This is a genomic window from Mycobacterium sp. IDUB_36, assembly GCF_055419225.1.
Map to the genome: position 1 here is coordinate 2,216,859 of NZ_JBVAXH010000001.1, position 452,381 is coordinate 2,669,239.

Sequence of the window (452,381 nt, forward strand, 5' to 3'; positions counted from 1 at the left end):
GCCGACTCGGCGCCGGATTGGCCCTATCCGCCGGACGGGCGGGTCGGGGTGCACCGGGTCGTGATCGACGGGGATCCGCGCGTCGAGCTGAATACGCACGTGTCGCATCCGGGTCTCGACGTCACCGAGGCGGGCTGCCTGTCCACCGCGGCTCGAGTGGTCAACGCGATCGACTGGGTCTGCCGCGCACCGCAGGGGCTGATCGCCGTCGAGGACATCCCCCCGGCGGAACTCATCCGCGGATTGATGTGGTGACGCCACCCACCAGAGCGGCGGTCGAGTGTGCGGTCACCGCAAAGCACGCGAAACCACCGATATTCGACGGCGGCTGACTACACTTCGGCGTGTGATGACGCCGTCGACCCCGTGGGCGCACGACCGCGGACAGCTGCTGCGGGCCAGCGATCACGTCGTCGGTCGCTGGCAGGCTCGGCGTCTGAGCCGGCGATTCGCCCGGGTCGGCGTGAGCACCTCGCCCGACCGGGTGCGCCAGATGCTGGCCGGTTCGCCGGTCGCACACGCCGAGGTCTGCGACTTCAATTTCGCGCGGATCGCGACTCAGTTCAAGCGTGACGAGTTCCGGGCGCGGGTGCGTCGGATGAAGCGCCGCGGCGCACGCTCGCTGCTGTTCGTCGGCATGGTCCTCGTCACGCTCAACTTCTTGTTCTGCATGGCGTGGGCGTTGTTCAACCTGACGCTCGACGCCCCTCCCCTTTAACCCGGGAAAGTCGCGGCGGCGAGCTCGAGAATCTCGGCGCGATCGGCGGCCAGCAGGAAACCCGCGTCGATCGACGAGTCGAGGGACGCCGTGAAACGTTCCAGGTATTCGCCCAACCCACCCGGATACAGCCGTTGCACGGTTGCCTCGTCGAAGGCCTCACCGGAGCCGAAGATCGGCGACATCGCTGTCTGCTCCCCACCGACGCCGGACGTACGGGCGATCGGCACGTCCACCCAGGGAGTCCTGATCCCACCGCGCACCAGGCCGTGCTCGTCGAGCACCGGCTCACCGTCGTCGAGTTCGATGAGCGCTCCCCGGGGTGCCGGTTGTCCCGCGCTCACCCAGGCGTTCAACGCCGACAGCGCCGCCTGCAAGACGTAGTGGTGTTGGGGTGCGAAGTTCACGCAGTGATCCAGTTCCTGTCCCATCAGCTTGTTGGTCGGCGCGTAGGCCGCCACGAGATCGGCTACCGTCGCGGCGCCGGTGTCGATCGGCGCAACCTGGATCGTGTAGTTGTCGGCGTGCGCGGTGCCGGCGATCTCCCACACCCGAAGATGTTCGTTGTCGGCCTGTCTGGCGCGGTAGTAGCCCTGCCGACGGCCACCGAAGAGATCCGTCTCGGTGATGATCGTGACCAGCGGAACCGCCACATCCGGCCGAAACGCGACCCCCTGCGATGACGTGCTCTCGAGCGCGTCGAACACCGAGTCGCCGTTCAGCGGGGCCGCGGGTCCGAATCGCGAGTGCACCAGGAAGCCGTCGTACACGCCGCCGTGCGGGTCGACGGCATTGACGTAGGTGGTCAGGAACATCGCCGATTGCGACTCACCGACCGCGATGACATGCTCGGCGCGTAGTCCGCGCAGGACCTCCGGCCGCCGGGCCAGCTGTCCGGCCTGCGAGAAGATGTCGTAGGCGTACGCGTCTCCGGGATGGGTCAGCGATGAATACCGTTGCGAATCCTGACTTTTCAGCGACATGTCGAAGCCGGTCATATTCTCACCGCCCTCCACCCCCACGTGCTGCGCCGACACCGCGACGTACGCATAGCCACTCCGCAGCACTTCGCGGTGCGCCATCATCCACACCGCCGGCGCGTCGATGCCGCCACTGACGTTGAGCCACTCGACCAGCACCGTCCCGTTGAACCGGGTCGCATCCTTCGGCGTCAGTGCCACGATCCGGGTGGTGTAGTTCGCCGCGGCCGCCGGCGCCACACTCCACCGGCCATCCGGCCCGAGTTCACCGGCCGCTTGATAGGACGTCGCCGATCCCGAGACGAAGAACTCCTCTGCGACATATCCCACATCGCCGATGTCGAAGGCGCCCAACAGGAGTGCGGGTTTGCCGGACACCGGAGCAAAGCTGACCGCATCGTTGCTGGTTGCCATGGGCGAATCATAGAGCCGGACGAGTCGGCGTCGACGTCGACGGCCGCGGTCACTCAACGCGGCGCCGGCCTAATTGCGTTGCATTCCGGAGGTGGCCGGGAATAACTTCCCTCACGTTGTGGTCGTTGCAGATCGCCACGTCCAGGAGGGGATTCGATGACCGCGCCGAGAGGGTCGACGGCTGTGCTGCCAACCCCGGGTGCGACGCCACCCGATTCCAACCTCCAATTCGGAACCGTGCTGGCGGTGCTGCTGGTCACCGGCTGGATCGCGAACCACTTCGTGGCTCTGATGCCGACCATCAGCGATCATCAGCACCTCAGCACCGCAACCCTCGATGCGATCTTCGGCATCTATGCCGTGGGATTGCTGCCCGGCCTGCTGATCGGTGGCCGGGCCTCCGACAAGTTCGGACGTCAGGCGGTGGCGCTGACCGGATCGGCGACCGCGGTGGCCGGCACCGTGGCGATGCTGCTGTCGCAGCAGCCGGAGGTGCTGTTGGTGGGCCGCCTGGTGGTGGGCGCCGGGGTGGGTCTGGCGATGACCTCGGGCACCGCCTGGGCATCCGACCTCCGGGGACCCGCCGGCGCCGCGACGGCCGGAGCCGTGATGATCATCGGGTTCGCGGTCGGACCGTTGGCGGGCGGACTGATCGCCGGGATCGGTGGCCCCGGCGTCCGACTCTCTTTCGGGCTGGCGGCGGCACTCGTGCTGTTGGCGATGTCGGTCACCGTCGCGGTGGCGCGACGCCGGGTGCCGGCGGCGACGACGGCGTCGAGTGCGAACCGTCCCACCGCAGTGAAAGGGTCGAGCAGGCGCGCGCTGAGTTGGGCGATGCCGATGGCGCCCTGGGTGTTCGCCTCGGCGACACTGGGTTTCATCACCATTCCCGCTCGGGTGCACACCGGTCTCGCCGCGCCGACTGCCGCCGGCCTCGCCGCGCTGATCGTCAATGGCTCCAGCGGTGTCGTCCAGGTTGTGGCCCGGCTGGGCTCTTGGGGTCCACGGGCCGGGACAGCCGGAGCGGCGTTGGCCGCAGTCGCGTACGTGGTGATCGCGGCCGCACCCTCGACGATGTCCCTCGCGCTGGCGCTACCTCTGCTGGTCGCTCTCGGGTGTGCGTCGGGTCTTTCGCTGCGCGAGGGTCTGATCGACCTCGAAGCTGCGGCGCCGCAACATGTTCGGGGCGCGTTGACCGGCGCGTTCTACTCAGCTACGTATATCGGCTTCGGCCTGCCACTGCTGCTGACCAGCGTCGGATTCAGCGGATCGCAGATGATCCTGGTCGCGATGGCCGTCCTCGCGGCGTCCGCGGCGGCGTACCGCGCGATCCGGCTGCGCCGAGACAGCCACCGGCAGAGCTGATTCAGGCCGCGACGACCTTGCGGGTCCGGACGCCGGCGACCGGGATCGGGTCGTTGCCGACCACGCTCAGGCCGGCGAGGCGCCGCCACGAACGAATCGCGTTGCGCGTGACCTCGACGATTCGCGCGGCACCGCTGTCGCCGTTGGCCAACCGGTGGGCGCGCAACGCGTTGCCGGTGACCGCGTCGAGGGTGTCCCAGTCGTCGGTCTCGACGAGCGCGGTGGACTGGCAGGCGGCCCGCACCGCGTAGAGTTCGGCACCCTCCGACGCCTCGGCGGCGGCGCGGCCGGCGCGCGCGGCGCCGTCCCAGTTCACGATCGAGGGCACGTCGCCGGGCACGAACGTCCGGTGCAGGTCCGCGATATCGGCGATCGCCCTGGCTGCTTCGTCGCCGGCATAGCGCAGGACACCCCACGGCGGACTGGTCAGAAGTTTGGTGACCCACAGGTGCAGGATCGCGTCGGCGACATCGGCGGTCCCGACGGTCAACCAGCCCAGGTCAAGTACCAGCAGGCTGTTCTCCGGCGACAGGTAACCGTCCGGCTCGGCCAACAGGTCGTTGCACAACTGCACGAACGACGCTAGCGGGCGCGCCGACGTCGCCGGGAAGTCGGTGATCTGCTCGTCACCGTTGATGTACGAAATCACGTTCATCGCGCACCCTTTGCCTGATCCGGGCTGGTGCGATCCCCTCGCCAGCCGCATCGGGCTGGTGATGCGATCGAGGTCCATTTGAGCTGCTTCCTAAGGGTTTTCGAGGTTGCGACCTAGTCTCTTGAGACCGTCATCCTATGCCCGGCCCGGTCCTCGGCGGCCGCGACACGACGGGGGTCGCGTGCTCGAAAACGCCCGACGCTACAGCTCGCCGGAGAAGTCCGCGGTGATCCAGCGGTCGGGCCGGATGGTGAACAGGATTCCCGGCTGATCCGCCATTCCCTGGACGAACGCACGACCACCTTCTTCGCCGAGGTAGCGAATCGCGATCGCCTCGCGCACGTCCAGCGGCGCGGGCGTGGTGGTGTCGATGACGGTGCCCTCGACCACAACGTACTGATAGGGCGGCTCCTCGCGTTGCACGGTGAGCGTCACCACCCCGGCACTCTCGATCAGCGTGGTCTTGCGGGCCTTCACACCGGTGTTGACCAGGATGTTGCCGCCCGGGGTGTAGCCGTACCACATCGGCGCACTTGCCGGCGGACGGCCGTTCGTCGCCGCCACGGACAACACCGCGACGTGCTTGCCGGCCAGGAATTCTTCACGTTGGGTCTCGGTAAATGCAGCCATGGCCCTGTTCAACGAGTCGCTGCGGTCTGGCTATTCCCCCAGTCCGAGAATCAGCTTGCCGGTGTTTTCTCCGCGGAACAGCTTGGTCAAAGTATCGGGGAAGTCGGCGACGCCGCCGCGCTCGATCTGCTCGTGCGACTGCAGTTCGCCGCTGTTGAGCCAGTTGCCAAGCTGCACAACACCTTCCGGGTATCGCTCGGCATAGTCGAAGATGACGAACCCGGTCATCGACGCGCGTGAAACCAGCAGCTGCATGTAGTTCGACGGGCCGCGCGGGGTGTCGTTGTACTGCGACACCGCACCGCAGAGCACGATGCGGGCGCCGCGGGCGAGACGGTTGAGCGCGGCTTCCAGTGTTGCGCCGCCGACATTGTCGAAGTAGACGTTGATCCCGTCCGGGGCGTGGGTTTTGAGCTCTGTGCGCAGATCGGCGGACTTGTAGTCGATCGCTGCGTCGAATCCGACGTCTTCGACGAGCCACCGGCATTTGTCCGCACCGCCGGCCACACCGATGGCGCGACAGCCCTTGATCTTGGCGATCTGCCCGGCAATGCTGCCCACCGAACCGGCGGCCCCCGAGACCAATACGGTCTGGCCGGGCTCGGGGCGTCCGACGTCGAGCAGGCCGAAGTAGGCGGTCAACCCACTGATGCCGAGAGCGCTGAGATAGACCGGCGCCGGCGCCAGACTGGTGTCGATCTTGTTGACCCCGTTGCCGTCGGACACGGCATAGCGCTGGACACCGAAGATCCCGGACACGTCGTCGCCGACCGCGAATCCGGGGTGCCGCGATTCGACGACGCGGCCGACGCCCAGGGCCCGCATCACGTCGCCGATCTCCACCGGCGGAACGTAGCTGCGGCCGGCATTCAACCAGGTACGCATCGCCGGATCGATGGACAGGTAGTCCACTTCGACGACGAATTCGCCTTCCACGGCTTCAGGTTTGGCTTCCTCGACGATCGTCCAGTTGCGCGCCGACAACCCTTCGGTCGGCCGCTCGGCGAGTCGGCATTGGACGTTGACGGTGTTCATCTGGCGGTCTCCTGATCGGGTGAGGTCGTGCGGGAGATGTCGGCCGCGCAGCCGAGGGCGATCCGGCCGGCGGGGTCTTCGGCGGTCACGGGTATCACCGCGACGGTGTCGGCACCGGCATCCAGGTAAGCCCGGATGCGGTCGGCGACCTGATCGGGTGTGCCCAAAGCGGCCAGCTGGCCGGCCAATTCGACGGGAATCGCCGCGGCCAGGTCGGCCCGTCGTGCACCCGCCCGGGCCCGCTCGACGAGGTCGGCGTAGCCGAGTTCGATGAACATCTCGCCGTAGCCGGGCGGGGCGAGGTAGACCGCGACCTGACCGGCGAGTTGCCGCAGCGCGGCCTCACCGGGACGCACCGCCACCGGTATCCACGCCGTCACATGCGGCGGTACCCGCCCCGCCGCGGTGGCGTCCTGCTCGATTTGCTCGTGGATCTGCGAAACCCGTTGCACCGTCACTAAATTCAGCACCACTTCGTCCGCGATCCGGGCCGCGAGCTTCATCATCGACGGGCCGAAGGCGCCCACGCCGATACGGCTGTGCGGCAATGGGTTCCGCAACCGGAAGCCGTGACTGCGAACGAATCGGCCGTCGTAGTCACCACGGTCGCCACGCAGAAGCGGGCGAAGGCACTCGATCGTCTCGCGCATGCGCACGGCGCTGTGTGACCAGTCCCGGTCATGCCAGCCCGACACGATGAACGGGCTCGAGGCTCCCAGCGCGATGTCGACCTCGGCGCCGGTGACGGCGGCCACGGAACTGGCGCCCAGCGCGATCGAGGCGGGCGTTCGGACACTGATCGGCAGCGGTCCCAGGCGCAGGCCAAGTCTCGGGGCGCGGGCGCCGATGGCGGTGGCCAGCGCGAACGCGTCGAAGGTGGCCATCTCGCCGATCCAGAGCCCCCGGATCCCAGCGGCATGGACGGCCTCGGCGATCTCCAGTGCCTCCAGATCCGGCCGGTCCAGCCAGAACGGCAGGACGGCTTCGATCGGCGATCTCACAACATCGCCGCCTCGGCGGCCTGGCCCAACAGGATGCGACCGGGCAGTTCCCGCGAAGCCTCGTTCACCTGGAAGTGCGCAGTGGCGGTGAACGCATCACGCAGGCGGCGTTGTAGCGGGGCGCCGTCGTAGATGGCGCTACCACCGGCCAGGTCGTACATCGACCGCACCACATCGGCGGAGACGCGTGCGCCGTGGGTGGCGGCCAGCCGCAGCCTGGTTCGTGCCTGCAGCGACACCGACGGCCCGTCTTCGCTTGCCCGCCAAGCATCTTCGATGGCCTGGTAGTAACCCGCCCGCGCGGCTTCCAGCGCCGATTCAGCGGTGGCCACCGCCGCCTGGATTGTCGATCGCTCGGCGAGCGTGCGGCTCGCGGCGACGCCCTTCTTGGTGCCGGCGAGATCGACGAAGTTTTCGATCGCCGCCCGAGCATTGCCCATCGCGGCCGCCGTGATGCACGCCGCGAAGAACCCGAAGGGCGGGAACCGGTACAGCGGACGGTCGATCACCGGACCGTCGAAGATCGAGAGCACCCGGTCGTCCGGGACGAAGACTTCGTCGGCAACGGTGTCGTGACTGCCGGTGCCGCGTAGGCCGAGGGTGTGCCAGGTGTCCAGGATCTGCAGTTGCCCGGTGGGCAGGGCAACCACGGCCGGCCGGCCTTCCAGCAGGCAGCCGGCGAACAGCACGTCGGCGTGGGTGATACCGCTGCAGAACGCCCAGCGCCCTGACACCACCACCCCGCCGGTCACCCGCCGCGCCACGCCCTGCGGCGCCCAGACTCCGGCGGCCAGTCCACGACCGCCGCCGAACAGCTCGTCACGACTCGACGGGGGTAGATACGCGACGAGCAGGGTGCTGGTGATCCCGATGGATACGCACCAGCCTGCTGACGCGTCGCCGCGTGCCACCTCTTCGGCGCAGCGCAGCGCGGTGCCCGCAGGCAGTTCCAAGGCGTCGACCTCGGTCGGGGCTCCGGCCCGCAGCAGTCCCGAATCTTTCAGGGCGTCAACGAGTTCGGCGGGCAATCGGCGGGCTGCGTCGATCTCATCGGCCATGCCGCGGGCCAGGCCGGCGATCTCGCGGGCCCGCGCCAACACGGGCGCGGTTGCGACGTCGGTATCCATACGTCCTCGCTTTGCACGACGGTGGCGGTGGTGCTGCCACGTTAGCACTACCGGTTTAGTTTTTGAACCGGTACATTGTGTGAACCATGGAGTACCCCGATCTGTCCCACCGCTTCGACGGGGAGTCCGTCGCACGTGCACTGGAGATCGTGGGCGAGCGGTGGACTCTGCTGATCCTGCGCGAAGCGTTCTTCGGGGTGCGCCGCTTCGGGCAGTTGGCGCGCAACCTCCAGATCCCGCGGCCGACGCTGTCGACGCGGCTGCGAACGCTGGTCGACAAGGGCTTACTCGAGAAGATGCTCTACACAAGCGATCCCGACCGCCACGAGTATCGGCTGACCGATTCCGGCCGCGATCTGTTCGCCGCGATCGTGGTGTTGATGCAGTGGGGCGACCACCATCTACCGAACCCGCAGGGTCCGCCGATCGTGCTGCATCACCAACCCTGCGAGCAGACCGCCGAGCCGATGCTGGTGTGTGCGCACTGCCGGCAGGAGATCACCGCGCATAACGTGACGCCCGAACCCGGGCCCGGCTTCCGGACGCCGCGGCCGGCAATCAGATGACCCGAAAAACCGGGTACTGATTGACGATTCGCTCGAAATGTTCGAGTGGGTCCACACATTTAATCCGGTTGCGCAGATGCGTTCCACCAGCGCCGACGCCGCGCGCACGGGTCACCGCTGAGCCTGCTCACGCGCTGTCGTCCTACGGTGTGCTGAGGCCCATGAAGTTCCTGCTGATCACACTCATCACCCACGTTCCCGACCCGGTCTCCGGCGAGAAGAAGAGCCCCGCCGACCGGTTGCGCGAGGTCGTCGAGAAGGCGGTGCTCGCCGAGGAGCTGTTCCAGGCGGACGTCGCGCCCGTTCTGCGGCAACGTATTCCGAGCCGCCCGCTGATCGCGCAGGCTTCGCGTCAGGAGTCGACGAAGGCTTCGTGAGCGGCACCATGTCCGGCCGGGCCGGGTTCACTTCCAGGCGAAGACCGGCTGCTCCAATTCACCGACCGGATCGTTGCGGCCGTCGAGACACAGCCAGCGCAGTTGCAGCAGCACGGCGCCGGTCGGGGCATGGATCAGGTCGTTGCCCAGCGGTATCTGCACGACCGGCCGCGGGCTCTCCGGGATGCTGATGAATCGCGGTGAGTCCGGACGCTGCAGCTGATGCAGGCCGACCCGGTACACCGCTACCACTTCGTCGGGGGCCGGTTGCGGATCGAGACGGCCGCCGCCCCAGAGCACCACCGGTGTGATCACATATCCCGACCGGGTCGGATAGTCGTCGAGCAGGCCCAAGACGTCGGACGGGGTCAGGGTGATCCCGACCTCCTCGTCGAGTTCGCGGAGGGCAGCGTCGACCGCGCTCTCCCCCGGATCCAGACGCCCGCCCGGGAGCGCCCACTGCGCGGGATGCGACGTGAGGCGAGATGTCCTGCGGCACAGTAGAAATGACGCCCCACCCGACACGTCTACCATCCGGCCGTCGAGGGCCTCCGGCATCGGACGTCCGGCGATCCAGTCGTCGACCGGCGCCGGGTCGATTCTGTCCTCACCGACCTCCGAGTCGACGAGCAGCACCGCGACGGCGGCGTGCCGCTTGGTCGGGTCGGCCACCACCCGCCGGCGGTGAGCGGCGAGCCGGCCGCGGATCTGCTCGCGGAGCGCCTCGTCATAGGGGATGGTCATCAGGCGAGCGTAGTGATCAATTCAACTCGCGCTACGCTATCCCGCCGCTCGCGACCTAAGTATTGTTGTCTATATCCAGCAATCGGGCGGCCGCGGTCTCGCTGTCGATCGAATCAATCGCGAGGCGGACGTGACGACGACTACCACGACGCCGTTGCCGGCTGCGCGTCCGACCGCGACGATTCTGGTGGTCTCCACTGCCGCGTTCCTGGCGAGCTTGGACCTGTTCATCGTGAACATCGCTTTCCCCGAAATCCGGCAAGCCTTCGGCACAGCCGATCTCGGGGCGATGTCGTGGATCCTGAACGCCTACACGCTCGTCTTTGCGGCCTTCATGAATCCCGCGGGGCGCCTCGGTGACCGTTACGGGCATCGTCGGATCTTCCTCAGCGGGCTCGTGGTGTTCACCATGGGCTCGGCGACCTGCGGGCTGTCCGGCTCCTTTGCGATGCTCGTCGCCTCCCGGGCCGTCCAGGCGCTCGGCGCGGCGATGCTGATGCCCAGCTCACTGGCGCTGCTGCTGGCGGCGGTCCCCGCCGGCCGGCGCGCCGCAGCCGTCAGCACCTGGTCGGCGGTAGGCGCCATGGCAGCCGCGCTCGGACCACCGGTAGGCGGCTTTCTTGTCCAGTTGTCCTGGCGCTGGATCTTTTTCGTCAATGTGCCGATCGGGCTGCTGGCGGTGGTCGCCGGAATTCTGGTGCTGTCGAAAACCGCCGGCACCGGAACCGGCGTTCCCGATCTGTACGGCGCACTGAGTCTCGTGGTCGGCCTCGGCGCTCTGGTGTGGGCTCTCATCGAGCTGCCGGTCGTCGATCACAACGCCCCGGCGCTCGCGGCGGGCTTCGCCGTCGGCGCAGGGGGGATGGCGGTGGCGGTGTGGCGCTCCCTGCGCCATCCATCGCCCGCGGTCGATCTGGCCGCTGTGCGCGTCCTGCCCATGTGGGCAAGTTGCCTTGCGCTGCTGGTGTTTTCGTCGGCACACGGCGCCATGCTGCTCAGCGGTGTGCTGCTGCTGACCACGGTGTGGGGGATGCCGCCCGCTATGGCAGGGCTGTGTCTGTCACCGGGCCCGATTGTCGTCGCAGTGGTGTCATTGACGGTGGCGGGCCGGTTGATCACCAAAGCCGGCATCGGCGCGGTCGCCGCGGCCGGTGCCGCGCTCTACGCGGTCGGGATCGGGATCTGGCTGTGCACCATCGGACCCGTGCCGCACTACTTCACCGCCTACCTGCCCGCCCAGCTGTTCACCGGCATCGGCGTCGGGTTGGTGATGCCCAGCCTCTCCGCGGTCACGGGCGTGGCGCTACCGCCCCACCGGTGGGGAGCCGGCTCGGCCGTCACCAATACCGCGAGGCAGATGGGCATGGTCCTGGGCACAACGGCTTTGACGATGATCTACCAGCCGGGTGTGGACCTCGCCGCTGTCCGGTGGGGCTGGGTGTTCGTCGCATCGGCCGCCGGGACGTCCGCACTGATCGCCGCCGCGCAGGGCCTCGGCTGGCGACCCGCGGCGCCGGTCGCCTGACGTCGCGCCGACCTGATTTACTGGTCGAGATGGCCGACATCACCATGCTGATCCTCGAAGACCACGACTGGTTTCGCGTCCAGTTCGCCAAGCTGGACGAACTGCAGGCGCAGACGCCGGTCGATCAGCGCGCGCTGGAACGGGTGTGGCGGCCACTTGCCGACAAACTCGACGTGCACGCCTACATCGAGGAGAAGATCTTTTACCCGCAACTGCTGACGCGGGGCGGCGACGACGCCGAGGGCGAGACTCTCGATGCGATCGGTGATCACAACGACATTCGCGACGGCGTGCGCGACGCCGGCGCGGCCGGAATTGCGAGTGACGAGTGGTGGGAGGCGGTCGGCCGGACCCGGGTGGCCAACGACGATCACATGGCCGAGGAGGAACGCGAGGGGCTGGCCGACTTTCGGCGCAATGCCCCGATCGGGCTCCGCGAGGCACTCGGACACCAGTACCGGGAATTCATGGCCGAACACCCCACCACTCGCGGCCTTCGCATCGTCGACCGAGACCCTCAGCAATACGTCGACGAACACGAGAAACCGGCGAAGCAACCTCGGCGTACCGACTTCTCGCTAGGCATCGGCAGCCTCAAAGGCGAGCAGTAGCCGGAAAAACTAAGGACTCATGCGGCCTGGGTGTTTCCAGGCCGCATGAGTCGGTGACTAGTGAGGCCGGATCAGCCGTGGCCGCAGCCGACGCCCGCGAGACAACCGCCGGGCGTTCCGCCCGGTCCCGCGAACTGCCCGCCGAACCCACAACCGACGCCGGGCACGCAGCCCTGGCCGCCGGGGCCGCCGCCGGGACCATCGTTCTGGCCACCGGATCCGCAGGTCCCGTTGGCGTCGCAGCCGCTGCCGCCCGGGTCTTGCTTGAAAATTACGTGCGTGGGATTCCCGCCGACCGGGCCCGCGCTGGCTTCTGCTGCCGCAATAGGCATTACGGCCATTGCTGCAGCAACAGCACCACCGACAACAAATGGTTTCAACACACTGAACATGGACATGCCTTGGGACTTACCCCCTTGCACATATGCCTAAAACATCGAATTTCAGTCGTGGTGATTCACGATGTTGACGACGTTGCCGTCAGGTGCCCTGACGAAGAACCGCCGGGGGCCCCAGGCTTCGGCGGTCAACGGGTGGACGATCTCGTAGCCGAGTTCCTGCGCCTCGGCGTAGGCGCCATCGATGTCCGCGGTGCACACCGATATCACCGAGTCTTCGACTGCGGTCAGATCACCGGTGACCAGTTGCAGCCTCGCCTCGGCATCGGGCGACGCGAAGCGCGCCACCCAGCCCAGGTTGAATTCCTCGACGGGTAGGCCCAAGTAGTTGGCGTAGAAACCCTTGGCGGCTTCGATGTCGGCCACCCGCAGGTTGGCGAAGATCTTCGTGGCTTGCATGCGTCCCTTTCGTCGATCTGGCACCACGGTCAGCTGGGCAGCGGCTCACCGCGGTAGTCACCGAACGACCACAAGTTGCCCTCGGGATCCCGAACGGCGAATTCGTTTGCGCCATAGTCGGTTACGGCCAGCGGCTTAATGATGTCGGCACCGTGCTCGCGAACGCGTTCATACAGTGCGCTCGGATCGGCAGTCACGATGTATCCACCTGCGGTGCCGGGCTCACGGCACCATTGGGCTCCGGGCTTGAAGCTCCCGAGCATGATGCCGCCACTGCCCTCGGGCCAGAGCAGTTGAGCGTGGTCAACGGTTTCACCTTCGCCGTAGCGCGCGGCGACGATCATGCCGAAGGTCTCGACGTAATAGTCGATGAGCTTGGGTGCGTCGTGCGCCTGCAGAGTAGGCCATACGGTCGGATTAGCAGCAGTCATGCACGCAGTCTGCGCCCAACGTGTGGCCGCCGTCTTGAATGTTTCGGAACTCCTCGCCAATCCAGCGAGTCGGCGGCACGCCCGCGAACCGGGCGAATTCACGGGTCAGATGGGCCTGGTCGCTGTATCCGGTCGCGATGGCCACAGCCGCCAGATCGACTGTCCCGCAGCGCCGCACCGAATCCGCGATCCGGGCGGTTGCCTGTTCGAATCGCATCAGCATCGCGACCGTCTTGGGTGAGCGGCCGACCTCGCGCTGGAACAGCGTCGTCAAGTGCCGCGCGGTCACACCGACGCGGTCGGCCAGCGCACCCACCGGTACGCGGCCGCCGCTGCGCTGCAACAACTGCCATGCGTGCGCCACCTCGGGGCGTACCGCCGCACCGTCGCGGAGCCGCCACGCGTCCGACAGGTATTCGGCTATCCAGCCGAATGCATCGCTCCACTGACCCGCCTCGCTCACCCGGTGATGCAAGGAGATCGCACCGCGGCCCAGCACCGTCGTCGCATCCCACTCGGCGGTGGCCAACTCCGCGCTGGGCGCACCGAACAAGGCGCGGGCCGCGAGGGGATGAATCGCCAACTGCACCCCGGTCTGGCCTCGACGCTGCCGAACGTGGGCGGCCTGCACATGCAGCCCACCCAGTAAGAGCGGATTCGGCTTGGCCGCCGGAAGGGTTTCGGCGCTCTCGGCTGCTTCGACGCCGTCGTCGAGACTGACGATGAATGTCAGCGACGCCGAGGGCATTCCACGATGCAATTCCCCTGAGTCATCGACGCCGCGATAACCCACCATCGACACCACACCGGGAGCAATGCGCGGCGGGGCTGTTGCGAAGTCCCACATCCGCTCCCGCTCGCCGGCCACGACATCCACGCTAGCTGGCGGGGCCGTGCGCCATCGACGATTAATCTGGCGGCATGGGCGGCAATCAGGTACCTGGCGGCGTTGTCCACGAGCTTCCGTCCGACCTGCGTGAAGCGTTGCTGGTCAACTCCGTCGCGCTGGCCGCCTGGAAGGACATCACGCCGTTGGCGCGTAACGAGTTCATCTGCTGGGTCGACGACGCCAAGCAGAAGGCGACCCGGGAGCGCCGGATCCGCCGCACCCAGGAGGAACTCGAGGAGGGCATGCGCCGCCCGTGCTGCTGGCCGGGCTGCAAGCACCGCGAGCGCAACGGCAAGGCCTGATTCACCTCTTTACGGCTGGCCGCACTAGTACTACCCTCTGTGGTACTACGCAGCATAGTAGATCTACGGCTGGCCGCGGAGCTGCGGTTTCAGCCGTGAGGGGATGGTTGCCATGAACCTCCGACCGGCGGATACCGCGGTGCGCCCGACTCACCCGATCGACGCGCGATATCACCACTCCGCTGCGCTGCGCCGGCAGCTGAACAAGGTCTTCCCCACGCACTGGTCATTCCTGCTCGGTGAGATCGCGCTATACAGCTTCGTCGTTCTGTTGATCACCGGGATTTATCTGACATTGTTCTTCGATCCGTCGATGACCGAGGTCGTTTATCAGGGCGTCTATCAACCGTTGCGTGGCGTGCCGATGTCACGCGCCTATGAGTCGGCGCTCGACATCTCTTTCGACGTGCGCGGCGGGCTGTTCGTCCGCCAGGTGCACCATTGGGCCGCTTTGCTGTTCGCCGCCTCGATCATGGTGCACTTGGCCCGCGTCTTCTTCACCGGCGCATTCCGCCGGCCTCGTGAAGCCAACTGGGTGATCGGCTCGTTGTTGTTGATCCTGGCCATGTTCGAGGGTTATTTCGGTTATTCGTTGCCCGATGACCTGCTGTCCGGTATCGGCCTGCGCTGCGCTCTGTCGTCGATCATGCTGGGATTCCCCGTGATCGGCACGTGGTTGCACTGGGCATTTTTCGGTGGCGACTTTCCCGGCACCACGCTGATTCCCCGGCTGTATGCGCTGCACGTCCTGGTGCTGCCGGCGATCATCCTCGCGCTGATCGGTGCACACCTGGCGATGGTGTGGTTCCAGAAGCACACCCAGTTCCCCGGCCCCGGTCGCACCGAACGCAATGTTGTCGGCGTCCGCGTCATGCCGATCTTCGCGGTCAAGTCCGGCGCCTTCTTCGCGGTGACCACCGGCGTCCTCGGACTGCTGGGCGGCCTGCTGCAGATCAATCCGATCTGGAACCTGGGTCCCTATAAGCCTTCTCACGTGTCGGCGGGATCGCAGCCGGACTTCTACATGATGTGGACCGAGGGTCTGCAGCGACTGTGGCCGGCGTGGGAGATCTATGTCGGCCACCACACGGTGCCCGCGACCGTCGGTGCCGCCATGATCATGGGCGTCGTGTTCGTGCTGCTGACCATCTATCCATTCCTGGAGCGGCGGTTCAGCGGCGACCACGCCCACCACAACCTGCTGCAGCGACCGCGCGACGTACCGGTTCGCACGTCCATCGGCGCCATGGCGATCGCGTTCTACCTGGTGCTGACGCTCGGCGCGATGAACGACATCATCGCGTTGACGTTCCATATCTCGCTCAACGCCACCACCTGGATCGGGCGCATCGGCATGGTGGTGTTGCCGGTGATCGTCTACTTCGTCACCTACCGGTGGTGCGTGGCATTGCAGCGCAGCGACCGCGCCATCCTCGAACACGGCATCGAAACCGGCATCATCAAGCGACTCCCGCACGGCGCCTACATCGAAGTGCACCAGCCGCTCGCTGCCACGCCGCTCGAGTACCAGGGCGCGCCGGTCCCCGGAAAGATGAACAAGCTCGGCTCCGGCGGCTCCCCTGGATCCGGCAGTTTCCTACACGCCGACCCGCCCGCCGAAGACGTCGCGCTGACCGAAGCTCATCGCACGACCGAACACCGCGCGCTCACCGCGCTCCGGGGTCGGTGACGAATCCGGCTGCGCCGCATTACCTTCGCGCCCACTCCTCGGCCAGCAAGCGGTAGGAGTGCACTCGGTCCCGGTGATCGTGGGTGATCGTCGTGATGACCAATTCATCGGCCTCGGTCGCGTCGCGCAGCCGCTCCAGCTGGTCGGCCACCTGCACCGCAGTTCCGACGAACTGGGTGTCGACCCGGTCCGCGACAAGCTCTCGGTCGGCGTCACTCCAGGAGTGCCGTCGCGCCTCGTCGGGCGTCGGGAACGGGATCGCGCCCTCAGCGGTGCGAATGCTGCGCACCCACAGCCCGTAGCCGGTGGCCAGTTCGCGAGCTGTCGCCTCGTCGTCGGCCACCACCACGTCCGCCGAGACGGCCACATAGGGTCGCTCGAGCTCAGCCGACGGCCTGAACGCGGCCCGGTATCCGTCGGCCGCTTCCAAGACGGTCGCCGGAGCGACGTGATAGTTGGCGGCGAACCGTAAACCCCGCTCGCCGGCCACAATTGCGCTTTCGCCGCCGCTGCTGCCGAGGATCCAGATCTGCAGGTCGGCACCGGCTCCCGGCACCACGTGGGCTTCGATCCCCTCGGCCGAACGATACGTGTCCGCAATCAGCGAGAGAACGTCGTCCACCTGCTCGGTGTAATCCTGCGATTCCGCGTTCGGTAGTTGCAGCAACGCTTTGTGCACGCCGAACTTGGGCGATTTCAGCAGCGGCCGGATGTCGAACTTCGGCGGTATCAGCAGACCATTCGTGGTGCGTCCGTTGACCAGTGTCCGCGACGGCGCACCCGCTGTCACCGGTTCGCGCGGCTTTCCGCCCGAGCGGCCGAGACCGAGGTCGAATCGCCCCGGATGAAGCGCATCCAGCAGCCCGAATTCCTCGACGGTGGACAGCGCGGTGCGATGTCCCATCTGGACCGCGCCCGAGCCGAGCCGGATCGTCGAGGTCTGCGCCGCAGTCAAGGCGAGCACCACGGCGGGCGAGGTGCCGGCCACCCCCGGATTGAGATGATGTTCGGCGAACCAATAACGGCTGTAGCCAAGGGATTCCGCGTGCTGCGCAAGATCGATGCTGTTACGTAACGCCTGCGCGGCGGTAGATCCCGACGGGATCGGGACAAGATCGAGAACTGCGAGGTGTGTCGTCATAGTCGTCAGGACGCCACTCCGGCGGCGCGGTTCGATTCGCGACGCAGATGACCCGGGGGCGACAGCGGTGCCAGACCGAGGTGGTCGCGCAGCGTCGTTCCGGCGTAGTCCTCCCGGAACACCCCGCGTTCCTGCAGCAGCGGCACAACCTGATCCACGAACGGGTCCAGCCCGCCCGGAGTGATGTGCGGCACGAGAATGAACCCGTCACTGGCGTCGGTCTGCACGAAGTCGTTGATCGTCGTCGCAACGGTTTCCGCTGAGCCGATGAACGATTGGCGTCCCAGTACCTCGATGATCAATTCGCGGCTGGTCAGGTTCTCCGCCTCGGCCTTGGCGCGCCACTCGTTGGCGATCTTGATCGAGTCCTTGAACATGCGGACGCTGGCCCGTCCGCGCGAGATCGTGTTCTCGCCGACCACGGGATCGGCGCTGGGCAGCGGTCCGTTCGGGTCGTGGTCGGAAAGGTCGCGGTTCCAGAGTTGTTCGAGGAATTTGATTGCCGTCTGCGGTGACACCTGCGCCAACCGGACCTCGCGCGCAAGATCCTCGGCTTCGGCATCGGTGTCGCCGATGACGAACGACGCGGCCGGCAGAATGAGCAACTCCTCGCGGCGTCGCCCGTAACGGGCCAGCCGTCCCTTGACATCACGGTAGAAGGCCTGACCGGCATCCAGGGTGCTGTGCCGAGAGAAGATCGCGTCGGCCGAGGACGCTGCGAAATCCCGGCCCTGGTCCGAATCGCCGGCCTGAAAGATCACCGGGCGTCCCTGCGGGCTGCGCGGCACGTTGAACCGGCCGTGGATGTCGAAATGTGCGTCTCGATGGGCGAATTCGCCCGCGCGCGGGGTCGACAGGAAAGTGCCGGCGTCTTTGTCGGCGACGATTTCGTCACCGCTCCACGAGTCGAAGAGTTCGTTGGTCGTCTGCAGGAACGTCCGGGCTCGCTCGTAACGCTGATCCTCGGCCAGGAAGCCGCCGCGACGGAAGTTCTCACCGGTGAACGCATCCCACGAGGTCACGACGTTCCACGCGGCGCGGCCTCCGGAAAGGTGATCCAGCGAGGCGAATTGGCGGGCCACTTCGTAGGGCTCGTTGAACGTCGAGTTGATCGTGCCGGTCAGGCCGAGGTGGTCGGTCACCGCTGCGAGTGCGGCCAGCACGGTGAAGGTGTCGGGCCGCCCCACCACGTCGAGGTCGTAGATGTGGCCGTTCTGCTCGCGGAGCCGGAGTCCTTCGGCGAGGAACAGGAAGTCGAACTTGCCCCGCTCCGCCGACTGAGCGAAACGGGTGAACGAACTGAAGTCGATGTGACTGCCGGCCGCCGGATCGCTCCACACCGTGGTGTTGTTGACGCCCGGGAAATGCGCGGCCAGGTGAATTTGCTTGATCGGCTTGGTCATTGAGTTGATCCTGTCGTCTGGGTCACGCGACGGCGTAGCGGTTGGCCGGGCGGGGCAGCCCGAGTAACCCTCGCAACGTGGTGGCCTGGTAGGAAGTGCGAAACAATCCCCGGGCCTGGAGTTCGGGAACCAGTCCGTTGGTGATCTGCAGCAGATCGTGGGGCAGCCCGGCCGGCCGCAGCCGGAATCCGGTCAGACCGGCGGCGTGCCACTCCTGCAGCAGATCCGCCAGGCCCCCGGGCGTCCCTGCGAAAACAAAAGCATCGCTGCGGTATTCGGTATTGGCCAGCTCATCGAGGCGATGCCGTCGCGTCTGCGCGGCGGTCGCGTCGTCGTCGAGGAACACCACCACCTCACCGAAGACGTGGACCGTCTCCGATTCGCGCCCGGCGGCGCGGCGAAGCGCAGCTATGTCCGCGGCGATGTCCGACGCCTCGGTGGCGTCGTGCGGCGTCACGAAGCCCACGTCGGCGCTGGCGGCGATGAGTTCGTGGCCGGCAGCGCTGTGACCGAGTGCGGCGACCACGGGTTGCCCCTGCGGCGGACGCGGCGTGATCGAGGGGCCCTTCACCGAGAACCAGCGTCCCTCGAAATCGATGTAGTGCAGCTTGTCGCGGTCGATGAACCGGCCGGTCCTGACGTCGCGGATCTCGGCATCGTCCTCCCAGCTGTCCCAGAGTCGCCGCAGCACCTCGACGTAGTCGGCGGCTTCGGCGAAATAGTCGTCGGTCTGTTGCCGCACGGCCGGATCCGTCAGGTCGGCTGAGGAAAGCCACGGCAGCGGGCGGCGCCCGAAATGGTCGGCCACGTCATGGCGCGCCGATATCTGGACGCGAACACCGGCGCGGCCGGTGCTGACGTAGTCGAGCGTCGCGATCGACTTGGACACATGGAAGGGCTCGGTCTGGGTGACCGTCGCCGTGGGGATGAGGCCGATGTTGCTGCTGCGCGTGGCTATTCGAGCGGCGATGAGCGCGGCGTCGAGCCGGCCACGGACCCGATCGGTGCGGTCGTCGGGCTCGAGTGGATCGTCGGATTGCAGGCCCAGTGAGTCCTCGATCGTGACGAAGTCCAGCAGGCCCCGTTCGGCGGCAGCGACAAGGTCGGCCCAGTAGCCCGCCTCGAAGAGCTCGGCCGGGCGGGCATCCGCCTCGCGCCAGGCGCCCGGGTGCCATCCCGCGCCGTCCAGAGCCACAGCCAGGTGAATCGGTGTCGACGGATCGGCCACAGCGCCCTGCCTTTCTTTGGATTCGGGTTTCGGGGTGTTCAGCACGCCGGCTGGTCCGCCGATTCCGGCACCCCTGCCGTGCCCGGAGCGTGCTCGCCTACTCCACTCAAACTAATGACGTCAACCGCTGCCCGCTGACGTGCGGATTCGCGTCGGCGCATGCCAGCAGCAGGTAGGCGCAATGCCGTTGGAATCATCGGGATCACAAGCCGGGCATTCCGGACGGGGCCAGGGCAACTGACCGGACGAACTGGCGCACGACATGATGACGGGGTGACCACCGAGATCCGCGTCCTCGACAGCGAAAAAGATCTGATCGCCGCGGCCAACGTGTTCCGCGCCGCCATGATCGGGTTCCCGCCGCTGGACAACCTCGCGCCCGGGCAGATCGGTCGCCTGCTCGAACCGGGGCGCACGATCGGAGCGTTCGTCGACGACCAGCTCGTCGGCACCGCGGACGCCGTGACCAGCCGGCTCACCCTTCCGGGTGGTGCCACTGTCGGCCACGCCGCGGTCACCCACATCGGCGTGCTGCCGTCCTTCACTCGCCGAGGCGTCGCCACTGATCTGGTTCGTCACCAGTTGCACGACATCGCCGCCCGCGGCGAATCGGTCGCGACGCTGCGCGCTTCCGAAGCCACCATCTACGGGCGGTACGGCTACGGGGTCGCGAGCTCTGCGCACACGGTGGAGGTGCAGACGGCGCGGGCAGCATTTCGTCCGGGCGTCCCGCCGGGAGGTCCGGTGCGGCTGCTGGATCGCGCGGAGGTGTGGGACGTGCTGCCCCGCATTTACGCCGACAACCGGCCGTCGCGGCCGGGCACCATCGACCGGCCCGACCAGTGGTGGCAAGGTGTGCGGCTTCGTACCGAATCTGGTTCAGGCGCTTGGTATGTCGCAGTCAGTGGAGCTGCCGGGGCGGAGACCGGGTTCGTGCGCTACCGCCCGGTGGACACCGACACGTGGTTCGTCAGCAATCAGCGCACCATCGTCGTGGAGGACTTCTTCGCTCCGACCACCGACAGTTACCTCGGCCTGCTCCGCTTCCTGCTCGGGCTCGATTTGATTGATCGCGTGGTGTTCTGGATCGTTCCGGTCGACGACCCGCTGCCGGCACTGCTGCTCGACCGCCGGGCCGTGCGGTTGACCGCAGCCCAGGACGAAACCTGGCTCCGTGTCGTCGATGTCGAGAAGGCCCTGGCCACAAGGCGTTACAACGACGACGAGGCTGTGACGATCGCCGTCGAAGATCCGCTGTTGCCCGCGAACTCGGTCACCGTGACTGTCAGCGGTGACGGAGCGAAACGGTCGGATCGCTCACCGCAGATCCATGTCGGCATCGACGGGCTTGCCGCCGTCCTGCTCGGCGGAACCGCCTGGCGGAACCTGACATTGGCCGGATTGGCTCGCGCGGACGACCCGGCCGACATCGCGCTGGCCGACCGATTGTTCGCGGTGCCGGAATCGCCCTTCGCGGGCTTCATCTTCTAACGACCTGATCGACGACCGCTCAGCCAAAAGACAGCGACCCCGGCGAACAGTGCGACCACGCCTGCCGCCACCGACGAGAACGGCAGAGCGAAGGCGACCACGACGCATCCGGCGAATCCGAGTGCCGGAATGATTCTGGTGCCGAGAGTCCACGCCGAAGCGTTCGCGATCGCGTAGTAGGCCAGGATCGTGAACGACGAGAAACCGATGGCACCGCGGACGTCGGTGGTGCCGGCCAGCACCGCGACGACGACACCGATGACGACCTCTGCCCGATACGGGGTCTTGAAAGTGGGGTGCACAGCCGAAAGCTGTTGCGGCAGATAATGATCTCGTGACATGGCAAACGTCGTCCGCGATACGCCGAGGATCAGCGACAGCAACGATCCCAGGGCGGCCAGCACTCCGACCGAGCGCACGACCGGCTCCCACCCGGCCATGCCGGCGACGCGCACCGCGTCGGCTATCGGTGCGGCGGACTGAGCCAGCCTCGAGCTGCCCAACACCGCGAGCACTGCGATCGCGACGACCACGTAGACGATCAGCGTGATACCCAAAGCCATCGGAATCGCGCGGGGTATGGTGCGCGCCGGGTCACGCACCTCTTCGCCCAACGTCGCGATACGCGCGTAGCCGGCAAACGCGAAAAACACCAGACCCGTTGCCTGCAACACTCCGTGCGCAGTTGGGTTGACGCCCAGGGTGATCCGGCCCCAGTCGGACTGGGGAGCTATCAGCGAGACGACCGCGACGCCGGCGAGCGTTGCCAACACCACGGCGACGACGACCCGCGTCACGAACAGTGATGTGCGAATGCCGGTGTAGTTGATCGCGGTCAGCACGAGCACCGCACCCACTGCGACCGCGTGAGCGTACGCCGGCCAGGCGTAGAGCCCGACGACCAGTGCCATCGCCGCACATGACGCCGTCTTGCCGACAACGAAGCCCCAACCGGCGAGATAGCCCCAGAATTCACCGAGCTGCCGGCGTCCGTAGACGTACGCACCGCCGGATTCCGGGTAGCGGGCCGCGCAGCGAGCCGTGGATGTCGCGTTGAAGTAGGCCAGAATCGCCGCAGCCGCGATAGCGATCAGCAGGCCGCTGCCGGCAGCGGCCGCGGCGGGCGCGAGAACGGCGAAGATTCCGGCGCCGATCATCGAACCCAGGCCCACGACAATCGCGTCGCCCGTGCCGAGCCGGCGTTGCAGCTCTGATCGGGCCCGTGGGTCAGGCCCGTCGGTCATGCCAGCCCTGCCAATTGGGCCAGCTTCTGAGCCGAATAGTGGCCCGGCCCAACCTCATCGAGCACTGCCTCGCGCGCCAGCCGCGCCAACGCAGCGTTGAGCGGTGCCTCGATGCCGTGCTGGTGCGCGATGCGGACGATCTCACCGTTGAGGAAGTCGGTCTCGACGTCACCGGTGTTGCGACTCAACGACTGCCAGGTGGAGTTACTCGCCGCGCTGTCGACGCCCGGAACAGACCGGGGTGTCGGCCCGTTGGCCCGCGCCGCGGTCGACACCTCGAACGGCACGAAAGCGATTCCCGCGTGAGCCAATACATGGCGAGCTTCCTCCCGCAGCGACGTCACCAAGGAACCGGCGTTGTCGTTCGCGGTCAGGGCACCCACGGCGTTGCCGAGATTGCTCAGCAGCTTGTTGTATTTCCACGGCGCGACATCGTCGACGACGTGGATCCGTATTCCCGCCGCGGTCCATGCGGTGTCCAACTCGCGCAGCAGCGTGTCGTCGGCCGGATCGCGCAACGCGGCCGGCCATCGTCCGACGTGAAACTGCCCGACCACCGTCCACGAACGGACGATCACCTCACCGGCTTCCAGGTGGACGGCGGGCAGCCAGACGCAAATGCCGAAGACCCTACTGAAGTAGCGCAGCGCCTTCTCTTCTGCGACAACACCATTGAGCGCAGTCAGCACCGGCAACAGCTCCCCCGCGGTACCCAGGACGCCGTCCGGGCCGTGCACCGGCTGATCGACCCATTGCTGCAGCGCCGCGTCGAGTTGCTGGGTCTTGGTGGCGAACACCAGTACGTCGTCGGGCGTCAGCCGCAACTGCCCGGCCTCTGACACCGCGGTGACGGCCGTGTGGAAGGTCCCGTCCGGCGTGCGCAGAATCAACCCGCTGGCCGCCAAGGTCTCCGCATGCCGGCCGCGGGCGACCAGCACCGTCGGAACCCCGGCCCGAGTCAGCACTCCACCGACGGTACCGCCGATCGCGCCCGCGCCGATGACGATGTATCGGCGGTCGGAACTCATTGGGCGAGCTTACTTCTGCGCTGGCGCCCGCTGAAAATCAAACCAGGTAGTAGTAGTGCTTGGCGTCCCCGTTGACCGCGACAGCCTCGTCCGGGACCTTGTCGCCCGCCTCGTCGAAACCGCGCAGGGCGTGGGCGTACCGGACTGCCTTCAGAGTCGCGGAGAATTCCACTTCCTCTTCGGGGAAGACGCGATCGGAGGGGAACCACTTGTCGAAGCCGATGTTCGTCAACAGCGTCCACAAGTCGGCCTGCACGCCGGCCAGCAACACCACCACGCCGCGGTCGGTTTCATCACGGACGAACTTCTCGATCCGCTGGATCACGACGGCATCCGGGTGGCGCACTCGCTTGAGCCGCAACACCAGATACTGGATCTTGTCGGCTTTGATCCGCGCGCCGAGCTCGTCGAGGTACTTCTCGAGTTCGGGTGCAGCACCGAAGAACAGCTCACCTTCGAAGTCGTAGATCAGCGTCGACGGATCGGACGGATCGGACGCCACCCGCTCACGAACCACCCGCTCTGGCGCCACGACCAACTCCCGCGCCTTGAGCTTGGCCGCCCTCGGCACGAACAGCAGGATCGACAGCGCCACACCGAGCAGGACGGCGGTGTCCAGGTCCACCAGCACGCCGGTGAGTGCGGTGATCAGCACCAGGCCCGCGTCGTAGCGTGACGCCTTGATCGCGTAGCTGAGTCGCTTGACGTCGATCAGCCTTACTGCGGTGATCAGCAGCAGCCCGGCCAGCGCGGCCCGGGGCATGTAGTGCAGGAGCGGCGCGAACAGCAGCACGATGATCGCGACGCCGATCGAGGCGATCACACCGGAGAACCTGGTCACCGCGCCGGCCTGGTAGTTGATCGGTGAACGCGTCACCGATCCCGAACCCGGGACGGCTTGGAAGAATCCTCCGGTGAGGTTTCCCAGGCCTTCGGCCATGATCTGCCGGTTGTAGTCGATCTTCTGCCCGCTCTCGTAAGCAATGGCCTTGGCGATCGACAGCGCCTCGAGCAGGCCGATGAAGGCGATGGCCAGCGCGCCCGGTGCCAACTGGGTTACCTCGTTGAGTTGAACCGACGGGATGTGCGGATGCGGCAGGCTCTGAGGAATCTTCGCCGTCAGAGTGATCGCGGTCTTGCCGGTGTGATCCTCGGTCGCCCATCCGGCCAGGTAGGCAATGGCGGCCGCGCCGATCAGGGTTGCCAGCAGGTCGATCTGGGGCAGGCCGAACCGCTTCACCAGCCGCCGCAACACGACCGCGAGGACGATGGTCGCGACGGCGATGACCAACGCGCGGTAGTTGAAATGCTCGCCGTGGAACAGGGTGAGGTAGGTACGCTTCAGCACCGACTGCCGGCCGTTGCCCTGGTCTTTGACTCCCAGCGCATTGCCGAGTTGGCCCAGCGCGATCAGCACGGCCGCGGACAGGATGAAGCCGAGGATCACCGATTCGGAGATGTATCGGGTCAGATCACCGAGCTTGAATACCGCGATCAAAATCTGGAAGGTGCCGACCAGAACGCCGAGCAGGAACAACGCCTCGAACAGGACCGTGCGGTTTTCCTGGTCGATGAACGCCAGGGAACTGAACACCAGCAGCGAGATCGCGCTGGTCGGGCCGTTCACCAGATGCGACGACGATTGGAACACCGACGCCACGAAGGTCACCACGATCGACGAGTACACCCCGAACTTCGGGTCGACCCCGGCGACCAGCGCGTAGGTGATGCCCTGAGGTAGCGACACCGCCGCAACGGTGAGCCCGGCGATCAGGTCGCGGCGGGCCTTCGTGCCGTCGTAGTTCAGCTTCTTCACACTGTCCGTGATGATGCTCATGGGCGCCGCTCCTCTTCGTCTAATCGCTCCGCATCGTCGTCGGCGCGGCTCATGGCGTCTTCGTCTTCCGCCGTGGGTGTGCCGACGCGACCCGGGCCGGCGCAGCGGAGACCACGTCGTAGATGCCGTTGGTGCCGAAGAACTTCTCCTGCGCGTCGTACCAACTCTTGGCGACCGCGGTGATGGGGAACAGGTTGATCGGTGGCAGCCGATCCGCGTGCCTGGCCAGGACCTCTGGCTTCAGCGGGCGGTAGCCGAACTGCGCGACGGTCTCCTGCGCTTCAGGGGTGTAGAGGTACTCGAGATACGACTTGGCATAGGACGCCAGCTTCTTGTCCTTGAGGTTCGCATCGACCCAGGTGACAGCGGGTTCGGCGAGAATACTGACCGGCGGATAGACGATCTGGAACTGATCCTTGTTTTCCGCCACCTCCCGCAGGGCCTCGTTCTCCCAGGTGACGTGGACGTCGCCGATTTTCTCGGTCGCAAAGGTGATTGCGGCCCCACGCGCACCGCCGTCGGCGACCTTGACGTGGCTCAGAAACGACCGGACGTAGTCCGTGGCCTCTTGCTCGGTGCCGCCGCGCGTGGTCACCGACCCCCACGCCGCGAGAACGCTGAGCTTTCCGTTGCCCGAGGTGCGGGGATTGGGATTGACCACCTCTACGCCGTCCTTGATCAGATCCGGCCAATCGTGGATGCCCAGCGGATTGTCTTTCTGGACGACGAACACGATCGTCGACGTGTAGGGCACCGAATGGTTCGGCAGCCGGTTCTGCCAGTTGTTGGCGATCAACCCGCGCTTGCGTAGCGCATCGACATCGCTCGGCAGTGCCAGCGACACGACGTCGGCCTTCTCGTGGCCCTTGATGACCTCGGACGCCTGCCGGCCGGAACCACCGTGCGACTGCTTGATTTGTACGGTGACGCCGGTCTTCTTGCGGAATTCGTCGACGAAGGTCTTGTCGATCGCGGCGTACAGCTCTCGGGTCGGGTCGTAGGACACGTTGAGGATCTGGTTCGGCGCGTTGTCGCGGTGCAGATTGTGGAAGCCGAGCAAGCCGGCCGCGACAAGGATCGCGACGACCCCGAGGACGTTGAGCCGCGATACGGAAAACGGCAGTCTGCCGCGGCGCTTTGCCGGGGGCGCAGGCTCAGTCATGGCCGCCTCCTGGTGTCGGATTTGTGGGGTTCGCCGTCGCGCGCCGTGGGCGGCTCTGGGCGCTGGCCGTTCTCGCCAGCTATGGGATTTGGAGCCTAGCGACGGCGTCCCTGAAAGACAGCTGTGTAAATCAGCCTGATCGCAATAGGCCTGAACACTTGGCGTTTTCGCTGATCAACTGCCTCGCGACGGAATGACGCACTGCTGCGATCGCGACATCTGCGGCCTACCGCCACCCACTGTCTGCAAACGTGAGCACGCGGCCGCGGCGAGCTACCTCGATTGGCGACGAGCCAGCAGCCGTCGCACCGGACGCAACTGTTGGTCGTCGCGGCCCGGCGCCCACAGGCCGATCAGCACCGCGCTGACAGCGACCAGCAGGCCCAGCACCAACAGCGACGCATGCATGGCGTCGATGAAGGCCACCTTGCTGACCTCGGCCAGGCGCGCCCCCGCGGGCCCGAGGCGGCGCGACACCTCCAGCGCCTGGCCCAGCGATGTGGACGCGGCCTCGCCCACCGATTGTGGAAAGCCAATCAAGTTGGGAGCCAGCGTCTTCGCGTATTGCGCGGCCAACATCGATCCGGCCAGCGCGATTCCCAACGCAGCACCGATCTCCCGGCTGGCGTCGTTCACCGCCGATGCCACGCCCTGCTTGTCGTCGGGCGCGGTCGTCATGATCGCCGACGTCGTTGGGGCGGTGCACAATCCGATACCCGTGCTCATGACCAGCATCGGCCACGCCGCCCGCCAGTAAGGCGAACCCGAGGTGATGCCGAGCATGAAGAGCGACCCGATTGCGATCAGCAGCAATCCGCTGAACACCACGATTCGCAGACCGAGCCGAGGCAGAAACCAGAACGACAGCACCGACAACAGCAGCATCGGGCCCATGATGGGGCTCAGTGCAAGCGCCGTCTTGTTCGGGCTGTAACCGAGGATGAGCTGCATGTACTGCATGAGCAGGAACATGTAGCCGAACATCGACAGGAAGAAGACCGTGATGGTCGCCGCGCCGGTGGCGAATGCGGGAACAGCGAACAGTCGCACATCCAGCAGCGGATGACATTGTCGCACTTCGACGAAGCCGAACGCCACACTCAGTATCAGTCCGGCACCGATACCCGCCACCACCAACGGATGCGTCCAGCCGAGCGCCGGTGCCTCCAGAATGCCGAAGACGAGTGTCGCCACAGCGCCGCCGATGACCACTGCCCCGCGCCAGTCCAACGGATGCGCCTCGGGATCGCGCGACGTCGCAATGGTCAGCGTCAGCAGGAAGATCGTCAGCGCCGCACCGGCGAACGCCCAGAAGATCGAGTGCCACGACCAAAAGTTCAACAGGCCGCCGGATCCGAGCATCCCGATGATCGCGCCCGAGCCGGCCACGCCGGCCCAGATACCAACTGCCTTGTTGCGCTGACTCTTTGGATGAGCAGCCGTGATCAACGACAGCGTGGCGGGCATGATCAACGCCGCGCCCGCACCCGCGGCCCCACGCGAGACGATGACGACCATCGGGTCGGACAGGATGGCCGGCACCAGCGATGCCGCGCTGAAGACGGCCAGGCCGACCAACATCGCACCCCGGCGGCCGTAGCGGTCTCCCAGTGCGCCGGCCGGCAACAGCAGGCAGGCCAGGGTCAGGGTGTAGCTGTCGACGACCCAGGTGAGTTGGGTCTGAGTAGCCGAGGTGGCGACCGCGATATCGGGCAACGCGGTGTTCAGCGCCACCATCGAGGCAATCACCAGCAGCACGCCGAAGCAGGCGACGGTGAGTAGCCAGATTCGGGCCCGGGAGGACAGTCCTGCCAGCGCGAAGTCATCGTCGTGGCGCGACTCGGTCAGCGTGTCAGCCACGCGGCACCTCCCTCCAGCGGATTCGGTGCGTGTGAGACGAGACGTCTTGAACAGAGACTAACAGTCTCGTTTCTCAGCGGGCCATCTGATCGGGCGGCGCCGGACCTACCAGGAGTTGCTCGATGATCGGTGCGGCCCAGCGGCTGAGGTCCTCACGGCTGAGTTCGGCGATCGGCGGATTCACCAGCACGTACCGCGTGATCGCCAGACCGATCACAAAGGCGCCCATCAGCGCGATCCGCTGCACGGGATTGTCCGGGGTGGCGGTGATCAGTTTGGGTGCCACCTGCTCGGCGAACACCCGCCGCAGAGTCTCGGCGGCGAGCGGACTGGTCATTGCGGCGCGCAGCAACGCCAGGAACGTCTGGTCCTCTTCCCACACCGCGAAGAATCGCGGCAACAAGATGTGCGCGACGTCCTCAGGGTCGACGTCCGTCAGATCCGGTAGGTCGATCTCGAAATCCGCGGCGGCTGCGAACAGGTCCTGCTTGTTGCCGAAATACCGGATGACCAGTGCCGCGTCCACACCGACGTCGGCGGCCACCGCCCGCAGGGTGGTCCGCTCGTAGCCCGCGGAACCGAACCGCCGGCGCGCGGCGGACAGGATGTCCTCGCGCGTCTGCGCGGCATTGCGGGGCCTGGCGACCGTCATGCCGGCGCCGGCCCCACCAGTAGACGCCGGAACACCGGAGCGGCCCACTGCCGCAGTTCCTCTCGGCTGAGGTCGGCAGCCGGCACGTTGCCCAGCACGGACCGGGTCGCGGCCAGCCCGATGACGAAAGCGTCGGTCAGCGCGATCCGCTGCTGATCATGGTCGGGGGTGGCGGCTTTCAGCACCGGCGCCACGTGGCGGGCGAGGGTCGCGTTGAGCTTGTCCGCGGCGACCCGGCTGGTCATGGCCGCCTGCAGCAGAGCCAGAAACGAGTGGTCCTCTTCCCAGACGGCGAAGTACCGCGGCAGCAACATGTCGGCGATGTCGTCGGGCTCGGCGGCGGTCAGATCGGGAAGTTCGATCGCGAAGTCGGTCGCGGTCGCAAACAGGTCCTGCTTGCTGCCGAAATACCGGGTGATCAGCGCGGCGTCCACGCCGACATCCGCCGCGACCGCTCGCAGCGTCGTCCGGTCGTATCCGTCGGTGGCGAACCTGCGACGCGCGCAGTCCAGGATGTCGGCCCTGGTCTGCGCGGCATTGCGCGGTCGGCTGGTCATTGCTCCCCGACTCTATGTCATCAGCCGTTGACTAGGTGTGCGGCCACGCGTATGTTCAAGTCACCAATCGTTGACAAAAGTCATCGGCTGTTGATTTTTAGGGAACGGGCGGCCCCATGATCGCACTATCTACTCATAAAATGATGGGCGAGCATCCCCCTCGTTGCCCGGAATCACCGCGGATGTCGGAGATGTTGATGCATCTGAACGGCCAAGTTTCACCCGCGGCAGCGTTGCCGGCACGCCAGTCGTCTAACCAAGGGGCAGAGCAGTGAGCGCAGATCTGAGCGGCAGACAATTTCGGGACCACCGGGCCGGCAGCGTGATAGCCGGCGTCCAGGGCGCACTGCCCGAGCATCGCTACGAGCAGAGCGAGATCACCGAGATGCTCTCCGGGCTGCCGGCATTCAAGGATCACGGCGACTTGCTGCGCAAGTTTCACGCGAGTTCGAAGGTCGACAGCCGCTACCTGGTTCTGCCGCTCGAGCAGTACCCCGGCCTGACCGACTTCGGGCGCGCGAACGACATCTGGATCGACAATGCCGTGCAACTGGGGTGCGCGGCCATGTCCGCCGCGCTCGACGAGGCCGGCCTGCGGCCCGAGGACGTCGACGTGGTGATGTCGACGACCGTCACCGGCCTCGCGGTGCCGTCGCTGGAGGCGCGCATCGCCACCCGGCTGGGCCTTCGTCCCGATGTACGACGGGTTCCGATGTTCGGCCTCGGCTGCGTTGCCGGCGCCGCGGGCGTCGGCCGACTCAACGACTACCTGCGCGGCGCGCCCGACGACGTCGCGGTGCTGCTGTCGGTGGAGCTGTGTTCGCTCACCTTCCCGGCGACCACCCCGTCGTTGGCGTCGCTGGTCGGTACGTCGTTGTTCGGCGACGGCGCTGCGGCCGTCGTCGCCGTCGGTGAGCGGCGGGCCGAGCAGATCGGCGCTCGCGGTCCGGAGGTCCTCGGTTCACGCAGTCACCTCTACCCGGACTCCCGCGACACCATGGGCTGGAAGATCGGCTCCAGCGGGTTCGGGCTGATCCTGTCGCCGGACGTCGCCTCAGTCGTCGAGCAGTATCTGGCCGACGACGTCGCGGGCCTGCTCGGCGCCTACGGCGTCACCACCACCGACGTCGGTGCCTGGGTGAGTCATCCGGGCGGCCCCAAGGTCATCGAGGCGATCGTCTCGTCGCTCGGATTGCCCAACGACGCACTGGAATTGACCTGGCGATCGCTGGCCGAGGTCGGCAACCTCTCCTCGTCGTCTGTGCTGCACGTCTTCCGCGACACGATCGCCAAGCAGCCGCCTGCCGGCAGCCCCGGCATCATGCTGGCGATGGGCCCCGGGTTCTGCTCCGAGCTCGTCATGCTGCGCTGGCGGTGACGATGATCTGGTATGCGTTACTGGTCGGCGCAGTCGCGATCGAGCGGCTGTTCGAAGTCCGGGTGGCCGAACGGAATCGCGTCGTCAGTCGATCGCACGGCGGCGTCGAGTTCGGCGCCGGGCACTACCCGGCGATGGTGGCGCTGCATTTCAGCCTGCTGGTCGGCTGTCTCGTCGAGCCGGTTGTGTTGCACCGCAACTTCATCCCGGCTCTGGGCTGGCCGATGTTGGCGGTGGTCCTGGCGGCGCAGGCGTTGCGCTGGTGGTGCATCACCACCTTGGACTACCAGTGGAACACCCGCGTCATCGTGATCCCGGGTGCCGCGCGCATCACCGGCGGGCCATACCGGCTGATACCCCATCCGAACTACGTCGCTGTCATCGCCGAGGGCGTGGCTCTGCCGCTCGTCCACACCGGATGGATTACCGCACTGGTCTTCTCGACGCTCAACGGTTGGCTACTCAGTACGAGGGTCAGGGTCGAGAACGCCGCGCTGGCGAGCCTGGCGTGATCGACCTCCTGGTGGTCGGCGGCGGGCCGGCCGGACTGGCCACCGCGATCCACGGTGCGCGAGCAGGATTGGACGTGGTGGTCGCCGAACGACGCCGCGGACCGATCGACAAGGCGTGCGGTGAGGGTTTGATGCCGCACACCCTGCGTCATCTGGAGCGCCTCGACGTGCATCCGCTCGGCAAGCCGATCCGCGGTATCAGCTACCTGGACCGCGACCACCATGTCGACGCGCGATTCAAGGGCGGTACCGGCCGCGGGGTACGCCGGACGGTGCTGCACGCCGCTCTGATCGACGCGGCGGTCGAGGCCGGTGTCGAGATCGCGCACGACGAGGTACGCGACATCAGCCAGGATGCCAGTGGGATTCGCGCCGGCCGTTGGCACGCGCGCTATCTCGCCGCAGCCGACGGACTGCACTCCCCCATCCGCAAATCGCTGGGTCTGGAGCAGACCAGCCCCGGCCCACGCCGCTGGGGCATCCGCCGCCACGTGCAGACCGCGCCGTGGACCGATCACGTCGAGGTGCACTGGGCCGCGGGCGCCGAGGCCTACGTGACACCCGTCGCCGACGACTGCGTCGGCGTAGCGCTGCTGAGCTCACGCCGGGGCGGATTCGATTGTCATCTCGACGAATTCCCCGAACTTCGTGACCGGATCGATGGTCGGCCACACGAACCGGACCGGGCGGCCGGTCCGCTGCGGCAGAAGGTCTCGAGCCGCACAGCCGGCCGAGTGTTGCTTGTCGGCGATGCCGCCGGTTACGTCGACGCGCTCACCGGCGAGGGACTCGGGTTGGCCTTCGGCGCGGCCGAGGCCCTGGTGGAATGCGTACTGGCGGGGCGACCGGGCGACTACGACCGGCGTTGGCGTCATCTAACCCGACGCTATCGGATGCTGACGGCCGCTCTGTTGCACGCCAGCGCCTATGGTCCGGCGCGGTCCCGTATCGTGCCGGCTGCCGTGGCATTACCGACGGTATTCACCGGGGTCGTCAATTTGCTTGCCCGGTAACACTTTTCGGTCACACCTGGTTGAAGCCACCGTCGGCGTCGACAGTCGAACCGGTGGTGAAGCTGGACAGGTTGCTGGCCAGGAACACCGCCGCGTTGGCGATCTCGACGGGCTCCGCGAACCGGCCCAGCGGGATGGTCGAGATGCGACCGGCGCGGAATTCCTCGACCGTGAGGGTCGGGTTGGTCTGCGCGGCCAGGTTGTCGCTGCCCGGGGTGGCGGTCGACCCGGCGACGAGGACATTGACCCGGATGCCCTGGTCGGCAAGCTCATTGGCCCAGGTGCGCGCCAGTGATCGTACGGCGGCCTTGGACGCGGCATAGATGCTCAGCCCCGGGCGCCCGCGGTCGGCGGTGGTCGAACCGACCAGGATGATCGATGCGCCGTCGTTGAGCAACGGCAGCGCCTTCTGCACGGTGTAGACCACGCCTTTGACGTTGGTCGTCAGCAAGGCGTCGAGGTCGTCGTCGCTGATCGCACCCAGTCGCGCGACTCTCGTCGTCCCGGCATTGGCCACCACGATATCCAGCCCCTTGCCGGCCGCAGCGACTTCGGCGTAGAGCCGGTCGAGGTCGTGAGGCACTCCGACGTCACCGGCTACCGGGACCGCCCGCGAACCCAATTGGTCTGCAGCAGCTCTCAGTTCGGGCTCGCGGCGGCCGGTGATGAAGACCCGTTCGGCGCCCTCGGCAATGAATCGGCCCGCGGTGGCCAGCCCGATGCCGGAGTTGGCGCCGGTGACGACCGCGGATTTCTGGTCGAGCAGTCCCATCGCGCCATCCTCTCATCGCTGAAAGAGTGATCGGAGCGACTCGACTCGCGAAAGTGCAACCAGCGAGGGCCCTTCTCGGGAAACGGCTCGCTAGTTGCACTCTCGGCGGCGCAGACGTCTGCGGTTATGCGACAAGCCGTTTGGGAGTGTCGACAATCGAGTAGTCACTGGCGTCGCCGGCCACCACGCGGCTGTGCTCTCCGTGCACGCTCACCGGAATGTCGCCGGCAAGGGTGATCCTGCGCACCTCGCGACGCTGGTTGCCGAAATCGGACACCGCGTAGTGCTGGGTCGACCGGTTGTCCCAGATTGCCACGTCGCCGAGCTCCCAGTTCCACCGAATAGTGTTCTCCAGCCAGGTGATCCGATCCTGGAAGATTCGGTACAGGGACTGGAACTCGGCACCGTTGAGCCCGACGAAAGCCTTGGCGAATGAGCCCAACAGCAAGGATTTCTCGCCAGATTCCGGATGCACCCGGACCACCGGGTGCTGCGTCTCGTAGTGGGTCGAGTGGAATTGGGACGCGTACTTGAGAATGGCCTCGGGGTCGGCTTCCGCCGCCGCCAGCTTGGCCGGATCGATCTGGGCGTAGTCGAAGGCGTTGTCGTGCACAGCCCACAGGTTTTCCGCGAGGTCCTTGAGCGGCTGCGCAAGCTGTTGGTAGGCGGCAACAGTGGAGGCCCAGGTGGTCGTGCCGCCGTAGGGCGGCAGCTCGACGGCACGCAGAATCGATGCTTTCGGCGGACGGTCGACGAACGTGACATCGGTGTGCCACTGGTTGGCGCCGCCGCCGCCGATGGCCTCCAGGCGCATGACGCGGCTGCCCTCGAACTTCAACGTCGGGTGCGGGGTGGTGGGTACGCCGAGACTTTCGGCGAATTCGTAGTGCGAATCGTCATCGAGGTGCGTCTGGCCGCGGAAGAAGATCACCTTGTGAGCGACCAGCGCCTGATTGATCGCCGCGGCGGTCTCGGCGTCGACAGCGCCCAGGCGCACCCCGTCGATGCGTGCCCCGATGTTCTCGCCCAGCTGCACCACGCGTAGGTCATTACTCATTGCATCTCCCTCTTCGAGTTTGTGGGTGTAGGCGGCTGTCTACACGGACCGATATCGGTTAACGTACACAGATGGCTACAGCGGAAGCAACGGTTTCGACCACGGCGAAGCCAATGGGCAAAGACGAGGTCAGCGCGGCGGTCCTGGAAGCGGCCAGCACGTTGTTCGCCGAGAAGGGCCCGGCCGCGACGTCGATACGTGAAGTTGCGGCTCGGGCCGGCGTCAACCACGGCCTGCTGCATCGCCACTTCGGGAGCAAACGACAGCTTCTGGGTGCGACGTTGCAGCATCTCGCCGACTCCGCCGCGGCCCTGCGCGTATCCGGGGCCTCGCCGGCACAGCTGGAGGCCGCCTACGAATTCCAGGCGCGGGTGATGGTCCGCTCCACCCTCGACGGCTTTCCCGTGGAGGAGCTCCAGCAGCGCTTCCCGGGCATGGAGGCGTTCCTCAAGCAGGTGCAAGCCGGGCACAGCGACGACAGGACGGCGCGACTGCTGGCCGCGCACGGTATGGCACTGCAGGTCGGGTGGGGCCTGCTGGGACCGACGCTACGGGTCGCGTTCGGCTTGCAGGATCTCGACGACTCCGAGATACGCGCAGCGGTCGGCGAGCAGATCGCCAAGATCGTCGCCGCCGAATAGCACCGGCTTGGACAGACCCCTCTGTCTGTTCTGCTAAATTTAGCGTTCATGCAGACCGCGGATGACAAGGCGGGCACTGACGTCGTCGACCGCGCCAGATCGCCGCGTCCGGCCGATCGCCTGCTCGCGGCGGCAACGGACCTTTTCGGCAAATACGGGATACGCGCCATCGGCATCGACCGGATCCTGCGGGAAGCCGATTGCGCCAAAGCCAGTCTGTACAGCGCTTATGGCTCCAAGGATGCACTGGTCATCGCGTACCTGACCGAACTCGACCTCGCCGACCGTCAGCGATTCACGCAGGCGGTCGACGGCGTCGACGATCCCGTTGCGCAAGCACTGACGTTCTTCGACCTGGCACACAGCAAAGGCTTGAGACACGACTTCCCCGGCTGCCTTTACACCAGCGCGGCATCCGAATTCGCCGGCGTCCGTTTCGAACCCATCGACGAACACCGGCAATGGGTCCGATCCACCCTCGGCGGTTTACTCAAGGCCGCCGGCATCCGTCGGACCGCACCACTGGCCCGCCAGATCCAGTTGCTGTACGACGGCGCCCTGGTTGCCTCCAAGGTCGAGCAGTCCGTCGAGCCGATCCGGTTCGGGCGCGGCCTTGCCGAAGACGCCATCACCCAGGCACGCACTGCTCGGCCCTGAGGCCGCGGCGTTCGAATCACCACGATTCCATCACCGTCCGCTACCGCGGCCGCCCGGCCCGGGTCGCACGGCGCGAACTGGTTGACGGCGACCTACCCGCCTGGACCGGGTAAAAGCGCTGGCTGAGCCTATCTTTGGGTCCACCACAGTGAGGTCGAGTGGGCTGCTGGCGCGCGCGCATCGTCTGATCGCTGCCCGCTCGGATGGGCCAACGGCACATAGACAGATTGGTCTGTCTATGTCAGCGTGTGAGCATCATCGACGAACTTCAAGGAGCCGGCACCCATGACCACCTTCTCTGGCCAAGCCATCACGATCGACGCCGCCGGGCTCGATCGGCTTTCGTGTAACGCCAAAGCCGACCCCGCCACCGGGAAAAAGACCCTCAAAGCAAAGACGGTGTGCGAGTCCAACTTCCGCAACCTCACCTATGTTCGTGATCTGGCGCCGATGCTGGTCGGCGAGCCACCGGCGCTGCTGGGTGACGACGCCGCGCCCAACCCGTCGGAAACCGTTCTGGCAGCGCTGGGTTCGTGCATCGCGGTCGGCCTGCTGGCCAACGCCACTCACCGCGGTGTGACGCTGACCAAGATCGAGGTAGCCATGGAAGGCGACATCGACATCTCCGCGGTCTGGGGCGTCGGTGACACTCCCGACGACAAGGTCCCGGGTTTCACGGCCGTTCGCAGTCAAGTGGTGTTGGCCGGTGACGCGGACGCCGACGTTCTGCAGGCAATCCACGACAACGCCATTCACTGGTCCCCCGTGGTCAACACCTTGCGGCGACCGGCGACGGTCGACTCCACCTTGACCGTCGAATAAGCGGACACGAGGACCGAGATGACCACCGAACTCGATCAACCGCCGGCAGCGCCGCGGGCCGGGATCCTCGCACCTGAAATTGTCAGCGAGATCATCGGCAATGCACGGGATTTGGACGAGGGTGGCCGCAATACACGCGGCAACCTGGCCCTGCTGGCGAATGCCGGGTTGCTGGCGCTCGGGGCACCCGCCAACGACGGCGACGCGCTGCCGAGGATGGCCGCGGTGATTGCCGAAGTGGCCGGGCACTGCCTGTCGACGGCATTCTCGGTGTGGGCACACCGCATGACACTCGAGTATCTGTCCGCCGCGGCCACCCCGTGGTCACTCGATGCGGTCGCCCGCCTGACTGGTAGCGGACCGTTGGGGGTCACCGGTATGGCCGCGGCCTTCAAAGATGCCGCGGGCTGCGGCTCGATCGAACTGGCCGCGACGCCCGCGGACGGCGGCTACCGACTCGGCGGAACGTTGCGCTGGGCCAGCAATCTGTATTCCGATTCCATCATGGTGACGGCGGCACAGACCGAAGCCGGCGAAAAGATGGTGGTCACATTGCCATTGGCCACCGCCGGCGTCACGATCGGCGACCACTTCGAGCTACTCGCGCTCGGCAGCACGGCGTCGTCCTTCCTGAAACTCGACGACGTCTTCGTCAGCGAGGACCAGATTCTCAGCCGTGACGTCGACGAGTTCCTCAGCCGCGTCCGCCCGACGTTTCTGGTCTTGCAGTCGGCCATGTGTGTCGGTCTGGCCCGTCGGTGCCTCAACGAAGTCGAGCCCAGTCTCAGCGGCGTCAACTCGGCGTTCGAGGTCGAATTCGACTCGTTGGCAGCTGAATTGGCCGGCATCGAAGCTCAGGTGGTGGACTTCGCCGCCGCTGTCGGTGGCCCGACCACACCCAGTAAACACGATCTGCTGACCCTGAGACTGGCCGCAGCCGACACCGTCAGCGCCGCGGCAGCCCTGGAAATCCGCACCGCCGGCGGCAAGGGCTATGCGCGCAGCACCGACGCGAGCCGCCGGTTCCGCGAGGCCGCCTTCATACCGGTGCAATCCCCGTCGGAGGCCCAGCTCCGCTGGGAACTGCGCACCGGCCGCTGATTTAAGACAACCATCCACCGGGAGACGACTGTGTCAGTGCCAACCCTTACTGTCAACGGCGCCGAGCCGACCTCGACGCCCGATGCATCAACCGCCCGCGACCCGTTCGAGCTTTTCACGATCGGCGAGATGACGACACGGGTCGCCGACTCGGCGATCGAAAAAGGTGCGCACCCTTGGAGTTTCCTGGTGCGTTCGCTGGTCGGTGGCGCCATGGTCGCATTCGGAGTGTTGCTGTCATTGGTGGCGAGCACCGGAGTGTCGACGCCGGGTATCGCAAGCCTGTTGATGGGGTTGGCATTCGGGATGTCGTTCGCGCTGATCCTGGTGTCAGGCATGTCGCTGATCACCGCCGACATGGCAGCAGGGGCGATAGCACTCCTCCAACGGCGCATGACACTCGTTGGCTATCTGCGCCTGCTGGTCATCGGAATGGTAGGAAACTGTGTCGGCGCATTGACTTTCGTGGCCGTGTGCGCTGCGGCCGGTGGCCCGTACCTGGGCGCGTTCGCGCAACGTGCCGCCGTGGTGGCGGCCGCCAAGACATCACAGCCGACGCTGACCGCCCTCCTGCTGGCCGTGGTGTGCACGTGGTTCCTGCAGACATCGATGTGCCTGTTCTTCAAGGCCCGAACCGACGTTGCCCGAATGGGATTCGCGTTCTATGGCCCGTTCGCCTTTGTCAGCGGAGCCACCCAGCACGTCATCGCGAACGTCGGCTTTCTCGGGCTGCCGCTGCTCCTCTCGGCGTTTCACCCGCAGGCACCGCATACGGCCGTGACGTGGGGACTGGGGGCTCACGGTCTGCTCACCAACATCGCGATCACCACGCTGGGCAACCTGATCGGCGGCACGTTGTTCGTGGCAGTGCCCTTCTTTCTGGTCACCAAGCTGCAGGAAACGGGGCGCTAGCGGCGGTTGCGTACCGCTGCGGCTACGGCTCGCGGCGCTTCCGACGACGGGTAGTGGCCGACCCCGGGCAGCTCGGTCACCACCGCACGCGGCAGGACCTTCACCGCCTGCTCGAGAACGTGCTTGCCCGACACGGGGTCGTCGAGTCCCCAGACCAGATGAAGCGGACCCGGCCAGGCGGCCAGCGCCGCCTCCCATCGCTGATGGTGGATCGCCCGCTCGGTGTTGTACTTGATCAACAGGTGCGACCGCTTGTGACCATCGTCCTTGGACATGCCCAGCCAGAGATCGTCGAACTCGTTGTTGCTCAACGGGGTTCCCCGGATCGCATCCAGCGCCGAGCGGACCCGGCCGGCGCTGACCCGGCCGGCCAGCAGCGTGCCGATCACCGGCAGGATGAGCAATTTCTGCATCCGGGTGGGCCGGTAGGCGCTGTAGACGATGCCGCTGTTCAGGATCGTGACGTCGTCGATCGCGAAGGGCAGTCGGCCGTCGTTGGCGCGATCGACGAGTTCCTGACCGACGATGCCGCCGTAGTCGTGAACGACGAGGCGCACGGACGTGACGGCGAGGTGTGCGACGAGATCTTCGACGGTGTCGGCGGATTCGGTCACCGAATACCGATAGTGATCGGGCTTGTCCGATGCGCCGTAGCCGAGAAAGTCGAAGGTGAGCACGTCGTGGTCAGCGGACAGGTCGTCGGCCAACTCGGCGTAGTCGTAGGACCAGGTCGGAAACCCATGCAGCAGAAGCACGGCCGGGCCGGTGCCACTCCGTCGGTAGGCGATGCGGTGGCCGCGCCTGCTGATCAAGGTGTGGTTCTGGGCGATCCACTCGGTCGCGTTCATCGCAGTTGCCCGGTGGATGTGTTCGGCGGCGCGACGTTGTCAGGCATGGTCTTACCGTACGACTGCGCGTCGTCCGGTGCGCGACTTCCGATGTCGCTCTGTGACCTCACCGTGGCCGGCACGTGTTGGTTGCTCGGCTAGCTTTATCTCGGCTGATCGACAGCACACCTGACGGCACAGGGCTCAGAATCGATGATGGGCAAGGAGTTTTATGGACTTCGAGGGTGACCACGCCCGCGAACTGATGTCGTTGGCTCACCACGCGTTACGCAGCGACGACGTCGACAAGGGCGCGTTGTGCACAGCCGCGATCAGGGTGATCGATAGCCCTCCCCGTGACGGTATCTTGCGAAGCCTGGCTGACCACGTGTGCCAAGCCGTGTTCGACTGGGCCTGCTTCGACGGTTCGACCGCGCGACTCGAGGGCGTCGTCAAAGGCTACGAGACCGCGGCCCGCGCACTGCATGCGCTTCAGGTCGAGGAACGTCTCAACACGCACTGAGCCAAAAGTGCTGGCACTGGGCCGGTTAACCGAACATCGCGTACTGCGCGACCTCGGCGGCGAAAGTCGGCTCACGTAACACCCTGCGCAGGAACACATCGATGTGCGCAGCGTCAACGGTCCGGTGTCACGGTACGCTCAGACGAACTCTTCGACGGTCATTCCGGCACGGTACCGTCGGGCGAACTAGCCCAGAGTTGCTGTCAGGTAGCCGGATCCACTTCCGAACGAAGCGAGCTCGTCCTTGGGGACCTCGAACCCGTTCGCGGAGTAGGCCTGTTCGGTCGTTCGGATGTCCGTGCTCCAGCCACGCTCACCGAGGTATTCGGCGGCAGGATTGCGGTCGCCGGCGTAGAACAGCTCGGCCAGGTTGATGTCGGAACCGATACGCCGGGAGCGTTCGGTGAGCCGCTCAGCCCAGTCGGCCGGCACGTCGCGCATGTCCATGTGCTCGGTGGCAATCCGGCTGCCGGGCGCCGAGAGCGCCGCGATGTTGTCGAACAGGCGGTCCTGAGCCTCGGGCGGTAAGTAGACGAGTAGACCTTCGGCACTCCAGGCCGTGGGTTGACGCGGGTCGAACCCGGCGTCGACCAATGCCGCGGGCCAGTCCTCGCGCAGATCGATGGCGACGGTCGTTCGTTGCGCCGTCGGCTCGGCACCGAGGTCGGCCAGTGTTCGCGTCTTGAATGCGATCACCTGGGGCTGGTCGATCTCGAAGACCGTGGTGCCGGCCGGCCAGGGTAGCCGGTAGGCCCGCGTGTCCAGGCCGGACGCCAGGATCACGGCCTGCCGGATACCGGCTTCGGTTGCCTGGACGAAGAATTCGTCGAAGAAACGGGTGCGCACGGCCATCTGCTCGCTCATCGAACGGCGGTTCAGCAGCGGATCGTCGCCATGCTCGATGTCACCATCGATGAGCTTCACGAACGTGTCGATGCCCACGGCGCGAACCAGCGGGTCGGCCCACGGGTCGTTCAGCAGCGCATCCGGGTTTTGCGACGCCATCGCGCGTGAGGCGGCGACCGCGGTCGCGGTCGCGCCGACGCTGGACGCCAGATCCCATGTGTCGTTATCAGTACGAGCCATCGTGGTGCCTCTCTGCATCAGTGATTTAGTTAGTTGGATTAACTATATCACCGCGTTGAAGCTGCCGGCAATTACCTAGCTCAGCTCGGCATATGCCGCATGCAGGGCATCCAGCCGGTGCAGCGTCTCGTCACGCGGCAAGGTGGGCAACTCGACGGTGACGTGGTCGATACCCAGATCGCGGTAACCCGCCAGCGCGTCGGCGGTGACCTTCCCGATGTGCGAGGCGATCACCGGTACGTCGGCACCGGCACGTTCCCGCAACGCCGTCAGGTCACCGGCGAGTGCGTCGGCGGACGGGCTCAACGAGAGCCAGCCGGCGCCGAGGTCGGCGATGCGGCTGAAGTTCGCCGGACCACCGCCGACGTACACGGGTGTGTGGGGCTTGGTCAACGGCTTGGGCCAACTGTAGATGGGGTCGAAATCGACGTACTGGCCATGGAATTCAGCCTCGTCCTTGGTCCAGATCTCAGCCATGGCACGCAGCCGCTCATCCATGACGCGGCCGCGCACCTTCGGGTCGACGCCGTGATTGGCGATCTCCTCGCGGAGCCAGCCCACGCCCACTCCAAACAGGAAGCGACCGTGCGACACCAGATCCAGTGAGGCGACTTCCTTCGCCGTCTGGATCGGGTCGCGCTGCGTGACCAGCGAGATACCGGTGCCCAGCAACAGCGACTCGGTCGCCACCGCCGCGGCGGCCAGCGACACGAACGGATCAAGCGTCCGGTAGTACTGCGGCGGAATCGGACCGCCCATCGGATAAGGAGTCTTGGTGTCGACGGGGATGTGCGAATGCTCGGTGACGAACAGCGACCCGAACCCGCGTGACTCGAGTGCGACGGCCAGGTCGACCGGCCCGATACCTGTGTCGTTGAGAAACGTGAACACCCCGAACCGCATCTGAGCTTCCTTCCAGTACCGACGTGCCGGCCACCGACGGTTTGACGGCGTGGTGCAGTGCAACTTCGCCGGTGGGCTTCCTTATTCCGTAGGCTGCGGGCTGTGGCGAACCGCGATCATGGCGATGTCGGCGACGCGCCGTCTGTCCCCCCGCCGCTGCGGCCGGTGACCAACACCGCGCAACCGTCAGCGGCCGAGCAGGCACGCACGATCGCCGCGGCCGGTAACGCGGCGACGCTGGCCACCCTGACTGCCGACGGTGACCCGTGGGCGTCGCTGGTGGCCTACGGACTGGTGGACGGTGCGCCCGTACTGTGCGTGTCGAACCTTGCCGAGCATGGCCGCAACCTGGCCAACGATCCGCGGGCCAGCCTGTCGATTGTGACGGCGAGCAGCGACACGGACCCGCTGGCGACGAGTCGGATCACGCTGGCCGGCGTGGTCGGCGCTGCGCTCGGGGCCGATCAGGATGCTGCCCGGGCGGCATACCTGGATGCGGTGCCCGCGGCGCGGTTCTACATCGACTACAGCGACTTCACCCTGTGGGTGTTGCGGGTCGAGCGGCTGCGTTGGGTCGGCGGGTACGGCCGCATGGACTCCACTGCCGGTGGCGAGTATCTCGCCGCCGAGCCGGATCCGGTGACGCCGGCCGCCGGGCGGGCCATCGCACATCTCAACGCCGATCACGCCGACGCGCTGGCCTCGATGGCACAGGCCTTCGGGGGCTATCCCGATGCCACCGGGGCGACATGCACCGGCATCGACCGCTACGGTCTCGATTTGCGGGTGCACACGCCGCGCGGAGTCGCCTACACGCGCGTCGGCTTTCCGGAGCCATTGCGATCGGCCGATCAATTGCGTTCGGTGACAGCGGAATTAACGCACTCTGCCGCGGGGTAGCACGCGCCGCGCATGCCGGTCACATGTGGTGGCGGCGCCGTCCGCGAGCCCGTAGCCGATCGATTACCGTTCTGCGCACGCGCTTTCGGCCCGCGGTGTGGTCGTACCGACTCGTGGCCCGGCCTGTTCGCTTCGCCTGGTACATGGCCAGATCGGCGTCGCGCAGTATTCCCTCGGCACCGCGACGATCATCGGGCCGCACGGTGTCGAGGCCGATGCTGGCGCTGATCCACACGTAACGCGTTGCGGTGGAGGCGGCTTGGTAATCGACCGCAATCGGCTCCGCGAGCGCGGCGTGCAGTTGCTTGGCCAAGCGATCGACCTCGGCCGGCGGCAACGGCGTGGCCAGCAGCGCGACGAACTCGTCGCCGCCGACGCGGCCCACCACGTCGTCGGCCCGCAGCGCCTCGCGTAGACGTTGCGCTGCGATCTTCAGGACCGCGTCGCCGGCATGGTGGCCGAGCGCGTCGTTGATCGCCTTGAAGTTGTCCAGATCGATGAAAAGCACTGCGCCCAAGTCATTCTGGTCAGAGCTCACCGACGCGGTGACCAATGAGATTATCCGGGCCCGGTTGGGTAGCCCGGTGAGTAAGTCGTGGGTGGCTTCGTGCAGTAGCTGCCGGTGCGCGTTGTGGCTGGCGGTGATGTCGACGAACGACACCAGCACCGACGACCGGGACGGATCGGTGGGATCCAGCGGTGACCAGTTGACCGATACCCAGATCCGCTTGCCGTCGGACAGCCGATCGACCCCGAAGACGACCGCCTGGCAGGGGTTGTCGGTGAGCGTCTCCAGGACCGGCCGTTGGTCCGGACTCAGCAACGCGCCGTCTCCGTCGAAGATCGACACCGACGCAAGCTTGGCGAACTCGATCACGTCGACACCGGTCTCCGGGACGCCCATGATCCGCAGAGCCGCGGGATTGACCGACTCCACGACGCCCTCCGCGCTGATCACGACGACGCCCTCGTCCAGGGAATTGACCACCGTCTGGAAGTGCTGCTCCGCGCGGCGCAGTGCGGTCTGGTCAGCGCACAGCACCACATATCCGTCGCTCATCGGCGATACCGACACCCGCATGGTCAACGCGGAACCGTCCGCCGCACGATGGGTGGCGTGCTCGACGCCACCGCTGGCCAGGATGTCCGCGGGATTCAAGGCGGCGCCGACCACTTCACTGATCGGCAGGCCGAGCGCGCGCGCCGCCGTACTGCCGTAAATGACTTCGGCGGCCGGATTCCAACTGGTCACGTCACCGTGCCCGGTGGTTGCGATGATCGCGTCGCTGACATGGTTGACCAGTGCCGCTTGCAGACGTAGCCCGGCTTCGACGGCCTTCTGCGCGCTGAGATCCCGGAAGATGACCTTGTGCGCCGGCTGGCCCTCCCACCGGGTCCGGATGGCGAGTGCCTCGACGGTGAGGGTCGTCCCGTCCAACGGCAGGACGGTGATTTCCAGGGCCGGCGTCGCGTCGCCTTCGTGCCGGCGTGCGGCGATGTGGTCCCGCACCGCCTGCGCCGAGTCCGGATGCACGAAATCCGCCACCCGACGTCCCAGCAGTTGATCGGCGGACTCGGCCGCCATGTTGCGCACCAAAGCCTCGTTGACGTAGACGTAGCGCCCGTCGACGTGGACGCAGATGCCCACTGGACTGTGATCGAGCAACCACCGGTAGCGCTGCTCAGCGTCGGATGACAGCGATCCTTCGGTACCGCTGGTCATATCCTCATCTCGCCCGGCGACCGGTTCTGCGCCGAGCTGTTGGTCCATCCGTACCGGCCTCACATGGTGCATACGAGCCTTGCTCATAAGTGGAGCACATGACGGCTGCGCAGACACGTGGGTTGGCGGGCTTTTTCGCCGGGCAGCACCCGATCAGGTGACATGCGGAGTTCTCGGTGGTCCCGAGACCACCGGTCGAGCAGGGTCGTGATCGAGAAAGGACCGAGACTTCTATCTCGACGCTCGAATATCGGGACACTCCGGGCCGGAATTGCGCGCGGAATGGAAAACCCTCATCGCATGCGTCGAATACTCCTGGGTAAGGAGGCGCCGATCATCGAGCCGCTCTGGCGGCTTCGCGCCGGCGCTTTTGTTTCACCCGGGTCGAGCAGCAGTGCCCCATTTCGCAGTGAAAGCGGTCACTGCATTCGGGCGAACAGTAATTCGATGCGGCCGGAAGCCAATGCGGATTGGAGAGGTCATGCCGTTCGTCGGTCACTTCGAAGGCATGCCCGCAATGCACGCAGATCTTGGTCTTGGCCTTGGTGCCGGTAGCCATGTGCTGAGACTACGCGGGCCGGATCGAATTCGGTCGGTTTTGAGGTCCGCGACGAACATTCGTCGAATCGCCGAAATATCGTGCGTCTGTTACGAAGCGGTTAATCGTTGCCGCAAACAAAATACTTACTCAAACTAACTCGGCGGCGCTTCGGAAACTTTCAGTTGCCACCGGCACGAGCGCGTAGGCATAACAGTCGCCAAAATCGACATGCGACTGTTCGACAACAAGGCGACCAATCGACGGGCGTCGTGAAAAAGCTTGACGGCCCGGTGTTTTGACGACTCCTCTCGGCGACGTTCGACGTGGAGCCGGTCGTCATCCCACCTTGCCGAGCGGCGCCGGCCAAACGTCACGCCGGTGCCGAGCGGGTCCGGGCGGCTGCACTACGACGAACGTTGTGCTTGCGGACGGCGGGAATGAACCCGGCGACCGAGGCGTTCGGCTTGCGGTGGCGCGCGCGAGGATTTGTCTTAATATCAGCCGAACGAGCATGGCCAGGCCAAGGTGGAGGGCACGGCGTTGAGGATTTTGAAGCAAGCATGGGTTCCGCTCGTCGTAGTCGTGGCACTGATCATCGGCGGCATTGCGGTCATGCGACTCAACGGTGTCTTCCCCGGTCCAGGTCTACCCAAGCCCGACCCTCGCGACGCGACTCCGCCGTACGCGGTCAAAACCGCCACGTACGAAATCATCGGACCGCCCGGCACCACCGGCGTCGTGAACTGGATGGATGCGGAGTCACTGCCGCAGAAGGCCAACTTCTCCACGCTGCCCTGGTCGACGACGATCGTCGCCGCGATGCCCGGCATCTTCGCCTACGTCGTCGCCCAAGGTGATGGTCCTTCGATCGGCTGCCGCATCACCGTCGACGGCAAACTGGTCGACCAACAGCGCGTCGACACCCGCGACGCTCAGGTTTCCTGCTTGGACAAGTCCGCGTGACGGACGGCACGAGCGACACGGACCGAATCCCCGTCCCGCAGCGCACAGAGGTTGAACACAAACCGCGCATAGCCCGCACGATCCGCGCCCTGGCGTTGCCGATCGTCATCATCTGGGTGCTGCTCGCGGTCGGTGTCAACGTTTTCGTCCCGCAGCTGGAGAAGGTCGCCGAGGACATCTCGGTGCCGCTGTCCCCCTCCGATGCGCCGTCGGTGACCGGGATGAAGCACATCGGTGAGAAGTTCAAGGAGTACGACTCCGACAACCTCGTACTGGTGACCCTGGTCGGTGACAAACCACTCGGGCCGGACGCCCACAAGTTCTACGACGAACTGGTCAAGAAGATCCAGGCTGACCACGAACACGTCGAGCATGCGCTGAACTTCTGGGGCCAGCGATTCACGTCCTCAGGTGTCGAGAGCTACGACCACAAGGCCGCCTACGTTCAGGTCAACCTGAAGGGTGACCAGGGTGGTGCCGAAGGCGACAAATCTGTAGCTGCCGTTCGCAAAATCGTCGAGGACTCCAAGCCGCCGGCGGGGGTGAAGGCCTTCGTCGCCGGCCAGGGGGCCCTGACCGCCGATGTGATCGTTGTCGGTGACAAGAGCCTGGCCAAGATCACGATCATCACGGTCGTCATCATCGCGCTCATGCTGATGTTCGTCTACCGGTCCGTCAGCACCGTGTTGCTGACCATGGTGATCCTCTTCGTGGGACTCGCGGCCGGCCGCGGCGTGGTTTCGCTGCTGGGCGAAATCGGCATCATGGGGTTGTCGACGTTCGCCGTGAACCTGCTCACCTCACTGGCCATCGCGGCGGGTACCGATTACGCGATTTTCATGGTCGGCCGCTATCAGGAGGGCCGTGAACGGGGCTTGGACCGTGAAGCCGCCTACTACGACACCTTCGCCGGCGTCAGCAAGGTGGTCCTGGGTTCCGGTCTGACCATTGTCGGGGCGCTGGCCTGCTTGAAGTTCACCCGGCTGCCCTACTTCAGTTCGCTGGCGTTCCCATGCGCAGTGGGACTGCTGGTGGTGGTGGCGGCTGGCGTCACGCTGACGCCCGCTCTGATCGTATTCGCCAGTGGCTTCGGTCTTTTCGATCCGAAGCGCGAGTTCAACTACACCCGGTGGCGCCGCCTGGCGACGGCCATCGTGCGATGGCCCGCGCCCATCCTCGCCATCTCGGTCATCATGGCGATCGTCGGCGCCCTCGGCTTGGCGGGATTCACCCCGCGCTACAACGACCTCTACTATCTGCCGCACAGTGCCCAATCGGTGCAGGCGTACGACGCGGCCGACCGACACTTCACCCAGGCCCGCCTGAACCCCGACCTACTGATGATCGAGTCGGACCACGATCTGCGTAACCCCCGAGACATGCTGGTGCTGGACAAAGTCGCCGGAGCCATCTTCCGGGTGCCGGGCATCGAACGGGTACAGAGCATCACCCGACCGCTCGGCCCACCGATCGAAGACGGATCCATTCCGTTCCAGCTCAGCGTGCAGAGCGCGCCGATCCGCGACAACCTCAGTTACCTGAAGGCCCGGGTCGGCGACATCAAGAAGATCACCGGCTTCCTCGACGTCCAGATCGGCCTGCTGGAGAAGCAGTATGCGATCACTCAGAAGCTCGCCAACGCGACGGACGACAGTGCGAAAACAACGGCGGAGACAGCGGCCGTCACGGACGAGATCCGCGACCACATCGCCGATTTCGACGACTTCTGGCGGCCGATCCGCAGCTACTTCTACTGGGAGAAGCACTGCTACGACATCCCGATCTGCTTGTCGCTGCGGTCGCTCTTCGACGCGTTGGACGGGTTCGATCAGCTGGCCGAGAAGTTCCACGCCCTCACCAGCGACCTGACGAACACGGCCGCGGCCACCCGTGAACTGCTGGCGATCATTCCGGAGAACATCGCCGTCTCGAAAGCGATCCGGGACACGACGCTGACCATCTACAGCTCGTTCGAGAGCCTGATCGATCAGTTCGACCGGTTGACCGACACCAATGCCGTGATGGGTAAGTCGTTCAACGACGCTCGGGTAGAGAGCCTGTTCTACCTGCCGCCGGAGATCTTCCAGAACTCCGACTTCCAATTCGGGTTGAGCCTGATGGTGTCGCCGGACGGAAAGGCCGCGCGGTTCATCATCACCCACGCCATGGATCCGGCGACCGCAGAAGGAATCAAGTCGGTCGATCAGGAGCGCAACGCGGCCAAGGAGGCACTGAAACTCACCTCGCTGGAGAACGCCGACATCTACCTCGGCGGCACCGCCGCGACATTCAACGACATCGCCACCGGGGCCTGGTATGACCTGCTGATCGCTGCGGTGGCGTCGATCGTGCTGATCTTCATCATCATGGTGATCGTCACCCGCGCTCTTGTCGCCGCGGGAGTCATCGTCGGCACGATCGTGCTGTCGCTGGGCGCGGCGTTCGGATTCTCGACGCTGATCTGGCAGCATCTGGGACATTTCCAGTTGCACTGGGTGGCAACGGAATTCGCGCTGATCGTGTTGCTGGCCGTCGGGTCCGACTACAACCTGATGCTGGTGTCCCGAATCGAGGAAGAGATCGGCGCCGGCCTGAACACCGGGCTCATCCGCGGCGTGGGCGTGACCGGCCCGGTGGTGTCCGCCGCCGGTGTGGTGTTCGCTGTGACGATGGCCGCGATGCTCAGCAGCGACCTGCGGGCGATCGGTCAGTTCGGGTCCACGATCGGCATCGGCCTGATGTTCGACACCTTCGTCGTTCGCACGCTGATCACGCCGTCGATCATGACGTTGATGGGGCGCTGGTTCTGGTGGCCGAAGCGGGTGCGCGTGCGCCCGGCCAGCCAGATGCTTCGGTCCGTCGGTCCGCGCCCGCTGGTTCGCGCTCTGCTGTACCAGCCGCGGTAGGGAGCCGGACGATCGCACCGTCGTCGCAACGGAGGGCACGCTGTTGCGTCACAATGGGGCGTGCAGATCCGGATCGTGGGAACCGAGCTGCCCGGCCGCGATTGTGCGGCGGGCGATAACTTCCCCGGTTACACCAACATTCACGTCGGCGTGCAATCCAAGCGCCCTCGCGACGAGATCGTCGGGTTGCGGCCCGCCGACGTCCCCTCGGCGACATGGGTGCTGGAATGCTCGACGGTCGGAGGCGATTTTCGCGGGCCACAGATCCAGGGCCCGCCGGGTGACCGCTTCCTCTACCTCAGCTGGGGAACCGTCGACGACGACGGTCACTTCACCATGTTCCGTCGAGCGAAGCTGATGCTGGCCCACGTTCCCGCGGAGGTGCTGGCGGCCGCCGCGTCAGGTGCGCTGGTCGGATCCCTTGGTCTCACCGACGCGAAGGGGCATCCGGTGTGCGCCCGGGTGGTGCCGCCGGCCATCCGCTGGAGTAGCCAATGACGGTGCCGATCCCAACCTGACGAGAGAGTCGACGTGGCGAAACCCGAGTACGAAGAGCTGTGGCCACTGGCGCACGCGGAACGCGCGGCGCTCGTCGAGGACCTGGCCGGCCTTCGGGCGGATCAGTGGGAGCAGGACACGCTGTGCGAGGAGTGGACTGTCGAGGACGTCGTCGCGCACCTGACCGCCACGGCGAGCATGACGCAGGGTAAGTGGTTGCGCAGCATGCTCGGCGCCCGCTTCCGGCCGGCCGTGCACAACCGGCGCCGACTGGCCGAGTACCGCGGGGACGACCCGGCTGACACCCTCGACCGATTCCGCGCCGTCATCGACAGCACGGTGTCGCCGTCGTCGCACGTCCCGGCCTACCTCGGCGAGGTCGTTGTCCATGCCCAGGACATTCGCCGACCGCTCGGACTGGACCGCACGCCCAGCGTCGACGCGCTGACACCGGTGGCCGACTTCTTCGCCCGGCGCAACTTCGCCGTGCCGAGCAGCAGCCGGATGGCCGATCTGCAATTGCGGGCCGACGACGGGCCGTTCGTCGCCGGAAGCGGGGCCCTGGTCACCGGGTCGACGCTGGCGCTGGTCATGAGCATGGCCGGCCGAGAAATCTATGTCGACGAGCTCGACGGCCCCGGCGTGCAACTGCTCCGGGCCCGAGCCAAGTCCTGACCCACCACCCGCCCGGCGCACTGCGGGCAATGTGGCGTTACCCGTCAACGCCAGAGGCGGATGCGACATGCTTGCTCCATGGACCACTTCACCAATGACGGGTTGACCTTCGACGTCCGCGATGCCGGACCGGCTGACGGACCTGTCGTGGTGCTGCTGCACGGCTTCCCGCAGCACAACGACAGCTGGGACGCCGTCATCGAGCGGCTCACCGCGCAGGGCTACCGCTGCCTGGCGCCCAACCAGCGCGGCTATTCGGCGGGTGCCCGACCACCGCGCCGCCGCGACTACCGCATCCCCGAACTCGTCGGCGATGTCGGCGCGCTGATCGACCAGAGCGGGGCGCAGCAGGTGCATCTGGTCGGACACGACTGGGGTGCGGCGGTGGCATGGGCCGCGGCCGCCGAGCTGCCCGAACGACTGAAGACCGTCGCGCCGGTCTCCGTTCCGCATCCCGCTGCGTTCCTGAAATCGTTCCTCAACAGCCGGCAGGGTTTGGCGTCCTACTACATGTATCTCTTTCAACTGCCCGGCATCCCGGAGTGGACCTTGTTGCGGCGCAACGGCAGCTTCATGTCGAAATCGCTGCGCCAGGCCGGCCAGACGCCCGCGGTGGCCGAGCGTGACTCGCAGGCCATGCGCGAACCCGGAGCACTGACTGCCGCGATCAACTGGTATCGCGCGATGCCGCTGGCCAGCCCGCGCTCGATCAACCGAAAGGTCTCGGTGCCGACGCTCTACGTGTGGAGCGACCAAGACATCGCCTTGATGCCCAAGGCGGCCTACAACACCGGGCGTTACGTGACCGGTGAATACCGGTTCGAGATCATGCCGGGGGTCTCGCACTGGATTCCCGACGAAGAACCCGACAAGCTCGCCGATCTGCTACTGGAGTGGTTCGCCGCGCACTGACTCAGCCGAGTCGAGACCAGCTGTCGCCCAACACTTTCTCGATCTCCGACCAGGTCTGCTCGACGATTTCCGACACCGGCTGCAGCTCGGTGATCCGCGAGGACACCTGGCCGGTATTGGCGACGCTGGCTTCCATGTCACCGTCGAAATAGAGGTCGGTGATCCGGCCGAGCAGCTGTATCCCCGGCTCGGCGGCGGCGACGCGGGCCGCGAGACCGGTTCGCAGCACCCGCATCGTCGGGTTGCCGGGAAGATCCAGCATCACCGTGCCGTCGTCGCCGGCCGCGATGATCTCGTTCTTGAAGTTGACGTGCACACCGGCTTCGTTGCTGGCGAGCATCCGGGTGCCCATCTGCACTCCCTCGGCGCCGAGCACCACAGCGGCCGCGGCGGACCGCGCGTCGCAGATGCCTCCGGCGGCGATGATCGGCAGATCGACCCGGTCGGCGATCAGCGGGAGCAGGACCAGCGTCGATGCGCCGAGGGTCGACTTGAAGCCGCCGCCCTCGACTCCCTCGACGACCAGTGCGTCGACTCCCGCGTCGACCGCCTTCATCGCGCCTTTCAGCGATCCGACGACATGGATGACGGTCATGCCGCGGTCGTGCAGCCGGGCGGTGAACAGTGCCGGGTCGCCGGCGGAGGTGACGACGTGACGCACCTCGGCGGCCGCCAGTTCGTCGACGATGGACGGGTCGCGTTTCCAGCCCTGGATCATCAGGTTGGCGCCGACCGGCCGGTCGGTGAGGTCGCGCACCCGGCGCAGGTCGGCGCGCCCCTCCGGGGTCAGCGTCTCGATCATTCCCAACCCGCCGCCCTCGGACACGGCGGCGGCGAGCTCGGCCCTGGCGATGTAGGTCATCGGCGCTTGGACGACGGGATACTGCACGCCGAGCAGCGACTGGATGCGGTTGGTCACGCCCTGATTCTCTGCCAGCCCGCCGCACCGCCGTCAACGGCCTCCGCTGCAGTGCCGATACAGCCGCGCGTTAGTGTCTTTTGGTTGGCTTCAGCGAACAAGCCGGCAGAAAAGTTGGGCTATCCATGACTGCGGCAACAGACTCCGCACTGCTCGAAGGGCGGATCGGCCATCACTACACGATGGACGGGACGTATCTGGTCGGCCGGGAGAAGCTGCGCGAATACGCCCGCGCGGTGCAGGACTATCACCCGGCCCACTGGGACGTCGACGCCGCGGCCAAGCTGGGTTACTCCGACCTCGTCGCGCCGCTGACCTTCACCTCGACGCCCGGGATGACCTGTAACCGGCGCATGTTCGAACAGATCGTGGTCGGCTACGACACCTACATGCAGACCGAGGAACTGTTCGAGCAGCACCGCCCGATCGTGGCCGGTGACGAGCTGACCGTCGACGTCGAGCTGACGTCGGTGCGCAGGATGGCCGGCCGGGACCTGATCACCGTGACCAACACCTTCACCGATGCGGCCGGCGAGCGGGTCCACACCCTGCACACCACCGTTGTCGGCGTCACCGCCGCCGATATCGATCCCGCGATCAAGACAGCGGTGCAGGGCGCGATGATGCACGACGTCGACATCTTCGGAGTCGGCGAAGACGACTACCAGAAGACGATCCGCCCCGACGGTGAGATCCGGATCTCCGACGGCGGCCTGACCCGGGATCCGGGCACGGCGTCGTTCGAGGACGTCAACGTCGGCGACGAGTTGCCGGTGCACCGAGCCCGTCTGACGCGTGGTGATCTGGTGAACTACGCCGGGGTGGCGGGTGATGCCAACCCGATTCACTGGGACGAGGACATCGCCAAACTGGCGAACCTGCCCGACGTGATCGCGCACGGCATGCTCACCATGGGTCTGGGCGCCGCATTCGCCTCCAGCTGGACCGGCGACCCCGGCTCGGTCTCCCGCTACGCGGTACGACTGTCGGCGCCCGCGATCGTGTCGGCCCGCGAAGGCTGCGAAATCGAATTCGGCGGCAGAGTCAAGTCTTTGGATCCCGAGACCCGCTCTGGCGTCGTCATCGTCACCGCGAAATCCGCCGGCAAGAAGATCTTCGGGATGGCCACGCTGGGTGTCCGCTTCAGCTGATCGGCTCGAACTCGATGTGCAGGGCGCTGAGGCCCCGCATGATGAAAGTCGGGTCGTAGGTGTAGCTGCGTTGGTCTGCCGTACCGTGCTGCGCTTCGGCGACTCTGAAGTCTGCGGCGCGGTCGAGCAGCCGATTCATCGCGATTCGCGCTTCGGCTCGTGCCAGCGGTGCACCCGGGCATGAGTGCGGCCCGCGGCCGAATGCCACGTGCTCGCGTACGTTGCGCCGGTCGTGGCGGAATTGGTGTGGGTCGTCGAACTTCTCCGGATCGCGATTGCTGGCCCCGGGCAGCAACATGATGATCGTGCCGGCCGCGATGTCCACGTCACCGACCCGAGTGTTGGTGCGCGCCAAGCGGAAATGGCTCTTCACCGGACTTTCCATTCGGAGGGATTCCTCGAGGAAAGCAGGGATCAGCGACCGATCTTCACGCAGCTTCTGCTGTATGTCGGGGCGCTCGCTCATTACCCGCATACCGGTGCTGAGCAGTTTCGTCGTGGTTTCCATACCGGCCGCGAAAAGAAAGGTCGCCAGCTTCACCACTTCTTCGACGTCCGGAGTCGAGCCATCGGGGTACGTCGCCGCGGCGAGTTCAGTCAGCACGTCCTCACGCGGCTCGCGTCGGCGATCGGTGATGTACGAGCGGAACTTCTCGTCCAGCCACATCAGCGGGTTGTGGGCGACCGTGTCGCTGTTGCCCACTTCGCCGACGTGCTCGTTTCCGAGCACAGTCCGGAATTCGCGGTGATCCTCGACCGGGACACCCAGCAGGTCGGCGATGACGAGCATCGACAGCGGTTTGGCGAAGTCTTCCATGAATTCGCACGACCCTCGCCCGAGGAATTTGTCGATCTGCTCGTCGGCCAGGCGCCACATGAATTCTTCGTTCTCGCTGAGCCGCTTCGGTGTGATCAGCTTGCTCAGCAGACCGCGGGTCTTGGCATGGTCTTCGGCGTCCATGGTCACCACGTGTTCGGCCATCGGAATCGCGGCCCGGTGTGCGGCGATCAGGTCGCTGATGTCGTCGCCTTGCGGGGTGAAGGGCAGCGGCGGGAACGGCCCGGCCACGGCCACACACGACGAGAATGCCGGGTCTTTGTAGGCGGACAGCGCTTCGGCATGGCCGGTGACGGCGACGACGCCGTGCGGGGTGGCGGGCCGCACCGGACATTGCGACCGCAGATAGTCGAAGTACGGATACGGATCGGGAACCAGGGACTGGTCGGTGAAGTAGTCGACCGACTCGAAATCGCTCACGGCGCCTCCTCAGTCGAACGTGCGCGGACGCAGGCTGGAACAAAGATTTGGTGCGAGTATACGGACTACTTTACGAAGCCTGACGGGGCTCCCCCGGTGAATGCCGTCGATCACCGACGGGGCGACAGATTCGCCCGGGTGTTCGTCGGTCTCGGCGGTAGCGTCGCCAGCACCTCGCGGGCGACGCGATGGCCGGATTCGACTGCGCCCTCGAGATATCCGGGGTGATCGCCGGCGGTCTCGGTGCCCGCCCAGTGGATGTCGCCGACCGGTGTCGACGGCATCGGCAGGAACGCCGCGGAACCCGGATTGGGCACCGCCGTGTACCCACCGCCTGCGTATTGATCTCGGTGCCAAGCTTTTTCATGCCAATCGACGGGTTGCAGAATCTCCGGTCCGATGTGGCGGGCCAGGCTGCCGAGAACGACGCCGCGGCGATCATCTGGGGCGAGACGATCGAGGTCCCGCGCCTCCGGGCCGGCCACCAGGATGCACAGGTGACCCGGCCCGGACGGTGGTGTGGTGTCGAAGACCGCGCGGCCGGGACCGTCCAGCACGACGAATTCGCCGCCTTGTCGCTCCCGCCAGAACGGTTTCTCGTAAACCGCGATCGCCTTGTAGACCGAGCCCATGTACGCGCTCTGTTGGAGGTCGGCCAGAGCTCGCGGAAGCGGCGGATCGTAGGAAATTCGCGCGGCCATCGGGGGCGGCGCGGTGACGATGACTTTCGCAGCGGTGATGTCACCCGCCGACGTCCGCACCACGACGTTGTGATCCGTCTGATGGATCGAGTCGACCCGCCGGCCCTGGCGTACGCGCGGACCGAGTTCGGCGGCAAGACCGTCGAACAGCGACGCGATTCCTTCCACCAGCAGTGAATCCTGGGCGCCGCCTGTGGTGGCCATGGCGGTCCGGAGCCCACCCTGCAGCCGAATCATTTTCGCCATCGCCCGAACGGAGAACCGATCGAGGTCCGCGGTCCACGAGGTCCAGGCAAGGACTTCCAGGAGCCGCCGCACGGTGCGTCCGGGGACTTTCCGCAACCACGACTCGACGGTGCTGTGGTCCCATCGCCGGGGAGTTCCGATCAGGCACACCACCTCGACACCGGCCAGGATGAGCAGCGCTCCGAGGACTGACAGCACCGAGAGTCGCCGGGGCCCGTCGACCAGGACGGGCATCAATCTGGTGTGCATCCTGAACTTCGTCGAGCCGAATTCCTCGGCCAGCGCCGTGATGCGGTGATGGTCGTGGCCGATCCACTGGCCTCCCAGGTCGACCCGTGAACCCAACGAGGTCGTCACACTCATCGCCCGCCCGCCCAGTCGCTCGGCGGCTTCCAGCACCACCACGTCGACACCCTGGCGATGCAGTTCGCGGGCGGCGGTCAAGCCCGCCATCCCGGCACCGATCACCACCACGGTCGCTTCCGGTCGGGCGGGATATGACACCGTGGGCCTCCGATCAAGACGGGCGTGTCACTTATCCTGCCGAACGGTCGTCCCGCCCGGAAGGCGTACCCGGCCGGGTACATTTCGGCAGTGGATCGACGCAGGTTGGCACTGGTGGCACTGTGCGCGCTGATCGCCGTCGTCGGCGGGTGGATGATGACGCGCACCCGGCACTTCGAACCCGTCCCGAGGACAGTGAGCGGACGGGACGAATCGGCCTGCCCGATAGCCACCCTGCCGCACGAGGTGGTTGACACCGTGAAGCGCATCCACTCGGGCGGCCCATTCCCGTTCCCGCGCAGCGACGGCGAGGTGTTCACGAATCGTGAAGGCCATCTGCCTCAGCAGCACCGGGGTTTCTACCACGAGTACACCGTGGTGACGCCGCGTGCCCGGGATCGGTCGACCAGGCGCATCGTCACCGGCGGCACACCGTTGGACCACCCGGGCCAGTACTTCTACACCGGCGACCATTACGACTCGTTCTGTCTGGTCACCGACGCGGGGGCGCAACGATGACGCGCGAGCGGAGTGACACCTCACCCCTGACCTACCGACTCGATGGTCGAAAGATCAAGTCGCCGACAGACTTCTACCGGGAGATCGGCGCCGCCGTCAACGGGCCGGGTGGCTACTTCGGGCGCAACCTGGACGCGCTGGCCGATTGCCTCAGAGGCGGATACGGCACCCCGGAACGCCGGCCTTTTGAATTCGACTGGCAACACAGCGCGCTGTCACGACAGCGACTCGGCGTCGTCGGCCGCACCAAGCAGCCGTTGTTCGATGCGATACGAGATGTCTTCGAGGACAACGGCGTTCCGCTACGTCTGAATTGACGACATCGCCCTGCCGAGCGCCAATGGTCAGGCGTTGCCCTCGACCGCGTTGCGCAGTGCGGTGCCCACAGCTCGCATCCCCGCCAGCGCCCCGTCTCTGAAGTCGTGGCCTGATGCGTCCCAGTTGGCGATCACGGCGTAGGAGTAGAACCTGCCGTCCCGCCCGACTGTTCCGACATCTGCTCGGACACCCGAGTCGGCGCCGGTCTTGTTGCGGATGAACCAGTTTCGATCAGACAACGCATGAGACAGGGGGTCGAGACCGAACGCCGAGCCGACCATCGACAGGTCCACTCCGGTCGCCAGCCAGGCGTTCACCCGCGCTGCCACTGCCGAAGACACCAGCGCGTCGCGGGCCAAACGACTCGTCAGAGACGACAACTCCGATGCCGAGCCGGTCGACAGCATCTCGGGGTCACCCGGCCCGCGGTGATCACGGACGTAGTCGAGAAGCGCAGTCTCGACCAGGCCCAGCGACTCAGCCAGGGCGTGAAGTGCCTGCAAGCCAACCGTTTTCAGTAGAACGTTCGTCGCCACATTGTCGCTGACGCTGGCGATCAGGACGCAGACATCATCGACGGACAGCGCCTCGACCCGAAGATGCTGCCAGAGACCGGAATCGGCGACCAGCAGCTCAGGATCGCGGACCAGTAACGCTGCGCCGCTGAGCTCACCCGCATCGCATTGCCGCGCGGCCTCGATGAGCAGCAGTAGCTTGCCGACGCTCGCCGTCTTCATCGCACGATCGGCGTTGCTGCGGGCTACTTCGTGGCCGGTCGCGTCTCGAAGGGAAATCGACCACTCGATGTCGCTGCTCGCGCCTACGACATCGTCGACGGAAGTCTGGAGCACCTCTGGCCTCGAGGTCGGCGAATGTGGATGCGTCACCCTATCGCGATTCCACCCGCGACCCGGGGCGGCCGGGCAACGCCTGGTCGTCGTGCAACGACAGCGCGGCGAGCACCGCCGCGATACCGGCACACGCCAGAATCGTCACCGCGACCGCGGTCCAGCCGCGGGCGTCGAAAGCGACGCCGCCCAACCAGCCGATGGCGCTGGAACCGCCGTAGTAGAACAGGTTGTACAGCGACGACGCCTGGGCCTTGCCCACCGGCGCAATCTGTCCGGTCCAGCCGGCCGCCGTGGCGTGCGCACCGAAGAATCCGGCCGTGGCGACCACGAGACCAACCAGGACAGCAATCACGTTGGTGCTGAACGTTATTGCGATACCGACCATCATGATCAACTCAGACACTAGAAGGACGCGCTTGCGGCCGAAGCGCGCAGCCTCCGCACCCGCCCGGGACGATGCCCAGGTACCGGCGAGATACGCCAGGAACATCAGGCTGACCACCGAGGGAGCCAGGTGAAAGGGCGCGTTCGTCAGACGAAAACCAAGGAAGTTGTACAGCGCCACGAAACCACCCATCAGCAGGAATCCCTGGGCGAACAGCACGAGTTGCCGGGGCGTGGACAGATTGGCGGCAAGCCGATGTCCAAGACCCCCCTCGGGGTTGGGATCGTGGCGCAGCACCGGGGTGAACCCGCGCGGATCGGGCGCCAGCTTGACGAAGCCCATTGCCGCGAGCCCGCAGATCACCGCAACGGTGAAGACGCCGATGCGCCAGCCCGCCACCTCGGCAATCGGGCTGGACACGATGCGGCCGAGCAATCCGCCGATCGTCGTTCCTCCGACGAAGATGCCGGCCGCCCGTGCGGCGTGCACCGGGTCGACCTCCTCGGTCAGATACGCCACCGCGATGGCGGGCACGCCGCCGACCATCACACCCTCGACGAAGCGTCCGGCGAGCAGTAGGGAGAACGTCGGGGCGAACGGCACCAGCATCCCCACCACCGTGGCGACCGTGACCGAGATCGAGATCGCCTTGACCCGACCGATGCGGTCGGCCAACGCCGACCATGGGATGACACCGATCGCGAGGCCCACCGTGGACGCGGATACCACCAACGCCGCACTTGCGGCGCCGACATCCAGATCTGATGAGATCAGCGGCAATACGGCTTGCGGCGAATACAGCTGCGCGAACGTCGCGACGCCGGCGCAGGCCAGGGCTGCGAGCAGGCGACCGTAGGCGGCGGAGCCTCGCGTATGCCCCACCCAGCCGTGCTCTGCCGGTTGCTCGCTCGCCACACTCTGAACCGTAGGAATCCGCCCGGTGACGTGTCCAATGGATTGGGCATGACGTGGCTCACCGCCGGAGGGCACGCATTCGCCGTCGGTCAGCGCTCCGGGTCAGCGCTTGGCCCGCGGTGCCGGCTCCGGGCCCGTCGCACCGACTCGTCGACGATCCGTTCGGCGACCACGGCCAGTTTCGTGTTCTCTGATTGGCTGATCTTCTTCATCCGGTTGAAGGCGTCCTCCGCGGTTCCCCCGGTCCGGCTTCGCAGGATGCCGATTGCTTGATCGATCACCTGCCGACTGGTCAGCGCGCGTTCCAGATTCTCGGCTCGCTGCTGGGCCGCCACCAACAACTGAGTGTTGTACACCGACACCGCTGCCGGCTGCGCGAACGCCGAGCCCAGCCGCACGGCATGCTCACCGAAGACATCTTTGTCGCGGGCGTAGACGTTGATGGAACCGACAACCTGTGCGTCGATCAGCAACGGCAACGCCAGCGCCGACGCCACTCCCAGCCGAGCCACCCGGGCGCCGAATCGACGCCACCGCTCGTCGCCGCCCAGCGATCCGCTGACCACCGCGCGGCGGGTCTGCATGCAGCTGATGCACGGCCCTTCGTTGAGCGTTTCGTACTGCATGATGTCGATCTCGTGCACCAGTGCCGTGGTCGCCGCCCAGGCCTGAACTCCCATCGTGGCACCGACCGGTTTGATCAGGGTCACTCCGACACCGGTGTCGTCCACACCGGGGATCGCCTCGCCGGCGAACGCCGCCACCTCTCGTAGCACGGCCTCGAGGTCGCGGCCGGCCGCGACCATCGCGGACAGCCCGCGCAGACCGCTCGAGAGATCGACATCGTCGGCCGCCGCCGTTTCGGGATTCAGATCGCCCTCGACAGGCGTCGCACGCTGCGCCTGAGCGTCGAACTCGGCCATCGCCGATCTCCCCTCGAACCTACGGGTCTCGTCGCAGACGACGCACCCTCACCCGCTCGTGAGCGTGACGGTCAGCGATCTCGCAATCGGAGTTGGATTGAAGCAAACCATTTGCTCGTACCGGGCTCAACCTCTTTGGCCGAGCTACTTGTGGATAGCCAGTTCTCGTCCCCGTAATCGGGGGACATCTAGTACCGTGAAGTGCGGCTGGCAAATCAAGCCGGGTCGAGTACGGGTTCCGCCGCCGTCGCACAGCCGCAGGACTCGCAGCGCACCGCGCCGAAACTCGACGTACACGGCGCTTGCCTCGACGCCAAGGGCCACCTTTGAGTACTTCACCGGAATTTCCTGCAGATTCGACATTTCAGGCTGCCGCGCAGGCAGCAGATCGTGGCATCGACCGGCGCCGCCGGCCCTCGCCCGGTACCCCGGATCAATACCTTCACACGCTCCCCGCGGCGGTGCTGCTGAACCGCTTGCCGGTACCCATGCTCGCGATCGGACTCGACGGGGAGGTCGTCTACCACAACCCGGCCTTCGCCACCATGCTCGGACATGGACCCGACGTCACACTGACCGGTTACGGCCTTCCGGCGTTGCTGGACGGGAATTCGGAGATGACGCCGCTGGACAGCGTCGCCGCGTTGCGGAACGCCAACAACGTCATCGTCGAGTGGCACCACGCGGAAGGTTTCCCGGTCCGAAGCGTCATATCCGAATCGCTTTTCTTACGCGCCAACGACGAGATTCTGCTGTTCGGCGTCGTCGACCTCACCGAATTGATGTGGATGTATCCCCCGGAGTCACTCTGAGGCCTCGCTCGGTCGCCTTGCGCGCGACTCCATCGGTACCTGGGTGGGTACCCTTCCCCGGACATCAACGAGGAGGCCGTCGAATGGCACGAATCCTGACGGTGTCGGACACCGTCGACATCGATGCGGACGCAGACAAGCTCTACACGCTCATCAGTGATCCGACGCGGATGCCGAGGTGGAGTCCGGAGAATCGGGGAGCGACGGTTCTGAATCCGGCGGATGACGGCGCAGCTTTCGTCGGCATGACATTCGAAGGACGCAACAAGCGCGGCCGAGCCGCGTGGATCACCCGGTGCACGGTGACCGCTGCCGATCCCGGGCGACGATTCGCCTTCACCGTTCATACGATCGGGATCAAGAAGCCGCGGATTCGCGGGGCGAATGCGTCCTGGGAGTACCGGCTCGAGCCAACTGGACCGGGCCGAACCCGGGTCACCGAGATCTGGAGCGACGACCGGACATCATGGCCCGATCCGCTGGTCGCGGTATTCGATCGGGTGGTCACCTCGGGCAAGACGTTCCCGGAGTTCCAGCGGGTGAACATCCGTCGGACGTTGGACGCCCTGAAAACCGCAGCCGAGGGCGCCGCGTCGTAGGTGCCCGGTTGACCGCTGCCGCGACCGGGTAAGCCTCGCGCATGGTCAAAGCATTCGGTTACCGCAGCAACGGCGGACCTGACGTCCACGAGTTTCTCGAGCTGGAGATGCCGTCACCGCTGCCCGGCGAGCTGCTCGTCGAAGTTCGCAGCGCGGGCGTCAACCCCGTCGACTGGAAGATCCGATCCGGAATGATGGGCGAGGCGAGCGCCGCTGACCTGCCGGCTGTTCTCGGCTCCGAGGTCTCGGGGGTGGTTCGCGAAGTCGGCAAGGACGTCGAGGGTTTCGCCGAGAACGACGAGGTGTTCGGCTCGGTCGCGCCCGGCTCGGGTGGCTACACGGAGTTCACGCTCGTGACGGCAAATGCCGCCGCCCACAAGCCAACTCACGTATCCTTCAACGACGCCGCCACGCTGCCAGTGGCGGGCGCCACCGCCTACGACGGCGTGACGCAGTTGGGTCTGAAGGAAGGCCAGACGCTTCTCATCAACGGCGTCGGCGGTGGCGTTGGAGTCGCCGCAGCGCAAATTGCCCGCGACTTCGGAATCAATGTCATCGGTACCGCGAGCGAGGACAAGCGGGCGCTGGTCGAGTCATTGGGCGCCACCCTGGTGCCCTACGGCGATGGTGTGGAGCAGCGCATTCGGCAGATCCTGCCCGACGGTGTCGACGGAATCCTCGACCTGGCCGGCGGCGACGGTCTCCGTGCGGTTGCCGGCCTGCTCGCCGACCGCGGCAAACTGATCAGCGCCGGAGATCCCGGAGTGGGCGAGCTCGGCGGACATTTCATCGAACGCGACAGGACCTCGCGCGTGCTCGAGATCGTCGGAGCCATGGTCGCGGACGGCAAATTGGACCCACATGTCGAAGACGTCCGGCCACTCGACGAGGCCGCCGACGCGCTTGCAGCTGTCGAGATCGGCCACGCGCGAGGCAAAGTCGTCATCGAAGTGAGCGGAGCATCGTGACCGTCGATGTCGTCGACGCGGGGCCACGCCGGATCAGCCGATCGGTCGAGGTCGCCGCTCCGGCCGCGGAGTTGTTCGCGATGGCCGTCGACCCTCGCCGCCACCACGAACTCGACGGATCCGGCACTGTCGGTGACAACATCGACGCACCGGCGGAATTGACTGTGGGATCGAAGTTTTCGACTCACATGAAGGTTCTGCGTGTTCCGTACCGCATCACCAGTAGGGTGACCGCCGTCAAGCCGAACGAACTCGTCGAATGGCGTCACCCCGTCGGTCACCACTGGCGATGGGAATTCGAAGCGCTGTCACCGACGGCGACCAGGGTCACCGAAACGTTCGACTATCACGACGCCGGCACGATCAAGAACGCGATCGGCTACTACCACCTGATCGGCGCCACCAGGTTCAACGTGACCGGGATCGAGTCCACACTGACCAAACTCCACGACCGATACGCGGAGTAGCGCGCCACCTCGGCTACAAACCGATGTAGACCGCCTTGGTGTTGAAGTACGCTTCGATGCCCTTGCGGCCGCGCTCTCCGCCCCAACCCGACTGCTTGTGGCCGCTGATCGGCATCGAGGGGTCGGCTGCCAGCGACGAATTGACCCAGATCTGGCCCGCGTGAAGCTCATTCACGACGCGATGGGCGCGGGAGAGGTTCTCGGTCCAGATCGAGCCGGCCAGCCCGTAGTGGGTGTCGTTGGCCGCGGCCAGCACCTCGTCCTCGTCGTCGAACGGAATGACGCACCCGACCGGCCCGAAGATCTCCTCCTTGATGAGCCGCATGTCCGGCGTGGTGTCGGTGACGATGGTGGCCTCGTAGAAATAACCTTTGCGGTCCATCGGCTGACCGCCGGTGATCACCTTCGCGCCACCGGCGACGCCGTCGTTCACGATTCCCTCCACACGGGTGCGCTGCTTGTCGCTGATCAACGGTCCCAGAACCGAATTGGGGTCCTCGCTGCCGCCCATCGGCAACATCTTGGCGAAGGCGGCGAGACCGTCCACCACGTGGTCGTAGATGCCGCGCTGGACGTAGATGCGGGAGGTGCACGAACAGTTCTGCCCGGAGCCCGCCAGCAGGCCCATGCCGGCGCCCATGATCGCCTTGTCGAGGTTGGCGTCGTCGAACATGATCAACGGCGACTTCCCGCCCAGCTCGAGGGTGAGTCGCTTGAGATTGCCCGCGGCCGCCTTGACGATCAGTCGCCCCACCTCAGTCGAGCCGGTGAAGGAGATCTTGTCGACGTCCGGGTGGGCCGTGAGTGCCGCACCCGTGGTCTCGCCGTACCCGGTGATCACGTTCAGCACGCCGTCGGGCAGGCCGGCCTCGCGGAAGATCTCCTCCAGCTTCAGCGCGGTGAGCGGTGTCTCCTCGGCCGGCTTCAGAACGGCGCTGCACCCCGCGGCGAGGGCCGGCGCCACCTTCAGCATCGCCACGAAGAACGGTCCGTTCCAGGGGATGATCAGGCCGACCACGCCGACGGGCTCCAGCTGGGTGAAGGTGTGGTAGGTCTCCCAGGTGCCGAGCAGGCCGTCGGAAACGAGGTTTGCCGATTCGCCGTGGATCTTTCCCACCCACCCGGCGTAGTACTTCAGCATGTCGACCGACACCGGAATGATGTGCTTGGCCGCGTTGGTGTTCATGCCGTTGTCTTGAGCCTCGAGCGCGGCGAGCTCGTCCGCGCGTTCCTCGATGATGCGCGCGGCACGGAACAACACGTTCGCGCGGTGCGTGGCCGGCGCCTTGCGCCACACGCCCGATTCGAAGGTCTCACGAGCCCGGGCCACCGCCGCGTCGACGGCCGCCTGGTCGGAGTCCGGCACCTCCGCGATCTGCTCCTCGTTGGACGGGTTGAAGACCGCAATGGCGTTACTCAATGTCCTTCATCCTTTCGCGAGGCCCTACCAGCAGAACAACCTACTCTATTAATTTAGAGTCGTATATGCCGATGCGGAACGGCACAATCGGGACCGGACGACGAGTCGTGGGCGCGCGCAGTTGCGCCCGATGTGTCACGCAGGAAATGCCCAGCGAGACAATGGATTTCGGTGGCGTGACCTAAGCGCTGGGTGCCGGACTCGGCGGGGTGGCCCCCAGCGCCGCCTCTACCGTCGGATAGAGATCCAGAAGGTCGTCGATTCCCAGTAACTGCATCGATTTGACGGTAACCGGGCCCACGGCGACCACCCGGAACTCGATGGACAGTTCCTGGCACTTGCGTTGGGTCTCCATCAGCACGCTCATCCCAGCCGTGGCAAGGAAGGCGACCGCGGTGAGATCGACGATCAATATCGTGGGTCGGCGACGGAAAATGACCCGGATCTGATCGGTCAGCGTCGGCGCGGCGGCCATGTCGACGATGCCATCCGCGGCCAGCACTGTCGCGTCGCCGTCAATACGCTCGACCAGCTTCAGCGGAGAAGTGGTCACGATCGACGACCGATCCCTGCGACGACGCTGTTGTCGCGAAGGCTCGCGATCCGGTCAATGCCATGCACCACGCGCACTCCCTACCGCTTCGTTGCGACGGAACCTAACGTGCGGGCGTCGACCGCGCACCGCTTAGCCGGAATGATTCCCGCCGGAAGCCGTGTTCAAGCGCGACTCGACGGGCGCAGCGGGCAGCACTGCGCCGTTGCCGGCGGGATCCGCCGTCGCGCCATGTGATCCCGCTGCCGCGATCCGGCGACGCCAGACCAGCCGACCGACCGAGAACACGGTGACGATTCCGGCGACCAACACCACGGGCCAGAACAACGCCTGGATCAGCCAGACGCGGCGCTGGATTTTACCGATCTTGATCGATGCCTGCCGTACTCGAGCCACGCGGTCCATGTCCGCCTCCCAGACTTGGTCACCAGGGGCGGCAGCGCGCAACCCGGATTGGATGTACCCAGGCGCCGATTCCGGCAACCCACGAACTAGCCCTGAGGCCGCCGAGTGTCGGCGGCGGCGAGATGCGGGAATGATGGAGCGGTGAGTCTGCATATGGGTCTGGTCCTGCTGCTGGTTGCCGTCGCCGTCATCGTGACGGTGCAGTGGATCGCCGAACGCACCGGCTTGCCCAGCGCGGCGTTGCTGGCACTGGGCGGTATCGCTTACGCGTTTCTACCCGGCCCGAATATCGCTCTTCGTCCCGAGCCCGCGCTGTACTGCATTTTGCCGCCGCTGCTCTACTACGCGGCTCTCGAGTCCTCACTCATCGAGATCCGGCGCAACCTGCGTGCGGTGATCAGTCTGTCCGTGGTGCTCGTGCTGTTGACCGCATGTTCGGTTGGGATTGCGTTCGCCGTGCTGGTCGGCGGCGCAACGTTCGCGGTGGGCACGGCGCTCGGTGCGGCCGTGGCGCCCCCCGACCCGGTGGCAGCCCTCGCTGTTGCGCGTCGGGTCGGCCTGCCGTCGAACATCATCACCCTGATCGAGGGCGAAGGCCTGCTCAACGACGCGACGGCACTGACCACTTTGTCCGTGGCAATCGCGGTGGCCAGCGGCGGTGGTTTCTCCGCGCCGTCGGCGGCCGGAACATTCGTGTTGGCCGCCGTCGGCGGATTCGCGGTGGGAGTGGCGATCGCTGTGCTGCGACGTCTCGTCGGCCGCTGGACGTCCGACATCTTGACTGCCAACGCCGTGTCGCTGGCCACACCGTTCGTGGCCTACCTGTTGGCCGAGGAGGTATCGGCCTCGGGCGTGCTGGCAGTGGTCGTGTGCGGACTGATCGTAGGCCACGATCTGCCCCGATCGGAGTCCGGCGCGAGCCGCCTGCAAACACGGGCCGTCTGGCGCCTGGTCAACTTCCTGCTCGAAGGCTTCGTCTTTTTGCTCATCGGCCAGCAGCTCCCCCGGATCCTCGACGGATTGCACGCCTTCCCGGTGTCGACCATCGTGCTGGCTGTGGGTATCACCGTCGCGGTGGTGCTCGTGGTGCGTCCGCTGTGGTTGCTGGTCACCCAGATGCTGCCGCGCGCGCTGCACACCCGTCTCGGCGATGTCTCCGGCGCGGACCTCGACGACTCCCCCGCTTCCGGCCCTACCCGGGCCCCGGTCGATCGCGACTCGCAGCGGCTCAACGGCCGGGAGGTCTTCGTGCTGAGTTGGGCCGGCACCCGCGGCGTCGTGAGTCTGGCCGCGATCTTCACGGTGCCGCTGGTGACCGCGGACGGGACACCGTTTCCCTGCCGAGATCTGCTGCTGTTCTGCACTTTCGTGGTCGTTCTCGTCACGCTGATCGGACAGGGGCTCACCTTCGCCCCACTGGCCCGCGCCCTGGGTATTCGGGCCAAGCCCGCCGACGAGTCGCGACTTCGTAAACTCGCCGGCGTCGCCGCGATCCGGGCCGCGATCGAACGCATGGACGCGCTCAGTCAGCAGAGCCACGACGCCATCGAGTGCCAGGCCATCGACACCGTCCGCGCGCAACTCTCGGCTCGTCTCACGTCTCGACAACAACAGCTCGACGCGTTCGAGGTGTCGGACCACGACGATGTCCCCGTGTTTCCCCAGGATGAGGCGCTGCTCGAGATGCGCCGGGCGGCCATCGATGCCCAGCGCAACGAACTCGTCCGCTGGCGCGACGCCGGCATGCTTCCCGATCAAGGTCTCCGTGCGCTCGGGAGGGCGCTGGACCACGAAGAGGGCATGCTGGCGTTCAGCAGGCCTTGAACCCCCCGCGGGTCGATAGACCGCGGAAAGTGGCCGGGCAAACCCAACGACTGCAACAATTGCGATATGTCTCGTTCGGAAGAAGAAGCACCCGGGGCGGCCGCCGGCGATCTGGCGTTACTCGCGGAACTGGACGGCCTGAGGGCGCTGGGCGACAAGGAGTTCGACGCGCTGCACGTGCTCTGCCGGGCGTTGCACGTCGAGGAGGCTGACCTCGAGGGCACTCTGATCGCGATTCTCACCGCGGCGACGGCGGCCATCAATGGCGCCGACGAAGCAGGGCTCAATCTGTACGCAGGTGGCCGGTTCGAACCCCAGGCGACCATCGGGAAGGCGCCTCCGCAATTGGACGCGCTTCAGCAACGCACCAGGCGGGGACCGTGCATCGACGCTTCCCGCAAGCAGGCAAGCATTCATGTCGACGACCTCGCAGTCGACCGGCGCTGGCCCGAATTCGCCGCGGCGGCGCTGGAGTTGGGAATTCACTCGATGTTGTGTGTCCCGTTGTGGGTCGATGACCGTCGGCTGGGTTCGTTGAGCCTTTATGCACGCTCACCCATTGCATTCGACGACTCCGCGAAACGGCTCGCCGATCTGTATGCGACACACGGCGCCCTGGCTCTGCTCGAAGCCCAGCGTGCCAACCAGTTGCAGCGCGCGATCGCCAGCCGCGACGTCATCGGTCAGGCGAAGGGCGTTCTCATGGAACGCCACCGCGTCACCGCCGACCAGGCGTTCGCCCTGCTCAAGGGCGCTTCGCAACGGCTGAACATGAAAGTTGCCGAAATCGCCGAAGGTGTGGCGACCACCGGCGATCTGCCACCGATGGAAAACGCAAGCTCGGACGGGTAGCCGGCTCTTCCTCCTGCCATCTCCCCCAAAAGCACACGTTACCAACACTTTTGGGCCAAACGGGTGGCAGTCCTATGCGCGCTGATCCTTGCTGTACGCACCGGCATTGCGATTGGATCGGGGCCGAGTGGGTACCTAAGGTGCAGTTGAAACGCACCACGCCAGCCCCGCGGGTGACCAGCGCCGATCTCCGGAGCCGCTCGATGCCATCCGCACGTCCCTTCTCCCACCGCGAGAACGGCACCGACGAGCCCACCTGGCTTCTCGATTCCCGGTGGGACGACGTTCCTCGGTTGGGTCTCGACTCCATCCTTCAGCGATATCCGCATGTCGTACTGCTGGCGCCCCACCCTGATGACGAAACACTGGCCTTGGGCGGCACGTTGGCCGACCTGGCCGACAGCGCGGCAACGGTGACAGTCGTGATCGCCACCCACGGCGGTAGCGGACCCGGTTCCACCGAGCGTCGCGTCGAAGCGGAACGCGCCACCACGGTCTTGGGTGCGCATATCAAGACGGTGTGGTGGAACCTGACCGACGGGGATCTGCCCAATGCTGTCGGCGAGATGGGCGAGCGGCTGTTGGAACTCGTGGACGCGCAGACCCTGTTGTTCGCGCCGGTCGAGTGTGACGGTCACTCGGACCACGAGGCGCTGGCCGCTGCCGCTGAAGCGGTGGCGCGCGACCGCGATGCAGCGTTGCTGCACTACCCGGTCTGGCTCTGGCATTGGGCGACGCCTGACGATATCGACTGGGCGCGCATGCGCGTCACAGCGCCTTCGCTGCGAGCGCTGATCGCCAAATCCGCCGCAATCGATTGCTACACAAGCCAACTCACTTCAGGCGACGGATTTCCCGTGATCGGATCGGCGGTCTCGGCCCGAGCCAACCGAGTGATGGAGACCGTCCTGCTACCGCTACCGCCTGAGCTCGCCTCACGCGTTGCCGACGATGTCGAGTCGCATCGCTCGCGGGCGCAGATAGCCGAGCCATTCGACACAATGATCGACGACGGTACGAATGACCCGTGGCAGCTCGACGGATCAGAATACGAAAAGCGGCGCGTCGAGCTCACTCTCGCCTGCCTGGGTCGCCAGTACTACTCAAGGGTCTTGGAAATCGGTTGCGCCACTGGGCAAATCTCGGCCCGGCTCCGCGAGCGCGCCGGTCACGTCACTGGGATGGATGCCAGCGCAAGGGCCCTCGGCATCGCTCGCGCCCGAACCGAAGATGTCGACTGGCTCCTTGGCGCCGCCCCATCCGACATTCCCGCTTCGGAGTTCGACCTGATCGTGCTGTCCGAGGTCACGTACTTCCTCGACGGTCCCGAACTCTTGGCGACGCTTCGCGCGGTACGGCGTCAACTGCGCCCGCGCGGGGAGATAGTGATCGCCAACTGGTCTGCACCCACCGAGAACATCCCACTCGACGGACCCACCGTTCACACCCAAGCGGCCGCGGTATTCGACTTACCGTTACGGGCCCGGTATCACGACGCCGATCTCACGATTCAGGTATGGGGTGAACCGCGCTCGGTATACCGCGAATGCGCAGACACGACATAACAACCGCCGCATGGTCACCTGCGGCATTGGCCGAGCGGGAACACACATCTACACATGAATAATGCTGGCCACCAGATGATTCCGGTGACCAGCATCAAACAACGAGCACTAGCTCTTGAAGGCGTCCTTCACCTTTTCGCCGGCATCCTTCAGGCTCGACTTGGCCTGATCGATCTTGCCTTCGTTCTTGGTGCTGTCATCGCCGGTCACCTTGCCGACGGCCTCTTTGGCCTTGCCGCCCAGGTCTTCGATTTTGTTGCTTGCTTTGTCTTCGGCGCCCATCTCATCGCCTCCTTCAGAGTCTTCTGGATGATGGTCCGTCTGGTGTACCCCGCGCCGGGCGACCCTAAAACCGGATCCGCCCCGGGGGCAGAGCCTCGCGCCCCACGAATCAAATCGTTCGGTGCTGGCTACTCAACACTCGAGCACCGAGACCCTGCCTTATCCGTCATACCCGCTGGGCGCAGGAAATATCAGATTCGTTCGCTCGGCTTGCCGGATGCCCGCCCGACCCAGACGGTTTGTCTTCATGGGGATGCAACTTTGCGCGGGCGGCCCGCAACGTCGCGGGTGATCAAGCCTTCTCGTTCGAAATCGGCCAACCAACCCTGCATCGGCCACCAGCCCCAACGCCGGTGGAAGATACGGGCGTTGCGCACAATGTCCTCGACGTGCTGGACGGGCGGGTCGGTGGTCGGGTGGTACTGGTGCAGGGCATGCGCGCCCCCCACCCATCGCATCGAGATTCCCTGCGCTGCAGCACATTGCGCGAAGTCAGTGTCTTCTCCTCCGTAGCCGCGGTACCGCTCGCAGAAGCCACCGATCTTGGTCCAGGTGGCCGCGGTGACCGCGAACGACAGGGACCAGAACAAGGCGTAGTCCGTCGTGACCACGATCTGGTCATCGGGCGGGTTCGGGCGCGCCGGGTGGGGGTCGACCTGCGCCCTCAGGTCGTCGAGTAGATAGCCGCCCGGCCCCGGAGGGGGTAGATAGGTCACCGGCCCGCACAGCAGTGCGTCGACGCCTCGCTGCTGCTCGGCTGCTTCGTGGTACCGCGCGATCAACTCGGTGTCGGGGATGCAATCGACGTCGAGGAATACCAGCAACTCCGCGGACATGGCGAGTGCCGCCGCCGCTCCCCGATTGCGACCGTAGGCAACCGGAAGGGGCTCAGCCACTTCCACATCGACGACCGTCGCCGATGAGCCCTCGTCGGCGACGATGTCAGCGACGTGCAGATCGTCGAGTGCGACGATGACGTGCAGGTCGGGGCGCCTGGTACTGCGCGCCAACCCCTCGAGCTGGCAACGTAAATGGGGTCCCCGCCCCCGGACGACAGTGATGACCGCGGTCTTCACGACGCGCTCGCCAGCGCGCAGCGTCGCACGGTTGCGTCGATCGCCTGGGCCGCGCGCGACGCCGCGCCCGATACCTCCCAGCGTGACCACTTCTCCGGATCGCTCGCCCCGGCATGCGCGATCAGGCCGGGCCACGCACGAACATCCGGCCACTGGCGCGCCACGGTCGCAAGTCGGTGGCGGCGCAACACCGTTGCCGTTGCCGGCTGTTCGTCGTACGGCCGCGGCTGGGCGATCACCACGGTCCGACGTCGCGCGGCTGCGACGTCGGCGACGGCACTTTGTCCCGCATGGGTTATGACGATGTCGGCGGCGCAGATCTGCGGCCAGGGGTCTTCGACCCACGTGTTGTCTGCTCCGCCGATCGCGGTCCAGGTCGTCCCGGGACAGGCCGCCGCGCACTCGTCGAGCTGGCTTCCCAGACAGGCGCCCGCTCCGGAGAGGACCAGCACCCGGGCGCCGGACGAGGCGCCGGCATCGTCGGGCGGGCCTGCCGGTGGACACGACCGTCCGTCATACCGGCTGATCCCGCCCACGAAACTCGTCTTGTCCGCATGAGGTCGAAGCCACGGCGGAAGGTACAGCTCCCGCGGCCACGCCGCGATGATGTGGTCGGCGAGTCGATGTACCAGCGCGTGGGGAGCGTCGAAACGCTTCCCCGGCAACGCCACAACAATAACGGGCACGCCCAGCAACCGCACCAACGTCGCGATCTCCACGGAGATGTCGGTCACGACTGCAGCCGGACGGGCTGCGTCGATCCAGTCTGATATCGCATTCATCCGCTTCCGGAAACCGTTGTGATGGTGGGGCGCCCAGTGCAAAGCTCCGTGCGCGGTCGGTTCCATCACCCGGTCTTCATCGTCGTCACGCGGTAGCTTCACGACTGCGGCGAACGGGTGCGGCTCGGGAATGTCCATGGAACTCAGCGCCGTCGTTGGGCACTGCAACTGTTCGCAGACGCTGATCGCTCGGGCCAGATGACCGAAGCCCTGGTGATGGATGTAATAGCCAATCATGTCTTTCCTCAGGATGTTCGAGCATTCTTCGATAGAGACTCACGTAGGCCGAAACCATCGCCTCCGACGAGCAATGGCGCAGCGCGTGATCCCGCACCGTGGGCCGTGCAAGCCGGATGGCATCTGGAATCGCGGCCGCCATTGCTGCGGCATCACCAGGAGCTACCAGCCGCCCCGACTGTGGCGCAACGAGTTCCGGTATACCTCCGCGCGCAAAGGCCACGACAGGAGTGCCGCAACACATCGCCTCGGCTACGACGAGGCCGTACGGTTCGTCCCACATCGGGGTCACCAATACCGCGCTGGCCCGGCCGATCACCGTGGCCAGTTGGCCTTGGTCGAGATGACCGGCGTAGCGAATGTTCTCGCTCAGGTGCGGCTTGACCTGATCGTCGAAGTACTGGGGGTCGGAGATCGGTCCGACGAGTGTGAGGGACCGGCCGGCACGGCGGGCCGCCGCGATCGCGAGATGCGGCGCCTTCTCCCCGGTGATCCGCCCAAACCACAGCAATGCCCCGCCCCCGCTCCCCAACGGCCACCGGTCGGGGTCGATTCCGTTGGGCACGACCGTCATCTGCGGAATGGCGTCGCGCCACAGTTCTGCGGTATGTGCCGACACCGCGGCGAATCGGGTGCCGACCCCACCGGAGGCGTCGATCGCCGATTCCAACCAGGGTGTCGGCGGGGTGTGCACCGTCGTCAGCATCGGGATGGACAGCATGGACGCCATCGCAACCGGAAGGTAATGCAGGCTGTGATTGTGGATGATGTCGAAATCACCTCGACCTGCGCCGGCTAGCTGCATCATCAGCGTCAGGTAGGCGTGGTGGTCTGCCATGAATGCTTCGGGTGACATTGACGCATCAGCTCGGGCCGACTCCGTGAACACGAGATGCCGCACGGCCAGGGTGCGGCAGTCGAGGTCGCGGTCCGAGCCCGGGGCGGCGAACACCGACACCTCGTGGCCGAGCCCGGCGAGCGCTCGCGACAGATGCCAGACGTGCGCTTCCAAGCCGCCCGCGAACGGCTGGCTGATGGGAAAGCGGCTCGACGCGATCAACGCTATTCGGAGCTGAGCAGTCATGGCAGTACGTCCTCGTACAGACGTCCGTGCGCCGTCGCAAGTTCGGCTCGTTCGGCGCGCCGCGCGGGCCAACTCGCGCGCGGAGGGGGTTGGTCCGTCGCCCAGTGCCGGTAGGCGTCGTCAACCGCACGTCGCAGGGACTCTGCGTCAAAGCTGTCGACCGTGAAATCGTATACGCCGCAGGGCTTTTGCTGGTCATAGAATCCGCAGCTCGGAGCGATGACAGCAGTGCCGAGATCGAAGCAGGCTTCTATCCACCCCGAATGGGTGCCGAACCGGTAGGGCAATACCGACACCGAGAGCGACTCCAGGTACTCCCAGAGTTCGTCGTCCGAGAAGTAGGGGTGCACACGGACGTGTACCTGCTCGCGTCGGTCATATCTCAGCAGAGCCTCGCCGGAACGCGGCGCGAACCAGTAATTGCCGGGATCGAAGATTTCGTCGTGGACGTCGATCTGGAGGACGGCCCGCGGTAGCCGCGTCACGATGTCGGCCAGCGCTTCGACGACGGGGAGGGGATCCATATTGGCGCGAAGGCTTTTCGTGTGTAGCCCGACGACGAATTGGGTGGTTGTCCGCCGGACCCGGCCGATGTGCTCCGGTTCGAGGACATGCGGGTGTGGCAGTACGTGGCAGGCGCGACCCCAGCGGCGCCGAATCTCTTCGGCGGCACCCGCGGTCAGGGTGATCAGTTCGTCGGCGGCTGTGACGAGCACGTCCTGCAGCACGGCGTGCGCCTCGGGGTCGGGGTGGTGAGGGTTGCGCAGGTCGTGGACGGTGTACAACAGCGGCTTACCGTGCTCCTTCAGTTCCTGCATCACGTCGGCGAGCGCACCGGGCTCTACGGCATCGAACCCGAAATGCACATGGAACACGTCGAATCGAGCATGGTTGGCCGTCACCCATCCGGGCTCCAGCATCACCGGGGGCCACCAACCCCAGGGCACGGTTCGACCATCTTTTGGCACCGGATCCCGCAGCCGCACTACATCATTGGCACCGGCTGGATCATTGGCACCGGCTGGGTCGGACAAGTGGCGAACATAGACGTGCGACGCCGGCACGGAAGCAACACGCAACGACTGTCTCCTTCAGCAAGAATGATCGCGATGACGACGCGCGGGCGATCGTGACCCTGGCTTCCGCGTATCGATTCCTTGGGCTGAAGAATGCGTCGTCCCTTTAATACCCCGCGTCGACTCACATCAACCAGAGCTTCGTGACAAGCCTCGGGCCGCCGCCCTGGCCGGAGCTTTCTGCCGGACGGACTGTCAGTCCGTATCGTCGATGTCAGCTGATGACGACCACCCCGATCTCCCCTTTGCCGCCCGACCTCCCCAGCGGCCACGCCATGACATCGTGGGCACCGGCGCGGGTGTTGGTGACCCGATCGGCCTTCGAGTTACCCCATGGCGCAAACATTGTCGTCCGATGCGAAGCCGCCGGGGTCGCCGATATCGACGTGCTGCCGGGCGACCGGCTACCACCGTTGCGCGCCGACAACGATCGCGCCGCCTACGCCCTGGCCAAGCGCACGCTCGCCGTGGTCGTCGCGCCGCCCAGCAAGCGTCGCCTCCAGCCCATTCCACCGAGCGCGGACTGGCGCATCGATCTCGCCCAGGGTTGCCCCGCGCACTGTCAGTACTGCTACCTGGCCGGGTCGCTGTCCGGGCCGCCGATCACCCGCGTCTACGCGAACCTGCCCGAGATACTCGCGGAGATGGACGACCACGTCGGCCGCGGAACGATCACTTCGGCTTCGATCGAAAGAGCCGAGGAGGGAACCACATTCGAGGCGTCGTGCTACACCGATCCATTGGCCTTGGAGCAAGTCACCGGATCGTTGTCGGCGACGATCACGCACGTCGGCACCCATGATTGGCCGACGCCGGTCGGCCTTCGGTTCACCACCAAATTCGATGATGTCGCACCGCTGCTCGACCTGCCGCACGCCGGCCGCACCCGGGTGCGAATGTCGGTCAACGCCGACCAGGTAGCCAGACGGTTCGAGGGCGGCACCGCTCGCCTGCCGCGACGGATCGCGGCGCTTCAGAAGCTGGCGATCGCCGGGTACCCCATTGGTCTCACCATCGCCCCGATCATGCCGATCCCACACTGGCGTGCCGGCTATCGCGCTCTACTGCAGCAAGTCGCGGATGCCGTGGCCGACGTGCCCGACCTCGATCTCACGGTTGAATGCATCACGCACCGCTTCACTCCGGCCAGCAGGGACGTGCTGCTGGGCTGGTATCCGGGGACGAAGCTGGAGATGGACGATTCATCGCGAACCCGCAAGTTCGGAAAGTTCGGCTCGGCGAAGTACGTCTATCCGAAAAATGTCATGTCCGAACTGCGCTCGTGGTTCACGACCGCCCTCGCCGAGGTACTGCCCACGGCACGAACGCTCTACTGGACCTGATCCTCTGCTGGTGGGGTCGGACGACTTGACGTGTTGACAAGTCGGTGGTGAAGGCGTTCCCTGGACTGTGTTGAGTATGCAGCCGGCCTGGGGTCGGTGTCGTAGCCGTCCATCGGCCTTCGGCACGGATTGCTCGTAGCACCGCCGCCCAGTTTCTGACTTGATTCGCACGTCGTGGCAATCGCTGGCGCACAACGCTTTCAGCCCTTGCTCTCGCTTCCGCGCGTCCTGGAACCGTTCGGGTTGTCTGTTCAACCCCGGCGAGTCCCCCGTCAGAACGCACCAGCGACTCGTCTATGCAACGGGCGCCATCACACAGGAGTGGATATGTACCTGCACACCCAGCAGTTCATCAACGAAATAGCCGTCGACGAACCCGATCCGGCCGCTGCGAACGCACTGCAAGAAGGGCTCGGCGGCCAGTTCGGTGAGATGCGGACGATGATGCAGTACCTCTTTCAAAGCATGAACTTTCGCGGCGACGTCGCGTCGAAACCCTTCAAGGACTTACTGCAGGGGGTCGGCACCGAGGAAATCAGTCACGTCGAGCTCATCGGAACCACCATCTCTCGCCTTCTGGACGGCTCACCTGAGTACAAAGGCAAGAAGACCGAGTCGGTCGACGCGCCGGGCGCCAAAGGTGCCACGCCGCTGAAGATCGCGCTGGACACCGGCAACATCCACCACTACTTGGTGGGTGCCCAAGGCGCGCTACCGGTTGACGCTGCCGGCAATCCCTGGAGCGGATCGTATGTCTACAACAGTGGAAACCTCGTCCTCGACCTGCTCTACAACTTGATGCTGGAATCCACTGGCCGCCTGCAGAAGTGCCGCATCTATCAGATGACGGACAACAAGACGGCTCGTTCGACGATCGCTTACCTCATCGTCCGCGACCAGGCGCATGAGAACGCATTCGCGAAGGCTTTGGAAGCGTTGGGAGTGAATTGGGGTTCGGTACTTCCCATTCCGAAGACGAACGCCGAGAAATTTCCGGAGGTCAAGAAGCTGCTCGATCTCGGTCTGCAAAGCATCCAGTACACGTTCAGCGCCGATGACCAGAGCCAGGCGGACCGCCTCTATCGGGGTGCGTCACCGTCGAACGACGGAACAGAGCTCAGCACCGCAGTCATGCCCGAAGGTTTCCCGATGACCATCTCACCGGAGCGGCGCGAAGAGTTCGCACCGGGTCTCGACGCCGGACTGCTCGAACTCATCCAGGCCACTGCTGAAGCTGAAATCGACGCGCTGAAGAATTGAGAAGACGCCGCTGCGGGCTGTACGAGGCGTACCAACGTTTCGGCAGTCCTGCATCGGGTACATCAACCTCACGCGCTGAGTTCTTCTTTGCGTTGCTTCGCTGAGACTAGAACACACTGGTTTGCGAATCCCATTTTCTTCCACATTATCTGGCGTTTCGCCATAGTTCAGGAGCGATCATGCACAAAACCATCGCGATAATCTCAGCAACCGGGGCCCTGTTGTTCGGCGGGGCGGGCGTTGCCGCCGCCGCCGTCAGTTCACCCGTACCGTCGTCGACATCAACCACGTTGGCGGACAACATGAATGGTGACACCGGCCAGCACAATGACAACAGCGGCAAATGGGGCATGTTCGGCCTGCTCGGTTTGTTCGGGCTGGCGGGACTGAAGCGGCGCAACACGGTTGACACCGCCGTGGATGCGGGACCGACCGCGACCCGCGGGCGCGTCTAGTCTTTCGATTTACGCGTGACAGCCCTCGCCGGCCTCGAAGTCCGGCGGGGGCTGTCCTCGCTAATCAGTGATTCCAGGACACATCTGTCCGACGACTGTCAGCGCAATCAGAATCAACTGTCGCCCAACCGGATTCGTACTAAATCAAGGACGGCCGCACTATGACTCAAAACTCCAACCTGGCCGCTCTGACGGCCGCCGGCGTATCCGTATGGCTGGACGACCTGTCTCGAAACCGGTTGGAATCCGGCAACCTCCAAGAGCTCATCGACACCCGGAGCGTGGTGGGCGTCACCACCAATCCGTCGATCTTTCAGGCGGCCCTGTCCCAGGGCGACGCCTACGACGCTCAGATCGCCGAACTGGCCGGGCAGAAGACGGATGCCGAGGCGGCCATACGCGCGGTGACCACGGACGACGTCCGCTCGGCATGCGATCTGCTCACCCCGCAGTGGGACGCATCCGACGGTGTCGACGGCAGAGTTTCCATCGAGGTTGACCCCGGCCTCGCTCATGACGCTGACAAGACGATCAGCCAGGCTGTCGAGTTGTGGAAGATCGTCGACCGGCCAAACCTTTTCATCAAGATTCCGGCGATGGAAGATGGCCTGCCGGCGATCAGCGAGGCTATCGGCCAGGGGATCTCGGTCAATGTGACGCTGATCTTCTCCGTCGAGCGGCACAAACTGGTGATGGACGCCTACCTGGACGGCTTGGAGGCCGCCAAGGCCGCGGGACACGACCTGTCCACGATCCACTCCGTCGCCTCGTTCTTCGTGTCCCGAGTGGACGCCGAAATAGACCGGCGGCTGGACGACATCGGTAGCGACGAAGCCAAGGCCTTGCGCGGCCAGGCAGGGGTGGCCAACGCCCGATTGGCTTATGCCGCATACCAAGAGGTCTTCGATCAGGGCAGCCGCTTCGCTGCGCTCCGGGCCGACGGCGCAAGGGTGCAGCGCCCGCTATGGGCGTCGACCGGGGTCAAGAACGACGACTACTCCGACACGCTGTACGTGACCGAGCTCGTCGCTCCTTACACCGTGAACACCATGCCGGAGGCCACGATAAAGGCCGTCGCCGACCACGCGGCCATCAAGGGCGACACCGTCACCGGAACGTCCGCAGCGGCCCAGACGGTATTCGATTCGCTCGAAGCCCTCGGGATCGACCTGCGTGACGTCTTCCTGAAGCTGGAGAACGAAGGTGTCGAGAAGTTCAAAGAGGCGTGGTCGAAGTTGCTGGCCGCCACCGAAGAGCAGCTCGACTCAGCATCGAAATAGCCGCTGCGCGAAGCGGATCGCGATTCTTCAGGCCCGGGTGAAAGGCTGCCCGGGCCGCGGCCTCAGTGCGAGGCGGTCAGATCCCGGGTGGCCGGACCCTCGAGCAGGGTGCCGTCGGGAGCGAAGCGCGATCCGTGCAGCGGGCATTCCCAGGCGTGGTCGGCGTCGTTCCAGTTCACGATTCCCCCGAGATGTGGGCATACCGGCGAGACACGGTGTTCGACGCCGTCCACCCGACATCTGGCTTCCAGGTGCCAGGGAGGACCGCTGACAACCCCGCCCTCGCTCGCATCAGGGTCGCGACTGACAGTACGTGCCAGCGGAGTTATCCATCCCTTGGTCAAGTTGAACCCGACTTGCAGATTGGACTGCATCGCTGTTCGCAAGCCCGAGAGTTCGTGCGAGCTCCAACTGGCGAAAGCGCTCGACCAGTCCATCCGGCCGCCCAGTATGCGACTCGACAGCGCCAACGCCGCCGCGGGCCCGTTGGTCATGCCCCACTTGTTGAATCCTGTTGCAATCATGATGTTTTCGCTGCCGGGCAGGATCGGCCCGACGTACGGTAGTTCGTCGATCGGCGAGTAGTCCTGGGCAGACCAGAAATGCGTCTGCTCCGCTCCCGGGTAGTGCCGTCGCGTCCAGTCCGCCAGCTCCGCCAGCGCCGTCGAGGGACTCTTCTCCCGACCGACGGTGTGTCCCGCGCCCCCGACGATCAGCCGTTCTCCGTCCGCGACGGGCGCATACCGCACTGAGCGCGTTGGCGAGTCGGTTGAGATCATCATGGGCCGCGTGACATCGCCGGGGACTTTGAAGGCGTAGCAGTATGACCGGCTCGGCTTCACCCGCGCGAAGTATCCGCCCCGGTCGAGGATCGGGATTCCGGTGGCCAACACCAATTGTGCGGTGTTCAACTCCGTTTCCTGTTGCGCGGCGTCGTTCACGCGAACGCGCAAGTTCTCCCCACGGCCCGACACACTGCGCACACGGGTGTGCTCGAGTACCTTCCCGCCGTGGCGGATCAGTTCGACGGCCAGGGCATCCAGGAACGACATCGGATCCATCTGCGCCTGCTCGGGGAGACGAACACCACCGTGGTACGGAAAGGGAACGTCGGCATCGGCTTCCCATGTGGCGGGAAGTCCCACTGCGCGGCACGCATCGAATTCGTCGCGAGCTGTCGGCACACCATCGCTCGACTGCGCGTAGGTGTAGGCATCTTCGCGCTGCAGCGCGACGTCGTTGGTGGCGCAGTAGTTCAGCACCCAGCTCTGACCCTCGCGATTGCCGTCGACGTAGGCGCGAGCGACATCCTCGCTGTGCTTGGCCAGAATCTTCGAAAGATGGCTGCCCTGAAGCAGACTGAACTTGGCGGTGGTGTTTCCGGTGGCGCAGGAACCGACTGTGCGGGCCTCCAGCACCACCACCTCTTTGCCGGCGCGGGCCAGCAGTACCGCGGTCATCAGCCCGGTGATCCCGGCGCCCACGACAATCACGTCGGCTCGACGGCCTACATCTTCCGTCGTACTGGCAGCCCACGGCTGTTCGACTCGGTCGGTTAGCCAAAGAGAAGTCACCCCAAGGTGATACCCCGGCGGCTATACCGGGAAACGGTTTCGGATCACACCATGTGGTGACTCATCGGCGACATGGTCGCGCTGCCAGCCGAGTTCGACGGCGCAACGGCGGCGACCGTGATCTCACAGTCGCCACCGCTCGCTCCAATTCTGCTGCACACCTTGGGAATCACGTTCACTCCGGAGGCGGCCCAAAGAGCTGGAGATCGTTGCCTTCGGAGTCCTTGAACGAGGCGATGCGGCCCCACGGGTGCGTGCTGACCTCGTCGACGAACTCGACACCTGCCTCCGCCAACCGCTCCACTTCGTAAAAGAGATCGCCGTCGGGCTGGAAGGTCAGAACCGCCCCGCCGGTTTGCCCCTTGTGCGTCGACTCGCGGGCGTTCAGCCCGATGGTGACCCCGTTGGCATCCAGTTCCGACCACTCGTCGCCTTCACTCTTCACCGAGAGCCCGAGCGTTTGACCGTAGAACTGAACCGCGCGACGCATGTCCTCGACCGGCAGCCAGATGGTTGCGACACCACTTGCCATGATTACTCCTAGATTTCGTTGTTCGACTCTGCGCGGTTACCCGCAATACCGGCGGCTGTACCGCAAACAATGCAGCGATTTTGCATCGATTGACGTGTCGCCGGCACGCAACGCGGGTAGTCCTTAGACAACAATTGCGGCCCATGCGGGCCGCTGGACGGGGATCCCAATGACGATATTCGACCAAGCCAAGCGCAGGTTCGGCCAGCTGATCGAAAAGTTCAAGGACAAGGCGGCGTCTCACGACACTCGAGAGACCGACGTGGCGTCTGACCCGCACGTCGCGAACTCCCGCGTGGGCAACGACGGAGAGGTCGGATCGTATGTGGGACGCACATTTCCCGACACCCCGTTCGACGTAGGACAAAGCGGCGCGGAGGCGCGGAGCGAAGAGAAGCGGCACCGCGAACAACGCAACCAAGCGACATGATCGCGGTCGGTCGCATACGCGGCCTGGTTTCGTCCTCAACGATTTTCGTTCAACCCGAAGGGACGCGCGGATGACCGCCCGGCAAAACCCGACCGATCACGCTCGGACCACCCATCAGCGCGCCGGTGAGTGGTTCAAGAACTCACGCGATGCAGTGGGATTGTTTCTGCTGGCGGTCGGTGTCGTGGCGCTGGTGATGTGTCTGGCATCCGCGGCCTTGGGCCGTACGGGATGGTCGATTGTGTTGGGAAGCGTTGCCGGCGCAGCCGGTGCTGCCGGTGCCTCGTGGCTGCTCATCGAAGGTCGCCGGGTTCGGCGGGTCGAGGCAAAACGGTCCGTGGCGGAGGCCGGTGAGACGGTACAACCGTTGCAGGGCAAGCACTTCGGCTCCCAGGTATAGGTCGCCGATGCTGGAACGCGGCGATAATTCCGCATTAACAGAGGAGTCGTCGCCGCGTCCGAATCCTCAACGGCCGCTGCTGTGTGCCCTAGGATCGTCGTGGACGGCCGCACAGAGCTTCAGCCGACGCGGAACAAGGATCAGTGAGTCGCTTGAACAGACGCGACAAGAGCACCCGCCGACGTGACGACACGCCCGCGGGTGTGCTTCAAGAATCCGCACCGGCCCGTTATACCGTCCGAGCTGCCGCGCAGCGACTGGGCGTACCCACTGCGACGCTTCGAAGTTGGAGCCACCGCTACGGTGTGGGGCCCATCGGGCATGCGCCCGGTCGACATCGTCTCTACACCGACGCGGACATCTCGGCGCTACGGCACATGAGCAAGTTGATCGGAAAGGGCCTCAATCCGCGCAGCGCCGCGAGCGTCGTCATGCAATCCCTCGTCCCGGAGCCCGCGCAGACGACCGCCCTGCTGACTGCGCTGTTCGCGCTCGAGGAGCTCACCGCGGCTCGTCTCATCGACAGCCACCTAGGGCACTACGGGGTGCTCGAGACGTGGGATCTGCTGATCCGGCCCGCTTTTGCCGAGGTTGCGATGCATCAAGCAAGCGGTGAACGCTGCATCGATGTCGAACACCTGCTGTCGTGGACGGTGATGAGCTGTTTGCAGCGAATTCCCATGCCGCTCAGCGATACCACTGAGGACATTCTGTTGGCATGCGCTGAGAACGACAGCCACACGCTGGCGTTGGAAGCGGTTCGCGCCGCGCTGTCCGAACGCGGTCACGCCGCGTTGATGCTGGGCGCCGCCGTCCCGAACGCCGCGATCCTGGATGCCGTTCAACGCCGCGCCAAGCCGGTCACCGTCGTGCTCTGGGCGCAGACCGAACGGACCGCTGATGTGGCCGTCGTGCGAACGCTTCGAAAGACTCGCACGGCGGTTCTGGCCGCCGGTCCGGGTTGGGCTGGTGTGCGTCTGCCCACTGCTGTGACGCGGTTGCACTCCCTGCAGGAAGCCGTCGAACATTTGACCTCCCCGACCTGACGGTCGGCAGCGGCGCTACGAATGCGGCTCCACCTGGATCGCTATCTCATTTCGACGCAGTAGTGGAAGGGTCCAGGGCGGGTCGTAGAACCATGCGGCGGGCGCGCCGATCGGCTCGAATCCCGTCTCCGTCAACGTCTGCATCAACTGCGCCGTTTCGCGCGCGACGGCCTGCGAGCTCGTGCTGCCCCGGAAACGGCGCACGGCGATGGTCTCCGCCGGGACGGTCACGAGCCGCACGGCCTCATCGTTGGGCTGCGGCAGGCTCTCCAACGACTTTTCCGCCGGCATGAAAAAACGGATCAGCCATTCACCCTCGGCGGTCGCGCTTTCCGCGACAGGTGCTGTCATGGAAATGCTTTCGCCGCGCGCCGGGCCACCCTCCTGCGCCACCGGCGCCGTCATCTCGATTTTCTGACGGGCCTGGTTGCGTCCGAAGATGTAGCCGGCCAGCCGGCGAAATCCGTCGCTTCGCGCGGCAACCTCGTCGGCGACCACGGTCGTCTCCGCGGCGATCCGCTCCCCGTACCGGCGGATCTCCACGCGGGCGGTCAGCTGCTCGGCCGTGTACGCCGGCTCTTCAGTGCCATGGCGAATACCCCCGATCGCACCGGCCGCCCCGATCAACCCGCGCGCCAGGCCTACGAGTTTGTTCACCATGATCCGATCCCCTCGTCGTTGTGTGACGCCCTTACCGCGACGTCCCCCAACTCCACTGTGCACGCGTTCGCCGCTGGGTTACCACCTCACGCGGTGGGGTAGTCACAGCGCAGCCCACGTCGACATGGCCGTCGGCCACTCTTCGAGTCGATGGAAGCGATATGACGAAACCCGAAAAAGAAGACCCACTAGGTCGCGCGGACGAACTCGAGAACATCGTCGATGACCTCGACGACAAGATTGCCGGCGAGCGCGAGGCAGCAGGCGTTCCCGGCAAACCCAGCGACCGGGAAGACGTCGAGGTCCGCGTATCGAAAGACGAACCGCCCGACTGAGCCTGCCGAGCCGGTAGCCCGCGGGTCGATGCGGCCTTGCTGGTCCCGACGGAGGGTCTGCCGGGCCATTGCATAATCTGTCGACGTGGATATCAATGGAGCTAGCGCGATCGTCACTGGCGGCGCGTCAGGAATCGGGGCGGCAACCGCCCGCCAGTTGGCCGCCAAAGGGGCCCGGGTCGTCGTCGCCGACCTCCAGGCCGACAAGGGAGAAGCCCTCGCCCATGAGATCGGTGGCGTGTTCGTGACGGTCGACGTCACCAATACCGACCAGATCATCGATGCGGTCAACACCGCCGCGGACCTCGGCCCGCTGCGCGCCCTGGTCAACTCCGCCGGGATCGGATGGGCCCAGCGGACGATCGGCAAGGACGGCGAGTTCGCGTCGGCGCACAACCTCGATGCTTACAAGAAGGTCCTTGCGATCAACCTCGTCGGCACCTTCGACTGCATCCGTATCGCCGCGACCCAGATGTCCAAGAACGAGTTCACCGAGACCGGTGAGCGTGGCGCGATCGTCAACATGACCAGCGTCGCTGCATTCGACGGACAGATCGGACAGGCCGCCTACTCGTCGTCGAAGGGTGGCGTCGTGGGCTTGACGCTGCCGGTCGCGCGCGACCTGTCAGCCGTCGGTGTCCGCGTGAACACTGTGGCGCCCGGCCTGATCGACACTCCCATTTACGGCGAGGGCGAAGCGTCGGAGGCGTTCAAGGCCAAGCTCGGCGAATCGGTGCTCTTCCCGCACCGGTTGGGCAAGCCGGATGAGTTGGCCTCGATGGTCGTCGAGTTGGTCACCAACTCCTATATGAACGCGGAAGTCGTTCGGGTGGACGGTGGCATCCGGATGCCACCCAAGTAGATCCCGCAAGCAGCAGGGCCCCCGTCCAGGCGGGGGCCCTTTTGCGTGCACACCGGGTCGGCATCCAGAAACCAGGACTATCCTGTGAAGCCCCTGTAGGTTGTCTGCCAGACTCACATCGTGCTCATATGGGGGGCGGGCCCGTGCGGCAACAGGAGTCCTTGGCGACGCAGAATTTCTTGACGCGGATGGCGTCCAGCCCGGCCGGCCTGGTGGTCGAGGGCGCAGCCGGCATCGGCAAGACGACGCTTGCTTGGGAGACCGCTGAAACAGCCACCGCCCAAGGGATTCGAGTTCTCTCGACCTGCGGTTCGCCGACCGAAGTGCGGTACGCCTTCGGGGCCGTGGCTGATCTGCTGAGGGCTGTCGATACCGACGCGTACACGGACCTGCCGGAGGTGCAGAGAACCGGCCTGGAGCGGGTGCTGGCTCTCGAAGGCGACGGCCCACCCACCAATGAGCGCATCGTCGCCGCGGCGTTTCTGTCGGTCGTGCAGCATCCCAGCTTCGCAGGTCCCGTGCTGCTGTTGATCGATGACGCGCAGTGGTTGGACGCGTCGAGTCAGGCCGTGTTGGGCTATACCGCACGCCGTTTGACCGGGCGGGTGGGAATACTTGCCGCGGTCCGCACCGGCGATGCCGGACCGGCGGACCCGCTGTCCTGGCTACGGTTCGCTCGTCCGGATTCCACCGCCCGGATTCGGCTGCGCCCATTGACTTTCGACAACACCCACACACTCATTTCCCGAAGGCTGGGCCACACGCTGCCTCGCCCGGTCGTCACCCGAATACACGAAATATCGGGTGGTAACCCATTTTTCGCGCTGGAGCTGGCCCGTTCTGTCGCTGCCAAACCGTCTCGCGAGGTGGTCGACCTACCCGATTCCCTTGCCAAGCTGGTGCGCCAGCGGATCGGTCGGCCCGGCCGGGAGGTTGCCGCCGTGATGCTGGCCGCGGCCTGCGCGGAGCCGCCCACGGTCGAGAGGCTGAGCAGCGCCGTCGAGCTCACCGCCGATCGCGTGGTCGAAATCATCGATTCGGTCGAATCGTCGGGAGTTGTCGAATTGAAAGGCAACGCGGTGCACTTCTGCCATCCCCTGTTCGCCCGTGGCATCTACACCGGCGCGAGTCCGGCGCAACGCCGGGAGATGCACCGCAAACTCGCGGCGGTCGTCGACGAACCGGAGCTCAAGGCCCGGCACCTCGCGCTGGCCTCGACTACCGGTGACCCGTCCACATTGCAGGCGCTCGACGAGGCCGCCGATGTGACCGCGGCCAAAGGCGCCCCGGCCGTCGCCGCCGAATTACTGGAACTGGCCATCAAACTCGGCGGTGACACCCCGATTCGGCGCTTGCGCGCGGCCGAACAGCATTTCCGGTCTGGCACTCTCCACCAAGCCCGCACTCATGTCCAGTCGACGATCGACGACCTGCCCGCCCACGGCTTCTTACGATGGAGCGCTCTGATGCTTCTCGCCGGGGGCTCGGCCCACGACGAGGGCATGGCCAGTGCCATCGCTTATCTCAACGAAGCCATCGAGGTCGCCGACCAACCCGCACTGACGCTGCATGCTCGCCTACTGCTCGTACCGGCGCTGAATCAGGCCGGCCAGATGAGTGCATGCGTTGAGCACGCCCGAATCGCCGTCGTCGAAGCCGAGCGAATTGGCATCGACAGCCTCCGCAGCCAAGCCTTGGCGATCTGGGTGCTGGTCAGCTTCATGCACGGGCTGGGCTTCGATGAACGATCCCTGCACACTGCGCTGGCATTGGAGGATTCCGACACGCAGGCCGCGGTAACCCTGCGAGCCACTGCGGTCGCTGCACTCACCGCCGCCTGGGCCGGCCGACTCGACGGTGCGCGCGAACAGATGGCCCGAGTACAGCGGCGCGCGGTGCAAAGCGGAACCGAGATCGACATCCTCTGGGCCACTGTCGAATCCGCAAGGATCAACATGTGGATGGGGCGTTTCAGCGCCGCAACCGAACTCATCGACGATGCCATCCAACGTGCTGAGCAAATCGGCGGTCGCCACGTCATGGTCGGCCTGTGGGGGTGTCAGGCGATGATCGCCGCTCATATCGGCGACGAGCGCAAAACTCGCACGGCAGCCCATCAATCGCTCGACAGCGCCCGGGCGACCTCGACCTTCTACCTAGTCCGGCCGCCCATCACCGCCTTGGGATTTCTCGCCGCCTCCCGGGGTGAATACACCGCGGCAGTCACGGTGCTGCAACCACTGATCGAGGCGTTCGACCCGGTGCACGACACCGAAATCGTCATGGGCGGTTGGCTACCCGATGCGGTCGAGGCGCTGACCGCGCTCGGGCGCATTGATGAGGCCGAACCGCTTGTCGCCGCACTCGAACACAACGGCGCACAACACGACCGGCCATGGATGCTCGCGATCGGAGCCCGGGGTCGAAGTCACCTCAACGCCGCGCTGGGCGAACTCGAGGCAGCCGAGGACGCAGCCCGACAAGCGATGGCGCACCATCGGCGGCTGCCGATGCCGTTCGACAACGCCCGGACCCTGCTCTTGCTCGGACAGCTTCGCCGGCGCCGCCGCCGCAAGCAGACAGCCGAGCCGGACCTGCGGGAGGCGTTGCAGACCTTCGAACGACTCGGCACACCGCTGTGGGCCGACCGTGCCCGCGCCGAACTGGCGCGCCTCGCCGGCCCGGTGGATGCCGACATCGGACTCACCACCGCCGAGCGTCACATCGCCGAACGGGCCGCAGCCGGGAAGTCCAACAAACAAATCGCCACTGAGCTGTTCCTTGCGCCGAAAACCGTTGAGCGGCATCTCAGCAACGTGTACCGCAAACTCGGCATCCGATCGCGGGCTGGCCTGTCCGCGGCCCTGCGCCCCGCGTCACCGTAGTGACGGCGTGAGACGCCGCATCAATTCTCGGTGGCTGGAACCCGCTTATCGCGATCGGCTGAGCTTGCCATCCGATCACGGGAGCCGCCAGACCGCCGCACAGCGACAGCGGCCATCGCGATACAGGCCAGCGCCGGGCCGAGTAGTGCATACCCACCAAACTTGGCGCCGGCCAGAATTCCTGCTGCGCCACCGATCAGGAACAGCAGCAACGTCACTCCGAGCGTGGTGGCTTTGAAGCCGTCGATCCCCTGCGTTCGGCTGCGCCCGACGATCAGACCCAAGTCGGTGATTGTCCCGGTGAAATGAGTTGTACGGACCGCCATCTCACGAAAGCTCGACGTGAGCCCATTTTGCAGACCTAGCGCTCCGGCAGCGAACAGCGCCTGGACTGCGGGCGCCTCGACGCCTGAACTGGTGATCAGGTTCTTGACGAAAGTCTCCTCCACGCCCGCTGCGGCGACGAGCAGGAATACCGCCTCCAGACAAAGCACGGCCGCCGCTCGGTTGTCGACCACCTGCCGGGGAGTCGGCAGAGCAACCCCGGCGAGCACTGCTCCGAAGAAGAATCCCGCCAACACGGCGAGCAGCACGTGCCCTTCGTACAGCCAGGGGTTGGCGGTCTTCATACCCAGCTGGGTCGTCAACGCGGTCAGGTTGCCGACCGGCAGCGCGAAGATGAGCAACGCAACAGCGTTGACGAACCCCGCGGTGAGAGCCAGTAGTGCGCTGTACCCGAGCACGATCCGCCGGACGGGCACTTTGTCTTCACTGTCCGGACTCTCCGCTGGCATGCTGGCAGCACTCTCTTTCGACGTCGATTCACGGCCAGCTTAGCGATCGCCGGCTTCGCCAACCGCGCTGCGAGGCCAGGCCGCCGACGCGCCTCGGTGGAACGTTGCCGGATCGAAACCGACCCAGCCAGCGTGGCCTCACCACTAACAGCAGCCACATTGTTAACATCGCGCGATGCAGGATGCGTCGGCGACTGATCGCTTCCGGCGCTCACGCTCAGTTTCGCGGCGTGACGCGCTTCGCTTCGCCACCGCCGCGTCGGCGTTGGCCGGTTTGGGCGTGGCAGCGGTAGGGGCCGGTATCCCCACCGCCAGGGCCGCGGCTCCCACGCTGATCGACTTCGCCATGCATCAGATTCCGGCGCAGGACATTCGGGCTGCCGGCCACTCGGGAGTGGTCAACTACGTCTCGCTGTCGCGGCCCGGATCGTCCTTCGGTGCCAAGCCGATCACCAAGCCCTACGCCGAATCGCTGACGGCCAATGGGTTGGTGATCGTCAGCAACTACCAGTACGGCAAGCCCGGTGGGACGGCGCCGTCGGACTTCACTCGCGGTTTCGCCGGCGGCGTCGCCGATGCCCGCACAGCCGCGCAGTTGCACGCGGCGGCGGGCGGAGGCCAGAGTGCGCCGATCTTCTTCACCGTTGACGACGACATCAATCGCGACACCTGGAACAGGCTGGCGCTGCAGTGGTTTCGCGGAATCAACTCGGTGATCGGAGTTCAACGCACCGGTGTGTACGGCGGTATCAACGTGTGCCAGTGGGCCGCCGCCGACGGTGTCATCGGAAATTCCCGCACTCCCGGCCACCGATGGGCCTGGCAGACCCGGTCCTGGTCGCACGGCCAGGTCGATCCCGCCGCGGTGCTGTACCAACGCATTGTCAGCACCGCGTCGAGCCCGGGGCCCGTGGTCGGCGGTCAGGAGGTCGACGTCAACGACGTCCTGGCCCAGGACTGCGGCCAGTGGAACCTGCATCCCTGAGGATGAGCCGCCTCGACATTGCGTGCGCCATCAAGCGTGGTGGCTCGCCTGTGCGGCGATGAACAACAGGGCCGCGGCGGCGGACTCGACACCGAAGTAAAACCAGTTCGGATAGAACGACGACCGGCCGTCCAGCATCGAGGTCAATCGACCGAAGGCCATGCCGCCCAGCGCCGCTGCCACCGTGACCAGGATGCCTACCCGAAGATCGGCCTTGATCGCTGCGACGCCCAGCACGCCGGCAATTGCCACACCGAAGCCGCCGTACACCGCGCGCACCTCGGCGCGGGCCGTCACCGACCGCAACGCGATGTCGAACGGCGCGACCAGCCGGTTCGGCGCGATGAGTGCGTAGATGCCCATCCCGGCGAAGAACACTGCGACGATGACGGTGACGTTTGTGTCCAGATGGCCCATGGGAGACAACAATGGCAGCGACGGTCGAGTCCGCGCTACCACAAACCTGCTACCCGGCTGTCTGGTTGTGGCCCGGACACGGGCTCTACGCGGGCCCGAGCTTGGAACTCGGCCATCATTCGGGGTCGGTGTGGTGTCTGGTGGTCGGAGTCGATCGCGATCTCACCCTGACGGCAGGCGGTCGGACCGTCGTGGCCCGCACCGCTCTGGTGCCGCCGCGGATGAACCACAAGCTCGACACCCACGGCGGGCGGCTCGTCTCCTGCTACCTCGACCCCTCGTCGGGGCGCGCGGCCACGTGCCGCGACCGGTGCCGCGAATCGGCCAGGGGAATCTTCGTCGACCATTCCGCGCACCGCGACCTCACCACCCTGCCGTCGGACACCGCCGCCGCATGGCAATGGCTCGAGCTCGCCGCGCCTACGTCGGCTCGGACGATGGACCTGCGGATCGTGTCGGCGATGACACGGATCAACGATGCGCCGTCCGAGGCGCCGCCGCTGCGCGAGCTTGCCGCCGAGGCCGGCCTCTCGGAGTCTCGCTTCCTGCATCTGTTCCGGCGTGACGCGGGAACGAGCCTGCGTCGGTACCGGTCCTGGGCGCGACTACTGCGGGTAGGTGCCGCCGTCTCGGCGGGGCGCAGTCTGACCGAAGCCTCCGCCGAGGCGGGCTTCGCCAGTCCCTCACATCTATCCGGCACCTTCAAAGCCACCTTCGGGTTGAGTGCGTCGCAGTTGCTGGCGAGCGGGGCCGCGGTGCATGTCGTAGCGGACTGATTGCGACTTGTTCGCAGCGTGACGCCCGTCCGTTTGAGCTAACGTCGCTCACGGGTAACGGCTACCTGCCAGCGCCAACGGCATTGACCGTCGGGAGGGACCACATGGAGCATCGCCTACCCCGGCGCGCCGGTGCGCGGCTCCTCGATCGCCGGCACCGCGGCACGGCGCTGCTGTTCGCCCTGATGATCCCGGTGGCCGCGGGATGCGCTCCCGCTGTGATGGACGGTCGCGCGGCCTCGATGCTCTACGACCCGGATCGCGTCGGGGGTCTGCAGGCCACGGACGGATTCAGCGGTGTGCGCCCTGATGCGCCCGCACCGACGGGGGTGGTGAAGTCCACCGACGGTGGCGATGTCGATCGCGTTTCCCTGTTGGCAATCAACGACATCCAGGAATTCTGGGCTGCCACTTACCCCCGATTCTTCTCGGGCCGGTACCGACCGGTGAAGACGATCAGCTCGTACGACTCGACCAATCCGGCGAGCCCGCGGGTGTGCGGAAAGAGCCGTATCGCCGGCGACCCCAACGCGTCGTACTGCCGCCTGGACGACTCCATATCGTGGGACCGCGGCTCGCTGATGCCGAACGCGCGCAAGTACTTCGGGGATGCCGCGGTGGCCGGTGTCCTCGCACACGAAATGGGTCACGCCGTGCAGACCAAGGCGCGCACCGTCCACGCGTCGACCCGCACCATCGTCAAGGAGCAACAGGCCGACTGCTTCGCCGGGGTGTATCTGCACTGGGTCGCCGAGGGCCACTCGACCCGGTTCGCGATGAACACCACCGACGGCCTCGACCATGTGATCGCCGGTGGAATCACCCTGCGCGACCCCACGGACGAATCGCAGAACGCTCCCGGCGCACACGGCTCCGCACTCGACCGGGTCGGCGCGTTCCAGGAGGGCTTCGATGGCGACGCCGCTACCTGCGCCGCCATCGACCACCGTGAAATCGAACGGCGCCACGTAGGTCTGCCGCCCGCCCTGCAGAGCGATGCCTCGAACGGTTCGAACCCCGGCGAGATGGCGATCAACACAAAGTCGCTCAATCAGCTGACCGAGACCCTCACCGAGATCTTCCACCCGCAACAACCACCGACGCTGACCGTCGACGGCCCCGCAGAGTGCGCCAACGCCCGGCCCAGCCCGCCGGCGTCCTACTGCCCCGCGACGAACACCATCAACGTCGATCTTCCCGGCCTGCAAAGTATCGGCACCTACGCCGACGACACGAGCCGCGAACTCTTGCAGGGCGATGACACCGCCTTTTCTGTTGTCACGTCGCGTTACATGCTTGCCGTCCAACAGGAACGGGGTGTTCCGCTGACCGGCAAACGCGCGGCGCTGCGTACCGCCTGCCTCACCGGGGTCGCCCAGCGCGGCATGGCGACCCCCGTACTTACGCCGTCCGGCAACCACCTGGTCTTGAACGCCGGTGACCTCGACGAGGCGGTGTCCGGCCTGCTCACCAATCATCTCGTCGCCAGCGACGCCGACGGCGACAGCGTGCCGGCCGGATTCACGCGGATTGTCGCGTTCCGTTCCGGTCTCGTCGGCGACGCCGATCAGTGCTACGGCAATTTCCCGTGAACGAACCACCCCGGCGGGATTCCGGGAATGAACCCGGCCCGGACACACCGTGGCATCAACGCCCGCCGCGTCCCGGGGACAGCACGCACATTGCCCGTCCGCGACCACTTCCGCCGCCGGGCCCCGCACCACCACGACCTCCGTCGGCCTACCCTCCGCCGCCGCATCAGCAACGACCGGCAACGCCTGAGATTCCCTGGTATCTGCAACGTCCAGATCGCCCTGCGCCGGCACCACCTGCGCCGGAGCAGCAAAAGCCAAGCGGCACAGCAAAAGTCGGAGTCGCCACCGGTCGCAACCGGAGCACGACCCGGGTGCTCATCGGGGTCGGCGGCCTCGTCGTCGTAGCTGTTGCCGCCATTGCCTTCACCAACCTCTTCAGTGTCAGCGGCGGGACAGCCCTCGACGTGAATCGCGTCCAAGCGGGCGTCCAGAAGACGTTGTCCGACCCTGCCAGCGGTTACGGTGCCAACACCGTCACCAACGTCGCGTGCAACAGCGGACGCAACCCGAGCGCCGCCAAAGGAACGACATTCACCTGCGACGCCACCGTCAACGGCACTCGACGTCACGTCACGGTTCTCGTATCCGACGACAACGGCACCTACGAAGTCGACGGACCCCGATAACGCTGTGCCGCAGTTGTCTCGACGGTCAGGTCGTCACATCGCGGTGCAGAAAAATTGCCGGTTGAGCAGACAATTCGACGGCGGTGAATACTGGCCGGTCAGCACACCTCTGAACCCTCCGGTGGCTGAACCACCGGGGGCAATGATCCGGTTCCAGTTCGCCGGGGTCAGGATGTAGTGCGTTCCGGATCGCGCAACGGTGCTGTTCCAGGTGTGCGAGATGGATTCGGTTGCCGGCAAGTCGAATTCAAGCGTCCAATCCGTCAACGCAGCGCTGCTGGAATTGCTGATGCTGAAGTGGGCGATGAAGCCGGTCTGCCAGGTTGACGACACCGACAGCGTCGCCGTGGCGGCCGCCGCACGACCGGGCGGAGTGACGGCCAGTCCGACGGCGGCGGCGGTCAACACCGAGACGATCAGGTGCAGCGCCACCCGCCATCGCCACACGCGCTGGTCCAGTCCGGCCATGCCAACCAACCTAGAGCCAGGCAGCTGTCATCCGCCCTCGCGTCGCAGGTGGGCTGCCGTACCTTTGCGGAACTGAAACCGTCGCGAGACCATCGGCAGAAAAGAGCGCTTGTTGCCGGCCAGGCGTTTTCCATACCGTCACCGGGGGTATCAACCAGCGAGTCTGTCGCTGCGTGACCAGCGAGTCTGTCGCTGCGTGAAGTGTGCGCCTCGAAACCCCCGCCGGTCGCGTCGTCGTCAGAGATCGCTTACGACCAGCACCGGAACGAAAGAAATACGTGGCCCACTACTTGTTGGCGGCCGGCAGCATCCCCGGCCACCTGACCCCGCTTCTCGAACTCGGCGGCGATCTCGTGCGGCGTGGTCACGAGGTGACCTTCCTCGCCGACGCGGAGTACCGGGACGCGGTCTGTCGACGACGAATGCGGCATCATCCCCTGCCCCCGACGGCCGCGCCGCGACCACAACGTCCGACACTCGCCGTGCCGGGGTTGGTGCAGCGGTTCCTGAACGGGCGCCAAGACATGTCGTCGGTGTTCATCGCACCGATGGCAGCACAGTGGGACGCCTTGCGGCGACTGCTGGACGACCACTGTGTCGATGCGCTGCTGTGTGACATCGCCTTCACCGGAGTGCTCCCGCTGTTGTTGTCGCCGCAGCCGCGGCCACGCGTCGTCGTGTGTAGCGTCAGTCCGTTGATGCTGTCGAGTTCGGATACGCCGCCTTTCGGAATGGGTTGGCAACCAAAGCCTTTCATCGACTACCGCAGGATGAACCAGGTCGTGGGCGACGTCTTGTTCCGCGGCATTCGGTCGCAGCTCGACGACGCACTGCGATCGGTGGGCGCGCCGCGGATGCCGGTGTTCCTGACGGATTGGCCGCTGCTGGCCGACCAGGTGGTGCAGCTGTCCATTCCGGGTCTGGAGTACCCGCGCCGTGATCTCCCGGCGAAGGTGAGCTTCGCTGGTCCGGTAGTCCCGCAGAGCCTGCCTCCTCGTCCGGCGGATCAGCAGCGGGTAGGCGCAAGAACGGTCGTTCATGTCACCCAGGGCACCTGGGACAACAGCGACCTCACCGAGCTCGTCATCCCGACCGTGCGGGCGCTGCGTTCCCGCGACAACACCATCGTCATTGCCACAACGGGCCGGCGCGGTCGGGTGACATTGCCGATCACGTTGCCCCGCAACGCGTTTGTCACCGACTATGTGCCCTACCAGGCTCTGCTGCCGATTGTCGACGTCATGGTCACCAATGGTGGCTTCGGCGGCGTGCAGCACGCTTTGTCCCACGGAATACCCCTGGTCGTCGCCGGCAAGACGTCGGACAAGCCGGAGGTCGCCGCCCGGGTCGCCCACGCGGGCGCGGGCATCGACCTGCGCACATCACGCCCCAGCCGCCGCGATCTCACCGACGCGATCGACCGAGTGCTGACTCGAGCCCGCTACCGCGACGCGGCGCAGCGATTGGGCCGGGAGATGCAGTGTTACAACGCATTCGACCACGTCGCTGACGCACTGGCGAAGCATCCCGCCAGCACCGGTGAGCACGTCAGCTAGTACTGCTCGCCAGCGGCGGTGCATCGGCGTCGGGGGAACCCATCAACCACGGCAACGCCAGCGCGAACGCGGCGGCGGCGAACGGCCAGGTATGACGCCCGGGCACCGCGGTCACCGAACATCTGATGCCATGCGCGGCGCCCACCTCGCACAATCGGTTCGCCGCATCAGTGTCGGAGTGAGCCGAATCCGGCACGATGAAGAGTCCGTCGGTAGCGACATAGCGGCCGTGGCGGGCCATTGCCGAGGCAGGGTCGAAGCGCAGCCACGCCTTTCGATCACCTCCGAAGAGACGCTGAATCGTCTGCGCCTGGGTCCCCACGTTCGGGCGCTCGTCGCCACCGATGTCGACGAAGGTGCCGAAGGTTTCGGGATGCATGGCCGCCAGGTCGACTGCGCAGGTGCCGCCAGAGGAGAACCCGGCTACCGACCAATAGGCAGGTCCCGCGCCGACACCGAACCGGCTGACGATGTCGGGCACCACATCCTTGGTCAGATGGTCGGCGGCCTTGCCGCGAATACCGTTGACACACTCCGTGTCGTTGGCGAATGTGCCGTTGGCGTCGACGAACACCAAGACCGGGGCATTCCCGTCGTGCGCACTGGCGTAGCGGTCGGCCGTGGCCACCGCCTGACCCGCGCGCACCCAGTCGACTGTGGTGCTGAACTCCCCGCCGATCATCATGACTGTCGACGTCGAACCAGCTGTATTACTGCGGAACCACGCCGGAGGCAGGTAAACCCACTCCGTGCGATGACGGAAGCCCGACGCCCGGTCACCGGTGTCCACAGCGACCAGTTGCCCATCATGTGGCACGTCGCCGCGCGATCGCATGGCCGCCGCGGTACTCCAGTCACGCTGATTCGGAAGGGGACGCCCCGTCAACTGATCCCAGGCGACCGCCACATTCGGCAGATAGCCGATCCAGCCGTTGACGACCAGGCCCGTGCTCAGCAGGCTCAGCGACGACGCCAGCACCGCGCCGTGGCGCCACCACCCGCCGCCGGCCCGCCATCCCGATACTCCGATGGTCACAGCGAAGGCGGTCGCAAAAGTCCACGCCCACAGCGACCACGGCGCCACCTCGCCGGAGATGCCCGAGTTCTGCAACATCCAGCGCCCGGCTACCACGGCTGCCACGCCGACCACCATTGCCGAGCCGACATGAATTGGGTTGAGCGCCGGGCGCCGTCGTGCCAGGACGTACCCCGAAGCCGCCGCGGCGATGATCTCCACGGCGAGGGGTGCCCAACCGTGCATCAGCGAAGGGCCGCCGCCAGACGCGATCATCAGGGACGCGCCGCCGCTGCGGCCGGATTCAGCGCGCGCTCGACCATCCGGTGGGCATGCCCCACCACGACGCCGGGGAAACCGGTGGGGCGGATCAGTGCTCGTTCAGGTGCGGGTATTCCTCGTCCGGCAGTGTGACGATTCGTTGCTGCTCGGCCCAGTCGGTCACGTCCGTTTCCACTGCCGGGGACAGCTCGTCGGTCAGCGATGCGTATTCGATCATGGTTCACCTTCCGCTGCGGATGGAGCGTTCGCTTGTCAACAGTGAAGCTGCGCCTCGAAACAGGCGCGGGCGTGACGGCGGGCCGCCCACCGTGAGAAGTATTGCCCGGGTTGGGATTTGGTGCGATGGTGGGCCGGCCCAGCCGTCACGATGATCCGTCATCACCTCCTTTGCTCGGAAACGCCAGACGTGCGGTTCGGGCGGCCGATCAGGCGCTGACCGGATCCTTCACGGAGCCGGAGTTGGGTGCCGCTGCGGCGTTCTTGGTGATCTCGGTCGCGTCGTCGACGATCGCGGACGATCGGCTCACTGAGATCCGGCGGGGCTTGGCCCTCTCGGCCACCGGAATCACCAACCGCAGTACCCCGTCGTGGTAGTCCGCGGTGATCCGGGCGGTATCGAGGATGTCGCCGAGCACGAACTGGCGAAGGAACTGGCCACGGGGCCGTTCAGCGGCCAGCATCTCTCGCGACGGCGCCGCTGCCCGCTCGGCACGCACAGTCACGACATTGTGTTCGACATCGAGTTGCAGAGAATCCCCGTTGACGCCGGGCAGGTCGAGCTCGACGATGAACTCGTCGCCGTCGCGCCAGGCGTCCATAGGCGCCCCGATGGGCCGCGCAGCGGTCCCCAAGGGCTGAAGAATGAAACGGTCGAGCTCGCGGAACGGATCAGTGCGCATCAGCATGGTGGCCACCTCCAGTTGTCCTTTCTCTTCGCCATCTATGCCAACCCAACTGGTTTATCTATGCCAGTTGGTACAGGTTTTATTTATCACCCACCAGGTATCTGATGCAAGACCCCACCACGAAAAAATTTCGGCTCGGCGCCGGCTCTGTGTCAGGCGTGCTGGTCTGGTGCGCTCAGCAGGGTTGTCAGCGCGCGGGCGGAGGCGCTGCCGGGTTCGGCGTGCAGGAGAATCATGTGCTGGCCGCCGGAGTGGGGTAGGCCGAGCCGGTTGCGGCGAAGCTCGATGTCACCGATGTGTGGGTGGCGCATACGGACGGTACCGAAGCGGTAGCCGACCTCAGCGTTGTTCCACAATCCGCGGAAAATCGAACTGGCGGTGCTGAGTTCGTCGACCAGTGCGTGCAATCTGCGGTCATTGAGGTCGGTGACGGCCACTTCGCGCAGCCCGCGAACCAGATTCGCGACGGCCGGTTCCCAGTCCAGATAGAGCTCGCGGGCCGACGGGTTGAGAAGCCGCCAGCGCAAGACATTCTCACCGATCGCGAATTCTGGTGAGAGCGCCCGCGCGTAGGGATTTGCCGCCAGCACGTCCTGGCGGCGGTTGAGAATGACTGCGGGCAAAGGAAACTGATCGATCACCTGGTCGAGTCCGTCGATGACGTTCTGGGCTCCCGAGGACTGTGCGTGAGCACCCTCGGACAAATGTGCCAGCCGCCGCAGATAGGCGGTGGACTCGACGTCGAGCCGAAGCGCCTGCGCCAGCGCATCGATGACAGACGCGGACGGATGCCTCACCCGGTCCTGCTCCAGTCGCAAATAATATGGCGCGCTGATGCCGGCCAGCGTGGCGACTTCCTCGCGGCGCAGCCCGGTCACGCGTCGCCGAGACCCCGGCGCGAGCCCCACGTCCTCCGGCTGTACCTGAGCGCGGCGCGCGGCCAGGTAGCGGCCCAGCGTATCCGCGTTGCCCACCATGGCGTGATCTTAAAGGTGACCCTGCCGGTACCACCCTCGACAGGGATCGGCTGGCGTGCCCGCCGGCTCGCAGCGATCGGTATTCCTGTCTATAGGCGCAGCGAAACCGTTGCGCACGTGAGGAAGTACCGCATGTTCGATATGAGTGAGCATCTCAACCGTTTCGTCGACGCTCAATCGCCGGTCTCGCTGATGACCGTGCTTGCCGACCTCATGCGGGCGGCGTGGACAGAGACTGACGGCGGGATATGGCATTGAGATTGCTCGTGGTCGGCGCCGGCGCGACCGGCGGCTATATCGGCGCGACATTAATCGCCGCGGGCCGTGACGTCACATTCTTGGTTCGCCAAGCTCGCCAGGATCAACTGGAGCGTGACGGGCTGATAGTCCGCAGAGCAGACGGCGACACGGTGTCTACTCCGGTGCGCGCGCTGACCCGATCCCAACTACGGCAACAGTTCGACGCTGTCATCATTGCGGTTCGGGCCGGTGCGGTCGAGCAGGCCATCGGCGACGTGGCTGCCGCGGTGGGTGAGTCGACGTTCATCGTTCCCGTCGTCAACGGGATGGCTCACCTCGAGGTGTTGTCGAACCGTTTCGGTGCGCCGCGGGTCGTCGGGGCGGCCGCCCGGTTGGTGGTGTCGTTGCGCGACGGCGTGATCGAGGAGACCCAGCCCGGCACCAGCGTGCAGATCGGATCCCTGGGCGAAAGACTCGACGACGACCTCGACGTGCTCACCCGGGAACTGACGGTCGACGGACTGACTGCCACCATCACCGACGACATCGTGGACGCGATGTGGTCGAAATTCGCGTTCATCACCGCGACGGCGGCCTTGACGTGTCTGACACGTCATGCAATCGGTCCGGTCGCGCGGAATGCCGGCGGAATCCGCTTGGCTCGAACGATTTTGGCTGAGGTCGGTGCCGTGGCCGCGGCGGACGGCCATCCGCTGAGCTCCCCCGTCCAACAGCAGCTGCTGGGTACTCTCACCGACCCGGCCTCGACGTTTGCACCGTCGATGTTCCGCGACCTCATGGCCGGCCTGCCGACGGAAAGCGCAGTGCTCGAGGAACTTACTCAACGCGCGCATCGCCACGATGTCAGCGTGCCGCTTCTGGAAGCAGCGCAGCTCGTCGTCACTCTTCACAACCAGACAGCGTCCAACTGACGCGAAAGGAGTTGTCCACCATGCCCATCAACCGTCGCAAGGTTCTCGGCGGAGCCGGTTTGGCCGGTGCGGCGGCCGCCACCGGTGTGGGCGTCGACCGGCTGGTCGCCGGGCGCAGCCCCCAGGACGACGTGTCGACAGCCGAGGATGCCGCCCGTTTCGGAAACCCCCGCATCCCTGCCGAGACGATCACATCGCAGACGCATCTGTTCCGCCTCGGCGCTTCACCGGTGACCCGACTCGACGGTGGCTGGTTCCAGCAAGCCGAGGAGCAAAGTTTCCCGATCCTGACAGGGCAGGCCGCGAGCATTCTGGTACTGACCTTGCAGCCGGGCGGGATTCGCGAGCCGCACTGGCATCCCAGCGCGTGGGAGATCAATATCGTTACCCAAGGTGTCGCCGCGTGGAGCCTGGTCGACGGCAACGGCAACCATGAAAGCTTCGATCAGCACGCCGGAGACGTGGTCTTTGCCCCTCAAGGGTCGTTCCACTACTTCGAGAACCGCGGCACCGGTGACATGAGAATCGTCATTATTCAAAACACCAGCGCCGCCGAACCCAAAGACAACATCGGCATCGGCGAATCCCTGAGCAAGCTGCCACCCCGGGTGCTGTCGGCTCTATTCGGTGTTCCCGCCGGCACATTCACGTCATTCAAAAAGTACGACGACGCGATCATCGTCCTGCGCAAGCACTGAAAGAGAATTCATGACTGACGACGTGACACGCTTCGGTGATCCTCGCGTTCCCGCAGAGACCATCACCTCGAGATCACACCTGTTCCGCCTCGCGGCGATGCCACCGACCAGGTATGACGGGGGTTCGCAGCAACAGGCACACGAGGACAATTTCCCGATCCTGCAAGGTCAACAAGCCAGCATCCAACTGATCACACTGCAGCCCAATGCTATTCGCGAGCCCCACTGGCACCCCAGCGCGTGGGAACTCAACCTGATCCTCAAAGGCACCGCGAGTTGGGTGTTGATCGACGGCAACGGCAACCATGAAAGCTTCGACGCCCACGTCGACGATTTGGTGTTCGCTCCGCAAGGCTCACTGCATTACTTCGAGAACCTCGGCGCCGACGACCTCGAGGTCCTGATCGTGCAGAACGCCAGCGCCTCCGAAGACGACGACAACATCGGCATCGGCGAGTCGGTCACACAGACACCACCCGACGTGCTGGCAGCCGTCTTCGGGGTCCCCGCAGCCACATTCGGCAGCTTCAAGAAATACGACAACGCCGTCACCATCCTGCGGCCCCACTGACACTGTTGCCGACGCAACCTCGCCCAGAACGGAATCCGGAATGGCCGCCATCCCACACCACTGCTCGGATGAGGACGGTCACGACGCCCACACTCAGTCCGGCGACCTCCCTGTCGTCACCGCGATCCGCGCACGCGCGGTGCTGGTCCCCCTGCATCCCCCACTGCGGACCGCCAGCGGATCGTCCGACACCGCTCCCCTTGTGCTGATTGATCTGTACACCGGCAGCGATGCGACCGGCCGCGCCTACCTGTTCGCCTATCGGAACGACATCCTGCCCGCACTGACCGCCGTGGTGCGCAGCATCGCCGCACACGTCGTCGGACAACCGTTGGCGCCGCGATCGATCGCGCTGACGCTGCGCCGTGAGTTTCGTCTGATCGGCACGCCGGGTCTGATCGATATGGCGCTGGCGGGCGTCGACATGGCGCTGTGGGATGCACTCGCCCGCCACGCCCGGCTGCCACTGGTCCGTCTGCTGGGCGGCGAGATCGTACCGGTCACGGCCTACGCCAGTTTCGGGATGGACAGCGCCAACCTCACCGCGGACCGCGCTGACGAGGCTGTCGCCGCCGGCTTTCAGGCCATCAAGATCAAGATCGGCTACGACACCCTCGCGCAGGATCTGGCGGTGATCAACGCCGTCCGTGATCGGGTAGGTCCCGACATCGCTCTCATGGTCGACTACAACCAGTCACTGACTCTGCCCGAGGCGCTGCGACGCTGCCGGGCCCTCGACGACGAGGCCCTGGCCTGGATCGAAGAACCTGTCGTCTCCCATGACTTCGCGGGACACGCACGGATTGCTGCGGCAATCCAGACGCCGCTGCAACTCGGCGAAAACAATTGGGGGTCAACCGATACCAGCGCGATGCTGACCAATGATGCCACGGACTTGGCGATGCTGGACCTGATGAAGACCGGAGGCATCACCGGGTGGATCGCCGCTGCGGCACTCTGCGACACCGCCCGCGTGCCGCTGTCGTCGCACATGTATCACGAGATCAGCGCCCACCTGATGCCGCTGGCAGCGCTACCGCATTACCTCGAGTACATTCGGCTCGCCGAACCCGTTCTCGCGCAACCATTGCGCCCCCACAATGGTTGCCTGACACCCACGTCCGAACCGGGCAACAGCATCTCCTGGAGCGAGGACGCGGTGGCGCGGTACCTGCTCACCGCGTAAGCGTCTGCTGAGCTCTAGTCGCTCTTGGGCGGTTCGGTCGCACCCTCATCGAGCGGCGAATCGGCGGCCCCGGGGTCCTCGGGGTACTCCTCCGGGCTGTAACTTCCGACTCGATCGGATTGCTCTGCTGCTTGCTGCGTTTGCTTCGCCGCGTCGCCCGAATCGCCGCCGGGGTTATCCGCTGTGTCCTGTGCAGACATCGTTGCCTCTCTGATTCACGCCGCAAGCGTGTGCGACCTGCAGTGGCTACCCGTTCGCAGCCATTGACAACCCTGCGACGAGTCGCTGACGTCTACGGGCGATTACATTGCGGCACAGCGCGACTGCCCGTACGGCCGTGGGCTACCGGGTGATCAGGATGACCCCCGCCACCAGTACCAGCGCACCGATGATGCGCGACGGCGTGATCGGGTGCGGTGTGACGCCGAGCCAGCCGAAGTGGTCGATCACCAACGAGGTCACGAGGTTGGCGCTGACGGTCAGCGCGGCGTAAGCACCAGCGCCGATCGCGCCGATGAACAGCAAGCCGCACACCACCGCCAGCGACCCGACGATGCCGCCGAGCGGGGCCCACCATGGCATGCCGGCGATGCCGGCGACGGTTGGGAGCGGTCGCACGAACACCGCGGCGATGACGAGAAAAACCGGCAGGATGAGCCCGAACGACACCAGGGTTGCCAGCCACGGGTTCACCAGCGATACCCGAAGGGTGTTGTTCATCGGACCGCCGATGGCCTGCAGCGCACCTCCCGCGGCGATCAGGGGGAACAGCCACAGTGTGCTGGTGGGCGTCATCGTCAAGCTCCTTCGTTCGGGTGGTACTCGGCAATTCGTCACGAATTGGCATTCGGGCGGTATCACGGTCCGATCAGCTGAAACGACGCCCACAACGCGGCGACGGCGGTGAACAGCGCGGCGGGTGTGGCCAGCGCGCCCACTGCGGTGAATTCACCGAAGGATGTCTTCTGGCCGTGCTGGTGTAAGACCCGCCGCCACAACATGGTCGCCAGCGAACCGGTGTAAGTGAGATTGGGTCCGACGTTGACGCCGATCAAGACGGCGAGCACTACGGCAGGCCCGGCGCCGGCGGCGATCGGGATCAGCATCAGCACCGCCGGCAGGTTGTTGACGACGTTGGCGGCAACCGCTGACACCACGGCTATTCCCAACAATCCCGCCAACCCGCCCCAGTGCGGCAGCCATACGTGCAGGTGCGCTCCGAGTCCGTTGTCGATCAGAGCCCGGACCACCACTGCCAAGGCGAGCACGAACACCAGGAACGGCAGTTCGACGGCACGTGCGATCGTCGCGAAGCTCACCCTCTTCGACAGCAACGACCGCACCGCCAGGAATCCGGCGCCGGCCGCGGCGGACCACGCGGGGCTGATCCCAAAAGCCTGGGCGACAATGAATCCCACCAACGTGGCGGCAACCGTGACGATTGCCGCCCACGGCGGGGCGGGCGTCGGTTCCTCCGACTGGGCAACGTCGCTCGTGGTGAGGTCGGCGGCGAAGAAGCACCGCAACACCACGAATTCGGCTGCGATGGCGCCCAGCCACGGCAATCCCATCAGTGCCGCGAACCGCACAAAGCTCAACCCGCTGGCCTTGAAGGCCAGCAAGTTGGTCAGATTCGACACCGGCAGCAACAGCGACGCGCTGTTGGAGAGGTGGGCGCACGCATACAGGTGCGGCCGGGCGTTGACTCGCAGCCGTGACGCGGTGGCGACCACCACGGGGGTCAGCAACATCACGGTCGCGTCGAGGCTGAAGACCACGGTCACGATCGAGGCGACGACGAACACCGCGACCAGCAGCCGCCGCGATGTCCCGCCGGAGGCATGCGCCATCCATGCCCCGCACCAATCGAAAAGCCCTTCGGCGCCGCACAACTGGGACAGCACCAGCACAGCGGCCAGGAAAGCCACCACCGGTGCGAGCTCGGACACTTCGCTGCGCGCATCGGCAAGCGAAACCGCCCCGACGCCCACCACGATGGCGGCGGCGGGTACCGCGAAGACGGCCTCGGACCACCCGAACGGGCGTATCACCGCGGCCGCCAGCACTACCAGTAACAGCAGAGCAGAAAGCGACTCCGCCACCGCCGCACTCACCCGTCCAGCTCCTCCCCACGCCCGCAGGCGATGATGACCAACCCCGACACGCGACAAGGTGCGGCAACGACGACCGTAATGCCTGTGCCGGCGCAGCGCCCTGTCAGCTCGCCGAAGAGGGCTGTCCCGCCGCCGATTACAGCCGGCGGCAAAACCAGCGGCATGGACAGCACTCCTTCGGCTACTCGCGGTCGAGGCCTCAGGCCGGGGGCGGGGCGGGTGCGCCGGGTCCCGCCGGCGGCAGAGGTTGCGCGCCGCCCGGCGGCGGTGGTGGCGGGCCCCACCCGGGTGCTGGAGGTGCACCAAGACCGGCCGGCGGCGGTGCCAAGCCCGGAGGCGGCGGCGGACCCCAACCCGGCTGCGGCGGGCCCCAGGCGGGAGGTGGCGGCGGCGGGCCCCAGGCGGGTGGACCCGGCGGCGGACCCCAGGCGGGCGGCGCACCAAGAGGTGGAAGTTCATGGCCCGGCGGGCCGTGCAGTGGGGGTGGACCTGCCCAGGCGCGCGGCGGGAAGGCAACGGCGCCGGGCACGGGAGGCGCGTCGACGGCCGACAGCGCGGGAGTGGGCGGGTCGCCCGCGGTGAACAGCGCCGCCGTCACACCGACGCCCAGAACCAGTCCCGCCAGGCCTGCGCTGATCGGCACCAGCACGGGCCGTCGTCGCGACGCCTCGCCGAGGCCGGCCAATGGGCGCCGGCGCGGACTTTCGGTGTGGTCCGGGCTTGACTCGCGCTGGTCTGCCTCCGTCGATGCCAGCTCCCGGTCTGGAGGACTCTGGTCAGCTCCGGTGTCGTCGTCGCCGGCTTGGTCGATCCCGTTGTCTTCGGTTGTCATCGCAGGTTTCCCATTCACTCGGTGGTCGATACCACGGAAGCTAGGCAGCGAAGTTGAGGTGAATCTGAAGAAGGCGCTCGACGCGACAGATCTTCAGGCCCATTTCAGGATCGGGGCGCTAACAATGGACCATGCTCGATCGCTCCCGCGCCACGCCACCCAGCCGCCGCTCCGCCGGGGCGGCAGCTGGGACATTCAGTGCCGGCGTGCCGCGCGTCCTGGTGGTCGAGGACTCTGAAACCATTCGCGAGATGGTCGCCGAAGCTCTGACCGACGTCGGCTATCACACCGACGCCCGCCCCGACGGCCACGGACTCGAGACGGTCCTGGACGGCGTGCGCCCGGACCTGGTGGTGCTTGACGTAATGCTGCCCGGGCGTGACGGTTTCGCGTTGATAGACGTCATCCGCGGGTGGGGCGACGCCGGGATAGTGCTGATCACCGCTCGCGACGGTCTGCCCGACCGGCTGCGCGGCCTCGACGGGGGCGCCGACGACTACGTGGTCAAACCTTTCGAATTGGCCGAACTCGTGTCCCGGGTCGGCGCGGTGCTGCGCAGGCGCGGCCGCCTGCCGCAGGTCATCCAGGTCGACGACCTCACCCTGGACGTAGCCGCCGGTGTCGCCGCCCGCAGCGGCCACCCGCTGGACCTGACCGCCACCGAATTGCGGCTGCTGGCCTTCCTGGTGGAGCAGCGCGGCCGGATCGTCAGCGCCGCACAGATTCTCACCGCGGTCTGGGGCTATGACGCCTACGACACCAACCTTGCTCAGGTGCACATCAGCAGTCTGCGCCGCAAACTCGAAGCCCACGGACCGCGCATCCTGCAGACGGTTCGGGGTATCGGTTACCGCCTGCAACCACCTCGGTCATGACGGCGCCGGTACCGGCTCAGCCCATGACCGCGACCCCGTCGCTGCAGCGTCGGGTGACCCTGATCGTGGTCGGTTTGCTGATGGTCCTGATGGTGGGTCTCGGCGTCGCCATCGACGTGAGCCTGGCATCGCAAGCCCGCAGAAACCTCAACGACAGGCTGGTCGCCGCCACCTCCCGAGCCGACGCTCTGGTGGCCGCCCACACCGCACCCAGCCAGATCGCCGCCGAGCTCAACGGTGGCAGCATTCGGGCTCTGCTGATCACTGAGCAGGGAGCGACCTATGGCGACCCGGCGATCAGATCGGACACCACAGCGGGGCCGGCGACGCCTCTGCTGCCACCTCCCCCGCCGCCACCGCCTCCCGCGGGACCGCCGTGGTGGCACCGACCACCGTGGCCACCACGCCCCGTTCCGCCCGAAGCACCCCTGCCACCGCCGTTTGGCGAGCCGCCGCCTCCTCCCCCGCCCGGCGGGCCACCGCCTCCGCCGCCTGATTCGACTGCCACGGCCGTCGTGCACCCGCTGCCGGGCGGGGCTCGGCTGATCCTGGTCGCCGACACCACCCAGACCACGCAGGTGACCCGCCAGCTGCGCCAGTTGATGATTGTGGCCGGCCTGATCACCCTGGCGGTGGCAGCGGTTCTGCTGGTGGCTGCGAGCCGGGTGGCGTTACGTCCGCTCGAGCGACTCACCGCACTGGCCAGAGACATCACCACCGGAGATCGCGGTCGGCGACTGTATCCGGACCGCGACGGCACCGAACTCGGCCGCGCCGCAAGTGCTTTCGACGGGATGCTCGACGTACTGGAGGACTCCGAAAGACGCGCCCGGGACGCTGCGGAAAGCGCACAGCGGGCTGAGACCGCGACTCGGCGTTTTCTGGTCGACGCCGCTCACGAATTACGAACTCCGATAGCAGGGATTCAGGTCGCCGCAGAACAACTCGCCAGCAATGTCAGCGACGACGACACCGACACCGCGGGGCGCCGCCAGCACCGCCGCGCGACGCTGCTGATCTCCGATGCCCGCCGGGCGGCGCGGCTCGTCGCCGACATGTTGGATCTGAGCCGCATCGATGCCGGGTTGCCGCTCGACGTCCAGAACACCGACCTCGCAACAATCGTCGACGCCGAGGCCGATCGTGCCGCCATGCTGGCGCCGCAGCTGACCGTTACCCGAACTGGACTGACCGAGTTCGGGATTCGGGCCGACGCCACCCGCGTGGCACAGATCTTGTCCAACCTGCTCGACAACGCTCGCCGGCATACGCCGCACGGCGGACGCATCACCATCGATCTGGCGCGTCAACAGTCAAGTGCTACCGGCGATCTGGCCGTGGTGACAGTCACCGATACCGGTCCCGGCGTTCCCATGGATGAACGCGAACGCGTCTTCGAGCGCCTGGTGCGGCTGGACACCGCCCGTGCTCGCGACTACGGCGGAGCCGGCTTGGGTCTGCCCATCGCACGAGCGCTGGCCCGTGCCCACGGCGGTGACCTGCTCTGCCTACCGCAGGACAGCGGAGCTCAGTTCCAGCTCACCCTGCCGGCTGCGAATGGATGAGTCGGTCGCCGACTGAAAACTCAGCGGTTCAGTCGGCCGCGACTCTTGTTGCGCGAGGCCATGGTTGAGGAACCGGACGCAGCCGCACGCGTTGCGGCCACCAGAACCATGGGCCCAGCAGCGCGGCAAGCGATGGCGTCATCAGCGATCGGACCACCAGCGTGTCGAACAGCAGACCAAGCCCGATCGTGGTGCCGACCTGGCCGATGACGGTGAGGTCGCTGACCGCCATGCCCATCATCGTGAAGGCGAAGACCAGGCCTGCCGACGTCACCACCGAACCGGTGCCGGCCATCGACCGGATGATGCCGGTGTGCAGTCCAGCGTGAAGTTCTTCCTTCATCCGCGAGACCAGCAGCAGGTTGTAGTCGGCGCCGACTGCCAGCAAGACGATCACCGACATCGGCAACACCATCCAGTGCAACGGGATGCCGATCAAGTGTTGCCAGAGCAGAACCGAAAGGCCAAAGGATGCACCAAGACTCAGCACAACCGTTCCCACGATCACTCCCGCCGCCGCGACCGCCCGGGTCAGGACCACCATGATCAGGAATATCAAGATCAGCGCGGCGACCGCGGCGATCATCAGGTCATAGTCAGCGCCCTGCTGCATGTCCTTGAACATGGCCGCACTGCCGCCGATGTACACGGTCGAACCCTCCAACGGCGTGCCCTTGATCGCGTCCGCGGCGGCGACCCGCAGCGGTTCGATGTGCGCGGTGCCCTGCTCGCTCAGCGGGTCGCCCTGATGAAACACCGTGAACCGCACCGCATGTCCGTCGGGCGACAGGAACAGTTTGATGCCCCGCTTGAAGTCAGCAGTCTGGAATGCCTCGGGCGGCAGATAGAACGTCTCGTCGTTGCGTGCGGCGTCGAACGCTTGTCCCATCGCGGTCGAATTCTCTTGAGTGGCGATGTTTTGATCTTGTTGCGCCTTCTGCGCCTGATACTGATTGAGCAGATACTCTCTCTGATTTTTTATCGTCTGGATCATCGCCGGCATCAGCGCTGCCAGTTGCGGGGTGAGTTCCGCCAGTCGATTGATGTCTGGCACCAGGTCCTCGATGTCGTCGGACAATGTGCCGATGCCGTCGAGAGAGTCGAAGACCGACCGCAGTGCCCAACACACCGGGATGTCGAAACAATGGTGTTCCCAATAGAAGTAGCTGCGCATCGGGCGGAAGAAGTCGTCGAAGTCGGCGAGATGGTCGCGGATTTCACTGGTATCGGCCGAGGTGTTGGCGAATTTGTCCGCCATTTTGCGAGTCACGTCGGCCATCTGCAGCGTGATGCTCTGCATCTTCGTCATCGAGTCGATGGTCGTCTGCATCTCGTTGGCCTGCTTGAGGGTGTTGCCGATGACCCGCTGCTGGTAGTCGTTGTTCATCAGCTGACCGATACCGCTTTGGCCCAGCGTGTAGGCCAGCGACGCGTGTTCGATCGGTTTACCGTCGGGCCGAGTGATGGTCTGCACCTGCGCGATTCCATGTACGCGGACCATGGCCTTGGCGATCTTGTCGATCACCAGGAAGTCAGCGGGGTTGCGCAAATCGTGACCGGCCTCGACCATCACCAGTTCGGGATTCATCTTGGCATCGGAGAAATGTCTGTCGGCGGCAGCCATTCCCACGTTCGCAGGAACGTCCTCGGGCAGGAAGATCCGGTCGTTGTACGTCGTGTGATATCCGGGCAGAGTCAGCAAACCGACGAGAGCCAGCGCGGTCGCCATCACCAACACCGCCCCGGGCCAGCGCACCGTGGCCGAACCGACGCGGCGCCAGCCGCGGGCGCGGCCCCACCGCTTGGGTTCCAGGACTGTGCCGAAACGGGTGAGGATCGAGATGAGCGCCGGTCCGAGCGTGAGCGCGGCGGCGACCACGATCGCCATTCCGACCGACAGCGGAATGCCCATCGTCTGGAAGTACGGCAACCGTGTGAAGCGCAGGCACAGTGTCGCCCCCGCGATGGTCAGACCCGATGCCAGCACGACGTGTGCGGTGCCCTCGAACATCGTGTAGTAGGCCGATTCTCGATCTTCACCCGAACGCCGCGCCTCCTGATATCGCCCGATCAGAAAAATCGAATAGTCGGTGGCAGCAGCGATAGCGAGAGTCACCAGCATGTTGGTCGCGAACGTAGTGAGGCCGAACACCTGGTGGTACCCCAGGAAGGCGACGATGCCGCGTGCCGCTGACAGACCGATGACGACCATGCCCAGGGTGACGATCACCGTCACCACCGATCGGTACACCAGCAGCAACATGATCGTGATGACAGCGAAGGTCAGGCCTTCGATCATCTCCATGCTCGCGTCACCGACCGCGTTTTGATCCGTCGACGTGGCAGCGGGTCCGGTGACATAGGCGTGGACGCCGGGTGGCGCCTTCACGGATGCGACCGTCGCGCGGACGGCCTGCACCGACTCATTGGCAAGGGCCTCGCCTTGGTCGCCGGCGATATAGACCTGAACGTAAGCGGCTTTGCCGTCCATGCTTTGCGCGCCGGCCGCCGTCAAAGTGTCGCCCCAGAAGTCCTGGACGTGTTGAACGTGCTTGCCGTCGGCGCGAAGTTTCCGAACGATCTGGTCGTAGTACGCGTGTGCGTCGGCGCCGAGGGGACGAGCCCCCTCCAGCACGATCATCACGTTGCTGTTGGTGTCGTACTCCTTGAACACCTCACCGACGCGCTTGGTGGCGACGAGGGCCGGTGCGTCGTTCGGGCTCATCGAGACGGCGCGGAGTTTTCCGACCACCTCGAGTTGCGGGACGCTGGTGTTGAGGACCGCGACAACCGCTATCCACAGCAGGACGATCGGAACGGCGAAGGTACGCAGATAACGCGGCAGACGGGGACGGGCGGCGCGGTGGGTGACGGGGATGGCATCGGTGGTGGCCTCTTCCGTTACGACGCCTTCGGTGAGCGCGCTCATGCCGCCTTCACCAAGCAATAGGTTGCGGCATGCACTCCGTGTGCCGTCCTTTCGTCCTTGACGCGGTTGTCAACGAGCACTCGGCAACCGATTGCGCGGCCGTCACCTTGTGCCAGCAGATTGGGCATGACCGAGGGGATCGTGGTTTCCAGCCGTAACGACCACGGCAGGCTCACGTTCTCGGCTCGGCGGGGAACTCCGTGGAGGTCGGTGTAATTCACGATTGCGGTTGTGCCGCTTCCGAATACCTCGTAGACGACGACTTTGGGATTGAATTTCTCCGCGGTATCCGACCCCACCGGTGTCACCACCGCACCGTCGGAACCGAAGACCGATCGCAGGTGCGCCACGCTGACCAGGCCAACCGCGACAGCCACCACCACCAGGACTGGCAGCCACACCCGCTTGACCAAGGCAATAGCCGGCATAGCTGCCGGTTGAGCGCGTTTTGTGGGTGAATCCACGACGTGGCCTCTCGACGATGGACGCGGCAGATCAACCGTCGGCGGGCGATCTCGCTAGCCAATCTAAGTCTTTAAGTGGATAGAGTCAATCCACTTGTGGACGCGGGTAACGCAGGTCACTAAGCTGGGCCAGGTGAGCGAACAGCCATGCCGCGGCCTGCGGAAGGACGCGGAGCGCAATCGGCGCCGCGTGCTCGAGGCGGCCCGCGAACTGTTCGCGGTCAAGGGGCTGGAGGCGACCCTCAACGATGTCGCCCATTACGCGAATGTCGGTGTGGGAACGGTCTATCGGCGATTCGCCACCAAGGACGAACTGGTCGAGGCGATCTTCGAGGACAGCATCGACCAGGTGGCCGGTCTCGCCGAAGCCGCGCTGCAACACCAGGATTCGTGGGAGGGCTTCGTATCGTTCGTCGAGCAGCTGTGCGAGCTGACCGCTACCGACCGGGGTCTACGCGAGATGGTGTACAGCAAGGCCGGTGGTAACCGGGTCGAATGCGCTCGCGAACGGCTTACCCCGCTGTTGTCGACACTGGTGAAGCGGGCGCGCGACGACGGGCATTTACGGCCGGACATCGCTCACACCGACATGCCGATCCTCGGCCTGCTCGCCGGAACGGTCAGTGAGTGGGCCGGTCAGGTCGAGCCGCAATTGTGGCGTCGCTACGTGGCTCTTCTGCTCGACGGCATGCGCCTGCATGACAGCACGCAGCACCTGACGGTCAGCGCACTCGACGACGACCAGATGGACGACGCGATGCGGGGATGGCAGCCGGCGGGTTGATTCCCGTCAATCAGCAATAAGTCGGTGGATGCGGCCGTCGACGTCCGACAGCGGACGGCCTCCTCCGCCCCAGCGTCGAGCGATCATTTCTGCGGTGATCGACACCGCCGTCTCCTCGGGGGTGCGCGCACCGAGATCGAGCCCGATCGGACTGGCCAGACGGAGCAGGTCGGCATCGGCCACGCCGGCCGCGCGCAACCGGTCCATGCGGTCATTGTGCGTCTGGAACGAACCCATGGCGCCGACATAGCCGACGTCGAGCTGCAACGCGATGTTGAGCAACGGAACATCGAACTTGGGATCGTGGGTGAGCACACAGATTGCGGTGCGGCGGTCGAGTGCGCCGAGCGCTGCCTGTTCCGCCAGGTAGCGATCCGGCCACTCGACTACGACGTCGTCAGCGTCGGGAAAGCGGATACGCGTCGCGAAGACAGCACGCGCATCGCACACCGTGACCCGGTAACCCAGTAACGCACCCTGGCGAGCCAACGCGTGCGCGAAAACTGTTGCGCCGAATATCAGCATCCTCGGCCGCGGAGTCATGCTGGCGACAAAAACCCTCATGCTCGCGTGCTGACCCGTCCTGCCTGACCCATATGTCAGCGTTGCCGAGTGCGCTGCGCTGAGCAGCCCGCGCGCATCCTCGATCACAGCGGCATCGGCAAGCGACGATCCCAGCGTCCCGTCGACCCAATCCGGTCCGAGCACCAGCCGCCGGCCGACCACGCCGGGATCGGTGTGATCGATGACGGTTGCGGTCGCAGTCGGGTGGTTCGTAGCGACTTCGTCGGCAACCCGCTGCAGCTGAGGGAATGTCACCCGGGATACGGGTTCGGCGAACACGTCGATCTCGCCGCCGCAGGTGAGGCCGAAGGCGAAGGCATCGTCCTCAGCGATCCCGTATCGCTGCAACATCGGGCGCCCGGTTAGGCGGACCTCGCACAACAGCTCGTATACCGCTGCTTCCACGCATCCACCGGACACCGAGCCCGCGACCGTCCCGTCGGGCGCAACCACCATCGAGGCACCCGGTGGACACGGCGCCGAGCCTCGTTGGTCGACGACAGTCGCTACACCGGCGGTGCCGCCCGATTGCCAGATTGACACCAGGTCGCTCAGTAACTCACGCACCAGCGCTACCGGCCTGTGGCATGTCCCGGATGCGAAGGCCCACGTTTGCGACATCATGTGTGTCATGGCGGACAACGCAGTTGGTCGCCGTGTCGCCGGGGTGTTGCTGGCTGCGGGGGCGGGCCGGCGGTACGGCAAGCCGAAAGTGCTTGTCGACGAATGGCGAACAGGCGCGTTGACGGCGTTGCGTGACGGCGGCTGCGATGTCGTCATCGTGGTCCTCGGTGCGGCGCAGGTGCCGGTGCCCGACGGCGTCATCACCGTGACCGCCTCTGACTGGCGGGACGGCCTGAGCGCATCGTTGCGCGCCGGCCTGCGGCAGGCCGATGCGCTCCGCGCCGAATACGCCGTGGTGCATGTTGTCGACACACCGGATGTCGATGCGACCGTGGTCTCGCGAGTTCTGACCCGCGCGTTGACTTCCCGCAGCGGACTGGCTCAGGCTTATTTCGGTGATCGGCCTGGCCACCCTGTTGTTTTCGCGCGACGCCATTGGCTCGATGTGTTGTCCAGCATTGCCGGCGACCGGGGGGCCGCCGCCTTCCTCCGCGCCCGTCATGACGTCGAGATCGTCGAATGTGCAGATCTCGCCACCGGCCTCGACTACGACGAACCCGATTAACCGACAGCGACGATCGTCACTCACCATAGTCACGTGGTCAGCCCGTTTCCGCGGTCGACAGCAGCTGACTCCAGCGCCTGACCACGCTGTGGCGGACGAGGTCGACTTTGAATGTATTCTGCGAGAGCGGTTTTGCACCGCTGACCGCCAGCTGTGCCGCCGTGTGGAATGCCGCTGTGTCGGGCCGCTTTCCGACCAGGCTGTTTTCGGCTTCGTACAGTCGCCAGGGAGAGGCAGCCACGCCACCCAATGCAAGGGCGGCTGCAGTGATCACATCGCCGTCGAGGTGCAAGCCAGCCGCGACCGATACCAGAGCGAAGGCGTAGCTATGGCGATCGCGGACTTTGAGGTACCAGGAATGGTCGAACAGCCGCGACGGTGGCAATTCGATTCCGATTATCAGTTCGCCGGGTTTCAAAGTGTTGTCCAACTCGGGGGTACGGCCTGGGAGTGCGAAGAACTCGTCGATCGAGATAATGCGCCGTCCCGTCGAATTCTGCACATGCACAGTCGCATTCAGGATCGCCAGGGCGACCGCCATGTCTGACGGGTGAGTCGCTACGCAGTCATCGCTGTGACCGAAGATGGCATGCTCGCGATTGAATCCGTGTCGTGCCGCGCAACCAGTGCCCGGGCTGCGCTTGTTGCATGACACGAAGGCTGTCTGCATGAAGTAGGGACAACGGGTGCGCTGCAACAGGTTTCCCCCTACCGTGGCCATGTTGCGCAGTTGGGTCGTGGCTCCGCTGAGAATCGCATGAGACAGCACCGGGTACTGGGTGCGGATGAGTTGGTGGTTGGCGAGCGCACTATTGGTCACGCATGCCTCTACGAATACCCCGCCGGTCTCTGTCGACGTGACTGACGTCAGCTCTAACCGTCGGAGATCGATCAGAGCCGTGGGTTGTTCGACGCTACCTTTCATCAGGTCAAGGAGATTTGTGCCGCCGGCGAGATACTTCGCTCCGACAACGGCGGCGGCGTCGATGGCGTCCTCGACGGAGCTGGCATGCCGGAAGTCGAAAGCCTTCACGATTCAGCTATTTCGGCGGCGGTCTCGATCGCTTCGACGATGTTGGCATAGGCGCCACAGCGACAGATGTTGCCGGCCATCCGTTCCTGGATTTCTTTCCGGGTCAGCTGCGAGCATCCCTGGATGACGTCGTGGCGATTGCCGTCGAAAGTCGCGGTACTCAGGTCACCGCGGTCGAATTCCGCAAGCATTGCGTGAGCGGACGAAATCTGTCCCGGCGTGCAGTAGCCGCATTGCAGTCCGTCGCAGTCGAGGAACGCTTGCTGCACCGGATCCAAATCGGAGTCACTGCCGATTCCTTCGATGGTGATCACGTCGGATCCGTCGATCGATGCCGCCAATGTCAAGCAGCTCAGTACGCGCTCGCCGTCCACAGCGACGGTGCACGCACCACACAATCCGTGGTCGCAACCTTTCTTGGTGCCGGTGATGTGCAGCCGCTCTCGAAGCAAGTCGAGCAGCGTGGTTCGGATGTCGGCAACGATCTCGTGGATCTCACCGTTGACACGAAGCCGCATCGTGTGTCGGCGGCCGTCGGTGAATTCGTCGGCAGACCAATGGCCCGTCATGCACTGTCTTTCGGAGGACGGTAGGGAGACATGAGATCCTCGATGGTGATCGGTAGGTCGCGCAGTCTCTTGCCGGTGGCGTGGTGCACGGCATTCGCGATCGCGGCGGGCACCCCACATATCCCGATTTCCCCTATGCCGCGCACGCCGATCGGGTTCAGGCCGTAGTCGGGGTGGTCGATGAAGGAGATGTCGAACTCAGGGAGGTCGGCATGTGTCGGCACGTAGTACTCCCCGATCGGAAGTGCGGTCGCCTCGTCATACGGGATCTGTTCGAGCAGCGCCATACCAAGGCCGAAAGTGATGCCGCCCATCACCTGGTTGCGGGCGAGCATCGGATTGAGCACTCGTCCGCAGTCCATCACAGCCACCCACCGGGTGACGCTGACGCGGCCGATGTGCTCGTCGACCTCGACCTCGCAGAAGTGTGCGCCGAAAGACTGAAATGCCTTGGCGTGCTGGCCGCCGGCGTCGCTATCGACCGTGAAGCTCAGATCATTTCGGTATGCCGAAGCGGCTACCGGATCAACGGTGGTGATATCGACCTCGGCAGGATCTGAGCCGAAGAACGGAGAGTCGGCATCCCGCGTCAATGCACCGGCGAATCGGCGCCGCCACTCGGTGGCGGCCGCGAAGACAGCGGAGCCGACGGTGGCGGTGGTCTGCGAAGCACCGCTGTAAGGCGCAGCGGGAAACAGGGAGTCGCCAGATACAAAGCTCACCCGGTTCATCGGAATACCGGTGACATCGGCCGCGACCTGGGTCATAACGGTGCGCACTCCATTACCGACTTCATGTGTGGCCGAGGCGAATTGAACGAACCCATCAGAGTCGGTGACGACTCGACAGCCAGCCGGCATCCGTCGACCCGGGTAGGTAGCGGTCGCCATTCCCCATCCGATCTGGACGCCGTCACGTCGTATCGATCGCGGCGCTGTGGGCCGGTCTTGCCAGCCGAAACGACGTGCACCGTCCTGGTAGCACTGCAGAAGGTGCTTGCCCGACCACGGTTTGCCGCTCGCTTGATCGACGTCGGCGTGGTTACGGATCCGCAGATCGAGCGGGTCGAGATTCATCCGCTGGGCAAGTTCATCGATGGCTGACTCCAGCGCAAACAGGCCCGGCGTCTCTCCTGGGCCGCGCATGAAACACGGGGTGGGCGCGTTGATACGCGCGGTCCGGTGAGACACCTCCAGGTGCGGCGAGTGGTACAGGAATCTGGTGGAAAGCCCCGTGGGCTCACAGAAGTGCGCCACGGTCGAGGTCTCGGTCACGGTGTGGTGTTCGGTGCTGAGAATTCGGCCGTCCTCGTCGGCAACCAGCGTCACGTCTTGGTCGGTGCGTGGTCGATGCCCGGTCGACGTGAACATCTGATCGCGCGTCAAGACCAATTTCACCGGGCGGTCGATCGCCCGAGCGGCCACCGCACACAGCACGACGTGCATCCAGAGGAAGCTTTTCGATCCGAAGGCGCCACCCACCAAGGGCGACACGATGCGAATCCGGTCCTCTGGCATGCCCAGGTAGGCTGCCAAGGCCGTTCGTTCGCCACCGATCCACCGGGTGCTGTCGTGAATCGTCAGATGATCGCCCTGCCACTGCGCGATCGTCGCCGACAGTTCCATGGGGTAATGGGCATTCATCGGTGTCGTGTAGCGGGAAACCACGCGGCTATCGGTGTTATTCGGGTCGGGCGGACGACCCCGTCGGTCCTGCAGCTTCTCCTCCTCGAGCTTCACGAAGTGATCGGGAAGGTAACTGCCGTAGCGGATCTGGCCGTCGTTCCGATCGGTTGTCGACGGCTCGGCAAGCACAGCACCCGCGCTCATCTGCGCTGGTACCACCTCGTAGTCGAGTGAAAACAGCGACGCCGCATCGGTGGCGTTTTCCAGAGTGTCAGCGACCACGACGGCCATGTGCTGGCCGACGTGCTGAACGTTCACGTCCGACAGTGGCGGGCGACGTTCCATGGGAAAGTCAGCGGTGAGGCCAGCCGGAAGAATGTTCAGCGGCGGACAGTTCAGCGGCGTCAGGACGTGAAGGACCCCGGGTGCCTGCTCTGCCCGGACGGCGCTCGCGCGCAGCGAATCCTCGGTGACACGCCCGTGCGGAATCGTCGACTGCACCAAGACCGCGGTAGCGACCCCGGGAACGATGACGTCGGCGGTGTAGCGGGCCCGGCCGGTCACCTTGTCCACGCCTTCGACGCGGCTCACCGCACGTCCCACGCTCGTGCGTGCTGCTGGCATGCTCCGCGTGACCTCTCGCCCCGGCCTGATCGTTCTCGGGGTGACTGGGCGCAGGAGTACCGCGACCTGTCACGTGATCGATGCTAATGGTGTGACGTCGAGGACCGCAGAATTCAAGCGATGTGGTACGGCAGGCCCGCGACGCGACGCGGTCGCTACAGCCTCGCCGCCGCGGATAGGGTGCCGATGTGGATGACTACACGACTTACGACGCGGTAGGTCTGGCGCAGCGCGTTCGATCCGGAGACGTCACCCCGGCTGATCTGCTCAACGCGGCGCGGGCGCGGGCAGCGGAGGTCAATCCGCGCATCAACGCGGTTGTGGTGGATGTCGACCCGCCTCGCGCGGGCGAGGCCGACGCCGTCTTCGCGGGTGTGCCCTTCCTGATCAAGGACTTGCATCAAGACCTCGCCGGCTACCCGACCAGCGGCGGGTCACGATCTCTCGCCAACGTTGTCGCCCAGGAAAATTCGACCGTCGTCCAGCGCTGGCTGGACGCGGGATTGGTGATCTTCGGCAAGACCAACACCCCGGAGTTCGGCCTGAAGGGTGTCACCGAGCCGGAGCTCTTCGGGCCGGCGCGCAACCCGTGGAACACCGACCACACACCGGGCGGATCGTCGGGCGGATCGGCCGCCGCAGTAGCGGCGGGAATCGTGCCGTGTGCCGGGGCCAGCGACGGTGGCGGTTCGATACGCATACCGGCCTCGGCGTGTGGCCTGTTCGGGCTGAAGGCGTCGCGCGGGTTGATCCCGGCCGGGCCCGCTTTCGGCGAATACCTCGGCGGCAGCGCCACCGACGGTGTCATCTCACGCTCGGTGCGCGACAGCGCCGCGATGCTCGAGGTGCTTGCCGGTCCCACCGCCGTCTCGCCCTACCTTGCTGCTCAGCCCGCCGGCCGCTACACCGACGACGTCGGACAGGACCCCGGCCGCCTTCGGATCGGCGTATGTACCGCAAGCGCGATCAATCCCGACCCGCACCCGGAAGCCGTTGCCGCAGTGGCGAATACCGTGGAGCTGCTGGTCCGCGCGGGGCACGATGTCACCGAGCTGTCGCAGCCCCCCGTCGACGATGCCACGCTGGCCAAGGATTTCCTCACCACCTGGTTCGTCGCCTGCGCTGCCAGCGTCGCCGGCGTCAAAGCCCAAACCGGCTGCAACGATTCGGGTTTCGAGATCGACACCCGCCTACTCGCCGCGCTCGGTCGAGCCACCAATCCCCTTGACCTCTATAGCTCCATCGAGAGTCGTCACACCCACGTTCGGCGGCTCGCTGAATTCCACAGCTCCTACGACCTGCTGCTGACCCCGACGACCGCAACCCCGCCGCCCCGGATCGGGGCGTTCGACCTGCCGCCGATCGTGCGCCGCGGCCAGCAACTCCTGCTTGCCACCCGCGGCGCGGGACTGCTGCGGCTGACGCCGATCGTGGATCAGATTGTCCAGGAAAACCTGCGGTGGGTGCCCTACACGCAACTGGCGAACATCACCGGTCGGCCGGCCATCAGTGTTCCGCTGCACTGGACGCCGGACGGTCTGCCCGTCGGGTCCCAGTTCGTCGGAAAACTCGGTGCGGAAGGCTTGCTCATCCGACTCGCCTCGCAACTCGAGCAGCTGCAGCCGTGGGCGGACCGTCGACCCGACCTATGATCTGCGTGCTCGATACCTCTCCCGACAACGGCGTGATTGCTGAGGTGTAGATGAAGTTGCGGCGGGTGCGAACCGACGACGGTCTCGAATTGCAGGCGCTGCAAGAGACCGGAAACTGGGAGCGCCACCCCGATCGATCAGCGCTGGGCGGGCCGGTGTTCGACGACACGTGGGAATTGGCAAGAGCCGACCAATCTTTGGCTCTCAGCGAATCGCTGCTGCCGTTTCAGCCGGCGTCTTTTCGTGATTTCATGCTCTACGAGCGGCATGCGGTGGACGCCGCGCGTGGTCTGGTTCGCCGCTTCCATCCTGGCCAGTACCGCCTGATCCAACTCGTGGAGGCTGTCACGCGACGTACGTTCCCGATGCTCAAGCCCGGTCGGCTGTGGCATTCCCAGCCGGTCTACTACATGTCGAACGCACTGACCTTCGTGCCGTCCGGCACCCCGATCGAGGTGCCCTCGTACAGTGGCGCGCTGGATTACGAGCTCGAGCTCGGTTTCGTGTTGGCACAGCCCCTGTTCAACGCGACACCGGCCGAGGCGCTGAGCGCCATCGGAGCATTCGTCGTCCTCAATGATTTCAGTGCCCGCGATGTACAAAGAGCCGAAATGGCAACTGGTTTCGGCCCACAGAAAGCGAAGCACTTTGCCAGTTCGCTCTCCGAGGTGGCCGTGACCGCCGACGAGATATTGCCGCGCCTCGATCGTTTGCACGGGACGGTGTCCATCGACGGTAGGACGGTGTCCACTGTGTCGAGCGCCGGGATGACGCACAGCTTGGGCGACGTGCTCGCCCACGCGTCACGCAGCGAACACCTGCTACCCGGTGAGTTGTTCGGCACGGGCACACTGCCCGGTGGCAGCGGGATGGAAACCGGCAACTGGTTACAGCCCGGGGACACCATCACTTTGACGATTGACGGCGTGGGCGTCATCGAGCACCGCATCCTCACGCGGTGATTGCCGGGCCGTACACGCGCGGTGTTGAACATCCGTTGGTCACTGGACTTCGAAGACGTCGAAGCAGACCAATCCGGGCATGCGGGTGCCGGTGCCGATGAAGACGTGGTTGTTCAACCGGCCCAGCCGTGGTGCCGCGGTCTCGAAGCTCGGCGTACTACGGAAATAGATCCGGGCCGGGTCCACAGGCTCGTCGCGGAGCAGCTGGTTGAGATCTTCTGCTGTACCGCAACGGATTCCCGCGTTTCGCACGAGCACCGTTTCTCCCTGGTCTGACTCCAGTAGATAGGTGGCCAGTACCGTTATTTCGGTTGGGCTTCGGACGCATTGGACGTCGGCACCGCCGGGTAACACCCGCCCGGTCATCACAGGTCCCTCGACACGGCCGCCGGTGATCGGGACGACGCGGCGATAGCCCAGGGGTGTCGGTCCGACCTCGATACCTTGTGCCACCGTGACCCGTAGCTGAAAGACATGTTGCAGCACAGGGCTGTTCGCACAAGGCTGGGTTTCCGGCGTCATGGTGTGGGATCCTCGGCGATGGACCCGAGGATCGTGTCGGCACACAGTCTGGGATCGTCGATCATCGGAACGTGCCCTACGCCGGGCAACACAATGATTCGTGCGTGGGGCAGTCTTTCACGCGCGGTCGGCAGATACGCGGCGGGCGGAAAGATGCGGTCGTTGCCTGACCAAGCGACGGTGATCGGGCAGGTAAGCGATTCCAGTGTCGCCAAATATTCAGTGGTGTTCAACAGGTCCTCGGCGGCTGGGCAGCCCACCACGTCCTCGAAGGCGTGCACGGCCTGCTCGACAGACATACGCTCGCCATGCACCGCGGCCGTGAACATCACGAGACGTCGCACTGCAGCGATTCCAAGTAACCGCGGTGTGAGATGGCGGGTGGCTACGGCCAGCGTTCTCATGCGGCGCAGTTGTTTTCGGCTGCGGTCGGGGCCGCCTACCGAGGGCCACAGTCCGGCCGGGGACAGGGCGCACACCGATGCTGCGCGGCCTCGACGTGCCAGTTCGACGGCAATCCATCCACCCATCGAATTGCCGGCCACGTGCACGGTGTCCAGCCGGCGACCGTCGAGCAGACGTTCCACGGAGTCCGTCAGACGGCTGATCGTGGCGGGCGTCGCGATCGAGACCCCGCCGCGGTGCCCCGCGAGGGTGGGCACAATGAGGTCGAAGCGGTCTTCTAGCAACGGTGTCACGCTGGCCCAGGCGGCGGCCGACATGGTGACTCCATGAAGTAGCAACAGCGGAGATTCGGCGGTCAACGGTTCTCACAGGAGGTCGTGGGTTGCACTAGCGCTGCCGCGCTAGTTTCGGCGGTCGGCGAACCCGGCGGGCAGCGCCTCGGGCGCGACGTTGATGATCGACTCGTCGTCAGCGCCAACGTCTTCGATGAAGGTGATCGTCGCGAATTCAGGCACCACGTAGATCGGATAGGTAGGACCGGCGTCGCGGTATGCGCGCATCTCGTCGAGGTGATCGTTTTGATAGAGCACCGTCTTGTGTCCGTCGGTGCGGATCCAGTCGGGGAAGAAGATGGTTCCGTGCAACCGGCGCAAACCGGGCAGCACATCAACGACGACGCTGGTGCCGGTGGGCTCGGTCCACGAGATCTTGTAAACATCGGGAGCCAGAGCGACGAGGTCGACGGTCTGGTCGCGCACCCAACGACCGCCGACGTGGCCGGAGTGGATCCGGTAGTCGATGGTGGTGAGATTCTTGACGTACATCTCGTATCGCCAGCCGTTGGCGTAGGTGTAGATGAAGTGGTGTCCAACCAGGCCACGGGCGTCACCGTCAGCGGGTGGATGCAGATCGCTGTCGTCGGGCATAGAATGAGTTTAGAACAAAATAGTTTTGTGAGGAACCCTTTGGCTGAACCGCCGTCGCATCCCAGCACCGCTGCGGAGCTTTCCCGCATCCTGGGCCCGCTGCGTCGGGTGGTGTTGAGGACCACCCGGGCAGCCGAGGGCCTACCCGACCTCCCGGACGCACACATCGAGATTCTGCGGACGGTGGCCGGCAGTCCCGGTATCACTCCGCGAGCGATCGCCGATCGACTCGGGTTGGCGCGGCCCACGGTCAGCAACGTCATCCAGACAATGAAGCGAGCGCGTCTGCTCGCTCTGAACCGCGACGACAACGACGCACGAGTCGTCCACGTCACCCTCACCCGTCACGCAGCCCAACTGCTGCGGGGATATGACGCCGCCAGCGAGCGCCTGCTGTCCGAAGCTCTAGGCCAACTCAGCACGTCTCACCGGGCCGCGATCACTGCAGCCATACCTGCCTTGATCGCACTGCAATCGACGCTCACCCTCCAAGCGACAGCCACCGATCCGGTCGCTGCTTCACTCCCGCACAATTCGACGTCGTAACGAGGTCATACCTAGGACGAGGCTTCGCCCTAGAGTTCAGCGTCGAAGTCAGCGATCCTCGTTGGCGTCGCCGGGATGTGGCACGTTGTTCTCGTCGACGTAGGCGTCGTGATCGGTGTCGACACCCTGGTGGTCACGTGGACCTTCGTTGGATCCCTCGGACTCGACACCGTCCACGGCGTCGCTGGGCATCGTCATGTGAATCCTCCCGCTCGTCGCGGCGGGCTCGTCCCGCCGGACTGTAGTTCGGGGGAAGTGTGCCCCGTCTGCCGTGCCCCGAACCCGGCAAGATTTACCGGCAAGAAGCAAAATCAGTCCATCGATATCTGCCGCTCAACGTAGAGGTCCAGGTGAGAGAAGCCATGTCCGACGAGTTGATCTTCGCCGACGCAACCACGCAGGCACAGTTGGTCCGTTCCCGGTCAGTGTCTTCCGTCGAACTGATCCATGCGCACCTGGCGCGCATCGACGAGACGAATCCCGCGATCAACGCCGTCGTGACCATCGCCGACGATGCCCTCGACGCGGCATGCGGCGCGGACGCCGCACTGAAGGATGGCCAGGCCGTCGGCCCCCTGCACGGCGTGCCGTTCACCGTGAAGGACTCCGTCGACACCGCAGGCGTGCTGACTCAGCGTGGCTCGCCGATTTTCGCCGGTCGACTCCCCACCGCAGATGCCACCAGCGTGGCCCGCATCAAGGCCGCGGGCGGGATCCTGCTGGCGAAGACGAATCTTCCGGAGTTCTCGTATTCGACCGAGAGCGACAACTTGCTCACCGGTCGCACGAACAATCCCTGGAACCTCGACCGCACCCCCGGCGGGTCGAGCGGCGGCGAGTCGGCTGCCATTGCAGCCGGGATGAGCCCGTTCGGTATCGGAACCGACCTCGCGATTTCCGTGCGGGGCCCGGCCGCCCAGACCGGAATCGTTGCACTCAAGCCCACCCATGGCCGCATCCCGATGACCGGCATTTGGCCCCGCGTACCGCGCAGGGATTGGCACGTCGGCCCGATGGCGCGAACGGTACGCGATGTGGCCTTGACCTACTCGCTGCTCGCCGGACCCGACGGTGAGGACGGTTTCGCAGTCACACCGGCCGATTTCGACAGTGGTGTCGGCCCCAGCCCACACCGTCCGCTACGCGTGGGTTGGCTCGTCGACTCGGGTCTGGGGCCGGTCGACCCCGAGGTCGCCGCGACCGTCCGCGCGGCAGCGCAGGCACTTGCGAGCACCGGGGCGCACGTCGAGGAAGTCACGATTCCTGCGCTGCAACGCGATAACCCGTTGGTTCTGTTCAATTTTCAGCACGTCATGGAGCTCAAGCCTGCGATGGCGGCCGCGGTCAGCGGTAACCAGGACAAGATGTTCACGATGTCGAAGTACATGCTCGGCACCCCTGACACCTCGATGCAGGACTACGTCGCGGCAGAGCAGGGCTTGGAGCGGATCCGCGACGGGTACGCGGATTACTTCACCCGCTACGACGCGCTGCTTCTACCAGTACTTCCCACACCCGCGCACCGGCACGGTCTGACGGAATTCGTCATCGACGGTAAAACGGTCGACGCCACGCACATTCAGACATTCACCGTGCAGTTCAACATCACGGGCCTGCCGGCGCTGTCGATGCGGTTCGGCACCAGCGGCGATGGCCTCCCGATCGGAGTTCAAATCGCCGGCAGCTGGCACGCCGAGTCCACAGTTCTGTACCTCGCCTCGGTCCTGGAACGGATCAGTCCCGTGCGAGACCTTCATCCCGCCATATGATTTCGGAATCGCCGCCGCGTAGTTGCATCACCGCGTGTGGTGCGCGCCTTCACGGACCGATTCGCTTCCCCGATTTCTGGCAGCGCTGCGAGCAGTAGATCACCTGATCCCACTGCCCTCGTTGTCGCCACTTCTTGCGATTGGCGAACGGGCGCCCACAGGCCACGCAGATCTTGACGTCCTCTTCTCGTTGCACGATTCAGCTATACCCGGCCGTCAACTCAGTGCCGCGGGGATGGCGTTGTCGATGAGGACGACGGCGATGGGCTGAAGCGGTGGCGAGGGTTTTGGTGTCGCCTCGGACGACTCGAGCTACGTCAACGGGGTGGAGTTGGTGGTCGACGGCGGCACCGCAGCGATCTGACGGAGGACCTTCGCCTCAGACCGGCCACACCTCGCGGCGCCAGGCGGCGTCCCAAAACATCCACTCGTAACGGGCCGTCGTTGCGAAATGAGCCCGGGCCCGGGCCTCGTCGGCAGCACACAGGGTCGGGCCGACATCGTCGGCCAGCGCCAACACTTCAGTGACGATGGATTGGTAGTCGGCGTCGGCGTAGGTGTCGATCCAGCGCTGGTACCGCGGATCCGGAGAACCGCGCCCGACGAGTCCGGCGCCCACCTCGGCGTAAATCCAGTAACACGGCAGCACCGCAGCGAACCCCTCGGCGAAGGTGCCACGAGACGCAGTCGCCGACAGGTAGCTCGTATAGGCCAGGGTGGTCGGGGCCACCGGGATGTCCCCGATGTTCTCGATGCCCAGTTCGGCCAGCAGCGACTCATGCAGTGCGAGTTCGACTTCGGCGGTGCTGGCGGCGTGCCGGGCGAACATGCCGACACCGGCACGTGTCGGCGCCTTGCTACCCACAACGGTCAGCGTGCGAGCAAATTCCTGTAGATAGTGGGCGTCCTGCACGATGTAGTAGGTGAAGCGCTCCAGGTCGAGGCTGCCGTCGGTGAGGCCGGCCAGGAACGGGTGCTTCACGATCGACGCGTAGGTGCCGGCAACCTCAGCCCACAACCGTCCGGTCCAACCGGCTCGCGTCACGAAGCTCAGGCCCGCACCGGGAGGGCTAGCAGCGGGTTGTACGGACTACTCACGACCTGGCCGGGCTCGACACCGGGAATGAACTTGCGCCAGTCGCCGCTCACCATGGTCGGGCTGGGCACCACCCGGACACCGTCAGCGAAATACGTTGTGGCAAGCGCCATCCGAGCGACGGTGGTGCGGTTCGCACCGGCGGTGTGGAAACAGCTCGCGGCGTGGAAACTGACCTCGCCCGCCGCGAACGGTCCGTCCTCCACCCGCACGGCGTGGCTGCGGAAGGTGTCCGACACACCCCGGTCATAGGAGGTGCCGTGCTTGTCGAATTCGACGTCGGCAACCAAGGATCCAACCTCGGCGCCGCGTGCGAACGCGAGCGGTCCCATTTCGCGCGGGGTGGGTTGCAAGGGGATCCATGCCGTCAGCACGTCAGGTGAATCGAGCGGAAAATGATGGGCGTCGTAATGCCACGGCGTGCGGCCTGCGCCCGGTTCCTTGGACAGCGCGTTGTCGTGATAGAGCCGTACCTGTGGGGTTCCCAACAGGGCCGCGCAAATGGATCCGATGCGCGGCGAGACGACTGCGGCGTGCATCAGATCGTCCTGCAGCCACATCATTTCAAGACTCTGAAAACCCACCGAGGGGTCGACCGCGGCATCGAGCATCGTGCGCATCCGAACCCGGATGCGTTCCAGCGTGCCTGGTGTCAAGACGCCGGGCAGCTTGATGAACGACTCCGCCTGAAATCGCTCGACCTGCGCCGCCGTGACCGGATAGGGGTCGGCCAACTCGGCCAGCATCTCGCGGTCGGAAGGCAGCGGGCCGGGATCGTGTGGCGGCGGATCCACCAGGGGGCCGTCGGAAGCCGGGCCGTCCGCAAGCGACATGTACCAGTCCCACCACTGGTCGTTGCCGCGGTCCCACTCGACGGCGACGTCAGAGGCGGCGCCCGCCGCTGTCGACGCTGACAGGTGGGGATTGCGAATCACGGCTGCTCCCAGGTGATGAGGTGTGCCTCGTGCTGAAACTCATAGTCTCCATTGGGTTCTCGACAGCCTGCCAGATAGTCGGCGAGCGGCTCTCGTCGCTCCAACTCGTCCAGCGACACGGCGTCGTCGAACGCGCAGCGCTGGAGGAACCCCTCGACGACGGCCCGATCGCTTGACCCGGTGCGGTAATGAATTGCCTGCACCTCGATCGGCGCCCCCGCTGCGCGGAGGGCCGAAGCCACGCCTTCGGCGTCGGTATAAGGCGTGGCGTCGGGGGCGAATGCCGCGCGGTAGGCGTCGTAGAAGGCCAAGTAGTGCGAAGCGGACGATGCTTGCGCGACGGCGCCGAAACCGCCTGGTCGCAGTGCCGCAACCATCCGGGCCACGCCGGCAGCCAGCTCGGCGGGCGGCAGCGCGTACAGCGCGTGCATGGCCCAGGCCACGTCGTACCCGGTACCGGTGAAGTCCTGCAGGAACACCTCGTGTTCTCCGGCGGCGACGAACGGCGGGGCCAGTGCCGCCCGCGCCTCGGCGATGCTGAACGCGGACGGGTCGAGCAGGTCTACCTCGACGACGGGCCGCGCCGGCAGCCCGGCAGCGAGCAGAGCCGAGGGGAACTTCCCGCTTCCGCAGGCGACGTCGAGCAGCCGAAGTTGAGCGTCGGGCGCGTGCCCACCCAGGTCGGCGCCCCAGTCGCGGGCTGCTGCGAGCTGCCGGTAGTCCTCCCTGGCGAGCGCGTAGAAGGACTCCATTTCGGCCCGTCCGCTCTCGCTCCAATGGTCCAAGCTGCGTCGGGCGGTATCGGGCCGGGTCATAACTCACCATAACCACGGATCCGGGCGGCCTGCCCGCGGCGGAGATGCGTCAGTTTGCTCCGGCTCGGAGCGGGGAACACGGGCGCGTGATAGTTCAGAGTCGAACCACCGCACTTGACCGGCTACGGAAGCAGGTCGTCGACGAACCGCCGCTCCCGGTGCTGTCGGGCGAGCGGTACGCGCTCACCCATGCGCGGTACGAGGCTGCCAGCGATCAACGCCCCCGTCTGAAGGATTGGCTGGTACGGGTGCTTCCACCGCTGCTGGCCGACTGCGATCCGGTGCGCATCGTCGGAGTCGGTGTCGGGGACGGCAGTATCGACGCACCGCTCGCGGCGGTGCTTGCCGCCGACGGCCGCCGCGTGCACTACACGGGCGTCGAGCCACACGCCCCGTCTGCGGTGGTTTTCGCCGAGCGGCTGAATGGGCTTAACGCTCAAGGGCTTACCCCCACCGTCGTCATCGGGAATTTCACCGACCACGAGGCGGGGCGACCCGCCGATCTCGTGCACTTCGTGCATTCGCTGTACTACGTCGATGATCTGTCAGCCGCGCTCGACCACGGACTGAGCATGGTCCGGCCGGGCGGGTTGCTGCTGGCCGCCACCGCACCGCTGGAGCCGCTGTGCGTCCTCACCGAACTCCTCTGCCCGTGGGACACCCGGCAGCCGTGGTTCGCCGACGACGTCCGCGCCGAGCTGGACGTGCGCGGTCTCTCGGTTCGCGCGGAAACCCTCGTTGCACATCTTGACCTCCGCGAAGCCTTGGCGGATCCGCTCGGGCGAGGGGAAGCGGTGCTCGACTTCTTGGTCGGTGCACGTATTGCGGCGCTGGGGCGCGCAGCCCGCGAGCTGTTGATCGACTATCTGCGCGACATCTCCCTGCCCGGGAAACCCGGTGTGGTGCCCCACCCGTTGGACATCACCATCGCACGCGTTCCGTGACTCCTGCTGTGGACGTGAGCGCCGGCTTCATCGCCGGCCTGCCCAAAGCAGAACTACACGTCCACCTCGAAGGAACACTCGAGCCGGAGGTGATGCTGCGGACCGCGCGGGCCAACCGCGTCGACCTGCCGTGGCGATCGGTCGAGGAGATCCGTGCCGCCTACCGCTTCAGCAGCCTGGAAGACTTCCTCGCCGTGTTGTTCCGGGTCGGCCAGGTGTTGCGCCGCCGGGAGGATTTCTACGATCTCACGCTGGCCTATCTGCAGCGGGCCGCCCAAGAGAACGTCCTTCGCGCCGAAATGTTCTACGGTGCACAAACTTTCCTCGACCTGGGCGTCCCGATCTCCGATCAGCTCGGGGGTGTGTTCCAGGCGATCGACGACGCCCGAACCGAGTGGGGTATCGACGGTCAGGTGATCTGCACAGCGCAGCGTCAGCGTTCGGAGGCAGAGGGTCTGGAGTTGCTCGACCTGCTGGATCCATGGGCCGAGCGCATCCTCGGGGTGGGCCTCGGGTCGGCCGAATTCGGCCACCCGCCAGGCAAATTCGCTCGATACTTCGACCGGGCCCGCACGCGCGGGTACCGGACCACCGTGCATGCCGGCGAGGGGACGCCGGCGTCCTACGTCACCGAAGCACTGGACGTCTGCCTACCCGACCGGATCGACCACGGCGTCGCGGCCGCGGACGACGACGCGCTGATGCGACGGCTCGCCGACACCGGCATCGCCCTCACCATGTGCCCGTTGTCGAATCTGGCACTGCAGGTGGTGCCTGACCTGGCTTCGCATCCCCTACGCCGACTCCTGCATGCGGGCGTGCGGGTGACGATCAACTCCGACGATCCACCGTTCTTCGGCGGCTACGTCAACGCCAATTATCTCGCCGCCTCCGAGGCGTTGTCGCTCGACATCGATGACTTTATTACGTTGGCGCACAACAGTTTTACCGCGAGCTTCGCCGATCCCAGCGATGTGCACGGGTGGACTGGCCGCCTCGATGCGTATCGAGTCGCGCAACAGGTGTCATGAGCTCCTGTAACCTTCGCCAGAGGGAGGTCCGAGATGACACGATCGAGCCGTTCGGCTGAGGAGGTCGATCCGGGCCCGGTCCAGCTGCAAGCCCGCAAGGTGCACTTCGACATCACCGACGTGCCGCTGCACTGGATTCCCGGCCATCCCGTCGCCTCGAATGTGATAGGCCTGCTCAACCTGATCCTGCCGGCGGCCGAGCGGTGGTTTGTCGCGACGTACAACGAGGCCCTCCCCTTGGTGAAGGACCCGAAGCTGGCCGAGGACATGCGCGGTTTCATCGGTCAGGAAGGTGCACACGCCGAGGTCCACGAGCGGCTGCTGCACGAATTCATGGAGGAACGCGGCGTAGATCCCACGCCGATGCTGGACCAGATGGAGTACATCTTCACCAAGGTGCTGGCCCCGTCGACCTCCGAGGACCCCAAGCGCCGGATGAACCACCTGTGTGACCGGCTGTGGTTCATCGCCGCCCTCGAGCACTACACCGCGGTGATGGGTGACTTCGCGTTGAATTGCAGCTGGGACGACCACGGCGCCGATCCGACGATGGCCGATGTGTTCCGCTGGCACGGCAGCGAAGAGGTCGAGCACCGCAGCGTCGCTCACGATGTCGCGGTGTACTTCCACGACAGCTACGTCGACCGCATCGGCGCCATGGTGATGGCGATGATCGGTATCTTTTCGTTCTTCCAGCGCGGCGCCACATTTCTGATGAAGGCCGACCCGAATGTGGACATCGGCTGGTGGAAAACGCAACGCCTGCGCGTCCGCGACTCCAAGCTGGGTCTGCTTCCCAAGTACAGCAAGCTCTTCGGCTCCAACACGCTGGCCTACTTCCGGCCCGGATTCACCCCGGACCGGATGGGATCGACAGCGCAGGCGGTCGCCTACCTGGCCCGGTCGCCTGCCGCTCGCGCGGCGCACATGTGATGTCGCTTCGCGACCGCTACCGGCGGCTGCCGCCGAGCATGTCCGGACGGTTGCGCCACGACGTTTTCGTCGGTCTGATCGATGCGGCCGTGTCCGGGGTGTGGAAGGTGTCGGGCAACATCCGGCAGATGGCGGCACCGCGCGTATTCGACCGCACCGTCACGTTGACGGTGGCGGACCGGCAGGTGGTCGCCCACGACCAACAGGTGGTGGCGCTGACTCTCACGTCTGCGGACGCTGGGCGACTGGCGCCGTGGCGCGCGGGTGCGCACTTGGACATCCACTTGCCGAGCGGACTCGTGCGCCAGTACTCGCTCTGCGGCGACCCCGCGGTCACCGACGCCTACCGGATCGCGGTCCGTCGGATTCCCGACGGCGGCGGTGGCTCGATCGAGGTGCACGACGCCCTGAACGTCGGTGCGACGGTAACGACCAGCGGTCCGCGCAACGCGTTTCCGCTGACGGTGCCCGGTTACGGCTCGCCGTCCAGACGGCTGCGTTTCATCGCCGGCGGTATCGGCATCACGCCGATCCTGCCGATGCTGGCCACGGCGGCGCGTCTGGGCGTCGAGTGGTCGATGGTCTACGTCGGCCGCAGCCGCGACAGCCTGCCATTCGTCGATGAAGTCGACCGGTTCGGGGACCGGGTCGAGATCCGCACCGACGACCGATCCGGCATTCCCAGTGCTGAGGAGCTACTCGGTGACTGCGCGGACGGCACCGCCGTGTACGCCTGCGGGCCGCAGCCGATGCTCACCGCGATCCGCGCAACTCTGGCCGGCCGCGACGATGTCGAACTGCATTTCGAGCGGTTTGCCGCACCCCCGGTGCTCGACGGAACCGAATTCGAGGTCACCGTCGCGTCATCGGGAGCGACGATCACGGTCGGCGCCGACGAGACGCTGCTCGCCGCGCTGCGGCGGGCCGAGGTGCCGACCCCTTATTCATGTCAACAAGGCTTCTGCGGGACATGTCGCACCCGGGTGCTCGACGGTGAGGTCGAACACCGAGACACCCTTTTGACGACTCCAGAGCGCGAGAGCGGCATGATGCTGGTGTGCATATCCCGTGTGGCGTCCGGCGGACGGCTCACCCTCGATCTCTAGGCGTCGCGAATCCCCCTTCGCTGCAATGGTATTGACTCTGTTCCTGTAGCCGCGGCGTAAGTCGAATGACGCCGCGAACAACAACCCCGGTGACCGCGGCGTCAGAACTTGCGTAACAACGTCCGGCACCGGGTACTCGCCCGACCATGCCAAAGATCGGATACTTCCTGTCGTGCGAGCAGTTCGGCCCCCACGAGCTCATCGATCAGGCCAAGCGAGCCGAAGCGGCCGGCTTCGAATCATTGTGGATTTCAGACCATTTCCATCCGTGGAACGACGACCAGGGCAACAGCCCCTTCGTGTGGGGTGTGATCGGCGCACTGTCGGAGGCCACCTCGCTGCCCGTCTCGACCGCTGTCACCTGCCCCACGATCCGGATTCATCCGGCCATCATCGCGCAAGCTACAGCGACCGCCGCGGTCCAACTCAAGGGCAAGTTTGTGCTCGGTGTGGGTAGCGGGGAGGCGCTCAACGAGCACGTGCTTGGCGACCCGTGGCCTTCGGTGGGCGTGCGGCTGGAGATGCTCGAAGAAGCCGTCGAGGTGATCCGACTTCTTCTCGGAGGCAAAGAGGTAAGCCATCATGGAACCCATTACGAGGTGCAGGAAGCGCGGATCTACACACTGCCCGAAGACCCCGTGCCGATCTACGTGTCGGGATTCGGGCCGCAGGCCGCGAAGTTCGCCGGTCGCATCGCTGATGGATTCGTCACCGTGACCCCCGACGCCGATCTGGTGAAGACATTCCGAGACGCCGGTGGCGGCGACAAGCCAGTCCAGGCCGGCACCAAGGTCAGCTGGGACCGCGATGCCGACAAGGCCCTCGATGCGGCGCATCGACTGTGGGCCAACGAAAGTCTGCCCGGTCAGCTCGCCCAGATCCTGCCGCGCCCCCAAGATTTCGAGGCCGCAATGCACTTCGTGCCCAAAGAGACTGTCGCCGAGTCGATAACGGCGGGCTCGGACCCCGAAAAGCATGCGGCTCAAATACGCGCGTACCTCGACGCGGGCGTCGACGAAGTGTACGTACAGCAGGTCGGCCCGGACATGGACGGATTCTTCCAAGCCTGGGAACGCGACGTGCTGCCGCTGCTGCGCTGAGTTCGATCGCTCACAGCAAGTCCTGATCGCGCCGAAAAGCGGCGATAGTTGCCGCGACCCGCGGGTCGGCGCGCAGTTGCTCGAGCGTCAGTGGCAGCGGCAATCGCCAATTGGGATACTCGTCGATCGTCCCGGGCAAGTTGGGCTGTCGCGGCTCGGCGACGAGGTCGTAGGGCGAGATCAGTTTCAGCTGACTCGGGGTCGCAGCGAGTATTCGATGCATGGCGGTGATGATGCTTGCTTCGTCTGGCTCGGACCCATCGTCGTTGGGCGGCAGAAGATTTGCAGAGCGCAGCATCGCCAGCAACTCAGCGCGTTCACGTTCGGCTGCTGCCTCCTCGGCTGGAATGTCGTTGAGCAGCCCGCGCTCGGCACGCACCCGCACGTGCTCGCCGCGCAAAAATCCTGCTGCGGTAGGCAAGTCGTGGGTGGAGATGCTGGCGGCCGCGTGCCGTGGCCACTGCGCCGGCGGCAGCAGCGGTTGGTCCGGCGCGTTCTCGTCGCGGACGAACCATGACACCGCGCAACCGAGCATCTCGTTGTCGGCCAGTGCCTGGGTCACTTCCGGCTCGACGGTGCCGAGGTCCTCGCCGATCACGATGGCCCGCGCCTGATGCGCCGCCAGCGCCAGGACGGCAAGCATCACATCGGCGTCGTAACGCACGTACGTACCGCGGTCGGGGCCATCCCCCGGTGGAATCCACCAGAGCCGCCACAGGCCGGCTATGTGATCGATCCGCAGACCATCCGCGTGAGCCAGTACCGCCTCGAGCATGTCGCGCATCGCGCCGTAACCGGTTGCGGCCAGGCGATCGGGTCGCCACGGCGGCAAACCCCAGTCCTGCCCGGACGGAGTGTAGTTGTCCGGCGGTGCGCCGACCGTCACCCCGGTGGCGAGCACATCGGCCAGGGCCCACGCGTCGGCGCCGTCAGCGTCGACTCCCACCGCGAGGTCATGAATCAGGCCGATGGACATACCTGCGTCGCGGGCCGCATCGCGTACGGCGCCCAGCTGTTCGGCACATCGGTCTTGGATCCACGCATGAAAGGCAATGCGCGGCAACAACTCCTGACGCGCCGAGGCCACGGCCGGCCCGCCGGCATCGCGCAGCGACTCAGGCCAGCGTGTCCAACGACCGCCGTGCCGTTCCGCCAGCGCGCAGTACGTGGCCCAATCGACCAGAGCTGAGGACAAAGTATCGCGCGACGGCCGTCCTTCCGCGCGCCAAAGCAATTCCAGCGCTGCCCGTTTGGCGGCCCACACCAGGTCGTAATCAATGCGCTCGGTACCGTCCCACACTTTGAGCGCGTCGACCTCACCGCGGGTCCGGGCGTCGGCCCGTCGATAGGCCTCGAGGTCCTCGATGCGCAGAGCGAGTGGGTTGGCGAAGCGGCGACTCGACGGGGTGTAAGGAGAGGCCTGCACCGGGTGCGTCGGCCCCGGGGCGTGCAGCGGGTTCAGCAGCACCGCACCCGCTCGGTGCTCGGCGGCGGTCCAGTGCACGAACTCCCGGAGGTCGCCGAGGTCGCCGATGCCCCACGATCGGGACGAGCGAAGCGCATAGAGCTGCAACATCCAGCCCCAGGTTGCCGGGCTAGGCGGCAACCTCGGCGGAGCTGCGACCAGGGTGACGTCCTGCCCCTTCCGGGTGTGCAGTCGATACCAGCCAGGCGAGAGGTCGCCGGGTAGTTCGTCCCGCAGCGCAAACTCGTCGCCGCTTTCCGCCACGAGCAACTCGGCGCCGGGCAATCGGTGGCGCCGGCCATCGATGCGGACAGCAACCGTGGCCGGCAGCAGATCAGCTCGGCCCGCTTCGGCAACCTTGGCCAACTCCAGCACCCGGTCACGTGGACTGCCTGCGTCCACCTCGAGCAGACCCAGCACCGTGATCACGACGTCGGCGTCGACGTCGACCACCTCGCGGCGCTCATTTCGGTAATGCGTAGCTACTCCGTGAGCTTCAGCCAACTCCCGAAGATCGGCGGGCACGGGCGTCATATTCCGGGCGGCTTTACAAGCTTTCTTTGCACCTCAACTGATTCCACGTCTCGGTGTACCCCCGCCGCCGGTTCTCACACGGACTGGCCTGACGCCAACCCGCGATCGTGCGGATCAGCCGGTGGGGACATCGCGGGGCTGAGTGACCGAGGCTATGTGGTGCTCCCTCACCCTTCGACGCTCTGGTCAGCCACGGGAGGGCCGATGAACTCCAGCCCGGCCTGGATAGCGGGGCGGTGTCGCAGGATTCGGTAATGAGCGAGGCGGCCGAGCCCGCGGGTGGTCACCAACTGTGCGCCCTGCCATGACGCGGCCAGCCGCTCGCTGGCGGCGTAGGGGCTGTCCGGGTCGTCGGGATCGTGGATCAGCAGCAACGGTGGATAGCTGGCTCGTCGACCGATCCGGGTCATGTTCGTCTCCTCCAGCGGCATGGCGATTCGTTTCTCCAGCCGACGGTGCAGGCCCGCGCGGATCCGACGGCCGAAGCCGTGCCGCGCGGCGAACAGGTCGAGATAGAGCGGGAAATCGCCCATCGGCGCGAAGAAGACCAAGCGGCCGACGGGTGCGCCCTGCGCCGCCGCCAGAGCGGTCGCGTTCGCTCCGAGCGAATGCGCTACCACCGCGTAAGCGGGCCCATGAGCCTCGATCATGGCCGCGATCGCGTCGGCGCACTCGGTGGCAGTGGTACGCCCGGGCGCGAGCGCACCCGGATCAGAGTCGTTGTGGCTGGGCAGATCGAACGTGATCACCCGATACCCCGCCTTGACCAGCGGTTTGACGAACATGGCCAGATGCGGTCGTTGGCCGCCCCAGCCGTGCACCAGGTAGATCGGCGGCCCCTCGCCCCACTGCTCGCCGACGACCCGATGCCCGTCCCAATACGCTTCGACCGGACTGCCCGGCGCCACTCCCGGCGGCATACGCAGGCTCGACTCGAGAACCGGTGGGGTGCACCACAATTCGACTGCCCAGCGCGACCCCAGGAAGGGAGCCAGTCGCTCGAGCCACCAAAAAGCCCGGCGCACCCGGTCGGCGACCGGGGGGAGGATTCCGGAGCCTTCGACGTCGAGCGGTGGAACCTGGCCGGCCGATGGCTGCGCCGACGCCGCTCCCGGTGCTCCCTCCGTCATGAATTGCGATCGTAATGCGGGCTGGCCGGCGTCGGCTCTGCGGGATGGCCGTGCCTTCATCCTGCGCAATCGCGTGTGACTCGACGGTTGCGCGAGCCGCATATCGAGGGGCAAGTCGCGCTCGACGGCCAGGTTCGCTAATTTCGCAGGTGTGATGTTCTCAGCTGCCGCCCGGTTTGTCGCCACCATCCTCCCGCTGATAGCCGGCGTAATTCTCTTCGCCAGTCCCGCACAGGTCGGCCCCGCCCCGGCGGTGCGCCTGGTTGACGACGCCAACCCGCTGGCAGGGATGCCTTTCTACGTCAACCCCACCTCGGCGGCCATGCGCGCTGCGCAGAAGGCCAATCCCCCCAGTCCGGAGTTGACCGCGGTCGCGAACACGCCGCAGGCGTACTGGATCGTTCCGGGTTCGTCGGCGTCCACAGTGGCGAAGTACGCCGGCGACGCCGCAGCCGCTGGGGCGCTCCCGGTTTTCACGATCTACGGCATTCCGCACCGCGACTGTGGCAGCTTCGCCGCGGGCGGCATGGGCTCGGGCGACGCCTACCGCGGGTGGATCGACGGCATCGCCTCCCAAATCGGCGCGTCGCGGGCCGCGGTCGTCCTCGAACCCGACGCGCTCGCCATGGCGGACTGCCTGTCCGGCGACCAGCGCCAGGAGCGCTACGACCTGATCCACTACGCCGTCGACTCGCTGACCCGCAATCCGGCCACCGCCGTGTACGTCGACGGCGGCCACATCCACTGGCACAGCCCTGAGGACATGGCTGACCGACTCAACAAAGCCGGTGTAGGCCACGCCCGGGGATTCAGCCTCAACGTCGCAAACTTTTACACCACCGAGGACGAAATCGGTTATGGCGATGCGGTTTCGGCGCACATCAACGGCGCGCACTACGTGATCGACACCTCGCGCAACGGCGTCGGCCCGGCACCGACGTCCAAGCTCGACTGGTGCAACCCCAGCGGTCGGGCGCTGGGCGCTGCACCGACGACCGCGACCGGCAACGGACACGTCGATGCTTTCCTGTGGATCAAACGTCCAGGCGAGTCCGACGGCTCGTGCGACAAGGGCGATCCGCCGGCCGGGACTTTCGTGAATCAGTACGTCGTCGACCTGGCTCACAACGGCGGCCCCGTCGACCTGGCTCGTGCGGGTCACTGAGAGCGCTCGTCGTCACGTTCACACGCGGTAACCGGAGGGGAAAAGCATGTCCGGCTGGACCAGGGGAAGACTCCTCACCACTGTGAAGGCAGCGGGATTGGTGTCGCTAGTGGCGTCAGCCTCGATGCTGATGCCGGGAACCGGTCCCGCGTCAGCGGATCCCCCTCCGGGCGATCCCGGTGCTGTCGGGGACCCTGCTCCGGCGCCGAATCCGGACGCGGCGCCGCCGGTGCGGGTCTTCCCCGGCAACGGCTCGACGGTGGGTGTGGCTCAACCGATCATCATCAACTACCCGGGGCCCGTCGATAACGCCGGCGGAGCCGAGAACTCCGTCCACATCTCGTCGGAGCCGCCGGTGGCGGGCAAGTTCTACTGGATGTCGCCCACGCAGCTGCGCTGGCGCCCGCTCACTTTCTGGCCGGCACACACCGGGGTGACCGTCGATGCCGGCGGTGCGGTGTCCAGCTTCTCGACTGGAGACACCCTGGTCGCCACGGCCGACGACCCCAGCCATCAATTGGTGGTCACCCGTAATGGCGTTGTGGAGAAGACGATTCCGATGTCGATGGGGATGGCGGCCGGCGGGCACCAGACGCCCAACGGCACGTACTACGTCCAGGAGAAGAAGCCGTCCGTCGTGATGGACTCCTCGACGTATGGGGTCCCGGTCAACTCGACCTACGGCTACAAGACCACGGTCGAACTGGCGGTCCGGTTCGACGACAGCGGCGACTACGTGCACAGTGCGCCATGGTCGGTCGACGACCAGGGCAAGCGCAACGTCAGCCACGGGTGTATCAATATCAGCCCGGCCAATGCGAGATGGTTCTTCGACAATTTCAACGCCGGCGATCCCATCGTGGTCACCAACTCCGGCGGGGGCACCTACTCCCGGCACGACGGCTCCAACGACTGGCAGTTCTAGCCCCGAACCCGGCCTTCACCGACAAACGGTCCGAGTCAGCGCGATCGCGGGGCCGGTCCGTACGGCTGCTGCCACGACTGGGGGGGCGATAGCGTGGGAGGACAACATGACGAAGAAAAAATCCGTTTACCTGAATCCCGTGGGCATCCCCGCACCTGATCGCGATCCGTTCTACGCCAGCCCCACCGATCTCGACGACGTCGCTCCCGGGACGGTTTTGCGGTCCCGACGGGTGCAGGTGTCGTTTTTTGGTCGTGTTCGGCAGGGCGCGGCGTGGCAACTGATGTATCGCAGCACTGACATGCGCGGTCGCCCCGAGGCGGCGGTCACGACGGTGGTGGTTCCGCGCGGGAAGGACCCGGCGACGTGTCCGGTGTTGTCGTATCAATGCGCCATCGACGCAGTGGCGGCGCGGTGTTTTCCGTCCTATGCCCTGCGGCTGGGCGCCGAGGTGGTCGGAGCCTCGGTTCAGGCTGAGTTCCTGTTCATCAACGCTGCCCTGTCTCAGGGGTGGGCCGTCAGCATCCCCGATCACGAGGGCCTCAATGGTCTGTGGGGCGCGCCCTACGAGGCGGGCTTTCGCGTTCTCGACGGTCTGCGAGCCGCGGTCGGCTTCCCGGAGTTGGGCCTGTCGCCCGGCACGTCGATGGCGGTGTGGGGATATTCCGGCGGCGGGCTGGCCAGCGGCTGGGCGGCCGAAGCGGCCGCCGAGTATGCGCCCGAGCTCGCGATCGTGGGAGCGGTGATGGGTTCACCGGTGGTGGATCCCGAAAGCGTTGCGCGTCGGCTGAATGCGTCGCCCTGGGCGGGTCTGGCGGCGTTGATGGTCGCGTCGCTGGTGCACATCTTCCCCGAGGCAAGGAAGGTCGTCGACGAACACGCGACCGAGGACGGCAAGGCCCTGCTGAAGCAGATCGAGGGGATGTCGACCGGCGGCGCGATCCGGCGTTTCCGAAATTTCGACATCGCTGACTACGTCGACATGAGCTTCGACGAACTGTTCGCGCTGCCCGAACTCCAGCATGTCTTCGAGGTGACGAGGCTCGGGCAGAAAACACCGAGCATGCCTGTGCTCCTCATCCAGGGCGTGCACGACAAGATCGTCGACGTCGCCGACGTGGACAGCCTCGTCGAGATCTACACCGAGGGTGGCGGCGCGGTGAGCTACCACCGTGACCCGCTCGCTGAACACCTGCTGCTGTATCCGTTCGCGGTTCCGATGAGCCTGTGGTGGCTGGCGGAACGCCTCGCCAAGAACGACCGGCCCACCAGCCGTCACACTCGTCCGGCGCTGCTTGATCCGCGCACCTACGCGGGGCTGCCCGCGCTCGCCGGCGCCGCGTCGCACGCCGTCACGTCCCGGTTCCGCCCCCGCCCACGGCACTGACTGACCTGGCGTCAGCGAAACCAAGGCTCAATCCTGACAGGTTTACTGAACGACTTCGGCGTCAAAGCAGGCCTCAGCAATCGGCTTCAGCCCGAAAGGACTTCCGTGAATACACCTGAATGGCGCGACGAAACCGTCGCGATGGTCAGCCCGGCCGTCGTCTTTCTCAATGTCGGTGTCTCTGGCCCGACGGTCGTCAATAGCGTTGCCCGCAGCGGGTCGAGGTAGCCCGCCATGGCCGGCAATGAAGGCTTGTCCGACTCCGGCGACGCCCCGGAAGGCGAAACGGGTGACACGCCACCCGACGAGCCGTGGTATCGCAGACCGATCGTCTCGCTCACCATTGGCTTTTTCGCCGCAATTCTGCTCGGCGTCGCAATATTTCTTCTCGCCGACAAGACCAGCGGACACAACGGCACGACCCAAACTCCCACCTCGCCGACGGCACCTGTGAGCGTCCCCGCTCCCAGCAACCCTTGACGGCGACGCCTCAGATCAAGGTTTGGAATAGCGCCAGCGCGGTATCCGAGATTGCCGCCACCCGTCGGCAGGTCATGCGCCCGGGCCGTCATCCGCTGTCAGAGGAGAGTCATCGTGGTACTGCACATCATCTGGTTAATCCTTCTCGGACTCATCGTTGGTCTGATCGCACGAGCCGTTGTTCCGGGCCGACAGCCCATGGGTTGGATCGCCACCGCTGCGCTCGGCATCGTGGGTTCTTACGTCGGCGGCACGCTGGGCAGCGTGATATTTCCGCCGCACAAGTTCGACATCCACCCGCCGATCCAGCATTCATTCCTAGGCGCGCTGGTAGGCGCTGTAGTGCTGCTGGTGCTTTTCAAAGTCGTCACGTCCCGGACGCGCACGCTGTAGAAGCGCGACCGACAAAGAACCGGAGGTGCCATGAGCAACACGTCGAAGGCGCTTTATCTGCCGCTGTCGGCCGCCACCAGCGTGGCCGGGGGCCTGTTGGCGAGTGCGGTATTCGGCTTGATCTGGAAGCGTCTCAGCGACGAGGAGGCCGCTCCGCCCAACCCCAAAGACCTCAATCGCTCTGGCAGCGCGGTCCTGATGGGAGCGGGCTTGCAGGGGCTGGTGTTCGGTGTCGTGAAAGCGGCCGTCGACCGGGTAGGAGCCCGCGGCTATCAGGCGATCACCGATGAGCCGGCGCCTCAAGACGCACCGCTCGGCATCGGATAAGCCTTGACTCGCAACAAACCTCGCGGAACCCGCATGAGGTCACATTCTCACGAATACATTGGTCTGTTATGACCTCGGCGGATGCCAGCCGGGCGAAGACCGGCCTGATCCCGGACTACGACAACGTCCAGGCTCACTACGACCTGTCCGATGATTTCTTCCGGCTCTTTCTCGATCCGACTCAGACCTACAGCTGCGCCTATTTCGAGTCCGACGACACGACTCTGGAGCAAGCCCAAATAGCCAAGATCGACTTGGCTTTGGGCAAATTGGGGCTACAGCCCGGCATGACGCTGCTCGATATCGGGTGCGGCTGGGGCGCAACGATGCGGCGTGCCCTGGAGAAATACGGTGTCAACGTCGTCGGTCTGACGCTGAGCAAAAATCAGGCCATTGCCGTCAACAAGTCGTTCAGCACGATGAACAGTCCGCTCAGCCGACGGGTGTACTTGGCGGGCTGGGAGCAATTCCACGAACGGGTCGACCGGATTGTGTCGATCGGCGCGTTCGAGCATTTCGGCAAGAAGCGCTACGAGAGCTTTTTCAACATGGCTTACGCCGCGCTACCCGCCGATGGTGTGATGCTGCTGCATACCATCGTCACAACCAGCCCGGAGGAGTCTCGAAAACTCGGGCTGAAGCTGCCGGCGAAACTGCTGCGCTTCATCTTGTTCATCATGGATGAGATCTTCCCCGGCGGGGACTTGCCGATGGTTGCCCAAGTCGAGCAGCACGCAACCAGAGCCGGCTTTCGGGTGGCCCGCGTCCAGCCGCTGCGGCCGCATTACGCCCGAACGTTGGACATCTGGGCAGCGACGTTACAGAGCCGCCGGGAGCAGGCCATCGAGATTCAATCCGAAGAGGTCTACGAGCGCTACATGAAATACCTCACCGGGTGCGCTGAACTGTTTCGCGACGGCTACACCGACGTGTGCCAATTCACCTTGGTCAAAGACGGCTGACGGACGATCGGTCGGCTCGCAACGCCAAAAGCCTGCCTGCACAACACGAGTCGCGATCCGACGGCGGCTTAGTTACCCGTCGGGATTGTCGCGACGTCGTCGGCGGGAATTTCGTAGCCGAGGTCGTCGATGAAGGCTACATGCACAGGCCGTTCAGTTCGTTTGGCCTTGCGCACCATCGTCGGTCCTTCAGGGCGAGGTAGATGTCGATCGCCCCACTGCTGCAATGCGCCGATCAAGACGTGCAATTCCCGACCGGCGGGCGTCAAGTGGTACGAAGGCCGGCGGCGCTGGCCAGGCTCCTGGTAGGACTCCTTGGTCATCACGCCGTATTCGACGAGAGTGCCCAGACGGTCAGCGAGTCGGTCCGGCGGCAGTCCGAGGTTACGTTCGAAGTCGACGAACCGGGTCGTTCCGAGCAAAGCCTCGCGCAGGATCAGGATCGTCCAACGTTCGCCGAGCACCGTGATGCTTCGTGCGACCGAGCATTGCCAGTCGTCGACTTTTTTCGCCGCCATTCGACCGAAGATACCGATCTGACTTGGCTAGTTCAAGTCAGATCGCTGCGCGGGCCCACCGACTTCTCGTGGACGACAACTTGCCGCCAACCCTAGCTCACAACAGAATTTGGCCTTACGTGGTGCTAGAGCAAGGCTGGCCTCCCATCACGCAGACTTGTAAAAACAAAGTGAGAGGTCTACGGTCTCGTCATGCCCTTCAGCGACGACTTCACTCCCACCCACCTCCGATTGACCGCAGAGTCACCGACCTTTTGGCGCGTCACCTTCGACAACCCTCCGGTCAACGTCATCGGGACCGAATTGATCCGTGACCTCAAAGACTTGCTCACCGAACTGGAGTCCAACGACTCCGTCAACGTGGTGCTGTTCGACAGCGCGGACCCGGAATTCTTTCTGGCCCACTACGACCTCGCCGCCGATCACGCTGCCTCCGAGGCACTTCCGAGTCCAACTGGGTACGCAGCGTGGGTCGACATCACCGTGCGGATCAGCAAGCTGGCGGCGGTGACTATCAGTGCCATACGCGGAATTGCCCGCGGCGCGGGTAGCGAATTCGCCCTGGCCACCGACATCCGGTTCGCCAGCCGCGAGAAGGCCATCCTTGGCCAGATGGAGATCGGCTTCGGCGCAGTACCCGGTGGCGGTGCCGCTGGGCGGCTGCCCGCCCTGGTCGGTCGAGGCCGGGCGTTTGAAATCCTCTTGGGTGGAGCCGATTTCGACGGTCCGACCGCCGAGCTGTACGGCTACGTCAACCGCGCCATCTCTGATGCCGACTTCCCCGCATTCGTCGACGATTACGCACGCCGGGTATCACGCTGGGATCACCGCGCACTGGGTGAGATCAAAGCATTCATCAACAAGTACACCCGGCTGCCCGACACGGAGTACCCGTTGCACTCCGACGCGTTCTGGGCAGCCGCCGTCACCCCCGGATTCCAGGATGTGGCGAAAGCTCTGTTCGAGCAAGGGCTGCAACAGAAGTCGGACATCGAATACCGCCTCGGCACCAACATCGCCGCCGTGACCGACGCCATTTCATCCTGAGTCGCGCCGACCAAACCCCTACCCCTCAGCCCTCGACTAGGAGCGCTATGACCATCGTTGTCGGTAGTTCACAATGGAATGGGTCGTTTTTCGACGGAACCGGCACTCTGTCGACCGACACCAGCGACACCGTCCGCAACGCGCCGTACACGTTCGCCAGCCGGTTCGAAGGGGCGCACGGAGCGATCCCCGAGGAGTTGCTCGTGACCGGACATGCCGGGTGCTACAACCACGCACTGGCGAACATCGCCCGCAAGAACGGCATCACGGTGCGGTCGATCAGCACTACTGCGCAGCTGACTATGGGCACCGACAATCAAGGGTCTGACGGCCACGGCTACTCGGTGGACGGCATCCATCTGATCGTGCGCGCTGACCTGCCCGGTGCCACCGACGCGCAGTTTCAAGAGGTGGCCGAGGATGCACGCCGGTTGTGCTCGATCTCGAAGATTCTGCGGGTGCCAATCACCTTGGACGCCGCCCGCATCGCACAACCCGCGTGAAACCCCACCACTCTCGTCTTCCATACCTTTAGGTATGTTAGGTTCGGCCGATGTGCTTCAGCGTGACTACGGCGGAACCGGTTCGGCGAGCGGTGCACTGATGCGGACACTCTGGCTCGAGGCGTCGCCGAAAGGCGAGCACTCGTTGTCTTCTGCCGCAGCGCGTGCCTTCCTGGATGCAGCCGGCGATACGTCCATCGGCGCGGTTGATCACGTCGACCTGTGGGCCGAGGACGTGCTGACGTTTCAACGCGACGCCGCACTGGCGAAATTCGCTCCGCTGCTGGGTGATTCGCTCTCGCCTGATCAACAGCGCGCGTGGGATCGCGTCTCCGCCGAGATCGACCGCGTGCGCGGCTGCGATCGCATCGTGGTGTCCTCGCCGATGTGGAACTGGTCGATACCCGCCCCGCTGAAGAACTGGATCGACGTCATTATCCAGCCACTGCTGACCTTCACCCTCGATTCCAACGGTCGGCACGTCGGCACGCTGGGCGCGAATCGACCTGTGCACCTGATCCTCACGCGAAGCAGCGCCTACGACGGCAGGCATCCCGAACTTCGCGACTTCCAATTGCCCTACCTGGAGTATGTCTTCACCTTGCTGGGGTATCGAGTTGATTCCCTTGTGCTGGAACCGACTACACGGTGGACGCCCCAGGAGAGGGAGCTCTTACGGCAGGAAATTTTGACGACCGCCAGACAGCGCGGTTCCGAGCTGTCTGAGGAATCACCGGTGTGAGCGAAGCGGTGCCAGTACCCCCTCCGCCGTCGGAAGATGCTGAGAGCGCCGGCTACGGCCCGCCGTCCGGACCTTTCAGCGCTTTGATGGCGAATGATTGCAACGGCCGACCGGTCGCTGGCATCGGTGCCGCGACCACGCGGCTGCTCGCCCTGCGCGGCAATCGCGTCGTCCTCGACGATGTGACGCCGTACCGACTCGGCTTCGCTGGACTTTGGACCGCTGCGCATGTGACGATTTCGTCAGTATGCGAGTAAGTGGAACCAGACAGGACCTCAATCCACACCGTCGGCGACACGGATCAGCGACCTGATGACTGAGCCACCCGAACTTGACCCACCCTCATGGCTCTCGAACGCTGTGACGACCTATCTCAAGGCCTATCACCGGCATGAGGTGCATGTCGATGCTCCAGTGCCCGACAGGTCGGTGTTGTTCGTCTGCAACCACGGCTTCGGCGGTGTCGTCGACCTCAACGTCGCCGCTTTCGTCGCTGCGCGGCGAGCGGCGGGCATCACTCGACCCACGACTGCGCTGGTACACCAGATCGCCTGGACGCTCGGTGTCGGGCCCGTCGTCGAACGACTCGGCGGAACGCCGGGTAGTCGGCCGGCCGCAGACGAAGCGTTCGCCGCCGACCACAATGTCCTGGTCTTTCCCGGTGGTGATGTCGATGCGGGAAAGTCATGGCGTGATCGAAACCGAATCATGTTTCACGGCTCGGGATTCGCCAAGCTCGCCCTCGATCACGGCGTACCGATCGTACCGGTGGTGACCGCTGGGGCAGGAGAGTCGCTATTGGTGCTCAGCGATGGCCAATCCGCGGCACGGTTGTTCCGACTGCCGAAATTACTGCGCCTGAAATCGATTCCATTGAGCGTGTCGATCCCCTGGGGTCTCAACGTCGGGCTGGTCGGGTTGCTGCCCTATCTGCCGCTACCCACCAAGCTTGTCACCGCCGTACTGCCGGCGATCGTTTCCGAGCCGGACGAATCTGCGGATGATCTCGCCGCGCGGGTCCGCAACATCATGCAAGCACGCCTCGATGAGCTCACCGCCAAACGACGGCCGATACTCGGCTAAACGCCGGTGGTGCGCCGCCATCTGCGAAACTGAAGATTTCGTATTGCGAAACATGGCCCGACACATGAGTATTCCCATACACCGAAAGAGCCAGCGAGGCATTACCAATGCCGAGACCACAACTCATCGTCGTTACTCTCACGGCGATAAATGACGGAGGCGCTCAACGGCGGCGTCGCTCAACGGTGTCGCGCGGTGAGTATGTTCGTCGACCTGCACGATGACCGTGCGGGCGAGAGCTACGCATTGATCTCGTTGAAAAAGGCCCTGCGCCAGGCTGATCGAGGTACGGCCCACTGATTCGACCCTCGTCCCGATCGCGACCTGACCGGGCCAGGTCAATTCGCCGCGGAAGTCCAACTCGAGACGGGCGATGACGAACGCTTTTCCGGCTTCGAGGATGCCCGTACCAGGCGCGTGCAGAAGTTCCACGCGACCGGTTTCCAAGGCCGTCGAAAACACCGAGTTGTTGACGTGCCCCTGCCGGTCGGTGTCGGCGTAGCGCAACTTGTCGTAGGACTGGGCCGGAAATTGGGCGAGCGTGGGAGCGTTGTCCATAGCGGTATCCACTTCTGTCGGCGTATCGAGGTGTGGTCTGATCAGCTGATCACAGTCTTGGTCCGGTCATTCGGCGGCGAATGTCGCGATGTGATCGATCGCGGTGTTGAGAGCCGTCTCCAACGGTTCGCCGTCGCGCAGCACTTTGGCCAGCAGCAGCCCGCCTTGCAGCGAGGACAGCAACGTCATGGCCAGCTTGTCGATGTCGGCACAGTCGGCTAGCGCACCGCTCTCTTGCATGAACGCGAGTCCACCGCGGATGGCGTCATGCCAGCGTTGATAGCCCGCCCTGATGTCTTCTCTTGCGGCGCTGTCATTTTCGGCTAGCTCGCTCGCCAGCGAGCCCAGCGGGCAGCCGCCGCGAAATCCGTTGCCGCGTTGCATGTCCACGATCACCGCAGCCCAATTGCGCAGCGCGGAAAGCGAGTCGAGTCGCGAGAGCAGTGCATTCTGGAACTCGAGTATCGCGTCTGTCTGGTGCCCGATGACGGCGCGGGTGAGCGAGCGCTTGTCCGCGAAGTAGTGGTACAGCTGAGAGGCGCTCACGCCGGCCGCGGCTTGCACATCCTCAGTGCTGGTCCCGGCGACCCCGCGCTCATAAAAGAGCTCCGCGGCGGAGGCCACGATGCGATCCCGGGTGGCCTGGCCTTTCCGGGTGATCATCCAACAATCCTACGTTTTGGAGTTGACAATCCAAAAACTCGAGAGTTTTCTGGAGGGATCAATCCAATCGAGCGTGCGGAGACTCCGATGACCATGCCCACCATCAACCAACAGGCCCGCGCCGTGGCCACCGCGTCGGCAACGAGGTTGCCTGCGGACGCGGTCGCCGCGTTCACCGCGGATCAAGCCGCATTGGAGGCCCGGGGTGTACCGCCGAATGTCCTTGCGCCTGGATCCGCCATGCCCGACGGCGACCTGCTCGACGTGACTGGTGCACCCACATCGTTGGAGCGACTGCGCGACGGGCGCCCAGCGGTCGTGGTGTTCTATCGCGGGGCGTGGTGCCCCTACTGCAACATCGCGCTACGCACCTATCAAGCCCAATTGGTTCCCGCCCTGAGCCAACGCGGCTTCGAATTGATCGCCATCAGCCCACAGAAACCCGACGGCTCGCTGACCACGGCCGAATCCGATGAACTGACCTATTCGGTGGCATCGGATCCAGGCAACCAGATCGCCACCGCGCTGGGGATTCTCACCGAACCATCCCCCGATTCCATTGCCGCACAGGTCAAACTGGGAGTCGACCTCACCGCGGTGAATGCCGACGGAGGCAAAGCGTTGCCGATGCCCACCGTCGTTGTCATCGACTCCGCGGGCACTATCCAGTGGATCGACGTGCACCCCAACTACACCACCCGCAGCGAGGTGCCCGACATCCTGTCCGCAGTCGACGCGGTGGGCTGAACACCGCTGCCTGACAACAGGTAAGGGCCCTCGAAAGCTTCGCTGGTCGCCGTTGGCTCCGCCTAGGGTGCGGCCGATCGCGTGTGCTCGATGAGCGCCGCAGTACCGGCGACCACTGCAGAAAGCGCCACACCGGTGGTCAGCGCGGTCGCGGTCGGGCTGATTTCACGCCGCTGACCCGCGGCCAGAAACGCGGCGGCATCGACCGCGTCCATCACGATGTTCAACGCGAGAAACTGCTGGGGACGGGTGAAACTGTCCTGCCGCAAGAGTCCAAGCCCGAGAGCAGCGTTGCGGATTGCGAACATCCGCGCGTACGCGATCGCGGGGGTGCCGCCAACGGAGAGCCCGAAAAGTCGCGTGGTCAGGCGAGGGGCGAATAAGTGGGTGGCTGCGACGATGAAGCGCCCGGTCATCAGCGCTTTACGCCAAGGGACAGGGTAGAGACGAGATTTGGGCATTGAGAATCCTTTCAAAGCCGCAACGGGTCGGTGCTCACCGTGTGCCCGTGACACTCAGTCGTGTAAAGCCCGCGTCGTGGTGAAGGGGTCGAAGTCGTCGGGCCACGTGGGCAGGGCTGAGGAGTTGGCGAGTCGGCCGCCGCTACGGATGAAAGGGACGAGGTCGCGTCCGAGGATGCTGCCCGCGGCGTTGACTCCGCTGAGCATGGAGCCCACCGTGCCGGGTCCCCAGGCGGTGCTGGTTCCGACGGTGTACAGACCCGGGATCGGTGTGGTGTCCCTGGGGCGCATCGGGCCCGTTTGAGAAAGTCGTAGTTGCAGTCCGAAGGGGGCGCCGGCGGTGTTGTTGACGAATCTCGTTTGTGTTGCCGGTGTTCCGAGCTCAGTCAACTTCACCTTGGACGACGAACCGGGGAATGCCTGCTCCATCCGATCGAGCATTCCGTCGATGATGATCTTCTTGACCTCCCGGTAGCCGGAGTCCTGGCTGTAATCACCGTTGGCCACGTCGTAGCCGTCGAAGCCCCACAACCGCGGATCCGACGGTGTGACAGTTTGCACCTCGATGGTGGCGTGCCCCGCTGGTGCGGCGCGGTGGTTACTCGGGTCTCGCCGTGAGGAGGACTGGACGAACATCGGTTGCCTGTGCGCCATATCGCGCGCCCACTCAGCTCCGACATCGAATCCGTTGCCGTTGAGAGTGTCTCGACCGAATGCCGCCATCCCCCTGTACGACTTGGCGGGCCCCCAGTCCGGGATGGAAAAGTAGTTGCTGTTGGGTCGGTCGGCGAGGTCGATCTCCACTCCGAAGAATCCGTTGATCAACGGCTGCGACATCTTCCAGCCGGTTACGCGGCGACGGAATAGACGCGGAAGCTTGTCCAAGCCAACGAGATCGGTGTAGGTCTTGATGATGTCAGCGTTGGACACGACCGTTGCGGAGGAGATCACTTCGCCGTCGGCCAGCCGGACACCCTGAACACGACCCTGGCCGAGGAGGATTTCCGAGACCTCGCTGCGGGTGCGGATTTCCCCACCGTGGGCGGTGATCACCGCGGCGAACCCGGCAGCCAGGATCTGTCCCCCACCCTTGGGGTAGTAGGACCCGGTGCCGATGTAGTCCTGGAAGAACGCCGCCATCGCCGCGGTCGGCAGCACAGTCGGACTGCACGCCACCGCACCGGACTGCACCGAGAGTGCGTAGGCCATGCGCGGTGAGATCCCCAGCGCGGCAAGCGTTGCTCCGTAGGGCAGTCCCATGAACGGCGCTGCCCGTCCCGCCCGTCCCGCCCAGCGGGCCATTCCACCAGCGGTGACCATGTCGTTGCGGTCGTGGGCTTCGCCAATCCGTCGCATCAGCCCGTGGAAACGGCGCACCGACTTGCGCTCACCGGGGAAGGCGTCGATCAAATTGGCCTCGTAGGCGTCCCAGCCGACGGGGGTGGCCAGTTCGAAGCCGGGTGCGATGATGCGGTCGAAACCGCTCTGATCCATCGGCAACCAGGTGATCCGGTCGTCGATCCCGATCCCGCGCATCATCGCGGTGACGATGCCGTCCGGTCCGCAATGGCTGACGTAGTGCACGCCACAGTCGAACTCCCACTGACCGCGCCGGCTGAAAACATGCGACGTGCCACCCAGTGTCGTGTAACGCTCCAGCAGCAGGGTCTTGCGGCCCGCCGCCGCCAGATCCGCCGCCGTCGACAGGCCACCGAGTCCAGAGCCGATGACGATCGCGTCCCACTGCTTGTTGATCTGCACCAGACTCCTCACGACTACCTATACCGATCGTTCTACTAGTTGTCGGTGACCGTAGTACATCGATCGGTATACTCGCAACCACCCGACGCTATGCCGGGGAATGGCCGAGTTCGGAGGATCAAGGCGTGAAAGTCCGAGACAAGTTGGTGTTCAGCACGATTGATCTCATGCGCCGGCACGGTGTCGCCGGAACCGGGATCACCGCCATCCTCGAACGCAGCCACGTCGCGCGCCGGTCGATTTATCTCAACTTTCCCAACGGCAAGACCGAACTGGTGCAGGAAGCAACACGCGTGGCCGGCAGCTTCATCGACCACCAGATCGCGACCGCTCTGCAACAACCCACACCGCAGAAATCGTTGGACGCCTTCATCGCCGGATGGAAAACGGTAGTCGCAGAAAGCGATTTCGCGGCGGGCTGCCCCATCGCCGCCGCCGGCCTCGCGCGATCTTCCGAAATCGAGATCGCCGACATCGCCGGCGCAACCTTCATCCGGTGGCGGGATGCGATCAGCAAGTCCCTACGTGATCACGGCATCGCAAAAAATGCCGCGAGCGCGTTGGCCAACACCGTCCTCGCGGCTGTCGAGGGCGCCGTGATCATGGCCCAGGCCGAGAAATCCCTGGCCCCCCTCGACGACGTCCACCGCCAACTCCGTATCCTTCTGCGCCATCACACTGGGTAACACGGCACGCAATGCTCCCCTACGGCGACGTACCCAACCAGCCGGCGATCATGGGCGCACCTTCGCCGCCTTCTCCGGATTACCAGTGTCCTTGGCAGTTACTCTGGTGAACACCAGAGCCGGTCGTCCAGCGCCCGCTTCGGTTTTGCGGCTGCGCTCGGCACCGGATTCATAGAGCCCACACCGTCGTAACCGTGACCCGATCGTGCTCTCACTGGCTTTCGGATCACACGCCCTGGTCAGGGCCATCACCTCAGCCATCGTGGTGGCGTCGCCGAGCATCGCATAGGTCAGGTCCGGATCGGTGAACAATCCAGTGTTGATCTTGGCCAACGCTTTTCGAATCATCGCCGTATGCCCGAACGGCATGTCCTGGGGAACGCGGACAGGCCGCACGGCACCTGCTGTTTCGGCAGGGATGCGCGCGCCGACGACGATCGAGACGGTGTGGCCGCGCTCGTCGCGGCCGGGGTCGCTGACCACGTCGAGGATCGCGACACCACCGACGATGTCGACTCCGACCTTCTCGGTCATGACGCGTCGGGCGGCTTGCTCCACCGTTTCCTGATTCCAGGCAGCCAGCAGCCCGCCGGGGAGAGTCGTTGCACCGCGGTGCGGTTGGCCGACGCGGGTGACGAGCGCAACCCGTGCCGCGTCGCTGTCGCGGGTGAGCGCGACGACATCGACTGACAGCCAGGTCCCGTGGATGGCGTGCTCACCGCCTTTGTAGACCAGGTTGGATTCCCGCATAGAGCTCATGGCAACTCATTCCCGTCTGGGACGTGTCCGGTACGGCGCAGGTACACCTCGGTCTCATAGGCCAAGGTGGCGCGGATATCGGCAAAGGAGGAGTGCCGCAGCAGCTTTCCGTCCTCGTATACCAGCTTGAGTTCCTGTTCGGCCTCTTGCTCCGGGTCGGCGTGTTCGATGAGATAGGGGCGGCCGTCCATGGTGCGCCGCACCGCCAGGCGGCCCGTAGCGGATTTCTTGGTGCCGTCGTCGGTGATGGGGTCTTTGAGAATGTCTCGACCCTGACCATCGACTCGGACCCACGTCGCTTTCATCGCCATCTTGAACGTGTCACGGGTCTGGTACTGGTAGGTGAAGCTGCCGTAGCCGAAAACAACTGCAGTTGAGGCGAAACCCTGCCGCATCAGATTGGCGGTGATCGCATCGGCGCGCTCGAAGTTGATGGAGTCACCGTAGATCGCGCCGATGTGCGGGTCGAGATCAAGGTAACCCTTGTCGTTGACGACAGTGCCGAACTGGTCTGCCAGCAGCCTGACAACTCCGCGGCGGGCGGGGCTGTCCTCGGCCGCGTCGGGGTCGCCGCACAGAATCAGCTCTGGGTCTCCGCTGTCGGGTCGGATCATCAGTTTGCCGTCGCGGGCCATGATTTGGTCTTTGAGGCGTGGCAGGAACTCGGTGCAGACCTGCCATAGGTCCCAAGTATCTGACACGACGGCCAGAGTCCCGCCCGGGTAGAGGTCCAGCAGTCGTTCGAAGGTCTCGAACTCGGTGCCGCGGCCACCGGCACACATGACGCTGTGCTCGGTGGCCGGGCAGGAGACCGCCACAATTCCGTTGTCGCCTGGATAGAACCGCTTGATGAATCGGACGGCGCGAACGGTGTCGGTGCCCCGGAAGCTGAGCAGGTGGCCCGCGCTGCTGGCCGCTCCGGCCACGATGCCTTCCATGCCCCGGCAAGAAAAGTCGTGACCCTGGTAGTCGACCGCGGCCGGATCGCCGGATTGCGCCGCGCGCTCGTCGAGTAGGCGGCGGTTACGCCAAGCGATGGTTGCGCTGGTGATGGGCTGCCACAGTTCCGCAGACAGCTCGGTCTCTAGATAGTTGGTCAGCCAGAACACCCGTGAATCGGTGTTCTCAATGGTGAAGTACGGGACCCGGGTGGGAACCAGGGCACCCTCGCTGAATGCCTTGACTCGCAGTGGGAGATGACCGATGCCGTGCAGGACCCGGAAGTGCTCGCTGCCGATGTCGTTGGTGCCCAGTAGTTCTGCGACTTCGGTGTCGTACGCGGACAGCACCGCGTCCAGCTCGGCAGCCGCCAGGCCGAAAAATTCGTCCCATCGATTGGTCAGGTCGGTGAGAAAGGCTTGTAATCCGAAGAAGACGGTCACGTCGACGCCGGGGATTCGGCTTCCCCGAGCGGTGAGGTTGGAGAACACCACCTCGGTGCCTTCGGGGTATTGGCGGCGGTGGTCGAATTTGTAGGCGTCGGTGGCCATCAAGGTATCCACCACGCGGTCGATGACGGCGGTCATGTCGGCTCCTGTTGATCGGTTAAGGGTGTGAATGCTCTGGTGGTCACTGGTTCCGCTCCGTCTCGGCGTTGCGACGGTCCTGTTCGGCAATGCGAGTGACGACATCGGCGATCCAGGGGGCCAGTGCGGTGACCTGAATCTGGTTGTCGGCCAGGCCCGCTGCGACTGCGGAGGGCAACGAGTCGGTGGTGTAGATCCGCCGGTACGGTGCGCGGGCATCAGCTGAGAAATCTGGCTTGGTGAATCCCCCGTGCGTGACCCACAAGTCCAAGATCACATCGTCACTGACAGCGCCAGCCAGAAGCGCGAATGTGCCTCCACCGTCGCAGATGTCATCGACCACCAGGTAGGCGCCCGGTAGCAGGTCCGCGTTCAGCGAATAGTGGCTCAGATGGCCGGTTTTCGGATCCCGGTGCTTGTCGGCCACATAGACCGGTAAGCCCAGCAACGAAGCCACCTCGCTGGCCCGCGCGACCGCCCCCTTGTCCGGGCTGATCACGCCCAGGTGCTGCAAGCGGTCGGGATCCGCGGTCAGCGCGCGCCGGACGATGTCCCCCAGGGGCAGGGTGTGTTCACGGATCGAAGGGTTGGTTTCGCGAAGCGCGGTGAGCCAGACCGGGCTGTGCGGGTCGATCGTGATGATGTCGGTGATACCGGAATCGCCGGCCAGCGCGGCGTTGACTGCCGCCGGACTTGGGATGTCCTTGTCGCCGCGAGCGCTGGGCAGGTAGGGCAAGGCCAGGATTCGGGGCTGGCCGGGAAACACGCTCGCCGTCAGCGACGCCCATTCGCGGACCAGGGTCCAGTCCACCGCGGTGCGAGTGACCTGCAGTAGCTGGACCGCGCCGGGCACAAGATCAGAGTCGGGCCGGCGGCGGACAGTAATGTCACCCATCGGGTAGGCGAACACTTCCAAGGTCTGAGCCTTGATTGCCCCGTCGTCGGTAACTACCTGGAATTGGTACCCCTCGTCGCTCATCCGCTGACCATAGCATAATTTCTCGCAATTCAAATTAAATTACGGGGCAGGTGCGCTTCGCAGGGTTCTCAGACTTCGTGGCGGTTCCGACACCCCCCGCCGCCCTCACACCCCGAGATGTGCCCCGGCTCTATATTGCGCAGTGTGAAATCCTCTGTGCTGCGGCCATATTCGAGCCTGATGGAGCTGCAAGCTCGCGGGTAGCAACTCGAATCTGCTGCCGCGCACAGGGTTTCTGGAATAGGTAAGTGAAGGTCCCCTGCGGAGGCGGGCTGGGTGCAATTCGTCTTATTCGGCGGCTGACCAAAGGTTCACGGTGCGCAGGGCCAGTGCCAAGTCGGACCTGCGTTCCACGCCGGCTTTACAGCTAGCGCGATACACGTGCCCCTCGACGGTGCGCACGGACAGCGACACCGTTTCTGCGATCTCACGATTGCTCATCCCTTGGGCCACCAGAACTGCGATCTCTCGCTCCCGCTGAGTGAAGGGGGCGGTGAGACGGGCATCGATGAGCGCGGCAGTGACCGCGCCACCGCAGGCCGCGGCCAACTGGGCGGCTCGTGCCGCCGAACTCATCGCGCTACCCCGGCGTCCGTTCCTGCGGTGAGCGGCCGCCGCTTGGGCCGAGGCATCTGCAGCAGCCAGGCGATCACCGATGGACTCGAAATCCGCTGAGGTAGAGTCCAACTCGCCGGCATCGTCGGTACTCAGGGCATGCGCGTGGCGGGCTGCCAGTGCGGCCCTGGGACCATCGACGATTTCTGCGAGTTCGGCGAGTCGGCTGGCCGGCGCGGCATCCCCGAATTGCGTGGCAGCCTGCAGGCACATGACTTCACGCGAGAATTGGTGGTGCTCTCTAGCGAATTGAGCTGCAGCCCAAGCTGTTCTACGTGCTTCATCCATCCGCCGGCGTCCTGCGGCGATCCAGGCCTCGGCAAGCCGCGCATTGCTCTCGACATAGACGTAGGCGGGGTGACGATGCTCCCGGGCCGTGCGCAGCGCCGCCTCGGCCTCGTCGAGCGAACCCAGAATGGCCAACGTCTGCGCCAGCAGTAACTGGAATCGGTAGTAGCTATTGGCCAGAACGAAATTGGCATCAGGGTCGGTGGATTGCGTCCTCAGGTGCGTCCTGGCTACCTGCAGATTCCCGGCGGCCAGTGCGGTGACCCCGACGATCGCGCCGGCGACGGACTGCGCGGTGGCCGGACGTTCCTGACTGCGCCGTAGATGGGTAGCGGCCACCTCGACCGCCTGGTCCACGTAGCCGGCCGACAACAGTGCGTAGGAATGGAACTCCGCCAGGGGCTGGCCCAGGAAACTGCTCTGTGGCGACAAGTCGACGACCTCGTAGCACTGGGTGGCCTTGGCGACCGCCGCGGCAGTCTGGCCCAGGTCGGCGAACGTCAACGTTTCGGCGCACAACCCAATGGTGGCGCCGAAGGCGTCCAGACTGCCGTAGTCGACATCCGCCATCACCGCGGCGACTTCACCCGGTCGCGCCGCGAGCGCTAACTGGTTGGCGCGGAACGCGAGTAGCTGCGATCGGCGTTCACCGGAAGCCCCGGCCAGCGCATCGTCGATGACTTGCCACGACTGTTCGGGGGACTGCCGGGTCCACAGCAGGTTCGCCGCGCGCAGGATCACGTCGTTGATGAAGGCCGACGCTGGTACGGACTCGCTGGAGATGGTGTCGAGAACCTGCTCGGTGTCGTCGCCCTTCTGGAGCATCAGCAGGCTGTACGCGAGCTCGACGCGGGTCTCGACGGCGGCACCGGCGTCTGCGGCGGCGCGAGACAGGCGCTCGGCCAGTTCGAATTCGAGCAGAGAGCTGGCAGCGCTGGCCGCAGCGGCCAGCACCGCAGGGTCCGGCGGTACATCCGAATCCAGCCACAACAGGCCACGCCGCACCAAATTGACTCCGGCGCAATCATTTTCCATCGCCTTGGCCACCATGCCGCGCAGGCGCCGGAGTCGTAACGCGCCGCACTGTTCGAGGCGCACTTGGGCGTACATGGGGTGCCCGGCGTACACCGCATCGCCGGTATCAGACGTCCGGATCAGGTCGCGCTGTTGGGCGTCCTCGATTGCCAGCGGGTCAACGAGACGAGCCAGACAGTCGCGATTGATGGGCTCGGCGACCGCCACCAGGTCCACGACGTCACGCACGCTTTCCGGCACGGCCCCGATCTGGTGCTCCACCAGGTCGACCAGCGAAGGCGACACGTGCGGACTGCCGATCCACCGTGCCAATCCTTGTTCGCAGATCAATCTGCCCGCTGCGCATTCTTGCTCGACGAGTTGTCGGAGGTACAACACGTTGCCCCGGGTCAGTCGCCACATCCGGTCGGCGCAGTCGCGATCCGGTGGCGCGCCCAAGGCCAACTCGAGCAGATCATCGGATTCCGGATGAGACAAGGGTTGTAGCTCGAGTCTGCGCAGTAGGCCGTCTTTCCACAGGGCGACCACCGCATCGGGGGCGGCGACGCGGCTACGCATCGTGATGATCACCGATGCGGCCCGTTGTAAGACGAGCTGGTGCACTACCAAAGCCGACAGATCGTCGAGCAGGTGCGCATCGTCGATCACGACCAGGACTCGCCCCGGATCGGTGCCTGCGGTAAGTGCATCGATCACCCGACGGGCCAATGTCAGTGGCGCACCGCCGAACTCGTCCGTCCACGGCGCGAACGCACAGAGCGGAACTGATCTTCCGGTCGCCGTGGCGGCGACGTACCGCACCGCCCAGCCCTTGCCCGCGACCGCGCCGGCAGCGTCGCGGGCCAAGCGCGACTTGCCGACCCCGGCACGGCCTGTCAGAGCGACACCCGAGTATTGCTCGCCCCCCAGCAGTTCCGCGATGACGTTCGACTCGACGTCGCGACCTGTCAGGGGCCAGTGCTCGTGCACACACAGAAGGTTAGCTGGCACTTAGAGGTTGCGCCCCGCGTTGCGTCGATTCGCATTGGTGTATCTGTGCCCCTTCATGATTGGCCGAGGTGGAACAGACGCCTCTCATGAGCACTGTTGGGCTGAACTGCGTAGTCACGCCGAAGCACGGCAAAAATCGAGTAGTCCGACTCGGGTTCGGCACGGCTGTGGCGTGCGCAGGATGGACACGATGTCGAACGCGAACGCTGGAGATCTACCGAGCGCCGACCCCTGCTACGCAGCCGCACTGGCACGGCTTCCGGATGCGTACGCGTCGGTTCTGCGTCTCGCCGAATCAACGGCAACCGCCGACGAAATATGTGCGCGTCTCGGCATCGAACCGGAAAGCTTCGGGCTGCTGCTCGAAGTGGCGTACCGGAAGTTGCGCACAGAATTGTCCCGATCGGCCGAACTCCACCCAGAAAGTCCGGAATGAGCTGCGCCTTCACATTCGGCCACACACGATCGGCGGCCTGGCGATTCATCGCGGTAGCCTTTGCCGTCTCCGCGCTTTCCGGCGTGGCTGCGCCGGCACCGGCAGTTGCCGATCCCCAGTCGTCCGGCTGCGGCGACTGGAACGACACCGGCGGACGGTTCTACCTCTGGGATCAGGTGAAGAGGCGCACACCCGGACATCCCGGCAACAATCTCGAGGTGACGTTCCCCGATCCCAGCCGCGACTACGGGTACGCCGTGCACAACGGCAAGCCTCACGGGCAGTCGAGCACCTATGATCTGCTGCTCATCCCGACCAATCGCATCTCCGGCATCGAATGCCCGAAGATCTGGCAGCCCAACGCATTCAACCTCTGGCAGTACGCCCGGAATGCAGCCCGCCGCATTCCCTCGGGCACCGACATAGCACTAGCCCTCAACTCAGCGGAGATGCGCGACCAGGACCAGTTGCACATTCACGTCAGCCGGCTGCGTAGGGACGCCAAGGACGACCTGAACCGCCAGCAGCAGCTCATCACCACCGACCCAGCCAAATGGCGCAGTGCTGTCATCTCTCTGTTGGGCAGGGACTTTCGCGCGCTGCACGTCAACGATCTGGGCGTCAACCCGTTCAATCTGCTGAAGGACAACGTCGCGCCCACCGACATGTTCGCCCAGACACTCGTCGTGGTGCCAAGTCCCAAAGGCGGGTACGACCTACTGAACAGCCAGTACTCGATGAGCAGCCGCGGGGTCAGGAACGTGGAATTTCTGCTCGACAAGGGGTAGCGATCTCGAACTGCGGGAAGTTCACAACCAACACCGCCCGGAATCGGAATCCCCGTTGAAGGGACCGGTCCCGGGCAGTGTGGGCCAGCAGTGTGAACTCAGCAGCCGTCCGTCGTGGTCAAAGGCCCGTAGACGCCCTTGTCGCTGAATATCAAATTCTTGACCTCGTCCAACAGGAACTTCATCCGCACGTTGTCGTGCGGCCCGCGCTCCAGGTTGCGCCATTTGCCCTGCCAGCACACGCGCCCCCAGGCGTAGAACTTGTCGGTCATGCCGCACGAGCCCAGCGAGACGTCGATCGAGGTCCCGGTGGCCCACGGGTGTGCCGCATCGGTGGTCCAGCCGCCGACGGAACTGCCGCACTGAGTGTGGAACTCACCCCACAGCGGCACCCCGCTCTCGTTCCCGACCGTCACCTGATAGTTCGCGGACGCCAGGGGTGCGGTGGACATCATCGTGCCCGCGGCGAGCACTGCAGCGCCGACTGCGGTCGCGGCCCTCGCAGCGGTAGCGCGGCGACGGGCACCCGCAGGCTTGGTGGTGGATCGCATGGTGCAACTCCTCAAGTTCGGTGGGTTGGTGCTGTGCGTCAATCGTGTGCGCTTGCGGTGTCGTGGGATCCGGTCTCCGCTACGTGTTTCGCCGCCGCTGTTGTGCGGGTGACTACCTAGTTGCGTTGCCCGACTACGCAGCTCAACATCCGTCGGTGACGATCATGTCGATCACTTTGCCGGGGTCCGCACCCGCGGAGGTATAGAGCTTCGGATCGAATTCGAGGTCCTTGTGCCGGAAATATTGGACGGTGGCCAAATTCTTGCCGCGGGGTAGGTTCCACCATCGGTGGCGGTAGCACAGCCGTCCCCATAGGTACATGTCTGACCCGAACGTGCACGACGAGTACGGCATGATCGTCGAGCCGTTCGGCGGAATCGGTTGCGCCGCAGAGGTGGACCACGATTGCACGTGGCTGCCGCACTGGTCGTGCATCTCGCCCCACAGCGGCTCAGAGGTCTGGTTGTACAGCGTGCGGGTGCTATCGGCGTGGGCTGGCGGAGCCACCGCCACGCTAGCGGCGAAAATCATTGCTACCGCGGCAGCGATGGCACCGCCCGGCGATACCAAGTTTCGCTCCGTCAATGTTCGCCCTACCGCTGCCATTCCGTTCTGCTGGGGGTGGATGTACGGCTCGTTCAGCACGAGCTCGTCTCCACCAAATCGGCGGTCTTACCGTCGTCCAATTGGACGTACAGCGTCGGGTTTGTCGCCAGACTCTTCTCGGCGAACGCGTAGTTGTCGCTGTGCCAAGTCGAGCGAGGCAGGTTCCACCAGTAGCCGTGAAAGCACATCCGTCCCCAGACATAGAACAAGTCGAAGGTGCTGCAGTCCTGACGGAGGTGGACCACGTCCTCCTGTTTGACCGGGTGTGCTGCATCCGTCACCCAGTTGGCCGTAGCGCTTCCGCACTGGCTGTGCATCTCGCCGTGCAACGGAACGGAGGTCTTGTTCGTCAACTGCCAGTTCTCCACCATGGCCCCTGCGGTCGGCGCTGCGGCGACAGCCGCGCCCACGAGCGTCATGGTCGCCGCGGCGACCGCCGACCTGTTCACGAATCGCATCGGTGTGGTCCTTTCATCGTCCCCACTGCCGATAGTGGAGCGCCGAGGGACCCTCAGAGCCGGGCAACGACTACTTGATTCACGACGGGCTTTCCCGGCGACTACCTACATGCGACGCGATGACTTACTCGGGTCGCCGTGCGGGTCTCAGACAGGGTCACCCGGTGGCTTCGAGGATCAGCCGCACCGTCTCCTCGGGTTGATCCCAATGCGGGAAGTGGCCGCAGTCGGAGAACCAGTGCAGGGAGGCGTCGGGAAAGGCTCGCATCGCGGTGTCGGCTTCGCTCGGCAGGGTCACACGATCGTTGCGACCCCAGCCGATCGTGACCCGCCCCTTCAACGAACCTGCCGGTGCGCCTTGCTGTTTGGGACCGTGCACCAGCGCTCGCACCGCGTCGTTCAGGCTCGGAGAGCTGTTGAAGTTGCGCAGTTCTCCCAGCACCAGGTCGGCGGGGAGCCGCCAGGGTTTGGCGGAGAACTGCAGCAGCAGCGCCGTGCGCCCGACGGCGCTCTTGGTCAGGGCCGGCAGCAGCGGTTGAATGCGCTTGACCAAGGCGAGCGACGGACCCACGGTGGCGCCGAAGATCTTGACCTGTCGGTCGGACCAGAAACCTCCCGGATCGAGCGCGACGACATCACCGGCATGACCGCGGCGGGCCAAGTCGAGCACAATGCGAGCGCCCATCGAACTACCGACCACGTCAACGTCGCCGAGATCCTGCTCCGCGATGAAATTCTCGACCGCGTCGGTGAGGGAGGCGACGGAGACCTCACCGGTCAGGGGTGGGCTCTGTCCGAAGCCGGGAAGGTCCACGGCGATCACCGTGCGTTCGCGGGCTAGTGCAGGGACGACGAGGTCCCAGTTGTGCAGGTTGGAGATGCCGTGGACGAGTAGGAGCGGTTTGCCGGCTCCGGTGCGAACTGAATGCATCCCTAGGGGATACCCCCGGGTTAAACGGCCGGACCGTGCAAGACGTCACCGCCGCGGAGCGTCTTGGATGGGGGCCACCAGCATCGACCTGCCGGCCCGGAATAAACCCCGCAACCGATGAGCTTGGCTGAAGAGTCGCCGTCACCCCGCCTCAGGAGCATGCATGACTCGTCCCGTTCGCGTCGCCGTTCAGATCCAACCGGGAGGCACGCCCGACTACCGCACGTGGCGCGATGCCGTGCTGGCCGCCGACGATCTCGGTGTCGACGTCATCTTCGGCTACGACCACTTCCACCGCCCGGCGATGCAGGGCATCGTCGACGGCAAACCCGTCCTGTACGAGGAGCAACCGGACGTCGCCAACTTCGAGGGCTGGACCGCGCTTGCGTCGTGGGGCGAGATCACCTCACACGCTGAGATCGGGTTACTCGTCACCGGCGTCGGCTATCGCAACCCCGACCTGCTCGCCGACATGGCGCGCACCGTCGACCACATCAGCGGAGGTCGCCTCATCCTCGGCCTCGGTGCCGGTTGGTACGAAAAGGACTACACCACATATGGTTACGACTTCGGCAGCTTCGGCTCACGCTTTGATCTGTTCGACGAGAGTCTGACCCGCATCGAGAACCGGCTCGCCGCACTGATCCCGCCGCCCTTGCGCAAGCTCCCGATCCTCATCGGCGGCACGGGGCCCAAGCGCTCGCTGCCCGCCGTTGCCAAGCACGCCGACATCTGGCATGCGTTCCAGGACCTCGACGCGTTCCGCCGGTCCAGCGAACGGGTCGACCAGCTGGCGACGACCTTCGGCCGCAACGGCGCCGACATCGAACGCTCGACGCTCTGGACGGGCGGCCACAGTGCCGATGCCTTCCGCGAGTCAGGCGTCACGCTGTTCCAGACAGAACTCACCTCTGACAACGGATACGACCTCGCGAATCTCAAAGAGGTCCTTAACTGGCGAGACAACGGCTGACGCGACCACGCGACTGCCGCCCAGGGAAGCGTCTCTTGCCGAACGTGTTTGGGACCTGAGCGTGCACGGCACCCCATCTGACATTCCGCTGTTGTAGGGTCCCGCTCTTTGTGTCCACTCGTGATCAATTGAGGAGGAGATCATCGCGGCGCGTCCCCAGCGTGCGGCGATCATCAGTTCGGATTGTCGGCCGGGAATTCTTGAGCTGGATGTCGTCGAACTGCAACGCTTAGCGCCGATTTCGACCTTGTTAACCTCTTTTCATGCCACGAAAATTCAGTGACGAAGAAATTGAGGCGTATCTCGATAGCCGCCCATCGTGGGCGATGCTGAGCACTATCGACGCAGACGGATTCCCGCACACCGTGCCCCTTGGATACTTCCGCTTTGGCAGCGACATCGTCATGGGTGTCCGAGATGGGACACGCAAAGTCGCCAATGTCGAAAGCAACCCGAACGTGAGCGTCATGCTGGAAGACGGCTCAAGCATGGCAGATATCCGGGGAGTGATGTTCCAAGGTCACGCCCGCATCGTTCGCGAGCCAAACGAAACACTTGAGCTCGCTAGGGAAGGTGCCCGGAAACGGGGCGTGCCCGAGTCCGAATGGCCGACCGCACCCAGACCGGGCTCCACCTACATCCGCGTGACGCCTGTCAGAACATTGTCTTGGGACTACGCACCTTCAACGCCGGACCAGGATTAGGAAAACTGTTGCGGCGCAGGGGCTAGACGCTGCGCAGCGTCAGCAGGGTGAGCTCACTGGGTGCGAATACCCGGAAGGGCGGGCCCCAGAAGCCGCTGCCCCTGCTCGTATACAGCTGTGTGCGCTCGCCGTGCCGGCTCAACCCGTGCACCACGGGCTGGTCAAGCCGGACAAGGAAATTGAACGGCCAGATCTGCCCGCCGTGGGTGTGCCCCGAGAGTTGCAGATCGACACCCGCCCCGACCGCATGCGAGACGAGCTTGGGCTGGTGCGCGAGAAGCAGCACGGGCAGGGTCGGGTCTGCCCCCACGAGCGCCGCGCCGACGTCGGCGCCGTGCCCCTCGAGACCAGATCCCCGCGCGGTCACGTCGTCGACGCCGGCAATCACCAGCGCGTCGCCGCCACGTTCAACCACCACGTGCCGGTTGCGCAGCGTCTCCCAGCCGATGCTCTGCATGAAATCCAGCCAGCCCTCGGCCTCGCTGAAGTACTCATGGTTGCCGGTCACGTACAAGCGGGAATGCGTCGCTCGCACACGGGCGAGCGGTGCGGCCTGCGCCTCCCGCACATCCGCTGTGCCGTCGGCAATATCACCGAGGTGGCACACCACGTCGGCGTCGAGTTCGTTGACCCGTTCGACCATCGCCGCGGACCAGCCGGCGCGGTCGAGCGGGCCGTAGTGCGTGTCGGTGATGATCGCCACCCGCAGGCCGTCCATCCCCGCGCCGAGCCGCGGAATCGTCACGTCGACGTGCTTGACACGCGGCACCCGCATCGCCTCGAAATGACCCCACCCGAGCAGCGCAACGACCACGACGACGACCGTGGCCGCGACGACCCGGGACCTTGCCGGATCCCCGAACCCGAACACCAGCAGAGCCACACGAAGCACTTGAGACAACACCGACCAGACGAAGAGCACCCACACGGCACCCAGTAGCACCCCGCCGGTCACGGCCGCGCCGTCCCGGTGCCTGCGCCCGTGCCCCCGCACCGTCGTCATCAGCAGCCCGACCATTGCGGCGACGAACGCGAGCGTCCCGACCACCAAAACAGCGGTGGGCCACCGAGTGCCCGCGATCAACAACGTCCACCACGGCACCCCGAACAGCAGCGCCACGATCGCCGACACCACAAGCAGACGGCGCGCTCGCACGTGTCTGACAGCTTGTGCCCGCAGGGTCTGATCAGCCATTGATAACGACGCTACCTGCCACCGCGCGCCGCTACCGTCGAGCACGACGCCGCCGACGGGCGGGGCTCGCAGCACTCGCGTAGGCACGGCGAATTTCAGCTGCAGCCAATCCAGCGCCGTCGAACGCGGTGCTCGAAGCGAAGCCGTTGGAGGGACGCTAGGTCTCGGGCCAGTTGCGGCTGATCACGACGATGTCGAGGTTAAGGGGGCTCGTCTTCGGCAAGCGAACCGTCGGTCGCGGCTAGGTGGCCCATGATTCGTTCGTTGAGGGTGGCGAGCGTGTTGAGCTCCTCTGGAGTGAACAGGTTGATGAAGTTGCGGCGGACGTCCTTCACGTGTCGTGGTGCGGCTGTTTCGATGGCGGCGCGTCCGGCGGGCAGCAGTCGAACCACTGTGCTGCGTGCGTCGTCGGGGTTAAGTTCGCGGCCGATCAGCCCTCTGTTCTGCATGCGCCGCAGCTGATGGGAGAGGCGACTCTTCTCCCAGTCCACTGCAGCGCCTAGCTCGTGGGCAGGCATGCTGCCCCCGTCCGTCGCCGAAAGCTCCACGAGAATGTCGTAGTCGGGCCCGGAAAGCCCCGACTGCAGGCGCCGATTCAGGTGCGCAACGAGCTGCCGCTGCGCGAATACAAAGGCCCGCCACGCGCGAGCTTCGTCGGGGCTCAGCCAGCTCGGCTCCATCGGGAACCACCCTACCCCGATTAGTTGACGCGTCACCGAAGACACGCCTATGGTTGATACGTCATCTAGTTGCATAGTCAACCAGATTGGAGCAACCGTGAGCAGCATCAGCATCATCGGCCTCGGCACGATGGCCAGCGCCCTGGCCAACCGCGCACTCGCAAACGGCAACGCCGTCGAGATCATCGGCCGCGACGCGGCCAAGGCCAACGACTTGGCCGCCAAGCTCGACGGCGCCGCCATCGGAACGAGCGGAACGGCGCCGGCCGGGGACATTGTCATCCTCGCCGTGCCCTACTCCAGCGCGGCGGAAGTGGTCCGTGAGTACGGGGACGCCCTGAACGGCAAAATTGTCATCGACATCACGAACCCCGCCAACTCCGACCTTTCGGGCTTGGTCACTCCCGAGGGCAGTTCCGGAGCGCAGGAAATCGCCAAGGCCGCGCCAGCCGGCGCACATGTCGTCAAGGCGTTCAACACCGTTTTTGCCAACGTGCTCTCGGCCGCCGCGGACCAGGGCCGCTCGTTGGATGTGTTCATTGCCGGCGACGACGCCAAGGCGAAGAGAGATGTGTCGGCATTCATCGAAAGCCTAGGCCTGCGCCCTATCGATGCCGGGCCGCTGGCCTTGGCGAGCGCGTTAGAAAACACGGGCCTGCTGGAGATGAACCTCATGAACACGCTCCAACACGCCAACTTTGCCTTGGGCATCACGCTTCTCGACTAGGGGCAGCTACGCCTACAAACTGAAAGGACAGTTACATGCGCGTTTTCGTTACTGGCGGAACCGGCCATACCGGCTCGCACATAATTCCCGAGCTCATCACCGCCGGGCACGAGGTCACCGGCCTGGCCCGCTCGGACGAGTCCGCGGCAGTGCTGTCCGCGCAAGGCGCGAAGGTACGTCGCGGTGACCTCGAGGATCTCGACGGGCTCAAGGAGGCGGCCGCGAACTCCGACGGGGTCATCCATGTCGCACACCGGCAAGATCTGCTTCCCTCCGGCGGGATGGCCGCCGTGGCCGCCGCGGAGCTGCCGATCATGCTCGCCTACGGCGAGGCACTGGAAGGGACCGGAAAGCCGCTGGTCGCCGCCGGCAGCATCGGCTCGGCCGGAAGCCTGGGCCGACCGGCCACCGAGGCGGACCCGGCCCTTCCGAGCAGGGACGAGGACAAGGGCACCCTGCGGGCTCGCAACGTCGTCGAACGCGCCGTGATCGGCCTCGCGGAGCAGGGGGTGCGGTCTTCGATCGTGCGGCTTCCGCTTATCGCGCACGACGCAACCGACAGCACCGGGTTTCTGCCGGGGCTGATCGCGCTCGCGAAGGAGAAGGGTTTCGCCGGCTACCCCGGAGACGGTGCCAACCTGTGGTGTGCCGTGCACATCCGCGATGTCGCCTCCTTGTTCCGATTAGCGTTGGAGAAGGGGCCGTCTGGCAGATATTGGCACGCGATTGCGGAGGGGGAAATCCCGTTCCGCGAGATCGCCGAGGCGATCGGCAGCCGTCTGGATCTGCCCGTCGTGAGCATTCCTGAGGACGTCTTGATGCTGCCGGGATACTTCGGTCAGTTCATGAATCTGGTCACGGGGTCCTTCCCCGCGTCCAGCCTCGTTACGCGCGAGATTCTGGACTGGGAACCCGCACAGCCAGGCCTGTTCGCCGACCTGGACAACGGCCACTACTTCCCCGCCAACTGAGACCCAGGAGTAACTTTGACTTCCCTCGCCCCGCACCGCGACACGCTGGAGTCCTTCGTCGATTGCATCAATGACGCTGACATCAATGGCGTCGATACGGATGCCCTCTCCCGTTTACTCGCCGAGGACGTGGTGATCTACGGGCCGTTCAGCGATGACCCGGTCAGCGGCCGCGACGCAGTCGTGGAAACCATCCGAAGCGTTAACCGACTGTCGACCGACGACACCTACACGGAGGTCCTCAGCGGCGACACCCACCACGCTGCGCATTTCCGTCTGCAGATCGGAGACGCCGCAGTCAACGGGATCTTCATGGTTCTGCTCAACGTGGACGGAGAGATCGTCGAGGTCCAAATTTTCTACCGCACGCTGCCAGCGGGCGTCGCGCTCCAGCAAAATATGGCCAACACTCTCGGTTGGCAACCATGGGAATTGCGCACCGACGACTAGGCGGTGATCTCGACTCAAATCCCTTGGGACAGCAGGCTGAATGATCATGGCCGCATCATCGTCAGCCGAGGCCAGAGAAAATGGGGGCCAATAAGGATGCCTGCGTTTACTCGCGTTTCGCGATTACCTGGCTTGCGAAATCCAGCATCTGTTCGAGGCTGGGGAACATTGCGAAGGCATCCAGGATCGCCTCGTCAATGCCGGACGCCGCAAAGCGCTCGAGCTTCGCGGCAACCGAGTCAACGGACATATCTGGCTCGAGGTTGACCCGCACGGCCGTCTTCAGCGCATCGGGGTCGCGGCCGGCGTCCTGCGCGGCACGACGAGCAATCGACCACAAGTGGTCGGAGTCCTGCAGCCCCTCGACCCCGAGCCAGCCGGTGCCGCTGCGGCCGACCCGGCGCATGGCGGCCTCGCTGGTACCGCCGATCCAGATGGGCGGACCGCCCACCTGGACCGGGCGCAGGTCGGCATGGACCGGCGGCATCTCAAAGAACTCGCTGTCCCAGGACACCGGGGTAGTCGTCCACCACTTCTGCAGGAACGCCAGTACGTCATCGAGCATCCGCCCGCGCCGGTGCCAGTCCGCGCCGCGGGCGATGTCGAATTCGTCCTTCATCCACCCGACTCCCACGCCGACGTCAAGGCGTCCGTCGCTGAGCACGTCGAGCGTGGTCAGTAGTCGGGCCAGGTGTGCCGGCTCGTAGTAAAACGTGCTGAATGTGCTCGAATTCAGCCGCACCCGACTGGTCGCAGTCGCCGCGACCGTCCACAGCAGCACCGGGTCGAGGTAGCGCTTCATTTGCGGCGGGTACGGCTGCTCCTTGTCCTTGCCCGGATAGGTGCTTTGCATATGGACCGGCGTGATCAGTCGATCGCCGACCCACAGCGTGTCGTAGCCAAGGTCCTCGAGTTCGCTGCAGAACGCGCTCAGACCAGCGGCGCTGCTGACAGCGGGCCCGACGAAGGGAAGAACGAAACCAACCTTCATCGCGGTAATCCTTTCCAGGCAGCCGATCCTCGGCCGCCACTGATGCTTGGCACTGCGAATGCCTCGTTGTTTGGATAGACGGCGCCCTGCCGTTCACAGCTTCGGGTGTGTGGGCGGCAGTGCGGCTCAGCCCAGCAGGGTGACACCGAGGGCGAAGTCGAGGTTGCCCACTCCGTGTTGAGCGAGACCTACCGCGACCAGGCCCATTCCTTCCAGGTAGTGGGCCATGTTCAAGCCGCCGACGTCTAGCGGTCGCAGCTCGAGGGTCTCGATGAATTCCGCCACAGCTGCCTTGGCGTGCTCGTCGTCGCCGGCGAGGAAGGTGTCGAGACGCTCGCCCTTGGCCAGGACGACTTGGAAGAGGGTGTTGAACGTCTTCACGACATGGGCGCTGGCCGGGGCGGCCTCGGCGACCATTTGCGCGATCGAGGTGTCGGCTGGAATGGCCAGCCCGGTGCCACTGTCGTTGAAGGGGTTGGTGATGTCGACGATGATCTTGCCCGCCAGTGCATCCCCGTACTCGCTGACGGCCGGTACGGCGCTGGCGAACAGCACAGCGAGGATGACGATGTCACCGGCCGGGGCGGCGCCCCACGTTCCTGCCGTGGCGCCGCCGCCGAGATCCTTGGCCAGGTCTGCTGCCTTGGACTGATCACGGCCGATGATCTCGACGGTGTTGCCGCCTTTGACCGCCAGCTTGCCGATGGTGCGGGCCATTTTCCCGGTGCCGATGAGGCTGATGTTGCTCATTAGAGTTCCTATCTTGATTAGTCGAAAGAGTTGATTTATCTAGACAATTCAGAATTTCGAGTCCGCAACCAACGAGGAAGCGTGGCGGCGGTTGGAACCGCAGTGGCCCAGCCCTCATGTCGGGCCCGGCAGAGAGCACGGAGCTCGTCTCTACTCCCCGTTCGTGCGCAGTTCCCAGGGCTGCATGCCAAGCGGTTCCGCAAGGTGTGCCTGCATCTGGACGCCGTCAGGAAGCGGCCGCCAAAATATGGTCACCTCGGCGATGTTGCCCTCGGCGTCGAGCCGGATGTAGTCCATCCCGTCCACCGCGGTGTCTTGGATCTGCAGCCGGAAGTACGCAGCATGGTGCGTCTCGCCGCTGAGGACTTCTTTGTAGGTGAGGTCGGCCGACCCGCCGATTCCCTGCATTGCCTCCAGGACCGCCTCGCGGCCGCTGGTGGGCTCGTTGCCGAGCGGGCTGTAAAGCACTACGTCCTTGGCGAGGATTTTGGATAGATCGTCGCTGTTGGCGCCGCCGTGCATGGCGTCGACGAAGGCATCGACGGTGTCACGTCCGGGGCAAAAGTGGTCATGGGTTCTCCTTCAGTCGTTTGTTGCGCGGGGTTGCTGAGACCCGCTCTCGCTGCCAACCCACTTCGGGCCGGGGTGCCAGGTCATCGAAATGTGAGATGAACTCGCCGATCGAGGACCGAGCCCTGCGGAGTCGGATTGGCGAGTTCATCAGTCGTCGCCTGCTAGATCACGGTGGTGCCGCCGTCGACGACGAGTTCCATGCCGTTGACGTAGCTGGAGTCGTCGGAGGCGAGGAACAACGCGGCCGAGGCGATCTCCTCGGGTTGGCCCATCTCGCGCCGCGGGATCACGGACTCGAACTGTGCCTTGGCCTCCTCGTCCATCACCTTCGCCAACATCGGCGAGCCCACCTGGCCGGGGGTCAGCACGTTCACCCGGATCTTCCGGTCCCTCAACTCCGACACCCACACCCGTGCGTAGGCGGGCAGCACCGCCTTGCTTCCCGCGTAAACGCTCCAGTTCGGGTAGCCCCGCAGCGATGCGTTCGAGCCGGTCATGAAGATCGAACCGCCGTCGTTGAACAGCGGCAGCGCCTTTTGGACCGTAAAGAGGGTGCCGCGCGCGTTCAGCCAGAAGGCGTCGTGAAAGTCCTCCTCGGTGATCTCACCGAGCTTGCCCTGCTTGCCTATCCCGGCGCTTGCCCACAACACGTCGATGGCGCCCTTTTCCTGCTTGACCGTGTCGAACAAGCGGTCCAGATCATCGAGGTCGCTTGAATCGCCTTGCACGGCAGTCACATTCCGCCCGATCTGTTCGACGGCTTCTTCCAGCGCGTCCTCCCGTCGGCCCGTGATGAAGACGTGGGCTCCTTCCTCAACGAATAACTTCGCGCCGGCCAGCGCCATGCCACTTGTCGCGCCGGTGATCACCGCGACCTTGCCGTCGAGCTTTCCCATGAGAACTCCATCCGTTCGATGCCGATGCTATGTACACCGGTCTGTGTGTTTAACGTATCGGACGCCGGCGCGGCACGCAAGCTATGCACACCGGTCCGTACCGGAATGGGTTAAACTGGGGTTATGACGGAGTTGGCCAAGGGCCCGCGAGGCCTGCGCCGCGGTAGGGGTGCACGAGAGCGCATTCTCAGCGCGTCACAACAACTGTTCCGCGATCAAGGCATCAACCGCACCGGCCTGGACCAGCTCTGCACAGTGGCCCAGGTGTCCAAGCGCACCTTTTACCAGCACTTCGCCGGCAAGGATGAGCTGATCGCTGAACACCTCCGCCGATTTGATCCCGACATCCTGCCCGAGGTGTTCGACCGCACCGATCTCACGCCCCGGGAACGGCTCCTCGCCGCCTTCGATATTCACGCGCCGCTGTGCCCGTTCATCGCCGCGGCCGTCGAAATCAACGACCCCGGACACCCCGCACGCGTACACGCCGCCGACTACAAGAAGGCTTTCGCCGCGCGGCTCACCGAAACCGCTCGCGAGGCCGGCGCCACCAACCCCGAGCAGCTCGGCGAACAACTGGCGCTGCTCCTGGACGGAGCTTCGGCCCGCAACCGGGTCCTCAACACCGAAACCTTCGCCCCCGCCGCCGCCATCGCAGTCATCCTCATCGACAACGCCATCCCCACGGCAGCAGTACCGCCAGCTGCGGGCGGACCCGGACAGGGCCGCGTGCCGGGTCCTGGGACAGCCGAAGTCGGTGACGAGCGAGAAGTTGAAGTCCCGCACGCCGACGCCGCCCCGCCCTCTCGAATGGTCCCTGGCGAACCGATCTGCCAGTAGCGGGTACCAGCCGAGCGCAGATCGAGTCCGAAACTCGCAGCGGGATTGGTGCTTACGATGTCTCGGAGCCGAAACGCGGCGGCGTTCGTGGTGTGGCGCACTGGCACCGCTGCGTCTTCTAGGGGCTGAATCAGCCCTTAGCCGGATTGTCGATGGGCAAGGGCGCTTCTGGCGCCACCACGCCGCTGGCCCTGAGATCACGCCAAAAAGCTGCGGGCACTTCGACATTCAGTGCGGCGACATCCTCCGCGATGCGGCCGGCTCTGCTCGAGCCCGGAATGACCGCCGCCACCGCGGGATGGGCGAGGGAGAAGTGCAGCGCGGCAGCCTTGATCGGCACGCCATAGTTCTCACAAAGTGCAGTGATTCTCTCCACCCGATTGGCGATTTCCGGCGGAATCGGACCATATTCGAAGTGCGCGCCGCCGACGAGGGCGCCCGAATTGTAGGGGCCGCCGACGACCACATCGATCTTCTTCTTGGTCGCAAGAGGCATGAGTCTCTGCAGAGCGGACTCATGATCGAGGATGGTGTAGCGGCCGGCGAGCAGGATGCCGTTCGATTGCGGCTCCGTGAGTTCGAGTCCGATTTCAATCGGTTCGACCCTATTGGTGCCCTGCCCCCAGGCTTTGATGACGCCGTCGTCACGCAACTTGTCCAGCACAGGAAAGGCCCCGTGCTGCGCCTCCTCGAACTTTGAAATCCAGGCGTCGCCGTGGAAATCCTGGGCAAGATCGTGGATGAAGACGTAGTCGAGGCGATCGACGCTCAGCCGTTCCAGGCTGTCGGCGATCGATCTTTTCGTGCCTTCCGCCGTGTAGTCGTACCGGATGGCGTTGGCATTGCCGTCCTTGAAGATGTTGCCTTTGTCGCCGAACGTTCGCTTGCTCGTATCGACCAACTCCGGGAGCACCAGCCGGCCGACCTTGGTGGCGAGGACGTAGTCGTCGCGCGGGTATTTCTTCAGTGCTGCGCCGAGCCTCATCTCCGCGAGGCCGGCGCCGTAAAACGGTGCGGCGTCGAAGAATCGGATGCCCGCCGTCCACGCGGCATCGACGGTCGCTTCGGCCTCCTCTTCGGAGATGCTCCGATACATGTTTCCCAGCGGCGCCGTGCCGAAGCCGAGCGGACCGGCGAGCAGCGTGCTCCTGATGCTCACAGGAGCGTCTCCTGAAACGGGGTGGGCAGTCCGTCGGACCAACTTTCAGGCACGAATGTCCCTCTGATTCCTGTCTTTTCGCTTCAATTCGTCAGGAACCATCATCGCGTTGGTGTCACGATTGGCGTACATGAGCTCAGTTGAGTGCGAGTAGATCTCGATCAGGTTGCCCCAGGGATCTTGGCAGTAGACGGCCTTGAAGGGCTCGCCCTCGAACAGGGTCCAGACGGCCGAGTTCTGCTTGCCACCCGTAGCGTTGATCCGTTGGGCGAGTCCCTCGATGTCGGGATCGACCACGCAGAAGTGAAAGACCCCGGTCTTCCAGTATTCGAAGTTGTTCGCGCTGTTGTCTTCCGAGGGCGGAACGACGAATTGAAACAGCTCGATGCCCACGCCGTTGGCCGTGGCCAGATGGCTGACGTACAGATCTTCCATTCGCTCCCCGAAGATGCCCTTGAAGACGTTGCCGATCGGAGAACCGTCATCTTTGATCTGCAGTGGACCGATGGTGTGACGGCAACCGAGCACGTCGGTGTACCACTCTGTCGCTGCGTAGATATCGGTGACGGTCATGCCGACATGGGTAACGGCCAGTGGGTAATACGCCATCGAAGGCCTCCGCTTTCCGTGGTCGACGACTAGTGGCTCGTCAACCTGCACGGCTAGGCTAAGGCAGCAGCGTGCCGCGATTCTCGACGCTTCTTGCGAACTTTCCGACGCTTCTTGCTGTTTGCAGCGTCATCAGCTCAGGGCCTGTCTCCGATACCGGGCGGGTGTCTCTCCGGTGCTTCTCCGGAAGACCCGGATGAAGTTGTCGAGCGAGCCGAAGCCATGTTCCAGTGCGATGTCGATGAGCGAAATGTGCTCCGAAGCCAGCGCGAGTTTTGCCGCCTGCACCCGGCGGTCTGTGACGTAGCGCTGTGGCGACAACCCGGTGGCCTGTTTGAACAAACGGCTGAAATGGAACGGGCTAAGGCATGCTTCGGACGCCAGTCGATCGAGTGCAAGCGGTTCGAAGAGGTTCGCGTCGATGTAGTCCAGCACTCGCTTCAGGCGCTGCGCATTGAGCGCTCGGGGCATCCCCTTCGGCTTCCATCGATCGACCGTGTAGCGCTTGACCACGTGCGCAACGAGCGCGGCCGTCAAGCCATCCACGAATAACCGGTCGGTTGGATGAGCCGGTTGTTCGGACAGACTCCAAAGAGCTTGTGCCACTTCGTTCATGAAACGATCGTGGAAGCCCCCCGCAAATGCGAGTTCGATCCGACTGGCATCGACGCCGAAGTCCTGTTCCGCACTTCGGTCGATGAGCCCGGACGGCAGGCACAGGTGGACACAATCGATCGGATCGGAAAGGACGGCCTTCTCCGAGAAGCCGATCGGCCCTGTCCATCCGGTTCCCGCGCGGGCAAAGCATCGCTCGTCGATGCCCTCACCCGAACGCTCCACCAGCGCCTGACCCCCGAACATGACGATCAGCTCGTTGCACGGATAGGCCTGCGGATCATGTGATCCCGCGCCGTTGGTGCGGCGCTCGACCACAATTTCAGGCGTCTCGACGGACCTTCCGTGGACCAGGCAGGTTTCGCGCCGGCGATCGCCCATCGTCTCGATGCTCAATCAGGCCTCCCGGATCGATCGCACCTACCTAGTCCCGACGGCAGAAACCATCCCACTCATCAAACTACAAATCGACGAAGTCCGAGTTATCTGCTCCCGGAACTCTCGCCCGGCAGCCTCGTCCGCGACACGGTCGCTACGCAAAAGGGGCCGGCGCTGAGGGCGTTCGCTCGAGGCGGTGTGCGGCAACATCGCTGCCTACATCAGGTCACCCGCCGCCGGCCCTCGGCCGCAATCGCAGCTACTCCCACGTGTCGACGCCAAGCTCGCCACCACCGTCGAGCCGAGGCCGGGCGCAGTCGAGCTACACCAGCAGCTTGCCGCTGTCCCGCTCGGTGGCAGCAACCTACCGCGGTTGTTGCACCACCTACTGCTGCACGTAGCGCCTACTGGTGCTCCTTCTACCGCGCCATGTTGGTAAAGCGCGAAAGATGCAGCTGGTGAGCAACGGTCACTGTCTTCGTCGGACCGTTACGGTGTTTGGCCACAATCAAATCCGCTTCGCCACCACGCGGGTCGTCACGCTCGAAAGCATCCGGCCGGTTGAGCAAGATGACCATGTCGGCGTCCTGCTCCAGTGACCCAGATTCACGAAGGTCGGACAGCATCGGCTTCTTGTCGGTGCGCTGCTCGGGCCCACGGTTCAGCTGGCTGATCGCGATCACCGGAACTTCCAGCTCCTTGGCCAAAAGCTTGAGATGCCTGGAGAATTCGGACACCTCGAGTTGTCGCGACTCGACCTTCTTGCCCGATGACATCAGCTGCAGGTAGTCGACGACGACGAGCTTCAGGTCAGCTTTCTGCTTCAGCCGCCGCGCCTTCGCACGGATCTCCATCATTGTCAGGTTCGGTGAGTCGTCGATATACAGTGGCGCCTCGCTGATTTCGCTCATCCGACGTGCCAGCCGTGTCCAGTCGTCGTCGCTCATCCTGCCCGAGCGCATGTCGCCGAGCTTGATTTTGGCCTCGGCGGACAGCAGACGCATGACGATCTCGGACTTGCTCATTTCCAGCGAAAAAATGACGCTGGCCAGACGGTGCTTGATCGAGCACGAGCGCATGAAATCGAGTCCAAGGGTCGATTTTCCAACACCGGGCCTCGCCGCGACGATGATCATCTGCCCCGGGTGCAGCCCGTTGGTCAACTCGTCGAGCTCGGTGAACCCGGTCGGCACCCCCCGCGACAGACCGCCGTTGGAGGCGATCGCGTCGATCTCGTCCATCGTCGGCTGCAGCAGGTCTTCCAGCGGAACGAAGTCCTCCGACATCCGCCGCTCGGCGACCTCGTACATCTCGGCCTGCGCGCGGTCGACGACCTCGGCGACGTCCGCCCCTTCGGCGCCGGCGTAGCCGTACTGGACCACCCGCGTCCCGGCCTCCACCAAGCGGCGCAGCAGCGCCTTCTCCGCGACGATGCCGGCGTAGTAGCCGGCGTTGGCTGCGGTCGGCACGGTCGAGATCAGGGTGTGCAGATAGGGCGCTCCACCGATCCGGCGCAGCAGCCCACGCCGGTCCAGCTCCGCGGCCACCGTCACCGCGTCAGCCGGCTCACCGCGCCCGTACAGATCCAGGATCGCGTCGTACACGTTCTGGTGGGCCGGACGGTAGAAGTCGCTGGGCCGCAGTCGCTCGAGCACGTCGGCGATCGCGTCCTTGCTCAGCAGCATGCCGCCCAGCACGGACTGCTCGGCGGCCAGATCCTGCGGCGGCTGGCGGCCGTAGTCCTCGCTCGGTGCCTCCGCGCCGGGACGTCCTAAATCATCAACGACAGCCACGCAACTCCCGCCCTCTCCACGACGTTCGAACGCATATTCGACGCCGATGGTCCGACGTTAAGCCACACCACCGACATCGCTCGACTCAGCCCGACCGCCCAGTACCCCCGAAAAATCGGGGGACCCCACCCCGGGGCGGATCCACGGCCTTCGCCCTCGTGATCGACTCGACTCGCAGGCGGCGGGACATCCACCGCGGGCCGAATGCCGATCTTCGAACGCCAGCATCACCTCACGACGGGTCGACGTTAAAGGTTGCTGGCGGCGACGCAAAACGCGGTTGTTCATAGACCTGTGCATGGTGTGTGCATAGCCGTCTACGCCTGTGTTGAGGGGGTGTGGAGAACTTGTGGAGCAATATGCGCCGTTGCCACATCACTGCAGATAAGCGCACCACACACCGGCGTATTTTGTGTGCATAGGAATCTCTACGGCGTGTCGTGCGCGGTTGCCGCTTCGGGCGTGTTGTGTTTCGCCGAATGATTACCAGCGTTAACGGACGGTAACGTTCGCTATCGGTTGCTGGCGGCGACGAGTTCGCTATGCGCGCACAAAAACCCCCGGGGCAGCCCGTTCAGGCTGCCACCGGGGGTTGGAGGTGTGAGCTCAGCCCTCAGCGACGACGTCGAGTGCCACTTTGACGTCCACATCGGGGTGCACGTGCAACGTGATCGGGTGGCTGCCGACGGCCTTGATGTGGCCCTTGGGCAACCGCACCACGCGCTTGTCGAGGTTCGGGCCGCCGGCCTTGCGGATGGCCGTCACGACGGAGCCCGTGGTGACCGAGCCGAACAGCTTGCCGGAGTCGCCGGCCGTCTTCACCGGCAGCGGGACCGAGCCGAGGCCCTCGATGGCGGCCTTGATCTCGTTGGCGTGCTCGAGGTCGCGGACCTGCTTGGTGTCGCGGGCCCGACGAATGTCGTCGGCCTGCTTCTGCGCCCCGCGCGAAGCGACGATCGCCAGACCTCGCGGGAGCAGGAAGTTACGGCCGTAGCCGTCCTTGACTTCGACGGTCTCGCCGACGGAACCGAGATGGTCGACGTCAGCGGTCAATATGAGCTTCATTGTTTCGCTTATTCCGTTCTGCGTTGCGCGCGCTTACCGCGTCGACGAGGTGAAGGGCAGCAGCGCCACCTCGCGGGCGTTCTTGACCGCGATTGCGACATCGCGCTGATGCTGGACGCAGTTGCCGGTCACCCGGCGGGCGCGGATCTTGCCGCGCTCGCTGATGTAGGTACGCAGCAGCTGGGTGTCCTTGTAGTCGATGTCCTGGCCCTTCTTGGAGCAGAACACGCACTTGCGCGCCTTGACCGGCTTTTCCGGCGCTGGACGCCGCTTGGTGGACTTCGCCATGTTTTTCTCTTTCGTTCCGTCGTTCGAAGTGTGTTAGAAGGGGGGCTCGTCGTCGCCGCCGCCGAACGAACCCGACGCCGGGGCACTGCCCCACGGGTCGTCGCCGCCACCGGAGCCGCTGCTGCTGGCGCCGCCGCCCTGAGGTGCCGACTGACGGGATCCGCCGCCGCCACCGAAACCGCCGCCGCCACCGCCGCTGCGGCTGGCCTTGTTCACCTTGGCGGTGGCGTACCGCAGCGACGGACCGATCTCGTCGACCTCGAGCTCGACGACGGTGCGCTTCTCGCCCTCACGGGTCTCGAACGAACGCTGCTTGAGCCGTCCGCTCACGATCACGCGCGATCCGCGGGTCAGGCTCTCGGCCACGTTCTCGGCCGCCTCCCGCCAGATGTTGCAGCGGAGGAACAGCGCTTCGCCGTCCTTCCACTCGTTGGTCTGGCGGTCGAACTGACGCGGGGTCGACGCGACGGTGAAGTTCGCGACGGCCGCGCCCGAAGGCGTGAACCGCAGTTCGGGGTCGGCAGTCAGGTTTCCGATAACCGTGATGACCGTGTCACCAGCCACTGTGTTCTCCTCAGTCCGTTAGGGCACGCCACAATCGGGCGAATGGTCGTGAGTCACGCTGAGCCTACGCAACCGCTCGGACGTGCTGCGGCCATTCGTCAACAGGGCCGCCTGGCAACGACGCGGGGACGGGGACGTCCCGCTGCGAAGCCAGGCGATTGACGTCAGTGCTTGTCGGTCCGCATCACCTTGGTGCGCAGCACCGACTCGTTCAGGCTGAGCTGACGGTCGAGCTCGGACACCGTCGCGGGCGCGGCTTTGAGATCGATCACCGCGTAAATGCCTTCGGCGTGCTTGAGGATCTCGTAAGCGAGCCGGCGCTTGCCCCAGATGTCGACCTTCTCCACTGTTCCGCCGTCTTTACGGACGACGTTCAGAAAGGTCTCCAGGGACGGGGCAACGGTGCGCTCGTCGAGAGTCGGGTCGAGGATGACCATCAATTCGTATGGACGCATGGGAACCTCATCACCTCCTATGGTCATGTGCGGCCGTGGCTCATTTCTCCACGGCAGGAGGGTCGCCTGCGTCGGCAACCGTCACAGGCTACCGGACGGTGGCCGGACCTGCGAAATCGTCGCCGGCCTCGGGTGCGACGGGACCTCGAGCGTGCGCTCAGGGCGGACTTTCCGCGATTTCGCGGCCGTCAGGGCACGGTCGGCGCGACGATCGCCTGCTCGGTTCCCGTGACCGCCCGCCGCAGCCCACGGGGGCGCAGCCAGGCCGGCAGCCCGTCGGGCGGCGCGTCGGCAGCCCGGTCGAATATCCCGCCCGCCGGATCGTCCACCCGACCGCCCCAGCGGACCAGGTCGTCCTCGGGCCGGTAGATCTGGCGGACCACCAGCCCGCAGATGACCAGCACCGCGACGTCGCGCAGCAACACGGTGGTGGTGAACCACTGCTCCGGCAGCCCGCGGTCGGGCACGCTGTAGAGGTAGTACATCCGCGGCACCCACACCAGCGCGTCGATGGTCATCCACGCCAACAAGATCCGCCGGTGTGGCAGCGCCAGCACCGCGAGCGGCACCAGCCACAGCGAGAACTGTGGGCTCCAGACCTTGTTGGTCAACAAGAACGCGGCCACCACCAGCAGCGCCAGCTGCGCCAGCCGTGGCCGGCGCGGCGCGGTCAGCGCGATGTAAGCGATTGCGGCACAACTCAATACGAACAACGCCAGGACGACGGCGTTGAGGATCTTCGGCGGCTCCCACAGACCGAGGTGCTGGTCGAAGCCGGGCCAGCCGGTGAGTGACCTCACCACGTTGTACAGCGAATCCATGTCGTCGCCGCGACGCGCATTGAGCCGGAAGAATTCCGACCAGCCCCGCGGAAACAGCAGCAGCACCGGAAGATTCACCAGCAACCAGGTCGTCAACGCGGTCGCCGCGGTGCGGGCCACCTCCCGCAGCCGCCCGGTCCGGATGCCCAGCACCAGCAGCGGACCGAGGAACAGCAGCGGGTACAGCTTGGCCGCTCCGCCCAGGCCGATCAGCACGCCGGCCAGCACCGGCCGGCGACGCGCCCAGGCCAGCAGCCCGCCGAGCGCGAAAGCCGTTGCCAGCGCGTCGAAATTGGTGAAGATCTGGAAGATCACCAGCGGGCAGGCGCCCACCAGGGCCGCGTCCCATACGCGTCGTCCGGCCAGCCCGGCCGTCGCCCACAACGTCGCCAACCAGGCCAGCGCCAATCCGAGCGCAGCCACGTCGAAGAACACCACCACCTCGGCGACCACCGGTAGCGGAATCATCTTGCTGACGGCCGTGTAGGTCTTGGCCAACGACATCGACACGTACTGGTACATCCCGGTGAGCACCGGATACTCCATGTAGCGCAGCGCGGGCTTACCGTCGTAGCGGGTCTGCGGTTTGCCGCTGCCGTCCCGCTCGATCCAGCTCGATTTGTACGGAAAACGGCCCTGGCTCAACAACTCCGCGCCGTACAGCGGCACGGTGTCGGAGTAGCACAGCTCGTAATACGCCCGCTGGTTCTGCCAGTTGGCCACCCGCTGATCACCGGGGCCGGTTCCGACCGTCTGCAGGCACGGCGCCTTGGTCGACCATCCCAGCGCCAGGAACACCAGCCCGATCAGGAACATCACCCGCAGCGGCGTGAAAACCCTTGCACGCCCCATGATCGCGTGCCGGCCCACCGGGCCGCCCACGACATTGGACAGCGCCGCGCCCAGAAAGTCGGTGCGGCTCGGGCAATCCCGGTCATCGGCGGAGCGCAGATCGCGCGCCAAGGGCCGCGGTGAGATGTCGGCGCGATCCGTCTCGGCGACGCTCACGGTGGAGGCGGCGCGCCCGGTGCCGGCGCTCCCGGCGGTGGAACTCCCGGCGCCGGAGCAGGCGGCCCGACGGGAACCGTGGTCGGCGGGCCGATCGGAATCGTGATGCCCGGCGCAATCTCCATCGTCGGCTGGATCACCGTCATCTGCGGCGCCTGCGGTGGTGGCGGCGGTCCGGCCGGCACCCCGGCGGATCCGCCGATCTCGGTCGGCTTCGGGAAGGTCTCGTTGGTGGTCCCCTTGAGCGCGCCGTCCATCGTCGACTTCCAAATGTCGGACGGCAGACCGGATCCGTAGACCGCCGCTCCTCCCTTGGTCACCAGCGGCGTGTCGCCGCGCACGGTGCCCACCCACACCGCCGTCGACAGCGACGGGGTGTAGCCGACCATCCAGGCGTCCTTGTCGGCGTCGGTGTCGCCGAACTGGGTGGTGCCGGTCTTGGACGCCGACGGCCGACCACCGGCCAGCGCGTGTCCGCGCGAGTAGGACGCGATCGGCTGCATGGCCGACGTGACGTTGTCGGCGACGTCCTTGGGGATCCGCTGGTCACCGGAGTTGTCGGAGCCGGCCGCGTCGAACAGCACCTTGCCCTCGGCGTTGACCACCTTCTGCACGAAGTGCGGGCGGTGGTAGATCCCGGAATCGGCCAGGGTGGCGTACGCCGAGGCCATGTCGATCGGGCGAGTCTGGTACTGGCCCAGCACAATCCCGTTGTTCGGCGGGCCGCCCTTGCCATCCTCGGACAGCGTGTGCGAGACGCCGGGGAAGCTGCCCGCGATGCCGGCCTGGTGGGCGGCCTCGGCCACGTCTTCCGGGCCGTTCTTCAGCTTCAGCATCAGCCGGTAGTAGGAGGTGTTGAGGGACCGCTTGAGCGCCTCGGCGATGTTGCAGACGCCGCAGCCTTCGCCTTCGACGTTGGTGATCTTGATGCCGTTGACCGTCAACGGTGAGCTGTCGACCTGGTAGCCGAGGCCGATGCCCTGCTCCAGCGCGGCGATCAACGCGAACACCTTGAACGACGATCCGGTCTGCAACCCGGCCTGGGCGAAGTCGAATCCGTTGGCGTCCGAGCCGCCGTAGTAGGCCTTCACCGAGCCGTTGTGCGGGTCGATCGACACGACCGCGGTCCGCATATCGGGGTTCTGGCCCTCCAGGTACTTCGAGACCGCGTTCTCCGCGGCCTTCTGCGCCGTCGGGTCGATGGTGGTGGTGACCTGCAGTCCCTGGGTGTTCAGCGTCTGCTCGTCGATGTTGAAGAGCTCCATCAGCTCCTTGGTCACCTGGCGCTCGATCAACCCGTTGGGCCCGGTGGTCTGGTTCTGCTGGCGGGCCTGCTCGGGTGGCACGGTCGGCGGGAAGAGCTGTGCTGCGCGGTCTTTCGGCGACAGCGCCTTGTCGTCGACCATCCCGTCGAGCACCCAGTTCCAGCGCTCCTTGGCGCCATCCAGGTCCACCGCGGGGTCCAGCGTCGACGGACGCTGGATCAATGCGGCCAGCAGCGCGCCGTCGGCGATGGTGAGCTGTTCGACCGGCTTGTCGAAGTACGCCCGCGAGGCCGCCGAGATCCCGTACGCCCCACGGCCGAAGTAGATGATGTTCAGGTAAGCCTGCAGCACATCGTCTTTGGACCACTCGCCGCTCATCTTGGTGGCGATGACGAGTTCCTTGGCCTTGCGGACCAGGCCGCCGACACCGGCGCGCTGCGCCCCGACCAATGCGTTCTTGACGTACTGCTGGGTGATGGTGGAGCCACCCTGGGTGTCGCCGCCGAAGATGTTGTTCTTGAACGCCCGCGCGAACCCGGTGAAGGAGAAGCCCGGGTTGGAGTAGAAGTTGCGGTCCTCCGCAGCAATCACCGCCTGGCGGACATGCACCGGCACCTGGTCGATGTTGACGTCGACCCGATTGCCCTCGGGTGGAACGATTTTCGCCAGTTCAGAGCCGTCGCTGGCCAGGATCGTCGAGACCTGGTTGGTGCGGATGTCACCGGGCTTGGGGATGTCGACGATGGTGTAGGCCATCGCGAAAGTGACGATCGGCAGCAGCACGATCACTACGACACTGGCGTAGAGCCCTCGGCGGACCCACCTCCAGTTGATGTGGTTCAGCCACTCCCAGTCGAGGCGCTGAGCCCAACCGGGAATCGGCGGCTTGCGGGGCGGCGGGCCCTTTCTCGTCGGATCACCCGGTGGCGGGCCGTCGGGCGACCGTTGCTGACGCCGTGGGGTTTTGGCGTCCAACGCGGCCGAGGCCATCTCCAGCGGGTCACGCCGCTCTGACGTCCGCGATGTCGGCCGGCCGTCCAGCGCCGCCTTCACCGCGTCGATCGGGTCCTTGTAGCGATTCGGGGTGTCGTCCTTGACCGGCGGCAGGATCGTGGTCAGCCGGTCGTCCGGCGGTGGGGTGGGACGCGACCGCGGCTGCTTCGAGCCGCCAGCAGCCCCTGCCCCCCTCGGGTCACCAGCGGCTGATTGGTCTTGCGGCCCTTCGTTATTCACTGGCCGTGCGGGCGCCGTCGCGCGCCGTCCGGGTGCTGCGCTTGCGCGGCGGACGAGCCGTGCGTGTTGCGCCGAGCACATACGACTTCACCAAGTGATTCCAACTGCAGGTTCGACATACCTCCACCACATGTACCGCGAATTCCTCGAACCGCGACGCTAGCAAGACCAACTCCTCGGCGGTCCGCGCAGACCCCGACACCGCGCCGAGGTGCTCGCCGAACACCCACGAGACCAGCGTCAACTGCTCCTTGCGGCAGATCGGACACATGACCGAGCTGACCTTGCCGTGGTACTTGGCGGCACGCAGCAGGTACGGGTTCGCGTCGCAGACCTCGGTGACACCGGTGCGGCCGGAGTAGACCTCCGCGAGCAGCGACCGGCGCTTGAGCGCGTAGTCCACCACCTGCCGCTGCAATCGCACGATGACCAGAGTACGTCCGCACGGCCGGTGCGGAGAGGTAGGTCGGTCACGTTTCGAGGCTCACCCGGATTGCCCGGTTCCTCGACGCCCCACCATGCAGCGCGCATCGTCAGCGCGACGGCGCGGCGCTGACCTCACCGAAGGTGCATATCGAAACGACGCAGCACTGCAACATCGCGACTCTAGGATCATCGCGTGGCTAAGTGGCTCGGAGCGCCGGCGGCTCGCGGCGGCACGGCGGCAACCCGCGCCAGGGACGCGGACCGCCAGGACGCATGTCAGGTCCTGGACAACGGCCTCAGCAGCGGCGAGCTCTCGATGGAGGAGCATCGCCAGCGGGTGAGCGCCGCCACCAAGGCGGTGACCCTGGGCGACCTGCGGGGCCTGGTCGACGATCTGCAATACGACAGTTCCCTGGTGCCGGCGCTGCAGGCCGACAAACCTCCCGGACTGATGGCGCTGGTCCGATCACGTACCAAGCGCGGCGCAACGACCCTGGTGGCCGCATTGGTCGGGGCGCTGCTGCTCGGCGTCCTGATCGGCTGGGGGATCTACGGGGACAGCAGCTCGCCATTCGAACTATCCCCCGATCCCGGTGCCCAGTCGGACGGCGTGGCACCGGTGGTGCTGAAGCCGCCCACGCAGCTGCATTCCGTCGGCGGGCTGACCGGCCTGATGGAGCAAGCGCGCAAACGGTACGGAAATGTCGTCGGCTACCGGATGGTCATCTACCCGACGTACGCCTCGTTCGACCGGCCGGACCCCTCAGACGACCGCCGGATACTCGACTCCGACTACCGCGGTGGCTGGGACGATCCCCGGAACAAGGCCAGGAGCGGCGCTGATCCGCCTGATCCGGTGGACCTCAGCAAATTCGACATACCGGCCACGGTCGGGATCATGCGCGGCGCACCCGACACCCTGCACATCAAGCGGTCCGAGGTGAAGAGCACCTACCTGATCATCGAACCCGCCGCCAACGCCGTCGCGCCGGGGGCGTTGTCGCTCTCGGTGCACGTGTCCAGTGATTTCGGCAGTGGCTCGATCACCTTTGCGGGCGACGGCACCATCAAACGGGTGGATCTGCCCTAGACGAGCTGGCAGGGCCCGGTTTCGACGCGCGTGCATACACCGTAATTCGAACCCGATTGGCGCGTTGGCGACCGGTGATTGAACAGAACGGGAACGGCAGCTGGACGCCCGAAGTAGCGGCGAATATATCGGGCCGATACTATGCAGCGAGACTGTTTCTCGACATAACAGCGACGCTATCGGTGCAGCAAAGGAGGTGACTCGGTGCTCGAGCTTGCCATCCTGGGACTCTTGCTCGAGTCGCCTATGCATGGCTACGAGCTACGCAAAAGGTTGACAGGTCTGCTCGGGGCGTTCAGGGCATTTTCCTACGGCTCGCTCTACCCCGCACTGCGGCGGATGCAGGCCGACGGAATGATCGCCGAGAACGCCGCGCCGGCCGGAACGCCGGTGCGTCGGGCCCGGCGCGTGTACGAGATGACCGAGGCGGGCCGGCAGCGCTTCACCGAGCTGGTGGCTGACACCGGGCCGCAGAACTACTCCGACGACGGGTTCGGGGTACACCTGGCATTTTTCAACCGCACACCGGCGGAAGCCCGGATGCGCATCCTGGAGGGCCGTCGCCGCCAGGTCGAAGAACGGCGAGAAGGTCTGCGTGAAGCCATAGCGCGGGCCAGTAGTTCGTTAGACCGATACACCCGCCAGCTGCACCAACTCGGGCTGGAGTCGAGCGAGCGCGAAGTCAATTGGCTCAACGAGCTGATCGCGGCCGAACGTTTAGCGCAGAGCAGCGCTGAGCAGGCCTGAGCCGAACAAATCCCCTCAAGAAAGAATAGGAGAACGCCGTATGAGTGAGCAGAACGCGCCGCAGGCGTCCACCGAGGTCCGAGTTGCCATTGTCGGCGTCGGCAACTGCGCGTCCTCGCTGGTACAGGGCGTCCAGTACTACTACGACGCGGACGAGAACAGCGTCGTGCCGGGTCTGATGCACGTGAAGTTCGGCCAGTACCACGTCCGCGACGTGAAGTTCGTCGCCGCGTTCGACGTGGATGCCAAGAAGGTCGGCTTCGACCTCTCCGAGGCGATCTTCGCGTCGGAGAACAACACCATCAAGATCTCCGATGTGCCGCCGACCAACGTGACGGTGCAGCGCGGCCCGACCCTCGACGGCATCGGCAAGTACTACGCCGAGACGATCGAGATCTCCGACGCCGAGGCCGTCGACGTGGTCAAGACACTCAAGGACGCGAACGTCGACGTCGTGGTGTCCTACCTGCCGGTGGGTTCGGAACAGGCCGACAAGTTCTACGCCCAGTGCGCGATCGACGCGGGCGTGGCGTTCGTCAACGCGTTGCCGGTGTTCATCGCCTCCGACCCGGTGTGGGCGAAGAAGTTCACCGACGCCGGTGTGCCGATCGTCGGTGACGACATCAAGAGCCAGGTCGGCGCGACGATCACGCACCGCGTGATGGCCAAGCTGTTCGAGGACCGCGGCGTGCAGCTCGACCGCACGATGCAGCTCAACGTCGGCGGCAACATGGACTTCCTCAACATGCTCGAGCGCGAGCGACTCGAGTCGAAGAAGATCTCCAAGACGCAGGCCGTCACGTCGAACCTGCAGCGTGAGTTCAAGACCAAGGACGTGCACATCGGCCCGTCGGACCACGTCGGCTGGCTCGACGACCGCAAGTGGGCCTACGTCCGTCTCGAAGGCCGCGCCTTCGGCGACGTGCCGCTGAACCTGGAGTACAAGCTCGAGGTCTGGGACTCGCCCAACTCGGCCGGCGTGATCATCGACGCGGTGCGCGCGGCGAAGATCGCCAAGGACCGTGGCATCGGCGGACCGGTCGTTCCGGCCTCGGCCTACCTGATGAAGAGCCCCCCGAAGCAGCTGCCCGACGACATCGCGCGGGCGCAGCTCGAGGAGTTCATCATCGAGGGCTGATTGCTCTTGTGAGAATGCGGTGGAGTCGCCTGGGCGCGGCTTCACCGCATTCTTGTTTTCGGGGGTGGGGCAATCTTGCCCGCCTCGCAGCGATTCGCCGACATGCTGCTGGGCAAGTGCTTAGCATCGTGTCTCGATGAAGGTTCAGCCCGCCGCGTTTCTCCGCACCACCCTGCCGCTGGACCTGTCGCGTCTGAACGAGTTGGACAGCGGGCGCTACCACTCGATCTGGCTGCCCGACCACATGGTCAGCTTCTGGCCGGATTCGATCTGGACACCTGAATTCACCGATCTGGCAACGGTTTCCCCGTCACCGCATCGCCATCTCGACGGGCTGGCGGTCGCCGCCGCGGCAGCAGCCCTCACCGAGAACGTCCCGCTGGTCACCGCCGTCGTCGACACCGTGCGGCGCCACCCCGCGATGCTGGCCCAGACCGCCCTGACCATCGACCACGTGGCCCGGGGACGGTTCATCCTCGGGCTCGGCAGCGGCGAGAGCGAGAACACCCTGCCGTACGGCTTCGACTTCTCCCGGCCCGTCGCGCGATTCGAAGAGGCGCTGCGGGTGATCCGGCTGCTGTGGGACAGCGAAGGCCCGGTCGACTTCGACGGACGGTTCTACTCCCTGCACCACGCCCGGCTCGACACCGAGGTCTACGACGGCCGGCCGCCGCCGATCTGGATCGGAGCCAGCGGTCCACGGATGCTCGACATCGCCGGACGCTACGCCGACGGCTGGTGGCCGGCCGGTGCCTGGACCCCGGAACACTACGGCGAGATGCTCTCCGCGATAAGGAGATCCGCCGAGGAGGCGGGCCGCGATCCGCTCTCGATCACGCCGTGCTTCATCCAGGTGTGCTTGATCGGCGCGAACGAGGCCGCGCTGGACGAGGTCCTGCAAGCACCGCTGGTGAAGGCGTTTCTACTGCAGGTATCGGCGGAGACGTTGCGCGGCTTCGGTTTCGAGCACCCGATGGGACCGGAGTGGCGCGGGTTCCAGGACATCGACCCAGCGGTGCTGACCCGCGAGCGGATCCTCGATTTCCTGGCCAAGGTGCAGCCCGAGATGCTGCTCGCCGTGGTGCCGCACGGTACGCCGGCGCAGGTGGCCGCCATCATCAAGACCTATGTCGACGCGGGTCTACGCGTGCCCAAGATCCTGGACTACAGCGCCATGGCCGGACTTGCCCACGCCACCAGCTCGGCGGCGAATGTCGTCGCGGCCGAAGATGCTCTGCTCGCGTTGTGTGGAGATGTCCGGTGACGCTGGACGCCGGTGAGCTGCTGGCCGCGGCGGTGGCGGAGACAGGTCTGAGCAACTTCGGCGACCCCACCCTGCCGGATCGCTTCGCGGTGGCCGTCGAACATCTCAACGGGCTCGGCATGGATGCCGCCGGCCAAACCGCCGCGGCTGAGGTCTGCCGGTGGCTGCTCACCTCGCGGCTGGAATTCCTGGCGGACCGCGACCGCTACCCGATCGCCGATGAGGTGATCGCTGCGCCGATGTTCGTCACCGGCGAGCCACGTTCGGGCACAACGCTGATGCACGCCCTGATGTCGGTGGACCCCGACGCCCGCGCGCTGCGGTTCTGGGAGGTGATGTATCCGTCACCACCGCCCGGCCTGACCGGGTCGGACGATCCCCGGCGTGCCCGCGCCGACGACGATTGGCGGGAAATCAACGCCAAGATGCCGAAGTGGCTGCACAGCCACCCCTACAACGACATGCTCGGCGACGGGCTCCCCGAAGACGAGCGCACCTGGGCCTTCGACTTCCGGGTGATGACCCCGACCGCGTGGTGGCGGGTTCCGATGCAGTCGCTGGTCGGCGGCCTGACCACCGACGCCGCAGCGCAGTACCGGCTGCACAAGGCGATGCTGCAGCAGTTGCAATTCCGTCGACCGCGAAAGTACTGGGTGCTCAAAGGTTTCCATGGCTTCCGGCTGACGGAGATGTTCGCGGCCTATCCTGACGCGACGCTGGTCTGGCTGCACCGCGACCCGGTGCAGGTGGCGGCGTCGCGGACGATGATGATGGCCGACATCGCCGAGGGCATGGTCGGGCCCAGTGACCTGCATGCGCAGGCCAAGATGCACCTGGACCTGACCCGCGTCGGCGTCACCAACACGATGAGCAACCCCATGGTCGACGATCCGCGGATCCTGCACATTCGCTACAGCGACTTTGTCGCCGATCAGGTTGCGACCGTTCGGCGGTTTTACGAATTCAGTGGCCGGCCGCTGACCTCGACGGCTGCGGAGGCGATGCGGCGTTACCTCGCCGAGAACCCCGGCGACCGGCACGGCAAGTTCCGCTACTCGACCCAGTTGCTGGTCGACATCGGTGAGAACCTCGACGCGTTGCACGAGGAATTCCGGCCGTTCCGTGAGCGATTCGGCGTCGACATCGAGAAGCGGGGTTGAGGTGACGCACGAGTTGCTGTCCGTGCACAACGTCACCTTCTACGGCGCGGCGCCGGCCGAGCTCGAGCAATACTGGACCGACCTCGGCATCGCCCGGCTGAGCATCCTCGACACCGAGCTACTCGATCCTCGCTTCCCAAAGGTGTTGCAGCGCAGGGGCTACTCCGTCGAGGCCGTCTACCACCTGTTCGCCGAGGAAGCCGCGCTGAACCGGGTGATCGACGCCGCCGCGAACGTCGCGGCCGCCACGGTGTACATGCTCACCGGCGGCCGCGGCGACCTCACCTGGCCCCAAGCGGCGGAACGCTTCTGCGAAAGGGTTGCACCGTGCCTGAAGCGCGCGCAGGATGCCGGTGTGGCGCTGGCGATCGAGAACGCGTCGAGTCTGTACGCGGACCTGCATATCGCGCACACGCTTCGCGACACTGTCGCCCTGGCCGAGATGAGCGGCCTGGACATCTGCATCGACGTGTTCCACTGCTGGGCCGAGGGCGACGTCGAGGAGCAACTGCGCCGGGCATTGCCGCGCACCCGGCTGATCCAGCTCAGCGATTACGTGCTCGGCGATCGGTCGCTGCCCGGTCGCGCGGTGCCCGGCGACGGCGTCATCCCGATTGAATCGCTTGTGGGCCAAGCACTTCAGGGTGGCTATCCGCACGGGTTCGACGTGGAGCTGATCGGGCCGCGCATCGAGGAAGAGGGCCGGCTCGCCGCCGCCCGTCGCGCATGCGCGGTCGTCGGGTCAATGCTCGACACGTTGGGTGCGGGGTAGATGGCGTTCGGCGATGGTCCCGACGACGCCGCGCTGCGCGCCGCATGGACCGCGTTCTGCGGGCAACTCCGCGACGCCGGCGACCAGGTCTTCAAAGACGCCAACGCCACATCGGGCGCCCAGCGCGTCGACGCTTTCCGATTTCTCACCCAAAACCTGGGCCAGGCCTTCGATCTGGCGCTGGAGACCCGCGACGCCCACTACCCCGCGTTGCACACGTTCTGCGGCCCGACCCGCAAGCTCGGCGGTGACTGCGGCGACTTCACCTACCAGCAGGCCTGGATCGACGGCCGGTCGGCGTATCGGCTGACGGGCAGTCGCGGCACCGCGCGATTCTTCAACGTCACCGTGCAAGGCCGTCGCACACCCGGACCCGGGGTGCTGCACGAGCCCTTCGGCGACACACCGGAAGCCAACATCACCCAGCTGGAGGTCGGCGACGACGGACAGTTCGAGCTGTACATCGGCGGCCCCGAGCGTGCCGGTAACTGGCTGCCGACAACGGCGGAGTCGCGAAAGCTGTTCGTCCGCCAGGGATTCGACCGCTGGGATGAAATTCCGGCGCAGATCCGGATCGAACGGATCGACATGGCCGGCCCCAAGCCGCTGCCCACCCCGGAGGTGATGGTCGAAGCGATGGACTGGGCGGGTGACTTCGTCACGGGCCTGATGTCGGATTGGCCGGAGTTCCCGTTCACCTACGGCGGCGTGGACGCCGCCAGCCCGAACACCTTCCCGCGGGTCGACGCCAACGACGCCGACGCCAAACGCGGACGAGCCGCGGCCAACATGTATTGGGAGCTGGGTCCCGCCGAAGCGCTGATCGTCGAGTTCGACGCCCACGATGGACTGTGGATGCTGACCAACATGGGGGTCTTCTTCAACAGCATGGACTACCTCTACCGGCCGGTGAGCTACACGCCGAGCCGCGCCGCCGTCGACGCCGACGGAAGAATCCGGCTGGTGATGGCGCACCGGGACCCCGGCGTGCAGAACTGGCTGGACACCCAGGGATTCGAGCGCGGCAACCTGACCTATCGCCACATGCTCGAAGGCCACCCCGCGGTGCTCGACACCCGGGTGGTCGCCCACGACGACGTGTCCGGCGTCCTACCGCCCGACACCGCGATGGTCACCGAGACCGAGCGGACCGAAGCGATGTGGGAACGGTTCCGCGGCATTCGCCGCCGCTACGTCCTTTAGTGTCAGGAGTCATGACCGAGATCTCCGACGACGAGCTACTGGGCCTCTCCGAATTCGGCCTGCTGGCGGAGAACGCCGAGCAGGCCGGTGTCAGCGGACCGCTGCCGTCGGTACGCCGGATCGAGGCGGGCGACATCAGCGCGCTGCAATGGGGCGAAGACCCGCCGCGGGTGGTGTTCTTCCACGGTGGCGGGCAGAACGCCCACACCTGGGACACCGTGATCGTCGGGCTCGGCGTGCCCGCGCTGGCGGTAGACCTGCCCGGCCACGGTCATTCGGCATGGCGTGAAGACGGCGACTACTCGCCGCAGAACAACGCGGCCGCGGTGCGGCCGGTGATCGACGAGCTGGCCCCGGACGCCGAACTGGTGGTCGGCATGTCGCTGGGTGGGCTGACCGCGATCGGGCTGGCCGCGATTGCACCGCAGCTGGTTCGCGAGCTCGTCCTGGTCGACGTCACCCCGTCGGCGCTGCGCCGCTACGCGGAGATGACCACCGAACAGCAGGGCACGGTCGCCCTGGTGGCCGGCGAACGCACCTTCCCCAGCTTCGACGCGATCCTGGAGGTGACCACCGCCGCGGCGCCGCACCGCGATCGGAAATCGTTGCGGCGCGGCGTCTTTCACAACTCGCGCCGGCTCGATGACGGCACCTGGACCTGGCGGTACGACAACATCCGCAAGATCCCCGACTTCGAAGGCCTGTGGGAGGACTTCGCGGGGCTGTCGGCGCCGGTGCGGTTGGTGCGCGGCGGCTCATCGCCGTTCGTCTCCGATGAGGACGCCGAGGAGCTGGCCCGTCGCGCGCAGCAGTTCCAGGGCATTCAGATCGTCGAGAATGCAGGTCACTCGGTGCAGAGCGACCAGCCGCGGGTGTTGATCGAGATCCTGCGCGGCGTGCTCGCGGGCTAGTTGCGCCCACCCGCCTACCGTGGGGGGCATGACTTCGTCCGCCCGGCCGATCCGCATCGGCGTCCAGTTGCAGCCTCAGCACTCCCCCGACTACGGCAACCTGCGTGATGCGGTGCGCCGATGTGAGGACATCGGCGTCGACATCGCCTTCAACTGGGACCACTTCTTCCCGCTGTACGGCGACCCGGACGGCGCGCACTTCGAATGCTGGACCATGCTCGGCGCCTGGGCCGAGCAGACCTCCCGCATCGAGCTCGGCGCGCTGGTCACCTGCAACTCCTACCGCAACCCCGAACTGCTCGCCGACATGGCCCGCACCGTCGACCACATCTCCGGCGGCCGGCTGATCCTGGGCATCGGATCGGGCTGGAAAGACCGGGATTACGAGGAATACGGCTACGAGTTCGGCACCGCCGGCGGACGGCTGGACGAGCTGGGCGCCGCGCTTCCCCGGATCAGCGACCGGCTGGCGAAGCTCAACCCGGCGCCGACCCGCGACATCCCGCTGCTGATCGGCGGTAAAGGCCCGAAGAAGACGTTGCGCCTGGTCGCCGAGCACGCCGACATCTGGCACGGCTTCACCACCGTCGAGAGCTACCCGCAGGCCGCCGAGATACTGGCCGAGCACTGCCGGGCGGTCGGTCGCGAGCCCGACGCGATCGAACGCTCCGCCGGCGTCAGCGAGAAGACCCCGCTCGAGGATGCCGAGGGGCTCGCCGCCCTAGGCGTGACGCTGCTGACCATCGGCGTCAACGGACCCGATTACGACCTGAGCGACGCCGAGGCGCTGTGCCGGTGGCGTGACCAGGCATGAGAGTCGGCGCGGCGAAACTGGCGGCGCTGCTGACCACGATTCTGCTGACCTACTCCCTGGCTCCCTGCGCACCCGCCGGCGCTGACAACAACCTCTGCAAACCGGTCGGTAAAGAAGGCGCGATCGCGCTACCGCGGAAGTTGGCCGCCGCCAACCGTCCGCGTGAGGACAAATACACCACCGCCGACGTCGAACCGCTCAGCTCGGTCAACGTCAACGCGCTGGGTCTGCGCACCCCCGGGACGCTGATCGTCGGCACCCAGCCGGGCGGGCCGCCGACCAGCTGCCTGGACGGCTCGGGGCGCTACACCGGCTACGACAACGAACTGCTGCGGGCGATCGCCGCCAAGCTGGGCCTACAGGTCGTGTTCTCCGGCACCGAATTCTCCGGCCTGCTCGCTCAGGTCGCGGCCCGGCGCTTCGACGTCGGCTCGTCGTCGATCATGGCCACCGAAGCACGGCGTCGCACAGTCGGTTTCACCAACGGCTACGACTTCGGCTACCTGTCGCTGATCGTGCCGTCCGGCTCGCCGCTGGACAGCTTCGACGACCTCGCCGCCGGCCAGCGGATCGGCGTGGTTCAGGGCACCGTCGAAGAGGCTTACGTCGTCGACACCCTGCACATCGAGCCGGTGAAGTTTCCCGACTTCACCACCGTGTACACCAGCGTCAAGACCCACCAGGTCGACGCCTGGGTGGCCCCGGCGATGGAAGCCACCAACGTGATGCGGCCCGGGGACAGCGCCTCGATCGCCGGCTACACCTTCGGCCTGGGCAACTTCGTGGCCTACGCGGTGTCCAAGGACAACCAGCCGCTGATCGCCGCGCTCAACGCCGGCCTGGACGCCGTGATCGCCGACGGCACGTGGTCGCAGCTGTACACCGACTGGGTTCCGCGGCCGCTGCCGCGCGGCTGGCATCCAGGGTCGAGATCGGCTCTGACGCCGCACCTTCCGGACTTCGCGAGGATCGCCGACCGCAATCACCGCACCATCGACGAGGCGGCCCCGCCCAAGTCGACGCTGATGCAGTTGCGGGACTCGTTCTTCGACTGGGACCTCTACAAGCAGGCGATCCCGGCGATGGTGACGACGGGCCTGCCGAACACCCTGTTCCTGACGGTCAGCTCCGGCGTGATCGGGCTCGTGGTCGGCATGGCGCTGGCGGTCGCCAGCATCTCGCGCACCCGCTGGTTGCGCTGGCCGGCGCGGATCTACACCGACATCTTCCGCGGCCTGCCCGAGGTGGTGATCATCCTGCTGATCGGACTCGGCATCGGTCCGATCGTCGGTGGCCTGACCAACAACAACCCCTATCCGCTGGGCATCGCCGCGCTGGGGCTGACCGCGGCGGCGTACGTCGGCGAGATCTTCCGTTCGGGCATCCAGAGCATCGAGGCCGGTCAATTGGACGCGGCCCGCGCGCTGGGCCTGAGTTACCGCGCCTCGATGCGGATGATCGTGATTCCGCAGGGCATCCGCCGGGTGCTGCCCGCACTGGTCAACCAGTTCATCGCGCTGCTGAAAGGATCCGCGCTGGTGTACTTCCTGGGCCTGATCGCCGGCCAGCGTGAACTGTTCCAGGTCGGCCGCGACCTGAACGCGCAGACCGGCAGCCTGTCGCCGCTGGTCGCCGCGGGCGCCTTCTATCTGATCCTGACCATCCCGCTGACCCACCTGGTCAACGTCGTCGACCACCGGCTGCGGCACGGCCGGCCCGCGACCGAGCCGGCGTTGGTCACGACTCAGGAGATGACATGACCGGGTCGGTAGCGTTGGCGGGCAAGGCAATTCATCTCGCTTTCGGTCACAATCAGGTGCTGCGCGGGGTCGACATCGCCGCGCCCGCCGGCAAGACCGTCGCGGTGATCGGCCCGTCCGGATCCGGGAAGTCCACTCTGCTGCGCACCCTGAACCGACTGCACGAGCCTGATCAGGGCGACATCCTGCTCGACGGCCAGTCCGTGCTGGCCGACGATCCCGACCGGGTGCGGCAGCGGGTCGGGATGGTGTTCCAGCACTTCAACCTGTTCCCGCATCTCAGCGTGCTCGACAACGTGATGCTGGCGCCGCGCAAGCTCAAACGCCTCTCCGGTGAGCAGGCCCGCGAATCGGCGCTGGCCCAGCTGGATCGGGTGGGCATGAAACACAAGGCGCAGAGCCGGCCCGGCGCCCTGTCGGGGGGTCAGCAGCAGCGCGTCGCGATAGCGCGGGCGTTGGCCATGACTCCCCAGGTGATGCTCTTCGACGAGGCCACCTCGGCGCTGGATCCCGAACTGGTCAAAGGGATCCTGGCGTTGATCGCCGATCTGGGCTCCGACGGCATGACGATGCTGGTGGTCACGCACGAAATGGCGTTCGCGCGGTCGACATCCGACACGGTCGTGTTCATGGACAACGGTCAGGTGGTGGAGACCGGGCCGCCGGCACAGATCTTCGAGGCCGCAGCTACCGAACGTCTGCAGCGCTTCTTGTCACAGGTCCTGTGACAGCAAAACCCAATTGTGGGCCGCTGAAGTGCGGACAGGTTAGACTGTCGAACTATGGCGGAAACTGAAGCCACCGTTCCGGAGCTCACTGAGCTGGCGGAGGGACTTCACCGTACGCTTTCCAAGCTGTTCTCCATCCTGCGTCGTGGCGATCCGAGCGCCGGCAAGGAAACAGCCCAGGACCTGACGTTGGCGCAGTTGTCGATCCTGGTGACCCTGCTCGACCGCGGCCCGATCCGGATGACCGACCTGGCCGCCCACGAGCGGGTCCGCACGCCCACCACCACGGTGGCGATCCGGCGGCTGGAGAAGGTCGGCCTGGTCAAGCGTTCGCGCGACCCCTCCGACCTGCGTGCCGTGCTCGTCGACATCACGCCGCGGGGCCTGGCGGTTCACCGCGAGTCGCTGAGCAACCGGCTCACCGCACTCGTCTCCTTGCTGAGCCAACTGAACGGCCCCGAGCTCGATGCGTTGACCAAGGCGCTGGCACCGCTGGAGCGGCTCGCCGCCAGCGAGGCGGTGGCCACTCCGGCCGCCTCGTCCAACGGCGACGCCACCTCGTAAACCGTTGTCACGCTTGGGTTTGTCCGGGTAAGACCCGACGCCCGTAAGCTGGCGGACATGCGGACTGCCTTGATCACCGGTGCCAGCCGCGGAATCGGCGCTGCCATCGCCGACGCCCTGGCACCCACTCACACCCTGTTACTGGCCGGACGGCCCTCGCCCGCGCTGCAGTCCACCGCCGATCGGCTCGGCGCCACGCCGCTGCCGTTGGACGTGACGGACGCCGACAGCATCCAGTCCGCCACCGCCGCCATCGGCGAGCTCGACGTGCTGGTGCACAACGCCGGAGTGTCGCTGCCCGGGAAGATCGCGGAGTCGACCGTCGAGGAATGGCGGACCACCTTCGAGGTCAATGTCGTTGGTGCCGTTGCCGTTACCCTGGCCTTGCTGCCGGCGCTGCGCAAGGGTGCGGGCCAGGTGGTGTTCATCAACTCCGGGTCGGGTCGCAAGGCGTCGGAGAACATGGCGTCGTACTCGGCGAGCAAGTTCGCGCTGCGCGCCTTCGCCGATTCGCTGCGACTCAGCGAGCCAGACCTTCGGGTCACGACCGTCTACCCCGGTCGCACGGACACCGACATGCAGCACGAGCTGGTGTCCTACGAGGGTGGCGATTACGACGCCGCCAAGTTCCTGCGCGCGGACACCGTCGCGGCCGCGGTCGCGCAGGCGGTGGCCACGCCGCCGGATGGGCACCTGCACGAGGTGATCTTGCGGCCGCGCGGTTGACGTCGGCGCCGACTGTGCGGCATATGCGTGGCAGTGAGGCGATTTCGTAGCCACAACCTGCACAGTCGCCTTCGGACTAGGCGGACTAGACGACGAGGTTGACCATCTTGCCGGGGACCACGATCACCTTTTTCGGAACGCCGCCGGCCAGGAAAGCGTGCACCTTGTCGTCCGCCAGCGCCGCGGCCTCGACCGCGTCGCGATCAGCATTGGCGGACACCGTGATTCGGCCGCGCACCTTGCCGTTGACCTGCACCGGGTACTCGACCGTGTCGTCGACCAGGTACGCCGGGTCGGCCACCGGAAACGGGCCGTGCGCAAGCGAATCGGCGTGGCCGAGGCGCTTCCACAGTTCCTCGGCGAGGTGCGGAGCCACCGGCGCCAGCATCAGCACCAGCGGCTCGGCCGCGGCACGAGGCACCGAGTCGCGATGCTGTTTGGTCAGGTGATTGGTGTATTCGATCAGCTTGGCCACCGCGGTGTTGTTGCGCAGTGCCGCAAAGTCTTCCGACACCCCGGCGATGGTGCGGTGTAGTAGCCGCAACGTGTCGGTGTCGAGGTCACCGTCGCCCGCGCGGACCTCACCGGTGCTCTCGTCGACCACCAGACGCCAGACCCGCTGCAGAAAGCGTTGGGCGCCAACGACATCCTTGGTGGCCCAGGGGCGGGACGCCTCGATCGGGCCCATCGACATCTCGTACACCCGCAGGGTGTCGGCGCCATAGTCGTCGCACATCTCGTCCGGTGAGATCGAGTTCTTCAGGCTCTTGCCGATCTTGCCGAATTCCTGGAAGACCTCGATCTCCCCGTCCGGGCCCGGGTAGAAGAACCCGCCGTCCCGCTCGACGACCTCGGCGGCCGGCACGTAGGCGCCCCGGGCATCGGTGTAGGCGAAGGCCTGGATGTAACCCTGGTTGACCAGCCGCCGGTACGGCTCCCGGGAACTGACGTGGCCGAGGTCGTAGAGCACCTTGTGCCAGAACCGGCAGTAGAGCAGGTGCAGCACGGCGTGCTCGGCTCCGCCGACGTACATGTCGACGCCGCCGGGGTCACCGGGCCCGTGCTCGGCGGGCCGGGGCCCCATCCAGTAGGCCTCGTTCTCCTTGCCGCAGAACCGCTCTGCGTTGAACGGGTCGGTGTAGCGCAGCTCGTACCAGGAGCTGCCGGCCCATTGCGGCATGACGTTGGTGTCGCGGGTGTACGGCTTCAGCCCGTCACCGAGATCCAGCTCGACGTTGACCCAGTCGGTTGCCTTACCCAGCGGCGGTGACGGCTCACTGCCCGCGTCGTCGGGATCGAAGAGCACCGGCGCGTAGTCCGGCACATCCGGCAACTCGACCGGCAGCGCCGCGTCGTCGAGAGCATGGGCGCGGCCGTCGGAGTCGTAGACGATCGGGAACGGCTCGCCCCAGTAACGTTGCCGCGCGAAAAGCCAGTCGCGCAATCGGTATTCGATGCGGGCCCGGCCGCGGCCCTCGGATTCCAGTCGCTCGGTGATGGCCTCCTTCGCGGCCGCCACGTCGAATCCGTTGAGGTAGTCCGAGTTCACCAGGATCCCGTCACCGGAGTATGCCTCAAGCGAAACATCGCCGCCGGCAATGACTTCGACGATCGGCAGACCGAACTGCTGAGCGAACTCCCAGTCGCGCTGGTCGTGGCCCGGCACCGCCATGATGGCCCCGGTGCCGTAACCGGCCAGCACGTAGTCGGCGATGAACACCGGAACTTGTTCACCGTTCGCCGGGTTGGTCGCGTACGCGCCCAGGAAGACGCCGGTCTTGGTCTTGTTCTCCTGCCGCTCCAGGTCGGACTTCGCGGCGATCGCCTGCCGGTAGGCGGCAACGGCCTGCAGCGGCGTGTCGGCGCCGTAGGTCCAATGCGGGTCGACCCCGTCCGGCCACTGCGCCGTGACCAACCGGTCGACCAGTTCGTGCTCGGGCGCCAGCACCAAATAGGTTGCGCCGAAGAGGGTGTCGGGCCGGGTGGTGAACACCTCGAGGTCGCCCGCCTGCGACGCGAACAGCGCGGCCGCGCCGGTGGACCGGCCGATCCAGTTGCGCTGCATGGTCTTGACCTTCTCCGGCCAGTCCAGCGCCTCGAGATCGTCGAGCAGTCGGTCGGAGTAGGCGGTGATCCGCATCATCCACTGCCGCAGCCGTTTCCGGAACACCGGGAAGTTGCCCCGCTCGCTGCGGCCGTCGGAGGTGACCTCTTCGTTGGCCAGCACCGTGCCCAGGCCCGGACACCAGTTGACCATCGAGTCGGACCGGTAGACCAGCCGGTGGCTGTCGATCACATCGGCGCGCTCGCCCGCCGACAGCGCCGACCACACCTGTCCGTCATCGAGTTGGCGTGCACCGGAATCGAATTCGGCGACCAGTTCGGCGATCGGACGGGCCCGGCCTGCGGCGGTGTCGAACCAGGCGTTGTAGATCTGCAGGAAGATCCACTGCGTCCACTTGTAGAAGTCGACGTCGGTGGTGGAGAAGCTGCGCCGGTTGTCGTGCCCGAAGCCCAACCGGCCCAGCTGTCGCCGGAAGTTGACGATGTTGGCCTCGGTACGGGTGCGCGGGTGGGTGCCGGTCTGCACGGCGTACTGCTCGGCGGGCAGGCCGAAGGCATCGAAACCCAACGCGTGCAGCACATTACGGCCGAGCATCCGGAAGTAGCGGGCATAGACGTCGGTGGCGATGTAGCCGAGCGGGTGGCCGACGTGCAGTCCCTCGCCCGACGGATACGGGAACATGTCCTGGACGAACATCTTGTCGTCAGGCACCGGTGAGCCGTCCGTCGGCGCCAGCGAGCCGACCGGGTTGGGCACGTTGAAGGTCCCCAGCCGGGTCCAGGTGTCCTGCCAGGTCTGTTCGATGCGGCCGGCCAGGTCCGCGGTGTAGCGGTACCGCGGCGCGTCGGGGTCGGAGTCGGTCACGCTCAACAGGTTATAAGGAGGACGTCGAGCGACCCGCCGACCACCGACGGTCTCGGTTGCATTGCGGACCGGTCAGGGGTTTATCCCAGGTGTGTTGCAGCTCGATCCCGGTGCTGGATAGGGCTACTTGTCCCTGGTTACAGTCTTTTTCTGCGACTTCGACTGGCTTGACAGACGCGCCGCACCACCTCGGAAGGACCGACCCTGATGAAGCACTTGTCCCGTAGCTGGCGAGCAACGGTCGCGGGTCTGGCCGTCGGCGCGGCCGGCGTGCTGAGCCTCGCCGCACCCACCGCGTCGGCCGATCCGGTCTTCCCGCCCCGGCCCGTCCCGGCGCCGATTCCCGCCCCGGCCCCGCAGCCGATCGCCGCGACCCCCGGTGCGCTCGGCAACGTGATGCCCGGCATGGCGCCGCAAGCGGCCCCGCTCCCCCCGGCTGCCGCCGGCGTTCCCGTCGCCCCCGCCCCCGCGCCGCAGGCGGCCGTCCCGCCGGCACTGATGCCCGCTCCCACCGGAACCTTGCGCGACTTCTTCACCAGCAAGGGCGTCACGATGGAGCCGCAGAAGGCCCCGGGATTCAGTGCACTCGACCTCGTGCTGCCGATGCCGCAGGGCTGGACCCAGGTGCCCGACCCGAACGTGCCGGATGCCTTCGTCGTGACCGCCAACCGCCGCAGTCCGAGCCTCTACACCCCGAACGCGCAGCTCGTGGTCTACCGGCTGGTCGGGGATTTCGATCCGCATGAGGCGATCTCGCACGGCTACGTCGAAAGCCAGCAGCTGCCCGCCTGGCGCCCAACCAACGCCTCGCTGGCCGACTACAACGGATGCGCGTCGTCGATCATCGAGGGCACCTACCGGCAGAACGAGATGACCCTGAACACCTCGCGCCGCCACGTCATCGTCAACTCCGGACCCGACAAGTACCTGGTCTCGCTGGCCGTGACCACCGCGGCCGGGGCGACCGTCGGGGAGGCGCAGGCCACCGACGGAATCGTCAACGGCTTCCGGGCCGGCCCGCCCGGGTCCGCGCACGCCGCCCCGCCGGCACCGGCCCCGGCGGTTCCGCAAGCAGCCCCCGCGCCGCAACCCGCGCCCGCACCCCCGGCCATTCCGGCTCCGGCCGCGGTGCCGCCGCAGGCACTGGCGCACTGACAACCGGACGCTGCACCGGATCCGGGCGCCTCGTATGGTGTCCCCATGCTCATCACGGGTGTGCTGTGCGCATGCGTCGCCGCAGTCCTGGCCGTCCTGGGATTGCGGTCGCTGACCCGTCCCGCCGTCACCAGCACCACCGACCTCCTGATGCGTTCGGTCGCCCCGCCGCAGTTGGCCGCCGCGGCCATGCTGGCCGCCGCCGGAGCCGTGGCCCTGGCCGCGCCGCCGGCCACCGCGTTGACCGTTGTCTGCGTCTGCATCGTCGGCGCGATCGGGACCGTCGTCGCCGGGTCGTACCAGACCGCCCGCTATGCGCTGCGCCATGAGTCGGCGCCGGCGAGTTGCGCCGGAGCCTGTGCCGGCTGCGCGCTGACCTGCCACTGACCGGCGGCTCACGTGCTGAAGAAGCTGTCGGCGCTGCCGATCGACACTTTCCTGCTGGCCATGGCCGTCACGGTCGCGCTGGCCGCGCTGTTCCCGGCCCGTGGCGAGTTCGCCGACTTCATGTCGGTAGCCGCCAAAGTCGTTATCGCACTTCTTTTTTGGCTCTACGGCGCTCGGCTCTCGCCTCAGCAGGCCTGGCAGGGTGTGAAGCGTTGGCACCTGCACCTGCTGGTGCTGGCCACCACCTTCGTCGTCTTCCCGCTGCTCGGACTGGCGTGCAAAGGGTTGGTGCCCTGGCTGCTGAACCAGGACCTGTACAACGGGTTGCTGTTTTTGTGCCTGGTCCCGTCGACCGTGCAGTCCTCGATCGCGTTCACCTCGATCGCGCGGGGCAACGTGTCGGCCGCACTGGTCAGCGCGTCGCTTTCCAACATCGTCGGGATCGCCCTGACCCCGTTGCTGGTCGTGCTGCTGATGAACACCAGCGGCGGGGCCCGGATGGACGCCACCGCGGTGCGCGACGTACTGGTGCAACTGCTGCTGCCCTTCGTGGCGGGTCAGCTGATGCGGCCGTGGATCGCCGACTGGGTGGTCCGGCACGCGACGCTGACCAAGATCGTCGACCGGGGATCGATCCTGCTGGTCGTCTACATCGCGTTCTCGATGGGCATGGTGGAGCACATCTGGGCCAGCGTGGACCCGTGGAAACTGCTGGTCGTCGCCGTCGTCAATGCGCTGCTGCTGACGTTGGTGCTGGCCTTGACCTGGTTCGCCGGCCGGCTGGTCGGGCTGAATCGCGGCGACCGCATCGTGTTGCTGTTCTGCGGCTCGAAGAAGAGTCTGGCGTCCGGGCTTCCGATGGCGCTGGTGTTCTTCCCCGCCGCTACCGTCGGTGTGATCATGTTGCCGCTGATGATCTTTCACCAGATCCAGCTGATCGTGTGCTCGGTGATCGCGAGCAGATTCTCTCGCGACGCCCTCGACGACGAACCCGCCGCCGCGACTGCCTAGTCCGACTAGTTGCGGCTGACGTCGATCGGGTGCGTGGCCAGCATCGACAGCGGCTGGGGCTGGCGCCGCAGCACCCGGCCCCACAGGTCCACCCTGGGCTCCACCAGAACGTCAGAGGGCAACGCCGACAACACAATCCAGTCGTCGCGCTCGATCTCGCCTTCGAGCTGACCGATCGTCCAGCCGGAGTAGCCGGCGAAAATCCGGACACCCTCCACCGCCGGGGCGATCACATCGGGGTCGGCGTCCAGGTCGACCATCGCCATTCGGCCGGCCACATGGCGCAAACCGGGGATCTCCTCACCGACGGCGCCGACCCGCAGCACCGCAAGGCACAGCGCGGCGTCCCGCTTGACCGGTCCACCGATGAACATCGTCTTCGGCTTGGCCGCCAGCTTGGCCCACTGCGGCAGCACGTTGTAGACCGCGGTCTCACTGGGCCGGTTGAGCACGACGCCCAGGGTGCCCCCGTCGTTGTGCTCGACGATGTAGATCACGCTGCGCCGGAAGGTGGGCTCGAGCAGGTCCGTGTTGGCCAGAAGCAACGTCCCTGCCCGCACGCGGTGTGCGGCAGGGGCGATGAAATCCTCCGGGTCTTCGGGCTGGGCCACCCGTCCATCATGGCATCCGGGTTCGACAGCTGTGGTCAACCGGAGCCGCGGTGCTCGAGAATTTGTAGGCTTGTAACCGGCGCCCGATATCCGGTCCGATAGCCACCGGCCCCGTAACCGCCGGGCCAGTTGGGAAGCAGGTTCCGTGACTCCTCCGCGTGCGCCGGTGGCCGTCTGGCGTTCGGTGCGCGCGCTGCCCGACTTCAAGCGACTGCTGAAACTGCGGCTGGCAAGCCAGTTCGGCGACGGCCTCTTCCAGGCCGGCCTGGCGGGAGCGCTGCTGTTCAATCCCGAGCGCGCCTCGAGCCCGTTGGCCATCGCCGGGGCATTCGCGGTCCTGTTCCTGCCGTACTCACTGCTCGGCCCGTTTGCGGGCGCACTGATGGACCGCTGGGACCGTCGGCTGGTGTTGGTGTCGGCCAACATCGGCCGGTTGGTGTCGGTGGGCATCGTGGGCATCTGTCTGGCGCTGGGCGCCCGCGACTTGTTCGTGCTGTGCGGCGCACTGATCGTCAACGGCCTGGCCCGCTTCGTCGCGTCGGGGCTCTCCGCGGCGCTGCCGCACGTGGTGCCGCGCGAGCAAGTCGTCACGATGAACTCGGTGGCGTCGGCGATCGGCGCGGTCGCGGCGTTCCTGGGGGCCAACTTCATGCTGGTGCCGCGCGCGTTGTTCGGCTCCGGGGACAGCGGTTCGGCGTCGGTGATCCTGCTGGTCGTCATCCCGCTGTCGATCGCGCTGCTGTATTCGCTGCGGTTCGCCGAACACGTGCTGGGTCCCGACGACACCCGGCGCGCGATCCACGGCTCGGTCGCCTACGCCGTCGTCACCGGCTGGTTGCACGGGGTACGGACCGTGCTGGATCGGCCCACCGTGACGGCCACGCTGGCCGGCCTGGCCGCGCACCGGATGGTGTTCGGCATCAACTCGCTGCTGGTGCTGCTGCTGGTGCGCGGCCACAACGCGGCCGCGGTGACTGCGCTCGGCGACGCGATGTTGTTCGTTGCCGCGGCCGGGTTCGGATCCTTTCTGGCGAATGTGGTGACGCCGCCGGCGGTACGGCGCTGGGGCCGCTACGCCACGGTCAACGGCGCGCTGGCGATCGCCGCCGTCGTCGAACTGGTCGGGGTCGGCCTGCAGCTGTGGGTGCTGGTGCCGGGCGGGTTCCTGCTCGGCGGCCTCGGCCAGGTGATCAAGTTGTGCGCCGACACCGCGATCCAGATCGACGTCGACGACGCGCTGCGCGGACACGTGTTCGCCGTTCAGGATTCGCTGTTCTGGGTGGCGTTCCTGGCGGCGATCACCGCGGCGGCCTGCTTCACCCCCGCCGACGGCCACACCCCCGCGCTGGTGGTGGCGGGCAGCATCGTCTACCTGGGTGGTCTGGCGGCGCACAGTGTCGTGGGGCGCGCGGCGAATCGTTAAGGTACGCAGATGGCCGACCTTTCGCAGCTCGTCGAGGACCTGCGCGCCGAAAGCGACGAGCTGGACGCGCTGGTAGCAGGTCTGGCCGACGATCGCTGGACCTCGCCGACGCCCGCCGAAGGGTGGACGATCGCCCACCAGATCGGACACCTGCTGTGGACCGATCGAGGTGCGCTGGTCTCGGTCACCGATGCGGACCGTTTCGCCGACGTGATCAAGCAGGCGCTCGACGACCCGATCGGCTTCGTCAACACCGCGGCCGACGAATTGGCCGCGGTTCCGCCCGCCGAATTGCTGGCCGAGTGGCGGGCCACCCGGTCGCAGTTGCACGACGCGCTGCTGACCGTGACCGACGGCCGCAAACTGCCGTGGTTCGGGCCGCCGATGAGTGGGCCGTCGATGGCGACCGCGCGGTTGATGGAGACCTGGGCCCACGGGCTCGACGTCGCCGACGCGCTCGGCGTCGCCCGTCCCGCGACCGCGCGCCTGAAGTCGATCGCCCACATCGGGGTGCGGACCCGCGACTTCGCCTTCGCGATCAACGAGCTGACGCCGCCGGGCGAACCGTTCCGGGTGGAGCTGCGGGCGCCCGACGGCGACACCTGGACCTGGGGGCCGGCCGATGCCGCGCAGCGCGTCACCGGTTCCGCCGAGGACTTCTGCTTTCTGGTCACTCAGCGCCGCCCGCTGCGCGAACTCGACATCACCGCGTCCGGCGAGGACGCGTCGCGGTGGCTGCCGATCGCGCAGGCGTTCGCGGGGCCTCCCGGCGGAGGTCGGTGAGCGCCTAGCGCGACAGAGACGCTCCGCCGCACAGCTCGAGCGGAGGTCGATGAGCGCGCAGCGCGACAGAGACGCTCCGCCGCATGAACTGGAGCGGAGGATGAGCGCCTAGCGCGACAGAGACGCTCCGCCGTACAGCTCGAGTGGAGGCAGGTAACCCTACCCTTATCTCCGGTAGGCTCAGCTCTCGTTATGAGCGCTTTATTCGTCTTGCCGCGCGAGCTGACCGAGATCAGCGACGAGGTCCGCGCGGCTCCCCCACCCCCGACCCCGGTGCTGGCCGATCCCTACGCGCTGCGGCCCGTGGACCCTGATGCCGACGCCGAGATGATCGCGCGGTGGATGAACATGCCGCACCTGGTCGAGGCCTGGGAATCCGACTGGCCGGTGCCGCGGTGGCGCGACTACCTGCACGCCCAGGTCGCCGGCGCCTACTCGCGGCCGTTCGTCGGCAGCATGAACGGCGAAGACAGCGGCTACGTCGAGGTGTACCGGGCCGCAAAGGATTCCATCGCCACCCGCTACGACGCCGACCCCTACGACGTCGGGCTACACGCCGCGATCGCCGAGCTGTCGATCGTCAACAAAGGACTCGGCCCGTTCCTGTTGCCCCGAGTCGTCGCGAGCGTCTTCGAAGTCGAATCCCATTGTCGCCGCATCATGTTCGACCCTGATCACCGCAATACGGCCGCGCGACGACTCTGCGAGTACGCCGGCTGCACATTCCTCGGTGAGCACGACATGAGTAACCGGCGGATGGCGTTGTACGCGTTGCCCCGCACCCCCGACGACATCCCGAAGGGCCGCTAACCGTCACCGAGATCTACGCTGGCGCGCTGGCCACTCGAATTTCGTTGCGGCCAGGTCGATCTCGATGCATCTAGTTGTCTGTCGGTGGTGGTTGTGGTTGGAACGGGGTGTACCACCACCAGTCGGCGCGTTCGCCGGTCGGTCCTGGGCAGGGTGCGACGGTGGGTGGGGGTTGAGTGGGTGGGCGTGCCAGTGATCCCGGGCGCAGTGTTTGGCCGGTGTCATCGGTGACGGTGAGTGTGTCGGCGGGTCCGGTGATGGTGATGAGGCCCCGGTGGTGCAGCCGGTGGTGGTAGGGGCACAGCAGGACGAGGTTGGCCAATTCTGTGGGGCCGCCGTCTTCCCAGTGCCGGAGGTGGTGGGCGTGCAGACCTCGGGTCGCATCACAGCCGGGAACCCGGCACACCCGGTCGCGGTGCTCGAGCGCGCGGCGAAGCCGCCGGTTGATCAGCCGGGTGGCCCGGCCGGCGCCGATGACCTCGCCGCGGCGTTCGAACCACACTTCACAGGTCGCCTCACAGGTCAGGTATCGGCGTTCGGCGTCGGTCAGTAGCGGGCCCAGATGCAGTGCCGCGGCACGCTGCTCGACGTCGACATGGAGCACCACGGTGGTGTGTTGCCCATGTGGGCGGCGCGCCGCCTCGGCATCCCAACCGGCCTCGATGAGGCGCATGAACGCATCACCGGTGCTGGGCAGCGGGGGTCGCTGCTCCGGGTCGCCCGCACCGCGGCCGTGATCGAGCTTCCACGCAGCGACCAGGGCGTCGCGGTGCGAGGCCAGGGCGGCGTTGAACGTCGCGGCGTCATGGTGGTCAAGGGTGATCCGGTAGCAGCTGCCCTGCTCGTTGCTCGTCGAGGTGATCGAGCGCTGCGGCTGCGGTCGAGGCTCGGGTTCGGGTCGCGGTTCGAGCCTGACCGCGGTGCGCAGCTGGCTGACCGAAGCCACCCCCGCCAGCTGCGCGTAGTGCTCATCGGAACCGTCGCCGGCACCGGCGGCGATGACGCCGACCTGATCCAGCGACAACCGACCCTCCCGCATGCCTGCCGCGCAGCGGGGAAACTCCGCGAGCCGGCGCGCAACACCGGCCACAGTATGGGCATTACCCGACGAGCAGCCCAACTTCCAGGCCACCAACGCCGGCACCGACCGCGCCCCGGTGGCCCCCCAGAGTTCGTCGCGACCGATCTCGGCCACGATCTCCACCACACGCCCATCGAGCGCGTTGCGCTGACCAGCTAACTCCGCCAACTCATCGAACAACACCTCAAGACGCTCAGCGGGACTGACCCCCAGAGCGTCGGCGGATGCGATCGAAGACATAACGCGATCGTTGCAGCCCCCTCCGACAAAAAGCGGGCACCCGATCACTGCAGCTAGTCGCCGCGCAGTTCGCGATAGCCGTCGTAGTCGGGTTTCATTGCCGCAGCGACCAATTCCCACAGCACCTCATCGGTGCCGCCGCCGACCCGGGCCAGCTTCATGTCCCGCCACCACCGTCCCAACGGCGTCTCGTCGACCAGGTAGCCGGATCCGCCGAAGAGGTGCATGCACTCCGACAGCACCTCTTCACCGAGGCGCGCGGCAGTGACCTTGACGGCCGCGGCAGACCGCAGGTCGAGTTTTCCCTCGGCCGCAATTCCGTTGAGCCCGTGACGAAGCAGGTCGACGCGGGCCTGCAGGTCGGCGATCCGCAACCGCAGCGCCTGGTGTTCGAACAGCGTCGATCCGAATTGCCGGCGCTCGACCATCCGGGCGTGGGTGATGCCGAGCACCCGCTGGCAGCCACCGGCGACCTGGCCGGCGATCGACATCCGCTCGTGCGCCAGGCCCCAGGAGATCGCCGCCAAACCCGTTCCAGAACGGGCGATCAGCGCGTCGGCAGGCACCCAGCTGTCGATGTGCACCGCGGCGGTGTCCAGCGGGCCGGCGCCGACCTTGCGGTACGGCGTCTGGATCTCGGTCTGCTCGGTCGGCACCGCGATCAGGAGCACGTTGCCGTGCCGGCTGCTCGAGTTGTCGTCCACCCCACGTCCGACCACCATGATGTAGTCGGCGACCGGTGACAGTGAAACGTACTTCTTGATCCCTTTGACTTCGAATCCGTCTCGGACAGAACGGACTTCGGTCTCGACGATCTGCAGGTCCGAGCCGCCGGATTCCTCGGATGCGCCGATGCACAGGACGGCTTCGCCACGGATCGCCTGCTCGCAGATGTCCTTGAGGTGATCCGACCGGGCGAAGCGGCGCAGGATGGCGATGGCCGAGTCGTGCAGGCTGACACCGACGCCGATGCCCGCCGAGCCCAGCTTTCCCAGCGCGATCGCCAGCGCGACGAGCTTGGCCACGTCGGGGTGCTGGCCGCCCAGCCACTTCTGCTCGAACACGCCCCGCTGACCCAGGTGCTCGATCAGTTTGCGCGGAAACCTCTCGGACTCTTCGGCTTCCGCGGTCCACTTGGCGACGTCGTCGTTGAAGACGTCGTCGAGCAATGCCCGGTATCCGTCGATACTCAGCTCGTCGGTCATGTGGTGGCCGCCGCCAGGTTGCGCTTGACCTCGAGGCGCCGCAGCTTGCCCGACGAAGTTCGCGGCAGCGAACCCGGGCGGACGAACACCACGTTGGCCGGCACGATGCCGCATTCGGAGGCCACCTTGGCGACCAGTTCGCTGCGCGCGCCGGCCTCGTCGGGTCCGCGGAATTCGGCGGTGATCACCAGACCGGGCCGAGTGGCGTCGTGGTCGGTGCCGACGGCAACCACCGCTCCCTCACGCACACCACGGATCTCGGCGGCGACGCGTTCGATCTCGGCGGGAAAGACGTTGCGCCCGGCGACGGTGATAATTTCCTTGGCCCGCCCGCACACGACCAGCCCGTCGTCAGTGAGGTAGCCGAGGTCTCCGGTCGGGAACCAGGCGGCGGGATCGACCGGGGTGTCGCCGAGGTACCCGGAGAACATCGACGTGCCGCGGATCTCGATTTCACCGACGTCGCGGCCTGGCACCTCGGCGGAATGCTCGGACTCCGGGTTGACCCGGATCTCCATGCCGTCGATCGGCTCGCCCAGGCAGGCATGCCGCTGCGGTTCGGTTGTGCCGGAATCGATTTCGTCATACCGCAGGCCCCGGCCCGGCGGCGGGGTGGTGACCGCGCAGGTGGACTCGGCCAGCCCGTACGACGGGGCCAGCGCGCCGGCGTCGAAACCGAAGGGCTGCAACGCATTCGCGAACCGCTCCATGCCGGCGCAGTCGATCGGCTCGCCGCCGTTGATGGTGAACCGCACCCGGCCGAGGTCGACGTCGGACACCAACCGGGCGTACTTGCCGATCATGCTGTACGCCATGTTGGGCGCGGCGGACAGCGACATCCCGCTTTCGCTGAGCCAGCGCAGCCACCGGAACGGCGATGCGGTGAACGCCGACGTCGGGGCCAGCCAGACCGGCGTCCCGCCTACCGCGCCGCTGAGCAGAAACGTCAGTCCCATGTCGTGGTACAGCGGCAGCCAAGTGCAACCGCCGTCGACCGCCGGATCGACGCCGATACGGTTCAGCAGGCCGTTGACGTTGTTCAGGACCGCCTCGGGAGACAACTGCGCGGTCTTGGGGTTACCGGTCGAGCCGGCGGTGCCCTGCAGGATCGCCGGTACTCCGGGCGCGGCCTCGACGGGCATGAAGCTGGTCGACGGCTCGTGCGCGACGGCGGTGAGGTCGACGACCGTCGGCCCACCCTGGTGGGCTTGCAGCAGCGCGAGTTCCTCGCCGTGGGTGATCACCGTGCCCACCCCGATGGCGGCGAAGCGTGCCAACGTGGCCTGCGCCCACCGCTGCGGGTCGGCGCCGCGCACCGGGCCGGGCAGGATCGACAGGCTCTGACCGGCGAGCCAGGTCGCGTGGATGGCCGAGACGAAGTCGGCGGTGGGTTCGCCGACCAGTCCGACCGCGCCCGGCCGTGGCTGGTCGAGGATCCTGGCCGCGATGCCCTCCGCGCGGGCGTGCACCTGCGACCAGGGCCGCCTTGTCCATTCGTCGGCGTCCTTGTCGAAAACCACCAGGTCGTGAGCTGAGGTGCGCATCGCCTCCGACAGGGCGGCGGCCAGCACGCTCACCGGTCGACCGGGACCTTTGCCCGGATGACGTTCTCGAGGTCGCCGACGGTGTCGCAACCCAACAGTTCCTGCTCGTTGACCACCACGCCGAGCTTGTCCTCGATCGCGACCATGCCCACCGCGAACGCCACCGAGTCCAGGCCGACGTCGTCGACCAGCCGCGACTCCGGGGTGACCCGGCTGACGTCGATGTTGAGGTCGTCGCGAAGGATCTCGGTCAGAGCTGCGCCTACCGAATCCGGGCGCGACAAATCGGCGGTCATGGGCCGTCACAGTACCGGGCGGCCGCGACCCACAGGGACCTACGTTTTGGGCCGCAGCGGGCTGGCCGCATCGGCGGCGCCGTCTCCGTCGGAGTCGGTGAGCTTGACGTCCCAGCGGCCGTCGCCGTCGGTGTCGACGTAGCCGGCCACTCCATCGGCACCGGTGACGAGCGCGCGGTCGGCCAGGCCATTGCCGTCGCTGTCCACCAGGGTCACCTCACCGCGGCCGTCGTTACCGAACTCGCTCAGCGGCTTGCCGGTGTGCTCGAGGCCGTCGAGTCCGAACCAGCGCAGGCCGGACGCCGGGCGCGTAGGCCGTTCGGCGGCGACACCCCAGATGCCGGTGCCGTCGTCGGTGAACCAGCGTTCGCCGGTGCCGTCAACGTCCAGCACGGCGTGATCGGCGATCCCGTCGCCGTCCAGATCGGCCAGCGCGTCGTCGGCCAGCCCGTCGTGATCCAGGTCCAAGTTGACCGCGTCGAGCCGGCCGTCACCGTCGAGGTCGAGATCCGGGCCGTGGGCCCACATATTCGCTGCGCCGTCACCGGCGCTCAGGCAGTACTCCATGCCTCATCTGACGGCGTCAGGGAGTCAGTGGTTCCCGCGCGCCTGCCACCACGACGTCAGCTCGGCGATCGCCTCCTCGCGGGACAGCGGCCCCCGATCGAGCCGCAACTCCTTGAGGTAGCGCCACGCTTGGCCCACCCGCGGGCCCGCGGGAATATCGAGCAGTTCCATGATCTCGTTGCCGTCGAGGTCCGGGCGCACTCGCTGCAGGTCTTCCTTGGCGGCCAGCTCGGCGATCCGGGCTTCCAGGTCGTCGTAGTTGGCCTGCAACCGGGCCGCGCGGCGTTTGTTGCGGGTGGTGCAGTCGGCACGCACCAGCTTGTGCAGCCGCGGCAACAGCGGGCCGGCGTCGGTGACGTAGCGGCGGACCGCCGAGTCCGACCACTTGCCGCCGCCGTAGCCGTGAAACCGCAGGTGCAGATACACCAGCTGCGACACGTCATCGATCAATTGCTTCGAATACTTCAAGGCGCGCAACCGTTTTCGAGTCATCTTCGCGCCGACCACCTCATGATGGTGGAAGCTGACTCCGCCGTCGGACTCGTGCTTTCGCGTGGCGGGCTTGCCGATGTCGTGCAGCAGCGCCGCCCACCGCAGCACCAGATCGGGCCCGTCGTCCTCGAGCGCGACCGCCTGCCGCAGCACGGTGAGCGAATGCTCGTAGACATCCTTGTGCTGGTGGTGTTCGTCGATGGCCATCCGCATGCCACCGACGTCGGGCAGCACCACGTCGCCCATCCCGGTCTGCACCATCAGGTCGATCCCGGCCACCGGGTCGGCGCCGAGCAGCAGCTTGTCCAGCTCGGCCGCGACCCGTTCGACGGTGATCCGCTCGAGCTGCGGGGCCATGTCGATGATCGCCTCCAGCACCCGCGGGGCAACGTCAAAACCGAGTTGCGAGACGAACCGGGCGGCCCGCAGCATCCGCAGCGGGTCGTCGCCGAAGGACACCGACGGCAGTGCCGGAGTGTCCAGCACCCGGGCCCGCAATGCGGCCAGACCATTGAGCGGATCGACGAATTCGGCTGCGCCAGAACCTGTTACGCGCACCGCCATTGCGTTGACGGTGAAATCGCGGCGCACCAGGTCGTCGTCGAGCGAGTCGCCGAAGCGGACCTCCGGGTTGCGGGACACACCGTCGTAGCGGTCGGCCCGGAATGTGGTGATCTCCAGGCGCTGGCCGTGCTTCTCGGCGCCGACGGTGCCGAATTCGATCCCGGTGTCCCACAGCGCGTCGGCCCACGGCCGCAGCAACTTCTGCAGCTGCTCGGGTCGCGCATCGGTGGCGAAGTCCAAGTCGTTGCTCAGCCGCTGCAGCACCGCGTCGCGCACCGAACCGCCGACCAGGTACAGCTCGTGACCCGCGTCGGCGAACAGCGCGCCGAGCTGACGCAGGATCTTCGCGTGGCCGTTCACCGCCACCTGGGCGGCGGCCAGCAGCTCGGCGTCCTGGGGCTGTTCGGGCACGGAGCGAGGATAGTCCGGCCTGATCCCGCAGCTCACTACCGGCGAGTGTGCCCAGAGCGTCTCAGCACGCCAGCTACCATCGCTTAGGTGTCCGACGGCGAAAATCCGCAACCGCGTCGGCGCCGGGGAAGGCGCCGCGGTCGGCGCTCGGCAGGATCCGGCGAAGCCAAATCCAGCAACGAGGCGACGGCAGCGGCCCCGTCGGCTACGCCCGCGAAATCCGGACCTCGTCGTCCTGCGCGCCGCAGCACCGAGCGGCTACGCACCGTGCACGAGACCTCGGCGGGCGGATTGGTGATCGACAACATCGATCGGCCCCGGGAGGAGCAGCTCGCGGCGCTGATCGGACGGGTCGACCGGCGCGGCCGGATGCTGTGGTCGCTACCCAAGGGTCACATCGAACTCGGCGAGACGGCGGAACAGACCGCGATCCGGGAAGTGGCCGAGGAGACCGGGATTCAGGGCAGCGTTCTCGCCGCGCTGGGCCGCATCGACTACTGGTTCGTCACCGACGGCCGGCGGGTGCACAAGACCGTTCATCATTACCTGATGCGTTTCTCCGGCGGTGAGCTGTCCGACGAGGACGTCGAGGTCGCCGAGGTGGCGTGGGTGCCGATCCCCGAGCTGCCGTCGCGGCTGGCCTACGCCGACGAGCGCAAACTGGCCGAGGTGGCCGACGAGCTGATCGACAAGCTGCAGAGCGACGGCCCGGCCGCGCTTCCGCCGCTGCCGCCCAGCACGCCGCGCCGCAGGCCGCAGACCCACTCCCGCACCCGCGTCCGCCGGGCCGACGAGCCCGTTCGGGGCCGAAAAAACGGACGCGGTCCCGGGCCGTAACCGCCGACAACGATGCAGAGTAATTCGAGGTGGGAAAGCCACCCGGGGATCAACAGCGGTCCGACGGCACCGCGACTCCGGCGGTTCGTCGCGTCGCGCCTGTTGGCGGTCACCGGGATCCTGGCCGGCCTGAGCATCGGCGTGGTGCCGACCGCCGCGGCCGGCGAGCCCGGGGCCACGCCGTTCGTTCAGATCCGGATCGAACAGGTCACTCCCCAGGAGGTCACCACCACCAGCGAGCCCACGGTGACCGTCGCCGGCACCGTGACCAACATCGGCGACCGGCCGGTCCACGACGTGATGATCCGGCTGGAACACGCACCCTCGGTGCCGAACTCGTCGGGCCTGCGCACCAACCTCGACGGCGACACCGACCAGTACGAGGCCGCGATGGACTTCGCGACGGTCTCCCCCGAACTACAGCGCGGCCAGAAGGCGAAGTTCTCGCTGTCGGTGCCGATGCGGTCGGCGGACAAACATTCGCTGGAGATCACCGCGCCCGGCGTCTACCCGCTGCTGGTCAACGTCAACGGCACTCCCGACTACGGCGAGCCGGCGCGACTGGACAACGCCCGCTTCCTGTTGCCGGTGCTGGGTGTGCCCGCCGACCCGCTGAACACCGCCGGCGACGCGCTGACGGCCGTCGTCGCGCCGGACACCTCCAAGCCGGTACCGGTCACCATGCTGTGGCCGTTGGCTGACCGGCCGCGGTTGGCGCCGGGTGTTCCCGGCGGGTCGATCCCGGTGCGGTTGATGGACGACGACTTGGCCGGATCGCTGGCCACCGGCGGTCGACTGGACGTGCTGTTGTCCGCCGCCGAGTTCGCCACCAGCCACGACGTCGACCCCGACGGCGCGGTGAGCCGCTCGGTGTGCCTGGCCGTCGACCCGGACCTGCTGGTGACCGTCAACGCGATGACGGCGGGCTACGTCGTCTCCGACACCGCGGCCGGCCCCGCGCAGGAACCCGGCTCGCCGACGCATCCGGGAGCCGGTCAGGCGGCGGCGACCGCCTGGCTCAACCGGCTGCGGGTACTGGCCCACCGGGTCTGCGTGGCGCCGCTGACGTACGCCCAGGCCGACCTGGATGCCGTGCAACGCATCGGCGACCCCGGCCTCGGTGCCGCCGCCACCAACGGCGCCGGCGACATCGTCGACCAGATCCTGGGGATCGTCGCGATTCGGGGGGCCACGCTCATCCCGGACGGCTCGCTGACCCGGCGCGGCGTCGACCTGCTCAGCGCCAACGGCAGCACGGTGGTGATCGCCCCGGCCGCCTCCGTCGCCGGCGATTCGAACGCCCCGCTGCCGTCGACCCCGGACACAGCGGCACGGCGGTTGTCGCCGCAGGTGGTGCTGGCGCCGTTCGACCCGGCCGTCGGCGCCGCGTTTGCCGCGGCCGGTACCGACCCCGTGGCGCCCGGTTACCTCACTGCTGACCTGCTCATTCGGCTGCGGCACGACTCCGACACCGCCCGCCGACAGGATGCGCTGGCCTCGATGCTGTGGCGGGCCCTGCAACCGAAGGTCAACCCGCGACCCGAGGTTTTGCTGCCGCCCACCAACTGGAATCTGCGCCCCGACGACGCGGGCGCCATCATGAATGCCTTGGCGACGGCCATCCACGCCGGCCTCGCGGTGCCTCGCCCGTTACCGGCCTTGCTCGCCGAGGTGGCGGGAGTCCCCCCGGTCAACGGAACTCCGCAGCCGGACTCCGAGGCCGGCGGGCGCGGCCGGTTCAGCGATGCCGTCGTCGGCAAGATCACCGGTGAGATGGGTCGGCTGGCCGGCCTGACGGCCGCGTTGACCACCGACGTGCGCTCCGGACTGACCGGTGTCAGCTATACGGCGCCGTTGCGCGAGGACCTGTTGCGGGCGATCAGCCAGGCCGATCCGCCCGACACCCGCAACGGGCTGGCCCAGCAACGGCTCGACGTGCTCGGCCATGCCCTCGACGACCTGTTCGGCGCGGTCACCATCGTCACGCCCACCGGGTCGTACACGCTGGCCACCGAGCACAGCCCGTTGCCGCTGGCGCTGCACAACGGTTTGGCCGTGCCGATCCGGATCCGGTTGCACCTCGATGTGCCGCCCGGGATGACGGTGACCGATCCCGGCGAGATCGAGCTGCCGCCGGGGTATCTCCCGATGCGGGTGCCGATCGAGGTCAACTTCACCCAGCGGGTCGCGATCGACGCCGTGCTGCACACCCCCGGCGGCGTGCCGCTCGGTGAGCCGGTCCGACTGTCCGTGCATTCCAACGCTTACGGCAAGGTGCTGTTCGCCATCACGATGAGCGCGGCCGCGGTGCTGGTCGCCCTGGCCGGGCGCCGGTTGTGGCACCGCTTCCGCGGTCAGCCCGACCCCGCCGACCTCGATCGTCCGGACGCCGCCGACGCCGGCTACGCGAGCGAGGAGGAGCTTCGCGGATGAGCCGGTCCGTCCCGCCGTCGCAGCCGTTGCCGGCCCGGGTCAAGCGGAGTCCGGGGCCGCCGACCGGACCGCTGCCACCGACCGGTCACGTGCCGTCGCAGGGCGCCTCGCTGCAGCCCCGCCCCGAGCTGTCCGATGCCGCGCTGGTGTCCCGGTCCTGGGGCATGGCGCTGGCCACCCTGGTCAGCCGCGTTACCGGCTTCGCCCGCATCGTCCTGCTGGCCGCCCTGTTGGGAGCGGCGCTGTCCAGCTCCTTCACGGTGGCCAATCAGCTGCCGAACCTGGTCGCCGCGCTGGTGCTGGAAGCGACGTTCACGGCGATCTTCGTGCCGGTGCTGGCCCGCGCCGAGCAGGACGACGCCGACGGCGGCGCGGCGTTCGTGCGCCGTCTGGTGACCCTGGCGACCGCCCTGCTGCTGGGCACCACGCTGCTCTCGGTGGCGGCCGCGCCGCTGCTGGTGGAGCTGATGCTGGGCCGCAGCCCTCAGGTCAACGAACCGCTGACCGTCGCTTTCGCCTACCTGCTGTTGCCGCAGGTGATCTTCTACGGGCTGTCCTCGGTGTTCATGGCGATCCTCAACACCCGCAACGTGTTCGGGCCGCCGGCCTGGGCGCCGGTGCTCAACAACGTCGTCGCGATCGTCACGCTGGGGGCCTACCTGGCCGCACCGGGGCAGTTGTCGGTCGACCCGGTCGAGATGGGCAACGCCAAGCTGCTGGTGCTCGGCATCGGCACCACGCTGGGGGTGTTCGCGCAGACCGCGGTGCTGGTGGTGGCCATCCGCCGGCACCGGATCAGCCTCCGCCCGCTGTGGGGCATCGACGATCGGCTCAAGCGGTTCGGCGCGATGGCCGCCGCGATGGTCTTGTACGTCCTGATCAGCCAGGTCGGCCTGATCGTCACCAACCAGATCGCCAGCGCCGCAGCCGCTGCCGGCCCGGCCATCTACAACTACACCTGGCTGGTGTTGATGCTGCCCTACGGGATGATCGGCGTGACGGTGCTGACGGTGGTGATGCCGCGGCTGAGCCGCAACGCCGCCGCCGACGACACCGGCGCCGTGCTCGCCGACCTGTCGCTGGCCGTCCGGCTGACCATGATCACGCTGATCCCGACGGTGGCGTTCATGACCGTCGGCGGTTCGGCGATGGGCAGCGCGCTGTTCGCCTACGGCCACTTCGGCGATCTCGACGCCGGCCATCTGGGTGCGGCGATCGCGATGTCGGCGTTCACCCTGCTCCCCTACGCCGTGGTGCTGTTGCAGTTGCGGGTCTTCTACGCCCGCCAGCAGCCGTGGATACCGATCGTGATCATCGTGGTGATCACGATCGTCAAGATCGCCGCCTCGCTGGTCGCGCCGCATCTGACCGCGAACCCCGACCTGGTCGCCGGTTACCTCGGTCTGGCCAACGGTCTGGGCTTCTTGGCCGGCGCGGTGGCCGGCTACATCCTGCTGCGTAATGCGTTGCGGCCCAATGGCGGTCATCTACTCGGCACCGCGGAGGTGCGCACCGTTCTGGTGACGGCCACCGCGGCGCTGCTGGCCGGCCTGATCGCCTACGTGATCGACGTGCTGCTGGGCATGCAGCGGTTGACCGCCTACGGCGGCGGCGCCGGTTCGCTGCTGCGGCTGGTGGTGCTCGCGGCGATCATGCTGCCGGTCGTCGCCGTGGTCATGGTGCGCGCGCAGGTACCCGAGGCGGTCGCGGCGCTGGCCGTGCTGCGCCGCTGGACAGGCCTGGCGCCGGGCCGCCGCACACCGGTGCCGAGCGCCCCTGCTCCCGGCCCGACGCCGCCGACTTCTGCCAGGTCAGCTAGCATCGGCGCGGTCCGATCCAGCGGCAGAGATCAACTGTTGCGCCCCGAAATCGTCACGTACCCTGAGCGCAGGATTTCAACAGCGGCGACGGGGCATCCCACACCAGAATTCCGGCGCCCGGAGCGACCGACCGGGGAGGGAACGGGGAGAGGAGCGGGAATGACCGACGGTCCATCGGACAGCACGGCCAAAGCTGTCTCCGAGTCACCCGCGCCCACCTCCGAGTCCGAGTTCGCGGCTTCCTCCCGTACCGCCACGCCGCTGGCCGACGATTTCCATCCCGACGTGCCCATCGAGCTGCAGGGCACCGCGGTGGATCCGGCGCAACCCGCGAACGGCGACGCCACTGACGCCGAGCTCGAGACCACCGCCTTCAGCGCCAGTGACCCGATCGGGTTCGACGCGCCGATCCCCGCGGACACGGGCACCTCGGCGCCGGCCGACGAACAACAGCTGGTGCCCGGCGCCAGCATCGCCCGGGGTCGCTACCGACTGTTGGTCTTCCATGGCGGCGCGCCGCACCTTCAGTTCTGGCAGGCGCTGGACACCGCGCTGAATCGGCAGGTGGCGCTGACGTTCGTAGATCCCGACGGCGGTCTGCCCGACGAGCGGATCCGCGAGATCCTGGCCCGCACCATGAAATTGAGCCGGATCGACAAGATCGGGATCGCGCGCATTCTCGACGTGGTCCACACCGGCACCGGCGGTCTGGTCGTCACCGAGTGGGTCCGCGGCGGCTCCTTGCAGGAGGTGGCCGACACCTCACCGTCCGCCGCGGGCGCGTCACGGGCAATGCAGACGCTGGCCGCGGCGGCCGAGGCCGCCCACCACTCGGGTGTCGCGCTGTCGATCGATCATCCGGGCCGGGTGCGGGTCAGCATCGAAGGCGACGTCGTGCTGGCGTTCCCGGCGACGATGCCCGACATCAGCCCCGAAGACGACATCCGCGGGATCGGCGCGGCGCTGTACGCGCTGCTGGTCAACAAGTGGCCGCTGCCGGAGTCCGGTGCACCGAGCGGACTGGCGCCCGCCCCGCGGGATTCGGCCGGCCAGGTACTGGATCCGAGTTCGATTGACGAAGACATTCCGTTCCAGATCTCGGCGGCAGCCACCCACTCGATTCAGTTGGATGGCGGGATACGCAGCGCCGCAACACTTTTGAACCTGCTACAGCAAGCCACCGTGGTGGCCGACCGGACCGAGCTGCTGGCCCCGATCAACGAGGCGGTGCCGCCGCCGGCTCCCGCGCGAGCGAACCGGGAACGCGCCGCCGACAGCGACGGGGTGCAGACGCGCCTGCGCCGGCGGCGCGCCGTCACGATCGGGATCGGCGCCGGAGCCCTGGTCATCGTGGTGGCGCTGCTGATTCTGGCCTCTGTGCTGAGCAAGATGTTCAGCGACGTCGGCGGCCTCGACAAGGATCAACTCGGTCTCAACGGACCCTCCTCGTCGAGTTCCAACGGCGCGGCGGGCAACGTCGTCAAGCCGGTCGGGGCCACGGTGTTCTCCCCCGGCGGTGAACCCGACAACCCTGCATCGGCCGCGCTCGCGATCGACGGCAGCCCGGGTACCGCCTGGGAGACCGACGTCTACCACGACCCGGTTCCGTTCCCGGGCTTCAAGAGCGGGGTCGGCCTGCTGGTGCAGCTGCCACAACCCACCGTGGTCGGTGCCGTCAACGTCGACGTGCCCAGCAACGGGACCAAGATCCAGATCCGCTCGTCGTCGACGGCCACCCCGAGCAAGCTCGAGGACACCGCCGTGCTGAGCCAGCCGGCCGCAATGCACCCGGGGCACAACACCATCCAGGTCAACGCGTCATCGCCCACCCAGTATGTGCTGGTGTGGATCCCGACACTGGGAACGACCAACGGGCAGAGCCGCACCAGCCTGTCCGAAGTCACCGTGCAAGCCAAGTCCTGACAGGCCAGGCATAGTGAAGTGCCCGGCACCGGGTGATTGACTACTGTCCGCAGAGTGGGCTTCGCGCAACGGATTCGGCGGCCATCGCCTGAGCAACGCAGTGACGCCGAACTGCTGGCGGCGCACGTTGCCGGGGACCGTTTCGCCTTCGCCGAGCTCTTCCACCGCCACCACCGTCAGCTGCACCGCGTCGCGCGGCTGACCAGTCGGACCGTCGAGGACGCCGAGGATGCGCTGCAGGAGGCGATGGCGTCCGCCCACCGCGGCGCCGGCACATTCCGGCACGACGCCGCGGTCAGCAGCTGGTTACACCGCATCGTCGTCAATGCCTGCCTGGATCGGTTGCGCCGCAGCAAAACTCACCTGACCACCGTGCTCGACGACGTGTACCCGGTACCCGACCGGACCGCGCAGGTGGACACGGCGATCACCGTGCAGCAGGCCCTGATGCGGCTGCCCGCCGAACAGCGCGCCGCCGTGGTGGCCGTCGACATGCACGGCTACTCGGTCGCCGACACCGCCCGGCTGCTGGGGGTGCCCGAGGGCACCGTGAAGAGCCGCTGCGCGCGGGCCCGGGCCCGCCTGGCCGTGATCCTGGGGTATCTGCAGGCCGATTCGGCTCCGCATCGTCCGGCCGGTTAGCCTCGCCTGCGCACGATGACGGACACTGGGGCGGATGGACGTCGTCGACCCTGATGATCTGCCGCTGACCACGGAGACTCTCGCCGACCTGCAGGCCGGGCTGTTCGACGACGACACCGCGGCCCGACTGCGGCAGCGGGTCCGCGACGATCCCGATGCCCGCCACACCATGGAGGCCCTGAACCGCGTCCGCCGCGACATCGGCGCTCTCGGTGCCGGGTCCGAGCCACCGCTCGATACCGCCGTGGTCGACACCACCGGGCTTCGTGCCGACGGCGCAGCCCACGCCGTGCCCCGGGGACGGCTGTCCCGCCGGACGCGGACCGCGGTCGCTGCGGCGGGTCTCACAGCGGCGGCGGTCGCCGCGTGGCTCGGCGTCTCGGCGCTGCTCACCGCTCCGGCGCCGCTGCCGAGCCGGCCCACCACCATCGAACACATCACGGTGTCCCGCCCGCCGAACACCATCCCGCTGTCGGATCAGGACATCCTGGCGCTGCTGAACCGTGGACCGGAGCTCGGGCCGCTGGCCGATGCGCGCCGTCAGGCTTCCTGCCTGGCCGGTCTCGGGTATCCGGCGAACACCCGCGTGCTCGGCGCCCGCCCGATCGACATCGCCGGCCACCCGGCCGTCCTGCTCGTGCTGCCCGGCGACGCGCCGGACGCCCTGGCGGCGCTCGCGGTGGCGCCGACCTGCAGTTCGGTGAACACCGGCCTGTCGGCTGACAGGATCGTCCACCGTCCGTAATGTCGCGGGAACAGCACCGCCTACCCTGGCGTTCCAGTGCATTACAGCGGTTTCAAGTATCGGAAAGGTTGGTATGAGTTCCTCGACCAGCACCGTTCACGACGTGATCGTCATCGGCTCCGGACCCGCCGGCTACACCGCAGCGCTGTATGCCGCACGGGCGCAACTGGCCCCGGTCGTCTTCGAAGGCACCGCCTTCGGCGGCGCACTGATGACCACCACGGAGGTGGAGAACTACCCCGGATTCCGGGAAGGAATCCAAGGCCCCGAACTGATGGACCAGATGCGCGAGCAGGCCTCGAGGTTCGGCGCGGACTTGCGGATGGAAGACGTCGAATCGGTGTCGCTGGACGGCCCGGTGAAGTCGGTGACCACCTCCGAGGGCGAGACCCTGCAAGCCCGAGCCGTCGTCCTGGCGATGGGCGCGGCGGCGCGCTACCTGCACGTACCGGGCGAGCAGGAATTACTCGGCCGCGGCGTGAGCTCGTGCGCCACCTGCGACGGCTTCTTCTTCAAGGACCAGGACATCGCCGTGATCGGCGGTGGCGACTCGGCCATGGAGGAGGCGACCTTCCTGACGAAATTCGCCCGCAGCGTCACGTTGGTGCACCGCCGCGAGGAGTTCCGCGCCTCGAAGATCATGCTCGACCGGGCCCGCGCGAACGACAAGATCTCCTTCGCCACCAACAAGGCGGTGGTCTCCGTCGAGGGCGACAACACGGTGACCGGCCTCAAGCTGCGCGACACGGTGTCCGGCGAGGAATCCACTCTGCCGGTGACCGGCGTGTTCGTTGCAATCGGCCACGATCCCCGCTCGGAGCTGGTCCGCGGCCAGATCGACCTCGACGAAGACGGCTACGTGCTGGTCCAGGGCCACACCACCTACACCTCGCTCGACGGCGTGTTCGCCGCCGGCGATCTGGTCGACCACACCTACCGGCAGGCGATCACCGCCGCGGGCACCGGTTGTTCGGCCGCGATCGACGCCGAACGCTGGCTGGCCGAGCACGCGGAGCCGGGCGAGCGCACCCAAACCCAACCCGTCGGAGAACCGGCGGCAGCGACCCTCTGATTGGAGTTCATGCGATGACCCAGACCGAATCTTCGGGCACGCCCGTGGACGTCTCCGACGCCTCCTTCGCGGGAGACGTGTTGGCCAGTAGTACCCCTGTGCTGGTTGACTTTTGGGCAACGTGGTGTGGCCCGTGCAAGATGGTGGCACCGGTGCTCGCCGAGATCGCCAAGGACGCCGCCGGGCAGCTCACCGTCGCCAAGCTCGACGTCGACGCCAATCCGGAGACAGCCCGCAACTTCGACGTGGTGTCGATCCCTACGCTGATCCTGTTCAAGGACGGTGAGCCGGTGAAACGCATCGTCGGCGCCAAGGGCAAGGCGGCGCTGTTGCGGGAGCTCTCCGAAGCCGTGCCCGGGGTCGGCTAGCTGGTCAAACTTCGGCGCGGGTGGCCTGGCGTTTTACCGAAATCCTCGAGCGTCTGAGAGAATACCGGCAAAGCCTGTCATGAAGCGGCAGGGCTGCTCACACGGCTCACCGGAGGCTCTCCAATGACAAGACCGCACGGCGGCGACGGCGATCAGTTGCGCCGTGGTGACCGCAGTGCGGCAGTCACCGAGATTCGGGCGTCGCTGGCGGCGCTCGGTCACCTCGACAGTGCGGATGCCGACCTCAGCACCGGACGGCACGTCGCCGTCGACGTCTTCGACGACGAACTCGACCACGCGGTGCGGGCGTTTCAGCAGAATCGTGGCCTGCTCGTCGACGGCATCGTCGGCGAGGCCACCAACCGCGCGTTGCGCGAGGCGTCCTACCGGTTGGGTGCCCGCACGCTGCACCACCAGTTCGGCGCACCGATGTACGGCGACGACGTCGCGACCCTGCAGAACCGGCTGCAGGACCTCGGCTTCTACACCGGCCTGGTCGACGGCTACTTCGGCTTGCAGACCCACACCGGTCTGATGTCCTACCAACGTGAGTACGGCCTGTACGCCGACGGCATCTGCGGCCCAGAGACGTTGCGCTCCTTGTACTTTCTCAGTTCTCGGGTCACCGGCGGTTCGATACACGCGATCCGGGAGGAAGAGCTGGTGCGCCGGTCGGGCCCCAAGTTGTCCGGCAAGCGGATCATCATCGATCCGGGCCGCGGCGGCAACGACCACGGCCTGATCGCACACGGCCCGGCGGGCCCGATCAGCGAGTCAGACATCTTGTGGGACTTGGGAAGTCGGCTCGAGGGCCGGATGACGGCGATCGGCATGGAGACCTTCCTGTCGCGGCCGACCAACCGCAGCCCGTCCGACCACGAGCGCGCGGCAACCGCCAACGCCGTCGGCGCCGACCTGATGATCAGCCTGCGCTGCGAAACACAGACCAGCCCGTCGGCCGGTGGTGTCGCCTCGTTCTACTTCGGCAACTCACACGGCTCGGTGTCGACGATCGGCCGCAACTTGGCCGACTTCATCCAGCGGGAAGTGGTGGCGCGCACCGGTTTACGGGATTGCCGGACCCACGGCCGGACCTGGGACCTGCTGCGCCTGACCCGGATGCCGACCGTACAGGTCGACGTCGGCTACATCACCAACCCGCGCGATCGCGGCATGCTGGTCACCACGCAGACCCGCGACGCGATCGCCGAGGGGATCTTGGCCGCGGTCAAGCGGCTGTACCTACTCGGCAAGAACGACCGGCCCACTGGCACATTCACTTTCGCCGAATTGCTGGCCCACGAGCTGGCCGTGGAGCAGGCCGGCCGGGCTAGCGGCTCTTAGCCGACGCCGACGCCGACGCCGACGCCGACGCGGGCGCTCCCGCGGCAACGGGCTGCCGCAGCGAAGCACTTTCCAGCAGTCGCTCCAGGGCAGCCTCGACTTCGGCCTTCCACCTGAGGCCCTTGTCCAGCTCCAGCCTCAGCCGGGGGAAGTAGGCATGCGGGGCGACCACGACAAACCCCGCATTCTGCAAGAATTCGGCCTCGATCACACACTGCTCGACCGAGCAGTCCCCCAGCACTTCGAGAACCGACAGCAATTCCGGGTCGGTGGGGGGCGAGCCGGCCAAGTCCGCCACCGCTTCGGTGCGGCCGAACGCCTCCAGCGCCCGGACGCCGCGGCGGACCAACTCGTCGACCACTCGCGCAACCAGGCTGTAGGGCAACTCGTCGGCGGCCGGCCCGGGTTCCACCCGCAGCGAGGTCAGCAGCACCGCGTCGGCGGAGACCGGCGCGGTCGGAAATCGGCGAGCCCGCGGCACGGTCCGCGGCGGGGCGTACAACGCGTAACCCAGGCAGGCTGACTCCGCTTCATCGTCGGCCGGCGCCGACGTAGCCAGCTGCCCGCACGAGCCCCACTCCAGCATGACCATCGACAGCCAGGCTTCTTTTTCGAATTCGGGGTCGGCGAGCTGATCCTGCTCACCGAGCGTCGCGGGGTCCACTTCCCAGAAAACGCAGCGACGCGCGTGCTTCGGAAGAAGCTCGAAGGCTTCCAATCGCAGCGGCGTGATTCGAGCGGACACTAGACTCCTGGGCCTCCGTGGGGTGCGGCCGTGGACGGCCCCGCTTCCCCGCGAACCGGTGGCTGCCCCACCTCGCAGCCGAGCGTACCCCGACGGAGACGACCGCGATACCCGCGAAGGCCTCCCTCGAAGGGCCGGCGCGGCGCCGGTGCGACGTTTTCCGGCCCAGCGGAGCGGCTCGGGTGCCACCTCAGCTGGCGGTGGCTCAAATCGATTGCTGCGCAGTTGATTTCGGATTTCCTCGGCATGTCAGCGCGCTCAGATCTGGCGGAATGTCACAGTGACGTAACGGGTCGGTATGGACGGTTAGCGCTTCGACGAGTTCATCAACTCGACAATGCGCTGTAAATCGTCCACCGAACCGAACTCCACCACGATCTTGCCTTTTCGCTTGCCCAGACTGACCGTGACGCGGGTGTCGAAGGCGCTGGACAGTTGCTCGGCCACATCTTGGAGGCCGGGCATCTGAATCGGCTTGCGCCGCGGCGCCGACGGCTCGCTCGGGCCGGCCCGATTGGCGAGCGTCACCGCCTCCTCGGTCGCGCGGACCGAGAGCCCCTCGGCCACGATCCGGGCGGCGAGTAGCTCCTGGGCCTCAGCCCCGGCGTCAAGCGACAGCAGTGCTCGGGCGTGACCGGCAGACAGCACGCCGGCGGCCACCCGGCGTTGAACCGCGATCGGCAGCCGAAGCAACCGGATCATGTTGGAGATGAGCGGACGCGACCGGCCGATCCGCGCGGCAAGTTCGTCGTGGGTGACGTCGAATTCGTCGAGCAGTTGCTGGTAGGCCGCCGCCTCTTCCAACGGGTTCAACTGCGCCCGGTGGATGTTCTCCAGGAGAGCGTCGCGGAGCAGATTGTCGTCGGCAGTCTCGCGCACGATCGCCGGGATCGCGGTCAGGCCGGCAGCCTGAGCCGCGCGCCAGCGCCGCTCCCCCATGACGAGTTGGTAGCGGGGTCCGCTCGTCACAGTGAGCGCGCGGACCACGATCGGCTGCATCAGCCCGAACTCACGGATGGAGTGCACGAGCTCGGCGAGCGCCTCGTCGTCGAATACCTGCCGGGGTTGGCGGGGGTTCGGCTCGATGTCCGCCGGCGCAATTTCGCGATAGACCGCACCGATGTCCGACGACACGGGCGGTGGACCGCCCATCAAGACGTCCGCGGCCGCTGAGCCGATCTTCGGTCCGCCGAGTCCTGACGAACTCGACTCTCCTTCGGCCGGCCCGGTCGGAATCAGTGAGGCAAGACCTCGCCCGAGGCCGCCTTTTCTGCGTGTCGGTTGGCTCATCGTGCTTCCCCTCCATCGGGTGTCGTACCGCGCTCGGCGAGTTCGCGACTGGCGTCGAGGTAGCTCAGCGCCCCGCGAGATCCCGGGTCGTACTCGATGATCGTCATGCTGTAACCAGGCGCCTCGGAGACCTTGACGCTGCGCGGAATCACGGTCCGCAGGACCTTGGGTCCGAAGTAACGGCGAACTTCGTCGGCCACCTGGTCGGCCAGTTTGGTCCGCCCGTCGTACATGGTGAGGATCACCGTGCTGACGTCCAGGCCGGGATTCAAGTGCGCCTTGACCATCGCGATGTTGTTCATCAACTGCGAGACACCCTCCAAGGCGTAATACTCGCACTGAATCGGGATCAGCACCTCCGGTGCCGCGACCAACGCGTTGATCGTCAACAGTCCCAGCGATGGCGGGCAGTCGATGAAGACGTAGTCGAAGTCGATGCTGTCGAGCTCCGCGAGCGCGTTGCGCAACCGGTTCTCCCGGGCGACCATGCTGACCAATTCGATCTCGGCCCCGGCCAGATCGATCGTGGAGGGCACGCAGAACAGCCGTTCGCTGTGCGGACTTTGCCGCATCGCCTCTTTCAGCGGGATCTCGCCGAGAAGGACTTCGTACGACGACGGGGTCCCGGAGTGTCGGTCGGTGATGCCCAGTGCCGTGCTCGCGTTGCCCTGCGGATCGAGATCGATCACCAGCGTCCGGAGCCCTTGGACCGCGAGAGCGGCGGCCAGGTTGACCGCCGTTGTCGTCTTGCCGACGCCGCCCTTCTGATTGGCGATCGTGAACAGCCGGCGGTGGGTCGGCCGGCTCAACGGTTTGTAAGCCTTCGACAGCACCTGCATCGCGCGTTCGGCGGCGGCGCCGATCGGAGTCTCGAACTCCGATGTTTCACGTGAAACATGCACCCCGGTATCCGGACCGAACGAGTCACGCGGCGCACTCATAGGCTCTCCCTGCTCGATCGTCGACGCGACGCATTCCGGAGCGATTCCGGCTTGTCCCGTCGGGCCACCACCACGGTTGTCGGTGGGGATAAAAGACCCACGCCACATTCCACCACCCTTGCATCCGCCGCACCTAACTTGGCCATCATTCGGCGGTGTTCGAGTACTTCTTCGTGCGCCCGCTCCCCCTTGATCGCGAGCAACCGTCCGCCCGGTCGCAGCAAGGGCAGGCTCCAGCGGGTGAGCTTGTCCAGCGCAGCCACTGCCCGTGACGTGACCGCGTCGGCGCCACCGGCAGTCTCTCGCACTTCGCGATCCTCTGCTCGGCCGCGGACCACCTCGACATCGAGTGACAGCTCGTCGACCGCCAAGCGGAGGAAGTCTGTGCGGCGCAGCATCGACTCGACCAGGACCACCCGCACACCGGGGTTGGCGATCGCGACGGGCAGACCGGGTAGACCGGCGCCGCTGCCGATGTCGACGATCCGCTCTCCGGTTTCGACGAGTTCGGCGAGCACCGCACAGTTGATGATGTGCCGGTCCCAGATCCGCTCGACTTCTCGTGGGCCGAGCAGACCCCACTCCACACCGGCTGTCGCCAGTAGGTCGGCGTAGCGCTTGGCTAACTCGAGGCGGTCGCCGAAGATCGTCGCGGCGACATCGCTCGCGGCCGGAACCGGTGGCGCCTCGTCGTCATGGGAGTCGTCACGGGAGTCGTCATGTTTCACGTGAAACATTCCTTCCCATCCGCAACGCGGTGCCGACGGATCCGCCCGAACTACATCGGTGTAACTCGGCGTGCGGTCAGTCGATCAGAACGACAACCCGGCGGCCCGGCTCGACGCCTTCGCTCTCGCTGTGCACCCCGTCGATCGCCGCCACGGCGTCGTGCACAATCTTGCGCTCGAACGGTGTCATCGGTGAGAGCTCTTCGCGTTCGCCGGTCTCCAGCACGCGCTTGGCGACCTTGTCCCCCAGCGCGGCCAACTCGTCGCGGCGGCGGCGGCGCCAGCTCGCGATGTCGAGCATGAGCCGACTGCGCACCCCGGTCTTCTGGTGTACGGCCAGCCGGGTCAATTCCTGGAGCGCGTCGAGCACTTCGCCTTTACGGCCGACCAGCTTGGCGAGGTCGTCGCTGCCGTCGATGCTGACGATCGCCCGACTGCCTTCTACGTCGAGGTCGATGTCGCCGTCGAAGTCGAGCAGATCGAGTAGCTCCTCCAGATAATCGCCGGCGATTTCTCCCTCGGCGACCAAGCGCTCTTCCTGATCGCCCTCGCCGTCGCCCTCGGCCGGAGCACTGCCGTTGGTGGCGCCCTCCAACTCGTCGTGCGCCGGCGCTTCGTCCGCCTTGGTGACGTCTTCGGTCTCTGTCATGTCTTCCCTTCCCGTGCCCGGGCGTCGCCCGGTGAAGTCTGGTGTCCGCGCGCTGACGTCAGCGGCCGCGTTGCTTCTTCGGCTTGGCGCCCGGCCGCGGCGTGCGGTCGGCGGTGCCGGTGTCCGGTGTCGGCGGTTCAGCGGCCGTGCCGTTACCCCCCGCCGTCGCCGTCTTGCCCGCCGAGCGTTTCGGCTTGGCACCCGGCGCCGGTGCGTTGGCCGCCCGCCGCTCGATCGCCTCGCGCTTCTGTTCCTCTTCTTCGCGCTCGATCATTCCGAACACGTAGTGCTGCTGACCGAACGTCCAGATGTTGTTGGCGAACCAGTAGAAGATGATCGCCAGCGGCAGGAACGGTCCACCGACCACCACACCGAGCGGAAAGACGTAGAGCGCGAGTTTGTTCATCATCGCGGTCTGCGGGTTGGCGGCGGCCTCCACGCTCTGGCGGGCCACCGATGCCCGGCTGTTGAAGTAGGTGGCGACGCCGGCCAGGATCATCACCGGCACACCCACCGCCGCGACGGCGGGTCGACTGAATTCGAAACCCTGGAACGCCGCAAGGCTGGCACCGCGCTGGGTCATGCTCGCGCCCAGTGGCGCGCCGAACAGGTTGGCGTCCAGGAAGTGGCCGACGTCCTGCGCGCTGAAGAAGTAGTTGCCCAACGAGCGGTTGCGCTCGGGCGACAGGCCCAGCTGTCCGATCCCGCTCGACGTCCGGTTGAAGCATCGCAACACGTGATACAGACCCAGGAAAACCGGCACTTGAACCAGCATCGGCAGACAGCCCAGGATCGGGTTGAACCCGTGCTCCTTCTGCAGCTTCTGCATCTCGAGCGCCATCCGCTGGCGGTCCTTGCCGTACTTCTTCTGCAGCGCCTTGATTTGCGGCTGCAGTTCCTGCATCTGACGCGTGGTCCGGATCTGGCGGACGAAGGGGTTGTACAGGATCGCGCGCAGGGTGAAGACCAAGAACATCACCGCCAGCGTCCAGGTGACGAAGTTCTTCGGGCCCAGCCCCGGGACGGCCGAGAAGGCCTTGTACCAGAGCCACATGATCGCCGAGACCGGATAGTAGAAGTAGTCGAGGCTGAACCAATCAAACGACAACAGAATCACTCTTCCTTAGCGGCGCTTTGGTGTCCCACTCGTGAGCCCCGGCACCCTTGCGCTCCGGTATCGGATCCCATCCTCCCCGATGCCACGGCCCGCATTTCGCGAGCCGGGCGGCTGCCAGCCAACTCCCCCGCAGCAAGCCGAATTCAGCCAGGGCGTCCACCGCGTATTGACTACAGGTCGGCGTGAAGCGACATGTCGGCAGCCGCATCGGCGACACCATGTGCCGGTACAGCTGGATGAGAAAGATCAAACCCCGCGCGATCGTGAACTCCGCGCTGCGCACGCGAGCTGCCATCGCGCTCACCGCTTCGGCCCGGTCGACTCGATGCGACGCAGTCCGGCCCGCAGTTGCTCACTCAATCGGGCTGATCTGACATCGCGACTGCTGGGCAGTGCCCGGATCACGATGTGCTCGGACTGGTTCAGATTCGCCAGCACATCACGGGCGACGTGACGCAGACGCCGCGAGAGCCCGTGCCGTTGCACGGCGGACCCGACCGATCGCGAAACGATCAGCCCGAGTTTGGGATCCCCGGTGGCATGCCGCATATAGATGACCATGTCCGGCTGAACGGCTCGCTTTCCATGCTTGACCGTCGCGCCGAAATCGGTCGACCTCGTCATGCGGTTTCGTGCGGAAAGCACCGCCGTTACACCGAGGCGGTCAGGCAGTCAGGGAGCGACGGCCCTTGCCACGCCGATTGGACACGATCGCTCGGCCGGCCCTGGTCCGCATCCGCAGCCGGAAACCGTGCACGCGGGCACGGCGCCGGTTGTTCGGCTGGAAGGTCCGCTTACCCTTTGCCACGACTCTCTCCTTGCTGCGTCTGACGTCGTGCCCGGCACGGTTTCCCCTTGCCGGTGGGTCACGCTCTACCCCACGACGCCTCGATAGGCTTTGTGTCTCGCTGGTGCCCGGCGCGGCCTCCGAGCCAAGTGCTCGGATCGCAGCCGTATCGCCGACTTTCGGGCGACTGTATGAGGGTACTGACCCCCGTTCGCCCGGTCAAACCACACCTGCCGGCCGCTGTTCTGGACGCCAATCCGTCACTGTCGCCACACCTGCCACCGGGGCCGGACCAATCGTCCTCGAAGCGGTTCCGAATGTTGCCGAACGGTTGGCGCGAGCGAGGAAAACTGTTAGCTTCGGGCGGTGCTGTTTCACACCGAAACGGCGCTGGACAACGAAGCAAGGATGGCGGATCGGCCTCCTAGCCAGCCGAGTTTCACCGGCCGTCTCGAGCGCCGATCCCGCAAGCCGTCAGAGGTAGGCTGCGGTGCGATGGCCGCTATCCTCTCCACACCTGTGGATAACTGTGTGGACAGTTCGTCGTCGGCACTATCGGTAGAACTTTTACGTCGTAGCAGGGGGACCCGTCGTTGACCGAGGACCCCGGATCCAGTTTCGCGACGGTCTGGAGTGCAGTCGTCTCGGAACTCAACGGCGAATTCTCCACAGAAGGCGCCTCTCACAACGGCGGACCGTACGTCCCACCCCTGACACCGCAGCAGCGGGCGTGGCTGAATCTGGTCCAACCGCTCACCATCGTCGAGGGCTTCGCCCTGCTGTCGGTGCCGAGCAGCTTCGTCCAGAACGAAATCGAGCGGCACCTGCGGACCCAGATCACCGACGCGCTCAGTCGTCGGCTCGGTCATCAGATCGAGCTCGGCGTGCGGATCTCCCCCTTGACTGCCGACGAATCCGACGATCGCGCCAACGCCGCATTCGATGACGCGCTCGACGACCTCGACGAGATCGACGAGGACGGCGAAGCCCTCGCCAGCGCACACCAGAGCTGGCCGTCGTATTTCTCCGAGCGTCCCCACAGCCAGGCCGCCGACGCCGCCGCGGGTCTGAGCCTCAACCGGCGCTACACCTTCGACACTTTCGTCATCGGAGCCTCGAACCGCTTCGCCCATGCCGCCGCGCTGGCGATCGCCGAAGCGCCGGCCCGGGCCTACAACCCGTTGTTCATCTGGGGAGAGTCCGGTCTGGGTAAGACCCACCTGCTGCACGCCGCCGGCAATTACGCCCAGCGCCTCTTCCCCGGCATGCGGGTGAAGTACGTCTCGACCGAAGAATTCACCAACGACTTCATCAACTCCCTGCGTGACGACCGCAAGGTGGCGTTCAAGCGCAGCTATCGCGACGTCGATGTACTGCTGGTCGACGACATCCAGTTCATCGAGGGCAAGGAAGGTATCCAGGAAGAGTTCTTCCACACCTTCAATACCCTGCACAACGCCAACAAGCAGATCGTCATTTCGTCCGATCGTCCGCCGAAACAGCTTGCGACACTTGAAGATCGGCTGCGAACGCGGTTCGAGTGGGGTCTGATCACCGACGTTCAACCGCCGGAACTGGAAACCCGCATCGCGATCTTGCGCAAGAAAGCGCAGATGGAGCGGCTCAATGTTCCCGACGATGTGCTCGAGCTGATCGCCAGCAGCATCGAGCGCAACATTCGTGAACTCGAGGGAGCGCTGATCCGCGTCACGGCGTTCGCGTCGCTGAACAAGGCACCGATCGACAAGTCGCTGGCCGAGATCGTGTTGCGTGATCTGATCGCCGACGCCAGCACCATGCAAATCAGCGCCGCCACGATCATGGCTGCCACCGCGGAGTACTTCGACACCACGGTCGAGGAATTGCGCGGTCCCGGCAAGACCCGGGCGCTGGCCCAATCCCGGCAGATCGCGATGTATCTGTGCCGCGAGCTCACCGACTTGTCACTGCCCAAGATCGGCCAGGCCTTCGGCCGCGACCACACCACGGTGATGTACGCGCAGAAGAAGATCCTGTCCGAAATGGCCGAGCGGCGTGAAGTCTTCGATCACGTCAAAGAGCTCACCACCCGGATCCGCCAGCGCTCCAAGCGCTGATCGTTCTCGGACCACCGAAGTATCGAGTGGCATCGTGCTGCCCGAAATCCGGTCTTTCGACACTGTTGCGAGCTGCTCGCACCCCCGAAATTTCAAAAAACTTTGGACCCGTCGTCACCATCAGTCACAGGACAGGCTGTGGATGACACTGTGCGCAAACTGCGGACACGTCCACGACGAACGCCCGATCCGTCCACAGCCGCAACCAATCCCCAACCGCTGCACACAAACCACACAGTCCGTCCCCGTGTCATGCACAACCCCGCCGGCGTCGCCAGCAGCGCAGACACCATGCTGTCCCCAACATGCACAGGCCTTATTACTGTTATTGAAATCCCTACATAGTTTGTTCTTCAGAAAAGGGCGTTGGGGACGAGCCGTTCCACACCTCGTGATCCAGGCTCGAAACCCCCGAGTGTCACTGCATCCGATTAGCTTTCAAGAATGCCTCCGACGCTCTACGGTTGTGGTTCGACGGCCGGGTTCGGCGGTCGGAGTAATTACGGGCACGGGCGTCCGTCGGCGGGGATTTCCACGGGGTGAGCCGCTGAAGTAAGCCTTGCTGTTCGAGGTGATGAAGGGACGCAATGGACGTGGCGACGACCGCCGTCGGCCTGACCGACTTGAAGTTCCGCCTGGTGCGGGACGACTTCGCTGATGCAGTGGCGTGGGTGGCGCGGACGCTGCCGTCCCGGCCGACCGTGCCGGTGCTGGCCGGCGTGTTGTTGACCGGGTCCGACAACGGCCTGACGATTTCCGGATTCGACTACGAGGTCTCCGCAGAAGTCCGCTTGGCAGCCGAAATCGCTTCTCCGGGAACAGCTTTGGTATCCGGTCGGCTTCTTTCCGACATCACCCGGGCGTTGCCGAACAAGCCGGTCGACGTGCAGGTCGAGGGAACCCGGGTGTCGCTGGCCTGCGGCAGCGCGAAATTCTCCCTGCCGACGATGGCGGTCGAGGATTACCCGACGCTGCCGACGCTGCCCGACGAGACCGGCGCATTGCCGGCCGATGTGTTCGCCGAGGCGATCAGCCAGGTCGCGGTCGCGGCCGGCCGCGACGACACGCTGCCGATGCTGACCGGGATCAGAGTCGAAATCTCGGGACAGTCAGTGGTTTTGGCCGCGACCGACCGATTCCGGTTGGCGGTTCGCGAGTTGACCTGGTCGGCTGCCGCACCGGATGTCGAGGCCGCGGTGCTGGTGCCGGCCAAGACGTTGTCCGAAGCCGCCAAGAGCGGAACCGACGGCGCCGAAGTACACCTGTCGCTGGGAGCCGGGCCGTCGGTCGGCAAGGACGGGCTCCTTGGCATCAGCGGGAACGGAAAGCGCAGCACCACCCGTCTGCTGGATGCCGAGTTCCCGAAGTTCCGGCAGCTGCTGCCCAGTGAGCACACGGCGGTGGCCACCCTCGGCGTCGCCGAGCTCACCGAGGCCATCAAACGTGTCGCACTGGTCGCCGATCGCGGAGCCCAGGTTCGGATGGAATTCTCCGGTGACACGCTGCGGTTGTCGGCCGGCGCCGACGACGTGGGCCGCGCCGAGGAAGACGTCCAGGTGGAGTTCGCCGGCGAGCCGCTCACCATCGCGTTCAACCCGACGTATCTCACCGACGGCCTGGGTTCTCTGCACTCCGACCGGGTGTCGTTCGGATTCACCACGCCGAGCCGTCCCGCCGTGTTGCGGCCAGCCGGTGACGACGCCCAACCGACCGACAGCGGGCCCTTCCCGGCGATCCAGACGGACTATGTGTATTTGCTGATGCCGGTTCGTCTGCCCGGTTAGCAGTCCGGTGTACGTCCGTCATCTGGGCTTGCGGGACTTTCGGTCCTGGTCGACCGTCGATCTCGAACTGACGCCGGGCCGCACCGTATTCGTCGGGTCGAACGGCTTCGGTAAGACGAATCTCGTTGAGGCGCTCTGGTATTCGTCGACATTGGGATCTCACCGGGTGGCCACTGATGCACCGCTGATCCGGTTCGGGGCACAGCGCGCGGTGGTGTCGACCATCGTGGTGAACGAAGGCCGCGAGTGCGCCGTCGATTTGGAGATCACCGCCGGCCGGGCCAACAAGGCCCGGCTCAACCGGTCGCCGGTGCGTAGTCCGCGCGAAATACTCGGAGTGCTGCGTGCGGTGCTGTTCGCGCCGGAGGATCTCGCGCTGGTGCGCGGTGATCCCGGTGATCGCCGGCGTTATCTCGACGACCTGGCCGCGGTGCGCCGGCCCCGGGTGGCGGGCATTCGCGCCGACTACGACAAGGTGCTGCGTCAGCGCACGGCGCTGTTGAAGTCGGCGTCCGGCGCTCGATTCCGCGGCGACCAGGGCGCGCTGGACACCCTCGACGTGTGGGACGGCCATCTCGCGGCGCACGGCGCCGAGTTGATGGCGGCCCGGATCACGCTGGTCAACGAATTGGCGCCGGAGGTCCAGAAGAGTTACCAGTTGCTCGCCCCGGCGTCGCGGCCGGCGTCGATCGCTTATCACGCCAGCGTCGACATCTATCCCGAGCAGCCCGACATCGATGTGCTGCGGACTGCCCTGCTGGAGAAGATGGCGGCCCGCCGCGACGCCGAACTCGACCGCGGGGTGTGTCTGGTCGGCCCGCATCGCGACGATCTCGAGCTCAGGCTGGGCGAACAACCCGCGAAAGGCTTTGCCAGCCACGGGGAATCGTGGTCGATGGCGCTGGCGCTACGGCTCGCGTCGTATGAGCTGCTGCGCGCCGACGGCAGCGACCCGGTGCTGCTGCTCGACGACGTGTTCGCCGAACTCGACACCGCCCGCCGCGAGGCGCTGGCCGCGGCGGCCTCCACCGCGGAACAGGTACTGGTGACCGCGGCCGTCGTCGACGATATTCCCGGCGAATGGTTGGCCGACCGCATCGACATCACGCTCAACGACGACGACAGCGGCCCGGCGTCGGCGATACTGACTTTCGAGCCCGAAGAGGAGTGACGCGGTGAGCGATGACAATCCCGAAGACGGCGCGAGTCCCCCGGAACACCTCAGCGGAATGAAGGGCATGGACCTGGTCCGGCGGGCGCTGGAAGAGGCCCGCGGCTCCGCTCGCACCCAGGGTAAAGACGTCGGCCGTGGTCGCCGGCTCCCCCCGACCCGTCGACCGGCCGGGGCCGGTAGCCGCCGGCGCTGGTCGGGTCCCGGGCCCGATGCGCGTGATCCGCAGCCTCTCGCCGGCGCGACGCGCGACCTTGCCAAAAAGCAGGGATGGTCGTCAAAGGTGGCCGAGGGCGCGGTATTCGGGCAGTGGCCGACGATGGTGGGCGCACAGATCGCGGAGCATGCGACACCCACCGGACTGCGGGATGGTGTGCTGACCGTGACGGCAGAGTCGACGGCGTGGGCCACGCAATTGCGGTTGATCCAGAATCAGGTGCTGGCCAAGATCGCCGCGGAGGTCGGCAACGGTGTGGTCACCAGTCTGCGGATCACCGGCCCGACCGCGCCGTCGTGGCGCAAGGGCCCCCTGCACATCTCCGGGCGCGGCCCCCGCGACACCTACGGATGACGCGCCGGACCCATTCCCCTGAGGGCCGTCACAACGCGGAAAACCTCGGCGTCAAGCGTCTGGACGCAAGATGGATCGAAAAATTCCGCACACGGCGCAAATAGCTGTGCAGAAACACCCTCGCAGAGTCAGTCCGGAACCAGCTTGACGGTAGACTGAGTTTGATCTGCGCGGGGCCGACGGTCCCAGGCCCTTGAGGCCGGAGAGAAATACCCAAGGAGAGCGTTCCGCTAGTGGCTGTCAACGAACAGTACGGTGCCGAGTCGATCAAAGTCCTCGAAGGCCTGGAGGCGGTCCGCAAGCGCCCAGGTATGTACATCGGTTCGACCGGTGAGCGAGGGCTCCACCACCTCGTCTGGGAGGTAGTCGACAACGCGGTAGACGAGGCGATGGCGGGATTCGCCACCCAGGTCGACGTGCGGATCCTCGAAGACGGCGGTGTCGAGGTCACCGACAACGGCCGCGGTATCCCGGTGGCGATGCACTCCACCGGCATTCCGACCGTCGACGTCGTGATGACCGTTCTGCACGCCGGTGGCAAGTTCGAAGAAGGGGCCTACCAGGTCTCCGGCGGTCTGCACGGTGTCGGGGTCTCCGTGGTGAACGCGCTGTCCAGTCGACTCGAGGCCGACATCAGCACGGACGGATTCGAGTGGTTCCAGACCTACGACCACTCGGTACCCGGCCAACTCAAGCAGGGTGACAAGACCACGAAGACCGGAACCACCATCCGCTTCTGGGCCGACCCCAACATCTTCGAGACCACCAACTACGACTTCGAGACCGTGGCCCGCCGGCTGCAGGAGATGGCGTTCCTGAACAAGGGCCTGACCATCAACCTCCGGGACGAGCGGGTGACCAAAGACGAGGTGGTCGACGAGGTGGTCAGCGACACCGCCGAAGCGCCGAAGTCGGCGGAGGAGAAAGTAGCGGAATCCGCTGCGCCGCAAAAGGTCAAGCACCGCACCTTCCACTACCCGGGCGGGCTGGTCGACTTCGTCAAGCACATCAATCGGACCAAGAGCCCGATCCACTCCAGCATCGTCGACTTCTCCGGGAAGGGTCCCGGCCACGAGGTCGAGATCGCGATGCAGTGGAACGGCGGTTACTCCGAATCGGTGCACACCTTCGCCAACACCATCAACACCCACGAGGGCGGCACCCACGAAGAGGGGTTCCGCAGCGCGCTGACGACAGTGGTGAACCGGTACGCCAAAGACAAGAAGCTGCTCAAAGAGAAGGACTCCAACCTCACCGGCGACGACATCCGCGAAGGCCTGGCCGCGGTGATCTCGGTGAAGGTCGGCGAGCCACAGTTCGAGGGCCAGACCAAGACCAAGCTGGGCAACACCGAGGTCAAGTCGTTCGTGCAGAAGATCTGTAACGAGGAGCTGCAGCACTGGTTCGACGCCAACCCGTCCGACGCCAAGACGGTCGTCAACAAAGCGGTGTCGTCGGCGCAGGCCCGGATGGCGGCCCGTAAAGCGCGAGAGTTGGTGCGGCGCAAGAGCGCTACCGATATCGGTGGCCTGCCGGGCAAGCTGGCCGACTGCCGCTCCACCGATCCAAGTAAATCTGAACTGTATGTGGTGGAGGGTGATTCGGCCGGCGGCTCGGCGAAGAGCGGCCGCGACTCGATGTTCCAGGCGATCCTGCCGCTGCGCGGCAAGATCATCAACGTGGAGAAGGCACGCATCGACCGGGTGTTGAAAAACACTGAGGTCCAAGCGATCATCACCGCGCTGGGCACCGGCATCCACGACGAGTTCGACCTCGCCAAGCTGCGGTATTACAAGATCGTGCTGATGGCCGACGCCGACGTCGACGGCCAGCACATCTCGACGCTGCTGCTGACGTTGTTGTTCCGCTTCATGCGTCCGCTGATCGAGAACGGGCACGTGTTCTTGGCCCAGCCGCCGCTCTACAAGTTGAAGTGGCAGCGCAGTGAACCCGAGTTCGCCTACTCCGACCGCGAGCGCGACGGGCTGCTGGAGGCCGGCCGGGCGGCGGGGCGAAAGATCAACACCGAGGACGGTATTCAGCGGTACAAGGGTCTCGGGGAGATGGACGCCAAGGAACTGTGGGAGACCACCATGGACCCCTCGGTTCGGGTGCTGCGCCAGATCACCCTCGACGACGCCGCCGCGGCCGACGAATTGTTCTCCATCCTGATGGGCGAAGACGTCGAAGCCCGGCGCAGCTTCATCACCCGCAACGCCAAAGACGTTCGCTTCCTGGATGTTTAAGAAATCGAGACGGCTAGTTCTAGCGACCGAAGGAACACATGACTGACACCACGCTGCCGCCGGGCGACGAAGCCGGCGACCGCATCGAACCGGTTGACATCCAGCACGAGATGCAGCGCAGCTACATCGATTACGCGATGAGCGTGATCGTCGGGCGTGCGCTCCCCGAAGTCCGTGACGGCCTCAAGCCGGTGCACCGCCGGGTGCTGTACGCGATGTTCGACTCCGGGTTCCGGCCGGATCGCGGACACGCCAAGTCGGCACGCTCGGTGGCCGAGACGATGGGCAACTACCACCCGCACGGTGACTCGTCGATCTACGACACCCTGGTCCGGATGGCGCAGCCCTGGTCGCTGCGCTATCCGTTGGTGGACGGGCAGGGCAACTTCGGCTCGCCGGGTAACGACCCGCCGGCCGCGATGAGGTACACCGAGGCCCGACTGACTCCGCTGGCGATGGAGATGCTGCGTGAAATCGACGAGGAGACAGTCGATTTCATCCCCAACTACGACGGCCGGGTGCAAGAGCCGACCGTGTTGCCGAGCCGGTTCCCGAACCTGCTCGCCAACGGCTCGGGCGGTATCGCGGTCGGCATGGCGACCAACATTCCGCCGCACAACCTGCGCGAGCTGGCCGAGGCCGTGTACTGGTGTCTGGACAACCACGAGGCCGACGAAGAGGCCACCCTCGCCGCGGTGTGTGAACGGGTCAAGGGCCCGGACTTTCCCACCCACGGCCTGATCGTCGGATCGCAGGGCATCCACGACGCCTACACCACCGGCCGCGGATCCATCCGGATGCGCGGAGTCGTCGAGGTGGAAGAGGATGCGCGCGGCCGCACCGGTCTGGTGATCACCGAGTTGCCGTATCAGGTCAACCACGACAACTTCATCACCTCGATCGCCGATCAGGTCCGCGACGGCAAACTGGCCGGCATCTCCAACATCGAAGACCAGTCCAGCGACCGGGTCGGCCTGCGGATCGTCGTGGAGATCAAGCGCGACGCGGTGGCCAAGGTGGTGCTGAACAACCTCTACAAGCACACCCAGCTGCAGACCAGCTTCGGCGCCAACATGCTCTCGATCGTCGACGGAGTGCCGCGCACCCTGCGGATCGACCAGATGATCCGCTACTACGTCGCCCACCAACTCGACGTGATCATCCGGCGCACCACCTACCGGCTGCGCAAGGCCAACGAACGCGCACACATCTTGCGCGGTTTGGTGAAAGCCCTTGACGCACTTGACGAAGTGATCGCGTTGATCCGCGCATCGCAGACCGTCGACATCGCCCGCACCGGCCTGATCGAGCTGCTGGACATCGACGAGATCCAGGCCCAGGCCATCCTGGACATGCAGCTGCGTCGACTGGCTGCCCTGGAGCGCCAGCGTATCGTCGACGACCTGGCCAAGATCGAGGCCGAGATCGCCGACCTCGAGGACATCCTGGCCAAGCCGGAGCGGCAACGCGCGATCGTGCACGACGAGCTCAAGGAGCTCGCGGACAAGTACGGCGACGACCGCCGGACCCGGATCATCGCCGCCGACGGTGACGTGGCCGACGAAGATCTGATCGCCCGCGAAGACGTCGTGGTCACCATCACCGAAACCGGCTACGCGAAGCGGACCAAGACCGACCTGTACCGCAGCCAGAAACGCGGCGGCAAGGGCGTTCAGGGCGCCGGCCTCAAGCAGGACGACATCGTGCGGCACTTCTTCGTGTGCTCGACGCACGACTGGATCCTGTTCTTCACCACCCAGGGCCGGGTGTACCGGGCCAAGGCGTACGACCTGCCGGAAGCCTCCCGCACCGCGCGCGGCCAGCACGTCGCGAACCTGCTGGCCTTCCAGCCGGAGGAGCGGATCGCTCAGGTCATCCAGATCAAGAGCTACGAGGACGCGCCCTATCTGGTGCTGGCCACCCGCAAGGGCCTGGTCAAGAAGACCAAGCTGACCGACTTCGACTCGAACCGCTCCGGCGGGATCGTCGCAGTCAACCTGCGCGACGGCGACGAACTGGTCGGCGCCGTGCTGTGCTCCTCGGAGGAGGACCTGCTGCTGGTCTCGGCCAACGGGCAGTCGATCCGGTTCTCCGCGACCGACGAGGCGTTACGGCCGATGGGCCGGGCCACCTCGGGCGTGCAGGGCATGCGGTTCAACACCGACGACTACCTGCTGTCGCTGAACGTGGTCAGTGAGGGCACGTTCCTACTGGTGGCGACGTCCGGCGGGTACGCCAAGCGGACCGCGATCGAGGAGTACACCGCGCAGGGCCGCGGCGGTAAAGGCATTCTGACGATCCAGTACGACACCCGTCGTGGCAAGCTCGTGGGAGCGCTGATCGTCGACGACGACAGCGAGGTGTTCGCGATCACCTCCGGCGGCGGGGTGATCCGGACGAAGGCCAGGCAGGTCCGCAAGGCAGGGCGGCAGACCAAGGGCGTTCGGTTGATGAACTTGGGCGAGGGCGACACACTGTTAGCCATCGCACGCAACGCCGAAGAGGCCGATGTCGTCGACGAGGAGTCGGGCGGCGACGCCGAGGCGTAGGCGGTCGCCGGCCGCCAGCACGGCGGCCGGTGGCACAGTTAGGAGCTGTGGGAGTGACCTCACCGAACGAGCCGGTTCGTCCCGGAGCGGGCGATGGCCCGAACGGGTCCGGCGGGAACACGGCCGCGACGCCGCGAAAACGTCCGCCCGCCCGCCCGTCGCCGCCGCAGCAGCGCCAACCGGCCCGCGGTGGCGCGGCACCCAGCGCCGAGGCACGGCTGAACCGGTTCATCTCCGGCACCGCCGCGCCCGGCAGCGCCAAACCCCCATCATCCGAGGCTGAGCCGGCACCGGCTCCCCCGCAGAACGAGAGCCGGGAGACCGATGCTTACGCCAGCGAACTGCCCGACCTGTCCGGCCCGATTCCCCGTGGCGGACAACGGAAGTCGAGCATCGACCGGTCGGACGACCCGATGACCGCGCCGGCGCGGCCGGAGGGCCGCATCCAGGTTTCGTCGCGGACCCCGGGTCCGGTTCGGGCCAGCATGCAGATCCGCCGCGTCGATCCGTGGAGCACGCTGAAGGTGTCGGCGGTGTTGTCGGTGGCGCTGTTCTTCGTCTGGATGATCGCGGTGGCATTCCTGTATCTGGTGCTCGGCGGCATGGGCGTGTGGAGCAAGCTCAACAGCAACGTCGGTGATCTGCTCAACAACAGCGGCGGCAGCGCCGAGCTGGTGTCCAGCGGCACGATCTTCGGCGGGGCCATCTTGATCGGCCTGGTGAACATCGTCCTGCTCACCGCCGCGGCGACGATCGGCGCGTTCATCTACAACTTGACCACCGATCTGATCGGGGGCGTCGAGGTGACGCTGGCCGACCGAGACTAGCGTTTTGGGCGCAGACGCTCGGGTGCGGTAATCTCGTCGCTCGTCCGTGTGCGCGTGCGGGCCTATAGCTCAGGCGGTTAGAGCGCTTCGCTGATAACGAAGAGGTCGGAGGTTCGAGTCCTCCTAGGCCCACAACCATGTGTTCGCCAAGACGTTTCGTGAGACTGGCGCTGCCGCTGGCAGCGATCGCGGTGCTGGCGGTGGCGATCCGGTCTCGGGAGAGCGTCGAGGTGTGGCATGTGGCCGCCGACCAGATCGATGGCCGGTTCCCTACTGATCAACATCAGGGGCCTTAGCTCAGTTGGTAGAGCGCTGCCTTTGCAAGGCAGATGTCAGGAGTTCGAATCTCCTAGGCTCCACAATCCTTCTCCGGCCCGCGGGCCTGGGACCTAGGCGCCTTCGCCGTCGTCGGCCAGATAGGTCACGTCGTACCACCGCCGGGACGCGTCGTAGCTCTCGGTCGCGGCCGCCGCCTCCAATCGCACGTCACACAGGTGCGAGTTGGCCAGCCGGATGTAGCTTTCCAGTTCGGTGTCGCGCTCCTCGCCGGACAGGGTGCTGTTGGCGAGTGCCCGGCCGTCGTAACGATGCCAGCTCACGGCGACTTACGGGCGGTGGTCGACGTCGACGCTGGGCGGCAGCGACGAGGTGTCCCGCTGCGACGAGCGGCGGATGAGCGAGAAGGCCACCGCGCCGACCGCGAGCACGCCCGCTGCGGCGCCGGCCAGCACCCACGGCCGCGGCTTGCGCCGCTGCGACCGACGGGCCTGGGCGAGCGCCTCGGGCAGACCGCTGACGACTTCCTGGGCGGCGGCCAACTCCTGGGCCAGCGCCTCCTGCGCGTTGCGGAGGTCGCGGGCCAGCCGGCCCTCCTGGTAGCGGCGGCGCAGGCTGGAGGCGCCGGTGTGCGCGGAGTGCACGCCCAGCCCGACCACGCCGCGGGTCACGTCGACCGGACCGATCGCCGTGTAGGTCAGCCCCCGGCCGAGTCGCTCCCGCGGGGTCAACCGGATGTCGTTCTTGGCGCCCATTTATCACCCTTTCGCAAGACCCCCCGGGAATACGTCAGAGGCTACCGGCACCGGATGTCCGGCGGGGTGAACGGTGATGGCAGACTGTGATCCCGTGACTTCCAGCCAGATTCAGACCGCCACCGCCACGCTGCACACCAACCGCGGCGACATCAAGATCGCGTTGTTCGGCAACCATGCCCCCAAGACCGTCGCCAACTTCGTCGGCCTGGCCCAGGGCACCAAGGAGTACTCCACCGAGAACGCCTCCGGCGGAAGCTCCGGCCCGTTCTACGACGGCGCGGTGTTCCACCGGGTGATCAGCGGCTTCATGATCCAGGGCGGCGACCCGACCGGCACCGGCCGCGGCGGCCCGGGCTACAAGTTCGCCGACGAGTTTCATCCCGAGCTGCAGTTCGACAAGCCGTACCTGTTGGCGATGGCCAACGCCGGGCCGGGGACCAACGGCTCGCAGTTCTTCATCACCGTCGGCCAGACCCCGCACCTGAACCGCAAGCACACCATCTTCGGTGAGGTCGTCGACGGGGACTCCCAGGGCGTCGTGGACGCGATCGCCAGCACGGCCACCGGCCCGGGCGACCGGCCCAGCGAGCCCGTCGTCATCGAGTCGATCACGATCTCCTAGCCGGCTCCGGCGTCGGGCCACTCAGCCCGCGTAGCCGTGGGCGGTCAGCGCGTCGAGCACGTCGAGCGGGTCGGTGCCGAGGTCCCAGCGGGAGAACACGAACAGGCGACCGTCATGGGCGTCCATCTCCAGTAGCCGAGTCTTACGCCCGATCCGGCGGAACTCGGTGATCCGGATGATCTTGATCTCGGAGCGGCGCACCCGATGCGGCCTGAACCAGCCGCCGACGAGCAAGCCGTCGTCGGTGATTGCCAGCTTCGGCCGGGCGCGCCACGTCCCGGCGGCGAACAGGATCAGTCCGACCGACGAAATCCCCAGCAGCAGCCGGCCCGGCGCGTCTGTGACAACGGTCACACATGTGGTAGCCATCACAATTCCGACGAGCCCACACGCTGCGGTTCCTGCCGCCGAGGGCGCCCACTGTGTTTGCTGCACGAGGCTCCTAAGGGGTCTACCACCGTCGATGCGGTTATCCACAGGCGCTATGCACAATGGGGATGAATCACACGCGTGTGATCTGGTCTCTCACCCGTTGCCGACGCCCGCCGGAGCGGGGCAGCGGAGCCCTACCGCCACCGCATCGTCAGCAACAACCCGCTGATCATGAAGGCGAAGGCGACGGCGTAGTTCCATGGCCCGAGATCGGCCATCCAGTTCAGCATCGACGGCGCATCGGCGCCGGTGGCCGCCAGCTGGAAGACCATCAGCCAGATCAGGCCGATTAGCATCAGGCCGCAGAACAGCACTACGAACCACACGCTGGACGGGCCGGCCTTGACCTTGACTGGGGTGCGGCTCACCGTCTGGGCGGTGAAGTCGGTCTTCTTGCGAACCTTGGACTTGGGCATTTCTACCTCGGGTATACCTCGGAGCTACGGTAGGCAGAGCGTGTGCAACGACGAGCCTAACGCACTCACCTGCGGTGGACGGAGAGCCGATGCCCAGACGGATCCCCCGGCTGCGACCCGCGCGCGACGGCGGCACGCGGCCGTCGCCCTGGCGGGTGGGCGTCCCGCTGGTCTGCCTGCTCGCTGGGCTGATGATCGGTGCCACGCACGGAGTGTCGCGGGGCGGTGAGATCCGGCGCAGCGACGCACCCCGGCTGGTCGACCTGGTCCGCAGTGAGCAGTCCGCCGTAGACCGACTGACCGGCGAACGGGATCGCCTCGACCACACCCTCGATTCCACCCACGGCCGATCCGCCGACGCCGCACTGGCCGCGATGCTGCGACGGTCGGCGGAACTGGCCGGCGAAGCCGGGCTGGACCCCGCGCACGGACCGGGGCTGACCATCACGCTCAACGACGCCCAGCGCGACGCCAACGGCCGCTTCCCCCGCGACGCCTCGCCCGACGATCTCGTGGTGCACCAACAGGACATCCAGGCCGTGATGAACGCGTTGTGGAGCGCGGGCGCCGAGGCCATCCAGATGCAGGACCAGCGCATCATCGCCACCTCGGTGGCCCGCTGCGTGGGGAACACCCTGCTGCTCAACGGACGTACCTACAGCCCGCCGTACACGATCACCGCGATCGGGGATGCGACGGCGATGCAGGCCGCGCTGGCTGCCGCTCCCCTGGTGACCCTCTACAAGCAGTACGTGGTCCGGTTCGGCCTGGGCTACACCGAACACACCACCACCGACGCCCACGTCGTCGGGCACAGCGAGCCGGTGCGGATGCACTTCGCCGAGGCCGCCGGCCCGGTCAGTTACTGAGCTCACCTGCGATTCAGTAGCCTGGCACCGTGCAGATCTTGGTCGTCGACAACTACGACAGCTTCGTCTTCAACCTGGTGCAGTACCTGGGCCAGTTGGGTGTCGAGGCGACGGTCTGGCGCAACGACGACGCGCGGCTGTCCGACCCGGCGGCAACAGCGGCCGAGGTCGACGGGATCCTGCTGAGTCCCGGCCCGGGCACCCCGGAGCGGGCGGGGGCCTCCATCGACCTGGTCCGGGCCTGTGCCGCGGCGCGCACACCGCTGCTGGGGGTGTGCCTCGGGCACCAGGCCATCGGGGTGGCGTTCGGCGCGACCGTCGACCGCGCCCCGGAGTTGCTACACGGCAAGACCAGCAGCGTTCATCACACGAATAGCGGTGTGCTGCAAGGGCTTCCAGATCCCTTCACCGCGACGAGGTATCACTCGCTGACGATCATGCCGGAGACGCTGCCCACCGAGCTCGATGTGACCGCCCGCACCGACAGCGGCGTGATCATGGGCGTGCGGCACGCCGACCTGCCGATCCACGGTGTCCAGTTCCACCCGGAGTCGATTTTGACCGAGGGCGGCCACCGGATGCTGGCCAACTGGCTGGCGGACTGCGGCCAGACGCGTGACGACGGTCTGGTGGACAAGCTGGAAAGCGAACTGGTGGACAGCCTTGCCACCGTGCGCCAGTACGACTCGGCTACTGACCGAACTTCAGCGTGATGCTGCCGTCCCGGGTGGCTCCCTGACCCGCGCTCGGGCTCTGGTAGACCACCCGGTTGTGCTGCGAACCGCCGGCGTCGACATCGGGGCCCCGGTCCAACGGCCCGATCCAACCCAACGCGCGTAACCGCGGTTCGGCATCGGTCCAGAACATCCCGGTGATGTCGGGCATCACGAACTGGTTGCCCTTGGACACCTGCAACTCGACCACCGTGTCGACCGGAACATTGGCTCCCGCAGGGGGATTGGTGCCGATGACGGAGCCGGCCGGCTTGAAGCTGTCCACCGCGGCCTGGGCGAACTTGGAAAAGCCGTACACCGTGAGATTCTTCTGGGCCTCGTCGGCGGTCTGCCCTGCGACGTCGGGAATCTGCTTGCTGGACGGGCCGGACCCGATGATGACGGCGATCTCGTTGGTGATCGCCGACGTCTGGTTGGCGGGCGGATTGGTGCCGACCACCTTGTCCTTGGTCTCCGGCGTCGACGGCGAATGCACCTGCTTGAAGCGGGTGAAGCCGGCGGCCTTGAGCTTCTTGACGGCCGCGGAGTAGCTCAGCGACGACACGTCGGGCACCTCGCGCTGCTCGGGACCGGTCGACACGTTGACTGTGATCAGCTCTCCCGCACCAACTTTGGTGTTGGCGCCCGGATCGGTGCTGATCACGTGGTCCGGCGGGACCGTCGAGTCGGGCTGCTGCTGGGTGCGGGTCTTGAAACCGTGGTTCTGCAGCGCCGCGATCGCGTCGGCGGATGCCTGGCTGCGAACGTCGGGCACCTGCACGTTGCGCATGCCGCCGCCCAGGGTGTTGATCAGCACGGTGACCACCACCGTCAGCACGGCCAGCGCCGCGACGGCGATCACCCAGCGGCTGACCGACCCGGAATTGCGTGGGCGGACGAAGTCCAGCTGCTGGCGCGGCAACGGATTGGTCTGTGACTGAGTCGAATCCGACGAGTGCGGCGAGGCCATCAACGACGAGCGATCGGCCTCGGTGAGGATCTTGGGCGCTTCCGGCGGTTCGCCGTTGTGCACCCGCACCAGATCGGCGCGCATCTCGGCAGCGGTCTGGTAGCGGTTCTCGGGGTTCTTGGCCAGTGCCTTGAGCACCACGGCGTCCAGGTCGGCGGAGATGCCCTCGTAGCGTTGCGACGGCGGAACCGGGTCTTCGCGGACGTGCTGGTAGGCGACCGCGACCGGCGAGTCACCGACGAAAGGTGGTTCGCCGGTGAGCATTTCGTAGAGCACACAGCCCAGCGAGTACACGTCGGAGCGCGCGTCGACGGTGTCGCCGCGGGCCTGCTCGGGTGAGAGGTATTGCGCGGTGCCGATCACCGCGGCGGTCTGAGTGACGCTGTTGCCGCTGTCGGACAGCGCCCGCGCGATGCCGAAATCCATCACCTTGACGGCGCCTGCGTGCGAGATCATGATGTTGGCCGGCTTGACGTCGCGGTGGATGATGCCGTGCTGGTGCGAGAAGTTCAGCGCCTGGCAGGCGTCGGCGATCACCTCGATGGCCCGGGTGGGTGTCATCGGCCCGTCGGTGTGGACGATGTCGCGCAGCGTCACGCCGTTGACGTACTCCATCACGATGTAGGGCAGCGGGCCGGCGGCGGTCTCGGCCTCGCCGGTGTCGTACACCGCGACGATCGCCGGATGGTTCAGCGCCGCCGCGTTCTGCGCCTCGCGCCGGAAGCGCAAGTAGAAGCTGGGGTCGCGGGCCAAGTCCGCGCGCAGCACCTTGACCGCTACATCTCGGGAGAGTCGGACATCCCGGGCCAGGTGGACTTCGGACATGCCACCGAAGCCGAGGATCTCACCGAGCTCATAGCGGTCGGACAGGTGCTGCGGGGTGGTCATCGCGGTTTCTCGTGTTGGGACGCCATCACGCAGGACGACGTCTGCGCGGGCGCCCGCCGGGCTGTGGGCAGCGTGCATTGCCCTCCAGGATTACCCGCATGCAACCGATACGTCCAATTAGTTGGATTTGCCGGCGCGGTTTCTGAATTGCTGGGCGGTGCTCCGGTGTCGGTCACGGTCGGTGCCGAGGGTTGCTGCTGCGAATTGTTGCCGTGCGAGTTCATCACGATGAGGATCGCGATGATGATCGCCAGCGCGCCCAGCACTCCCGCGGCCCACAACAGCGCCCGCTGACCGGAGGAGAACGTCCGCCGCGGCGGCGGGGTGCGATGACCGCCGGTGGCCGGTTTCGTGCGCCGGGCGGCCGGAGCCCGGGTAGTGGCGGCGGTCGACGACCGAGTCTGCCCTCCCGACGGGATGGCCGCCGGGGTGGCGCGCGATCCCCCTGCGGCCTGGTTGGGCCGGGGCGGGCGGCGGCCGGCCCGAACCGCGGCCACGGCGTCGGCGAACGGCCCTCCGCTGCGGTAACGCATGCCCGGGTTCTTCACCAGGGTGATCTCGATCAGCTCGCGCACGTTGGGCGGCAGGTCGGACGGCAGCGGCGGCGGGGCCTCTTTGATGTGCTTCATCGCGACGGTCAGCGCGCCGTCGCCGGTGAACGGCCGCTTGCCCGAAACCGCTTCGTAGCCAACGACTCCCAGCGCATAGACGTCGCTCGACGGGGTCGCATCGTGACCCAGCGCCTGCTCGGGCGCGATGTACTGGGCGGTGCCCATCACCATGCCGGTCTGCGTCACCGGCGCCGCGTCGACGGCCTTGGCGATGCCGAAGTCGGTGATCTTCACCTGACCGGTCGGAGTGATCAGGATGTTTCCCGGTTTGACGTCACGGTGTACCAGGCCGGCGGCGTGCGCGACCTGCAGCGCCCGGCCGGTCTGCTCGAGCATGTCCAAGGTGTGGCGCAGCGACAGTCGCCCGGTCCGTTTGAGCACCGAGTTGAGCGGCTCACCGTTGACCAGCTCCATCACCAGGTACGCGGTGCGGCCCTCGCCGTCCATCTGCGTCTCGCCGTAGTCGTGCACGCTGGCGATGCCGGGGTGGTTAAGCATCGCGGTGGTGCGCGCCTCGACGCGGAATCGCTCGATGAACTCCGAATCCTGGGAGAACTCGGCCTTCAGGACCTTGACCGCGACGCGCCTGCCGAGGCGGCTGTCGACGGCCTCCCACACCTGCCCCATGCCGCCGGTGGCAATCAGTCGCTGCAGGCGATAGCGGCCGGACAGCGTCACACCTACTCGCGGGCTCATGGTCCTCCCTGCAGCGCGGCCTCGATGACGGCGCGCCCGATCGGTGCGGCAAGGGCACCCCCGGTCGCCGACAACCGGTCCGCGCCGTCTTCCACCAGCACCGCCACCGCCACCTTCGGAGCCTTTGCGGGTGCAAAAGCGATGTACCACGCATGCGGTGGTGTGTGGCGCGGGTCGGTGCCGTGCTCTGCCGTACCAGTCTTGGATGCGATCTGCACGCCGGGGATCGCCCCTTTCTGCTGTGTCACATTCTCGGCGCCGACCATCAACTCAGTCAGCTTAGCGGCGACCTGCGGGGACACCGCACGGCGCTGTTGGTGCGGCGCAGTCGTGCTGATGTTGGCCAGGTCAGGTCCCTGCAGGGCGTTGACCAGGAAGGGCTGCATGGTCACCCCGGCATTGGCGATGGTAGCGGCAACCACCGCATTTTCCAGCGGCGTCACCGCCACATCCTTCTGCCCGATGCTCGACATACCCAGTGCCGCCGCGTCGGGGATCGGGCCGATGGTCGACTCGGCGACTTGCAGCGGCGTCGGATCCGGTACGGCGTCCAGACCGAACGACTGAGCCATGCCGCGGATCGCGTCAGTCCCGGTCAGCAGGCCCAGCTGGACGAAAGCGGTGTTGCACGAGCGGGCGAAGGCCTCGCGCAGGGTGACGGTATCGGCGTTGACGCAAGGCTGACCGCCGTAGTTCTCCAGGCTGGCGGTGCTGTCCGGCAGCGGAATCGAGGCCGCGGCGGTGAGTTCGTCGTCTTCGGTGGCGCCGTTCTGCAGGGCCGCGGCCGTGGTGATCACCTTGAACGTCGAGCCGGGTGGGTAGGTCTGCGAGATCGCGCGGTTGATCAGCGGCGAGTGTGGATCGTCGCGAAGCCCCTGCCATGTCTTGGCCTGCTGCTCCGGGTCGTGCGAGGCCAGCTGGTTGACGTCGAACGACGGCGAGGACACCATCGCCAGGATCCGCCCGGTCGACGGCTCCAGCGCCACCACCGCGCCACGGCACGGGCCGCTGCAGCCCTGCTGCATCGCGTCCCAGGCGGCCTGCTGGATGCGCGGGCTGATGGTGGTGTCGACGGTGCCGCCACGCGGATCGCGGCCGGTGAAGAAGTCGGCCAGCCGGCGGCCGAACAGCCGCTGATCGGAGCCGTTGAGCAACGGATCTTCGGCCCGCTCCAGGCCGCTGCTGGAGTAGCGCAGCGAGTAGAAGCCGGTCACCGGCGCGTAGACCGCGGCATTGGGATACACCCGCAGGAAGCGGAAGCGGCTGTCGGTGGCCACCGAGTAGGCCAGCAGTTGGCCGTCGGCGGTGATCTGACCGCGCTGGCGCGAGTACTCGTCGAGCAGCACCCGCTGGTTGCGCGGATCCGACCGCAGCCCGTCGGCGTTGAGCACCTGGGTGAGCGTGGCGTTGAGCAACAACAGGACGATCAGCGCCATCACGGTCACCGAGATGCGGCGTAGAGAGGTGTTCATACCCGCTCGATCACCTCGGTGTTGGAGCTGGCGATCGGCGCTGCGCTGCGCTCCTGCGAACGGAACGGGCGTCGGGCGGCATGCGAGATGCGCACCAGGATCGCCAGCAACACATAGTTGGCCACCAGCGAGGAGCCGCCGTAGGACAGCCACGGAGTGGTCAGACCGGTCAGCGGAATGAGGTTGGTGACGCCACCGACGACGATGAACAACTGGATGGCCAGGGTGGACGCCAGGCCCGCGGCCAGCAGCTTGCCGAAGCTGTCCCGTACCGCGATCGCGGTGCGCATGCCCCGCACGATCACGATCGTGTAGAGCATCAAGATGCCCGCCAGCCCGACCAGGCCGAGTTCCTCACCGAACGCCGCGGTGATGAAATCCGTTGCGGCAGCGGGCACCGTGTCCGGCTGACCGTTGCCCAGCCCGGTGCCGAACACTCCCCCGGTGGCGAAGCTGAACAACGACTGCACGATCTGGTAGCCGGCGCCGTCGGGGTCGGCGAACGGGTCCAGCCACGTCTGCACCCGGACCCGGACGTGGCTGAAGGCGAAGTACGCCAGCACACTTCCGAAGGCGAACAACGCCAGACCGAGGACCACCCAACTGAAGCGCTGGGTAGCCAGATAGACCACCACCAGAAACGACGCGTACAGCAATAGCGAAGTGCCCAAGTCTTTTTCGAAGACCATCACCGCGATGGACGCCGTCCACGCACCCAGCAGCGGTGCGAGATCGCGCGGGCGCGGCAGGTCCATCCCCAGCACGTGTTTGCCGGCGCTGGTGAACAGGCCACGCTTGGCGACCAGGACGGCTGAGAAGAAGATCAGCAGCAGGATCTTGGAGAACTCCGCGGGCTGAATCGAGAAGCCCGGCAACCGAATCCAGATCTTGGCGCCGTTCTGCTCGGACAGCGACTTCGGCAGCAGCCCGGGGATGGCCAGGATGACCAGACCGGACAGCCCGCACACATACCCGTAGCGCGCGAGTTGGCGGTGGTCCTTGAGCAGGATGACCACCGCGGCGAAGGCGCCGAGGCCGACCAGCGTCCACAGGATCTGGGGGTTGGTGACGGCGCGGCCGCTGCCCTCGGCCAGCCGCTCGTCGAGGTCGAGCCGGTGAATCATCACCAGGCCCAAGCCATTCAGTAGCGCCACGACGGGCAGCAGCAGCGGATCCGCATAGGGCGCATAACGTCTGATCGCCAGATGAGCGACGGCGAACACCGCGAAAAAGCCGGCCGCGTAAGTGAACAGCTGCCAGCTGAGCCCACGCTCCTGATCGGCCTGGACGATGGCGAAAGCCGCGGCGGTGATCACTGTCGCGAAGCCCACCAGCAGCAGCTCGGCATTGCGCCGGTTCGGCAACGAGGGTGTGACAGTGACGGGCGCCTGCGGCTGCGTCGTCATTCCGGAGTCCGGCAGTCGGTGCCCGGCTGGGGTGGCGGTGGCGACAATGCCGTGACGGTGGGCGATGCCGGCAGCGCCGTCGGCGACTGGCCCGGCGAAGGTTCTTGTGTCGCCGGGCTTTCCACGCTCGGTGAGGGTGACGGCGACGCGGACGGAGCGGGCGCCGGCGCCGGTGCTTGGGCGCGGGCCAGCGGGCACAGCGGTAACAGGGATTCGGTGGCCAGCCGACGCAGTTGCGCATTGGCCTGATCCAGCGTGCCGACCGGAAGTCCGGCGGCCACTTGCGCCCGCGCCGACTCGGCGAGGTCCGACGGCTTCATCAGCCGGCAGTTCTTGTCGGCGGGCGCGCCGACCCGGATCACCGACAACTGGTTGAGGCCGTTCAAGCAGCCTTGTGAATACGGCTCGTGCAACGGCATTCCCAGGATGGACACCTGGATGCCCTGCATGATCGACACCGCGCCGCTGTAGTCGGTGACGTAGTAGTAACTGCGGATCACCTGGCGGCCGACCGCAACGGCGGCGAGGACCAACAGGATCGCCACCACGAGCCCGATCAGCATCCGCCGCCGCGACCGCCGCGGCGGTGGCGCCGTATCTACTTGCGCCGGAACGCGTTTGACGACATCTTTGCGCGGGTTGAGCGCCGACGCGCGGCCCGCGGAGGTATTCGGGCGGGTCAGCTGGTCGTGGACGTCGGAGTCACCGGACACCGCACCCGCGATGATCGGCTGGGTGGGGCCGTAGTCGTTGTCGACGACGTCGGCGACCACAACGGTCACGTTGTCGGGGCCGCCGCCACGCAACGCCAACTCGATGAGCCGGTCGGCACTGTCGGTGACGTTGGGAATCTTCAGGGCGTCCTGGATGGTCTCGTCGCTCACCGGGTCGGACAATCCGTCGGAGCACAGCAGGTACCGGTCGCCGAGGCGCACCTCGCGCATGGTCAGCGTCGGCTCCACCTCGTGGCCGGTCAGCGCGCGCATGATCAGCGACCGCTGCGGGTGACTGTGCGCTTCTTCCTTGGTGATTCGGCCGTCGTCCACCAGCGTCTGGACGAAGGTGTCGTCTTTGGTGATCTGGGTCAGCTCGCCGTCACGCATCAGATAGCCACGCGAGTCGCCGATGTGAGCCAGCCCGATCCTGTTGCCGGCGAACAGGATTGCGGTCAGGGTCGTGCCCATGCCCTCGAGATCGGGCTCCATCTCGACCTGCGCGGCGATCGCGGAGTTGCCGGAGTGGATCGCGGAGTCGAGTTTCGCCAGCAGGTCGCCGCCGGGCTCGTCGTCGTCGAGATGGGCCAGGGCGGCAATCACCAACTGCGACGCGACTTCACCCGCGGCGTGACCGCCCATGCCGTCGGCCAGCGCCAGGAGGCGCGCACCGGCGTACACCGAGTCTTCGTTGTTGGATCGGACCAAGCCGACATCGCTGCGCGCTGCGTAGCGCAAGACCAAAGTCACGGACGCAACTCAATCACCGTCTTGCCGACACTCACCGGCGTGCCAATGGGAACCCGTACCGCCGTCGTCACTTTCGCCCTGTCAAGGTATGTACCGTTGGTCGATCCTAGATCCTCGACGTACCATTCCGAGCCGCGCTGGGAAAGTCGCGCGTGCCGCGTCGAGGCGTAGTCGTCGTTGAGTACCAACGTAGAGTCATCCGCCCGGCCGATCAGCACCGGCTGGCCGCTCAATGTGATTCGCGCACCGGACAACGCCCCTTCGGTGACGACGAGATAGCGTGCGGCACCTCCGCGTTGCCGCGAGGGCAACAGGGTGCCGCGCAACGTCAATCCGCGACGCACCATCACCGCGCCGGTGGGCGCATAGATATCGGTGCGCAGGATGCGCAACACCGACCAGATGAACAACCACAGCAACATCAGGAAGCCGGCTCGCGTCAGTTGCAGTAAGAGTCCCTGCATCTGGCGTCTCCTCCGTCCTGGTTGCCGCGGTCCTCACGTGCCCGGATATAGCAACGTCACGATACTTGGACGGTGGTCGGCGCGCGGTCAAGCTGCATGGCGGGGCGACCTACGAGCTCAATGGATGTGGACCACGATCTCCGAATGGCCCAACCGGATCACGTCGCCGTCGGCCAACTGCCATTCCTGGACGGGTGCGTTGTTGACGGTGGTGCCGTTGGTGGAGTTCAGGTCGGACAGCAGCGCGACGTGGCCGTCCCACCGGATTTCCAGGTGCCGGCGCGAAACACCGGTGTCGGGCAGCCGGAACTGGGCGTCCTGACCGCGACCGATGACGTTGGCGCCCTCACGCAGTTGGTAGGTGCGACCGCTGCCGTCGTCGAGCTGCAGGGTGACGGCTGAACCGGCGGCCGAGTAGCCGCCGCCCTGGCCGTACCCGCTCTGGCCGTAGCCGGCGGGTTCGGCGGGCTGGCCGTAACCCTGGTCGTAGCCGCCCTGGTCGTAGCCGCCGCTCGGCGCCGAGTACGGCTGCTGCCCGTAGTCCTGGCCCTGGCGGCCGTATTCGGGTTGCTGGCCGTACTCCGGGCGGCCGTAGCCGCTGCCTCCGCCGTAGCCCTGGTCGTAGCCGCCACCTTGCTCGGGGTAGCCGCCACCCTGCTCCGGGTAGCCGCCGCGTTGCTCGGGTGCGCCGTAGCCGCCCTCGTCCTGCCGGGCCGGGCCGCGGCCGTAGTCGGCGTATTCGTCGTAGCCCTGGCCACCGGGGGCCGGCTGGCCGTAGCCGCTCTGGCCGTAGCCGGCGTCCGGACGCTGCCCGCCGCCATAGCCACCCTGTTCGGGGTAGCCGCCGCGTTGGCCGTAGCCACCCTGGTCGGGGTAGCCGCCGCGTTGCTCGGGTGCGCCGTAGCCGCCGCGCTGGTCATAGCCGCCCTGGTCGGGGTAGCCGCCGCGTTGCTCGGGTGCGCCGTAGCCACCCTGCTCGGGGTAGCCGCCGCGCTGGTCGTGGCCGCCTTGGTCGGGGTAGCCGCCGCGTTGGTCGGGTGCGCCGTAGCCGCCCTGTTCGGGGTAGCCGCCGCGCTGGTCGTAACCACCACGCGGTTCCGGCGCGGCGTGCGGGTCATCCTGCGGGCGCGCGTACGGGTCGTCGTAGTAGTCGTCACCGGGCCGACCCGGTCCCTGGCCACCGCCGTAGCTCGAATTCTCAGTCATCGCTGGTACTCCTGGTTCTGGGTGGAACGCATGGTCTGATTGTGGCGGGGCGAGCTCGCCGGCGCTTAGCCGGGGCTCGGCATCGGGGTTGACAGCGCCGCGGGTGCGGAACTGGCCGGTGTGCAGATTCGCCGAGTGCTCGAACCGGACAACCACGTCACCATATGTTTGCCACCCCTGTTCGCCGATGTATCCCGCCAAATGCTTGGCGAAAGCGTCCGACGTGAGGTCTGGGTCGGCGCCCACTTTCTGGTAGTCGTGCCTACCGAGGGTAATGATGTATTCGTTGGGAGCCAAAAGGCGATTGCCAGCGACGGGACGGACTCCCTCGCCGGACTCCCGGCGCAGCATCGCCTCGATTTCTTGCGACACGATAGAACCGCCGAACACGCGGGCAACCGCATCGCCGACGGAGACCTCGAGTTTGCGCTCGATACGTTGAACTAGCCCCCTTTGGCTGCCCATGTCTGCTCGTCCTTGTGGTCGGTGCCGTACGCGGACTTCGTTCCGGCGTGTCGCATGACGCGTGTCGTACCAGCATGCTATCCGGCAAGCGCAGCGCAGCGGCACCTCCAGAACTCTGAGAATCCTGTTGCGGCAGGTCAATAGCTGCGCCATGCGATTTGGGGCTGCCCGCTGGTTCAGTGATAGGCTCCACCGGTTGTTCAGGGCGAGTGGCGGAATGGCAGACGCGCTGGCTTCAGGTGCCAGTGTCCTTCGGGACGTGGGGGTTCAAGTCCCCCTTCGCCCACATAGGTGACGAGTAGAGAACAGATTCCCCGGCTATCGGCCGGGGTTTTTGTTTTGGGAGCGCCGGCAGTCCGCATCGCTTCGCATTCGCGATGGGTCCCACTTAACTGCCTTCCGGATACGGGGCTACGTCCGGGTCGCCTCGGCGTCGGGAAATGCGTCTTGGACGTGCCCGCCGCGCAGACTGCCGTCGAGGTACGCGGCCCGGCACGCGGCGTGGCCGACCTTGCCGCTGGACGTCCGGGGAATCGAGCCGGCGGGCACCAGCAGCACATCCCGCGCGGTCACGCCGTGGCGCACCGCGATCGCGGCGCGAATGCCTTCCAGGACGGCACCGATGTCGGTCTTGTGCGCGCCCGGCGTGCGTTCGCCGACGATCACGAGCTGCTCCGAGGAGTCCTCGGGGTCGCGGTTGGGCTCCGACGCCTGGGCGGGCAGCTGGTTGGCCGGCACCGAGAACGCGGCCACGTAGCCGGCCCGCAGCGCGGGGCTGGTCTCCTGGGCGGTGTATTCGAGGTCCTGCGGGTAGTGATTGCGGCCGTCGATGATCACCAGATCCTTTACCCGGCCGGTGACGTAGAGCTCGCCTTCGAAGTAGGTGCCGTAGTCGCCGGTGCGCATCCACGGGCCGTCTTCAGCGACCCGCTCGGCGTGCGACGGGGTGGCACGCGTCTGCAGGATGTTGTTGAAGGTCTCCGCACTGTCGCGCTCGTTGCCCCAGTAGCCGACCCCGATGTTGTTGCCGTGCAGCCAGATCTCGCCGATGTGGCCGTCGGGCTGCTCGGTGGCGGTCTCGGAATCGACGATGGCTGCCCACTGGTCGATCGCGACCACGCCGCTGGACACCTGCGCCACCGCCGAGGGTGCGTCGGCGGCGACCAGGCGGAAGCGGTCGCGGGCCAGCTCCTCACGGTCTACGTAGATGGTGGTCGCTTCCTGCTTCATGTCGGTGGTCGAGACGAACAGGGTCGCTTCCGCCATGCCGTAGGACGGCTTGATGGCGGTGGCCGGCAGGCCGTACGGAGCGAAGGCCTCGTTGAACTTGCGCATCGAGGCCGTCGACACCGGCTCGCTGCCGTTGAGCAATGCGAACACGTTGCTGAGGTCGAGCTCGGGGTCGCCGTCCTTCGGCAGACCGCGCAGGGCGGCGTGCTCGAAGGCGAAGTTGGGTGCGGCCGAGAACGTCGGGCCGTCGTCGTCGGGTTGAACCGCGAGCTCCTTGATCCAGCGCAGCGGCCGGCGTACGAACGCCGTGGGGCTCATGATCGTGATGCAGTGTCCGACGACCGACGGGACCATCGCGGTGACCAGTCCCATGTCGTGGAACAGCGGCAGCCACATGACGCCGCGCTGCCCCTCCTCGACCTGCAACGCGGTGATCAGTTGCGCCAGGTTGGTGGCGACCGCCCGGTGGGTGATCTTCACGCCCGCCGGGGCGCGGGTGGACCCGGACGTGTACTGCAGGTAGGCGATCGAATCGGGGTCCGCCGACACCGGCTGCCAGGTTTCGGCGACCTCGTCGGGAATGGCGTCGACGGCGATGACGCGGGGCCGCTCCCCCGCCGGACGGTGCTGGCGGAAGAACTGGCGAACACCGTCGGCGGAATCCGCGGTCGTCAGGATCGCCGACGGCGCGCAGTCACCCAGCACCGAGTGCAGCCGCCCGGTGTGGCCGGGTTCCGCGGGGTCGAACAACGGGACGGCGATGACGTCGGCGTACAGCGCGCCGTAGAACGCCACCATGTAGTCCAGGCCCTGCGGCGCGAGGATGGCGACACGGTCACCCGGCTTGGTCACCTGCTGCAGACGGGCGCCGACCGCGCGGTTACGCGCGCTGAACCGGGCCCAGGACAGGTCGTGGTAGACGCCGTCGCGTTCGGTCGAGAAATCCAGGTAGCGGTAGGCCAGCCGCTCCCCACGCATCTTCGACCAGCGCTCGACGTGGCGGACCAGGCTGCCGTTGTCCGGGAACTTGATCCGCCCGGTCTTGGCGTCGACGAACGGGTTGGGCACTGGCATGGCGGGTCTCCTCTGGCGCGTGTGCACCGGCCTCAGCCGGTCTCTCTTCGCTGGCCGGCAGCTCAGATGAGCGCTGCCTACCGACGGACCGAAGCCGACCAGCCGCCCCTGACAGGAGGACGCCGTGCTCGCCAAAAGGGCAAAACGTTCCAAACTCGCCCGCGATCGCCTACCACCGTCCCACATTCGGCCGCCGGAACCACGAGCGCAGCGCCGGATCTTGGCGACGTCACAGGAATCGAGGAGAACCGACCAGCGCCGCCGTCAGGCGACCACCGCGGTCCGCCGGGCTATCAGCTCCGTCAGGGACTGCGGGTCCGGGCGCATCGCACCGCTGAGGGTCAGTCCCAGTGGCGTGCCGCCGACGTCGTCGAAGATCGACACCCGAGCCAGCCGCACCACGCCGCTGAGCGCCGCGATGTCGCGCATGGCGTCGTACAGGGCCCGCTGCTTCCACCGCGGTGAACCGACGCCGTCCAGCGTCTTGGCGCCGGGCGCAGGCGTGCCGAACATCGAGACGGTCTTGGGTGTCGACCAGAATTTGCTGCTGCCCTTGGTCCGCAGGCAGTCGGCCTCGTATACCGCGCAGAACCTGAGATAGTCGGTGCGCCAGGGCAATTGGAGTGCCCACGCCGCGTCCAGGGTCGTCGCACGGTAGCGGTTGAAGTGTTGCAGCTCGTCCAACTCCACAATGAGCCCGTTCGCGAGGGGGCAATCCCAGCCCGTCGGTGTCAGCGCGGGCTGGTCCTGGATGCCGCCGAGCTGGCGGTACAGGTGCAGTACTTGCGCCTGCGCCTCGGCCGGCAGCATGTCGATGCGCAGGCTCGCCGGCGACGGCGCGGCATCGAAGCCCGCGTCCCTCAGCGCCCGCTGCAGCGCGCGTTGTTGGTCGCCGACAGCCACGAGCCGATGCTGCCACGCACTGCGGCGGCGACGGCCGGGCGGGCATGCGACGCGCCCGTTCCGTGTTTGCATGAGACATGAAGGTTCGCTTCGGGGTCGGGCTCGGCCTCAACACCCCGGTCGATCAGCTGCCACCCCTCGTCGATCACCTGGAAAGCAGCGGGGTGGACTCGCTGTGGTTCTCCGAGCTGGTCTACTCACCGGCGGTCGATCCGATGGTCGGTATGGCCTACGCCCTGGCGCGGACGGAGCGACTGAAGGTGGGCACCTCCGTGGCGGTGCTGCCGGGGCGCCATCCGGTGCTGGTGGCCAAGCAGCTGGCATCGCTGGCGGCACTCGCGCCCAAGCGGGTGCTGCCGGTGTTCGGTCTGCAGTCGGCGATACCGGCTGAGCGCGAGGTTTTCCCGGTCCCCAAAGGCAAGCGCGGCGCGGTGTTCGATGAGTCGCTGCGGATCCTGCGCGCCGCTCTGGTCGATGACCCGGCCAGCTACGATGGCGAGTTCTTCTCGGTGACGGCGGCCTCGGTGATGCCGAGACCCACTCCCCCGCTTGATATTTGGCTGGGCGGGTCGGCGCCGGCAGCATTCCGGCGGATCGGCGCACTCGCTGACGGCTGGTTGGGCAGCTTCCTGACGCCGACCGAGGCCGGTGCGGGCCGAGAGGCGATCCAGCGCGCGGCCGCCGAAGCCGGCCGGGAGATCGAGCCGGATCACTTCGGCATCTCGCTGGCCGTCGGCGACGGTGAACTGCCACCGGAGTTGCTTGCGGCGGTGCGGCAACGTCGCCCGGACGCCGACCCCGCTGACCTGGTTGCCGCCGACTGGGGTCAGCTGCACCGCCAGATCGACGGCTACCTGGCGGCCGGTCTGACGAAATTCGTTATCCGACAGGCGGACACCGGATCGGTGGACGCCTTCATCGAGCGCTTCGTCGCAGAACTGGCCGGTCGGCAGAACTGAGCTACAGCGTCTGCACCCAGCGCAAGATGTCTGGCGTGGCCTTGTCGGTGATGTCGCTGAACTCGGGGTGCTTCTTGAGAAAGTCGGCCACCATCGGGCACGTCGCGACGACGCGCATGCCGTCCGCGCGGGTCGCTTCGAGCGCCTGCTGAATCAAGATGGTGGCCAGCCCGCGTCCACCGAAACTCGGGTCCACTTCGGTGTGGTAGAAAACCCGCTGTCGACCACGGTCCGCGATGGCTGCGAGGCCGACGGTCGCACCGTCGACCGCGATCGTGTACTTCCCGTCGGCGGCGCTGACGACGGCCTCGGCGCCGGTCTTGTCTGTTGTCATGTTCGCCGTTGCCCAGTCGTCATTTGCGCGGCGGCTTGATGACCTGCATGGCCAGCTTCATCACCGGACCGGGAACCCGGTCCTTGGCGGCCAGCGCGGCATCCGCAACACGTGAACGCAGCGGAGTGCCGCGACCGAACGCGCGGTTCAGCGGGCCCCCGCTCGGCTCGAGGTCGACATGCAACGGAGGGGCGCCCTCGGTAGCGCCGAGCGCCGTGGATATGACGATCCGCTGAATCTCGCTCGTGCCTTCGAAGATGGTGTACAGCTTGGCATCTCGATACCACTTCTCGACCGGGTGGTCGTTGATGTAACCCCAGCCGCCCAGCGTTTGAATCGCCCGTTCGGTCGCCCGCACGGCGACTTCGCTGGCCGCCATCTTCGACATCGAACCCTCGCCGCGCTCGAACGGAATACCTTGGGCGGCCATCCACGACGCCCGCCAGGTCAGCAGTCGCGCCGCGTCGATCTGGGTGGCGATCTCGGCGAGCGGAAACGCGATGCCCTGGTTGTCCATGATCGGCCCGCCGAAGGCTTCGCGCTGGGTGGCGTAGGTGGTGGCGTACTCCAGTGCTGCCCGGGCGATGCCGATCGCCTGCGCGGCGACCATCGGACGGGTCTGCTCGAAGGTGCCCAGTGTGGCTGAGCCGGAACGCTTTCCGCCGGCCACCACCTCGCGGGCCTTTTCGAGCTTGTGCTCCAACTTCTCCTCACCACCCAGCAGGTTCTCCCCCGGGACCCGGACGTCGTTGAATTTCAGTTCGGCGGTATGCGATGCCCGGCAGCCGAGTTTGTCGAGCTTGCGCACCAACTCCAGGCCGGGGGTGCCACCCGGAACGATGAACAGCGCCTGCCCGCGATGGCCGAGTTCTTCGTCGACGACCGCGTTGACCACGTGCACGTCAGCGATTCCCCCGTTGCCGATCCACATCTTGTGTCCGTTGAGAATCCAGTCGCTGCCGTCGCGCTTGGCGGTGGTGCGCAGATTGCGGACGTCGCTGCCGCCCTCCGGCTCGGAGATCGCCAGCGCCGCCAGCTTCAAGTCGCCGGGTGTGCCGAAACACTGCGGCGCCCAGTCCAGCATCTGCTCAGGCGAGGCCGCCTGCCCGATCGCCGACAACGCCAGCGCGGGCATGACGATGGCCAAACCGATTCCGGCACAACCCCAGAACAGCTCTTCCATGAACATCGGCAGTGAGAGCCCGGTGGGATCGCCGATCAGATCTCGATAGAACAGCGGGCTGTAGAAGCCGCGCTGGGCGGCTTCTTCGAGCACCGGCCACGGGAATTCCTGCTTCTGGTCGTACTCCAGTGCGACGGGCCGGATGACATCGGCGGCGAACTCGTGCGCGCGACGGGCCAGGTCGTGTTGAGCACCGGTCGGTGTCAGGTCGAAGCTCATCAGGGAGGTCCTCCAGGTTGGTTGACCCTTTATTACCCCCTGCTGACGAATTCAATCCCGTCGGGTAAACAAGTGTTCACGCGGCGGAGTGCTGCCCGATCTGGCGAACAGGCAGGTGAAACACCGTCGCGGTGGGTGGCGCGGTGTCGTTTTCCCGGCGTGCCAACAAGGCAGCGTTGTCGGCGAGCTGCCGGGGGCTGATGTCGCCGTCGGCGATCCGGCGTAGCACGGCGTGTGCCTCGGCCAACTGCTCGCGCTTGCGGTACTGGCCGCCGGGCAGTTTCACGCCGGCCCAGACGCCGTATTCTTCGCGATTCTCGACTGCGTACCGCGCGCAGAGCCGCTGCTGCGCGAGCGGGCAGCGCCGCAGGCACTGCAATCGGGCCTCGGTGGCCGACTGTTCGTAGGCGCGGGCCTTCGCGGCACCGTCGCCACCGTCATCGTCGGCGTAGCCGAACCACATCTCCGGGTTGACCGAGCACGGATGTCCCATCTGCCCGCCTCCTTCGTTGTCGAAACGTATATAGAATCGTATACACACGATCTGGCCAGACGCAAGAGTTAGCAGACAGAAACGAATATGCCCAGGCAGCGAGGGGTGGCTGTGTAATATCCGGATATGGCCGGAGCGCTACGGTGAGCCGTGAATCGGCAGGGGCGGCCATCCGGGGATTGCGCGAGTCCCGCAACTGGTCCCTGGCCGACTTCGCCGCCGTGACCGGCGTCAGCATCATGGGGTTGAGCTACCTCGAACGTGGCGCCCGCAAGCCGCATAAAAGCACAGTTCAAAAGGTCGAAAACGGTCTGGGCCTGCCGACCGGCACCTATTCGCGGCTGGTGGTGGCGGCGGACTCGGCCGCCGAACTCGAGCGCTTGACCGCGGCTCCACCCACCGACCTCGCCGTGGCGCGGCCCGACGGCCCGATCGTCGTCGTCCGGCACAACACCGACACCGAAGTGCTGGAGGGATACGCCGAAGCCCAGCTGGATTCCATCAAATCGGCGATCGATCGGTCGCCGGCGAAAACATCAAACGAATATGAGTCGTATATTCTCTCTGTGATCGAACAGTGCGTGAAGGCCGAGATGCTGGCCGCCAACTCCTGGCGGGTCGCCGTCAACGCCGACAGCGAATCTGCGGGACGGCTGATGCTTCATCTCGAAGAGCTGGAAGCGACGCGGGGTGCGCTTCTCGAGCGGGTGTCGACGAGTTTGAGTGCCCGGCTGGACCAAGCGTGCGCCCGCTCGGCACTACCCGAGGCAGTGATCGCGGCACTGCTCGGTGTCACCGTCATGGAGATGTGGGACATCCGAAACAGGGGTGTGATCCCGCCGGGCGCGCTCCCCCGGGTCCGGGCGTTCGCGGAGTCGACCGGGGAGAAGGACGACCAATGACGGCCGACGACGTCGCGGCGTTACGTCGCGCGCACGAGCTGTTCGCCGGCGCCACACACGAGGCAGCCTGGGATGCGCGGTCGGCGCCCTACGACCGCCTGCTCGCCCGCGCGGAAGCACTGAATACCGTTGGTGGACAAGGCGTTTACCAAGCAGCAGCGGGACGAAGCCGCGACGACCTGCGCGCTGCGGCCGCGGTCGACGCGACGTTGACGGCGACTGCCCGCGAGGCCCACCGAGATCGTGCGCACGCCTACACGCTCACCAAGAGCGTGCTCGACGAGGCCCGCGCCGACACCGCGGTGCCGACGCATCCGATGGCCCAGCGTGAGGCGATCCGTCGCCGGGCGGCGCGGTTGCGAGCGCAGCGGGCACACGTCCTGGCGGCTCGGCGGAAGTCCCGTCGGCACCGGTCGCGCTGGCGGGCGGTGCGCTACCGGATGCTGCATCATCCGGCGGGGCTGCGGCTTCCGCCGCCGAACAGCCGGGCCGGCATCGCGGTCCGGGCCGCCTTGTCGCGGCTGGGCCGGCCCTACGTCTGGGGAGCAACCGGGCCCGACCAATTCGACTGCTCCGGGCTGACTCAGTGGTCTTACGCGCGGGCCGGAATTCACCTGGACCGCACCACATATCAGCAGATTTACGACGGCGTTCCGATACCGCGTTCACAGGTCCGCCCAGGCGACCTGGTGTTCCCGACAGCGGACCACGTGCAGCTGGCGATCGGCAACAACCTGGTCGTCGAAGCACCCGAACCCGGTGCCACCGTGCGGATCAGTCCACTGGGCACCGGCGTGCAGATCCGGCGCCCGCGGGGGTAACGACGATGGCGGGTGAACAGGGGCAGGGAGCGGCGGAGCAGGCCGGGGGCACGGTCGAGGCGATCGGGGCACGGCAAGCCGCGTTGCAGTCGCGGCACACCGTCACCGCGGAAGCCGACCGGGCCCTTCTGGAAGCGGTTGCGCGGGCGCACGCGGCCACGTTGGAAGCGACCCAGCGCCTCGACGCGATCGCCGCTGACATCGACCACGCGGTGACGAATCAGTCCGCTCTCGCACTCGACACCGCGATGGGCGCGCGCGAGTTTCAGAAGTTCCTGCTCGCCAAGCAGCAGGAGATCTCAGCGGTGGTCACCGAGGCCCGCCAGGTCGACACCGCATCGCGAGCCGCTCTGGACACGTTGCGTGAGCACTACAACGCGTCCGGCGCCTAGCTCGTCGGCGCCGCCGCGGCTGTGCACAACGGTGAATTGTCGGCGTACCCGCCCCTGGATACTGTCGCCCCCATGTTCGGGCAGCAGATCGACGGCGACGGCTGACGACATGCCCTCCGACCATCAGGAAGGCGACGCGGCCGACGCCATCAGGACTGCGGAAGTCGCTTTGGCACACCAGAATTCGACGGCGGCACAAGTCGACCTGCAAGTCGTTACGGCGGTGTTGAACGCGCATCAGAGGGCCGCCGCAAGCCGGGATGCCCTGGACGCCCTGCAACGCGACATCGAAGGCGCAGTGGCCACCCGGACGGATCTCGACACCCCCGCGGGTGCTCGTGACTTTCAGCGATATCTGATCGGCAAGCTGCGCGACATCCAGGCGGTGGTCGCCGGCGCGAGCCTGGACGACACGTCGAACTCGGCATTGATGGCCGCGTGGACGTCGCTGTACAACTCGTCGAAGTCTGGCCCCGACAACCCCGACGAGGCACGGCCGTCCGCCCAGCCTGCGGCGGCGCCGCAACCACCCGTCACCCAGAGTCCGGAACCTGCAACGGAATCCGGGCTCGACCCGTACCTGGATTCGCTACCCGAGGACGATCTCGGACTGGCACCCGGAGAGCCGTCGGGGGCCTACCCGCCCGGACCGGCGCCGGCAGCAATGCCCAGCATTCCCTCGTTCGGCGGTGGCGGCCTCCCCGGTGGCGGAGGATTCGGCATGCCCGGCGGGCTCCCGCTGTCGAGTTCGCTGCCGGAAGAGTTGTCGCCCAATGAATTCGACGACGCGCGATCGGACCCGGATGACCCTGACAGCCGGTTGGTGTCCGACGCCGAGGAGCACGACAAGGCAGCCGAACCGCCGTCCGGTCCGACCACCGTAACGCTCCCCAACGGTGAGACGTTGACCGCCGCAACACCGCAACTCGCCGCTGTGATCGAAGCCGCGGCGGCTGGCACGCCCGTCGCGGAGGCGTTTCGGCACGAGGGCATCGTCATCCCACCGCCGGGGACGGCGGTCAGTGCTCCGCTGGACCCCGCTGAGCTCACGCCGGGCGACATCGGAATGTTCATCGACCGGCACGCCCTGTCTCTCGGCGAGAGCCGGGCGCTGGTGAACGGACAGATCCAGCACATTTCCACCGTGAGCGGACCCGGCTTCCTAGGCTGGGAGCACCCTCCGGTGCCGGTCACCGCGCCCACGCCGGACACCGCCCACCCGCCGGCACCGACCAGGCCGGCGATCGCCGAGAGAACCGAGACAGCGTAGAAGCGGCCCGGCTCGCGCCGGACCCCGAGAAAGGAGACAGCGGATGGCAGACCGAATCCATGTGGTGCCGGCCAACTTGCGGGAAGCTGCCGGGCACCACCAGGAGACATCGGAGTACCTGCGCGCCCTGCCGTCGTCGCACGAGGCGATTCAGCGCAGCCTCGATTCGCTGGGACCGATCTTCGGCGACTTGAGGGAGGCCGGTCGCGAACTACTCGAGCAGCGCCGACTCTGCTACGAACAACAGGCCGACAACCACGCCGAGATCGCGGCCAACCTGACAAAATCGGCCGGCATGTGGGAACAGCACGAAGCTGAATCCGCCGGAAAGCTTGAACGCATCGTCGACGACGGTCGATGACAGAGGCCGATCCGGCGTTCGACACCGTCCACCCGAGCGGACACATCCTGGTCCGCTCCTGCCGCGGCGGCTATATGCACAGCGTGACGCTGAGCGAAGCGGCGATGAAGACCGATGCGGAGAGCCTGACGGAGGGCATCCTGCTGACCGCCGACGTCTCGTACCTCAAGGCCGTCATGGAGGTTCGCGGCGAGATCGTCGCCGCCGGCTACACCCCGTCGGCCGAAGTTCCCACCACCGATGATCTTGACGTGGCGATCGAACGATTGGTCGCCCACGATCTACCGCGCCGTGACGACGCGGAGCACTGACTAGCGAACCCAGGTCTGGACCGCGTCGCGCTCCGGCGCGATATTGGTGGGCGGCTCGACCGGGTTGGCGCCGAACAACTCTCGCGCCCGGCCCAGTAACGCACGCACTTCATTCAGCTGCTGCTGAAGCCCCGAATCAGCCACGCGCTCACGCTACCGAGACGGCGTTATTCGCACAATTCACCCACCCTTTTCGGCCGGCAAACGGCGCAGTTGTCGGGCGAACGATGACGGTACGCTTGGCCGATGGCGATCTTCGGACGGAATACGGCGCGCCAGCGCCTCCGAAGAGCTGCCCAGGAATCGCTGAAAGTTCCGGCGTTCAAGTCGCCCGTCGACTGCTCCCCATGGGTGACGGGAGGCCTCTGGCCTGCGGAGCTGTCCATGGTGACGACCGAGACCGCTCCCCTGGTCAAATATCTGAAGGCCGACTTGCAACGGATCGTCAATTCGGCAAACGAAGAACTCAAGAACATTCGGTGCGCGGGATTGGTCGATTCGACGCGGCAGGCGGAAGAAGCCCGCGTCATCAATGAGGCCCGCGCCTATGCGGCACGACGTGTCGAGTCGACAGTCCGCCACTTGCACAACCTGAAATCGAAATTGCCGGTCGAACAGCGACCGGTCAATGTCGTCGACGAGACCGAGAAAACCACCCGGTTCAAGATCGCACCGCCGCGCACGGATCCAGAGCCGACCATCGAGATTCCCGTGGTGGAGCCCGCCGCACCGGCCCGACCGGAGCAGCCCGAGGCGCTGGTCCGCCCAGCAGAACCATTCCAACCCTGGGAGGGGTTCGACTCGCTGGAGACGTCCGCGGTGCGGGAGCCGGAGGCGGACGCGGAGCCTGACGAGCAGACGAGGTGGTGGGGGCCGGACTCCCCCGACTTCGTGCCGCCGGCTCCGGAGCCTGAGCCGCAACCCGAGCCCGAACTTCACATCGAGCCTGAACCGGAGCCCGAACCTGAGCCCCGGCCGGAGCCTGAGCCTGAACTTGAGCCCGACCCGGAGCCGGCGAAGTCCGGGCCGAGGCACGCCGTCGACACCGACGACACCGACGACACCGAGGTGCTCGACGAGCTGTCGTCGCTGCTCCAGGAGATCGCGCCGCTGGCACAGCCCCCGATCGAACCACCCCAGGCGGCGCCGCTGGTCGTCCCGCCGTTGAACGACGACACCGAGGTCACGCGCCACATCCCGGTGGCCGAGCCGGCCGGCCCGTCCGAGTCGGAACGCGACCGGCTCGAACGGCTGCTGAAGTTCGTGGCCCGTCAGGAACCGGGCCTGCGGTGGGCGGTCGGCACCCGCGCGGACGGCAGCACCCTGCTGGTGACCGATCTGGCGCACGGCTGGATACCGCCCGGCCTCAAGCTGCCCTCCGAGGTGCAGCTTCTGGCACCCGGCCGCCGCACCGGGACCGCGTCGAAGCTGCTCGGACAGACCACGTTGTCGGCGACCTACGCGCCAGGTGATCCGCTGGGATGGGCCACCGACTACGAGGTCACCGACACCTCCTCGCGACCCCGCGAACTTCCGGACGTCGACGATCTGGGCTGGGTGCTCGGCGAGGCGACGCACTGGCGCGACGGCTTGCCGCGAATGGTCAACACGCTGGCCCGGGCGGGCGCGGCCGGCACAGGCATCGTCGACGCCGAGATCGACATACTGCGGGTCTACCTCGACACATCGCGGTACCAGATCCTGGCGCAGTATCCGGACGTCGACCCGGGGTTGCTGCTGAACTGCCTGCTGCTGGCGGCCACCGAGGCGATCGCCACCAAGGATCGGGCCAGCGCGAACTACCACTTCGCCTGGTTTCAATTGCTCAGCTCGCCACCGGCCAGCGGATGGAAGGCCGGACCGTGAGAGATCGCCGTGCGCAAGCCCGCAGACGATGAATTGACGCTGGTCGGAGGGGTCGAGATACTGCCATGATGCCGGGACCGAGCAGTCGCGCGCAGCTGAGCGACAAGGAACTCGTCGATTCGGTACTGCGTGAGTTGAACGAGGCCGCCGACAAGTGGGAGGCACTCGTCGGTCAAGCCGAATCAGTCACCTACAGTGTCGATCTCGGCGATATCCACGCGGTGGCCAACGCCGATGGCCGGTTGGTGGACTTGGCCATGCATCCGACCGTGATGGCCGGTTATACCCACGGCGAACTGGCCGATCGACTCAATCTCGCGATCGCCGCGCTGCGCGACGAGGCCGAAGCCGAGAATCAGACCCGCTACGGCGGAGCACTGCAATGACGGTCAACCTGTTGACGCACAACGTATCTGGACAGCAGGCGGATGCGTATCCGTCGCCGAGAGGACATTGACCGTGCCACTCAATCTCTCCAACCGCGACCAGAACTCGGGGCACCTGTTCTACAACCGCAGGCTGAAAGCCGCGATCACCAGGTTCTCGGTGCGGATGAAGCACGACGACCGCAAACAGCAAGCGGCAGTGGCACTCTCGATGGTGTTCGTGCTGATCGGCATCGGTTGGATGGCGCTGCTGCACGTGATGAAGCCCGCCGGTCTGGTGGGCCAGTCCTCGATCATCGGCAACCGCGACACCGGCGCGGTCTACGCGAAGATCAACGGCCGGCTCTACCCCGCGCTCAACCTGACATCCGCCCGGCTGGTGGTCGGCAATGCGGCCGCACCGACCTGGGTGAAGGCCAGCGAGATCGCCAAGTACCCGACCGGCCCGATCATCGGAATCCCCGGCGTGCCAGACAGTCTCACGGTCACCCCGAATTCGGTGTCGGCGTGGTCGGTCTGCGACACCGCGCCCACCCGGGGAACGGGAACAGTGCCACTGGTGACCTCGATCGCCGGCGAGCTCGCGAGAGACGGCCGGGCCGCCCCGATGCGACCCAACCAGGCCATCCTGGTCACTCACAAAGGGGCCACCTATGTGGTGTGGGGCGGGCAGCGGTCGCAAATCGACCCCGCCGACCGATCGGTGACGTTCAACCTCGGGCTCGACCCCGGGGTCACCTACCCGATCGAGATTTCCAACGCCCTGTTCGACGCCATGCCGGCGACGGAACCCCTTATCATTCCGGCGATTCCGGAGCTCGGCACGCCGTCGACATGGCTGCCGGGATCGACCGTCGGCACCGTGCTGGAAACCCGTGACTCCAACGGTACCGTCACCGGTTTCTACACCCTGCTGGCCAACGGGGTGCAGAAGATCACCAGCTTCGTTGCCGACCTGTTGCGGACCGCGATGGCTCAGGCTTCGGCCACGCCGACGCTGATCTCGCCGGACAAGCTGATCCACATCCCGGCGGTCGACGTGCTCAACGTCGGCTTCTATCCATCGGGCAAGCTGAATTTCGTTGACGCCGCGGTGAATCCGGTGACCTGTGTTGCGTGGCAGAAGCAGACCACCGATCCCCAGGCTGGGATCAGCATCATCAGCGGCCGGGGTCTGCCCGTCCCGATCGGCATGGACCAGCGGCTGGTTCGGTTGGTGCGCGACGACCGTGCACCCGACTCGGTCGAGGCCGACCAGGCGCTGGTTTTGCCGGGGGCGGCAAACTTCGTTGCGACAACCAGCGGGGTGGCCAGCTCCGGCAGCCGCGAGAATCTGTATTGGGTCTCGCCGCAAGGTGTTCGGTTCGGCGTGCAGTGGGACAACAAGACTCTCGAACCGCTGGGGCTCGACGCCGCCAGCGCGGTGCAGGCCCCCTGGCCGATCGTCCGCACCTTCGCCGCGGGCCCGGCCATCAGCCATGACAGCGCCTTGCTGGCGCGCGACACCATCACCGGGGGCGGCTCCGTAGCGCCTGTCCCGGAACCTCATTCACAGGCCGGAGGTTAGGAATGTCCAAGCGTGGATTCGTCCGCGGCGCGCGCAAGCCCGCACCGATGGTCCCGCCGGTTCGGGTGGCGGTCGCTCCGCCGCTGGCGTTGCCCGAGCGCGAGCCGCGCAACATCCTGTTGATGATCGCGCTGCCCGCACTGCTGGTGGGCATCATCGGCACGTTGGTGGTGATGTACACGTCGGGGGTCCGGTCGCTGCAGTCCGGCTTCTTCCCGATGATGGGGTTGGCCGGTTTCGGCGCCTTGATGTTCAGTGGGCGCTTCGGCCGGGGTCGCCGAATCTCCTGGGGCGAGCAGGAAAAGCAGCGGCGGATCTACCTGCGTCAGCTCGACGAAGATCGCGAGGAAGTCCAGCGCGCCGCGCAGGATCAGCGCCGCAGCCAACTGTTCGTCCACGGCGACCCGCAGCATCTGGACACCGTGATCGGTGGACCGCGGATGTGGGAGCGCCGGGTCGACGACCCGGACTTCCTCGATGTCCGCCTCGGCGTCGGCATCCAGCAGGCCAGCGATTCGGCAGTGTCGCTGCAGTGGCCGGAGGTGCCGATCGGCGAGGAGCTCGAACCGGTCACCGGGGGAGCGCTGCGCGATTTCATCTTGGAGCAGAGCAAGATTCGCGGCATCGGCAAAGTGCTGAGCCTGCGGTCCAAGCCAGGCTTCAGCTTCATCGGACCTGACCCGGCCGAGCTGCACAACCTGGCGCGTTCGATCCTGTGCGCGCTCGCGGTGTACCACAGCCCGAACGATCTGAAGCTGATGGTGGTGACCCGCCATCCCGAGTTGTGGTCCTGGTTGGTGTGGCTGCCGCACAACCAGCACGACGAGATGTTCGACGCGTGTGGATTGCGCCGCCTGCTGTTCGTGTCGCCGACTGAGCTCGAGGAAGCGCTCGACGCCGAGCTGCACCGCAAGGGCCGGGGCCCGTGGACGCCACCGGTGGGCACCAGCCCGTCCTCGATGCCGTCCGCGATGGAGTCATTGGGAACCAGGCTCGGCCCGCACTGGGTGATCGTCGACGACAACATCGGCACCCCGGAGCAGTGGGAGGGCGTGACCGGTCAGAAGGGTATGGCCGGAATCACGGTGCTGCGGTTGGCAACTCGGCCCGGTGTCGGTGTCGGATTCGCCGACGAAGACCAGCGCTTCGATCTGCGCGAGCGCCACCTGTATCACCGCGGGTCGTTCTACGCCATCGCCGACATGCTCGCCGAGAGCACCGCGTACCGCTACGCCCGGGCACTGGCCCGCTGGTCGCCGATGAGCGCGGGGGAGTTGTCCGAAACCGACAGCCAGGCAGGTGAATTGCTGCGGGCGCTGGGCATCAACGACCCCCGGCAGCTCGACGTCGACCGGCTGTGGGCCGAGAGCCGCGGCCGCGGTGACGCGAAGTGGGCGATGGTGCCGGTGGGTGTGAAGCCGGGCGGGGAGCTCCAGTACGTCATCTTCCGCGCAAAAGACTTCGGCGGCTTCGGTTTTCACTCCGTGGTCATCGGAACGTCGGGATCGGGTAAGTCCGAGTACTTCCTGTCGCTGGCCAACGGCATCGCGCTGACGCACTCGCCCGAGACGTTCATCCTGATCTTCGTCGACATGAAGTTCGAGTCGGCCGCCCAGGACCTGGCCGGCCTACCGCACGTCGCCGGTTCGCTGTCCAACCTCGGCAAGGACGAGCGGCATCTGGCAGAACGAATGCGCAAGGCCATCGACGGCGAAATCCACCGTCGTTACCGGCTTTTCAAAGAGGCCGGTGCGCGTGACGCCAACGAGTACGAGGAAATGCGACTGGCCGGCCGCGATCTCGAACCGGTGCCCATCCTGCTGGTCATCATCGACGAATACCTCGAGCTGTTCCACCACCACCAGGAATGGATTCAGCTGGTCATCCACATCGGCCAGGAGGGCCGTGGCTGTAACGTCTTCTTCACCCTGGGCGGTCAGCGGCTGGACCTGTCTTCACTGAGTAAAGCCAAGAGCAACATCGCATTCCGGGTCGCGCTGCGGGCGGAGACGGCCGAGGATTCCCGCGACGTGATCGGCAGCGACGCCGCGTTGCATCTGCCGTCGAAGGAAAACGGCTACGCGCTGATGAAGGTCGGCCCGCGCGACCTGGAGCCGTTCCGGTGCTTCTACCTTTCGGCGCCGTTCGTGTTGCCGAAGAAGGTCGTCAACGTCAACCGGACCATCGACGTGAGCTTCTCCCAGCCGCGACCGCTCACCTGGGAGTACCAGCCGCTCAGCGTCGAGGACACCGAAGCCCTCGCGGTCGCCGACGAGCCCGACGAGCCCGACGAGTACCTGTTCCACTCCGACGGCTTCCGCAAGAAGAAGCTGCTCGACGTCATCCGCGACTCGCTGGTCTCGACCCAGGCCCGACTGCCACACCAAATATGGCTTCCCCCACTGGAAGTCAGTGAGCCGGCCGATGCGCTGGTGAGCTACTGGCGCGGCAAGCCCTGGCACGTCGACTACGGCCAGAACTCCGGTCTGACCTTCCCGATCGGGATCGTCGACATTCCCGAGGACCACACCCAGCTGGTGCACGTGATCGACGCCGAGATGGACAACATCATGGTGGTGGGCACCGCACAGCGCGGCAAGAGCACCACGCTGATGACGTTGATGACGTCGGCGGCCTTGATGTACCGGCCCGAGCGCGTGACCTTCTTCTGCATCGGGGCGGCGCTGTACCCGATGGAAGAACTCCCGCACGTCGCCGGTGTGGTCAGCCTGAACGACACCGAAGGGGTGTCGCGGACCCTGGCCACCATCGAAGGATTGATGCGTGCCCGCGAGGCGTCGTTCAAGCACTACCAGATCGACATCTCCGAGTTCCGGGAGCGACGGTTCGGCGCAGCCGGCGGCGGCGGGACCGATCCGGAAGACAAATTCGGTGACGTGTTCCTGATCGTCGACAACTACGGCGATCTCTACGAGAAGGACTTCACCATGGGGGATCGCGCGATGGCGATCGCCCGTCAGGGGTTGTCGTACGGCGTCCACGTGATGACCAGCGCCAACGGCTGGTTCGTCGGGCAGAAGCAGGGACTGCTCAACGTCTCGAACGCCCGCATCCAGCTTCGGCTCAGCAATCCCGACGAGTCGCAGATGGGCACCTCGACCGAGCGCCGCAAGGCCGCCCGCAACACCCTCGACCGGCCCGGATTCGGGCTTACCCGGGACGGCCACGAGATGCTGGTCGGCGTCCCGGAGCTCACCGGCACCGACGGTCAGCGGGTGAACGCCCGCGGGGTGGGCGCGGTCATCGCGCAGGTCACCGGCACCGACAAGGTGGAGCGGCTGTCCCGGCTGCCCGAGCGGGTGGCGCTGACCCAGATCATCGAGGCCTACGACCGGACACCCGAGGGGGGCGATCCGCTCAACATCCCCTTCGCCATCGGCGAGAGCGCACTGCAACCGGTGGCCCTGCCCAGCCGAGCGGTGCCCAACATGCTGGTGATGGGCCGGCAGCTCTGCGGCAAGACCACGACGCTGGCCGCCATCGGCCAGGCCATCACCCGGCGATTCACCCCGGAGCAGGCGCAGATCACCGTGATCGACCCCAAGACCACGCTGATCGGAAAGATTCGCGGACCGCATGTCCGCGGCTACGCCTACACCGCCGACGACATCGACGCCGTGATCGCCGAGCTGGTGGCCGAGCTGCGGGATCGCCTTCCACCGTCGGGTCTGACGCAGGAGGAACTGCTGAACCTGAAAACCTGGGAAGGCCCGCGGCAGTTCGTCCTCATCGACGACGAGCACGAGCTCAGGCCGCACAACCAGGTGCTGAAGCCGGCGGCGACCGCGCCGTTGCTGCCCCTGATCGAGCGGAGCCGCCAGATCGGGTTGCACGTGATCGCCGCGCGCCTGCCCGGCAACTGGGCCGGTCAGGTCGTGATGAACCCGTTCCTGCAGAAGATGACCGGGTCCCGCTCGCCGACATTGTTCATGGACAACGATCCGGCGACGGTGAAGGTGTACGCCCGGGTCAACGCGCAGCAGTTGCCGCCCGGCCGCGCATTGTTGGTGACGACCGAGGGCGAAATCGAAGGAGTGCTGGTCGGGAGCCCGGAGACCGACGAATAGGGGTGAAGAATGCGCCCTGTAATTGGCGTACACACGCAAACAAAAAAGCCCTTAGACTCAAGAAATTCCGCAGGGAAGATCTGCGGAGACAAACACGGGAGCCAACATGTCGATGTTCAGTGTCAACCCCGCAGCGGTGAACTTGTCGTCCCTGACAGAGGCGGCCATCACCGGTGAAATGGCAGCAACGACCGCCGCCGGATCAGCGGCGCTGACCGGTGTGGTGCCGATGGCCGGATCCGCCGACGACATCGCGTTCGCGTCGGCCATGGCGGGTGCGGGCGGTGCTTATCTCGGCACCGCGGGCGCGCACTTCGCCGAGCGCGGCATGTACTCCGCCGGTCAAAGTCTGTCGTCGGTCAGCTATGTGCTCCAAGAGCTGATCAGCGCAGCGCAGTTCTCCTTCTAACCGCATGCCTATCGACCCCAGGTGGGTCGCGGCGCCGCCCGAGATCGTGGCCGCGATCTTCGAGGCCGGCCCCGGCCCCGAATCTATCGTCGCCTACGCCGCCGTGATGGCGACCGAGGCAGCGAGCCATCAGATGGGCATGGCGGCGTCGGCCGCCAACATCACCGGCACCAGCGACGTGTGGACCGGCATGGCCGGTGCCGCCAATGTGGTGCACGGGACCACGCTCAACATGGCCGGGCTCGAGCCGCTCGCCGGCCACTGCGCCAAGCACGTCTTGCTGGCGCAATCGGCCGTCGACGCCTACACAATGGCGGCCCCGTCGGTCATTCCTTCGGTGGCGTGCACCGCAAATCGTGATCTCTGGGGTGTGCTGTGCGCGACAAACTGGTTCGGCCAGAACTTTCCCGGCATTGCGTGCGAAGACTTGCAGTACTTCGGTGACTTCTGGCCACAGAATTCCAGTGTCGGCTTGCTCTACGCCACCACCTTGGGGGCTATCGCGGCCGCCGCGGCAGTCCCGCCGCCGGCACTCGTCGGCAGTTCGGCTCCGGCTGGCTTAGGTGCGGCGGCCAGCCTGGCGGCCCAGGCCGGCCAGACGGCCGGTAGCAACGCGGCCCAGGCGTCGACCGAGGGCACGCAGCTGGCCAGCACGGCCGGGCAGGCGCCGGCGGAGGCCGGCAGTCAGATCTCCTCGGTGCTCGGGCAAGGCCAGGGAATGATCTCCGGCGTCATGCAGCCGTTCACTCAGGCGCTGCAGGCGCCGATGCAAATGATGCAGAGCGGGATGAGCCCCATCCAAAGCCTGATGGGGATGTTCACCGGAGCCAACGCGGGCGCGGGTGCCGGCGATGCCGCAAGCCTGGCCGCGCTGGGTGCGCCGTTGGGCGGCGGCGGTGCCGCGGCGGGCGGCCTGGGTGCCGGCGGTGCGGGAATGGGCGGCCTGAGCTCGAGCGCTGCCAGCTTGACCAGTTTCACGTCGCCGGCCAGCACCTTCGAGCCGGAGACCGCCGGGCGGCCGACCGGTCGCGCCGGGGTTCTCAACGCCTCGGAGTTGCGTGGTCCGACGGCGCGTGCCGGCGGCTCGCCGATGCCGATGTCGCCGGCCGGAATGCTGGGACGCGGCGAGGGGGCGTCAGGAGAGAAGAAGGACGACGTCACCCACGCGCGCATTGTGGTGAATTCCGAGCATCGGGACGATCAGCGAACGGATCTCTGAAACGTGCCGTGTAACAGCTGTCAGCTATTGGTACATCTGCGACAGATGGGAGAATTGCGCGTCTTTTACGGGCGCAAAAAGCTGAAGTGACACATCCCGAAAAGAGCTTAGACTTTTGCCCAAGCCCCGCCCCAGGTTGGGGTGGGCGAGACCAAAGGAGAGGCGAATGACCACTACATCCGGGCCGAGAATTCCGCCGGAGCTGGCCGCGCAAGTCAAACAGAAGATCGAGTCCTTGATGGAGCACGCGACCATTGCCGCAACTCAGGGAAAGACCGCCGTCGAGGAGATGATCATGAGCGGCGGGCACTCCGGTGACGCGGCCGTCATTTCGGGACAGAAGGCCGTCGAGATCAACACCGATCTCACGCGGGTCATCACCGGCTGCCAAGAATTGGCGCACAAGCTCGGTATCGCGGTGAACCAATTCGTTCAGCACGACCAGGACGCCAAGAACAAGGTCGCTGCCATCCAGTCGACTTAGTCGGGGCCGCCGGCCCTTCGCCGGAGAATCACCTCAGCCGCATTCTTGTTCGAATAGGAGACAACAATGAACGATCCATCAGTCATCACGTACCGGCCCGACGTAATCGCGCACGGCACCTCGGCTTTGGCGAGCGCCTCGGCCGCGTTGTCGGAGGCTCAGAGCGATCTGGTCAACATCAACGCCCTGCTGGCCGACGCCATGCATGGCACCTTTCACGAGTCCTACCAGGAGAGCATGCGGCAGATCGAGCAGCCGCTGCTGCACCTCGCTGAGACCGTCGGCGTCCATGGTCACGTGCTGGACTCGATCACCAACGACGCCGTCATGCTCGACGCGTCACTCGCGGGCGGATAATTCGAGCAGCCAGGCTGGGGCGCACGCGAAAGCTTGCGCCCCAGCTGCTTTCAGTAGGGATTTCTTGTGTTGACAACCACTGTCGACGGCCTGTGGGTATTGCAAATTCTCACCGGGATCGAAACGCTCGCCCCGGAGTTGGGGCTGCGCGCCATCCGTCCGAGCGCGGAAACGCGGGAAGCGGCGTTGGCCGACCCGGTGGCCGCGGAGTTACGCGCCGCCGGCGTGATCGACGACGACGGCACCGTCGACCACAATGTCGTCGAATGGCTCACCGTGCTGTCGCGGCGGGACGTCGCGCTGCTGATCAGCGTCCGCACACCGACGAACGGCGACGCACTCACCCGCGCGCTGCTGGCACGCTTCGCCGAGTGGTGGGTGGTGATGGAGCGGTCCGAGGATCTGATCCGTATTTCCGGCGCGGGGACGTCCACCGCCGAGGGTTCGGCGAATGCGGTGATCCGCGCCCAGATAGAGCGTCTCTGTGGGATCAACGGGCCGGCGCCGTTCCGACCCGTCACCCTGGACGTCGACGCGCTGCAGCAGAAAGCGACCAGCCGGGAAGCGCTGGATGCGTTCCTGTCGAATCAGCGGCTCGACACCGATCAGCTCCAGATTCTCAAGATGGCCGCGGATTTCAGCCGCTCGGCCCAAGCGGGGATCGTCGCGCTGCAGTCCGGAATGGCGCTCGCCGGGCCTACCCGGACTCACGTCGAGCCGAGCGCCGTCACGATCATCGACACCCCCGAGGGGCGGATCGTCGCCGAGCACGAGCCGTCCGGTGGCAAGAAGTGGATGATCCTCGCGCCGGGCACAACGAGCAACATCACCACCGCGGTAAACCGGATGATGCGCCGGCTACCCGCGAATGATGAATGGCATTCATACCGAAAGGTTGTGTAAGTGATGGGTTCCGCACGCGTGTTAGCATCGGCATCGTGACAAATCCGTGGAACGCGGCACCTAATTCACCCGAACAAGGCCGGCAAACGCCGAGATCATCGGCCGGTTCGCGTTCCCAACATCCCGACTCCGTTTCGGAAACATTGCGTATATCGGATATGGTCCGAGCGCGTAAAATTCCGCCCGGTTCGGGCTGGCGCAAATTCATATATTCCGCGTCTTTCCAGACCATTAATCTCGGAGAGTCACCGGCCGAGCGTCATTACCGCGAGCTACAGGGGCGCATCCGCCGCCACATCCGCAAGCAGTACGTGGTCGGCGTCGTCTCCGGTAAGGGTGGTGTCGGCAAGACCACGTTGACGGCGTGCATCGGCGCGGTGTTCCGCGAATGCCGGCCGGAGAACGTGGTCGCCATCGACGCGGCGCCGGGATTCGGCACACTGGCCGGTCGCATCGACGAATCCCCTCCGGGGGACTACTCGGCCGTCTTGAACGACACCGACGTCCAGGGCTACGCCGACATCCGGGAACACCTGGGGCAGAACAGCTTAGGCCTCGACGTGCTGGCCGGTAACCGTGCTTCGGACCAGCCCCGTCCGCTGGTTCCGTCGATGTTCGCGGGTGTGCTGTCACGCCTGCGCCGCACCCACAACGTGATCGTCGTCGATACCTCCGACGACCTCGAGCACCCGGTGATGAAGGCCGTGTTCGACGCCTGCGACACGTTGGTGTTCGTCTCGGGTCTGACCGCGGACACCTCGCTGCCGGTGACCCGCGCGATCGACTTGTTGCGATCGATGGGCTACCACGAATTGGTGTCCCGCAGCATGGTGATCCTGAATGACAGCCGTGACAAATACGACGCCGACGCGCGTGCTTACCTCACCGAGCGATTCGGTCAATCCGGCGCGACCGTTGAATTCATGCCATTCGATCCGCATTTGGCCAAAGGCGGAATCATCGACACCCGGCATGAATTGGAAAAGAAAACTCGACTCCGACTATTTGAGATCACTGCGGCGTTGGCGGACAAATACGTTCCGGACGCCGACAGGCCACGGTAATGGCGAAGGTCGCATTCCCGGCGCGGTGCGCAGTTGCGGTGGTATGTGGCGAACACCTGGTCTCACAGGTGTACCCGGCCTCGGTGCCGGTCGAAGTCTTCGTCGACAACATCGTCGAATTGCTCAACGACGAACTGAAGCGCCGCGGCCTGGCCGGGCTGGAATCCGGTATCGGCTACGAACTGCACAAAGCCAACGGCGTACGACTCGACGTCACGAAAACTCTGGATGAGCTCGGCGTCGAGGACGGCGCAACGCTGGTGCTGGCGCCGGCGGTCGAAGGCGATTCTTTCGAGCCGCAGTACGAGTCGTTGTCCACCGGGTTGGCGCGGGTCGGCAAGAAGCTGTTCGATCCGGTCACCGCGTCGACGGCCGCGCATACCTCGCTGGCCATCCTGGCCATGATCTCCGCCGCGGTACTGGCGCTGGCGCTGCGCGACCGAGTCGCCGGCGACTCGATGGTGCCCAGCGCTGTCACCGGGGTGCTCGGCCTGCTGACCGTCGGCGGAGCCGCGACCGTGGCCCGCTGGTGGCCGCAGCGGACCGACCTGGTCGGCGGGTTCGCCTGGCTGGCTGTCCCGTTGCTGGCCGTGAGCCTGGGCGCCGGAGCGCCCGGCCCGGTCGGAGCGGCGCACGTGTTCATCTCGGCGCTGGCCGCGGCGATGCTCACCTGCGCGGTCGCGGTCTTCACCGGCCGCCACGTCAACGTCGCGGCGACCGCGGTGACGCTGTGCGCGCTCGGCGGGGTGATCGCCTCCGCCAGGATGTGGCGACCGGTTCCCGCGCAATGGCTGGGCATGTGCACGCTGGTCGTGCTGCTGTTCCTGCTGACCATGGCGCCGACGATCGCACTCTGGTCGGCACGCATCCGGCCGCCGTACTTCGGGTCGGTCACCGGCCGTGACCTCTTCCGTCGCAGCGCGGGCCTTCCGGTCGACGCGGTGTCACCCGTCGAGGAGACGGCCGAGGAAGAGCTGAGCCCGGACACCACGCCCCGGGGCACCCAGATCGCGGCGGCGGCGGTACGCGCCAACAACGTGCTCACCGGAATCTGTGTGGGCGCGAGTATCGCGCTGCCGGCCGCGGTGTGGGCCACGCTGATCCCGGGGCAGCACCGGAGTGGATACGCGGTGGTGTTGGTGGGGTTGTTCGTCCTGATCTTCATCAGCCGTGGCCGGGCGTTCGCCGACAAGCGACAGGCCGTCGCGTTGGTGTGCGGGGCGGCCGCCGCGACGTGCGTCGGCGTGATCAAGTACGCCTGGCACGCACCGGCGGCATCGGCCGACTCGGTGTTGTGGGGCGGGTTGATCCTGGCCGGCTTCGGCGCCGCCGGCCTGGTGGCGGCGCTGCTGGTGCCGATCACCCGCTTCACCCCGCTGGTCCGGATGATCGCCGAATGGCTGGAGATCGCGGCGATCATCGCCGCGCTGCCGCTGGCCGCGTGGATCGGCGGCCTGTTCAACTGGGTGCGCATGCGATGAGGCACGGGTCGATGACGCGGCGGATCTCTGCCCTCACGCTGACCGGTCTGCTGGTCGGTGTGCCGGCCACTCTTCCTGCGGCCCAGGCGATCACGCCGCCCGTGGTCGACCCGGCCCGGGTTCCCGCGGATGGCAAGCCGGGGCCGGAAGCGCCGATGCGCCAAAGCAACATATGCGCGCGCACCATCACCGTCGCCGAGCCGAACGTCGCTGTCACGGCACCCGGCTTCACGCTGCTCAACGTCGCGAAGGCGTGGCAGTACTCGACCGGAAACGGCGTGCCCGTCGCGGTCATCGACACCGGCGTCAACCCGACTCCGCGGCTCCCGGTCGTTCCCGGCGGCGACTACATCATGAGCGGTGACGGGCTGCTGGACTGCGACTCGCACGGAACCGTCGTCGCATCGCTGATTGCTGCTGCGCCGCAAGGTATTCCGATGCCCGCCGCGATGCCGTCCGTGCCGGCCTTCCCGCCGCCGGCCGGCCCACCGCCCGCGATCGCCGCACCACTGCCGCCGGGCGGACCGCCGCCACCGATCGCGCCGCCCGCTCCGCCGTCGCCGGTGACGATCACCGAGACCAAGCCTGCCGCGCCGCCGCCACCGCCGCCGCCCGGTGACGAACCGTCGAACGGGCCGGGCGACCCGACTCCCGGCGCGCCGGACGATCCCGAGGTCCCGGGGCTTCCGCCGGGCGCACCCGACGGGGTCGCCGGCGTGGCGCCGCACGCGCGCATCATCTCCATCCGTCAGTCGTCACGGGCCTACGAGTTGGAGCACCCCGGTGGCGACATGGAAGCCCGCAAGAAGGCGGGCAGCATCGCCACGTTGGGCAGCGCAATCGTGCACGCCGCCAACATGGGCGCCAAGGTGATCAACATCAGCGTCACCGCCTGCGTATCGGCGGCAGACCCGTTGGACCAGAGCGCAATCGGGGCGGCCGTCTGGTACGCGGCGACCGTGAAAGATGCTGTGATCGTCGCGGCCGCCGGCAACGAGGGCGAAGACGAGTGCGCGCAGAACCCCGGATTCGACCCGCTCGACACGGCCGACCCACGGGACTGGCACCAGGTCAAGACCGTGTCGTCGCCGTCGTGGTTCTCCGACTACGTGTTGTCGGTCGGGGCCGTCGACAACACCGGCGCCCCGGTCAGCAAGAGCCTGTCCGGGCCGTGGGTGGCCGCGGCCGCACCCGGGGTCGGGATCATGGGGCTGTCCCCGCAGACCGGCGGACCGGTCAACGCCTACCCGCCGCTGCGCGCCGGTGAGAAGAATCTGCCGTTCTGGGGCACCAGCTTCTCGGCGGCCTATGTCAGCGGGGTGGCCGCGCTGGTCCGGGCCAAGTATCCGGCCCTGACCGCGCATCAAATCATCAACCGGATCTTGCAGACGTCGCACAACCCGCCGCGCGGCGTGGACAACCAGGTCGGTTACGGCGTCGTCGATCCGGTGGCGGCGCTGACGTTCAACGTGCCGCCCGGGGACCGCCTCGCGCCCGGTGCGCAGAGCCGGGTGATCGTTCCGGCCGCGCCACCGCCGCCGCCCGATCACCGCGCCCGGACCGTGGCGATGGTGTTCGCCGGTCTGGTGGCCGCCGCGGTGCTGATCGCATCGCTCGTCGCGCGGGCTCGGCGAGAGCGATGACGGCCGGGATCCGGCTGACGATCGTCGTCAGCATCCTCACCCTCGGCCTCGTCGGCTGGGCGGTGGGCGGATATCCCGGCGCCGCAGTGGGTTTGGTGCTCGGCATCGCGGCCGGGGTAGTGCGCTGGTGGCGGCAGCCGGCCTGGTCGTGGCTGTTGTTGTGGCGTCAGCGCAAACGGGCGATCACGTTCAGCGAGCCCATCACCGTCGCCAACGACCGAGCCGGTGGCGGTGTCCGCTACCAGGACGGCGTCGCAGTGGTGGCCGTGCAGCTGCTGGGCAAGGCGCACCGGCCCACGCTGTTCACCGGTTCGACGGCGACCTACAGCGACAACACCGTCGACGTCGCCGAATTGTTGCCGCTGCTGCACCAGAGTCTCGGCCTGTCGATCGACTCGCTGAGCGTGGTGAGCGTCGGCGCCCGGCGCCGCAGCAGCGGTGACTACCCGCGCGTCTACGACACCTTGATCGGCACGCCGCCGTACGCCGGGCAGCGCGAGACCTGGCTGGTTGTCCGGATCCTGTCGATGCCGAATGCCAGTGCGCTGCAATGGCGTACCTCGGCGGGCACGGCGACACTGGCCGCGGCCCAGCGCATCGCGGCGGCACTGCGCCAGCACGGTATTCGCGCAAAGGTGGCCACCGCGACCGACATCGTCGAGCTGGAACGGCGGCTGGGCTCCTCGGCGCTGAACGCACATCACCAGCGCTGGCGCACCGCGCGCGGTGAAGGCGGCTGGCTGACGTCGTACTGGTATCACCCCGACGAGATCAGCGCCGAGAGCCTGGAGCACGCGTGGTCCCTGCGGGCGGACGGAATCATCCAGAACATCACGGTCTTCGGCGATGGCAGCCTCACCGCCACCGTCACCGTCCGCACAGCGCAGCCACCGACCGCCCCGCCGAGTGTGAACCTCAAGACGCTGCCGGGGGAGCAGGCCCGGGCGATCGCGGCCAACATGTGCGGGCCGATGCCCACGCTGCACGGCCTGCGCCGTGGTGTCCTGACGACGCCGCTGGTCATCCCGATCGGGCCGTCGGGTGTGCTGCTGGGCAAGGTCGACGCCGGTAACCGGTTGACGCTGCCGCTGGACGATCCGGGGGAGTTCAGCCGCGTGCACATCGCCGCGCAGGACGCGCTGGCCAAACGGATCGTGGTGCGCCTGGCCGGCGCCGGCGAGCGGATCACCGTGCACACCCGTGACCAACAGCGATGGGCAAGCGTCCGGATGCCGGACATCGCAGTCGGCCCCCAGGTCCGGCCGATGGCCGGCACCACGGTCAGCGTGGTCGACGGCACGGTCACCCCGGCGCCGCGCCCGAACACCCTGATCTCGATCGGTGAGCCGGGCACGCCGTACCGGGGCTCGGCCGACGTGCTGATCACGCAGATCGGTCCGGCGACCGTGGATGTGACGGCCGCCGGTCAACTGCATACGGTTGAAGTCGAGCTGTTCCGCGCCGAGAATCGCTACATCTCGTCGGAGCCGACGAGTCTGAGGACATCCGAGCTCGAACCGGTGGAGTGAGGGCGGCTTCCCCGGCGGGGACAGACGGAGCAGTGCGGATCTGGAGAGGCAGGAGGAGCGGCGCGTGACCAGTGCGACCACCACGGCAGCCGCCCGCAAGCGGTTCGACCAGGCGATGGACCTCTTCGACCACGACCAGCAGGCCGCTCTGGGACGGTTCCGGGAGGCCACCGAGATCGACCCGTCGATGGCCGATGCCTGGCTGGGACGGATCGCCGCGGGCGACGACGAACTGGCATCCCTGCAGCAGCTGTACGCCTACGGCGCCCGGTTGCACCGCGAGACCAACCGGCTCGGAGTCCGGCTGTCGGCGTCGATCAAGGCCGGACCGTATCTGGCCATCTCGGTGACGGAGTCCTCGCATGCGGGCCTGGCTCTGTCGAGCGCGTTGATCGACGACGGCCAATACGAGAAAGCCGAAGCGCTGCTGAAGGATTCGGCTCTGCTGGACACCTGGGAGAACCACCAGTGGCAGCAGTACGTGCGGGCCTACCTGATGTTCGCCACCCAACGCTGGCCGGACGTGATCTCGGTGGCGGCGACCGTGCTGCCGCCGCAGGCGATCATCATGTCCGCGGTGACCGCTGCCACGAATGCGCTCGCCGCCCACGCGGCCGCGCATCTGGGACAGGCCCGGGTCGCGCTGGACTGGGCCGACCGGGTCGACATGCGCGCCGGCGGTTCGTCCGAGGCGCGCCGCCACCAGTTGACCGACACCGCGGTGACGGCGATCGACCCCAACGAATTCCCATTGATCGCAGCCGATCTCGCGTACGTCCGGGGGATGGCACACCGCCAGCTCGACGAAGAGGACAAGGCCCAGATCTGGCTGTCCAAGGCGACGATCAACGGCGCGCTCATCGCGCCGGCCAAGGAGGCGCTCGGCGACCAGCAGCTGCAATTGGTGGTCACCGATGAGGAGACGATCAACACCCGCAGCAACAAGTGGGACGTCAGCACCGAGCAGTCCGCGTCGGACCGCCGGGCGGAGGAGACCGAGGGGCGTCGCGAGGAGCTGCTCACCGAGGGTCGGGCGCTGCTCAACAACCAGGTGGGGCTCAGCGAAGTCAAACAGGCCGTGGCCGAACTGGAAGACCAGATCGAGGTCCGGGCACTGCGGTTGGCGGCCGGACTGCCGGTGAACAACCAGACCAACCACATGCTGCTGGTGGGGCCGCCCGGTACCGGTAAGACCACGACCGCGGAGGCGCTGGGCAAGATCTACGCCGGGCTGGGCATCGTGCGCCATCCTGAGATCGTCGAGGTGAAACGCGCCGACTTCTGCGGTGAGCACATCGGTGCGTCCGGACCGAAAACCAATGAGCTGATTGCCCGTTCGCTCGGTCGGATCTTGTTCATGGACGAGTTCTACAGCCTGGTGGAGCGTCACCACGACGGCCGGCCGGACATGATCGGCATGGAGGCCGTCAACCAGTTGCTGGTCGCCCTCGAGGTGCACCGCTTCGACTTCTGCTTCATCGGCGCGGGTTACGAGAAGGAAGTCGACGAGTTCCTCACCGTCAACCCCGGTTTGGCGGGCCGGTTCAACCGCAAGCTGCGGTTCGCGTCGTATGCCCCCGACGAGCTGGTCGAGATCGCGGTGCGCTACGGAGAGCCCCGCGCGACGGTCATCGAGCCGGCCGCTCGCGAGGCATTGAACATGGCGTGCAAGACATTACGGGCCTACCTGGCACCGGACGGCACACACGGGATCGACGTCATGCAGAACGGACGCTTCGCCCGAAACGTCGTCGAGCGGGCCGAGCGGCTCCGCGATTCCCGGGTGGCCGCCCAGAACCGCTCCGACCGAGGGTCGGTGACGGTCGAAGACCTCGAGACGTTACGCACCCAGGACGTCGTGGCGGCGGTCACCGATGCGTGCGCGGAAAAGCACGTGCCCGTTCACCTTTGAGCACGCGACGGAATCGGGTCGAACCGAAACACCGCGATGCGGCCGGCCAACGCCTCGAACTCGTCGGGTGTCCCGTCGACCACCATGCCGGACCGCTTCGCGAAACTGACCCCGACCGGCACCTCGCGCGGATAGACCCGAAGTATCGGACGCGACTGTGCCGCAGTCAGTTCCACGATTCTGACGGCGCACGATCGCCGACCCCTACTGAGGATGCCGGTGCCGGAGGCGCGGGCGTTGGCGGCCCAGTCCGCATCGGGATACCCGGCGACCACGTAAAGATAGCCGTCGCGGCTAAACGGTGTCATCGGCGTGCTCCGCGGCTTACCTGACTTGCGACCGGGCACCGTGAGCACCATGGCGGGCCCGGTCGGTATGCCGAGCTTCTGGACGGCCATCATCAGCTTGTTCATTGGTTTGAGGTACCGCGGCGGACGAGGGTCGGACATGCGTTGTCTCCTTGGCTAATTGGTGAAGAGATGACGGTGGTCGGCAACCCATTGCGCGAAGGGCGTCGCCGGTCGGGCAGCGATCTTCTCGACGTCGAAAGTGACCAGAGCCGGCTTGTCAACCGCGTCGGCGAGCATCAGCAGGTACGCGTCAGCGAATTCGGCACCCAGCCCGATGCTGATGAAGCGCTCTCGCACGGCATCAAGCGGGGCTTCGGTGTAACGCAGCCGTCGGCCCAGGACGTCACCGATGACGCCGACCAGTTCGGCGTTGGTGAATGCCTGTGGCCCGGTGAGCGGAATCCGCTGTCCGACGAACTCATCGGTCAGCAGAGCGCGGGCCGCGACAGCGGCGATGTCGTCCTCGGCAATCGGCGCGCTGGAGGCGTCTGGATACGGGCCACCGACAATATCGCCCGCCCTGATCTGTGCCGACCACATGCCGGCGAAGTTCATTGCGAACACTGACGGCCGCAGGCTCACCCACTCCATGCCGGAGTCGATGGAGAGTTGTTCGACTTCTTTGTTCCGGTCGCCGCGAACGCGTGACGGCTGTCGCGTGACGTCGTCGTCGACGTTGATCGCGGACAACGCCACCAACCTGGTGACTCCGCTGCGCCGTGCTGCGGCCACCAGGTCGGCGAGACCGTCGCCAAGCGCCCGGGAGTTCAGAAACACGGCCGATGCCCCGGGCAGCGCGTCGACGGCCGAACGCAGCGTCTCTACGCCGTCCGGAAACCCTGCGGTCTCCGGTATACGGGTGATAGCGCGTACCTGTGCGCCCTCGGCGACGAGCAGCGACACCAGTGGGCGTCCGACGTTGCCGGTCGCGCCGGTCACAACGATGGTCATGGTGGCCTTCCTGTCAGGGTTCTTTCCATCAAGGACGGGCCGCGAAGTGGGAAAGTTACAGCTGCACCTCGTAACTTTTCGCCGACCGAGATCGTCGTGAATACATGACCAACTCCGCTTCGTCACAGATCGCCGAAGTCTGGCTGCATCATCGTCCCTATCTGGTGAACCTGGCCTTCCAGATGCTCGGTGACGTTGGCGACGCCGAAGACGTTGCGCAGGAGGCTTTTCTGCGGCTTTCAGGAACCGACGTCAGCGCGATCGACGATGTCCGCGCCTGGCTGACTGTGGTGGCGGGCCGGTTGTGCCTGGATCAGGTGCGCTCAGCGCGCGCCCGCTACGAGCGACCCGACGACATCGGCGCAGAGGCGGTCACTCTCAACCAGCTCGGACGACTGAATCCGGCGGACCGGGTCACCCTCGACGACGAGGTGCGCATTGCGCTGCTGCAGGTCCTGCGCAGACTGAGTCCGGGCGAGCGGGTCTCGTTCGTCTTGCACGACGTGTTCGGGGTGCCTTTCGACTCGATCGCGGAGACCGTCGGCCGGCCAGTCGGCACCTGCCGGCAGCTCGCTCGGCGGGCGCGGACGAAAATCGCCCTTGCGCAACCGAAGCTGGTCGAGGTGTCGACCGCTGAACATCAGCAGGTCACCGAGAGGTTCATCACCGCGTGTGCGAACGGCGATCTGACGGCGCTAATCGAGGTGCTGGATCCGACTGTGTGGGGCGTCGGCACAGTCCTCGTCGAGCCCATGCCGCCCCCCCAGATCAACCGCGGTCCCCACGATGTCGCGGTCAACCTGCTGCGGTATCTGGGCCCGGGTGTGACGGTGGTCAGCGGCCCGGCCGGTCAGCCTGTGCTGTTGGCCTTTGCGGAGCGACGGCTTTTCGCCGTCATCGTGCTGACCATCGGCGACCACCTGGTGACCAAGATCGAAGCCACCGCCGACCCGCCGGCACGCGGCTAGCGTGACTCGCGCGGGGGCTCCTGCCGAGTGGCGAAATAGCCGGCGACCGCTGCGGAGATCTCCAGAAACGTGCGCCGGGTCTTGCGGGCCAGCTCGCTGCGGACGTCGATGACGCCGCCGGGCCGCAGGTGCGGATCGAAGGGCACTTCGACCACCTTCTGACCGCGCTCGACGAACTGGTGCGCCAGCGCCGATCGGTGCCGCTTGTCCGAATGGCCGTCGGAGTCGTTGAGCACCACCACAGTCCGTCGCAGCAGACTGGTCCGACCGTGCGCCGCCAGCCATTCCATGGTCTGTGCCGCGGCGCCGGCGCCGTCCGCCCACGGCGACGACACCACGATCAGCGCGTCGAGGTCGTTCAGCGCCTCCTGGGTCACCGGAGCATCCATCGTGGATCCGCAGTCGATGATCGCGATCGTGAAGTGACGGTCGAGCCGCGAGGTGGCCTCCCGGTACAGTGCCGGGTCCAGCACCCGCCGCGGCCCTGCGGTCGGCTCGCCGGCAAGCACGTAGAGACCCGCCGAGTTGCTGCCGACCCGGCTGCTCACGTCGGCGAACGAGCGAAGGTTCTGATCCGACGCGATCTCCCAGTACGAGCCGTTGGAACGCGGGTCGATCCGGCTGCCGAGCCGGCCGAAGGCGGTGTCGGCGTCGATCGCGACCACGCGGTCCTGGCGGCGCAGTTCGGCGAAGATGGAGCCGACGCTCGCCGCGACGGTGGTCTTACCGACCCCGCCTTTGCCCAGTACCCCGACCTTGTAGTTGCCGCGCAGCGCCGACCCGATGGCGGCCTCGTACGCGGCGTCCTGCTTCTCGGCGGCTGACGGTCCCGGGTTCACCAACCCGAACGTCGCCTTGAACACGGCGCGGCGCCAGCCGTAAGCCGGGCCGGGCGCGGCGGTCCGCTTGCGGGGCGCGAAGTCGATGTCACTCCACGACGTGCGGTCCGAAGGCCCGGGCGGGCCCGGCCGCGGCGGGCCCGGTGTAGGAGGAGCACCAGGTGGCGGGGGAGCGGGCCGCTGTTGCTGCGGTTGCGGCTGCTGCTGAGGCGCCGCGGGACGCGGCGGCGGGCCGGCCGGTTGATGCGGCGGCGCGGATCGTTGCCGGTCCCGCAGGAAGTCGTCCGATTCGGTCATGAGCTCACACGCTCGGAGGTCCAGTACTCCCGCAGGCTGGCCACCCGGTCGCCGGCCAGTTCGAGGATGGCGACTTCGCGCATCCGCTTGCGGTGACCCTGGACGACGTCGTCGAAGCGGGCTTCCCACTCCGCGATGGCTGTCGTGCCGTCCAGATACAGGTTGAGCAGCTCGGCCTGGATGTTGGCCTGTGCTTCGACGACCTTGGTCTGCCAGTACTCACGAATGCCCGCGTGATCGCGGATGGGCTCGTGTAGCACCCGTTCGTGATAGGTGGCGGTGGGCGTGAACACCGTCAGGATCAGGTCGGGATCCTGGGTGGTCCACGCTCGCATGTAGGTGTCGATGAGCCTGCGGACGTCGTGTTCGGCCAAGCTCATGGATTCATCGTAGGGCGGTCCGCGACGGCGCAGCGCTGCGATCGGCGATTGCGCAGGTCAACGAGGCCAAGCCCGTCGTCGTCGGAAAAAATTTCGGCAACTTTGCCGACTCCTGCGCCGCAGGACCCGACGGGAGCGTCGGGGACCTCCGCGGTGCTGTCCGATCAGCCGTCAAACCCCCGCTGCCTCGCCTTTTGGCGAGCTGCGCCGCCGATCCCGACCCGCTCCGTCGGCCGAAGACCAGTCGCGGCGGTCCGGCGCCTGTCACTACAGCAAACAATGTCGCCCGACAGTTCGCGCGGTCCACACCGCATCCGTCGGGTGCCGGTCGTGGCCGGGCGCCCAAATGCCTTGTGGCGCAGCACGGCCGGGACCGCGGCGGTGTGCAGGCCGTCACAACGAAGCGGCACCGGGGATCCACGGGTTAAGATGGTCCAAGTTGGCATGTCAGGCGGGTTTTGTCATATCGTTTTACGACTTGTCGAAAACCGGTAATCGGGCCCCGTTCAGCGCCGTACGGATACTCCCCAACCGGAATCGTCGTATCCGGCGAGCAGCACATCGACGAGCCACGGGGGTTCAGCCCGCAGCCATCAGGGCGCGGCCCCCAACGGAAAGCGTCGTCAATGCTGCGGCGGAAATCGGTGAAGGAGCAGGTGGGAATGGCGCCCAACCGCGTCGGGCTCTACAACCCCGCATTCGAGCATGACTCGTGCGGGGTGGCCATGGTCGTCGACATGCACGGTCGCCGCACCCGCGACATCGTCGACAAGGCCATCACGGCGCTGGTCAACCTGGAGCACCGCGGCGCCCAGGGTGCCGAACCGCACAGTGGCGACGGCGCCGGCATCCTGATCCAGGTGCCGGACGACTTCTTCCGCCACGTCGTCGACTTCGACCTGCCCGAGGCGGGTAGCTACGCCACCGGCATCGCGTTCCTGCCGCAATCGGCCAAAGACGCCAGCGCTGCGTGCGCATCGGTGGAGAAGATCGTCGAGGCCGAGGGTCTGCAGGTGCTGGGGTGGCGCAACGTGCCCACCGACGATTCCTCGCTGGGCGCGCTGGCCCGCGACGCGATGCCCACCTTCCGGCAGATCTTCATCGCCGGCGCCGAGGGGATGGCGCTGGAGCGCCGCGCCTACGTCATCCGCAAGCGGGCCGAGCACGAGCTGGGCACCAAGGGCCCGGGCCAGGATGGTCCCGGCCGCGAAACCGTCTACTTCCCAAGCCTTTCCGGCCAGACGTTCGTCTACAAGGGCATGCTGACCACCCCGCAGCTCAAGGCGTTCTACCTCGACCTACAGGACCAGCGGCTGACCAGCGCGCTCGGCATCGTGCACTCGCGGTTCTCCACCAACACCTTCCCGTCGTGGCCGCTGGCGCACCCGTTCCGGCGCATCGCGCACAACGGCGAGATCAACACCGTCACTGGCAACGAGAACTGGATGCGGGCCCGCGAGGCGTTGATCGACACCGACGTCTTCGGATCCCGCGACGACGTCGACAAGTTGTTCCCGATCTGCACTCCGGGCGCCTCGGACACCGCGCGCTTCGACGAGGCGTTGGAGCTGCTGCACCTGGGCGGCCGCAGCCTGCCGCACGCCGTGCTGATGATGATCCCGGAGGCGTGGGAGCGGCACCCCTCGATGGACCCCGCTCGTCGGGCGTTCTACGAGTACCACGCGTCGCTGATGGAGCCGTGGGACGGACCGGCGTCGATGACGTTCACCGACGGCACCGTCGTCGGCGCGGTGCTGGACCGCAACGGCCTGCGCCCGTCGCGCATCTGGGTGACCGAGGACGGCCTCGTCGTGATGGCGTCCGAGGCCGGCGTGCTGGACCTCGACCCGGCCAAGGTGGTGCGCCGGATGCGGCTGCAGCCGGGCCGGATGTTCCTGGTCAACATGACCGAGGGCCGCATCGTCTCCGACGAGGAGATCAAGGCCGAGCTGGCCGCCGAGCAGCCCTATCAGGAATGGCTCGACAAGGGCCTGATCCCGCTCGCCGAGTTGCCGCAGGGCAACTACGAACGGATGCTCGAGCACCGGGTTGTGTTGCGGCAGTTGGTCTTCGGCTATACCTACGAAGAGCTCAACCTGCTGGTCGCGCCGATGGCCCGGGTCGGCGCCGAGCCGATCGGCTCGATGGGCACCGACACTCCCGTCGCGGTGCTCTCGCAGCGTCCCCGGATGCTCTACGACTACTTCCAGCAGTTGTTCGCCCAGGTGACCAACCCGCCGCTGGACGCCATCCGCGAAGAGGTGGTCACCAGCATCCAGGGCACGGTCGGGCCGGAGGGTGACCTGCTCAACCCGAATGCGGACTCGTGTCGCCAGATCATCCTGCCGCAGCCGGTGCTGCGTAACCACGAGCTGGCCAAGCTGATCAACCTCGATCCCGACGTCGAGGTGAACGGTCGCCGGCATGGCTTGCGGTCCAAGGTGATTCGCTGTCTGTACCCGGTCGCCGAGAATGGCGCCGGGCTCAAGGCCGCGCTCGACGATGTGCGGCAGCAGACGTCGGCGGCGATCGCCGACGGGGCGCGGATCATCATTCTCTCCGACCGGGAGTCCGACGAGAAGCTGGCGCCGATCCCGTCGCTGCTGGCCGTCTCGGCCGTTCACCACCACCTGGTCCGGGAACGCAGCCGCACCAAGGTCGGCCTGGTCGTCGAGACCGGCGATGCCCGCGAGGTGCACCACATGGCGGCGCTGATCGGATTCGGCGCCGCAGCGATCAACCCCTACATGGCTTTCGAGTCCATCGAGGTCATGCTGGACCGCGGCGACTTCGGCGACCTCGACCGCGAGGCCGTGCTGAACAACTTCATCAAGGCGTCCGGCAAGGGCGTGCTGAAAGTGATGTCCAAGATGGGCATCTCGACGCTGGCGTCCTACACCGGCGCCCAGCTGTTCCAGGCCGTCGGCGTCGACGAGGATGTGCTCGGCGAATACTTCACCGGGTTGACCTGCCCGACCGGCGGAATCAACCTGGCCGACATCGCCGCCGACGTCGCGACCCGGCACTCGCTGGCCTTCTTGAACCGTCCGGACGAGCGGGCCCATCGCGAACTCGAGGTCGGCGGGGATTACCAGTGGCGCCGCGAAGGCGAGTACCACCTGTTCAACCCGGACACCGTGTTCAAGCTCCAGCACGCCACCCGCACCGGGCAGTACAAGATCTTCAAGGAATACAGCCAACTGGTCGACAACCAGAGCGAGCGGATGGCGTCGCTGCGCGGGCTGCTGCAATTCCGTGAGGGGCTGCGCCCACCGGTGCCGCTGGACGAGGTGGAGCCGGCCAGCGAGATCGTCAAGCGCTTCTCGACGGGTGCGATGAGCTACGGCTCGATCTCCGCCGAGGCACACGAGACGCTGGCCATCGCGATGAACCGGCTCGGTGGCCGGTCGAACTCCGGCGAGGGCGGCGAGAGCGTCACCCGCTTCGACCGCGAAACCAACGGCGACTGGCGCCGCAGCGCGATCAAGCAGGTCGCCTCGGCACGCTTCGGGGTCACCTCGCACTACCTGAGCAACTGCTCCGACATCCAGATCAAGATGGCTCAGGGTGCCAAGCCCGGTGAGGGCGGCCAGCTTCCGGCGGGCAAGGTCTACCCGTGGATCGCCGAGGTGCGGCACTCCACCCCGGGCGTGGGCTTGATCTCGCCGCCGCCGCACCACGACATCTACTCCATCGAGGATCTCGCGCAGCTGATCCACGACCTCAAGAACGCCAACCCGCAGGCCCGCATCCACGTGAAGCTGGTCTCGGAGAACGGTGTCGGCACCGTCGCCGCCGGAGTGTCCAAGGCGCACGCGGACGTGGTGCTGATCTCCGGCCACGACGGTGGCACCGGCGCGACCCCGTTGACGTCGATGAAGCACGCCGGGGCGCCGTGGGAGCTCGGTCTGGCCGAGACCCAGCAGACGTTGCTGCTCAACGGATTACGTGACCGGATCGTCGTCCAGGTGGACGGCCAGCTCAAGACCGGCCGCGACGTGATGGTCGCGGCACTGCTCGGCGCCGAGGAATTCGGTTTCGCCACAGCACCTTTGGTGGTGTCGGGCTGCGTGATGATGCGGGTGTGCCACCTGGACACCTGCCCGGTCGGGGTGGCCACCCAGAACCCGGTGTTGCGGGAGCGGTTCAACGGCAAGCCCGAATTCGTGGAGAACTTCTTCCTGTTCATCGCCGAAGAGGTCCGCGAGTACCTGGCGCAGCTCGGCTTCCGCACCGTGAACGAGGCGGTGGGCCAGGTCGGTTCGCTGGACACCACGCTGGCCCGCGCGCACTGGAAGGCGCACAAGCTCGACCTCTCGCCGGTGCTGCACGAGCCGGAATCGGCCTTCATGAACCAGGATCTCTACAACAGCTCCAAGCAGGACCACGGCCTGGACAAGGCACTGGACCAGCAGCTGATCGTGATGAGCCGCGAGGCACTGGACTCGCAGAAGCCGGTGAGCTTCGCCACCACCATCGCCAACGTCAACCGCACGGTCGGCACCATGCTCGGCCACGAGGTGACGAAAGCCTATGGTGGCCAAGGCTTGCCGGACGGCACGATCGACATCACCTTCACCGGGTCGGCCGGCAACAGCTTCGGCGCGTTTCTGCCGAACGGCATCACGCTGCGGGTCTTCGGTGACGCCAACGACTACGTCGGCAAGGGGCTGTCCGGTGGGCGCGTGGTGGTTCGGCCGCCGGAGAATGCGCCGGCGGATTACGTCGCCGAGGACAACATCATCGGCGGCAACGTCATCCTGTTCGGCGCCACCAGCGGGCAGGCCTTCCTGCGCGGTGCGGTCGGCGAGCGGTTCGCGGTGCGCAACTCCGGCGCACACGCAGTGGTCGAAGGCGTCGGCGACCACGGTTGCGAATACATGACCGGCGGCAAGGTGGCGATCCTGGGCAGTACCGGCCGTAACTTCGCGGCGGGCATGTCCGGCGGGATCGCCTACGTCTACGATCCCGAGGACGCTTTGGAAGCCAACCTCAACTCCGAGATGGTCGCACTCGAGAGCCTCGACTCCGAAGACCTCGAATGGCTGCACGGGATGCTGCAGGCCCACATCGACGCGACCGATTCCGCTGTCGGCCAACGTATTCTGGCCGACTGGGACACCGAACAGCAGCGCTTCGCCAAGGTGATGCCGCGCGACTACAAGCGGGTGCTCGAGGCGATCGCCGAGGCCGAGCGCAACGGCACCGATCCCGAAAAAGCGATCATGGCGGCCGCCAGTGCCTGATCCCAAGGGTTTCCTCAAGTACACCCACCGCGAGACGCCCAAGCGCCGGGCGGTGGACCTGCGCCTCAAAGACTGGAACGAGGTCTACGAAGACTTCCCGCACGCCAACCTGCAGACCCAGGCAACCCGTTGCATGGACTGCGGAATCCCGTTCTGCCACAACGGTTGTCCGCTGGGCAACCTGATCCCGGAATGGAACGACCTGGTTCGCACCGACCGGTGGCGGGACGCCATCGAGCGGCTGCACGCGACCAACAACTTCCCCGAGTTCACCGGGCGGCTGTGTCCGGCGCCGTGCGAGTCGTCGTGCGTGCTGGGTATCAACCAGGACGCGGTCACGATCAAGCAGATCGAAGTCGAGATCATCGACAACGCCTTCGAGCAAGGCTGGGTGGTCCCGTTGCCGCCCGACCAGCTCACCGGCAAGAAGGTCGCCGTGGTGGGCTCCGGGCCGGCCGGCCTGGCTGCCGCCCAGCAGCTGACCCGCGCGGGTCACTCGGTGACGGTCTTCGAACGCGCCGACAAGATCGGTGGTCTGCTGCGCTACGGCATCCCCGAATTCAAGATGGAGAAGCGGCACCTGGACCGCCGGCTCGACCAGATGCGGGCCGAGGGAACCGAGTTCCGTGCCGGCGTCGACGTCGGTGTCGACATCAGCGCCGAGGAGTTGAAGTCAGACTTCGACGCGGTGGTGCTGTCCGGCGGGGCGACCGCCTGGCGCGACCTGCCGATCCCCGGCCGCGAGCTCGACGGCATCTATCAGGCCATGGAGTATCTGCCCTGGGGCAACAAGTATGCCGTCGGCGAGTTGGACACCCCGCCGATCACCGCGGAAGGCAAGAAGGTCGTCATCATCGGTGGTGGTGACACCGGCGCCGACTGCCTGGGCACCGCCCACCGGCAACGTGCGGCGAGCATCCACCAGTTCGAGATCATGCCGCGGCCGCCCGAGACCCGTGCGGCATCGACGCCGTGGCCGACCTACGCGATGATGTTCCGGGTGTCGTCCGCCCACGAAGAGGGCGGCGAGCGAGTCTTCTCGGTCAACACCGAGGAGTTCGTCGGCCGCGACGGCCACGTCGCCGCGCTGAAGGTGCACGAAGTGACCCAGCAGGACGGCAAGTTCGTCAAGACCGAGGGCAGCGACTTCGAACTCGAGGCCGATCTGGTGCTGCTCGCGATGGGCTTTGTCGGCCCGGAGCAGAAGGGTCTGCTGACCGACCTGGGTGTCGACCTCACCGAGCGCGGCAACATCGCCCGCGGCAGCAATTTCGAGTCATCGGTGCCGGGGGTTTTCGTAGCCGGCGACTCCGGCCGTGGACAGTCGCTGATCGTGTGGGCGATCGCCGAGGGTCGGGCTGCAGCGGCAGGAGTGGACCGGTTCCTGATGGGCGAGACCGCCCTTCCGGCTCCGATCGGTCCGACGGCGGCGCCGCAACGGTAGTCACATTCGTCACATCAGAAACATTTGATAAATTCTTCGGCGCGTCTTACACTATTTGCCAGCAAATGGGTGTCTACTAGTTCGGCATGGGCGCCGCGGGGTGTGGAGCCTGGTTGAGCTAATCGACCGCAGGAGTATGCAGCGTGTATATGAACCCAGTGACTCGCTCTCGGGTCGGCAGAATTGCCTGGTCATTCTTTCGATACCCGGTTCGGAGCCGAGAATTCCCCGCCAAGCACGAGCGCCTCGTGACGGCCGACGAATTACTCCGCTTCGGTTTCTGACAGCTCGCAGACGGCCCGTCGATAACAGCGGGCGTTTGCTGGTGGTAATCGAGTCGTGACTTTCGGCCCGGTGCCCAAGATCTGACGCCCGGGCGCCGGGTGCCGACCGCGATCCGCCGCGTGACATCACGCCAACCCCTCTCCAACGCTGAGGGCGATTCGGCGTGGGCAAGTCCAAGTGATTTCCAACGGGGCGTTGTTAGCGTGCGCCAGCATTTTCGCGCGGCCGCAGGTTAGCCAGCAGCACGGCCGCGACCTCGCAGAAAGGGCGCCCCATGACCGTTCCACCACAGCCAGGCAACTACCCACCGCCGCCCGAGGGCTACCCCCCGCCGCCGGCCAACTATCCGCCACCGCCGAGCGGTTTCCCATCGGCCGGCGGTTATCCGTCGCCGAGCGGCTACCCGTCAGCCCTGGGCGGCCAGCCCGGGGCCCTGCCCACCGAGGCCTACACACCGTGGCTCACCCGGGTGCTCGCGTTCCTCGTCGATTACGTGCCCTACGCCGTCATTCTGGGGATCGGCTTCGGCATCGAGGCTGCGACGCAGGAAACCGCGTGCATCACCGATACGTCGGAGCTTCAGATCGGAACCGTGTGCGCGACCGGAAACTCCAACTTGGGCGTCGCCGCGGTCGTCATTTCTGCGCTGGTCGCGCTCGTCTTCGTGTTCTGGAATCTGGGCTACAAGCAGGGCACGACAGGCTCGAGCATCGGCAAGTCGGTGATGAAATTCAAGGTCGTCGGTGAAGCGACAGGTCAGCCGCTCGGATTCGGCATGTCCATCGTGCGCCAGTTCGCCCACGCGATCGACGCGGTCATCTGCTACGTCGGCTTCCTGTTCCCGCTGTGGGACGCCAAGCGGCAGACGATCGCCGACAAGCTGGTGAAGTCGGTCTGCCTGCCGATCAGCTAGAACCGGCGAAGACGTGCCGAACACACGTGTCGTCGCCGCGGCAGCACTGGCGGCGCTGGTGCTGGCGGGATGCGCGAGCCCGAAAGTCACCGTCCGCCCGCCGACGTCGGTTGCCACGACGTCCGCGGCCGTGGCTCAGTCGACCGAATCCTCGCCGGCGCCCCCGGCGCCCCCGGCGGACGAGGCGGGTGGCACACGACTGGATGGCGAAGGGTGTCTCGCGGTCACCCAGGCGAATTTGGATCTGACGGCCGCGTCCAATGCTCAGGATGCCCGCACCGCCGCCGACACCTTGGAGAAATACTCGCCATCGCAGTCAGCGCAGGACGCGATTGAGCACTTCGTACAGACCGGGGGAGCCCAGTTCGACGACCCGAGCTACAAGAAGTTCAACGATGCCCTCGATGCATGGGTCCATCAGGTGTGCCCGCGGTGAGTGGGGCCGTTGACGGCTGACTCCGTGGAGTTCCGGTTCAGCTTTGATCGGTGGTATCGCTGGTTGGCGGCACCGCTGAGGCTGAGTCCGAAACGCGCCGCGATTCGTCTGGGAGACAACGACCTACACATCAGATTGGGCTGGGCGTTCGAGGCGGACATCCCGCTGACCTCGATCGCCGCCATCCGTCGTGGCCAGCGAGTCATCGACGGATGGGGTGCGCGCGGGCGTCAAGGCGTCTGGGTGGTCAACGGCTCGGCGAACGACATCGTGGAGATCGCGATCGATCCGCCATTCCAGGCCCGCGCGGCTCGGCGTCGAGTCGAGGTGCGCCTGCTGCGGATCAGCGTGTCCGGACCCGATTCCCTGATCGACGCCGTGCGTGCACGACGCGGACTCAGCTGATCAGCCCGGAGTCGCGGATCACCTCGGCCAGCGGCTCCAGCACGGCCGGGTCGTGCGGCGGCGGGATGTACACGATGCCCAGATCGAGCCCCTCCGCGGCCAGTCCGGCGGCGTCCTCGATGACCTTTGCGTAGTCGAGGTCAGCCTCCAATCGCAGGTGCGCCGACGTCATGATCTCGGTCGGGTCGCGCCCGATGTCGGCGCAGTGCGATGCCAGCACGCTGCGCTTGTGGGCGAACTCTTGCGGCGTGCCGCCCACGAAATTCCAGTGCTGGGCGTATTTGGCCGTGATCCGCAGGGTCCGCTTTTCGCCACTGCCGCCGATGCAGATCGGCGGATGTGGCCGCTGTGGGCCCTTGGGCTCGTTGCGGGCATCCTTGAATTGATAGAACGTCCCGTCGAAGTTGGTGGTGTCCTTGCTGAGCAGGCTGGTCAGCACTTCGCAGGCCTCTTCGAACCGGTCGAAGCGCTCCTTGAGGCTGCCCAGCTCGATGCCATAGGCGCCGGACTCCTCCTCGTTCCACCCGGCGCCGATACCCAGTTCGAGTCGACCGTTGGAGATGATGTCAAGGGCGGCAACCATATTGGCCAACACCGCGGGGTGACGGTAGTGGATCCCGGTGACCAGGGTGCCCAGCCGCAGCCGGGTGGTGGCCTGGGCCAGCGCGGTGAGCGTGGTCCAACCTTCTAGACATGGCCCGGTACTGTCGCTGAAGATCGGGTAGAAGTGGTCGAAGGTCCAGCCGGACTCGAAGACGTCGATGTCGTCGGCGGCTTTCCAGACGGCCGACATCCGGTCCCAGGTGGTGTTTTGGGGTGACGTTTTGAACGCAAATCGCATGAGCCCGACGGTAGTCCAGGTCGGCCAGGAGTGCCCGCGTCGGTACGCCGACGTCGTCGCACTGCCGATCGACGTCAAGATCACCCTGCTGTCCGCCGGGCTGATCTTCCTGCTCGCCTTGATACTCGGTGTCTGGAAATACCGGCAGGTGCTGATCTCCGAGAACCACCGCGCGCACCCGTACGTCGACATCGCCCACCGCGCGGCGCTGCTGTACTCGTTCGCCGCTCTGCTGGTCGCGGAGTTCGTCCACCTCAGCGTCTGGCCGACCTGGGTCAACCTGACCGCGGCGATGGTCCTGGTGTTCTTCTTCGTCGTCGCGATCCTGACCTACATCCTGCATGGCTGGAAGCAGGACACCGACAACCAGTTCGCCAACCCCGATCGGGCGATGCGGCTCGGCATGGTGGCACTCGTAATCGGCGAGGTCGGTGGTTTCGGGGTGCTGCTGGCCGGATTCATCGCCGGTCAGTTCTGACCGGTAGGAGCACACTGGAGCCATGGATCCGGTAGCCGCTCTGCGACAGATCGCCTACTTCAAAGACCGCGCGCGGGAAGACACCCGGCGGGTGATGGCCTACCGCAACGCCGCCGACATCGTCGAGAGCCTGGACGAGTCGGAGCGGGAGCGGCACGGCCAGGCCAACAGCTGGCAGTCGTTGCCCGGGATCGGCCCGAAAACCGCCAAGGTGATCGCCCAGGCCTGGTCCGGTCGCGAGCCGGACGCTCTGGTCGAATTACGCGCAGCGGCTGAGGATCTCGGCGGAGGGGAGATACGCGCCGCGTTGCGCGGCGACCTGCATCTGCACTCGAACTGGTCGGACGGCTCGGCGAACATCGACGAGATGATGGCCACCGCCAAGGCGCTGGGGCACGAGTACTGCGCGCTGACCGACCACTCGCCGCGGTTGACCATCGCAAACGGACTCTCGCCCGAGCGGCTGCGCAAGCAGCTCGACGTCATCGACGGCCTGCGGGATCAATTCGCGCCCATGCGGATTCTGACCGGGATCGAGGTCGACATACTCGATGACGGCAGCCTGGACCAGGAGCCGGAGCTGTTGGAACGTCTCGACATCGTGGTGGCCAGCGTGCACTCCAAGCTGTCGATGGGCGCCCCGGCGATGACGCGACGGATGGTCGCCGCCGTCAGCAACCCGCATGCCGATGTGTTGGGGCACTGCACCGGTCGGCTGGTCGCGGGGAACCGCGGTATCCGCAACGAGTCGAGTTTCGACGCCGAAGCGGTGTTCACCGCCTGCCTCGAGCATGGCACCGCCGTCGAGATCAACTCGCGGCCCGAGCGCCGCGATCCGCCGACCCGGCTGCTGAACCTGGCGCTGGAGATCGGCTGCGACTTCAGCATCGACACCGACGCGCACGCGCCGGGCCAACTCGACTTCCTCGGCTACGGCGCGCAGCGCGCGCTGGACGCCGGCGTTCCGGTTGATCGGATCGTCAACACCTGGCCGGTGGACAAACTGCTGGCCCGGACGCGCCAGAATTAGCGGCCCGCTGGACTCGCTCGCTGCTTTACGGTTGGGCTATGGCCCGCCCATCGGTCGCTATCGCGTTGGCGCTGAGCGTTATTGCCGTGCCACCGGCGGCCGCCGATCCGGATCCGCTGCCGGACCTGAGTGGCTTCACCGTGGCCCGGCCGGAGGACTTCGGCAAGTACTACAACTACCCGACGACCTATGGAGTCAATTTCGTGACGCCGGGCGGTTACCGGTGCCGGATCACCTATACCTGGAAGGCGAACCCCAACGTCAAAGACGCCCATTGCTGGGGCGATCTACCGGGGACGGCATCGAACGCGGTCTTCGTCAGGCTGGGGATGGACGCCGACCCGGCGAGGTTTGCCGATGTGGATCTCACCGAGATGGAGAACTACTCCCCGCCTCCGCCGCATGTTCACCCGGAGCGGACCGTCGACCCGGACTCGTACACGCTGCTGCCGGCGGGCAGCAAGCTCACCTTTTCCGGCTCGGCCACCTGCGCGGCGGCCGACGCGATGACCGTCTGCGTGCTGGGTGAGCATGGCTTTGTCCTCAAACCCGGTGGCAGCCAAGCATTTTGAGGCCAAGACGGCCAACACATCAGTCCGGCAGATGCGGCACCTCGATGCCCGCGTCGCGGCCGACCAGCACGCCCCGGGTGAGCGCGGCCTTGCCGTAGCGGCGCCGCACATCGTCGATCGTCGCGTCGACGATGCCGGGCTCCGCCCCGGTGGTGAACGGCAGTACCAGCTGCTCGGCGCCGTCGCGATCGATCTCCGAGACCGCGAAACCGACCAGGGTGAGCCCCTTTTCGGCGATCAGCGGCGCGGCGGCCGCGACCAACTGTCGCGCTACGCCTAGCAGAGCGTCCGTCGAGCAGGTCGCCCGCGGCAGGGTGCGCGAGCGGGTGGCCCGCCCGAAGTCGTTGAACCGCAGCCGTAATGTGACGGTCCGGCCGGTCCGGCTCGACGCCCGCATCCGGCCGGCGATCCTATCGATCAAGCCGATCACCACGGCGTCCACCTCCGCCGCCGACATGTTGTTACCCGCGCGGCCCAGCGCCCGCTGCGCCCCGACCGACCGTCGCCGCACCCCGGTCACCACCCGCCGACGGTCGATGTTGTGGGACAGCGCGAACAGCTGGCGGCCCATGGCCGGGCCCACCATCGAGGCCAGCATGGACTCGCTCAGTTCGGCCACGTCGGAGACCCGCTCGATGCCGTGTGCCCGCAGCTTGTCGGCGGTGACCGCACCGACGCCCCACAACCGGCGCACCGGCAGCGGGTGCAGGAAGGCGAGCTCACGGCCGGGCGGGACCAGCAGCAGGCCATCGGGCTTCGCCTCCTGGCTGGCGACCTTGGCCAGGAACTTCGTCCTCGCGATACCGACCGTGATCGGCAGCCCGACCCGATCGCGGACCTGCTCGCGCAGCCGGGATGCGATCTGCACCGGCGTGCCCGCGACCCGCTTCAAGCCGCCGACATCCAGGAACGCCTCGTCGACCGAGATGGCCTCGACCAGGGGGGAGGTGTCCCGGAAGACCTCGAACACCGCGTCGCTGGCCTGGCTGTACGCCGACATCCGGGGTGGAACCACTGCGGCCTGCGGGCACAACCGCCGGGCCTGGGTGCCGCCCATCGCGGTCCGCACCCCGTAGGCCTTGGCCTCGTAGCTGGCGGCCAGCACCACGCCGCCGCCGACGATCACCGGTCGGCCGCGCAGGCCCGGGTCGTCGCGCTGCTCGACGGATGCGTAGAACGAGTCGAGGTCCGCGTGCAGAATGGTGGCTTCACCGCCGGAAACGCGCACGAACATATGTTCGCATCCACTGCCGACGAGTGCTAGGCCTGTTCGCCGTAAATGCTGGACATCCAGATGTGCACGAGGGTCTCGAGCAGCCGTTCCCTGGGTACCGAGGGGCTGTCGTCGGCGAAGGAGGTCAGCATCAGCTTCTCGTTGAGCAGGTTCAGTGCGGCCGACAGTTCCTCGGCCGGCAGCGTCACCGGCGCCGCGCCGCGAGCGCGCTCGGTCTCGATCACCACCGCGATGTGGCCGACCCATTTCTCCATGAACCGCGACCACAGCTTGCGAACGTCGGCGTTGGTACGCGCGGAGTCGGCGGCCAACGAGACGGCGCGGTGCGAGCCGAAGGTCTCGACGAACACGTTGATGCCGATCCGCCACAACGCTCTCAGGTCGGCCGGGGGATTGGCAACCATGCTCTCCAGGGCGGAGTCCGCCTCGACGATGACCCGCTCGAACAGCGTCAGCAGCACCGCGTCTTTCGACGGGTAATAGAAGTAGAACGTGGGCCGGGAGATGCCGGCGCCCTTGGCCAGGTCGTCGACCGAGATGTCGGCCAGTTGGCGGCGTTCGAGCAGCCGCTCGGCGGTGGTCAGGATCGCGAGCTCGCGGTCGTCGCCCGACGGGCGCGCCGAACGCCGCCCCCGCTGGGTGGGTTTGGAGCCGACGGTCGCCACCCGCGTTACTTTACACGGTGTTGAGTGAATCAACAGGGTGTTGACTGACTCGACACGGCGTTGATAGCGTGTCGGCCATGACTGAACATCTCGATGTTGTGATCGTCGGCGCCGGCATCTCCGGCATCAGCGCGGCCTGGCACCTGCAGGACCGCTGCCCGTCCAAGAGCTACGCGATTCTGGAGCGCCGCGCCGACCTCGGCGGCACCTGGGACCTGTTCAAGTACCCCGGCATTCGCTCCGACTCCGACATGTTCACCCTCGGCTTCCGGTTCAAGCCGTGGGAGTCGACGACGTCGATCGCCGACGGCGCCTCGATCAAGAACTACATCCGGGAAGCCGCCACCGAGAACGGCATCGACAACCACATCCGTTACCGCCAGAAGGTGATCGCCGCCGACTGGTCGGACGCCGACAACCGCTGGCACCTGACCATCGAGAACGACGGGCAGCAGGACGAACTCACCTGTTCGTTCCTGTTCGCCTGCAGCGGCTACTACAACTACGACGAGGGTTATCTGCCCAAGTTCGAGGGCTACGACGACTTCGAAGGCACCACGATCCACCCGCAGCACTGGCCGGAGGACCTGGACTACACCGGGAAGAAAATCGTCGTCATCGGCTCGGGCGCCACCTCGATCACGCTGATTCCGTCGCTGGTCAAGACAGGTGCAGGTCACGTAACAATGCTGCAGCGGTCGCCCAGCTACATCGGGTCGCTGCCGTTGAAGGACCCGTTCGCCGAGGGCGCGCAGAAGCTGTTGCCGGCCCGCGCGGCCAATGTCGCGACCCGGTGGCGATGGATCGCGTTCAGCACCTTCCAATACCAGCTCGCCCGCAAGTTCCCGAAGTCCATGCGGAAGACGCTCCTGACGATGGCCAAGCGCTACCTGCCGGAGGGCTACGACGTCGAGAAGCACTTCGGGCCCAGCTACAACCCGTGGGACCAGCGGCTGTGCCTGGCGCCCGGCGGCGACCTGTTCAAGACCATCCGTAAGGGTCAGGCCGACGTCGTCACCGACACCATCGACCGGTTCACCAAGACGGGGATCAAGCTGGGTTCCGGCCAGGAACTCGACGCCGACATCATCATCACCGCAACGGGTTTGAACCTGCAGCTGTTCGGCGGCGCCGAGATCCGGCGCAACGGCGAGGCGGTCGACCTCAACGACACGATGGCGTTCAAGGGCATGATGCTGACCGGCCTGCCCAACATGGCGTTCACCATCGGCTACACCAACGCGTCCTGGACTCTGAAGGCCGACCTGGTGTCCGAGTTCGTCTGCCGCGTGATCAATTACATGGACGAGAAGCACTTCGACACCGTGGTGCCGCAGCACCCGGGCAATGCGGTCGACGAGCGTCCGTTGATGGACTTCACCCCCGGCTACGTGCTGCGCGCCCTGGATTACCTGCCCAAGGCCGGTCACGTCTCACCGTGGCGGCTCAAGCAGAACTACTTCATGGACCTGCAGCTGATTCGCCGCGGAAAGGTCGACGACGAGGCGCTGAGCTTCGCCAAAAAGCCTGCGGCGCTGACGGTCTAGTCAGGGTCGGCGGCGACGACGACGATGCCGTCGTCGTCGCTGTAGGCGATGTCGCCGGGGACGAACTCCACCCCGCCGAGGTCCACCGTCACATCGCGGGTGCCGGCTCCGGTCTTGGTGCTCTTACGGGGATTGGTGCCCAGCGCTTTGATGCCGAGTTCGATGCCACGCAGCGTGGCGGCGTCGCGTACCGCGCCGTTGACGATCACGCCGGCCCACCCGTTGCTGCGGGCCAGATCGGCGATCAGATCGCCGATCAGCGCGGTGTGCAGCGACCCGCCTCCGTCGATCACCAGCACCCCACCGTCACCCGGCTCCGACAGCACCGACTTGAGCAGCGCGTTGTCCTGGTGGCAGCGCACGGTGCTGATCGGTCCGGCGAATTCGGTGTGCGCACCGAACTGACGGAACTGGATATCGCAGCTGCGGACCTCGGGTCCGATGTCGTCGACGAGGTCGGCCGTCGGCCGGAATAACGAAGTCACCGGGCCATGCTAAACATCGTCACTCGTCCTGTTGACGCAGATGCCGCACCAGGAGGACCGCCAGCACGCTGATCGCGATGGCCACCGCGAACGGAAGCGGCGATCGTCCCGCCGATTCGGTCGCGGGCCGAGCGGGCAGTGGATTACGAGCCGCTTCAACCGTCGATTTCGCTTGTGCCGCAACGTCTTTGGCGGCGGCAGCAAGCTGGCCGTTGGATTCCGGAGCCGCCGGCGCCAGCTTCTTCGCGGTGGCCTTCTTCGCCGGCGCTTTCTTGGCAGCGGCTTTCTTGGCGGGCGCCTTCTTCGCGACCGCCTTTTTGGCCGCCTGCTTTTTGGCCGCCTTCTCCGGTGTGGTTTTCTTCGCGGTGGCCTTCTTCGCCGGTGCCTTCTTCGCCGGTACGTCGGCGCCGTGCGAAGTCGACGCCGCGTCCGCCGGCGGCTGGGGTGGCGGCGTGGTCAGGGGAGGTTCAGGCGCGGAGTCGGGCGTCTCGTGCGGTCGATCCTGCGGGTCTGCCATCCGGAAGGCTCCTTTGCCGTTTCTCGTTGCGTACAGCGGAAAGGTCGAATCCATCATGCCAGTGCCGCGATGTCGGCCCGGCTGACGATGATTTCAGCCGGTCAGGGTCTATTTCGCATGGCCCACAGGGCGCCGCCGCCGACCAGGATCACCGCGCCCAGGACGAACGGCCAGATCGGAAGGTCGTCCGGCGAAGTGTTCGAACCCTGGGCCGATCGTCCGGGGGTGCCTGATCCGGCCGCTGTCAGGCGGAACGACCACGACCCGGCGACCACGTGCCCGTCCGCCGAGGTCACCCGGTAGTTGACCGTGTAGGTGCCGACCGGCCCGAGCGGGCGCACGCCGATGCTGACGACGGTGCCGTGCACACTCGGCTCGCCGGTGGTCCAGAGGTTGCCGTCCGGGCCGACCACCGTCATCGCCGCGAAGGTGGTTTGCAGGTCCTCGTTGAAGGTCGCGCGGACCCGGACCGGGCCGGTGCTCAACGCGGCGTTGTCCGCCGGATCGGCTGACACCCGGGCGGCGTGTGCGCCGGCCGCCCCCGCCGTCAGCGCGGTGGTGAACGCGAACGCTGCCAGCATCAGGGCCACCACACCCAGGCGGGCCCGGCGGATCACGGTCGTCGCACGATCAGCGCGAGACCCACACCCAGAGCGCCGACCAGCAAAGCGGCGCCGGCCAGGATCCGGCTGGTGTTGTCGACGACCTTGCGTGGCTGCGGCGCCGGCGGGCCGGCCGAGGCGGTCGGCGCGGCGGACGTGGGCGCTGCCGGATGGTGGGCGGGCTTCTGCGGTGAGCCCGCGACCAGGTTCAGCGTCGGAGCGGGGTGCTCGGGTTCGGCGCCGCCGGAGCCCGGCGACTGATCCCACTTCACCACCGCGCCGTCGGCGTAGGTCTGCGTGGTCGGGAAGCTCACCGAGTCGGTGTCGGGGAGTTTCAGCGCGATCCGGAACACGTCGAACTGGTCGGCCGGGATGCCGCCGTTGGGCGCCGAAGTCCAGGTGACCGAACGGACCTTGTCGCCGTCGCGGTCGATGGTGGCGGCCCACCCGGGCTTGGTCTCGGTGCGCACCGCGGCGCCATTGGGCACGTCGACCGTCAGCGCGGTGGTGGCCGCCCCGGTCGTCGATTCGTTGGGCACCTGAAAACTGATCGTCGCGTAACCCCCGCGGACAGCGTCGTCGCTGCTGGCCTGCACGTGCGCCGACGCCGTGGTGATCGCGGCAGCCGGTCCGAGATAGAGCACCGACGCCGCGGCGATTCCGATCAGGCTGCGTCGAATGATCTTGCGGTGAGCGGTCATTGGATAGCAGTTCCTGTCTGGACGGGCCGGAGCGTCAGGTCAATCCGAGGCGAGCCAACAAGTCGGCGTCGATGTCGTCGAGCTGTGTGGAGATCGCCGCGTGCGCGCCCCGCCGCCGCGCGGTCGGCATGTTCTCCGCGGCGGTGACGGCCGCGGCCAGATCGGCGAGCCGCTCGGAGATGGCGGCGACGAACTGCTTGGTCTCGAGGTCCTTGGGCTTGTTGTCCTGCACGGTCCGCAGCGATTGCTCGGCGCCGGCGATACGAGCCGACAATCGGCCGCCGCTTCCGGAGAACTGGCCGATCTGGGCCAGTGGCACACCGAGTTGGTCGGCCCGGCGCTGGTCGATCAGCCCCCGCGCCGCGATCGCCAGCCGGTAGGCGACCGGCACGATGATCGGTGCGAGCAGCCGCGACACCGTCAGCAGCCGCCGGATGCGGGTGGGGGAGAGCAGCGCTCCTTCGCGCACGGCCTTCAAGTTGGCCTCGGCGACCTTCAGCGCGGTCTGGTCGCTGTTGCGCTGGGCCTTCAACTTGTCGCGGAGCGCTTTGGTCTCGGCGCGGTGCTCGGCCTTGAACCGGCGTACCTCGTTCTTCGCCGAGAGCTTGGCCTCGAGCTTCGCCTTGGCCTTGATCGCACGCGCCTCGGCGCGGCGGGTGGCGCGGGTCTTCCGCTTACCGAACAGGCTCATTCGCGCGTTGCCTCCCCGGAATCTCGTCGGTTATCGCGGTGCCTGTGCGGCATCGATGCGCCAACCCTATCCATGCGGGGCGAGCCGATCGCCGTCAGGCGTCCAGGTGCTCCTTGCGGCGCAGCTCGTCGACGCGGTGGACGACATCCTCTTTGGACTCCGGGGACAGCTCGCTGGCGCGCAACGCGATGCGTCGAACCCCCTCGTCACGCATCACCAGCAACCACGACAGCTCCCGTTCGAGCTTCTCGTAGTACTCGTCGTCGGTGAAGTACGCGGGTTTGATCCGGAAGAAGTTCGCCAGGGCGGCCATGGTGGTCGACGACGGGTTGGTCCGATTGCCGGACCGTAGCTGCGACAGATAAGGAGCCGACATCGTCACTCCTTCCGACTTGAGCGCCGCGATGACCTCGGCCGAGGTATGCGGTCCTCGTCCGGGCGGGTAAACCGTGTCGAACAGGCGGTTCAGACGGGCGGAAAACGTCGTGCTCATTCGAAATGACCTCCACCGGGATTGGTAGACCGCATAGCTTGCGTCAAAGTATTTGCTGACCATCGTAGCCAGAGTTCTCGCCGCAACCAAGTACGAAACATCGCGTTGAATTGACGCCCATGCTATTTCTTGACACCAGCGCCGCAAGCGTCACAACTTCAAGGCGTTGTACAGCGGATACACATGATATTTTAAGGGTTTTGTGTGAAGTTTCATCGCTTTGAGGACTATTGATGGCAATTCGCCGTCGGCCGGGCGGGCCCTCGGCAACGTGTTCGGAGTCTGGCTGAAATGCAAACCGGCTTTGCTGTAGAGCGGGCCATCGTCGACTCCGGGCCGGTTTTCCGGGCCTGTTCCAGAACCGGCATCAGGCCCGGGTTGGACGCCTCGTCCGAATCGTCGGTCAATCTGTGTGAGCAGCCAGAAGGCGCGGACATACCGGCCGCCATGCTCGCGTGGTCGCCGAAACGGTCAGGCGGCGAGCAGCATCGCCAAAATAGCTGTGTCCGGGTGGCTGATCGGGTCGACGCCGACGCGGCTGACCATCGACGTGATCGTGCCGTCGGCTTCCGCCTCGACCCAGGCCGCCCGGTGCTCCAATCCGAGATACGGCAAACCGGGCAACAACACACAGCCCGACGCCGCGCCGTTGCACTCCGGCAGTGACGGCGTCGTCTCCGAGGGCGGATGCAGCATCAGCAGCGCGGGCGGTTGATGGTCGGCGAAGTATCCGGGCTGGATCGCGCGCTCGCCGACCACCGGTCCTTCGGCCAGGACCAATCCGACGGTGCCCGGCGCCGGCGTGTCGGGGAGTTCCTCGCGGACACCGAAAACCGTTGTGGTGTGCAGTAATCCGGGAAGCGATGCCACCCTGACCGCCACCATCAACAGCTGCGCCCATTCTTTGGTCGAGTCGGGCCATCGGCCAGAGATCACAAAGCCTTTGAGCGCGCCACGGGAATGGAAGGGGGCCACCTCGATGGCCCGGCCGGAACCAGTTTCCAATTCGCCCTCCGCCACAGTCGATTCGGGTATCCGCGATACGCCGGTGGGTCGATCCGATCAGCATGCGGCAGCGCGGCAACGCCCGCAAGCGGACACGGTCGATCGACGCCGAGGAAGTCCGAAAAACCTGGCCAAAAGCATTCGGGACGCCGCGCACAGTGGCGCGACGCCCCGAATGGGAGGTGGTGACGGGTCAGGCGGAAATCAGTCCCTTGGCCTGCGAGGTGGCAGCCGCGTAGCGCTTCTGCACCTCTTCCCAGTTGATGACGTTCCAGAACGCCTTGGTGTAGTCGGCTTTGACGTTCTTGTAGTCCAGGTAGAAGGCGTGCTCCCACATGTCGAGCAGCAGGATCGGCACCACGCCCAGCGGGAAGTTGGTCTGGTGGTCGTAGACCTGGAAGGTCAGCAGCTTGTCGCCGAGGCTGTCGTAGGCCAGCACTGCCCAGCCCGACCCCTGGATTCCGTTGGCCACTGCGCTGAACTGTGCGCGGAACTTGTCGAACGACCCGAACGCGTCGTCGATGGCCGCGGCCAGATCACCGGTCGGCTTGTCACCACCGTTGGGCGACAGGATCTTCCACCACACGACGTGGTTGACGTGCCCGGCCAGGTTGAACGCCAGGTTCTTCTCGTTGAGCAGGATCGACGAGTGGTCGTCCTTCGACCGGGCCTCTTCCAGCTTGGCGACGGCGTCGTTGGCACCCTTGACGTAGGTGGCGTGGTGCTTGTCGTGGTGAAGCTCGTTGATCGCACCCGAGATATGGGGTTCCAGGGCTCCGTAGTCCCAGTCCAAATCGGGCAAGGTGTAATCAGACACGCGGTTCCTTCCTGGTGGTGATCGTTTCCGATCTACTCTGACGGGCCGCTCTGAGGCTGTTGACGGCGGGTCGGCTTTGTCCCAACCCACCCTGCTTCATCGTCGTGAACGCCGCAAGAACGGGTGCTCGGCGGAGTACCCGGCAGCTTGACTTCAGAACCAGATGATGACGGCAAGCACCGCCAGCAAAACCAGAGCGATCAGGCCGGCGCGCAGCCCGGCGAGCAGATACGAGCGATTGCACGTCGACGATGTCACGTACCAGTGCGACGACGACCGCGCCGATTGGGGTCCAAACGGTTGCGTCGTCATCGGGTGGCTCCGGCCTGCTCGTCCAACTATTTCCCCCGTGAGATGAGTCACAAAAGGTCTCGGTGATCGCGATCATATCCTCTTCTGTACCGCCTGGAAAATTGCGCCGCGCAAGACCCGCTGACCAGCGAGTTTTTGCTGACGTTGTTGTTGTTCGCGTGCCAAATAGCAAATTTGGCCGCTCGCAGCGACGACAGCGACACGGCTCGCGGCGGTGTGACATGCCCCATACCTCGGCGCTGCGGAACTCCGTGAGGTTGGCTAAGAATTCGCTGAGTGCTCGTCGGACCTGTCGATCACGAACCGGTTACGGCCCTCGGTTATCCACAATCGATGGGCTGGGTCGGGCGCGCGAACGTGCGCCGATGCCGCAAACGCCGCTCGGGGTGCCTGTGGATAAACCTGTGGAAACTGTGGATACCTCGTTTTAGCTGAACGGCGGGCGTCGCGTTGTTCTGCTGCGCGTGCCAAGATCGACACCGTGAGTTCAGAACCGTCTGTCGCACAAACCGCCGTCGCCGATCTGCCCGCCGAATTCGGACCGTCCGCGCTGTTGCTGGATGTCCGCGAGGACGATGAGTGGAATCGCGGACACGCGGCAGCCGCGCAACACATTCCGATGGGTGAGGTGCCGGGTCGGCTCAACGAGATCGACCGGTCCGCCACCCTGTATGTGATCTGCAAGGCCGGTGGCCGCTCCGCGAAGGTCGCCGATTTCCTGGCCCGCGACGGGTTCGAGCCGATCAACGTCGAGGGCGGCATGCTGGCCTGGGCCGCGGCCGGGCGCCCGGTTGTGACCAACGACGGCAGTCCGGGAAGTATCTGAGCTGACGCGTCAGCCGTCGTCGCTTCGATACTCTGAACCCATGATCCGCGGTGACGACGCTGCAGAGCGCAGCGATGCGGAGGAGCAGCGCCGATGATCCGCGGTGACGACGCTGCAGAGCGCAGCGATGCGGAGGAGCAGCGCCGATGATCCAAGTGTGCTCACAGTGCGGCACACGCTGGAATGTGCGCGACAAGCAGCGGTCGTGGTGCCCACGCTGTAACGGAACGCTGTTGGCGCCGGCCGCCACCGAACCGGGCCCACCGACCGGTGCCCCCGCCGGCTGGAACGCCGGCCCGCGGCCCGCGTCTCGGCTGCCACCGGGATACCGGTGGATCGCCGTGCGGCCCGGGCCACCCCCTCCGCCGCGCCGGCCACGTCGACCGCTCGGGCCGACTCCGCGCTACCTCGCGATTCCGCGCTGGGGCCTGCACGACCACTTTGATCAGGACAGCGGGCCGGGCCGCGAGCAGCGGCAGGCGCCGCCCACCGACCGCGTCCGCAGCGCGTTCCTGGTGTCGGCGGTGGCCCTGGGCGTGGCCGCCCTGGTGCACGTGCTGCGCTACCTGCTGCTGGTGATCAACCGCAATACGCTGCTGAACTGGGTGGTCGCCGATGCGGCCGCGCTGTTCAGCGTGCTGGCGAGTCTGGCCGCCGCCGCGGCGGTTATGACGACCGCGTTCCTGCTGACCCGCTGGCTGATCGCCCGCCGCGCGGCGGCGTTCGAACATGCCGGCCTGCCGGAGTCCCGCAGCCGGCGGGCGCTGTGGGCAGGCACGCTGCTGCCGCCGTTCGCAGCGATGGCGCTGGCGATCATCTTCGCCGTCGTCGCGGCCACCACGGAGCACCTGGCCAGCTGGGCGCTGATGGCGGCCTGCCTGGCATTCTGCTGCCTGCCGCTGCTCGGGTCGGTGTGGGCGCTGGTGTACGTCATCGAGCTGGCCAAGACCGAAGGCCACTACAGCCAGCTGCGCCCGGTGATCTGGAGCTGGTGGCTGATATGGCTGGTCAGCACCCTGACGTCGGTGTTCGCCTCGATCACCAGCGGGGCGCCGGACGCCCAGGGGATCGCCAACAACACGGTGGCGATGATCGTGGCGTACCTCATCGCGCTGGCGGCGACGTTGGTGACGGTGAAGCTCTACGAAAGCTTCGAGCGCAAACCCGTCGAGCGGCCCGCCCATCGCTGGGTCGTGGTCGGTGACGACGGAGAGGACTATCCGGTGGGCGGCACGGAATCTGCTGCAGCGGTTGAGTTGCCGGGTGAAGAACCGGCAGCATAGGGAGATGACGTTCGCCGAGGAAGTAGTCTCTCGGCACCCGTTCGTAGTGGCCCACCGCGGCGCCTCGGCGTCTCGCCCCGAGCACACGCTGGCCGCCTACGACCTCGCGCTGAGGGAAGGCGCCGACGGCGTCGAGTGCGACGTCCGGCTCACCCGCGACGGCCATCTGGTCTGCGTCCACGATCGCAAGCTGGACCGGACGTCCACCGGCGCGGGCCTGGTCAGCATGATGACGCTGGCTCAGCTGCGTGAGCTGGAGTTCGGCTCCTGGCACGGCAGTTGGCGTGCCGACGGGACCCACGGCGACACCGGTCTGCTGACCCTGGACGCGCTCGTCTCGTTGGTGCTGGACTGGAAACGGCCGGTGAAGATCTTCATCGAGACCAAGCACCCCGTTCGGTACGGCGCACTGGTGGAGAGCAAAGTGCTGGCGCTGCTGCACCGCTACGGCATTGCCGCACCGGCGTCTGCCGATCTGTCCCGCGCGGTGGTGATGTCGTTCTCCGCCTCCGCGCTGTGGCGGGTCCGGCGGGCGGCGCCGTTGCTGCCGACGGTGCTGCTGGGCCGCAGTCACCGTTTTCTGGCGAGCAGCGCAGCCAGCACCATCGGGGCCACCGCGGTGGGTCCGTCGATCGCGACGCTGCGGGAGCACCCCGAGCTGGTCGACCGGGCGGCGGCACAGGGCCGGGCGCTGTACTGCTGGACCCCTGACGACTACGACGACGTCCGGTTCTGCCGCGACATCGGGGTGGCCTGGCTGGCCACCAACTACCCCGGCCGCGTCAAAGCCTGGCTGGAAGACGGCCGCACCGGCGTCGACCAGCATTAGCCAGGCCGCCAGGCCTCAGAGTCGGCCGCCGGCCGCCGCGGGTGTGTCGGCCGGGCTGCGCTCCTGGCCGATCTCCCGGTCGACGTAAGCCTCCAGGTCGAACAGGTTCGCCCCGGCGCGGTCGGCAACCCGCACCAGCGAGGTCATCAGCGACATCTCCTCCACCTGCTCGCGCAGGAACCACTGCATGAACTGCTCACCGAGGTAGTCACCCTCGTCGCGGGCCGCGGCCGCGAGTCGACTGACCTGATCGGTGACCACCCGCTCCTGATCCAGCGCCAGCGCCAGCGCGTCACGTGGGGTGTCGAACGTGTTGCGCACGCTGTCGACGCCTGGAATATCAACGCGCACATCGCGATCCAGCAGGTACTGGACGACCATCATCGCGTGGTTACGTTCCGCGACGGCTTGGGCGTAGAAATGCTTGGCGAGCTGCGGGAGGTCGGCGCCGTCGAAATACACGGCCATTGCGATGTATTGCTGGGAATTGGTGAACTCGTGGAAGACCTGCTCTTGCAGCAACGCGTGGAACTTGGTCTTGTGGCTATCGTGATCGCTCATGTCCGCCACGGTATCCCGCACGAAATACCTTGTCACCCAAGGTAATACTCACTGAGGCCAGCGTCGCCTAAGTAAACGAAGGCTACATTTACCGGCCGCGGCGGGCAGTGCGATCAGGGTTGGTCGCTCACGCTGGCCGGCACCGGCCGATCGGCGGCGAGCGCATCGAACAACGCGGCCGCCTTCTGGTGGTCCCAGACCACCACCGCACCCGCGCTGGAACTGGCGAAATCCCCGATCGGCACCGTCATCTCGGTGGTCGAGCCGTGCAGCGACCAGGCCAGCCGGGCGAGGTCCCAGACGTGGTCACCATGGTCGACGGTCAGTGCGCCGACCGCGGCGTGCGGCACCGCGTACCACCGCCAGGGATTGAGCCAGACAGCCGGGCTCACCGCCCGGTGCAGGAGTGCCGACATGAACTGGCGCTGGTCGATCATTCGATCGAGGTCGGCGCGCGGCGTGGCCCGGCTCCGGACGTAGCCGAGCGCCGTGCGGCCATCCAGCTGCTGGCATCCGGCGGGCAGATCGATGCCCGCCAGCGGGTCGTTGATCGCGGCGACCGGGCACACCGTGACCCCGCCCAGGCCGTCGACCAGGCCGGCGAACCCGCCGAAGCCGATCTCGGCATAGTGGTCGATGCGCAGACCGGTGGCCTGCTCGACCGTCTGCGCGAGCAGCGGCGCGCCACCCATGGCGAACGCCGCGTTGATCTTGTCGCGGCCGTAGCCGGGAATCGGCACAAACGAGTCGCGCGGAATGGAGACCATCGTCGTCGGGGTGCTCGATCCCAACGCCGGCACGTGCACCACCAGGATGGTGTCGGTGCGGCCGTTGCCGGTCTCGCCGCCGGTCGACAGAACTTGCTGCTGTTCGACGGTCAAGCCCTGGCGGCTGTCGGATCCGACCAGCAACCAGGTGCTACCGGGCCCGGCCGCCGGCCGATCGGGGTAATCGGTCAACGCCGTCTGGCGGTGCAGCGCCGACTCCAGCCACAGGGTGCCCCCCAGGATCGCGGCGCAGCCCAGCAGGGCGGCGATCACCAAGCTCAGCGAAATCACCTGCAGCCAAGCCCTTTTGCGGCGCACCGGCTTCGGGTCGACCAAGGTGCGGCGAGCCGGTTTCGGTTGCTCGACGGTCGTGCGGCGAGCCGGTTTCGGTTCCGCGGCGGCACGGCGGTTCGGTGTGACCGGGCGCGGCGGCGGGATGCCGGGTGGCGGCGGGCGCCGACGGCGGTAGTCGTTCACGTCAACCAACTGAGATGGCCGGCCAGCAGCGCGTATCCGGCGAATGCCACCGTGTCGATCAACCCGTGCGCTATCACCAGCGGCCACAGCCGGCCGGTCCGCCGCCACGCGTACCCGAACACCAGACCCATCACGAAATTGCCGAGGCCAGCACCGAAGCCCTGATAGAGGTGATAGGCGGCGCGCAGCAGGCTCGACCACACCAGAGCCGCGCGGGACCCGACTCCCAACTGGTCCAGCCGGGTGAGGAGGTAGCCGACGACGATGATCTCCTCGGCCCAGCCGTCGGCGAAGGCGGTGAGCACCAGCATCGGGACCCGCCACCACGAGTTGTCCAGGCCGGACGGCACCACCGAGGCGTTCAGGTGCAGGGCGCGCGCGGCCAGGTAGAGCGCCAGACCCGGCAGGCCGATCAACGCGGCCAGACCGACGCCGCCGAGCACGTCGGGGCCCCAACCGATCCGCGCCAGCCCGACACCGGCCGGGGTCGTTCCGGTGCGCCACAACAGATAGAGCCCGAGCGCGCCCCACGCGGCCAGTTGTGCGACGACCGTGGCGTTCAGCCCGAGGTCGATCAGGTCGAAGTAGGACCGTTTGGGGTTGAGCGGAATGCGCTGTGAACTCAGACCGCGCAACACCGAGTCGGCCAGCTGCAACGCCGCCGTGACCGCGCTGAGCCCGAACGTCACACCGAGCACGATCACGAGTTCGACGCGCAGCGGGCGACGCTGAACAGGTCCGTCCTCGGCAGCGCCGCTGCCGGCTTCACTGTCGGGCGCGGCCACCCCGACACGGTAACCGGCGCGGGCCGGCGCTCAGTCCTGGCGCGCGCGCAGACCGTTGACGAACGGGCAGCCCAGCAGCACCCGGATGGCTTTGCCCAACCCGATCACGTCGTCCACCGGCGCCCGGAACGGCAGCCGGATGTCCTGGTCGCCCTCGGCGCTCTCCACCCGCAGCCGCATCCCGTATCGGTCGATGCCGAGCGGGCGGATGTCGCCGCGCCGCAACCGGGCCGGCAACCGCGAGGCGAGCCGCGCGACGACGTCGCGGTGAGCGGTGTCGAGGTGACGGATCCAGCATGATTCGAAGGCGCAGAACGGGTCGGGCCGCGCCGCGAGCAATGCGGCGGAGTCGACCGCCTCGGCGCCGGTGGCGTCGGTGACCACCACCGACTCGATCTCCAACCGGGCCAGCAGGTACTGGGTGTCGGCCGGCCCATCGGCGGCCACCGGCCGCGAGGCCGATGTCCGCACCTGCAGCAGTGCCGGATGCGGGTGCTCGGAGGCGATCAGATCGAGCATCTCGCGCACCTCGGGGAGGGCGATCTGGTGCAGGCGCCCGCGAATCCAGACCAGTGATCGAACCGGTTCGCGCAGCGGCAACGGCGCGTAATCGGCCAGCTCCAGCACGGTTTGGGCGCCTGCGGGCCCGGCGTCCTCCAACTGCGCGGCGACGGGTCCGTCGGCTGGGACGCCGACCGCAAACGAGCCGTCGGCGAGCAGATGATGCAGCGGCGTGGTGAGCGGGTCGGCGCTTTCGATCGCGAGTAGCGCCCCGCCGGCGCGGACACAGGTGCTGCGAATCCGCTCGGCCGTTGTGGGCGCCGGGCAGTGGGCGAGTGTCATCCTTGACCGTCCTAACAAGTGAGGTAAGCCTTACTTAACTAAAGACGATCCGGCGGCGCAACCCCTACGACCCGATAGGGTTTTGGTCGTGGCCAGCATCGCGTATCTCGGTCCGGCGGGGACCTTCACCGAAGCGGCGCTGTTGCAGATGACCGAAGCCGGCCTGGTTCCGCAGGCCACGGCGGATGCCCGGCAGCCGCTGCCGGTCGACAGCACGATCGCCGCGCTCGACGCCGTTCGGGACGGCGCGGCCGAATTCGCCTGCGTGCCGATCGAGAACTCGATCGACGGCTCGATCATGCCGACGCTGGACAGCTTGGCGATCGGGACGCCGCTGCAGATCTTCGCCGAGTTGACGCTGGACGTCTCATTCAGCATCGCCGTCCGGCCCGGCCGTAGCGCCGCCGACGTCCGCACGCTGGCCGCGTTTCCGGTTGCCGCCGCACAGGTGCGGAAGTGGTTGGCCGCCAATCTGCCCGGTGCCGAGCTGCGACCGGCCATCTCCAATGCCGATGCGGCGCAACAGGTTGCCGACGGACTCGTCGACGCCGCGGTGAGCTCCCCGCTGGCCGCCGTGCACCGCGGCCTGTCCACCCTGGCGGAGGGTGTGGTCGATGAGGCCAATGCGCGCACCCGGTTCGTGTTGGTCGGCCGGCCCGGTCGGCCGCCGGCCCGCACCGGAGCCGACCGGACCTCGGTGGTGCTGCGGATCGCGAATGTGCCGAGCGCACTGGTGTCGACGCTCACCGAGTTCGGGATCCGGGGCATCGACCTCACCCGCATCGAATCTCGGCCCACCCGAACCGAATTGGGCACCTACGTGTTCTTCCTGGATTGCGTCGGCCACATCGACGACGATGCCGTTGCCGAGGCCCTCAAGGCATTGCATCAGCGCTGCACCGATGTGCGGTACCTGGGCTCCTGGCCGACGGGCGAGGTAGCGGGCGCGCCGCCGCCTCCGCTGGACAAGGCCACGCGTTGGCTCGAGGCGTTGCGTTCGGGGACACCGCAATGAGCGGTCGGTTGGTGTTGGTGCGGCACGGCCAGTCCGTCGGCAACGTCGACAAGCGGCTGGACACCCGCCCGCCGGGGGCGGAGCTGACGCCGCTGGGCCGGGAGCAGGCACGCGATTTCGCGAAGGCGCTGACCGCCCCGCCCGGTCTGCTGTTGCATTCGGTGGCCACCAGAGCCGTGCAGACCGCGGCGGAGATCGGCGGCCTGGTCGGCGTGCCGGCCCGCGAAGTCGTCGGCATCCACGAGGTGCAGGTCGGCGACCTGGAAAACCGTAACGACGACGCCGCGGTCGACGAATTCAATGCCGTGTACGAGCGCTGGCTCAAGGGTGAGCGCGACGTGGCGATGCCGGGCGGGGAGAGCGCCGATCAGGTGCTCGACCGCTACCTGCCGGTGCTGGCCGAACTACGGACCCGCTACCTCGACGACGACGGCTGGACCGGCGACGTCGTGGTGGTCAGTCACGGCGCGGCGATCCGGCTGACGGCGGCGGTATTGGCAGACGTGCCAAGCACTTTCGCGCTCGACCACCACCTGGCCAACACCGAGTTCGTCGTTCTCGCGCCGAACGGTGACGCGGGATGGAGCTGCCGGCAGTGGGGAACGCATTCTCCGCCGTTCGCGCCCGATGTCGATGAGATCGACTCGGCCGCCGACCCGATGGGCTGACGAGCTAGATCGCGAGAGCCGAGCGCGCCTCGATGGCGGCGCACTCGCACCCGACCGCGTCGCAGTCGACGACGAACGTGTGCGGCAGCAGTTCCGGACCGACGCAGTCGTGGTCGGTGCACTCGGATCGGTGCAGCCAGTGGTGAATCAGGGTGCCGTGGCAATGCTCCAGGCCGGCCCGGCAGTCGCGGCAGCCTTGAATGTCCATGCGCCGTTTGTAGCACCGATCGCCGACAGATCCGCGCCGCCGCGCCCGGGTCGGAGGGATCAGGCCCAGCCCAGTTCGTGCAGGCGCTCGTCGTCGATGCCGAAATGGTGGGCGATCTCGTGGATCACGGTGATCTTGACCTCTTCGACGACGTCGTCCTCGTCGTCGCAGATGTCCAGCAGCGCGTCCCGGTAGATGGTGATGGTGTCCGGGAGTGAGCCGGCGTAGTGCGAATCCCGTTCGGTCAGTGCCACACCCTCGTACAGGCCCAGCAGCTCGTCGTCCTCGGGGTGCCGGTCATTGACCAGCACCACGACGTTGTCCATCACCGCGGCCAGCTTCGGCGGAACCAGGTCGAGCGCGTCGGACACCAGCTCGTCGAACCGTTGCGGATCCATCCGAACGGTCACGGGATTACTGCCCCGGCCCCGGTCCCGGTCCTGGTTCCGCGCCGGGCGGCGCGGGCGCGACCGGGTTCGCCGGCACGTCGGCGGGCGGCCCCTCGGGTGCCGGTGCGGGTGCCTGCGGCGCGGGGGAGGCCGGCTGCTGGGCGGGCGAGGGTTGTCCCGGCAGGTGCTGGTTGCCCTGCCGCTGCGAGTTCGTTCCCGACGACCCATTCGATCCGGACGAGCCGTTGGCCCCGGAGGACCCGTTGGCGCCGGACGAACCGTTGGCCCCGGACGAGCCGTTCGACCCCGTCGACGAGGCGCCCCCGCCGGGCTCGGGTCCGGTCGGGATCGGCGGCAGGTTGAGTCGCTCCTGCGGGATGTCCGGCGGCGGAACCGGCGCCTGCCCGTTGATCTTCAACGCGCCCTTGGCGCTGTTCAGCAGCGTGGCCCAGCCGCCGTTGCCCAGGGTGGCGCCGATGCTGCAGGCGACCTGACGGCTGCCGGACGACCAGCTGGGCAGCGACAGCGTGCTGTAGATCAGTGTCAGGGTGGTGCTGCGCAGCTGCACCGGCGCCAGGTAGGCATCGGTCAGCTTGGTGCAGGAGTCCTTGATGAAGCCGTCCTGCTCCGGCTCGGGCGGCAGGCCTTCGGGGAACCGGGCCAGCAGGTTGACCGTGCCGGTGACTTCCATCGCGTGCGGCGCGACGCAGTCGACCGGAATATCGGTGGGCTGGTTGGTGGCCGGGTCGATGCCCAGGCAGGTGCCGTCCGGCCAGACCTTGCTCTGGTCGACGTCGGCGACCTTGCCCTTGTAGGCCACCTGCTGGTTGCCGGAGCCCGGCAGCTGCAGGCCGCACAGCATCCGCCGGTCGCCGAATTGCCGCCACGCCTTGTCGCCCGACCACAGCATGCTGATGACGAACTTGCTGTTCGGATCGAACTTGGCGCCGAGGTAGCGGCGGACCGCCGACTCGCACTGCTCCTGGCTGATCTGCTCGATACGCGTGGAGGAGGGCGGCGGCGCCGATGGCCCGTACTCGGAGCCGGGGAAGGTGCGCATGTCGATGGACTCGGCGACCTCGAAGCGGTGCTCGTCCTTGCAGTCGACGATGTTGGCGGCCTCGGGCATCCGTTCCGGCCACATCAGGCAGTTGCCACCGACCGCATGCGCGAACGCGTCGTTGCTCTTGGTGCCGGTCGGCGGCACCGGGTCGATGTAGCCGGCCAGCCGTCCGGGACCGCCGCCGATCGGCAGGGCGGTGACCAGGCCGGCGATCAGCAGGCCGCCGAGCGCGGTCAACAGCAGCGCCCGTCGGGTCGCCGAGGGCTGCGTCGCGTGCTGCGGGGTGGAGAGCCGCACCCGCGACCGTCGACGCTTGGACGCCGAGTCCCCCGGCGCCGCTGAGGCGCCCGAGGCGTCGTCGTCGTCGCGCTCAGATGCGTGCCACATTGCCTCCATTCTGACAGGCGAACGCGGCTCTGTGACGGCTGTTACAGAAGTGAAATGGTTGCCGGTCGTCGGAGCGGACCGCGTAGGGTTCTAGCCCGTGATCGACCTGAGGTTGCTTCGGGACAATCCCGATTTCGTGCGTGAGTCGCAGCGCAAGCGCGGCGAGGACCCGACGCTGGTCGACACCCTGCTGGCGGCCGACACCGCGCGCCGTTCGGCGATCGCGACCGCGGACTCGCTGCGCGCCGATCAGAAGACTGCGAGCAAGGCGGTCGGCAAAGCCACACCCGACGAGCGGGCGGCGCTGCTGCAGACGGCCAAGGACTTGGCCGAACAGGTCAAATCCGCCGAGACGCAGCAGACCGACGCCGAAGCCACTTTCACGGCCGCCCACCTGGCGATCTCCAACGTGATCATCGACGGCGTCCCCGCCGGCGGTGAAGACGACTTCGTCGTCCTCGACGTCGTCGGCCAGCCCGCCGCGATCGACAATCCCCGGGACCACCTCGAGCTCGGCGAGGCACTCGGCCTGCTCGACATGGAGCGCGGCGCCAAGGTCTCCGGATCGCGGTTCTATTTCCTGACCGGTCAGGGCGCGCTGCTGCAGCTCGGCCTGCTCAACATGGCGATCAGGCTGGCCGCCGACAACGGCTTCGTGCCGATCATCCCGCCGGTCCTGGTGCGCCCCGAGGTGATGTCCGGCACCGGATTCCTCGGCGCCCATGCCGACGAGGTCTACCGGGTGGAGGCCGACGACCTCTACCTGGTCGGCACGTCGGAGGTCCCGCTGGCGGGCTACCACTCCGGTGAGATCCTCGATCTCGCCAACGGCCCGCTGCGCTACGCCGGCTGGTCATCGTGTTTCCGCCGCGAAGCCGGCAGCTACGGCAAGGACACCCGGGGCATCATCCGGGTGCACCAGTTCGACAAGGTGGAGGCGTTCGTCTACTGCGATCCGGCCGACGCCGAAGCCGAGCACCAGCGGCTGCTGGGCTGGCAGCGCGAGATGCTGGCCCGCATCGAGGTGCCCTACCGGGTGATCGACGTGGCCGCGGGCGATCTGGGCTCGTCGGCCGCGCGCAAGTTCGACTGCGAAGCCTGGGTGCCCACTCAGCACGCCTACCGCGAGTTGACCTCGACGTCCAACTGCACCACCTTCCAGGCCCGGCGGCTGGCCACCCGCTACCGCGACGGCAACGGCAAGCCCCAGGTCGCCGCGACGCTGAACGGCACCCTGGCCACCACCCGCTGGCTGGTCGCCATTCTGGAAAACCACCAGCAACCCGACGGCAGTGTGCGGGTTCCGGCGGCGCTGGTGCCCTTCGTCGGCACCGAGGTGCTCGAGCCGAAGTAGTGCCGTCGCGGCCGTCGCGAGCAGCAAAGTCGAGTCATCAGCTAGTTTGCTGCACTATCATCTGCTGACTGGAGTCATGCATGCGGTGACGGCAACCGCGTCTGAGGGGTGTTACAGCGCGATGGGGTGGCTGGCTCAGTGGTGGCACCAGTCCGATCATTATGACCGGCTGAGTGCGCATCTGGCGGCCCGCGGGATGAGCACCCTCACCCGCATCACTGTCTCGATCATCGCGGGCGGTCTGGCGCTGGTCGCGCTCCTCACCATCTGGACCCCGTCCGGCCCGACCGGCCCGGCCGCCCTCACCTGCGCGATCATCTCGGCAATCGGTGCGGCCGCCGGCGCGTTGCTCTGGGCGCTGCGCTGGCCCAGCCGCCGCACCGCCATCCGGTTCGCGCTGGGATCCACCGCCTGCATCGCGCTGATCGCGGTCGCCCAGAACGATCCGCTGATCGCCATGCTGACCTGCACCACCTTCGCGACGATGGCCAGCTACATCGCCCTGTTCCACCGGGCCTGGTTGATGGCCTACAACTTCACCGTCGCCAGCGCGATCAGTGGCTTCGAAGGCTTCCGGGTCGCCGAACGGCTGAACGGCATGGCGGCGCTGTGCTGTTGCCTGCTGCTGTTGCTGCTGAACCTCGCGGTGCCGTTCGGCGTTCAGGTGGTCGTGCACGTCCTGGGTGCCGACGCGGTCCGCGCCGAACGTGACCAGCTGACCGGGCTGTTCACCCGACGTGCCTTCCACCGTCGGGCCAAGGCCTGCCTGGATCTGGGCGGCCAGCAGCAGGCTTACGTCGTCGTGTCGGTGATCGACCTGGACCGCTTCAAACAGCTGAACGACAGCTACGGCCACAGCACTGGCGACGATGCGCTGGTCTCGGTGTCCCGTGCGCTACGAGACACCACCGACGACAGCGCGGTGATCGGCCGCTCCGGTGGCGAAGAGTTCGTGATCGCCGACTGCTGGCATCCCGACGAGGTGCATCGCCGCGCGCAGCAGCTGTGCGAGGAGATCGCCGCCCTGCCGTTCGGCATCACCGCCAGCGTCGGCACCGCCGGCGTCCATCCCGCCTACCGCACCGGTAGTCGCAGCGACCTGCTCATCGAACTGATCGCGGCCGCCGATGCGGCGATGTACACCGCCAAACGGCGGGGCGGAAATCAGGTCGGCCATCACGAATGGCCGCTGCCGCAGCCGCTGACCACCTACACCGACGACGAGACCGACTACCGCGACGGTGTCAGCGCCTAGACCACGTTGACGATGCAGACCGCGCAGCGGTCTGAGGAGGAGGCGGGACGTCAGACCCGCACGGTCGCGTGCCGGTGCTGGCGCTCGATGGTCGCGAAGTAGAACGCGAACGCGAACGCGAAACTGGTGAACAGGCTGGAGACGAAGTAGAGCCACGGTCGCCGCAACCCACGCCGGTACCCGTCCACGATCGTAAACAGCGGCAGCAGAACGACATTGGCGATCGTGTAGTCCTGGCTGGCCGAACTGGCCGCCGGGTTGGTGAACATCAGCCGGATGTACTCGGCCCAGCTGCCGTGCTCACCCCACAGCGGGTTGGTCGAGCCGTGCGAATACTCCTGCACGAAGCGGATGTTGAAGTACCAGCCGAGCGCGACCGAGGCGATACCGATCGCGTAATACAGCGCCTCCAGCGGGGAGAACAGCGCGCCGCCACCGGGACGGGAGAACACCGTGCGGTTCGAGGTGACGATCCACGTGATGACCGCGAGGCCGAGGATTGCGTGGGTGAGAAGCGAGACCATCGCCGCAGTCTCACCCCAGCGTCGAAGTTTTGTCAATATTGACACAACTCTTCTGAGGTAACTTACACGGATGATCCGGCCCGCCCAGACCGCGCGCAGCGAACGCACTCGTGAGGCGTTGCGGCAGGCGGCGCTGGTGCGTTTTCTGGCCCAAGGTGTCGAGGACACCTCGGCTGAGCAGATCGCCGCGGACGCCGGTGTGACGCTGCGGACGTTCTATCGCCACTTCTCCTCCAAGCACGATCTGTTGTTCGCCGACTACACCGGCCTGCACTGGTTTCGTGCCGCGCTGGGCGACCGGCCGGCCGACGAGGCGATCGTCGATTCGGTGCAGTCGGCGATCTTCGCGTTCCCGTATGACGTTGACGCCGTAGCGAAAATCGCTGCGCTGCGCGATCACGAGATCGACCCCGGCCGCATCGTCCGGCACATCCAGGACGTGCAGACCGACTTCGCCGACGCCATCGCCGCACAGTTGCAGCGGCGCAGTGGCGAGTCCACACCCACGCCGGATGACCGGGTGCGTTTCGCCGTGACGGCGCGCTGCATCGCGGCCGGTGTCTTCGGTGCGATGGAGGTCTGGATGCTCGGCGACAACCGCTCGCTGGGCGAGCTGGCCCGGCTGTGTCATCTTGCCCTCGAGACCCTGCGGGCCGGTATCACCGAACCCTGGCCCGGCCACGTTTCGTCATAATTGACAAAACTCTGCATCCCTGCCAGCCTGCTCAGCAGAGCGGAGAGGTGCGAGCAGATGACCGACTACGACGCGATCGTGATTGGCGCCGGACACAACGGCCTGGCCGCCGCGGTGCTGTTGCAGAAGGCCGGCCTGCGCACGCTGTGCCTGGAATCGAAGCTCTACGCGGGCGGAATGGCGTCCACCGTGGAACTGTTCGACGGCTACCACTTCGAGATCGCCGGCTCGGTGCAATTCCCCACCGCCGCGGTGGTCCGTGAGCAACTCGGCCTGGACACGATTCCGACCGTCGACCTCGAGGTGATGTCGGTGGCGCTGCGCGGGGTCGGCGACGATCCGATGGTCCAGTACAGCGACCCGATCAAGCTGTTCACCCACCTCAACGAGGTCCACGGCGCCGACGCGGTCAACGGCATGGCAGGGCTGATGGCGTGGGCGCAGGCCCCGTCGCGGGCGCTGGGCAGGTTCGACGCCGGTGCGCCGCCCAAGACGCTCGACGAGATGTATGCCTGTGCCACCAACGAATTCGAACGTTCCGCCATCGACGAGATGCTGTTCGGCTCGGTCACCGATGTGCTCGACCGCTACCTGCCGGATCGCGAGAAGCACGGCGCGCTACGCGGCTCGATGACCGTGCTAGCGGTCAACACGCTCTACCGCGGACCGGCCACCCCGGGCAGCGCGGCCGCGCTGGCGTTCGGTCTCGGCGTCCCCGACGGCGACACCATGCAGATGAAGAAGCTGCGCGGCGGAATCGGGGCGCTCACAACATATCTGGTCGACACGCTCGAGCGCGAGGGTGGCGAGATCCGGCTGCGCACCACCGTGACCGAGATCGTGGTGAACGACGGGGCAGTCGGTGGGGTACGCACCGAGGCGGGCGAGACGGTGACCGCGCCGATCGTCGTTTCGGCGTTGGCGCCCGATCTGACCGTCACCGAGCTGATCGACCAAGCCTCGGTTCCGGCGGACATCCGTGCCCGGTACGCGCGGATCGACCACCGCGGCAGCTACATACAGATGCACTTCGCTCTGGACGAGGCGCCCGATTTCACCGCCCCCTACGAGATGCTCAACGAGCCGAGCATGCAGGCATCGATCGGGATCTTCAGCACTCCCGAGGAAGTCCAGCAGCAGTGGGAAGACTGCCGGCGCGGAATCGTGCCCGTCGACCCGACCGTCGTCTTCCAGGTTCCCTCGCAGAACGACCCCGATCTCGCCCCGCCCGGCAAGCACGCCGCGTCGGCCTTCGCACTGTGGTTCCCGATCGAGGGCGAGGTCGACTACGGCGCGGCGAAAACCGAGATGGGCCAACGGGTGATCGACAAGATCAACCGGTTGGCACCCAACTTCGAACGCAGCATCAGCCGGCACACCACCTTCACGCCCAAACACATGGGGGTGATGTTCGGCGCCCCCGGCGGCGACTACTGCCACGGTCTGTTCCACGCAAACCAGATCGGGCCGAATCGGCCCGGCCCCACCGGCTATCTCGGGCAACCACTTCCGATCAGCGGGCTCTATCTGGCCAGCACCGGCTGCCACGGCGGGCCGGGCATCACCTTCATCCCGGGATACAACGCGGCCATGCAGGCGCTGGCCGACGCGGGGCGGTAACCGAACCGCGCGCATCGACTGTGCATGTTATGAGTGCTGGTGGCGCGAATTCGCCCACACAACCAGCACACTCGACACCTGAAGGCCGCTAGCCGCGGGCGTCGAGCAGTCGATCCAGCAGGGCGGTGAATTCGTCCGCATCGGCGGGAGTGAACGCCGGGCTGGGCCGGGCGCCGGGCACGTCCAGCGTGATCAGCGTCGACCGGAACGGCCGCCCGACGTCCAGTGGCAGCCAGCGGCGCAGGTCGGAGCTGCCCCAGATGCGGAACCGGTGCAGCAGCAACCCCAGCGGTTCGGCCTTGTAGCCCCGGACCTGCTGCAGCGCAATGATCTTCGAGGTACCGGACGGAAAGTGGTAGCGGCGCAACGTGATCGCCTCGCGATCCAGCAGAACCAGTCCGTCGTCGTAGGAATCGGTGGTCATTGTCGTGAACTCCGAATCTGATGGCCTCGGGCGGTCAGGCAGCGGCCGTTGTCCAGGTTCCACTGCCAGCCGTGCAGGTTGCAGGTCAAGGTGTTGCCCTCGATGATCCCGAATTTGGACAGGTCGGCCTTCAGGTGCGGACATCGCCGCTGGAGCTCCCAGCCGTCCAGGGTGATCGACGCGGAATCGTCGTGGGTCTCGGCGAACCAACCGTCGGCGTAGGCGATCCGCTCACCGGTCAGGCATTTGAAGAAGGTGTAGAGATATTCGTTGTAGCCACCGACCCGCCAGGCCCGGAACCGGGTGGACAGGAAGATGGTGTTGACCCAGTCGGGCTCGTCGTCGCGCAGCACGGTACGCACCAGCTCGGGTGGGATGGCGAACCCGTACCGGAACTTCTCGTCGGGAATCGGTTCGCGCACAGTGCGTTTCGGGAAGTCGAGGGCGACCCGCTCGGCGCCCATGACCAATTCGACGGGATAGCCGATGCCGTCGCAGATCTCGTCGCCGGCCAGCATGATCGGTTCGAACTTCGCGCGCAGCGGCTCGAGCAAGGACTCGCCGGTGGCAGGCGCCCAGCGGGCTTTCTCGGCCTGCAGCACCGGCGCCATCCGGGCGGCGTAGTCGGCGATGTAGTCGGCCTTGCCGGTGGTGAAGATGGCCTCGACCTGGTCGGTGGGCAGCGGGTGCTGGTGCGAGTTCAGTTGTGGGCCAGTGAATTCAGCCGTCGATCCGGGCATCATCAGCAGGCCGTGGTCGTGGCCGTTGCGCCGCAGCTGGTCGAGGAACACCATCTGGTCGGGGAAGATGTTGGCCGGATCGTCGTGGTCGTCGTTGAGGTCACGCAACTCCGGGTCGAGGAAACACGGCGGGCCGGCCGACGGGATCACCCAGGTGGCATCGACCTGCGCGATGTACTGACGCGACCGGTCCATCTGACGCTGACGCTTCTGGATGCCGAACGTCTCCTTGGCGCGATCGGGCATGTCGTAGACCATCGGGTACCAGATGGCGCCGGAGTACTGCAGCATGTGCACGTCGACGTGACCGAATTCCGCCGTCAGCACGTCCAGGTCCACCGGACGCGCGTCGTTCATGTTGAACGCGGTGGTGACGCCGTCACTGACCACCAGCCCGGAATCGCCGATCGGCCCGTCCGCGGGTGCCCGCAAGGCGATGACCATGATGTCCAGCTCGCCCTTCGGGCCGCTGAGCCGGTGCTTCACCGAGTCGGTGGTCTCGAAGAACCGGTGGAACCCGAGCAGCTGCAGGGCGTTCTTCAGATCCGGCACCGGATAGTCCGGCAGCAGGACCACGGCGTCTTTGTTGACGTGCGCAGTCAGCAGCTCGGCGTCGAAGTGGTCGCGGTGCAGGTGCGAGACGTACAGGTAGTCGCAGTCGCCCAAAGCGTCCCAGTCCAGCCTGCTGTTGTCCGGGAACGGGAACCACGACGCGAAGTAGGCCGGGTTGACCCACGGGTCGCACAGAATGCTGCCGGCCGGCGTATCTATCCGAAAGCCGGCGTGGCCGATGCTTGTGACCTGCACGTACACCCTTCGGGGACTGGAGTTGCAATGCTCGCCTGCGGAGCCGAGTTTAGCCGGGAGGCACGTCCCCGGCGTCCCAGAGCCGTCGGTAGTAGTCGAGCCCAGTTCGTCGTGCCCCGATCCGCCTTAGGCCCGCTGGAGCCGCCCAGCCGCGAACACTAGGCTTGGCGACCGTGGAACCGGTATACGGAACGGTCATTGCGCTCGTGCGGACGGTGTGGCGGGTGCAGGGTCTGCGTTTCACGGTCATCGGGCAGGAGAACATCCCGGCCACCGGCGGCGCCGTCATCGCCATCAACCACACCGGCTATATGGACTTCACCCTCGCGGGGCTGCCCGCATTCCGCGAACACCGGGCCCGCAAAGTCCGGTTCATGGCCAAGCAGGAAGTCTTCGACAGCAAGATCACCGGGCCGATCATGCGGGGCTGCCGGCACATCCCGGTCGACCGGGCCAGCGGTGCCGCGTCGTACGAGGCCGCGGTAGACCGGCTCAAGGCCGGTGAGCTCGTCGGCGTGTACCCCGAAGCGACGATCAGCCGCAGCTTCGAGATCAAGGAATTCAAGTCCGGTGCCGCCCGAATGGCGATCGAGGCCGGCGTGCCGATCATCCCGCACATCGTCTGGGGCGCCCAGCGGATCTGGACCAAGGGCCACCCCAAGAAGATGTTCCGCCCGAAGGTGCCGATCGTGGTGCTGGTCGGCGAGCCGATTCAGCCGACTCTGCCGGCGGCGGAGCTGACCACGCTGCTGCACTCCCGGATGCAGCATCTGCTGGAACAGGCGCAGGACGCCTACGGTCCGCATCCACCCGGCGAGTGGTGGGTGCCGCGCCGGCTCGGCGGCAGCGCGCCGACGCTGGCCGAGGCGGCCCAGATGGACGCCGAGGAAGCCAGCCAGCGAGCGGCGGCCCGGGCTGCCCGCAAAGCGGATCGCGCCGAATAGCGGCGTGCGGTCGCCGGGAATGTCAGCGGCCCCGAAGCACGTTCTTGAAAGATGTTTGCACCCGATAGGTGGTCGGTTGGTGCCGTCTGAGCTGGGCGTCGGCGTACCTACGGTAGCGAAGGCAAATGTTTTTAAGGACACTGATAAAGCCGCGGTCCGCTGACAGCAAACGGATGAGAGGAGCGACCGCCATGCCGGAGCCCTTCTACCGGTTCGGAGAGTGGGTCGTGCCGCCCGTCGTCGCGATGAACGGGACGAAGTTCACCTTCCGGGGTCTGGAGAACATCCCGCAGCACGGTGGTGCTCTGCTCGCCCAGAACCACACCAGCTATCTGGACTGGCTGCCGCCGCTGTTCGCCGCACGCGAGCGGGGGCGACGGATGTACTTCATGATCAAGGCGGAGATGGCCGACGTGAAATCGGTCAACTTCGTCATCAAGCACGCCCGGCTGATCCCGGTGGACCGCCGCGACGGTCACGACGCCTTCGAGGTCGCGGTGGAACGGCTGCGTGCGGGCGAACTCATCGGAATGCACCCGGAGGCCACCATCAGCCGCAGTTTCGAGCTGCGCGAGTTCAAGACCGGCGCGGCCCGGATGGCTCTGCAGGCGCAGGTGCCGATCGTGCCGCTGGCCGTCTGGGGCGCGCACCGGATCTGGCCCAAAGACCACGAGAAGAAGTTGTTCCGCAACAAGATTCCGATCACCGTCGCCGCCGGTCGGCCGTTGCCGCCGCGCGGGACCATCGAGGAGCTCAATGTCGATCTGCGACAGGCGATGAACGATCTGCTGTATCAGGTGCAGGAGGAGTACCCGCACCCCGAAGGCGAGTTCTGGGTACCGCGACGGCTCGGCGGCACAGCGCCGACCCGGGAGGACTCCCAGCAGATCCGGCTGCACGAACTCCAGGCGCGCCTGAACAAGTTCGGCACCGACGGCGTGACGCCTCCGGGGCAGCGCCAAAGTGGTACGCATTGATCGCCGGATGACGCTGCCCGCGCTGGTCGCCAGCGATGTCGACGGCACGTTGATCAACGAAGACGAGAAGGTCACGCCGCGGACCCGCGCCGCTGTGCGCGCGGCCGTCGATGCGGGTGCGCTGTTCCTGCTCGCCACCGGCCGACCGCCCCGATGGATCCCGCCGGTGGTCGACGGTCTCGGCTTTGCGCCGATCGCGGTGTGCGCCAACGGCGGAGTGATCTACGACCCGGAAACCGATCGGGTGATCTCGGCCAAGACGTTGTCCGTCGACGCACTGTCCGCGCTGGCCGACATCGCCACCCGGGTCATCCCCGGGGCCGGGCTGGCCGTCGAGCGGGTCGGGGCCAGCGCCCACGACAGCGCGACACCGCAATTCGTCAGTTCGCCGGGCTACGAGCACGCCTGGCTGAACCCCGACAACACCGAAGTCTCCCTCGACGACCTGCTCAGCGCACCGGCGATCAAGCTGCTGGTCCGCAAGGCCGGCGCCCGCAGCGCCGACATGGCCGCCGAGTTGCTCAAGCACATCGGAGCCGAAGGCGACCTGACCTATTCGACCAACAACGGGCTGATCGAGATCGTGCCGGTCGGGGTCAGCAAGGCCGCCGGCATCGCGGAGATCGCCGGGCCGCTGGGCATCGTCGACGCCGACTGGGTGGCGTTCGGCGACATGCCCAACGACGTGCCGATGTTGCTGCGCGCCGGCCTCGGGGTCGCGATGGGCAACGCGCACCCCGAAGCGCTCGCGGCCGCCGACGAGATCACGACCACTAACGCCGACGACGGCGTGGCGCGGGTGCTCGAACGCTGGTGGCTCTAGAGCCGTCGGGTCTAGCGCGACCGTAACGCCACCGCGTTTGTGGGCGCGGGATTCAACGGCAGCGTTACGCTCGCGAGCCTCAGCGAGCCGCGACCTGCCCAAAGTGTAGGAAAACCCCTTATAGATAACCTGCCCGACTTCACTCAGGATGTTCTAAGCATTCGCCTACGCGATGCCTACCAACCTCCAGTGTCCTGAGGAGAGTCACGTGCCGAAACGCCCATCGATTCAGACCGTCGCCGTAGCGGGCGCGGTGGCTGTCAGCGCCGGCTTGTTAGGCCTCGCCGCGCTGTCGCAGCCGCCGGGACCGTCAACCCAGACGCGGGCCGTGGTACTCACCGCGGGTGATGCCGAAATTTTCATGCCGGACCTGTCGACGTTCACCCCGACGGTGGCCGCGGGGTTCCCACCGGTCGAAGAGGTGCTGCAGGGCGCGGAGCAGTGGGACCTGATCAACTCGCCAGGCCTGAATGTCACCCTCGCCGGCACTGACACACAGACAACGATCGGATCGTTCGTCAACGATGACTTCCTGGAAAGCAGTGGCCTCGCGGGTGGTGCCGGTGCCGGTGCTGCCTTGCCCTATGAAGGCAGCGAGGTCGACCTGATGAACTTCGGCGGCGGCTTCGAGAGCGAGTGGTTGAGCTTCGTCGACATCAATGGCGGCAAAACCATCACCGACACCATCATCACGCCGTTCGGCAACTACACGATCCCGCTCGGGACCACTGCGGCCGAGGTCGCGGCCGCAGTGCCGGCAGCCGCCTACTCGTACGCAGACCTGCAGTCGTCCATCGATTTCACCACCGCTGCCGCCGACAAGCAGTTCGGCCTCGCCGAAGCCGCATTCACCCAGGGCCAGTACCCGCTGGCGTTGTCCGAGGCGCTGGGCGGGCTCAACAATCAGACGGTCGGAGTGGACAACGACCTGCTGGTGAACGGCTACGCCGCCCTCACCGGCGTCGGAGGCAACGCCGGGTACGCCCTCGAAAACCCACCCCAGCCGCAGGACCTCGCGATCGCGTTGACTGAGGTCCAAACCTCCCTGGCCAACGTCCAGCAGGATTTCTCCGTCGCATTCACCGAATTCGCCTCTGGTGACACCTATTTCGGCCTGGTCAACCTCGGTCAGGCCAGCATCGACTCGACCAGCGCGACCGACGCGCTCATCCTCGGGTTCTTCGACTCGATCCCGGGCATGGTGTTCACCAGCTGACAAACCGAGCGGTCGTCAGGCCGCCGGTGCGACGGGCGAGAAGCGCTCGAGCTGAACCGGCGGTCCGCTCGCCGGGGGCGGCGGGAGTTCCTCGACGACGCCGTCGATCACCCGGGTGACCCGTCCGCTGAGCCGATCGAAGTTCAACGTGCCGTGCTGGAAGTTCTGCTTGACCCATTGCGGCTCTTGGATCTCCGAACTGGTCGGCAGGCCGAGCGCACCCCGCTCGTAGCCGAGCGAAGCCCACTCGTCGTAGATGGCACCGGTCACGACCTGCGGGCCGGTTTCCGGCGACCAGTACATCGCGCCGCGGTCGAAGGTGGCGTAGCGGGCGGCCCCGTTGCCGGTCGCTTCGGGTGAGGTCGGTGCGCCCAGGACGCTGCTGGGTCCGCCGATCGTCTGCCAGCGTTCGTAGATGGCGCCGCCCTGCAGCGACAGGGCCAGGTCTTCAGGCCTCGGAGGGCCACTGAAATGCGCAGCGGTGTCCCGGATCTCGTCGAGCAGTCCGTAGGCGACGTTGCCTGGACAGTCGGTGGCGCCGACGTCGCGGTGGGCGAAGACGGTCGGCAACGTCGCTACAGCGTTGAGTGGGACGTGGGTGTTCTCCCCACCCTCCGACGGCAACCCGACGGTGCCCCGGGGGTCGATGTGGTCGATGCCGAGGCGCCAGCCGATCAGCCGGCCGATGGTGTGCAACTGGATCGGCGTCGGCGCGATGTCGTCGAAGTTGCCGATCATCGCCACGCCCCAGCTGTCCCGGTTGAAACCGCCGGTGTGGTCACCCTGCACCGGTCCGAGCAGCGCACCCGCCCGCCCTTCGAACACCTGGCCGTACTTGTCGACCAGCGCGTTGTAGGCGATGTCGCACCAACCCAGGATCTGGGTGTGATACGCGTGGATCGACTGCACGATCGCCGCCGAGTCCTGGGGCTGGTAGTCGTTGCTCTCAGCGGTGTGGTGGACCACCGCGGCGCGGATGGGTTGATCGAACGGCCGGTTACCGCAGTGCACGGCGTCATCGGCGCCCCACTGGGCGCGGGTGATGATCGCGGGCGCCTGGCCCGGGGCCACGATGGCGGTGGGCGGGTTCCACTGGGTGTCGGCCGGCGCCTGCGGCGGTGTGATCAGGATGGCCGAGATGTTCTGTGCCAGTGGCTGTTCCGATGTGGCCGGGATGTAGCCGAGGCCGGGTGCGGGGGTGCTCGCCGGCGCCGACGTGACCGGCGCACCGGCCGGGCGGCTGACCGAGATCTGCACGGTGGTGGTCCTGCCGACGAAGACGGGGTCGGTGCCGTGCGGGCCCGCTGCGGCACCGTCGCCGTGACCGGTCAACGTCTCGGTCTGGTACCAGGGGGTCCAGGATCCGTCGGGGTGACGGGCGCGGACCCGGGCGGTGGTTCCGGTCAGATCGCCGCCGGTGAGGGCGACCATGGAAAACGGTGTGGCCTGGCTGATTTCGCGAACGGTGACGCCACCGCCGAGTCCGACCAGCGGCTGCTGCGCCAGGTGGGTGTCGGCCGGGCCGGGGGTGTGGTCGCGTTGGCCACCGGAGGAGTCGACCGCCCACGGCAGGATGACGACGGTCGCCGCAATCGCGGTGAACAACATCGTCGGCGCGGGTCGGCGGGACGGCACAGCACGATGTTACGTATGTGTCTAGTGGTGCAAATGATTCGACACGCTACCGAAGTGAACAAAGTGATTTGCCCACGTCATGCCGAGAGTGCAATTGGCGAGCTATTTCGCGGGTAGCGGCCCCGGTGGTTGCACTCTCGCGTCGCACGCGGCACGGCACCGCAGAGTTTGGGTTGCCCCGGTCAGACCGGGGGTTCCACTTCTGCGGTGCCGTTTCGGGGGAAAGCCGAGGCCGCGTGCGGTCAGGGGATGGGTGCCGCCACCGGTGGCGGCACCGGGGCCGCCGCACCGTGCGCCGCGTTCTGCAGCTGCGGCAGGATCATGCCCTTGAGCAGGTCGATCGCCTGACCGGCGCCCAACTGGTTGGCCGCACTCATCATGTCGCTGACCAAGCCGCCGCTGGGAGCGGGCGCGGCACCCAGCGAGGGGTCACCCAGGATCGGGTAGGTGCCGCTGGCGGGGTCCAGGCCGACCGGGTCGCTGATCGGCAGCTCGCCCGGAGCGGTCAGGCCGCCGGCTCCCGTTGTGGGATCGAAGGCATTCGGGCTGGTCAGTCCCGGAGTCAGACCGGGGCTGGTCAGGCCTGGCGTGGTCAAACCCGGCGCGGCGGGCGTCAGACCCGGAGTGGTGAGCCCGGGAGTGGTGCCCGAGGTCAGTCCCGGAGTGGTGAGTCCGGGCGCGGCACTCGTGGTCAACCCCGGAGATGTCAGCCCCGGCGTGGTCAGACCCGGTGAGGTCAGACCGGGCGAGGTCAGACCGGGCGAGGTCAACCCCGGCGAGGTGAGCCCGGGCGTACCCAGCCCGGGGCTCAGGCCCAGGTCCGGAGAGCCCAGGCTGCTCGGGCTGGTGGCACCGGTCAGGCTCGGGATCGGGGGCAGCGAGACCCCGAACTGTGACAAGCCCTGGCTCAGTGCGCCCATCAGCTCACCGGGCAGATCGGTCATGGACGCTGCGCGGACGAACTCGTGCTGCTGGGGTGCGGGCTTGGCGGTCAAGTCGCAAACGGCGATGTAAGCAAAAGGACTCGCGACCGCCAGAGCGGCGAACGCGCTCGTGGCTGTCGAGAGCCTGCGTCGACGTCGGTTCGGCACGGAAGTCTCCTCAATCTGGACTGCGGTGTCGTGCACGCCGGGGGCGCGCACGGTGTCTGACTAGTGCTTATTCGGACACCTGGCCGATGTTACTTACGTGAATGTTGTTACTGGTGTGACGAGATCTAATCGTGAACCAATCGCGACTTTCGTCACCAAAAAAGGCTCAACCGTTATCCGCCACGCCGGTGATCGGGCTTGCTTTGAGCCTTGTCGCGGGAAAGCCCACGCGCCAAACGGGCGGCGGTCCCGTAGTCCGATACCCTAGGCAACCGATGACTTCTCCTTCCGGTCGCTTTGACCTCTATATCGTCGGCTCCGGTTTTTTCGGTCTGACGATTGCCGAGCGCGTGGCGACCCAGCTCGGCAAGCGAGTGCTCGTCGTCGACAGGCGACCGCACATCGGCGGCAACGCCTACTCCGAGGCCGAGCCGCAGACCGGCATCGAGGTGCACAAATACGGCGCCCACCTGTTCCACACCTCCAACAAGCGGGTGTGGGACTACGTGCGGCAGTTCACCGACTTCACCGGCTATCAGCACCGCGTCTTCGCGATGCACGACGGCCAGGCCTACCAGTTCCCGATGGGGCTGGGGCTGGTGGCGCAGTTCTTCGGCCGCTACTTCACCCCCGACGAGGCCCGGGCGCTGATTGCCGAGCAGGCCGCCGAGATCGCCACCGACGACGCGCAGAACCTCGAAGAGAAGGCCATCTCGCTGATCGGCCGGCCGTTGTACGAGGCGTTCGTCAAGCACTACACCGCCAAGCAGTGGCAGACCGACCCCAAGGAACTCCCGGCAGCCAACATCACCCGGCTGCCGGTCCGCTACACGTTCGACAACCGCTACTTCAACGACACCTACGAGGGCCTGCCGGTCGACGGGTACACGGCCTGGCTGCAGAACATGGCCGCCGACGAGCGCATCGAGGTCAGGCTGGACACCGACTGGTTCGACGTCCGCGACGAGTTGCGCGCCGCCAGCCCGGACGCCCCGGTGGTCTACACCGGTCCGCTGGACCGCTACTTCGACTACGCCGACGGCCACTTGGGCTGGCGCACACTGGATTTCGAGATGGATGTGCTGCCGACCGGTGATTACCAGGGCACCCCGGTGATGAACTACAACGACGCCGACGTGCCGTACACCCGCATCCACGAGTTCCGGCACTTCCATCCGGAGCGGGACTACCCGGCCGACAAGACCGTGATCATGCGGGAGTACTCCCGGTTCGCCGAGCACGACGACGAGCCGTACTACCCGATCAACACCGAGGCAGATCGCGCGGTGCTGGCGGCCTACCGAACCCGGGCCGCGAACGAAACCGACACGGCCAAGGTGCTTTTCGGCGGGCGCCTCGGCACCTACCAGTATCTCGACATGCACATGGCCATCGCCAGTGCGTTGAACATGTACGACAACGTGCTGGCGCCGCACTTGCGTGACGGCGTGGCACTGAGTGAGAACAGCAGAGGAAGATGACCAACCCCACTGTCGCAGATGTGAGCCCAGCCGCTTACGAAGAGCACAGCAAGGCGGTGAGCCTGCTGGCCCGCGTGATCCTGCCGCGGCCAGGCGAGTCGCTCGACGTCCGCAAGCTCTATCTCGAAGAGTCGAAGACCAATGCCCGGCGCGCGCACGCCAACGGCCGGACCTCGCTGCAGATCGGCGCCGAGTCGCAGGTTTCGTTCGCCACCTACTTCAATGCGTTCCCGGCGAGCTACTGGCGGCGGTGGACGACATGTAAGACGGTGGTGCTGCGCGCCGAGCTCACCGGCCAGGGCCGGGTCGACGTCTACCGCACCAAGGCCACCGGTGCCCGGATCTTCGTCGAGGGCCGGGACTTCGCCTCCACCGGCGGCGACCCTGCGGTCGTCGAATTCGAACTGAGCCTGCAGCCTTTCGAGGACGGCGGGTGGATCTGGTTCGACATCACCACCGACTCCGACGTCACACTGCGCAGTGCCGGCTGGTACTCCGACCAGCCCGCGCCGGGTGTGGCGAACGTGGCGATCGGCATCCCGACCTTCAACCGGCCGAACGACTGCGTCAACGCGTTACGCGAGCTGACCGCAGACCCGTTGGTGGACAAGGTGATCGGCGCGGTCATCGTGCCAGACCAAGGTACGAACAAGGTCCGCGACCATCCCGACTTCGCGGCCGCCACGGCGCCGCTGGGCGACCGGCTGGTGATCCACGACCAACCCAACCTCGGCGGCTCGGGCGGATACAGCCGGGTGATGTACGAGGCGCTGAAAAACACCGACTGCCAACAGATCCTGTTCATGGACGACGACATCGAGTTGCAGTCGGACACCATCCTGCGGATCCTCGCGATGCACCGCTTCGCCAAGGCGCCGATGCTGGTCGGCGGCCAGATGCTCAACCTGCAGGAGCCGTCGCACCTGCACATCATGGGCGAGATGGTCGATCGGGCCAACTTCATGTGGACCGCGGCGCCCTACACCGAGTACGACCACGACTTCGCCAAATTCCCGTTGAGCGACAACAACCCTCGCAGCCAGCTGCTGCACCGGCGGATCGACGTCGACTACAACGGCTGGTGGACGTGCATGATCCCGCGCCATGTCGCCGAAGAACTCGGTCAGCCGCTGCCGCTGTTCATCAAGTGGGACGACGCCGACTACGGCCTGCGCGCCGCCGAACACGGCTACCCGACCGCGACGCTGCCCGGTGCGGCGATCTGGCACATGGCCTGGAGCGACAAGGACGACGCCATCGACTGGCAGGCCTACTTCCACCTCCGCAACCGGCTGGTGGTGGCCGCCATCCACTGGGACGGCGAGGTCAAGGGCCTGGTCCGCAGCCACTTCAAGGCGACGCTGAAACACCTTTCCTGCCTTGAGTATTCGACCGTCGCCATTCAGAACAAGGCGATCGACGACTTCCTGGCCGGCCCGGAGCACATCTTCTCGATCCTGGAATCCGGGCTGCCCGAAGTGCACCGGATGCGCAAGGAATATCCGGACGCCGTCGTACTGCCGTCGTCGGACGCACTACCCCAGCCGTCGCAGCGCAACTACGAGATGAAGCCGCCGGTGCACCCGCTGTCGATCGGCTACCGGCTGATACGTGGAACCCTGCATCAGCTGAAAAAGACTGCGCCGCAACACCATCAGCGGCCGCAACTCAACGTGCCGACCCAGGACGCCCGTTGGTTCCGGCTTGCCACGCTGGACGGCGCCACCGTGACCACCGCCGACGGCCGCGGTGCGGTCTACCGTCAGCGCGACCGCGACAAGATGTTCGCGTTGCTGTGGCAGTCGCTGCGCCGCCAGCGTCAACTGCTGAGCCGCTTCGACGAGATGCGCCGCGTCTACCGCGCCGCGCTGCCGGTGTTATCCAGCAAGGAGAAGTGGGAGACGGTGTTGCTGCCGACCCAGAGCAATGCGGCTGGCAATGGCCGACATCGCGGCTGAGTCGGCATCGCCGAGCGGCGAAGTCGCGGTCCTGGTCGCCGTGCAGTCGGCGCTGGCGGGCCGACCCGGCGCCTTGGCGATCGCCCGGGCGCTGTCCCATTTCGGTGAGCACAGCCTCGGCTGGTTGGCGGTGTCGGGAATCGGCGCGGTCGCGCAACCCGCCCGGCGCCGCAGCTGGCTGCTGGCCGGCGCCGGTGCGTTCGCCGCGCACGCCGCCGCCGTGGTGATCAAGCGGATCGTGCGCCGCCCGCGCCCGCACCATCCCGCCGTCGCGATCAACGTCGGCACCCCGAGCAGCCTGAGCTTCCCGTCGGCGCACGCCACCTCCACCACCGCGGCAGCGATTCTGCTGGGGCGGGCCACCGGTTTACCGCTGCCTGTCATGCTGGTGCCGCCGATGGCGCTCTCCCGGGTGCTGCTCGGCGTGCACTATCCCAGCGACGTGGCCACCGGGGTGGCCGTCGGAGCCGCAGTGGCGGCTGCCACGGAATGGGCCGCCGTCCAGGTCGACCGTCGGACGACAGGTGGAGCGTGGAGATGAGTAGTGAGGTAGGCGACGTCGAGGACAAGGTGGCCGGACCGCCGGCCAACTTGATCGCCGGCGTCATCAAGGCGATGCGCCCGCGGCAGTGGGTGAAGAACGTGCTGGTGCTGGCCGCGCCGCTGGCCGCGTGGGGCGCCGACGCCCACTACAACTACCGCGACATGCTGATCCAGATCGCCGTCGCCTTCGTGGTGTTCAGCCTGAGCGCGTCGTCGATCTACCTGATCAACGACGTCCGCGACGTCGAGGCCGACCGTCAGCACCCCACCAAGCGGTTCCGCCCGATCGCGGCGGGCATCGTGCCCGAGTGGCTGGCCTACACGATGGCGGCCGTGCTCGCGGCCGCGTCGCTGGGCATCGCGTGGCTGCTCACCCCCAACCTGGCCGTGGTGATGGCCGTCTACCTGGTGATGCAGCTGGGCTACTGCTTCGGCCTCAAGCACCAAGCGGTGATCGACATCAGCATCGTGTCGTCGGCGTATCTGATCCGGGGTATCGCCGGCGCGGCCGCCACCAGCATTCACCTGTCGCAGTGGTTCCTCCTGGTGCTCGCGTTCGGGTCGCTGTTCCAGGCGGCCGGCAAGCGTTACGCCGAGTTGCAACTGGCCGAGCGAACCGGGGCTAGCATCCGCAAGTCGCTGGAGAACTACACCAGCACCTACCTGCGGTTCGTCTGGACGATGTCGGCCACCGCGGTGGTGGTCTGCTACGGGCTCTGGGCGTTCGAGCGCGACCACGGCAAGGCCGGCTGGTTCGCGGTGTCGATGGTGCCGTTCACCATCGCCATCCTGCGGTACGCGGTGGACGTCGACGGCGGGGTCGCCGGCGAGCCCGAGGAGATCGCGTTGCGCGACCGGGTGCTGCAAGTGTTGTTCCTGGCCTGGATCGGAACCATAGGTGTCGCAGTCATCCTCGGCTGACGCGACCGGCCACGCCCCAGCCCCGATCCTGCGCTGGCCGGCGCTGAAGTCGGTCGTCAAGCCGTCCTTCCCCTACGACATCACGGTCCGGGCCAGCCTCTGGGTGAGCGTGGCCGTGGTCGCGGTGCTGTTCGGATATGGCGCCTGGCAGCGCCGCTGGATCGCCGACGACGGCCTGATCGTGCTCCGAACCGTGCGAAACCTGTTGGCGGGCAACGGTCCGGTGTTCAACCAGGGCGAGCGGGTCGAGGCCAACACCTCGGTGGTGTGGACGTATCTGGTGTACGTCGCCAGCGCGGTGACCCGGCCCCTGCAATTGGAATACGTGGCGCTGGCGCTGGCGCTCGGGTTGAGCCTGCTGGGCCTGGCGATGCTGATGTTGGGCACCGGCCGGTTGTTCGCCCCCAGCCTGACGGGTCGCCGCGCGATCATGCTGCCGGCCGGCGCGCTGGCCTACATCGCGGTGCCGCCGGCGCGCGACTTCGCCACCTCCGGCCTCGAAAGTGGTTTGGTGATGGCCTATCTCGGGCTGCTCTGGTGGATGCTGGTCTGCTGGTCGCAAGCCAAGCGGGGCCGCCCTCCGACCCGGGCGTTCGTCCTGGCGCTGGCCTTCGTCGGCGGCTGCAGCGTCCTGGTGCGTCCGGAGCTGGCGCTGATCGGCGGTGGGGCGCTGATCATGATGCTGATCGCCACCCGGGACGGCCGGCGCAGGCTCGAGATCGTGCTGGCCGGTGGACTGTTGCCGGTGGGATACCAGATCTTCCGAATGGGCTACTACGGCTTGCTGTTTCCAGGCACCGCGCTGGCCAAGGACGCCGGTGGCGACAAGTGGTCGCAGGGCCTGATCTATCTGACGAATTTCAACGGGCCGTACGTGTTGTGGGTGCCGCTGTTCCTGCTGGCCGGCTTGGGGCTGGTGCTGTGGGCCTCGACGCGCCGCAGCAAGCCGGCCGGGGCGCCGCCGGCGACCGGCGGGCCGCTGGCCCGCACCACGCAGAGCCCGGCTGCCGTCGTGATCTTCATCCTGGTCAGCGGGTTGCTGCAGGCTGTGTACTGGATCCGGCAAGGTGGAGACTTCATGCACGGCCGGGTGTTGCTGGCTCCGTTGCTGTGCCTGATCGCGCCGGTCGCGGTGGTGCCGGTGGTGTTTCCCGACGGCACCCGGCTGTCCCGCGAGGCCGGTTACTGGTTGGCCGGCGTGGTCAGCGCGTTGTGGATGTCGGTGGCGGGATGGGCGCTGTGGGCGGCCAATTCGCACGGCCTGGGCGACGACGCCACCCGGGTCACCTACAGCGGCATCGTCGACGAGCGCCGGTTCTATGCGCAGGCAACGGGTCACGCGCATCCGCTGACCGCGGCCGACTACCTCGACTACCCCCGGATGCGGGCAGTTCTGGTGGCGCTCAACAACACTCCGGAGGGCGCCCTGCTGCTGCCGTCCGGTAATTACGACCAGTGGGACCTGGTCCCACCCATCCCGCCGACGTTGCCGCCCGGCGCCCCGCCTCCCCGAACAGGGCCGCACACAGTGTTTTTCACCAACCTCGGCATGGTCGGCATGAACGTCGGCCTGGACGTCCGGGTGATCGACCAGATCGGTCTGGCCAATCCGCTGGCGGCGCACACCGCGCGGCTGCAGCACGGCCGCATCGGCCACGACAAGAACCTCTTCCCGGACTGGGTGATCGCCGACGGGCCGTGGGTGAAGTGGTACCCCGGCGTGCCGGGCTACCTCGACCAGAAGTTCGTCCACCAGGCGGAGGCGGCACTGAAATGTCAGGGCACCCAACAGGTGCTGAACTCCGTGCGCAGCCCGATGGGGTTCCACCGGTTCCTGTCGAACCTGCTGCACTCGGTGAAGTTCACCCGCTACCGCATCGACCGCGTCCCGCGCTACGAGCTGATCAGGTGCGGTCTGGCCATCCCGGAATCCGGCGCCGCCGAGTACACCGGCCTGCCGGCCACCGGGCCCTGACCCGGGCCGCCGGCGTTATCGGCAGGCGAATTTCTGCCGGCCATCGGTCGGCGCACACCGGCGCGCGCCCAGCGCACCGACTGGCGTCCAGCAACTCCGAATGTGTACCCTCACCGGTGAACTACCGCTCGTCGGCACATTCACAGCGTGGTGATCCGCGGCCGAGTCGAGCGGGTCCGGCCACAGCGCGAGGCCCCTTTTCGGGCCAACGCCGATGACAGTCCGCCGCACGAGATGTGGTTGACTACGGAAGCACAGCTGCGCCGTCCGGCATCGATGCGGGTCCGAATGACTTGCTGAGAGCCGGACACTCAGGCCGGCGAGCTCAGCAACGACGCGGGCCAAGAAGCGGCTCCCTGAGAAGCTGAGCAATAGGGCATGCAGTCCGACCCACAATGTTGGGCCCGACAATGAATGAGGAAGCAAGAATGAGGCTTGTTGACAGGTTTCGCGGTGTGGCAAGCAAGCTGCCACGCCGGCTCGCGATCGGAGCCGCCGCTGCGGCTCTGCTGCCGGGCCTGATCGGTGCGGTGGGCCAGACCGCCGACGCCGGTGCATTCTCCCGGCCGGGTCTGCCCGTCGAGTACCTGCAGGTGCCGTCGGCAGCGATGGGTCGCGACATCAAGGTCCAGTTCCAGAGCGGTGGCGCCAACTCGCCCGCCGTCTACCTGCTCGACGGTCTTCGTGCGCAGGACGACTTCAACGGCTGGGACATCAACACCCCCGCCTTCGAGTGGTACCTGCAGTCCGGGCTGTCGCTCGTGATGCCGGTCGGCGGACAGTCCAGCTGGTACACCGACTGGTACAAGCCGGCATGCGGCAAGGCAGGCTGCCAGACCTACAAGTGGGAGACCTTCCTCACCAGTGAGCTCCCCGCATTCCTGGCCTCCAAGGGCGTCAAGCAGACCGGCGGCGCGGCCGTGGGTCTGTCGATGGCCGGCGCCTCGGCGCTGAACCTGGCCAACTACCACCCGGCGCAGTTCACCGAGGTCGGCGCGTTCTCCGGTCTGCTCGATCCGTCGCAGGGCATGGGCCCGTCGCTGATCGGTCTGGCCATGGGTGACGCCGGTGGCTACAAGCCCGCCGACATGTGGGGCCCGAAGGAAGACCCGGCGTGGGCCCGCAACGACCCGCTGCTGAACGTCGGCAAGACCGTCGCCAACAACACCCGCCTGTGGCTGTACTGCGGTAACGGCAAGCCGTCCGACCTGGGTGGCGACAACCTGCCGGCCAAGTTCCTCGAGGGCTTCGTGCGGACCAGCAACATCAAGTACCAGGACGCGTACAACGCGGCCGGCGGTCACAACGCGCAGTTCCACTTCGACGCCAACGGCACGCACGACTGGCCGTACTGGGGAGCGCAGCTGCACGCCATGCTGCCCGACCTGCAGGCGACTCTCGGCGCGACTCCGGGCGCAGGCCCGGCCGCTGGTGGTGCACCGGCCGCATCGGCGACCGGCCAGCACACCTAAGCTGACAACAGCACGGCAGACGGCGACGACCTTGCGAGGTCGTCGCCGTTCGCCGTTTCTGGCGTCGGCGTCCAACCGGGTGTGATTAGCTACCTTGCGGAACCGGGGGCGATCTGAAGCCCTCCCATCGTCGGTTGAGCGACAAGCGAGGTCTGGGATGAGAAGTCTGTCGATGCTGCTACGGCTCCTGTGCGCGGCCGTGTTGACGGTCGGAGGCCTCATCGGGACGCACCTGAGCGCGGCGCGCGCCGCCGGCTACGAGACGTTGATGGTGCCGTCCGCGGCGATGGGCCGCGACATCCCCGTGCAGTTCCTCGCCGGTGGGCCGCACGCGGTCTACCTGTTGGACGCCTTCAACGCCGCCCCCGACGTCAGTAACTGGGCCACCGCGGGTAATGCCTTCAACACCCTCGCCGGCAAGGGCGTCTCGGTGGCCGCGCCGGCCGGTGGCGCCTTCAGCATGTACACCAACTGGGAGCGCGACGGCAGCAAGCAGTGGGACACCTTCCTGTCGCAGGAGCTGCCGGACTGGCTGGCCGCCAACAAGGGGCTGGCCCCCGGCGGCCACGGCGTCGTCGGCGCCTCGCAGGGCGGGTACGCCGCGATGGCGCTGGCCTGCTTCCACCCGGACCGCTTCGGCTTCGCCGGATCGCTGTCGGGCTTCCTCTACCCGTCCAACACGACCACCAACGGCGCCATCCTGGCCGGCCTACAGCAGTTCGGCGGGGTCGACGGCAACGGCATGTGGGGTGCGCCGCAGCTGGGCCGGTGGAAGTGGCACGACCCCGACGTGCACGCGATGCTGCTGGCGCAGAACAACTCCCGCATCTGGGTCTGGAGCCCGACGACCATGGGCGGCGACGCCGCCGCGATGATCGGTCAGGCCGGCGAGGCGATGGGTAACGCCCGGTTCTTCTACCAGGAATACCGCAACGTCGGCGGCCACAACGGCCACTTCGACTTCCCGGGCAGCGGCAGCAACGACTGGGGCTCGTGGAGCGGGCAGCTGGGCGCCATGTCCGGTGACATCGTCGGGGCCATCCGCTAGCTGGTCAGCCGATCACGGGTCCGCGACCCGGTACCGTGAACGAAAGCTCGACGGCCCCGGGTCTGTCGGCTGTGCCACCGACCGACTCTGCTAGCAGGAGACCATGGCTGTGAACTCACGGCGGAAACGCCGTCGTCGAATCCTGGCGTTGACCGCCGCCGCCGCGGTGGCACTGGTGGTCGGGCTGGTCATCCTGGTCGTGGTCGGGATGCTGCGCCAGCGGCAGGCCGTGCCCACTGCGGTGCCCCCCAGCATCGTGCCCCCGACCAGCAGCGGCTCGGCCCTTCCGCACAAGCCGCGGCCGGCCTCGCAGGATTCCAGCTGCCCTGACGTACAGCTCATCTCGATTCCCGGCACCTGGGAGTCGTCGCTGCAGGACGACCCGCTCAACCCGGTCCAGTTCCCGAAGGCGTTGTTGCTCAACGTCACCCGCCCGATCCGCGAGCAGTTCAACTCCAGCCGCGTCGAGACCTACACCGTGCCCTACACCGCCCAGTTCCATAACCCGCTCAGCGGAGACCCGCAGATCTCGTACAACGACAGCCGGGCCGAGGGCACCCGCGCGGCGGTCAAGGCGATGACGGATATGAACGCCAAATGCCCGCTGACCGGCTACGTCCTGGTGGGGTTCTCGCAGGGCGCGGTGATCGCCGGCGACATCGCCAGCGACGTCGGCAACGGCCGCGGACCGGTGGACGACGACCTGGTGCTCGGCGTGACGCTGATCGCCGACGGCCGGCGCCAACAAGGGGTGGGGCAGGAGATCGGGCCTAATCCGCCGGGCGAGGGCGCCGAGATCATCCTGCACGAGGTGCCGGTGCTGTCCAGCCTCGGTTTGACGATGACGGGCCCGCGGCCCGGTGGCTTCGGCGCACTCAACGGCAAGACCAACGAGATCTGCGGGGCCGGAGACCTGATCTGCGCCGCCCCGCCGGAGGCGTTCAGCCTGGCGAACCTGCCCAGGACGCTGGACATCCTGGCCGGTGGCGCCGGCGCCCCAGTGCACGCGCTCTACGGAACCACCCAGTTCTGGAGTCTGGACGGTCAGCCGTCGACCGAGTGGACGCTGAATTGGGCGCACGGCGCGATCGAGAACGCGCCGCACCCCAAACACGGGTGAATCGGGGCGTCTGAAATTCTTCGGCACGGCGTCACAGGTCACAGTTGTGACAAGGCGTACCTTCAGATTTGGTTGGCGGCGCGCCGCCCTCTAACATTAAGAGGAATTTAAGAGCAACTGTGGTCGTCCTGTCGTGTCCATGCTGTTCGAGACGCTCAGCATGCTTCGGTAGCCTCTGGGAGGTTTGCCGTCCGCGACCGCCCCACGAGGGTGAGGGCGCGGTGTTCCCGCAGGTCGACCCGGGCCTTTCGACATTGTCGACGGGGCTCACACGCACTTAACCCGAGCAGACGTGGTGAAAGAGAGAGCGGCATGGCTTACCACAACCCGTTCGTCGTGAACGGCAGGATCACGTTCCCCGACAACGCCAACCTGGTCCGCCACGTCGAGAAGTGGGCGAAAGTACGCGGCGAAAAGCTCGCCTACCGGTTCCTGGACTACTCGGTCGAGCGTGACGGTGTCACCCGCGACATCGCATGGTCGGAGTTCGCCGCGCGCAACCGGGCCGTCGGCGCCCGCCTGCAGCAGGTCACCAAGCCGGGTGACCGGGTCGCCATCCTCTGCCCGCAGAACCTCGACTACGTCGTCGGCTTCTTCGGCATCCTCTACGCCGGCCGGATCGGTGTGCCGCTGTTCGACCCGTCGGAGCCCGGCCACGTCGGCCGGCTGCACTCCGTGCTCGACGACTGTGAGCCGACCGCGATCCTGACCACCAGCGACTCCGCCGAAGGCGTCCGCAAGTTCTTCCGCAGCCGCCCGGCCAAGGAACGTCCACGGGTGATCGCCGTCGACGCGGTGCCCAAGGAGGTCGAGTCCACCTGGGACCCGAGTCAGGTCGACGCCAACGCGATCGCCTACCTGCAGTACACCTCCGGTTCGACCCGCACCCCGACCGGGGTCGAGGTCACCCAGGCGAACCTGGCCACCAACTGCGTCCAGGTGCTGCAGGCGTTGGAGGGCAACGAAGGCGACCGCGGCGTCACCTGGTTGCCGTTCTTCCACGACATGGGCCTGATCACGATCATGCTCGGCCCGATGCTCGGCCAGCACAACACCTTCATGACGCCCGCGGCGTTCGTGCGCCGGCCCAGCCGCTGGCTGCGCGCGCTGGCCGGTGTCGCCGGTGACGACGGCCCCACCTACTCGCTGGCCCCGAACTTCGCGTTCGAGCACGCCGCGCTGCGCGGTCTGCCCCGCGACGACGAGCCGCCGCTGGACCTGTCCAACGTCAAGGCCCTGCTGAACGGCAGCGAGCCGATCTCGGTGGCGTCGATGCGCAAATTCACCGACGCGTTCGCGCCGTACGGCATGGACACCAACGTGATCAAGCCCTGCTACGGCTTGGCCGAGGCGACGCTGTTCGTCTCGATCACGCCGATGGACGAGGGCCCGACCGTCGTCTACGTCGACCGGGACAAGCTGAACAGCCACACCTTCGTCGAGGTGGACGAGGACTCGCCGACCGCGGTCACCCAGGTCTCCGCCGGCCAGGTCGGGGTCGACGAGTGGGCCGTCATCGTGGACGCCGAGACGGCCACCGAGTTGCCCGACGGTCAGATCGGTGAGATCTGGCTGCACGGCCCCAACATGGGTCAGGGTTACTGGCGCCGCGAGGCCGAGTCGACCGAGGTTTTCCGCAACATCCTGAAATCCCGCATCGCCGAGTCGCACGCCGAGGGCGCCGCCGACGACGGCACCTGGGTCCAGACCGGTGACTACGGCACCTATTACAAGGGCAACCTCTACATCACCGGCCGCGTCAAAGACCTGGTGATCATCGACGGACGTAACCACTATCCGCAGGACCTGGAGTACTCCGCGCAGGAGGCCAGCCGGGCCCTGCGCACCGGCTACGTCGCCGCGTTCTCGGTGCCGACCAACCAGTTGCCGGCCTCGGTCTTCGAAAACCCGCACGCCGGACTGAAATTCGACAAGGACGACACCTCCGAGCAGTTGGTGATCGTCGCCGAGCGGGCACCGGGCGCGCACAAGCTGGACTACCAGCCGATCGCCGACGACATCCGGGCGGCCATCGCCGTGCGGCACGGCGTGACGGTACGCGACGTGCTGCTGGTGCAGTCCGGATCGGTTCCACGGACATCCAGCGGAAAGATCGGCCGCCGCGCCTGCCGCGCCGCCTACATCGACGGCAGCCTGCGCAGTGGTACCACCGGCCCGAACGCCTACCCCGACCAAACTGACTGAGCGACAACATGACTGAGCTCGAGATCGAAACCCCGACCGAGGCCGCCCCGGCCCGCACCGAGATGTCCATCACCGAGGTGCGGCAGTGGCTACGCAACTGGGTGGCGGCTGCCACCGGGCAGTCACCCGACGCGGTCCACGAGGCGACGCCGATGGTCGAACTCGGCCTGTCGTCGCGCGACGCCGTCGCCATGGCCGCCGACATCGAGGACGCCACCGGTGTCACGGTGTCGATCGCGGCGGCGTTCGAGCACCCCACCATCGAGTCGCTGGCCACCTGGATCGTCGAGGGCGACCCCGAACTCGACCAGGGCGGCACCGCCGACGAAGACTGGACGCGTACCGGCCCGGTCGAGCGTGTCGACATCGCGGTCGTCGGACTGGCCACCCGGTTGCCCGGCGACATGAACACCCCCGACGAGACCTGGGCCGCGCTGCTCGAGGGCCGCGACGCGATCACCGACCTGCCCGAGGGCCGCTGGTCGGAGTTCATGGACGAACCACGGCTGGCCGAGGCGATCAAGAAGGCCCGCACCCGCGGCGGTTACGTCAGCGACATCAAGGGCTTCGACTCCGAGTTCTTCGCGCTGTCCAAGACCGAAGCCGACAACATCGACCCGCAGCAGCGGATGACACTGGAGCTCACCTGGGAGGCGCTCGAGCACGCCCGCATCCCGGCGTCCAGCCTGCGCGGCGAGTCGGTCGGCGTCTACGTCGGCACCTCGGTGATGGACTACAGCTACCTGGCGATGTCCGACCCGACCGTCGCCCACCCCTACGCCATCACCGGTACTGCGAGTTCCATTGTTGCCAACCGGGTTTCGTACTTCTTCGACTTCCACGGCCCGTCGGTCGCGGTGGACACCGCGTGCTCGAGTTCGCTGGTCGCCACCCACCAGGCGGTGCAGGCGCTGCGTAACGGCGAATGCGACGTGGCGATGGCCGGCGGGGTCAACGCGCTGATCACCCCCGCCGTGACGCTCGGTTTCGACGAGATCGGTCAGGTGCTCTCACCGGACGGCCGGATCAAGTCGTTTTCCTCGGACGCCGACGGCTACACCCGCTCCGAGGGCGGGGCGATGCTGGTGCTCAAGCGGGTCGACGACGCGCGACGCGACGGCGACCAGATCCTCGCGGTGATCGCCGGAAGCGCCATCAACCACGACGGCCGCTCCAACGGGCTGATCGCACCCAACCCGGACGCGCAGGCGGACGTGCTGCGCCGGGCCTACAAGGACGCCGGCATCAACCCCCGCACCATCGACTACGTCGAAGCCCACGGCACTGGCACCGTGCTGGGCGATCCGATCGAGGCGCAGGCCCTGGGCCGGGTGATCGGTCGCGGCCGTGCCGCCGACAAGCCGGCACTGCTCGGTGCGGTGAAAACCAATGTCGGACACATGGAGTCGGCTGCCGGCGCGGCCAGCCTGGCCAAGATGGTGCTGGCGCTCCATCACGACAAGCTGCCGCCGTCGATCAACTACGCCGGCCCCAACCCCTTCATCGACTTCGATGCCGCGCACCTGAAAGTCCTTGACACGGTGGCTGACTGGCCTCGCTACAGCGGGTACGCCAGCGCCGGTGTCTCCGGCTTCGGCTTCGGTGGCGCCAACGCGCACCTGGTGCTGCGCGAGGTGCTGCCCCGCGACGTCGTCGAGCGCGAACCCGACGCGGACGTCGAGCAGACACCCGAGGCACCGGCCGCCGAGGAGCACGGCGAACTGATCGGCGGAATCCGCTTCGACGAGTACGGCGAGTTCGTGGATGCTGCCGAGAACGGCGCAACGCCCGCCGAGGACTCCTACGAGCTGCCCGGTATCACCGACGAGGCCCTGCGTCTCAAAGAGATAGCGCTGGAAGAGCTTGCCGCCGAAGAGGTCCCGACCCCGGTCGTGGCGCTCGCGGTGTCGGCGTTCCTCACGTCGCGCAAGCGGGCCGCCGCGGCCGAACTCGCCGACTGGATTGAATCGCCGGAGGGTCAGGCGTCGTCGCTGGAGTCGATCGGGCGGGCGCTGTCGCGCCGCAACCACGGCCGTTCCCGCGCGGTGGTGCTGGCCCACGACCACGAAGAGGCCGTCAAGGGCCTGCGCGCGATCGCCGAAGGCAAGCAGAAGCCGTATGTGTTCAGCACCGACGGTCCGGCCACCAATGGGCCGGTCTGGGCGATGGCCGGTTTCGGTGCCCAGCACCGCAAGATGGGCAAGAACCTTTACCTGCGCAACGAGATCTTCGCCCAGTGGATCGAGAAGGTCGACGCGCTGATCCAGGACGAGCGGGGCTACTCGATCCTCGAGTTGATCCTCGATGATTCGGTCGATTACGGCATCGAGACCAGCAACGTCGTGATCTTCGCGATTCAGATCGCGCTGGGTGAGGTGCTCAAACACCACGGCGCCAAACCCGCTGCCGTGGTTGGCCAGTCGCTGGGTGAGCCCGCGTCGGCCTACTTCTCCGGCGGCCTTTCGCTGGCCGACGCCACGCGGGTGATCTGTTCCCGCTCGCACCTGATGGGTGAGGGCGAGGCGATGCTGTTCGGCGAGTACATCCGGTTCATGGCGCTCGTCGAGTACTCCGCGGACGAACTCAAGACCGTCTTCGCCGACTTCCCCGCCCTCGAGGTGTGCGTCTACGCCGCACCCAGCCAGACGGTGATCGGTGGGCCGCCGGACCAGATCGACGCGATCGTCGCCCGGGCCGAGGCCGAAGGCCGCTTCGCGCGCAAACTGCAGACCAAGGGCGCCGGCCACACCTCGCAGATGGACCCGCTGCTCGGCGAGTTCTCCGCTGAGCTGCAAGGCATCTCGCCCGGCAGTCCGAACGTCGGGATCTTCTCGACCGTGCACGAGGGCAGCTACGTCCGGCCGAACGGCGAGCCGATCCACGATGTCGCCTACTGGATCAAGGGCATGCGGCATTCGGTGTACTTCACCCACGGCGTCCGCAACGCCGTCGACAACGGTTACACCACGTTCCTGGAACTCGCGCCCAACCCGGTCGCGCTGATGCAGATCGGCCTGACCACTGCTGCCGCGGGATTGCCCGATGCGCAACTGATTCCGACGCTGGCCCGCAAGCAGGACGACGTCGAGTCGATGATCTCGGCCATGGCGCAGCTGTTCGTCTACGGCCACGACCTCGACATCCGCACGCTGTTCACCCGGGCCGCGGGCCCGGAGGATTACGCGGACGTTCCGCCGACCCGGTTCAAGCGCAAGGAGCACTGGCTCGACGCGCACTTCTCCGGTGACGGCTCGGTGCTGATGCCCGGCACGCACGTGGCGCTGCCCGACGGCCGCCACGTCTGGGAGTACGCGCCGCGTGGCGAGACCGATCTCGCTGCGCTGGTGAAAGCCGCTGCGACACACGTTCTTCCGGATGCGGTGTTGACGGCATCGGAGCAGCGCGCGGTCGCCGCCGACGGTGCTCGCCTGGTCACCACGCTGACCCGCCATCCCGGTGGTGCCGCGGTGCAGATCCACGCGCGCATCGACGAGTCCTTCACGCTGGTCTACGACGCGCTGGTGTCGCGGGCCGGCCAGGCATCGGTGCTGCCGACGGCCGTCGGAGCCGGTGCGGCGATCGCGCCGACGGTCACCGCCGGGCAGGCCCCCGCGCCCGCCCCGGTCGCCGAGCCGGTGGCTGACCACCCCGCAGCCAGTGCGGTGACCGACAGCCTGACCGCGCGCCAGCTCGGCTCGATTCAGCGCTGGTCGCCGGATTCCGGTGAGACGATTCGCGATCGGCTGGCGTCCATCGTGTCGATGGCGATGGGTTACGAGCCGGAGGACCTGCCCTGGGAGGTCCCGCTGGTCGAGCTCGGACTGGACTCGATGATGGCCGTCCGGATCAAGAACCGGGTCGAATACGACTTCGACATGCCGCCGATCCAATTGCAGGCGGTGCGCGACGCGAACCTCTACAACGTCGAGAAGCTCATTGAGTACGCGGTCGAGAACCGCGACGAGGTGCAGAGTCTGTTCGAGCGCCAAAAGACGCAGACACCAGAGGAAATCGCCGCCGAGCAGGCCGCCATACTGTCCGGCGCGACCCCGGCATCGCTGACCGCTCCGGCGCCCGACACCCAGGCCGAACCCCAGACGCAAGCGGCGCCTGAGCGCCAGCCCGAGCCCAGCCCGGAGCCCGCGTCGTCCATTCCGCCGCCGCCGACCGATCCGTCGGGGCCTAAAGCGGCGGCGCAGCCCAACCTGGCGGGTGCCGCGCAGGCGCTCAACTCCGAAGCCGTTGCTGCGGCCCTCAATTCGGACATCCCGCCGCGGGACGCCGCTGAGCGGGTCACCTTCGCGACGTGGGCGATCGTCACCGGCAAGTCGCCGGGCGGCATCTTCAACGCGTTGCCGAAGCTCGACGACGCCGCCACTGCCAAGCTGGCGGAGCGGCTCTCGGAGCGCGCGGAAGGCAGCATCACCGTCGACGACGTCAGGGCTGCCGGAACCATCGAAGAACTCGCGAGCACCGTGCGTGAATTCCTGGAGGCCGGCCAGATCGACGGCTTCGTCCGCACCATCCGGGCCAGGCCCGAAGGTTCCACCAAGCCGGCGGTGTTCGTGTTCCACGCCGCGGGCGGGTCGACGGTGGTCTACGAGCCGCTGCTCAGCCGCCTGCCGACCGACATCCCGATGTACGGCTTCGAACGTGTCGAAGGCACCATCGAAGAGCGTGCGGCCCAATACATTCCGAAGCTCCGTGAGCTCGGCGGCAACGGGCCGTTCATCCTGGCCGGGTGGTCGCTGGGCGGCGCGCTGGCCTACGCCTGCGCGATCGGCCTCAAGCAGCAGGGCTGCGACGTGCCATTCGTCGGTTTGATCGACGCGGTGATGCCGGGCGAGCCGATCCTGCAGACCAAGGAAGAGACCCGCAAGCGCTGGGACCGCTACGCCAAGTTCGCCGAGCGGACCTTCAACGTCGAGGTGCCGCCGATCCCGTACGAGACGCTGGAAGCGCTCGACGACGAGGGACAGGTCAGGTTCGTACTGGAAGCCGTCCAGCAGGCCGGCGTGCAGATCCCCGGCGGGATCATCGAGCACCAGCGCACGTCGTATCTGGACCAGCGGGCGATCGACACCGCCGAGTACCAGCCCTACGACGGGCACGTGACGCTGTACATGGCCGACCGCTACCACGACGACGCGATCACGTTCGAACCCGCGTACGCCATCCGCAAGCCGGACGGCGGCTGGGGCGACTACGTGGCCGACCTCGAGGTCGTGCCGATCGGCGGCGAGCACATCCAAGCCATCGACGAGCCGATTATCGCCAAGGTCGGCGCCCATATGACCCAGGCGCTCAACAAGATTCACGCCGAGCAGAAAGAGGCCTAAGTGACCACCAAGACCACCGCCGAGCAGCTGACCGAACTGCGCGAGAAGCTGGAGCTGGCGAAGGAACCTGGTGATCCGAAGGCGATCGCGCGGCGCGACAAGAAGGGCATCCCGAGCGCCCGGGCCCGGATCACCGCCCTGGTCGACCCGGGCAGCTTTCTGGAGATCGGCGCCCTGGCTCGCACCCCCGGCGACCCGAACGCGCTGTACGGCGACGGTGTGGTCACCGGCCACGCCCGGATCAACGGCCGCCCGGTCGCGGTGTTCAGCCACGACCAGACGGTGTTCCAGGGTTCGGTCGGTGAGATGTTCGGCCGCAAGGTGGCCAAGCTGATGGATTGGGTGGCGATGGTCGGATGCCCGATCATCGGGATCAACGACTCCGCCGGCGCCCGGATCCAGGACGCCGTCACCTCGCTGGCCTGGTACGCCGAATTGGGCCGCCGGCACGAGAGCCTGCGTGGCATGGTGCCCGAGGTCTCCATCATCCTGGGCAAATGCGCTGGGGGAGCGGTCTATTCGCCGATCCAGACCGACCTGCTGGTCGCGGTGCGCGACCAGGGCTACATGTTCATCACCGGGCCCGACGTGATCAAGGACGTCACCGGTGAGGACGTGACGTTCGACGAGCTGGGTGGCGCCGATGTGCAGGCGCAACGCGGTAACATCCACAAGGTCGTCGAAGACGAGGCCGCGGCGTTCCAATACGTGCGCGACTACCTCTCGTTCTTGCCGGACAACACTTTTGGTGACGGCCCGATCGTCAACCCGGGTCTGGAGCCGGAGATCACCCCGACCGACCTCGAGCTGGACACCATCGTCCCGGATGCGGACAACACCGCCTACGACATGCACGAGATCCTGCTGCGCATCTTCGACGACGGCGACGTCTTCGAGATCGCCGACCAGCGCGGGCCGGCGATCATCACCGCCTTCGCCCGGGTCGACGGGCGATCGGTCGGCGTGATCGCCAACCAGCCCATGTTCATGTCCGGCGCGGTCGACAGCGAGGCATCCGACAAGGCATCGAGCTTCATCCGGTTCTGCGACTCCTACAATCTGCCACTGGTTTTCGTGGTCGACACCCCCGGTGCCATGCCGGGTGTCACGGAGGAGAAGAACGGCATCATCAAGCGTGGTGGCCGCTTCTTCAACGCGATCGTGGAAGCCGAGGTGCCGAAGGTGACCATCATCGTCCGCAAGGCCTATGGCGGTGGTTACGCGGTGATGGGTTCCAAGCAGTTGTCGGCCGACCTGAACTTCGCCTGGCCCACCGCGCGTATCGCGGTGATCGGAGCCGACGGTGCGGCGCAACTGCTGGTGAAGCGCTTTCCCGACCCGACGGCGCCCGAGGTGCAGCAGATCAAGAAGGACTTCATCGAGGGGTACAACCTCAACATGGCGATCCCGTGGATCGCCGCCGAGCGCGGCTACATCGACGGCGTGATCGAGCCGCACGAGACCAGGCTGCTGCTGCGCAAATCGCTACACCTGTTGCGGGAGAAGCAAATTCACTGGCGCACGCAGCGCAAGCACGGCCTGACGCCGATCTAGACCTTGACGACGAAGTCCGAGGTGTAGAACTCGGCCGGACTCTGCGACCGCGGGCTCGGACGCCGGATGAACACCCAGGCGCCGGTGGTCCCGGGGGCCAGCCCGCCGCTGACGGTGGCGTTGCCGACACCGCCACCGTCGGTGTCCAGCGAGCCCACGGCCACGCCGGGTCCGGATCCGTCGCAGGGCGCGTTCGCGGGGCGGGGCAGTTGAATGAGTTGGACGTCGAAATGCGCGCCGGGCTCGGCCGCCTCGGCGAAGTGGACGTCCGCTGTGACCTTGCCGCCACCGGCATGGATCAGGGCCGATGCCGTGCCGCTGTTGGTCGACGCGAAGTCGGGGATGGGGCTGAAGTCGCAGGCGCGCAGAATGCCGCGCAGTGGGACGAGTGTTCCGGCCTCGGCGTTGGCGAGACCTGCCGAAGCAGTCAGCGCAAGGATGGCGGGCAGCGCGCAGCATGCCAGGGTGGAAATCCTTAGTGACATTTTGTCAATTATCCGTTCGACGAGGTGAACACACCACGTCGGACGAGGGAGAGTTCGCTTACATGGGATGCGGTGATGTGACGGGGGACACCGTCAGGTGCTAGTTGTCGGTGCCCTCTTGCTGCTTTTGCACCTTCTCACCGGTCTTGGTGGACTCCCGGAGCTCTTTCTTCGCCTTCGCCGCTTCATCGGCCATTTCGCCGATGGACTCGTCGCCTTCTTCAGCGCGCATGGTGACCTCTTTCCATTCGCCCGTGCGTACCCGTGATGGCGGCCGCCGAATCAGTGCAGGAATCTTCTACAAATATAGAAAATACGGTCACCACGCGATAACGCCGCTGTTAGCGTGCGGCGCATGCACCGATGGAGAGCGTCGTTTCTGGCTGCACTGTTGTTCGCGCCGCTGCTCCTCTGCGGTACGCAGCATGCCAGCGCCGACACCGGTGACGAGCCGCGATATGCGGACTTCTACCTGCCGCCCGATCCGTTGCCGGCGGGGCGGCCGGGGGACCTGATCCGCACCGAGCCGTCGAGACTGGTGCTCGAGCCCTCCGGCCAGCTGGGCGCCATCATGGCGACCGGGACGCGAATCATGTACCGCAGCACCGATACTCGTGGCAATCCGATCGCGGTGACCGGCACGTACTTCGAGCCGTACAACGATTGGCCGGGCAAAGGACCGCGGCCGCTGATCAGCTACGCCCCCGGCACGCAAGGCCAGGGCAATCGACGCGCCGTTTAATAGATGAATCACCACATCCCGCAGGTCCAGTCCTCAGCAGCGCCGTAATGATCTGTGCGACGCGGCGCTCGACGTGTTGGGCCGCGGCGGCGCACGCAGTCTGACCCACCTCGAGGTCGACCGTCGCGCGGGGATGCCGCCCGGTACCACCTCCGCGTACTACCGGACGCGCGAGGCGCTGTTGCATGCGATCGCCGCCCGCATCACCGAGCTCGACCTGGCCGACCTGACCTTGATGACCGAGAAGGTAGGTCGCGAAGCCGGCGCCACGCCCAGAATCAGTGAGCTGGCGAAGATCGTGATGAAGGCGTCCCAGGATCCGTGGCTCACCCGCACCCGCGCGCGATTCGAGCTCGCGCTGCAGTCCGGTCGCGACCCGGTGCTGAGTGAAACCCTGCAACAGACGATCGCGTTCTTCACCGTCCTTGCGCGGCAGGCGGTGACCAGTTGGCAGGACCCCGGCGAACAGCTCGACACCGACTTGATCGAGGACCAGACACTGACCCTCCTGACCTTCATGGACGGCGTGATGATGGGGTTCGTTCGCGGCATCAGTGCGTTCGACGACCATCGCCACCTCGTCCGGGTCCTGCAGGGGTTGATCGAAGCGGTCGGTGATCCCCCGTGACTCGGCCCGCAATACAAAACTGGGCGGCAAGGAACGAAGTCCTTGCCGCCCAGCCAAGTTCGTGTTGCCTATTCAGCAGCCTTCTGGCGTGCCTCGGCTGCCTTCTCGGCGGCGCGTGAGGCCTCGGCCTCGGCCTCTTTCTTGGCCACGTCGCGCTGGGCCTTGGCCTTGTCCTGCTGGGCCCGGCCTTCCTCGCGAAGGCCGTCGCGGTTGGTCACGATGCCGATGATTTCCTTCGCCTTGCCCTTGACGTCTTCGATCACGCCCAGGACGGCTGCTTCGGGTCCGCTGGTCACTACACGATCCTTTCTGCTCGGGGATGGGATGAAAAATCCATACCCGGTGTCGCGGGCGACTCAACGTGATGTGACAGCCCTCACCGAATCACGGCGCTGTGGTTAGGGCTTGATCCTGATCTTGCCCGGTGACCACCAGCCGAAGTGCGTGGCGGTGCCGAGGTCCAACTGCGCGGGCTGAGCGTCGACCAGGGTGTCGAACTTGCGCAGCGAACCCCAGTCGCGGGCCCAGTCGTGAGACAGATAGGTCGCCATCACGTGGGCGCGCAGGAGCAGGTCGGTGATGCCCAGCAGACCGCCGTTGACGCCGTCTTCCCAGGTGTCGGTGTCCATCTTCTTCGCCGTGTAGTCGGGTGTGATGCGGAATTCGGGGATGTCGGTGACCCCGTTCGAGTGCAGCATCGGCTGTTGGCACGGGAAGGCCAGCCCGACCGCCCAGTCCAGCAGCACCGGCTGCGTCGACCCGACGTACTCCTGTACCGACCGCAGCTCGGGCACCCGCGGCGGCGTCACCGCGATCCAGTCCTCCGGCGTCAACGACAGATCCTCGGCGACCACCCGGACGGCGACGGCGTCCGCGGGGATCTCGGAACGTGGGTAGCGCAGGTTCCGCCACGCCTTCGGCTGCTCGCCGTACAAGTCGTCGGGCACCAGCCGCCCGGCCGGCACCACGTCACCGCCGGCGCCGGCGCGGCCGTATTCAAGCACCACGGTCTGACCCTCGGTGTGGTGGTGCAGCACGCTGTTGCCCTCGATCTTGCCCGCGGCGGTCACCACCACCAGCGGATGACCGTCGTCGGCGGGCGGCAGCTGATACCAGGCCGAGGCCAGCTTGCTCTGCTGCTGCGCGTCGGTGGTGTAGCTCCCCAGAATCGGAATGCGTTGCGGGTCAAGCCCATACGGCAGCGGTACGGTCGAGCCGTTGACGCCGGCCGTCTTCAGCTTGGTCGGCGCGTCCCAGTCGTAGTCGGTGCCGGGCTGGTTCGGGTGCATCACCACCGCCTCGGCGACGGTGTGGTCCGGGACGCCGTTGGGCGTGAAGCCGACCGGGTTGGTGCCGCCGAGCGGGCCGAGGGGGCCCCACGGGCCGGAGTCTGAGCCGCCGGGGCGGGGCTGCATGAATCCGGCGTTGGTGTCCGGCTCGACCAGGACGTCGTCGGCCAGGCCGCAGCCACCGGCGAAAGCCCGGATGTTCGACGAGCCGTTGGAGAAGGTCGGGTACTGCCGGACGATCCCGATCGTCATCGAGGCGATGAACACCAGCGCCATGAACCCGGCGGCCAGCGGGATGGGGGCCGCCGTCAGCGCGCGGGCCACACTGCCTTCACCTCGGTCGCGGGACGCGAAATGCAGCCACGCCGCGTAGATCGCCACCGCGACGAACAGCGCGAAAAACATGGTGCTGATGCTGATTCCGGCGACCTTCGGCATCGCCGCGTTGAACGGCACGCCGTAGCTGGAGACGTACCACCACCCGTTGGTGGTCGCGAAACACAGCGCCAGCAGGAACAGCGTCGCGGCCAGGAACGCCATCCGGTTGCGCGACCAGCGCAACACGGCCGGCGACACCAGGGCTGTCGTCAGCGCCGCCATCGCGGCGCCCACCGCGGCGAACAACCCGAAGTGGTGCACCCACTTGGTCGGGGTGAACATCAGGAAGAACATGGTGCCGAAGATGACACCCATCAGCCGCCACGCCGGCCCGCGGGCGACGCCGGGAACTCGCTTGCGCCGCAACATGATGAACACCGCGGTGAACAGGCACAGCGCGGTGACCAGGAAGCCGAACCGGCGCGACAGTGAGCCGTCGACTGTCGGCAGGATCAGATAGTAGTAGCGCAGGTTCTCGGTGTACCAGGCTTGGCTGGGCCCGATCGCGGTGCGAATCCTGGTGGCTTCCAACACTGTTGACAGCGTCTGGTCGGCGAACACCACGGTCAGGATCACCGTGCCGGCGGCCAGCATCGGCGCCACCAACGGCCAGGTGCCGACCAGGCGATGGCGCCGGACCAGGATCCGCAGGATCGGCCGGCCACCGGCCACCAGCGCGGCCACCGCGATCAACCCGGTCGGCTGGACGCCGAGGGTGAACGCCGCGGTCACCACCGCCAACGCGGCGGGCGTCAGCCGGCTGTAGCGCATTGCCCGCTCGATCAACACGTAGGTGATCAGCGAGCCGACCGCGATGATCGGCTCGGGCCGAAGGCCGTTGTCGAACGGCATCCACGCGGTCAGCAGTACCAGCCCGGCCGCCCAGTTCGCGGCCTTGCTCTTGGTCACCGCCGGCCCCAACCGGGGCAGTACTTCGCGTGACAGCAGCAACCAGCACACCAGCCCGGCGATCAAGTCGGGCAACCGAATCCACAGACTCGAGTCGCTGACGTGGGTCATCAGTGCCAGCAGGTTGTAGTACCAGCCGAACGGGTCTTCCGGGCTGCCGAACCAGCGGAAGTAGTTCGACATGTACCCCGCGCGGTCGGCGACCCGGGCCATACCGAGGATGTAACCGTCGTCCGAGGAGTTCGCCCCGATCACCCACCAGAGCACGAACCCGGAGATGATCGTGGCATCGGCGAGGGTGAAGGTCCGCCAGTTGGCCGGTATCCACCGGCGCATCCGGTGGCCGTCCAGCTGGTCCAGCCGCCACAGCGCGATCAGCGCGACGATCGTCGCCACGATCGCCGCGACCATGGCGAACAACTTCAATGTCGTTGGGGTGGTGGAGAACCGGGTGTCGATGGTCGCCGACATCGTCAGCCCCGGCGGGGCGGGGCCGACCAGGTCGGTGAACACTCCGACGATCTGCGGGCGCAGATTGGGGTCGGGGAAGCCGCTGCGCAACTCCTTGCCGCCGGAGTCCTTGAGGCCGACGAAGGTGGCGTACGTCCCGGCCGTGGTGGAGGTGACGTCGATGTGCTGACATTGCGGCGAGACCACCTGCTCGCGCGGCACCGAGAGGATCACCACGTTGCGGTCGGTGACATCGACCCGCTGCTTGTTCACCACAATGAACAGCGCTTGGAGGTTGGCGTCCTTGCCTTTTCGTGGCGCGGTGCCCAGCACGACGCCGCCGGTCGGCGGCATGTCCCGCACCACCTCGCAGGGCACCTGGGCGTGGAAGTCGACCGGTGTCAACGAAATCAGCGGCGCGGTGACACTTTTCAGCTGGCCGTTCTGCGGCCAGTTCAGGTCGGCGGTGGTCTGCACGACCGGAAGCAGCGGGGTGGCCACCGACAACAGGAAGCCGATCAGCCCGGCGATGGTGGCGACCCAGCGGGTCGTCCTGACGGTGTCCGCGGTGGTCGCGGGCGTGCTGGAGGTGCTCACGGCAGTGCTCGAATCGGTCCTTGGCGACTCCAGCCGTAGACCGTGCTGGTGCCTTGCTGGACGGCGGCGATCGGTGCCACGTCGTCGGGCAGCCACCGGTGGTACTGCTCCACCTGACCCCAGTCCCGGTACCAGTCGCCGTTCAGGTAGGTCGGCACCGTCGACGTCCACATCAGCGCCTGAGTGAACAGGAACGGACCGCCGGACTTCGACGCCTGCCACAGGTTGGACGACGCCGACGTCTGCTTGTGGTCCGGCTGAATGCGGTACTGCGGCAGCTCGGCGACACCCAGGTGCTCCGAAAACGGCCGTTGGCAAGGGAAATTCGCGGCCGTGGCGACGTCCATCAGCACCGGCTCCTGCGGCCCGATCAGCTGTTGCAGGCTCTTGGTCACCGGCGCTCGCGGCGGGGTGAAGGCGAACCACTGGTCTTCACTGAGGTTCGGGTCGTAGGCGACGATGCGGGCCACGTTGGCCTCCGGCGGCGCCCAGCTCATCGGGAAGCGCAGGTTGCGCCAAGCGGGCTGCGGGCCGATGTCGATCGGGAACATCAGCCCGAGCGGTGCGACGCTACCGTCGGGTTTGGTTGCGCCCCACTGCAACCGGAGCGACTGGCCGTACATGAAGTCGCCGTCCTCTTTGTAGGACCAGATGGCGCCGGACGCGGCGACCACGACCAGCGGGCGGTCAGGCGTGCGCGGCGGCATCTGGTACCAGGCCGAGGTGGCGGTGGCGGCGCGGGCGTTCTCCCCGTAGCTGCCCATCACCGGAGTGCGTGCCGGGTCGAGACCGAACGGCAGCGCCGCCTGTGAGCCGTTCATCCCCGTGGGGCCCTTGCCGCCCGCGGTGCCGGCCGAGTCGGTGATCGACGCGTTCGGCTTGTTCGGCGAGGCGTCGGAGTTGACCACTCCCGGCTTGGTCACGACCGGGTCGGACTGCAGGTTGTCGCCGACGCCCTGCGGGGTGAAGCCGACCGGGTTGACGCCGCCGAGTGGACCGTCGGGCCCGAACTGCTGTCCGGGAAGTGGTTGCAGCACACCCTCATTGGGGTCCGGCTCGGCCAACACGTCGTCGGCCATCGCGCAGCTCGACGACGAGAGCCCGGAGGCGATCGCGGCGAAGTTGGCCTTGCCGGTGGTGTACATCGGATAGCGCAGCACCGCGCCCTTGCCCAGTGACGCGACTTCACCGAACACCATGATCACCGAGACCACCAGCAGCGGCGTCGACGCGAGTACCCGGTTACGCCGGGTCGCGGCGACCTCGGTGTGTCCGGCGTAGTCCATCCGGAAGTGCTGCCAGGCGGCCAACAGTCCCGTCGCGATCGACAGCGCCAGGAACATCGACGTCACCGGGTGGCTGGCGATGACGGGCTGGATGTCGTACCAGGGCACGCCGTAGTTGTTCACGGAGAACCAGCCGTTGATCCCCGAGGTCGCCCAGGCCAGCATGAACAGCAGCGCGGTCACGTACAGCGTCAGGTTGCGGCGGTTGTGCAGACCGATGCGGGCCATCGCGAACGCCGTGACCGCGCCGAGCGCGCCGGCCAACCCGGCGAACGCGCCGAACTGGATCGCCCACTTCGTCGGCGTGAAGTGCAGCAGCAGCAGGCCGATCGCGGTGGTGCCGATCAACCGCCAGGCCGGGCCGCCGGCCACGCCGGGCACCTTGCCGCGCCGCAACAGGATGACCAGCACCCCGAACAGGCACAACATCATGATCAGCACCGCGAACCGCCGCGACATCGAGCCCTCGGCGTTGCTCTCCACGGTCAGGAAGTAGTAGCGCAGGAACTCCTGGTACCAGGCGATCGTCGGGCCGACCTTGTACTTGATCCGCGCCGCCTCGGCGACGGTCGCCAGCGTCTGCGACCGGAACACCACGACGATGACCAGTGACAGCGACCCGGCGAGCACTGCCAGCGGCGCGACCAGACCGTCAGTTGCCCTGCGCCGCATGATGATGAGTGCGATCGGCCGGGCGGCGGCCAGCAGCGCCGCGACGGCGATCAAGCCCTGCGGCGCCAGCGTCGCGGTGAGCGAGGCCACGATGATCGCGAAAGCCGCCGGCACCAGCCGTCGGGTGGCGATCGAGGTCTCGGCGAGCACCCAGGTGGCGACCACGCCGAACGCGATCAGCGGCTCGGGCCGCAGGCCGTTGTTGAATGGGAGCCAGGCCGCCAGGAACACCGCGCCCGCCGTCCACACCGCCACTCGGTTACCGGCCAGGCCACCGCGCCCCGGGCCCAGCCGGCGCAGCATGTAGCGGCTGATGATCAGCCAGGTGCCGATCGCGGCCAGGGTCGCGGGCAGCCGCATCCAGACGCCCGCGGTGCTGACCGAGGACAGGTGGCCCAGCACCGACTGGTACCAGTCGAACGGAGCCTCACTGGTGCCGAAGTAGCGGTAGTAGTTGGCGACGTAACCGGCCTGGCCCGTCACCCGGGCCATGGTCAGGTTGTAGCCGTCGTCCGACGAGGTCGCACCGATGACATGCCAGAGCAGCAGCGTGCCGATCACCGCGGCGTCGGCGAGCCAGGTGGTGAACCCGGCCTGTAGGAGATGGCGCCAGTTGCGGGGCGTTCGGCGTCCCGACTGCCGGTCCAGGACGGCCAGCGCGGCGATCGAGGCCAGCACGGCGAGAACGCCCAGGGCCATCACCGCGGTCTTGAGCGGCGTGGGGGCGACGATGAATCGGGTGTCGACGTCGACCCGTGCCGACAGCCCCGGCTGCGCGGGAACCGCCAGGTCGGTGAAGATGCCGCCGACCGCGGGCTTCTTCTCGGGGGCCAGCGTGCCGGCCGCACCCGGGATTCCGGCGAAGTCGGCGCCAGCGCCGCCGGCGTCCGCCCAGATGTGCAGCGTGCTGCACTTACCGTCGGCGATGGCCGAGCGCGCGGCGGCCGCGGCGACCGAGTCGCGGAACGCGACGGTGACGGTGTCCTTGTTGGCCCGGACGAACAGCCCGTTCTTGCCCGTCTCGAAACCGGCGACCGGCAGCGTCGACACGACCAGGCCGCCGTCGGCGGGCAGCGTCGCGATCGCGGCGCACGGAATGGAGATGTCCAGCGCCCGTGGCGCCCCGGAGACCAGCGGCGCGGTGATGTCGGTGAGACGACCGTCCTTGAGGCCCTGCGGCCACAGCACGGTCGCTGTCGTCTGCCGGACCGGCAGCAGCGGAACCATCGCGCACAGCAGGGCGCCGACGATGCCCGCGACGACGGCGATCAGCCGGGCGAGCGATCTGGCGTCGGAGGACACGAGGGACGATGTTAGGCGACCCCTTCCGCTGACGACGCAGCGCGCGCCGCGCGCTGAGCAGGCTGCTTCGGATTCGACCCCGGACGCCAGGTGGCCGTGGCTGTCGCCCCGCCGGTTCGTGCACGTAACCGCCCGTTAACACCGGGGCCGTCCGCCGCCCCTCGCACAGCCGGACGACTGGCTTTCGGACCTCCGGGTTTGAGCCCGGCTGAGGGCGGGCACAGGCATTTGTCCTCCTCTGATCCAAATGAAGTACACAGGAAGTCGGCCAATGACGGTCCAGGTCAATGCGTCGCGCACACCGAACAGCCCTGCTCAACGAACGTCTCCGCACCCCTCCGGCCCGTTCGACTCGCCGTACCAAACATGGTTTAGTGAGTCAGCGGTGGTGAATTTAACGGAGCAGCAACAAAACACCACCGGCCATTGGCGTGAGTTGTGGAGTTCCCCCTATTCGCGAACGACCGCTGTGGTCGCCGGGGGCGTGGTGTTGTATTCCACCAACGAGTTCCTGACGATCAGCATGCTGCCAAGCACGATCAACGAGATCGGCGGCGAGCGAATCTATGCGTGGGTGACGACTCTCTATCTCGTCGGGTCGGTGGTCGCCGCGGCGACGGTCAATGCGCTGTTGCACCGCTTCGGTGCCGGCCTCTCCTACCTCGGCGGTTACAGCGTCCTGGCTACCGGCAGCGTCGTCTGCGCGGCGGCTCCCAACATGGAAGTGCTGTTGATCGGCCGGTTCCTGCAGGGACTCGCCGGTGGCCTGCTGTGCGGCCTGAGTTTCGCGGTGATCAACGCGGTGCTGCCACGCCGATTATGGAGTCGAGGTTCCGCGTTGGCGGCCTCGACCTGGGGCATCGGCGCGCTGCTCGGCCCCGCGCTGGGTGGACTTTTCGCGCAGTTCGGTGCGTGGCGGTGGGCGTTCGGTCTGTTGGCGATGCTGAGCATTGCGATCGGCATCGCGACGCCGGGGCTGTTGACGGTGGACGGCTCGGAGCAGCCCGACCGCGAATCGGCCCGGGTTCCGATCCCGTCCGTGGTGCTGCTGGGCGCGGCCGCGTTGGCGGTCAGCGTGGCCTCGGTGCCGCACAACACGCTCGAGACGGCCGCGCTGCTGGTCTTCGGCGCGCTTCTGATCGGCGCATTCCTGATCGTCGACCGCCGGATGGACACCGCGGTGCTGCCCGCCAGCGTCTACGGCTTCGGCCCGCTGAAATGGGTCTACCTGACGCTGGGACTGCTGGTGGCCGCCACCAAGGTCGACCTCTACGTTCCGTTGTTCGGCCAGCGACTGGCACACCTCGGGCCGATCGTCGCGGGCCTGTTGGGTGCCGCGCTGTCGCTGGGCTGGACGATCAGTGGACTGGGCAGCGGCTCGCTGAACCGCACCCGCACGATCGTGGGCGTGGTGATCGCTGCGCCGGTGGTGATGGCGGGCAGTCTGGCACTGGCCGGAGTCATGCACGTGCAGGGCGCGACCGCCGGCATCGTCGTCGTCTGTGCTTTCGCGCTGCTGGGTGTCGGGCTCGGCATCGGCGCCGCTTGGCCGCATCTGTCGGCGTGGGCGATGAGCGACGTCGACGATCCCGCCGAGGGTGGAGCCGCCGCGACCGCGATCAACTCGGTTCAGCTGATTTTCGGGGCGTTCGGCGCCGGATTGGCCGGCGTCGTGGTGAACCTGGTCGACGGTGGTGGAGCTTCGGCGGCCAGGTGGGCCTTCGCCGTCTTCGCGTTGCTCGCGTTGAGCGCCTGCGTCACCGCGTTTCGCGCCGGTCGCCGGCAGATCGCTTTCTGATCCGTCCGGCGGCGGGAGCCGTCTGGTCGTAAATCAGGCTGCCGAAACGTGTCGTACCCGGGTGCGAATATGAGGTCATGTCCGTGACCACGTCGCCCGTTGCGGCGGTCAGCCCCGCTGAGCGTCTCGATGTGTTGTTCGAGGAGTTGGCGGAGCTGGCTGGTCAGCGCAACGCGGTTGACGGGCGCATCGTGGAGATTGTCGCCGAGCTGGAACGCGACGAGTTGTGCGGCGCTACCGGAGCGCGGTCGGTGGCGGCGTTGGTGGCCTGGAAGCTCGGCTCAACGTCGGGAAATGCCGCCACGATCGCCACCGTCGCGCGGCGGCTCGAGGAGTTTCCCCGCTGTGCGGCCGGTATGCGGGAGGGGCGGCTGTCCCTGGATCAGGTGGGCGTGATCGCCGCACATGCGGGCGATGGATCCGATCAGCATTACGCCGAGCTGGCGCAGGTCGCGACGGTCAATCAGCTGCGCACGGCGGTGAAGTTGGAACCGCGACCCGAACCCGATCCTCGGCCCGAACCGCAGCGCACGATCAGCAAGACATCCAGCGACCAGTCCAGTTGCTGGCGGATCACTCTTCCGCACGACGACGCGGCGAAGTTCGAGGCGGCACTGGCGTCCCATCGTGACGCACTGCTGGCCGAGTGGAAGCAGGCTCGCGGCAATGGCGAGCGCGTCGAGCACCTCACGCCACCAATGCCGAGCACAGTGGAGGCGTTCATGCGCCTGGTCGAGGCCGGCTGGGACGCCGAGGCGGCTCGACGGCCACACGGGCAGCACACCACGGTGGTGGTGCACGTCGACCTCGAACAGTCCGTGTCGGCGCTGCATCTGGGCCCGCTGCTCACCGACGCCGATCGCGCCTATTTGACCTGTGACGCCAACTGCGAGGTCTGGTTTAGGCGTGACGGTCAGGTCATCGGCGCCGGCCGGACGACGCGAGTGATCAGCCGGCGGCTTCGGCGCGTGCTGGAGCACCGCCACCCCACTTGCGCGGTCCCGGGCTGCGGGGCCACCCGCGGTCTGCACGCCCACCACATCCGCCACTGGGAAGACGGCGGCCCCACCGAATTGGCCAACCTGGTACTGGTCTGCCCGTATCACCACCGGCTGCACCACCGCAGTGTCATCAGCATCTCCGGACCCGCCGACGAGCTCATCGTCACCGACAGTCGTGGTCGACAACTGTGCGCGGCATCCCTCGCGCGACCGCCCACCCTCACCCCGCCCGCTGTTCCACCGTGCCCCGGGCCCACCGGCGAGCGCGCCAACTGGTGGTGGTACGACCCGTTCCAACCCCAACCACCACAACCGTCCAAGAACTAGGTTGTTCACGGGTCCGGTCGGCCTGCCACACGCGGAGTTACAAGAGCCGACGCGCGGCTGCTAGCCCCGTCTGAGCGGAGCGGGACTCCACAGCCCGCTGCGGGTCGCCGATCCCAGGTCGAGTTCGGCCGGGCCGGCACTCGGGTAGTACGGCGTCAACTGCTGCAGGGCGCCCCAGTCGCGCGACCAGTCGTCCCTCAGATAGGTCGACACGGTGTTGGCGCGCACCAGCAACTCGGTCACGCCCAGCGGACCGCCGCCGTTCTTGTCCATCACCGGTGAGTTGGCCTCCGCGCCGAACCGGTCCGGCAGAATGCGCCACTTAGGCATCTCCTCGACGCCGTTCTGGTGCCCGAACGGCCGCTGGCACGGGAACGCCAGGCCGACCAGCCAGTCCAGCAGCACCGGATCCGACGAACCGACCACGTCCTGCAGCGTGCGCAGCCGCGGGATTCGCGGCGGGGTCACGGCGATCCAGTGCTGCGGATCCAGGTCCTCGTCGCTGACCACCACCCGCACCTGGGTGGCGTCCGCGGGCAGGGCGGACAACGGCGCCCGCAGGTTGCGCCAGGCCGGGGCCGCGCCGACATCCGCGAGGCCGGTCGAGCCGCCGGGCTTGTTCTCGGCGGCCTGGCGGTCGTTGGCCCACTGGATCTCGACCTCGCCGTAGTTGAAGCGGCCCGCGGCCGACACCACCAGCAGCGGCCCGGACTCGTCGCGGGCCGGCAGCCGGTACCAGGCCGAGCGGACGCGGGCCGGCACCTGTCCGCCGGACCGCCAGCTGCCCAGCACCGGGGTGTGCGCCGGATTCAGGCCGTAGGGCAGGCGTGCGCGTGAGCCGTTCACCCCGGGCGCCGCCGTGGTGCCACCTTCGTTGCCGGCCTCGCCGTTGGTCACATTCCCGTCGTCGCTGACGAAGCTGCGGTCGCCGGGGCGCTCCATCACCGGGTCGGCGGACACCGACGACGGGATGCCGTTGGCGTCGAAGCCCTCGGCGAAACCGTCGGCCAGCGCGTCCTTTTCATCCGACGAGACCGGACTGAGCATGCCGGCGTTCGGGTCCTGCTCGACCAGGACGTCGGTGGCCAGGCCGCAGGTCTTACCGGTCAGCGCCTGGAGATTGGAGCGGCCCACCGACCACGCCGGATACTGGTCGGTCATGCCCAGGGTCAGCGAGAGCACCTGGAAGAAGACCAGTGCCCAGGCCGCAATTGCCAACGGAGAGCGAATGATTCGCCCCAGTCGTGAATCGTTCGGCGGATCGGCGTCGCTGCCGCTCTTGACGAAGTGGAGCCAGGCCGCCAGCAGCGCGACCAGAAGCGTCAGCGCCAGGAACCCGGTGGTGAAGCCGAAGTGCCACTGCGGGAACGCATTCGACCACGGCACCCCGAAGTTGGAGACGTACCACCACCCGTTGACACTGGCGAACGACAGCGCCACCACGAACAACACCACCACGGCGAACAGCGTGCGGTTGCGTCGTGACCGCATCGCCGCCGCGGTCACCGCGACGGCCGCCAACGCGCCCAGTGAACCGGCCAATCCGGCGAACACCCCGAAGTGGTGCGTCCATTTGGTCGGGGTGAACATCATCGCGATGAACGAGATCACTGTGATGCCGATGATCCGTCGGCTCGGGCCGGCCGCGGTGCCGGGAATTCGCCCCTTGCGCAACGTCATTGCCACCGAGACGCCGAGCGCGACCAGCAGCACCAGCAACGCGAACCGGCGGGCGACCGACCCGTCTGGACTGGCCATGAACAACCGCTCGTAGCGGATGTGCTCGTCGAACCAGCTCAGGCTCGGCCCCAGCGCACGCTTGAGCGACGTCGCCTGCAGTTCGCCGGCCAGGGTCTGGTCGCGGAAGATCAGGATCGCGTTGACGCTCACCGCGGCGACGATCGGCGCCAGCAGCGCCACCACCCCGAAACGCTGCGAGCGGCGGTGAATGATGGTGCGCAGCGGGCCGATTGCCACCAGCAGCGCCCCGATCGAGGCGATCCCGGTCGGTCCGGAGAACAGCGTCAGCGCCCCGATGATGCACGCCGCCGCCACCGGCAGCAGCCGGCTGGTGGCCACCGCGCGCTCGACCGAACACCACGTGAGCAGGATGCCGACGGCGATGATCGGCTCGGGCCGCAGGCCGTTGTCCAACGGCAGCCACACCGCCAGGAAGGTGCCCGCCGCCGTCCACGCCGCCGCCCGCGAGGTCTTGACCGCGTGCCCCAGCCGCGGGATCACCTCCCGGCTGATCACCCACCAGCAGGCCAGCGCCATCAGCAGGGTCGGCAGCCGCATCCAGATGCTGGCGGTGGTGACGTGGGCCCACAGCGCGAGCAGGTCGTAGTACCAGCCGAACGGCGCCTCGGGGGTGCCGAGCCAGCGGTAGTAGTTGGCCATGTATCCGGCGTGCTCGGAGACCCGGGCCATGGTCAGGATGTAGCCGTCGTCGGCGGTATTGGCGCCGACGAAATGCCACCACACGAGGGCGAGCGCGACCAGGCCGTCCAGCCCGCTCAGCGACCACCAGCGCGGGGGCAGGAAGCGGCGGTGCCGGGTGCCGTCCGAGGTGTCCAGGACGTGCAACGCGATCAGCGCGGCAAGGGTCAGCGCAACGCCCAGCACCATCGCGGCCATCTTCAGCGGCGTCGGCGACGTGCTGTAACGGGTGTCGATCGTCGCGGAGAAGGTCAGGCCGGGCGGAGCGGGTCCGCTCAGGTCGGTGAAGACCCCGACGATCTGCGGCCGGAAGTCGTAGCCGCTGCGCTCACCGCGCAGTGCCGCGCCGGGATGTTCGGCGTTGGGGCCCTGGGTGAGTCCGACGAATTCGCCGATCACCCGGTCGGCGTGGGCGGTGAAGACCAGCTTCTGGCAGGCCGGGCTGAGCACCTGGCTCAGCGGTGCGACCACCAGCGGGACGTTGCGCACGACCAGCACCAGGTCGTCGCCGCCGCGCTCGATCAGCAGGCCGCGGTCCACCGCCTTGGGCGCCTGCTTGGGCACCGTCGACAGCAGCACGGTCTTGCCGGTTCCGGTCAGGCCGGCCGCCGCCTGGCAAGGGATGCTGATGGTGAGATCGGTGGCGACGTAGCCGATCAGCGGGGCTTCGACACTGCCGAGCACGCCGTTCTGCGGCCAGTTCAGTTGAGCGGTGGTCTGTGTGACCGGCAGCAGCGGGGTGGCGATCGCCAGTAGCGTGCCGAGCACCCCGGCGACGACGGCGACAAGGCGGGCGGTGCGATAACTCCTGACTGCCTGGCTGCCCACGGGGGTAGATGCTAATTGCTCGGGTTGCGCTGCCTCGGTAGCCATCAGGGTTTGCGGATGGCTAGGACGAACGGGCCGATCTTGGTCACCGCGAACCGCGGGTCGGCAAAGATCGCGGCGTTCAGTTCGACGGTGTAGCGGCGCACGTTGGGCTGGTTGGGATAGACGTCCTCGGCCAGCCGCAGGGTGTAGGTACTCGACTCGCCCGCCGAGCCGCCGTGCCGCATCAGGAAGACCGTCGGCGCCGCCCACGGCAGGGTGTCCAGCGCGTGGACGAACGGGTCGGCCTTCTTGAGCTTGGCCCACTGGTTGATTGCCGCGGCCCGCTTGTCGAACTGCGCCAGCGGATTGGCGTAGTGCGACGTCAGCCCCTGGAAGCCGTAGTAGGGGTAGTAGGACAGGAAGCTGTAGTCGGCGGTCAGCACCACGGTCTGGTCGCGCGGCTTGCCGGTCGCGCGGGTGATCGCGTGGTCGATCTCGTCGTAGAACTTCTCCGAGCTGGGCGGACGGCGGTCGCCGCGCTGGCCGTGGCCGTCGGTGTCGGTGTAGGCGATGGTCAGGTCGGGGCGCAGTACGTCGGGGATGTCCTGGCTGAACGCGATCGCGGCGGCCAGCCCGATCGACGCCGCCACCGGAACGACGGCCCGGCCCCAGGTGCGCTCGCGGCCGCGCGCCTGCACCGCGAGCGCCGCTTCGACGAAGCCGAAGACACCCGCCGCGGTCAGCAGCACCGTCAGAGTCGGCTGCAATCGGAAGGACAGCAGTGTGGTGCGGGCCAGCGTCGCGAGCATCGACAGCAGCGACCACAGGTAGACCGCGAGCACGCCGACCGCCAGGCCACCCGCCCGCACCGACGACCGGGCCCGCACGACCAGCCACAGCGTCCCGAGCAGACACAGCGCGCCGAGCAGGGTGAACTTCAGCATCGGGAAGGTGAGCTCGGCGCCGTCGGCCGGCAGGTAGTGGAAGGCGCTGCCGCTGTTGCTCACCGGGTCGTGGGCGGCGCGCAGCAGGAACGGCAGCCAGGTCGTCGCCGCGATGGCCGCGGCGATGACGGCGATGACACCCAGTCGGACCAGGGGATCGAGCACGGCGTTGCGGCCGTCCCGCCGGCGGGCCGCCGCCAGCGTCAGCGCCATCAGCACCATGGTGAAGGCGCTGTAGGCGGTCAGCAGCGTGTAGCAGGTGGCCGCCACACCGAGGAACGCCCCGGCGCCGATCACCGCGGCCCAACCTCGACCGCGCGTGCCGGCGCGCAGACCCGACCAGGTCAGGACCAGCACCGGCGGCAGCAGCACGGTGATCATCGCCGAGTACGGCTCCGGCGAGCTGTAGGCCAGCGTCACCGCGGCGGTCGCGGTGGTGACCAGCAGCGCGTACTCGAAGCGAATCATCCGCGCCCACAACACCAATGCCGCGGCGATCGCGATGGTGATCGAGGTGATCGCCCACGGCTTGAACGTCTCCCAGCCCGGCGTGCCGGTCAATGCGGCGACGCGTCCGCCGATCCAGAACCAGCCCGGGGGATAGAACGCCGGCAGCCCGGTGTAAGTCATGTCGTGCAGCGCCGGACTGTCGGTCAACCGGGTCAGGTACTCGGTGCGGAACTGCTGATCGACCGAGATCCCGAACAGGTAGAGCTTGGTGGCGCCCAGCGGCATGCCGAGCGTCACCACCGAGAACGCCGACACCAGCACCACCGCCAGCAGCTGCGCCAGATATCGGCGACCCCGCCGAAAAACCCAACCGGCGCACAGCAATCCGAGGATGCAGCCGACCTGACCGACCGTGGTCAGCGCGTGCAGCTGATTCGACGACGGGAAGGCCGGCCACTGCACCCGGGCTATCGCGGCCAGCGACATCACCGAGACCGCCGCCGCGATCGCGACCGCGATCACCAAGTGGCCGACGGTGGCCAGTGCGTTGCGCATCTAGAAGGGCAGCTTGCGGAAGATCGGTCGCGGGATGTGTCGCAGCACCGTCATCAGATAGCGGACCGGTCCGGGCGCCCAGACCAGGTCCTTGCCTTTGGCGGACGCGGTGACGGCCAACTCGGCGACGGCCTCTTTGTCGACGGTGAAGGGCGCCTCCTTGGCGCCGGTGGCCTTCCAGTGTTCCAACGTGGTGGTGGTGCGCACCTGCCCGGGCCGGATGACCAGCACGCGAACTCCGTACTCGCGCAACGCCTCTCCGAGTCCGAGGTAGAAGCCGTCGAGGCCGGCCTTGGTAGAGCCGTAGACGAAGTTGGACCGGCGCACCCGCTCACCGGCAACCGAGCTCATCGCGATGATGCGGCCGAAGCCCTGCGCCTTGAGCTTCTCGCCCAGCAGCACACCGACGGAAACCGCTGCGGTGTAGTTGACCTGGGCGATCTGAACGGCCTTGCGTTGGTCCTGCCACAGCTCTTCGGCGTTGCCCAGCAGGCCGAACGCCACGATCGCCACGTCGATGTCCTGCGGGGCGTCGCCGCCGAAAGCCGCGTCGATCACCGCGGGGTGGCTCGCGGTGTCGGTGCCGTCGAAGTCGATCCATTCGACCGACTTGGCGCCCGCGGCCTTCAGCTGTGCGATGGCCTTGTCCTTGCCGGGGTGGTTCGGCAGGTCGGCCAGCACGATGCGGGCGTTCGCGTTGCGCAGGTAGCGCTCGCAGATCGCCAGCCCGATCTCCGACGTGCCACCCAGCAGCAGGATGGCCTGGGGGTTTCCAACGGCGTCAAGCACCATTTACAGCAGCTCCAAACGTCGGGCCATGTCCGAGACGAAGACTCCGTTCGGATCGACCTTGCGGCGCAACGCGATCCACTCGTCGATGCGGGGGTACATGGCGTGGAAGTTCTCGGCGCTGACCCGGGAGTCTTTGGCCGTGTAGACCCGGCCGCCGAATTCCATGACGCGGGCGTCGAGCTCGTTGAGGAATTCGTTGACGCCGGGCCTGTTCGGGAAGTCCATCGCGACGTTCCAGCCGGCCATCGGGAAGCTCAGCGGTGCCTTGTTGCCCGGACCGAAGAGCTTGAACACGTTGAGCGCCGAATAGTGGCCGCGGGTCTGGATCCATCGGATGATCGCCTTGAATTCCTCCAGCGCATCCGGCGGCACCAGGAACTGGTGCTGCGCGAAACCTGTTGGGCCATAAGCGTTGTTCCAGCCGCTGACCAGGTCGAGCATGTGGTAGAACTTCGACAGGTTCTGGATCTTGCCGCTATAGGTTCCGCCCAGCCGGTAATAGACCTCGCCGATCGCCTTGAACGACAGCTTGTTCATCGCGCTGATCGGGAAGATGTCGGGCACCGAAAGTAGCTGTGGCGCATCGAATTTCAGCGGATTCTTGGCCAGTTTCGGTGGCAGCTGATCGAGCTTGGCGAGGCTGCCGCGGCTGATCGATGCCCGGCCGAGCTTGGTTGGCGGGCTGATCAGGTCGAACCATGCGCTGGAGTAGGTGTAGTTGTCTTCGGTGCCGTCCAGATGCACGGCGACCGTCTCTTCCAGGTCGCGGGTCGCGACGCCGTCGGCGATGAAATACGCCGTCTCGGTCGGGGTCATCGCGATGACGGCCCGCAGCACGATGCCGGTCAGCCCGTTGCCGCCGACGGTGGCCCAGAACAGTTCGGCTTCGTCACCGTCGGGGGTCAGGTGGCGGATCTGGCCGTCGGCGGTCAGCAGGTCCATCGACACGACGTGGTTGCCGAAGCTGCCCGCGCTGTGGTGGTTCTTGCCGTGGATGTCGCAGGCGATGGCGCCGCCGACGGTGACCTGCCGGGTGCCCGGCAGCACCGGCACCCACAGCCCGAACGGCAGCGCCGCCTTCATCAACTGGTCCAGGCTCACCCCGGCGTCCACCTCGGCCAGCCGGGAGTCGGAGTCGATGGAGTGGATCTTGTTCAGCGGCGTCATGTCGATCACCAGACCGCCGCCGTTCTGGGCGTTGTCGCCGTAGCTGCGGCCCAGCCCCCGCGCGATCACACCTCTGCTGTGAGCCCGCCCGCCCGATTCTGCGATCTGGCCGACCGCCTTGGCGATCAGCTCGGTGTCCGGAGTCGACAGCACCTCCGCTACCGACGGCGCGGTGCGGCCGAAGCCCATCAGCGGGGTTTTGGTGGTGGAAATGTCGCTGCTCAACATCGTGAAAGAGGGTACCCGCCCCTCCGGCGACGATGCGGGACGCGCTCGTCCCGGGGGGAAGTCGGCCCATCAGGGCGGGTCACGGTTCAGCGCGCCCCGACTCAGAATGTGACGTCGAGGACGTGGTGCGGGCCGTCGAGATACGCCGCGAGGTTCGGTGCGGTGTATCCGGATCGCGCCTCGGCGTGCTTGACGGCAGTGGATGCGGCGTATTGGGTCGGGTCGGTGACGCCCAATGTGCGCACGTAAGTCCACAGGAGTCGGTAGAAGCCGGTGCGCGAGTCGTGCGGCGGCGCCAGCGGATCGGGGTCGACTCGAAGCGCCGCCGTCAACGCGTCGTCTCCGGGCACCGGATTCGTGCTGATCGGCAGGGCGGTGTCAGCTCCGTCGACGAACTGGAGGCCGCACTCGCGGGCCCGGTCCATCATCCAGCGGAAGGTGATGTCACTGAGTCGGTGTTCCGGGTAACCGCCGCCCACGTCGCGATGCACACCGGTGAACCAGACCTGCTCGACGCGCTGACCTTCGGTGACGTGCGTCCACAAGGTCGGGAAGAACGGGCCGCGTTTCTCGTCGATCGCCAGGGCCTGAAATGCCGCGCCGACCTGGGAACTCAGGTCGGTGTCGTGAAAGCGTGTTCGACGGTTGATGAAGGCTGCCAGCGCTGACGGGGTCATCGGAATACCCAGCGCCCCGACCGTGTCCCAGACGCCGATGAAGCGGATCTCGGGCTCATAGGAGTAGGAGTGCCGGAACAGCGTCGCCTCGATGCCGCGGGGATGTGTGGTGCTGGTCCTGTTGCGGTACAGCGCGAACGCCCGGTCGATCAGGCCGGCGTTCTCCGGCCGGAGGATGCCGCAGTTACGGACGAAACCGGCGGTGCTCCGCGCGGTGAACGCGCCACGGCTGAAGCCGAAGAAATAGAGCTTGTCGCCGGGTTCGTAGTTCTTCACGAGAAAGGCGTAGGTGTCGCGGACAGCGCGTGCGACACCGAAACCGAACGCGCCTCCGATGAACCGCTGGCGTCGCTTGGTGCCGACGCCGACGTGGTAGTACATGCGCTGCTCGAGGCCCTGGTCATCCTTGTCCGCGAGGGCCAGCGCGATCCGGGTGACGTTCGTCGGGGTCGGGTTGCCGTCGCTGAGCTCATCCGGACTGTCCCAGGTGCCGTCGCAGCACACCACCAGAGCCTTTGCCATGGCTCAGCATGCATGGTCGGGGTTCAGCGCAGGCGGAAAATCACCGATCGCTGCACGACGAAGTTGATCACCGTCGCGGTGCCCTGCGCGATCACGAACGCCGCGGGCACCCGCCACGGCTGGTGGGCGAACTGCAGGTAGAAGACGTAGTTGATGCCGACCTGCACGCAGTAGGTGAGCGCGTAGAGCACGCAGACCGCGATGAAGCGGGCCCGGCTCGGCGGTGCCTGGAACGTCCACCGGCGGTTGATCAGGTAGGCCGTCGTGGTGCCGGCGATGAAGCTCAGCGACTTCGCCACGTTGACCTGCAGGCCGGCCTTCAGGAACAGCACGTACAGCCCGAAGTCGACGATCGCCGACAGTCCGCCGGTGACGATGAAGCGCCACGCCTGTGTTTTCAGCGGCAGCGGGGTGCTCGCCGAGATCTCAGCCATCGGCGGAGAGTCTACGGCCGGTAGCCGTCCGCCAGACAGCCGTCAGACCCAGTAGGCCACCCGCGCGCGGTACTGCCGCATCGCGAACGCCGCCACCAGCCAGCCCAGCACGGTCAGCCCGATCACCACGGCCCAGTGCCGCAGCTCCTGGTGCGCGCCCAGCAGCGGTGCCCGCACCAGATCCAGGTAGTGCAGCAACGGGTTCAGCTCGACGATCTTCGACCACTGCCCGGCGCCCTGCTGCCGCAACGTGTCGTCGTTCCAGATGATCGGCGTCATGAAGAACAGCAACTGCACGACGGAGAACAGCAGCGGTCCGATGTCGCGGAACCGCGTCGACAGGATGCCGAAGCACAACGACACCCAGACGCAGTTCAGCACGATCAGCCCCAGCGCCGGGATCACCGCCAGGTCGGCCCACGACCACGGCTTCGGGTAGATGATCGCGATGATCAGGTAGATGACGATGTTGTGCCCGAACAGAATCATCTGCCGCCACACCAGCCGATAGACGTGCACGCTCAGTGGCGTCGGCAGCTGTTTGATCAAACCCTCGTTGGCGACGAACACGTCCGCGCCTTCCAGGATGGAGGCGTTGATCAGGTTCCAGACGATCAGGCCGAGCGTGACGTAGGGCAGGTGCACCGCGAGCTCGAGGTGGAACAACTTGGAGTACAGCCCGCCCATCGCGACGGCCGTCGTCCCGGTGGCGATGGTGATCCAGAACGGGCCCAGCACCGAGCGGCGGTAGCGCTGCTTGATGTCCTGCCAACCGAGGTGCAGCCACAGCTCGCGGCGGCGGTACCCGTCGACCAGGTCGCCCCAGGCCCGCGCCATCGTCTTGGACTCTGCGGCGATGTCGATGATCGTCATGCGCGCCACCCCTTTTCATCGCTGCGCTGTGCACGGGTCATAACGGCCTCGCGAAGTGTTCCCGGCGGCCCAGCCGGCGCAGCCGCAGCCATTCCAGCAGGCCCTTCGGGTCGCGACGGGATATCAGAAAGAACCAGCCGAACCGAAGCCATTCCTGGACAAGCAGTTTGCGCAGACCCGGCTGCGCCATCAGGTAGCCGCGGTTGCGGTAGGTGAAGTAGCGCTTGGTGGCGTCGTCGGGATACTGCGTGTGCATCCGCCCCGCCAGGATCGGCTTGAACTCGTCCGAGCCGCACGGGTGCAGGTAGGCCGTGTCGAGGCAGGTGCCGAACGCCAGCCCGGACCGGACCAGTCGCCGGTGGATCTCCACCTCGTCACCGCGGACGAAGAGCCGCAGGTCCGGAACGCCGATCGCCTCGAACGCCGAGGCGCGAAACAGCGCGCCGTTGAACAGCGACGCGATACCCGGGAGCAGTTCCTGGTCGGCGTCGGTGCGCAGCTCGCTGACCAGTCGCCGCCAGACCAGGCCGCGGCGTAGCGGAAACGCCAGCCTCTCCGGGTGATCGGCGTCGCACACCATCGGCGACACCTCGGCCAGGCGATGCTTGTCCGCACAGGCCAGCAGCGTCGCCAACACCCGACTGTCCTGCGGGTGGCCGTCGTCGTCGGCCAGCCACACCCAGTCGGCGCCGAGCGCCAGCGCGTGCAGGATGCCCAACGCGAAACCGCCTGCGCCGCCCAGGTTTCGGCGCGACGGCAGGTACGTCGTCGGGATCGGTTGGCCGGCCACCAGTTTGCGCACCCGCTCGTCGGCGTCGTTGTCGACCACGATCACCTGGTCGAGCGGCCGGCTCTGACTGCTCAGCACGCCGAGCGACGTGGCGAGTTGGTCCGGGCGGCGGTGGGTCACCACGACGGCGCACACCAGTTCCTTCACGCGCGGTTCGTTTCCGCCAGCACCTCGCGGACGTGCCGGGCGGCGTCCTCGCCCTCGTAGGCGCGCACGACGTCCTCGATGCTGCCGGTCTGCTTGATCACCCCGTGGTCGATCCACATCGCGGTCTTGCAGAGCCGGGCCAGGAATTCGTTGGAATGGCTTGCGAACACCAGGATTCCGGAGCGCTCGACCAGTTGCTGCAGGCGGGTCTGTGCCTTCTTCAAGAAGTCCGCGTCGACGGCGCCGATACCTTCGTCGAGCAGCAGGATCTCAGGGTCGATGCTGGTGACCACACCCATCGCCAACCGCACCCGCATGCCGGTCGAGTAGGTCCGCAGCGGCATCGACAGGTAGTCGCCGAGTTCGGTGAATTCGGCGATCTCGTCGACCTTGGCCAGCATCTGCTTGCGGGTCTGGCCGAGGAAGAGCCCGCGGATCAGGATGTTCTCGTATCCGGAGATCTCCGGGTCCATCCCGACGCCCAGGTCGAACACCGGCGCCACCCGGCCGCGGACGATCGCCGAGCCGCGGGTCGGCTCGTAGATACCCGAAAGTAGCCGCAGCAGAGTCGATTTGCCGGCGCCGTTGTGACCGACCAGCCCGACCCGGTCGCCCAACTCCAGCGACATGGTGATGTCCCGCAGCGCTTCGATGACCACCACGTTGGATGCGTTGCGCCCGATCGAGCCGCCCAGAAAGGTCTTCTTCAGCGACCGCGACTTGGCGTCGAAGATCGGAAACTCCACCCACGCGTTGTGGGTTTCGATGTGCGGACCGGTTGGCGTCACCGATTGCCTACAGGTATTGGCCAGTGCCGGAACCGGATTGACCGGGCCCGCCGGGCCGGCCGGGGCCCATCGGCAGGCCACGCTGCTCGCGCATCTGCTCGATCTGCGCCCGGGCGGCCATCTGCTGCGCGAACAACGCGGTCTGGATCCCGTGGAACAGTCCCTCCAGCCAGCCGACCAGCTGAGCCTGTGCGATGCGCAGTTCGGCATCCGACGGGACGCTGCCCTCGGTGAACGGCAGGGTCAGGCGATCGAGTTCTTCCCGCAGCTCGGGCGCCAGCCCCTCTTCGAGCTCCCGGATGCTGGTGGCGTGAATGTCGCGCAGCCGGTTGCGGCTGGCCTCGTCGAGCGGAGCGGCGCGCACCTCTTCGAGGAGCTGTTTGATCATGGTGCCGATCCGCATCACCTTGGCGGGCTGTTCGACCAGGTCGGTGATCGACCGGTCGTCGCCGTCGGGACCGGGGTCCTGCGCGGTCGCCATCAGGCGAGGGTCGACGCCGCCGATGACTTCGATGTCGTCGTCGTTACTCAATGCTTCGTCACCTTTGGGTAGATGTCGGAGTGCGCTGAGGGCCCACCCACTCGTAGATCCAGGCTTCACCGTTGTCGTAGATCTTCGTCCACCACTTCGATCGGTCTATCGAGACTAGTCCGTCGGGCACCTTGAACCCCCGCACCGTGGGGGCGCTGGTCAGGATGTAGCGAATGTTCAGCGCCCGGATGGCGTCCGGCACCAACGCCTGTTTGTCCGGGGGAACGGCCGGCAGCGCGTCGGCGTCGGCGTAGGCCCAGAAGACGAACCGGTTATAGCCCGGGCCGGTCTGCTGGGGGTAGTCGTAGTGCGTCCACATCGGGTGCAGGTCCGCCACGGCGTACATCCAGGCGGTGCCGTCGACGTTGGAGTTGCCGATCAGCGTGCTGCGCGCGCCCGGCAGCGTGGCCAGGTAGGCGAAGGCGTCCAGGTCCTTCTGGTTGATGATCACCGAGTCGTACTTGTCGCCGAACAACACCAGATGCCGGTACAGGTAATGCCGGGCGCTGAGCACAGTGGTCAGCACGAGCACCCCGATGGTCACCGAAACCCATACCGCGTCAGGCCCTACCGCGAATTTCCGGGCCACCACCCGCTTGGCCAGCGCGACGGCCCCGACCACCAGCGCGAACACCGCGACCGCCGCCATCGGCGTCACCAACATCGTCACCACCGCCGACAAGCGGCGCGGATCGTTGTAGAAGAACTGGCTGAACAGCTCGATCGCGCTGCCCAGCGGATTGTGGAACGGCGCCCCGGAATAGATCGTCGCGACGGTCAGCACCAGCCAGATCACCGGCGGCCACCAGACCCGCTTGTACAGCAGGATCACCATGCCGAGGCCACTCAGCGCCACCAGCGCGTACTGGATCGGGAAGTCGTTGAGATGACGGGTGTGCAGCAGCAGGGCATCGATCACCCCCTGCTTGACGGTCTTGAAGCTGGGGAACGCGTGACCGGCGATGATGTCGGCCTGCTTGGCCACCCCGACGAACTGCCGCGCCAGGATCAACAACGCCGGCACCGCCGACGCGGACAGCGTCAGCACGTCGGCGAGCCGTCCCCGCACCGGATGCCACCACGCGTCCATCAGCCACCAGGCCGCCACGAACAGAATCACCACGAACCCGCCGGTGAGGTGCACCGAGAAGACACCGACCAGAGCCAGTACCGCTGCCGGTATCCGGTCGCGGTGCGCCAGCGTCGAGGTCACCAGCACGAACGTCGGGATCGCCACGCCGTAGGCCGCCAGATTCGGCATCGCCGCGGTGCCGAACTCGACGTAGGGCACCGACGTGAAGGACGCCGAGAGCGCCGCCGCCGTCGCTGCCACGCCCGCGGCGTACCGGGTGCGGGGGCGGAGCAGATGCCAGGTCAGCGCTGCCGCGCTGGACGGGAACAGCCAGACCGCGGCGGCCACCGAGCTGACCGTGTAGCCGGTCGTCGGCGCCGCGCCGGTGAGCTGGCAGTAGACCGCGGCCAGCGCATGGAACACCGACGGGTAATACAGCGGCTGATGCGTCTCGACGTTGCGCAGTTCACCCATGTGAGTCGACGACGCCTGACCGGTGTCGAGGATGAATCGGACCGTGTTGGCGTGCCAGACCGCATCCCAGGTGCTCGGAATCGACTGCCAGTGCACCAGCCCGCGGTAGGCCGCCCAGAGAATGAGCACCGCACCGAGCAGCACCCCGGCCGCGACGGTCAGCGCCTGCCGCCGGTCGATCGGTGCGGTCACCGCGCCTGACGTCTCGGTTTCGCGGTAGCCGGCCAGCAGTGGCTGCAGGCTGAGCATCACGGCACCCACTGCCGCCAGCGCGGCCAGCGCGGTCCAGCCGTTCCACGGGATTCCGGTGGCGCCGAACGGGATTATCGCCAGTGCGATCACACCGTAGGTCAGTGCCGGGCCAACCGCGATGGCGATCGGCCAGCTCAGCTGGGTGATTCGCCCGATGATCGCCCCCGGCACGATCAGCAAAAACAATGCGATCAGCATTCCGAAGCAGAGCCCCACGCGACTAGTATGGCTGCCCGGGTGACCTGGCTCGGGACGGTGGGGACGTATCCGGGTGCCCGCTACCGTCACGGTTTCACTTATTGCGCATGGCTCTAAGGTGGCTGGTATGTCATTTGACGTCGCCCGAGTGCGCGGGTTACACCCGTCGCTCGGTGACGGCTGGGTGCACTTCGACGCCCCGTCGGGGATGCTCATTCCCGACTCGGTGGCAACCACCGTCTCGACGGCATTCCGCGGTTCGTTCCCCAGCACATCCGGTCCCCATCCCTCGGCCAAGCGCAGCGCGGCTGTGCTGGAGGCGGCGCGACAGGCAGCGGCCGATCTGGTCAACGCCGACCCCCGCGGCGTGGTGCTGGGCGCCGACCGCGCGGTGTTGCTGGCGTCGCTGGCCGACGCGTCGTCGACCCGCGCCGGACTGGGCTACGAGATGGTCGTCACCCGACTCGACGACGAGGCGAACATCGCGCCGTGGCTGCGCGCGGCGAACCGATTCGGCGCCAAGGTGAAGTGGGCCGAGGTCGACATCGAGACCGGCGACCTGCCGTCGTGGCAGTGGGAGGGGCTGATCGGCCAGGCCACCCGGCTGGTCGCGGTGAGCTCGGCGTCGGGAACCCTCGGCACGGTCACCGACCTGCGGCCGGTGACGAAGCTGGTGCACGACGTGGGCGGGTTCGTCGTCGTCGACCACTCCGCCGCGGCTCCCTATCGACTGTTCGACATCGACGACATCGACGCCGACGTGGTGGCGATCAACGCGGTCAACTGGGGCGGTCCGCCGGTGGGGGCACTGGTGTTCCGCGACCCGGCGATGATCAACACGTTCACCTCGGTGTCGACCAACCCCTACGCCACCGGGCCGGCCCGCCTCGAGGTCGGCTCGCATCAGTTCGGCCTGCTGGGCGGCTTCGTCGCCAGCATCGAATATCTGGCCTCACTCGACGAGTCGGCTCACGGCACACGTCGCGAAAGGCTCGCCACCTCAATCCAATCCGCGACGACGTACTTGGACGGGATCTTCGACTACCTGATGAACTCGTTGCGGTCGCTGCCACGCGTGGTGGTGATCGCCCGGCCGGAGTCGCGGATACCGGTGGTCAGCTTCGCGGTGCACGATGTGCCGGCCGAGCGGGTGGTGCAGCGGCTGGCCGACAACGGGATCCTGGCGATCTCCAACGCCAACTCGCGGGTGCTCGACGTCATCGGCGTCAACGACGTCGGCGGCGCGGTCACGATCGGTCTCGCGCACTACTCGACGATGGCCGAGGTCGACCAGGTCGTGCGCGCGCTGGCCTCGCTGGGCTGAGTTCGCCGCCCGGCTACACCGTGAGGACGACCTTGCCCGTCACCTCGCCCGCCCACAGCTGCCGGTGCGCCTCGGCGGCTTCCTGAATCGGCAGCCGAGCCCCGATCACCGGCTTCACCCGCCCGTCGGCGATCATCGGCCACAACGACTCCTCAACCGCCGCAACGATTTCGCTCTTGCTGTTCGGCCCGTCGACGGGGCGGGCGCGCAGCGTGGTGCCGATGACCGACCCCCGCTTACCCATCAACTTGCCGATGTTGAGCTCCCCTTTGACCCCGCCCTGCATACCGATGATGACCAGCCGGCCGTCGGCGGCCAGCGCGTCGATGTTCCGGTCCAGGTAGTCGGCGCCCATGATGTCGAAGATGACGTCGGCGCCGGCACCGCCGGTCTCGTCGCGCACCCGCTCGACGAAGTCCTGCTCGCGGTAGTTGATCAGGATCTCCGCGCCGAGGTCGCGACAGAATTCCAGCTTGTCCGTCGAGCCGGCGGTGACGGCGACCCGGGCGCCCAACGCGCGGGCCACCTGGATGGCGTGGGTACCGATGCCGCTGGCGCCGCCGTGCATCAGCAGCAGCTGGCCCTCGCCCAGATGGGCCGCCATCACCAGGTTCGACCAGACCGTGCACGCCACCTCCGGAACGCCCGCCGAGTCCACCAGGTCCAGGCCGGCGGGGTGCGGCAGTAACTGACCGGCGGGCACCGCGACGTATTCGGCGTAGCCGCCGCCCGCCAGCAGGGCGCAGACTTCTTGCCCGGTCGACCAGTCCCCCGAGATGTCGTCGCCGACTGCCTCGATGACACCGGAGACCTCCATCCCCAGCAATTCGCTGGAGCCCGGCGGCGGGGGATACCGCCCCACGGCCTGCAGCAGGTCGGCCCGGTTCACCCCGGCAGCGGTGACCTTGACCAGCACCTCACCGCGGCCGGCAGTGACGTCGGGGACCTGCTGCCAGACAAGTCGATCGGCGGATTCGACGACGATGCCATACATGCCCGCCACGCTACTAGCCACGAATTGTGGTCTGTTCAAAGGCGATGTAAGGCATGGCATGACGTGATGGCCGCTCTGATTGCCGGCACAGCTACCCTTGTCCGCGGTGGCGTGGCAGAGCGGCCTAATGCACTCGCCTTGAAAGCGAGAGACGGCTAAAACCGTCCGGGGGTTCAAATCCCTCCGCCACCGCCAGCGCGGAAGCTAGCCCTGGTGCATGACCGAGTAGGCCAGGTGCAGGCCGATCCCGGTCGACAGGGCGACCAGCAGCAATGCCACCGCCGGCCAGATCCACATCGTCCACTTGCCGATAGCCGCGACGATGATCCCCACGGCGCCGACCAGGATGGCGACTCCGACGCCGCCCCAGGTGATCAGGTACGCGGTGCCGAGCGCGTCGTAGTCACACCGGCGGGATCCGCACGAGTCGGTGGCCATCACGAAGAAGAACGACAGGGTCACCGATGCCATGGCGCCGATGACGGCGAGCGCGGACAGGATGACGGTCAGGGTGATGTCGACGACCGTGTGCCGCCGCGGCGGGACGGGCGGCGGGTAACCCGGCTGGTACCCCGGGTAGTACGGATACTGCGGTTGCACCGGTTAACTATGGCGCAGGTTTGCTAAACGCGCGGGATCTCCGCGGCGATGCGATCCATCAGGGCGGTGTAGCGCTTGACCTCCGGATCTCTGCCGGGCTTGCCGCTGCTCACCACACCCGCGGCCAGTGCGCGCTCCGGGTCGTTCCAGATGGCGCAGTTGACCAGTCCCAGATGGCCGAACGCCTGCGAAGCCCCCCGGCCGAACGGGCCGAATCTCTTGGTGCCGAGCTGGAATCCGGTGCCCCAGCGGGCCGGGAGAAGTCCGGTTGCGACGTCCGGTCGCAGTCGCCGGGCCTGCTTCGCGGCGCCGCGCAGTGTCTCCGGGCTCATCACCCGGACGCCGTCGAGTTCACCTCCGCGACGCCATATTTCGGCAAAGCGCGACATCTCGTCGGCGTTCGAGATGGTGTTGGACGACGGGACGACGGTCTTGAGGAACAGCGGTGTGTTGGTGATCGGAATGATCTCGTGTGTCGTGCCGCCGACCGCCTTACGGAAGGCTGCGGCGATCGGCGCCGGCAGCAATGGGTTACCGGTGGGATGGCTGTGCGCGACCAGGGGGATGTCTTCTTCTGCCACACCGAAATTGGTCCATCGGAACTTCAACGGCTCGAGAATTTCGGCGGCCAGGATGTCGCGGATGTCCTGACCTGTTGCGGCGTAGACGATTTCGCGCATCAGCGGACCCCATGTCAGCGCGTGGTAGATGTGCACCAGGCCCGGCCGGTAGATCGGCCGCAGATTGCTGAGCTGTTCCTGCGCGTATTCGTGGTCGTCGGCGCGCTTGAGGTCAGGCTTCGGACCGGTGGGAAACGGGACACCCGCGCTGTGGGTGATCACGTGCCGGATGGTGGTGCGGTCTTTGCCGTGACTGGTGTAGCCCGGGATGTACTGGCAGACGCGGTCGTCGAGCGAGAAATGGCCGCGCTCGACCAGCATGTGCACGACGGTCGCGGTGATGGCCTTGGCGGAGGAGTAGACGCAGAACGGTGTATCGGTCTGGACGGGGACCTTCTCTGCATCGGGTGCGTCGGTGGGCGCGTTGCCCCAGCCGTGTCCGATCGCCCGGTTCAGCACAACCCTGCCGTTGTGCCGGAGGCAGACCTGGATCGCCGGGTGCATGCCGGCCTGGTACCAGTGCCGCGCGGCGTCCCAGATCCGTTCGACGGCCCGTGGGTCGATGCCGGAGTGGTCCTCGTCGCCGATCGCGGTGACGGATTCGAGGTCGGCCGGGACCTGGATCCTGCCCTGTGAGTCGTCCATGCCCGCGAGGGTACGTGGGCGGCGCGTGCCGAGGTTATCCACAGTTGCACGGTTATCCACAGCCGAGGGTTTGGTGAGCTGTTTTGGTCGGCACGCGTGGATAGTATTCGCACATGCGTTCGAGTAGTCGTGAGGAGATCGTCGAGGTTCTCGACGCGCTCGACGCCGCCTACAAACGTGCTCTGGACCTGAGCTTTGACACGCTGACCACACCTGAACGGCTCAGGGTGCTGGAGCGCTTCGAGGGGTTCCGCCGGCTTCAGCCTGCGATCGAGCATGGGTTGGTCACGGAGCTGGTTGGTGAGGACCCGGTTGTGTTGGGCGGCAAGCCGGCGGCGGTGTTGGCCGACCGGTTGCGGATCAGCCGGGCTGAGGCGTCGCGGCGGGTGCATGAGGCGGCCGATCTGGGTGAGCGGCGGGCCTTGAACGGTGAGCCGTTGGCGCCGGTGCTGGCGGCGACCGCGGACGCCCAACGCAACGGCGACCTGGGGCCGGGCCATGTGGCGGTGATCCGCAGCTTCTTCCATCGGCTGCCCGACGTCGTCGACATCGACACCCGCGCGCGGGCTGAGGCGCAGCTGGCCCGGCTGAGCCTCGAGCACCGCCCCGACGAGCTCGCCAAGCTGGCCGACACGTTGATGGACTGCCTCAACCCCGACGGTGACTTCACCGACGTCGACCGCGCCCGCCGCCGTGGCTTGTCGATCGGGAAACAAGACATCGACGGCATGTCACCGGTCAGCGGGTGGCTCACCCCCGAAGCCCGCGCCACCCTCGACGCTGTTTGCGCGAAGCTGGCCGCGCCGGGGATGTGCAACCCCGACGACGAACACCCCTGTGTCAGTGGCACCCCGTCGCAGGTCGCCATCCAGGGCGACACCCCACCGCGGGCCAGCGCCACCACGACGCCCTGCTCGCGGCCTGCCGCGCACTGCTGGCATCGGGTGAGTTGGGTCGACACCACGGCCTACCCACCTCGATCATCGTCACCACCACCCTGCACGAACTCGAGCAAGGCGCCGGTAAAGCGCTGACTGGCGGCGGGACGCTGCTGCCGATGTCCGATGTGATCCGGCTGGGCTCCCACGCCCATCACTACCTGGCCATCTTCAACAACGGCAAAGCCCTGGCGCTCTATCACACCCGCCGTCTCGCCTCACCCGCCCAACGAATCATGTTGCACGCCCGCGATCGTGGCTGCACCTCCCCTGGCTGCACCCTGCCGGCGTATTTGTGCGAGGTCCACCACAACGACCCCTACCGCACCAACCCGGTCACCGACGTCGACGGGCTGACGCTGACCTGCGGGCCCCACCACGACCTGACCGAGAAGGGCTGGAGGACGCGCAACAACGCTCGCGGCCACACCGAGTGGGTCCCACCACCACACCTCGACCACGGCCAACCCCGAACCAACAGCTTTCACCGCCCGGAAAAGCTGCTACGCGACGACGACGACGAGCCCTAGGTGTGTTCCGTTGCGCGCCGGGTGCCTAGGACCGGTCGCCTTCGGTGTCGTCGAAGAAACGCCAGTCGCCGTCGGATTCGACTTCCATCCGCCAGCCGAGTTCGGAGTTGTCGGCCTTGGAGTCGACGAACCAGGCGTGCGCGTCTCCGGCGCTCTCGATGTCCTTGGTGTCGACGACGTCGCCGTGCGGATTGAGTACTCGATAGGTTGCCATCGTCACCGGTTACCCGTTGGGGCGTTGCCGAATCGCCTTACTCCCCGGTGAACTTCGGCGGGCGCTTGGCGAAGGTCGCTGAAATGCCTTCGGACAGGTCCTTCGACGGCAAGAACGCCGCGTTCCATGCCGCCACATAGCGCAGGCTGGCCGACACCTGCGAAATCCGTTGCTGGTCAAGAACATCCTTGACGCCGCGAACGGTCAGCGGAGGATTGTCGGCGATTTCCGCGGCGGTGGCGTGGGCCGCCTGCAGGGTGGCGTCCGGGTCGGCGAATACGTCGTTGACCAGACCGATCTTCTCGGCGTGCGCGGCGTCGATGTCCTTGCCGGTCAGCGCGAGCTCGCGCAGATGGCCGTCGGACAGGATGAGCGGGAGCCGGGCCAGGCTGCCAACGTCGGCGACGATTGCGAGCTTCACCTCGCGGACCGAGAACTTCGCGTCGGCGCTGGCGTAACGAATGTCGACGGCGGAGATCAGGTCGACGCCACCGCCGATGCACCAGCCGTGGATCGCCGCGACCGTCGGCGTGCGGCAGTCGGCGACGGCGCTGATGCTGCCCTGCATGCGCATCACCTCACGGTGGAACTCGCTGCGCGGGCCGGCCATGGCGCCGTCGGCCAGCACTGGCGCCAGCGTGCCGCCCATCGCGGGCAGGTCGAGGCCGTAGCTGAAGTTACGACCGGAGCCGGTCAGCACGATGGCGCGGACGTCCGGGTCGGCGTCGAGCTCGGCGAACAACTCGGGAAGCTCCGCCCAAAACGCCGGACCCATCGCGTTGCCCTTGCCCGGCCCGATCAGCGTCACCTGCGCGACGTGGTCCTTCGTGTCGACGAGCACGGATTCGTATGGCTGGCCCATGGACGAGACCGTACCGTGGATTTCATGGCCTCCGACCTGCGCCCCGGACCCGATTCACCACCCACCGACGAGCTGCGCGCGGCGGAAGCCGCGCTGGGTGTGTTGCAGCACATCGTGCACCCGATCTCACGCGACGACATGTCACGTCCGACCGCGAGCGAGGACTTCGACGTGGCGCAGCTGACCGACCATCTGGTCGAGACGATCGAGTCGATCGGGGCCGCGGTGGATGCCGACCTCCCGCCCCGCGATCCCGACGACACGGTCGAGCGTCAGCTGGTGGCCGTCGGGCGCGCGACGCTGGACGCCTTCCACCTCCGCCATGGTCTGGAGGGCACCGTCACCTGGCGGGGCAGCGAGGCACCCGTCCGGACGCTGGCCGGTGTGCTGGCGTTCGGCATGCTCGTGCACGGCTGGGACTACGCCGCGGCCACGGGGGTTCCCGCGGACGTTCCCGATTCGCTGGCAGACTACGTGCTGGACCTCGCCCAGGAGTTCGTCACGCCCGAGCGCCGGGCCAACGGGGAATTCGCTCAACCCGTCGAGCCGCCGGACAAGGCCAGCGCCTTCGACCGGTTGGCGGCGTTCACCGGCCGCGATCCGGCCCGTGAGGCCTAGACGCGCTCCAGGTAGAAGTAGAAGTACCGGCCGTTGTCGACGACGCCTTTGCCGTTCATGATGCCCATCACGGTGCGGTCGTCGACCTGCTTGAAGTGATCGTGCACCGGCTGGCCGTCGTAGACCATGGTGGCGGTGACTTCGCCGCGGAATTCCTCCAGCCACAGGCTGGCCTCGCCCTTGCCCATCTGGACGTTGGAGAAGCGGTTGCCGTCGTCGTCGAGGCAGACCAGCGGCTGCACGTCAGCGGGGGAGTTGAACGTCTTGCCGAACCACCGGGACTTCTCCAGCTGACCGTTCATCCGGTGGCCTGTGACGAATTCGCCGCCCTTCCACTCGCCGAGCATCCCGTCGACGGTTGCCGGCGGCAGACCGGCCCAGTAGTCGTCCAGCTCGGCATCGGCAATGGAGTCGGTGCGACTCTTGAATTCGTCGAACCTCTTGCGCGCCAACGTCTCACTCATGCCCGTCTCCTCAGATCCAGTCCTGCGCGAATTTCAGCAGTGCGTCGTTTTCCTCCGGTGCACCGATGGTCACCCGGACCCCGTCGGTGCCGTATGGCCGCACCACGATCTGCGAGGCCGCGGCCCGCTCCACGAAGTCCGCGGTGCGCGGCCCCAGCGGCAGCCACACGAAGTTCGTCTGCGAGGCCGGCAGGGTGAACCCGGCCGCCCGTAGCGCATCGCCGACCCGGACGCGCTCGGCGACCACCGCGTCGGTCCGGGCAAGCAGCTCGTCGGCAGCATCCAGCGAGGCGATGGCGGCCACCTGCGAGATGGTGCTCGCGGTGAACGGCACGTAGGCCTTGTCCAGCGCGGTGATCAGGTCGGGATGGCCGGCCGCGTAGCCCACCCGCAACCCGGCCAGGCCGTATGCCTTGGAAAACGTCCGCAGCACAACGACATTGCTGTGTTCGCGGACCAGCGCGAGGCTGTCGGGCAGCAGCCCGTCGCGGATGTACTCGACATAGGCTTCGTCGATCGCGATGAGGATGTGCGACGGCACCGCGTTGACGAATCGGGTCAGCGCGTCCGGGTCCACGACCGTCGAGGTGGGGTTGTTCGGATTGCACACGAAGATCAGCCGGGTCCGGTCGGTGACCGCGGCCAGCATCGCGTCCAGGTCGAAGGTGTGGTCGGTCAACGGCACCTGCACAGCGGTAGCCCCGGCCAGGCGGACCTGCAGCGGGTAGATCTCGAAGCTGCGCCAGCCGAACAGCACCTCGTCGCCGGCTGTCGCGGTGATCTGGATGAGCTGTTGGCACAGGCTCACCGATCCGCACCCGACGGCGATGTGTTCGGGGCCCCAGCCGCCGGCGCTGCCGACCCGACCGGAGTTCAGATGTTTGGCCAACGCCGACTTGAGTTCGACGCAGCCGTTGTCCGGGTACCGGTTGATGCCGTCGGCCGAGTGCTCGATGGCGGCGCGAACGGCGGGCAGCGGGCCGAAGACCGTCTCGTTGCTGGCCAGCTTGATCGCCCCGGGAACGGTCTTACCGGGAACGTAGGCAGGTAGCTCGGCCATTTCGGGACGAAGGCGAGCGGTCATTTCGACAGCATATGTCGGGGCTGTGTACGCTGTGCTCCGCGGCGGTTCCGAGAGTGCGTTTCGATTCCGGTACCCTCAGACGGCCAAGGAGGCGTGCCAGAGCGGCCGAATGGGACTCACTGCTAATGAGTTGTCCCCCTTACCGGGGACCGGAGGTTCAAATCCTCTCGCCTCCGCCAACGAGACAACTGAACACAGGCGCCCGTAGCTCAACGGATAGAGCATCTGACTACGGATCAGAAGGTTGGGGGTTCGAATCCCTTCGGGCGCACTCACTCGCTTTCGGCGCCGCAGCGCGTACACCACGGACGTTTCAGTGCGCGATCAGATTCGCGGCAAGGTCCGCCTCGTCGGCGCGCAGGCTGCTCTCTGCCGCCGATCGCAACTCCCAGTGCGCGAGCCCCCCGTCGGGAACGGTCAGCTGCCCAGTGGCCAGCGCTTCGCCGATCAGGTCGCGTACCCGCTGCTCGTCCGCCGGCTCGGTCGCGAAAACCACACGTAGCGCGACGGTTTCGCCGTCCGCGACGTTGCTGACGTAGTGCGGCGCGAGCGGGCACGGTGGCGGGTGGTCCCAGCCACCACACAAGGCCGTGGCGATCGCGCCGCCGAGAGCGTCGGGGCTGTCCCCGGCATGCATCACGACTACTGCTTGGTGAGCAAAGGCTTTGCGTGCCATGCGAACTACTCTATTGCGACACGGTCACGGATCTGTACCCATTGAAACATCAGAGGTTTCAGCTGCCACATTCGAATCTATCGTCACATGAGCAACTGCGAACGTCAACGTGATCCTGCGTGATTCAGCGGCGACGGCTCGACCCCTGGAGAGGTGGGACATGTCGGCGATTCGTCGAGTCGTTTCGGTATCGGTCGCCTCGGTGACCGCTATCGGACTCATCGTGCCGGTCGGCAACGCGCCGGCAGCACGCGCGGTGCCATGTAGCAGCCCTGAGGCCAACGTGCCGCCACCCGCCGGGATGCCCGCCATACCGTCGCCCGGCCCGGTCGCGCCACCGACCGGACGCAAGCCGCGCGGCGCCAACGACAACGCGCCGCTGCCCAAGCTCGGCCCACTGATCTCCGGCCTGCTCAAGGCCATTCCGCAGCGGCCTGCCCAGCTCCAGGCCGCAGTGACACCCGTCCCGCCGGTCCCCGGCGCCGCCACACCGCAGTCGCCCAACGTGAATCAGGCTGTCCCAGAGGCAGTTCCGGTGCAACCGGCGCCACCGGCCAGCATCGCGGGCGCGCCGACGTCGCTCGTCGACTTCGTCACCGGGCCGAACAGCCCGAACCGAACCCTGGAGCGCTTCGGTATTTCCGGCACCGACCTCGGAATCCCCTGGGACAACGGCGATCCGGCGAATCGCCAAGTGTTGATGGCGTTCGGCGACACCTTCGGCTACTGCGCGGTGCACGGCCAGCAGTGGCGCTACAACGTGCTGTTCCGCAGCCAGGACCACGACCTGTCGCACGGTATCCACGTGGCCGACGGCGTGCCGAACAACCCCTACTCCGGTTCGCCGGTGTGGGCGCCCGGGCTGTCCAAGCAGGTGCTGAACAGCATTCACAAAGCCAGCCACGAAACCGGGATGATCCCGACCTCGGCGATATCGCTCGGCCGCACCCAGTACATGAGCTTCATGTCGATCAAGAACTGGGGCCGCGACGGCGAATGGTCGACCAACTACTCGGGCATCGCGCGGTCGCTGGACAACGGTCAGAGCTGGGGAATCTACCCCGGCAGCATCCGGCTGGCCGGTGCGGACACCGTCCCGGGCGCGCACTTCTTCCCCGGCAACGAGAACTTCCAGATGGCCGCGTTCATGCGGGGCAAGGACGGCTACCTCTATTCCTTCGGAACTCCATCAGGCCGCAGCGGCGCGGCGTTCCTGTCCCGGGTCCAGCCGAACGCGTTGCCGGACTTGAGCAAGTACCAGTACTGGAACGGCGAAGGGCGCGGTTGGGTGCCGGTCGATCCGTCGGCGGCAACGCCGATCTTCCCGGGACCGGTCGGCGAAATGTCGGCGCAGTACAACGATTACCTGAAGCAGTACCTGGTGCTCTACACCAACGGCGGCAACAACGATGTCATCGCGCGAACGGCTCCCTCGCCCGAGGGACCGTGGAGCCCGGAGCAGCCGCTGGTCTCGTCGTTCCAGATGCCCGGCGGAATCTATGCGCCGATGATCCACCCGTGGTCCAGCGGCAAGGACCTGTACTTCAACCTCTCGCTGTGGTCCGGCTACGACGTGATGTTGATGCACACCGTATTGCCCTGACGCGAGCACACCCGACTACGGCGACAGGCCGAAGCTCATCGTGACCGTGGTTCCCTTTGGGGTGCAGTCCATTTCGAGCCAGTCGCTGACGGCTCGAATCAACACCAGGCCGCGTCCGCGCACACCCGGGTCGGTGGCCGCGGGCTTCCACTTGCCCTTGTCGGCGATTCTGAGATCTATTCGGGCACCGTCGTTTTCACCGTGGATACGGATCTTGCCCGGCTTGCGGCCCTGGTAACCGTGTTCGATGCTGTTGGCGACGGCTTCGTTGACCGCCAGCACGATGTCGGCGATCTTCTCCTCCGACAGCCCGGTGCCACCGAGCCAGGTCGCGAGCTCGTGCCGGATGTCGCCGAGCTGATTGACGTTGACGACTCGATGGATCGCCAGCGACGGGTGGGGCCGCCGGTAGACCACGATCGCGATGTCGTCGTCGTATCCGCTCGGCGGCGCCAGTGCGCTCAGCGCAGCGTCCGCCACCTCGTCGACGGTCAGATTCAGTCCACCTTCTACCGTTCGGCCGAGGTGCGCGATGCCGTCGTCCAGCGGCACGTCGCGCCGCTCGACCAGGCCGTCGGTGTAGAGCATCAGCGTCGAGCCCGGCGGCAGCGTCACCGACGCCTGCGGGCGGGAAACCTTGCGCTGCACCGCCAACGGCACCGAGCGGGCATCCGAGATCAGCGTGTGCGGTTGGCCGGGAGTGGCCAGCACCGCGGGCAGGTGCCCGGCGCAGCTGTAGGAGAACTCGCCGGACTCGGTGTCGAGAACCGCGAGAAACACGGTGGTGCAGAACGCATCCGGAATCAGCTCGGCAACCGCGTCGAGCTCCTCGAGTAGCCGCGCGGGCTCGGCGCCGGTGAGCAGCAACGCGCGCGCAGAACTGCGAAGTTGACCCATCACCGCCGCGGCGGACAGGCCACGCCCGACGCAGTCGCCGACGATGATGCCGATCCGGTGGTCGCCGACGCGCAGCACGTCATACCAGTCGCCGCCGATTTCCAGCGGTGTCACCGCGGGCTCGTAGCGAACCGCGAAACCGGGCGGAAGTGTCGTGGGCGCCAGCATGGCGTGCTGCAAGGTCAGCGATGTCTCACGGGCGGCCTCGAATTGCCGCACGTGCTGGATCGCCAGCCCGAGGTGACCGACCAGCACCGTGACCAGTAGGCGGTCTTCGCCGCTGATCCGCCGGGGCACCCGGAGCTCGAGCCAGAGTGCGACGCCGCCTCCACCGGTGAGCACGGCGACGATGCCGCTGGATTGGCCTGGGGCGTCCGGACTTTCGATGGGCTGAACCGTGAGTGGCAACTGCCGGCGGGCCTGCTCGAAGATCTCCCGAAGCGTCGGGTCGAGATTCCTCCAGTCCGATGGCAGTCGCTCCCCGGCAACCTGAATCGTGGGTTCGGCACCGCCCGTCGGCCATACCGCGGCCACCACCCGGTGCACGTCGAGCGCGAGACGGCACTCGTCGAGGGTGATCGTCAGGACTTCGGACATGCTCTTGGCGACGCTGACCGCCGTGGCCAGCCGCAGGACCGCGCTCTCCCGCGCGGCGAAGGCGCGTTCGGCGGTGATGTCGCGCAACGTGCCCACATAGACGTCGTCGTCGGCGTCGACGTTGACCCGGTTCACGTTGGCCGCGACCCACACCAGTCGGCCGTCGCGATGCCGGATCGGGGTCTCGTACTGGACCTGGGCCTCCACACGCAGCCGGGATTGCTGGAGCCGCGCGGCCTTCTCGTCGACCAGCCACGGATGCGGCCATCGGTAGGGCAGACCCTGCGCCGGGTAACCGGTGAGCTTGGCGAATGCGTCGTTGAGCTCGATGACGGCGCCGCCGCGGTCGGAGACGAAGAACCCCTCCTGTAACGAGTTCACCACGGCGTCGCGGAACTGGTCGCGGTCCTCGAGATCGTCGGCGCGAGCTCGCTGCTCCTCGGATCGACGTGTCGCGGCGTCCAGCGGAGCGAGGGTGTGCAGCAGAAACGCCAGCGCCTCCGCGCCGTTGAAGTCGGGGAGCTCGTGTCCCAGATCGTCGACCAGCCCCGCGTGCTGCTCGACGATCTTCAGCATGCTGACGTCGTTGTCCAGCGCCTGGCGGCCGAGTTCGTTGCCGACACCGAGGTCGTGCGCACCGCTCGCCAGCAGGTGGGCGCGCAGCGCGGCCTCGTACTGATGGTGGAAGTCGTCGGGTGTCATGCGGTGACCACCAGCGCGGTCATCACCAGAACCGGCGCGGTGACGTCGACATTGAACCTCCCGGTTCTCCGCGGCAGACATAAGGCTCGCGCTCAGACTAACCGAGCCGCGTGGCGCTATACCGTGCAGTACTATTTCCCCGAATTTCCCAAGCGGCTTCGGGTCGGCACCGGATCCGCCCATGAGCGACGAGACCTCGATGAAGGATGGCCGTTGGCAGCTGCGGATCCCATCACCACCTCCGTCGCGCTGCGAGACGACGCCGCGGTGGTGAGCATTGGCGGCGAGATCGACTTGAGCACCGCGCTCGTGTTCGAAGAGGCGATCGCGGAAGCTCTCGCTCAGGAGCCGGCGGTGCTCGCGATCGAGCTTTCCGACGTGACCTTCATGGCGTCGGTGGGTCTGAGGATTCTGGCGGCCACCAACGAGAAGGTCGGCAAGACGACGCGAATCGCTGTGGTGGCCAACAATTCGGCCGCAGCCCGGCCCATTCAGCTGACCGGGCTGGACAGCGTCGTGGCGCTGTATCCCACCCTCGATGCGGCGCTGAGCGCGCCTGGGGACTGACGGCTAGGGGCGCAGCACCTGCCGGGCGATGGCGTACTTGTGCACTTCGGTCGGGCCGTCGTAGAGCCGGAACGCCCGCATGTCGGAGAAGATCATGCCGACCGGCGTCTCGTCGGAAATGCCTATGCCACCGAGGATTTGGACGCAACGGTCGGCGACTTTGAACAGCTCCTCGGACACGTAGGCCTTGACCATCGAGCTCTCGTGGCGCCCGGTGCCCCGGTCGCCCATGTCCAGCGTCCAGCAGGCCCACCAGATTGCGAGCCGGCATTGCTGTAACGCGATTTCGTTGTCGGCGATCATGAAGCTGACGCCTTGGTGCTCGCCGAGCGTCTTGCCGAACGCCGTGCGTTCGCGGGCGTGCCGGATCGCGATCGACTGCGCGCGGGAGGCGGCGCCGAGCCAGCGCATGCAGTGCGTCAAACGTGCCGGCGCCAGTCGCAATTGCGCGTAGCGCAGCGCCTGGCCGACCTCGCCCAGCACCGCCGAGGCGGGCAACCGTAGATCGTCGAACTGCACCACGCCATGGCCTTCGACGTAGTTGCGGTCCATCGTGTTCATCACCCGCTCGATCTCGATGCCTGCGGTTCCGCCTTCACACAGGAACAGCGTCGGCCCGTCGGGACCGTGCGGGTTGGGCGCGACGCGGGCCATGATGATCCAGGTCCGCGCGCCGTTGGCACCGGTGATCAGCCACTTGCGGCCGTTGATGAGGTATTCGCTGCCGTCGAACTCGGCGGTCGTGTTCAGCTGGTTGGGATCGGATCCCGCGCCGCCCGGTTCGGTCATCGCGAACACCGAGCGCTGGTGTCCGTCGACCACCGGCACCAGGTACTGCTCGACCTGTTCGGCGTTCGCCACCTTGCCGAGCAGGAACATGTTGCCCTCGTCGGGTGCCGCGCAGTTCAGCGCGATCGGGCCCAGCGTGGACCAGCCGGCCCCCTCGAAGAGCACCGCCTGCTCGCGGTGCGAGGGCTCGCGCCCGCCAAATCGCTTGGGCGCCTGGAATGTCAGCAACCCGGCATCGCGGGCCAGTTCCACCAATTCGGCCCGCAGCCCGTCGTCGGGGCCGTGCCGGGTGAGCCGTGGATCGGTCTCATACGGAACGATCTTGTCGTTGACGAACGCGCGGATCTGGTCGCGCAGGGCGGCGGTGTCAGCCGGGATGTCGAAGTCGATCATCGGGTTTCCATCAGAGTCAGGGCTTGCTCGAACAATTGGACGGTGGCGGTGTGCAGTAGGTCGCCGATGTCCTTGGGGGCCTTGCCGGCACAGGCCCGCGCGTGCGTGCCCTCCAGCACGATGCCGAGCTTGAAGCAGGCCAGCACGGTGTACCAGGTGATGTTCGACAGGTCGCGGGTGGTGTTACGGCCGTACTGCTCGACGAGGTCGCCGGGGGCGGCCAGGCCACCCTTCTCGAACAGCGTGCCGCCGAAAGCCGGCGAACTTCCCCAGGTGGCCAGCAACCAGCCGAGGTCGAGCAGCGGGTCGCCGATGGTGGACATCTCCCAGTCGACGATCGCGACGACCTCGGGCCCGGTGCGGGAAAACATCACGTTGGCCGCGTGATAGTCGCCGTGCATGATGCCGGGCGTCCACTGCGACGGCCGGCCTTTGTCCAGCCACGCCGCGACGTCGTCGACGCCCGGGATCTGCGGGCCGGAATAGTTGTCGAATCCTGTGTAGGACTCGAGCTCTGAAAGCCAGCGTGGCACTTGACGTTCCAGGAAGCCATCCGGCTTGCCGTAGTCGCTCAGCCCCACTGCCTGGTAGTCGATCGCACCGAGCTTCGCCAGCGACTCGGCCATCGACAGGCCCATCGCGAAGCGAACGGCGGCATCACCGTCGTGCAGCTCCGGCAGTCCTTGACCGGCGTTGAAACCGTCGATGGGTTCCATCAGGTAGAAGACCGCGTCGCCGAGGACATCGGTGTCCGCGCAGCTGGCGATCAGATGGGGATGCGGTACGTCGCTGCCGGCCAGCGCCGCCAGCACCTCGGTTTCCCGCATGATCACGATGTTGCTGCGCGGGCGCAGATGCTTGGGCCCTCTGCGCAACACATATGGCCGGCCTGAGCGGGTGAAGCGCAGCATGATGTTCTGCGTTCCGCCGGTGATCTTCGAGACGTCTTCCAGCGGGCCGTCTCCCAGCCCTTGGTCCGACATCCACTCCGCGAGGCCGTCCGGGGCTTTGAGCTCCTCCACGCCTGCAAGCTACCGCAGCGACCTCACAGCCGGTTCGGTTAGTGTCCGAAGCTGGCTACTAGCGGGAGGATTGACGATGGCGCGGACCGACAACGATTCCTGGGAGATCACCGAGAGTGTGGGTTCGACCGCGCTCGGCGTATGTGCCGCCCGCGCCGCGGAAACCGAGAGTGAGAACCCGCTCATCCGGGATCCATTCGCTCGGGTCTTCCTGGAGGCGGCCGGCCCCGGTATGTGGAGCCTGACGTCGGATCCGACACTGTCGACCGCCCTCTCCGACCGGGTCCCCGAGGTCGACCTGCACCGGCAGGTCATGGTCGATTTCATGGCGGTGCGCACCAAGTGGTTCGACGAACTGTTCCTCGACGCGGTGTCGTCCGGCATTCGGCAGGTGGTGATCCTGGCGTCCGGTCTGGACTCCCGGTCGTGGCGCCTGCCGTGGCCGGACAACACCACCGTCTACGAGCTGGATCAGGCGAAGGTGCTGGAATTCAAGTCGATCGCGCTGCGGCGTCACGGCGCCGAGCCGACCGCGGAGCTGGTCAGCGTGGCGGTCGATCTCCGCGAAGACTGGCCAACGGCGTTGCGGGAAGCCGGTTTTGACGCATCGGCGCCGACGATGTGGTCGGCCGAGGGTCTGCTGCGCTACCTGCCTGCGACGGCGCAGGACGCGTTGTTCGAGCGGATCGACTCACTCAGCGCGCCCGGCAGCCGGCTCGCCACCAACGGACCGTCGAAGAACGCGGTGAACCCGGATCTGCTCGCCACTCAGCGCGAGCGGTCCACCCGTTTCCGCGCGGCCGCCGCCGAGGTGCTCGGCTCCGAGATTCCCGACGTGGAGGAGCTCTGGTATCCCGAGGAGCGCACCGAGATCGCTGACTGGCTAGGCCGGCACGGCTGGGAGGCCTCGGCGATCGGGATGGCGGACCTGCTGGCGCGGCATGGCCGCCGGGTTCCTGCGGAGGACGCGTTGCCGCCGGTGGTGTTCACCGCCGGGCGTCGCCCTTGATTTGCTGAGGCGCTCGCACCGGCCGGCCCTGTCTCGGCCGGATTGTGGTACCTGAGTACTGATTCAGGCCCGATATGCGGGCGAACCCGCAGCGTGAGGCCGTGTTCGCCCACTCGTCCGTCTGTCGGTATTTCAGATGTTGCGTCCAAGTGTTTGGACGAATGCGGTCGCGGGTACTTTTAGCGTCGCTCTACGATTTTGCCCGACATCAATGGAGGTCAGGATGCGTGGTGGAGGTTTGATCAGTTCGATCGTGGTCGTCTGGCTGGTAATCGGCGTGATCGCCGCATTCCAGCGGGATTATTTGAAAAACACCGATCAGAATTGCGCCACTCTTAGCACTATTGCAGTAACAGTTCTCGTGGGTCCCTTGAATTACGCGGGAGTCAACCCGAAAGTGGCGGATTGCCACTTACCGCAACCCAGCTCGATGCCTGCTCTGGGCATCGATCAACTGATCGGAGTGAAGGCGTCATGATTGGTTTGGGCGTCATCTTGCTGATTGTGGGCTACGTTCTGAAAGTGGATGTGCTGCAACCGATCGGCGTTGTGCTGCTGGTCATCGGTGCCGTGTTGTGGGTGCTTGGTTCCGTGGGCCGCCCGGTGGGCGGCCGGCGTTACTGGTACTGACGCCGGTATGCGTGAACAACAATTGAATAACTGTCTGGATAACTGAAAAAGGGAGTCATCATGATCGTGCTCGGACTTATTCTGCTCTTAGTCGGCTACTTAGTTCCGCTCGGGCCGGGGCTCGCCAGCGCGTTAACCACAATAGGTGGCGTTCTCTTGCTCATCGGTGTCATTCTTTTCATCCTCGGCGCAGTCGGACGGCCGGTGGGTGGTCGTAAAGTCTGGTTCTAGCCGCTGACCTGCGGGCAGGGTTGGCTCACAGCGGGCGCATAGCAGCGCCATAGCGGTGCCCCATCGGGCTGCGCATACTGGATAGTTGTGAGCCAACCCCGCACTCCTGTTTCTCAGGCCCCGGCCGAGCGCGTGATCATGCGCCGCGCCGACGGGAATCCGATCAACGTGTTGGTAGTCGACGACGAGCCTGTGCTGGCCGAGATGGTGTCGATGGCACTGCGCTACGAAGGCTGGAACATCGCGACCGCGGGCGATGGAGCGGCCGCCTTGGACTCGGCTCGCACCCAGCGCCCCGACGTCGTCGTCCTCGATGTGATGTTGCCCGACATGAGCGGGCTCGACGTCCTCCGCAAACTCCGCGAGGAAACCCCGCAACTTCCGGTGCTGCTGCTGACGGCCAAGGACGCGCTCGAGGACCGCATCGCGGGTCTGACCGCCGGCGGCGACGACTACGTCACCAAACCATTCAGCCTCGAAGAGGTCGTGCTGCGACTGCGGGCGCTGTTGCGGCGCACCGGCGTCACGACCGAGGACAGCGGCGCACAGTTGGTCGTCGGCGATCTGGTGCTCAACGAGGACAGCCACGACGTGACACGCGGGGGCGAGCCCATCGCGTTGACGTCCACCGAGTTCGAACTGCTCCGATTCATGATGCGCAACTCCAAGCGGGTGCTGAGCAAGGCGCAGATCCTGGACCGGGTGTGGAGCTACGACTTCGGCGGCCGCTCCAACATCGTCGAGCTGTACATCTCTTACTTGCGCAAGAAGATCGACAGCGGGCGCGAGCCCATGATCCACACGCTCCGCGGCGCCGGCTACGTCCTCAAGCCGGCACGCTAGCCATGGCCGGGGCTTCGTCCCTCCGGTTCCGGCTGCTGGTGGGGCAGGTCGTCGTCCTTGTCGTGGTCTGTATCGGTATCGGAGCAGCGACCGAGCTGGCGCTGTACAAATACCTGCTGGCTCAACTCGACACTCAGCTGCACGATGCCTCGCAGCGCTCGGTGCGAATCTTCTCGGAGCCGTCCACCGCGCCCTGGCGGCGCCATCCCCGACCGTTTCCCAGACCCGGTCCGGGCCCGATCTTCCTGGACGCTCCGGCTCAACCGGTGAACATGGTCGGGGCGGTGGTCAGGCGCGGTGGTGCGATCGAGGCCGGCTTCCTGACGGCGGCCGGCGGGCGCGCGGCGGTGACCGACGCCGCCCGCGCCGAACTGGGCGCGTTGGCGGTCGACCGGCCGGCGGTGACCGAGAACATCCCCGGGCTGGGCCGGTATCGCCTGGTCGCCGCGCACGCGCGACGCAGCGGTGACGTCGTCATCACGGGTTTGTCGATGTCGGACGTCGACGCCACCATGCTCCGCGTGTTGCTGATCTTCGGTGTTGTCACGGCGATCGCCGGCGCGGCGGCCACCACCGCCGGCGTCGTGATCATTCGGCGAGCACTCGCGCCGCTGCGCCGGGTGGCCCAAACTGCCGGCGAGGTCGTCGACCTGCCGCTCGATCGTGGCGAGGTGACGTTGCCGGTACGGGTGCTCGAGTCAGATGCCAACCCGCGCACCGAAGTCGGCCAACTGGGCTCGGCGCTCAACCAGATGCTCGACCACGTCGCCGCCGCGCTGTCGGCGCGGCAGGCCAGCGAGACGAGGGTCCGGCAGTTCGTCGCCGACGCCAGCCACGAACTGCGGACACCGCTGGCCGCGATCCGTGGCTACACCGAACTGGCTCAGCGGGTGCGCGACGACACCGATGCGGTGACGCATGCGATGAGCCGGGTGCAGTCCGAGGCGGAGCGGATGACACACCTGGTCGAGGATCTGCTGCTGCTCGCCCGACTGGACTCCGGTCGGCCGCTGGAACGCGAGCCGGTGGACTTGTCGCGGGTGGCGGTCGACGCGGTCAGCGATGCGCACGTCGCGGGGCCGGACCACCAGTGGGAGCTCGACCTTCCCGAGGAGCCGGTGATGGTGTCCGGCGACGCGGCCCGGCTGCATCAGGTGATGACCAACCTGCTGGCCAACGCCCGGGTGCACACCGGCGCGGGAACCGTCGTCACCACCCGGCTGGGATCCGACCGCGAGCACGCCGTGCTGAGTGTGTGTGACAACGGCCCCGGCATTCCGGAGGGATTGCAGTCAGAGGTGTTCGAGCGGTTCGCCCGCGGCGACACGTCGCGGTCGCGCAAAGGGGGTAGCACCGGCCTCGGGCTGGCCATCGTCACTGCGGTGGTCAAGGCACACCACGGCACGATCACACTCGAGAGCGCGCCGGGTCGCACCGATTTCACGGTTCGACTGCCGCTGTCGGAGGAGTCCTGAAACCCTCAGGCGCTCATAAGGATTGATCGATGCGCGGACCCCACCGAGCGGCGGCGACGCCGGGTCGTCGCTGCCGTGCGGCGTGGTCCGCTAGACGGGCCCTAGGGGCAGGTCACGTCGATTTCGAATTTCTTGTTCACCGGCTGCATCGGGTTGGCCATGTCCACCCCGGTCGCGGTACCGCTGATCTTGTACTTGTTGCCGTCCTTGGTCGCGCTGGCGTTGCCCTGGCCGGTGCCGGGCGTGTAGCCGAGCGTCACCCCGTTGACATTGCCCAGTCCGACTGACTTCACCGATGGCGGAGCGGCGTCGGTGAGGACGGCGCCGATGCCGGTAGAAGCTCCACCGATGGCGATGTTGATGCTGCCGGCGGCGGTGGTGCAGGCAACGGTGCCCTCGACGTTCTGGTCCTTGCCGTCGATGGACACCTTTGCGGTCGACGATCCGCTCGAGGCGGTGGCGCCACTGCTCGCGTTCGACGAGCCACTCGAACCTCCCGACGACTTCTTGTCGCTAGAACAGCCAGACAGACCGACGACGACGATCGCCGTTGCCGCGGCCGCGACCGTTACTGAACGCTTCACCCGGTTCTCCTTTGTTGATGTGTGCGGCGCGTCGGCAATGACGTGCCGTTTCGGCAGTATGCAGCTTTGCTGAAACCATCGATAGTGAATTGATCAAAATTTGAGCTGCCTGTTGAGAGGGCATGAGTTGGCTTTACCGAGAATTTGCCGATTGGCGGATCGCGGGCCCGGGTAATCCGCCGCCATGTCTTTGCTCGAACAGATCTCGGAGATCGAGAACGACGGCTGGCGCGCGCTCTGCGACGGCACCGCCGGCACCTTTTATCCGCGGTTGATGACCGACGACGCGCTCATGGTGTTGGCCAACGGTTCGGTCATGGACCGCCACGCGGTGGCCGAGGCGCTGAGCCAGGCGCCACCGTGGCGGACCTATCAGCTCAGCGACCAGAGGTTGATCGATGCGGGTGACGTGGCGGTACTGGTGTACGTGGGAAAGGCCTACCGGCACGGGGAGCACGAACCGTTCGTCGCGGCGATGTCATCGGTGTACCGGCGGGTCGATGGCAGCTGGCGTCTGGTTCTGTATCAGCAAACCGCGGTTGCCTAGGCCGCCAAGGCTGACATGATGACGCGGTGGATGACGCCGACGATTTCAGAGATGCCGACCGCGGCTTCATCGGCGCGCTGACGCCCTGCGTCGTCAAGGCGGCCGACGGCCGGGTGGTATGGGACAACGACGCATACGCGTTCGTCGCCGGTGATCCACCCGCCACGGTGCACCCGAGCCTGTGGCGTCAATCCAAGCTGACCACCAAACAGGGCCTCTACGAAGTGGTTCCGGGGATCTACCAGGTCCGCGGCCTCGACCTGTCGAACATCAGCTTCGTCGAGGGCGACACCGGTCTGATCGTGATCGACCCGCTGGTCTCCACCGAGGTGGCGGCCGCGGCGCTGCAGCTGTACCGCACCCATCGGGGTGACCGGCCCGTCGTCGCGGTGATCTACACCCACAGCCACGTCGACCATTTCGGCGGCGTCCTGGGCGTGACCTCACAGGCCGACGTCGACGCCGGCGCGGTCGCGGTGCTGGCGCCCGAAGGATTCACCGAGCACGTGGTGCAGGAGAACGTCTATGCCGGGCCGGCGATGACCCGGCGGGCCACCTACATGTACGGCAGCAAGCTGCCGCGCGGTCCACGGGGACAGGTCGGCTGCGGACTGGGACAGGCTGCGTCCAGCGGCGAGGTGGCGCTGATCGTGCCGACGGTCGACGTTCGCAGCACCGGCGAAGTCCACACCATCGACGGGGTGCAGATCGAGTTCCAGCTGGCACCGGGCACCGAGGCGCCGGCCGAGATGCACTTCTACTTCCCGCAATTCCGCGCGCTCTGCATGGCCGAGAACGCCACCCACAACCTGCACAACCTGTTGACCTTGCGTGGTGCGCTGGTCCGCGACCCGCACGCCTGGGCCGGGTATCTGACCGAGGCCATCGACACGTTCGCCGACCGTGCCGACGTGGTGTTCGCCTCACACCACTGGCCGACCTGGGGACGCGAGCCGGTCGTCGAATTCCTTTCGCTGCAACGCGATCTGTACGCATACCTGCACGACCAGACGCTGCGGCTGCTCAATCAGGGGCACACCGGCGCCGAGATCGCCGAAAACCTGCGGATGCCGCCCGCTCTCGACGAGGCCTGGCACACCCACGGCTACTACGGCTCGGTCAGCCACAACGTCAAGGCCGTCTACCAGCGCTACATGGGTTGGTTCGACGGCAATCCCGCCCGGCTGTGGCCGCACCCGCCGGAAGCGCTGTCCGCCCGCTACGTCGATGCGATCGGCGGTGTCGACCGCGTCGTCGAACTCGCCCAGCAGGCCTTCGACGACGGCGATTTGCGATGGGCGGCAACGCTCCTCGATCACGCGGTGTTCACCGACAGCGACCACGCCGGTGCCCGCGGGCTGCTCACCGAGACCTTCGAACAGCTGGCCTTCGGCGCCGAGAATGCGACCTGGCGCAACTTCTTCCTATCCGGAGCGGCCGAGCTGCGCGACGGCAACTTCGGCACCGCGACCCAGGCGTCGTCGCCCTCGCTGCTGTCGCAGCTGACGCCGGAGCAGATCTTCGACGGCCTGGCGATCAGCGTCAACGGGCCGCGGGCGTGGGATCTCGACATCGCCATCGATGTGGCGCTGACCGATCGCGACGTGAACTACCGACTCGCCCTGCGTAACGGAGTGCTCGTCCATCGGCGGGTGGCGGCCGACTCGACCACCGCTCAGGTGACAATCAGGCTGGACAACGCTTTTCGGCTGGTGACGCTCGGGATGGGCGACTTCACGTCGCCGGGCTTCGAGACGTCCGGCGACGAGTCTGTGCTGCAACAGTTTCTCGGCGTGCTCGACCGGTCCGACCCGGCGTTCGACATCGTCACGCCGTGACGGGCATCCCTCACGCGGGGATCTCGATGACGACCTTGCCGAGTGCCTGGCGATCGGCGACCAGTCGTAACGCCGCTGCGGTGTCGGCCAACGGGAACCTCGCCCCGATGTAGGGCCGCACCACCCCGGTGGCGAACAGCTCCGTCAACTCCTGCATGTCGCGCGCGGACTCGTCCGGCCGGTCGCTCATGAAAGTTCGAATCTCCATGCCCTGGACCGTGATTCCCTTGAGCAGAACCAGATTCAGCGGGATGGCCGGGATCGCGCCCGCGGCGTAACCGAGCGTGACGAAGGTCCCGCCGCGGGCGATGGCCCGCAGCGCGGGCTCCGCGTAGCTGCCGCCGACCGGGTCGAGTACCGCGCGGGCGGCGTCGCCGGTGAGCTCACGGATGCGACTCTTCAGGTCCTCGGCGTCGTAGTCGACCGTCGCCTCGGCGCCGCGCCGGCGACACAGCTCGAGTTTCGCCGGGCTCGAGGCCGCGGCCAGCACCCGCGCCTTCATGGCGACCGCGAGATCCACCGCGGCCAGACCGACACCACCGGCAGCGCCGAGTACGACCACCCAATCACCCTCTTGCACAGCGGCAATCGAGCGCAGCGCGTGATACGCCGTCCGGTAGGTGACGCCGAAGGCAGCCGCGGATGCGAAGTCGGCGGAGTCGGGTATCTCGGTCACCGCCTCCGCCGGCAGCAGGGCCTGCTCGGCGAATGCCCCGACGAACGTGGTGGCCGACACGCGCTGACCGGGGCGCAGTGCGACACCGTCGCCGACCGCGACCACTTCGCCGGCCAGCTCGCTACCCGGGGTGAACGGCGCCGGAATCTTGACCTGGTACTTGCCGGCGATCAGCAGCACATCGGGAAAGTTCACCGCCGCCGCGTGCACCCGCACCACCACCTGGCCGGGACCGGCCACCAGATCGGGCACCTCGTCGACAACGAGATCCTCTGGTGCGCAATAGGACCGGCAGACCACGGCACGCATCAACTTGCTCCCAACCCGCGTAGACAGAACCTGACCAGATGATCGACGTCGGCCGGCTTGGGGCGCTGCGCGGAATCGAGGTAGCGGCGCATCGCCGACACCGTGCAGTGGAACACCGCGTCGGCGTCCCGCCGGACGTCCTTGCCGCCCAGCGCCGCGATCGGTTCGGTCAGCAGCTCGCGCATCGGCCGCAGGATCGCGTCGTCGGCGGACCGCCAGTCGGTGGTCGCTGAAACCTGGCCCGCCGCAGCGCGACTCATGCTGATCAGGTGTGGGTCGGCGACCTGCGCGAGAGCGCCTTCGATCCAGCGCCGCACCTGTCCGGCCGGCGTGCGCTGCTTGCTCATCTGGTGCTGCAGATAGGAGACCACGATCGCGACGCCGCGTTCCATCACCGCGAGGATCACGTCGTCCTTGCCGGCGAAGTAGCGGTAGAACGCCTTGTTCGACGAGCCCGCTTCGGCGACGATGTCGCTGACCCGCGGAGCCTCCGGCGCCACCCGCTCCATCACCCGGACCGCGGCGGCCAGGATGCGTTCGACCTCTTCGGTCGCCTCACGCTGGCGGTCGTCGAGGGCACGCTCGACGGCCGCGGTGACGCGGGTGCCAGGCGATGGGCTAATCGACAAGGACGGCACCGTATTTCGCCCGGACAGCTTCGCGGCGGACGTCGAGCATCTCGCTCGGCCACTCCGCACTCTCGGCCCCGACACCCTTGAGAAGCATCCGGGCCAGGTTGACCTTGTGGGCCTCGGTCGGTCCGTCGGCCAATCCCAGCGCGATGCCGCCCAGCAGGACGTTGACCAGCGGCAGCTGATCTGTCAGTCCGAGCGCGCCGTGCACCTGAATCGCGCGCAGCGCAATCGATTTGAGCACCGTCGACGCCAGGATCTTGCAAGTCGCGATTTCGGCACGTGCGCCCTGCTCGTCGCCGCTGTCGATCAGCCAGGCCGCGTGCAACACGGTCAGCCGGAACGGCGTCAGCTCGGTGTAGGAGTCGGCGACGAATTCCTGAACCAGCTGTTTGTCGGCCAGCACCGTGCCCTGGGTGAACCGGCTTTTCGCCCGGCGGGCCATCATCTCGACGGTGCGTTGGGCCATGCCGATCGCCCGCATGGCGTGGTGCAGGCGGCCGCCGGCCAGCCGGGTCTGCAGGATCAGGAAGCCCTGGCCGGGCTCGCCGAGCAACGCGGTCGCCGGTACCCGCACGTCGTCGTAGTGCACCAGCGAATGGCCCGGCTCATGCGGGTCGGCACCGACCAGATGGTGGTTGGCCTCGACCTTGAGGCCGGGGGTGTCGGCCGGGATCAGGAATGTCGACGCCCCGTGATGGACCGCCACGTCGGGGTTGCTGATCGCGACGACGATGAAGAACGACGCGACCGAAGCGTTGCTGGAGAAATACTTTCGCCCGGTGATCACCCAGTCGTCACCGTCGCGGACGGCGCGGGTGGTGAAGACGCGCGGGTCGGCGCCACCCTGCGGTTCGGTCATCGAGAAACACGAGAAGATCTCGCCCGACAACAGGCCCGACAGGTAGCGGTCCTTCTGCTCCTGGGTGCCGAAGCGGGCGATGATCTCGGCGTTGCCGGTGTCGGGCGCCTGTGTGCCGAACACGATCGGCGCCCACGGGCTGCGGCCGAGGATCTCGTTGATCAGCGTCAGCTTGACCGCGCCGAAACCCTGCCCGCCGAGTTCCGGGCCGAGGTGCGGCGCCCACAGCCCCTGGTCGCGGACCTGCTGTTTGAGCGGATCGACGATCGTGCGCCGTTCGTCGGTCAGCGGCAGGAACTCGCATCCCGGGAACAGCACCTCGAGCGGCTGGACCTCGTCGCGGACGAACCCGCGGATCCAGTCCAGCTTCTTCGCGAATTCGGGTTCGGTTGAGAAGTCCCACGCCATGTCGAAGTCTCCTAGCTCAGTTGGGTTGTCGACGGCCCGCCGTGCCCTGCCTGCCCGCGTCGGCGAGCACGTCGAGTCACGGGATCCCGCCGTCGGCCCGAAGTATCGAGCCGGTGGTGAAGCTGGATGCGTCCGACGCCAAAAACAGGGCTGCGCCGACGATTTCGGCCGGGTCACCGGCTCGCTGCAGCGACAGGCTGCCGAACGGGTTGTGTTCAGTCGCATCGATGTTCCACGACTTGCTGACGTCGGTGAGAAACGGGCCGGCCATCAGCGTGTTGACCCGGACCTTCGGCCCGAGTGCGCGGGCGAAACCTTCGGTCATCGCGTTGAGGCCGGCCTTCGACGAGGCGTAGGGAATGATGTCGGGCGTCGGGCGCAGCGAGCCCGCGGTGCTGACGTTGATGATCGACCCGCGTCCCGCCGCCACCATCCGCTCGCCGACCAACGCGGACAACCGGAACGGGCCCTTGAGGTTCAGGTTCACCACCGCGTCGAACAGCTTCTCCGAGACATCGGTCAGCTTGTCGTAGACCGGTGACATGCCGGCGTTGTTGATCAGCGTGTCGACCTTGCCGAACCGGTCGTAGACCGCGTCGACGAGTGCGTCGAGCTGTTCCCAGCGGCCGACGTGCACCTGGTACGGCATTGCCGTGCGACCGGTCTCGCTCTCGATCTGCTCGGCGACCGCGACGCAGTTCTCCAGCTTCCGGCTGGCGATCACCACGTCGGCCCCGCAGCGGGCGACGCCGAACGCCATCTCCTTGCCGAGCCCGCGGCTGCCGCCGGTGATCAGGATCGTCTGGCCGGTCAGGTCGAAAAGCTGTTCGCTGTAACTCATTTCGGTGAGCCGGCCAACTCGGCCGCGGTGGTGATCAGCTGCGGCACCATCGCCCCGAACGCCTCCTGGATCTTCGGGTCGACCTTGCCGCTGCGCACCCCTGCAGCGTAGGTCTTCTCCAGCACGATGCCGAGCTTCCAGTTGGCCAGCACCAGGTAGTAGTCGATGTCTTCGGTCGACAGCCCGCTGACCGTCTCGTAGCGATCGAGCAGCTCGCTGCGAGTGGGCATCCCCGTCATGTCGAGATAAAACCCGTCCTGCTTGGGTTTTTCGCCGTCGTAGCCGAGCAGACACCACGCCAGATCCAGCAGCGGATCACCGACCGTCGTCATCTCCCAGTCGACGATCGCCGCCAGCCGGGCCGGGCCGCCGTGGGCGAACATGACGTTGGCGAACTGGTAGTCACCGTGCATGATTCCGGGGGTGTAGTGCGCGGGACGGTTGCGGTTCAGCCAGGCCGCCGCCTCGTCGAGGCCGGGTAACTCGCGCACCTGGTAGCTGTTCAGGAATGCCAGCCAGCGCTCGACCTGCCGCTCGTGGAATCCGTCCGGCCGGCCGAAGCCGTCCAATCCCTGCGCCTTCCAGTCGACCCGGCCCAGCTTTGCCGCTCCCTCGACCAACTCGAACGCCAGGCCACGCCGCGCCGCCAGGTCGTCGTCGAACGGAGCCTCCCAGCCGCCGTCCATCGGGCTCCAGCCGTCGATCGCCTGCATCACGTAGAACGGCTTGCCGAACAGATCACCGTCGTCGTCGGCGATCAGCTCGGCGTGCGGCACGTCGGTCCCGCGCAGCGCTCGGACCAGCCGGATCTCCCGGAGCAACCCGTCGATGCGAGCGGCGTCGGCGCGATCACCCGGCATCCGCAGCACCATCCGCTGATCGCCTCGATGAATCAGGTACAGCGTGTTCTGCGAGCCGCCGGAAAGCTGCTCGAGCCGCGGCTTTTCGCCGTCGCCGGGAGCGCCGTTCGTGTCCAGCCAGCGTCCGAGGACTTCGTCGTCCAACATTCGCACACCCCAATCTCCGTACAGAGAATAGCATTCTCCGAGACTGGCGGGAATGCCCTATGCCGGCCAATCCGGGTCCGGCGGAAAGTGCCCGTCGGCCAGTTGGCGCTTCAACACTTTGCCCGTCGCGTTACGCGGAAGCTGGCTGACGAAGATGACCTCACGCGGAATCGAGAACAGGGACAGTCGATTCCGGACGTGGTTCTTCACCGTCTCCTCGTCCAGCCGGGCCCGGTCGGCACGGACGACGAACGCGGCCAGCCGTTGGCCGAACTCCCGGTCCGGGACACCGACCACCGCCACGTCCGCGACATGTGGCAGCGCGGCGATGGCTTCTTCGACCGGCCGGGGAAACACGTTCTCGCCGCCGGAAATGACCATCTCGTCGGCGCGCCCGGCGACGAAGAGACGTCCGCTGGCATCGACGTATCCGAGATCGCCGGTGTCCATCAGCCGGCCTTCGACGACGGGGGACACCGCGTCCGCATAACCGTCGAACAGCATGTCGTTGCCGACGAAGATGCGGCCGACGGCACCCGCAGGAACGGGTTCTCCCGCGGGATCGAGGATCGAGATGCGGGTACCCAGCGGTGCCCGACCCGCGGTGGTCGGGGCCAGGCGCAGGTCGGCGGGATCCGCGACCGTCGCCCACGACACCTCGGTGGAGCCGTAGAAGTTGTAGAGGATGTCGCCGAAGGTGTCCATGAACTCGACGACGGATGCGCCGGAGATCGGCGACCCACTGCTGGCGACCACTTTCAGCGACGACGTGTCGTAGCGGTCGATGACCGCGGCGGGCAACTCGAGTATGCGCTGCAGCATCACCGGAACCAGGATCAAGACGGTGCAGCGATGCCGCGCAATGATTTTCAGGCACTCTTCGGGGTCGAACCGTTCCATGAGCACCGCCGTCGCGAGCAGCGGGGTGCTCAGTTGCAGCGCCGCCAGGCCCCAGGCGTGAAACAGCGGCGCGGCCAGCAGCATCACCTCGTCGCGACGCAGCGGCATCCGCGACAACATCGCGGCGATGGCGCCGAAGCCGGACGGTGTGGGCCGGCGAGCGGCCTTCGGAGTGCTGGTCGTGGTGCCCGAGGTGAGGACGACGAGCTTCCCCGGTTGCTTGGGCGGCTCCAGCTGGGCCGTGCCGGCGGCGGTAGCAGTCAAGTCGTCGATCGAGAGTCTTTGTTGGACAATGGAATGCGGATACGTCGCGATCCGGGCGACATCGGCAGGCACGTGGCGCATGTGCGGCTCGAACTCGTCGTCGAGGAATATCGCGTCGACCCCGTTACCGCCGACGAGCTCTCCGATCGGGCCCGGGGCCAGGCCGGTGTTGAGCAGCATCAGGTCCGCACCCAATTTGCTGGCGGCCAGCATGCATTCGACCATCGCCGAATGATTGCGGGCCAGTACCGCGAACGTGCTGTCCTTGGTGAAGCCGATGGCGGCGAGACCCGATGCGATGCGGGTGGTGCGCTCGGCCAGATCTGCGTAGCTCGACGTTCCGTGCCGGTCGATCACGGCGGCCCGCTGCGGCGATCGTGCGGCGGCCGCCCCAAGGCCGCCCGCCAGAGTGAAGCCCCATTTGGCAAGCGAATTGAGTTGCCGGACACCCCGATCCGGCCTCGAAGCGCGCACCACGCCACTGACCATCAACGTCTTCAAGACGCTGAACTGCAGGGAGCGTCGGTCACCGGTGTTGACCAGAACCGAAGACTGCTGACCGTCGAGATACTCCGACACCCGCCGCAGGCCGTCCCGGACCCAGCTCTGGATGGCGCCCTCACCGGTCTTCGCGAGGTCGGGGTGAATCAGGGCGACGCCGAAGATCCGTAGAGCGACGCATGTGATGCCCGCTTGCGGGGTCAGCCGGACCGACACGAAACAGCCGGGCAGTGCAGTGGCTTCGAGCCGCATCGCCATGTCGGACTCACGGACCGTATGGCGCGCCTCGTGGGCGGCCAGGGCGCCACGAGGAGTGGACAGCCGAACCTCGACGTGGTGCGCCTTGCCGGCAACCCGCTCGACGGTGCCCAGCCCGTGGAAGAACCGCGGATACCAGCCGGGCACGCGCAGGATGCCCCAGACATCCGGACATGGGTGATCCACCGTCGTGTCGAAGGCGATCACGTCACGCGCCACTGGGTCCCGCCACGTCCTGTCAGCAAACTGCGAGAACACATTGTCGTCCATCGGTCCGCAACTGGGACCAGTTCCTCACCGACAGTATTCTGCGGCAGCTTGCCGTGGGCACTGCGGTGCGTGCGAGGCTGTGCGGATGCAGTTGTTACTGGTCCGGCACGCGTTGCCGCTCCGCAGCGAACCCGGCCAAGGTGCCGACCCCGACCTCTCCGACGAGGGACGCGAGCAGGTGGGGCGGCTGCCGGAGGCTCTCGCCCGGTATCCGATCACCCGGGTGATCAGTAGCCCGCAACGTCGCGCCGTGCAGACCGTGGAACCGGTCGCCGCCGCCCGCGGCCTACCGATCGAGATCGACGACCGCTTCGCCGAGTACGACCGGGAGCTGCCGGTCTACATCCCGATCGAGCAGATCCGCGCGGAGAATCCGCAGGAGTGGGCCCGGATGGCCCGGGGGCACCTGCCGAGCACGGTCGACGAGGACGCGTTCCGGGCGCGGGTGCAGGCCGCCGTCGACCACGTCGTCGCCACCGCCGAACACGAGGAGACCGTGGTGGTGTCCAGCCACGGCGGCGTGATCAACGTGGTGCTGCACGAGATCCTGGGCACCAGACGAATCCTGTCGTTTCCGATCGACTACGTCTCGGTGACCAGGCTGCTGTTCTCGCGTTCCGGTCAGGCCAGTGTGGTGGCGGTCAACGGCACCGAGCACGTGTGGGATCTGCTGCCGAGAAACAGGCGGTGATACAAAAGCCTGGTGACTCTCGATGGGCTCGACCTCTCCGCACTGGACCGGCACCTGCGTTCGGCCGGTGTTGCCCGCGACGGGGAGTTGACCGCACAGCTGATCTCCGGAGGCCGCTCCAACCTGACGTTTCTGGTCGCGGACGACGCGTCGAAGTGGGTGCTGCGCCGCCCGCCGCTGCACGGGCTGACTCCCTCGGCGCACGACATGGCGCGGGAGTACACCGTGGTCGCCGGTCTGGCCGACACCGATGTACCGGTGGCCCGCGCGGTCACGCTGTGCAACGACGACTCGGTACTCGGAGCGCCGTTTCAGATGGTCGAATACGTTGCGGGGCAAGTGGTTCGGAGCCGGGCCGAGTTGGAGGCCATGGGCGATCAGCAGGTCATCGACGCCTGCGTCGACAGTTTGGTCAAGGTGCTGGCCGACCTGCACGCCGTCGACCCGGCCGCGGTCGGGCTCGCCGACTTCGGTAAGCCCAGCGGATATCTGGAACGCCAGGTCCGGCGCTGGGGCTCGCAGTGGGAGCACGTGCATCTGCCCGACGACGCCCGCGACGCCGACGTCGCGCGGCTGCACACGTCGTTGCAGGAAGCGGTACCGCAGCAGAGCCGGACGTCGATCGTGCACGGCGACTACCGGATCGACAACACCATCCTGGATACCGACGACCCGTCGATTGTTCGCGCTGTCGTCGACTGGGAGCTGTCCACGCTGGGCGACCCGCTCAGTGACGCAGCCTTGATGTGCGTCTACCGTGACCCGTCGCTCGATCTGATCATCAACGCGCAAGCTGCGTGGACGTCGCCCCAGCTGCCGGACGCCGACGAGCTGGCCGCCAAGTACGCGGAAGTCTCCGGCAGCGCGCTGGCGCACTGGAACTTCTACATGGGGCTGGCCTATTTCAAGTTGGCCATCATCGCGGCCGGTATCGACTTCCGGCGCCGAATGTCCGGCAAGGCCGACGACGGGGTGGACGCATCCGACCGGGTCGGCGAGACCGTCGCGCCGTTGATCGCAACAGGTCTCGCGGCGCTGCGTAAGGAGTGACGAGGTGGCTGCCGGCTAGCGGCCGGCGACCAGGTTCTTCTTCGCCGCGCGGCGCAGCTGGTAGATCCGCGCGGTTCCGGCGAGGAACGTGATCAAGCCGCCGCTCACCGCTGCCAGCAGAATGGCGACTCCCAGGGGAAGGCTCCAATGCCAGCCGAGAAAGGCGAACTCACCGGATGCCGTGTTTTGCGTGATGAATATCAGCAAAACAATCAGGATCAGAAAGCCAACCGCCAGAAACGACCACAGGCCGGCAGTCCGGGTGAATTTCACTGCCGACTCGGGTGCCGGCGCCCGATGGGGGACCTGCTGCGCGGGAAGGACGGGCGGCTCTTCAGGCGCCACGGACGGATCGCTGCTCATGGTGTCATCTTTACCCGTTTCCGGCCTGATGTGAACCGAACGACCGGGAAAGGCGTGCAACGCTAGTGTCGGTTGCTATGAGCGTGCTCCGTCGGCACCGCGTAGCGGCGTGGTCGATCACCGTGCTGCTTGTCGCGACGGGCTGCGGCAGCGCTAATCCGTTGGGTGGGGCATCGAGTGACCCGAATTCGATCGTGGTCGGATCCGCCGGATTTCCAGAGTCCAAGATCGTCGCCGAGATCTACGCACAAGCGTTGCAGGCCAACGGATTCAGTGTCGAGCGCCAGATGGGGATCGGTAGTCGCGAAACCTATGTCCCTGCGCTGAAAGATCATTCGATCGACCTGGTGCCGGAGTATGTCGGCAACCTGCTGCTGTATCTGCAGCCCGATGCCACCGCGACAGTGCTCGACGACGTCGAACGCGAGCTGACGAAGCGGCTCCCGCCGGACCTGTCGTTACTGGCACCGTCGCCGGCCTGTGACACCGACACCGTCACCGTCACCGCCGCGACCGCAGCCAAGTGGAAGCTGAAGACGATCGCCGACCTGAGACCCCATTCGGGGCAGGTGAAGCTCGCCGCGCCGTCGGACTTTCAGGTCCGGCCCTCGGGGTTGAGAGGACTACGGCAGCGCTACGGTCTCGACATCGCGCCGCAGAACTTCGTCGCGATCAGTGACGACGGGGGTGCGGTGACAGTGCGCACCCTGACCGAGGGAAAGGTCAACGCGGCCAACATCTTCAGCACGTCACCGGCGATCTTGACCGGCGACCTGGCCGTGCTCGAGGATCCGTTGCACAACTTCCTGGCCGGAAACATCGCTCCGCTGTTGAATTCCCGGAAGAAGTCGGACCGGTTGACGAAGGTCCTGAACGCGGTGTCATCGAAGCTGACCAGCGTGGAGATGGCCCGACTCAATGCATCGGTGTCCGGCAACGACGGCGTGGATCCCGATCAGGCGGCCCGCAACTGGTTGCGCGACAAAAACTTCGACCGTCCTATCGGCAGTTGACCGATGATCAGCTTCCATGACGTCCACAAGGTCTACCCCGACGGCACCGTCGCCATCGACCGGTTGAACCTCGAGGTGCCACCCGGGACGCTGACGGTTTTCGTCGGACCGTCGGGCTGCGGGAAGACGACGTCGATGCGGATGATCAACCGGATGGCCGACCCGTCGTCGGGCCGCGTCGTGGTCGACGGCGCCGACGTCGCGGACGTCGACCCGGTGCGGTTGCGCCTCGGCATCGGCTACGTGATCCAGGGCGCGGGCCTGATGCCGCATCAGCGGGTGATCGACAACGTCGCGACCGTCCCGGTGCTCAAGGGTCAATCGCGCCGGGCCGCCCGCAAGGCCGCCTACGCCGTGTTGGAGCGGGTGGGTCTGGACGCCAAGCTGGCCGAGCGCTATCCCGCTCAGCTGTCCGGGGGAGAGCAGCAGCGCGTCGGGGTGGCACGGGCGTTGGCCGCGGACCCGCCGATCTTGTTGATGGACGAGCCGTTCTCTGCCGTCGATCCGATCGTGCGCCACGAATTGCAGCGCGAAATTCTGCGCCTGCAAGCCGAACTGCAGAAGACCATCGTGTTCGTCACGCACGACATCGACGAGGCCATCCGCCTCGCCGACCGCGTCGCCGTGTTCGGCCGAGGCGGCGTGCTGCAGCAGTACGACGAGCCGGCCACCCTGCTGTCGCGGCCGGCCAACGATTTCGTCGCCAGGATGATCGGCGCCGGACGCGGCTACCGTTGGCTGCAGTTCCTGCACGCGACAGACCTGCCGATCCACGACATCCCGACGATCGTCGAGCCGGCCGCCGCCGACGAGCCGCTTCGCGACGGCTGGGCGCTGGTGGTCGAACCCGACGGCGCACCGGTGGGCTGGATCGACACCGACGGCTTGCGCAAGCACCGCGGCGGTGTGCCGCTGGGCCAGAGCGTGACGTCGGTCGGGGCGGTGTTCCGTCCGGGTGCCAACTTGAGCCACGCGCTGGACGCCGCCCTGTCGTCGCCGGCAGCGATGGGCGTCGCCGTCGACACCGCCGGCAAGGTCATCGGCGGCGTGCATGCCGCGGATGTGTTGGCCGCGTTGGACGCTCACCGGCGGGATTAGCCGTGCACTATCTGCTGCACCACCTACCCATGGCGTGGACGCTGACCGTGATCCATCTGCGGTTGTCGCTGATTCCGGTGCTGGTGGGGCTGGCGCTGGCATTGCCTTGGGGAGTGCTGACCTGGCGGCATCAGGCACTGCGAAAAGTCACCACGGTGGTCGCGAGCGCGGTGTTCACCATTCCGTCGTTGGCGCTGTTCGTGGTTCTGCCGTTGGTGATACCGACCCGAATCCTGGACGAAGCCAACGTCCTCGTCGCACTGACGCTGTACACCTCGGCGCTACTCGTGCGCGCGGTGTTCGAGGCGCTGGATGCGGTGCCGTCGCAGATCCGGGACGCCGCCCGGGCTCTCGGCTACCGTCCCGTCGCTCAGTTGATCAAAGTCGAACTGCCACTGTCGATTCCGGTTCTGGTGGCGGGCCTGCGGGTCGTCGTGGTGACCAACATCTCGATGGTGTCGGTGGGCGCGGTGATCGGTATCGGCGGGCTGGGCACCTGGTTCACCGAGGGATACCAGGCGGACAAGAGCGGGCAGATCGTGGCCGGCATCATCGCGATATTCGTGCTGGCGGTGGTGATCGACGTCGCTTTGATGTTGGCCGGCCGGCTGGCCACGCCGTGGGACCGGGTGTCGCGGCCGGGCCGGCGGCTGCTGACCGCGCCGGTGGTAGGGGGGTCGCGGTGAACTTCCTGCGCCAGGCGCTGTCCTACCTGTGCACCGCGGACAACTGGTTCGGCCCGGTCGGACTGGCCGCCCGCACGCTCGAGCACCTGGAGTACACCGCGGCGGCGGTCGCGGTGTCGGCGCTGGTCGCCGTTCCGATCGGGCTGGTCGTCGGGCATACCCGGCGCGGCACCCTGGTTGTGGTCAGCCTGGTCAATGCGCTGCGCGCGTTGCCGACGCTGGGCGTGCTGCTGCTGGCCGTGCTGTTGTGGGGCCTGGGATTGATCCCGCCGATCGTGGCGCTGATGCTGCTCGGCATTCCGCCGCTGCTCGCCGGCACCTACGCGGGGATCGCGGCGGTCGACCGCACGGTCGTCGACGCCGCGCGCTCGATGGGGATGAGCGAGTTCAGGGTGCTGCTTCGGGTGGAAGTGCCCAACGCGCTGCCGCTGATCGTGGGAGGGCTGCGTACCGCGACGCTGCAGATCGTCGCCACCGCGACGGTGGCGGCCTACGCCAGCCTCGGTGGGCTGGGCCGGTACCTGATCGACGGCATCAAGGTGCGTCAGTTTCACATCGCACTGGTCGGCGCGCTGATGGTTGCCGCACTGGCGCTGATCCTCGACGGCGCGCTGGCATTCGCGGTATGGGCATCGGTGCCCGGAACCGGCCGGCTGCGCCGAAGGCCACACCACCAGCCGTCGATATCTGATGAGGCGTCGCCTAACGTAGACGCGTGAGCCCAGCCGCCTCAGACCCGACAGGCACCTCGTGGTCGAAGATCCTGACCTGGCGTTCACAGGATCACCGCCGGATGGAGTCGGTGCGGGTGCAGTTGTCCGGCAAGCGAATCAAAGCCAACGGGCGCATCGTCGCCGCCGAGACCGCGACCAACCCGGCCTTCGCCGCCTACTACGACCTGCTGACCGACGAGACCGGCGCCACCAAGCGGCTCGGCATGACCGTGACGCTGGCCGAGCGGGAACGCCAACTCGTGGTCGCCCGCGACGACGAGAACGTCTGGCTGGTCACCGACCACCGGGGCGACTCACGAGCCGCCTACGACGGGGCGGTCGACGTCGACGTGGTGTACAGCCCGTTCTTCAACACGCTGCCGATCCGCCGGCTCGGACTGCACGAACACACCGACTCGGTCACGGTGCCCACGGTCTACGTGCGGCTGCCGGAGATGAGCGTCGCCGCCGCGGTGATCAGCTACAGCAACCTCGGTGGCGGCGTGAAAGTGAATTCGCCGGTGTCCGACACCACGCTGGTCATCGACGACGACGGGTTCATCGTGGACTATCCAGACTTGGCAGAGCGGATCTGATCACCCCGCCGGCCCGTCCCGCGGCCGCCAACTCGCCGCGCCAATTCTCGGCGCCGACGAACACGCCGACGATCTCCGGCCGCGAGAAACTGTCGTAGCGAGCCCGGGCAGCGTGCCCGCTTTCCACCAGCGCGGCGACGGAGTCGTTGTGCGCCAGCGACTTTCGGGCCTCGCTGAGTAGTTCGATGGCCCGGTCGACCCGTGGCAGCAGCTCGCTCGCGTTCGCCTCGCACATCGCCCGCACCAGGTCCGGCGCGCTGCCGGCGACCCGGGTGCCGTCCCGGAACGAGCCTGCGGCCAGCGCGAAGGCCAGCGGCACCTCCCCGGCGGTGACCGCCAGGGCCTCGGCGAGCAGGTGCGGCAGATGCGAGATGGCCGCCGCCGCGGCATCGTGCTCGTCGGATCGGGCCGGCACCACGATCGACCCGCAATCCAGGGCCAACTGCAGCACCGTCGACCACACGGCCGGATCGACGTGGTCGTCCACGCTGATCACCCACGGAGCGCCGACGAACAGCCGCGCGTGGCCGGCCTCCCAGCCCGAATGCGCGGTGCCGGTCATCGGGTGTCCACCCACGAAGCGGGCCTGCAGACCCGCGGCCTCGACCTCGTTGAGCACGGCACTCTTGACGCTGGTGACATCGGTGAGCGGGCACTCCGGGGCCGACTGCCGGATGTGGCCGAGCAGGATCGGCAAGGCCGGCATCGGCACTGCCAGCACGATCAGTGCGCCCGCGCCGGCGGCCCGATGAAGCACCGCGGTCAGATCGGTGCTGGCGTCGAAACCGTCGAACCGGGCGGCCTGGGCCCCATCGACCGACCGGTTGTAGCCGAAGGCTTCGCGACCGGCCTCGCTGGCGGCGCGCAGCAGCGAACCACCGATCAGCCCCAGGCCCAGCACGCACACCGGTGTCTTCGCCACCCGTCAAGGTTGGCATATCCCGCTGCGGACTCGACACCGATTTGCTGGGCATGTGCTGGTCAGTGCTGGTCAATGGGCTTGTGCGCGACTAGCGTAGGCGCCCATGGGAGCACAGCGGGCCTCTGCGCAGGCCGATACGCCGGACGGATTCGGCGTGGCCGTCGTGCGCGAAGACGGCAAGTGGCGGTGCTCGGCGATGGGTCCGAAGGTTTTGATCAGTTTGTCCGCAGCCGAGACGGAATTGCGTGAGTTGCGCAGCGCCGGAGCGGTTTTCGGCCTGCTCGATGTCGACGACGACTTTTTCGTGATCGTGCGGCCCGCGCCGTCGGGAACCCGGCTGCTGCTCTCGGACGCGACCGCGGCGCTGGACTACGACATCGCCGAAGAAGTGCTGGACAACCTGGATGCCGACATCGAGGCCGATGATCTTGAAGATGCCGATCCGTTCGCGGAGGGCGATCTCGGGTTGCTGTCCGATATCGGGTTACCCGAGGCCGTGCTCAGCGTGATCTTGGACGAAACCGATCTGTACGCCGACGAGCAGTTGGGCCGGATCGCCCGGGAAATGGGTTTCGCGGACGAGCTGTCGTCGGTGATCGACAAGCTCAACAGGTGAGCTCTGCCCGGTGCGTTCCGACGACGACCTGATCCGCGAAGCGCTGACGGTCGCTGCCACGGCCGATCCCCGGGATGTTCCGGTGGGTGCCGTGGTCGTGGCGGCCGACGGGACCGAGTTGGCCCGTGCGGTCAATGCCCGGGAGAAGCTGGGCGATCCGACCGCGCACGCCGAGATCCTGGCCATCCGCGAAGCCGCCCGGGTGCTGGGCGACGGGTGGCGTCTGGAGGGCGCAACGCTGGCCGTCACCCTCGAGCCCTGCACGATGTGCGCCGGCGCACTGGTGATGGCGCGGGTCGGGCGGGTGGTCTTCGGAGCGTGGGAACCCAAGACCGGCGCAGTCGGGTCGTTGTGGGACGTGGTGCGCGATCGCCGACTCAACCACCGGCCCGACGTACGGGGCGGCGTGCTGGCGGACGAATGCGCCGCGGTGCTCGAAGCGTTCTTCGCCGGCCGGCGATAGCCCGTGGGCTATTCGGCGGCGTGCCTCAGTTCGACCAGGGGTAAGCGAACAACGGCCCGGTCGCGGCGGCGAGCAGGAGCCACACCACCGCGCACGTGACCAGCAGCCCGATCGCCTGGACAAGGAACCGGACACCGCTGCTCAAGGCCAGCTCCGATCGGATGACGCTGCTCAGCCGGTCGAGGTCGCCGGTGGTCAGGAACACCCGGCCGGTACCGACCCGCAGAATGTAGCCCCGCACGCCGTCGGACCGGGTCTGGCGAATGAGGAGCAAGCGGTCCCCGTCGCTGTCTCGAAGGCCGATGAGGCTACTCAACTCAGGTTGCGCCACGGCAGTCCTCTCGATTGGGAAGCCGGGACTTCCCGGGTCAGGGCTCCTACGCTACTCGTGGCACGCCGCAACGCGCAGTACTTTGTCTGACAAGCGATTTCGTATCGCCGACCCACCCACCCGCGGATGCGGCCTGCGCCTGACCATCGCCGTGTCGGCGCGCGCCGAAGAGTGTGGCGCGGTGCTCGAAGCGCTGGCCGCGCGCCAGCGATTGGGATAGCCGAGCCGCCGTTGGGTAAGCTCTCCGGCGGTGGCGTGTCCGAGCGGCCTAAGGAGCACGCCTCGAAAGCGTGTGACGGGTAACCCCCGTCCGAGGGTTCAAATCCCTCCGCCACCGCCATAACCATTGAGCTGTACGTACCGTTCAACTGCAATCGGCTGATGAGCGTCGCCCACGACGTCCCGGGGGATGCGCTGATGTTGGCGGAACTCGCCCCCGATCATCCCTGCTGAACAAGGCCTTATATCGTTTGCCGAAGGTTCAGCCCCAGCCGCCATCTGCCTTTTCTTCGGGGGTTTGCCGTATGTCACTGCAGCCGGAATCGACTGATCGGATCATGCCGTCACCGCAGGATCGAATCGGGTTGGCTACTGCGCTGGGGAATTTGGCGATCCGGATGCAGGCTCAAGACGGCCCCGTCGACGTGCTGAACACGATCATCGATGCCGCAGTGACACTATTGCCAGGAATCAGCTGGGCCGGTGTCGCGCATGTCCGGGGCAAAACGGTGCTGGCTCAGGTGCCCAGCGACGAGGTCTCTCGATCGTTGAACGAGTTGCAGAACGAGCTCGCAGAGGGACCGGCGATCGCCGCCCGGTCCGACCGCGAGACCTTGGTCGTACCGGATTTGACCCGCGAATCCCGTTGGCCTCGCTTCGTCGAGGCAGCCACCGGTCTCGGCGTGCGTTGTCTGATGGTCTTTCGATTATTCGTCGAAAGTGAAGTCCTGGGCGTCCTGACGATCTACGGGCCGGCCCCTGACATGTTCGATGACGAGTCGGTCATGGTCGGCGAGGTCCTGGCCCAACACGCCGCCGTCGCATTGGCCGGGGCCGCGGCGCAGGAGCAGTTGCACGCCGCGATCGCCAGTCGCGACATGATCGGGCAGGCCAAGGGCATCCTCATGGCCCGCGACAAGATCACCGGCGTGAACGCGTTTGCGATGATGGTCAAAGCCTCGCAGGAGACCAACATCAAGCTGGCTGAGGTCGCAAGGTTCGTCGTCGAAGAATTCGAGAACAAGCTTTCGTCCTGATTTGGAGAATCATGCTCCGCCGTGCAGGCCGTTCTTGATGCCCTCGAGATCGTGGTTGATGCCCTGCAGATCGCCCTCGATCGCTTGCAGGTTGGTCACCGATTTCTGCATCGTCTGCTCCGCCTGCGAGTTGGTCGTCGACTCGAACTGCGGGCAGTAGGTGACGACGGCGGCCGCGGCGAAGTCGGCGCTCTGCTGGTTGTCCCAGATCGTCGAGCGCTGCACGAACTGGGTCGCGTCGGAGAAGTTGGGCTCCTTGCCCAGGAAGTCGCACACCGCGTGCCCCTGCGTAGCGGCGTAGTCGCGGCTGGGCACCGGCACCCCCTCCTGCTGCAAGGCATCGACCATCGCCTTCTCGGCGATGTCCGCGGACGACGGGGGAGTTGTCGGCGGATGCAGAGGCGGCGCCGCAACCGGGCTCACCCGCTCGTCGGACACCGTGGTGGCCGTCGGTTCGGCCGGCGGGTGGTGCCGGTGCAGGGTGAACATCGTCACCAGCACCGCGGCCATGGCGAGCACCGACAGCGGGACCGCCGCGCGCAACGCGAAGCGGAGCAGCCGGCCACGCCGGCGTCGCCGCGGCCGGTCGACGGTGTCTTTGAACGGCGCCAGGATCTCGTCGAGAACCGCGGTGTCGCTCATGACTTCGACAGGGTGGCCAAGGCGTTCGTCGAGAAGCGCGTCGACTTGTTGGCTGGACGGCAGACCACCACGCTCGCGAATCGAGCGGAGCTCGGCTGCGACGCGGCGTAATTCGGAGTCGATTGTCTCCCGGTCGCGCATCCCAAGAGCTTAGGGCCAAGCGGTGTCTCGGGTTGCCGTTACCAGTCGAAATCTGTCCGCGGAATTGTCTCCGAACGCGCTTGCGGTGCGGCACAGTGAAGGCTTGAACTTTCGACGGTTGTTCGGTGGGCTGCTCGCGACTGCTGCGCTGGGCGCGATCTGGTCCGCGCCTGCGCGCGCGGACGACGACCCGCTGATCGCGTTGATGATGGGCGGCACCGGAATGCCGACGCCCAGCGAGTTCTGGCGGGACACGATCGTCACCGACTACATCAACCCCGCGACCGGACAGAACTACACCTCGCTCCTGGTCCCGACGCCGGAATCGGCTGCCAGCACCTCGATTCCGGTCGGTCTGGCGAACCTGCAGGCCGCGATGGAGGCTCAGCCGGCGGGCCAGCCCTACCTGGTCGAGGGTTACTCGCAGAGCGCCCAGATCGCGGTTCAGGAGAAGTTGCTTCTCATGCAACTGGAGCCTGAAGCACGGCCCGATGTCACCTTCCTGCTGCTCGGATCCGGCAACCGGCCCGACGGCGGATTCCTGGAACGCTTCGCCGGACTCGTCATCCCGGGCGCACCCGGCTTCGACTTCAACGGCGCCGAGCCGACCACCGCGGGCATCGACACCATCGACATCGCCAACCAGTACGACGCCGTGGCCGACTTTCCGCAATATCCGGTCAACCTGGTAGCCGACGCCAACGCACTGCTGGGCTTCGTCTACTCGCACGCCGGATACGGCAACGGCCCTCTGCCATACGAGGTTCCGGCGATCTGGCCGCCGTCTGATCCGCTACCCGGGCTGGACGCTCCGTTCGCCGACCAGTACGTGCTCGGGTCGACCGAGGTCGTCAGGCAGGTCGAAGGCGACACCACCTTCTATTTCATTCCCGCCAACAACCTGCCGTTACTGGAGCCGCTCCGAAGCCTGGGTGTGCCCGAACCCGTGCTCAAGGTCTTCCAGCCGGCGCTGCAGGTGCTCGTCGAAGCCGGCTACGACCGTTCGGTTCCGTTCGGGGAGCCGACACCTGCCGAACTCATCCCGACCCTCGACCCGGTGACATTCACCCTGCAACTCGCCAACGGCGTGGTCCAGGGCGCCAACAACGCCTTCGCCCTGTTCGGCGCCGAGCTGCCCGGGTTCGACCAGTTGGAGTCTTTCTTCGACGAGGCGCAAACCTGGTCCGAACAGACCATCGGGTTGCCCTACTACGAGTTCGTCTCCCAACTCAACGACGAGTTCAACCCGTTCACGGCCTTCATCGACATCGCCGGGCCGATCGGAGCGGACATCCAGAATCTGTTGGATCTCACCGGCATCCAGCAGAATCTGCTGGACCCGGTACTCGGACTGGTCGGACCACTCGGCGGAATGTTCACGAGTTGAACTGATTCGCGGATTCGGATGCCGCGTCCGCCCGGTAACGCCTTAGATGAGTTCATGGAATTGATGAGTCCGCTCGACTCGGTGTTTTTGACGATCGAGTCGCGCGAGCACCCGATGCATGTCGGCGGGCTGCAGCTGTTCGAACCGCCGGAGGATGCCGGGCCGGAGTTCGCCCGCGAGATGCGCGACGCGCTGGTCGCCAACACCGACTTCCAGCCCACCTTTCGCAAGCACCCGGCGTGGACGTTCGGCGGAGTGCCGAACGTCGCGTGGACCTACGACGACCCCGGCGACGTCGACATCGACTACCACGTCCGGCGCTCCGCACTGCCGACGCCGGGCCGGGTGCGCGAGCTGCTCGAGCTGACCTCGCGCTGGCACAGCGGTCTGCTCGACCGGCACCGGCCGCTGTGGGAAGCCCACTTCGTCGAAGGGCTGAACGACGGCCGGTTCGCGGTCTACAGCAAGTTCCACCACTCGTTGATCGACGGCGTCTCGGCGCTGCGACTCATGCAGCGCACGTTGTCGGCCGACCCCGACGACACCGAGATGAAGGCGATCTGGGATCTGCCGCGCCGCCATCGCAAAGAGGTGGAGAAGGCCGGGCGACCGGGACTGTCCAAGATCGCGGGATCCATTGCGGCATACGGACCGTCGACCTGGTCGCTGGCCCGCGCCGCGCTGCTCGAACAGCAGCTGACCCTGCCGTTCGCCGCGCCGCGCACGATGTTCAACGTGCCGATCGGTGGGGCGCGACGGGTGGCCGCCCAGTCCTGGAGCATCGACCGGCTCAAGGGCATCAAGGTCGCCGCCGGTGTCACCTTCAACGACGTCATCCTCGGCATGTGCTCCGGGGCGTTGCGCTACTACCTGCAGGACGAGCAGTCCCTGCCCGACGCCCCGCTGATCGCGATGGTGCCGGTGAGCATGCGCTCCGATGACGAGGCCGACAGTGGCGGTAATCAGGTCGCCGCGCTGCTGTGCAACCTGGCCACCAACGTCGAAGACCCGGTCAAGCGGCTGGAGACGATCAGCGCATCGATGCGCGGCAACAAGCAGGTGTTCTCGGAGTTGCCGAAGCTGCAGGCCTATGCGCTGTCGGCGGCTCTGATCGCGCCGCTGGGGCTGTCCGCCGTACCGGGCCTGGCCACCACGGCGCCGCCGGCGTTCAACATCGTCATCTCCAACGTGCCGGGACCGACCAAGCCGATGTACTGGAATGGCGCCCGCCTCGACGGCAACTACCCGCTGTCGATCGCGCTGGACGGTCAGGCGCTGAACATCACGATGGTCAACAACGCCGACAACATCGACTTCGGTCTGGTCGGCTGCCGCCGCAGCGTGCCGCACCTGCAGCGGCTGCTCGGCCACCTGGAAACCTCACTGAAAGATCTGGAACGCGCAGTCGGAGTGTGACGCCGTGCCCAAGCTCAGCGCGGGCCTGTTGCTGTACCGCACGCGCGACGGCGTTGTCGAAGTCCTGATCGCGCATCCGGGTGGACCGTTCTGGGCGCGCAAGTACGACGGCGCCTGGTCGATACCGAAGGGCGAATATGCGCAGGACGAAGATCCGTGGGCCGCGGCGCAACGCGAATTCGAAGAAGAGGTCGGCTGCGCGCCACCGACCGGCCCCCGCATCGACCTGACCCCGGTCAAGCAGTCCGGCGGCAAGATCGTCACCGCGTTCGCGGTGCACGCAGATCTCGACGTGTCCGACACCCGCAGTAATACCTTCGAGCTCGAATGGCCAAGGGGCTCAGGGCAAATGAAGTCCTTTCCGGAGGTCGACCGGGTCGAGTGGTTTCCGGTGGCGCGGGCCAGGGCCAAGCTGCTCAAGGGCCAGCTTGCACTGCTCGATCAACTGATGTCAGCCCCGGAGCTGGCCGATTTGGCGGAGGGCTGAGCGGGCTGGCGTATCTTCACTCCCATGCAGACGCTGCGCACTCCCGAAGACCGGTTTACCGCTCTACCTGAATTCCCCTATGCCGCACACTATTCCGACGTTTCCGACGGAGAGGGTGGCACGCTGCGGATGGCCTGGGTCGAGGACGGCCCGGCCGATGCCGACCCGGTGCTGCTGCTGCACGGCGAGCCGTCATGGTCCTACCTGTACCGCACCATGATCCCGGTGCTGTCCGCGGCCGGACATCGCGTCGTCGCCCCGGACCTGGTCGGTTTCGGCCGATCGGACAAGCCGACCCGCATCGAGGACCACAGCTACGCGCGCCACGTCGAGTGGGTGCGCGAGCTGGTGTTCGACAAGTTGGACCTGCGGGGAGTGACGCTGGTCGGGCAGGACTGGGGCGGCCTGATCGGGCTGCGGCTGGCCGCCGAACACCCGGACCGGTTCAGCCGGCTGGTGGTCGCCAACACCGGCTTGCCGACCGGTGACATACCGATGCCGGAGATCTGGTGGCAATTCCGCCAGGCCATCCAGACGGCGCCGTCGATCGACGTCGGCCGGTTCGTGCAGGGTGGTTGCCGCCGCCCGATGAGCGACGAGGTCCGCGCGGCCTACGACGCACCGTTTCCCGACGACACCTTCTGCGCGGGACCGCGGGCTATGCCGGGTCTGGTGCCGACCTCGCCCGACGATCCCGCTGCGCCGGCCAACCGGTCAGCCTGGGCGACCCTGTCCGCGAGTTCGACGCCGATGCTGGTGGCCTTCAGCGACGGCGACCCGATCACCGGGGGGATGGCGCCGATCCTGCAGCGCGAGATGGCTGGCGCGCAGGGCATCGATCACCCGGTGGTGGGCAACGCCGGGCACTTTCTGCAGGAGGACGCCGGCCAGGAGCTGGCCGGATACATCGTGGACTTCCTGGGCGGCTGACGCCTCAGCACGACACGTGGATGGTGAACGTCTCGGCTTTGAGGCGGGTCCGCTCGGCGTCGTTGAAACCCAGAGCGGCACCGGTGATGTGATACGTCGTGCCGGTCATGGTGACCGCGGCCTCGCCCTGCAGTGCGTGCTCGTAGGAGCCGGTGAAGCCGTCGAGATCGTGGAACCGGACGAACTCGGCCTTCAGCTTGCCGGCGTTGGAGAGCATCGCGCTGACCTTCGATGCATGCAGGTCGGTGTGGATCCGCGTCATCCAGTCCACCGTTTGGCAGCTGACCGAGTACGTCTTGCCGACGTCTTTGCCGTCGATGGACAGCACCGCGGTGCCGGGCGGCAGCACCCCGTGGGGCGGAGTCGCCGACTTGTCGGAGCAGCCGCTGACCAGCAGCGCCGCGGCGGCGACGGTACACACACCTTTGTTCACAGAGAGAACCTAACCCGACGCCGGCGCTCATGGGTCGCCGTCTCCGCGCGACGGTAGCTACCTGCAATTTCTTTGACACCGGCACAATGCAAATATGTCTGCCACGTCGAGCGTCGCCGGCCCGCAGGAACTCCTTCTGCAACTTCTGGACCCGGCGAACCGGGCCGACCCCTATGCGGTCTACGGGCAATTCCGCGAATGCGGGCCGATGCGACTGCCCGACGGCACCCTCACGATCTTCTCGTCGTTCCGCGACTGTGACGACGCGCTGCGGCACCCGGCGTCCTCGGTCGACCGCAACAAGTCGGCGATGGTGCAACGCATGCTTGCCGACGGCCAGGCGCAGCAATCCGATGTCCCGCCGATGTTCCTGTTCCTCGATCCACCCGATCACACCCGGCTGCGCAAACTGGTCAGCAAGGCTTTCGTACCCAAGGTGGTCAACGAGTTGACGCCGCATATCACCGAACTGGTCGACGGAATGCTGGACCGTGTCGCCGAACGCGGCCGGTTCGAGGCCGTCGACGATCTGGCGCACCCGCTCCCGGTGAACGTGATCTGCCGTTTGCTCGGGGTGCCGATCGAGGACGAAGCGGAGTTCAGCCAGGCCTCGGCACTGTTGGCGCAGGCGCTCGACCCGTTCTTCGCGGCCACCGGCGCGCCGATGGAGGGCATGGACCGGCGGATAGCGGCTGCCCAATGGCTGCGCGGCTACTTGCACGACCTGATCGATCAGCGCCGCAAGAATCCCGGCGACGACCTGATGTCGCGGTTGATCGCGGTCGAAGAGTCCGGCGACCAGTTGGCCGAGGATGAGATCGTCTCGACGTGCAGCCTGTTGCTGATCGCCGGGCACGAGACAACCGTGAACCTGATCGCCAACGCGATGCTGGCCATGCTGCGGGAACCGTGGCAGTGGACCGCGTTGGCCGCCGACCCGCAGCGGGCACCGGCCGTCATCGAGGAGACGTTGCGTTACGACCCTCCGGTGCATCTGGTGGCGCGAATTGCCGCCGAGGACATCACAATCGGCAAGACCGACGTGGCCAAGGGTGACACCATGCTGTTGCTGTTGGCCGCGGCCCAACACGACGTCGCCGAGTTCGACCGGCCCGCGATATTCGATCCCGACCGAAAAGCGTTCCGGCACTTGTCCTTCGGGCGTGGATTGCATTACTGCCTGGGCGCGCCGCTGGCCCGGTTGGAGGCCGCGGTCGCCCTGACGGCGGTGACGGCGCGTTTCCCCGATGCCCGGTTGGCCGGTGATCCGGTCTACAAACCGAACGTCACCCTGCGCGGGCTGGCCTCGCTGGACATCGCGATCTAGTCGCGCGGCTGCGGCGGACCTGTCGGAACAAGCGCGACCACCGGGATGACCCGCGACGTCTTGCGTGCGTAGTCGGCGAATCCTGGGTAACGCTCGGCCTGCAACGCGTACTTCTCGTCGCGCTCGCTGCCCTCCAACTCGGTGGCGTGCACGTCGACGATGTCGTCGCCGACCTCGATCCGGGCGTCCGGGTTGGCTTTGAGGTTCCAGTACCAGGCCGGGTTGGTGTCGGCACCGGCCTTCGAGGCGAAGATCAAGTACCGGTCGCCGTCGGCCTGATACATCATGATGTTCATCCGCGGCTCGCCACTTTTCGCGCCGACCGTGTGCAGGATGACCAGCGGTGCGCCCTCGAAGTTGCCGCCGACCTGACCGTGGTTGGCGCGGAACTCCTCGATGTTCTTCTCGTTGAAGCTTTTTTCGTCAGTCATATGCGCCGCTCCTACTCCTCGCCTCGCTCGGCATGTCGCCGGCGCGCGTCACGTCAGCCAGTCTTCCCGGTCGCGCCGAGGCCCGGGACGATATCACCGAGGCTGAACGTCACTGGATTGTCGAGTTGCGCGTAGGTGCAGGATGTCGGCTCCCGGTCCGGCCGCCACCGGTTGAACTGCGCGGTGTGGCGGAACCGCTCGCCCTCCATGTGGTCGTAGCGCACTTCGACCACCCGCTCGGGGTGCAGCGGCACGAACGACAGGTCCTTGCCGGCGTTCCAACGGGAGAACTCGTTCTTCCGTGGGGTACGGTCACCCGCCTCGTGAGCGGCCCAGTTCCATGGGTGATCGTCGAAACCGGTTATCAGCGGCTGCATTTCGGAGAACAGCTCGCGCCGCTTGGCCATCGGGAATGCGCCGATCACACCGACCGACGCCAGCGTGCCGTCGTCCTTGTAGAGCCCTAGCAACAGCGAGCCGATCGCGTCGGGGCCGGACTTGTGCACCCGGTAACCGGCGACCACACAGTCGGCGGTGCGCTCGTGCTTGATCTTGAACATGATTCGCTTGTCGGGTTGATAGGTGATCGTCAATGGTTTGGCGATCACGCCGTCCAGGCCGGCACCTTCGAAGTCGTCGAACCAACGCTGCGCCGTGTCGAGGTCCGTGGTCGCCGGCGTGACGTGAAACGAGGGGCCCGTCGCGCTCAACGCGTCCAGCAACGCGGCGCGCCGCTCGGTGAACGGCCGGCGGGTGTAGTCGTCGTCGCCGAGAGCCAACAGGTCGAAGGCGATGAACGATGCCGGCGTCTTCTCGGCCAGCATCCGCACCCGCGAGTCGGCCGGGTGGACGCGCTGCTGCAGCGCTTCGAAGTCCAGGCCGTGGTCGGTGGCGATGACGATCTCGCCGTCGATCACGCAGCGCTGCGGCAATTCGGCAACCGCCGCCGCGACCAGTTCCGGGAAGTAGCGGGTCATCGGTTTCTCGTTGCGACTGCCGACCTCCACCTGATCGCCGTCGCGAAACAGGATCGACCGGAACCCGTCCCACTTCGGCTCGTAGGACGCATCGGGCGGGATCGCCTTGACCGATTTGGCCAGCATCGGCGAAACCGGCGGCATGACAGGCAAGTCCATTTGCACATTGTGTCCGAACCGCTGTGCTGGAATCGGAAGATGGCATCGCCCGCGGAGGAAATCGACGTCGACGGCATCGCCGTCCGGCTGACCAACCCGGACAAGATCTACTTTCCGAAGCTGGGCTCCGAGGGCACCAAGCGCGCACTCGTCGAGTATTACCGCGCCGTCGCCGCAGGTCCGATGCTGGCGTCGTTGAAGGACCGGCCGACCCATCTGCAGCGCTTCCCGGACGGCATCGACGGCGAGGAGATCTATCAGAAGCGCATCCCGCAGCACCACCCCGACTATCTGCAGACCTGCACCATCACCTTCCCGTCGGGTCGTACCGCCGACGCGCTGCGGGTGACGCATCCGGCCGCGATCGTCTGGGCGGCGCAGATGGGGACCGTCACGCTGCACCCGTGGCAGGTCCGCTGCCCGGACGCCGAGCACCCCGACGAGTTGCGGGTCGACCTGGACCCACAACCGGGCACCGGGTTCGACGAAGCGCGCAGTGTGGCGATCGACGTGCTGCGCCCGCTGCTCGACGAACTCGGGTTGGTGGGCTACCCCAAGACATCCGGCGGCCGGGGGATCCACGTGTTCCTGAGGATCAAAGCCGACTGGGATTTCATCCAGGTCCGCCGGGCCGGCATCGCGCTGGCCCGCGAGGTGGAGCGTCGCGCCCCCGACGCGGTGACCACGTCGTGGTGGAAAGAGGAACGCGGCGAGCGGATCTTCATCGATTTCAACCAGAACGCCCGCGACCGGACCTTCGCGTCCGCCTATTCGGTGCGGCGCACCCAGATCGCGACGGTATCGATGCCGCTGTCGTGGGACGAGCTGGCGACCGCGAACCCCGACGACTACACGATCGCGACAGCCGCCGAGCTGGTGGCCGACCGCGACGATCCGTGGGCGGACATCGATACGGTCGAGCAGTCGATCGAACCGCTACTGGAGATGGTCGCCGCCGACGAGGAGAGCGGGCTCGGTGATCTGCCGTACCCGCCCAACTATCCGAAGATGCCCGGCGAGCCGAAACGTGTTCAGCCGAGCAAAGATACCGACCGCAAGCGCTAGCTACTGCAGCTTGCCCGCCACGAAGGTGGCGGCCTGGTTCGTCGAGTCCGGAACGTAGCCCAGGTGGGCGATGATGCTGCCACCCTCGGCGCAGATGTTGTCGTTCGGCAGGCAGATGTCGATGGCCTTCGGGGTGAAGCTGGGATCGAGCGCTGGAATCTGGCTGTCCGACAAGCTCTTCGAATAGCTGCTCTGCGGGTTGCCGAAAAGGGCAACGGCCGCAACGTGATTGGCGACCTGCGGGGACAGCCGGTGGCTGGTCATGTCCGCGACTCCGGCGCCCTGCGAGTAGCCGCCGATCACGATCTTGGTGTTGGGGCAGGCCGCGGCCGTGGCCTGGACGTGCGCCACCTCGTCGTCGGCGCCGGCGTGCGCGCTGTTCACGTAGTCGGTGGTCGACGGGTAGTTGACCGGGTAGAGGTTGATCGTCTTGCCGGGCAGTTGAGCGGTCAGCGAGTCGTAGAAGGCCTGTCCGGGTCCGCCGGGTCCGACCGGCTCGCCGGTGCCGCGGGCGAACACGACTTCGGCGTTCGGGCAGTCATCGGCCGCGGCCGTCGGGGCCGGCGGGCTCGCGACCGGGACCGTGAGAAAGGCGAACACCATCAGTGGCGCACCGGCGACGATGCGGGCCACGCTGCGACTTGTCATGGGTGGAATGGTGCCATCCCCCCGTGGCACGCGTGCGCGCTACCGGTCTTCCAGTAGTCGCAGCGGGTGCAGGCCGTCGACGGCGCCGACGAACGGCGGATGGACGCTATAGCCCAGCATGCGCCGGATGTCGTCGGACACCGAGCGCGCGATGTCGCGGGACACCGACAGCGTGAAGGCCTCCATCGGCCGCAGCCACGGTTGGCAGTACTGCGCGGTGACGGCCAGCCGATCGGCGTCGGAGGTGTTGGCGCCGCCACCGTGCCACAGCGTGCCGACGAAGAACACGCACGAGCCGGCCGGCATCACCACCGGCACCGCCCGGTCCTCCGGGCCCGGCCGCCGCTTACCCCAGCGATGGCTTCCCGGGTAAAGCACCGTCGCGCCGTTGTCGGCGGTGAAGTCGTCGATCGCCCAGATCGTGGCGGCCGCCAGCGGATCGCGGGGCCGGGGGATCGGGTAGAAGCCGTCGTCGTGGTGGGCCAGCTGCGCCGCCTCGCCCGGCTGGATGTTGATCGCCTGCAGCGCCGAGAGCAGGTAGTTGGGCATCAACAGCCGGTCCAGTGCGGCCAGCACCCGCGGGTGGTCGACCACCGGGTCGCAGATCCGCGTCCGGCTCAGCACGCTGTAGATGCGCTGGGTGCGGCGCCCCTCGAAGGTGTTGCGGCCGGTGTGCCCGAGCCAGGGTTTTACCTCATCGCGAATCTGGTCGCACTGCTCGGATGTCAGCAGGTTCTCCCAGACGATGTAGCCGTCGCGGGCCAGCGCGGCCGCGTCGGCCTCCACCACGGCGGGGTCCACCGCGGTGCCACCGCTGGGCGTCCACTTGTAGCGCAGCGCCAGATCGCTGCGAAGGTCTTCCAGTGTCGTGACGGAGGTGTCGTCAGGGGTCATCTGCACCAGTCCTCGGCTCTGACGACACAGTAAGCCGACCCCGCGCGTGCGTCACGCATTCAGCGGATCGTTGCGCGATTGGTTATAAATATGGCGTGGCCACCACCTTTGCGGACGTCATCAAGTCCAAGTACCTCCTCCTGACCACCTTCACCAAAGACGGTCGCCCGAAGCCGACAGCGATCTGGGGCGTGCCGGACAACGGCAAGCTGCTGGTGATCACCGACGACGGGTCGTGGAAGACCAAGCGGATCAAGAACACCCCCCGCGTCACGCTCGCCAAGAGCGGAGCACTGGGCAAGCCGAAGAGCGACGACGTGGACGGCGTTGCCCGGATCCTGCCGAAATCAGAGACCCGGCGGGTCTACAACGCGGTGCTCAAGCGCTACTGGTACCACGCCCCGTGGTTCTACGTGCACTCGATCGTGCGGGGTGGAATCGACAAGGTCCACGTCGGGCTGGAGATCACGCCGCCCGTTGGTTAGTCAGGCTACCCAGCCGTTGCGCGCTGCCGTAATCGGAGCGTTATAGTAGCCGCATGCGTCTTTTTGGCCTGAGCCCTTTCATCCGCGCCGGCGTTGCGGCGCTCGCAGTCGGTGCCGCTGCTGCCGTCTTTCCGCCGGTGGCGCTGGCAGATCCGGAGCTGGAGCCCGGCCCCGGCCGCACCTACAACGACTCGACCGACGACTTCCCCATCCCGCGTCGGATGATCGCGACGTCGTGTGACGCCGAGCAGGTTCTGGCCGCCGCGCGGGACTTTTCGCCGGTCTACTACCAGCGGTACATGATCGACTTCAACAACCACCCGAACGTTCAGCAGGCGACCATCGACAAGGCGCACTGGTTCTTCGGGCTGTCGCCGGCGGACCGCAGGCAGTACTCGGCCAACTTCTACCCGCCGTTGGGTTCCGGTGGCGACCCGCTGTGGTTCGCCTGGCCCAACCACTTCAAAATCTTCTTCAACAACAAGGGCGTCGTCGCCCACGAGACCGAGAACTGCATGAACTATCCGCGCGGCGACATGTCGTTGTGGCAGTGGTTCTGAGTCGCTAGCCTTTTTCGTCAGCCTCGGCCAGTAGGCCGACGCACGTCGCGGTGATCAGGCGTGTCAGCGCCGCGGTGAAATCGATCTTCCAGTCGGGCGGGACGTCCGCCCGGTTCGCGTAGGCGTCGGCGAGCCGCTTCGGCGGGTTCGCCATCTGCCACAGCGGCGCCGCCAGCGAGTACGACGCCAGCAGCACATCGAAAGCACCCGAGCGCCCCAGCGCCGGCAGGGCGTTCTCGATCGCCTCGGTCAGCGAGAGCACGGCGCTGTTGCTGATCTGCTTGAGTTCGAGCACCCGGTCGATCTCGACCTCGTGCTCGAGGTGCAGGTGCAGGTTGGCGAGCAGATCGCAGAACAGCGGATCGGCGGCCAGCCCTTGGGCCAGCGCCTCGGCGATCCGCGCCGGCGACATCGGTCCGGGCTCGGCCAGGTCGGCGCAGACCGTGTCCGAGAAGCGCGACCAGCCCTCCACCGCGAGGTTGAGCAGCACCTCTTTGTGGGAGGTGAAATAGCGGCGCACGGCCGAGTAATGCACTCCGGCCCGGCGTGCCACGTCGGTGAGGGTGACCGAGGCGACGCCGGACTCCAGCGCCAGCGAGCGGGCCGCTTCGACCAGCGCCGCCGCCCGCTGACGCTTCTTGTCCTCGGTGCGGGCGCGCTGGAAGGTGAGCTGCGGCACCGCGCGAGGATAGCGCACACGGACGCATTGCGGGCTGCTGTGGAACCCGGTAGCGTCCGCTTACGCACACACCATGCGTTACGTATGAATCGCTGTTGGGGCGGGGTAAGGAGCCGACTATCGGGGGTGCGGACGTGGTTTACTCGTCAGGGTCCGGCGGCGCCCTGAGGCCCACGCAAGCGCCCTGAGACGTCCCGTCGAGCAGCGGGTGAATATCTTCGTGTAATTGGGTCGTCGCCGAGCAGAGGCGCCACCGGTAGCGGTAAAGGGGTTTTCGATTCTCAGGGTGTTGGAGCGGACGTGGATTCCGCTCGTCATTGTGATCGTGGTCGGTCTCGGTGGATTCACCGTGTTCCGGATCCACGGCATCTTCGGCTCTGAGAAGCGTCCCGCGTACTCCGACAGCGCAACCGACGACAGCAAGCCGTTCAACCCGAAGCGGATCACCTACGAGGTCTACGGTTCGCCCGGTACCACGGCGGACATCAGTTACTTCGACGCCAACGCCGATCCGCAGCACGTCGACGGCGCGAAGCTGCCCTGGACTCTCAAGATGACGACCAAGGCCGCGTCAGTGGTGGGAAACGTTGTGGCGCAAGGTAACAGCAACACGTTGGGTTGCCGCATCATCATCGACGACGTGGTCAAAGCCGAGCGGGTCTCGCACGAGGTGAACGCCTTTACCTACTGCGTTCTCAAGGGCGCATGACCACCCGGCAGAGCAGGACCGACGGCGCCGCACCGCCACGCGGTCCGCGACTGATCCGTCAGTACGCGGTGGCCATCATCCTCGCCTGGATCGGGGTCATCATCCTGATGGCCGTGGCCGTCCCACCGCTGGAGAAGGTGGCCGAAGAACGCCAGGTCTCGTTGAGCCCCAAGGACGCTCCGTCGGTCCAGGCGATGGAGGTGACGGGCAAGAAGTTCAAGGAGTCCGACTCCGACAACTTCGCGATGCTGGTGCTGGAAAGCGACACCAAGCTCGGTGACGAGGCCCACCGGTATTACGACAGCATCGTCAAGCAGTTGCGCGCCGACCCGGCACACATCCAGCACGTGCAGGACTTCTGGGGTGATCCGCTCACCGCTCCGGGCGCCCAAAGCCCGGACGGCAAGGCCACATACGTGCAAATGAACCTCGCCGGCAACCAGGGCACGACGCTGGCGGAGCAGTCGATCGAGGCCGTCCGCGGCATCGTGAACCGGACACCGCCACCCAAGGGTGTGACGACCTACGTGACCGGACCCTCGGCGCTGGTGTCGGACATGCACCACAGCGGCGACAGCACACTGGTCAAGATCACCATGGTGACGATGCTGGTGATTTTCACCATGCTGCTGCTGGTGTACCGCTCGGTGTGGACGGTGGTGCTGCTGCTGATCACCGTTTTCATCGAATTGACCGCGGCCAGAGGCATTGTCGCGTTCCTCGGCTATCACCAGTTGATCGGGCTGTCCACCTTCGCTGTCAACCTGCTGGTGTCGCTGGGCATCGCTGCCGGCACCGACTACGCCATCTTCTTCTTCGGCCGCTATCAAGAGGCGCGTCAGCACGGCGAGACTCGCGAAGAGGCGTTCTACACCACCTATCACGGCGTCGCTCACGTGGTGCTGGCATCCGGCCTGACCATCGCGGGCGCCACCTTCTGCCTGAGTTTCTGCCGGATGCCCTACTTCCAAACCATCGGTGTCCCGTGCGCGGTGGGCATGCTCGTCGCGGTCGCCGTCGCGCTGACACTGGTGCCGGCCGTCATCGTGGTGGGCGGTCGCTTCGGGTTGTTCGACCCCAAACGGCGCATCTCGACCCGCGGCTGGCGACGGGTCGGCACCGCGATCGTTCGGTGGCCGCTGCCGATCCTCGCCGCGTCGATCGGGATCGCCCTGATCGGTCTGCTGACCCTCCCGGGTTACCAGACCAGCTACAACGACCGGCTGTACATCCCGCACAACATCGCCGCCAACCAGGGATACGACGCCGCCGAGCGGCACTTCTCCCAGGCCCGGCTGATGCCGGAAGTCATGATGGTCGAGTCCGACCACGATCTGCGCGATCCGGCCGATTTCCTGGTGCTCGACCGACTGGCCAAGGGTATCTTCCGCGTCCCCGGAGTCTCACGCGTGCAGTCGATTACGCGCCCTGAGGGCACGGCGATGGAACACACGTCGATCCCGTTCCAGCTCAGCATGCAGAACGCCGGGCAGACGCAGATCATGAAGTTCCAGAAGGCCCGCATGGAGGACATGCTCAAGCAGGCCGACGACCTCCAAGAGACGATGAACCGCATGAGGCACATGTACGGCCTCATGCAACAGCTCACCGGAATCACGCACAAGATGATCGGTGAGACCAGGGAGATGCAGGCGGTCACCGAGGAATTGCGCGACGACGTCGCCAACTTCGAAGACACCTGGCGGCCGATCCGCAGTTACTTCTACTGGGAGAAGCACTGCTATGACATCCCGATCTGTTATTCGCTGAGGTCCATCTTCGACGCCGTCGACGGCATCGACGAGATCGACGACAAATTCCAGATTTTGATCAGTGACTTCAGCCAGCTCGACAACCTGATGCCGCAGTTGATCGTCGACTTCCCACCGATGATCGAAACCATGGACAGCATGCGGACCATGATGCTGACGATGCACAGCACCATGTCCGGCATCTTCAACCAGATGGACGACATGAGCTCCAACGCAAACGCGATGGGTCATGCGTTCGACCAGGCCAAGAACGACGACTCGTTCTATCTGCCGCCAGAAGTGTTCCAGAACAAAGACTTCAAGCGAGCACTGAACAACTTCTTCTCGCCGGACGGCAAAGCGGTGCGGTTGATCATCTCGCACCGAGGTGACCCGGCATCGCCGGAAGGCATCGCGCGGATCGCCTCGATCCGGGAGGCCGCGGAAGAGTCGCTCAAGGGCACCCCGCTCGAAGACGCCAAGATCTACCTCGCCGGCACCGCGGCCACCTTCAAGGACTGGAAAGACGGCTCCAAGTACGACCTGATGATCGCCGGAATCGGTTCGCTCTGTCTGATTTTCATCATCATGCTGATCATCACTCGGAGCCTGGTCGCATCCATGGTGATCGTAGGGACGGTGGCGTTGTCGCTGGGCGCCTCGTTCGGCATGTCCGTGCTCGTCTGGCAATACCTACTCGGCGTCAAACTGCACTGGATGGTGCTGGCGATGTCGGTGATCGTGCTGCTCGCCGTTGGATCCGACTACAACCTGCTGCTGATATCGCGGTTGAAGGAAGAGATTCCGGCGGGTCTGAAGACCGGGATCATCCGGGCGATGGGCAGCACCGGCAAGGTGGTGACCAACGCCGGTCTGGTGTTCGCGTTCACGATGGCGTCCATGATCGTCAGCGATCTGCGCATCATCGGTCAGGTGGGCACCACGATCGGCCTCGGTCTGCTGTTCGACACCTTGGTGGTCCGTTCGTTCATGACGCCGTCGATCGCCGCGCTGCTCGGCCGCTGGTTCTGGTGGCCGATCAAGGTGCGGCCGCGGCCGGCCAGCGTCATGCTGCGGCCTACCGGACCGCGCACCGCGGTGCGGTCGCTGCTCGGCGAGAGCTTCGGCCAAAGCTCGGGCGACGACGCCCACACCGCGCCATTGCCGAAATCGACCGCCTGACAGCCGTTTCACGCCGTCGCCGGGCGGTCTCGGTTCAAAGTGTTGTCGACTTCTGATGCGGATGCGAGAATCTGGTCGTGACCGCCGAGAAGGCAGCTCTGGTCCTGCTGCATCCTGCGACCAGCTCGGAGCGCATCTGGCAGCAACTGGTCCCGCTCCTGTCGGAGAAGCACGAGGTCCACACACCGACCCTGCTCGGACATCGCGGTGGACCCGCGGTGCAGCGTCGTCCGGTGACGCCCGACGACATCGTCGATTCGGCCGAAAGCTACCTCGACACGCACGGCCTGGACCGACCTCATCTGGTAGGTAATTCCGGTGGCGGCGCGGTGGCAATCGAATTGGCCCGCCGCGGGCGAGCAGCTACCGTCTGTGCTTTTTCGCCGGGCGGTCTCTGGTCATCCAATGAAAGTGCTGCGGCCCGGCGGGTACACAGGGCTATCCGCATTGGGGGAAAAATGGTTCGCCTGCTGAACCCCGTCGCACCATTAGTGCTCCGGTCGGCTGCGGGACGGCGAATCGTCCTGCGCAATTTCATTCGCCATGGCGAACGACTGAGCCCGTCCCGGGCTCTGGACCTGTACTTCACCGATCCCATGGGATGCACGATCATGGCTGACTTCGCAGCATCGCGCGACGTCGTCGAGCCGCTCGATCCGCTGCCGTGCCCCATCACCTTGGCCTGGTCAGAACACGATCGGATGGTCCCCGCCGAACCATATGGACGGATGGCACGCGAACTGCTGCCTGCCGCGACATGGACTCTGCTGCCCGGCGTCGGCCACAATCCCATGCTCGATGATCCGGAGTTGGTAGCTCAGACCATCTTGGCTGTCATTGAGGGCGGCTAGCTAGCCGAGAACCCACGCAGCTCAGCGAATCAGCAAGCAACCCAGGACAACTAGACCTTCTCGACCACTCCCGCTTCGGTCTCGTCTTCGGGGGCGCGATGGATCAGATCGCGGACCGCCGGGCGCGAGCCGTACGGCTGGAGCATGACGCTGGCCGGGCGTGGGCGCACGTGCTGCGGCCACCAGAACCAACGCCCGAGCAAGGTCGCCAGCGACGGCGTCATGAACGACCGCACGATCAGGGTGTCGAACAACAGGCCCAGCGCGATCGTCGTACCCACCTGGGCCATCACCTTCAGCGGGCTGAAGGCGAAGGTCGCCATGGTGGCGGCGAACACCAGGCCGGCGGAGGTCACCACCGATCCCGAACCGGCCACGGCGCGGATCGTGCCGGTCTTGAGGCCGGCGCGGATCTCTTCCTTGAAGCGGGAGATCAGCAACAGGTTGTAGTCCGACCCGACCGCCAACAGCAGGATGACTGCCATCGCCAGCACCATCCAGTGCAGCTTGATGCCGAGGATGTACTGCCAGAGCAGCACGGAGAGTCCGAACGACGCGCCCAGCGACAGCAGCACGGTGCCGACGATGACGAACGCCGCCACCACGCTTCGGGTGATGATGAGCATGATGACGAAAATCAAAGTGGCAGCGGCAATTCCGGCGATCAACAGGTCGATGTTGGAGCCGTCGTGCATGTCTTTGTACGTTGCGGCGGTACCGCCGAGGTAGACCTTGGCGCCTTCCCACGGCGTGCCCTTGATCGCTTCGTGCACGGCCTGTTTGATCGGGGTGATGTGGCTGACGCCCTCGGGGGTCGCCGGGTCGCCCTCGTGCGAGATGATCAGCCGGACGGCGTGCCCGTTGGGCGAGATGAACTGCTTGAGGCCGCGCGCGAAGTCGGGGCTTTTGAACGCTTCCGGCGGAAGGTAGAACGTGTCGTCGTTCTTCGCCTTGTCGAACGCGTCGCCCTGTGCGGTGGCGTTGTCGGACTGCGCCTTGGCCTGTTCGTTCAGACCGTTCGTGGTCGCGTAGTTCGACATGATGGTGTCGAGGTTCGCCTGCTGGCTGGCGATCTGCGGCGGGATCAGCGCCACCAGCTTCGGCTGAATCTTGTCGAGTTTGTCCAGGTTCGCGCTCAGGTTCTCGATGTTCTCGCTGACCTGGTCGATACCGTCAAGAGCATTGAAGATCGACCGGAGTGTGTAGCAGGCCGGGATGTCGAAGCAGTGTTTCTCCCAGTAGAAGTAGCTACGGATCGGCCGGAAGAAGTCGTCGAAGTTGGCGATGTCGTCACGCAGCGCTTCGGTGATCTTGACGGTCTCTTTGGTGAGCTTGGTGGTCTCGTGAGTCGTGTTGCTCAGATCCTGGGTCACCTGCATCTGCTCGTGCAGCGTCGCCATCGTCTTTTTCAGCTCGTCGGCCTGCTTCAGCAGGTTCTTCGCCTGCTCTTCCTGGTAGTGCTGGGTCTGGATCCGGCCGGCGGCTTGGGCGCCCATCTGGAAACCGAGGGTGCTGTGGTCCAGCGGCGTGCCCAGCGGCCTGGTAATGGTTTGCACCCGGCCGATGCCAGGAATATGGAAGACCGCTTTGGCCACCTTGTCCAGGACGATGAAGTCGGCCGGGTTACGCAGGTCGTGATCGGTCTCGATCATCAACAGCTCAGGGTTCAGCCGGGCCTGGTCGAAGTGCCGGTCCGCCGCGGCATAGCCGACGTTGGCCGGGGTGTCCGGCGGCAGGAAGTGACGGGTGTCGTAGTCCGTCTGGTAGCCGGGCAGGGCGAGCAGACCGACCAGCGCAATTGCGATGGTGACCGCAAGAATTGGTGCGGGCCAACGGACGATCGCGGTACCGATCCGGCGCCAGCCCCGAGTTTGCAGCTTTCGCTTCGGGTCCATCAGCTTGAAGAACGATGCCACGGTCAGCACCGCTGGTCCCAACGTCAGCGCCGCGAACACCGCGACCAGCATGCCGACCGCACAGGGCACGCCGAGAGACTCGAAATACGGCAACCGGCAGAAGCTCAGGCAGTACATGGCGCCGGCGATGGTCAGGCCTGAGCCCAACACGACGTGCGCGGTGCTGTGGAACATGGTGTAGAACGCTTCTTCGCGCGTCTCGCCCATACCACGGGCCTCGTGGTAGCGGCCGACGATGAAGATTGCGTAGTCCGTTCCGGCGGCGATCGCCAGCAGCACCAGCATGTTGTTGGCGAAGGTCGACAGACCCATGACGTTGTAGTAACCCATTGTTGCGACCACGCCGCGGGCCGCGAGTAACTCCACGAAGACCATGAACAGCATGATCAGCACGGTGCTCACCGACCGGTAAACGAACAGCAGCATCACCAGGATCACCAGGATGGTGACGAGGGTGACCTTCGCGACGCCCTTCTCACCCGCGTGCGACTGGTCGGCGATCAGCGGGCCGGCACCGGTGACGTAGACCTTGATCCCCGGCGGCGCCGGCACTGAGTCCACGATTTTGCGGACGGCCTCACTGGACTCGGAGCCCAGACCACTGCCCATGTTGCCCGCCAGGTACACCTGGACGTACGCGGCCTTCTGGTCGTGGCTCTGCGAGCCCGCGGCGGTCAGCGGATCGCTCCAGAAATCTTGGATGTGCTGGACGTGCTTCTTGTCCCTCTCGAGGCGCCTGACGATCTCGTCGTAGTACTTATGGGCCTCCGCCGCCAGCGGCTTGTCGCCCTCCAGTAGGACCATCGCCGAGTTGTCGGTGTTGAACTCGTCGAACGTCTTTCCAACGCGCATCTGCGACTGGAATGACACCGCGTCGTGCGGGCTTTGCGACACCGAGTGGTTCTTCGAGACGACCTCGAGCTGCGGCGCAACGGTGTTGGTGACGAAGACGATGCCCAGCCACACCAGCACGATCGGCAATGCCAGTCGGTGGATCCACTTCGGCAGGAAGGGCGGGATCAGCGGCTGGTCGACGCGCGGGGTCTCGGTCTCAGTGGTCTCGCTCATGCGGACTTGTCCAGGCAGTAGACGAAGGCGTTGTTGGTTTCGGCACCATCCGAACGATTGGGGGTCTTGATGACGTCACCGCTTCCGTCGTGCTTGTTGACCACGAACTGGCAGGCGATCCAACTGCCGTCGCCCTGCGCCACCAGGTTGGCCGGGATTCCGGGCTTCGTGGAACTCAACACTGTGCTCCACGGCAGGGGCACGTTGAGGGCCTGTTGCGGATGGGACTCCGCGTCGAGGTAGTTGATGGTCGCCGTGCTGCCCGGTGGGCCCCAGACCTGGAGAGTCACCGTCTTGGCGTTGAAACTGTCGAGGACCTCGCCCGAGGTACCACCACCGAACGAGCCCTTGTGAACGCCGAAGACGCCGTGCAGGCGGTGCACCACGAACCCAGACAGGGCGACCACCACCGCGAGGGTGAGGACCAGCCAGTACCGGGCAAAGAGAGCCAACAGACCTCTGCGTTCCGGCGGTCGACGGTGGGCGCGATCGCCCCCGCTACCTGCGGAACCCGGAGTCTTCAGCGGCTCTGTCCTTGGCTCAGTCGTCGTCATGGGCGCTTCAATTCCTTAACCGCGGGCGAAGGCTGCTCAACTAATTAGCCTGTGTGTAACCTTAGCTACTCTAATCTGAATAGGCGACCAGAAAGAAACCGGGCGCGGAGGTTGTTCAAGACCGTAGCGCGGCCGCGGACCGGTGGCTCGCTGGGCCGAAGGGGACACAGTGACGATGAGCGGACGCAGATTCACCGAAGGTAGGATTCAGCCCATGAAGCTCACGGGTTTAGCGATTGCCGCCGCTGCCGCGGCGATCAGCCTGGCCGCGCCGGCCTCTGCCGACCCGGACATCGATTTCGACAACCTGATCGCCTCGAAGTACGGCATCTACGGGCCGCACGACTACAACCCGTACATCGCCAAGATCGCCTGCCACCGGCTCGGGGTCGGGGTTGACCCCGACGCCGCCGCGTCGGCCAAGTTCCTCTCGCACAATCTGCCGCGAGGCACCACGCAGGTACAGGCGTACCAGTTCCTCGGCTCGGCGATCAGCATCTACTGCCCCGACCTCCAGGGCAAGCTGCAGCACATCCCCGGCACCTGAGCCAACCTCACGTCTTGACGAACCCGCGCGGCAACGTCAGGGGCAGGTCGGCGTAGGTGGCGATGCCCGGCGCGGCGGCGACCACGGCGGGAATCGCGTTGATCGCCGGCAGGGCCGTCATGATGTGGCCGAGGTCCATGAACTCCTCGATCGTGGTGGCCTCGAAGTAGGGCGGCGGCAGGAAACCGACCTTGGTGGTCACCGTCGGTTGCCCGTCGACCTGGATGACCCAGCCGTCGCCGTCGATCTTCCAGTCCGGCTCCAAAGTCTGGCCTTTGCGCCACCTGACGTTGAGGTCGATGACGGTCTTGCCGTCGAGGATGCCCTGCCAGCTGATGTAGGTGCCCGCCACGCACCCGGCCGGAATGGTCCACGACGCCATCTCGAGATCCGCTGTGGTCTGGGCGAATTCGGCTTCGCACCGGATTTCGTCGAGTTCGATGCCCAGGGCGTCGCCGACGAGCGCGACCGCTTCGCCGAAGATGGCGGTGCCCTTGGCGGCCATTGCCGGCAGGTCCGGATTGTCGATCGGCTGACCGAAGCCGACCGGTTTCTCGGTGTCCGGTGAGTCGTAGAACGTGGTGTCGGCGGCCTCGTTGACGGTCACCTTGTCGACCCGGTTGCACACCATCGCCGAGACGATGGCCAGCAGTTCGGCGAAGCCGGGGCTGACCCCGGACCCGAAGATCGTCGCGCCGCCTTTCGCACAGGCCTCGACGAGTCGGTCGCGGCCCTCGCCGAGGTTCTTGCCGGTGATGAACGACGCGGTGGTCACGACGTTGACCCCGGCGCTCAAGATGCGGACCAGCTCGTCGACGTTGATCCACATCGGGTTGTAGACAACGCAATCGGGCTTGAGTGCGAGCAGGGCGTCGACGTCGTTGGTGGCCGCGACACCCAGCGGCTTGATGCCGACCAACTCGCCGGCATCGCGGCCGGCCTTCTCAGGTGACCAGGCGTAGAGGCCGACCAGCTCGAGAAGCGGATTGTCCGCGATCGATTTGAGGGAGCTCTTGCCGACGTTTCCGGTGTTCCACTGAACTACTCGATAGGTGTTTGGCACTCGCTCAGCATAGGGAAGCCGGACCGACCGGAACTGGCAATTGCCTACTCGTCTACGGGAACGCCGCGCCGCGAACGCCGCCGGCGATGCGAACCCTTGCCGATCGGGCGTCGATTGCGGAGCCCGCCGGACTCGGTGTCCTCGTCGGTTTCCTCGGCCGCCTCGGTGTCTTCGGTGTCCTCGGCGGTGGCGTCTTGGGTCTTCGGCTCGACAGCGGTGGCCGTCGACTCGACTGCGGCTTCTTTCGTCGTGGCCTCGGAGCTCGCGCTTTCGGCGGCCGCGGCTGGCGCAACTTCGGTGTCCTCGGCCGCTTCGACCTCCGTGGCGGCCGGGTCGGTGTCCTGGCCGGGAGCCGCCTCGGTCTCGTCGGTGGCGTCGGTGGCTGCGTCGTCGGTGCCTGCGTCGTCCGAGGTCGCGTCTTCCTCGTCGGTCTTGGCGTCGGCCTTATTGCCGCGCCGTTGGCGCTGCCGCTTTTCCTTCTTGGGCTTCAGCGGCTTCGGCGGTGGTGGCGGCTGCTCGGCGACGAACGACAGGTAGAACGCGGCGATGCCCAGCAACGCGAGCGCGGCCGCAGCGCCGTAGATGCCGAACAGCCATTGGCCCACGGCGTCCAAAGCGAGCCAGATCTCGGCGATCGCCGTGCCGACGATCAGCACGCCGGCGGCGACGTGCGCCACCACGGAACAGGTCCGCAGATTCAACGCCAGGGCCGGGGTGCCGAACTCCGGCTTACGCAGCTGCACCAGGGAGAACACCACCGGCAGAGCGGCCAAGCCGACGAGAAGTCCCGCGACGATCCGTAGGCCGGTGCCGAGACCGTGCGAGGTGTCGCCCATCAGCTCGGGCCAACGCGGCAGCACGAAGAAGAAGTAGAGGACGCCGGCGGCGACCGAAAGCGCCGCGTGCCAGAAGATGGTGGCCCTGCGTCCCATGCCCCTCCTCGAGTGGTAGTCCGGAAGCGACCAGACCCTATCAATTGGGCCTGGTCACGTCCCGAACCAAGTGCGGAGGATGCGGGATTTGAACCCGCGAGGGCTATTAACCCAACCCGCGTTCCAGGCGAGCGCCATAGGCCACTAGGCGAATCCTCCGTCGGCAATGGTAGCCGAGGGCCAACCTCTGCTCGGCGACGATGCAGGCAGGAACGATCCCGCCGCGACGCGGGGAGGAGGCCGGCCGTCGCCGCCGGCGCGGGTACTAGACTCTCGGTGGACCCCGCGCGGCGTCTATCCTGTGAACTCCCCCAGGGCCGGAAGGCAGCAAGGGTCAATGGGCTCTGGCGGGTGCGCGGGGTCCCCTATTCCAAGCCTGCAGTGAAACGTCGAAAGGCGAATGGTGTCGTACGGCTCGTTCAGTTCCCTTGGCCGTGACGACCTCGAGGCGGTGCACGCCCGAAATCAAGACGATTACGGGCAGCTGCAGTCCAAGAAGCTGTCGCTGGATCTCACCCGCGGCAAGCCCTGCAGCGAGCAACTCGACCTCTCCAACGGGCTACTGAGCCTGCCCGGTTCCGACTTCCGCGACGGCGACGGCACCGACACCCGCAACTACGGCGGCCAGCACGGTCTGCCCGAACTGCGGGCCATCTTCGGTGAACTGCTCGGCATCCCGGTGCAGAACTTGATCGCCGGCAACAACGCCAGCCTCGAGCTGATGCACGACGTGATCGTGTTCTCGATGCTCTACGGCGGTGTCGACTCGCCGCGGCCGTGGAAAGACGAGCCGAAGATCAAGTTCCTGTGCCCGGTGCCCGGCTACGACCGTCACTTCGCCATCACCGAGACGCTCGGCATCGAGATGATCCCGATCCCGATGCGCGAGGACGGCCCCGACGTCGACACGATCGAGGAGCTGGTCGCCGTCGACCCGGCCATCAAAGGCCTGTGGGCGGTCCCGGTGTTCGCCAACCCCACCGGACTGAGCTACTCGTGGGAAGCGGTCCGTCGCCTCGTTCAAATGCAGACGGCCGCAAACGATTTCCGACTCTTCTGGGACAACGCTTACGCGGTGCACACCCTGACGCTGGACTTCCCCCGTCCGATCGACGTGCTCGGGCTGGCTGCCGCCGCCGGCAACCCGAACCGGCCATACGTCTTCGCGTCGACGTCGAAAATCTCCTTCGCCGGTTCCGGCGTCAGCTTCTTCGGCGGATCGCTGGGAAACATCGCCTGGTACCTGCAGTACGCGGGCAAGAAGTCGATCGGCCCGGACAAGGTCAACCAGCTGCGGCATCTTCGATTCTTCGGTGACGCCGACGGAGTGCGTCTGCAGATGCTGCGTCACCAGCAACTGCTGGCACCCAAATTCGCGTTGGCTCTGGAGATTCTGGACCAGCGGTTGAGCGAGTCGAAGATCGCATCCTGGAGTGAGCCCGAAGGCGGCTACTTCATCAGCCTCGACGTGCTGCCCGGCACGGCCAAGCGCACTGTTGCGCTGGCCAAGGACGCCGGCATCGCCGTGACCGAGGCGGGCGCGTCGTTCCCGTACCGGAAAGACCCGGACGACAAGAACATCCGAATCGCGCCCACGTTCCCGCCGGAGTCGGATCTGCGTGACGCGATCGACGGCCTGGCGACCTGCGCCCTGCTGTCGGCGACCGAATCGCTGCTCAAGAGCGGTTAAGCGTTCGCCAGATCGACATCGGCGCGGAGAAGTGCGAGTGACCAGCACGCTGCCGTCGATCTCGGCGTTGCCCGCCTCCTCAACGAACCCCTTCGGGGTTCGCATCGTCGGACGAGCTGGGTAGCCTCTGACCCGTGGCTCTCTACCGCAAGTACCGTCCTGCGACCTTCGCCGAAGTGGTGGGGCAGGAGCACGTCACCGAGCCACTGTCGACCGCGCTGACCGCCGGGCGCATCAACCACGCCTACCTCTTCTCCGGCCCGCGTGGCTGCGGCAAGACCTCGTCGGCACGCATCCTGGCCCGCTCGCTGAACTGCGAGCAGGGTCCGACCGCCACCCCGTGCGGGGTCTGCGACTCCTGTGTCGGATTGGCGCCCAACGGATCCGGGACCATCGACGTCGTCGAACTCGACGCGGCCAGCCACGGAGGTGTCGACGACACCCGCGAGCTGCGCGACCGGGCGTTCTACGCGCCGGCCCAGTCGCGCTACCGCGTGTTCATCGTCGACGAGGCGCACATGGTCACCACCGCGGGATTCAATGCGCTGCTCAAAATCGTCGAGGAGCCACCCGACCACCTCATCTTCGTGTTCGCCACCACGGAGCCGGAGAAGGTGCTGCCGACCATCCGCTCGCGGACCCACCACTATCCGTTCCGGCTGCTGCCGCCCAGGACCATGCGCGGCCTGATCGAGGGGATCTGCGCCCACGAGGACGTGATCGTCGACGACGCCGTCTACCCGCTGGTGATCCGCGCCGGTGGCGGTTCGCCCCGCGACACGCTCTCGGTGCTCGACCAGTTGCTGGCCGGGGCTGAAGGCAACCGGGTCAACTATCAACGGGCTCTGGGGTTGCTGGGCGCCACCGACATGGCGCTGATCGACGAATCGGTCGACGCGCTGGGTGCGGGAGACGCCGCGGGGTTGTTCGGGGCCGTGGAATCGGTGATCGATGCCGGCCACGACCCTCGCCGTTTCGCCACCGACCTGCTGGAGCGGTTCCGCGATCTGCTTGTGCTGCAAGCGGTTCCGGATGCCACGTCGCGAGGGGTGGTCGATGCGCCCGAGGACGTGCTGGAGCGGATGCGCGAGCAGGCGACCCGGCTGGGTCCGGCGACGCTGACCCGCTTCGCCGAGGTGGTGCATGCCGGTCTGACCGAGATGCGCGGCGCGACCGCACCCCGCCTGCTGCTCGAGGTGATCTGTGCGCGGCTGTTGCTGCCGTCGGCCAGCGACGCTGAATCGGCTCTGCTGCAACGCGTCGAGCGCATCGAGACGCGACTGGACATGTCGATTCCGGCCGGCGAGCAGGCGGCAGTGGTGACGCAACCCGCCTACGTCCGGCCGTCGGCCGTCGCGGCGCAGGCGGCACCCCCGCAGCCGGCGCCCGTGAAACCGGAACCCCCGAAACCGGAACCCTCGCAACCGGCGCCCACGCCGGATGCGCCTGCGTTGACGCCCCCGGTGGTCGCCACCGAACCCGAGCGTCCGGCCGAGCCTGCGCCGGTCCAGCCTGCGCCGGATCCGGTCGAGGTCGAGCCCGTCGTGGCCGAGGAGAGCACGGCGGCCGTGGGCGCCGGCGAGCCGAATGCGGCCGCGGTGCGCACCCTCTGGCCGACCGTCCGCGACAAGGTCCGGCAGCGCAGCAGGACCACCGAGGTGATGTTGGCCGGTGCGACCGTCCGCGCAGTCGAAGGCAACACCTTGGTGTTGAGTCACGACTCGGCGCCCCTCGCCAAGCGGCTGAGCGAACAGCGCAACGCCGATGTCATCGCCGAGGCGCTCAAAGATGCGCTCGGCGTGGATTGGCGGGTGCGCTGCGAGACCGGCGCACCGACGGCATCGGCGGCCCCGGCAGCACCGGCCGCGCCGCCACCGGTCGAGCGTCCGCGTCGAGTGGTCCCGCCACCTCCGCCGCCGGAGCCGTCCGTCGACCGGGAATCGGATCAGCGAGCCGAGGAAGAAAGCATGCTCGCCGAGGCGAACGACGACGATGCGTCGACACCGCGTCGCGATCCCGAGGAGGTCGCGCTGGAACTCCTGCAGAACGAACTGGGCGCTCGCCGCATCGACAACGCCTAGTCCTGCAGGTCGGGTGGCCGCTACACGACCGGGACGTGACCTAGACCATAAGTAAACTTTAAGCTGTTAAATCAGTCAAATAGTATGTAATACTCCACTTATGACTACGGTTAGTATGCGGCCGTCGGAGGCCACTCTCGGCACGCCACATGCTTCGGAGCAGGATGAACGCGCGATCGTCGACACCGGCGACCTTCCCCACCCGCCGTACCGGGTTCCGTTCGTGGGAGACGTCCTCGGGCTCAATCCCCGTACCCCGTTCCAGTCGTCGCTGCCCCAGACGAAGAAATTGGGGCCGATCTCGGCGCGCAAGATGCTCGGCACCGAGATGGTCGCCGTCAGCGGACTCGATCTGGTCGCCGAAGTGCATGACGAGGCCCGCTTCGGGAAGTACGTGGGGCATCACCTGACGCCACTGCGCGAGGTCATCGGGGACGCGCTGATCACCGTCGAGACCGACAATCCGAATTGGAAGCTCGCGCACGACATCCTGAAGCCCGCCTTCAGCCGCGAAGCGATGCAGGGTTACCACTCGATCATGGTGCAGACCATCCGGGAGATGCTGGTCAACTGGGACGGCGTCGCCGACAACGGACGCCGGGTGGACGTCACCGCGGACATGACGCGACTGGCTCTGGAATCCATCGGGCGGGCCGGATTCGGCTACCCCTTCGGTTCTTTCGACCGGCGTCGGCCGCACGTGTTCATCTCGGCGATGAACCGGGTGCTGAAGTACGCCAGCTGGTCGACGTTCCCGCCGCTGACCAGGCTGCTGCGGCCGGCCATCCGGCGCAACGGCGCCATGATGGGCCGCATCGTCGACGACGTGATCGAGGCCCGTCGCGACGGCGCCACCCCCGAGACGCCCGACCTGCTCGACCTGATGCTCAACGCCACCCATCCGCACACCCGACGTCGGCTGGACCCGGTCAACATCCGTCAGCAGGTCATCACGTTCATCGTCGCCGGGCACGAGACCACCTCGGGCGCACTGTCTTTCGCGCTGTACTACCTCACCCAGAACCCTGAGCTGCTGGCCCGGGCCACTGCGGAAGTCGACGCGTTGTGGGGCGCGCAGGACGACCCTGAGCCGGCTTACGGCGATGTCGCGAAACTTCGCTTCGTGCGGGCGGTGCTCGATGAGGCACTGCGGTTGTGGCCGACCGCGCCCGGTTACCTGCGGGTGGCACACGACGACACCGTGCTGGGTGGGCGCTATCGGATCAAGAAGGGTCAGTGGGTGCTGGTGGTGCTGCCGCTCGTGCAGCGCGACCCGCAGGTGTGGCCGGACCCCGAACGGTTCGACCCCGACCGCTTCGCGCCCGGGCAGATGAAGAACCGCGCGCACTCCTACAAGCCGTTCGGGACGGGTCAGCGGGCCTGCATCGGTCGACAGTTCGCCCTGCACGAGGCGGTGTTAACGCTCGCGCTGATTGTGCACCGCTACGACCTGACCGCGGACCCCAGATACCGGCTGAAGATATCGGAGTCAGTTACGTTGAAGCCGAGGGGATTTCGGCTCCGATTGCGGAAACGTGCGGCGTCGACGCGCAGCCAGTCGGTTCAGGACGGCACCGACCGCCTCAGCGCGTAGGGCCGGCACGGCCACCTATACGCTGGTCGGCGAGATCCGCCCGCGCAGAGGAGTAACGCCTAATGGGAAACGTCAGTGCAGCCAGCACGATCCTGATCAACGCTGAGCCCGCCGCCGTGCTGACCGCCGTTGGTGACTACCGGGACGTCCGGCCCAAGATTCTGTCGTCGCATTATCACGACTACCAGGTGCTCGAAGGTGGGCAGGGCCAGGGGACCGTGGCCAGCTGGAAGCTGCAGGCCACCAAGTCACGCGTGCGCGACGTCAAGGCCAGCGTCGACGTCGCCGGCCACGCCGTCATCGAGAAGGACGCCAACTCGACGCTGGTGACCAACTGGACGGTGGCGCCGGCCGGACCGGGTTCCAGCGTCACGATCACCACGACGTGGAAGGGCGCCGGCGGTGTGAAGGGCTTCTTCGAGAAGACGTTCGCGCCGCTGGGCCTGAAGAAGATTCAGGGCGAGGTGCTGGCCAACCTGAAGCGGGAAGTCGAAAGCTAGACGTCGGGTGACGGCGTCAGTGGGCGGCGGCTTGGCCACCGAGGAACGCCGCCACACCCCGCGCGACCGCGTCGGCGTACTTCTGTCGTCCCTCCGGGCTCTCCATCAGCGCCGAGTCGACCGGGTTCTTCATGTTGCCGCACTCCACCAGGACCGAGGGGTACTGCGCCAGGTTCAGCCCGGCCAGGTCTGAGCGTCCGTAGAGGCCGTCCTGACCGATGTAGCTGGCCGGCGGAATGCCCGAGGCCTGCATCTGGTCGCGCATCACCCGGGCGAGCTGAACGGCCGGTCCGGCCTGCGCCTGGTTGAGCGGCGGTGCCGAGTAATTCACGTGGAAGCCCCGGCCGCCCGACGGGCCGCCGTCGGCGTGAATGCTGACGATCGCGTTCGGGCGCAGGGCGTTGGCCATCGCGGCGCGCTGGTCGACACAGGGGCCGACGGTGGAGTCGTCGCCTCGCGACATGGCGGTCCGCGCCCCGAGCGCGTTGAGGGCGGCTCGCAGTCGCAGCGTGGTGTCCCAGGTGAAGGTGTGCTCCGGGTAGCCGCTGTTGGTGGTCGTCCCGGAGGCCTGGCAGTCCTTGGTGCCGCCGCGACCGGTGGGCACCTGGCGGCTGATCGACCCGTCGTTGGCGCCGTTGTGGCCGGGATCGAGGAAGACGATCATGCCGGCGATGCTTCCGGGTGCCGCGAGTGCGCTCGGCGGAGCGGGTGCGACGACGGCGGCGACAGTGACCACGGCCGCCGCGGCCAATGCCGCCGGGGGCCCGACACGTAGACGGTGAGGTATGCGCACGCCGCCACGTTAGCCCGGCGCCGTCTAGGCTTGGAACTCTGAACCGCCCGCACGGCGCAGGCGAAACCAAGTCGATACCAAGACGCAAGGGGACTGTCATGCAACCCGGAGGCCAGCCGGATATGTCGGCGTTGCTCGCCCAGGCTCAGCAAATGCAGCAGCAACTGATGGAGGCTCAGCAGCGGCTGATCAACTCCGAGGTGGTGGGCAAGGCCGGTGGCGACTTGGTGGAGGTCACCGTCAAGGGCAGCGGCGAGGTCGTCGCCGTGAAGATCGACCCCAAGGTCGTCGACCCCGACGATGTCGAGACGTTGCAGGACCTGCTGGTCGGCGCGCTCGGTGACGCCGCCAAACAGGTTGCGGCGCTGGCGCAGGAACAGCTCGGTCCGCTGGCCGGTGGCTTGGGCGGCGGCGCACTGGGTGTTTGAAGGACCGGTCCAGGATCTGATCGACGAGCTCGGCAAGCTGCCGGGTATCGGGCCGAAGAGCGCCCAGCGGATCGCGTTTCACCTGTTGTCCGTTGAGCCGCCGGACATCGATCGCCTCACCGCGGTCCTGGCCAAGGTTCGCAACGGGGTCCGGTTCTGCGCCGTGTGCGGAAACGTCTCCGACGACGAGCGCTGTCGCATCTGCGCGGATCCGCGTCGCGACGGCACGCTGGTCTGCGTCGTCGAAGAGCCCAAGGATGTCCAGGCCGTCGAGCGCACCCGTGAGTTCCGCGGGCGCTACCACGTGCTGGGCGGTGCACTGGACCCACTGTCCGGTGTCGGACCGGACCAGCTGCGCATTCGCGAGCTGCTGAACAGGATCGGCGAACAGGTCGACGGGGTCGACATCACCGAGGTGATCATCGCGACCGACCCCAACACCGAAGGCGAGGCGACGGCCACCTACCTGGTCCGGATGCTGCGCGACATCCCCGGGCTGACCGTGAGCCGGATTGCGTCGGGCCTGCCGATGGGCGGCGACCTGGAATTCGCCGACGAGCTGACCCTGGGCCGGGCACTGACCGGCCGCCGCGCAATGGCCTGAACCTGTTGTCGCACAGGCAGTCACAGGAGTAACTCCGGCACCTGTCTGCGACCATTGCCTCTCGCTTGGAATCGTAGCCACCCGTGATATCACCTGGACGCGGTGATATCGCCCGTGATCACAAAACGAGAAAAGAGTGCCTACCCGCAGAGGGGCGGGTGTGAACGAACTAAGCCCGAAGCCGTTCCCGGCGAAGCAGTTCCACCTCGGGCAGGTCCAGCGGCGGGAGTTCACCGACCACCCGGCCGAGCAGCAGGTCGGCGAGCTCCGGGTTGCGGGCCAGACACGGGCCATGCATGTAGGTCGCGAACACGCTGCCCTGCACCGCGCCGTCGACACCGTCGCCCAGCCGATTGCCGGCGCCCTTCTTCACCGCGCCCAGCGGTGCCGCGGCCTCGCCGAGAACCGTTCCGCCCCGGTGGTTTTCGAAACCAGTGAGCGGCGCGGTCAGCCCGGCCAGCAGCGGCGAGCTGACCAACTCGCCGATCGTCCTGGTGAGCTGCGGGGAGGTCGTCAGGTCGATCAGCCCGACGCCGTCGACCCGCTCACCGGCCGACGTCTCGTACCAGTGACCGAGCACCTGGATCGCCGCGCAGATCGCCAGCACCGGCGCGCCGCGCCCCGCGGCGCGCTGCAGTCCCGGGTAGCGGGTCAGGTGCTTGGTGGCCAGCCGCTGGGCGTAGTCCTCGGCACCGCCGAGCGTGTACAGGTCGAGGCTGTCGGGCACCGGGTCGGCGAGCGTGATCTCGACGATCTCGGCAGCGATGCCCCGCAGCCGCAGTCTTTGCCGCAGCACCGCGGCGTTGCCGCCGTCGCCGTAGGTGCCCATCACGTCGGGCAGTACGAGGCCGATCCGGATCGTCGAGTCAGCCATGCCGTGCCAGTCGACGCTGCAACTGCAGAAACGCGGTGTAGTTGGCAAGCACCTCGACGGGTCCGGGCGGACAGGACGCGATCGCGGCCACGGTGTCGTGGATCAAAGTGTGGTCGACGTCGGCATAGCCCAGTCGCACCGCGAGGTCGGTGCCACGTTCACCGGCCGCGACCACCGCGGTCTCCGCGAGGTGCTCGAAGCGGACGTCCCACAGCCAGGACAGGTCTTCGCCGTCGGGCACCCGACCGTTGACCGCGATTACCAGGCCGGCCGCATCCCGGTTGACCATCGACAGCGCTTCCTGCCAGCCGGCGGGGTTCTTGGCCAACAACATCCGCACGGAGTGCGCGCCGACCTCGATGGTCCGGTACCGCCCAGCGACCTCGTCGACGCCGCCCACCGCGGCCACCGCGGCGGCCGGATCGGCGCCCAGCGCCACAGCCGCGGCCACCGCCTGCGCCGCGTTGCCCCGGTTGACCGCGCCTGGCAGCGCGAGTTGCATCGGTAACGCCAATCCGTCTGGGCCGTACAGCGTCTCGTCGTCGAACCACCACTGAGGGGTGGGCCGCTTGAAATCGGCGCCGGTGGAATACCAGTGGCCGTGCTCGCGCACGATCACCTCGCCGCTACGCGGGCAGCTGACCGAGTCGGCCGCCCAACTGCCGCCGGCGGCGACCCAGACCACCTCCCGGTGGTCGTAGGCGGCCGACGTCATCAGCACGTCGTCACAATTGGCGACTACGACCGTGTGCGGATGCGCAGCCAGTCCGGCTCGCAGCCGACGCTCGATCACGTTGATCTCGCCGACGCGGTCGAGCTGGTCGCGGGACAGGTTCAGCAGGATCAGCACGCCGGGCTCGATTGCGTCGGCGACATGCGGCACGTGCATCTCGTCGACTTCGAGAACGGCCAGCGACGCCGACCGGTCGGCGGCCAGCGCGGCGACCAGCCCGGCATCCATGTTGGCGCCCTCGGCGTTGGTGGCGACACCGCCCAGGGTGCGCAGCGCGGCCGCCGTCATCCGGGTGGTCGTCGACTTGCCGTTGGTGCCGGTGACCACGACCGTGCGTCGACCGGCGCCGAGCTGCCGCAGGATGGACCGGTCCAGCGTCATCGCGACGAGTCCGCCGATCATCGCACCGGCGCCCCGGCCGGTCACTCGAGACGCCCAGCGCGCGCCGGCACCGGCGGCCAGGGCGAGTCGTCCACGGGCGGTGATCACCGGGAGAGTTTAGGTCGATCGCAAACTCGGTGCTTTTCCGAGTGCTGCGGGTCGGCCTGCGGGGGTGGGGTCGATCGCAAGCTCGGTGCTTTTCCGAGTGCTGCGGGTCGGCCCCGTGGACTAACTTCACGACACGAGGCGCAGCGACCCGGCGATGTCGGCTCGGCGTGAAATCCTCGGTTCCATGCGGGACAGTACGGCGACTATGCAGGCGGCGCCCTGGGGGCGACCAGTCACGGAGACGGGCTCGGGCTGGGCCGTCATCGACGTCGAGACCTCCGGCTTCAAGCCCGGCAACGCGCGTGTGATCAGCCTCGCGGTGCTCGCCCTCGACGCCGACGGCCGCGTCGAGCATTCCGTGGTCAGCTTGCTCAACCCGGGTGTGGATCCCGGGCCCACCCACATCCACGGCCTGACCGCCGAGATGCTGGAAGACCAGCCGCAGTTCAGTGAGATCGTCGGCGACGTGGCCGAACTCGTCCGCGGACGGACGCTGGTGGCCCACAACGTCGCTTTCGACTACGGCTTCTTGACCGCGGAGGCCGAGCTGGCCGGCGTCGAGCTGCCGATCGACAGCGTCATGTGCACGGTCGAGCTGGCCCGCCGCCTAGAGCTGGGTACCGACAACCTGCGGCTGGAAACCCTGGCCGCGCACTGGGGAGTCACGCAGCGCCGCGCCCACGATGCGTTCGACGACGCCGTCGTCCTGACCGACGTGCTGGCCGCCTCACTGCGGCGGGCACGCGAGCGGGACGTCTGGCTGCCGGTGCGACCGGTCACCCGACGGCTCTGGCCCAGCGGCAAGGTCACCCACGAGGAGCTGCGGCCGCTGAAGGTGCTGGCCTCCCGGATCGCGTGCCCGTATCGCAACCCCGGACCCTACGTCCGCGGCGGACCTCTGGTGCAAGGCATGCGGGTGGCGCTGTCGTCCGAAGTGCAGCGGACGCACGACGAGCTGGTCGAGCGGATCCTGCACGCCGGCCTGGCCTACGCGGCCGACGTCGACCGCGACACCTCGCTGGTGATCTGCAACGAACATCGCCCCGTGCACGGCAAGGGCTACCTGGCCCACGAGCTCGGGGTGCCGCTGGTGTCGGACTCGAAGTTCATGGACTCCGTCGGCTCGACGGTCGGCGGCACCGGTGCCGCCGAGATTCAGGCGCACGCGGGTGAGCAGTTCGCGCTGTTCTAGAAGTGACCCCCACCAGCATCGCCGCGCCCTGCGTCATGGCCGTTGCGCACAGCGTGATGCGGTTTGATTGAGTTAAAGCAATGAACGCGAATGCAACTGGCGGCCGGTGGCGGGTATGGACCGCCATGGCTGTCGCAGTCCTGGCGGCCGGCGGGTGCTCCCACGGCGACGCGTCGTCGAGGTCGGCCAGCGTCCACGTTCCGGAGAACTTCTGCAGTCTGCTCAGCGCATCCGAGATCAGCCGGGTGATGGGCAGCGCGTTCCCCGCGGCCCAGGGCAGCCAGTCGCCGAGTGAAGCGCAGTGCACCTCGATTCCGACCGCAGGCAACGACGTCAGCTTCAAGCTGTACTGGAACAACGAGTACTGCATCGACGGTAAGCCGGTCGACAAGAAGTGTCTCGATTCGCAAGCCAAGGGCTTCGGCGTCAACAAGCAGAGCGCCGGCAAGGTGCAGAACGTCCCGGCCCTGGGCGATCAAGCGTTCTGCTTTGTGGCCCCGCCCGCGACTGTCGACGTGCTCAAGGGCTGGGTCTACCTGATCGTCGGCGCCGACAGCTGCGTACAGGCCCAGACCTTGGCCGGAATGCTGCTGGCCAAGGTCTTGGCCTGACGGGTCAGATGCGGGCGGCCCGGTTGACCGCCGACACGACGGCACGCAGCGACGCGGTGGTGATCGACGGCGCGATACCGACGCCCCACACCGTCTTACGTTCTTGAGGGCGACCCGCTTCGCCCGGCTGCGCCGCGCTCGCGATCGAGGCCTCGACGTAGGCAACGGCCTGGGCGTCCTCGCCGCCGCTCATCGCGTGCTCGGAGTAGTCCAGCACGGCCACGTCGAAGTTGGTGCTTGCCAGAGCGTCGACGAACGCGGCGAGCGGTCCGTTGCCTGAGCCGGTGATCTCGGTCTCGACGTCGTCGACCTTGACCGTCGCGGCGATCCGGGTGACGCCGTGATCCTCCTCGGAGGCGTCGACGCGTTGCCTGATCCGCTCCAGCGGCCGGATCGGGGCGATGTACTCGTCGTTGAACGCGTCCCATATTTCCTTGGGGGTGACTTCGCCCCCCTCGCCGTCGGTGATTTTCTGGATGGCTTGGGAGAACTCGATCTGCAGGCGCCGCGGCAACGCCAACCCGTGGTCGGCTTTCATGATGTAGGCCACGCCGCCCTTGCCGGACTGCGAGTTGACCCGGATCACCGCCTCGTAGGTGCGTCCGACGTCGCGCGGGTCGATCGGCAGATACGGGACCTGCCATAGCATGTCGTCGACGTCGGTGCCGGCCTCGTCGGCGGCCACCTTCATGCTGTCCAGTCCCTTGTTGATCGCGTCCTGATGGCTGCCGGAGAACGCGGTGTACACCAGATCGCCACCGTAGGGGTGGCGTTCGGGTACCGGCAACTGGTTGCAGTACTCGACCGTCCGGCGGATCTCGTCGATGTTGGAGAAGTCGATCTGCGGGTCGACGCCGCGGGAGAACTGGTTGAGTCCCAGCGTCACCAGGCAGACGTTTCCGGTGCGCTCGCCATTGCCGAACAGGCATCCCTCGATGCGGTCGGCGCCCGCCTGGTAGCCCAATTCGGCTGCGGCGACGGCAGTTCCGCGGTCGTTGTGCGGGTGCAGGCTCAGGATGACCGAGTCGCGACGGGCCAGGTTGCGGCTCATCCACTCGATCGAGTCGGCGTAGACGTTCGGGGTGGCCATCTCGACGGTGGCCGGCAGGTTGAAGATGATCGGGTTCTCCGGCGTGGGCTCGATGATGTCGCCGACCGCGTCGCACACCTGCTTGGCGTATTCGAGTTCGGTGCCGGTGTAGGACTCCGGCGAGTATTCGAAACGCCAGTGTGTCCCAGGGTATTTGGCGGCCTCCTCGACGCACTTGCGAGCGCCGTCGGTGGCGATCGCCTGCACCGCGGCGCGGTCGGCCCGAAACACCACCCGCCGCTGCAGGATGGACGTCGAGTTGTAGAAGTGCACGATCGCGCGGTGGACGCCCTCACATGCCAGGAAGGTCCGCTCGATCAGCTCGGGCCGGCACTGAGTCAGCACCTGAATCGTCACGTCCTCGGGAATCGCTCCCTCGGTGATGATTTCGCGGACGAAGTCGAAGTCGGTCTGGCTGGCCGACGGGAAACCGACCTCGATCTCCTTGTAGCCCATCCGGACCAGCAGGTCGAACATGCGGCGCTTACGGGCCGGGCTCATCGGGTCGATCAGGGCCTGGTTGCCGTCGCGCAGGTCCACCGCGCACCACAGCGGCGCGGTGTCGATGACCTTGTCGGGCCAGGTGCGGTCGGCCAACCGGATCGGCTCGACCTCGTCGGCGAAGGGCCGATACCGGGCGACCGGCATCGACGATCCGCGCTGGGTGTTCCACGCGGGCTGGCCTGGATGGGGTGGGCCCGCGGGCTTGTTGATGGTTCGGCTGGACGTGAATGCGTCGGGGGATTCGATCGACGACTTCGAGAAGCTGGTCACGGTGGTTGCTCCGGGGTTTTGAGAGGGCGCCCGTATTCGGGCTAGACCGGCGCATCGCGACACCCGCGACAGGAAGCCGGTCTGGATCAGGCCCTGTCGCGGCGTCCGAGAAGGAGCACCCGCTGCACGCCGGTTACTCTACCGCGACCGGCGGCTGGACCAAAGCTAGTTCGTCGCCGGGACGATCCGGACCGGGATATCGGTGTTCTCGTCGGTGTGGTAACTCGCGCAGACCCGGTGGTAGCCGTCGGCGATCTGCAGGGCCACCCCGGTGTCGAGGTCGCCGCGCACGCAGAGGATCGGCGAGAGGGGCTTGCCCTTCTTGATCTTCTTCAGGTCACGCTGGACGTGCACGTTGTCCTTGGGGAGCAGCGCGAGCTGCGAGGCACGCAACAGGTCTTTGGCCTTCTTGTGCACCACCGGGGCCCGTTTGAGTGCCGCCACGATCTCGTCGATCCGCCTCGGTGAGGCCAGCAGGGCGAGGTAATCGGCTGCGGCCGGGTAGTCGTGCTCATCAGGCTCGTCTCCCCACAGCACCGCGGGACCATCCGTCATCGCTTGAACCTTTCCTCGCGCCGTCTGAGTTCATCTGCATACCAAATGCCGCTGACCGGCGGGTGCAGGTCACAGTGCCAGTCCACGTATTCTGTCTTCCGACCTATCACTTGCCGGTACTCGAAGACCTGAGAGAGCAACAGTGGCGCTCGTCGTGCAGAAATACGGTGGATCATCGGTGTCCGACGCCGACCGGATCCGCCGGGTCGCTGAACGCATCGTCGAGACCAAGAAGCAGGGCAACGACGTCGTAGTCGTGGTCTCCGCGATGGGGGACACCACCGACAACCTGCTCGATCTGGCCCAACAGGTCTGCCCGGCCCCGCCGGCACGCGAGCTCGACATGCTGCTGACCGCCGGCGAGCGGATCTCCAACGCCCTGGTCGCGATGGCCATCGAGTCGCTGGGCGCGCAGGCGCGCTCGTTCACCGGGTCGCAGGCCGGCGTCATCACCACCGGCGCCCACGGCAAAGCCAAGATCATCGACGTCACGCCGACCCGGTTGCAGGCCGCCCTCGACGAGGGCCGCATCGTGCTGGTGGCCGGATTCCAGGGCGTCAGCCAGGACACCCGCGACGTCACCACGCTGGGCCGCGGCGGCTCGGACACCACCGCGGTCGCCCTGGCTGCGGCACTGCATGCCGACGTCTGCGAGATCTACACCGACGTCGACGGTATCTTCAGCGCCGACCCGCGGATCGTTCCCAACGCCCGCCGACTCGACACGGTCACCTTCGAGGAGATGCTCGAGATGGCCGCCTGCGGAGCGAAAGTGCTCATGCTTCGCTGCGTGGAATACGCCCGCCGCTACAACATCCCGGTGCACGTGCGCTCGTCATACTCGGACAAGCCCGGCACCATCGTCACCGGATCGATCGAGGACATACCCATGGAAGAGCCCATCCTGACCGGCGTCGCCCACGACCGCAGCGAGGCCAAGGTGACCGTCGTCGGCATCCCCGACTATCCGGGCTACGCCGCCAAGGTGTTTCGAGCGGTCGCCGACGCCGACGTGAACATCGACATGGTGTTGCAGAACGTCTCCAAGATCGAGAACGGCAAGACCGACATCACCTTCACCTGCCCCCGCGACAACGGGCCGGCCGCCGTCGAGAAGCTGGACGCGCTGAAAAGCGAAATCGGTTTCAGCCAAGTGCTTTACGACGACCACATCGGCAAGGTGTCGCTGATCGGCGCGGGAATGCGCAGCCATCCGGGAGTCACCGCCA

At 66.6% G+C, this 452,381-nt stretch carries 442 protein-coding genes, 8 tRNA genes, 1 other RNA gene and 5 pseudogenes (2 of these 456 cut by a window edge); 239 read left to right on the forward strand and 217 right to left on the reverse strand.

Going from position 1 to position 452,381, the window contains the following annotated elements; all coding sequences use genetic code 11:
* Together ACZYW1_RS10860 and ACZYW1_RS10865 are read left to right on the forward strand one after the other, a co-directional pair.
* Positions 1-255, forward strand: partial view of an NAD(P)H-dependent amine dehydrogenase family protein gene (locus tag ACZYW1_RS10860; protein WP_463785640.1) — the final stretch only. It extends 819 nt beyond the left edge of the window; the window shows 255 of its 1,074 coding nt (coding positions 820-1,074); its start codon lies beyond the left edge, outside the window; its stop codon occupies positions 253-255.
* 94 nt (positions 256-349) lie between these two features.
* Entirely contained in the window at positions 350-718 is a 369-nt protein-coding gene (locus ACZYW1_RS10865) for a hypothetical protein (protein ID WP_463787791.1), read from the forward strand.
* On the opposite strand, the gene ACZYW1_RS10870 is transcribed toward ACZYW1_RS10865, so the two are convergent.
* Positions 715-2,112: an alpha/beta hydrolase domain-containing protein gene (locus tag ACZYW1_RS10870; RefSeq protein WP_463785643.1), complete on the reverse strand. Its 1,398-nt coding sequence runs from the start codon at positions 2,110-2,112 to the stop codon at positions 715-717. The two genes, ACZYW1_RS10865 and ACZYW1_RS10870, sit on opposite strands and share 4 nt — an antisense overlap.
* Positions 2,113-2,268: 156 nt before the next feature.
* Here ACZYW1_RS10870 and ACZYW1_RS10875 point away from each other — a divergent pair, with 156 nt between their 5' ends.
* Positions 2,269-3,477, forward strand: a complete 1,209-nt coding sequence (locus tag ACZYW1_RS10875; RefSeq protein WP_463785644.1) for an MFS transporter — start codon at positions 2,269-2,271, stop codon at positions 3,475-3,477.
* Position 3,478: 1 nt separating this feature from the next.
* Here the strand turns inward: ACZYW1_RS10875 and ACZYW1_RS10880 are convergent, their stop codons facing one another.
* The 5 genes from ACZYW1_RS10880 to ACZYW1_RS10900 all read right to left on the reverse strand — a co-directional run bounded on the left by ACZYW1_RS10880 (position 3,479) and on the right by ACZYW1_RS10900 (position 7,925).
* On the reverse strand, positions 3,479-4,210 hold the full coding sequence (locus ACZYW1_RS10880) for a hypothetical protein (protein WP_463785646.1): 732 nt from the start codon (positions 4,208-4,210) through the stop codon (positions 3,479-3,481).
* Positions 4,211-4,333: 123 nt separating this feature from the next.
* The gene (locus ACZYW1_RS10885) at positions 4,334-4,762 is read right to left on the reverse strand and encodes a pyridoxamine 5'-phosphate oxidase family protein (protein ID WP_463785647.1); all 429 of its coding nucleotides are present in this window, start codon (positions 4,760-4,762) and stop codon (positions 4,334-4,336) included.
* A gap of 30 nt (positions 4,763-4,792) precedes the next feature.
* Positions 4,793-5,797 (reverse strand): NADP-dependent oxidoreductase, encoded by a 1,005-nt coding sequence (locus ACZYW1_RS10890; protein WP_463785649.1) that lies wholly within the window; start codon positions 5,795-5,797, stop codon positions 4,793-4,795.
* Positions 5,794-6,798 carry an LLM class F420-dependent oxidoreductase gene (locus ACZYW1_RS10895; RefSeq protein WP_463785650.1) on the reverse strand — a complete coding sequence of 335 codons (1,005 nt, stop codon included), beginning with the start codon at positions 6,796-6,798 and terminating at the stop codon, positions 5,794-5,796. The genes ACZYW1_RS10890 and ACZYW1_RS10895 overlap by 4 nt, the downstream gene beginning before the upstream one ends.
* The gene (locus ACZYW1_RS10900) at positions 6,795-7,925 is read right to left on the reverse strand and encodes an acyl-CoA dehydrogenase family protein (RefSeq protein WP_463785652.1); all 1,131 of its coding nucleotides are present in this window, start codon (positions 7,923-7,925) and stop codon (positions 6,795-6,797) included. The genes ACZYW1_RS10895 and ACZYW1_RS10900 overlap by 4 nt, the downstream gene beginning before the upstream one ends.
* Before the next feature lie 86 nt (positions 7,926-8,011).
* Here ACZYW1_RS10900 and ACZYW1_RS10905 point away from each other — a divergent pair, with 86 nt between their 5' ends.
* A complete protein-coding gene (locus tag ACZYW1_RS10905; RefSeq protein ID WP_463785654.1) occupies positions 8,012-8,491 on the forward strand; it encodes a winged helix-turn-helix transcriptional regulator in 480 nt (159 codons plus the stop codon).
* Positions 8,492-8,652: 161 nt separating this feature from the next.
* Positions 8,653-8,772, forward strand: a pseudogene (locus tag ACZYW1_RS10910) (LLM class flavin-dependent oxidoreductase); the annotation flags it as partial.
* 123 nt (positions 8,773-8,895) lie between these two features.
* Here ACZYW1_RS10910 and ACZYW1_RS10915 read toward each other — a convergent pair.
* Complete coding sequence (locus tag ACZYW1_RS10915; RefSeq protein WP_463785656.1) at positions 8,896-9,612, reverse strand: NUDIX hydrolase; 717 nt, start codon at positions 9,610-9,612, stop codon at positions 8,896-8,898.
* 130 nt (positions 9,613-9,742) lie between these two features.
* Here ACZYW1_RS10915 and ACZYW1_RS10920 point away from each other — a divergent pair, with 130 nt between their 5' ends.
* Positions 9,743-11,137, forward strand: coding sequence for an MFS transporter (locus ACZYW1_RS10920; protein WP_463785658.1), 1,395 nt, complete (start codon positions 9,743-9,745; stop codon positions 11,135-11,137).
* Between the two features lie 29 nt (positions 11,138-11,166).
* Positions 11,167-11,748 carry a hemerythrin domain-containing protein gene (locus ACZYW1_RS10925; protein WP_463785660.1) on the forward strand — a complete coding sequence of 194 codons (582 nt, stop codon included), beginning with the start codon at positions 11,167-11,169 and terminating at the stop codon, positions 11,746-11,748.
* Positions 11,749-11,819: 71 nt separating this feature from the next.
* On the opposite strand, the gene ACZYW1_RS10930 is transcribed toward ACZYW1_RS10925, so the two are convergent.
* The 4 genes from ACZYW1_RS10930 to ACZYW1_RS10945 form a co-directional block, all read right to left on the reverse strand.
* Positions 11,820-12,128 (reverse strand): PE-PGRS family protein, encoded by a 309-nt coding sequence (locus ACZYW1_RS10930; protein WP_463787793.1) that lies wholly within the window; start codon positions 12,126-12,128, stop codon positions 11,820-11,822.
* A 63-nt stretch (positions 12,129-12,191) separates the two neighbouring features.
* Positions 12,192-12,545, reverse strand: coding sequence for a VOC family protein (locus ACZYW1_RS10935; RefSeq protein ID WP_463785661.1), 354 nt, complete (start codon positions 12,543-12,545; stop codon positions 12,192-12,194).
* A gap of 29 nt (positions 12,546-12,574) precedes the next feature.
* Positions 12,575-12,976, reverse strand: coding sequence for a VOC family protein (locus ACZYW1_RS10940; protein WP_463785663.1), 402 nt, complete (start codon positions 12,974-12,976; stop codon positions 12,575-12,577).
* Positions 12,963-13,772 carry an AraC family transcriptional regulator gene (locus ACZYW1_RS10945; protein WP_463787794.1) on the reverse strand — a complete coding sequence of 270 codons (810 nt, stop codon included), beginning with the start codon at positions 13,770-13,772 and terminating at the stop codon, positions 12,963-12,965. Before ACZYW1_RS10945 ends, ACZYW1_RS10940 begins: the two co-directional genes overlap by 14 nt.
* Positions 13,773-13,897: 125 nt before the next feature.
* Here ACZYW1_RS10945 and ACZYW1_RS10950 point away from each other — a divergent pair, with 125 nt between their 5' ends.
* Positions 13,898-14,167: a YdeI/OmpD-associated family protein gene (locus tag ACZYW1_RS10950; protein WP_463785666.1), complete on the forward strand. Its 270-nt coding sequence runs from the start codon at positions 13,898-13,900 to the stop codon at positions 14,165-14,167.
* A gap of 112 nt (positions 14,168-14,279) precedes the next feature.
* A complete protein-coding gene (qcrB, locus tag ACZYW1_RS10955) occupies positions 14,280-15,857 on the forward strand; it encodes a cytochrome bc1 complex cytochrome b subunit (protein ID WP_463785668.1) in 1,578 nt (525 codons plus the stop codon).
* 19 nt (positions 15,858-15,876) lie between these two features.
* Here the strand turns inward: qcrB and ACZYW1_RS10960 are convergent, their stop codons facing one another.
* The 3 genes from ACZYW1_RS10960 to ACZYW1_RS10970 are packed head-to-tail and all read right to left on the reverse strand — an operon-like array spanning position 15,877 to position 19,629.
* On the reverse strand, positions 15,877-16,998 hold the full coding sequence (locus ACZYW1_RS10960; protein WP_463785670.1) for an LLM class flavin-dependent oxidoreductase: 1,122 nt from the start codon (positions 16,996-16,998) through the stop codon (positions 15,877-15,879).
* Between the two features lie 5 nt (positions 16,999-17,003).
* Positions 17,004-18,401 (reverse strand): NtaA/DmoA family FMN-dependent monooxygenase, encoded by a 1,398-nt coding sequence (locus tag ACZYW1_RS10965; RefSeq protein WP_463785673.1) that lies wholly within the window; start codon positions 18,399-18,401, stop codon positions 17,004-17,006.
* A gap of 22 nt (positions 18,402-18,423) precedes the next feature.
* Entirely contained in the window at positions 18,424-19,629 is a 1,206-nt protein-coding gene (locus ACZYW1_RS10970; protein ID WP_463785675.1) for an LLM class flavin-dependent oxidoreductase, read from the reverse strand.
* A gap of 273 nt (positions 19,630-19,902) precedes the next feature.
* On the opposite strand from ACZYW1_RS10970, the gene ACZYW1_RS10975 reads away from it, so the two are divergent.
* Positions 19,903-21,120: a GNAT family N-acetyltransferase gene (locus ACZYW1_RS10975; protein WP_463785678.1), complete on the forward strand. Its 1,218-nt coding sequence runs from the start codon at positions 19,903-19,905 to the stop codon at positions 21,118-21,120.
* On the opposite strand, the gene ACZYW1_RS10980 is transcribed toward ACZYW1_RS10975, so the two are convergent.
* From ACZYW1_RS10980 to ACZYW1_RS11010, 7 genes are all read right to left on the reverse strand, one after another.
* Positions 21,117-22,364, reverse strand: a complete 1,248-nt coding sequence (locus tag ACZYW1_RS10980) for an APC family permease (RefSeq protein WP_463785680.1) — start codon at positions 22,362-22,364, stop codon at positions 21,117-21,119. The genes ACZYW1_RS10975 and ACZYW1_RS10980 overlap by 4 nt on opposite strands.
* Positions 22,361-23,392, reverse strand: coding sequence for a ketopantoate reductase family protein (locus ACZYW1_RS10985; RefSeq protein WP_463785682.1), 1,032 nt, complete (start codon positions 23,390-23,392; stop codon positions 22,361-22,363). Before ACZYW1_RS10985 ends, ACZYW1_RS10980 begins: the two co-directional genes overlap by 4 nt.
* 37 nt (positions 23,393-23,429) lie before the next feature.
* Positions 23,430-25,229: a SulP family inorganic anion transporter gene (locus tag ACZYW1_RS10990; protein WP_463785684.1), complete on the reverse strand. Its 1,800-nt coding sequence runs from the start codon at positions 25,227-25,229 to the stop codon at positions 23,430-23,432.
* A gap of 49 nt (positions 25,230-25,278) precedes the next feature.
* Complete coding sequence (locus ACZYW1_RS10995; RefSeq protein WP_463785686.1) at positions 25,279-26,391, reverse strand: sulfate ABC transporter substrate-binding protein; 1,113 nt, start codon at positions 26,389-26,391, stop codon at positions 25,279-25,281.
* A 273-nt stretch (positions 26,392-26,664) separates the two neighbouring features.
* A complete protein-coding gene (locus ACZYW1_RS11000; protein WP_463785688.1) occupies positions 26,665-28,251 on the reverse strand; it encodes an MFS transporter in 1,587 nt (528 codons plus the stop codon).
* Positions 28,252-28,324: 73 nt separating this feature from the next.
* Positions 28,325-28,903 (reverse strand): TetR/AcrR family transcriptional regulator, encoded by a 579-nt coding sequence (locus ACZYW1_RS11005; RefSeq protein WP_463785690.1) that lies wholly within the window; start codon positions 28,901-28,903, stop codon positions 28,325-28,327.
* Entirely contained in the window at positions 28,900-29,460 is a 561-nt protein-coding gene (locus ACZYW1_RS11010) for a TetR/AcrR family transcriptional regulator (protein ID WP_463785691.1), read from the reverse strand. Before ACZYW1_RS11010 ends, ACZYW1_RS11005 begins: the two co-directional genes overlap by 4 nt.
* A gap of 271 nt (positions 29,461-29,731) precedes the next feature.
* On the opposite strand from ACZYW1_RS11010, the gene ACZYW1_RS11015 reads away from it, so the two are divergent.
* From ACZYW1_RS11015 to ACZYW1_RS11025, 3 genes are read left to right on the forward strand one after another with little or no spacing between them, the layout of a single operon-like run.
* Positions 29,732-30,838, forward strand: a complete 1,107-nt coding sequence (locus ACZYW1_RS11015; protein WP_463785693.1) for a type III polyketide synthase — start codon at positions 29,732-29,734, stop codon at positions 30,836-30,838.
* A gap of 2 nt (positions 30,839-30,840) precedes the next feature.
* Entirely contained in the window at positions 30,841-31,350 is a 510-nt protein-coding gene (locus ACZYW1_RS11020) for an isoprenylcysteine carboxyl methyltransferase family protein (protein ID WP_463787795.1), read from the forward strand.
* On the forward strand, positions 31,347-32,363 hold the full coding sequence (locus ACZYW1_RS11025) for an NAD(P)/FAD-dependent oxidoreductase (RefSeq protein ID WP_463785695.1): 1,017 nt from the start codon (positions 31,347-31,349) through the stop codon (positions 32,361-32,363). The genes ACZYW1_RS11020 and ACZYW1_RS11025 overlap by 4 nt, the downstream gene beginning before the upstream one ends.
* Before the next feature lie 10 nt (positions 32,364-32,373).
* On the opposite strand, the gene ACZYW1_RS11030 is transcribed toward ACZYW1_RS11025, so the two are convergent.
* Positions 32,374-33,135: an SDR family NAD(P)-dependent oxidoreductase gene (locus tag ACZYW1_RS11030; RefSeq protein ID WP_463785697.1), complete on the reverse strand. Its 762-nt coding sequence runs from the start codon at positions 33,133-33,135 to the stop codon at positions 32,374-32,376.
* Positions 33,136-33,259: 124 nt separating this feature from the next.
* The gene (locus tag ACZYW1_RS11035) at positions 33,260-34,192 is read right to left on the reverse strand and encodes a TauD/TfdA dioxygenase family protein (protein ID WP_463785699.1); all 933 of its coding nucleotides are present in this window, start codon (positions 34,190-34,192) and stop codon (positions 33,260-33,262) included.
* A gap of 71 nt (positions 34,193-34,263) precedes the next feature.
* Between ACZYW1_RS11035 and ACZYW1_RS11040 the strand changes: the two genes are divergently transcribed.
* From ACZYW1_RS11040 to ACZYW1_RS11060, 5 genes are all read left to right on the forward strand, one after another.
* Entirely contained in the window at positions 34,264-34,833 is a 570-nt protein-coding gene (locus ACZYW1_RS11040; RefSeq protein ID WP_463785701.1) for a TetR/AcrR family transcriptional regulator, read from the forward strand.
* Between the two features lie 48 nt (positions 34,834-34,881).
* Positions 34,882-35,490, forward strand: coding sequence for a TetR/AcrR family transcriptional regulator (locus ACZYW1_RS11045; RefSeq protein ID WP_463785703.1), 609 nt, complete (start codon positions 34,882-34,884; stop codon positions 35,488-35,490).
* A gap of 285 nt (positions 35,491-35,775) precedes the next feature.
* A complete protein-coding gene (locus ACZYW1_RS11050) occupies positions 35,776-36,312 on the forward strand; it encodes an OsmC family protein (RefSeq protein WP_463785704.1) in 537 nt (178 codons plus the stop codon).
* Positions 36,313-36,330: 18 nt separating this feature from the next.
* On the forward strand, positions 36,331-37,413 hold the full coding sequence (locus ACZYW1_RS11055; RefSeq protein WP_463785706.1) for an acyl-CoA dehydrogenase family protein: 1,083 nt from the start codon (positions 36,331-36,333) through the stop codon (positions 37,411-37,413).
* A gap of 30 nt (positions 37,414-37,443) precedes the next feature.
* Positions 37,444-38,325 carry a formate/nitrite transporter family protein gene (locus ACZYW1_RS11060; protein ID WP_463785708.1) on the forward strand — a complete coding sequence of 294 codons (882 nt, stop codon included), beginning with the start codon at positions 37,444-37,446 and terminating at the stop codon, positions 38,323-38,325.
* Here ACZYW1_RS11060 and ACZYW1_RS11065 read toward each other — a convergent pair.
* A complete protein-coding gene (locus ACZYW1_RS11065) occupies positions 38,322-39,173 on the reverse strand; it encodes an alpha/beta fold hydrolase (protein ID WP_463785710.1) in 852 nt (283 codons plus the stop codon). The genes ACZYW1_RS11060 and ACZYW1_RS11065 overlap by 4 nt on opposite strands.
* A gap of 211 nt (positions 39,174-39,384) precedes the next feature.
* Between ACZYW1_RS11065 and ACZYW1_RS11070 the strand changes: the two genes are divergently transcribed.
* Complete coding sequence (locus ACZYW1_RS11070; RefSeq protein ID WP_463785711.1) at positions 39,385-39,675, forward strand: hypothetical protein; 291 nt, start codon at positions 39,385-39,387, stop codon at positions 39,673-39,675.
* A 186-nt stretch (positions 39,676-39,861) separates the two neighbouring features.
* On the opposite strand, the gene ACZYW1_RS11075 is transcribed toward ACZYW1_RS11070, so the two are convergent.
* Together ACZYW1_RS11075 and ACZYW1_RS11080 are read right to left on the reverse strand one after the other, a co-directional pair.
* On the reverse strand, positions 39,862-40,761 hold the full coding sequence (locus ACZYW1_RS11075) for a class I SAM-dependent methyltransferase (protein WP_463785713.1): 900 nt from the start codon (positions 40,759-40,761) through the stop codon (positions 39,862-39,864).
* Positions 40,762-40,836: 75 nt separating this feature from the next.
* On the reverse strand, positions 40,837-41,664 hold the full coding sequence (locus ACZYW1_RS11080; protein WP_463785714.1) for an LLM class F420-dependent oxidoreductase: 828 nt from the start codon (positions 41,662-41,664) through the stop codon (positions 40,837-40,839).
* Positions 41,665-41,766: 102 nt separating this feature from the next.
* Between ACZYW1_RS11080 and ACZYW1_RS11085 the strand changes: the two genes are divergently transcribed.
* Positions 41,767-42,564 (forward strand): HugZ family pyridoxamine 5'-phosphate oxidase, encoded by a 798-nt coding sequence (locus tag ACZYW1_RS11085; RefSeq protein ID WP_463785716.1) that lies wholly within the window; start codon positions 41,767-41,769, stop codon positions 42,562-42,564.
* Positions 42,565-42,583: 19 nt separating this feature from the next.
* Here the strand turns inward: ACZYW1_RS11085 and ACZYW1_RS11090 are convergent, their stop codons facing one another.
* Together ACZYW1_RS11090 and ACZYW1_RS11095 are read right to left on the reverse strand one after the other, a co-directional pair.
* The gene (locus tag ACZYW1_RS11090) at positions 42,584-44,287 is read right to left on the reverse strand and encodes a sensor domain-containing protein (RefSeq protein ID WP_463785718.1); all 1,704 of its coding nucleotides are present in this window, start codon (positions 44,285-44,287) and stop codon (positions 42,584-42,586) included.
* Positions 44,288-44,621: 334 nt separating this feature from the next.
* Positions 44,622-44,846, reverse strand: a complete 225-nt coding sequence (locus ACZYW1_RS11095) for a ferric uptake regulation protein (RefSeq protein ID WP_463785720.1) — start codon at positions 44,844-44,846, stop codon at positions 44,622-44,624.
* A 564-nt stretch (positions 44,847-45,410) separates the two neighbouring features.
* Between ACZYW1_RS11095 and ACZYW1_RS11100 the strand changes: the two genes are divergently transcribed.
* The 5 genes from ACZYW1_RS11100 (at position 45,411) to ACZYW1_RS11120 (ending at position 50,782) form a co-directional block, all read left to right on the forward strand.
* Positions 45,411-45,791, forward strand: a complete 381-nt coding sequence (locus ACZYW1_RS11100; RefSeq protein WP_463785721.1) for an MmpS family transport accessory protein — start codon at positions 45,411-45,413, stop codon at positions 45,789-45,791.
* The gene (locus tag ACZYW1_RS11105) at positions 45,788-48,697 is read left to right on the forward strand and encodes an MMPL/RND family transporter (RefSeq protein ID WP_463785723.1); all 2,910 of its coding nucleotides are present in this window, start codon (positions 45,788-45,790) and stop codon (positions 48,695-48,697) included. The genes ACZYW1_RS11100 and ACZYW1_RS11105 overlap by 4 nt, the downstream gene beginning before the upstream one ends.
* Before the next feature lie 60 nt (positions 48,698-48,757).
* Entirely contained in the window at positions 48,758-49,195 is a 438-nt protein-coding gene (locus tag ACZYW1_RS11110) for a DUF5990 family protein (RefSeq protein WP_463785725.1), read from the forward strand.
* Between the two features lie 33 nt (positions 49,196-49,228).
* Positions 49,229-49,870 (forward strand): maleylpyruvate isomerase family mycothiol-dependent enzyme, encoded by a 642-nt coding sequence (locus ACZYW1_RS11115; protein WP_463785726.1) that lies wholly within the window; start codon positions 49,229-49,231, stop codon positions 49,868-49,870.
* A 78-nt stretch (positions 49,871-49,948) separates the two neighbouring features.
* Entirely contained in the window at positions 49,949-50,782 is an 834-nt protein-coding gene (locus ACZYW1_RS11120) for an alpha/beta fold hydrolase (protein ID WP_463785728.1), read from the forward strand.
* 1 nt (position 50,783) lies between these two features.
* Here ACZYW1_RS11120 and ACZYW1_RS11125 read toward each other — a convergent pair whose 3' ends face one another.
* Positions 50,784-51,701, reverse strand: coding sequence for an NAD(P)H-dependent flavin oxidoreductase (locus ACZYW1_RS11125; protein WP_463785729.1), 918 nt, complete (start codon positions 51,699-51,701; stop codon positions 50,784-50,786).
* Between the two features lie 125 nt (positions 51,702-51,826).
* Between ACZYW1_RS11125 and ACZYW1_RS11130 the strand changes: the two genes are divergently transcribed.
* A complete protein-coding gene (locus ACZYW1_RS11130) occupies positions 51,827-52,852 on the forward strand; it encodes a fused (3R)-hydroxyacyl-ACP dehydratase subunits HadA/HadB (RefSeq protein WP_463785731.1) in 1,026 nt (341 codons plus the stop codon).
* Here the strand turns inward: ACZYW1_RS11130 and ACZYW1_RS11135 are convergent.
* Positions 52,845-54,110 (reverse strand): cytochrome P450, encoded by a 1,266-nt coding sequence (locus tag ACZYW1_RS11135; protein ID WP_463785732.1) that lies wholly within the window; start codon positions 54,108-54,110, stop codon positions 52,845-52,847. The genes ACZYW1_RS11130 and ACZYW1_RS11135 overlap by 8 nt on opposite strands.
* 110 nt (positions 54,111-54,220) lie before the next feature.
* Positions 54,221-55,561 carry a flavin monoamine oxidase family protein gene (locus ACZYW1_RS11140; RefSeq protein WP_463785735.1) on the reverse strand — a complete coding sequence of 447 codons (1,341 nt, stop codon included), beginning with the start codon at positions 55,559-55,561 and terminating at the stop codon, positions 54,221-54,223.
* 156 nt (positions 55,562-55,717) lie between these two features.
* On the opposite strand from ACZYW1_RS11140, the gene ACZYW1_RS11145 reads away from it, so the two are divergent.
* Positions 55,718-56,080: a guanyl-specific ribonuclease gene (locus ACZYW1_RS11145; protein WP_463787796.1), complete on the forward strand. Its 363-nt coding sequence runs from the start codon at positions 55,718-55,720 to the stop codon at positions 56,078-56,080.
* Complete coding sequence (locus ACZYW1_RS11150; RefSeq protein WP_463785737.1) at positions 56,077-56,397, forward strand: barstar family protein; 321 nt, start codon at positions 56,077-56,079, stop codon at positions 56,395-56,397. Before ACZYW1_RS11145 ends, ACZYW1_RS11150 begins: the two co-directional genes overlap by 4 nt.
* Before the next feature lie 27 nt (positions 56,398-56,424).
* On the opposite strand, the gene ACZYW1_RS11155 is transcribed toward ACZYW1_RS11150, so the two are convergent.
* The 3 genes from ACZYW1_RS11155 to ACZYW1_RS11165 form a co-directional block, all read right to left on the reverse strand.
* On the reverse strand, positions 56,425-57,249 hold the full coding sequence (locus ACZYW1_RS11155; RefSeq protein WP_463785739.1) for a serine hydrolase: 825 nt from the start codon (positions 57,247-57,249) through the stop codon (positions 56,425-56,427).
* 37 nt (positions 57,250-57,286) lie between these two features.
* Complete coding sequence (locus tag ACZYW1_RS11160; RefSeq protein WP_463785740.1) at positions 57,287-58,549, reverse strand: MFS transporter; 1,263 nt, start codon at positions 58,547-58,549, stop codon at positions 57,287-57,289.
* A gap of 89 nt (positions 58,550-58,638) precedes the next feature.
* The gene (locus tag ACZYW1_RS11165) at positions 58,639-59,472 is read right to left on the reverse strand and encodes a GAF and ANTAR domain-containing protein (protein ID WP_463785743.1); all 834 of its coding nucleotides are present in this window, start codon (positions 59,470-59,472) and stop codon (positions 58,639-58,641) included.
* Positions 59,473-59,933: 461 nt separating this feature from the next.
* On the opposite strand from ACZYW1_RS11165, the gene ACZYW1_RS11170 reads away from it, so the two are divergent.
* The 4 genes from ACZYW1_RS11170 (at position 59,934) to ACZYW1_RS11185 (ending at position 62,318) form a co-directional block, all read left to right on the forward strand.
* On the forward strand, positions 59,934-60,284 hold the full coding sequence (locus ACZYW1_RS11170; protein ID WP_463785744.1) for a PAS domain-containing protein: 351 nt from the start codon (positions 59,934-59,936) through the stop codon (positions 60,282-60,284).
* Between the two features lie 83 nt (positions 60,285-60,367).
* Positions 60,368-60,883: an SRPBCC family protein gene (locus ACZYW1_RS11175; RefSeq protein ID WP_463785746.1), complete on the forward strand. Its 516-nt coding sequence runs from the start codon at positions 60,368-60,370 to the stop codon at positions 60,881-60,883.
* A gap of 41 nt (positions 60,884-60,924) precedes the next feature.
* Entirely contained in the window at positions 60,925-61,851 is a 927-nt protein-coding gene (locus ACZYW1_RS11180) for an NADP-dependent oxidoreductase (RefSeq protein ID WP_463785748.1), read from the forward strand.
* The gene (locus ACZYW1_RS11185; protein ID WP_463785749.1) at positions 61,848-62,318 is read left to right on the forward strand and encodes an SRPBCC family protein; all 471 of its coding nucleotides are present in this window, start codon (positions 61,848-61,850) and stop codon (positions 62,316-62,318) included. The genes ACZYW1_RS11180 and ACZYW1_RS11185 overlap by 4 nt, the downstream gene beginning before the upstream one ends.
* Before the next feature lie 13 nt (positions 62,319-62,331).
* Here ACZYW1_RS11185 and ACZYW1_RS11190 read toward each other — a convergent pair whose 3' ends face one another.
* The 3 genes from ACZYW1_RS11190 to ACZYW1_RS11200 all read right to left on the reverse strand — a co-directional run bounded on the left by ACZYW1_RS11190 (position 62,332) and on the right by ACZYW1_RS11200 (position 64,696).
* Positions 62,332-63,738 carry an aldehyde dehydrogenase family protein gene (locus tag ACZYW1_RS11190; RefSeq protein ID WP_463785751.1) on the reverse strand — a complete coding sequence of 469 codons (1,407 nt, stop codon included), beginning with the start codon at positions 63,736-63,738 and terminating at the stop codon, positions 62,332-62,334.
* Positions 63,739-63,919: 181 nt separating this feature from the next.
* A complete protein-coding gene (locus ACZYW1_RS11195) occupies positions 63,920-64,291 on the reverse strand; it encodes an STAS domain-containing protein (protein ID WP_463785752.1) in 372 nt (123 codons plus the stop codon).
* Between the two features lie 132 nt (positions 64,292-64,423).
* Positions 64,424-64,696 carry a hypothetical protein gene (locus ACZYW1_RS11200; protein WP_463785753.1) on the reverse strand — a complete coding sequence of 91 codons (273 nt, stop codon included), beginning with the start codon at positions 64,694-64,696 and terminating at the stop codon, positions 64,424-64,426.
* Positions 64,697-64,849: 153 nt separating this feature from the next.
* Here ACZYW1_RS11200 and ACZYW1_RS11205 point away from each other — a divergent pair, with 153 nt between their 5' ends.
* From ACZYW1_RS11205 to ACZYW1_RS11215, 3 genes are all read left to right on the forward strand, one after another.
* Positions 64,850-66,520 carry a cation:proton antiporter gene (locus tag ACZYW1_RS11205; RefSeq protein ID WP_463787797.1) on the forward strand — a complete coding sequence of 557 codons (1,671 nt, stop codon included), beginning with the start codon at positions 64,850-64,852 and terminating at the stop codon, positions 66,518-66,520.
* Positions 66,521-66,586: 66 nt separating this feature from the next.
* Complete coding sequence (locus ACZYW1_RS11210) at positions 66,587-67,372, forward strand: ANTAR domain-containing protein (protein WP_463785755.1); 786 nt, start codon at positions 66,587-66,589, stop codon at positions 67,370-67,372.
* Between the two features lie 203 nt (positions 67,373-67,575).
* Positions 67,576-68,937 carry a PIG-L family deacetylase gene (locus ACZYW1_RS11215; RefSeq protein WP_463785757.1) on the forward strand — a complete coding sequence of 454 codons (1,362 nt, stop codon included), beginning with the start codon at positions 67,576-67,578 and terminating at the stop codon, positions 68,935-68,937.
* Between the two features lie 108 nt (positions 68,938-69,045).
* Here ACZYW1_RS11215 and ACZYW1_RS11220 read toward each other — a convergent pair whose 3' ends face one another.
* The 5 genes from ACZYW1_RS11220 to ACZYW1_RS11240 form a co-directional block, all read right to left on the reverse strand.
* Complete coding sequence (locus tag ACZYW1_RS11220) at positions 69,046-69,219, reverse strand: CsbD family protein (protein WP_292988680.1); 174 nt, start codon at positions 69,217-69,219, stop codon at positions 69,046-69,048.
* 245 nt (positions 69,220-69,464) lie between these two features.
* Positions 69,465-70,295 (reverse strand): galactosyltransferase-related protein, encoded by an 831-nt coding sequence (locus ACZYW1_RS11225; RefSeq protein WP_463785759.1) that lies wholly within the window; start codon positions 70,293-70,295, stop codon positions 69,465-69,467.
* Complete coding sequence (locus ACZYW1_RS11230; RefSeq protein ID WP_463785761.1) at positions 70,292-71,215, reverse strand: glycosyltransferase; 924 nt, start codon at positions 71,213-71,215, stop codon at positions 70,292-70,294. Before ACZYW1_RS11230 ends, ACZYW1_RS11225 begins: the two co-directional genes overlap by 4 nt.
* Positions 71,163-72,398, reverse strand: coding sequence for a glycosyltransferase (locus tag ACZYW1_RS11235; RefSeq protein WP_463785762.1), 1,236 nt, complete (start codon positions 72,396-72,398; stop codon positions 71,163-71,165). Before ACZYW1_RS11235 ends, ACZYW1_RS11230 begins: the two co-directional genes overlap by 53 nt.
* Positions 72,395-73,462 carry a glycosyltransferase family protein gene (locus ACZYW1_RS11240; RefSeq protein ID WP_463787799.1) on the reverse strand — a complete coding sequence of 356 codons (1,068 nt, stop codon included), beginning with the start codon at positions 73,460-73,462 and terminating at the stop codon, positions 72,395-72,397. The genes ACZYW1_RS11235 and ACZYW1_RS11240 overlap by 4 nt, the downstream gene beginning before the upstream one ends.
* A gap of 233 nt (positions 73,463-73,695) precedes the next feature.
* Between ACZYW1_RS11240 and ACZYW1_RS11245 the strand changes: the two genes are divergently transcribed.
* From ACZYW1_RS11245 to tal, 4 genes are all read left to right on the forward strand, one after another.
* Positions 73,696-74,817, forward strand: coding sequence for a spore photoproduct lyase family protein (locus ACZYW1_RS11245; protein WP_463785764.1), 1,122 nt, complete (start codon positions 73,696-73,698; stop codon positions 74,815-74,817).
* Positions 74,818-75,144: 327 nt separating this feature from the next.
* The gene (locus ACZYW1_RS11250) at positions 75,145-76,077 is read left to right on the forward strand and encodes a manganese catalase family protein (protein ID WP_463787800.1); all 933 of its coding nucleotides are present in this window, start codon (positions 75,145-75,147) and stop codon (positions 76,075-76,077) included.
* 179 nt (positions 76,078-76,256) lie between these two features.
* A complete protein-coding gene (locus ACZYW1_RS11255; RefSeq protein WP_463785765.1) occupies positions 76,257-76,532 on the forward strand; it encodes a WGxxGxxG family protein in 276 nt (91 codons plus the stop codon).
* Positions 76,533-76,693: 161 nt separating this feature from the next.
* Positions 76,694-77,812: a transaldolase gene (tal, locus tag ACZYW1_RS11260; RefSeq protein WP_463785767.1), complete on the forward strand. Its 1,119-nt coding sequence runs from the start codon at positions 76,694-76,696 to the stop codon at positions 77,810-77,812.
* A 62-nt stretch (positions 77,813-77,874) separates the two neighbouring features.
* Here tal and ACZYW1_RS11265 read toward each other — a convergent pair whose 3' ends face one another.
* Positions 77,875-79,386, reverse strand: a complete 1,512-nt coding sequence (locus tag ACZYW1_RS11265; RefSeq protein WP_463785768.1) for an FAD-dependent oxidoreductase — start codon at positions 79,384-79,386, stop codon at positions 77,875-77,877.
* A 175-nt stretch (positions 79,387-79,561) separates the two neighbouring features.
* Complete coding sequence (locus ACZYW1_RS11270) at positions 79,562-79,918, reverse strand: VOC family protein (RefSeq protein WP_463785770.1); 357 nt, start codon at positions 79,916-79,918, stop codon at positions 79,562-79,564.
* 211 nt (positions 79,919-80,129) lie between these two features.
* Between ACZYW1_RS11270 and ACZYW1_RS11275 the strand changes: the two genes are divergently transcribed.
* From ACZYW1_RS11275 to ACZYW1_RS11285, 3 genes are all read left to right on the forward strand, one after another.
* A complete protein-coding gene (locus ACZYW1_RS11275; RefSeq protein WP_463787801.1) occupies positions 80,130-80,348 on the forward strand; it encodes a hypothetical protein in 219 nt (72 codons plus the stop codon).
* Positions 80,349-80,418: 70 nt separating this feature from the next.
* Entirely contained in the window at positions 80,419-80,748 is a 330-nt protein-coding gene (locus ACZYW1_RS11280; protein WP_463785771.1) for a protein UsfY, read from the forward strand.
* 152 nt (positions 80,749-80,900) lie between these two features.
* Positions 80,901-81,794, forward strand: coding sequence for a MerR family transcriptional regulator (locus tag ACZYW1_RS11285; protein WP_463785774.1), 894 nt, complete (start codon positions 80,901-80,903; stop codon positions 81,792-81,794).
* A gap of 15 nt (positions 81,795-81,809) precedes the next feature.
* On the opposite strand, the gene ACZYW1_RS11290 is transcribed toward ACZYW1_RS11285, so the two are convergent.
* Positions 81,810-82,454 carry an SOUL family heme-binding protein gene (locus ACZYW1_RS11290; RefSeq protein ID WP_463785777.1) on the reverse strand — a complete coding sequence of 215 codons (645 nt, stop codon included), beginning with the start codon at positions 82,452-82,454 and terminating at the stop codon, positions 81,810-81,812.
* 161 nt (positions 82,455-82,615) lie between these two features.
* Here ACZYW1_RS11290 and ACZYW1_RS11295 point away from each other — a divergent pair, with 161 nt between their 5' ends.
* From ACZYW1_RS11295 to ACZYW1_RS11305, 3 genes are all read left to right on the forward strand, one after another.
* The gene (locus tag ACZYW1_RS11295; RefSeq protein WP_463785779.1) at positions 82,616-82,789 is read left to right on the forward strand and encodes a hypothetical protein; all 174 of its coding nucleotides are present in this window, start codon (positions 82,616-82,618) and stop codon (positions 82,787-82,789) included.
* Positions 82,790-82,874: 85 nt separating this feature from the next.
* On the forward strand, positions 82,875-83,651 hold the full coding sequence (locus tag ACZYW1_RS11300) for an SDR family NAD(P)-dependent oxidoreductase (protein WP_463785780.1): 777 nt from the start codon (positions 82,875-82,877) through the stop codon (positions 83,649-83,651).
* A 128-nt stretch (positions 83,652-83,779) separates the two neighbouring features.
* Complete coding sequence (locus tag ACZYW1_RS11305) at positions 83,780-86,536, forward strand: helix-turn-helix transcriptional regulator (RefSeq protein WP_463785782.1); 2,757 nt, start codon at positions 83,780-83,782, stop codon at positions 86,534-86,536.
* Positions 86,537-86,556: 20 nt separating this feature from the next.
* Here ACZYW1_RS11305 and ACZYW1_RS11310 read toward each other — a convergent pair whose 3' ends face one another.
* Positions 86,557-87,330 (reverse strand): YoaK family protein, encoded by a 774-nt coding sequence (locus ACZYW1_RS11310; RefSeq protein WP_463785784.1) that lies wholly within the window; start codon positions 87,328-87,330, stop codon positions 86,557-86,559.
* 175 nt (positions 87,331-87,505) lie between these two features.
* Here ACZYW1_RS11310 and ACZYW1_RS11315 point away from each other — a divergent pair, with 175 nt between their 5' ends.
* Positions 87,506-88,315, forward strand: coding sequence for a DUF1906 domain-containing protein (locus tag ACZYW1_RS11315; protein WP_463785786.1), 810 nt, complete (start codon positions 87,506-87,508; stop codon positions 88,313-88,315).
* Positions 88,316-88,345: 30 nt separating this feature from the next.
* Here the strand turns inward: ACZYW1_RS11315 and ACZYW1_RS11320 are convergent, their stop codons facing one another.
* Complete coding sequence (locus ACZYW1_RS11320; RefSeq protein WP_463785787.1) at positions 88,346-88,732, reverse strand: DUF4345 domain-containing protein; 387 nt, start codon at positions 88,730-88,732, stop codon at positions 88,346-88,348.
* An 11-nt stretch (positions 88,733-88,743) separates the two neighbouring features.
* Between ACZYW1_RS11320 and ACZYW1_RS11325 the strand changes: the two genes are divergently transcribed.
* The 3 genes from ACZYW1_RS11325 (at position 88,744) to ACZYW1_RS11335 (ending at position 91,729) form a co-directional block, all read left to right on the forward strand.
* The gene (locus ACZYW1_RS11325; RefSeq protein WP_463785789.1) at positions 88,744-89,508 is read left to right on the forward strand and encodes a helix-turn-helix domain-containing protein; all 765 of its coding nucleotides are present in this window, start codon (positions 88,744-88,746) and stop codon (positions 89,506-89,508) included.
* 104 nt (positions 89,509-89,612) lie between these two features.
* Positions 89,613-91,100 carry a neutral zinc metallopeptidase gene (locus tag ACZYW1_RS11330; protein ID WP_463785791.1) on the forward strand — a complete coding sequence of 496 codons (1,488 nt, stop codon included), beginning with the start codon at positions 89,613-89,615 and terminating at the stop codon, positions 91,098-91,100.
* A gap of 314 nt (positions 91,101-91,414) precedes the next feature.
* Positions 91,415-91,729, forward strand: a complete 315-nt coding sequence (locus ACZYW1_RS11335; protein ID WP_463785793.1) for a DUF4333 domain-containing protein — start codon at positions 91,415-91,417, stop codon at positions 91,727-91,729.
* A 33-nt stretch (positions 91,730-91,762) separates the two neighbouring features.
* Here the strand turns inward: ACZYW1_RS11335 and ACZYW1_RS11340 are convergent, their stop codons facing one another.
* A complete protein-coding gene (locus tag ACZYW1_RS11340; RefSeq protein ID WP_463785794.1) occupies positions 91,763-92,197 on the reverse strand; it encodes a cellulose-binding domain-containing protein in 435 nt (144 codons plus the stop codon).
* 278 nt (positions 92,198-92,475) lie between these two features.
* On the opposite strand from ACZYW1_RS11340, the gene ACZYW1_RS11345 reads away from it, so the two are divergent.
* Entirely contained in the window at positions 92,476-93,753 is a 1,278-nt protein-coding gene (locus ACZYW1_RS11345; protein WP_463785796.1) for a nucleotide disphospho-sugar-binding domain-containing protein, read from the forward strand.
* Here ACZYW1_RS11345 and ACZYW1_RS11350 read toward each other — a convergent pair.
* The 4 genes from ACZYW1_RS11350 to ACZYW1_RS11365 all read right to left on the reverse strand — a co-directional run bounded on the left by ACZYW1_RS11350 (position 93,746) and on the right by ACZYW1_RS11365 (position 96,932).
* Entirely contained in the window at positions 93,746-95,044 is a 1,299-nt protein-coding gene (locus ACZYW1_RS11350; RefSeq protein ID WP_463785797.1) for an alpha/beta hydrolase, read from the reverse strand. The genes ACZYW1_RS11345 and ACZYW1_RS11350 overlap by 8 nt on opposite strands.
* Positions 95,045-95,138: 94 nt before the next feature.
* Positions 95,139-95,267, reverse strand: coding sequence for a hypothetical protein (locus ACZYW1_RS11355; protein ID WP_463785799.1), 129 nt, complete (start codon positions 95,265-95,267; stop codon positions 95,139-95,141).
* 208 nt (positions 95,268-95,475) lie between these two features.
* Positions 95,476-95,955, reverse strand: a complete 480-nt coding sequence (locus tag ACZYW1_RS11360; RefSeq protein ID WP_463785800.1) for an Hsp20/alpha crystallin family protein — start codon at positions 95,953-95,955, stop codon at positions 95,476-95,478.
* 152 nt (positions 95,956-96,107) lie between these two features.
* Entirely contained in the window at positions 96,108-96,932 is an 825-nt protein-coding gene (locus tag ACZYW1_RS11365) for a helix-turn-helix domain-containing protein (RefSeq protein WP_463785802.1), read from the reverse strand.
* Between the two features lie 15 nt (positions 96,933-96,947).
* Here ACZYW1_RS11365 and ACZYW1_RS11370 point away from each other — a divergent pair, with 15 nt between their 5' ends.
* From ACZYW1_RS11370 to ACZYW1_RS11390, 5 genes are read left to right on the forward strand one after another with little or no spacing between them, the layout of a single operon-like run.
* A complete protein-coding gene (locus ACZYW1_RS11370; protein WP_463785803.1) occupies positions 96,948-97,190 on the forward strand; it encodes a hypothetical protein in 243 nt (80 codons plus the stop codon).
* Positions 97,181-98,104, forward strand: a complete 924-nt coding sequence (locus tag ACZYW1_RS11375; protein WP_463785804.1) for a ketopantoate reductase family protein — start codon at positions 97,181-97,183, stop codon at positions 98,102-98,104. Before ACZYW1_RS11370 ends, ACZYW1_RS11375 begins: the two co-directional genes overlap by 10 nt.
* A gap of 20 nt (positions 98,105-98,124) precedes the next feature.
* Entirely contained in the window at positions 98,125-98,802 is a 678-nt protein-coding gene (locus ACZYW1_RS11380; protein WP_463785806.1) for a cupin domain-containing protein, read from the forward strand.
* Positions 98,803-98,812: 10 nt separating this feature from the next.
* Positions 98,813-99,373: a cupin domain-containing protein gene (locus ACZYW1_RS11385; protein ID WP_463785808.1), complete on the forward strand. Its 561-nt coding sequence runs from the start codon at positions 98,813-98,815 to the stop codon at positions 99,371-99,373.
* A gap of 40 nt (positions 99,374-99,413) precedes the next feature.
* Entirely contained in the window at positions 99,414-100,559 is a 1,146-nt protein-coding gene (locus ACZYW1_RS11390; protein WP_463785810.1) for an enolase C-terminal domain-like protein, read from the forward strand.
* 342 nt (positions 100,560-100,901) lie between these two features.
* Here ACZYW1_RS11390 and ACZYW1_RS11395 read toward each other — a convergent pair whose 3' ends face one another.
* From ACZYW1_RS11395 to ACZYW1_RS11405, 3 genes are all read right to left on the reverse strand, one after another.
* A complete protein-coding gene (locus ACZYW1_RS11395; RefSeq protein WP_463785812.1) occupies positions 100,902-101,354 on the reverse strand; it encodes a DMT family transporter in 453 nt (150 codons plus the stop codon).
* Positions 101,355-101,416: 62 nt separating this feature from the next.
* Positions 101,417-102,673, reverse strand: coding sequence for an SLC13 family permease (locus ACZYW1_RS11400; protein ID WP_463785814.1), 1,257 nt, complete (start codon positions 102,671-102,673; stop codon positions 101,417-101,419).
* A gap of 199 nt (positions 102,674-102,872) precedes the next feature.
* Positions 102,873-103,505 (reverse strand): hypothetical protein, encoded by a 633-nt coding sequence (locus ACZYW1_RS11405; RefSeq protein ID WP_463785816.1) that lies wholly within the window; start codon positions 103,503-103,505, stop codon positions 102,873-102,875.
* 131 nt (positions 103,506-103,636) lie between these two features.
* Between ACZYW1_RS11405 and ACZYW1_RS11410 the strand changes: the two genes are divergently transcribed.
* The gene (locus ACZYW1_RS11410; protein ID WP_463785817.1) at positions 103,637-104,380 is read left to right on the forward strand and encodes a response regulator transcription factor; all 744 of its coding nucleotides are present in this window, start codon (positions 103,637-103,639) and stop codon (positions 104,378-104,380) included.
* 23 nt (positions 104,381-104,403) lie between these two features.
* Positions 104,404-105,945 (forward strand): sensor histidine kinase, encoded by a 1,542-nt coding sequence (locus ACZYW1_RS11415; RefSeq protein ID WP_463785819.1) that lies wholly within the window; start codon positions 104,404-104,406, stop codon positions 105,943-105,945.
* A gap of 28 nt (positions 105,946-105,973) precedes the next feature.
* Here ACZYW1_RS11415 and ACZYW1_RS11420 read toward each other — a convergent pair whose 3' ends face one another.
* Positions 105,974-108,874, reverse strand: a complete 2,901-nt coding sequence (locus ACZYW1_RS11420; protein WP_463785820.1) for an MMPL/RND family transporter — start codon at positions 108,872-108,874, stop codon at positions 105,974-105,976.
* Entirely contained in the window at positions 108,871-109,302 is a 432-nt protein-coding gene (locus tag ACZYW1_RS11425; RefSeq protein WP_463785822.1) for an MmpS family transport accessory protein, read from the reverse strand. The genes ACZYW1_RS11420 and ACZYW1_RS11425 overlap by 4 nt, the downstream gene beginning before the upstream one ends.
* Positions 109,303-109,471: 169 nt before the next feature.
* Between ACZYW1_RS11425 and ACZYW1_RS11430 the strand changes: the two genes are divergently transcribed.
* Positions 109,472-110,122, forward strand: coding sequence for a TetR/AcrR family transcriptional regulator (locus tag ACZYW1_RS11430; RefSeq protein WP_463785825.1), 651 nt, complete (start codon positions 109,472-109,474; stop codon positions 110,120-110,122).
* A 6-nt stretch (positions 110,123-110,128) separates the two neighbouring features.
* Here the strand turns inward: ACZYW1_RS11430 and ACZYW1_RS11435 are convergent, their stop codons facing one another.
* Positions 110,129-111,253: an XdhC family protein gene (locus ACZYW1_RS11435; RefSeq protein WP_463785827.1), complete on the reverse strand. Its 1,125-nt coding sequence runs from the start codon at positions 111,251-111,253 to the stop codon at positions 110,129-110,131.
* 64 nt (positions 111,254-111,317) lie between these two features.
* Between ACZYW1_RS11435 and ACZYW1_RS11440 the strand changes: the two genes are divergently transcribed.
* Entirely contained in the window at positions 111,318-111,875 is a 558-nt protein-coding gene (locus ACZYW1_RS11440) for a nucleotidyltransferase family protein (RefSeq protein ID WP_463785829.1), read from the forward strand.
* A gap of 37 nt (positions 111,876-111,912) precedes the next feature.
* Here the strand turns inward: ACZYW1_RS11440 and ACZYW1_RS11445 are convergent, their stop codons facing one another.
* From ACZYW1_RS11445 to ACZYW1_RS11455, 3 genes are read right to left on the reverse strand one after another with little or no spacing between them, the layout of a single operon-like run.
* Positions 111,913-112,908 carry an FAD binding domain-containing protein gene (locus tag ACZYW1_RS11445; RefSeq protein ID WP_463785830.1) on the reverse strand — a complete coding sequence of 332 codons (996 nt, stop codon included), beginning with the start codon at positions 112,906-112,908 and terminating at the stop codon, positions 111,913-111,915.
* Positions 112,905-113,477 carry a (2Fe-2S)-binding protein gene (locus ACZYW1_RS11450; protein WP_463785832.1) on the reverse strand — a complete coding sequence of 191 codons (573 nt, stop codon included), beginning with the start codon at positions 113,475-113,477 and terminating at the stop codon, positions 112,905-112,907. The genes ACZYW1_RS11445 and ACZYW1_RS11450 overlap by 4 nt, the downstream gene beginning before the upstream one ends.
* Positions 113,474-115,693, reverse strand: a complete 2,220-nt coding sequence (locus ACZYW1_RS11455; RefSeq protein WP_463785834.1) for a xanthine dehydrogenase family protein molybdopterin-binding subunit — start codon at positions 115,691-115,693, stop codon at positions 113,474-113,476. The genes ACZYW1_RS11450 and ACZYW1_RS11455 overlap by 4 nt, the downstream gene beginning before the upstream one ends.
* A 221-nt stretch (positions 115,694-115,914) precedes the next feature.
* Between ACZYW1_RS11455 and ACZYW1_RS11460 the strand changes: the two genes are divergently transcribed.
* The gene (locus ACZYW1_RS11460; protein ID WP_463785835.1) at positions 115,915-117,378 is read left to right on the forward strand and encodes an amidase; all 1,464 of its coding nucleotides are present in this window, start codon (positions 115,915-115,917) and stop codon (positions 117,376-117,378) included.
* Between the two features lie 50 nt (positions 117,379-117,428).
* Entirely contained in the window at positions 117,429-118,340 is a 912-nt protein-coding gene (locus ACZYW1_RS11465) for a fumarylacetoacetate hydrolase family protein (RefSeq protein WP_463785837.1), read from the forward strand.
* A gap of 39 nt (positions 118,341-118,379) precedes the next feature.
* Here the strand turns inward: ACZYW1_RS11465 and ACZYW1_RS11470 are convergent, their stop codons facing one another.
* From ACZYW1_RS11470 to ACZYW1_RS11480, 3 genes are read right to left on the reverse strand one after another with little or no spacing between them, the layout of a single operon-like run.
* Positions 118,380-118,862, reverse strand: a complete 483-nt coding sequence (locus ACZYW1_RS11470) for a DUF3237 family protein (protein WP_463785839.1) — start codon at positions 118,860-118,862, stop codon at positions 118,380-118,382.
* On the reverse strand, positions 118,859-119,626 hold the full coding sequence (locus ACZYW1_RS11475) for an alpha/beta fold hydrolase (RefSeq protein WP_463785841.1): 768 nt from the start codon (positions 119,624-119,626) through the stop codon (positions 118,859-118,861). The genes ACZYW1_RS11470 and ACZYW1_RS11475 overlap by 4 nt, the downstream gene beginning before the upstream one ends.
* A 42-nt stretch (positions 119,627-119,668) precedes the next feature.
* Entirely contained in the window at positions 119,669-120,193 is a 525-nt protein-coding gene (locus ACZYW1_RS11480; protein ID WP_463785842.1) for a phenolic acid decarboxylase, read from the reverse strand.
* Positions 120,194-120,220: 27 nt separating this feature from the next.
* Between ACZYW1_RS11480 and ACZYW1_RS11485 the strand changes: the two genes are divergently transcribed.
* Complete coding sequence (locus tag ACZYW1_RS11485) at positions 120,221-120,739, forward strand: MarR family winged helix-turn-helix transcriptional regulator (RefSeq protein ID WP_463785843.1); 519 nt, start codon at positions 120,221-120,223, stop codon at positions 120,737-120,739.
* 48 nt (positions 120,740-120,787) lie between these two features.
* On the opposite strand, the gene ACZYW1_RS11490 is transcribed toward ACZYW1_RS11485, so the two are convergent.
* Complete coding sequence (locus tag ACZYW1_RS11490; RefSeq protein ID WP_463785845.1) at positions 120,788-120,937, reverse strand: hypothetical protein; 150 nt, start codon at positions 120,935-120,937, stop codon at positions 120,788-120,790.
* A 164-nt stretch (positions 120,938-121,101) separates the two neighbouring features.
* Between ACZYW1_RS11490 and ACZYW1_RS11495 the strand changes: the two genes are divergently transcribed.
* Positions 121,102-122,508: an amidase gene (locus ACZYW1_RS11495; protein WP_463785846.1), complete on the forward strand. Its 1,407-nt coding sequence runs from the start codon at positions 121,102-121,104 to the stop codon at positions 122,506-122,508.
* 49 nt (positions 122,509-122,557) lie between these two features.
* Here ACZYW1_RS11495 and ACZYW1_RS11500 read toward each other — a convergent pair whose 3' ends face one another.
* From ACZYW1_RS11500 to ACZYW1_RS11515, 4 genes are all read right to left on the reverse strand, one after another.
* Positions 122,558-122,704, reverse strand: a complete 147-nt coding sequence (locus ACZYW1_RS11500) for a DUF2256 domain-containing protein (protein WP_463785848.1) — start codon at positions 122,702-122,704, stop codon at positions 122,558-122,560.
* A 183-nt stretch (positions 122,705-122,887) separates the two neighbouring features.
* Positions 122,888-123,562, reverse strand: coding sequence for a thiaminase II (gene tenA / locus ACZYW1_RS11505; protein WP_463787802.1), 675 nt, complete (start codon positions 123,560-123,562; stop codon positions 122,888-122,890).
* A complete protein-coding gene (locus ACZYW1_RS11510; protein WP_463785849.1) occupies positions 123,559-124,539 on the reverse strand; it encodes a phytanoyl-CoA dioxygenase family protein in 981 nt (326 codons plus the stop codon). The genes tenA and ACZYW1_RS11510 overlap by 4 nt, the downstream gene beginning before the upstream one ends.
* Entirely contained in the window at positions 124,536-125,354 is an 819-nt protein-coding gene (locus tag ACZYW1_RS11515; RefSeq protein WP_463785851.1) for a class I SAM-dependent methyltransferase, read from the reverse strand. Before ACZYW1_RS11515 ends, ACZYW1_RS11510 begins: the two co-directional genes overlap by 4 nt.
* Before the next feature lie 86 nt (positions 125,355-125,440).
* Between ACZYW1_RS11515 and ACZYW1_RS11520 the strand changes: the two genes are divergently transcribed.
* The 5 genes from ACZYW1_RS11520 (at position 125,441) to ACZYW1_RS11540 (ending at position 130,468) form a co-directional block, all read left to right on the forward strand.
* On the forward strand, positions 125,441-126,298 hold the full coding sequence (locus tag ACZYW1_RS11520) for a class I SAM-dependent methyltransferase (RefSeq protein ID WP_463785852.1): 858 nt from the start codon (positions 125,441-125,443) through the stop codon (positions 126,296-126,298).
* Positions 126,295-127,329 carry an adenosine deaminase gene (gene add, locus ACZYW1_RS11525; protein WP_463785853.1) on the forward strand — a complete coding sequence of 345 codons (1,035 nt, stop codon included), beginning with the start codon at positions 126,295-126,297 and terminating at the stop codon, positions 127,327-127,329. The genes ACZYW1_RS11520 and add overlap by 4 nt, the downstream gene beginning before the upstream one ends.
* A 33-nt stretch (positions 127,330-127,362) precedes the next feature.
* A complete protein-coding gene (locus ACZYW1_RS11530; RefSeq protein ID WP_463785855.1) occupies positions 127,363-128,262 on the forward strand; it encodes a metal-dependent hydrolase in 900 nt (299 codons plus the stop codon).
* A complete protein-coding gene (locus tag ACZYW1_RS11535; protein WP_463785857.1) occupies positions 128,262-129,368 on the forward strand; it encodes a PDR/VanB family oxidoreductase in 1,107 nt (368 codons plus the stop codon). The genes ACZYW1_RS11530 and ACZYW1_RS11535 overlap by 1 nt, the downstream gene beginning before the upstream one ends.
* Positions 129,369-129,514: 146 nt before the next feature.
* On the forward strand, positions 129,515-130,468 hold the full coding sequence (locus ACZYW1_RS11540) for a TIGR03557 family F420-dependent LLM class oxidoreductase (RefSeq protein WP_463785858.1): 954 nt from the start codon (positions 129,515-129,517) through the stop codon (positions 130,466-130,468).
* 10 nt (positions 130,469-130,478) lie between these two features.
* Here ACZYW1_RS11540 and malQ read toward each other — a convergent pair whose 3' ends face one another.
* Together malQ and ACZYW1_RS11550 are read right to left on the reverse strand one after the other, a co-directional pair.
* Complete coding sequence (gene malQ / locus ACZYW1_RS11545) at positions 130,479-132,467, reverse strand: 4-alpha-glucanotransferase (RefSeq protein WP_463785860.1); 1,989 nt, start codon at positions 132,465-132,467, stop codon at positions 130,479-130,481.
* A 167-nt stretch (positions 132,468-132,634) separates the two neighbouring features.
* Positions 132,635-133,597, reverse strand: coding sequence for an alpha/beta fold hydrolase (locus tag ACZYW1_RS11550; RefSeq protein WP_463785862.1), 963 nt, complete (start codon positions 133,595-133,597; stop codon positions 132,635-132,637).
* Positions 133,598-133,751: 154 nt separating this feature from the next.
* Here ACZYW1_RS11550 and ACZYW1_RS11555 point away from each other — a divergent pair, with 154 nt between their 5' ends.
* From ACZYW1_RS11555 to ACZYW1_RS11585, 7 genes are all read left to right on the forward strand, one after another.
* Positions 133,752-134,762, forward strand: coding sequence for a glycoside hydrolase family 6 protein (locus ACZYW1_RS11555; protein WP_463787803.1), 1,011 nt, complete (start codon positions 133,752-133,754; stop codon positions 134,760-134,762).
* A 46-nt stretch (positions 134,763-134,808) separates the two neighbouring features.
* Positions 134,809-135,687: a L,D-transpeptidase gene (locus ACZYW1_RS11560; RefSeq protein ID WP_463785864.1), complete on the forward strand. Its 879-nt coding sequence runs from the start codon at positions 134,809-134,811 to the stop codon at positions 135,685-135,687.
* 106 nt (positions 135,688-135,793) lie between these two features.
* On the forward strand, positions 135,794-137,074 hold the full coding sequence (locus tag ACZYW1_RS11565) for a lipase family protein (RefSeq protein WP_463785865.1): 1,281 nt from the start codon (positions 135,794-135,796) through the stop codon (positions 137,072-137,074).
* A gap of 234 nt (positions 137,075-137,308) precedes the next feature.
* Positions 137,309-137,554 carry a hypothetical protein gene (locus tag ACZYW1_RS11570; protein WP_463785867.1) on the forward strand — a complete coding sequence of 82 codons (246 nt, stop codon included), beginning with the start codon at positions 137,309-137,311 and terminating at the stop codon, positions 137,552-137,554.
* A 114-nt stretch (positions 137,555-137,668) separates the two neighbouring features.
* On the forward strand, positions 137,669-137,947 hold the full coding sequence (locus ACZYW1_RS11575) for a GlsB/YeaQ/YmgE family stress response membrane protein (protein WP_463785869.1): 279 nt from the start codon (positions 137,669-137,671) through the stop codon (positions 137,945-137,947).
* Positions 137,948-137,977: 30 nt separating this feature from the next.
* Entirely contained in the window at positions 137,978-138,274 is a 297-nt protein-coding gene (locus tag ACZYW1_RS11580; RefSeq protein ID WP_463785871.1) for a DUF4235 domain-containing protein, read from the forward strand.
* Between the two features lie 68 nt (positions 138,275-138,342).
* The gene (locus ACZYW1_RS11585) at positions 138,343-139,236 is read left to right on the forward strand and encodes a cyclopropane mycolic acid synthase family methyltransferase (RefSeq protein ID WP_463785873.1); all 894 of its coding nucleotides are present in this window, start codon (positions 138,343-138,345) and stop codon (positions 139,234-139,236) included.
* Positions 139,237-139,304: 68 nt separating this feature from the next.
* On the opposite strand, the gene ACZYW1_RS11590 is transcribed toward ACZYW1_RS11585, so the two are convergent.
* On the reverse strand, positions 139,305-139,754 hold the full coding sequence (locus ACZYW1_RS11590; RefSeq protein WP_463785876.1) for a winged helix-turn-helix transcriptional regulator: 450 nt from the start codon (positions 139,752-139,754) through the stop codon (positions 139,305-139,307).
* A 192-nt stretch (positions 139,755-139,946) separates the two neighbouring features.
* On the opposite strand from ACZYW1_RS11590, the gene ACZYW1_RS11595 reads away from it, so the two are divergent.
* The 4 genes from ACZYW1_RS11595 to ACZYW1_RS11610 all read left to right on the forward strand — a co-directional run bounded on the left by ACZYW1_RS11595 (position 139,947) and on the right by ACZYW1_RS11610 (position 143,129).
* Positions 139,947-140,801, forward strand: a complete 855-nt coding sequence (locus ACZYW1_RS11595) for an enoyl-CoA hydratase/isomerase family protein (protein WP_463785878.1) — start codon at positions 139,947-139,949, stop codon at positions 140,799-140,801.
* 47 nt (positions 140,802-140,848) lie between these two features.
* The gene (locus tag ACZYW1_RS11600; protein WP_463785880.1) at positions 140,849-141,304 is read left to right on the forward strand and encodes an OsmC family peroxiredoxin; all 456 of its coding nucleotides are present in this window, start codon (positions 140,849-140,851) and stop codon (positions 141,302-141,304) included.
* A 100-nt stretch (positions 141,305-141,404) separates the two neighbouring features.
* Positions 141,405-142,046 carry an FMN-dependent NADH-azoreductase gene (locus ACZYW1_RS11605; protein ID WP_463785882.1) on the forward strand — a complete coding sequence of 214 codons (642 nt, stop codon included), beginning with the start codon at positions 141,405-141,407 and terminating at the stop codon, positions 142,044-142,046.
* 312 nt (positions 142,047-142,358) lie between these two features.
* Positions 142,359-143,129, forward strand: a complete 771-nt coding sequence (locus ACZYW1_RS11610; protein WP_463785884.1) for a 1-acyl-sn-glycerol-3-phosphate acyltransferase — start codon at positions 142,359-142,361, stop codon at positions 143,127-143,129.
* 138 nt (positions 143,130-143,267) lie between these two features.
* On the opposite strand, the gene ACZYW1_RS11615 is transcribed toward ACZYW1_RS11610, so the two are convergent.
* Positions 143,268-143,687, reverse strand: coding sequence for an acyl-CoA thioesterase (locus tag ACZYW1_RS11615; protein ID WP_463785885.1), 420 nt, complete (start codon positions 143,685-143,687; stop codon positions 143,268-143,270).
* Between the two features lie 66 nt (positions 143,688-143,753).
* Positions 143,754-144,350: a TetR/AcrR family transcriptional regulator gene (locus tag ACZYW1_RS11620; RefSeq protein ID WP_463785887.1), complete on the reverse strand. Its 597-nt coding sequence runs from the start codon at positions 144,348-144,350 to the stop codon at positions 143,754-143,756.
* Positions 144,351-144,437: 87 nt separating this feature from the next.
* Here ACZYW1_RS11620 and ACZYW1_RS11625 point away from each other — a divergent pair, with 87 nt between their 5' ends.
* The gene (locus tag ACZYW1_RS11625) at positions 144,438-145,097 is read left to right on the forward strand and encodes a peroxiredoxin-like family protein (protein ID WP_463785890.1); all 660 of its coding nucleotides are present in this window, start codon (positions 144,438-144,440) and stop codon (positions 145,095-145,097) included.
* 62 nt (positions 145,098-145,159) lie between these two features.
* Here the strand turns inward: ACZYW1_RS11625 and ACZYW1_RS11630 are convergent, their stop codons facing one another.
* Both ACZYW1_RS11630 and ACZYW1_RS11635 read right to left on the reverse strand, forming a co-directional pair.
* Positions 145,160-145,558 carry a hypothetical protein gene (locus ACZYW1_RS11630; protein ID WP_463785892.1) on the reverse strand — a complete coding sequence of 133 codons (399 nt, stop codon included), beginning with the start codon at positions 145,556-145,558 and terminating at the stop codon, positions 145,160-145,162.
* A gap of 54 nt (positions 145,559-145,612) precedes the next feature.
* Positions 145,613-147,319 (reverse strand): phytoene desaturase family protein, encoded by a 1,707-nt coding sequence (locus tag ACZYW1_RS11635; protein WP_463785893.1) that lies wholly within the window; start codon positions 147,317-147,319, stop codon positions 145,613-145,615.
* 146 nt (positions 147,320-147,465) lie between these two features.
* On the opposite strand from ACZYW1_RS11635, the gene ACZYW1_RS11640 reads away from it, so the two are divergent.
* The gene (locus ACZYW1_RS11640) at positions 147,466-148,005 is read left to right on the forward strand and encodes a TetR/AcrR family transcriptional regulator (RefSeq protein ID WP_463785895.1); all 540 of its coding nucleotides are present in this window, start codon (positions 147,466-147,468) and stop codon (positions 148,003-148,005) included.
* A gap of 48 nt (positions 148,006-148,053) precedes the next feature.
* Here the strand turns inward: ACZYW1_RS11640 and ACZYW1_RS11645 are convergent, their stop codons facing one another.
* From ACZYW1_RS11645 to ACZYW1_RS11660, 4 genes are all read right to left on the reverse strand, one after another.
* Positions 148,054-148,764, reverse strand: coding sequence for an NUDIX domain-containing protein (locus ACZYW1_RS11645; RefSeq protein ID WP_463785897.1), 711 nt, complete (start codon positions 148,762-148,764; stop codon positions 148,054-148,056).
* Positions 148,761-150,290, reverse strand: coding sequence for a nicotinate phosphoribosyltransferase (locus tag ACZYW1_RS11650; protein WP_463785899.1), 1,530 nt, complete (start codon positions 150,288-150,290; stop codon positions 148,761-148,763). The genes ACZYW1_RS11645 and ACZYW1_RS11650 overlap by 4 nt, the downstream gene beginning before the upstream one ends.
* A 43-nt stretch (positions 150,291-150,333) precedes the next feature.
* Positions 150,334-151,269, reverse strand: a complete 936-nt coding sequence (locus ACZYW1_RS11655; protein ID WP_463785902.1) for a phosphoribosyltransferase family protein — start codon at positions 151,267-151,269, stop codon at positions 150,334-150,336.
* 288 nt (positions 151,270-151,557) lie between these two features.
* The gene (locus tag ACZYW1_RS11660) at positions 151,558-154,176 is read right to left on the reverse strand and encodes a helix-turn-helix transcriptional regulator (protein ID WP_463785904.1); all 2,619 of its coding nucleotides are present in this window, start codon (positions 154,174-154,176) and stop codon (positions 151,558-151,560) included.
* Positions 154,177-154,387: 211 nt separating this feature from the next.
* Here ACZYW1_RS11660 and ACZYW1_RS11665 point away from each other — a divergent pair, with 211 nt between their 5' ends.
* A complete protein-coding gene (locus ACZYW1_RS11665; RefSeq protein ID WP_463785906.1) occupies positions 154,388-154,633 on the forward strand; it encodes an RNA polymerase sigma factor sigma-70 region 4 domain-containing protein in 246 nt (81 codons plus the stop codon).
* Positions 154,634-154,716: 83 nt separating this feature from the next.
* The gene (locus ACZYW1_RS11670; RefSeq protein WP_463785908.1) at positions 154,717-155,421 is read left to right on the forward strand and encodes a CDP-diacylglycerol diphosphatase; all 705 of its coding nucleotides are present in this window, start codon (positions 154,717-154,719) and stop codon (positions 155,419-155,421) included.
* Positions 155,422-155,519: 98 nt separating this feature from the next.
* On the opposite strand, the gene ACZYW1_RS11675 is transcribed toward ACZYW1_RS11670, so the two are convergent.
* From ACZYW1_RS11675 to ACZYW1_RS11690, 4 genes are all read right to left on the reverse strand, one after another.
* The gene (locus ACZYW1_RS11675; RefSeq protein WP_463785909.1) at positions 155,520-155,972 is read right to left on the reverse strand and encodes a hypothetical protein; all 453 of its coding nucleotides are present in this window, start codon (positions 155,970-155,972) and stop codon (positions 155,520-155,522) included.
* Positions 155,973-156,114: 142 nt separating this feature from the next.
* Positions 156,115-156,480 (reverse strand): hypothetical protein, encoded by a 366-nt coding sequence (locus tag ACZYW1_RS11680; RefSeq protein ID WP_463785911.1) that lies wholly within the window; start codon positions 156,478-156,480, stop codon positions 156,115-156,117.
* A 131-nt stretch (positions 156,481-156,611) separates the two neighbouring features.
* Complete coding sequence (locus tag ACZYW1_RS11685) at positions 156,612-157,037, reverse strand: hypothetical protein (RefSeq protein WP_463785912.1); 426 nt, start codon at positions 157,035-157,037, stop codon at positions 156,612-156,614.
* Between the two features lie 157 nt (positions 157,038-157,194).
* Positions 157,195-157,968, reverse strand: coding sequence for an alpha/beta fold hydrolase (locus ACZYW1_RS11690; protein WP_463785914.1), 774 nt, complete (start codon positions 157,966-157,968; stop codon positions 157,195-157,197).
* A 163-nt stretch (positions 157,969-158,131) separates the two neighbouring features.
* Between ACZYW1_RS11690 and ACZYW1_RS11695 the strand changes: the two genes are divergently transcribed.
* Positions 158,132-158,941, forward strand: a complete 810-nt coding sequence (locus tag ACZYW1_RS11695) for an LLM class F420-dependent oxidoreductase (RefSeq protein WP_463785917.1) — start codon at positions 158,132-158,134, stop codon at positions 158,939-158,941.
* A 263-nt stretch (positions 158,942-159,204) separates the two neighbouring features.
* The gene (locus ACZYW1_RS11700) at positions 159,205-159,645 is read left to right on the forward strand and encodes a pyridoxamine 5'-phosphate oxidase family protein (RefSeq protein ID WP_463785918.1); all 441 of its coding nucleotides are present in this window, start codon (positions 159,205-159,207) and stop codon (positions 159,643-159,645) included.
* Between the two features lie 22 nt (positions 159,646-159,667).
* Here the strand turns inward: ACZYW1_RS11700 and ACZYW1_RS11705 are convergent, their stop codons facing one another.
* Positions 159,668-160,840 (reverse strand): metallophosphoesterase, encoded by a 1,173-nt coding sequence (locus ACZYW1_RS11705; RefSeq protein ID WP_463785921.1) that lies wholly within the window; start codon positions 160,838-160,840, stop codon positions 159,668-159,670.
* Positions 160,841-161,040: 200 nt separating this feature from the next.
* Complete coding sequence (locus ACZYW1_RS11710) at positions 161,041-161,520, reverse strand: MarR family winged helix-turn-helix transcriptional regulator (RefSeq protein WP_463785923.1); 480 nt, start codon at positions 161,518-161,520, stop codon at positions 161,041-161,043.
* Between the two features lie 97 nt (positions 161,521-161,617).
* Here ACZYW1_RS11710 and ACZYW1_RS11715 point away from each other — a divergent pair, with 97 nt between their 5' ends.
* Genes ACZYW1_RS11715 through ACZYW1_RS11725 form a run of 3 tightly spaced genes read left to right on the forward strand, consistent with a single transcriptional unit; the run spans position 161,618 to position 163,668 of the window.
* On the forward strand, positions 161,618-162,247 hold the full coding sequence (locus tag ACZYW1_RS11715) for an NADPH-dependent F420 reductase (RefSeq protein ID WP_463785925.1): 630 nt from the start codon (positions 161,618-161,620) through the stop codon (positions 162,245-162,247).
* 35 nt (positions 162,248-162,282) lie between these two features.
* A complete protein-coding gene (locus ACZYW1_RS11720) occupies positions 162,283-163,218 on the forward strand; it encodes an SDR family oxidoreductase (protein ID WP_463785927.1) in 936 nt (311 codons plus the stop codon).
* A 15-nt stretch (positions 163,219-163,233) separates the two neighbouring features.
* On the forward strand, positions 163,234-163,668 hold the full coding sequence (locus ACZYW1_RS11725; RefSeq protein WP_463785929.1) for a nuclear transport factor 2 family protein: 435 nt from the start codon (positions 163,234-163,236) through the stop codon (positions 163,666-163,668).
* Between the two features lie 106 nt (positions 163,669-163,774).
* On the opposite strand, the gene ACZYW1_RS11730 is transcribed toward ACZYW1_RS11725, so the two are convergent.
* From ACZYW1_RS11730 to ACZYW1_RS11745, 4 genes are all read right to left on the reverse strand, one after another.
* Positions 163,775-164,659 (reverse strand): TIGR03619 family F420-dependent LLM class oxidoreductase, encoded by an 885-nt coding sequence (locus tag ACZYW1_RS11730; RefSeq protein WP_463785930.1) that lies wholly within the window; start codon positions 164,657-164,659, stop codon positions 163,775-163,777.
* A gap of 126 nt (positions 164,660-164,785) precedes the next feature.
* Positions 164,786-165,409 (reverse strand): NADPH-dependent F420 reductase, encoded by a 624-nt coding sequence (locus ACZYW1_RS11735; RefSeq protein WP_463785932.1) that lies wholly within the window; start codon positions 165,407-165,409, stop codon positions 164,786-164,788.
* A 150-nt stretch (positions 165,410-165,559) separates the two neighbouring features.
* The gene (locus ACZYW1_RS11740) at positions 165,560-165,931 is read right to left on the reverse strand and encodes a nuclear transport factor 2 family protein (RefSeq protein ID WP_463785934.1); all 372 of its coding nucleotides are present in this window, start codon (positions 165,929-165,931) and stop codon (positions 165,560-165,562) included.
* 212 nt (positions 165,932-166,143) lie between these two features.
* Positions 166,144-166,878, reverse strand: coding sequence for an SDR family NAD(P)-dependent oxidoreductase (locus ACZYW1_RS11745; RefSeq protein ID WP_463785935.1), 735 nt, complete (start codon positions 166,876-166,878; stop codon positions 166,144-166,146).
* 123 nt (positions 166,879-167,001) lie between these two features.
* On the opposite strand from ACZYW1_RS11745, the gene ACZYW1_RS11750 reads away from it, so the two are divergent.
* Positions 167,002-167,718 (forward strand): TetR/AcrR family transcriptional regulator, encoded by a 717-nt coding sequence (locus tag ACZYW1_RS11750; RefSeq protein ID WP_463785937.1) that lies wholly within the window; start codon positions 167,002-167,004, stop codon positions 167,716-167,718.
* Between the two features lie 130 nt (positions 167,719-167,848).
* Here the strand turns inward: ACZYW1_RS11750 and ACZYW1_RS11755 are convergent, their stop codons facing one another.
* The 11 genes from ACZYW1_RS11755 to ACZYW1_RS11805 all read right to left on the reverse strand — a co-directional run bounded on the left by ACZYW1_RS11755 (position 167,849) and on the right by ACZYW1_RS11805 (position 179,395).
* Entirely contained in the window at positions 167,849-168,877 is a 1,029-nt protein-coding gene (locus tag ACZYW1_RS11755) for an aldo/keto reductase (protein WP_463785939.1), read from the reverse strand.
* A gap of 45 nt (positions 168,878-168,922) precedes the next feature.
* Positions 168,923-169,450 (reverse strand): VOC family protein, encoded by a 528-nt coding sequence (locus tag ACZYW1_RS11760; protein WP_463785941.1) that lies wholly within the window; start codon positions 169,448-169,450, stop codon positions 168,923-168,925.
* A 168-nt stretch (positions 169,451-169,618) separates the two neighbouring features.
* A complete protein-coding gene (locus ACZYW1_RS11765) occupies positions 169,619-170,497 on the reverse strand; it encodes a helix-turn-helix domain-containing protein (RefSeq protein ID WP_463785944.1) in 879 nt (292 codons plus the stop codon).
* Between the two features lie 401 nt (positions 170,498-170,898).
* The gene (gene dnaB, locus ACZYW1_RS11770) at positions 170,899-172,272 is read right to left on the reverse strand and encodes a replicative DNA helicase (RefSeq protein ID WP_463785946.1); all 1,374 of its coding nucleotides are present in this window, start codon (positions 172,270-172,272) and stop codon (positions 170,899-170,901) included.
* Between the two features lie 606 nt (positions 172,273-172,878).
* Positions 172,879-173,337 (reverse strand): 50S ribosomal protein L9, encoded by a 459-nt coding sequence (rplI, locus tag ACZYW1_RS11775; protein ID WP_463785947.1) that lies wholly within the window; start codon positions 173,335-173,337, stop codon positions 172,879-172,881.
* Between the two features lie 33 nt (positions 173,338-173,370).
* Positions 173,371-173,625 carry a 30S ribosomal protein S18 gene (gene rpsR, locus ACZYW1_RS11780; protein ID WP_285186176.1) on the reverse strand — a complete coding sequence of 85 codons (255 nt, stop codon included), beginning with the start codon at positions 173,623-173,625 and terminating at the stop codon, positions 173,371-173,373.
* Between the two features lie 33 nt (positions 173,626-173,658).
* Positions 173,659-174,189, reverse strand: a complete 531-nt coding sequence (locus ACZYW1_RS11785) for a single-stranded DNA-binding protein (protein ID WP_463785949.1) — start codon at positions 174,187-174,189, stop codon at positions 173,659-173,661.
* A gap of 164 nt (positions 174,190-174,353) precedes the next feature.
* Complete coding sequence (gene rpsF, locus ACZYW1_RS11790; RefSeq protein WP_325686250.1) at positions 174,354-174,644, reverse strand: 30S ribosomal protein S6; 291 nt, start codon at positions 174,642-174,644, stop codon at positions 174,354-174,356.
* A 188-nt stretch (positions 174,645-174,832) separates the two neighbouring features.
* Complete coding sequence (locus ACZYW1_RS11795; protein WP_463785951.1) at positions 174,833-176,473, reverse strand: glycosyltransferase family 87 protein; 1,641 nt, start codon at positions 176,471-176,473, stop codon at positions 174,833-174,835.
* The gene (locus ACZYW1_RS11800; protein ID WP_463785953.1) at positions 176,470-178,971 is read right to left on the reverse strand and encodes a transglycosylase domain-containing protein; all 2,502 of its coding nucleotides are present in this window, start codon (positions 178,969-178,971) and stop codon (positions 176,470-176,472) included. The genes ACZYW1_RS11795 and ACZYW1_RS11800 overlap by 4 nt, the downstream gene beginning before the upstream one ends.
* Positions 178,964-179,395, reverse strand: a complete 432-nt coding sequence (locus ACZYW1_RS11805; protein WP_463785955.1) for a DUF5318 family protein — start codon at positions 179,393-179,395, stop codon at positions 178,964-178,966. Before ACZYW1_RS11805 ends, ACZYW1_RS11800 begins: the two co-directional genes overlap by 8 nt.
* Before the next feature lie 195 nt (positions 179,396-179,590).
* On the opposite strand from ACZYW1_RS11805, the gene ACZYW1_RS11810 reads away from it, so the two are divergent.
* The 13 genes from ACZYW1_RS11810 (at position 179,591) to ACZYW1_RS11870 (ending at position 192,274) form a co-directional block, all read left to right on the forward strand.
* A complete protein-coding gene (locus ACZYW1_RS11810; RefSeq protein WP_463785957.1) occupies positions 179,591-180,487 on the forward strand; it encodes a DUF1707 SHOCT-like domain-containing protein in 897 nt (298 codons plus the stop codon).
* Positions 180,488-180,691: 204 nt separating this feature from the next.
* On the forward strand, positions 180,692-181,234 hold the full coding sequence (locus ACZYW1_RS11815; RefSeq protein WP_463785959.1) for a PadR family transcriptional regulator: 543 nt from the start codon (positions 180,692-180,694) through the stop codon (positions 181,232-181,234).
* A gap of 40 nt (positions 181,235-181,274) precedes the next feature.
* Positions 181,275-182,372 (forward strand): inositol-3-phosphate synthase, encoded by a 1,098-nt coding sequence (locus ACZYW1_RS11820; RefSeq protein WP_463785961.1) that lies wholly within the window; start codon positions 181,275-181,277, stop codon positions 182,370-182,372.
* 136 nt (positions 182,373-182,508) lie between these two features.
* Entirely contained in the window at positions 182,509-183,636 is a 1,128-nt protein-coding gene (locus tag ACZYW1_RS11825; RefSeq protein WP_463785962.1) for an LLM class flavin-dependent oxidoreductase, read from the forward strand.
* Between the two features lie 2 nt (positions 183,637-183,638).
* Positions 183,639-184,796: a sulfotransferase family protein gene (locus ACZYW1_RS11830; RefSeq protein WP_463787804.1), complete on the forward strand. Its 1,158-nt coding sequence runs from the start codon at positions 183,639-183,641 to the stop codon at positions 184,794-184,796.
* Position 184,797: 1 nt separating this feature from the next.
* Positions 184,798-185,568 (forward strand): sugar phosphate isomerase/epimerase family protein, encoded by a 771-nt coding sequence (locus ACZYW1_RS11835; protein ID WP_463785963.1) that lies wholly within the window; start codon positions 184,798-184,800, stop codon positions 185,566-185,568.
* Positions 185,569-186,771 carry a DUF1214 domain-containing protein gene (locus tag ACZYW1_RS11840; protein ID WP_463785964.1) on the forward strand — a complete coding sequence of 401 codons (1,203 nt, stop codon included), beginning with the start codon at positions 185,569-185,571 and terminating at the stop codon, positions 186,769-186,771.
* An 11-nt stretch (positions 186,772-186,782) separates the two neighbouring features.
* Positions 186,783-187,682: an alpha/beta fold hydrolase gene (locus ACZYW1_RS11845; protein WP_463785965.1), complete on the forward strand. Its 900-nt coding sequence runs from the start codon at positions 186,783-186,785 to the stop codon at positions 187,680-187,682.
* 28 nt (positions 187,683-187,710) lie between these two features.
* Positions 187,711-188,496 (forward strand): LLM class F420-dependent oxidoreductase, encoded by a 786-nt coding sequence (locus tag ACZYW1_RS11850; protein WP_463785966.1) that lies wholly within the window; start codon positions 187,711-187,713, stop codon positions 188,494-188,496.
* Positions 188,493-190,256, forward strand: a complete 1,764-nt coding sequence (locus ACZYW1_RS11855; RefSeq protein WP_463785967.1) for an ABC transporter substrate-binding protein/permease — start codon at positions 188,493-188,495, stop codon at positions 190,254-190,256. Before ACZYW1_RS11850 ends, ACZYW1_RS11855 begins: the two co-directional genes overlap by 4 nt.
* Complete coding sequence (locus tag ACZYW1_RS11860; RefSeq protein WP_463785968.1) at positions 190,253-190,984, forward strand: amino acid ABC transporter ATP-binding protein; 732 nt, start codon at positions 190,253-190,255, stop codon at positions 190,982-190,984. Before ACZYW1_RS11855 ends, ACZYW1_RS11860 begins: the two co-directional genes overlap by 4 nt.
* A 54-nt stretch (positions 190,985-191,038) precedes the next feature.
* Entirely contained in the window at positions 191,039-191,548 is a 510-nt protein-coding gene (locus tag ACZYW1_RS11865) for a MarR family winged helix-turn-helix transcriptional regulator (RefSeq protein ID WP_463785969.1), read from the forward strand.
* A 57-nt stretch (positions 191,549-191,605) separates the two neighbouring features.
* Complete coding sequence (locus tag ACZYW1_RS11870; RefSeq protein ID WP_463785970.1) at positions 191,606-192,274, forward strand: SDR family oxidoreductase; 669 nt, start codon at positions 191,606-191,608, stop codon at positions 192,272-192,274.
* An 85-nt stretch (positions 192,275-192,359) separates the two neighbouring features.
* On the opposite strand, the gene leuS is transcribed toward ACZYW1_RS11870, so the two are convergent.
* Positions 192,360-195,203 carry a leucine--tRNA ligase gene (gene leuS / locus ACZYW1_RS11875; RefSeq protein ID WP_463785971.1) on the reverse strand — a complete coding sequence of 948 codons (2,844 nt, stop codon included), beginning with the start codon at positions 195,201-195,203 and terminating at the stop codon, positions 192,360-192,362.
* Positions 195,204-195,410: 207 nt separating this feature from the next.
* Between leuS and ACZYW1_RS11880 the strand changes: the two genes are divergently transcribed.
* Genes ACZYW1_RS11880 through ACZYW1_RS11890 form a run of 3 tightly spaced genes read left to right on the forward strand, consistent with a single transcriptional unit; the run spans position 195,411 to position 197,756 of the window.
* Positions 195,411-196,358 carry an LpqN/LpqT family lipoprotein gene (locus ACZYW1_RS11880; RefSeq protein ID WP_463785973.1) on the forward strand — a complete coding sequence of 316 codons (948 nt, stop codon included), beginning with the start codon at positions 195,411-195,413 and terminating at the stop codon, positions 196,356-196,358.
* 45 nt (positions 196,359-196,403) lie between these two features.
* Positions 196,404-196,745 (forward strand): hypothetical protein, encoded by a 342-nt coding sequence (locus ACZYW1_RS11885; protein WP_463785974.1) that lies wholly within the window; start codon positions 196,404-196,406, stop codon positions 196,743-196,745.
* A gap of 15 nt (positions 196,746-196,760) precedes the next feature.
* The gene (locus ACZYW1_RS11890; RefSeq protein WP_463787805.1) at positions 196,761-197,756 is read left to right on the forward strand and encodes a bile acid:sodium symporter family protein; all 996 of its coding nucleotides are present in this window, start codon (positions 196,761-196,763) and stop codon (positions 197,754-197,756) included.
* A gap of 5 nt (positions 197,757-197,761) precedes the next feature.
* Here ACZYW1_RS11890 and ACZYW1_RS11895 read toward each other — a convergent pair whose 3' ends face one another.
* Entirely contained in the window at positions 197,762-198,367 is a 606-nt protein-coding gene (locus ACZYW1_RS11895; RefSeq protein ID WP_463785975.1) for a YqgE/AlgH family protein, read from the reverse strand.
* Positions 198,368-198,512: 145 nt separating this feature from the next.
* On the opposite strand from ACZYW1_RS11895, the gene ACZYW1_RS11900 reads away from it, so the two are divergent.
* From ACZYW1_RS11900 to ACZYW1_RS11910, 3 genes are all read left to right on the forward strand, one after another.
* The gene (locus ACZYW1_RS11900) at positions 198,513-199,790 is read left to right on the forward strand and encodes an MFS transporter (RefSeq protein ID WP_463785976.1); all 1,278 of its coding nucleotides are present in this window, start codon (positions 198,513-198,515) and stop codon (positions 199,788-199,790) included.
* A 9-nt stretch (positions 199,791-199,799) separates the two neighbouring features.
* Positions 199,800-200,573 carry a TIGR03084 family metal-binding protein gene (locus tag ACZYW1_RS11905; protein ID WP_463785977.1) on the forward strand — a complete coding sequence of 258 codons (774 nt, stop codon included), beginning with the start codon at positions 199,800-199,802 and terminating at the stop codon, positions 200,571-200,573.
* Positions 200,574-200,765: 192 nt separating this feature from the next.
* Positions 200,766-201,383, forward strand: a complete 618-nt coding sequence (locus ACZYW1_RS11910) for a GNAT family N-acetyltransferase (RefSeq protein WP_463785978.1) — start codon at positions 200,766-200,768, stop codon at positions 201,381-201,383.
* Positions 201,384-201,453: 70 nt separating this feature from the next.
* Here the strand turns inward: ACZYW1_RS11910 and ACZYW1_RS11915 are convergent, their stop codons facing one another.
* From ACZYW1_RS11915 to ACZYW1_RS11940, 6 genes are read right to left on the reverse strand one after another with little or no spacing between them, the layout of a single operon-like run.
* Positions 201,454-202,704 (reverse strand): HNH endonuclease signature motif containing protein, encoded by a 1,251-nt coding sequence (locus tag ACZYW1_RS11915; RefSeq protein WP_463785979.1) that lies wholly within the window; start codon positions 202,702-202,704, stop codon positions 201,454-201,456.
* 53 nt (positions 202,705-202,757) lie between these two features.
* Complete coding sequence (gene mbtN / locus ACZYW1_RS11920) at positions 202,758-203,909, reverse strand: mycobactin biosynthesis acyl-ACP dehydrogenase MbtN (RefSeq protein WP_463785980.1); 1,152 nt, start codon at positions 203,907-203,909, stop codon at positions 202,758-202,760.
* Positions 203,906-205,486, reverse strand: a complete 1,581-nt coding sequence (mbtM, locus tag ACZYW1_RS11925; RefSeq protein WP_463785981.1) for a long-chain-fatty acid--ACP ligase MbtM — start codon at positions 205,484-205,486, stop codon at positions 203,906-203,908. The genes mbtN and mbtM overlap by 4 nt, the downstream gene beginning before the upstream one ends.
* Positions 205,483-205,749, reverse strand: coding sequence for an acyl carrier protein (locus ACZYW1_RS11930; RefSeq protein WP_293001444.1), 267 nt, complete (start codon positions 205,747-205,749; stop codon positions 205,483-205,485). Before ACZYW1_RS11930 ends, mbtM begins: the two co-directional genes overlap by 4 nt.
* Before the next feature lie 39 nt (positions 205,750-205,788).
* Entirely contained in the window at positions 205,789-206,316 is a 528-nt protein-coding gene (locus tag ACZYW1_RS11935) for a pullulanase (RefSeq protein ID WP_463785982.1), read from the reverse strand.
* Positions 206,317-206,340: 24 nt separating this feature from the next.
* A complete protein-coding gene (locus tag ACZYW1_RS11940; RefSeq protein ID WP_463785983.1) occupies positions 206,341-207,783 on the reverse strand; it encodes a CCA tRNA nucleotidyltransferase in 1,443 nt (480 codons plus the stop codon).
* 87 nt (positions 207,784-207,870) lie between these two features.
* Here ACZYW1_RS11940 and ACZYW1_RS11945 point away from each other — a divergent pair, with 87 nt between their 5' ends.
* The 8 genes from ACZYW1_RS11945 to ACZYW1_RS11980 all read left to right on the forward strand — a co-directional run bounded on the left by ACZYW1_RS11945 (position 207,871) and on the right by ACZYW1_RS11980 (position 218,967).
* A complete protein-coding gene (locus ACZYW1_RS11945) occupies positions 207,871-208,620 on the forward strand; it encodes an NUDIX hydrolase (RefSeq protein ID WP_463785984.1) in 750 nt (249 codons plus the stop codon).
* 12 nt (positions 208,621-208,632) lie between these two features.
* Positions 208,633-211,053 carry a hypothetical protein gene (locus tag ACZYW1_RS11950; protein ID WP_463785985.1) on the forward strand — a complete coding sequence of 807 codons (2,421 nt, stop codon included), beginning with the start codon at positions 208,633-208,635 and terminating at the stop codon, positions 211,051-211,053.
* Entirely contained in the window at positions 211,050-214,796 is a 3,747-nt protein-coding gene (murJ, locus tag ACZYW1_RS11955; RefSeq protein WP_463785987.1) for a murein biosynthesis integral membrane protein MurJ, read from the forward strand. The genes ACZYW1_RS11950 and murJ overlap by 4 nt, the downstream gene beginning before the upstream one ends.
* 72 nt (positions 214,797-214,868) lie before the next feature.
* Positions 214,869-215,438, forward strand: coding sequence for an RNA polymerase sigma factor SigM (sigM, locus tag ACZYW1_RS11960; protein ID WP_463787806.1), 570 nt, complete (start codon positions 214,869-214,871; stop codon positions 215,436-215,438).
* Between the two features lie 34 nt (positions 215,439-215,472).
* On the forward strand, positions 215,473-216,183 hold the full coding sequence (locus ACZYW1_RS11965; RefSeq protein WP_463785988.1) for a hypothetical protein: 711 nt from the start codon (positions 215,473-215,475) through the stop codon (positions 216,181-216,183).
* Positions 216,184-216,256: 73 nt separating this feature from the next.
* Positions 216,257-217,255 (forward strand): thioredoxin-disulfide reductase, encoded by a 999-nt coding sequence (trxB, locus tag ACZYW1_RS11970; RefSeq protein ID WP_463785990.1) that lies wholly within the window; start codon positions 216,257-216,259, stop codon positions 217,253-217,255.
* Between the two features lie 14 nt (positions 217,256-217,269).
* A complete protein-coding gene (gene trxA / locus ACZYW1_RS11975; protein ID WP_463785991.1) occupies positions 217,270-217,623 on the forward strand; it encodes a thioredoxin in 354 nt (117 codons plus the stop codon).
* A gap of 123 nt (positions 217,624-217,746) precedes the next feature.
* On the forward strand, positions 217,747-218,967 hold the full coding sequence (locus tag ACZYW1_RS11980; RefSeq protein WP_463785993.1) for an N-acetylmuramoyl-L-alanine amidase: 1,221 nt from the start codon (positions 217,747-217,749) through the stop codon (positions 218,965-218,967).
* Here the strand turns inward: ACZYW1_RS11980 and ACZYW1_RS11985 are convergent.
* The 9 genes from ACZYW1_RS11985 to rpmH all read right to left on the reverse strand — a co-directional run bounded on the left by ACZYW1_RS11985 (position 218,954) and on the right by rpmH (position 225,245).
* Positions 218,954-219,712, reverse strand: a complete 759-nt coding sequence (locus tag ACZYW1_RS11985) for an acetyltransferase (protein ID WP_463785994.1) — start codon at positions 219,710-219,712, stop codon at positions 218,954-218,956. The genes ACZYW1_RS11980 and ACZYW1_RS11985 overlap by 14 nt on opposite strands.
* A gap of 306 nt (positions 219,713-220,018) precedes the next feature.
* Entirely contained in the window at positions 220,019-221,002 is a 984-nt protein-coding gene (locus tag ACZYW1_RS11990) for a ParB/RepB/Spo0J family partition protein (protein WP_463785996.1), read from the reverse strand.
* A complete protein-coding gene (locus ACZYW1_RS11995; protein ID WP_463785998.1) occupies positions 220,999-221,943 on the reverse strand; it encodes a ParA family protein in 945 nt (314 codons plus the stop codon). The genes ACZYW1_RS11990 and ACZYW1_RS11995 overlap by 4 nt, the downstream gene beginning before the upstream one ends.
* The gene (rsmG, locus tag ACZYW1_RS12000; RefSeq protein ID WP_463786000.1) at positions 221,940-222,680 is read right to left on the reverse strand and encodes a 16S rRNA (guanine(527)-N(7))-methyltransferase RsmG; all 741 of its coding nucleotides are present in this window, start codon (positions 222,678-222,680) and stop codon (positions 221,940-221,942) included. Before rsmG ends, ACZYW1_RS11995 begins: the two co-directional genes overlap by 4 nt.
* A gap of 67 nt (positions 222,681-222,747) precedes the next feature.
* Entirely contained in the window at positions 222,748-223,320 is a 573-nt protein-coding gene (locus ACZYW1_RS12005; protein ID WP_463786002.1) for a Jag family protein, read from the reverse strand.
* Between the two features lie 58 nt (positions 223,321-223,378).
* Positions 223,379-224,434 carry a membrane protein insertase YidC gene (gene yidC / locus ACZYW1_RS12010; RefSeq protein WP_463787807.1) on the reverse strand — a complete coding sequence of 352 codons (1,056 nt, stop codon included), beginning with the start codon at positions 224,432-224,434 and terminating at the stop codon, positions 223,379-223,381.
* Positions 224,418-224,732 (reverse strand): membrane protein insertion efficiency factor YidD, encoded by a 315-nt coding sequence (gene yidD / locus ACZYW1_RS12015; protein ID WP_463786004.1) that lies wholly within the window; start codon positions 224,730-224,732, stop codon positions 224,418-224,420. Before yidD ends, yidC begins: the two co-directional genes overlap by 17 nt.
* A gap of 5 nt (positions 224,733-224,737) precedes the next feature.
* On the reverse strand, positions 224,738-225,082 hold the full coding sequence (rnpA, locus tag ACZYW1_RS12020) for a ribonuclease P protein component (RefSeq protein ID WP_463786005.1): 345 nt from the start codon (positions 225,080-225,082) through the stop codon (positions 224,738-224,740).
* Between the two features lie 19 nt (positions 225,083-225,101).
* The gene (gene rpmH / locus ACZYW1_RS12025; RefSeq protein ID WP_293001408.1) at positions 225,102-225,245 is read right to left on the reverse strand and encodes a 50S ribosomal protein L34; all 144 of its coding nucleotides are present in this window, start codon (positions 225,243-225,245) and stop codon (positions 225,102-225,104) included.
* 572 nt (positions 225,246-225,817) lie between these two features.
* On the opposite strand from rpmH, the gene dnaA reads away from it, so the two are divergent.
* From dnaA to ACZYW1_RS12075, 10 genes are all read left to right on the forward strand, one after another.
* The gene (dnaA, locus tag ACZYW1_RS12030) at positions 225,818-227,320 is read left to right on the forward strand and encodes a chromosomal replication initiator protein DnaA (RefSeq protein WP_463786007.1); all 1,503 of its coding nucleotides are present in this window, start codon (positions 225,818-225,820) and stop codon (positions 227,318-227,320) included.
* A gap of 587 nt (positions 227,321-227,907) precedes the next feature.
* On the forward strand, positions 227,908-229,104 hold the full coding sequence (gene dnaN, locus ACZYW1_RS12035; RefSeq protein WP_463786009.1) for a DNA polymerase III subunit beta: 1,197 nt from the start codon (positions 227,908-227,910) through the stop codon (positions 229,102-229,104).
* Between the two features lie 7 nt (positions 229,105-229,111).
* A complete protein-coding gene (recF, locus tag ACZYW1_RS12040) occupies positions 229,112-230,275 on the forward strand; it encodes a DNA replication/repair protein RecF (protein ID WP_463786010.1) in 1,164 nt (387 codons plus the stop codon).
* 4 nt (positions 230,276-230,279) lie between these two features.
* Entirely contained in the window at positions 230,280-230,846 is a 567-nt protein-coding gene (locus tag ACZYW1_RS12045) for a DUF721 family protein (protein WP_463786012.1), read from the forward strand.
* Positions 230,847-231,079: 233 nt separating this feature from the next.
* Positions 231,080-233,092 carry a DNA topoisomerase (ATP-hydrolyzing) subunit B gene (gyrB, locus tag ACZYW1_RS12050; RefSeq protein WP_463786013.1) on the forward strand — a complete coding sequence of 671 codons (2,013 nt, stop codon included), beginning with the start codon at positions 231,080-231,082 and terminating at the stop codon, positions 233,090-233,092.
* 38 nt (positions 233,093-233,130) lie between these two features.
* Positions 233,131-235,641 (forward strand): DNA gyrase subunit A, encoded by a 2,511-nt coding sequence (gyrA, locus tag ACZYW1_RS12055; protein ID WP_463786015.1) that lies wholly within the window; start codon positions 233,131-233,133, stop codon positions 235,639-235,641.
* Positions 235,642-235,694: 53 nt separating this feature from the next.
* Positions 235,695-236,468 (forward strand): DUF3566 domain-containing protein, encoded by a 774-nt coding sequence (locus ACZYW1_RS12060; RefSeq protein WP_463786017.1) that lies wholly within the window; start codon positions 235,695-235,697, stop codon positions 236,466-236,468.
* 58 nt (positions 236,469-236,526) lie between these two features.
* Positions 236,527-236,600 (forward strand) — tRNA-Ile (locus tag ACZYW1_RS12065).
* A 26-nt stretch (positions 236,601-236,626) separates the two neighbouring features.
* Positions 236,627-236,764, forward strand: a complete 138-nt coding sequence (locus tag ACZYW1_RS12070; protein ID WP_463786019.1) for a hypothetical protein — start codon at positions 236,627-236,629, stop codon at positions 236,762-236,764.
* Positions 236,755-236,827, forward strand: a tRNA-Ala gene (locus ACZYW1_RS12075). The genes ACZYW1_RS12070 and ACZYW1_RS12075 overlap by 10 nt, the downstream gene beginning before the upstream one ends.
* 30 nt (positions 236,828-236,857) lie before the next feature.
* Here ACZYW1_RS12075 and ACZYW1_RS12080 read toward each other — a convergent pair.
* The gene (locus ACZYW1_RS12080) at positions 236,858-237,067 is read right to left on the reverse strand and encodes a hypothetical protein (RefSeq protein ID WP_463786021.1); all 210 of its coding nucleotides are present in this window, start codon (positions 237,065-237,067) and stop codon (positions 236,858-236,860) included.
* Between the two features lie 6 nt (positions 237,068-237,073).
* Positions 237,074-237,499 carry a cell wall synthesis protein CwsA gene (gene cwsA, locus ACZYW1_RS12085; RefSeq protein WP_463786023.1) on the reverse strand — a complete coding sequence of 142 codons (426 nt, stop codon included), beginning with the start codon at positions 237,497-237,499 and terminating at the stop codon, positions 237,074-237,076.
* A 76-nt stretch (positions 237,500-237,575) separates the two neighbouring features.
* On the opposite strand from cwsA, the gene ACZYW1_RS12090 reads away from it, so the two are divergent.
* Positions 237,576-238,124, forward strand: coding sequence for a peptidylprolyl isomerase (locus tag ACZYW1_RS12090; protein ID WP_463786026.1), 549 nt, complete (start codon positions 237,576-237,578; stop codon positions 238,122-238,124).
* A gap of 21 nt (positions 238,125-238,145) precedes the next feature.
* Here ACZYW1_RS12090 and ACZYW1_RS12095 read toward each other — a convergent pair whose 3' ends face one another.
* Together ACZYW1_RS12095 and crgA are read right to left on the reverse strand one after the other, a co-directional pair.
* Positions 238,146-238,559: a PH domain-containing protein gene (locus ACZYW1_RS12095; protein ID WP_463786028.1), complete on the reverse strand. Its 414-nt coding sequence runs from the start codon at positions 238,557-238,559 to the stop codon at positions 238,146-238,148.
* A gap of 131 nt (positions 238,560-238,690) precedes the next feature.
* Positions 238,691-238,972 (reverse strand): cell division protein CrgA, encoded by a 282-nt coding sequence (gene crgA, locus ACZYW1_RS12100; protein WP_463786029.1) that lies wholly within the window; start codon positions 238,970-238,972, stop codon positions 238,691-238,693.
* An 89-nt stretch (positions 238,973-239,061) separates the two neighbouring features.
* Here crgA and ACZYW1_RS12105 point away from each other — a divergent pair, with 89 nt between their 5' ends.
* Positions 239,062-239,841 (forward strand): DUF881 domain-containing protein, encoded by a 780-nt coding sequence (locus ACZYW1_RS12105; protein ID WP_463786031.1) that lies wholly within the window; start codon positions 239,062-239,064, stop codon positions 239,839-239,841.
* Between the two features lie 29 nt (positions 239,842-239,870).
* The gene (locus ACZYW1_RS12110; RefSeq protein WP_463786033.1) at positions 239,871-240,554 is read left to right on the forward strand and encodes an aminodeoxychorismate/anthranilate synthase component II; all 684 of its coding nucleotides are present in this window, start codon (positions 239,871-239,873) and stop codon (positions 240,552-240,554) included.
* On the opposite strand, the gene pknB is transcribed toward ACZYW1_RS12110, so the two are convergent.
* From pknB to ACZYW1_RS12145, 7 genes are all read right to left on the reverse strand, one after another.
* Positions 240,532-242,412, reverse strand: coding sequence for a Stk1 family PASTA domain-containing Ser/Thr kinase (pknB, locus tag ACZYW1_RS12115; protein ID WP_463786034.1), 1,881 nt, complete (start codon positions 242,410-242,412; stop codon positions 240,532-240,534). The two genes, ACZYW1_RS12110 and pknB, sit on opposite strands and share 23 nt — an antisense overlap.
* Complete coding sequence (locus ACZYW1_RS12120; protein ID WP_463786035.1) at positions 242,409-243,719, reverse strand: serine/threonine-protein kinase; 1,311 nt, start codon at positions 243,717-243,719, stop codon at positions 242,409-242,411. Before ACZYW1_RS12120 ends, pknB begins: the two co-directional genes overlap by 4 nt.
* A complete protein-coding gene (gene pbpA / locus ACZYW1_RS12125) occupies positions 243,716-245,191 on the reverse strand; it encodes a D,D-transpeptidase PbpA (protein ID WP_463786037.1) in 1,476 nt (491 codons plus the stop codon). The genes ACZYW1_RS12120 and pbpA overlap by 4 nt, the downstream gene beginning before the upstream one ends.
* Positions 245,188-246,597, reverse strand: a complete 1,410-nt coding sequence (locus ACZYW1_RS12130) for an FtsW/RodA/SpoVE family cell cycle protein (RefSeq protein ID WP_463786038.1) — start codon at positions 246,595-246,597, stop codon at positions 245,188-245,190. The genes pbpA and ACZYW1_RS12130 overlap by 4 nt, the downstream gene beginning before the upstream one ends.
* Positions 246,594-248,060: a PP2C family protein-serine/threonine phosphatase gene (locus ACZYW1_RS12135; protein ID WP_463786040.1), complete on the reverse strand. Its 1,467-nt coding sequence runs from the start codon at positions 248,058-248,060 to the stop codon at positions 246,594-246,596. Before ACZYW1_RS12135 ends, ACZYW1_RS12130 begins: the two co-directional genes overlap by 4 nt.
* Positions 248,057-248,524 (reverse strand): FHA domain-containing protein FhaB/FipA, encoded by a 468-nt coding sequence (locus tag ACZYW1_RS12140; protein WP_463786041.1) that lies wholly within the window; start codon positions 248,522-248,524, stop codon positions 248,057-248,059. Before ACZYW1_RS12140 ends, ACZYW1_RS12135 begins: the two co-directional genes overlap by 4 nt.
* A gap of 117 nt (positions 248,525-248,641) precedes the next feature.
* Positions 248,642-250,195 (reverse strand): DUF3662 and FHA domain-containing protein, encoded by a 1,554-nt coding sequence (locus tag ACZYW1_RS12145; protein WP_463786043.1) that lies wholly within the window; start codon positions 250,193-250,195, stop codon positions 248,642-248,644.
* Between the two features lie 203 nt (positions 250,196-250,398).
* Here ACZYW1_RS12145 and ACZYW1_RS12150 point away from each other — a divergent pair.
* Positions 250,399-250,481, forward strand: a tRNA-Leu gene (locus ACZYW1_RS12150).
* A 125-nt stretch (positions 250,482-250,606) separates the two neighbouring features.
* On the opposite strand, the gene fadD32 (ACZYW1_RS12155) is transcribed toward ACZYW1_RS12150, so the two are convergent.
* Positions 250,607-252,499 (reverse strand): long-chain-fatty-acid--AMP ligase FadD32, encoded by a 1,893-nt coding sequence (gene fadD32, locus ACZYW1_RS12155; protein WP_463786044.1) that lies wholly within the window; start codon positions 252,497-252,499, stop codon positions 250,607-250,609.
* A gap of 264 nt (positions 252,500-252,763) precedes the next feature.
* Positions 252,764-253,402 carry a DUF7255 family protein gene (locus tag ACZYW1_RS12160; protein WP_463786046.1) on the reverse strand — a complete coding sequence of 213 codons (639 nt, stop codon included), beginning with the start codon at positions 253,400-253,402 and terminating at the stop codon, positions 252,764-252,766.
* Between the two features lie 77 nt (positions 253,403-253,479).
* On the opposite strand from ACZYW1_RS12160, the gene ACZYW1_RS12165 reads away from it, so the two are divergent.
* Complete coding sequence (locus ACZYW1_RS12165) at positions 253,480-254,361, forward strand: TIGR03854 family LLM class F420-dependent oxidoreductase (RefSeq protein ID WP_463786047.1); 882 nt, start codon at positions 253,480-253,482, stop codon at positions 254,359-254,361.
* A 1-nt stretch (position 254,362) separates the two neighbouring features.
* Here the strand turns inward: ACZYW1_RS12165 and ACZYW1_RS12170 are convergent, their stop codons facing one another.
* From ACZYW1_RS12170 to ACZYW1_RS12180, 3 genes are all read right to left on the reverse strand, one after another.
* Positions 254,363-254,695 (reverse strand): GNAT family N-acetyltransferase, encoded by a 333-nt coding sequence (locus ACZYW1_RS12170; protein WP_463786049.1) that lies wholly within the window; start codon positions 254,693-254,695, stop codon positions 254,363-254,365.
* A 19-nt stretch (positions 254,696-254,714) separates the two neighbouring features.
* The gene (locus ACZYW1_RS12175; RefSeq protein WP_463786050.1) at positions 254,715-256,097 is read right to left on the reverse strand and encodes an acyl-CoA dehydrogenase family protein; all 1,383 of its coding nucleotides are present in this window, start codon (positions 256,095-256,097) and stop codon (positions 254,715-254,717) included.
* Between the two features lie 76 nt (positions 256,098-256,173).
* Entirely contained in the window at positions 256,174-256,590 is a 417-nt protein-coding gene (locus tag ACZYW1_RS12180; RefSeq protein WP_463786053.1) for a WhiB family transcriptional regulator, read from the reverse strand.
* Between the two features lie 143 nt (positions 256,591-256,733).
* Between ACZYW1_RS12180 and ACZYW1_RS12185 the strand changes: the two genes are divergently transcribed.
* From ACZYW1_RS12185 to ACZYW1_RS12210, 6 genes are all read left to right on the forward strand, one after another.
* Entirely contained in the window at positions 256,734-257,492 is a 759-nt protein-coding gene (locus ACZYW1_RS12185; RefSeq protein ID WP_463786055.1) for a helix-turn-helix domain-containing protein, read from the forward strand.
* Positions 257,489-258,313, forward strand: a complete 825-nt coding sequence (locus ACZYW1_RS12190; RefSeq protein WP_463786057.1) for a C40 family peptidase — start codon at positions 257,489-257,491, stop codon at positions 258,311-258,313. Before ACZYW1_RS12185 ends, ACZYW1_RS12190 begins: the two co-directional genes overlap by 4 nt.
* A gap of 5 nt (positions 258,314-258,318) precedes the next feature.
* On the forward strand, positions 258,319-258,705 hold the full coding sequence (locus tag ACZYW1_RS12195) for a DUF4226 domain-containing protein (protein ID WP_463786060.1): 387 nt from the start codon (positions 258,319-258,321) through the stop codon (positions 258,703-258,705).
* A gap of 109 nt (positions 258,706-258,814) precedes the next feature.
* Positions 258,815-259,975, forward strand: coding sequence for a DUF4226 domain-containing protein (locus tag ACZYW1_RS12200; protein ID WP_463786064.1), 1,161 nt, complete (start codon positions 258,815-258,817; stop codon positions 259,973-259,975).
* Between the two features lie 43 nt (positions 259,976-260,018).
* Positions 260,019-260,336, forward strand: coding sequence for an ESX-1 secretion-associated protein (locus ACZYW1_RS12205; protein ID WP_463786066.1), 318 nt, complete (start codon positions 260,019-260,021; stop codon positions 260,334-260,336).
* A complete protein-coding gene (locus ACZYW1_RS12210) occupies positions 260,333-260,647 on the forward strand; it encodes a DUF2694 family protein (protein WP_463786067.1) in 315 nt (104 codons plus the stop codon). Before ACZYW1_RS12205 ends, ACZYW1_RS12210 begins: the two co-directional genes overlap by 4 nt.
* Here the strand turns inward: ACZYW1_RS12210 and ACZYW1_RS12215 are convergent, their stop codons facing one another.
* Entirely contained in the window at positions 260,648-260,791 is a 144-nt protein-coding gene (locus ACZYW1_RS12215) for a hypothetical protein (protein ID WP_463786069.1), read from the reverse strand. It abuts the gene before it with no gap.
* Between the two features lie 102 nt (positions 260,792-260,893).
* Here ACZYW1_RS12215 and ACZYW1_RS12220 point away from each other — a divergent pair.
* The 15 genes and pseudogenes from ACZYW1_RS12220 to eccA form a co-directional block, all read left to right on the forward strand.
* Positions 260,894-261,227, forward strand: a pseudogene (locus tag ACZYW1_RS12220) (hypothetical protein); the annotation flags it as partial.
* Between the two features lie 620 nt (positions 261,228-261,847).
* Complete coding sequence (locus ACZYW1_RS12225; RefSeq protein ID WP_463787808.1) at positions 261,848-262,513, forward strand: DUF5631 domain-containing protein; 666 nt, start codon at positions 261,848-261,850, stop codon at positions 262,511-262,513.
* A 65-nt stretch (positions 262,514-262,578) separates the two neighbouring features.
* Positions 262,579-262,899, forward strand: a complete 321-nt coding sequence (locus ACZYW1_RS12230) for a DUF2710 family protein (RefSeq protein WP_463786070.1) — start codon at positions 262,579-262,581, stop codon at positions 262,897-262,899.
* A gap of 73 nt (positions 262,900-262,972) precedes the next feature.
* On the forward strand, positions 262,973-264,466 hold the full coding sequence (gene eccB, locus ACZYW1_RS12235) for a type VII secretion protein EccB (RefSeq protein ID WP_463786072.1): 1,494 nt from the start codon (positions 262,973-262,975) through the stop codon (positions 264,464-264,466).
* Between the two features lie 2 nt (positions 264,467-264,468).
* Positions 264,469-268,554, forward strand: a complete 4,086-nt coding sequence (gene eccCa / locus ACZYW1_RS12240; RefSeq protein ID WP_463786073.1) for a type VII secretion protein EccCa — start codon at positions 264,469-264,471, stop codon at positions 268,552-268,554.
* 106 nt (positions 268,555-268,660) lie between these two features.
* Positions 268,661-268,963, forward strand: coding sequence for a PE domain-containing protein (locus ACZYW1_RS12245; protein WP_463786075.1), 303 nt, complete (start codon positions 268,661-268,663; stop codon positions 268,961-268,963).
* 4 nt (positions 268,964-268,967) lie between these two features.
* Entirely contained in the window at positions 268,968-270,182 is a 1,215-nt protein-coding gene (locus ACZYW1_RS12250; RefSeq protein ID WP_463786076.1) for a PPE domain-containing protein, read from the forward strand.
* A 166-nt stretch (positions 270,183-270,348) separates the two neighbouring features.
* On the forward strand, positions 270,349-270,666 hold the full coding sequence (locus ACZYW1_RS12255) for a hypothetical protein (protein ID WP_463786079.1): 318 nt from the start codon (positions 270,349-270,351) through the stop codon (positions 270,664-270,666).
* 66 nt (positions 270,667-270,732) lie between these two features.
* On the forward strand, positions 270,733-271,023 hold the full coding sequence (locus ACZYW1_RS12260; RefSeq protein WP_463786081.1) for a hypothetical protein: 291 nt from the start codon (positions 270,733-270,735) through the stop codon (positions 271,021-271,023).
* Positions 271,024-271,089: 66 nt separating this feature from the next.
* Positions 271,090-271,926: an ESX secretion-associated protein EspG gene (locus ACZYW1_RS12265; protein WP_463786083.1), complete on the forward strand. Its 837-nt coding sequence runs from the start codon at positions 271,090-271,092 to the stop codon at positions 271,924-271,926.
* 35 nt (positions 271,927-271,961) lie between these two features.
* Entirely contained in the window at positions 271,962-272,990 is a 1,029-nt protein-coding gene (locus ACZYW1_RS12270) for a MinD/ParA family ATP-binding protein (RefSeq protein WP_463786084.1), read from the forward strand.
* Positions 272,990-274,471, forward strand: coding sequence for a type VII secretion integral membrane protein EccD (gene eccD / locus ACZYW1_RS12275; RefSeq protein ID WP_463786086.1), 1,482 nt, complete (start codon positions 272,990-272,992; stop codon positions 274,469-274,471). Before ACZYW1_RS12270 ends, eccD begins: the two co-directional genes overlap by 1 nt.
* 11 nt (positions 274,472-274,482) lie before the next feature.
* Positions 274,483-276,114 (forward strand): type VII secretion-associated serine protease mycosin, encoded by a 1,632-nt coding sequence (gene mycP, locus ACZYW1_RS12280; RefSeq protein WP_463786088.1) that lies wholly within the window; start codon positions 274,483-274,485, stop codon positions 276,112-276,114.
* Positions 276,111-277,643, forward strand: coding sequence for a type VII secretion protein EccE (gene eccE, locus ACZYW1_RS12285; RefSeq protein WP_463786090.1), 1,533 nt, complete (start codon positions 276,111-276,113; stop codon positions 277,641-277,643). The genes mycP and eccE overlap by 4 nt, the downstream gene beginning before the upstream one ends.
* 115 nt (positions 277,644-277,758) lie before the next feature.
* Positions 277,759-279,555, forward strand: a complete 1,797-nt coding sequence (gene eccA / locus ACZYW1_RS12290) for a type VII secretion AAA-ATPase EccA (protein ID WP_463787809.1) — start codon at positions 277,759-277,761, stop codon at positions 279,553-279,555.
* On the opposite strand, the gene ACZYW1_RS12295 is transcribed toward eccA, so the two are convergent.
* Together ACZYW1_RS12295 and ACZYW1_RS12300 are read right to left on the reverse strand one after the other, a co-directional pair.
* Positions 279,546-280,004 (reverse strand): nitroreductase/quinone reductase family protein, encoded by a 459-nt coding sequence (locus tag ACZYW1_RS12295; RefSeq protein ID WP_463786091.1) that lies wholly within the window; start codon positions 280,002-280,004, stop codon positions 279,546-279,548. The two genes, eccA and ACZYW1_RS12295, sit on opposite strands and share 10 nt — an antisense overlap.
* Before the next feature lie 15 nt (positions 280,005-280,019).
* Complete coding sequence (locus ACZYW1_RS12300) at positions 280,020-280,856, reverse strand: NAD(P)H-binding protein (RefSeq protein WP_463786093.1); 837 nt, start codon at positions 280,854-280,856, stop codon at positions 280,020-280,022.
* Between the two features lie 104 nt (positions 280,857-280,960).
* Here ACZYW1_RS12300 and sigI point away from each other — a divergent pair, with 104 nt between their 5' ends.
* Positions 280,961-281,824: an RNA polymerase sigma factor SigI gene (sigI, locus tag ACZYW1_RS12305; RefSeq protein WP_463786094.1), complete on the forward strand. Its 864-nt coding sequence runs from the start codon at positions 280,961-280,963 to the stop codon at positions 281,822-281,824.
* On the opposite strand, the gene ACZYW1_RS12310 is transcribed toward sigI, so the two are convergent.
* Positions 281,821-282,960 (reverse strand): MinD/ParA family ATP-binding protein, encoded by a 1,140-nt coding sequence (locus tag ACZYW1_RS12310; protein WP_463786096.1) that lies wholly within the window; start codon positions 282,958-282,960, stop codon positions 281,821-281,823. The genes sigI and ACZYW1_RS12310 overlap by 4 nt on opposite strands.
* Complete coding sequence (locus ACZYW1_RS12315; protein ID WP_463786098.1) at positions 282,957-283,340, reverse strand: nuclear transport factor 2 family protein; 384 nt, start codon at positions 283,338-283,340, stop codon at positions 282,957-282,959. Before ACZYW1_RS12315 ends, ACZYW1_RS12310 begins: the two co-directional genes overlap by 4 nt.
* A gap of 662 nt (positions 283,341-284,002) precedes the next feature.
* Here ACZYW1_RS12315 and gltB point away from each other — a divergent pair.
* The 5 genes from gltB (at position 284,003) to ACZYW1_RS12340 (ending at position 292,069) form a co-directional block, all read left to right on the forward strand.
* Positions 284,003-288,586, forward strand: a complete 4,584-nt coding sequence (gltB, locus tag ACZYW1_RS12320) for a glutamate synthase large subunit (RefSeq protein WP_463786099.1) — start codon at positions 284,003-284,005, stop codon at positions 288,584-288,586.
* Positions 288,579-290,030, forward strand: a complete 1,452-nt coding sequence (locus tag ACZYW1_RS12325) for a glutamate synthase subunit beta (protein ID WP_463786101.1) — start codon at positions 288,579-288,581, stop codon at positions 290,028-290,030. The genes gltB and ACZYW1_RS12325 overlap by 8 nt, the downstream gene beginning before the upstream one ends.
* A 559-nt stretch (positions 290,031-290,589) precedes the next feature.
* Positions 290,590-291,228 carry an RDD family protein gene (locus tag ACZYW1_RS12330; RefSeq protein ID WP_463786103.1) on the forward strand — a complete coding sequence of 213 codons (639 nt, stop codon included), beginning with the start codon at positions 290,590-290,592 and terminating at the stop codon, positions 291,226-291,228.
* 13 nt (positions 291,229-291,241) lie between these two features.
* Positions 291,242-291,664 (forward strand): hypothetical protein, encoded by a 423-nt coding sequence (locus ACZYW1_RS12335; protein WP_463786104.1) that lies wholly within the window; start codon positions 291,242-291,244, stop codon positions 291,662-291,664.
* Between the two features lie 9 nt (positions 291,665-291,673).
* Positions 291,674-292,069, forward strand: a complete 396-nt coding sequence (locus ACZYW1_RS12340) for a hypothetical protein (RefSeq protein WP_463786106.1) — start codon at positions 291,674-291,676, stop codon at positions 292,067-292,069.
* On the opposite strand, the gene ACZYW1_RS12345 is transcribed toward ACZYW1_RS12340, so the two are convergent.
* Positions 292,062-292,910: an LLM class F420-dependent oxidoreductase gene (locus ACZYW1_RS12345; protein ID WP_463786107.1), complete on the reverse strand. Its 849-nt coding sequence runs from the start codon at positions 292,908-292,910 to the stop codon at positions 292,062-292,064. The two genes, ACZYW1_RS12340 and ACZYW1_RS12345, sit on opposite strands and share 8 nt — an antisense overlap.
* Here ACZYW1_RS12345 and ACZYW1_RS12350 point away from each other — a divergent pair.
* The 3 genes from ACZYW1_RS12350 to ACZYW1_RS12360 are packed head-to-tail and all read left to right on the forward strand — an operon-like array spanning position 292,909 to position 294,990.
* Entirely contained in the window at positions 292,909-293,388 is a 480-nt protein-coding gene (locus ACZYW1_RS12350) for a hypothetical protein (RefSeq protein ID WP_463786109.1), read from the forward strand. The genes ACZYW1_RS12345 and ACZYW1_RS12350 overlap by 2 nt on opposite strands.
* Positions 293,389-293,410: 22 nt before the next feature.
* Positions 293,411-294,418, forward strand: a complete 1,008-nt coding sequence (locus tag ACZYW1_RS12355; protein ID WP_463786111.1) for a PHP domain-containing protein — start codon at positions 293,411-293,413, stop codon at positions 294,416-294,418.
* A 38-nt stretch (positions 294,419-294,456) separates the two neighbouring features.
* A complete protein-coding gene (locus ACZYW1_RS12360) occupies positions 294,457-294,990 on the forward strand; it encodes a hypothetical protein (RefSeq protein WP_463786114.1) in 534 nt (177 codons plus the stop codon).
* Between the two features lie 19 nt (positions 294,991-295,009).
* Here the strand turns inward: ACZYW1_RS12360 and dinB are convergent, their stop codons facing one another.
* Positions 295,010-296,224, reverse strand: a complete 1,215-nt coding sequence (dinB, locus tag ACZYW1_RS12365; protein ID WP_463786115.1) for a DNA polymerase IV — start codon at positions 296,222-296,224, stop codon at positions 295,010-295,012.
* A 26-nt stretch (positions 296,225-296,250) separates the two neighbouring features.
* A complete protein-coding gene (locus tag ACZYW1_RS12370) occupies positions 296,251-296,889 on the reverse strand; it encodes a TetR/AcrR family transcriptional regulator (RefSeq protein WP_463786118.1) in 639 nt (212 codons plus the stop codon).
* Between the two features lie 77 nt (positions 296,890-296,966).
* On the opposite strand from ACZYW1_RS12370, the gene ACZYW1_RS12375 reads away from it, so the two are divergent.
* Positions 296,967-298,436, forward strand: coding sequence for a flavin-containing monooxygenase (locus ACZYW1_RS12375; protein ID WP_463786119.1), 1,470 nt, complete (start codon positions 296,967-296,969; stop codon positions 298,434-298,436).
* On the opposite strand, the gene rraA is transcribed toward ACZYW1_RS12375, so the two are convergent.
* The 9 genes from rraA to ACZYW1_RS12420 all read right to left on the reverse strand — a co-directional run bounded on the left by rraA (position 298,433) and on the right by ACZYW1_RS12420 (position 304,059).
* Entirely contained in the window at positions 298,433-298,921 is a 489-nt protein-coding gene (rraA, locus tag ACZYW1_RS12380; protein WP_463786121.1) for a ribonuclease E activity regulator RraA, read from the reverse strand. The two genes, ACZYW1_RS12375 and rraA, sit on opposite strands and share 4 nt — an antisense overlap.
* A 19-nt stretch (positions 298,922-298,940) precedes the next feature.
* Positions 298,941-299,438, reverse strand: coding sequence for an Rv3852 family protein (locus tag ACZYW1_RS12385; protein WP_463786122.1), 498 nt, complete (start codon positions 299,436-299,438; stop codon positions 298,941-298,943).
* A gap of 101 nt (positions 299,439-299,539) precedes the next feature.
* Positions 299,540-300,019, reverse strand: coding sequence for a copper resistance CopC family protein (locus ACZYW1_RS12390; RefSeq protein ID WP_463786126.1), 480 nt, complete (start codon positions 300,017-300,019; stop codon positions 299,540-299,542).
* A gap of 32 nt (positions 300,020-300,051) precedes the next feature.
* Positions 300,052-300,741, reverse strand: coding sequence for a YcnI family copper-binding membrane protein (locus ACZYW1_RS12395; RefSeq protein WP_463786128.1), 690 nt, complete (start codon positions 300,739-300,741; stop codon positions 300,052-300,054).
* Between the two features lie 34 nt (positions 300,742-300,775).
* Positions 300,776-301,432: a DUF6474 family protein gene (locus ACZYW1_RS12400; RefSeq protein WP_463786129.1), complete on the reverse strand. Its 657-nt coding sequence runs from the start codon at positions 301,430-301,432 to the stop codon at positions 300,776-300,778.
* 94 nt (positions 301,433-301,526) lie between these two features.
* A complete protein-coding gene (locus tag ACZYW1_RS12405; protein WP_463786131.1) occupies positions 301,527-301,925 on the reverse strand; it encodes a transcriptional regulator in 399 nt (132 codons plus the stop codon).
* 471 nt (positions 301,926-302,396) lie between these two features.
* Complete coding sequence (locus tag ACZYW1_RS12410; protein ID WP_463786134.1) at positions 302,397-302,930, reverse strand: peptidase; 534 nt, start codon at positions 302,928-302,930, stop codon at positions 302,397-302,399.
* Between the two features lie 193 nt (positions 302,931-303,123).
* Complete coding sequence (locus ACZYW1_RS12415) at positions 303,124-303,747, reverse strand: superoxide dismutase (RefSeq protein ID WP_463786135.1); 624 nt, start codon at positions 303,745-303,747, stop codon at positions 303,124-303,126.
* 153 nt (positions 303,748-303,900) lie between these two features.
* Positions 303,901-304,059: a hypothetical protein gene (locus tag ACZYW1_RS12420; RefSeq protein ID WP_463786136.1), complete on the reverse strand. Its 159-nt coding sequence runs from the start codon at positions 304,057-304,059 to the stop codon at positions 303,901-303,903.
* Positions 304,060-304,540: 481 nt separating this feature from the next.
* Between ACZYW1_RS12420 and ACZYW1_RS12425 the strand changes: the two genes are divergently transcribed.
* The 3 genes from ACZYW1_RS12425 (at position 304,541) to ACZYW1_RS12435 (ending at position 306,997) form a co-directional block, all read left to right on the forward strand.
* A complete protein-coding gene (locus ACZYW1_RS12425; RefSeq protein WP_463786138.1) occupies positions 304,541-304,885 on the forward strand; it encodes a rhodanese-like domain-containing protein in 345 nt (114 codons plus the stop codon).
* A gap of 146 nt (positions 304,886-305,031) precedes the next feature.
* Positions 305,032-306,168 carry a DUF4328 domain-containing protein gene (locus ACZYW1_RS12430; protein ID WP_463786139.1) on the forward strand — a complete coding sequence of 379 codons (1,137 nt, stop codon included), beginning with the start codon at positions 305,032-305,034 and terminating at the stop codon, positions 306,166-306,168.
* A gap of 4 nt (positions 306,169-306,172) precedes the next feature.
* Positions 306,173-306,997 carry a glycerophosphodiester phosphodiesterase gene (locus ACZYW1_RS12435; RefSeq protein ID WP_463786140.1) on the forward strand — a complete coding sequence of 275 codons (825 nt, stop codon included), beginning with the start codon at positions 306,173-306,175 and terminating at the stop codon, positions 306,995-306,997.
* 15 nt (positions 306,998-307,012) lie between these two features.
* Here the strand turns inward: ACZYW1_RS12435 and ACZYW1_RS12440 are convergent, their stop codons facing one another.
* The 4 genes from ACZYW1_RS12440 to ACZYW1_RS12455 form a co-directional block, all read right to left on the reverse strand.
* A complete protein-coding gene (locus tag ACZYW1_RS12440; protein ID WP_463786142.1) occupies positions 307,013-307,558 on the reverse strand; it encodes a ferritin in 546 nt (181 codons plus the stop codon).
* Between the two features lie 113 nt (positions 307,559-307,671).
* Positions 307,672-308,811 (reverse strand): LCP family protein, encoded by a 1,140-nt coding sequence (locus tag ACZYW1_RS12445; protein WP_463786143.1) that lies wholly within the window; start codon positions 308,809-308,811, stop codon positions 307,672-307,674.
* A complete protein-coding gene (locus tag ACZYW1_RS12450; RefSeq protein WP_463786145.1) occupies positions 308,799-309,587 on the reverse strand; it encodes a CPBP family intramembrane glutamic endopeptidase in 789 nt (262 codons plus the stop codon). The genes ACZYW1_RS12445 and ACZYW1_RS12450 overlap by 13 nt, the downstream gene beginning before the upstream one ends.
* Before the next feature lie 30 nt (positions 309,588-309,617).
* Positions 309,618-310,430 (reverse strand): DUF2470 domain-containing protein, encoded by an 813-nt coding sequence (locus ACZYW1_RS12455; RefSeq protein ID WP_463786147.1) that lies wholly within the window; start codon positions 310,428-310,430, stop codon positions 309,618-309,620.
* A gap of 88 nt (positions 310,431-310,518) precedes the next feature.
* Here ACZYW1_RS12455 and pheA point away from each other — a divergent pair, with 88 nt between their 5' ends.
* Both pheA and ACZYW1_RS12465 read left to right on the forward strand, forming a co-directional pair.
* Entirely contained in the window at positions 310,519-311,445 is a 927-nt protein-coding gene (gene pheA, locus ACZYW1_RS12460; RefSeq protein ID WP_463786149.1) for a prephenate dehydratase, read from the forward strand.
* Entirely contained in the window at positions 311,442-312,113 is a 672-nt protein-coding gene (locus tag ACZYW1_RS12465) for a histidine phosphatase family protein (protein WP_463786152.1), read from the forward strand. The genes pheA and ACZYW1_RS12465 overlap by 4 nt, the downstream gene beginning before the upstream one ends.
* Positions 312,114-312,117: 4 nt before the next feature.
* Here the strand turns inward: ACZYW1_RS12465 and ACZYW1_RS12470 are convergent, their stop codons facing one another.
* The 3 genes from ACZYW1_RS12470 to ACZYW1_RS12480 are packed head-to-tail and all read right to left on the reverse strand — an operon-like array spanning position 312,118 to position 314,160.
* Positions 312,118-312,321 (reverse strand): hypothetical protein, encoded by a 204-nt coding sequence (locus ACZYW1_RS12470; protein WP_463786153.1) that lies wholly within the window; start codon positions 312,319-312,321, stop codon positions 312,118-312,120.
* Between the two features lie 59 nt (positions 312,322-312,380).
* Entirely contained in the window at positions 312,381-312,731 is a 351-nt protein-coding gene (locus tag ACZYW1_RS12475) for a metallopeptidase family protein (RefSeq protein WP_463786155.1), read from the reverse strand.
* 4 nt (positions 312,732-312,735) lie between these two features.
* Positions 312,736-314,160, reverse strand: a complete 1,425-nt coding sequence (locus tag ACZYW1_RS12480; RefSeq protein ID WP_463786157.1) for a septum formation family protein — start codon at positions 314,158-314,160, stop codon at positions 312,736-312,738.
* 97 nt (positions 314,161-314,257) lie between these two features.
* On the opposite strand from ACZYW1_RS12480, the gene serS reads away from it, so the two are divergent.
* On the forward strand, positions 314,258-315,514 hold the full coding sequence (serS, locus tag ACZYW1_RS12485) for a serine--tRNA ligase (RefSeq protein ID WP_463786159.1): 1,257 nt from the start codon (positions 314,258-314,260) through the stop codon (positions 315,512-315,514).
* A gap of 85 nt (positions 315,515-315,599) precedes the next feature.
* The gene (locus ACZYW1_RS12490; RefSeq protein WP_463786161.1) at positions 315,600-316,769 is read left to right on the forward strand and encodes a GGDEF domain-containing protein; all 1,170 of its coding nucleotides are present in this window, start codon (positions 315,600-315,602) and stop codon (positions 316,767-316,769) included.
* Positions 316,770-316,819: 50 nt separating this feature from the next.
* Here the strand turns inward: ACZYW1_RS12490 and ACZYW1_RS12495 are convergent, their stop codons facing one another.
* Entirely contained in the window at positions 316,820-317,293 is a 474-nt protein-coding gene (locus ACZYW1_RS12495; protein WP_463786162.1) for a DUF2834 domain-containing protein, read from the reverse strand.
* A 70-nt stretch (positions 317,294-317,363) separates the two neighbouring features.
* Here ACZYW1_RS12495 and ACZYW1_RS12500 point away from each other — a divergent pair, with 70 nt between their 5' ends.
* Entirely contained in the window at positions 317,364-317,987 is a 624-nt protein-coding gene (locus tag ACZYW1_RS12500) for a TetR/AcrR family transcriptional regulator (RefSeq protein WP_463786163.1), read from the forward strand.
* Between the two features lie 57 nt (positions 317,988-318,044).
* Positions 318,045-319,607, forward strand: coding sequence for a phytoene desaturase family protein (locus ACZYW1_RS12505; protein WP_463786165.1), 1,563 nt, complete (start codon positions 318,045-318,047; stop codon positions 319,605-319,607).
* Between the two features lie 88 nt (positions 319,608-319,695).
* On the opposite strand, the gene ACZYW1_RS12510 is transcribed toward ACZYW1_RS12505, so the two are convergent.
* Positions 319,696-320,031, reverse strand: coding sequence for a hypothetical protein (locus ACZYW1_RS12510; protein ID WP_463786167.1), 336 nt, complete (start codon positions 320,029-320,031; stop codon positions 319,696-319,698).
* Positions 320,028-321,578 (reverse strand): Rieske 2Fe-2S domain-containing protein, encoded by a 1,551-nt coding sequence (locus ACZYW1_RS12515; RefSeq protein WP_463786169.1) that lies wholly within the window; start codon positions 321,576-321,578, stop codon positions 320,028-320,030. The genes ACZYW1_RS12510 and ACZYW1_RS12515 overlap by 4 nt, the downstream gene beginning before the upstream one ends.
* 173 nt (positions 321,579-321,751) lie before the next feature.
* Between ACZYW1_RS12515 and ACZYW1_RS12520 the strand changes: the two genes are divergently transcribed.
* From ACZYW1_RS12520 to ACZYW1_RS12535, 4 genes are all read left to right on the forward strand, one after another.
* On the forward strand, positions 321,752-322,522 hold the full coding sequence (locus ACZYW1_RS12520) for a lysophospholipid acyltransferase family protein (RefSeq protein ID WP_463786171.1): 771 nt from the start codon (positions 321,752-321,754) through the stop codon (positions 322,520-322,522).
* A 191-nt stretch (positions 322,523-322,713) separates the two neighbouring features.
* A complete protein-coding gene (locus tag ACZYW1_RS12525) occupies positions 322,714-323,499 on the forward strand; it encodes a lysophospholipid acyltransferase family protein (protein WP_463786172.1) in 786 nt (261 codons plus the stop codon).
* 7 nt (positions 323,500-323,506) lie between these two features.
* Complete coding sequence (locus ACZYW1_RS12530) at positions 323,507-324,322, forward strand: HAD family hydrolase (protein ID WP_463786174.1); 816 nt, start codon at positions 323,507-323,509, stop codon at positions 324,320-324,322.
* Between the two features lie 208 nt (positions 324,323-324,530).
* On the forward strand, positions 324,531-325,538 hold the full coding sequence (locus tag ACZYW1_RS12535) for a hypothetical protein (protein ID WP_463786175.1): 1,008 nt from the start codon (positions 324,531-324,533) through the stop codon (positions 325,536-325,538).
* 15 nt (positions 325,539-325,553) lie between these two features.
* Here ACZYW1_RS12535 and ACZYW1_RS12540 read toward each other — a convergent pair whose 3' ends face one another.
* Both ACZYW1_RS12540 and ACZYW1_RS12545 read right to left on the reverse strand, forming a co-directional pair.
* Positions 325,554-327,173 carry an N-acetylmuramoyl-L-alanine amidase gene (locus ACZYW1_RS12540; RefSeq protein ID WP_463786178.1) on the reverse strand — a complete coding sequence of 540 codons (1,620 nt, stop codon included), beginning with the start codon at positions 327,171-327,173 and terminating at the stop codon, positions 325,554-325,556.
* 429 nt (positions 327,174-327,602) lie between these two features.
* Positions 327,603-327,917 (reverse strand): annotated as a pseudogene (locus ACZYW1_RS12545) (hypothetical protein); the annotation flags it as partial.
* Between the two features lie 622 nt (positions 327,918-328,539).
* On the opposite strand from ACZYW1_RS12545, the gene glf reads away from it, so the two are divergent.
* From glf to ACZYW1_RS12600, 11 genes are all read left to right on the forward strand, one after another.
* On the forward strand, positions 328,540-329,745 hold the full coding sequence (gene glf, locus ACZYW1_RS12550; RefSeq protein WP_463786180.1) for a UDP-galactopyranose mutase: 1,206 nt from the start codon (positions 328,540-328,542) through the stop codon (positions 329,743-329,745).
* Positions 329,742-331,703 (forward strand): glycosyltransferase, encoded by a 1,962-nt coding sequence (locus ACZYW1_RS12555; protein ID WP_463786181.1) that lies wholly within the window; start codon positions 329,742-329,744, stop codon positions 331,701-331,703. The genes glf and ACZYW1_RS12555 overlap by 4 nt, the downstream gene beginning before the upstream one ends.
* Positions 331,684-332,244: a phosphatase PAP2 family protein gene (locus ACZYW1_RS12560; protein ID WP_463786183.1), complete on the forward strand. Its 561-nt coding sequence runs from the start codon at positions 331,684-331,686 to the stop codon at positions 332,242-332,244. The genes ACZYW1_RS12555 and ACZYW1_RS12560 overlap by 20 nt, the downstream gene beginning before the upstream one ends.
* Positions 332,241-333,167: a decaprenyl-phosphate phosphoribosyltransferase gene (locus tag ACZYW1_RS12565; protein ID WP_463786184.1), complete on the forward strand. Its 927-nt coding sequence runs from the start codon at positions 332,241-332,243 to the stop codon at positions 333,165-333,167. Before ACZYW1_RS12560 ends, ACZYW1_RS12565 begins: the two co-directional genes overlap by 4 nt.
* Positions 333,145-335,142: a flagellar motor control protein ZomB gene (gene zomB / locus ACZYW1_RS12570; protein ID WP_463786186.1), complete on the forward strand. Its 1,998-nt coding sequence runs from the start codon at positions 333,145-333,147 to the stop codon at positions 335,140-335,142. The genes ACZYW1_RS12565 and zomB overlap by 23 nt, the downstream gene beginning before the upstream one ends.
* A 428-nt stretch (positions 335,143-335,570) precedes the next feature.
* Positions 335,571-336,614 (forward strand): esterase family protein, encoded by a 1,044-nt coding sequence (locus tag ACZYW1_RS12575; protein WP_463786189.1) that lies wholly within the window; start codon positions 335,571-335,573, stop codon positions 336,612-336,614.
* A 157-nt stretch (positions 336,615-336,771) separates the two neighbouring features.
* Positions 336,772-337,662, forward strand: a complete 891-nt coding sequence (locus ACZYW1_RS12580) for an esterase family protein (RefSeq protein WP_463786191.1) — start codon at positions 336,772-336,774, stop codon at positions 337,660-337,662.
* A gap of 103 nt (positions 337,663-337,765) precedes the next feature.
* Positions 337,766-338,782: a carboxylesterase Culp6 gene (gene culp6, locus ACZYW1_RS12585; RefSeq protein WP_463786193.1), complete on the forward strand. Its 1,017-nt coding sequence runs from the start codon at positions 337,766-337,768 to the stop codon at positions 338,780-338,782.
* A gap of 312 nt (positions 338,783-339,094) precedes the next feature.
* On the forward strand, positions 339,095-340,987 hold the full coding sequence (fadD32, locus tag ACZYW1_RS12590) for a long-chain-fatty-acid--AMP ligase FadD32 (RefSeq protein ID WP_463786196.1): 1,893 nt from the start codon (positions 339,095-339,097) through the stop codon (positions 340,985-340,987).
* 8 nt (positions 340,988-340,995) lie between these two features.
* Positions 340,996-346,326 carry a polyketide synthase Pks13 gene (gene pks13 / locus ACZYW1_RS12595; protein WP_463786198.1) on the forward strand — a complete coding sequence of 1,777 codons (5,331 nt, stop codon included), beginning with the start codon at positions 340,996-340,998 and terminating at the stop codon, positions 346,324-346,326.
* Positions 346,327-347,880, forward strand: coding sequence for an acyl-CoA carboxylase subunit beta (locus tag ACZYW1_RS12600; protein WP_463786199.1), 1,554 nt, complete (start codon positions 346,327-346,329; stop codon positions 347,878-347,880).
* On the opposite strand, the gene ACZYW1_RS12605 is transcribed toward ACZYW1_RS12600, so the two are convergent.
* A complete protein-coding gene (locus ACZYW1_RS12605) occupies positions 347,877-348,365 on the reverse strand; it encodes a hypothetical protein (RefSeq protein WP_463786200.1) in 489 nt (162 codons plus the stop codon). The genes ACZYW1_RS12600 and ACZYW1_RS12605 overlap by 4 nt on opposite strands.
* Before the next feature lie 100 nt (positions 348,366-348,465).
* A complete protein-coding gene (locus tag ACZYW1_RS12610; protein ID WP_463786203.1) occupies positions 348,466-348,597 on the reverse strand; it encodes a hypothetical protein in 132 nt (43 codons plus the stop codon).
* A 123-nt stretch (positions 348,598-348,720) separates the two neighbouring features.
* Here ACZYW1_RS12610 and ACZYW1_RS12615 point away from each other — a divergent pair.
* Together ACZYW1_RS12615 and ACZYW1_RS12620 are read left to right on the forward strand one after the other, a co-directional pair.
* Positions 348,721-349,101 (forward strand): annotated as a pseudogene (locus ACZYW1_RS12615) (lipase family protein); the annotation flags it as partial.
* Between the two features lie 79 nt (positions 349,102-349,180).
* Positions 349,181-349,735 (forward strand): TetR/AcrR family transcriptional regulator, encoded by a 555-nt coding sequence (locus ACZYW1_RS12620; RefSeq protein ID WP_463786206.1) that lies wholly within the window; start codon positions 349,181-349,183, stop codon positions 349,733-349,735.
* 68 nt (positions 349,736-349,803) lie between these two features.
* Here the strand turns inward: ACZYW1_RS12620 and mbp1 are convergent, their stop codons facing one another.
* The 3 genes from mbp1 to ACZYW1_RS12635 all read right to left on the reverse strand — a co-directional run bounded on the left by mbp1 (position 349,804) and on the right by ACZYW1_RS12635 (position 356,618).
* Positions 349,804-350,031, reverse strand: a complete 228-nt coding sequence (gene mbp1 / locus ACZYW1_RS12625) for a microaggregate-binding protein 1 (protein WP_463786208.1) — start codon at positions 350,029-350,031, stop codon at positions 349,804-349,806.
* A 102-nt stretch (positions 350,032-350,133) separates the two neighbouring features.
* Positions 350,134-353,358 (reverse strand): arabinosyltransferase EmbB, encoded by a 3,225-nt coding sequence (embB, locus tag ACZYW1_RS12630; RefSeq protein ID WP_463786210.1) that lies wholly within the window; start codon positions 353,356-353,358, stop codon positions 350,134-350,136.
* Positions 353,355-356,618 carry an arabinosyltransferase domain-containing protein gene (locus tag ACZYW1_RS12635; protein ID WP_463786212.1) on the reverse strand — a complete coding sequence of 1,088 codons (3,264 nt, stop codon included), beginning with the start codon at positions 356,616-356,618 and terminating at the stop codon, positions 353,355-353,357. The genes embB and ACZYW1_RS12635 overlap by 4 nt, the downstream gene beginning before the upstream one ends.
* Positions 356,619-357,003: 385 nt before the next feature.
* On the opposite strand from ACZYW1_RS12635, the gene ACZYW1_RS12640 reads away from it, so the two are divergent.
* Entirely contained in the window at positions 357,004-358,416 is a 1,413-nt protein-coding gene (locus ACZYW1_RS12640; RefSeq protein WP_463786213.1) for an MFS transporter, read from the forward strand.
* A 77-nt stretch (positions 358,417-358,493) separates the two neighbouring features.
* Positions 358,494-359,744 carry an HNH endonuclease signature motif containing protein gene (locus tag ACZYW1_RS12645; protein ID WP_463786215.1) on the forward strand — a complete coding sequence of 417 codons (1,251 nt, stop codon included), beginning with the start codon at positions 358,494-358,496 and terminating at the stop codon, positions 359,742-359,744.
* A gap of 60 nt (positions 359,745-359,804) precedes the next feature.
* Here ACZYW1_RS12645 and ACZYW1_RS12650 read toward each other — a convergent pair whose 3' ends face one another.
* The 11 genes from ACZYW1_RS12650 to ACZYW1_RS12700 form a co-directional block, all read right to left on the reverse strand.
* Positions 359,805-363,056 (reverse strand): arabinosyltransferase domain-containing protein, encoded by a 3,252-nt coding sequence (locus ACZYW1_RS12650; RefSeq protein ID WP_463786217.1) that lies wholly within the window; start codon positions 363,054-363,056, stop codon positions 359,805-359,807.
* Positions 363,056-364,942 (reverse strand): galactan 5-O-arabinofuranosyltransferase, encoded by a 1,887-nt coding sequence (locus ACZYW1_RS12655; protein ID WP_463786219.1) that lies wholly within the window; start codon positions 364,940-364,942, stop codon positions 363,056-363,058. Before ACZYW1_RS12655 ends, ACZYW1_RS12650 begins: the two co-directional genes overlap by 1 nt.
* Entirely contained in the window at positions 364,943-365,734 is a 792-nt protein-coding gene (locus ACZYW1_RS12660; protein ID WP_463786221.1) for a decaprenylphospho-beta-D-erythro-pentofuranosid-2-ulose 2-reductase, read from the reverse strand.
* Positions 365,735-367,129, reverse strand: a complete 1,395-nt coding sequence (locus ACZYW1_RS12665) for an FAD-binding oxidoreductase (RefSeq protein ID WP_463786223.1) — start codon at positions 367,127-367,129, stop codon at positions 365,735-365,737.
* A gap of 101 nt (positions 367,130-367,230) precedes the next feature.
* A complete protein-coding gene (locus ACZYW1_RS12670) occupies positions 367,231-368,328 on the reverse strand; it encodes a DUF2235 domain-containing protein (protein ID WP_463786225.1) in 1,098 nt (365 codons plus the stop codon).
* Between the two features lie 23 nt (positions 368,329-368,351).
* Positions 368,352-368,762, reverse strand: a complete 411-nt coding sequence (locus ACZYW1_RS12675) for a GtrA family protein (RefSeq protein WP_463786226.1) — start codon at positions 368,760-368,762, stop codon at positions 368,352-368,354.
* A gap of 42 nt (positions 368,763-368,804) precedes the next feature.
* On the reverse strand, positions 368,805-369,635 hold the full coding sequence (wzm, locus tag ACZYW1_RS12680) for a galactan export ABC transporter permease subunit Wzm/RfbD (RefSeq protein ID WP_463786228.1): 831 nt from the start codon (positions 369,633-369,635) through the stop codon (positions 368,805-368,807).
* 37 nt (positions 369,636-369,672) lie between these two features.
* Positions 369,673-370,572: a galactofuranosyltransferase GlfT1 gene (gene glfT1 / locus ACZYW1_RS12685; RefSeq protein WP_463786230.1), complete on the reverse strand. Its 900-nt coding sequence runs from the start codon at positions 370,570-370,572 to the stop codon at positions 369,673-369,675.
* On the reverse strand, positions 370,569-371,360 hold the full coding sequence (gene wzt, locus ACZYW1_RS12690) for a galactan export ABC transporter ATP-binding subunit Wzt/RfbE (RefSeq protein WP_463786233.1): 792 nt from the start codon (positions 371,358-371,360) through the stop codon (positions 370,569-370,571). Before wzt ends, glfT1 begins: the two co-directional genes overlap by 4 nt.
* 7 nt (positions 371,361-371,367) lie before the next feature.
* Positions 371,368-371,841, reverse strand: a complete 474-nt coding sequence (locus ACZYW1_RS12695) for a bacterial proteasome activator family protein (protein ID WP_463787810.1) — start codon at positions 371,839-371,841, stop codon at positions 371,368-371,370.
* A 58-nt stretch (positions 371,842-371,899) separates the two neighbouring features.
* The gene (locus ACZYW1_RS12700) at positions 371,900-373,906 is read right to left on the reverse strand and encodes a DUF6541 family protein (protein ID WP_463786235.1); all 2,007 of its coding nucleotides are present in this window, start codon (positions 373,904-373,906) and stop codon (positions 371,900-371,902) included.
* A gap of 109 nt (positions 373,907-374,015) precedes the next feature.
* Between ACZYW1_RS12700 and ACZYW1_RS12705 the strand changes: the two genes are divergently transcribed.
* Positions 374,016-375,212 carry a cysteine desulfurase-like protein gene (locus ACZYW1_RS12705; RefSeq protein WP_463786236.1) on the forward strand — a complete coding sequence of 399 codons (1,197 nt, stop codon included), beginning with the start codon at positions 374,016-374,018 and terminating at the stop codon, positions 375,210-375,212.
* A 13-nt stretch (positions 375,213-375,225) separates the two neighbouring features.
* On the opposite strand, the gene ACZYW1_RS12710 is transcribed toward ACZYW1_RS12705, so the two are convergent.
* Positions 375,226-376,206: an NAD(P)H-quinone oxidoreductase gene (locus ACZYW1_RS12710; protein WP_463786237.1), complete on the reverse strand. Its 981-nt coding sequence runs from the start codon at positions 376,204-376,206 to the stop codon at positions 375,226-375,228.
* A 105-nt stretch (positions 376,207-376,311) separates the two neighbouring features.
* Between ACZYW1_RS12710 and ACZYW1_RS12715 the strand changes: the two genes are divergently transcribed.
* Positions 376,312-376,401: transfer RNA gene (locus tag ACZYW1_RS12715), tRNA-Ser, on the forward strand.
* 9 nt (positions 376,402-376,410) lie between these two features.
* Here ACZYW1_RS12715 and ACZYW1_RS12720 read toward each other — a convergent pair.
* Positions 376,411-376,806, reverse strand: a complete 396-nt coding sequence (locus ACZYW1_RS12720; RefSeq protein ID WP_463786239.1) for a hypothetical protein — start codon at positions 376,804-376,806, stop codon at positions 376,411-376,413.
* Between the two features lie 23 nt (positions 376,807-376,829).
* Positions 376,830-378,071 (reverse strand): lipase LipE, encoded by a 1,242-nt coding sequence (lipE, locus tag ACZYW1_RS12725; RefSeq protein ID WP_463786240.1) that lies wholly within the window; start codon positions 378,069-378,071, stop codon positions 376,830-376,832.
* A 113-nt stretch (positions 378,072-378,184) separates the two neighbouring features.
* Between lipE and ACZYW1_RS12730 the strand changes: the two are divergent.
* Positions 378,185-379,539, forward strand: a pseudogene (locus tag ACZYW1_RS12730) (HNH endonuclease signature motif containing protein).
* Between the two features lie 25 nt (positions 379,540-379,564).
* Here the strand turns inward: ACZYW1_RS12730 and ACZYW1_RS12735 are convergent.
* Together ACZYW1_RS12735 and ACZYW1_RS12740 are read right to left on the reverse strand one after the other, a co-directional pair.
* Positions 379,565-379,753, reverse strand: a complete 189-nt coding sequence (locus tag ACZYW1_RS12735; protein WP_463786242.1) for a hypothetical protein — start codon at positions 379,751-379,753, stop codon at positions 379,565-379,567.
* A 37-nt stretch (positions 379,754-379,790) separates the two neighbouring features.
* The gene (locus ACZYW1_RS12740; protein WP_463786244.1) at positions 379,791-380,615 is read right to left on the reverse strand and encodes a crotonase/enoyl-CoA hydratase family protein; all 825 of its coding nucleotides are present in this window, start codon (positions 380,613-380,615) and stop codon (positions 379,791-379,793) included.
* A gap of 24 nt (positions 380,616-380,639) precedes the next feature.
* Here ACZYW1_RS12740 and ACZYW1_RS12745 point away from each other — a divergent pair, with 24 nt between their 5' ends.
* Complete coding sequence (locus ACZYW1_RS12745) at positions 380,640-381,233, forward strand: TIGR03086 family metal-binding protein (RefSeq protein ID WP_463786245.1); 594 nt, start codon at positions 380,640-380,642, stop codon at positions 381,231-381,233.
* Here the strand turns inward: ACZYW1_RS12745 and ACZYW1_RS12750 are convergent.
* Complete coding sequence (locus tag ACZYW1_RS12750; protein WP_463786248.1) at positions 381,230-381,697, reverse strand: DUF4334 domain-containing protein; 468 nt, start codon at positions 381,695-381,697, stop codon at positions 381,230-381,232. The genes ACZYW1_RS12745 and ACZYW1_RS12750 overlap by 4 nt on opposite strands.
* A 10-nt stretch (positions 381,698-381,707) precedes the next feature.
* Positions 381,708-382,781 (reverse strand): histidinol-phosphate transaminase, encoded by a 1,074-nt coding sequence (locus ACZYW1_RS12755; RefSeq protein WP_463786249.1) that lies wholly within the window; start codon positions 382,779-382,781, stop codon positions 381,708-381,710.
* Positions 382,782-382,868: 87 nt separating this feature from the next.
* Here ACZYW1_RS12755 and ACZYW1_RS12760 point away from each other — a divergent pair.
* Together ACZYW1_RS12760 and ACZYW1_RS12765 are read left to right on the forward strand one after the other, a co-directional pair.
* A tRNA-Ser gene (locus ACZYW1_RS12760) sits at positions 382,869-382,960 on the forward strand.
* 19 nt (positions 382,961-382,979) lie between these two features.
* Positions 382,980-383,052, forward strand: a tRNA-Arg gene (locus tag ACZYW1_RS12765).
* Positions 383,053-383,094: 42 nt separating this feature from the next.
* Here the strand turns inward: ACZYW1_RS12765 and ACZYW1_RS12770 are convergent.
* The gene (locus tag ACZYW1_RS12770; RefSeq protein ID WP_463786251.1) at positions 383,095-383,457 is read right to left on the reverse strand and encodes a hypothetical protein; all 363 of its coding nucleotides are present in this window, start codon (positions 383,455-383,457) and stop codon (positions 383,095-383,097) included.
* A 160-nt stretch (positions 383,458-383,617) separates the two neighbouring features.
* On the opposite strand from ACZYW1_RS12770, the gene ACZYW1_RS12775 reads away from it, so the two are divergent.
* Positions 383,618-385,060, forward strand: a complete 1,443-nt coding sequence (locus ACZYW1_RS12775) for a DUF4185 domain-containing protein (protein ID WP_463786252.1) — start codon at positions 383,618-383,620, stop codon at positions 385,058-385,060.
* Positions 385,061-385,075: 15 nt separating this feature from the next.
* Here the strand turns inward: ACZYW1_RS12775 and ACZYW1_RS12780 are convergent, their stop codons facing one another.
* Positions 385,076-387,256, reverse strand: a complete 2,181-nt coding sequence (locus ACZYW1_RS12780; protein ID WP_463786253.1) for a SpoIIE family protein phosphatase — start codon at positions 387,254-387,256, stop codon at positions 385,076-385,078.
* A gap of 213 nt (positions 387,257-387,469) precedes the next feature.
* Here ACZYW1_RS12780 and ACZYW1_RS12785 point away from each other — a divergent pair, with 213 nt between their 5' ends.
* Positions 387,470-387,823 carry an STAS domain-containing protein gene (locus ACZYW1_RS12785; RefSeq protein ID WP_463786255.1) on the forward strand — a complete coding sequence of 118 codons (354 nt, stop codon included), beginning with the start codon at positions 387,470-387,472 and terminating at the stop codon, positions 387,821-387,823.
* A gap of 3 nt (positions 387,824-387,826) precedes the next feature.
* Here ACZYW1_RS12785 and ACZYW1_RS12790 read toward each other — a convergent pair whose 3' ends face one another.
* A complete protein-coding gene (locus ACZYW1_RS12790; protein ID WP_463786256.1) occupies positions 387,827-389,005 on the reverse strand; it encodes an acyl-CoA dehydrogenase family protein in 1,179 nt (392 codons plus the stop codon).
* Positions 389,002-389,988 (reverse strand): phosphotransferase family protein, encoded by a 987-nt coding sequence (locus tag ACZYW1_RS12795; protein WP_463787811.1) that lies wholly within the window; start codon positions 389,986-389,988, stop codon positions 389,002-389,004. The genes ACZYW1_RS12790 and ACZYW1_RS12795 overlap by 4 nt, the downstream gene beginning before the upstream one ends.
* A 115-nt stretch (positions 389,989-390,103) precedes the next feature.
* Here ACZYW1_RS12795 and ACZYW1_RS12800 point away from each other — a divergent pair, with 115 nt between their 5' ends.
* The 5 genes from ACZYW1_RS12800 (at position 390,104) to ACZYW1_RS12820 (ending at position 394,215) form a co-directional block, all read left to right on the forward strand.
* Entirely contained in the window at positions 390,104-391,036 is a 933-nt protein-coding gene (locus ACZYW1_RS12800) for a class I SAM-dependent methyltransferase (protein WP_463786258.1), read from the forward strand.
* 211 nt (positions 391,037-391,247) lie between these two features.
* Positions 391,248-391,514 carry a hypothetical protein gene (locus ACZYW1_RS12805; RefSeq protein ID WP_463786260.1) on the forward strand — a complete coding sequence of 89 codons (267 nt, stop codon included), beginning with the start codon at positions 391,248-391,250 and terminating at the stop codon, positions 391,512-391,514.
* Entirely contained in the window at positions 391,511-391,666 is a 156-nt protein-coding gene (locus tag ACZYW1_RS12810; RefSeq protein ID WP_463786262.1) for a hypothetical protein, read from the forward strand. The genes ACZYW1_RS12805 and ACZYW1_RS12810 overlap by 4 nt, the downstream gene beginning before the upstream one ends.
* Positions 391,667-392,035: 369 nt before the next feature.
* Complete coding sequence (locus ACZYW1_RS12815; RefSeq protein ID WP_463787812.1) at positions 392,036-392,740, forward strand: response regulator transcription factor; 705 nt, start codon at positions 392,036-392,038, stop codon at positions 392,738-392,740.
* 2 nt (positions 392,741-392,742) lie between these two features.
* On the forward strand, positions 392,743-394,215 hold the full coding sequence (locus ACZYW1_RS12820; protein ID WP_463786264.1) for a sensor histidine kinase: 1,473 nt from the start codon (positions 392,743-392,745) through the stop codon (positions 394,213-394,215).
* Between the two features lie 101 nt (positions 394,216-394,316).
* On the opposite strand, the gene ACZYW1_RS12825 is transcribed toward ACZYW1_RS12820, so the two are convergent.
* On the reverse strand, positions 394,317-394,799 hold the full coding sequence (locus ACZYW1_RS12825; protein ID WP_463786265.1) for a lipoprotein LpqH: 483 nt from the start codon (positions 394,797-394,799) through the stop codon (positions 394,317-394,319).
* Between the two features lie 184 nt (positions 394,800-394,983).
* Here ACZYW1_RS12825 and ACZYW1_RS12830 point away from each other — a divergent pair, with 184 nt between their 5' ends.
* Both ACZYW1_RS12830 and ACZYW1_RS12835 read left to right on the forward strand, forming a co-directional pair.
* Positions 394,984-395,346 (forward strand): nuclear transport factor 2 family protein, encoded by a 363-nt coding sequence (locus ACZYW1_RS12830; RefSeq protein ID WP_463786267.1) that lies wholly within the window; start codon positions 394,984-394,986, stop codon positions 395,344-395,346.
* Positions 395,347-395,372: 26 nt separating this feature from the next.
* Entirely contained in the window at positions 395,373-397,184 is a 1,812-nt protein-coding gene (locus tag ACZYW1_RS12835) for an alkyl/aryl-sulfatase (RefSeq protein ID WP_463786268.1), read from the forward strand.
* Positions 397,185-397,194: 10 nt separating this feature from the next.
* On the opposite strand, the gene ACZYW1_RS12840 is transcribed toward ACZYW1_RS12835, so the two are convergent.
* The 6 genes from ACZYW1_RS12840 to ACZYW1_RS12865 form a co-directional block, all read right to left on the reverse strand.
* Positions 397,195-398,169: an NADPH:quinone oxidoreductase family protein gene (locus ACZYW1_RS12840; RefSeq protein WP_463786270.1), complete on the reverse strand. Its 975-nt coding sequence runs from the start codon at positions 398,167-398,169 to the stop codon at positions 397,195-397,197.
* Complete coding sequence (locus ACZYW1_RS12845; protein ID WP_463787814.1) at positions 398,169-398,792, reverse strand: TetR/AcrR family transcriptional regulator; 624 nt, start codon at positions 398,790-398,792, stop codon at positions 398,169-398,171. The genes ACZYW1_RS12840 and ACZYW1_RS12845 overlap by 1 nt, the downstream gene beginning before the upstream one ends.
* The gene (locus ACZYW1_RS12850) at positions 398,788-400,071 is read right to left on the reverse strand and encodes an acyl-CoA dehydrogenase family protein (protein WP_463786272.1); all 1,284 of its coding nucleotides are present in this window, start codon (positions 400,069-400,071) and stop codon (positions 398,788-398,790) included. Before ACZYW1_RS12850 ends, ACZYW1_RS12845 begins: the two co-directional genes overlap by 5 nt.
* A gap of 76 nt (positions 400,072-400,147) precedes the next feature.
* Positions 400,148-400,912 (reverse strand): SDR family NAD(P)-dependent oxidoreductase, encoded by a 765-nt coding sequence (locus tag ACZYW1_RS12855; RefSeq protein ID WP_463786273.1) that lies wholly within the window; start codon positions 400,910-400,912, stop codon positions 400,148-400,150.
* Entirely contained in the window at positions 400,909-401,919 is a 1,011-nt protein-coding gene (locus tag ACZYW1_RS12860; RefSeq protein WP_463786275.1) for a phosphotransferase family protein, read from the reverse strand. Before ACZYW1_RS12860 ends, ACZYW1_RS12855 begins: the two co-directional genes overlap by 4 nt.
* A gap of 57 nt (positions 401,920-401,976) precedes the next feature.
* A complete protein-coding gene (locus ACZYW1_RS12865) occupies positions 401,977-404,061 on the reverse strand; it encodes an AMP-binding protein (RefSeq protein WP_463786277.1) in 2,085 nt (694 codons plus the stop codon).
* Between the two features lie 136 nt (positions 404,062-404,197).
* Here ACZYW1_RS12865 and ACZYW1_RS12870 point away from each other — a divergent pair, with 136 nt between their 5' ends.
* Both ACZYW1_RS12870 and ACZYW1_RS12875 read left to right on the forward strand, forming a co-directional pair.
* Positions 404,198-404,803: a histidine phosphatase family protein gene (locus tag ACZYW1_RS12870; protein ID WP_463786279.1), complete on the forward strand. Its 606-nt coding sequence runs from the start codon at positions 404,198-404,200 to the stop codon at positions 404,801-404,803.
* 9 nt (positions 404,804-404,812) lie between these two features.
* On the forward strand, positions 404,813-405,853 hold the full coding sequence (locus ACZYW1_RS12875) for a phosphotransferase family protein (RefSeq protein WP_463787815.1): 1,041 nt from the start codon (positions 404,813-404,815) through the stop codon (positions 405,851-405,853).
* Positions 405,854-405,868: 15 nt separating this feature from the next.
* On the opposite strand, the gene ACZYW1_RS12880 is transcribed toward ACZYW1_RS12875, so the two are convergent.
* On the reverse strand, positions 405,869-406,216 hold the full coding sequence (locus ACZYW1_RS12880) for a LapA family protein (RefSeq protein ID WP_463786280.1): 348 nt from the start codon (positions 406,214-406,216) through the stop codon (positions 405,869-405,871).
* Positions 406,217-406,293: 77 nt separating this feature from the next.
* Between ACZYW1_RS12880 and ACZYW1_RS12885 the strand changes: the two genes are divergently transcribed.
* From ACZYW1_RS12885 to ACZYW1_RS12905, 5 genes are read left to right on the forward strand one after another with little or no spacing between them, the layout of a single operon-like run.
* Positions 406,294-407,229, forward strand: coding sequence for an ABC transporter substrate-binding protein (locus ACZYW1_RS12885; RefSeq protein ID WP_463786281.1), 936 nt, complete (start codon positions 406,294-406,296; stop codon positions 407,227-407,229).
* Positions 407,230-407,232: 3 nt separating this feature from the next.
* Complete coding sequence (locus ACZYW1_RS12890; protein ID WP_463786283.1) at positions 407,233-408,327, forward strand: ABC transporter ATP-binding protein; 1,095 nt, start codon at positions 407,233-407,235, stop codon at positions 408,325-408,327.
* 2 nt (positions 408,328-408,329) lie between these two features.
* Positions 408,330-409,013 carry an ABC transporter permease gene (locus ACZYW1_RS12895; protein ID WP_463786285.1) on the forward strand — a complete coding sequence of 228 codons (684 nt, stop codon included), beginning with the start codon at positions 408,330-408,332 and terminating at the stop codon, positions 409,011-409,013.
* Positions 409,010-409,732, forward strand: coding sequence for an ABC transporter permease (locus tag ACZYW1_RS12900; protein ID WP_463786287.1), 723 nt, complete (start codon positions 409,010-409,012; stop codon positions 409,730-409,732). The genes ACZYW1_RS12895 and ACZYW1_RS12900 overlap by 4 nt, the downstream gene beginning before the upstream one ends.
* Positions 409,729-410,322 (forward strand): putative glycolipid-binding domain-containing protein, encoded by a 594-nt coding sequence (locus tag ACZYW1_RS12905; RefSeq protein WP_463786289.1) that lies wholly within the window; start codon positions 409,729-409,731, stop codon positions 410,320-410,322. The genes ACZYW1_RS12900 and ACZYW1_RS12905 overlap by 4 nt, the downstream gene beginning before the upstream one ends.
* Here the strand turns inward: ACZYW1_RS12905 and ACZYW1_RS12910 are convergent.
* Positions 410,285-411,229, reverse strand: coding sequence for a prephenate dehydrogenase (locus ACZYW1_RS12910; protein ID WP_463787816.1), 945 nt, complete (start codon positions 411,227-411,229; stop codon positions 410,285-410,287). The genes ACZYW1_RS12905 and ACZYW1_RS12910 overlap by 38 nt on opposite strands.
* A gap of 118 nt (positions 411,230-411,347) precedes the next feature.
* Here ACZYW1_RS12910 and ACZYW1_RS12915 point away from each other — a divergent pair, with 118 nt between their 5' ends.
* The gene (locus ACZYW1_RS12915; protein ID WP_463786290.1) at positions 411,348-411,860 is read left to right on the forward strand and encodes a tRNA adenosine deaminase-associated protein; all 513 of its coding nucleotides are present in this window, start codon (positions 411,348-411,350) and stop codon (positions 411,858-411,860) included.
* A gap of 10 nt (positions 411,861-411,870) precedes the next feature.
* On the forward strand, positions 411,871-412,323 hold the full coding sequence (locus ACZYW1_RS12920) for a nucleoside deaminase (protein ID WP_463786292.1): 453 nt from the start codon (positions 411,871-411,873) through the stop codon (positions 412,321-412,323).
* Positions 412,324-412,348: 25 nt separating this feature from the next.
* Here the strand turns inward: ACZYW1_RS12920 and ACZYW1_RS12925 are convergent, their stop codons facing one another.
* Positions 412,349-412,597, reverse strand: a complete 249-nt coding sequence (locus tag ACZYW1_RS12925; protein WP_463786294.1) for a hypothetical protein — start codon at positions 412,595-412,597, stop codon at positions 412,349-412,351.
* A 139-nt stretch (positions 412,598-412,736) separates the two neighbouring features.
* Here ACZYW1_RS12925 and ACZYW1_RS12930 point away from each other — a divergent pair, with 139 nt between their 5' ends.
* The 3 genes from ACZYW1_RS12930 (at position 412,737) to ACZYW1_RS12940 (ending at position 413,910) form a co-directional block, all read left to right on the forward strand.
* Positions 412,737-412,874 (forward strand): hypothetical protein, encoded by a 138-nt coding sequence (locus ACZYW1_RS12930; RefSeq protein WP_463786296.1) that lies wholly within the window; start codon positions 412,737-412,739, stop codon positions 412,872-412,874.
* Between the two features lie 29 nt (positions 412,875-412,903).
* A tRNA-Ser gene (locus tag ACZYW1_RS12935) sits at positions 412,904-412,994 on the forward strand.
* Positions 412,995-413,211: 217 nt separating this feature from the next.
* Positions 413,212-413,910 carry a GAF and ANTAR domain-containing protein gene (locus tag ACZYW1_RS12940; protein WP_463786298.1) on the forward strand — a complete coding sequence of 233 codons (699 nt, stop codon included), beginning with the start codon at positions 413,212-413,214 and terminating at the stop codon, positions 413,908-413,910.
* A 9-nt stretch (positions 413,911-413,919) separates the two neighbouring features.
* On the opposite strand, the gene ACZYW1_RS12945 is transcribed toward ACZYW1_RS12940, so the two are convergent.
* On the reverse strand, positions 413,920-414,693 hold the full coding sequence (locus ACZYW1_RS12945; RefSeq protein ID WP_463786300.1) for a DUF732 domain-containing protein: 774 nt from the start codon (positions 414,691-414,693) through the stop codon (positions 413,920-413,922).
* Between the two features lie 103 nt (positions 414,694-414,796).
* On the opposite strand from ACZYW1_RS12945, the gene ACZYW1_RS12950 reads away from it, so the two are divergent.
* From ACZYW1_RS12950 to ACZYW1_RS12965, 4 genes are read left to right on the forward strand one after another with little or no spacing between them, the layout of a single operon-like run.
* Positions 414,797-416,080 (forward strand): PE-PPE domain-containing protein, encoded by a 1,284-nt coding sequence (locus ACZYW1_RS12950; protein ID WP_463786302.1) that lies wholly within the window; start codon positions 414,797-414,799, stop codon positions 416,078-416,080.
* A 54-nt stretch (positions 416,081-416,134) separates the two neighbouring features.
* The gene (locus ACZYW1_RS12955) at positions 416,135-417,496 is read left to right on the forward strand and encodes a WS/DGAT/MGAT family O-acyltransferase (RefSeq protein WP_463786304.1); all 1,362 of its coding nucleotides are present in this window, start codon (positions 416,135-416,137) and stop codon (positions 417,494-417,496) included.
* Positions 417,497-417,500: 4 nt separating this feature from the next.
* Complete coding sequence (locus ACZYW1_RS12960; protein ID WP_463786306.1) at positions 417,501-417,983, forward strand: NUDIX hydrolase; 483 nt, start codon at positions 417,501-417,503, stop codon at positions 417,981-417,983.
* 24 nt (positions 417,984-418,007) lie between these two features.
* Positions 418,008-418,913 (forward strand): haloalkane dehalogenase, encoded by a 906-nt coding sequence (locus tag ACZYW1_RS12965; RefSeq protein ID WP_463786308.1) that lies wholly within the window; start codon positions 418,008-418,010, stop codon positions 418,911-418,913.
* A 4-nt stretch (positions 418,914-418,917) separates the two neighbouring features.
* On the opposite strand, the gene ACZYW1_RS12970 is transcribed toward ACZYW1_RS12965, so the two are convergent.
* The gene (locus ACZYW1_RS12970; RefSeq protein ID WP_463786310.1) at positions 418,918-419,346 is read right to left on the reverse strand and encodes a lipoprotein LpqH; all 429 of its coding nucleotides are present in this window, start codon (positions 419,344-419,346) and stop codon (positions 418,918-418,920) included.
* Positions 419,347-419,440: 94 nt separating this feature from the next.
* Here ACZYW1_RS12970 and ACZYW1_RS12975 point away from each other — a divergent pair, with 94 nt between their 5' ends.
* Positions 419,441-420,673, forward strand: coding sequence for a cytochrome P450 (locus ACZYW1_RS12975; RefSeq protein WP_463786312.1), 1,233 nt, complete (start codon positions 419,441-419,443; stop codon positions 420,671-420,673).
* On the opposite strand, the gene ACZYW1_RS12980 is transcribed toward ACZYW1_RS12975, so the two are convergent.
* A complete protein-coding gene (locus ACZYW1_RS12980; protein WP_463786313.1) occupies positions 420,670-421,104 on the reverse strand; it encodes a nitroreductase family deazaflavin-dependent oxidoreductase in 435 nt (144 codons plus the stop codon). The genes ACZYW1_RS12975 and ACZYW1_RS12980 overlap by 4 nt on opposite strands.
* Positions 421,105-421,157: 53 nt before the next feature.
* Complete coding sequence (locus tag ACZYW1_RS12985; protein WP_463786315.1) at positions 421,158-422,240, reverse strand: ATP-dependent DNA ligase; 1,083 nt, start codon at positions 422,238-422,240, stop codon at positions 421,158-421,160.
* A gap of 39 nt (positions 422,241-422,279) precedes the next feature.
* On the opposite strand from ACZYW1_RS12985, the gene ligD reads away from it, so the two are divergent.
* Entirely contained in the window at positions 422,280-423,305 is a 1,026-nt protein-coding gene (ligD, locus tag ACZYW1_RS12990; protein ID WP_463786317.1) for a non-homologous end-joining DNA ligase, read from the forward strand.
* Here ligD and ACZYW1_RS12995 read toward each other — a convergent pair whose 3' ends face one another.
* Both ACZYW1_RS12995 and ACZYW1_RS13000 read right to left on the reverse strand, forming a co-directional pair.
* Positions 423,306-423,953 carry a cutinase family protein gene (locus ACZYW1_RS12995; protein ID WP_463786320.1) on the reverse strand — a complete coding sequence of 216 codons (648 nt, stop codon included), beginning with the start codon at positions 423,951-423,953 and terminating at the stop codon, positions 423,306-423,308.
* Between the two features lie 39 nt (positions 423,954-423,992).
* The gene (locus ACZYW1_RS13000) at positions 423,993-424,847 is read right to left on the reverse strand and encodes a phytanoyl-CoA dioxygenase family protein (RefSeq protein ID WP_463786322.1); all 855 of its coding nucleotides are present in this window, start codon (positions 424,845-424,847) and stop codon (positions 423,993-423,995) included.
* 95 nt (positions 424,848-424,942) lie between these two features.
* Here ACZYW1_RS13000 and ACZYW1_RS13005 point away from each other — a divergent pair, with 95 nt between their 5' ends.
* Both ACZYW1_RS13005 and ACZYW1_RS13010 read left to right on the forward strand, forming a co-directional pair.
* On the forward strand, positions 424,943-425,332 hold the full coding sequence (locus ACZYW1_RS13005; protein ID WP_463786323.1) for a PPOX class F420-dependent oxidoreductase: 390 nt from the start codon (positions 424,943-424,945) through the stop codon (positions 425,330-425,332).
* Between the two features lie 53 nt (positions 425,333-425,385).
* A complete protein-coding gene (locus ACZYW1_RS13010) occupies positions 425,386-425,892 on the forward strand; it encodes a DUF5078 domain-containing protein (RefSeq protein ID WP_463786325.1) in 507 nt (168 codons plus the stop codon).
* 4 nt (positions 425,893-425,896) lie between these two features.
* On the opposite strand, the gene ACZYW1_RS13015 is transcribed toward ACZYW1_RS13010, so the two are convergent.
* The gene (locus tag ACZYW1_RS13015) at positions 425,897-426,589 is read right to left on the reverse strand and encodes a TetR/AcrR family transcriptional regulator (protein WP_463786327.1); all 693 of its coding nucleotides are present in this window, start codon (positions 426,587-426,589) and stop codon (positions 425,897-425,899) included.
* Between the two features lie 268 nt (positions 426,590-426,857).
* Here ACZYW1_RS13015 and ACZYW1_RS13020 point away from each other — a divergent pair, with 268 nt between their 5' ends.
* The 3 genes from ACZYW1_RS13020 to ACZYW1_RS13030 all read left to right on the forward strand — a co-directional run bounded on the left by ACZYW1_RS13020 (position 426,858) and on the right by ACZYW1_RS13030 (position 431,064).
* Positions 426,858-427,280 carry an MmpS family transport accessory protein gene (locus ACZYW1_RS13020; RefSeq protein WP_463786328.1) on the forward strand — a complete coding sequence of 141 codons (423 nt, stop codon included), beginning with the start codon at positions 426,858-426,860 and terminating at the stop codon, positions 427,278-427,280.
* A complete protein-coding gene (locus tag ACZYW1_RS13025; RefSeq protein WP_463786331.1) occupies positions 427,277-430,213 on the forward strand; it encodes an MMPL/RND family transporter in 2,937 nt (978 codons plus the stop codon). Before ACZYW1_RS13020 ends, ACZYW1_RS13025 begins: the two co-directional genes overlap by 4 nt.
* A gap of 77 nt (positions 430,214-430,290) precedes the next feature.
* Positions 430,291-431,064: an alpha/beta fold hydrolase gene (locus ACZYW1_RS13030; protein WP_463786334.1), complete on the forward strand. Its 774-nt coding sequence runs from the start codon at positions 430,291-430,293 to the stop codon at positions 431,062-431,064.
* A gap of 50 nt (positions 431,065-431,114) precedes the next feature.
* Here ACZYW1_RS13030 and ACZYW1_RS13035 read toward each other — a convergent pair whose 3' ends face one another.
* Positions 431,115-434,048 (reverse strand): MMPL/RND family transporter, encoded by a 2,934-nt coding sequence (locus ACZYW1_RS13035; protein ID WP_463786336.1) that lies wholly within the window; start codon positions 434,046-434,048, stop codon positions 431,115-431,117.
* On the reverse strand, positions 434,045-434,602 hold the full coding sequence (locus ACZYW1_RS13040; RefSeq protein ID WP_463786338.1) for an MmpS family transport accessory protein: 558 nt from the start codon (positions 434,600-434,602) through the stop codon (positions 434,045-434,047). The genes ACZYW1_RS13035 and ACZYW1_RS13040 overlap by 4 nt, the downstream gene beginning before the upstream one ends.
* Positions 434,603-434,816: 214 nt before the next feature.
* Here ACZYW1_RS13040 and ACZYW1_RS13045 point away from each other — a divergent pair, with 214 nt between their 5' ends.
* Positions 434,817-435,149, forward strand: a complete 333-nt coding sequence (locus ACZYW1_RS13045) for a DUF732 domain-containing protein (RefSeq protein WP_463786340.1) — start codon at positions 434,817-434,819, stop codon at positions 435,147-435,149.
* Positions 435,150-435,156: 7 nt separating this feature from the next.
* Here ACZYW1_RS13045 and ACZYW1_RS13050 read toward each other — a convergent pair whose 3' ends face one another.
* The 3 genes from ACZYW1_RS13050 to ACZYW1_RS13060 all read right to left on the reverse strand — a co-directional run bounded on the left by ACZYW1_RS13050 (position 435,157) and on the right by ACZYW1_RS13060 (position 437,303).
* On the reverse strand, positions 435,157-436,212 hold the full coding sequence (locus ACZYW1_RS13050; RefSeq protein WP_463786342.1) for an NAD(P)H-dependent amine dehydrogenase family protein: 1,056 nt from the start codon (positions 436,210-436,212) through the stop codon (positions 435,157-435,159).
* A gap of 44 nt (positions 436,213-436,256) precedes the next feature.
* Positions 436,257-437,144 (reverse strand): hypothetical protein, encoded by an 888-nt coding sequence (locus ACZYW1_RS13055; protein WP_463786344.1) that lies wholly within the window; start codon positions 437,142-437,144, stop codon positions 436,257-436,259.
* 73 nt (positions 437,145-437,217) lie between these two features.
* A tRNA-Ser gene (locus ACZYW1_RS13060) sits at positions 437,218-437,303 on the reverse strand.
* A gap of 116 nt (positions 437,304-437,419) precedes the next feature.
* Here ACZYW1_RS13060 and ffs point away from each other — a divergent pair.
* The 5 genes from ffs to ACZYW1_RS13085 all read left to right on the forward strand — a co-directional run bounded on the left by ffs (position 437,420) and on the right by ACZYW1_RS13085 (position 443,009).
* An RNA gene (gene ffs / locus ACZYW1_RS13065) (signal recognition particle sRNA small type) lies at positions 437,420-437,514 on the forward strand.
* 33 nt (positions 437,515-437,547) lie between these two features.
* Complete coding sequence (locus ACZYW1_RS13070) at positions 437,548-438,834, forward strand: aspartate aminotransferase type Ic (RefSeq protein ID WP_463786346.1); 1,287 nt, start codon at positions 437,548-437,550, stop codon at positions 438,832-438,834.
* Positions 438,835-438,968: 134 nt separating this feature from the next.
* The gene (locus ACZYW1_RS13075) at positions 438,969-440,915 is read left to right on the forward strand and encodes a DNA polymerase III subunits gamma/tau (protein WP_463786349.1); all 1,947 of its coding nucleotides are present in this window, start codon (positions 438,969-438,971) and stop codon (positions 440,913-440,915) included.
* 100 nt (positions 440,916-441,015) lie between these two features.
* Entirely contained in the window at positions 441,016-442,509 is a 1,494-nt protein-coding gene (locus tag ACZYW1_RS13080; RefSeq protein ID WP_463786350.1) for a cytochrome P450, read from the forward strand.
* Positions 442,510-442,571: 62 nt separating this feature from the next.
* Positions 442,572-443,009, forward strand: a complete 438-nt coding sequence (locus tag ACZYW1_RS13085; protein WP_463786352.1) for an SRPBCC family protein — start codon at positions 442,572-442,574, stop codon at positions 443,007-443,009.
* A gap of 16 nt (positions 443,010-443,025) precedes the next feature.
* Here the strand turns inward: ACZYW1_RS13085 and ACZYW1_RS13090 are convergent, their stop codons facing one another.
* Positions 443,026-443,802, reverse strand: a complete 777-nt coding sequence (locus tag ACZYW1_RS13090; protein ID WP_463786354.1) for an Rv3717 family N-acetylmuramoyl-L-alanine amidase — start codon at positions 443,800-443,802, stop codon at positions 443,026-443,028.
* A 98-nt stretch (positions 443,803-443,900) separates the two neighbouring features.
* Here ACZYW1_RS13090 and ACZYW1_RS13095 point away from each other — a divergent pair, with 98 nt between their 5' ends.
* Both ACZYW1_RS13095 and recR read left to right on the forward strand, forming a co-directional pair.
* Positions 443,901-444,230 carry a YbaB/EbfC family nucleoid-associated protein gene (locus ACZYW1_RS13095; protein WP_463786356.1) on the forward strand — a complete coding sequence of 110 codons (330 nt, stop codon included), beginning with the start codon at positions 443,901-443,903 and terminating at the stop codon, positions 444,228-444,230.
* Positions 444,223-444,834, forward strand: a complete 612-nt coding sequence (gene recR, locus ACZYW1_RS13100) for a recombination mediator RecR (protein WP_293004320.1) — start codon at positions 444,223-444,225, stop codon at positions 444,832-444,834. The genes ACZYW1_RS13095 and recR overlap by 8 nt, the downstream gene beginning before the upstream one ends.
* Positions 444,835-445,003: 169 nt before the next feature.
* Here the strand turns inward: recR and ACZYW1_RS13105 are convergent, their stop codons facing one another.
* Both ACZYW1_RS13105 and ACZYW1_RS13110 read right to left on the reverse strand, forming a co-directional pair.
* The gene (locus ACZYW1_RS13105; RefSeq protein WP_463786358.1) at positions 445,004-445,708 is read right to left on the reverse strand and encodes a type 1 glutamine amidotransferase; all 705 of its coding nucleotides are present in this window, start codon (positions 445,706-445,708) and stop codon (positions 445,004-445,006) included.
* Positions 445,701-446,930 carry a MurT ligase domain-containing protein gene (locus ACZYW1_RS13110; RefSeq protein ID WP_463786360.1) on the reverse strand — a complete coding sequence of 410 codons (1,230 nt, stop codon included), beginning with the start codon at positions 446,928-446,930 and terminating at the stop codon, positions 445,701-445,703. The genes ACZYW1_RS13105 and ACZYW1_RS13110 overlap by 8 nt, the downstream gene beginning before the upstream one ends.
* A 205-nt stretch (positions 446,931-447,135) precedes the next feature.
* Between ACZYW1_RS13110 and ACZYW1_RS13115 the strand changes: the two genes are divergently transcribed.
* Complete coding sequence (locus tag ACZYW1_RS13115) at positions 447,136-448,122, forward strand: DEDDh family exonuclease (protein WP_463787817.1); 987 nt, start codon at positions 447,136-447,138, stop codon at positions 448,120-448,122.
* Positions 448,123-448,247: 125 nt separating this feature from the next.
* Complete coding sequence (locus ACZYW1_RS13120; protein ID WP_463786363.1) at positions 448,248-448,733, forward strand: hypothetical protein; 486 nt, start codon at positions 448,248-448,250, stop codon at positions 448,731-448,733.
* 4 nt (positions 448,734-448,737) lie between these two features.
* Here the strand turns inward: ACZYW1_RS13120 and leuA are convergent, their stop codons facing one another.
* On the reverse strand, positions 448,738-450,573 hold the full coding sequence (gene leuA, locus ACZYW1_RS13125; protein ID WP_463787818.1) for a 2-isopropylmalate synthase: 1,836 nt from the start codon (positions 450,571-450,573) through the stop codon (positions 448,738-448,740).
* Positions 450,574-450,762: 189 nt separating this feature from the next.
* Complete coding sequence (locus tag ACZYW1_RS13130; RefSeq protein ID WP_463786365.1) at positions 450,763-451,152, reverse strand: hypothetical protein; 390 nt, start codon at positions 451,150-451,152, stop codon at positions 450,763-450,765.
* A gap of 142 nt (positions 451,153-451,294) precedes the next feature.
* On the opposite strand from ACZYW1_RS13130, the gene ACZYW1_RS13135 reads away from it, so the two are divergent.
* Positions 451,295-452,381 carry the 5' portion of an aspartate kinase gene (locus tag ACZYW1_RS13135; protein WP_463786366.1) on the forward strand. Its footprint extends 179 nt past the window's final position, so only the first 1,087 of its 1,266 coding nucleotides appear in the window; it begins with the start codon at positions 451,295-451,297; the stop codon falls past the right edge of the window.

Excerpts from the sequence above, each read along its gene's own strand:
- ACZYW1_RS10865 (WP_463787791.1), top strand. The coding sequence starts at position 350 with ATGACGCCGTCGACCCCGTGGGCGCACGACCGCGGACAGCTGCTGCGG.
- ACZYW1_RS10870 (WP_463785643.1), bottom strand. The coding sequence starts at position 2,112 with ATGGCAACCAGCAACGATGCGGTCAGCTTTGCTCCGGTGTCCGGCAAA.
- ACZYW1_RS10875 (WP_463785644.1), top strand. The coding sequence starts at position 2,269 with ATGACCGCGCCGAGAGGGTCGACGGCTGTGCTGCCAACCCCGGGTGCG.
- ACZYW1_RS10880 (WP_463785646.1), bottom strand. The coding sequence starts at position 4,210 with ATGGACCTCGATCGCATCACCAGCCCGATGCGGCTGGCGAGGGGATCG.
- ACZYW1_RS10885 (WP_463785647.1), bottom strand. The coding sequence starts at position 4,762 with ATGGCTGCATTTACCGAGACCCAACGTGAAGAATTCCTGGCCGGCAAG.
- ACZYW1_RS10890 (WP_463785649.1), bottom strand. The coding sequence starts at position 5,797 with ATGAACACCGTCAACGTCCAATGCCGACTCGCCGAGCGGCCGACCGAA.
- ACZYW1_RS10900 (WP_463785652.1), bottom strand. The coding sequence starts at position 7,925 with ATGGATACCGACGTCGCAACCGCGCCCGTGTTGGCGCGGGCCCGCGAG.
- ACZYW1_RS10905 (WP_463785654.1), top strand. The coding sequence starts at position 8,012 with ATGGAGTACCCCGATCTGTCCCACCGCTTCGACGGGGAGTCCGTCGCA.
- ACZYW1_RS10915 (WP_463785656.1), bottom strand. The coding sequence starts at position 9,612 with ATGACCATCCCCTATGACGAGGCGCTCCGCGAGCAGATCCGCGGCCGG.
- ACZYW1_RS10925 (WP_463785660.1), top strand. The coding sequence starts at position 11,167 with ATGGCCGACATCACCATGCTGATCCTCGAAGACCACGACTGGTTTCGC.
- ACZYW1_RS10935 (WP_463785661.1), bottom strand. The coding sequence starts at position 12,545 with ATGCAAGCCACGAAGATCTTCGCCAACCTGCGGGTGGCCGACATCGAA.
- ACZYW1_RS10940 (WP_463785663.1), bottom strand. The coding sequence starts at position 12,976 with ATGACTGCTGCTAATCCGACCGTATGGCCTACTCTGCAGGCGCACGAC.
- ACZYW1_RS10945 (WP_463787794.1), bottom strand. The coding sequence starts at position 13,772 with ATGGTGGGTTATCGCGGCGTCGATGACTCAGGGGAATTGCATCGTGGA.
- ACZYW1_RS10950 (WP_463785666.1), top strand. The coding sequence starts at position 13,898 with ATGGGCGGCAATCAGGTACCTGGCGGCGTTGTCCACGAGCTTCCGTCC.
- qcrB (WP_463785668.1), top strand. The coding sequence starts at position 14,280 with ATGAACCTCCGACCGGCGGATACCGCGGTGCGCCCGACTCACCCGATC.
- ACZYW1_RS10960 (WP_463785670.1), bottom strand. The coding sequence starts at position 16,998 with ATGACGACACACCTCGCAGTTCTCGATCTTGTCCCGATCCCGTCGGGA.
- ACZYW1_RS10965 (WP_463785673.1), bottom strand. The coding sequence starts at position 18,401 with ATGACCAAGCCGATCAAGCAAATTCACCTGGCCGCGCATTTCCCGGGC.
- ACZYW1_RS10980 (WP_463785680.1), bottom strand. The coding sequence starts at position 22,364 with ATGACCGACGGGCCTGACCCACGGGCCCGATCAGAGCTGCAACGCCGG.
- ACZYW1_RS10985 (WP_463785682.1), bottom strand. The coding sequence starts at position 23,392 with ATGAGTTCCGACCGCCGATACATCGTCATCGGCGCGGGCGCGATCGGC.
- ACZYW1_RS10990 (WP_463785684.1), bottom strand. The coding sequence starts at position 25,229 with ATGAGCATCATCACGGACAGTGTGAAGAAGCTGAACTACGACGGCACG.
- ACZYW1_RS10995 (WP_463785686.1), bottom strand. The coding sequence starts at position 26,391 with ATGACTGAGCCTGCGCCCCCGGCAAAGCGCCGCGGCAGACTGCCGTTT.
- ACZYW1_RS11005 (WP_463785690.1), bottom strand. The coding sequence starts at position 28,903 with ATGACGGTCGCCAGGCCCCGCAATGCCGCGCAGACGCGCGAGGACATC.
- ACZYW1_RS11010 (WP_463785691.1), bottom strand. The coding sequence starts at position 29,460 with ATGACCAGCCGACCGCGCAATGCCGCGCAGACCAGGGCCGACATCCTG.
- ACZYW1_RS11020 (WP_463787795.1), top strand. The coding sequence starts at position 30,841 with ATGATCTGGTATGCGTTACTGGTCGGCGCAGTCGCGATCGAGCGGCTG.
- ACZYW1_RS11030 (WP_463785697.1), bottom strand. The coding sequence starts at position 33,135 with ATGGGACTGCTCGACCAGAAATCCGCGGTCGTCACCGGCGCCAACTCC.
- ACZYW1_RS11035 (WP_463785699.1), bottom strand. The coding sequence starts at position 34,192 with ATGAGTAATGACCTACGCGTGGTGCAGCTGGGCGAGAACATCGGGGCA.
- ACZYW1_RS11040 (WP_463785701.1), top strand. The coding sequence starts at position 34,264 with ATGGCTACAGCGGAAGCAACGGTTTCGACCACGGCGAAGCCAATGGGC.
- ACZYW1_RS11045 (WP_463785703.1), top strand. The coding sequence starts at position 34,882 with ATGCAGACCGCGGATGACAAGGCGGGCACTGACGTCGTCGACCGCGCC.
- ACZYW1_RS11050 (WP_463785704.1), top strand. The coding sequence starts at position 35,776 with ATGACCACCTTCTCTGGCCAAGCCATCACGATCGACGCCGCCGGGCTC.
- ACZYW1_RS11055 (WP_463785706.1), top strand. The coding sequence starts at position 36,331 with ATGACCACCGAACTCGATCAACCGCCGGCAGCGCCGCGGGCCGGGATC.
- ACZYW1_RS11065 (WP_463785710.1), bottom strand. The coding sequence starts at position 39,173 with ATGAACGCGACCGAGTGGATCGCCCAGAACCACACCTTGATCAGCAGG.
- ACZYW1_RS11070 (WP_463785711.1), top strand. The coding sequence starts at position 39,385 with ATGGACTTCGAGGGTGACCACGCCCGCGAACTGATGTCGTTGGCTCAC.
- ACZYW1_RS11075 (WP_463785713.1), bottom strand. The coding sequence starts at position 40,761 with ATGGCTCGTACTGATAACGACACATGGGATCTGGCGTCCAGCGTCGGC.
- ACZYW1_RS11080 (WP_463785714.1), bottom strand. The coding sequence starts at position 41,664 with ATGCGGTTCGGGGTGTTCACGTTTCTCAACGACACAGGTATCGGGCCG.
- ACZYW1_RS11090 (WP_463785718.1), bottom strand. The coding sequence starts at position 44,287 with ATGACCAGCGGTACCGAAGGATCGCTGTCATCCGACGCTGAGCAGCGC.
- ACZYW1_RS11095 (WP_463785720.1), bottom strand. The coding sequence starts at position 44,846 with ATGGCTACCGGCACCAAGGCCAAGACCAAGATCTGCGTGCATTGCGGG.
- ACZYW1_RS11120 (WP_463785728.1), top strand. The coding sequence starts at position 49,949 with ATGGACCACTTCACCAATGACGGGTTGACCTTCGACGTCCGCGATGCC.
- ACZYW1_RS11130 (WP_463785731.1), top strand. The coding sequence starts at position 51,827 with ATGACTGCGGCAACAGACTCCGCACTGCTCGAAGGGCGGATCGGCCAT.
- ACZYW1_RS11145 (WP_463787796.1), top strand. The coding sequence starts at position 55,718 with ATGACGCGCACCCGGCACTTCGAACCCGTCCCGAGGACAGTGAGCGGA.
- ACZYW1_RS11150 (WP_463785737.1), top strand. The coding sequence starts at position 56,077 with ATGACGCGCGAGCGGAGTGACACCTCACCCCTGACCTACCGACTCGAT.
- ACZYW1_RS11165 (WP_463785743.1), bottom strand. The coding sequence starts at position 59,472 with ATGGCCGAGTTCGACGCTCAGGCGCAGCGTGCGACGCCTGTCGAGGGC.
- ACZYW1_RS11175 (WP_463785746.1), top strand. The coding sequence starts at position 60,368 with ATGGCACGAATCCTGACGGTGTCGGACACCGTCGACATCGATGCGGAC.
- ACZYW1_RS11180 (WP_463785748.1), top strand. The coding sequence starts at position 60,925 with ATGGTCAAAGCATTCGGTTACCGCAGCAACGGCGGACCTGACGTCCAC.
- ACZYW1_RS11200 (WP_463785753.1), bottom strand. The coding sequence starts at position 64,696 with ATGGACCGCGTGGCTCGAGTACGGCAGGCATCGATCAAGATCGGTAAA.
- ACZYW1_RS11205 (WP_463787797.1), top strand. The coding sequence starts at position 64,850 with ATGGGTCTGGTCCTGCTGCTGGTTGCCGTCGCCGTCATCGTGACGGTG.
- ACZYW1_RS11210 (WP_463785755.1), top strand. The coding sequence starts at position 66,587 with ATGTCTCGTTCGGAAGAAGAAGCACCCGGGGCGGCCGCCGGCGATCTG.
- ACZYW1_RS11215 (WP_463785757.1), top strand. The coding sequence starts at position 67,576 with ATGCCATCCGCACGTCCCTTCTCCCACCGCGAGAACGGCACCGACGAG.
- ACZYW1_RS11220 (WP_292988680.1), bottom strand. The coding sequence starts at position 69,219 with ATGGGCGCCGAAGACAAAGCAAGCAACAAAATCGAAGACCTGGGCGGC.
- ACZYW1_RS11230 (WP_463785761.1), bottom strand. The coding sequence starts at position 71,215 with ATGGACATTCCCGAGCCGCACCCGTTCGCCGCAGTCGTGAAGCTACCG.
- ACZYW1_RS11235 (WP_463785762.1), bottom strand. The coding sequence starts at position 72,398 with ATGACTGCTCAGCTCCGAATAGCGTTGATCGCGTCGAGCCGCTTTCCC.
- ACZYW1_RS11245 (WP_463785764.1), top strand. The coding sequence starts at position 73,696 with ATGACGACCACCCCGATCTCCCCTTTGCCGCCCGACCTCCCCAGCGGC.
- ACZYW1_RS11250 (WP_463787800.1), top strand. The coding sequence starts at position 75,145 with ATGTACCTGCACACCCAGCAGTTCATCAACGAAATAGCCGTCGACGAA.
- ACZYW1_RS11255 (WP_463785765.1), top strand. The coding sequence starts at position 76,257 with ATGCACAAAACCATCGCGATAATCTCAGCAACCGGGGCCCTGTTGTTC.
- tal (WP_463785767.1), top strand. The coding sequence starts at position 76,694 with ATGACTCAAAACTCCAACCTGGCCGCTCTGACGGCCGCCGGCGTATCC.
- ACZYW1_RS11270 (WP_463785770.1), bottom strand. The coding sequence starts at position 79,918 with ATGGCAAGTGGTGTCGCAACCATCTGGCTGCCGGTCGAGGACATGCGT.
- ACZYW1_RS11280 (WP_463785771.1), top strand. The coding sequence starts at position 80,419 with ATGACCGCCCGGCAAAACCCGACCGATCACGCTCGGACCACCCATCAG.
- ACZYW1_RS11290 (WP_463785777.1), bottom strand. The coding sequence starts at position 82,454 with ATGGTGAACAAACTCGTAGGCCTGGCGCGCGGGTTGATCGGGGCGGCC.
- ACZYW1_RS11295 (WP_463785779.1), top strand. The coding sequence starts at position 82,616 with ATGACGAAACCCGAAAAAGAAGACCCACTAGGTCGCGCGGACGAACTC.
- ACZYW1_RS11305 (WP_463785782.1), top strand. The coding sequence starts at position 83,780 with ATGGGGGGCGGGCCCGTGCGGCAACAGGAGTCCTTGGCGACGCAGAAT.
- ACZYW1_RS11310 (WP_463785784.1), bottom strand. The coding sequence starts at position 87,330 with ATGCCAGCGGAGAGTCCGGACAGTGAAGACAAAGTGCCCGTCCGGCGG.
- ACZYW1_RS11315 (WP_463785786.1), top strand. The coding sequence starts at position 87,506 with ATGCAGGATGCGTCGGCGACTGATCGCTTCCGGCGCTCACGCTCAGTT.
- ACZYW1_RS11320 (WP_463785787.1), bottom strand. The coding sequence starts at position 88,732 with ATGGGCCATCTGGACACAAACGTCACCGTCATCGTCGCAGTGTTCTTC.
- ACZYW1_RS11325 (WP_463785789.1), top strand. The coding sequence starts at position 88,744 with ATGGCAGCGACGGTCGAGTCCGCGCTACCACAAACCTGCTACCCGGCT.
- ACZYW1_RS11330 (WP_463785791.1), top strand. The coding sequence starts at position 89,613 with ATGGAGCATCGCCTACCCCGGCGCGCCGGTGCGCGGCTCCTCGATCGC.
- ACZYW1_RS11340 (WP_463785794.1), bottom strand. The coding sequence starts at position 92,197 with ATGGCCGGACTGGACCAGCGCGTGTGGCGATGGCGGGTGGCGCTGCAC.
- ACZYW1_RS11350 (WP_463785797.1), bottom strand. The coding sequence starts at position 95,044 with ATGATCGCGTCTGGCGGCGGCCCTTCGCTGATGCACGGTTGGGCACCC.
- ACZYW1_RS11355 (WP_463785799.1), bottom strand. The coding sequence starts at position 95,267 with ATGATCGAATACGCATCGCTGACCGACGAGCTGTCCCCGGCAGTGGAA.
- ACZYW1_RS11360 (WP_463785800.1), bottom strand. The coding sequence starts at position 95,955 with ATGCTGATGCGCACTGATCCGTTCCGCGAGCTCGACCGTTTCATTCTT.
- ACZYW1_RS11365 (WP_463785802.1), bottom strand. The coding sequence starts at position 96,932 with ATGGTGGGCAACGCGGATACGCTGGGCCGCTACCTGGCCGCGCGCCGC.
- ACZYW1_RS11375 (WP_463785804.1), top strand. The coding sequence starts at position 97,181 with ATGGCATTGAGATTGCTCGTGGTCGGCGCCGGCGCGACCGGCGGCTAT.
- ACZYW1_RS11380 (WP_463785806.1), top strand. The coding sequence starts at position 98,125 with ATGCCCATCAACCGTCGCAAGGTTCTCGGCGGAGCCGGTTTGGCCGGT.
- ACZYW1_RS11385 (WP_463785808.1), top strand. The coding sequence starts at position 98,813 with ATGACTGACGACGTGACACGCTTCGGTGATCCTCGCGTTCCCGCAGAG.
- ACZYW1_RS11390 (WP_463785810.1), top strand. The coding sequence starts at position 99,414 with ATGGCCGCCATCCCACACCACTGCTCGGATGAGGACGGTCACGACGCC.
- ACZYW1_RS11395 (WP_463785812.1), bottom strand. The coding sequence starts at position 101,354 with ATGACGCCCACCAGCACACTGTGGCTGTTCCCCCTGATCGCCGCGGGA.
- ACZYW1_RS11405 (WP_463785816.1), bottom strand. The coding sequence starts at position 103,505 with ATGACAACCGAAGACAACGGGATCGACCAAGCCGGCGACGACGACACC.
- ACZYW1_RS11410 (WP_463785817.1), top strand. The coding sequence starts at position 103,637 with ATGCTCGATCGCTCCCGCGCCACGCCACCCAGCCGCCGCTCCGCCGGG.
- ACZYW1_RS11415 (WP_463785819.1), top strand. The coding sequence starts at position 104,404 with ATGACCGCGACCCCGTCGCTGCAGCGTCGGGTGACCCTGATCGTGGTC.
- ACZYW1_RS11420 (WP_463785820.1), bottom strand. The coding sequence starts at position 108,874 with ATGAGCGCGCTCACCGAAGGCGTCGTAACGGAAGAGGCCACCACCGAT.
- ACZYW1_RS11425 (WP_463785822.1), bottom strand. The coding sequence starts at position 109,302 with ATGCCGGCTATTGCCTTGGTCAAGCGGGTGTGGCTGCCAGTCCTGGTG.
- ACZYW1_RS11440 (WP_463785829.1), top strand. The coding sequence starts at position 111,318 with ATGGCGGACAACGCAGTTGGTCGCCGTGTCGCCGGGGTGTTGCTGGCT.
- ACZYW1_RS11450 (WP_463785832.1), bottom strand. The coding sequence starts at position 113,477 with ATGACGGGCCATTGGTCTGCCGACGAATTCACCGACGGCCGCCGACAC.
- ACZYW1_RS11465 (WP_463785837.1), top strand. The coding sequence starts at position 117,429 with ATGAAGTTGCGGCGGGTGCGAACCGACGACGGTCTCGAATTGCAGGCG.
- ACZYW1_RS11470 (WP_463785839.1), bottom strand. The coding sequence starts at position 118,862 with ATGACGCCGGAAACCCAGCCTTGTGCGAACAGCCCTGTGCTGCAACAT.
- ACZYW1_RS11480 (WP_463785842.1), bottom strand. The coding sequence starts at position 120,193 with ATGCCCGACGACAGCGATCTGCATCCACCCGCTGACGGTGACGCCCGT.
- ACZYW1_RS11490 (WP_463785845.1), bottom strand. The coding sequence starts at position 120,937 with ATGACGATGCCCAGCGACGCCGTGGACGGTGTCGAGTCCGAGGGATCC.
- ACZYW1_RS11495 (WP_463785846.1), top strand. The coding sequence starts at position 121,102 with ATGTCCGACGAGTTGATCTTCGCCGACGCAACCACGCAGGCACAGTTG.
- ACZYW1_RS11515 (WP_463785851.1), bottom strand. The coding sequence starts at position 125,354 with ATGACCCGGCCCGATACCGCCCGACGCAGCTTGGACCATTGGAGCGAG.
- ACZYW1_RS11530 (WP_463785855.1), top strand. The coding sequence starts at position 127,363 with ATGACACGATCGAGCCGTTCGGCTGAGGAGGTCGATCCGGGCCCGGTC.
- ACZYW1_RS11535 (WP_463785857.1), top strand. The coding sequence starts at position 128,262 with ATGTCGCTTCGCGACCGCTACCGGCGGCTGCCGCCGAGCATGTCCGGA.
- ACZYW1_RS11540 (WP_463785858.1), top strand. The coding sequence starts at position 129,515 with ATGCCAAAGATCGGATACTTCCTGTCGTGCGAGCAGTTCGGCCCCCAC.
- malQ (WP_463785860.1), bottom strand. The coding sequence starts at position 132,467 with ATGACGCCCGTGCCCGCCGATCTTCGGGAGTTGGCTGAAGCTCACGGA.
- ACZYW1_RS11550 (WP_463785862.1), bottom strand. The coding sequence starts at position 133,597 with ATGACGGAGGGAGCACCGGGAGCGGCGTCGGCGCAGCCATCGGCCGGC.
- ACZYW1_RS11555 (WP_463787803.1), top strand. The coding sequence starts at position 133,752 with ATGTTCTCAGCTGCCGCCCGGTTTGTCGCCACCATCCTCCCGCTGATA.
- ACZYW1_RS11560 (WP_463785864.1), top strand. The coding sequence starts at position 134,809 with ATGTCCGGCTGGACCAGGGGAAGACTCCTCACCACTGTGAAGGCAGCG.
- ACZYW1_RS11565 (WP_463785865.1), top strand. The coding sequence starts at position 135,794 with ATGACGAAGAAAAAATCCGTTTACCTGAATCCCGTGGGCATCCCCGCA.
- ACZYW1_RS11570 (WP_463785867.1), top strand. The coding sequence starts at position 137,309 with ATGGCCGGCAATGAAGGCTTGTCCGACTCCGGCGACGCCCCGGAAGGC.
- ACZYW1_RS11580 (WP_463785871.1), top strand. The coding sequence starts at position 137,978 with ATGAGCAACACGTCGAAGGCGCTTTATCTGCCGCTGTCGGCCGCCACC.
- ACZYW1_RS11585 (WP_463785873.1), top strand. The coding sequence starts at position 138,343 with ATGACCTCGGCGGATGCCAGCCGGGCGAAGACCGGCCTGATCCCGGAC.
- ACZYW1_RS11590 (WP_463785876.1), bottom strand. The coding sequence starts at position 139,754 with ATGGCGGCGAAAAAAGTCGACGACTGGCAATGCTCGGTCGCACGAAGC.
- ACZYW1_RS11595 (WP_463785878.1), top strand. The coding sequence starts at position 139,947 with ATGCCCTTCAGCGACGACTTCACTCCCACCCACCTCCGATTGACCGCA.
- ACZYW1_RS11600 (WP_463785880.1), top strand. The coding sequence starts at position 140,849 with ATGACCATCGTTGTCGGTAGTTCACAATGGAATGGGTCGTTTTTCGAC.
- ACZYW1_RS11605 (WP_463785882.1), top strand. The coding sequence starts at position 141,405 with ATGCGGACACTCTGGCTCGAGGCGTCGCCGAAAGGCGAGCACTCGTTG.
- ACZYW1_RS11610 (WP_463785884.1), top strand. The coding sequence starts at position 142,359 with ATGACTGAGCCACCCGAACTTGACCCACCCTCATGGCTCTCGAACGCT.
- ACZYW1_RS11615 (WP_463785885.1), bottom strand. The coding sequence starts at position 143,687 with ATGGACAACGCTCCCACGCTCGCCCAATTTCCGGCCCAGTCCTACGAC.
- ACZYW1_RS11620 (WP_463785887.1), bottom strand. The coding sequence starts at position 144,350 with ATGATCACCCGGAAAGGCCAGGCCACCCGGGATCGCATCGTGGCCTCC.
- ACZYW1_RS11625 (WP_463785890.1), top strand. The coding sequence starts at position 144,438 with ATGACCATGCCCACCATCAACCAACAGGCCCGCGCCGTGGCCACCGCG.
- ACZYW1_RS11630 (WP_463785892.1), bottom strand. The coding sequence starts at position 145,558 with ATGCCCAAATCTCGTCTCTACCCTGTCCCTTGGCGTAAAGCGCTGATG.
- ACZYW1_RS11645 (WP_463785897.1), bottom strand. The coding sequence starts at position 148,764 with ATGAGCTCTATGCGGGAATCCAACCTGGTCTACAAAGGCGGTGAGCAC.
- ACZYW1_RS11650 (WP_463785899.1), bottom strand. The coding sequence starts at position 150,290 with ATGACCGCCGTCATCGACCGCGTGGTGGATACCTTGATGGCCACCGAC.
- ACZYW1_RS11655 (WP_463785902.1), bottom strand. The coding sequence starts at position 151,269 with ATGAGCGACGAGGGGTACCAATTCCAGGTAGTTACCGACGACGGGGCA.
- ACZYW1_RS11665 (WP_463785906.1), top strand. The coding sequence starts at position 154,388 with ATGTCGAACGCGAACGCTGGAGATCTACCGAGCGCCGACCCCTGCTAC.
- ACZYW1_RS11675 (WP_463785909.1), bottom strand. The coding sequence starts at position 155,972 with ATGCGATCCACCACCAAGCCTGCGGGTGCCCGTCGCCGCGCTACCGCT.
- ACZYW1_RS11685 (WP_463785912.1), bottom strand. The coding sequence starts at position 157,037 with ATGCGATTCGTGAACAGGTCGGCGGTCGCCGCGGCGACCATGACGCTC.
- ACZYW1_RS11690 (WP_463785914.1), bottom strand. The coding sequence starts at position 157,968 with ATGCATTCAGTTCGCACCGGAGCCGGCAAACCGCTCCTACTCGTCCAC.
- ACZYW1_RS11695 (WP_463785917.1), top strand. The coding sequence starts at position 158,132 with ATGACTCGTCCCGTTCGCGTCGCCGTTCAGATCCAACCGGGAGGCACG.
- ACZYW1_RS11700 (WP_463785918.1), top strand. The coding sequence starts at position 159,205 with ATGCCACGAAAATTCAGTGACGAAGAAATTGAGGCGTATCTCGATAGC.
- ACZYW1_RS11705 (WP_463785921.1), bottom strand. The coding sequence starts at position 160,840 with ATGGCTGATCAGACCCTGCGGGCACAAGCTGTCAGACACGTGCGAGCG.
- ACZYW1_RS11710 (WP_463785923.1), bottom strand. The coding sequence starts at position 161,520 with ATGGAGCCGAGCTGGCTGAGCCCCGACGAAGCTCGCGCGTGGCGGGCC.
- ACZYW1_RS11720 (WP_463785927.1), top strand. The coding sequence starts at position 162,283 with ATGCGCGTTTTCGTTACTGGCGGAACCGGCCATACCGGCTCGCACATA.
- ACZYW1_RS11730 (WP_463785930.1), bottom strand. The coding sequence starts at position 164,659 with ATGAAGGTTGGTTTCGTTCTTCCCTTCGTCGGGCCCGCTGTCAGCAGC.
- ACZYW1_RS11735 (WP_463785932.1), bottom strand. The coding sequence starts at position 165,409 with ATGAGCAACATCAGCCTCATCGGCACCGGGAAAATGGCCCGCACCATC.
- ACZYW1_RS11740 (WP_463785934.1), bottom strand. The coding sequence starts at position 165,931 with ATGCACGGCGGCGCCAACAGCGACGATCTATCCAAAATCCTCGCCAAG.
- ACZYW1_RS11745 (WP_463785935.1), bottom strand. The coding sequence starts at position 166,878 with ATGGGAAAGCTCGACGGCAAGGTCGCGGTGATCACCGGCGCGACAAGT.
- ACZYW1_RS11750 (WP_463785937.1), top strand. The coding sequence starts at position 167,002 with ATGACGGAGTTGGCCAAGGGCCCGCGAGGCCTGCGCCGCGGTAGGGGT.
- ACZYW1_RS11760 (WP_463785941.1), bottom strand. The coding sequence starts at position 169,450 with ATGACCGTCACCGATATCTACGCAGCGACAGAGTGGTACACCGACGTG.
- rplI (WP_463785947.1), bottom strand. The coding sequence starts at position 173,337 with ATGAAGCTCATATTGACCGCTGACGTCGACCATCTCGGTTCCGTCGGC.
- rpsR (WP_285186176.1), bottom strand. The coding sequence starts at position 173,625 with ATGGCGAAGTCCACCAAGCGGCGTCCAGCGCCGGAAAAGCCGGTCAAG.
- rpsF (WP_325686250.1), bottom strand. The coding sequence starts at position 174,644 with ATGCGTCCATACGAATTGATGGTCATCCTCGACCCGACTCTCGACGAG.
- ACZYW1_RS11820 (WP_463785961.1), top strand. The coding sequence starts at position 181,275 with ATGAGTGAGCAGAACGCGCCGCAGGCGTCCACCGAGGTCCGAGTTGCC.
- ACZYW1_RS11825 (WP_463785962.1), top strand. The coding sequence starts at position 182,509 with ATGAAGGTTCAGCCCGCCGCGTTTCTCCGCACCACCCTGCCGCTGGAC.
- ACZYW1_RS11840 (WP_463785964.1), top strand. The coding sequence starts at position 185,569 with ATGGCGTTCGGCGATGGTCCCGACGACGCCGCGCTGCGCGCCGCATGG.
- ACZYW1_RS11845 (WP_463785965.1), top strand. The coding sequence starts at position 186,783 with ATGACCGAGATCTCCGACGACGAGCTACTGGGCCTCTCCGAATTCGGC.
- ACZYW1_RS11850 (WP_463785966.1), top strand. The coding sequence starts at position 187,711 with ATGACTTCGTCCGCCCGGCCGATCCGCATCGGCGTCCAGTTGCAGCCT.
- ACZYW1_RS11855 (WP_463785967.1), top strand. The coding sequence starts at position 188,493 with ATGAGAGTCGGCGCGGCGAAACTGGCGGCGCTGCTGACCACGATTCTG.
- ACZYW1_RS11860 (WP_463785968.1), top strand. The coding sequence starts at position 190,253 with ATGACCGGGTCGGTAGCGTTGGCGGGCAAGGCAATTCATCTCGCTTTC.
- ACZYW1_RS11865 (WP_463785969.1), top strand. The coding sequence starts at position 191,039 with ATGGCGGAAACTGAAGCCACCGTTCCGGAGCTCACTGAGCTGGCGGAG.
- ACZYW1_RS11870 (WP_463785970.1), top strand. The coding sequence starts at position 191,606 with ATGCGGACTGCCTTGATCACCGGTGCCAGCCGCGGAATCGGCGCTGCC.
- ACZYW1_RS11880 (WP_463785973.1), top strand. The coding sequence starts at position 195,411 with ATGAAGCACTTGTCCCGTAGCTGGCGAGCAACGGTCGCGGGTCTGGCC.
- ACZYW1_RS11885 (WP_463785974.1), top strand. The coding sequence starts at position 196,404 with ATGCTCATCACGGGTGTGCTGTGCGCATGCGTCGCCGCAGTCCTGGCC.
- ACZYW1_RS11905 (WP_463785977.1), top strand. The coding sequence starts at position 199,800 with ATGGCCGACCTTTCGCAGCTCGTCGAGGACCTGCGCGCCGAAAGCGAC.
- ACZYW1_RS11910 (WP_463785978.1), top strand. The coding sequence starts at position 200,766 with ATGAGCGCTTTATTCGTCTTGCCGCGCGAGCTGACCGAGATCAGCGAC.
- ACZYW1_RS11915 (WP_463785979.1), bottom strand. The coding sequence starts at position 202,704 with ATGTCTTCGATCGCATCCGCCGACGCTCTGGGGGTCAGTCCCGCTGAG.
- mbtN (WP_463785980.1), bottom strand. The coding sequence starts at position 203,909 with ATGACCGACGAGCTGAGTATCGACGGATACCGGGCATTGCTCGACGAC.
- ACZYW1_RS11930 (WP_293001444.1), bottom strand. The coding sequence starts at position 205,749 with ATGACCGCCGATTTGTCGCGCCCGGATTCGGTAGGCGCAGCTCTGACC.
- ACZYW1_RS11935 (WP_463785982.1), bottom strand. The coding sequence starts at position 206,316 with ATGGAGTACTGCCTGAGCGCCGGTGACGGCGCAGCGAATATGTGGGCC.
- ACZYW1_RS11950 (WP_463785985.1), top strand. The coding sequence starts at position 208,633 with ATGCAGAGTAATTCGAGGTGGGAAAGCCACCCGGGGATCAACAGCGGT.
- murJ (WP_463785987.1), top strand. The coding sequence starts at position 211,050 with ATGAGCCGGTCCGTCCCGCCGTCGCAGCCGTTGCCGGCCCGGGTCAAG.
- ACZYW1_RS11965 (WP_463785988.1), top strand. The coding sequence starts at position 215,473 with ATGGACGTCGTCGACCCTGATGATCTGCCGCTGACCACGGAGACTCTC.
- trxB (WP_463785990.1), top strand. The coding sequence starts at position 216,257 with ATGAGTTCCTCGACCAGCACCGTTCACGACGTGATCGTCATCGGCTCC.
- trxA (WP_463785991.1), top strand. The coding sequence starts at position 217,270 with ATGACCCAGACCGAATCTTCGGGCACGCCCGTGGACGTCTCCGACGCC.
- ACZYW1_RS11980 (WP_463785993.1), top strand. The coding sequence starts at position 217,747 with ATGACAAGACCGCACGGCGGCGACGGCGATCAGTTGCGCCGTGGTGAC.
- ACZYW1_RS11990 (WP_463785996.1), bottom strand. The coding sequence starts at position 221,002 with ATGAGCCAACCGACACGCAGAAAAGGCGGCCTCGGGCGAGGTCTTGCC.
- ACZYW1_RS11995 (WP_463785998.1), bottom strand. The coding sequence starts at position 221,943 with ATGAGTGCGCCGCGTGACTCGTTCGGTCCGGATACCGGGGTGCATGTT.
- rsmG (WP_463786000.1), bottom strand. The coding sequence starts at position 222,680 with ATGTTTCACGTGAAACATGACGACTCCCGTGACGACTCCCATGACGAC.
- ACZYW1_RS12005 (WP_463786002.1), bottom strand. The coding sequence starts at position 223,320 with ATGACAGAGACCGAAGACGTCACCAAGGCGGACGAAGCGCCGGCGCAC.
- yidD (WP_463786004.1), bottom strand. The coding sequence starts at position 224,732 with ATGGCAGCTCGCGTGCGCAGCGCGGAGTTCACGATCGCGCGGGGTTTG.
- dnaN (WP_463786009.1), top strand. The coding sequence starts at position 227,908 with ATGGACGTGGCGACGACCGCCGTCGGCCTGACCGACTTGAAGTTCCGC.
- gyrA (WP_463786015.1), top strand. The coding sequence starts at position 233,131 with ATGACTGACACCACGCTGCCGCCGGGCGACGAAGCCGGCGACCGCATC.
- cwsA (WP_463786023.1), bottom strand. The coding sequence starts at position 237,499 with ATGGGCGCCAAGAACGACATCCGGTTGACCCCGCGGGAGCGACTCGGC.
- ACZYW1_RS12090 (WP_463786026.1), top strand. The coding sequence starts at position 237,576 with ATGGCAGACTGTGATCCCGTGACTTCCAGCCAGATTCAGACCGCCACC.
- crgA (WP_463786029.1), bottom strand. The coding sequence starts at position 238,972 with ATGCCCAAGTCCAAGGTTCGCAAGAAGACCGACTTCACCGCCCAGACG.
- ACZYW1_RS12105 (WP_463786031.1), top strand. The coding sequence starts at position 239,062 with ATGCCCAGACGGATCCCCCGGCTGCGACCCGCGCGCGACGGCGGCACG.
- pknB (WP_463786034.1), bottom strand. The coding sequence starts at position 242,412 with ATGACCACCCCGCAGCACCTGTCCGACCGCTATGAGCTCGGTGAGATC.
- ACZYW1_RS12120 (WP_463786035.1), bottom strand. The coding sequence starts at position 243,719 with ATGAGCCCGCGAGTAGGTGTGACGCTGTCCGGCCGCTATCGCCTGCAG.
- pbpA (WP_463786037.1), bottom strand. The coding sequence starts at position 245,191 with ATGAACACCTCTCTACGCCGCATCTCGGTGACCGTGATGGCGCTGATC.
- ACZYW1_RS12130 (WP_463786038.1), bottom strand. The coding sequence starts at position 246,597 with ATGACGACGCAGCCGCAGGCGCCCGTCACTGTCACACCCTCGTTGCCG.
- ACZYW1_RS12140 (WP_463786041.1), bottom strand. The coding sequence starts at position 248,524 with ATGCAGGGACTCTTACTGCAACTGACGCGAGCCGGCTTCCTGATGTTG.
- ACZYW1_RS12145 (WP_463786043.1), bottom strand. The coding sequence starts at position 250,195 with ATGGGCAGCCAAAGGGGGCTAGTTCAACGTATCGAGCGCAAACTCGAG.
- fadD32 (WP_463786044.1), bottom strand. The coding sequence starts at position 252,499 with ATGCCAGTGCCCAACCCGTTCGTCGACGCCAAGACCGGGCGGATCAAG.
- ACZYW1_RS12165 (WP_463786047.1), top strand. The coding sequence starts at position 253,480 with ATGAAGGTTCGCTTCGGGGTCGGGCTCGGCCTCAACACCCCGGTCGAT.
- ACZYW1_RS12170 (WP_463786049.1), bottom strand. The coding sequence starts at position 254,695 with ATGACAACAGACAAGACCGGCGCCGAGGCCGTCGTCAGCGCCGCCGAC.
- ACZYW1_RS12175 (WP_463786050.1), bottom strand. The coding sequence starts at position 256,097 with ATGAGCTTCGACCTGACACCGACCGGTGCTCAACACGACCTGGCCCGT.
- ACZYW1_RS12180 (WP_463786053.1), bottom strand. The coding sequence starts at position 256,590 with ATGGGACATCCGTGCTCGGTCAACCCGGAGATGTGGTTCGGCTACGCC.
- ACZYW1_RS12190 (WP_463786057.1), top strand. The coding sequence starts at position 257,489 with ATGACGGCCGACGACGTCGCGGCGTTACGTCGCGCGCACGAGCTGTTC.
- ACZYW1_RS12195 (WP_463786060.1), top strand. The coding sequence starts at position 258,319 with ATGGCGGGTGAACAGGGGCAGGGAGCGGCGGAGCAGGCCGGGGGCACG.
- ACZYW1_RS12200 (WP_463786064.1), top strand. The coding sequence starts at position 258,815 with ATGCCCTCCGACCATCAGGAAGGCGACGCGGCCGACGCCATCAGGACT.
- ACZYW1_RS12205 (WP_463786066.1), top strand. The coding sequence starts at position 260,019 with ATGGCAGACCGAATCCATGTGGTGCCGGCCAACTTGCGGGAAGCTGCC.
- ACZYW1_RS12210 (WP_463786067.1), top strand. The coding sequence starts at position 260,333 with ATGACAGAGGCCGATCCGGCGTTCGACACCGTCCACCCGAGCGGACAC.
- ACZYW1_RS12230 (WP_463786070.1), top strand. The coding sequence starts at position 262,579 with ATGATGCCGGGACCGAGCAGTCGCGCGCAGCTGAGCGACAAGGAACTC.
- eccCa (WP_463786073.1), top strand. The coding sequence starts at position 264,469 with ATGTCCAAGCGTGGATTCGTCCGCGGCGCGCGCAAGCCCGCACCGATG.
- ACZYW1_RS12245 (WP_463786075.1), top strand. The coding sequence starts at position 268,661 with ATGTCGATGTTCAGTGTCAACCCCGCAGCGGTGAACTTGTCGTCCCTG.
- ACZYW1_RS12250 (WP_463786076.1), top strand. The coding sequence starts at position 268,968 with ATGCCTATCGACCCCAGGTGGGTCGCGGCGCCGCCCGAGATCGTGGCC.
- ACZYW1_RS12255 (WP_463786079.1), top strand. The coding sequence starts at position 270,349 with ATGACCACTACATCCGGGCCGAGAATTCCGCCGGAGCTGGCCGCGCAA.
- ACZYW1_RS12260 (WP_463786081.1), top strand. The coding sequence starts at position 270,733 with ATGAACGATCCATCAGTCATCACGTACCGGCCCGACGTAATCGCGCAC.
- eccD (WP_463786086.1), top strand. The coding sequence starts at position 272,990 with ATGGCGAAGGTCGCATTCCCGGCGCGGTGCGCAGTTGCGGTGGTATGT.
- mycP (WP_463786088.1), top strand. The coding sequence starts at position 274,483 with ATGACGCGGCGGATCTCTGCCCTCACGCTGACCGGTCTGCTGGTCGGT.
- eccE (WP_463786090.1), top strand. The coding sequence starts at position 276,111 with ATGACGGCCGGGATCCGGCTGACGATCGTCGTCAGCATCCTCACCCTC.
- eccA (WP_463787809.1), top strand. The coding sequence starts at position 277,759 with ATGGACCTCTTCGACCACGACCAGCAGGCCGCTCTGGGACGGTTCCGG.
- ACZYW1_RS12295 (WP_463786091.1), bottom strand. The coding sequence starts at position 280,004 with ATGTCCGACCCTCGTCCGCCGCGGTACCTCAAACCAATGAACAAGCTG.
- ACZYW1_RS12300 (WP_463786093.1), bottom strand. The coding sequence starts at position 280,856 with ATGACCATCGTTGTGACCGGCGCGACCGGCAACGTCGGACGCCCACTG.
- sigI (WP_463786094.1), top strand. The coding sequence starts at position 280,961 with ATGACCAACTCCGCTTCGTCACAGATCGCCGAAGTCTGGCTGCATCAT.
- ACZYW1_RS12310 (WP_463786096.1), bottom strand. The coding sequence starts at position 282,960 with ATGACCGAATCGGACGACTTCCTGCGGGACCGGCAACGATCCGCGCCG.
- ACZYW1_RS12315 (WP_463786098.1), bottom strand. The coding sequence starts at position 283,340 with ATGAGCTTGGCCGAACACGACGTCCGCAGGCTCATCGACACCTACATG.
- gltB (WP_463786099.1), top strand. The coding sequence starts at position 284,003 with ATGGCGCCCAACCGCGTCGGGCTCTACAACCCCGCATTCGAGCATGAC.
- ACZYW1_RS12330 (WP_463786103.1), top strand. The coding sequence starts at position 290,590 with ATGACCGTTCCACCACAGCCAGGCAACTACCCACCGCCGCCCGAGGGC.
- ACZYW1_RS12350 (WP_463786109.1), top strand. The coding sequence starts at position 292,909 with ATGAGCCCGACGGTAGTCCAGGTCGGCCAGGAGTGCCCGCGTCGGTAC.
- ACZYW1_RS12345 (WP_463786107.1), bottom strand. The coding sequence starts at position 292,910 with ATGCGATTTGCGTTCAAAACGTCACCCCAAAACACCACCTGGGACCGG.
- ACZYW1_RS12355 (WP_463786111.1), top strand. The coding sequence starts at position 293,411 with ATGGATCCGGTAGCCGCTCTGCGACAGATCGCCTACTTCAAAGACCGC.
- ACZYW1_RS12360 (WP_463786114.1), top strand. The coding sequence starts at position 294,457 with ATGGCCCGCCCATCGGTCGCTATCGCGTTGGCGCTGAGCGTTATTGCC.
- dinB (WP_463786115.1), bottom strand. The coding sequence starts at position 296,224 with ATGTTCGTGCGCGTTTCCGGCGGTGAAGCCACCATTCTGCACGCGGAC.
- ACZYW1_RS12375 (WP_463786119.1), top strand. The coding sequence starts at position 296,967 with ATGACTGAACATCTCGATGTTGTGATCGTCGGCGCCGGCATCTCCGGC.
- ACZYW1_RS12385 (WP_463786122.1), bottom strand. The coding sequence starts at position 299,438 with ATGGCAGACCCGCAGGATCGACCGCACGAGACGCCCGACTCCGCGCCT.
- ACZYW1_RS12390 (WP_463786126.1), bottom strand. The coding sequence starts at position 300,019 with ATGCTGGCAGCGTTCGCGTTCACCACCGCGCTGACGGCGGGGGCGGCC.
- ACZYW1_RS12395 (WP_463786128.1), bottom strand. The coding sequence starts at position 300,741 with ATGACCGCTCACCGCAAGATCATTCGACGCAGCCTGATCGGAATCGCC.
- ACZYW1_RS12400 (WP_463786129.1), bottom strand. The coding sequence starts at position 301,432 with ATGAGCCTGTTCGGTAAGCGGAAGACCCGCGCCACCCGCCGCGCCGAG.
- ACZYW1_RS12405 (WP_463786131.1), bottom strand. The coding sequence starts at position 301,925 with ATGAGCACGACGTTTTCCGCCCGTCTGAACCGCCTGTTCGACACGGTT.
- ACZYW1_RS12420 (WP_463786136.1), bottom strand. The coding sequence starts at position 304,059 with ATGACGACGCAACCGTTTGGACCCCAATCGGCGCGGTCGTCGTCGCAC.
- ACZYW1_RS12430 (WP_463786139.1), top strand. The coding sequence starts at position 305,032 with ATGATCCAAGTGTGCTCACAGTGCGGCACACGCTGGAATGTGCGCGAC.
- ACZYW1_RS12435 (WP_463786140.1), top strand. The coding sequence starts at position 306,173 with ATGACGTTCGCCGAGGAAGTAGTCTCTCGGCACCCGTTCGTAGTGGCC.
- ACZYW1_RS12440 (WP_463786142.1), bottom strand. The coding sequence starts at position 307,558 with ATGAGCGATCACGATAGCCACAAGACCAAGTTCCACGCGTTGCTGCAA.
- ACZYW1_RS12455 (WP_463786147.1), bottom strand. The coding sequence starts at position 310,430 with ATGACACTCGCCCACTGCCCGGCGCCCACAACGGCCGAGCGGATTCGC.
- ACZYW1_RS12465 (WP_463786152.1), top strand. The coding sequence starts at position 311,442 with ATGAGCGGTCGGTTGGTGTTGGTGCGGCACGGCCAGTCCGTCGGCAAC.
- ACZYW1_RS12470 (WP_463786153.1), bottom strand. The coding sequence starts at position 312,321 with ATGGACATTCAAGGCTGCCGCGACTGCCGGGCCGGCCTGGAGCATTGC.
- ACZYW1_RS12480 (WP_463786157.1), bottom strand. The coding sequence starts at position 314,160 with ATGTGGCACGCATCTGAGCGCGACGACGACGACGCCTCGGGCGCCTCA.
- ACZYW1_RS12495 (WP_463786162.1), bottom strand. The coding sequence starts at position 317,293 with ATGGTCTCGCTTCTCACCCACGCAATCCTCGGCCTCGCGGTCATCACG.
- ACZYW1_RS12500 (WP_463786163.1), top strand. The coding sequence starts at position 317,364 with ATGATCCGGCCCGCCCAGACCGCGCGCAGCGAACGCACTCGTGAGGCG.
- ACZYW1_RS12505 (WP_463786165.1), top strand. The coding sequence starts at position 318,045 with ATGACCGACTACGACGCGATCGTGATTGGCGCCGGACACAACGGCCTG.
- ACZYW1_RS12510 (WP_463786167.1), bottom strand. The coding sequence starts at position 320,031 with ATGACCACCGATTCCTACGACGACGGACTGGTTCTGCTGGATCGCGAG.
- ACZYW1_RS12525 (WP_463786172.1), top strand. The coding sequence starts at position 322,714 with ATGCCGGAGCCCTTCTACCGGTTCGGAGAGTGGGTCGTGCCGCCCGTC.
- ACZYW1_RS12530 (WP_463786174.1), top strand. The coding sequence starts at position 323,507 with ATGACGCTGCCCGCGCTGGTCGCCAGCGATGTCGACGGCACGTTGATC.
- glf (WP_463786180.1), top strand. The coding sequence starts at position 328,540 with ATGACTTCTCCTTCCGGTCGCTTTGACCTCTATATCGTCGGCTCCGGT.
- ACZYW1_RS12555 (WP_463786181.1), top strand. The coding sequence starts at position 329,742 with ATGACCAACCCCACTGTCGCAGATGTGAGCCCAGCCGCTTACGAAGAG.
- ACZYW1_RS12560 (WP_463786183.1), top strand. The coding sequence starts at position 331,684 with ATGGCCGACATCGCGGCTGAGTCGGCATCGCCGAGCGGCGAAGTCGCG.
- ACZYW1_RS12565 (WP_463786184.1), top strand. The coding sequence starts at position 332,241 with ATGAGTAGTGAGGTAGGCGACGTCGAGGACAAGGTGGCCGGACCGCCG.
- ACZYW1_RS12575 (WP_463786189.1), top strand. The coding sequence starts at position 335,571 with ATGAGGCTTGTTGACAGGTTTCGCGGTGTGGCAAGCAAGCTGCCACGC.
- ACZYW1_RS12580 (WP_463786191.1), top strand. The coding sequence starts at position 336,772 with ATGAGAAGTCTGTCGATGCTGCTACGGCTCCTGTGCGCGGCCGTGTTG.
- culp6 (WP_463786193.1), top strand. The coding sequence starts at position 337,766 with ATGGCTGTGAACTCACGGCGGAAACGCCGTCGTCGAATCCTGGCGTTG.
- fadD32 (WP_463786196.1), top strand. The coding sequence starts at position 339,095 with ATGGCTTACCACAACCCGTTCGTCGTGAACGGCAGGATCACGTTCCCC.
- pks13 (WP_463786198.1), top strand. The coding sequence starts at position 340,996 with ATGACTGAGCTCGAGATCGAAACCCCGACCGAGGCCGCCCCGGCCCGC.
- ACZYW1_RS12605 (WP_463786200.1), bottom strand. The coding sequence starts at position 348,365 with ATGTCACTAAGGATTTCCACCCTGGCATGCTGCGCGCTGCCCGCCATC.
- ACZYW1_RS12610 (WP_463786203.1), bottom strand. The coding sequence starts at position 348,597 with ATGCGCGCTGAAGAAGGCGACGAGTCCATCGGCGAAATGGCCGATGAA.
- ACZYW1_RS12645 (WP_463786215.1), top strand. The coding sequence starts at position 358,494 with ATGTCCGTGACCACGTCGCCCGTTGCGGCGGTCAGCCCCGCTGAGCGT.
- ACZYW1_RS12650 (WP_463786217.1), bottom strand. The coding sequence starts at position 363,056 with ATGGCTACCGAGGCAGCGCAACCCGAGCAATTAGCATCTACCCCCGTG.
- ACZYW1_RS12655 (WP_463786219.1), bottom strand. The coding sequence starts at position 364,942 with ATGCGCAACGCACTGGCCACCGTCGGCCACTTGGTGATCGCGGTCGCG.
- ACZYW1_RS12660 (WP_463786221.1), bottom strand. The coding sequence starts at position 365,734 with ATGGTGCTTGACGCCGTTGGAAACCCCCAGGCCATCCTGCTGCTGGGT.
- ACZYW1_RS12665 (WP_463786223.1), bottom strand. The coding sequence starts at position 367,129 with ATGTTGAGCAGCGACATTTCCACCACCAAAACCCCGCTGATGGGCTTC.
- ACZYW1_RS12670 (WP_463786225.1), bottom strand. The coding sequence starts at position 368,328 with ATGGCAAAGGCTCTGGTGGTGTGCTGCGACGGCACCTGGGACAGTCCG.
- ACZYW1_RS12675 (WP_463786226.1), bottom strand. The coding sequence starts at position 368,762 with ATGGCTGAGATCTCGGCGAGCACCCCGCTGCCGCTGAAAACACAGGCG.
- wzm (WP_463786228.1), bottom strand. The coding sequence starts at position 369,635 with ATGACGATCATCGACATCGCCGCAGAGTCCAAGACGATGGCGCGGGCC.
- ACZYW1_RS12695 (WP_463787810.1), bottom strand. The coding sequence starts at position 371,841 with ATGGCGACCGCGCAGGACCCCGGTCCCGACGGCGACGACCGGTCGATC.
- ACZYW1_RS12705 (WP_463786236.1), top strand. The coding sequence starts at position 374,016 with ATGTCATTTGACGTCGCCCGAGTGCGCGGGTTACACCCGTCGCTCGGT.
- ACZYW1_RS12710 (WP_463786237.1), bottom strand. The coding sequence starts at position 376,206 with ATGTATGGCATCGTCGTCGAATCCGCCGATCGACTTGTCTGGCAGCAG.
- lipE (WP_463786240.1), bottom strand. The coding sequence starts at position 378,071 with ATGGACGACTCACAGGGCAGGATCCAGGTCCCGGCCGACCTCGAATCC.
- ACZYW1_RS12735 (WP_463786242.1), bottom strand. The coding sequence starts at position 379,753 with ATGGCAACCTATCGAGTACTCAATCCGCACGGCGACGTCGTCGACACC.
- ACZYW1_RS12740 (WP_463786244.1), bottom strand. The coding sequence starts at position 380,615 with ATGGGCCAGCCATACGAATCCGTGCTCGTCGACACGAAGGACCACGTC.
- ACZYW1_RS12745 (WP_463786245.1), top strand. The coding sequence starts at position 380,640 with ATGGCCTCCGACCTGCGCCCCGGACCCGATTCACCACCCACCGACGAG.
- ACZYW1_RS12750 (WP_463786248.1), bottom strand. The coding sequence starts at position 381,697 with ATGAGTGAGACGTTGGCGCGCAAGAGGTTCGACGAATTCAAGAGTCGC.
- ACZYW1_RS12755 (WP_463786249.1), bottom strand. The coding sequence starts at position 382,781 with ATGACCGCTCGCCTTCGTCCCGAAATGGCCGAGCTACCTGCCTACGTT.
- ACZYW1_RS12770 (WP_463786251.1), bottom strand. The coding sequence starts at position 383,457 with ATGGCACGCAAAGCCTTTGCTCACCAAGCAGTAGTCGTGATGCATGCC.
- ACZYW1_RS12775 (WP_463786252.1), top strand. The coding sequence starts at position 383,618 with ATGTCGGCGATTCGTCGAGTCGTTTCGGTATCGGTCGCCTCGGTGACC.
- ACZYW1_RS12780 (WP_463786253.1), bottom strand. The coding sequence starts at position 387,256 with ATGACACCCGACGACTTCCACCATCAGTACGAGGCCGCGCTGCGCGCC.
- ACZYW1_RS12790 (WP_463786256.1), bottom strand. The coding sequence starts at position 389,005 with ATGATCGACTTCGACATCCCGGCTGACACCGCCGCCCTGCGCGACCAG.
- ACZYW1_RS12795 (WP_463787811.1), bottom strand. The coding sequence starts at position 389,988 with ATGTCGGACCAAGGGCTGGGAGACGGCCCGCTGGAAGACGTCTCGAAG.
- ACZYW1_RS12800 (WP_463786258.1), top strand. The coding sequence starts at position 390,104 with ATGGCGCGGACCGACAACGATTCCTGGGAGATCACCGAGAGTGTGGGT.
- ACZYW1_RS12805 (WP_463786260.1), top strand. The coding sequence starts at position 391,248 with ATGGAGGTCAGGATGCGTGGTGGAGGTTTGATCAGTTCGATCGTGGTC.
- ACZYW1_RS12810 (WP_463786262.1), top strand. The coding sequence starts at position 391,511 with ATGATTGGTTTGGGCGTCATCTTGCTGATTGTGGGCTACGTTCTGAAA.
- ACZYW1_RS12815 (WP_463787812.1), top strand. The coding sequence starts at position 392,036 with ATGCGCCGCGCCGACGGGAATCCGATCAACGTGTTGGTAGTCGACGAC.
- ACZYW1_RS12820 (WP_463786264.1), top strand. The coding sequence starts at position 392,743 with ATGGCCGGGGCTTCGTCCCTCCGGTTCCGGCTGCTGGTGGGGCAGGTC.
- ACZYW1_RS12830 (WP_463786267.1), top strand. The coding sequence starts at position 394,984 with ATGTCTTTGCTCGAACAGATCTCGGAGATCGAGAACGACGGCTGGCGC.
- ACZYW1_RS12840 (WP_463786270.1), bottom strand. The coding sequence starts at position 398,169 with ATGCGTGCCGTGGTCTGCCGGTCCTATTGCGCACCAGAGGATCTCGTT.
- ACZYW1_RS12850 (WP_463786272.1), bottom strand. The coding sequence starts at position 400,071 with ATGGCGTGGGACTTCTCAACCGAACCCGAATTCGCGAAGAAGCTGGAC.
- ACZYW1_RS12855 (WP_463786273.1), bottom strand. The coding sequence starts at position 400,912 with ATGAGTTACAGCGAACAGCTTTTCGACCTGACCGGCCAGACGATCCTG.
- ACZYW1_RS12860 (WP_463786275.1), bottom strand. The coding sequence starts at position 401,919 with ATGTTGGACGACGAAGTCCTCGGACGCTGGCTGGACACGAACGGCGCT.
- ACZYW1_RS12870 (WP_463786279.1), top strand. The coding sequence starts at position 404,198 with ATGCAGTTGTTACTGGTCCGGCACGCGTTGCCGCTCCGCAGCGAACCC.
- ACZYW1_RS12880 (WP_463786280.1), bottom strand. The coding sequence starts at position 406,216 with ATGAGCAGCGATCCGTCCGTGGCGCCTGAAGAGCCGCCCGTCCTTCCC.
- ACZYW1_RS12885 (WP_463786281.1), top strand. The coding sequence starts at position 406,294 with ATGAGCGTGCTCCGTCGGCACCGCGTAGCGGCGTGGTCGATCACCGTG.
- ACZYW1_RS12890 (WP_463786283.1), top strand. The coding sequence starts at position 407,233 with ATGATCAGCTTCCATGACGTCCACAAGGTCTACCCCGACGGCACCGTC.
- ACZYW1_RS12915 (WP_463786290.1), top strand. The coding sequence starts at position 411,348 with ATGGGAGCACAGCGGGCCTCTGCGCAGGCCGATACGCCGGACGGATTC.
- ACZYW1_RS12940 (WP_463786298.1), top strand. The coding sequence starts at position 413,212 with ATGCCGTCACCGCAGGATCGAATCGGGTTGGCTACTGCGCTGGGGAAT.
- ACZYW1_RS12945 (WP_463786300.1), bottom strand. The coding sequence starts at position 414,693 with ATGCGCGACCGGGAGACAATCGACTCCGAATTACGCCGCGTCGCAGCC.
- ACZYW1_RS12955 (WP_463786304.1), top strand. The coding sequence starts at position 416,135 with ATGGAATTGATGAGTCCGCTCGACTCGGTGTTTTTGACGATCGAGTCG.
- ACZYW1_RS12965 (WP_463786308.1), top strand. The coding sequence starts at position 418,008 with ATGCAGACGCTGCGCACTCCCGAAGACCGGTTTACCGCTCTACCTGAA.
- ACZYW1_RS12975 (WP_463786312.1), top strand. The coding sequence starts at position 419,441 with ATGTCTGCCACGTCGAGCGTCGCCGGCCCGCAGGAACTCCTTCTGCAA.
- ACZYW1_RS12980 (WP_463786313.1), bottom strand. The coding sequence starts at position 421,104 with ATGACTGACGAAAAAAGCTTCAACGAGAAGAACATCGAGGAGTTCCGC.
- ACZYW1_RS12985 (WP_463786315.1), bottom strand. The coding sequence starts at position 422,240 with ATGGACTTGCCTGTCATGCCGCCGGTTTCGCCGATGCTGGCCAAATCG.
- ligD (WP_463786317.1), top strand. The coding sequence starts at position 422,280 with ATGGCATCGCCCGCGGAGGAAATCGACGTCGACGGCATCGCCGTCCGG.
- ACZYW1_RS12995 (WP_463786320.1), bottom strand. The coding sequence starts at position 423,953 with ATGACAAGTCGCAGCGTGGCCCGCATCGTCGCCGGTGCGCCACTGATG.
- ACZYW1_RS13000 (WP_463786322.1), bottom strand. The coding sequence starts at position 424,847 with ATGACCCCTGACGACACCTCCGTCACGACACTGGAAGACCTTCGCAGC.
- ACZYW1_RS13010 (WP_463786325.1), top strand. The coding sequence starts at position 425,386 with ATGCGTCTTTTTGGCCTGAGCCCTTTCATCCGCGCCGGCGTTGCGGCG.
- ACZYW1_RS13025 (WP_463786331.1), top strand. The coding sequence starts at position 427,277 with ATGACCACCCGGCAGAGCAGGACCGACGGCGCCGCACCGCCACGCGGT.
- ACZYW1_RS13035 (WP_463786336.1), bottom strand. The coding sequence starts at position 434,048 with ATGAGCGAGACCACTGAGACCGAGACCCCGCGCGTCGACCAGCCGCTG.
- ACZYW1_RS13040 (WP_463786338.1), bottom strand. The coding sequence starts at position 434,602 with ATGACGACGACTGAGCCAAGGACAGAGCCGCTGAAGACTCCGGGTTCC.
- ACZYW1_RS13045 (WP_463786340.1), top strand. The coding sequence starts at position 434,817 with ATGAAGCTCACGGGTTTAGCGATTGCCGCCGCTGCCGCGGCGATCAGC.
- ACZYW1_RS13055 (WP_463786344.1), bottom strand. The coding sequence starts at position 437,144 with ATGGGACGCAGGGCCACCATCTTCTGGCACGCGGCGCTTTCGGTCGCC.
- ACZYW1_RS13080 (WP_463786350.1), top strand. The coding sequence starts at position 441,016 with ATGACTACGGTTAGTATGCGGCCGTCGGAGGCCACTCTCGGCACGCCA.
- ACZYW1_RS13085 (WP_463786352.1), top strand. The coding sequence starts at position 442,572 with ATGGGAAACGTCAGTGCAGCCAGCACGATCCTGATCAACGCTGAGCCC.
- ACZYW1_RS13095 (WP_463786356.1), top strand. The coding sequence starts at position 443,901 with ATGCAACCCGGAGGCCAGCCGGATATGTCGGCGTTGCTCGCCCAGGCT.
- ACZYW1_RS13105 (WP_463786358.1), bottom strand. The coding sequence starts at position 445,708 with ATGGCTGACTCGACGATCCGGATCGGCCTCGTACTGCCCGACGTGATG.
- ACZYW1_RS13115 (WP_463787817.1), top strand. The coding sequence starts at position 447,136 with ATGCAGGCGGCGCCCTGGGGGCGACCAGTCACGGAGACGGGCTCGGGC.
- ACZYW1_RS13120 (WP_463786363.1), top strand. The coding sequence starts at position 448,248 with ATGGCTGTCGCAGTCCTGGCGGCCGGCGGGTGCTCCCACGGCGACGCG.
- ACZYW1_RS13130 (WP_463786365.1), bottom strand. The coding sequence starts at position 451,152 with ATGACGGATGGTCCCGCGGTGCTGTGGGGAGACGAGCCTGATGAGCAC.